415 protein-coding genes, 5 tRNA genes and 1 pseudogene (2 of these 421 cut by a window edge) are annotated in these 461373 nt (G+C 57.5%); 174 read left to right on the top strand and 247 right to left on the bottom strand.

Translation table 11 applies throughout. From position 1 onward, the window contains the following. Positions 1 to 1105: the 5' portion of an alpha/beta fold hydrolase gene (locus D4A39_RS04315; RefSeq protein WP_233552407.1), read on the bottom strand. The gene continues 20 nt to the left of window position 1, outside the view; 1105 of the gene's 1125 nt are visible here — the first part of the coding sequence; the start codon lies at positions 1103 to 1105; its stop codon lies off the left edge, out of view. 331 nt (positions 1106 to 1436) lie between these two features. On the opposite strand from D4A39_RS04315, the gene D4A39_RS04310 reads away from it, so the two are divergent. The 3 genes from D4A39_RS04310 (at position 1437) to D4A39_RS04300 (ending at position 3911) form a co-directional block, all read left to right on the top strand. Further along, entirely contained in the window at positions 1437 to 1907 is a 471-nt protein-coding gene (locus D4A39_RS04310; protein WP_233552406.1) for a PaaI family thioesterase, read from the top strand. Further along, positions 1904 to 2350, top strand: coding sequence for a PaaI family thioesterase (locus D4A39_RS04305; RefSeq protein ID WP_022986531.1), 447 nt, complete (start codon positions 1904 to 1906; stop codon positions 2348 to 2350). The genes D4A39_RS04310 and D4A39_RS04305 overlap by 4 nt, the downstream gene beginning before the upstream one ends. A gap of 448 nt (positions 2351 to 2798) precedes the next feature. Next, complete coding sequence (locus D4A39_RS04300; protein ID WP_119917552.1) at positions 2799 to 3911, top strand: ferritin-like domain-containing protein; 1113 nt, start codon at positions 2799 to 2801, stop codon at positions 3909 to 3911. Positions 3912 to 3928: 17 nt separating this feature from the next. Here D4A39_RS04300 and D4A39_RS04295 read toward each other — a convergent pair whose 3' ends face one another. Continuing rightward, a complete protein-coding gene (locus D4A39_RS04295; protein ID WP_233552405.1) occupies positions 3929 to 4696 on the bottom strand; it encodes a patatin-like phospholipase family protein in 768 nt (255 codons plus the stop codon). On the opposite strand from D4A39_RS04295, the gene D4A39_RS04290 reads away from it, so the two are divergent. Further along, entirely contained in the window at positions 4690 to 5937 is a 1248-nt protein-coding gene (locus D4A39_RS04290; protein WP_233552404.1) for an MFS transporter, read from the top strand. The genes D4A39_RS04295 and D4A39_RS04290 overlap by 7 nt on opposite strands. 4 nt (positions 5938 to 5941) lie before the next feature. On the opposite strand, the gene ada is transcribed toward D4A39_RS04290, so the two are convergent. Next, positions 5942 to 7033 carry a bifunctional DNA-binding transcriptional regulator/O6-methylguanine-DNA methyltransferase Ada gene (gene ada, locus D4A39_RS04285; protein ID WP_119917551.1) on the bottom strand — a complete coding sequence of 364 codons (1092 nt, stop codon included), beginning with the start codon at positions 7031 to 7033 and terminating at the stop codon, positions 5942 to 5944. Between the two features lie 177 nt (positions 7034 to 7210). Next, positions 7211 to 7876, bottom strand: coding sequence for a YiaD family glycine zipper/OmpA-like lipoprotein (locus D4A39_RS04280; RefSeq protein ID WP_022986387.1), 666 nt, complete (start codon positions 7874 to 7876; stop codon positions 7211 to 7213). 138 nt (positions 7877 to 8014) lie between these two features. On the opposite strand from D4A39_RS04280, the gene D4A39_RS04275 reads away from it, so the two are divergent. From D4A39_RS04275 to D4A39_RS04250, 6 genes are all read left to right on the top strand, one after another. Further along, positions 8015 to 8836, top strand: a complete 822-nt coding sequence (locus D4A39_RS04275) for a lysophospholipid acyltransferase family protein (protein ID WP_102792400.1) — start codon at positions 8015 to 8017, stop codon at positions 8834 to 8836. Positions 8837 to 8928: 92 nt separating this feature from the next. Next, the gene (locus D4A39_RS04270) at positions 8929 to 10545 is read left to right on the top strand and encodes an FAD-binding oxidoreductase (RefSeq protein WP_119917550.1); all 1617 of its coding nucleotides are present in this window, start codon (positions 8929 to 8931) and stop codon (positions 10543 to 10545) included. 5 nt (positions 10546 to 10550) lie between these two features. Then, positions 10551 to 12053: a glycerol-3-phosphate dehydrogenase/oxidase gene (locus D4A39_RS04265; protein ID WP_119917549.1), complete on the top strand. Its 1503-nt coding sequence runs from the start codon at positions 10551 to 10553 to the stop codon at positions 12051 to 12053. 2 nt (positions 12054 to 12055) lie between these two features. After that, positions 12056 to 13621, top strand: a complete 1566-nt coding sequence (locus D4A39_RS04260; RefSeq protein ID WP_119917548.1) for an FGGY-family carbohydrate kinase — start codon at positions 12056 to 12058, stop codon at positions 13619 to 13621. Between the two features lie 40 nt (positions 13622 to 13661). Continuing rightward, complete coding sequence (locus D4A39_RS04255) at positions 13662 to 14624, top strand: hypothetical protein (RefSeq protein ID WP_119917547.1); 963 nt, start codon at positions 13662 to 13664, stop codon at positions 14622 to 14624. A gap of 55 nt (positions 14625 to 14679) precedes the next feature. Beyond that, positions 14680 to 15117 (top strand): MerR family transcriptional regulator, encoded by a 438-nt coding sequence (locus D4A39_RS04250; RefSeq protein ID WP_102792395.1) that lies wholly within the window; start codon positions 14680 to 14682, stop codon positions 15115 to 15117. On the opposite strand, the gene D4A39_RS04245 is transcribed toward D4A39_RS04250, so the two are convergent. Continuing rightward, positions 15114 to 17021 carry a cation:proton antiporter gene (locus D4A39_RS04245; protein WP_119917546.1) on the bottom strand — a complete coding sequence of 636 codons (1908 nt, stop codon included), beginning with the start codon at positions 17019 to 17021 and terminating at the stop codon, positions 15114 to 15116. The genes D4A39_RS04250 and D4A39_RS04245 overlap by 4 nt on opposite strands. A gap of 230 nt (positions 17022 to 17251) precedes the next feature. Here D4A39_RS04245 and D4A39_RS17945 point away from each other — a divergent pair, with 230 nt between their 5' ends. Then, complete coding sequence (locus D4A39_RS17945) at positions 17252 to 18148, top strand: Bcr/CflA family efflux MFS transporter (protein WP_233552403.1); 897 nt, start codon at positions 17252 to 17254, stop codon at positions 18146 to 18148. Positions 18149 to 18185: 37 nt separating this feature from the next. Continuing rightward, positions 18186 to 18548, top strand: a complete 363-nt coding sequence (locus D4A39_RS17940; protein WP_233552402.1) for an MFS transporter — start codon at positions 18186 to 18188, stop codon at positions 18546 to 18548. A gap of 16 nt (positions 18549 to 18564) precedes the next feature. Here D4A39_RS17940 and D4A39_RS04235 read toward each other — a convergent pair whose 3' ends face one another. After that, complete coding sequence (locus tag D4A39_RS04235; RefSeq protein ID WP_158586918.1) at positions 18565 to 21003, bottom strand: ABC transporter permease; 2439 nt, start codon at positions 21001 to 21003, stop codon at positions 18565 to 18567. Beyond that, entirely contained in the window at positions 20993 to 21673 is a 681-nt protein-coding gene (locus D4A39_RS04230; RefSeq protein WP_102792391.1) for an ABC transporter ATP-binding protein, read from the bottom strand. Before D4A39_RS04230 ends, D4A39_RS04235 begins: the two co-directional genes overlap by 11 nt. A 31-nt stretch (positions 21674 to 21704) precedes the next feature. Here D4A39_RS04230 and D4A39_RS04225 point away from each other — a divergent pair, with 31 nt between their 5' ends. Together D4A39_RS04225 and D4A39_RS04220 are read left to right on the top strand one after the other, a co-directional pair. Further along, complete coding sequence (locus D4A39_RS04225) at positions 21705 to 22325, top strand: arylesterase (protein WP_233552401.1); 621 nt, start codon at positions 21705 to 21707, stop codon at positions 22323 to 22325. A 9-nt stretch (positions 22326 to 22334) separates the two neighbouring features. Further along, complete coding sequence (locus tag D4A39_RS04220) at positions 22335 to 22949, top strand: DUF924 family protein (protein ID WP_119917545.1); 615 nt, start codon at positions 22335 to 22337, stop codon at positions 22947 to 22949. A 35-nt stretch (positions 22950 to 22984) separates the two neighbouring features. Here D4A39_RS04220 and D4A39_RS04215 read toward each other — a convergent pair whose 3' ends face one another. Genes D4A39_RS04215 through yihG form a run of 3 tightly spaced genes read right to left on the bottom strand, consistent with a single transcriptional unit; the run spans position 22985 to position 26997 of the window. Beyond that, positions 22985 to 23470 (bottom strand): DUF4442 domain-containing protein, encoded by a 486-nt coding sequence (locus D4A39_RS04215; protein ID WP_022985094.1) that lies wholly within the window; start codon positions 23468 to 23470, stop codon positions 22985 to 22987. A gap of 6 nt (positions 23471 to 23476) precedes the next feature. Further along, positions 23477 to 26047: a DUF349 domain-containing protein gene (locus tag D4A39_RS04210; RefSeq protein WP_119917544.1), complete on the bottom strand. Its 2571-nt coding sequence runs from the start codon at positions 26045 to 26047 to the stop codon at positions 23477 to 23479. A 59-nt stretch (positions 26048 to 26106) separates the two neighbouring features. Then, complete coding sequence (yihG, locus tag D4A39_RS04205) at positions 26107 to 26997, bottom strand: 1-acylglycerol-3-phosphate O-acyltransferase, YihG family (RefSeq protein WP_119917543.1); 891 nt, start codon at positions 26995 to 26997, stop codon at positions 26107 to 26109. A 309-nt stretch (positions 26998 to 27306) separates the two neighbouring features. Here yihG and D4A39_RS17750 point away from each other — a divergent pair, with 309 nt between their 5' ends. Beyond that, positions 27307 to 28167: a hypothetical protein gene (locus D4A39_RS17750; RefSeq protein WP_158586917.1), complete on the top strand. Its 861-nt coding sequence runs from the start codon at positions 27307 to 27309 to the stop codon at positions 28165 to 28167. 20 nt (positions 28168 to 28187) lie between these two features. Here the strand turns inward: D4A39_RS17750 and D4A39_RS04195 are convergent, their stop codons facing one another. The 3 genes from D4A39_RS04195 to D4A39_RS04185 form a co-directional block, all read right to left on the bottom strand. Next, positions 28188 to 28850 (bottom strand): TIGR04211 family SH3 domain-containing protein, encoded by a 663-nt coding sequence (locus tag D4A39_RS04195; RefSeq protein WP_022985098.1) that lies wholly within the window; start codon positions 28848 to 28850, stop codon positions 28188 to 28190. Between the two features lie 122 nt (positions 28851 to 28972). Next, positions 28973 to 29272 carry a YciI family protein gene (locus D4A39_RS04190; protein WP_119917542.1) on the bottom strand — a complete coding sequence of 100 codons (300 nt, stop codon included), beginning with the start codon at positions 29270 to 29272 and terminating at the stop codon, positions 28973 to 28975. A gap of 16 nt (positions 29273 to 29288) precedes the next feature. Then, a complete protein-coding gene (locus D4A39_RS04185) occupies positions 29289 to 30020 on the bottom strand; it encodes a VC0807 family protein (RefSeq protein WP_119917541.1) in 732 nt (243 codons plus the stop codon). 150 nt (positions 30021 to 30170) lie between these two features. On the opposite strand from D4A39_RS04185, the gene D4A39_RS04180 reads away from it, so the two are divergent. The 6 genes from D4A39_RS04180 (at position 30171) to rluB (ending at position 35771) form a co-directional block, all read left to right on the top strand. Further along, positions 30171 to 31022 (top strand): PHP domain-containing protein, encoded by an 852-nt coding sequence (locus D4A39_RS04180; protein WP_233552400.1) that lies wholly within the window; start codon positions 30171 to 30173, stop codon positions 31020 to 31022. A gap of 92 nt (positions 31023 to 31114) precedes the next feature. Further along, the gene (locus tag D4A39_RS04175) at positions 31115 to 31738 is read left to right on the top strand and encodes an L-threonylcarbamoyladenylate synthase (RefSeq protein ID WP_119917539.1); all 624 of its coding nucleotides are present in this window, start codon (positions 31115 to 31117) and stop codon (positions 31736 to 31738) included. Between the two features lie 126 nt (positions 31739 to 31864). Then, positions 31865 to 33079: a tryptophan--tRNA ligase gene (locus tag D4A39_RS04170; RefSeq protein ID WP_119917538.1), complete on the top strand. Its 1215-nt coding sequence runs from the start codon at positions 31865 to 31867 to the stop codon at positions 33077 to 33079. Between the two features lie 13 nt (positions 33080 to 33092). Beyond that, entirely contained in the window at positions 33093 to 34025 is a 933-nt protein-coding gene (locus D4A39_RS04165; protein WP_022985104.1) for a segregation and condensation protein A, read from the top strand. A 2-nt stretch (positions 34026 to 34027) separates the two neighbouring features. Continuing rightward, positions 34028 to 34930 (top strand): SMC-Scp complex subunit ScpB, encoded by a 903-nt coding sequence (gene scpB / locus D4A39_RS04160; protein WP_119917537.1) that lies wholly within the window; start codon positions 34028 to 34030, stop codon positions 34928 to 34930. After that, entirely contained in the window at positions 34923 to 35771 is an 849-nt protein-coding gene (gene rluB / locus D4A39_RS04155; RefSeq protein ID WP_022985106.1) for a 23S rRNA pseudouridine(2605) synthase RluB, read from the top strand. The genes scpB and rluB overlap by 8 nt, the downstream gene beginning before the upstream one ends. Positions 35772 to 35842: 71 nt before the next feature. On the opposite strand, the gene D4A39_RS04150 is transcribed toward rluB, so the two are convergent. Then, on the bottom strand, positions 35843 to 36559 hold the full coding sequence (locus tag D4A39_RS04150; protein WP_022985107.1) for a 16S rRNA (uracil(1498)-N(3))-methyltransferase: 717 nt from the start codon (positions 36557 to 36559) through the stop codon (positions 35843 to 35845). 124 nt (positions 36560 to 36683) lie between these two features. Between D4A39_RS04150 and D4A39_RS04145 the strand changes: the two genes are divergently transcribed. Together D4A39_RS04145 and D4A39_RS04140 are read left to right on the top strand one after the other, a co-directional pair. Continuing rightward, positions 36684 to 37526: an AAA family ATPase gene (locus D4A39_RS04145; RefSeq protein ID WP_022985108.1), complete on the top strand. Its 843-nt coding sequence runs from the start codon at positions 36684 to 36686 to the stop codon at positions 37524 to 37526. 5 nt (positions 37527 to 37531) lie between these two features. Further along, positions 37532 to 38710: a vWA domain-containing protein gene (locus D4A39_RS04140; protein WP_022985109.1), complete on the top strand. Its 1179-nt coding sequence runs from the start codon at positions 37532 to 37534 to the stop codon at positions 38708 to 38710. A 271-nt stretch (positions 38711 to 38981) separates the two neighbouring features. On the opposite strand, the gene D4A39_RS04135 is transcribed toward D4A39_RS04140, so the two are convergent. Then, positions 38982 to 39695 (bottom strand): hypothetical protein, encoded by a 714-nt coding sequence (locus D4A39_RS04135; RefSeq protein WP_022986525.1) that lies wholly within the window; start codon positions 39693 to 39695, stop codon positions 38982 to 38984. Between the two features lie 437 nt (positions 39696 to 40132). Continuing rightward, entirely contained in the window at positions 40133 to 41053 is a 921-nt protein-coding gene (locus D4A39_RS04130; protein WP_119917536.1) for a DMT family transporter, read from the bottom strand. Between the two features lie 373 nt (positions 41054 to 41426). On the opposite strand from D4A39_RS04130, the gene D4A39_RS04125 reads away from it, so the two are divergent. Beyond that, entirely contained in the window at positions 41427 to 42623 is a 1197-nt protein-coding gene (locus D4A39_RS04125; RefSeq protein WP_119917535.1) for a hypothetical protein, read from the top strand. A 24-nt stretch (positions 42624 to 42647) separates the two neighbouring features. Here D4A39_RS04125 and D4A39_RS04120 read toward each other — a convergent pair whose 3' ends face one another. From D4A39_RS04120 to D4A39_RS18220, 4 genes are all read right to left on the bottom strand, one after another. Continuing rightward, on the bottom strand, positions 42648 to 44072 hold the full coding sequence (locus D4A39_RS04120) for an MATE family efflux transporter (RefSeq protein ID WP_119917534.1): 1425 nt from the start codon (positions 44070 to 44072) through the stop codon (positions 42648 to 42650). Between the two features lie 19 nt (positions 44073 to 44091). After that, positions 44092 to 44427 carry a YnfA family protein gene (locus D4A39_RS04115; RefSeq protein ID WP_022986521.1) on the bottom strand — a complete coding sequence of 112 codons (336 nt, stop codon included), beginning with the start codon at positions 44425 to 44427 and terminating at the stop codon, positions 44092 to 44094. 533 nt (positions 44428 to 44960) lie between these two features. Continuing rightward, positions 44961 to 45212 carry an AbrB/MazE/SpoVT family DNA-binding domain-containing protein gene (locus D4A39_RS04110; RefSeq protein ID WP_031226830.1) on the bottom strand — a complete coding sequence of 84 codons (252 nt, stop codon included), beginning with the start codon at positions 45210 to 45212 and terminating at the stop codon, positions 44961 to 44963. 74 nt (positions 45213 to 45286) lie between these two features. After that, the gene (locus D4A39_RS18220; RefSeq protein ID WP_011588652.1) at positions 45287 to 45649 is read right to left on the bottom strand and encodes an SEC-C metal-binding domain-containing protein; all 363 of its coding nucleotides are present in this window, start codon (positions 45647 to 45649) and stop codon (positions 45287 to 45289) included. An 87-nt stretch (positions 45650 to 45736) separates the two neighbouring features. Here D4A39_RS18220 and D4A39_RS04100 point away from each other — a divergent pair, with 87 nt between their 5' ends. Then, positions 45737 to 45952: a helix-turn-helix domain-containing protein gene (locus D4A39_RS04100; RefSeq protein WP_011588651.1), complete on the top strand. Its 216-nt coding sequence runs from the start codon at positions 45737 to 45739 to the stop codon at positions 45950 to 45952. 309 nt (positions 45953 to 46261) lie between these two features. Here the strand turns inward: D4A39_RS04100 and lspA are convergent, their stop codons facing one another. Next, positions 46262 to 46774 carry a signal peptidase II gene (gene lspA / locus D4A39_RS04095; RefSeq protein WP_022986212.1) on the bottom strand — a complete coding sequence of 171 codons (513 nt, stop codon included), beginning with the start codon at positions 46772 to 46774 and terminating at the stop codon, positions 46262 to 46264. Positions 46775 to 46778: 4 nt separating this feature from the next. After that, on the bottom strand, positions 46779 to 47675 hold the full coding sequence (locus tag D4A39_RS04090) for a cation efflux transmembrane domain-containing protein (RefSeq protein WP_119917533.1): 897 nt from the start codon (positions 47673 to 47675) through the stop codon (positions 46779 to 46781). 95 nt (positions 47676 to 47770) lie between these two features. Here D4A39_RS04090 and cadR point away from each other — a divergent pair, with 95 nt between their 5' ends. Next, a complete protein-coding gene (gene cadR / locus D4A39_RS04085; protein ID WP_004364961.1) occupies positions 47771 to 48178 on the top strand; it encodes a Cd(II)/Pb(II)-responsive transcriptional regulator in 408 nt (135 codons plus the stop codon). A gap of 463 nt (positions 48179 to 48641) precedes the next feature. Here the strand turns inward: cadR and D4A39_RS04080 are convergent, their stop codons facing one another. Together D4A39_RS04080 and D4A39_RS04075 are read right to left on the bottom strand one after the other, a co-directional pair. Beyond that, on the bottom strand, positions 48642 to 49976 hold the full coding sequence (locus tag D4A39_RS04080) for an ATP-binding protein (protein WP_011588647.1): 1335 nt from the start codon (positions 49974 to 49976) through the stop codon (positions 48642 to 48644). A 19-nt stretch (positions 49977 to 49995) separates the two neighbouring features. Beyond that, the gene (locus tag D4A39_RS04075; protein ID WP_022985570.1) at positions 49996 to 50664 is read right to left on the bottom strand and encodes a response regulator; all 669 of its coding nucleotides are present in this window, start codon (positions 50662 to 50664) and stop codon (positions 49996 to 49998) included. Between the two features lie 203 nt (positions 50665 to 50867). Here D4A39_RS04075 and D4A39_RS04070 point away from each other — a divergent pair, with 203 nt between their 5' ends. The 10 genes and pseudogenes from D4A39_RS04070 (at position 50868) to D4A39_RS04025 (ending at position 65256) form a co-directional block, all read left to right on the top strand. After that, positions 50868 to 51401, top strand: a complete 534-nt coding sequence (locus D4A39_RS04070; RefSeq protein ID WP_022985569.1) for a cupredoxin domain-containing protein — start codon at positions 50868 to 50870, stop codon at positions 51399 to 51401. An 88-nt stretch (positions 51402 to 51489) separates the two neighbouring features. Next, positions 51490 to 53289: a copper resistance system multicopper oxidase gene (locus D4A39_RS04065; protein ID WP_119917532.1), complete on the top strand. Its 1800-nt coding sequence runs from the start codon at positions 51490 to 51492 to the stop codon at positions 53287 to 53289. Next, positions 53286 to 54035 carry a copper resistance protein B gene (locus D4A39_RS04060; protein ID WP_011588644.1) on the top strand — a complete coding sequence of 250 codons (750 nt, stop codon included), beginning with the start codon at positions 53286 to 53288 and terminating at the stop codon, positions 54033 to 54035. Before D4A39_RS04065 ends, D4A39_RS04060 begins: the two co-directional genes overlap by 4 nt. Before the next feature lie 129 nt (positions 54036 to 54164). After that, a complete protein-coding gene (locus D4A39_RS04055; protein ID WP_119917531.1) occupies positions 54165 to 55517 on the top strand; it encodes an APC family permease in 1353 nt (450 codons plus the stop codon). A 30-nt stretch (positions 55518 to 55547) separates the two neighbouring features. Then, the gene (locus D4A39_RS04050) at positions 55548 to 57857 is read left to right on the top strand and encodes a heavy metal translocating P-type ATPase (protein WP_007151136.1); all 2310 of its coding nucleotides are present in this window, start codon (positions 55548 to 55550) and stop codon (positions 57855 to 57857) included. 9 nt (positions 57858 to 57866) lie between these two features. Next, complete coding sequence (locus D4A39_RS18845; protein ID WP_050731507.1) at positions 57867 to 58208, top strand: DUF302 domain-containing protein; 342 nt, start codon at positions 57867 to 57869, stop codon at positions 58206 to 58208. 39 nt (positions 58209 to 58247) lie between these two features. After that, a pseudogene (locus D4A39_RS04040) lies at positions 58248 to 58382 on the top strand (Cd(II)/Pb(II)-responsive transcriptional regulator); the annotation flags it as partial. Positions 58383 to 59106: 724 nt separating this feature from the next. After that, positions 59107 to 60402 carry a TolC family protein gene (locus D4A39_RS04035; protein WP_022985555.1) on the top strand — a complete coding sequence of 432 codons (1296 nt, stop codon included), beginning with the start codon at positions 59107 to 59109 and terminating at the stop codon, positions 60400 to 60402. After that, positions 60392 to 62131 (top strand): efflux RND transporter periplasmic adaptor subunit, encoded by a 1740-nt coding sequence (locus tag D4A39_RS04030; RefSeq protein ID WP_022985554.1) that lies wholly within the window; start codon positions 60392 to 60394, stop codon positions 62129 to 62131. The genes D4A39_RS04035 and D4A39_RS04030 overlap by 11 nt, the downstream gene beginning before the upstream one ends. Beyond that, positions 62128 to 65256 (top strand): efflux RND transporter permease subunit, encoded by a 3129-nt coding sequence (locus D4A39_RS04025; protein WP_119917530.1) that lies wholly within the window; start codon positions 62128 to 62130, stop codon positions 65254 to 65256. The genes D4A39_RS04030 and D4A39_RS04025 overlap by 4 nt, the downstream gene beginning before the upstream one ends. A 539-nt stretch (positions 65257 to 65795) precedes the next feature. Here D4A39_RS04025 and D4A39_RS04020 read toward each other — a convergent pair. Further along, positions 65796 to 66446: an AraC family transcriptional regulator gene (locus tag D4A39_RS04020; protein ID WP_081703581.1), complete on the bottom strand. Its 651-nt coding sequence runs from the start codon at positions 66444 to 66446 to the stop codon at positions 65796 to 65798. 472 nt (positions 66447 to 66918) lie between these two features. On the opposite strand from D4A39_RS04020, the gene D4A39_RS04015 reads away from it, so the two are divergent. The 14 genes from D4A39_RS04015 (at position 66919) to D4A39_RS03950 (ending at position 83136) form a co-directional block, all read left to right on the top strand. Next, on the top strand, positions 66919 to 67998 hold the full coding sequence (locus D4A39_RS04015; RefSeq protein WP_022984134.1) for an efflux RND transporter periplasmic adaptor subunit: 1080 nt from the start codon (positions 66919 to 66921) through the stop codon (positions 67996 to 67998). Then, on the top strand, positions 67998 to 71108 hold the full coding sequence (locus D4A39_RS04010; protein ID WP_022984133.1) for an efflux RND transporter permease subunit: 3111 nt from the start codon (positions 67998 to 68000) through the stop codon (positions 71106 to 71108). Before D4A39_RS04015 ends, D4A39_RS04010 begins: the two co-directional genes overlap by 1 nt. Positions 71109 to 71519: 411 nt before the next feature. Then, complete coding sequence (gene ccoN / locus D4A39_RS04005) at positions 71520 to 72950, top strand: cytochrome-c oxidase, cbb3-type subunit I (RefSeq protein ID WP_022984132.1); 1431 nt, start codon at positions 71520 to 71522, stop codon at positions 72948 to 72950. Between the two features lie 11 nt (positions 72951 to 72961). Next, complete coding sequence (gene ccoO / locus D4A39_RS04000) at positions 72962 to 73600, top strand: cytochrome-c oxidase, cbb3-type subunit II (protein ID WP_022984131.1); 639 nt, start codon at positions 72962 to 72964, stop codon at positions 73598 to 73600. Continuing rightward, a complete protein-coding gene (locus D4A39_RS03995; RefSeq protein ID WP_022984130.1) occupies positions 73597 to 73749 on the top strand; it encodes a cbb3-type cytochrome oxidase subunit 3 in 153 nt (50 codons plus the stop codon). Before ccoO ends, D4A39_RS03995 begins: the two co-directional genes overlap by 4 nt. Further along, the gene (gene ccoP, locus D4A39_RS03990; RefSeq protein WP_119917529.1) at positions 73746 to 74675 is read left to right on the top strand and encodes a cytochrome-c oxidase, cbb3-type subunit III; all 930 of its coding nucleotides are present in this window, start codon (positions 73746 to 73748) and stop codon (positions 74673 to 74675) included. Before D4A39_RS03995 ends, ccoP begins: the two co-directional genes overlap by 4 nt. 108 nt (positions 74676 to 74783) lie before the next feature. Continuing rightward, complete coding sequence (gene ccoG / locus D4A39_RS03985; RefSeq protein ID WP_119917528.1) at positions 74784 to 76193, top strand: cytochrome c oxidase accessory protein CcoG; 1410 nt, start codon at positions 74784 to 74786, stop codon at positions 76191 to 76193. Then, entirely contained in the window at positions 76162 to 76680 is a 519-nt protein-coding gene (locus tag D4A39_RS03980; RefSeq protein ID WP_022984127.1) for a FixH family protein, read from the top strand. Before ccoG ends, D4A39_RS03980 begins: the two co-directional genes overlap by 32 nt. Next, positions 76677 to 79034 carry a heavy metal translocating P-type ATPase gene (locus D4A39_RS03975; protein ID WP_119917527.1) on the top strand — a complete coding sequence of 786 codons (2358 nt, stop codon included), beginning with the start codon at positions 76677 to 76679 and terminating at the stop codon, positions 79032 to 79034. The genes D4A39_RS03980 and D4A39_RS03975 overlap by 4 nt, the downstream gene beginning before the upstream one ends. After that, complete coding sequence (ccoS, locus tag D4A39_RS03970) at positions 79022 to 79219, top strand: cbb3-type cytochrome oxidase assembly protein CcoS (protein WP_119917526.1); 198 nt, start codon at positions 79022 to 79024, stop codon at positions 79217 to 79219. The genes D4A39_RS03975 and ccoS overlap by 13 nt, the downstream gene beginning before the upstream one ends. Beyond that, the gene (locus D4A39_RS03965; protein ID WP_119917525.1) at positions 79209 to 79988 is read left to right on the top strand and encodes a sulfite exporter TauE/SafE family protein; all 780 of its coding nucleotides are present in this window, start codon (positions 79209 to 79211) and stop codon (positions 79986 to 79988) included. The genes ccoS and D4A39_RS03965 overlap by 11 nt, the downstream gene beginning before the upstream one ends. A gap of 66 nt (positions 79989 to 80054) precedes the next feature. After that, positions 80055 to 81428 carry an oxygen-independent coproporphyrinogen III oxidase gene (hemN, locus tag D4A39_RS03960; RefSeq protein WP_031225897.1) on the top strand — a complete coding sequence of 458 codons (1374 nt, stop codon included), beginning with the start codon at positions 80055 to 80057 and terminating at the stop codon, positions 81426 to 81428. A 71-nt stretch (positions 81429 to 81499) separates the two neighbouring features. Next, entirely contained in the window at positions 81500 to 82222 is a 723-nt protein-coding gene (fnr, locus tag D4A39_RS03955) for a fumarate/nitrate reduction transcriptional regulator Fnr (RefSeq protein ID WP_031225895.1), read from the top strand. Next, the gene (locus D4A39_RS03950) at positions 82219 to 83136 is read left to right on the top strand and encodes a universal stress protein (RefSeq protein WP_022984121.1); all 918 of its coding nucleotides are present in this window, start codon (positions 82219 to 82221) and stop codon (positions 83134 to 83136) included. Before fnr ends, D4A39_RS03950 begins: the two co-directional genes overlap by 4 nt. A 35-nt stretch (positions 83137 to 83171) precedes the next feature. Here the strand turns inward: D4A39_RS03950 and yaaA are convergent, their stop codons facing one another. Next, complete coding sequence (gene yaaA, locus D4A39_RS03945; RefSeq protein ID WP_022984120.1) at positions 83172 to 83945, bottom strand: peroxide stress protein YaaA; 774 nt, start codon at positions 83943 to 83945, stop codon at positions 83172 to 83174. 73 nt (positions 83946 to 84018) lie between these two features. On the opposite strand from yaaA, the gene D4A39_RS03940 reads away from it, so the two are divergent. Both D4A39_RS03940 and D4A39_RS03935 read left to right on the top strand, forming a co-directional pair. Beyond that, complete coding sequence (locus D4A39_RS03940) at positions 84019 to 84501, top strand: hypothetical protein (protein WP_022984119.1); 483 nt, start codon at positions 84019 to 84021, stop codon at positions 84499 to 84501. A 63-nt stretch (positions 84502 to 84564) separates the two neighbouring features. After that, positions 84565 to 85401 carry an MBL fold metallo-hydrolase gene (locus D4A39_RS03935; protein WP_102792081.1) on the top strand — a complete coding sequence of 279 codons (837 nt, stop codon included), beginning with the start codon at positions 84565 to 84567 and terminating at the stop codon, positions 85399 to 85401. A gap of 215 nt (positions 85402 to 85616) precedes the next feature. Here D4A39_RS03935 and corA read toward each other — a convergent pair whose 3' ends face one another. Beyond that, positions 85617 to 86567 (bottom strand): magnesium/cobalt transporter CorA, encoded by a 951-nt coding sequence (corA, locus tag D4A39_RS03930; RefSeq protein ID WP_022984117.1) that lies wholly within the window; start codon positions 86565 to 86567, stop codon positions 85617 to 85619. A gap of 56 nt (positions 86568 to 86623) precedes the next feature. Between corA and D4A39_RS03925 the strand changes: the two genes are divergently transcribed. Beyond that, complete coding sequence (locus tag D4A39_RS03925; RefSeq protein WP_119917524.1) at positions 86624 to 87253, top strand: alpha-ketoglutarate-dependent dioxygenase AlkB family protein; 630 nt, start codon at positions 86624 to 86626, stop codon at positions 87251 to 87253. Here D4A39_RS03925 and D4A39_RS03920 read toward each other — a convergent pair. After that, positions 87231 to 88454, bottom strand: a complete 1224-nt coding sequence (locus D4A39_RS03920) for a nucleoside recognition domain-containing protein (protein ID WP_031225890.1) — start codon at positions 88452 to 88454, stop codon at positions 87231 to 87233. The genes D4A39_RS03925 and D4A39_RS03920 overlap by 23 nt on opposite strands. Positions 88455 to 88606: 152 nt before the next feature. On the opposite strand from D4A39_RS03920, the gene D4A39_RS03915 reads away from it, so the two are divergent. Next, on the top strand, positions 88607 to 90727 hold the full coding sequence (locus tag D4A39_RS03915) for a carboxy terminal-processing peptidase (RefSeq protein ID WP_306461022.1): 2121 nt from the start codon (positions 88607 to 88609) through the stop codon (positions 90725 to 90727). 81 nt (positions 90728 to 90808) lie between these two features. On the opposite strand, the gene D4A39_RS03910 is transcribed toward D4A39_RS03915, so the two are convergent. Next, positions 90809 to 91951 carry an oxygenase MpaB family protein gene (locus D4A39_RS03910; protein ID WP_022984113.1) on the bottom strand — a complete coding sequence of 381 codons (1143 nt, stop codon included), beginning with the start codon at positions 91949 to 91951 and terminating at the stop codon, positions 90809 to 90811. Positions 91952 to 92032: 81 nt separating this feature from the next. After that, a complete protein-coding gene (locus D4A39_RS03905; RefSeq protein WP_119917522.1) occupies positions 92033 to 92803 on the bottom strand; it encodes an alpha/beta fold hydrolase in 771 nt (256 codons plus the stop codon). A gap of 183 nt (positions 92804 to 92986) precedes the next feature. Between D4A39_RS03905 and D4A39_RS03900 the strand changes: the two genes are divergently transcribed. The 4 genes from D4A39_RS03900 (at position 92987) to D4A39_RS03885 (ending at position 97554) form a co-directional block, all read left to right on the top strand. Then, positions 92987 to 94414 (top strand): ABC1 kinase family protein, encoded by a 1428-nt coding sequence (locus tag D4A39_RS03900; protein WP_199699417.1) that lies wholly within the window; start codon positions 92987 to 92989, stop codon positions 94412 to 94414. A 261-nt stretch (positions 94415 to 94675) separates the two neighbouring features. Beyond that, positions 94676 to 95893, top strand: coding sequence for a Re/Si-specific NAD(P)(+) transhydrogenase subunit alpha (locus D4A39_RS03895; RefSeq protein ID WP_022984110.1), 1218 nt, complete (start codon positions 94676 to 94678; stop codon positions 95891 to 95893). Then, positions 95893 to 96168, top strand: coding sequence for an NAD(P) transhydrogenase subunit alpha part 2 (locus tag D4A39_RS03890; RefSeq protein WP_022984109.1), 276 nt, complete (start codon positions 95893 to 95895; stop codon positions 96166 to 96168). Before D4A39_RS03895 ends, D4A39_RS03890 begins: the two co-directional genes overlap by 1 nt. Positions 96169 to 96171: 3 nt before the next feature. After that, positions 96172 to 97554: an NAD(P)(+) transhydrogenase (Re/Si-specific) subunit beta gene (locus tag D4A39_RS03885; protein ID WP_022984108.1), complete on the top strand. Its 1383-nt coding sequence runs from the start codon at positions 96172 to 96174 to the stop codon at positions 97552 to 97554. A 401-nt stretch (positions 97555 to 97955) separates the two neighbouring features. On the opposite strand, the gene D4A39_RS03880 is transcribed toward D4A39_RS03885, so the two are convergent. Both D4A39_RS03880 and D4A39_RS03875 read right to left on the bottom strand, forming a co-directional pair. Next, positions 97956 to 98732 (bottom strand): DUF481 domain-containing protein, encoded by a 777-nt coding sequence (locus tag D4A39_RS03880; protein ID WP_022984107.1) that lies wholly within the window; start codon positions 98730 to 98732, stop codon positions 97956 to 97958. A gap of 11 nt (positions 98733 to 98743) precedes the next feature. Then, complete coding sequence (locus tag D4A39_RS03875; RefSeq protein ID WP_022984106.1) at positions 98744 to 99562, bottom strand: mechanosensitive ion channel family protein; 819 nt, start codon at positions 99560 to 99562, stop codon at positions 98744 to 98746. 268 nt (positions 99563 to 99830) lie between these two features. On the opposite strand from D4A39_RS03875, the gene metH reads away from it, so the two are divergent. Further along, entirely contained in the window at positions 99831 to 103532 is a 3702-nt protein-coding gene (metH, locus tag D4A39_RS03870; protein ID WP_119917520.1) for a methionine synthase, read from the top strand. A gap of 137 nt (positions 103533 to 103669) precedes the next feature. On the opposite strand, the gene D4A39_RS03865 is transcribed toward metH, so the two are convergent. The 3 genes from D4A39_RS03865 to D4A39_RS03855 are packed head-to-tail and all read right to left on the bottom strand — an operon-like array spanning position 103670 to position 107260. Continuing rightward, positions 103670 to 104485, bottom strand: a complete 816-nt coding sequence (locus D4A39_RS03865) for a DUF2189 domain-containing protein (RefSeq protein WP_119917519.1) — start codon at positions 104483 to 104485, stop codon at positions 103670 to 103672. Positions 104486 to 104519: 34 nt separating this feature from the next. After that, the gene (locus D4A39_RS03860; RefSeq protein WP_119917518.1) at positions 104520 to 106499 is read right to left on the bottom strand and encodes a PEP-utilizing enzyme; all 1980 of its coding nucleotides are present in this window, start codon (positions 106497 to 106499) and stop codon (positions 104520 to 104522) included. Further along, positions 106496 to 107260: a lipoprotein intramolecular transacylase Lit gene (locus tag D4A39_RS03855; RefSeq protein ID WP_031225885.1), complete on the bottom strand. Its 765-nt coding sequence runs from the start codon at positions 107258 to 107260 to the stop codon at positions 106496 to 106498. The genes D4A39_RS03860 and D4A39_RS03855 overlap by 4 nt, the downstream gene beginning before the upstream one ends. Positions 107261 to 107308: 48 nt before the next feature. On the opposite strand from D4A39_RS03855, the gene D4A39_RS03850 reads away from it, so the two are divergent. Continuing rightward, positions 107309 to 108991: a CocE/NonD family hydrolase gene (locus tag D4A39_RS03850; protein ID WP_233552399.1), complete on the top strand. Its 1683-nt coding sequence runs from the start codon at positions 107309 to 107311 to the stop codon at positions 108989 to 108991. Between the two features lie 88 nt (positions 108992 to 109079). On the opposite strand, the gene D4A39_RS03845 is transcribed toward D4A39_RS03850, so the two are convergent. From D4A39_RS03845 to uvrY, 21 genes are all read right to left on the bottom strand, one after another. Continuing rightward, the gene (locus tag D4A39_RS03845; RefSeq protein WP_147393878.1) at positions 109080 to 110348 is read right to left on the bottom strand and encodes a hypothetical protein; all 1269 of its coding nucleotides are present in this window, start codon (positions 110346 to 110348) and stop codon (positions 109080 to 109082) included. Position 110349: 1 nt separating this feature from the next. Beyond that, positions 110350 to 110862 carry a type II secretion system protein M gene (locus tag D4A39_RS03840; protein ID WP_022984099.1) on the bottom strand — a complete coding sequence of 171 codons (513 nt, stop codon included), beginning with the start codon at positions 110860 to 110862 and terminating at the stop codon, positions 110350 to 110352. Beyond that, positions 110859 to 112001: a type II secretion system protein GspL gene (gene gspL / locus D4A39_RS03835; protein WP_119917517.1), complete on the bottom strand. Its 1143-nt coding sequence runs from the start codon at positions 111999 to 112001 to the stop codon at positions 110859 to 110861. Before gspL ends, D4A39_RS03840 begins: the two co-directional genes overlap by 4 nt. A 101-nt stretch (positions 112002 to 112102) precedes the next feature. Further along, entirely contained in the window at positions 112103 to 113140 is a 1038-nt protein-coding gene (gene gspK / locus D4A39_RS03830; RefSeq protein ID WP_022984097.1) for a type II secretion system minor pseudopilin GspK, read from the bottom strand. Continuing rightward, a complete protein-coding gene (gene gspJ / locus D4A39_RS03825) occupies positions 113131 to 113772 on the bottom strand; it encodes a type II secretion system minor pseudopilin GspJ (protein ID WP_022984096.1) in 642 nt (213 codons plus the stop codon). Before gspJ ends, gspK begins: the two co-directional genes overlap by 10 nt. Beyond that, positions 113769 to 114170: a type II secretion system minor pseudopilin GspI gene (gspI, locus tag D4A39_RS03820; protein ID WP_022984095.1), complete on the bottom strand. Its 402-nt coding sequence runs from the start codon at positions 114168 to 114170 to the stop codon at positions 113769 to 113771. The genes gspJ and gspI overlap by 4 nt, the downstream gene beginning before the upstream one ends. Further along, positions 114167 to 114886 carry a type II secretion system minor pseudopilin GspH gene (gspH, locus tag D4A39_RS03815; RefSeq protein ID WP_233552398.1) on the bottom strand — a complete coding sequence of 240 codons (720 nt, stop codon included), beginning with the start codon at positions 114884 to 114886 and terminating at the stop codon, positions 114167 to 114169. Before gspH ends, gspI begins: the two co-directional genes overlap by 4 nt. After that, positions 114855 to 115289, bottom strand: a complete 435-nt coding sequence (gspG, locus tag D4A39_RS03810) for a type II secretion system major pseudopilin GspG (RefSeq protein ID WP_022984093.1) — start codon at positions 115287 to 115289, stop codon at positions 114855 to 114857. The genes gspH and gspG overlap by 32 nt, the downstream gene beginning before the upstream one ends. Before the next feature lie 11 nt (positions 115290 to 115300). After that, entirely contained in the window at positions 115301 to 116521 is a 1221-nt protein-coding gene (gene gspF / locus D4A39_RS03805) for a type II secretion system inner membrane protein GspF (RefSeq protein ID WP_022984092.1), read from the bottom strand. A gap of 11 nt (positions 116522 to 116532) precedes the next feature. After that, the gene (gene gspE, locus D4A39_RS03800) at positions 116533 to 118050 is read right to left on the bottom strand and encodes a type II secretion system ATPase GspE (protein WP_119917515.1); all 1518 of its coding nucleotides are present in this window, start codon (positions 118048 to 118050) and stop codon (positions 116533 to 116535) included. After that, positions 118050 to 119186: a response regulator gene (locus tag D4A39_RS03795; RefSeq protein WP_022984090.1), complete on the bottom strand. Its 1137-nt coding sequence runs from the start codon at positions 119184 to 119186 to the stop codon at positions 118050 to 118052. The genes gspE and D4A39_RS03795 overlap by 1 nt, the downstream gene beginning before the upstream one ends. 7 nt (positions 119187 to 119193) lie before the next feature. Further along, the gene (locus D4A39_RS03790) at positions 119194 to 119775 is read right to left on the bottom strand and encodes a chemotaxis protein CheB (protein ID WP_233552397.1); all 582 of its coding nucleotides are present in this window, start codon (positions 119773 to 119775) and stop codon (positions 119194 to 119196) included. After that, positions 119772 to 120254, bottom strand: coding sequence for a response regulator (locus D4A39_RS03785; protein WP_022984088.1), 483 nt, complete (start codon positions 120252 to 120254; stop codon positions 119772 to 119774). The genes D4A39_RS03790 and D4A39_RS03785 overlap by 4 nt, the downstream gene beginning before the upstream one ends. A gap of 13 nt (positions 120255 to 120267) precedes the next feature. Further along, the gene (locus tag D4A39_RS03780; protein ID WP_022984087.1) at positions 120268 to 121131 is read right to left on the bottom strand and encodes a CheR family methyltransferase; all 864 of its coding nucleotides are present in this window, start codon (positions 121129 to 121131) and stop codon (positions 120268 to 120270) included. Positions 121132 to 121147: 16 nt separating this feature from the next. Next, the gene (locus tag D4A39_RS03775) at positions 121148 to 124813 is read right to left on the bottom strand and encodes a response regulator (protein ID WP_022984086.1); all 3666 of its coding nucleotides are present in this window, start codon (positions 124811 to 124813) and stop codon (positions 121148 to 121150) included. A 169-nt stretch (positions 124814 to 124982) separates the two neighbouring features. Beyond that, positions 124983 to 125068: transfer RNA gene (locus D4A39_RS03770), tRNA-Leu, on the bottom strand. 22 nt (positions 125069 to 125090) lie between these two features. Then, a tRNA-Cys gene (locus D4A39_RS03765) sits at positions 125091 to 125164 on the bottom strand. A 52-nt stretch (positions 125165 to 125216) separates the two neighbouring features. After that, positions 125217 to 125292: transfer RNA gene (locus D4A39_RS03760), tRNA-Gly, on the bottom strand. A gap of 103 nt (positions 125293 to 125395) precedes the next feature. Beyond that, positions 125396 to 126001: a CDP-diacylglycerol--glycerol-3-phosphate 3-phosphatidyltransferase gene (pgsA, locus tag D4A39_RS03755; RefSeq protein ID WP_022984085.1), complete on the bottom strand. Its 606-nt coding sequence runs from the start codon at positions 125999 to 126001 to the stop codon at positions 125396 to 125398. Between the two features lie 102 nt (positions 126002 to 126103). Then, on the bottom strand, positions 126104 to 127927 hold the full coding sequence (gene uvrC / locus D4A39_RS03750; protein ID WP_022984084.1) for an excinuclease ABC subunit UvrC: 1824 nt from the start codon (positions 127925 to 127927) through the stop codon (positions 126104 to 126106). A gap of 57 nt (positions 127928 to 127984) precedes the next feature. Beyond that, a complete protein-coding gene (uvrY, locus tag D4A39_RS03745; RefSeq protein WP_022984083.1) occupies positions 127985 to 128638 on the bottom strand; it encodes a UvrY/SirA/GacA family response regulator transcription factor in 654 nt (217 codons plus the stop codon). 229 nt (positions 128639 to 128867) lie between these two features. On the opposite strand from uvrY, the gene D4A39_RS03740 reads away from it, so the two are divergent. Genes D4A39_RS03740 through D4A39_RS03730 form a run of 3 tightly spaced genes read left to right on the top strand, consistent with a single transcriptional unit; the run spans position 128868 to position 131820 of the window. After that, positions 128868 to 130541: a carbon starvation CstA family protein gene (locus tag D4A39_RS03740; protein WP_022984082.1), complete on the top strand. Its 1674-nt coding sequence runs from the start codon at positions 128868 to 128870 to the stop codon at positions 130539 to 130541. After that, on the top strand, positions 130541 to 130810 hold the full coding sequence (locus D4A39_RS03735; RefSeq protein ID WP_022984081.1) for a cory-CC-star protein: 270 nt from the start codon (positions 130541 to 130543) through the stop codon (positions 130808 to 130810). The genes D4A39_RS03740 and D4A39_RS03735 overlap by 1 nt, the downstream gene beginning before the upstream one ends. Next, entirely contained in the window at positions 130810 to 131820 is a 1011-nt protein-coding gene (locus D4A39_RS03730; RefSeq protein WP_022984080.1) for an ArsA family ATPase, read from the top strand. Before D4A39_RS03735 ends, D4A39_RS03730 begins: the two co-directional genes overlap by 1 nt. 83 nt (positions 131821 to 131903) lie before the next feature. On the opposite strand, the gene D4A39_RS03725 is transcribed toward D4A39_RS03730, so the two are convergent. Together D4A39_RS03725 and D4A39_RS03720 are read right to left on the bottom strand one after the other, a co-directional pair. Continuing rightward, positions 131904 to 131991, bottom strand: a tRNA-Ser gene (locus D4A39_RS03725). Between the two features lie 106 nt (positions 131992 to 132097). Next, the gene (locus D4A39_RS03720; RefSeq protein WP_147393877.1) at positions 132098 to 132766 is read right to left on the bottom strand and encodes a hypothetical protein; all 669 of its coding nucleotides are present in this window, start codon (positions 132764 to 132766) and stop codon (positions 132098 to 132100) included. Between the two features lie 218 nt (positions 132767 to 132984). Between D4A39_RS03720 and D4A39_RS03715 the strand changes: the two genes are divergently transcribed. The 5 genes from D4A39_RS03715 to D4A39_RS03695 all read left to right on the top strand — a co-directional run bounded on the left by D4A39_RS03715 (position 132985) and on the right by D4A39_RS03695 (position 135658). Next, a complete protein-coding gene (locus D4A39_RS03715; protein ID WP_119917514.1) occupies positions 132985 to 133668 on the top strand; it encodes a Bax inhibitor-1/YccA family protein in 684 nt (227 codons plus the stop codon). Next, complete coding sequence (gene tusD, locus D4A39_RS03710; RefSeq protein WP_102792225.1) at positions 133668 to 134039, top strand: sulfurtransferase complex subunit TusD; 372 nt, start codon at positions 133668 to 133670, stop codon at positions 134037 to 134039. Before D4A39_RS03715 ends, tusD begins: the two co-directional genes overlap by 1 nt. Then, a complete protein-coding gene (locus D4A39_RS03705) occupies positions 134032 to 134334 on the top strand; it encodes a hypothetical protein (RefSeq protein ID WP_147393876.1) in 303 nt (100 codons plus the stop codon). Before tusD ends, D4A39_RS03705 begins: the two co-directional genes overlap by 8 nt. Before the next feature lies 1 nt (position 134335). After that, on the top strand, positions 134336 to 134590 hold the full coding sequence (locus tag D4A39_RS03700) for a hypothetical protein (RefSeq protein WP_119917512.1): 255 nt from the start codon (positions 134336 to 134338) through the stop codon (positions 134588 to 134590). A gap of 69 nt (positions 134591 to 134659) precedes the next feature. Continuing rightward, the gene (locus D4A39_RS03695) at positions 134660 to 135658 is read left to right on the top strand and encodes a glycosyl transferase family protein (protein WP_119917511.1); all 999 of its coding nucleotides are present in this window, start codon (positions 134660 to 134662) and stop codon (positions 135656 to 135658) included. Positions 135659 to 135781: 123 nt separating this feature from the next. Here the strand turns inward: D4A39_RS03695 and cysG are convergent, their stop codons facing one another. From cysG to D4A39_RS03665, 6 genes are all read right to left on the bottom strand, one after another. Further along, on the bottom strand, positions 135782 to 137176 hold the full coding sequence (gene cysG / locus D4A39_RS03690; RefSeq protein ID WP_119917510.1) for a siroheme synthase CysG: 1395 nt from the start codon (positions 137174 to 137176) through the stop codon (positions 135782 to 135784). Positions 137177 to 137212: 36 nt separating this feature from the next. Continuing rightward, positions 137213 to 138505, bottom strand: coding sequence for a serine--tRNA ligase (gene serS / locus D4A39_RS03685; protein WP_119917509.1), 1293 nt, complete (start codon positions 138503 to 138505; stop codon positions 137213 to 137215). Positions 138506 to 138581: 76 nt separating this feature from the next. Further along, a complete protein-coding gene (locus D4A39_RS03680; RefSeq protein WP_119917508.1) occupies positions 138582 to 138974 on the bottom strand; it encodes a fluoride efflux transporter FluC in 393 nt (130 codons plus the stop codon). Continuing rightward, positions 138967 to 140301, bottom strand: a complete 1335-nt coding sequence (locus tag D4A39_RS03675) for a replication-associated recombination protein A (protein ID WP_119917507.1) — start codon at positions 140299 to 140301, stop codon at positions 138967 to 138969. Before D4A39_RS03675 ends, D4A39_RS03680 begins: the two co-directional genes overlap by 8 nt. Next, positions 140298 to 140909 carry an outer membrane lipoprotein periplasmic chaperone LolA gene (lolA, locus tag D4A39_RS03670; RefSeq protein WP_022984069.1) on the bottom strand — a complete coding sequence of 204 codons (612 nt, stop codon included), beginning with the start codon at positions 140907 to 140909 and terminating at the stop codon, positions 140298 to 140300. Before lolA ends, D4A39_RS03675 begins: the two co-directional genes overlap by 4 nt. A gap of 29 nt (positions 140910 to 140938) precedes the next feature. Next, the gene (locus tag D4A39_RS03665; RefSeq protein ID WP_119917506.1) at positions 140939 to 143254 is read right to left on the bottom strand and encodes a DNA translocase FtsK; all 2316 of its coding nucleotides are present in this window, start codon (positions 143252 to 143254) and stop codon (positions 140939 to 140941) included. Between the two features lie 315 nt (positions 143255 to 143569). Between D4A39_RS03665 and trxB the strand changes: the two genes are divergently transcribed. The 4 genes from trxB to infA all read left to right on the top strand — a co-directional run bounded on the left by trxB (position 143570) and on the right by infA (position 146390). Then, on the top strand, positions 143570 to 144517 hold the full coding sequence (trxB, locus tag D4A39_RS03660) for a thioredoxin-disulfide reductase (RefSeq protein ID WP_022984066.1): 948 nt from the start codon (positions 143570 to 143572) through the stop codon (positions 144515 to 144517). A gap of 30 nt (positions 144518 to 144547) precedes the next feature. Further along, positions 144548 to 145261, top strand: a complete 714-nt coding sequence (gene aat, locus D4A39_RS03655) for a leucyl/phenylalanyl-tRNA--protein transferase (RefSeq protein WP_119917505.1) — start codon at positions 144548 to 144550, stop codon at positions 145259 to 145261. A gap of 82 nt (positions 145262 to 145343) precedes the next feature. Beyond that, positions 145344 to 146060 carry an arginyltransferase gene (locus D4A39_RS03650; protein WP_119917504.1) on the top strand — a complete coding sequence of 239 codons (717 nt, stop codon included), beginning with the start codon at positions 145344 to 145346 and terminating at the stop codon, positions 146058 to 146060. A gap of 111 nt (positions 146061 to 146171) precedes the next feature. Continuing rightward, positions 146172 to 146390, top strand: a complete 219-nt coding sequence (gene infA / locus D4A39_RS03645) for a translation initiation factor IF-1 (RefSeq protein WP_022984063.1) — start codon at positions 146172 to 146174, stop codon at positions 146388 to 146390. Positions 146391 to 146521: 131 nt separating this feature from the next. Here the strand turns inward: infA and clpA are convergent, their stop codons facing one another. Beyond that, positions 146522 to 148786 carry an ATP-dependent Clp protease ATP-binding subunit ClpA gene (gene clpA, locus D4A39_RS03640; protein ID WP_119917503.1) on the bottom strand — a complete coding sequence of 755 codons (2265 nt, stop codon included), beginning with the start codon at positions 148784 to 148786 and terminating at the stop codon, positions 146522 to 146524. 29 nt (positions 148787 to 148815) lie between these two features. Continuing rightward, positions 148816 to 149202, bottom strand: a complete 387-nt coding sequence (gene clpS / locus D4A39_RS03635) for an ATP-dependent Clp protease adapter ClpS (RefSeq protein ID WP_022984061.1) — start codon at positions 149200 to 149202, stop codon at positions 148816 to 148818. A gap of 316 nt (positions 149203 to 149518) precedes the next feature. Between clpS and D4A39_RS03630 the strand changes: the two genes are divergently transcribed. Continuing rightward, positions 149519 to 149767 carry a cold-shock protein gene (locus D4A39_RS03630; RefSeq protein ID WP_022984060.1) on the top strand — a complete coding sequence of 83 codons (249 nt, stop codon included), beginning with the start codon at positions 149519 to 149521 and terminating at the stop codon, positions 149765 to 149767. A gap of 90 nt (positions 149768 to 149857) precedes the next feature. Here D4A39_RS03630 and D4A39_RS03625 read toward each other — a convergent pair whose 3' ends face one another. Further along, positions 149858 to 152080 (bottom strand): NADP-dependent isocitrate dehydrogenase, encoded by a 2223-nt coding sequence (locus D4A39_RS03625; protein WP_119917502.1) that lies wholly within the window; start codon positions 152078 to 152080, stop codon positions 149858 to 149860. 219 nt (positions 152081 to 152299) lie between these two features. On the opposite strand from D4A39_RS03625, the gene D4A39_RS03620 reads away from it, so the two are divergent. Beyond that, a complete protein-coding gene (locus D4A39_RS03620; protein WP_081703580.1) occupies positions 152300 to 152923 on the top strand; it encodes a pseudouridine synthase in 624 nt (207 codons plus the stop codon). On the opposite strand, the gene D4A39_RS03615 is transcribed toward D4A39_RS03620, so the two are convergent. Genes D4A39_RS03615 through moaC form a run of 3 tightly spaced genes read right to left on the bottom strand, consistent with a single transcriptional unit; the run spans position 152826 to position 154047 of the window. Next, positions 152826 to 153299, bottom strand: a complete 474-nt coding sequence (locus D4A39_RS03615) for a molybdenum cofactor biosynthesis protein MoaE (protein ID WP_119917501.1) — start codon at positions 153297 to 153299, stop codon at positions 152826 to 152828. The genes D4A39_RS03620 and D4A39_RS03615 overlap by 98 nt on opposite strands. Beyond that, a complete protein-coding gene (gene moaD / locus D4A39_RS03610; protein WP_022984056.1) occupies positions 153296 to 153553 on the bottom strand; it encodes a molybdopterin converting factor subunit 1 in 258 nt (85 codons plus the stop codon). The genes D4A39_RS03615 and moaD overlap by 4 nt, the downstream gene beginning before the upstream one ends. Continuing rightward, positions 153550 to 154047 carry a cyclic pyranopterin monophosphate synthase MoaC gene (gene moaC, locus D4A39_RS03605; RefSeq protein WP_022984055.1) on the bottom strand — a complete coding sequence of 166 codons (498 nt, stop codon included), beginning with the start codon at positions 154045 to 154047 and terminating at the stop codon, positions 153550 to 153552. Before moaC ends, moaD begins: the two co-directional genes overlap by 4 nt. A 106-nt stretch (positions 154048 to 154153) precedes the next feature. Here moaC and D4A39_RS03600 point away from each other — a divergent pair, with 106 nt between their 5' ends. The 7 genes from D4A39_RS03600 to D4A39_RS03570 all read left to right on the top strand — a co-directional run bounded on the left by D4A39_RS03600 (position 154154) and on the right by D4A39_RS03570 (position 160142). After that, the gene (locus D4A39_RS03600) at positions 154154 to 154621 is read left to right on the top strand and encodes an NUDIX hydrolase (RefSeq protein ID WP_022984054.1); all 468 of its coding nucleotides are present in this window, start codon (positions 154154 to 154156) and stop codon (positions 154619 to 154621) included. Between the two features lie 16 nt (positions 154622 to 154637). Next, entirely contained in the window at positions 154638 to 155732 is a 1095-nt protein-coding gene (gene mnmA, locus D4A39_RS03595) for a tRNA 2-thiouridine(34) synthase MnmA (RefSeq protein WP_022984053.1), read from the top strand. Positions 155733 to 155759: 27 nt separating this feature from the next. Further along, a complete protein-coding gene (gene hflD / locus D4A39_RS03590) occupies positions 155760 to 156398 on the top strand; it encodes a high frequency lysogenization protein HflD (protein WP_022984052.1) in 639 nt (212 codons plus the stop codon). 259 nt (positions 156399 to 156657) lie between these two features. Continuing rightward, on the top strand, positions 156658 to 158028 hold the full coding sequence (gene purB / locus D4A39_RS03585) for an adenylosuccinate lyase (RefSeq protein WP_102792243.1): 1371 nt from the start codon (positions 156658 to 156660) through the stop codon (positions 158026 to 158028). A 53-nt stretch (positions 158029 to 158081) separates the two neighbouring features. Further along, positions 158082 to 159209 (top strand): JmjC domain-containing protein, encoded by a 1128-nt coding sequence (locus D4A39_RS03580; RefSeq protein ID WP_022984049.1) that lies wholly within the window; start codon positions 158082 to 158084, stop codon positions 159207 to 159209. Positions 159210 to 159219: 10 nt separating this feature from the next. After that, on the top strand, positions 159220 to 159645 hold the full coding sequence (locus D4A39_RS03575; RefSeq protein WP_022984048.1) for a GNAT family N-acetyltransferase: 426 nt from the start codon (positions 159220 to 159222) through the stop codon (positions 159643 to 159645). Continuing rightward, complete coding sequence (locus tag D4A39_RS03570) at positions 159645 to 160142, top strand: DUF7931 domain-containing protein (RefSeq protein ID WP_119917500.1); 498 nt, start codon at positions 159645 to 159647, stop codon at positions 160140 to 160142. The genes D4A39_RS03575 and D4A39_RS03570 overlap by 1 nt, the downstream gene beginning before the upstream one ends. Positions 160143 to 160438: 296 nt before the next feature. Here D4A39_RS03570 and trmB read toward each other — a convergent pair whose 3' ends face one another. Next, complete coding sequence (gene trmB, locus D4A39_RS03560; RefSeq protein WP_119917498.1) at positions 160439 to 161107, bottom strand: tRNA (guanine(46)-N(7))-methyltransferase TrmB; 669 nt, start codon at positions 161105 to 161107, stop codon at positions 160439 to 160441. 206 nt (positions 161108 to 161313) lie between these two features. On the opposite strand from trmB, the gene D4A39_RS03555 reads away from it, so the two are divergent. Both D4A39_RS03555 and lnt read left to right on the top strand, forming a co-directional pair. Then, complete coding sequence (locus D4A39_RS03555) at positions 161314 to 161871, top strand: hypothetical protein (RefSeq protein WP_119917497.1); 558 nt, start codon at positions 161314 to 161316, stop codon at positions 161869 to 161871. Further along, positions 161871 to 163448, top strand: coding sequence for an apolipoprotein N-acyltransferase (gene lnt, locus D4A39_RS03550; RefSeq protein WP_119917496.1), 1578 nt, complete (start codon positions 161871 to 161873; stop codon positions 163446 to 163448). Before D4A39_RS03555 ends, lnt begins: the two co-directional genes overlap by 1 nt. Here the strand turns inward: lnt and D4A39_RS03545 are convergent. The 3 genes from D4A39_RS03545 to D4A39_RS03535 all read right to left on the bottom strand — a co-directional run bounded on the left by D4A39_RS03545 (position 163411) and on the right by D4A39_RS03535 (position 166239). After that, entirely contained in the window at positions 163411 to 164148 is a 738-nt protein-coding gene (locus D4A39_RS03545) for a lipase secretion chaperone (protein ID WP_119917495.1), read from the bottom strand. The genes lnt and D4A39_RS03545 overlap by 38 nt on opposite strands. Then, positions 164145 to 165221, bottom strand: coding sequence for an AraC family transcriptional regulator (locus tag D4A39_RS03540; RefSeq protein WP_158586916.1), 1077 nt, complete (start codon positions 165219 to 165221; stop codon positions 164145 to 164147). The genes D4A39_RS03545 and D4A39_RS03540 overlap by 4 nt, the downstream gene beginning before the upstream one ends. 193 nt (positions 165222 to 165414) lie before the next feature. Continuing rightward, positions 165415 to 166239 carry a poly(ethylene terephthalate) hydrolase family protein gene (locus D4A39_RS03535; RefSeq protein ID WP_199699416.1) on the bottom strand — a complete coding sequence of 275 codons (825 nt, stop codon included), beginning with the start codon at positions 166237 to 166239 and terminating at the stop codon, positions 165415 to 165417. Between the two features lie 337 nt (positions 166240 to 166576). Between D4A39_RS03535 and D4A39_RS03530 the strand changes: the two genes are divergently transcribed. Next, complete coding sequence (locus D4A39_RS03530) at positions 166577 to 167338, top strand: hypothetical protein (RefSeq protein ID WP_119917646.1); 762 nt, start codon at positions 166577 to 166579, stop codon at positions 167336 to 167338. Between the two features lie 136 nt (positions 167339 to 167474). Here D4A39_RS03530 and D4A39_RS03525 read toward each other — a convergent pair whose 3' ends face one another. From D4A39_RS03525 to D4A39_RS03505, 5 genes are all read right to left on the bottom strand, one after another. Beyond that, positions 167475 to 169637, bottom strand: coding sequence for a malate synthase G (locus D4A39_RS03525; protein WP_119917493.1), 2163 nt, complete (start codon positions 169635 to 169637; stop codon positions 167475 to 167477). 242 nt (positions 169638 to 169879) lie between these two features. Next, entirely contained in the window at positions 169880 to 170734 is an 855-nt protein-coding gene (ttcA, locus tag D4A39_RS03520) for a tRNA 2-thiocytidine(32) synthetase TtcA (RefSeq protein WP_119917492.1), read from the bottom strand. Then, the gene (locus tag D4A39_RS03515) at positions 170734 to 171531 is read right to left on the bottom strand and encodes an SDR family oxidoreductase (RefSeq protein ID WP_119917491.1); all 798 of its coding nucleotides are present in this window, start codon (positions 171529 to 171531) and stop codon (positions 170734 to 170736) included. Before D4A39_RS03515 ends, ttcA begins: the two co-directional genes overlap by 1 nt. A 274-nt stretch (positions 171532 to 171805) precedes the next feature. Further along, positions 171806 to 173005, bottom strand: coding sequence for an acyl-CoA dehydrogenase family protein (locus tag D4A39_RS03510; RefSeq protein WP_022984356.1), 1200 nt, complete (start codon positions 173003 to 173005; stop codon positions 171806 to 171808). A gap of 10 nt (positions 173006 to 173015) precedes the next feature. Then, positions 173016 to 174110: an acyl-CoA dehydrogenase family protein gene (locus tag D4A39_RS03505; protein WP_119917490.1), complete on the bottom strand. Its 1095-nt coding sequence runs from the start codon at positions 174108 to 174110 to the stop codon at positions 173016 to 173018. A 168-nt stretch (positions 174111 to 174278) separates the two neighbouring features. Here D4A39_RS03505 and D4A39_RS03500 point away from each other — a divergent pair, with 168 nt between their 5' ends. The 3 genes from D4A39_RS03500 to D4A39_RS03490 all read left to right on the top strand — a co-directional run bounded on the left by D4A39_RS03500 (position 174279) and on the right by D4A39_RS03490 (position 176990). Beyond that, positions 174279 to 175370 (top strand): GGDEF domain-containing protein, encoded by a 1092-nt coding sequence (locus tag D4A39_RS03500; protein ID WP_233552396.1) that lies wholly within the window; start codon positions 174279 to 174281, stop codon positions 175368 to 175370. A gap of 63 nt (positions 175371 to 175433) precedes the next feature. Next, complete coding sequence (locus D4A39_RS03495) at positions 175434 to 175976, top strand: YecA/YgfB family protein (RefSeq protein ID WP_119917489.1); 543 nt, start codon at positions 175434 to 175436, stop codon at positions 175974 to 175976. A gap of 204 nt (positions 175977 to 176180) precedes the next feature. Next, positions 176181 to 176990 carry a DUF2914 domain-containing protein gene (locus tag D4A39_RS03490; protein ID WP_119917488.1) on the top strand — a complete coding sequence of 270 codons (810 nt, stop codon included), beginning with the start codon at positions 176181 to 176183 and terminating at the stop codon, positions 176988 to 176990. 45 nt (positions 176991 to 177035) lie between these two features. Here the strand turns inward: D4A39_RS03490 and D4A39_RS03485 are convergent, their stop codons facing one another. Both D4A39_RS03485 and D4A39_RS03480 read right to left on the bottom strand, forming a co-directional pair. Beyond that, positions 177036 to 177608 (bottom strand): hypothetical protein, encoded by a 573-nt coding sequence (locus D4A39_RS03485; RefSeq protein ID WP_119917487.1) that lies wholly within the window; start codon positions 177606 to 177608, stop codon positions 177036 to 177038. A 17-nt stretch (positions 177609 to 177625) separates the two neighbouring features. Then, a complete protein-coding gene (locus D4A39_RS03480; RefSeq protein ID WP_119917486.1) occupies positions 177626 to 179194 on the bottom strand; it encodes a GMC oxidoreductase in 1569 nt (522 codons plus the stop codon). 173 nt (positions 179195 to 179367) lie between these two features. Here D4A39_RS03480 and D4A39_RS03475 point away from each other — a divergent pair, with 173 nt between their 5' ends. Both D4A39_RS03475 and D4A39_RS03470 read left to right on the top strand, forming a co-directional pair. After that, positions 179368 to 179634 carry a hypothetical protein gene (locus D4A39_RS03475; RefSeq protein ID WP_022984349.1) on the top strand — a complete coding sequence of 89 codons (267 nt, stop codon included), beginning with the start codon at positions 179368 to 179370 and terminating at the stop codon, positions 179632 to 179634. 120 nt (positions 179635 to 179754) lie between these two features. After that, positions 179755 to 180849: a prolipoprotein diacylglyceryl transferase family protein gene (locus D4A39_RS03470; protein ID WP_022984348.1), complete on the top strand. Its 1095-nt coding sequence runs from the start codon at positions 179755 to 179757 to the stop codon at positions 180847 to 180849. Between the two features lie 17 nt (positions 180850 to 180866). Here D4A39_RS03470 and modC read toward each other — a convergent pair whose 3' ends face one another. The 6 genes from modC to D4A39_RS03440 form a co-directional block, all read right to left on the bottom strand. Beyond that, positions 180867 to 181916: a molybdenum ABC transporter ATP-binding protein gene (gene modC, locus D4A39_RS03465; RefSeq protein ID WP_119917485.1), complete on the bottom strand. Its 1050-nt coding sequence runs from the start codon at positions 181914 to 181916 to the stop codon at positions 180867 to 180869. Then, entirely contained in the window at positions 181913 to 182611 is a 699-nt protein-coding gene (gene modB / locus D4A39_RS03460) for a molybdate ABC transporter permease subunit (RefSeq protein WP_119917484.1), read from the bottom strand. Before modB ends, modC begins: the two co-directional genes overlap by 4 nt. After that, positions 182601 to 183326 carry a molybdate ABC transporter substrate-binding protein gene (modA, locus tag D4A39_RS03455; protein WP_119917644.1) on the bottom strand — a complete coding sequence of 242 codons (726 nt, stop codon included), beginning with the start codon at positions 183324 to 183326 and terminating at the stop codon, positions 182601 to 182603. Before modA ends, modB begins: the two co-directional genes overlap by 11 nt. Positions 183327 to 183402: 76 nt before the next feature. Beyond that, positions 183403 to 184392, bottom strand: a complete 990-nt coding sequence (trhO, locus tag D4A39_RS03450) for an oxygen-dependent tRNA uridine(34) hydroxylase TrhO (protein WP_119917483.1) — start codon at positions 184390 to 184392, stop codon at positions 183403 to 183405. Next, positions 184389 to 184721, bottom strand: a complete 333-nt coding sequence (locus D4A39_RS03445; RefSeq protein ID WP_022984343.1) for a BolA family protein — start codon at positions 184719 to 184721, stop codon at positions 184389 to 184391. Before D4A39_RS03445 ends, trhO begins: the two co-directional genes overlap by 4 nt. A gap of 111 nt (positions 184722 to 184832) precedes the next feature. Further along, positions 184833 to 186362: a carboxylesterase/lipase family protein gene (locus D4A39_RS03440; RefSeq protein ID WP_119917482.1), complete on the bottom strand. Its 1530-nt coding sequence runs from the start codon at positions 186360 to 186362 to the stop codon at positions 184833 to 184835. Positions 186363 to 186597: 235 nt separating this feature from the next. Here D4A39_RS03440 and D4A39_RS03435 point away from each other — a divergent pair, with 235 nt between their 5' ends. Then, positions 186598 to 186951 (top strand): poly(hydroxyalkanoate) granule-associated protein, encoded by a 354-nt coding sequence (locus D4A39_RS03435; RefSeq protein ID WP_119917481.1) that lies wholly within the window; start codon positions 186598 to 186600, stop codon positions 186949 to 186951. Positions 186952 to 187197: 246 nt separating this feature from the next. Beyond that, positions 187198 to 188229 (top strand): AraC family transcriptional regulator, encoded by a 1032-nt coding sequence (locus D4A39_RS03430; protein ID WP_022984340.1) that lies wholly within the window; start codon positions 187198 to 187200, stop codon positions 188227 to 188229. Positions 188230 to 188238: 9 nt separating this feature from the next. Here D4A39_RS03430 and D4A39_RS03425 read toward each other — a convergent pair whose 3' ends face one another. After that, the gene (locus D4A39_RS03425; protein ID WP_119917480.1) at positions 188239 to 189315 is read right to left on the bottom strand and encodes an NAD(P)/FAD-dependent oxidoreductase; all 1077 of its coding nucleotides are present in this window, start codon (positions 189313 to 189315) and stop codon (positions 188239 to 188241) included. Between the two features lie 153 nt (positions 189316 to 189468). On the opposite strand from D4A39_RS03425, the gene D4A39_RS03420 reads away from it, so the two are divergent. After that, positions 189469 to 190449 carry a malate dehydrogenase gene (locus D4A39_RS03420; RefSeq protein ID WP_119917479.1) on the top strand — a complete coding sequence of 327 codons (981 nt, stop codon included), beginning with the start codon at positions 189469 to 189471 and terminating at the stop codon, positions 190447 to 190449. A 91-nt stretch (positions 190450 to 190540) separates the two neighbouring features. Here the strand turns inward: D4A39_RS03420 and D4A39_RS03415 are convergent, their stop codons facing one another. After that, positions 190541 to 191179, bottom strand: coding sequence for a DUF805 domain-containing protein (locus tag D4A39_RS03415; protein WP_233552395.1), 639 nt, complete (start codon positions 191177 to 191179; stop codon positions 190541 to 190543). Further along, positions 191176 to 191583: a CBS domain-containing protein gene (locus tag D4A39_RS03410; RefSeq protein ID WP_022984336.1), complete on the bottom strand. Its 408-nt coding sequence runs from the start codon at positions 191581 to 191583 to the stop codon at positions 191176 to 191178. The genes D4A39_RS03415 and D4A39_RS03410 overlap by 4 nt, the downstream gene beginning before the upstream one ends. A 279-nt stretch (positions 191584 to 191862) precedes the next feature. On the opposite strand from D4A39_RS03410, the gene D4A39_RS03405 reads away from it, so the two are divergent. After that, positions 191863 to 192078: a DUF6316 family protein gene (locus D4A39_RS03405; protein WP_022984335.1), complete on the top strand. Its 216-nt coding sequence runs from the start codon at positions 191863 to 191865 to the stop codon at positions 192076 to 192078. A gap of 45 nt (positions 192079 to 192123) precedes the next feature. Here the strand turns inward: D4A39_RS03405 and rraA are convergent, their stop codons facing one another. The 4 genes from rraA to D4A39_RS03385 all read right to left on the bottom strand — a co-directional run bounded on the left by rraA (position 192124) and on the right by D4A39_RS03385 (position 197909). Next, positions 192124 to 192606 (bottom strand): ribonuclease E activity regulator RraA, encoded by a 483-nt coding sequence (gene rraA, locus D4A39_RS03400; RefSeq protein ID WP_022984334.1) that lies wholly within the window; start codon positions 192604 to 192606, stop codon positions 192124 to 192126. A gap of 35 nt (positions 192607 to 192641) precedes the next feature. After that, the gene (locus tag D4A39_RS03395; RefSeq protein ID WP_035481704.1) at positions 192642 to 193334 is read right to left on the bottom strand and encodes an NAD(P)H-binding protein; all 693 of its coding nucleotides are present in this window, start codon (positions 193332 to 193334) and stop codon (positions 192642 to 192644) included. Next, positions 193331 to 195547 carry a response regulator gene (locus tag D4A39_RS03390; RefSeq protein ID WP_022984332.1) on the bottom strand — a complete coding sequence of 739 codons (2217 nt, stop codon included), beginning with the start codon at positions 195545 to 195547 and terminating at the stop codon, positions 193331 to 193333. Before D4A39_RS03390 ends, D4A39_RS03395 begins: the two co-directional genes overlap by 4 nt. Positions 195548 to 195614: 67 nt before the next feature. Further along, positions 195615 to 197909, bottom strand: coding sequence for an efflux RND transporter permease subunit (locus tag D4A39_RS03385; RefSeq protein ID WP_022984331.1), 2295 nt, complete (start codon positions 197907 to 197909; stop codon positions 195615 to 195617). A gap of 113 nt (positions 197910 to 198022) precedes the next feature. On the opposite strand from D4A39_RS03385, the gene D4A39_RS03380 reads away from it, so the two are divergent. The 7 genes from D4A39_RS03380 to D4A39_RS03350 all read left to right on the top strand — a co-directional run bounded on the left by D4A39_RS03380 (position 198023) and on the right by D4A39_RS03350 (position 207469). Further along, positions 198023 to 198409 carry a MerR family transcriptional regulator gene (locus D4A39_RS03380; RefSeq protein WP_022984330.1) on the top strand — a complete coding sequence of 129 codons (387 nt, stop codon included), beginning with the start codon at positions 198023 to 198025 and terminating at the stop codon, positions 198407 to 198409. Positions 198410 to 198412: 3 nt separating this feature from the next. After that, positions 198413 to 199576, top strand: coding sequence for an isovaleryl-CoA dehydrogenase (locus tag D4A39_RS03375; protein WP_119917478.1), 1164 nt, complete (start codon positions 198413 to 198415; stop codon positions 199574 to 199576). A 96-nt stretch (positions 199577 to 199672) separates the two neighbouring features. Next, positions 199673 to 201280: a carboxyl transferase domain-containing protein gene (locus D4A39_RS03370; protein WP_119917477.1), complete on the top strand. Its 1608-nt coding sequence runs from the start codon at positions 199673 to 199675 to the stop codon at positions 201278 to 201280. A gap of 41 nt (positions 201281 to 201321) precedes the next feature. Then, a complete protein-coding gene (locus tag D4A39_RS03365; protein WP_119917476.1) occupies positions 201322 to 202095 on the top strand; it encodes an enoyl-CoA hydratase/isomerase family protein in 774 nt (257 codons plus the stop codon). 96 nt (positions 202096 to 202191) lie between these two features. After that, entirely contained in the window at positions 202192 to 204147 is a 1956-nt protein-coding gene (locus D4A39_RS03360) for an acetyl/propionyl/methylcrotonyl-CoA carboxylase subunit alpha (protein WP_119917475.1), read from the top strand. 20 nt (positions 204148 to 204167) lie between these two features. Then, entirely contained in the window at positions 204168 to 206105 is a 1938-nt protein-coding gene (locus tag D4A39_RS03355; protein ID WP_119917474.1) for an acetoacetate--CoA ligase, read from the top strand. 101 nt (positions 206106 to 206206) lie between these two features. Further along, complete coding sequence (locus tag D4A39_RS03350; protein WP_119917473.1) at positions 206207 to 207469, top strand: hypothetical protein; 1263 nt, start codon at positions 206207 to 206209, stop codon at positions 207467 to 207469. A 144-nt stretch (positions 207470 to 207613) separates the two neighbouring features. On the opposite strand, the gene D4A39_RS03345 is transcribed toward D4A39_RS03350, so the two are convergent. Further along, entirely contained in the window at positions 207614 to 207856 is a 243-nt protein-coding gene (locus tag D4A39_RS03345; protein ID WP_022984323.1) for an HP1242/YdcH family protein, read from the bottom strand. Positions 207857 to 208059: 203 nt separating this feature from the next. Between D4A39_RS03345 and D4A39_RS03340 the strand changes: the two genes are divergently transcribed. Then, positions 208060 to 209004 (top strand): oxygenase MpaB family protein, encoded by a 945-nt coding sequence (locus D4A39_RS03340; protein WP_022984322.1) that lies wholly within the window; start codon positions 208060 to 208062, stop codon positions 209002 to 209004. Positions 209005 to 209075: 71 nt separating this feature from the next. Here the strand turns inward: D4A39_RS03340 and djlA are convergent, their stop codons facing one another. The 5 genes from djlA to D4A39_RS03315 all read right to left on the bottom strand — a co-directional run bounded on the left by djlA (position 209076) and on the right by D4A39_RS03315 (position 214436). Then, positions 209076 to 209915: a co-chaperone DjlA gene (djlA, locus tag D4A39_RS03335; protein ID WP_022984321.1), complete on the bottom strand. Its 840-nt coding sequence runs from the start codon at positions 209913 to 209915 to the stop codon at positions 209076 to 209078. Positions 209916 to 209925: 10 nt separating this feature from the next. Then, positions 209926 to 210705 carry a hydroxypyruvate isomerase gene (gene hyi, locus D4A39_RS03330; protein WP_022984320.1) on the bottom strand — a complete coding sequence of 260 codons (780 nt, stop codon included), beginning with the start codon at positions 210703 to 210705 and terminating at the stop codon, positions 209926 to 209928. Then, a complete protein-coding gene (locus D4A39_RS03325; RefSeq protein ID WP_035481701.1) occupies positions 210705 to 211610 on the bottom strand; it encodes an NAD(P)-dependent oxidoreductase in 906 nt (301 codons plus the stop codon). The genes hyi and D4A39_RS03325 overlap by 1 nt, the downstream gene beginning before the upstream one ends. 167 nt (positions 211611 to 211777) lie before the next feature. Next, on the bottom strand, positions 211778 to 213688 hold the full coding sequence (locus tag D4A39_RS03320) for a cytochrome c/FTR1 family iron permease (RefSeq protein ID WP_022984318.1): 1911 nt from the start codon (positions 213686 to 213688) through the stop codon (positions 211778 to 211780). Positions 213689 to 213767: 79 nt separating this feature from the next. Then, on the bottom strand, positions 213768 to 214436 hold the full coding sequence (locus tag D4A39_RS03315; RefSeq protein ID WP_022984317.1) for a DNA-3-methyladenine glycosylase I: 669 nt from the start codon (positions 214434 to 214436) through the stop codon (positions 213768 to 213770). A 128-nt stretch (positions 214437 to 214564) separates the two neighbouring features. On the opposite strand from D4A39_RS03315, the gene D4A39_RS03310 reads away from it, so the two are divergent. Both D4A39_RS03310 and D4A39_RS03305 read left to right on the top strand, forming a co-directional pair. Then, the gene (locus D4A39_RS03310; RefSeq protein WP_022984316.1) at positions 214565 to 215794 is read left to right on the top strand and encodes a pyridoxal phosphate-dependent aminotransferase; all 1230 of its coding nucleotides are present in this window, start codon (positions 214565 to 214567) and stop codon (positions 215792 to 215794) included. A gap of 45 nt (positions 215795 to 215839) precedes the next feature. Beyond that, entirely contained in the window at positions 215840 to 216346 is a 507-nt protein-coding gene (locus D4A39_RS03305) for a hypothetical protein (protein ID WP_022984315.1), read from the top strand. Between the two features lie 79 nt (positions 216347 to 216425). Here the strand turns inward: D4A39_RS03305 and D4A39_RS03300 are convergent, their stop codons facing one another. Further along, entirely contained in the window at positions 216426 to 217358 is a 933-nt protein-coding gene (locus tag D4A39_RS03300; protein ID WP_119917472.1) for a class I SAM-dependent methyltransferase, read from the bottom strand. Between the two features lie 112 nt (positions 217359 to 217470). Here D4A39_RS03300 and htpX point away from each other — a divergent pair, with 112 nt between their 5' ends. Next, positions 217471 to 218361 (top strand): protease HtpX, encoded by an 891-nt coding sequence (gene htpX, locus D4A39_RS03295; RefSeq protein ID WP_022984313.1) that lies wholly within the window; start codon positions 217471 to 217473, stop codon positions 218359 to 218361. A gap of 127 nt (positions 218362 to 218488) precedes the next feature. Here the strand turns inward: htpX and D4A39_RS03290 are convergent, their stop codons facing one another. Further along, complete coding sequence (locus D4A39_RS03290) at positions 218489 to 219628, bottom strand: ATP-NAD kinase family protein (protein WP_031225992.1); 1140 nt, start codon at positions 219626 to 219628, stop codon at positions 218489 to 218491. Between D4A39_RS03290 and D4A39_RS18215 the strand changes: the two genes are divergently transcribed. Beyond that, positions 219614 to 219901, top strand: a complete 288-nt coding sequence (locus D4A39_RS18215) for a PA1571 family protein (RefSeq protein ID WP_368731512.1) — start codon at positions 219614 to 219616, stop codon at positions 219899 to 219901. The two genes, D4A39_RS03290 and D4A39_RS18215, sit on opposite strands and share 15 nt — an antisense overlap. On the opposite strand, the gene D4A39_RS03280 is transcribed toward D4A39_RS18215, so the two are convergent. After that, positions 219870 to 220976: a 4-phosphoerythronate dehydrogenase gene (locus D4A39_RS03280; RefSeq protein WP_022984310.1), complete on the bottom strand. Its 1107-nt coding sequence runs from the start codon at positions 220974 to 220976 to the stop codon at positions 219870 to 219872. The genes D4A39_RS18215 and D4A39_RS03280 overlap by 32 nt on opposite strands. A gap of 551 nt (positions 220977 to 221527) precedes the next feature. On the opposite strand from D4A39_RS03280, the gene D4A39_RS03275 reads away from it, so the two are divergent. The 9 genes from D4A39_RS03275 (at position 221528) to D4A39_RS17615 (ending at position 230870) form a co-directional block, all read left to right on the top strand. Beyond that, complete coding sequence (locus D4A39_RS03275) at positions 221528 to 222046, top strand: hypothetical protein (RefSeq protein ID WP_022984309.1); 519 nt, start codon at positions 221528 to 221530, stop codon at positions 222044 to 222046. Next, the gene (locus D4A39_RS03270) at positions 222043 to 223959 is read left to right on the top strand and encodes a tetratricopeptide repeat protein (RefSeq protein WP_022984308.1); all 1917 of its coding nucleotides are present in this window, start codon (positions 222043 to 222045) and stop codon (positions 223957 to 223959) included. The genes D4A39_RS03275 and D4A39_RS03270 overlap by 4 nt, the downstream gene beginning before the upstream one ends. Further along, positions 223956 to 226904, top strand: coding sequence for a tetratricopeptide repeat protein (locus tag D4A39_RS03265; RefSeq protein ID WP_022984307.1), 2949 nt, complete (start codon positions 223956 to 223958; stop codon positions 226902 to 226904). Before D4A39_RS03270 ends, D4A39_RS03265 begins: the two co-directional genes overlap by 4 nt. Next, complete coding sequence (locus D4A39_RS03260) at positions 226885 to 227643, top strand: tetratricopeptide repeat protein (RefSeq protein ID WP_022984306.1); 759 nt, start codon at positions 226885 to 226887, stop codon at positions 227641 to 227643. The genes D4A39_RS03265 and D4A39_RS03260 overlap by 20 nt, the downstream gene beginning before the upstream one ends. Then, positions 227643 to 227978 (top strand): hypothetical protein, encoded by a 336-nt coding sequence (locus tag D4A39_RS03255; RefSeq protein ID WP_022984305.1) that lies wholly within the window; start codon positions 227643 to 227645, stop codon positions 227976 to 227978. The genes D4A39_RS03260 and D4A39_RS03255 overlap by 1 nt, the downstream gene beginning before the upstream one ends. Positions 227979 to 228128: 150 nt before the next feature. Next, complete coding sequence (locus D4A39_RS03250) at positions 228129 to 228824, top strand: MotA/TolQ/ExbB proton channel family protein (protein WP_022984304.1); 696 nt, start codon at positions 228129 to 228131, stop codon at positions 228822 to 228824. Positions 228825 to 228865: 41 nt separating this feature from the next. After that, the gene (locus tag D4A39_RS03245) at positions 228866 to 229396 is read left to right on the top strand and encodes an ExbD/TolR family protein (protein ID WP_022984303.1); all 531 of its coding nucleotides are present in this window, start codon (positions 228866 to 228868) and stop codon (positions 229394 to 229396) included. Continuing rightward, entirely contained in the window at positions 229393 to 229893 is a 501-nt protein-coding gene (locus D4A39_RS03240) for an ExbD/TolR family protein (RefSeq protein WP_022984302.1), read from the top strand. Before D4A39_RS03245 ends, D4A39_RS03240 begins: the two co-directional genes overlap by 4 nt. Further along, complete coding sequence (locus D4A39_RS17615; RefSeq protein ID WP_147393875.1) at positions 229890 to 230870, top strand: AgmX/PglI C-terminal domain-containing protein; 981 nt, start codon at positions 229890 to 229892, stop codon at positions 230868 to 230870. Before D4A39_RS03240 ends, D4A39_RS17615 begins: the two co-directional genes overlap by 4 nt. 72 nt (positions 230871 to 230942) lie before the next feature. Here the strand turns inward: D4A39_RS17615 and D4A39_RS03225 are convergent, their stop codons facing one another. From D4A39_RS03225 to rpsB, 36 genes are all read right to left on the bottom strand, one after another. Further along, entirely contained in the window at positions 230943 to 231374 is a 432-nt protein-coding gene (locus D4A39_RS03225) for an acyl-CoA thioesterase (RefSeq protein WP_022984300.1), read from the bottom strand. Further along, on the bottom strand, positions 231374 to 232531 hold the full coding sequence (locus D4A39_RS03220; protein WP_022984299.1) for an iron-containing alcohol dehydrogenase: 1158 nt from the start codon (positions 232529 to 232531) through the stop codon (positions 231374 to 231376). Before D4A39_RS03220 ends, D4A39_RS03225 begins: the two co-directional genes overlap by 1 nt. 381 nt (positions 232532 to 232912) lie before the next feature. Beyond that, the gene (locus tag D4A39_RS03215; protein ID WP_031225986.1) at positions 232913 to 234511 is read right to left on the bottom strand and encodes an FAD-dependent oxidoreductase; all 1599 of its coding nucleotides are present in this window, start codon (positions 234509 to 234511) and stop codon (positions 232913 to 232915) included. Positions 234512 to 234522: 11 nt separating this feature from the next. After that, the gene (locus D4A39_RS03210) at positions 234523 to 235119 is read right to left on the bottom strand and encodes a gluconate 2-dehydrogenase subunit 3 family protein (protein WP_022984297.1); all 597 of its coding nucleotides are present in this window, start codon (positions 235117 to 235119) and stop codon (positions 234523 to 234525) included. 155 nt (positions 235120 to 235274) lie between these two features. Further along, the gene (locus tag D4A39_RS03205; protein WP_022984296.1) at positions 235275 to 236813 is read right to left on the bottom strand and encodes a GMC family oxidoreductase; all 1539 of its coding nucleotides are present in this window, start codon (positions 236811 to 236813) and stop codon (positions 235275 to 235277) included. Next, positions 236810 to 237454 (bottom strand): hypothetical protein, encoded by a 645-nt coding sequence (locus D4A39_RS03200; RefSeq protein WP_022984295.1) that lies wholly within the window; start codon positions 237452 to 237454, stop codon positions 236810 to 236812. Before D4A39_RS03200 ends, D4A39_RS03205 begins: the two co-directional genes overlap by 4 nt. 129 nt (positions 237455 to 237583) lie before the next feature. After that, the gene (locus D4A39_RS03195) at positions 237584 to 238489 is read right to left on the bottom strand and encodes a cation diffusion facilitator family transporter (protein ID WP_022984294.1); all 906 of its coding nucleotides are present in this window, start codon (positions 238487 to 238489) and stop codon (positions 237584 to 237586) included. Between the two features lie 20 nt (positions 238490 to 238509). After that, positions 238510 to 239295, bottom strand: a complete 786-nt coding sequence (locus D4A39_RS03190; RefSeq protein ID WP_022984293.1) for a peptidoglycan DD-metalloendopeptidase family protein — start codon at positions 239293 to 239295, stop codon at positions 238510 to 238512. Between the two features lie 19 nt (positions 239296 to 239314). Then, a complete protein-coding gene (locus D4A39_RS03185) occupies positions 239315 to 240226 on the bottom strand; it encodes a DUF368 domain-containing protein (protein ID WP_022984292.1) in 912 nt (303 codons plus the stop codon). 228 nt (positions 240227 to 240454) lie between these two features. Then, the gene (locus D4A39_RS03180; protein WP_022984291.1) at positions 240455 to 241117 is read right to left on the bottom strand and encodes a protein-L-isoaspartate(D-aspartate) O-methyltransferase; all 663 of its coding nucleotides are present in this window, start codon (positions 241115 to 241117) and stop codon (positions 240455 to 240457) included. Positions 241118 to 241131: 14 nt separating this feature from the next. Continuing rightward, on the bottom strand, positions 241132 to 242160 hold the full coding sequence (gene truD / locus D4A39_RS03175; protein WP_022984290.1) for a tRNA pseudouridine(13) synthase TruD: 1029 nt from the start codon (positions 242158 to 242160) through the stop codon (positions 241132 to 241134). Beyond that, positions 242157 to 242630 (bottom strand): 2-C-methyl-D-erythritol 2,4-cyclodiphosphate synthase, encoded by a 474-nt coding sequence (ispF, locus tag D4A39_RS03170; protein ID WP_031225982.1) that lies wholly within the window; start codon positions 242628 to 242630, stop codon positions 242157 to 242159. Before ispF ends, truD begins: the two co-directional genes overlap by 4 nt. A gap of 5 nt (positions 242631 to 242635) precedes the next feature. After that, complete coding sequence (gene ispD / locus D4A39_RS03165) at positions 242636 to 243343, bottom strand: 2-C-methyl-D-erythritol 4-phosphate cytidylyltransferase (RefSeq protein WP_031225980.1); 708 nt, start codon at positions 243341 to 243343, stop codon at positions 242636 to 242638. Beyond that, complete coding sequence (locus D4A39_RS03160) at positions 243340 to 243702, bottom strand: FtsB family cell division protein (RefSeq protein WP_022984287.1); 363 nt, start codon at positions 243700 to 243702, stop codon at positions 243340 to 243342. The genes ispD and D4A39_RS03160 overlap by 4 nt, the downstream gene beginning before the upstream one ends. A gap of 6 nt (positions 243703 to 243708) precedes the next feature. Further along, entirely contained in the window at positions 243709 to 245001 is a 1293-nt protein-coding gene (eno, locus tag D4A39_RS03155) for a phosphopyruvate hydratase (RefSeq protein ID WP_022984286.1), read from the bottom strand. Positions 245002 to 245021: 20 nt separating this feature from the next. Beyond that, the gene (kdsA, locus tag D4A39_RS03150; RefSeq protein WP_022984285.1) at positions 245022 to 245870 is read right to left on the bottom strand and encodes a 3-deoxy-8-phosphooctulonate synthase; all 849 of its coding nucleotides are present in this window, start codon (positions 245868 to 245870) and stop codon (positions 245022 to 245024) included. Positions 245871 to 245894: 24 nt separating this feature from the next. Next, on the bottom strand, positions 245895 to 247523 hold the full coding sequence (gene pyrG, locus D4A39_RS03145) for a CTP synthase (RefSeq protein ID WP_119917471.1): 1629 nt from the start codon (positions 247521 to 247523) through the stop codon (positions 245895 to 245897). Positions 247524 to 247808: 285 nt separating this feature from the next. Continuing rightward, entirely contained in the window at positions 247809 to 249716 is a 1908-nt protein-coding gene (locus D4A39_RS03140) for a RecQ family ATP-dependent DNA helicase (protein ID WP_119917470.1), read from the bottom strand. Positions 249717 to 249825: 109 nt separating this feature from the next. Next, positions 249826 to 251118, bottom strand: coding sequence for a tRNA lysidine(34) synthetase TilS (tilS, locus tag D4A39_RS03135; RefSeq protein ID WP_022984282.1), 1293 nt, complete (start codon positions 251116 to 251118; stop codon positions 249826 to 249828). Positions 251119 to 251120: 2 nt separating this feature from the next. Then, positions 251121 to 252092 (bottom strand): acetyl-CoA carboxylase carboxyltransferase subunit alpha, encoded by a 972-nt coding sequence (locus D4A39_RS03130; RefSeq protein ID WP_022984281.1) that lies wholly within the window; start codon positions 252090 to 252092, stop codon positions 251121 to 251123. 286 nt (positions 252093 to 252378) lie between these two features. Further along, entirely contained in the window at positions 252379 to 255897 is a 3519-nt protein-coding gene (gene dnaE / locus D4A39_RS03125) for a DNA polymerase III subunit alpha (RefSeq protein ID WP_022984280.1), read from the bottom strand. After that, positions 255894 to 256538 (bottom strand): ribonuclease HII, encoded by a 645-nt coding sequence (gene rnhB / locus D4A39_RS03120; protein WP_022984279.1) that lies wholly within the window; start codon positions 256536 to 256538, stop codon positions 255894 to 255896. Before rnhB ends, dnaE begins: the two co-directional genes overlap by 4 nt. Next, positions 256535 to 257692, bottom strand: a complete 1158-nt coding sequence (gene lpxB / locus D4A39_RS03115; protein WP_022984278.1) for a lipid-A-disaccharide synthase — start codon at positions 257690 to 257692, stop codon at positions 256535 to 256537. Before lpxB ends, rnhB begins: the two co-directional genes overlap by 4 nt. Position 257693: 1 nt before the next feature. After that, positions 257694 to 258461 (bottom strand): acyl-ACP--UDP-N-acetylglucosamine O-acyltransferase, encoded by a 768-nt coding sequence (lpxA, locus tag D4A39_RS03110; RefSeq protein WP_022984277.1) that lies wholly within the window; start codon positions 258459 to 258461, stop codon positions 257694 to 257696. 92 nt (positions 258462 to 258553) lie between these two features. Beyond that, on the bottom strand, positions 258554 to 258994 hold the full coding sequence (fabZ, locus tag D4A39_RS03105; RefSeq protein ID WP_022984276.1) for a 3-hydroxyacyl-ACP dehydratase FabZ: 441 nt from the start codon (positions 258992 to 258994) through the stop codon (positions 258554 to 258556). A gap of 36 nt (positions 258995 to 259030) precedes the next feature. Continuing rightward, entirely contained in the window at positions 259031 to 260044 is a 1014-nt protein-coding gene (gene lpxD, locus D4A39_RS03100; protein ID WP_022984275.1) for a UDP-3-O-(3-hydroxymyristoyl)glucosamine N-acyltransferase, read from the bottom strand. Continuing rightward, a complete protein-coding gene (locus D4A39_RS03095; RefSeq protein ID WP_022984274.1) occupies positions 260044 to 260544 on the bottom strand; it encodes an OmpH/Skp family outer membrane protein in 501 nt (166 codons plus the stop codon). Before D4A39_RS03095 ends, lpxD begins: the two co-directional genes overlap by 1 nt. 10 nt (positions 260545 to 260554) lie before the next feature. Beyond that, positions 260555 to 262918: an outer membrane protein assembly factor BamA gene (gene bamA / locus D4A39_RS03090; protein ID WP_052017466.1), complete on the bottom strand. Its 2364-nt coding sequence runs from the start codon at positions 262916 to 262918 to the stop codon at positions 260555 to 260557. Then, a complete protein-coding gene (gene rseP, locus D4A39_RS03085; RefSeq protein WP_022984272.1) occupies positions 262915 to 264222 on the bottom strand; it encodes an RIP metalloprotease RseP in 1308 nt (435 codons plus the stop codon). The genes bamA and rseP overlap by 4 nt, the downstream gene beginning before the upstream one ends. After that, complete coding sequence (gene ispC, locus D4A39_RS03080; protein WP_119917469.1) at positions 264216 to 265388, bottom strand: 1-deoxy-D-xylulose-5-phosphate reductoisomerase; 1173 nt, start codon at positions 265386 to 265388, stop codon at positions 264216 to 264218. Before ispC ends, rseP begins: the two co-directional genes overlap by 7 nt. Further along, the gene (locus D4A39_RS03075) at positions 265385 to 266209 is read right to left on the bottom strand and encodes a phosphatidate cytidylyltransferase (protein WP_022984270.1); all 825 of its coding nucleotides are present in this window, start codon (positions 266207 to 266209) and stop codon (positions 265385 to 265387) included. The genes ispC and D4A39_RS03075 overlap by 4 nt, the downstream gene beginning before the upstream one ends. Then, positions 266209 to 266991 carry a polyprenyl diphosphate synthase gene (gene uppS, locus D4A39_RS03070; protein ID WP_022984269.1) on the bottom strand — a complete coding sequence of 261 codons (783 nt, stop codon included), beginning with the start codon at positions 266989 to 266991 and terminating at the stop codon, positions 266209 to 266211. The genes D4A39_RS03075 and uppS overlap by 1 nt, the downstream gene beginning before the upstream one ends. A gap of 67 nt (positions 266992 to 267058) precedes the next feature. Continuing rightward, positions 267059 to 267616 (bottom strand): ribosome recycling factor, encoded by a 558-nt coding sequence (gene frr, locus D4A39_RS03065; protein ID WP_022984268.1) that lies wholly within the window; start codon positions 267614 to 267616, stop codon positions 267059 to 267061. Between the two features lie 31 nt (positions 267617 to 267647). Further along, positions 267648 to 268385 carry a UMP kinase gene (gene pyrH / locus D4A39_RS03060; RefSeq protein ID WP_022984267.1) on the bottom strand — a complete coding sequence of 246 codons (738 nt, stop codon included), beginning with the start codon at positions 268383 to 268385 and terminating at the stop codon, positions 267648 to 267650. Positions 268386 to 268595: 210 nt separating this feature from the next. Next, positions 268596 to 269474 (bottom strand): translation elongation factor Ts, encoded by an 879-nt coding sequence (tsf, locus tag D4A39_RS03055; protein WP_031225973.1) that lies wholly within the window; start codon positions 269472 to 269474, stop codon positions 268596 to 268598. A 62-nt stretch (positions 269475 to 269536) separates the two neighbouring features. Beyond that, positions 269537 to 270295 (bottom strand): 30S ribosomal protein S2, encoded by a 759-nt coding sequence (rpsB, locus tag D4A39_RS03050; RefSeq protein WP_022984265.1) that lies wholly within the window; start codon positions 270293 to 270295, stop codon positions 269537 to 269539. Positions 270296 to 270581: 286 nt separating this feature from the next. Here rpsB and map point away from each other — a divergent pair, with 286 nt between their 5' ends. The 10 genes from map (at position 270582) to D4A39_RS03000 (ending at position 283196) form a co-directional block, all read left to right on the top strand. Continuing rightward, the gene (gene map / locus D4A39_RS03045) at positions 270582 to 271358 is read left to right on the top strand and encodes a type I methionyl aminopeptidase (RefSeq protein ID WP_022984264.1); all 777 of its coding nucleotides are present in this window, start codon (positions 270582 to 270584) and stop codon (positions 271356 to 271358) included. A 78-nt stretch (positions 271359 to 271436) separates the two neighbouring features. Next, positions 271437 to 274109: a [protein-PII] uridylyltransferase gene (locus D4A39_RS03040; RefSeq protein ID WP_022984263.1), complete on the top strand. Its 2673-nt coding sequence runs from the start codon at positions 271437 to 271439 to the stop codon at positions 274107 to 274109. A gap of 3 nt (positions 274110 to 274112) precedes the next feature. Then, the gene (dapC, locus tag D4A39_RS03035; RefSeq protein ID WP_022984262.1) at positions 274113 to 275294 is read left to right on the top strand and encodes a succinyldiaminopimelate transaminase; all 1182 of its coding nucleotides are present in this window, start codon (positions 274113 to 274115) and stop codon (positions 275292 to 275294) included. Positions 275295 to 275497: 203 nt separating this feature from the next. Next, a complete protein-coding gene (locus tag D4A39_RS03030; RefSeq protein ID WP_022984261.1) occupies positions 275498 to 275845 on the top strand; it encodes an ArsC family reductase in 348 nt (115 codons plus the stop codon). A gap of 35 nt (positions 275846 to 275880) precedes the next feature. After that, a complete protein-coding gene (dapD, locus tag D4A39_RS03025; RefSeq protein WP_022984260.1) occupies positions 275881 to 276915 on the top strand; it encodes a 2,3,4,5-tetrahydropyridine-2,6-dicarboxylate N-succinyltransferase in 1035 nt (344 codons plus the stop codon). Positions 276916 to 277006: 91 nt separating this feature from the next. Beyond that, positions 277007 to 278140 (top strand): succinyl-diaminopimelate desuccinylase, encoded by a 1134-nt coding sequence (gene dapE, locus D4A39_RS03020; protein ID WP_022984259.1) that lies wholly within the window; start codon positions 277007 to 277009, stop codon positions 278138 to 278140. A 218-nt stretch (positions 278141 to 278358) separates the two neighbouring features. Then, entirely contained in the window at positions 278359 to 278559 is a 201-nt protein-coding gene (locus tag D4A39_RS03015; RefSeq protein WP_022984258.1) for a DUF1656 domain-containing protein, read from the top strand. A gap of 14 nt (positions 278560 to 278573) precedes the next feature. Then, entirely contained in the window at positions 278574 to 279410 is an 837-nt protein-coding gene (locus D4A39_RS03010; protein ID WP_119917643.1) for an efflux RND transporter periplasmic adaptor subunit, read from the top strand. Further along, complete coding sequence (locus tag D4A39_RS03005; protein ID WP_022984256.1) at positions 279400 to 281505, top strand: FUSC family protein; 2106 nt, start codon at positions 279400 to 279402, stop codon at positions 281503 to 281505. Before D4A39_RS03010 ends, D4A39_RS03005 begins: the two co-directional genes overlap by 11 nt. A gap of 92 nt (positions 281506 to 281597) precedes the next feature. After that, positions 281598 to 283196, top strand: coding sequence for an aldehyde dehydrogenase family protein (locus tag D4A39_RS03000; protein ID WP_119917468.1), 1599 nt, complete (start codon positions 281598 to 281600; stop codon positions 283194 to 283196). A gap of 109 nt (positions 283197 to 283305) precedes the next feature. Here D4A39_RS03000 and ccoM read toward each other — a convergent pair whose 3' ends face one another. Then, complete coding sequence (gene ccoM, locus D4A39_RS18155) at positions 283306 to 283434, bottom strand: cytochrome c oxidase subunit CcoM (protein WP_022984254.1); 129 nt, start codon at positions 283432 to 283434, stop codon at positions 283306 to 283308. A gap of 202 nt (positions 283435 to 283636) precedes the next feature. Continuing rightward, positions 283637 to 284509, bottom strand: coding sequence for a Dyp-type peroxidase (locus tag D4A39_RS02990; protein WP_233552394.1), 873 nt, complete (start codon positions 284507 to 284509; stop codon positions 283637 to 283639). Positions 284510 to 284686: 177 nt separating this feature from the next. On the opposite strand from D4A39_RS02990, the gene plsB reads away from it, so the two are divergent. After that, complete coding sequence (plsB, locus tag D4A39_RS02985) at positions 284687 to 287152, top strand: glycerol-3-phosphate 1-O-acyltransferase PlsB (RefSeq protein WP_022984252.1); 2466 nt, start codon at positions 284687 to 284689, stop codon at positions 287150 to 287152. Between the two features lie 45 nt (positions 287153 to 287197). Here the strand turns inward: plsB and D4A39_RS02980 are convergent, their stop codons facing one another. From D4A39_RS02980 to yoaA, 6 genes are all read right to left on the bottom strand, one after another. Beyond that, on the bottom strand, positions 287198 to 287893 hold the full coding sequence (locus D4A39_RS02980; protein WP_158586914.1) for an outer membrane protein: 696 nt from the start codon (positions 287891 to 287893) through the stop codon (positions 287198 to 287200). Positions 287894 to 288012: 119 nt separating this feature from the next. Further along, positions 288013 to 288741 (bottom strand): class I SAM-dependent methyltransferase, encoded by a 729-nt coding sequence (locus tag D4A39_RS02975; protein ID WP_233552393.1) that lies wholly within the window; start codon positions 288739 to 288741, stop codon positions 288013 to 288015. Between the two features lie 4 nt (positions 288742 to 288745). Further along, the gene (locus tag D4A39_RS02970; RefSeq protein ID WP_022984249.1) at positions 288746 to 289543 is read right to left on the bottom strand and encodes an undecaprenyl-diphosphate phosphatase; all 798 of its coding nucleotides are present in this window, start codon (positions 289541 to 289543) and stop codon (positions 288746 to 288748) included. Between the two features lie 62 nt (positions 289544 to 289605). Continuing rightward, positions 289606 to 290043: an acyl-CoA thioesterase gene (locus D4A39_RS02965; protein WP_022984248.1), complete on the bottom strand. Its 438-nt coding sequence runs from the start codon at positions 290041 to 290043 to the stop codon at positions 289606 to 289608. Next, positions 290040 to 290714 carry a tRNA (adenosine(37)-N6)-threonylcarbamoyltransferase complex dimerization subunit type 1 TsaB gene (gene tsaB, locus D4A39_RS02960; protein ID WP_022984247.1) on the bottom strand — a complete coding sequence of 225 codons (675 nt, stop codon included), beginning with the start codon at positions 290712 to 290714 and terminating at the stop codon, positions 290040 to 290042. The genes D4A39_RS02965 and tsaB overlap by 4 nt, the downstream gene beginning before the upstream one ends. Beyond that, complete coding sequence (yoaA, locus tag D4A39_RS02955; RefSeq protein ID WP_022984246.1) at positions 290711 to 292660, bottom strand: DNA repair helicase YoaA; 1950 nt, start codon at positions 292658 to 292660, stop codon at positions 290711 to 290713. The genes tsaB and yoaA overlap by 4 nt, the downstream gene beginning before the upstream one ends. A 90-nt stretch (positions 292661 to 292750) precedes the next feature. Between yoaA and D4A39_RS02950 the strand changes: the two genes are divergently transcribed. After that, positions 292751 to 293326: an NTP transferase domain-containing protein gene (locus D4A39_RS02950; protein WP_119917465.1), complete on the top strand. Its 576-nt coding sequence runs from the start codon at positions 292751 to 292753 to the stop codon at positions 293324 to 293326. 68 nt (positions 293327 to 293394) lie between these two features. Here the strand turns inward: D4A39_RS02950 and D4A39_RS02945 are convergent, their stop codons facing one another. From D4A39_RS02945 to D4A39_RS02930, 4 genes are all read right to left on the bottom strand, one after another. Next, positions 293395 to 293781, bottom strand: coding sequence for an SCP2 sterol-binding domain-containing protein (locus D4A39_RS02945; protein WP_022984244.1), 387 nt, complete (start codon positions 293779 to 293781; stop codon positions 293395 to 293397). A 203-nt stretch (positions 293782 to 293984) separates the two neighbouring features. Then, positions 293985 to 295271 (bottom strand): ammonium transporter, encoded by a 1287-nt coding sequence (locus tag D4A39_RS02940; protein WP_022984243.1) that lies wholly within the window; start codon positions 295269 to 295271, stop codon positions 293985 to 293987. A 13-nt stretch (positions 295272 to 295284) separates the two neighbouring features. Then, positions 295285 to 295623 carry a P-II family nitrogen regulator gene (locus tag D4A39_RS02935; protein ID WP_119917464.1) on the bottom strand — a complete coding sequence of 113 codons (339 nt, stop codon included), beginning with the start codon at positions 295621 to 295623 and terminating at the stop codon, positions 295285 to 295287. Positions 295624 to 295948: 325 nt separating this feature from the next. Next, positions 295949 to 296818 carry a tetratricopeptide repeat protein gene (locus D4A39_RS02930; protein WP_022984241.1) on the bottom strand — a complete coding sequence of 290 codons (870 nt, stop codon included), beginning with the start codon at positions 296816 to 296818 and terminating at the stop codon, positions 295949 to 295951. A 208-nt stretch (positions 296819 to 297026) separates the two neighbouring features. Here D4A39_RS02930 and D4A39_RS02925 point away from each other — a divergent pair, with 208 nt between their 5' ends. The 7 genes from D4A39_RS02925 (at position 297027) to D4A39_RS02895 (ending at position 308621) form a co-directional block, all read left to right on the top strand. Beyond that, entirely contained in the window at positions 297027 to 299483 is a 2457-nt protein-coding gene (locus tag D4A39_RS02925) for an acyl-CoA dehydrogenase (protein ID WP_022984240.1), read from the top strand. Between the two features lie 383 nt (positions 299484 to 299866). Further along, positions 299867 to 300592, top strand: coding sequence for a septum site-determining protein MinC (gene minC, locus D4A39_RS02920; RefSeq protein WP_119917463.1), 726 nt, complete (start codon positions 299867 to 299869; stop codon positions 300590 to 300592). 30 nt (positions 300593 to 300622) lie between these two features. Then, positions 300623 to 301438 (top strand): septum site-determining protein MinD, encoded by an 816-nt coding sequence (gene minD / locus D4A39_RS02915; protein WP_022984238.1) that lies wholly within the window; start codon positions 300623 to 300625, stop codon positions 301436 to 301438. A 2-nt stretch (positions 301439 to 301440) separates the two neighbouring features. Beyond that, positions 301441 to 301692 (top strand): cell division topological specificity factor MinE, encoded by a 252-nt coding sequence (gene minE / locus D4A39_RS02910; RefSeq protein WP_022984237.1) that lies wholly within the window; start codon positions 301441 to 301443, stop codon positions 301690 to 301692. A gap of 297 nt (positions 301693 to 301989) precedes the next feature. Beyond that, positions 301990 to 304365, top strand: a complete 2376-nt coding sequence (locus D4A39_RS02905) for a hybrid sensor histidine kinase/response regulator (protein ID WP_158586913.1) — start codon at positions 301990 to 301992, stop codon at positions 304363 to 304365. A gap of 360 nt (positions 304366 to 304725) precedes the next feature. Further along, complete coding sequence (locus D4A39_RS02900; RefSeq protein ID WP_052017468.1) at positions 304726 to 305796, top strand: OmpA family protein; 1071 nt, start codon at positions 304726 to 304728, stop codon at positions 305794 to 305796. Positions 305797 to 305798: 2 nt separating this feature from the next. Continuing rightward, a complete protein-coding gene (locus D4A39_RS02895) occupies positions 305799 to 308621 on the top strand; it encodes a thrombospondin type 3 repeat-containing protein (protein ID WP_119917461.1) in 2823 nt (940 codons plus the stop codon). 65 nt (positions 308622 to 308686) lie between these two features. Here the strand turns inward: D4A39_RS02895 and D4A39_RS02890 are convergent, their stop codons facing one another. Together D4A39_RS02890 and D4A39_RS02885 are read right to left on the bottom strand one after the other, a co-directional pair. Then, a complete protein-coding gene (locus D4A39_RS02890; RefSeq protein WP_022984232.1) occupies positions 308687 to 308995 on the bottom strand; it encodes an antibiotic biosynthesis monooxygenase family protein in 309 nt (102 codons plus the stop codon). Continuing rightward, positions 308992 to 309750: a M90 family metallopeptidase gene (locus D4A39_RS02885; RefSeq protein ID WP_119917460.1), complete on the bottom strand. Its 759-nt coding sequence runs from the start codon at positions 309748 to 309750 to the stop codon at positions 308992 to 308994. Before D4A39_RS02885 ends, D4A39_RS02890 begins: the two co-directional genes overlap by 4 nt. 128 nt (positions 309751 to 309878) lie before the next feature. On the opposite strand from D4A39_RS02885, the gene D4A39_RS02880 reads away from it, so the two are divergent. Both D4A39_RS02880 and D4A39_RS02875 read left to right on the top strand, forming a co-directional pair. Further along, positions 309879 to 310829, top strand: a complete 951-nt coding sequence (locus D4A39_RS02880; RefSeq protein WP_022984230.1) for a DMT family transporter — start codon at positions 309879 to 309881, stop codon at positions 310827 to 310829. A gap of 304 nt (positions 310830 to 311133) precedes the next feature. Continuing rightward, complete coding sequence (locus tag D4A39_RS02875; RefSeq protein WP_233552392.1) at positions 311134 to 312294, top strand: tetratricopeptide repeat protein; 1161 nt, start codon at positions 311134 to 311136, stop codon at positions 312292 to 312294. Here D4A39_RS02875 and D4A39_RS02870 read toward each other — a convergent pair. Next, on the bottom strand, positions 312271 to 312537 hold the full coding sequence (locus D4A39_RS02870) for an acyl-CoA-binding protein (protein ID WP_022984228.1): 267 nt from the start codon (positions 312535 to 312537) through the stop codon (positions 312271 to 312273). The genes D4A39_RS02875 and D4A39_RS02870 overlap by 24 nt on opposite strands. A gap of 134 nt (positions 312538 to 312671) precedes the next feature. On the opposite strand from D4A39_RS02870, the gene D4A39_RS02865 reads away from it, so the two are divergent. After that, positions 312672 to 313895 (top strand): GAF domain-containing protein, encoded by a 1224-nt coding sequence (locus D4A39_RS02865; protein WP_022984227.1) that lies wholly within the window; start codon positions 312672 to 312674, stop codon positions 313893 to 313895. Here D4A39_RS02865 and D4A39_RS02860 read toward each other — a convergent pair. Together D4A39_RS02860 and D4A39_RS02855 are read right to left on the bottom strand one after the other, a co-directional pair. Beyond that, entirely contained in the window at positions 313887 to 314522 is a 636-nt protein-coding gene (locus D4A39_RS02860) for a 1-acyl-sn-glycerol-3-phosphate acyltransferase (protein WP_035481688.1), read from the bottom strand. The two genes, D4A39_RS02865 and D4A39_RS02860, sit on opposite strands and share 9 nt — an antisense overlap. Further along, positions 314519 to 315307: an acyl-CoA thioesterase gene (locus D4A39_RS02855; RefSeq protein ID WP_233552391.1), complete on the bottom strand. Its 789-nt coding sequence runs from the start codon at positions 315305 to 315307 to the stop codon at positions 314519 to 314521. The genes D4A39_RS02860 and D4A39_RS02855 overlap by 4 nt, the downstream gene beginning before the upstream one ends. A gap of 246 nt (positions 315308 to 315553) precedes the next feature. Here D4A39_RS02855 and D4A39_RS02845 point away from each other — a divergent pair, with 246 nt between their 5' ends. Continuing rightward, positions 315554 to 317593: an LTA synthase family protein gene (locus tag D4A39_RS02845; RefSeq protein ID WP_119917458.1), complete on the top strand. Its 2040-nt coding sequence runs from the start codon at positions 315554 to 315556 to the stop codon at positions 317591 to 317593. A gap of 55 nt (positions 317594 to 317648) precedes the next feature. Here D4A39_RS02845 and D4A39_RS02840 read toward each other — a convergent pair whose 3' ends face one another. The 7 genes from D4A39_RS02840 to D4A39_RS02810 form a co-directional block, all read right to left on the bottom strand. Beyond that, on the bottom strand, positions 317649 to 318368 hold the full coding sequence (locus tag D4A39_RS02840) for a proteasome-type protease (protein ID WP_022984222.1): 720 nt from the start codon (positions 318366 to 318368) through the stop codon (positions 317649 to 317651). Positions 318369 to 318389: 21 nt separating this feature from the next. Next, the gene (locus D4A39_RS02835) at positions 318390 to 319187 is read right to left on the bottom strand and encodes a transglutaminase family protein (RefSeq protein ID WP_022984221.1); all 798 of its coding nucleotides are present in this window, start codon (positions 319185 to 319187) and stop codon (positions 318390 to 318392) included. Beyond that, positions 319184 to 320113: an alpha-E domain-containing protein gene (locus D4A39_RS02830; RefSeq protein ID WP_102792045.1), complete on the bottom strand. Its 930-nt coding sequence runs from the start codon at positions 320111 to 320113 to the stop codon at positions 319184 to 319186. The genes D4A39_RS02835 and D4A39_RS02830 overlap by 4 nt, the downstream gene beginning before the upstream one ends. Beyond that, positions 320107 to 321552, bottom strand: coding sequence for a circularly permuted type 2 ATP-grasp protein (locus D4A39_RS02825; protein WP_022984219.1), 1446 nt, complete (start codon positions 321550 to 321552; stop codon positions 320107 to 320109). The genes D4A39_RS02830 and D4A39_RS02825 overlap by 7 nt, the downstream gene beginning before the upstream one ends. Before the next feature lie 231 nt (positions 321553 to 321783). Next, a complete protein-coding gene (locus D4A39_RS02820) occupies positions 321784 to 322560 on the bottom strand; it encodes an SDR family NAD(P)-dependent oxidoreductase (RefSeq protein WP_022984218.1) in 777 nt (258 codons plus the stop codon). A gap of 233 nt (positions 322561 to 322793) precedes the next feature. Next, positions 322794 to 323723, bottom strand: coding sequence for an electron transfer flavoprotein subunit alpha/FixB family protein (locus D4A39_RS02815; protein ID WP_022984217.1), 930 nt, complete (start codon positions 323721 to 323723; stop codon positions 322794 to 322796). Continuing rightward, complete coding sequence (locus tag D4A39_RS02810) at positions 323723 to 324472, bottom strand: electron transfer flavoprotein subunit beta/FixA family protein (RefSeq protein WP_022984216.1); 750 nt, start codon at positions 324470 to 324472, stop codon at positions 323723 to 323725. The genes D4A39_RS02815 and D4A39_RS02810 overlap by 1 nt, the downstream gene beginning before the upstream one ends. Before the next feature lie 499 nt (positions 324473 to 324971). Here D4A39_RS02810 and D4A39_RS02805 point away from each other — a divergent pair, with 499 nt between their 5' ends. Beyond that, a complete protein-coding gene (locus D4A39_RS02805) occupies positions 324972 to 326627 on the top strand; it encodes an electron transfer flavoprotein-ubiquinone oxidoreductase (protein ID WP_022984215.1) in 1656 nt (551 codons plus the stop codon). A gap of 573 nt (positions 326628 to 327200) precedes the next feature. Further along, the gene (locus D4A39_RS02800) at positions 327201 to 328085 is read left to right on the top strand and encodes an oxygenase MpaB family protein (RefSeq protein ID WP_022984214.1); all 885 of its coding nucleotides are present in this window, start codon (positions 327201 to 327203) and stop codon (positions 328083 to 328085) included. Here D4A39_RS02800 and D4A39_RS02795 read toward each other — a convergent pair. After that, entirely contained in the window at positions 328082 to 328792 is a 711-nt protein-coding gene (locus D4A39_RS02795; RefSeq protein ID WP_031225945.1) for a pseudouridine synthase, read from the bottom strand. The two genes, D4A39_RS02800 and D4A39_RS02795, sit on opposite strands and share 4 nt — an antisense overlap. 157 nt (positions 328793 to 328949) lie before the next feature. Between D4A39_RS02795 and D4A39_RS02790 the strand changes: the two genes are divergently transcribed. The 3 genes from D4A39_RS02790 to D4A39_RS17880 are packed head-to-tail and all read left to right on the top strand — an operon-like array spanning position 328950 to position 332408. After that, positions 328950 to 331097: a TonB-dependent receptor gene (locus tag D4A39_RS02790; RefSeq protein WP_119917457.1), complete on the top strand. Its 2148-nt coding sequence runs from the start codon at positions 328950 to 328952 to the stop codon at positions 331095 to 331097. A gap of 43 nt (positions 331098 to 331140) precedes the next feature. Beyond that, positions 331141 to 332250 carry a PepSY-associated TM helix domain-containing protein gene (locus D4A39_RS02785; protein ID WP_119917456.1) on the top strand — a complete coding sequence of 370 codons (1110 nt, stop codon included), beginning with the start codon at positions 331141 to 331143 and terminating at the stop codon, positions 332248 to 332250. Then, positions 332247 to 332408 (top strand): hypothetical protein, encoded by a 162-nt coding sequence (locus tag D4A39_RS17880; protein WP_199699415.1) that lies wholly within the window; start codon positions 332247 to 332249, stop codon positions 332406 to 332408. Before D4A39_RS02785 ends, D4A39_RS17880 begins: the two co-directional genes overlap by 4 nt. An 84-nt stretch (positions 332409 to 332492) precedes the next feature. Here the strand turns inward: D4A39_RS17880 and D4A39_RS02780 are convergent, their stop codons facing one another. From D4A39_RS02780 to D4A39_RS02755, 6 genes are all read right to left on the bottom strand, one after another. Then, positions 332493 to 333836: a hydroxysqualene dehydroxylase gene (locus D4A39_RS02780; protein ID WP_022984209.1), complete on the bottom strand. Its 1344-nt coding sequence runs from the start codon at positions 333834 to 333836 to the stop codon at positions 332493 to 332495. A gap of 109 nt (positions 333837 to 333945) precedes the next feature. Next, the gene (locus D4A39_RS02775; RefSeq protein ID WP_119917455.1) at positions 333946 to 334725 is read right to left on the bottom strand and encodes an SDR family NAD(P)-dependent oxidoreductase; all 780 of its coding nucleotides are present in this window, start codon (positions 334723 to 334725) and stop codon (positions 333946 to 333948) included. Positions 334726 to 335091: 366 nt separating this feature from the next. Further along, the gene (locus D4A39_RS02770) at positions 335092 to 335553 is read right to left on the bottom strand and encodes an SPFH domain-containing protein (protein ID WP_022984207.1); all 462 of its coding nucleotides are present in this window, start codon (positions 335551 to 335553) and stop codon (positions 335092 to 335094) included. 20 nt (positions 335554 to 335573) lie between these two features. Beyond that, positions 335574 to 335963, bottom strand: coding sequence for a DUF4345 family protein (locus D4A39_RS02765; protein WP_022984206.1), 390 nt, complete (start codon positions 335961 to 335963; stop codon positions 335574 to 335576). 38 nt (positions 335964 to 336001) lie between these two features. Beyond that, positions 336002 to 336427, bottom strand: a complete 426-nt coding sequence (locus tag D4A39_RS02760) for a GFA family protein (protein ID WP_267899597.1) — start codon at positions 336425 to 336427, stop codon at positions 336002 to 336004. A gap of 130 nt (positions 336428 to 336557) precedes the next feature. After that, positions 336558 to 336863: a winged helix-turn-helix transcriptional regulator gene (locus tag D4A39_RS02755; RefSeq protein ID WP_022984204.1), complete on the bottom strand. Its 306-nt coding sequence runs from the start codon at positions 336861 to 336863 to the stop codon at positions 336558 to 336560. Positions 336864 to 337011: 148 nt separating this feature from the next. On the opposite strand from D4A39_RS02755, the gene D4A39_RS02750 reads away from it, so the two are divergent. Further along, positions 337012 to 337830 carry an amidohydrolase family protein gene (locus D4A39_RS02750; RefSeq protein WP_119917454.1) on the top strand — a complete coding sequence of 273 codons (819 nt, stop codon included), beginning with the start codon at positions 337012 to 337014 and terminating at the stop codon, positions 337828 to 337830. Here the strand turns inward: D4A39_RS02750 and D4A39_RS02745 are convergent. From D4A39_RS02745 to D4A39_RS02725, 5 genes are all read right to left on the bottom strand, one after another. Beyond that, a complete protein-coding gene (locus D4A39_RS02745) occupies positions 337814 to 338449 on the bottom strand; it encodes a DUF1287 domain-containing protein (RefSeq protein ID WP_119917453.1) in 636 nt (211 codons plus the stop codon). The genes D4A39_RS02750 and D4A39_RS02745 overlap by 17 nt on opposite strands. 74 nt (positions 338450 to 338523) lie before the next feature. Further along, positions 338524 to 338922 (bottom strand): hypothetical protein, encoded by a 399-nt coding sequence (locus tag D4A39_RS02740; protein ID WP_022984201.1) that lies wholly within the window; start codon positions 338920 to 338922, stop codon positions 338524 to 338526. A 127-nt stretch (positions 338923 to 339049) separates the two neighbouring features. Then, positions 339050 to 339532, bottom strand: a complete 483-nt coding sequence (locus tag D4A39_RS02735) for a DUF695 domain-containing protein (protein ID WP_158586912.1) — start codon at positions 339530 to 339532, stop codon at positions 339050 to 339052. Between the two features lie 70 nt (positions 339533 to 339602). Then, positions 339603 to 341135: a bifunctional GNAT family N-acetyltransferase/carbon-nitrogen hydrolase family protein gene (locus tag D4A39_RS02730; protein WP_022984199.1), complete on the bottom strand. Its 1533-nt coding sequence runs from the start codon at positions 341133 to 341135 to the stop codon at positions 339603 to 339605. A 91-nt stretch (positions 341136 to 341226) separates the two neighbouring features. Next, positions 341227 to 341601 (bottom strand): hypothetical protein, encoded by a 375-nt coding sequence (locus D4A39_RS02725; protein WP_102792064.1) that lies wholly within the window; start codon positions 341599 to 341601, stop codon positions 341227 to 341229. Positions 341602 to 341629: 28 nt separating this feature from the next. Between D4A39_RS02725 and cobB the strand changes: the two genes are divergently transcribed. Beyond that, positions 341630 to 342334 (top strand): Sir2 family NAD+-dependent deacetylase, encoded by a 705-nt coding sequence (cobB, locus tag D4A39_RS02720; RefSeq protein ID WP_119917452.1) that lies wholly within the window; start codon positions 341630 to 341632, stop codon positions 342332 to 342334. A 221-nt stretch (positions 342335 to 342555) separates the two neighbouring features. Further along, positions 342556 to 343629 (top strand): 3-deoxy-7-phosphoheptulonate synthase, encoded by a 1074-nt coding sequence (locus tag D4A39_RS02715; RefSeq protein WP_119917451.1) that lies wholly within the window; start codon positions 342556 to 342558, stop codon positions 343627 to 343629. A 421-nt stretch (positions 343630 to 344050) separates the two neighbouring features. Here the strand turns inward: D4A39_RS02715 and D4A39_RS02710 are convergent, their stop codons facing one another. Continuing rightward, positions 344051 to 347317: a hypothetical protein gene (locus tag D4A39_RS02710; protein WP_199699414.1), complete on the bottom strand. Its 3267-nt coding sequence runs from the start codon at positions 347315 to 347317 to the stop codon at positions 344051 to 344053. A gap of 185 nt (positions 347318 to 347502) precedes the next feature. Next, positions 347503 to 348510: an alpha/beta hydrolase gene (locus D4A39_RS02705; protein ID WP_119917450.1), complete on the bottom strand. Its 1008-nt coding sequence runs from the start codon at positions 348508 to 348510 to the stop codon at positions 347503 to 347505. A 112-nt stretch (positions 348511 to 348622) separates the two neighbouring features. On the opposite strand from D4A39_RS02705, the gene D4A39_RS02700 reads away from it, so the two are divergent. After that, entirely contained in the window at positions 348623 to 349453 is an 831-nt protein-coding gene (locus D4A39_RS02700; RefSeq protein WP_022984193.1) for an ion transporter, read from the top strand. A gap of 129 nt (positions 349454 to 349582) precedes the next feature. Here the strand turns inward: D4A39_RS02700 and D4A39_RS02695 are convergent, their stop codons facing one another. The 5 genes from D4A39_RS02695 to nirB all read right to left on the bottom strand — a co-directional run bounded on the left by D4A39_RS02695 (position 349583) and on the right by nirB (position 357265). Further along, the gene (locus D4A39_RS02695) at positions 349583 to 350428 is read right to left on the bottom strand and encodes a peroxiredoxin family protein (RefSeq protein WP_119917642.1); all 846 of its coding nucleotides are present in this window, start codon (positions 350426 to 350428) and stop codon (positions 349583 to 349585) included. A gap of 61 nt (positions 350429 to 350489) precedes the next feature. After that, on the bottom strand, positions 350490 to 353105 hold the full coding sequence (locus D4A39_RS02690; protein ID WP_119917449.1) for a nitrate reductase: 2616 nt from the start codon (positions 353103 to 353105) through the stop codon (positions 350490 to 350492). Beyond that, positions 353102 to 354364, bottom strand: coding sequence for an NAD(P)/FAD-dependent oxidoreductase (locus D4A39_RS02685; protein ID WP_119917448.1), 1263 nt, complete (start codon positions 354362 to 354364; stop codon positions 353102 to 353104). The genes D4A39_RS02690 and D4A39_RS02685 overlap by 4 nt, the downstream gene beginning before the upstream one ends. A 19-nt stretch (positions 354365 to 354383) precedes the next feature. Next, positions 354384 to 354734: a nitrite reductase small subunit NirD gene (gene nirD, locus D4A39_RS02680; RefSeq protein WP_022984189.1), complete on the bottom strand. Its 351-nt coding sequence runs from the start codon at positions 354732 to 354734 to the stop codon at positions 354384 to 354386. 2 nt (positions 354735 to 354736) lie between these two features. Then, positions 354737 to 357265: a nitrite reductase large subunit NirB gene (gene nirB / locus D4A39_RS02675; protein ID WP_022984188.1), complete on the bottom strand. Its 2529-nt coding sequence runs from the start codon at positions 357263 to 357265 to the stop codon at positions 354737 to 354739. An 803-nt stretch (positions 357266 to 358068) separates the two neighbouring features. Here nirB and D4A39_RS02670 point away from each other — a divergent pair. Beyond that, entirely contained in the window at positions 358069 to 359538 is a 1470-nt protein-coding gene (locus D4A39_RS02670; RefSeq protein ID WP_022984187.1) for a NarK family nitrate/nitrite MFS transporter, read from the top strand. 83 nt (positions 359539 to 359621) lie between these two features. Continuing rightward, positions 359622 to 361346 carry a bifunctional protein-serine/threonine kinase/phosphatase gene (locus D4A39_RS02665; protein WP_119917447.1) on the top strand — a complete coding sequence of 575 codons (1725 nt, stop codon included), beginning with the start codon at positions 359622 to 359624 and terminating at the stop codon, positions 361344 to 361346. 152 nt (positions 361347 to 361498) lie between these two features. Here the strand turns inward: D4A39_RS02665 and D4A39_RS02660 are convergent, their stop codons facing one another. Both D4A39_RS02660 and D4A39_RS02655 read right to left on the bottom strand, forming a co-directional pair. Further along, positions 361499 to 362038: a DUF1285 domain-containing protein gene (locus D4A39_RS02660; protein WP_022984185.1), complete on the bottom strand. Its 540-nt coding sequence runs from the start codon at positions 362036 to 362038 to the stop codon at positions 361499 to 361501. Then, a complete protein-coding gene (locus D4A39_RS02655; protein ID WP_022984184.1) occupies positions 362035 to 362670 on the bottom strand; it encodes a TetR/AcrR family transcriptional regulator in 636 nt (211 codons plus the stop codon). The genes D4A39_RS02660 and D4A39_RS02655 overlap by 4 nt, the downstream gene beginning before the upstream one ends. A gap of 169 nt (positions 362671 to 362839) precedes the next feature. Here D4A39_RS02655 and D4A39_RS02650 point away from each other — a divergent pair, with 169 nt between their 5' ends. Both D4A39_RS02650 and D4A39_RS02645 read left to right on the top strand, forming a co-directional pair. Beyond that, positions 362840 to 363961: an aminotransferase class V-fold PLP-dependent enzyme gene (locus D4A39_RS02650; RefSeq protein WP_119917446.1), complete on the top strand. Its 1122-nt coding sequence runs from the start codon at positions 362840 to 362842 to the stop codon at positions 363959 to 363961. Positions 363962 to 363996: 35 nt separating this feature from the next. Then, positions 363997 to 364836, top strand: a complete 840-nt coding sequence (locus tag D4A39_RS02645; protein ID WP_022984182.1) for a hypothetical protein — start codon at positions 363997 to 363999, stop codon at positions 364834 to 364836. On the opposite strand, the gene D4A39_RS02640 is transcribed toward D4A39_RS02645, so the two are convergent. The 15 genes from D4A39_RS02640 to D4A39_RS02570 form a co-directional block, all read right to left on the bottom strand. Further along, the gene (locus D4A39_RS02640; RefSeq protein WP_022984181.1) at positions 364801 to 366444 is read right to left on the bottom strand and encodes a S1 family peptidase; all 1644 of its coding nucleotides are present in this window, start codon (positions 366442 to 366444) and stop codon (positions 364801 to 364803) included. The two genes, D4A39_RS02645 and D4A39_RS02640, sit on opposite strands and share 36 nt — an antisense overlap. Positions 366445 to 366726: 282 nt before the next feature. Further along, a complete protein-coding gene (locus D4A39_RS02635; RefSeq protein ID WP_022984180.1) occupies positions 366727 to 368040 on the bottom strand; it encodes a DNA recombination protein RmuC in 1314 nt (437 codons plus the stop codon). Next, complete coding sequence (locus D4A39_RS02630) at positions 368037 to 368828, bottom strand: TatD family hydrolase (protein ID WP_119917445.1); 792 nt, start codon at positions 368826 to 368828, stop codon at positions 368037 to 368039. Before D4A39_RS02630 ends, D4A39_RS02635 begins: the two co-directional genes overlap by 4 nt. Positions 368829 to 368978: 150 nt before the next feature. Further along, on the bottom strand, positions 368979 to 369326 hold the full coding sequence (locus tag D4A39_RS02625) for a PilZ domain-containing protein (RefSeq protein WP_022984178.1): 348 nt from the start codon (positions 369324 to 369326) through the stop codon (positions 368979 to 368981). Positions 369327 to 369427: 101 nt separating this feature from the next. Further along, the gene (locus D4A39_RS02620) at positions 369428 to 370426 is read right to left on the bottom strand and encodes a DNA polymerase III subunit delta' (protein WP_022984177.1); all 999 of its coding nucleotides are present in this window, start codon (positions 370424 to 370426) and stop codon (positions 369428 to 369430) included. Then, positions 370417 to 371043 (bottom strand): dTMP kinase, encoded by a 627-nt coding sequence (gene tmk / locus D4A39_RS02615; protein ID WP_119917444.1) that lies wholly within the window; start codon positions 371041 to 371043, stop codon positions 370417 to 370419. The genes D4A39_RS02620 and tmk overlap by 10 nt, the downstream gene beginning before the upstream one ends. Next, positions 371040 to 372098, bottom strand: coding sequence for an endolytic transglycosylase MltG (gene mltG / locus D4A39_RS02610; protein ID WP_119917443.1), 1059 nt, complete (start codon positions 372096 to 372098; stop codon positions 371040 to 371042). The genes tmk and mltG overlap by 4 nt, the downstream gene beginning before the upstream one ends. A gap of 74 nt (positions 372099 to 372172) precedes the next feature. Further along, the gene (gene pabC / locus D4A39_RS02605; protein ID WP_119917442.1) at positions 372173 to 372973 is read right to left on the bottom strand and encodes an aminodeoxychorismate lyase; all 801 of its coding nucleotides are present in this window, start codon (positions 372971 to 372973) and stop codon (positions 372173 to 372175) included. Then, positions 372973 to 374211 carry a beta-ketoacyl-ACP synthase II gene (gene fabF, locus D4A39_RS02600; protein WP_031225924.1) on the bottom strand — a complete coding sequence of 413 codons (1239 nt, stop codon included), beginning with the start codon at positions 374209 to 374211 and terminating at the stop codon, positions 372973 to 372975. Before fabF ends, pabC begins: the two co-directional genes overlap by 1 nt. 204 nt (positions 374212 to 374415) lie before the next feature. After that, entirely contained in the window at positions 374416 to 374649 is a 234-nt protein-coding gene (gene acpP / locus D4A39_RS02595) for an acyl carrier protein (protein ID WP_022984172.1), read from the bottom strand. A 195-nt stretch (positions 374650 to 374844) separates the two neighbouring features. Further along, positions 374845 to 375576, bottom strand: coding sequence for a 3-oxoacyl-ACP reductase FabG (gene fabG / locus D4A39_RS02590; RefSeq protein WP_102791692.1), 732 nt, complete (start codon positions 375574 to 375576; stop codon positions 374845 to 374847). 87 nt (positions 375577 to 375663) lie between these two features. Further along, positions 375664 to 376593, bottom strand: a complete 930-nt coding sequence (gene fabD, locus D4A39_RS02585) for an ACP S-malonyltransferase (RefSeq protein ID WP_119917441.1) — start codon at positions 376591 to 376593, stop codon at positions 375664 to 375666. Between the two features lie 83 nt (positions 376594 to 376676). Further along, complete coding sequence (plsX, locus tag D4A39_RS02580; RefSeq protein ID WP_022984169.1) at positions 376677 to 377705, bottom strand: phosphate acyltransferase PlsX; 1029 nt, start codon at positions 377703 to 377705, stop codon at positions 376677 to 376679. A 211-nt stretch (positions 377706 to 377916) separates the two neighbouring features. After that, a complete protein-coding gene (rpmF, locus tag D4A39_RS02575; RefSeq protein WP_022984168.1) occupies positions 377917 to 378108 on the bottom strand; it encodes a 50S ribosomal protein L32 in 192 nt (63 codons plus the stop codon). Positions 378109 to 378141: 33 nt separating this feature from the next. Continuing rightward, a complete protein-coding gene (locus D4A39_RS02570) occupies positions 378142 to 378657 on the bottom strand; it encodes a YceD family protein (protein ID WP_022984167.1) in 516 nt (171 codons plus the stop codon). Positions 378658 to 378877: 220 nt separating this feature from the next. Between D4A39_RS02570 and D4A39_RS02565 the strand changes: the two genes are divergently transcribed. Then, entirely contained in the window at positions 378878 to 379474 is a 597-nt protein-coding gene (locus tag D4A39_RS02565) for a Maf family protein (protein WP_306461021.1), read from the top strand. Positions 379475 to 379635: 161 nt separating this feature from the next. Here the strand turns inward: D4A39_RS02565 and sppA are convergent, their stop codons facing one another. From sppA to D4A39_RS02550, 3 genes are read right to left on the bottom strand one after another with little or no spacing between them, the layout of a single operon-like run. Further along, the gene (gene sppA, locus D4A39_RS02560) at positions 379636 to 380613 is read right to left on the bottom strand and encodes a signal peptide peptidase SppA (RefSeq protein WP_119917440.1); all 978 of its coding nucleotides are present in this window, start codon (positions 380611 to 380613) and stop codon (positions 379636 to 379638) included. Beyond that, entirely contained in the window at positions 380614 to 381291 is a 678-nt protein-coding gene (locus D4A39_RS02555; protein WP_119917439.1) for an HAD-IA family hydrolase, read from the bottom strand. Then, complete coding sequence (locus D4A39_RS02550; protein WP_119917438.1) at positions 381288 to 382241, bottom strand: RluA family pseudouridine synthase; 954 nt, start codon at positions 382239 to 382241, stop codon at positions 381288 to 381290. The genes D4A39_RS02555 and D4A39_RS02550 overlap by 4 nt, the downstream gene beginning before the upstream one ends. 757 nt (positions 382242 to 382998) lie before the next feature. On the opposite strand from D4A39_RS02550, the gene rne reads away from it, so the two are divergent. After that, the gene (gene rne / locus D4A39_RS02545) at positions 382999 to 386130 is read left to right on the top strand and encodes a ribonuclease E (protein WP_199699413.1); all 3132 of its coding nucleotides are present in this window, start codon (positions 382999 to 383001) and stop codon (positions 386128 to 386130) included. A gap of 89 nt (positions 386131 to 386219) precedes the next feature. Here the strand turns inward: rne and murB are convergent, their stop codons facing one another. The 8 genes from murB to D4A39_RS02505 all read right to left on the bottom strand — a co-directional run bounded on the left by murB (position 386220) and on the right by D4A39_RS02505 (position 394726). After that, entirely contained in the window at positions 386220 to 387254 is a 1035-nt protein-coding gene (murB, locus tag D4A39_RS02540; protein ID WP_022985592.1) for a UDP-N-acetylmuramate dehydrogenase, read from the bottom strand. Continuing rightward, positions 387251 to 387724 carry a low molecular weight protein-tyrosine-phosphatase gene (locus D4A39_RS02535; protein WP_031226549.1) on the bottom strand — a complete coding sequence of 158 codons (474 nt, stop codon included), beginning with the start codon at positions 387722 to 387724 and terminating at the stop codon, positions 387251 to 387253. The genes murB and D4A39_RS02535 overlap by 4 nt, the downstream gene beginning before the upstream one ends. Further along, the gene (gene kdsB, locus D4A39_RS02530; protein ID WP_119917436.1) at positions 387724 to 388479 is read right to left on the bottom strand and encodes a 3-deoxy-manno-octulosonate cytidylyltransferase; all 756 of its coding nucleotides are present in this window, start codon (positions 388477 to 388479) and stop codon (positions 387724 to 387726) included. The genes D4A39_RS02535 and kdsB overlap by 1 nt, the downstream gene beginning before the upstream one ends. Positions 388480 to 388637: 158 nt before the next feature. After that, a complete protein-coding gene (gene lpxK / locus D4A39_RS02525) occupies positions 388638 to 389618 on the bottom strand; it encodes a tetraacyldisaccharide 4'-kinase (protein WP_119917435.1) in 981 nt (326 codons plus the stop codon). Positions 389619 to 389650: 32 nt separating this feature from the next. Continuing rightward, positions 389651 to 391393 carry a lipid A export permease/ATP-binding protein MsbA gene (gene msbA, locus D4A39_RS02520; RefSeq protein ID WP_119917434.1) on the bottom strand — a complete coding sequence of 581 codons (1743 nt, stop codon included), beginning with the start codon at positions 391391 to 391393 and terminating at the stop codon, positions 389651 to 389653. Continuing rightward, entirely contained in the window at positions 391390 to 391815 is a 426-nt protein-coding gene (locus tag D4A39_RS02515) for an ExbD/TolR family protein (protein WP_119917433.1), read from the bottom strand. The genes msbA and D4A39_RS02515 overlap by 4 nt, the downstream gene beginning before the upstream one ends. Continuing rightward, positions 391812 to 392441: a MotA/TolQ/ExbB proton channel family protein gene (locus D4A39_RS02510; protein WP_022985586.1), complete on the bottom strand. Its 630-nt coding sequence runs from the start codon at positions 392439 to 392441 to the stop codon at positions 391812 to 391814. Before D4A39_RS02510 ends, D4A39_RS02515 begins: the two co-directional genes overlap by 4 nt. 47 nt (positions 392442 to 392488) lie before the next feature. Continuing rightward, the gene (locus D4A39_RS02505) at positions 392489 to 394726 is read right to left on the bottom strand and encodes a DNA internalization-related competence protein ComEC/Rec2 (protein WP_233552390.1); all 2238 of its coding nucleotides are present in this window, start codon (positions 394724 to 394726) and stop codon (positions 392489 to 392491) included. A 166-nt stretch (positions 394727 to 394892) separates the two neighbouring features. Here D4A39_RS02505 and D4A39_RS02500 point away from each other — a divergent pair, with 166 nt between their 5' ends. Continuing rightward, the gene (locus tag D4A39_RS02500) at positions 394893 to 395600 is read left to right on the top strand and encodes a DUF2062 domain-containing protein (protein ID WP_233552389.1); all 708 of its coding nucleotides are present in this window, start codon (positions 394893 to 394895) and stop codon (positions 395598 to 395600) included. Here the strand turns inward: D4A39_RS02500 and lolD are convergent. Next, the gene (gene lolD / locus D4A39_RS02495) at positions 395591 to 396289 is read right to left on the bottom strand and encodes a lipoprotein-releasing ABC transporter ATP-binding protein LolD (protein WP_022985583.1); all 699 of its coding nucleotides are present in this window, start codon (positions 396287 to 396289) and stop codon (positions 395591 to 395593) included. The genes D4A39_RS02500 and lolD overlap by 10 nt on opposite strands. Further along, a complete protein-coding gene (locus D4A39_RS02490) occupies positions 396282 to 397517 on the bottom strand; it encodes a lipoprotein-releasing ABC transporter permease subunit (RefSeq protein WP_031226545.1) in 1236 nt (411 codons plus the stop codon). Before D4A39_RS02490 ends, lolD begins: the two co-directional genes overlap by 8 nt. A gap of 168 nt (positions 397518 to 397685) precedes the next feature. Here D4A39_RS02490 and D4A39_RS02485 point away from each other — a divergent pair, with 168 nt between their 5' ends. Genes D4A39_RS02485 through D4A39_RS02475 form a run of 3 tightly spaced genes read left to right on the top strand, consistent with a single transcriptional unit; the run spans position 397686 to position 400612 of the window. Then, a complete protein-coding gene (locus D4A39_RS02485; RefSeq protein ID WP_119917431.1) occupies positions 397686 to 398630 on the top strand; it encodes a hypothetical protein in 945 nt (314 codons plus the stop codon). Positions 398631 to 398673: 43 nt separating this feature from the next. Then, the gene (locus tag D4A39_RS02480) at positions 398674 to 399681 is read left to right on the top strand and encodes an agmatine deiminase family protein (protein WP_022985580.1); all 1008 of its coding nucleotides are present in this window, start codon (positions 398674 to 398676) and stop codon (positions 399679 to 399681) included. A 37-nt stretch (positions 399682 to 399718) separates the two neighbouring features. Further along, positions 399719 to 400612: a carbon-nitrogen hydrolase gene (locus tag D4A39_RS02475; RefSeq protein ID WP_022985579.1), complete on the top strand. Its 894-nt coding sequence runs from the start codon at positions 399719 to 399721 to the stop codon at positions 400610 to 400612. Between the two features lie 182 nt (positions 400613 to 400794). Here D4A39_RS02475 and D4A39_RS02470 read toward each other — a convergent pair whose 3' ends face one another. From D4A39_RS02470 to D4A39_RS02455, 4 genes are all read right to left on the bottom strand, one after another. Continuing rightward, a complete protein-coding gene (locus D4A39_RS02470; RefSeq protein WP_022985578.1) occupies positions 400795 to 402057 on the bottom strand; it encodes a hypothetical protein in 1263 nt (420 codons plus the stop codon). A 176-nt stretch (positions 402058 to 402233) separates the two neighbouring features. Then, positions 402234 to 402977 carry a polysaccharide deacetylase family protein gene (locus D4A39_RS02465; RefSeq protein WP_233552388.1) on the bottom strand — a complete coding sequence of 248 codons (744 nt, stop codon included), beginning with the start codon at positions 402975 to 402977 and terminating at the stop codon, positions 402234 to 402236. Continuing rightward, entirely contained in the window at positions 402970 to 404133 is a 1164-nt protein-coding gene (locus tag D4A39_RS02460; RefSeq protein ID WP_119917430.1) for a glycosyltransferase, read from the bottom strand. The genes D4A39_RS02465 and D4A39_RS02460 overlap by 8 nt, the downstream gene beginning before the upstream one ends. A 115-nt stretch (positions 404134 to 404248) precedes the next feature. Then, positions 404249 to 405412: a sulfotransferase gene (locus tag D4A39_RS02455; protein WP_022985575.1), complete on the bottom strand. Its 1164-nt coding sequence runs from the start codon at positions 405410 to 405412 to the stop codon at positions 404249 to 404251. A gap of 133 nt (positions 405413 to 405545) precedes the next feature. On the opposite strand from D4A39_RS02455, the gene D4A39_RS02450 reads away from it, so the two are divergent. Next, on the top strand, positions 405546 to 406331 hold the full coding sequence (locus D4A39_RS02450; RefSeq protein WP_119917638.1) for a glycerophosphodiester phosphodiesterase: 786 nt from the start codon (positions 405546 to 405548) through the stop codon (positions 406329 to 406331). On the opposite strand, the gene D4A39_RS02445 is transcribed toward D4A39_RS02450, so the two are convergent. Further along, positions 406304 to 407488 carry a patatin-like phospholipase family protein gene (locus D4A39_RS02445; protein WP_119917637.1) on the bottom strand — a complete coding sequence of 395 codons (1185 nt, stop codon included), beginning with the start codon at positions 407486 to 407488 and terminating at the stop codon, positions 406304 to 406306. The genes D4A39_RS02450 and D4A39_RS02445 overlap by 28 nt on opposite strands. 399 nt (positions 407489 to 407887) lie before the next feature. Between D4A39_RS02445 and D4A39_RS02440 the strand changes: the two genes are divergently transcribed. Then, positions 407888 to 408982 carry a GNAT family N-acetyltransferase/peptidase C39 family protein gene (locus tag D4A39_RS02440; RefSeq protein WP_022986368.1) on the top strand — a complete coding sequence of 365 codons (1095 nt, stop codon included), beginning with the start codon at positions 407888 to 407890 and terminating at the stop codon, positions 408980 to 408982. Between the two features lie 244 nt (positions 408983 to 409226). Here the strand turns inward: D4A39_RS02440 and nqrM are convergent, their stop codons facing one another. The 11 genes from nqrM to D4A39_RS02380 all read right to left on the bottom strand — a co-directional run bounded on the left by nqrM (position 409227) and on the right by D4A39_RS02380 (position 420074). Then, positions 409227 to 409463 carry a (Na+)-NQR maturation NqrM gene (gene nqrM / locus D4A39_RS02435; protein ID WP_022986367.1) on the bottom strand — a complete coding sequence of 79 codons (237 nt, stop codon included), beginning with the start codon at positions 409461 to 409463 and terminating at the stop codon, positions 409227 to 409229. 1 nt (position 409464) lies between these two features. Continuing rightward, a complete protein-coding gene (locus tag D4A39_RS02430; protein WP_022986366.1) occupies positions 409465 to 410475 on the bottom strand; it encodes an FAD:protein FMN transferase in 1011 nt (336 codons plus the stop codon). A gap of 213 nt (positions 410476 to 410688) precedes the next feature. Continuing rightward, positions 410689 to 411918: an NADH:ubiquinone reductase (Na(+)-transporting) subunit F gene (gene nqrF, locus D4A39_RS02425; RefSeq protein ID WP_022986365.1), complete on the bottom strand. Its 1230-nt coding sequence runs from the start codon at positions 411916 to 411918 to the stop codon at positions 410689 to 410691. Positions 411919 to 411933: 15 nt separating this feature from the next. Further along, entirely contained in the window at positions 411934 to 412554 is a 621-nt protein-coding gene (gene nqrE / locus D4A39_RS02420) for an NADH:ubiquinone reductase (Na(+)-transporting) subunit E (RefSeq protein WP_022986364.1), read from the bottom strand. Positions 412555 to 412566: 12 nt separating this feature from the next. Continuing rightward, on the bottom strand, positions 412567 to 413232 hold the full coding sequence (locus tag D4A39_RS02415; RefSeq protein ID WP_022986363.1) for an NADH:ubiquinone reductase (Na(+)-transporting) subunit D: 666 nt from the start codon (positions 413230 to 413232) through the stop codon (positions 412567 to 412569). After that, positions 413232 to 414062, bottom strand: coding sequence for a Na(+)-translocating NADH-quinone reductase subunit C (locus D4A39_RS02410; RefSeq protein WP_022986362.1), 831 nt, complete (start codon positions 414060 to 414062; stop codon positions 413232 to 413234). Before D4A39_RS02410 ends, D4A39_RS02415 begins: the two co-directional genes overlap by 1 nt. After that, positions 414062 to 415321, bottom strand: coding sequence for an NADH:ubiquinone reductase (Na(+)-transporting) subunit B (locus tag D4A39_RS02405; RefSeq protein WP_022986361.1), 1260 nt, complete (start codon positions 415319 to 415321; stop codon positions 414062 to 414064). The genes D4A39_RS02410 and D4A39_RS02405 overlap by 1 nt, the downstream gene beginning before the upstream one ends. 2 nt (positions 415322 to 415323) lie before the next feature. Then, positions 415324 to 416670 carry a Na(+)-translocating NADH-quinone reductase subunit A gene (locus tag D4A39_RS02400; protein ID WP_022986360.1) on the bottom strand — a complete coding sequence of 449 codons (1347 nt, stop codon included), beginning with the start codon at positions 416668 to 416670 and terminating at the stop codon, positions 415324 to 415326. 288 nt (positions 416671 to 416958) lie between these two features. Then, the gene (locus tag D4A39_RS02395) at positions 416959 to 418398 is read right to left on the bottom strand and encodes a glyceraldehyde-3-phosphate dehydrogenase (RefSeq protein ID WP_119917429.1); all 1440 of its coding nucleotides are present in this window, start codon (positions 418396 to 418398) and stop codon (positions 416959 to 416961) included. A 219-nt stretch (positions 418399 to 418617) separates the two neighbouring features. After that, a complete protein-coding gene (locus tag D4A39_RS02385) occupies positions 418618 to 419199 on the bottom strand; it encodes a uracil-DNA glycosylase family protein (RefSeq protein WP_022986357.1) in 582 nt (193 codons plus the stop codon). Beyond that, positions 419196 to 420074 carry an acyl-CoA thioesterase gene (locus D4A39_RS02380; RefSeq protein ID WP_022986356.1) on the bottom strand — a complete coding sequence of 293 codons (879 nt, stop codon included), beginning with the start codon at positions 420072 to 420074 and terminating at the stop codon, positions 419196 to 419198. Before D4A39_RS02380 ends, D4A39_RS02385 begins: the two co-directional genes overlap by 4 nt. A gap of 250 nt (positions 420075 to 420324) precedes the next feature. Here D4A39_RS02380 and D4A39_RS02375 point away from each other — a divergent pair, with 250 nt between their 5' ends. Genes D4A39_RS02375 through D4A39_RS02350 form a run of 6 tightly spaced genes read left to right on the top strand, consistent with a single transcriptional unit; the run spans position 420325 to position 423972 of the window. Next, positions 420325 to 421467, top strand: coding sequence for a DUF8740 domain-containing protein (locus D4A39_RS02375; protein WP_022986355.1), 1143 nt, complete (start codon positions 420325 to 420327; stop codon positions 421465 to 421467). Next, positions 421467 to 422243: a hypothetical protein gene (locus D4A39_RS17740; RefSeq protein ID WP_158586911.1), complete on the top strand. Its 777-nt coding sequence runs from the start codon at positions 421467 to 421469 to the stop codon at positions 422241 to 422243. Before D4A39_RS02375 ends, D4A39_RS17740 begins: the two co-directional genes overlap by 1 nt. A gap of 7 nt (positions 422244 to 422250) precedes the next feature. After that, positions 422251 to 422658: a phage tail protein gene (locus D4A39_RS02365; protein ID WP_022986353.1), complete on the top strand. Its 408-nt coding sequence runs from the start codon at positions 422251 to 422253 to the stop codon at positions 422656 to 422658. 11 nt (positions 422659 to 422669) lie between these two features. Beyond that, complete coding sequence (locus tag D4A39_RS02360) at positions 422670 to 423074, top strand: phage tail protein (RefSeq protein WP_022986352.1); 405 nt, start codon at positions 422670 to 422672, stop codon at positions 423072 to 423074. Between the two features lie 8 nt (positions 423075 to 423082). Continuing rightward, on the top strand, positions 423083 to 423499 hold the full coding sequence (locus D4A39_RS02355) for a phage tail protein (protein ID WP_119917428.1): 417 nt from the start codon (positions 423083 to 423085) through the stop codon (positions 423497 to 423499). Beyond that, complete coding sequence (locus D4A39_RS02350; RefSeq protein WP_022986350.1) at positions 423499 to 423972, top strand: GNAT family N-acetyltransferase; 474 nt, start codon at positions 423499 to 423501, stop codon at positions 423970 to 423972. Before D4A39_RS02355 ends, D4A39_RS02350 begins: the two co-directional genes overlap by 1 nt. Here the strand turns inward: D4A39_RS02350 and D4A39_RS02345 are convergent. Beyond that, entirely contained in the window at positions 423947 to 424237 is a 291-nt protein-coding gene (locus D4A39_RS02345; RefSeq protein WP_119917427.1) for a DUF6916 family protein, read from the bottom strand. The genes D4A39_RS02350 and D4A39_RS02345 overlap by 26 nt on opposite strands. 98 nt (positions 424238 to 424335) lie before the next feature. Between D4A39_RS02345 and mfd the strand changes: the two genes are divergently transcribed. Together mfd and D4A39_RS02335 are read left to right on the top strand one after the other, a co-directional pair. Then, entirely contained in the window at positions 424336 to 427806 is a 3471-nt protein-coding gene (mfd, locus tag D4A39_RS02340) for a transcription-repair coupling factor (RefSeq protein WP_119917426.1), read from the top strand. A gap of 133 nt (positions 427807 to 427939) precedes the next feature. Beyond that, positions 427940 to 428533 (top strand): CsiV family protein, encoded by a 594-nt coding sequence (locus D4A39_RS02335; RefSeq protein ID WP_022986347.1) that lies wholly within the window; start codon positions 427940 to 427942, stop codon positions 428531 to 428533. Here the strand turns inward: D4A39_RS02335 and D4A39_RS02330 are convergent. Beyond that, positions 428523 to 429431, bottom strand: a complete 909-nt coding sequence (locus D4A39_RS02330; protein WP_119917425.1) for a LysR family transcriptional regulator — start codon at positions 429429 to 429431, stop codon at positions 428523 to 428525. The two genes, D4A39_RS02335 and D4A39_RS02330, sit on opposite strands and share 11 nt — an antisense overlap. Positions 429432 to 429524: 93 nt before the next feature. Here D4A39_RS02330 and D4A39_RS02325 point away from each other — a divergent pair, with 93 nt between their 5' ends. Further along, complete coding sequence (locus D4A39_RS02325; RefSeq protein WP_119917424.1) at positions 429525 to 430733, top strand: MFS transporter; 1209 nt, start codon at positions 429525 to 429527, stop codon at positions 430731 to 430733. Between the two features lie 71 nt (positions 430734 to 430804). Next, a complete protein-coding gene (gene dkgB, locus D4A39_RS02320; protein WP_119917423.1) occupies positions 430805 to 431608 on the top strand; it encodes a 2,5-didehydrogluconate reductase DkgB in 804 nt (267 codons plus the stop codon). A 67-nt stretch (positions 431609 to 431675) separates the two neighbouring features. On the opposite strand, the gene D4A39_RS02315 is transcribed toward dkgB, so the two are convergent. The 4 genes from D4A39_RS02315 to D4A39_RS02300 all read right to left on the bottom strand — a co-directional run bounded on the left by D4A39_RS02315 (position 431676) and on the right by D4A39_RS02300 (position 435669). Continuing rightward, positions 431676 to 433391, bottom strand: a complete 1716-nt coding sequence (locus D4A39_RS02315) for a bifunctional helix-turn-helix transcriptional regulator/alpha/beta hydrolase (protein WP_119917422.1) — start codon at positions 433389 to 433391, stop codon at positions 431676 to 431678. Between the two features lie 109 nt (positions 433392 to 433500). Continuing rightward, positions 433501 to 433797 (bottom strand): hypothetical protein, encoded by a 297-nt coding sequence (locus D4A39_RS02310; RefSeq protein ID WP_119917421.1) that lies wholly within the window; start codon positions 433795 to 433797, stop codon positions 433501 to 433503. Between the two features lie 171 nt (positions 433798 to 433968). Then, positions 433969 to 434685: a YebC/PmpR family DNA-binding transcriptional regulator gene (locus D4A39_RS02305; protein WP_031226900.1), complete on the bottom strand. Its 717-nt coding sequence runs from the start codon at positions 434683 to 434685 to the stop codon at positions 433969 to 433971. Positions 434686 to 434742: 57 nt separating this feature from the next. Continuing rightward, positions 434743 to 435669 (bottom strand): LysR family transcriptional regulator, encoded by a 927-nt coding sequence (locus D4A39_RS02300; RefSeq protein WP_119917420.1) that lies wholly within the window; start codon positions 435667 to 435669, stop codon positions 434743 to 434745. Between the two features lie 97 nt (positions 435670 to 435766). On the opposite strand from D4A39_RS02300, the gene D4A39_RS02295 reads away from it, so the two are divergent. Beyond that, the gene (locus D4A39_RS02295) at positions 435767 to 436282 is read left to right on the top strand and encodes a lactoylglutathione lyase family protein (RefSeq protein ID WP_022986340.1); all 516 of its coding nucleotides are present in this window, start codon (positions 435767 to 435769) and stop codon (positions 436280 to 436282) included. A 113-nt stretch (positions 436283 to 436395) separates the two neighbouring features. Here the strand turns inward: D4A39_RS02295 and D4A39_RS02290 are convergent. Then, positions 436396 to 436469, bottom strand: a tRNA-Gly gene (locus D4A39_RS02290). A gap of 142 nt (positions 436470 to 436611) precedes the next feature. Between D4A39_RS02290 and D4A39_RS02285 the strand changes: the two genes are divergently transcribed. After that, positions 436612 to 437592 carry an NAD-dependent epimerase/dehydratase family protein gene (locus D4A39_RS02285; protein ID WP_022986339.1) on the top strand — a complete coding sequence of 327 codons (981 nt, stop codon included), beginning with the start codon at positions 436612 to 436614 and terminating at the stop codon, positions 437590 to 437592. A gap of 22 nt (positions 437593 to 437614) precedes the next feature. Here the strand turns inward: D4A39_RS02285 and D4A39_RS02280 are convergent, their stop codons facing one another. Next, a complete protein-coding gene (locus D4A39_RS02280; protein ID WP_233552387.1) occupies positions 437615 to 438589 on the bottom strand; it encodes a methyltransferase in 975 nt (324 codons plus the stop codon). Between the two features lie 155 nt (positions 438590 to 438744). On the opposite strand from D4A39_RS02280, the gene D4A39_RS02275 reads away from it, so the two are divergent. Further along, positions 438745 to 440682: a transglycosylase SLT domain-containing protein gene (locus D4A39_RS02275; protein ID WP_022986337.1), complete on the top strand. Its 1938-nt coding sequence runs from the start codon at positions 438745 to 438747 to the stop codon at positions 440680 to 440682. A gap of 60 nt (positions 440683 to 440742) precedes the next feature. On the opposite strand, the gene D4A39_RS02270 is transcribed toward D4A39_RS02275, so the two are convergent. After that, on the bottom strand, positions 440743 to 441495 hold the full coding sequence (locus tag D4A39_RS02270; protein WP_022986336.1) for a hypothetical protein: 753 nt from the start codon (positions 441493 to 441495) through the stop codon (positions 440743 to 440745). Between the two features lie 3 nt (positions 441496 to 441498). Next, positions 441499 to 444426 (bottom strand): DUF748 domain-containing protein, encoded by a 2928-nt coding sequence (locus D4A39_RS02265; RefSeq protein WP_119917419.1) that lies wholly within the window; start codon positions 444424 to 444426, stop codon positions 441499 to 441501. A 130-nt stretch (positions 444427 to 444556) separates the two neighbouring features. Here D4A39_RS02265 and D4A39_RS02260 point away from each other — a divergent pair, with 130 nt between their 5' ends. After that, positions 444557 to 445024, top strand: coding sequence for a hotdog fold domain-containing protein (locus D4A39_RS02260; protein ID WP_119917418.1), 468 nt, complete (start codon positions 444557 to 444559; stop codon positions 445022 to 445024). A 205-nt stretch (positions 445025 to 445229) separates the two neighbouring features. Beyond that, positions 445230 to 446558, top strand: a complete 1329-nt coding sequence (locus D4A39_RS02255; protein WP_158586910.1) for a rhomboid family intramembrane serine protease — start codon at positions 445230 to 445232, stop codon at positions 446556 to 446558. Here D4A39_RS02255 and D4A39_RS02250 read toward each other — a convergent pair. From D4A39_RS02250 to D4A39_RS02215, 8 genes are all read right to left on the bottom strand, one after another. Then, entirely contained in the window at positions 446533 to 447939 is a 1407-nt protein-coding gene (locus D4A39_RS02250; RefSeq protein WP_119917416.1) for an ABC transporter permease, read from the bottom strand. The genes D4A39_RS02255 and D4A39_RS02250 overlap by 26 nt on opposite strands. Positions 447940 to 447959: 20 nt before the next feature. Further along, a complete protein-coding gene (locus D4A39_RS02245; protein ID WP_119917415.1) occupies positions 447960 to 448577 on the bottom strand; it encodes an alpha/beta fold hydrolase in 618 nt (205 codons plus the stop codon). Then, entirely contained in the window at positions 448574 to 449197 is a 624-nt protein-coding gene (locus D4A39_RS02240) for a TetR/AcrR family transcriptional regulator (protein WP_022986235.1), read from the bottom strand. Before D4A39_RS02240 ends, D4A39_RS02245 begins: the two co-directional genes overlap by 4 nt. Beyond that, entirely contained in the window at positions 449194 to 449955 is a 762-nt protein-coding gene (locus D4A39_RS02235) for an SDR family NAD(P)-dependent oxidoreductase (RefSeq protein ID WP_119917414.1), read from the bottom strand. Before D4A39_RS02235 ends, D4A39_RS02240 begins: the two co-directional genes overlap by 4 nt. Before the next feature lie 106 nt (positions 449956 to 450061). After that, entirely contained in the window at positions 450062 to 451126 is a 1065-nt protein-coding gene (locus tag D4A39_RS02230; RefSeq protein WP_119917413.1) for a PA0069 family radical SAM protein, read from the bottom strand. A gap of 110 nt (positions 451127 to 451236) precedes the next feature. Beyond that, on the bottom strand, positions 451237 to 456036 hold the full coding sequence (locus D4A39_RS02225) for an NAD-glutamate dehydrogenase (RefSeq protein WP_022986238.1): 4800 nt from the start codon (positions 456034 to 456036) through the stop codon (positions 451237 to 451239). Between the two features lie 116 nt (positions 456037 to 456152). After that, entirely contained in the window at positions 456153 to 456467 is a 315-nt protein-coding gene (locus D4A39_RS02220; protein ID WP_022986239.1) for a DUF2288 domain-containing protein, read from the bottom strand. A gap of 246 nt (positions 456468 to 456713) precedes the next feature. Beyond that, complete coding sequence (locus tag D4A39_RS02215; RefSeq protein ID WP_022986240.1) at positions 456714 to 458126, bottom strand: alkaline phosphatase D family protein; 1413 nt, start codon at positions 458124 to 458126, stop codon at positions 456714 to 456716. 82 nt (positions 458127 to 458208) lie between these two features. On the opposite strand from D4A39_RS02215, the gene D4A39_RS02210 reads away from it, so the two are divergent. Next, the gene (locus D4A39_RS02210) at positions 458209 to 461007 is read left to right on the top strand and encodes a hybrid sensor histidine kinase/response regulator (protein ID WP_233552386.1); all 2799 of its coding nucleotides are present in this window, start codon (positions 458209 to 458211) and stop codon (positions 461005 to 461007) included. A gap of 112 nt (positions 461008 to 461119) precedes the next feature. Here the strand turns inward: D4A39_RS02210 and D4A39_RS02205 are convergent, their stop codons facing one another. After that, positions 461120 to 461373: the 3' end of an ATP-binding protein gene (locus tag D4A39_RS02205; protein WP_022986242.1), read on the bottom strand. It continues 1822 nt past the right edge of the window; the window shows 254 of its 2076 coding nt (coding positions 1823–2076); the start codon falls outside the window, past its right edge — the gene reads right to left on this strand; its stop codon occupies positions 461120 to 461122.

The following is a 461373-nucleotide window of genomic DNA, read 5'->3' as shown; positions in this document are numbered from 1 at the left end:
GCCAGTCCGCACTGATTCTCCAGGCATGATCCGGCGCTTTCGAGCCAGAAAACACGCCTGCGTGACCGCCAGGCACTTCCTCGAAACGTTTATCCCGGCTTCCTACCAGATTCATGACTTCCCGTGCTGCCCGCAGACTGACGATGTTGTCGGTGGTGCCGGCGAAAGCCAATAAATCCTGCTTGATGGTTGTGAAATCCACGTTGCGCCCTCCGATGCGTATACGGCCACGCGCCAGACTGTTGGCGAGGATCATTTTTTCAATCACTTCGCGAACTACCGCACCGGGGTAGTCAACCATGTCATTGAACCATTGGCCCATGGTCATATATTCAGTCACGTATTCGCGATCACCGAGGTTCCGAATCAAATCCATGTAGGCTTGCACCACCCCTGGAGGATTGGTCATCTTGAAACCGAAGGCCAACAGTCCGGCAGGAATATGAAACAGTTTGTCATCCAGTGGCTTCAGCCGCAGCTTGAACCAGTCGTGGGCTTTCATGGACGGGATAGCGGCTAACGAGATGGCTTTGCCGAAAGGGCCACTTTTATGGAAGTTGACCGGGCTGGCAATGGTGATCAGGTTCTTGACCGGGGAGGTGTCATGGGCACCCAGGTACATAAGGCACAGGAGCCCCCCCATGCAATACCCCATGAGATTGACCGAATCGGCCTCTGCATGCTCACACACCGCGCGGATAGCGGCGGGGAGCCAACGATTGACGTAGGTATCCAGATCGAGACCGTGCTCCGCTTGGGAAGGCTTGCCCCAATCGACCAGGTAAACGTCATATCCCCGCGCCATCAGATACTTCACCATCGAGCGGTTGGGCATCAAATCATAGGTCCAGCAGTGAATGCCCAGGGCAGGGACCAACACCAGAGGCACCCGGTGGCGTTTGGGTTGTATCGCTAGTGTCTGATCATTGAGCTCGATGGATTTGCCGGGTGGAAGGCTGTAATGCCGCACAGCCATGATGCCGTCCCGGTAGATTTCATCCCAGGGGGTTTTATCCACGTGAATGAAGCGGTCCGGGTGACGGCGGCGTTCGACAATATGCCCAACGGCTCGCATGCTGGTTCTGAATCGGGAAGAGGTTGCCAAGAATCAATCTCCGCGCTGATACAGGGTGAGGCTCTTAAAGGGGTTTAGTGACAATGTCACCGGTGCAGTCGCTCTCCAGTGAGCAGCCATGCGAAATCCGGGGCGACTGTCATGCCCGAGTACCCGGATATTCTGGGGCGTGTGTTGCGACCAAACAACTTTCTGATTGAGCTATCCAGGAAAGGCGTGGCTGTGCATTCTGGAGCCGCGTGACAGATGCGAGACTAATGTTGACCGCCAGAGACTGCTATAATCGCCTCCGAAAAGCCCGCCAGCGCCTTTCAAGCTGACGCCATCATCTGCTCTTTGCCAACAGGAGGCATTGGCCGCCGTGACAGACTCGTCTCCCCCGTTTACCCGTCTGGATGTATGCAATCGATTTCTCGAATCCGTTCGGCACTCTGTAGTGCTTGGTATGGAAGTGATCAGCGCAGAGGAAACCGCGGTTCGTGCCCGGCTTCCCTGGCGTGATGATCTGGTTGGAAATCCGGAAACCGGTGTTATGCATGGCGGGGCGATCTTCGCCATGATGGATCACGCAGGCGGCATGTCAGTCACCTGTAGAACCTTTCCTGTCTTTGAGATCACGCCGACGATTGATTTTCGTGTCGACCACCTGCGCGGCCCGGCGAAGGGAGCGGCAGTGGTTTGTGAAGCGTCCTGCTACCGTTTGACCCCTCACGTTGCCTTTGTTCGCATTACCAGCTGGGAGGAGGGCAACGAGGACGCGCCGATCGCTACCGGGCTGGCCACCTACACACGTTTAAAAATTGACAAAGCCGGGCAGGTGGTAGGCCAATGAAAGCGCTCAAGACTCTGATTGATGAATGCCGTAGCGGTGCCACCGATTACCAGGAGCTGGTTGACCGGGTTCCTTACGCCCGTTTTCTGGGGATCCAGGTGGTCGCGCAGGGCGATGAACTGACCTTTGTGCTGCCCAAGAATGACAACGTGATTGGCAACCCGACACTGCCAGCCTTGCATGGCGGTGCGGTGGCCGGCTTTATGGAGCAGGCAGCGATCATCTTCATTCTGCTGCAAATGGGGGAGCCACGGGTCCCCAAAACTATCGATTTCACCATCGATTACCTGCGCGCCGGGCATTTTCGTGATACTTACGCGGAGTGCCGCATCACCCGGCAGGGGCGTCGTATCGCCAATGTCCATATCAGTGCCTGGCAAAAGAACCGCCAGGAGCCGATTACCATTGCCCGCGCCCATTTCCTGTTGTCCGAAGACGCCTGAACCGCGTCTCCCGAGCCGCTGCGGCGGCTCGGGGGTTAAGGAGCCTCTGAATAACTCCTTGCATGCTCAGTCTTTCAGGCTGATTCACCCCCTCGGCCAAGGTAAATAGGGGCGCACTTTTGAAGGCATGCTGGTTGCCTGTCGAGACTCATACCTTCAAATACAGGCAACAACGAGCGTGGATCAGCCTGGAAGACCCGGAGGGCGCGGCCTGAAGCGCCCATCAGCTGTGCCTTGCCTCTTGAAAAGGGAACCACCCTTCCCGTCGAGACAAGGCACAACTGCTGCACGCTTCAGGCCACGCTGAGTACGCAAGGAGTTATTCAGAGGCTCCTTGATTGTGATTTCCCGCCAGCGGCGCCTGTAATTGTCATCCCGCGACATTGTCCACCTTTCAGGATCGGCCTAGCGTTGAAGAACGCTACGCAACCACGGAAGAAGGTGCCCAATGAAAATAACCAGAGTCTCCGCTCCTCCGACACAGGTCAGCATTTACCAGAACTGGGATGGCCCCGGGGCTGACGACATCGAAGACAAACTGTCCGCTGAGCACGTGGATGACATTGTCGAAATCTTCCAGACCCCACTGACGGGTCACTACAACTGGGACTATTCCTCTGCGGATGGCCGGATCCGCAAGCTCTACCGGCTCGGCAAGGAACTGAACTGGAATGCGGATATGGACCTGGACTGGAGCCAGGATTTCCCCCGTTCTGAAATCCCCATGGACCAGTCTTTCAATCCGTTCAACGGCTGGCCGGTGTTTGAAGCACTAAGCGACGAGGAAAAACTGCGTTTTGGCTGGCACAACCTTGCCTGGATGCTCGCCCAGTTCATGCATGGTGAGCAGGGCGCCTTGCTGGTCGCCTCGCAGTTGGCAAGCTGCGCACCCACCTATGATGCCAAGCTCTATGCTGCGAGCCAGACTTTTGATGAGGCACGGCATGTGGAGGCCTTTACCCGTTACCTTCAGGAAAAGATCGGCATCCTCTACCCGGTGAACCCAAACCTGAAGGCGTTACTGGACAAAATTTTGTCCGACCCCCGCTGGGACCTGAAATTCATCGGTATGCAAATCATCATCGAAGGGCTGGCACTGGCCGCGTTTAACACCCTGAAAATGACGGCGAAGGACCCATTGCTCAAGCAGCTTGTGCACTTGGTGATCCGTGATGAAGCGCGCCATGTTACCTTTGGAGTCAACTACTTGGAGGATTTTGTTAAGACACTTTCTCATGAAGAAAAAGAAGAGCGGGCACACTTCGCTTTTGAAGCTTGCGTCGTCATGCGAGAGCGCCTCATCAGCACCGAAGTGTTCGAGCACTTCGGCTGGGATGTGGAGGCGGCCAGAGAGCAGGTGCTGTCATCGACCATCATGGCCCAGTTCCGCAATCTGCTGTTTACCCGCATCATGCCTAACCTGAAACGCATCGGGTTACTCACCGAGTCTGTTCGGCCACGGTTCGAGGAGCTGGGTATCCTTCAGTACGAAAACCTGGTGGATGATGGTGAAGTTGACTGGGCAGAGCTGTCCAAACCCCTGTACGACGAGGCCGGCTAGGGCCTGTTCCCGGTGTCTTATGCCTGTATGGTGACCTGCCGCCCCGACAGCGGGGCGGACAGGGCCTGCTGTGTTGCCGAATAGGCTTGCTCCAGGGCAACACGCCCGTTCTTGAGTCGATTCGGGCCTGCCCGCAACAGTCCGTCAATGGCCAGCGTCATCAGATTGGGTCTGATCGGTGGCAATAACGCTGCACTGTTGGCCCGACGCCAGGGCGAACGGGATTGCAGATGGTGGTAGAGTACCCGCTCTCCGGGCCAGGTCGCGGCTAATCCGTGGCGGTCAGCAATGCCGCCATCCCAGTAGCGTTCACCGTTAATACTGGCAGGCTGAAACAGCAGCGGCACGGCACAGGAGGCGTATACGGCCTCAACGGCATCGCCATCACGCAGCACCCGGGTTCGCTGGCTGCGGCCATGCCAGACAGACAGGGCAACGGGCCGTGGGCTTTCGTCAAGAAGACGAATGGGCAGGATATCGGCCAGCAGTGAACGGAAAGCCTGCCCCCGGAGCAATCCGAGGCCTGGCGAAGGATCCCAGAAATCCCCTTTGTCCAGATGGAGCAGACGCTGCTCCAGCGTTGTCATGCCGCTGCCACTGGCAACACTACATGCGACCAGGGCACCTGCACTGGAGCCACACAATCGTGCCGGCGTTAGCCCATGCTCTTGCAGGGCCTTTACCACCCCGAAATGGGCGAAGAAACCAAAAAAACCTGACGACATGGCCAGCGTGAACGGTTTGGCTGCCAGCCAGTCAGCCAATGTTTGAGAAGGGTATGTCACAGGATTCCGATTCTCCGGCAGTTCCGGTAGAGCAACAGGGCAGAGCGCTGCAGCATAGCATGCTGCTGGCCGCAGTGGCGGTCACGGCGCTGGGGCAGACGCTGGTGTTTACGCTTCTGCCGTCGTTGGGGCGTGCGACTGGGCTGGCCGAAATGCAGGTCGGCCTGATTATCAGCTGTTCTTCACTGGTGTTTGCCCTTGCCAGCCCGGTATGGGGGACGCTGAGTGAATCGCTGGGGCGCAAACGTGTGCTGGTGATCGGGTTGTCCGGGTATTCCCTTGGCACGTTGATGTTTTCGCTTGTCTTCGACGCCGGTCTGCATGGCTGGGTCAGTGGTACTGCTCTGGTTGCCGGGTTGGTGATCAGCAGAATGTTGCAGGCGGCCATCATGGCAGCGACACCCGCCGCGGCGGCGGCCTATACCGCCGATATTACCACTCCGGAACAACGTACCCGGGGCATGGGCAGGATCGGTGCGGCCAACAACCTGGGCACTGTCGTCGGTCCGGTTTCCGGAGGCATTCTGGCGGCAGTGGCGCTGGTCTTCCCCTTGTATGGCGTCGCGATCATCACCGGGCTAATGGCTGTCCTGATGGCGCTGTTCTTGCCGCCATCCCCGCATGTGCCCACTGAACGTGCGCTTTCGTTAGGACAAACCCTTCGTAAAGGTCTGAGTGCCTACGCGGATCCGCGACTCCGGGATTTGTTACTTACCGGGGTGATGCTGTTCATGAGTTTCGCCCTGATCCAGCAGACTCTAGGCTTTTTGTTTCAGGATCATTTCGCCATGTCACCTGAGGGGGCGGCCAGGGCACTCGGGCTGACCATGATGGCGGCTGCCATCACCTCATTGCTTGGGCAGCTGATTGTGGTGCAGTGGCTAAAAGCCGCTCCCACGGTACTGATCATTATGGCTATTCCCGCCATTGGCGCAGGGGCAGTGATTCTCTGGTTGGCAGATGCCCAAACCATCATGAGTCTTGCAGTGCTGTTGATCGGTCTTGGGCTTGGCTTTGGCATGCCGGCGATCATGGCGCTGGCCAGTTTGCGGGTCAGTGCAGAAGAGCAGGGTCGGGTAGCGGGCCTGGCCAGTGCGTGCCCGGCGTTAGGATTCATTCTTGGCCCGCTGGTCGGCACCGGGCTGTATACGCTGGATCATCGCTGGCCGTATCTGCTGGTGATGGGGCTCACTGTGCCGCTGGCGTACCTGGCCTGGCGATTGGTGAAAAACTCCGGTTAGCGCTTCAGTTTCCCTCTGGCGCCGCTTTCTCCCGGGCGAGTAACCAGGCTTTGCGCTCCACGCCCCACCGATACCCCGACAGCCCGCCATCTCGCCGGATGATCCGGTGACAGGGGACCGCCACGGCCAGCACATTGCTCGCACAGGCTCGGGCAACCGCGCGCGCGGCGGTGGGCCTGCCAATCCGCTCTGCCAGTTGTTGATAGTCCAGGGTCATGCCAACAGGAATGGCCTGCAGGGCTTGCCATACCTGACGTTGAAATACGGTGCCCCGGATATCCAGAGGCAGTGTCACAGGTTGTTCCGGATGCTGAACCAGCTGGCAGACCGCCGCAATCTGTTGGTTGAACGCGTCATTCGGTGGCAATAGGGTGGCGTGGCGAAAATGGTCCTGAAACTCATCGAGCAATACCCCGGGATCCTCTCCCAGCGCAATCCAGCACACGCCCTGTGAAGACGCGGCCACCGCCAGCTCGCCGAGCTCGGTGCTGGCAAGTGCGAAGGTCAGCTGTTCCCCCTTGCCGCCCTTGCGGTGTTTGGCGGGAGGCATGCCTGTCAGGCGTGGGGCGTCCTGATAAAAATGGCTGGCAGAACCGTATCCGGCTTCAGTTGCTGCCTGCAGTACGGAGCCTTGCTTCGCCAGCGCCGGGTAAAGCCGGCATTGTCGAATCGCGGCCAGGTACTCTGTCGGAGTCAGTCCTGTCACGCTACGAAAGTGGCGTAACAAGGTGGCTTCCGCCATGCCGGCATCACTTGCCACGTCAGCAATCGCGGCGTCCGCACCACTCACCACATATCCCTCAAGATTGCGGCAGACGCGTGCCAACAGCGCACCCAGATCCCTCCCCACCTTGTCCAGGGGGCGGCAGCGCTTGCACGGGCGAAATCCCGCTTGAAGGGCTCCGCGGATGTCTTCATAGAATCTCACGTTCTCACGGCGCGGGAGGCGGGAAGGGCAGCCAGGGCTGCACACCACCCCAGTAGTTGTCACGCCGTAAACGAAACTTGTACCAGGCAAGCGACTTTCCAGCTGCTGCCAGCGCAGGTTGTCCAGCTCGCTCACGGGAGCGTCAACGCTGGCAGGGTTGGGGGACATCTGAGGCTCTCCGCGGTAACCGCATTGCATTGATAGGGTATCAATATTGCCGCCGGTCACCTCGAAAAACATCCGCAAAGGTACGTCAAAGTCGAATAAGTGGAGGGCGTGCTGAGGAAGGGGGGGATGATGCAAGAGAGAAGCGGGCAAGCCTGGGCCTGCCCGCGAATCGTTAGTTTAGTCGGTGTAGGGCAGCAGGGTCAGCTCTACGCGGCGGTTCTGTTCACGGCCGCTGGCGGTGCTGTTGCTGGCGATCGGCTGGGTTTCGCCAAAGCCGACAATATCCATGCGCACCTGCTCGACACCAAAGCCCGCCAGAGAATTGGCCACGGCCTGGGCTCGCTGCTGGGAGAGCAGCAGGTTGTAGCGGTCGCCACCCGTGCTATCGGTGTGACCCGCGACCTGGATCATGGTGGACTTGTACTCCTTGAGTACCTCGGCCACGGCATCCAGAACAGGGCTGAAGGAGGATTTCACATTGGTGCTGTCGGTGGCGAAGGTCAAGTTGCCCGGCATGTTGAGAATGATGTTCTCGCCGTCTCGAGTCACAGATACCCCAGCCCCTTCGAGTTTCTGGCGAAGCTTGGCTTCTTGCACGTCCATGTAATAACCGACGCCGCCGCCAGTGATGGCGCCAATGCCGGCACCGGCCAGTGCGCGTTCCTTGCGCTCCTTGGCGCTGTCAGAGGTAGCAATCCCGATCAAGGCACCGGCCACTGCACCGATTGCGGCCCCGGACGTGGCCTTGGAGGTCTGCTTCTCTCCGGTGTAGGGGTTAATGGTGCTACAGCCCGTGACAGCAACGGTGCCGGCAAGAATCAGCGAACCCGCAAAACGTTTCATGAAAACTCCCTTGGAATACATAACTTATTGGTTTTTTTTAACGCTTTAGTCCTCAATGAACCATAGCGACCGTGTAAAAGCTGGTAAAGTGCCGCGTCTCAAGTTTGCCAATCGGTACTGACAAAGACAGGACCCTGGATGAAAAGTTCGTCATTTTCCCCGCCACCCGTTGCCTTGATGGAACGCATTCTGCGCATTCAGAAGTGGTACTTTTCCCCGGTCTTGCATGGGGCAGAAAATGTTGATGCCCAGCGACCGGCGCTGTTTGTGGGTAACCACGGGCTGTATGGCCTGATCGATTCCCCTCTTTTTGTGCTCGAGCTCTATCGCCAGACGGGTGTTTTCCCTCGCGCACTGGGTGACCGGCTGCATTTTGATGTGCCGGGTTGGGGCAAGCTGCTGACCCGTTGGGGCGCGGTGGAAGGCACACCGGCAAATTGCACCCAATTGATGGAATCGGGTCAGCATGTGCTGGTGTTCCCCGGTGGTGCTCGTGAGGTGGCCATGCGCAAGGACGAGATCCACAAGTTGGTGTGGAAGCAACGGACCGGATTTGCCCGGATGGCCATCCAGCATGGTTATGACATCATCCCGTTTGCCTCTGCGGGCTGCGACATGACGTACAAGATTCTCTATGACAGCCAGGATTTCAAACGCTCACGGCTGGGCAAATGGCTGCTCAAGCGCAAGCCCGTGGACAATCTTTTGCGTGATGGCGACACCTTCATGCCATTGAGCCGGGGGCTGGGCCCCACCTTGCTGCCCAAGCCTGAACCCCTCTGGTTTCAGATTGGCAAACCGATCCCCACCACTGACTATGCAGGTAGGGAAGGGGACAAGAACGCGTGCTGGGACTTGCGCGACAAAGTGTCTGCGTCTATCGAGTCCATGCTGGCCGATCTTGAGGAGCAAAGGGCCGGAGCCCGCCGTCGGGGTGTACGCAAATGGCTGCTCAAATAAGTGTGTCCGAAATAGTCCATGCCCCTGTCCCGCAGCGCCAGTGAAAGGGGAGCCGAACAGCGATAACATGCGAAAAACCTTGGAGAATTTGCATGCGACGCTGGAATGGCTGGGGCGACAGCGCCAATAATTATCCACTGAAGCCCTCTGGGCTGCGCTTTGTGCAGGCGCGCCTTGGCAGGGCCGAGCCGCTGCCTGACGCAGAACTGCAGTCCGTGCTGGATCAGGTTCCGGCTAGCCGTCTTGCCGCTCACCCCCTTGTCAGCACCGACCCGGAAATTCGCGTCCGCCATGCCCGCGGTCAAAGCCTCCCCGATTGGCTTGCCATGCGTTCGGGCGAGTTTGGGCATTTTCCCGACGGGGTAGCAGAACCCGAAACCAGTGGGGAAGTCCGCAAGCTACTCAGCTGGGCCGAGCAGCACGATGTCGTGGTGATCCCCTACGGTGGCGGGACCTCCGTGGCAGGACATATCAATCCCCAGCCTTCCAGCAAACCGGTGCTGACCCTGTCACTGGCGCGCATGAACCGGCTTGTTGAGCTGGACCGTGAGAGCCAGATTGCCACCTTTGGGGCTGGCACCCCGGGTCCGCAGGTAGAACAGCAACTGCGAGAGCAGGGCTATGTATTGGGGCATTTCCCGCAGTCTTGGGAGCTGTCGACCATTGGCGGCTGGGTCGCCAGTCGTTCCAGTGGCCAGCAATCCATGCGCTATGGCCGTATTGAGCAAATGTTCGCAGGGGGCAAGGTGGAGACACCCCGTGGCACCCTGGAGATTCCTGCCATCCCGGCCTCGTCAGCCGGTCCCGATATCCGCGAGATCATCCTCGGTTCTGAAGGGCGTATGGGGATCATCACCGAGGTCAAGGTCAGGGTTACCCCACTGCCGGAAACCGAATCCTTTCACGTTGCCTTTGCCCCGAATTGGGACACTGCGGTGGAACTTGTCAGGGGGATGACCCAGGCCAGGCTTCCCCTGTCGATGCTGCGTGTGTCCAACCCGGAAGAGACCCGAAGCCACCTGATGCTTGCCGGTCATGAAAAACTGGTATCTGTATTGCATCGCTATCTGGGCCTGCGCGGTTGTGGCGATGAAAAGTGCATGATCACCTTTGGGGTCACTGGCGAGCGGCGCCAGAGTCGCCAGACCCTGGCTGCAGCCAGGCAACGCATCCGAGGCGCAGGGGGGGTAGTGATCGGAACGCTGCTCGGCAAAAAATGGGAAGAATCACGGTTCCGTTCGCCGTATCTGAGACACGGCCTCTGGGAGCATGGCTACGTGGTCGACACCTTTGAGACAGCGGTAAACTGGAAGCAGGTGACCCCGGCCATGAAGGCCATGGAGCAAGCGGTTCGCGAGCAGGCCGGTGACGGTGAGCAGGTGCACGTCTTCACCCATTTGTCGCATCTCTACCCGCAGGGTTCGAGTATCTATACCACGTATGTCTTCCGCTGTTCCGCCAGCTACCCGGAAACACTGGCTCGCTGGCAAGCCATGAAACAGGCTGCCAGCGAGGCCATCGTTGCCAATGGCGGCACCATCAGCCATCAGCATGGCGTCGGCCGGGATCATGCGCCCTGGCTGATCCATGAAAAAGGGCAGGAAGGCATGGCCGCAATACGCAGCCTTATCGGCCATTTTGATCCGCAGCAGAGACTGAATCCGGGCTGCCTGATTCAGGATTCAGACGTCACAGACAAACAGGGATGATGACAATGTTGGGCAAGCGGCAACCGTTGGAACAACTGGCACAACAGCAATGGGATTTGCTGGTCATCGGTGGCGGAATTACCGGGGCGGGTATTTTGCTGGAGGCTGCCCGGCGTGGCCTCAAGGTCCTGCTACTGGAGCAGACCGATTATGCCTGGGGAACGTCCAGCCGTTCGTCCAAAATGGTTCATGGCGGGCTCCGTTATATCGCCCAGGGTGATGTCCGGCTTACCCGGCATTCGTTGCTCGAGCGCGAGCGTCTGCTCAAGGAACTGCCCGGTCTGGTGGAACGTGCCACCTATCTTTTTCCGCTCAGGAAAGGGGTATTCCCCGGCCGTTGGCCCATGAAAGCGATTCTCTGGTTGTACGATTTCCTCGCCGGTATTCGGGATCACCGCTATCTCAACCGGGCCGAAGTGGAAAAGCGCGCTCCGGGCCTGAACACAGATGGCCTCACCGGGGCCATGAGTTACACCGATGCCCTCACTGATGACTGCCGTCTGGTGATGCGGACCTTGCTGGAAGCGGCACGGCATGGTGGGCTGGCCCAGAACTATACCCGGGTGACAGGCACGCAGCGCGTGGCCGAGAGATTTGAGGTTTCCGTGACGGATCGGGTCAATGGTGGCACTACTACCTTGCAGGCACGCCATGTGATCAATGCGACGGGAGCCTGGGCAGATCGACTGTCTGGTAGTGAGTCCCGTGTGCGACCTCTACGCGGCAGTCATTTGTTTATTGATCCCGCCCGGCTTCCCGTGAGCGATTGCCTGACGGTCATGCACCCCGACGACGGTCGCCCAGTGTTTGTTTTCCCCTGGGAAGGGGTCACCTGCGTGGGCACCACCGATCTGGACCACCCGGAAGACATGGACATCGAAGCCAGTGCCAGCGAGCGGGAACTCCAGTATCTGCTCAAACTCATCAACACCCAGTTCCCGGACGTGACAGTGAGCCGTGATGATGTCTACGCCACCATTGCCGGCGTACGGCCGGTCATTGCCTCGGGCAAAGGGGTCGATCCGTCCAAGGAACGTCGTGATCATGCTGTTTGGGAGTCCGATGGCATTGTCACCGTCAGTGGTGGCAAATTGACCACATTCCGGCTGATCGCCCTGGATGCCTTGCTGGCAACCGGGCTGATCGACGCCCGCGCGCATCGATCGGGCCAGAAAACCCGCGAGCCCATGTATCAACCATTGGACAATGCCCCGCAAGCGGTACAGCATTTCCTGCATGCCAGTCAGGATGATCAGGGTTTCATCGAGTGGCTGCTCGACAATGAGTCTGTCGTGCATCTTGACGATCTGATGCTGAGACGAACGCGCTTGGGGCTCATCAAGCCGAATGCGGGCTTGGTGGTTCTTGATCGCTATCGTGCATTGATCCAGCAAGGCCTCGGCTGGGACGACGACCGCTGGGAGCAGGAAGTTCAGCGTTATCTGGGCCTGCACGAACGCTTTTATGGGGTTCCCGGGCTCCCGGACATGGAACGGATGGCAGGCTGAGCATGACCGAGACCCCCTTGCTGCTGGCGCTGGATCAGGGCACGCAAAGTGCCAGGGCGATGTTATTTGATGCGCAAGGGGAGCTGGTCGCCAAATCCCAGCGTCATATTGAGCCCTACGTATCGGCTCAACCCGGTTGGGCTGAGCAGGATGCCAATTATTTCTGGGAAGAACTTGGCCAGGCCTGCCAAGCATTGTGGAGCGCGCATCCGGACCTCAAGTCGCGGGTTGTTGCGGTCTCTTTGACCACCCAGCGCGCGTCGGTGGTTTGCCTGGATCGGACACGGCGTCCGCTACGCCCCGCGGTGATCTGGCTGGACCAGCGGCGCACGGCCGATTACCCGGATCTTCCCTGGTGGATGGCGGCCCCGGTGAACCTGCTGGGGCAGAAGGAGACGCTCAGGCAATTCCGTTCCAAGGCCGAATGCAACTGGCTGGCGGTGGATGAGCCCGAGATGTGGGCCAAAACCCGGCATTTCCTGTTGTTATCCGGATACCTCAATTACCGCCTTACCGGTGAAGTGAAGGACTGTACCGCCTCGCAGGTGGGCTACCTTCCCTATGATTACAAACGCCACCAGTGGGCAGCCGCCCATGATTTCAAATGGAAGGCCCTGCGGGTAACACGTGAGCAGCTACCCGAGCTGGTCTCACCGGGTGAGATTCTGGGTGAGGTAACCGCTGCAGCCAGTCGCCATACCGGCATACCGAAAGGACTGCCGGTGGTTGCCAGTGGCGCCGACAAGGCCTGTGAAGTCCTGGGGGCCGGCGCGTTCAGCCCCGAGGTGGGCAACCTGAGTTATGGCACCACGGCCACGTTTAACACCTGTAATGCACGCTTTGTCGAGCCGATTCCTTTCGTGCCGGCTTACGGCGCCGCCGTGCCCGGGCGTTACAACTCCGAGATCATTGTTCAGCGGGGCTACTGGATGGTGAACTGGTTCAAGCGCGAATTTGCCCAACCCGAGGTGGCACAGGCCGATGCCCTCGGTGTTGCCCCGGAGACGCTGTTTGACGCTTTTCTTGACGAGTCACCCCCTGGCGCCATGGGGCTCATGCTCCAACCTTTCTGGAACCCCGGAGTGCGTATTCCTGGCCCGGAAGCGAAAGGGGCGATCATCGGATTCGGTGATGTGCATACCCGGGCGCATTTGTATCGAGCCATCATTGAGGGCATCGCTTACGCCCTGCGCGAAGGCAAGGAACGCCTGGAAAAACGCAACAAGGTCCCCGTTACCACCCTCAAGGTGTCCGGAGGGGGCTCCCAGAGTGATGCCATCATGCAGATCACCGCAGACATCTTCGGGTTACCGGCGGAGCGTCCCCATACCACCGAAACATCGGGCCTTGGGGCGGCGATCAACGCCGCCGTGGCGATGAAATTACACCCGGACTACGCCACGGCGGTGGCTGCCATGACCCGTACCGGTGACCGCTTTGAGCCCCGGGCGGAGTATGCGGGTACCTACGATGCGCTCTATGGACAGGTCTACCGGCGTCTCTACGACCGGTTGTCACCGTTGTACCGCTCGATTCGGCAGATAACCGGGTACCCGCGGCGCTTCTGAGTCGGTAGTCTGTGCCAGACCGGTTGTGGGATGGGCTTCGATGATGTTCCTTGGCGTAAAACGTGGGTGCCTGCTATTGCTGGCGGTGTTGCTGGCAAGCTCGACTCAGGCGTCAGGCGCTGGCGATATCACCCTGAAGGCGTTGCGGGCGGAGCTTGCCAACGGTGGGCTGGCTCCCGTGATTGCCCATCATCCCCTGACAACGCTGCCCGGCGTGGACCTCGAACGGTTGTTTGCCGATAGCCATTTTCAACGTTTTGCCATCACCGGTTACAACAGTAACGGGCAACGTTTTGCCGCCCGGGTGCGGCTGCATTTTGCCGACGGCCGGGTAGGCTTCATTCGTATTACCGGTGTTCCCGGCAGAGAGTATCGGCTGGAAGATCTGCACGATTACACGACCGGGTTGTCACTGGCGGGTCTGGTCGCCGAGCGGCGCTGGCTGGGTAGTCATGACGGGAAAGCGTTTCTGGAGACGCTCGGCAAGACACCGGAGTCTGACACCCTCGCTCAATTAGCGGGCGGCAGGGCAGCACCACTGGCACTGTGGCTGGCGCAATGCAGTGGTCAGCCCTGTGAGCAGACCGCCCTGGAATATCAGATTGAGCCGACGCCACCTGCACTGTGGCAGCTGATGGTGGTGCCTGCTTCCTCTCTGCCACAAACCGTTGCCGGGCTTCAGAAGGTGCTGGGCGATGATCCCTGGCTGGCATGGCTGGTTGGCGATGCGGCGCTGGCCCGGCAGATGTGTCCACAGGTCGATACGATGCTGATGACGACCTGGCTACACCATCAGGACAACATGTCGTTAGCCGATGTGGCACTACAGTGTTTTCTGGCGACCGCATCCCGGGACTCGGTCTCCAACGGGCCAGGAAACAAATTTCTCGATTCCCTGTCAGACTCATTGGGTGCAGCCACCTTGTCCGCTGCAATCCATCAGTACTTCCTGCGGCGTGATGAAGCAGTCCCCGAGGCATTGGGTGACTGGAGCGAGGAATAGCCGGGAAGCATGTCGGTCAGGTATGTGGCCGGTGATCACAGAAGGAGTCAGCGATATGCGGGTGTCCGACCTGGCAAGACAGGCCAATACCACCACCGAAACCGTTCGCCACTACACGGATATCGGGCTGTTGCAGCCGCAGCGAGACCCCGGTAATGGCTACCGGCAGTACGACCGTGAAGATCTGCGCTTACTCAGTTTTGCCATCAAGGCCCGCTCTCTGGGTTTTACCTTGACCGATATCCAGTCGCTGGCGCAGGCGTCGCGACAGGGTGAGACACCTTGCGGGAATGTCCGTAGCTTGATCGAAACCCGGTTACAGGAAGTCGAAGAGCGTATTCAGGAGCTGCAAGCGCTGAGCGGGAGGATGCGTGCAGCCATGGCCCAGTGGCAGGGCGCGCCGGATTGTCACCTGGATGATGGCCGGGTCTGCGGACTCATCGATGCTTTTAGCGACGACGAAGCCACACGACCCGAGGGCTCACCGGCTTAGCCAGGTAAACCCTTTTCCTTGCTGTCTCCAGCGTCCTTCGGTTTGTCCTTGTCTGAAGAGGTGCGTTCTGCGGCCGCTTCCGCACGTGCTTCAGCCTTGGCTTCTTCTTTGGCGACGTCTTCTTTCACCAGGCCCAGGATGTGCCAGCCTGCTCGGGGCTCGGGTTTGCCTTCTGCGGTGAAGATGTGGATACGGTCACGGGAATCAATGGCAAACAACGGCCAGACCTGACGGCCACTGGTGCTCAAATACGCGTCGAAGTCGAACTCTTCAGTAATTCGGGTTTTGCGAATTTCGGCCCCCTGACTCAACAGGCTGGCCAGCCGCGCATAGCTCATCTCGGGGCCAAACAGGGTGGCACCACGATGTTCCGGCGCCACTTCGTGTTTCACCTCTTTCTCGGACTTTGGCGTGGGCAAGCTGAAGATGTTCTGCTCGCCGAATTCCAGCCGATAACGCATGGTCGACATGGTGTTCAGCTCACGGCGCGGGCTCAGGCCAAGCAGCTTGCCGCAGCCCACCAGATCCAGGTATTGGTCTGCGTGCTGGGACACCGGGTTACCATAGAACGTACCCAGGCCTTCCATGCGCGCGGCCCGGATCGATTCCCAGCTGGAATCAGTCACCGTTACCGGGAAGTTGTTCTTTTGCAGGGCAGCACCCACCGCACGGGCGACCGGGTTCGCACCGACAATGAGGAAGCCGCGCGGGGCCGGCTCGGCGACTTTCAGCAGCCGTGCCAGCGGTCGGGCGGTGAGGCTTTGCAGGGCAACGGTGCCGATAATGACCATAAAGGTCAGAGGCACCAGCATTTCCGCACCGGCAACCCCGTTTTGCTGCAGTCGCTCTGCGAACAGGGCCGAAATGGCCGCTGCTACAATGCCGCGTGGCGCAATCCATGCCAGTAGCGATTTTTCACGCCAGTTCAGCGATGAGCCCACGGTGGAGATCAATACAGACAGCGGGCGAGCGACCAACTGGATGATGACCAGCACGGCGAGTGCAGTGAGGCCGAGTCTGCTCAGCTCTTCCATCTGCAGTCGGGCAGCCAGCACGATAAACAGCCCGGATATCAACATCACCGACAGGTTCTCCTTGAAGTGGAGAATGTCGTCGGTGCGTACCCCTTTGCGGTTAGCGAGGACGATACCGGTGGCGGTCACGGCAACCAGCCCGGATTCTTCACTCAAGCCGTTGGCCAGTACGAATTCGCCAACCACGAAGGACAGCACCAGAAAACTGCGCAGGTATTCAGGGATCAGATGTCGACGCAGCAGTTCGGCCAGAGCCAGTGCCACGGCGCCACCAATGGCCGCCCCGACAGCGATGGTCTGGAAGAACAGCCACAGGGTATGTAGCAAGGCACCGTCCTGCCCGGTGGCGACCACCAGCTCGTAGGCCAGTACGGCCAGAATCGCACCGATCGGATCGATCACGATGCCTTCCCAGCGCAGCAGTCGTGAGACACTGCTGACCGGGCGCACACTACGCAGTAGCGGCACAATTACGGTAGGGCCGGTAACGACCACCAGCGCGCCAAACAGCAAGGCAAGCCCAAGCGGCAACTTCAACAGCCACCATGCCGATACGGTCACCACAGACCAGGTGACCAGAGCACCCCAGGTAACCAGTCGCCGAACCGTCTTTTCCAGCCCCCGGATCTCGTCAAACCGGAGGGTCATGGCGCCTTCAAACAGAATAATGGAAACCGCCAACGACACACCAGGCAGCAGCAGGTCACCAAACAGGGTTTGAGGGCTGAGGACACCGGTAGCGGGGCCCAGGGCCAGACCGGTCAACAGCAGGGGCAAAATGGCAGGCAATTTGATCCGCCAGGCGAGCCACTGGCAGGCGAAGGCGACCACCGTGATGATGGCCAACTGGAAAGAAACGCTAAGATCCATGCAAGTCCTGTCTCAGGAAGGGGGTAGGGAGATCAGTGGCCGATAACGACCGTCACGATGGGCGGTGTTATGACGATGGCTTGCCAAAGACAAGGGGCGCATCAATGCGTCCAACATAGAGTGATCTCCCTCTAGACGCGCTAATACTCACAGTACCGGGACGTGCTGGCAACCCGTTTTTGAGTCGCTAAAGGTATGAGCCTGTTGACAATCGTCGCCTGAAAATAAATATGAACATGGTTCAATGTTTGCGTGATCCTCTGCCTGACATGCGCTACCATCCTGTTTCCCTGACCCTGTCTCCGAATTCCGGAATCTTCATGTCCGCCATTAGCCCCGGCCGCCTGGCCATCATGTTGGGTACCCTCGTTGCACTGGGTCCGCTTGCCATCGATACGTATTTGCCCGCGCTGTTGACCATGGCGGGCCACTTTGATGTCCCGATTCATGATGTGGAGATCTCCGTCAGTGTCTATGTGCTTGGCGTCGCTCTGGGGCAGTGGCTTGGTGGCCCCTTTTCTGACCAGTATGGCCGTAAGCCTGTTGCCTGTACGGGGCTGGTACTGTTTATCGCCGCCAGCCTGATGATTCCGTGGTCTGTTACGGTGGAACAGTTGTATTTGCTGCGATTTGTGGAAGCTCTGGGCGGTGGCGCCACAGTGGTAATCGCCGCCGCTTCGGTGCGTGACTATTTTACCGGGCGACAGGCCGCGCAGGTTCTGACCACCATCGGCCTGGTGATGTTGCTGGCACCGTTGCTGGCGCCCGCCATCGGCTCCCTGCTGCTCAACACCCTGGGTTGGAAAAGCATCTTCATCATGTTGGCGGGGTATGGCGTTCTGGTATTCATGATGGTGGTCTTTCTGTTGCCCACAGTCCGTCGTCAGGATGCTTCCGCAGACAGTGAAAGTCTGCTTCGTCGCCTGTTTTTTGCCTACGGTCGTGTGATGCGTAACGGCCCTGCCATGGGGTTTATCCTGGCCAATGCCTTGTCGTTTACCGCCATGTTCACCTTCATCACCGATGCCGCTTTTCTTTATATGGAACATTTCGGGCTGAGCTCCAAACAGTTCCCACTGGCGTTTGGCGCCAATGTGGTCGCCATGCTGTCGCTCAATCCGGCTTAATGTGTTGTTGCTGCGGCGGTATGAGACAGCGGCGATCATGAAAACCGGGCTGTTGATTCAGGCCGTTGCGGCCTTGAGCCTGTTACTGCTCACTCTTGGCGGCCTCTTGACCCTGTGGCTGGCGATTCCACTGATCATGATAGTGTGCGGCATGATGGCGCTGGTGATGCCCAATGGCATTGCCAGCTTCCTGTCGCTCTTTGAACGTGACAGCGGGGCGGCGACCGGCCTCAACGGGGCGCTGCAATTCCTGATGGCGGGCCTTGTTGGGGCATTACTGGGCACGCTGCATGACGGTACTCCGATCCCCATGACCGCACTGATGGCAGGCAGCAGCCTTCTGGCAATGGCCCTGTTTCTGCTTCTTGCCAGGCAAGGTGGGGCCAGCGCGGAGGGCTGACCCCGCTGGTTCGGGGCTATTGCCGGGTTACCTGATGGCCTGCGGGTTTCAGTGGCGGTAACCGCCAGGCCAGAGTGGCCAGGATTGCTGGCGCGAGCCAGGGAATCAGCATCCAGGGGGAAAGCGGAAGCGCACCATCGAACAGCCGCTGCCCCAGAGGCCAAAGTGCCGCAAGGTGGATCAGGTTCGCCAGCAGCGCCGCACCGCCACCCAGATAGAGTGCCTGCAGGGCGGTGGTACGGCGCAGCAGGTTGTGACCGGCGCCGAGAATGATCAACAGCTGATTGTCTTTGCCAATTTGTGCGGCACTGGATAACAAGGCAGCCAGCAGCACCAACAGGGCAGCAATCATCAACAGCACCCCCACCAGGAAGGCCGCGGTGCTGGCCTGACGTATGATTTCCTGCAGGGTTGTCAGGATCGCATTCACATCCAGCAGACTGATCTGGGGGTAGCGGCTAACCAGCTCTGCCAGCGCACCGGCTTCCGATTCCGGCAGATAGAAACTGGTAATCCAGGTCCGGCTCTGGGCTTCCAGCGTGCCGGGAGCAAAAATGAAGTAGAAATTCGGTGCAAAGCTTTCCCAGTCCACCTCCCTGAAACCCGTGATGGTGGCGTCGAAAGGCGCAGCCGCGCCGGTAAAGGTCAGGGCGTCGCCCACTTTTAGCCCCAGCGACTCCGCCAGTTTGCTTTCCACGGTGACTTCCCCTGCATGCCGGGCGAAACGCCCTTCGAGCAGGGTGTTGCTGTCGGGCAAGCTATCAGACTCGGTCAGTGACAGGTCCCGGTTGAGTGCCCGGGTGCCACGGTCTTGCTCTTTGGTGACGGCTTCACGCACCGGTTCACCGTTCAAGCCGGTCAATCGTGCCCGCACCACAGGGTAAAGCGGTTGTTCGGCGCTTTCGTGCTGTGCAAGCCAGCCTTTGAAACCATCAATGTCGTTATCAAACAGGTTGATCACGAAATAATTCGGCGCCTGCTCCGGCAAGGTGGCTCGCCACTGGCCCAGCAGCTGGTTACCGGTCTGTAGTGACATGGACAGTACCGACAGCGAAATAATCAGTGCCGCCAGTAATGGCAAGGTGGTGGTCTTGCGTCGGCTGAGACGGCGGAAGGCGAGACGAGCTGCTAACGGCGCTTTGCTGATCACTCGATCCAGACCACTAATCAAGGGCCACAACAGCAGGGGCAAGCCGATGGCCGCAACCAGGGTCACTAACAACAAGGGCCACAGACTTGCCAGCGAGCCGGTGAGCAGAGCGGCGAGGGGCAGCGGGGCGAGCACGGCGATGATCAGGGGCAGGGCCTGGCCGGTACTCCCGGCTTCATCGCGCAGCAGAGACAGCGGTGAGCGCTGCAGTTGTTGCCATAAGGTGGGCGCAGCAAACCCCAGCCACAGAACGGCAGGACCGATCAGGCCCTGTACCAGGGCACCGGCGGGCAGGTGTGAGCCTGCTTCCAGTGTCTGACTGATCCAGAGGCCGATACCCGTGGCAAGCAACGCCCCCGCCAGTGCAGGCAGGCACAGCGCCAATGCATCCGCGCCGAGTAATCGGCTGGCGATTTGACGCTGTGTTGCCCCGGCCGTCTTCATTACCGCACAGAGTGTCTGCTGCTGACGGGCACGATGACTGGCAGTGAGGTAAATGGCGGCCGCGCACAGCAGGATAACCAGCATGACGGCCAGCTGTGACCAGAGAAACATTTGTCGAATAGGGCCGCGCTGGCGAAGCTCGGTATTCCTGGCGGTTTCGATTTCCTGGTCGACCCGAAGAGTCGGCTCAAGACGCTCGGTAAGGCTTTCGTGCTCTGCTGCCGGCGCGGCGATAAGCACATGATGTTTATAGCGGCTGCCCGGGCCGAGTACGCCGCTGGCCTCCAGATCGTCGATAGCAATCAGCGCACGCGGATTCATGCTATAGAAACCCGATTGCTGATCCGGTTCCTGAACAATCACCCGTTCGATATTGAGCGACAGATTGCCCAGCGTCACGCTGTCGCCGACAGACAGGCCAAGCCGGTCAAGGGCCTGGCCCGCCAGCCAGATATGGCCGGTGGCTGGAGCGTGTTGCGCAGCGTAAGGCGAAGAAAAACGGTCATCGCTGATCAGCAACTCCCCATAGAGAGGATAGTTGTGAGTTACCGCCCGGACGCTCGCCAGCAGGAACTGATCGTCCTGAATCAATACGCTGGCGAAATTCACGGTTTCGGCATGGCGCACGGTGTCGAGCAATTCACGCTGGGCAGGTTCCGGGAAGCGGGTGCCTTCCAGTACCAGGTCGCCGCCCAGGGCAACAGCGGTACGCTGACTGAAACGATCGTTTACGGTGTCCCGTAATGACAGCATAGTGGTCATTGCCAGTGCCGCTACCAGCATGGCCAGGGCCTGAATACGAAAGGCGGGCGAGCGCCAGGGTTTGAGGAAGGCGCCGGACGTGCGTTGCTTACTCGCCACTGAGCTGACCCTCCTGAAGCGTGCAGGTGCGCTGACAACGGCTGGCCAGTTCCGGGTCGTGAGTCACCAGTACCAGAGCGGTCTGTTGTTCCTGATTCAACCGGAAGAGCAGGTCTGCAACATGGTCACCGTTGGCAAAATCCAGGCTGCCAGTGGGTTCATCGGCAAACAGGATGGCGGGGGAGACCGCAAAGGCGCGGGCCAGAGCGACCCGCTGTTGTTCACCGCCCGACAGTTGCGCCGGGAAATGGTGGTGACGCTGGCCAAGCCCTACCTGCTCGAGCCAGTGACTGGCGATGTCCCGGGCGTTGTCTCGCCCCAGGATTTCCAGAGGCAGCATGACGTTTTCCATGGCATTCAGGTCAGCCACCAGCTGAAACTGCTGAAACACAAAACCGCAATGCTTGCCGCGCAGGCGGGCTCTGGGGTCTTCGCTAAGGCTGCTGAAGGCTTGGCCCTGTAGCAGGACTTCTCCGGATGTGGGCACATCCAGACCGGCCAACAAGGACAACAGTGTCGACTTGCCGGAGCCGGAAGGGCCCGTAATGGCCAGGCTGTCGCCAGCATTTACCTGTAACGTGATATTCTGCAACAGTGTCAGGTCGCCGTCCGGCCCGGAGACCTGTTTTCCTACATTTTTGGCATTCAGAACCGGAGTTGTATTGCTCATGTTGTCTCTCATGGTCAGGCCACTGTTGCTGATGGCACTTGTTGGATTCGCAACGCTAGCGCGTGCGAACGGGATTCTGATACTGGGCGATAGTATCAGTGCAGCCTATGGCATTGAAAAGTCACAAGGCTGGGTTCACCTGTTTGAACAGTCACTGGATGCGTCCTGCAGCAATCTGCAAGTGATCAATGCGTCAGTCAGTGGCGAAACCACTGCCGGTGGCAAAAGCCGGCTTCCCGGGCTGCTTGAGCAGCATCAACCGCAGATCGTGGTTATCGAACTGGGTGGCAATGATGGATTGCGTGGACTGTCCCCCATTATCATGAGACAGAATATCGCCCAGATGGTTTCCGTTAGCCGTGAAAGTGGCGCAACCCCGGTGATTCTTGGCATGCGAATCCCCCCGAACTATGGCAAACAGTATTCCCGTTTGTTTGAACAACAATTCACGCAAGTGGCAGTTGAACTGGATGTCCCTCTGTTTCCGTTTTTTCTGGAGGGCGTTATTGAGCAAAACGGAATACAGCAAGACGGCATTCATCCTACTGCAGAAGTACAGCCATTATTACTGGAGAATGCGCTGACCGTTCTTGCGCCGTTGTTGCCCGGGCAATGTCTGTCTGCGCGACAGAACAGTCATAACGCAGGATAGGGCAACCCTATGTTTGATTTGGTATCACCTTGGCAGGAAGTACTCGACTACTGGTTTGAGGACGGCATTGAGCGTGGGTGGCCCAGCCAGCCGGCAATGCGTAAGTGGTTCCGTGCCGGTGCGGGCGATGATGCCGAAATTGAGCATCGCTTTGGCTCAATTGTTGAAGCCGCACTACAGCAAGAACTGGTAGATTGGGAGCGCCAGCCATTGTCGCGTCTTGCCCTGATTCTGGTGCTGGACCAGTTCCCACGCCATATCTTCCGACGAACTCCTCGCGCGTTTTCCGGTGACCACCGGGCCGCTACGTTGGCGGTGGAAGGATTGTCGCGGAGGATGACAGCAAACTTGCCACCCTGTGGACAGGTTTTTTTTGTCATGCCGCTGATGCATGCAGAGGATGAGGATCTGCACGATCTGTGTGTGACATCACTCGAAGCGATCCAGCAATCCGCCCCGGCGGCGGTCAAGGGCTCCATCGAGGGCCACCTGGTAGCGGCAAGGGAGCACCGGGATATCATTCGCCGCTTTGGCCGGTTCCCGCATCGTAACAAGGTGCTTGGCCGTGACAGCAGTGATGACGAGCGGCTTTTTCTGGAAACGCACTCAGGATATGGTCAGTGAAGAGCGTAGGAGTGCCGGTTGATCAGGCTTAGACATCACGTCCCGGATGCGCTGATTTTGCGGCGAATATAGAGCGTCTTGTTTACCCGTGCCACGCATTCACCATCGTTATCGACGATCTCAACCTGCCATCTGGGCAGGTATTTATCACCGCCTTTGGTTGCCTCACGTATTTCCCTCAGGTCGTCGTCGGTCAACCTGAAATGGGCATGTACCCGGCCCTTGCCGGGCCGGATAAAGTCAATGTCCGCGTGTTTGTCCCATACCACATAATCCCGTCCGAGCACGTTCATAACCATGAGCATGTAAAAGGGATCGACCATTGAGTACAGGCTGCCACCAAAGTGAGTGCCGACATAATTGCGGTTGTACCAATGAAGGCCCATGGAGACTTTCAGTTCCCGGAAGTCTTCGGCGAGATAATCCACGCGAACGCCGGCTCCTAGATAGGGGCCGTAGATGTTCAAAAACCATCTCAGGCCTTTGGGGCTTCGTGCAAAGCGGGTAAGAATATTGCTCACCCTCGGTTACCCGTTACCAGGCTCAAGGACGGCCAGGGCGGCATGCATGCGGCTTTTGGCATTGGTGCAGACTCCACCTTGATGCTGCTCCAGCAGCTTGGTCATTTCGTCCAGCACCGCGAAGCCCTGACGCTTCATGGCGGCAGGCAATGCCTCCAGTTGCCAGGCGAGGCGGCGCTGACGTTCGGGCTCGGGAGAGGGCACACCGGCCAGCGCTTCAAAGGCAACCGCCAGTACCAGATCCTGTTCCTCACATTGCTCCCCGGTAGGCAGCGCCTGCAAGGTCTCTTGCATGGCTTGCCACTGTTCCCATTCGCTCATGCGGTCAAGACGCTCTCTGGCCCGTCGACGTAACTGCTGCAGCTGACGATTCATGTCCCTGGGCAGGCGCAGATCACTGAAGGTATCGATTTCGCTGAGACTGGCAGATAGCTGCTTCGCGTTGTCACGGGAAAAGGGAGCAGCCAGTGTGGATTCCAGTTGGGATAGCGCTTTTTGGGCCTCATCCAGCCGTGCACTTTGCTGGGCTTTTTGGGCGTCGTGCAGGCGATTGCGCTCGTTAAAGACCCGGTCCATGGCGCGCTTGAAGGACTTCTGCATGCCACGATGCACGGAAGGCGGTACCCAGCCGGTATTACGCCACTGTTTTTGTAGCTGCTGGGCCTGTCTGACGGATTCCTGAATCTGTCCATCTTCGATGGGCAGTGATTGCGCCTGTTGAATAAGACCGTCACGTTGGCTACGGGCCTGTTCGATCCAGTGATTCAGCTTGTCATCCAGATCAGACAGCAGGGCGGAAAAACGTTTCTGCACTTCCCGGTTGTCGGTGAACCGTACTGGTTGAAGCTGCTTCCAATCCCTGGGGGCCTGCTGGCGAATCTGCCAGATGGCTTCCCAGTCCACGTTTTCCCAGCTCTGATTAGCCATGAAGCTTTCGAGTTGCTGGCAAAGCTCCTGTCGCTTTATGAGATTCTGCTGACGCAATGCGTCTTGCTCAGCAAAGTGTGCCTGGCAGGGCAAGTAAGCCTGATCAGTCGCCTGTTTGAATCGGTCCCAAAGTGCCTGGTCTTCGTCCTGATCCGAGCTCATCAGGGCTCGCCATTCGTCATGGAGAGCCTGTATGGCGGTTGCGAGCTCAGGTGGATCCATGCGGGTATCGGCTGTGGCCAGCGTTTCCATTTTCTCGCAAAGCGTCTCTTTCTTTGGCTGGGCTGCAAAACGATGCCAATCCTGTAGTTCTGCTCGGCGTTCGGCCAGCTTGGCCAGCTCTTTGGCAAGAACGCTATCGCTCTCTTCCTCAACGATCGACTCGGCCTTGTGCCAAAGACGGTTGCCATGACGTAGATTGCCTTTGCTGAGCTCGCGTTTGAGTGCCACTAACAACCCCCGGTGAGGCGTCGTGCGGGGTTTGCGGGAATCCGGCCTGGGGGAAGAGGGTGTCGCGGGTTCAGCAATATCCATCAGTGCACTGGGACGAGGGTATTCCGAGGGCCATTGCTGCGACAATTGCTCCAGGGCCTCGGCAGACTCTGTTTCCAGAGCTGCTGTCGCCAGGGAGATCATTTTCTCGAACGCTGCGACCAAATCATTGAAGCTGCGGGTTTCATTTTCATCCGCAGGGCTCTGCTCATGGGCGCTTTGCCATCGACGTTGCTGTGTCGCGAGAGCAGAGCGAAGCTCGCCCAATTGTTGCTCCCAGGTTTGGGAATGGCTCTGGCTGAGCAACTGGTAAAGTGCATGGGCAGAAGCATCTCGCTCTGTCCGGGCAGTATCTCGAAGGGCTTCAAGACGATGCGCTTCCTGTAACGAATTCAGTTGTTCCCGGCATTGCTGGAGGGCCTGGCTGACGCGGGCAGAAAGGTCCGGAGTGGCATTGTCACTGTGTTGTTGCCATTGTTGCTCGAGTTGTTCGAGACGAGGTCCGTACAGGGCATCGGCACGCCGTCGCGCATGTTGCTCAAGGCGGTCAGCGAGGTGCACCACTTTTGCATGCCGCGCTTCCTCTTGCTGTTCTTTTTCCTGAAGGACCCTGGATTGATCCCGGGCCAAACGAACGACACGCTTGTCGCGTCCTTCCCGTGTCAGCCGTTTTAGCGTGGGTAGATGGGAAATCTGCTGGGCCGCAGTTACTCGCAAGGCTTCGCTACGAGCATTGATGGCTAGCTGAAACAGAACGGAAGGGTCGTGTAGACGTTCGATAGCAGCGTGCTGACAGTGTTCGTCAGGACTGTTTTCAGCGATGAACCGTAGTGCGTCATCGTTAGTCGTCAAGCGGATCAGCCGTAGCCGGGTATCCTGATTTGGAGAATCGTCGGTGGTGCCCGCCAATAAGGCCATGATGCGCATCGACGCGGCTTCACGTACTGAGGGGGCTTCATCGCGCTGGTGAATTTCATCAAGAAGTGACAGTTCAATCAGTCTGCCGGCTGCAGCTGCCCGGACCAGGGCGCTGGCGTCTCCTCGTGACAGCTGGGCCAGTATTTGGGCATCGCCACGGGGGCTAAGAAGTTCGATTGCTTTGAGTCGAATGTCAGGGTTGGCGTGTTGCCAGCGGGCTTTACGAAATCGGCCAAACATAGTGTCGCACCCGGTATCCCGGGTTCCTTATTGTGTGAAGCAGTTTCCTTCTCCCGGGGTCACTGCTTCATTCGTGAGGCTATCAGTGCGTCCTTCTCGTCCCAGAGATCTCCAATCCATTGCTGGAAACGGGCGCGGAATTCCGGATCCGATTCGTAGTCACCCTCTGAGGCCCAGGCGGGGATCACCCGCTGTTGCACGATGACGTCCACGACGGGCATAGCGCCACCCAAATAGGCCAGCAAGGAGCGCGGTGCACCCGGAGGGTAGATAATGGTCACATCAAGCAGATTTCGCAAATGTCCTGACATGGCATTGAGCGTAAAAGCGGCGCCGCCGGCCTTGGGCTTGAGCAGGTACTGGTAAGGCGAAGCCTGAGAGGCGTGCTTTTTCGCATCAAAACGGGTGCCTTCGAAGAAATTCATCACCGAGGTAGGGAAGTAGGCGAACTTCTCACATGCCTTTCGAGTGGTTTCCAGGTCCTTACCTTTCAATGAGGGATCACGGGCGATTTCATCCTTGGAATAGCGCTTCATGAACGGAAAATCCAGCGCCCACCAGGCAAGCCCCAGAATCGGGACCTTGATCAGTTCCTGCTTGAGAAAAAACTTGAGAAAGGGGATGCGTCGATTCGAAACTTTCTGAAGGACAAGAATGTCGGCCCAGGTCTGATGGTTACAGGTGACCAGATACCATTGGTTACGGTCCAGGGATTCCATGCCGCTAATGTGCCAACGCGCCTGGCTGGTGAATGCAGCGATCCCGTTATTGATACCAATCCAGGTTTCGGCGATAAACACCAGCACCCGAGACAGGCCCACTTGGGCAGTATTAAAGGGTAGCACCAGCTTGAGCAGCGCAAAGAAGAATAAAACAGGGCAGAGGATCAGAGTATTGATAACGATCCCCAAAAGAGCCAGTGAACCGCGAATCTTGTGCCAGACAGTCATAGTCCCGCCATCATCAGTGTGCCAGTGGCGGATGCTAACCAATGGTGTTGGTCTTGTCCCGTGCCGTTTCGGTCATTCTTTTCTCATGAAGATGTTCCGGAGACTGGCAATCCCGGCTATTCTCGCTTCATGAGCGCCAATCTTTGCCGCCAAATATGCGTGCTTTGCTTGCTTTATGGTTCAAGCTTAAACGCAATAGCAGCCGAAGAGCTGAAAGGCGATAGTTTTTCCGTTGACGATGATCCGGGCTACAACCCTTGCCAACATGAGTTGGCATCTCAGGGCTGGGTTGATCGTACCCATGGCTGGATGTCACGCACGGTGTGCGGCCCGAGCCGATGGGTTGACGGCTTTTTCGCTCGCCCTGATGCGGTCTACGGGGATTCTGCCGGCACTCAGGTACGTATCGTCGGTGCCAACCGATGGCAGGACAATGACAATGACAGTACCGAACTGAATGTGCGGGGAAGGGTGGAACTTCCCAACCTGAAGCACCGACTGAGTCTGGTTTTCGATAATGAAAACGATCGTAATGATGAATTGCGAGATGGCCTCGATACCCGTCCTGAAGAAGTCGGCGAGGAGGATGGCGGCTTTCGTAGTGCGTTGCGCTGGGCAGCCAACATGCCCGACCGGATGAATGTCGACATTGATGTCGGCTTGCGCTCTGAAATAAAGACGTTTGTCAGGGCGCGTTATCGCTGGTTCAGCCCCATCGCATCCAGTCCCTGGGCATTTCGTTTCACGCAGAAAGGTTACTGGGAAGATCCGGACGGCTTTGGTACCAGCACCCTGTTCGAGTTCGACCGGCCACTAACGCTGAACACCAGTGTCCGGCTCAGCAGTGAATATGAGCTGACGGAAGAAAATAACGAGCTCAACCGGGATTGGTATTTCAACCAGAACGCCCGCTTTTACTGGCAGCTGGGCCCGAGAACAGGGGTGAGTTACAGCGTTGGCCTGGATGGCTTTACCGATCCGGTCGCGGCGGTTGAAAACTGGCGAACCAGTGTGCGCTTCCGGCAAAGCATCTGGCGTCCGTGGTTCTTCTGGGAGCTTGAACCCTATGTCTACTGGCCCCGTGGGCAGGGCTACAAGGGCATTAGTGGGGTTGTGTTGCGACTGGAAGTACAGGCAGGCCTGCCTCAATGGGAACCCGATGAGTCATGACCTGCCGTGAAGAGTCGCGGTTAGTTGGCCCAACCGCTTTTCGGGCGTCGACCGCCACGTGACCGCAGCAAAAACCCGAAGATCATGCTGATAACAGCAATACCAAAACCAGTCATCCACATCTGTGAGGTGTTGTTGTTACGCAACATCACGTTTTCCGCCTTCAGCTGATCCAGTTCGGAGCGGTACAGGCTAAGCTCCTCATTCAATTGGCGATTGGCTTGATCCAGCCGGATGGGGTCAGAGGCGACTTCCTGTAGTTGTTCCAGTTCGTCACTACGAGAATTCAGCGACTGCTTGAGCTCGCCAGCTTGTTCAGACAGCGCATCGCGCTCTCCCTTGATCTCCGCCAGCTGGGTGCGCAATTTTGCCGCCTCGGCTTTGGCTTGCTCGCTCTCGTTGCGAGCCCGCTCCAACTGAATCGCTGCTGTCGGCGACTGACTGAGGTACTGCTTGCCGATATAACCATCGATATCGCCATAGCGGATTTTCGCCCAGTCACCTTCGAAGCCCATGAACTCAATCCGGGTGCCGCTTTTGATACCCCGGTGCAGAATGCGTCCGCTGGGGTTGGCAGCTGCGCGAATCGGCACATAAATACTGTCATCGACCCAGGCTGCCGAGGCGTGAGCACCTCCCCAGACCATAACCAGTGCCAATACGGCAATCACTCGTGCGAGCATGAATCACTCCTCAATATACAAGTCGCGCAGTCTAGAACACTGCATCAGCGTGCGGCGCTACCATAATCACAAATCGCGCCGCAGGCCGTGGCATCTTTGTAAAAAATCGATAATTCCGGGGGCTAGGGCAGTACTTTCTTAAAGGGCTTGACCGTCACCCCAGCGTAAACCCCGGCGTCGATGTAGGGATCGGCATCGGCCCATTGCTGCGCCGCTTCAAGGGATTCGAACTCCGCAACGACCAGTGAGCCGGTAAAACCGGAATCGCCTGGCTCTTCGCTGTCGATAGCCGGGTGGGGGCCGGCGAGAAGCAGCCGGCCCTGTTCTTTCAGGGTCTGCAGGCGAGCGAGATGGGCCTCTCTGGCCTGCTTGCGAAGCGGCAGGGAATTGGCGACATCTTCGCTGATAATGGCGTAAAACATGGTGTTTCCTTTGCGGTTAACCGTTCTTCTGGCCCATCATTTCTTCAAATGACAGCCCGGTGAGTTTGCTGAGACGTCTGAGCAGATAAAAGAGCGCCAGGGCAAAGATGATCATCGACGGAATCACGATGACCGGATAGCTCATCGCGGTCATCTTGCCCAGCTCCTCGTTAAACGCTGCCGTGCCGGGCGGGCTTTTCAGAAGCTTAATGGCCAGCACGTAATTGAGAACCGAGGAGACAAAGAAGGAGCCCGCAATCATCCATGAGGCGACCACCAGGGTGCGCTCGAACGCTTGCTCTGTATTTTTGAAGGCCAGACCCGCCGAGATCTTCTCCAGATCGAAAAGGGTGTCGTTGTATACCAGTGTGCGCACCAACGGGTAACGGGTGTACAGCGAGCCTACGGTGGCCAGCCCGAGCAGACCGGGAATGGCGGCTTCCTTGATCGCCATGTACTTGGCATCCAGCTCAAGCAGGCCAATGCCCCCGGTGAGCATGATGCTGACAATGCCCAACCCCGAGTAGAAGTTGATCTTGCGGCTGGTGAGCAGGTCGCGAAGCCCGTATCCAAGTGGGAAGGCCAGGGCGACCACAATGGCCCACTTGGTGCCAAGATAGTCGTCAGTGGACAACTTGCTGAGAATCAGAGTGGGAATAATGATGTTGACCAGCAGGTTGGCCAGCATGCTTTCCTTGCGGGGGCTGGCCGCAGAAGCCTGTTTTTCCTGGGGCGTATTGTCTGTCATCGGGATCCGGGTGTGTATGGCATGTCACGCCGTGCTGCGTATGACGCATTGCAGGCGGTGATCGGTAGCGCCTGATGGTAGCGGCATCAGCGCAGTAATTCACCCTGCAATATGGTAACTTACCGACCTGTTTTTGACCCTGAGGTTCCCGTGGATCCATCCGCCCGTTGTTATGATCTTCACAGTCACAGTCTGGCATCAGACGGTGCGCTGGCACCGGCTGCCCTGGTAGACCGTGCGGCGGACTATGGCGTGACGCATCTGGCGCTGACGGATCACGATACCCTGGCAGGGCTTGAGGAGGCACACGACGCGGCGGTTCGTCGCGGGATCACCCTGATTAACGGTATCGAGCTCTCGGTACGTCACGACGGCCGGGAATTTCATGTGCTTGGGCTTTGGCTGGATACGGACAATGCCCGGCTCAACGACCGGGTGGCAAGCCAGCAGGCAGCGCGGGTGAACCGTGCCCGCGAGATTGGTCGCCGCCTTGACCGGGCCGCCGGGCTGGCGAATAGCTATGAGCGGACCTGTGAGCTGGCGGGGACGGATGCTCCGGGACGCCCCTTGTTTGCCCGTTATCTGGAGCAGGCAGGCCGTGTACGCAACAGTCGCCACGCCTTCAATCGTTTTCTCAAACAGGGGCAATCCGCCTTTGTGGCGACCCCCTGGTGTACCATGGAGGAGGCGATTGCAGACATCCATGCGGCCGGAGGGCTGGCCGTGCTGGCGCATCCCCAGGCTTATGGCTTTACCCGTAAACGGTTGCGTCAGTTCCTGACGGCATTCAAGTCTGCGGGTGGCGATGGGCTGGAAGTGGCCATGCCCGGGTTGACCCGACAACAGACAGAACTGCTCAACGAGTGTTGGCAATACTTCGATTTGCAGGTGTCTGCCGGCTCAGATTTCCATTCGCCAGAGCAGAAATGGCTGGCGTTGGGGCGTTTGCCCGAGGTGCCTGCAGGTGCGGTGCCGGTGTGGGAAGGGCGCCTGAGCAGTTGATATATGGCACAGCAAAGCCAAATATTTTCAATGTGTTACCGATAACACCTAAAGCTGAATATTAATCCTTAACCGCAAGCGCGCCCGACATTATGACTGACGTACTTTACATTCACCCTGAAACTCCCCAGCCACGTCTTATTCGACAGGCCGTAGAGGTGATCCGCGACGGCGGCTTGATCGCTTACCCGACGGATACGATCTACGCGTTAGGCTGCTGCATCGGTGAAAAGGCCGCGCTGGACCGCTTGATCCGGCTTCGTCAGCTGGACAAAAAGCACCAGTTTTCCCTGTTGTGTCAGGATCTTTCAGTGCTGGCTATCTATGCCAAGGTTGAAAACCCGGATTATCGCCTGCTCAAGGCGCATACTCCCGGCCCCTACACCTTCATCCTCAACGGCACCACAGAGGTGCCTCGTCGTTTGATGGATGCCAAGAAACGGACCATCGGTATTCGTGTGCCGGACCATGCCATCTGCCAGGCCCTGTTGGCAGAACATGGCCAGCCGATCATGACCTCTACCTGCCATTTGCCCAACGACGAGTTCCCGTTAACTGACCCTCAGGATGTGCGTGATTTCCTGCAGGGCAAAGTGGATTTGGTCATCGACGGGGGCTTCTGTGGGGTACAGGAAACCACCGTTATTTCGCTGGTGGACGGTGATGGGCCCAAAGTCATCCGCGAGGGCGCAGGCCCGGTGGACAGCATCTACTGATTCCTGCCTGTATTTTGCACAGTGAGGCGTGTTCAGGGCGCTTTTCCCTGTCCCTGAAGACTCGCTTCACCGTATAATCGCGGGCTTTCCCCTTTGACACCCAAGAACGGGCATAAGGAGTCGATTTTGAGTTCCGTGGTTCCCTCCCAGCGAGTTGTTTCCGGCATGCGCGCCACTGGCCGTCTGCATCTGGGGCATTACCATGGCGTGCTGAAAAACTGGGCGCGCCTTCAGCATGAGTTTGAATGTTTTTTCTTCGTTGCTGACTGGCACGGCCTGACCACAGAGTACGAGAACCCTCAAAAAATCGAGCAACACGTCTGGGATCTGGTTATCGACTGGCTTGCGTCGGGCGTCAACCCGGGTTCTGCCACCCTTTTTATCCAGAGCCAGGTGCCGGAACACGCCGAGCTACACCTTCTTCTGTCGATGATGACCCCGTTATCCTGGTTGGAAAGGGTGCCGACCTATAAAGACCAGCAGGAAAAACTGCGTGAAAAAGACCTGAGCACCTATGGGTTCCTCGGCTACCCGCTGCTGCAGTCTGCCGATATTCTGGCTTACCGTGCCGGCCAGGTACCGGTGGGTGCAGATCAGGTCGCCCACGTTGAGCTGACGCGTGAAGTCGCCCGTCGTTTTAACCACCTTTATGGCCGCGAACCAGGCTTCGAAGAGGCGGTTGAGGCTGCCATCAAGAAGATGGGCAAGAAACAATCCAAGATTTACCTGAATCACCGTCGCCAGTACCAGGAAAAAGGCGACGAAGCGGCACTGGAAACCGCCCGTGCTCTGGTCGACAACCAGCAGAACATTACCCTGGGCGACAAAGAACGTCTGATGGGCGACCTGGAAGGGGGGGGCAAGGTTATCCTGCCGGAACCTCAGGCCCTGCTGACGCCCGCCTCGAAGATGCCGGGGCTGGATGGTCAAAAAATGTCCAAGTCCTACGGCAACTTCATCAGCATGCGTGAAGAGCCTGCGGACGTAGAAAACAAGATTCGCCGGATGCCCACCGACCCCGCCCGTGTGCGACGTACCGACGCGGGTGATCCGGACAACTGTCCGGTATGGCAATTCCATATGGTGTACTCTGACGACACCACCCGTCAGTGGGTACGTGAAGGCTGCACCAGTGCAGGCATCGGCTGTCTGGACTGCAAAAAGCCCATTATCGAAGCCGTTCAGGAAGAGTTGGAGCCGATTCGCAAGCGTGCCGAGGAGCACCTTCGAAACCCTGACCTGGTACGCACCATCGTCGCCGAAGGCTGTGAAGAGGCCCGCGAGGCGGCCCGTGCGACACTGGAAGAAGTGCGCGCCGCGATGGGCCTCAACTACCGTTAAGGCAGACAGGGACATGTCAGAAACCGTAGAGCCAACCGTCACCGACCAGGCACCACCTGCAGGGCAGCACGCCCAGCAGGCGGAAATGCCCTTCGGGCTGGTGTACGGCAAGGCCATCACCAAGCTACCGGACGATCTTTACATCCCGCCGGATGCGCTGGAGGTGTTCCTGGAGGCCTTCGAAGGTCCCCTGGATCTGCTGTTGTATCTGATCAAGCGCCAGAACCTGGATATTCTCGATATCCCGGTGGCCACCATCACCGCCCAGTACATGGAGTACGTGGAGTTGATGAAGGCCATGAATTTCGAATTGGCCGCGGAATATCTGGTCATGGCCGCCATGCTGGGCGAGATCAAATCCCGCATGCTGCTGCCACGCTACAAGGACGACGAAGAGGAAGAGGGCGAGGACCCTCGTGCAGAGCTGATTCGCCGTCTGCAGGAATACGAACGTTTCAAGAAAGCCGCAGAAGATATCGACGAGCTGCCCCGCCTGGAGCGTGACGTGTTCCCGGCCCAGGCCAAACGGCCGGAATACTCCCGGGAAAAGGCCCAGCCCGATGTGGATATGCGTGAGCTCCTGCTGGCGTTAAAAGAAGTGATGCACCGGGCAGACATGTTCGAGAGCCACCAGGTGTCCCGGGAGAAACTGTCTACCCGTGAACGCATGGCCAATGTTCTCGACAAGCTCAAGGGGCGCGAATTTGTTCCCTTTATCGAGTTGTTCAACCCCGAAGAGGGGCGCCTTGGGGTGGTGGTGAGCTTTCTTGCCATCCTGGAATTGGTCAAAGGCTCGCTGATCGAGCTGGTGCAAACAGAATCGTTTGCCCCGATTCATGTCAAGGCCAAAACTCTGGTAATGGAAGAATCGGAAGTGCTGGCTCAACTGGAAATCGATGATGAGCCCGGTTTTGATGACGACGCCCATGATGGAACCGAGGGGTAAGCGTGGACGCTGAACAGATAAAAAGAATACTGGAAGCGGCGATACTGGTCGCCGAAGGGCCGCTGGACCGTGATGGCATGCTGAGCCTTTTCGATGAAGAAGACCGGCCCAGCAAGCAAGAGCTGGCCAAGCTTATCGAGTCCATCAGTGAGGATTACGAAGCGCGCGGCATTTACCTGCGCGAAGTGGCGTCCGGGTTTCGTTTTCAGGCGCGTCCGGAGCTGGGCCCCTGGGTCAGTCGTCTGTGGCAGGAAAAACCCCCTCGTTATAGCCGGGCCATTCTTGAGACACTGGCCCTGATTGCCTATCGGCAACCGATTACACGTGGTGAAATCGAGGAAATTCGTGGTGTTTCGGTAAGCTCCCATATCGTCAAGAGCCTGCTGGAGCGAAACTGGGTCAGGGTAGTGGGCCACCGGGATGTGCCGGGACGTCCGGCCATGTTCGCCACCACACGGCAGTTTCTGGATTATTTTGACCTGAAAAGCCTCGAAGACTTGCCGCCGTTGTCCGAGATTCGTGACCTGGACAAGGTCAACGAAGAACTGGAACTCACCGATGTTCCGCCGGTCAATGCATCGCCTGGTGATGACGATGAAGCGCCAGCCGGCGAAGATGGCCGCGGTTTGCTGGATGAAGAACGTGAACACCGCCTGCCCAGTGACCAGGAAAGCTTCCCGGGTCTGGAGCAGGAACCGGATATTGATGAAGAGTCGCTGATGAGCATGGACAATGTCGATGCCGTGCTCAGCAGCTTTGAGCAGGAATTCCGTCGCAAGCCGGCCAACGAGCAAGCTGACGACGATGACGAGCAGGCTGAAAGCCGCGCGGTACTTGCCGAGAGCGAGGCTGACAAAGCAAGTACTGAAGACCGTATAGAGGACAGCCAGAACCGTCATGACTGAAACGGAAAAGCTACAGAAAGTCCTGGCCCGTGCAGGGCTGGGCTCCCGCCGTGAACTGGAAACCTGGATCGAAGCTGGTCGGGTGTCCGTGAACGGCAATGTCGCCACCCTGGGAGACCGGGTGGGACCCGAAGACACCTTACGTGTGGATGGCAGGATTATTAAAGTGAAGGCCGAGGAAGACATCGTTCAACGTGTGATCATGTATCACAAGCCCGCGGGAGAGGTCTGTTCACGCAACGACCCGGAAGGTCGTGCCACGGTGTTTGACAACCTGCCGCGCCTTAATGGCTTGCGCTGGGTGCAAGTTGGGCGTCTGGATCTCAACACCACCGGCTTGCTGCTGTTCACCACCGACGGCGAGCTGGCCCACCGTCTGATGCACCCCTCCAATGGTTTCGTGCGCGAATATGCCGTGCGGGTTCGAGGTGATCTCACCGCGGAAAAACGCCAGGCGATGCTGGATGGTGTGCTGCTGGAAGATGGCGTATCCAAGTTCGAAAGCATTGACGATGCCGGTGGGGCAGAAGAAGGCGCCAACCATTGGTATAAAGTCACTCTGGTCGGCGGTAAATATCGCGAAGTACGCCGCCTGTTCCAGTCACAGGATCTCGAAGTGGCCCGTCTGATGCGGGTACGTTTTGGTGATCTGCGCTTGCCACCCCAACTGCGACAAGGCCGATGGATGGATCTGGACGAGGCCCAGATCAAGAGTCTGATCGACAAGGTCGAACTTAAGGGCAAGAAGTATACGGGTCTGTATGGTCGTGCTCGCCTGCGCCATCAGCGCAATGGCAACCAGCCTCCAAGAAAGGGCCGTCGAGGCCCCTATCGCCGTTAATCGTCAGGGATGTTGCTCTGTTCTGGCAGAGCGCAGCGGGGGCTGATCGTCAGCCCCTTTGTTTTGAAAGGCTACGGAAGTCGTATTACTCGGCCGACCAGGGCTGGCAGGGCGGTTTCCACTCTCAAAATACGTTCACCAAAACTGTGGCAGGCAAACCCCTTGTCGCGCAGCATTTCGACTTCATAGTCTGTCCAGCCGCCTTCGGGTCCAATCGCCAGCGTCACAGCGTCTGTCAGATCGGACGGCATGGCCGGAAAGTCACCCGGGTGGGCGATAAGCCGACGACTGTCACCCGCCCAACCATCCAGCGCGTCTTCAACAAAGGGCTTGAAGCGGGGGGCCAGGGTCAACTCCGGCATGTGCGTATCCCGGGCCTGCTCCAGTCCCAGCAGCATTTTTTCCTGTAACACTTCGGCTTTCAGATTCGGGGTCTGCCAATAGCTCTTGTCCACCTTCCAGCTGTTGATCAACACAATGCGTTTAATGCCGAGGCTGGTGGCATCAATCAGGATGCGTTTGAGCATCTTGGGGCGGGGGAGTGCCAGAAGAAGGTTGAGGGGGAGGGGATCTGCAGCTTCAGAGTCAGGGTTAAAAAAGACCTCTACACCATTGTTTTTAATGGATTCTATTTTTGCCTTCCCGGTGCCTCCATTGAGGATCCCGGTACGCAAGGTGTCGCCCACTGACAACTTCAATACCCCACAGACGTGGCGGGCCTGACGATCGCTCAAGCGCCACAGCCCTTCGGACAGGGCCTGCTCGGGGTGTAATAGCAGCAAATTCATGCCGCGATTATCGCACAGCGTTGACGCAAATCACTGTTTTATTGGCTTTTGCGGCACTATGACGCGGGAAGCCGGGTTGGTAGAGTGTGCGCCTGTCAGAACAACCGTATTTGTGGAGAAAAGCATGCAGTTTCAGGGTACTGATCAATATGTCGCGACAGATGACCTGAAAATGGCGGTAAATGCTGCCATCGCGCTGAAGCGCCCCCTGCTGATCAAGGGCGAGCCCGGCACCGGTAAAACCCTGCTGGCCGAGCAGGTTGCGGCGTCACTGGGGCTGCCGCTGCTGTCCTGGAATGTGAAGTCCACCACCAAGGCTCAGCAAGGGCTCTACGAATACGACGCGGTCTCCCGTCTGCGGGACTCTCAGTTGGGTGCTGAAGGCGTAGAGGACGTTTCCAACTACCTCAAGAAAGGCAAGCTGTGGGAAGCCTTTACCCATGAGGGTCAGGTGGTACTGCTGATTGATGAAATCGACAAGGCCGACATCGAGTTCCCCAACGATCTGTTGCAAGAACTGGATCGCATGGAGTTCTTCGTTTACGAAACCGGCGAGACTATCAGTGCCAAACAGCGCCCGATCGTGATCATCACCTCCAACAATGAGAAAGAGCTGCCCGACGCCTTCCTGCGCCGCTGCTTCTTCCACTACATCAACTTCCCCGATGCCCAAACCATGCAGGCCATCGTGGATGTGCATTTCCCGGAAATCAAAAAGACCCTGGTCAGCGAGGCACTGGAGATCTTCTTCGATCTGCGCAAGGTGCCGGGCCTGAAGAAGAAGCCTTCAACCAGTGAGCTGATCGACTGGCTCAAACTGTTGATGGCCGACGATATCCCGGAAGACATCCTGCGTAACCGCGACACCAAGAGTGCCATTCCGCCGCTGTACGGTGCCTTGCTGAAGAACGAGTCTGATGTGCAGCTGCTGGAACGCCTGGCCTTCATGAACCGCCGCGAAAGCTAAGCCCCATGCTGATCGGATTTTTCGAAAACCTGCGCCGCTACCGGGTACCCGTTACCCTTCGCGAGCTGCTGGATCTGTTTGATGCCCTGCAGGCTCATGTGGCCTTCGGCTCGGTGGATGATTTTTACCTGCTGAGCCGGGCCGTCATGGTCAAGGACGAGAAGTACTACGACCGCTTTGACCAGGCCTTTGCCAATTACTTCGAGGGGCTCGAAACCCTTGAGCCAGACTGGCTCAGCAAGGTGATCCCTGACGAGTGGCTGCGCAAGGAGCTGGAGAAGAACCTGTCCCCTGAAGAGTTTGAAAAGCTCAAGGGACTGGGCAGTCTCGAAAAGATCATGGAAGAGCTGCGCAAGCGGCTGGAAGAGCAACAGAAACGCCACCAGGGCGGCAACAAATGGGTCGGCACTGGCGGCACCAGCCCCTTTGGTGGACACGGTGCCAACCCTGAAGGGGTGCGCATGACAGGCCCGTCGCGCAACAAGCGGGCCGTGAAAGTCTGGGAAAAGCGCGAATTTCGCAATCTGGATGACTCGGTCGAGCTGGGTATCCGTAACATCAAGCTCGCCCTGCGCCGGCTACGCAAGTTTGCCCGCACCGGTCGTGACGAAGAGCTGGATATCGACGACACCATCTCGTCCACGGCCCGCAATGCCGGGCTGCTCGATATCAAGATGCGGCCCGAGCGGGAAAACCGCGTCAAAGTCCTGCTGTTCTTTGATGTGGGTGGCTCCATGGACCCGTACATCAAGACCTGTGAAGAGCTGTTCTCTGCCGCCCGGCTGGAGTTCAAGCACATGGAGTATTTCTACTTCCATAACTTCATCTACGAATACGTCTGGAAGGACAACCGCCGTCGTTGGGACGAAAAGGTGTCCACCTGGGATGTGCTGCACAAGTACGGTAACGACTACAAAATCATCTTTGTCGGTGATGCCGCCATGAGCCCCTACGAGGTCAATTCTGTGGGGGGCAGTGTGGAGCACTGGAACGAAGAGGCCGGTGCCGTTTGGTTCCAGCGGATCAAGGAAACCTACGAGAAGGTGGTGTGGCTCAACCCCGAGCCCGAGCGCGCCTGGCAGATGACCACCTCGACCCAGTGGATCAAGCAATTGTCGGAAGACAAGATGTTCCCGCTGACCATCGAAGGCCTGGAAAAGGCCATGCGGTATTTGAGCAAGTGAGGACGTCTGATACCTGACGAAAAAGGCCGAACAAATGTCCGGCCTTTTTTGTGGGGCTATTGAGCCTTCCCGTAGGAGCGTCGCTCGCGGCGCGATAGCTACCACCTTTAAACGGTATGTTTACCACAGAGATCACTGAGGAAAAGACAGTTTCTTTCTCTGTGTGTTCTGTAAACTCTGTGGTGAAGCTGCTTTTGACCCTGGGCGTTTATCGCGCCGCGAGCGACGCTCCTACGGCGTGATCCTCTTTATCACACAGCATCCAGCGTAATCACGCGCTCTCTTTAAACTCCACCGCCGCACCGTCAGTCACATGCAGGGTATTGATGTAGTCGCCCAGCGCCTTGAGCTGGGTTTCATCCAGGTCCGGCAGGGTCTTCTTCAGCATCAGGCGCATGGCGCCTTTCACTGCGGAAATCGCTGCGCTGGCCATCTTGCGCAGCACAATACCCACCTGCAGCAGGCGCACAGACTCACTGATATACACTTCCGCAGCCTGGGCAGTGAGTTTATCCAGGGTATCCATGGCCATGGAGACGAATTCCTTGGGGGTGTCGGCGCACAGGCCTGCTGCCACATCGTGCAACTCCTTTGAGAGTTCGGCAGATACCGGCACCCCCATCCAAGGCTGCACTTCGCCGTTCACTTCCACATCCAGCATCAGCGAGGCCACGTGATCCGCCATGGGGCGCATCTGGTCGTTGTCCATTTTCTTTAGCGAGGCGTTGGCAATGGAAGAGCCCGCCTTGTTGATGGTGCCGGCGGTGCTACGCACCAGCTTGGCCATGAAATTCTGCATTTCAAGCACATCAATCAGCTTGAGCAGGAAGCCATCGAGCAGGTCTTCAATCAGCAGGTCAATGGTGGCCATGGCGGCCTTGTTCTGCGGCTCGGAAACGCCGGCGCGCAGGTTGATGATCAGCTTCTCGGTTTCGCTGCGCAGCTCGGCAGAGCAGGGGAAGGCCACAAAGGGGGTGACGGCCATAGGGGACTCCAGGGTCGGTTTGATGTGTTCGGCGCGAGGTGTTGCACCGAGTGACGAGGGAGCCTCTGAATAACTCCTTGCATGCTCAGCGTGTCCTGAAGCGTGCAACTGTTGTGTCTTGTCTCGAAGGTAAGGGTGGTTCCCTTTCCTAGAGGCAAGGCGCAGCAGATGTGCGCTTCAGGACGCGCCCTTCGGGTCTTCCAGGCTGGCCCGCACTCGTTGTTGCGCTTCCTTCGAAGGTGAAGAGCCGATGGATGGACATACACCTTCAAAATCGCGCTCCTCTTTATCTTTTGGCACATAGAGGGGGCGAACCAGCCTGAAAGACTGAGCACGCAAGGAGTTATTCAGAGGCGCCCTAGTGAGTCACATCATAAAAACCCTGGGCTGAAAGCAGCAATGACGTCGCCTGCCGGGAAGGGTCACATCCGGGCAGGTCAGGCGTCCTTGGCCGGGGAGGCGGGTCCCACTTTCTTCAATGTCAGTGCCCCGATGCTCAATAACACCAGAACCACGCCGCACCATTGCAGTAACCCGAGCTGCTCATCCGGAAACACCATAATCGCCACGCTGACGGTGACCACCGGCCCGAACATGGAAACCACGCCCGCTTCGGCAGCATTTGAACGGCTCAACCCTTCAAACAAGACAAAAAAGGGCAACACGGTGGAGAACAGGACCAGCAACACGATCCAGCCAAAGGCTGGCAGGCTGACAACAAGGTCATCCGCAGACACGGTGGGAAGCAGCAGTGCCATCATGAGTAACAGCGTGAAGGTATTGGAAAGCTGGTTGAAGCGCACTGAACCCAGCGGTTTCATCAACGACTGGCTGGTACGCCAGAACGCGGCATAGCACAGTGCTGCGCCAAAGCCGTACAACAGGCCAAGGGCACTGATATCTCCACCATGCCAACCGGGTAACAACAGCATGCCGATACCCATCCAGGCCACCAGAAAAATGGCCAACTGCTGTGGGCCAGGCAGGCGTCGTTGTTCCACGGACTGGGCCAGCATCAGCAGAGCAGGAAAGAGGTAGAGCACCATGCGCGATATGCTGGCGCCCAGCGCGTCAATTGCATGGAAATCACACCAGGCGCTGACAAAGAACAGGGCCCCGGTGAACGCACACACCGCCCATTGCCGAACGGACAACCGGACGGGTGGCTGGTGCCGATTGATCCACCTCGCAATCAGCCAGAATAGGGGAACGGCCAGACAGAATCGCCAGATCAGCAGCGCATTCACTGGCACCTGATACTGATAAATAATGCGGGCGAAGATGCCCTTGAAGGCCATGGCAAAGGTTGCCACCGCAACCCAAACCAGTCCGGAGTGCCACCATTGCCTGGTCGTCATCCCAACATTCCTGATGTGTAGATGCGCTCAGCATGATCCTGATAAGACGGTGACGCCAATGAACACTGGCAATGTGAATGCCTGCTGCCGGTTATAGGTGCGTCTGAGTTCCTGGACTCATGCCCGTCATTGCCCGGCCAATAACCCCGCTTTGCATACCACTGATCGGGAGAACGCAAAACCGTTGCCGCCGATACAGGCTGTTTAGTAGTCAGGGGGGAACCGAATCCGTATCCTGCGCGGCTTTTAATTGCTTCGTGTAAACGGTTACTCCTCGCACGCCGACCATACCGATAACGCTCAAAAGGCCTCAGGGGGAAAGCGGGGAACCGAATGACCACTGCCGTGATCCGGCAGTCCTCGGGAGAACAGTATGTCCACAGTGAAACCCACTGTCTGGATGGCGGCACTGGCAGGTATCAGCCTGGCCAGCGATGCCTGGGCGGATAACACCCAGGCAGAGATTCGTCGTCTTCAGCAACAGCTCGATGCCCTCAAGGCGCAGATCGATTCACCTGCTTCAACGTCGGGCTTCCCTTCCATGCCGCTTGCCTTCTTTGGCAAGGTTAGTGTCGACGCCATCTACGACGACAAAGACGCCGGCTTTGATGAGTTACTGATACCCAGCACCATACCGGGCGGTGACACCCATCAACAGCAATTCAACCTGAATGCCAAGAACAGCCAGCTGGGCTTCCGTGTGGGCGAGAGCGAAGGGCCGCATATGGTCTTCGCCGCCGATCTGTTTGGCAGCCTGGATAGCTACGAGCTGCGCATTCGTGATTTCTACTTTCAACACGGGGCTCTGCGGGCCGGCTATGGGTTTACCGCCTTGCTGGACGGCAAAGCCTGGCCTTTGACGCTTGATGCACAGGGGCCTAACAGTGCCATCTTCGCGCGGCAAACCGGCGTTCGTTGGCAAACCGATCACTGGACCTTGGCCCTGGAAGATCCGAACAGCGAAATCCAGGACCCGGCCAACCAGAGCAGTGCCGTAGGCCGCCGGCCGGATATCATCGCTACCTGGACCCAGGACTTCACTCTCGGGCATGTCAAAGCCGGTATCGTAAACCGTGAAATCGGGGTGGAGTTTGCCAACGGCAACCAGCAGTTCACCACCGCCACAGGGGGCGTACTCAGTGGCGCGCTGTCGCTGACCGATACCCTGCGTTTGCTGGCCAGCGGCAGCTATGGCGAAGGCATGGCCCACTACTACAACGACCTGTCGGGCTTCGGTGACAGCAGCATGGATGGCTATGTTTTCGCTGATGGCCTGCAACCCCTGGTAAGCCAGGGCGGGTATCTGGCAGGGGAATGGCAAGCGCTGGAAGACTGGACCCTGGCCATGGTCGCCGGGCAGGTGGTGGTGGAATCCGATGCGGCATTACCTGCCGCGGCCATGCGACGCAGCCGTTACGGCACACTCACGGCGGTCTATCAGCACACCCCACGCCTGAGTTATGGCGCTGAAGTGTCCTACGGTCTGCGTGACCGGCAGGACGGCGATCGCAGCGAAGCCCCGCGGGTACAGCTGAATCTCACCTACCGCTTTCATCACGAAAGCCACTGACGCGGATGTCAGATCCCTCTGGAATCAGCGGCCGGTGCTGGCCACTGATTCCGTGGGGTACTGGAAAACCCGAATCTCTGCCGGTGGCACGCCGACAAACTGGCGGTGCTTCCAGCCTCCGCGCACAAACCAGATCCAGGCGATCAGCGCCGTCAGCACGCTCTGTACTGGATAGGAAATCCACACCCCGGTGACCCCAAGGCTGGTGCGTTCCGTCAGCAGCCAGGCGATAGGGAACTGCAACATCCAGAGCGACACCAGTGCAATCGCCATCGCCGCCAGCGTATTGCCCGAGCCACGAAACGCCCCGGTGACCACAATCTGCGCCCCCAGCACGCCGTAGGCGAGGGCGGTGATACGGACAAACTGGCTGCCTTCCTGAATCACCGCCTCCGCATCCGGAATAAATACGCGCACCAGCGGTTCGGCGAAGACAAAAGCCAGTATTCCGACCAGGCTCAACCCAACAAAGGCAATCGCGCCACTCAGCCAGGTGGTGTGTTCCGCGCGTTTCAGTTCCCCCGCGCCCATGTTCTGACCGACAACCGTGGACGTGGCCTGCGAAAGCCCCAAGGCCGGAATGATCACGAAACTGAGCATGCGTGTTCCAATGCCGTAGGCCGCCAGTGCCACGGTGCCAAAGCCCGCCACCAGGGTGGTCATCACCATCAACCCGAGTGCCCGCGTCGCTTGTTCCACTGCTGCAGGCAGGCCCAGCTTCAGCAATTGCCAAAGCAGCGGAAAATCCGGTTTCAGCTGTACCAAACGAAGATGGATGCCGTAACGACCTGAAAACAACATGATCAGCCCGATCAGCGCCGCCAGCCCCTGCGTCGCCACCGTTGCCGCTGCTGCGCCGCTGACACCCAGCGCCGGCACCGGGCCGTAGCCCATGATCAGCAGCGGGTCGAGTACGAAATTGAGCAACACCGTGCCGGCCACAATCCATAGCGGCGTGCGTGCATCCCCCACACCGCGCATCAGCGACTGGAAAATCACATAGGCAAACAGAAAGGGCAGGCCAATAAAGGAATATTCCAGATACTCCGTCGCCTGGGGGTGTACTGTCTCCGACGCCCCGAGAAAATCCACCAGAAACGCCGCCACATAGAAGCCGATGCCGGCCAGCAACACCGACATCACCAGCACGCCCAGCAACGCCTGGGCAGACACATGATTCACCGCATCCAGATCACCACGGCCCTTGTTCTGCGCCACCATGATGGTGCCGGCAATAGCGAGACCCACGCCTAGCGAGATCAGAAAAAACAACACCGGAAAACTCAAGGACACCGCGGCAACCGCATCCGCCCCCAAGCGGCCAACCCAGAACGTATCGGTCAGCTGATAGGCTGTCTGCAGCAGGTTGGCGAAGACAATGGGCAATGCCAGGATAAGCAGGGCGCGTGAAATGGAACCCCGGGTCAGATCGGGCGGGTGACTGGCCAACGCTGCACTCCTGTTTTCATCACAATGAACGGCCAAAGGCCGGCGAAAAATACAGGACTGTCGCCCCGGCAAGACACAGTACCACACCGGCCATGTCCGCCCAGCTGGGGGGCTGCTTTTCCACCAGCATCCCCCAGAGCAGCGAGGCCACAATATAGACCCCGCCATACGCTGCATAAGCGCGCCCGGCAAAGTCGCTTTCTACCTGCGTTAACACCCAGGCAAAACCGGCAAGAGCCACCAGCCCCGGCAGCACCCACCACAGGCTCTGGCCTTGGCGTAGCCACATCCAGAAAGTGAAACAGCCAGCGATTTCGAGGACGGCGGCAATCGGGAACCAGAAAGCGGAAGGCATAGAAGACTCTCACAGGACATTGTGGTCATCTTAAGGAGTCTTCTGATTCTCTGCTAACGCTGGACCGCATTTGATTTAGACGTGACAGTCCTGCGGCTCAGGTAAGGCGCTCGCTCATTCGAGCACCGTTATGTGTTGCGTGGACGTATGGGTCAGCAAATCTCTACTGAGAAGGTACTGGAAAACTATGATGCTATTCAGTCAGAGACGGAGACTAATCCGCTGAACTGAATCTCGGAGCGTTGCAGGAACAGCGTTGCTGCGTGAAGACGTTAGGGCCTTGGTTGGTAGTTACCACGAGTCAGCCGCTGAGAGGCAAGATTATCCAGTGGCATGGAAGAGGTCAGATCTTTAGTTGGTCGGCCAAGAGTCTTGAGGCGTTGATGTAGCGACAAATATCTAATTTTACATGTATGCACACCAAGTGGTGTATTTTATTATGATAATCAATCGGGTAGCACGAATGCCGTGTCAACTGTGCGCGACGCAACCGCTGCATCCCTGTTACATTATTGGTGGCGCCGGGCAGGGGATCACAAAATCTCTTTACCGACCGGACCATCGCTAAGCCACTCGCGGTCTTCCTCGCTCAGTGCGGTATTCTCTGGTGTACAAGCTGCCAACATCTCTTCCAAGGTCGGCATGGGCTTTGGGCGAATGATCAACTGCTCATCAGTCAGTTCCATATCAACGATACTTCCCACATCAAGACCAAGATGCTGCAAGACAGTTTTAGGGACTCGAAGTCCTGCGCCATTACTAATTTTCTGCACTTTCAATTTCATAAGCACCTCACACATTGGGTGTAACCTCAATTTAAATAGATAAATCACCCGTAACAACCATGTGGTAGTGATGGTCAAGAATTTAGCCATGCAATATATAGAGGTTCGGCCACGGACAAATAACTATGGATCTTCTGTTGTTTGGCGATTGCAATGATTTCACTGTGTGTGCACAAATGATCGGACAGAGGCTCAAATAGAGGGTGCCGGCGATCAATCCCTGATAAATAGCGATTAGCCCACTCCTCAAGTCGCTGGAACTCCTTGCTGTTTTCGTCGGGCGAGCCAATTGTGTCTGGAATAATCTGGTTCAATAACGCATATACCTGCCCTTGGTTCGTGGCGTGCAGCTCTGCTTCCTGCCTTGGCAAGCAGCACTTCTTGTATTTAACCCCGCTACCACATGGGCATGGCGCATTTCTTTGCAGGTGAGACATTCTCCACCCAAACGGAAAATGGGTATTATAGTCCGTGGATGCTCAGGCATCAAAAAATGATAGTTCTCACTTTTAGGTGAGACTTCCATGAGCAATGCTCGTCTTCAGGCATTTGGCGCAAAGGTTAGAGCAATGCGAAAGCAGAAAGGCCTATCCCAAGAGGAGCTTGCAAGTTTAGCAGGCTTGGACCGCAGCTATATGGGTCACATTGAGCGTGGCGAAAAGAACATTACTCTGCTCAAAATCTACCAGATTAGCGACGCTCTCTCGCTTCCTGCTGCTATTTTTCTAACCGATGAATGATATTCCTATCATGTAGAACCGGTATCAGGCTTTAATTCACTATTTTCGTTCAAGCGGTTTTGTGTCGTCAGGAAGTTGTAGGGGGGAGGGGAGGTTGAATTCATTCTCCAAGAACTCATCTAGCCGCTGCGCGATACGGAAGGCCTCCGCATTCTCCGATCGCTTGCCTTCAAGGTTTTAGACCTGGCAAATGAACTTGCGATGGACTATCTACAGGATGACCCGCTTGCCGGGTCTGAGCAAAACACGATAAGAAGCCCACGCTTAGCGAACCGCACATTCTTCCCAATGGCGTTCATAGCTGTAACGTCAGCCTTGCCTATCTGGGTTTGTATTGGTGTTTGTTTTTTCGCCCAACAAACTGCCGGAAACGAAAAGCAAGGCACCGGTGACAATAGCAATATCAGCCAGATTAAAGGCCGGCCAGTGCCAGTCCCGCCAATAGAAATCAAAGGAATCCACAACGTAGCCGCGAAATATTCGGTCAATCAGGTTGCCCATGGCGCCACCGAGGATAAGACTGTAAGCGAAGGCTTCTCCTTTATGACGATTTTCAAGAATCAGCTTGATCAGGAAAATCGAGACCACCACCGCGATTCCGATTAAAAAATAGCGCTGCCAGCCTCCGCCATTCGCAAAAAGACTGAATGCGGCACCGGTGTTCCATACGTGCACCCAGTTAAAGAACGGGGTCACTGAAATAGACTCGCCATAGGCCATTGATTGCTGCACCAGCCACTTTGCAGCCTGATCTGACGCTGCCAGCAGGCTCGATATGGAAAACAGGGCATACGACGAGTGCTTGTTGCCAATAATGAGCAATTATTTAACCCTTCAACGCCAGAATACGCCTGGCCCCGTTAAGTACAATGACTCCCGATATGGTGCCGATAATCAGATCCGGATAATTGGACCCGGTCCACGCGACCAGGGCGCCGGCGGTGATGACCCCCAGGTTGATCACCACGTCGTTGGCCGAGAATATCCAGCTTGCCTTCATGTGCGCCCCGCCTTCCCGATGTTTGGATATGAGCAGCAGACAACTGGTATTGGCAATCAATGCGACGAATGCGATAGCCATCATCACCAGCGATTCAGGCTCACTACCGAATACAAAGCGTCTCACCACCTCTACGAGCACGCCCACAGCCAAGATCAGTTGCAGTACACCAGCAAGATGCGCGGCACGTACCTGCATTTTCACGCTATGTCCAACCGCATAAAGGGCAAGCCCGTACACCGCCGCATCGGCAAAATTGTCCAGGGATTCTCCAATCAGGCCGGTGGACTGGGCGATCAGACCGGCAGTCATTTCCACCACGAACAGAAGTGCATTGATGCCGAGCAACCAGCGCAGGATCCCGGATTCTTGCTTAGCAGAAGCTGCCGAAAACTCGGCGGCCTTGATGGTCTCCGGATTTGCAGCGACGGTTTCCTGAAGCGAGGCGCCTAGCCCCAAGGTCTTCAGTTTCGAGGTGACGGGCTCGACCTCGCCGTCATGCACGACCTTCAGCCGGCGGTTCGACAAGTCGAAGGACAGCGCCCGAATCTCCTCAAAGCCGTTCAGGGCTAGGCGAATCATTCGTTCTTCTGATGGACAGTCCATCTTCGGCACGGCATAAACACTGACCCATCTCCCTGGCGCCTCGGAGGAGGCCTGTATATCGGTATCCGCTGCGGACGTTGCATCACCGCCACAGGCGCCACCACAGGATTTGCTCATGATACGACTCCACTTGAACAATGTTGTGGTACCATTTAAAACTATAAAGCTACTATAAGGTCAATAGAGTAAAGAATCCGTTGGGGAGGAGGCTGATGCGCATTGGTCAGTTGGCGCAGTTGGTAGGGGTCGAAACACAGACGATCCGCTTCTATGAACAGCAGGGCTTGTTGCCGCCGCCTGATCGGCAGGACAACGGTTACCGTGTCTATACCGAGAAGCATGGTGAGGGGCTGGCCTTCATCCGTCGCTGCAGAATCCTGGGCCTGTCACTGGCTGAGATTCACGAACTACAGAGCTATCAGGACGACCCTCATCAGCCTTGTACCGCCGTCAACGCCTTGCTCGATGATCACATCTCTCATGTGCGGTCGCAGATAACCGCTCTGCAAGCGCTTGAGAAACAACTCGTTTCACTGAGAGCGAGTTGCAACGATGACCGGGAAGTTGAGGCGTGTGGGGTTCTTGCTGGAATTAGCGAAGGAAACATGCACCAGCAGTAGGTGAAGCATCAACCAGATAATCCGATGAGATGCCGGTCTGTCTCACTCTCATGCAAAGGTAAGATCAACTGAATCGCCACCGGTTTGCTAGACACCTTTCAGCCATACAAAATGGTGGCCGCCGTACTGATAATCTCCTCAGGATTAACGTAGCCCTGTACGTGGTACAGGCCCAGCTCGCTCGAATATCCATAGAAACTCCAAAACGGCATGAAAAAGCCCGCACAAGGCGGGCTCTGGCATGCAGTGAAAGGGGGGGGTATAAAATTCATGATCAAAAGCATCGGTTTGCTGTTTTGGGTTGCAAGTAGAGCAAGTAGTGTTAGTGGGTGTAGATTCAGTATCCTTCAGGGAAAGCTCATTATAGAGCGGTCGAGATTGAACAGGCTGGACGAGACTCCAAATCATCATCCCAACTATTGATGAATTTGACTTGAAGCATAGAGAATGGAGGGTGAAGGTGTCAGTTGTCTGACCGGTCGCCGAATCGATCAGAACCAGGGATTACAACAACTGCAGTAAGGCCTCCTACCTTACTGGACGTGTAATGAACCTGTCCCTGATAACGCTCAACTATTGCGTGGACAATAGCCAGCCCCAATCCATGACCGGGTGTTTGCTCGTCCAGCCTCAATCCTCGCTTGCCCAATTGTGAGTGGGCTGTTTCTGATACGCCCGCTCCGTCGTCGCTGATGATAATTTTTAACTGCTCTTGATCTTCACTCAGCGTGAGCTCCACCCAGCGGGATGACCATTTGCCTGCGTTATCCAGCAAGTTGCCAAGGATTTCGTTCAGATCATGCTCCTCGACAGGCCAGCGATGGTTTTCAGGCAGATCCGTTGACAATTCAAAAGATTTATCGGGGTAGAGGCGGCCAAGCATCCACAGCAGATCCCGGGCCTGTTTGATCGGACATACACTTTGGCCGACCTGTGGACCCGCAAACCGGCTTCGCCGCATTTCGGCCTCAAGCTGAGCATCTATGTCGTCGAGGCGCGCCGCCATTTCCCATCTCAGCTTCTCATCGAGCGGGCGACTGGTGTCTTCCAGGATCTGTCTGACAGCCGCTATGGGGGTTTTCACGCTGTGGGAAAGGTTGGCAAGTGCGTCACGGGAGCGTTCCAGCCGGTCATCCAGTGAATCCAGCAGTCGATTGAGTTGCCGGACGAGGGGCTGGAACTCCTCCGGGCCGTCTGCGTTAATACGGGAGAGCTCGCCTGACTGAAGTTTTTTCAGGTTCATCTGAAGGCCCGCTATTGACCGCAGGGCCAGAGTGATTCCCAGCCATATGCTCCCGATCATCAGAATGACCAGTAAAACCGAGACGACGGCAGTCCAGATATGGAGTTTGGCCTGGCTCCGATGAAGCGCCTCCATATCCTCGGCAACAATGATCACGAAGGGGTTTCCGTCGACCGTGAAGGCACGGCGATACCCAAGCATTTGGGAAGGCGCAGCTGGTACCTCAGCATCCCTGGCTCTCACGGCTCCCTCCTGCCCGGAGGTGAGCAACGGCCTCAGAATCGGAGTCCAGGTCTCCGGTGAGATGGACTGCCCAGACGGAGAAGCGATGGCGATGGCGAAGGCGTGGAGGAGCACTTCCTGAAAATAGTCGCCGGTCTGGAGTGTATCAATCTGGCCACCGGATTGGCGGATCTGGTGTTCCAGAAAAGCTACCTCATCTTTCAAGCGGCGTTCTACTAAGTCCATGGTCATCCTCTCCAGCAAGGCCCCATGGATGATCCAAGCCAGTGCCATCAGACCAATGCCGGCCGGAAGCAGCAGAATCAGGAGCATCCCCCTGACTGAGCGAGGTCTAGCGGCTATCGGCATCGAACAGGTACCCCTGACCACGTCGGGTCTTGATGGTGTCCGGTCCCACCAGCTTCCTGAGCCGCCGCACATACGCTTCGATCACGTTCTCGCTGGGTATGTCGTCGATGCTGTATAGCTGGTCGAAAAGCTGTTCTTTCGAGAAAACCTGCCCGGGACGACTCATCAGACATCGGAGCAAACGGAACTCCGTACCGGTCAGGCTATGTTCGGTCTCGTCACCGGCCCTTAACGTCTGGCGATTTTCGTCCAGCTCGAACCGGCCCGCTGTCAGGGTATCCATTATTCTGCCTTCGCTTCGCCGGACGATGGCGTGAAGTCGGGCAATCAGCTCTTCGGTCTGGAAAGGCTTCGCGAGGTAATCATCGGCGCCGGCCTTCAAGCCATTGACCTTGTCCTGCCAGTCTCCCCTGGCGGTCAGGATCAACACCGGGAAACTGACCTTATGCGTCCGCCACTGTTTCAGTACGTCCAGGCCGTTGCCGTCGGGCAGGCCCAGGTCAAGAATACCGGCGCGGTAACTTTCCTGCTGCCCGAGGTGCCGGGCTTCCCGCGCTGTACGGGCGGTATCCACGCTGAAACCGGCCTTTTCCAGTTGGGCGCTTAGCCCATTTGTCAGCAGGTAGTCATCTTCCACCAGAAGTAATCTCATTCCTGAACTGCCTTTCTAAATTGAGCATCAGAGTCCGTCAGTGTCGCTGCCCAAGCTGAATTGTGCCAGAACAAAAAATAATTCCGATTTTCAGCCTGGATTCAGGTTGCTGAGCGATGGTAGCAACCGCTTCTGGATATTGCTCAAGTTTTGAGTGAGACAACCCGGCCCTCAGGGCCAAAGCTGTTCAAAGGAGAAGATATATGACCGTATCAAAATTCCTCGTTGCTGCCGCAACTATCTTATTGTCGGCGACCACCTTTGCCGCTGGAACCCATGGTGGAGGACATGATCACGGCGCTGCGAGTGGTGAGCCCGGCAAAGCCTCAGAGGCCAGCCGAACCATAACAGTCGAAATGTACGACAATTACTATGAACCGGAATCAATCATCGTAAGCCCCGGGGAAACGGTGCGGTTCGTGGTGGAGAACAAGGGGAACCTCGTTCACGAGTTCAACATCGGCACACCTGAGATGCATGAGGGGCATCAGGAGGAAATGATGATGATGGTAGAGCACGGCGTGATTCAGGGCGGGAAGCTGAATCACGACATGATGAGCATGGACATGGGCAACGGAAAAACCATGAAGCATGACGATCCAAACAGCGTGTTGCTTGAGCCCGGACAGAGCAAGGAAGTTGTCTGGAAGTTTACGGAAAAAGGCGACATTGAGTTCGCATGCAACGTGCCAGGCCACTACCAGGCCGGCATGTACGGTGACGTTAACTTTGAGTAAACCGGCGTACTGACAACCCCGCGAATGCACGGGTTGGGACTGTTTTCCAGCCCTGCTTCAACGAAGTGCAGTTTGGAGTAAGAAAAAGATGAAAACACGCCTACTGACAGGACTTTTAAGCCTGCTGATGCCAGCCATGGTTATGGCTGGTGAGTACGACCTGACGGTCGACCGGGTAAAAATTGATACTGGCGATTTCGTGAAAGAAGGCATTGGATACAATGGCGTATCTCCGGGGCCGGTGATGCGCTTCAAAGAAGGCGAAAACGTCAGGATCAACGTGACCAACAATCTGGATGAGATGACGTCCATTCACTGGCACGGTCTGATCCTTCCTTTCGATCAGGATGGAGTACCAGGTATCAGTTTCCCGGGCATCAAGCCGGGTGAAACCTTTACCTACGAATTTCCCATCCAGCAAGCGGGCACCTACTGGTTCCACAGCCACTCTGGTTTTCAGGAGCCGGATGGCGCCTACGGTTCCATCGTTATCGAACCCGAGGGGCGTGAACCGTTCCGTTACGACCGCGAATACGTCGTCCAATTGACCGACAAACACCCGCATTCCGGTGATCGCATCATGCGCAACTTGAAAATGATGACTGATTATTACAACCGCGATCAGCAGACCGTGGGCGAGTTTTTCTCGGATGTGTCCGAGAACGGTTTTATGAACACAGTTCGGGATCGCATGGCCTGGGGTGGCATGCGCATGATGAAAGCAGACGTCGAAGACGTGCATGGCTTTACGGGCCTGATCAATGGTAAAGGGCCGGACCAGAACTGGACCGGACTCTTTGAGCCGGGCGAGCGCATCCGGCTGCGTTTTATCAACTCTTCGGCGATGACCTACTTCGACATCCGGATTCCCGGTCTGGATATGACGGTTGTCCAGGCTGATGGCAACAACGTTCAGCCGGTCAGTGTGGACGAGTTCCGGATCGGTGTAGCGGAAACCTACGATGTGATCGTGCGCCCGAAAGATGAGCAGGCTTATACCATTTTTGCCGAATCCATGGGACGTTCAGGCTATGCAAGAGCGACGCTGGCCCCCGAAAAGGGTATGGAAGGGTCTGTGCCACCAATGCGTGAACCAGCGCGTCTGACCATGGCTGATATGAGCGGTATGCCCGGTATGGACCATGGCAGCATGTCTGGCATGGATCATGGGAACATGGATATGAGCAGCTCGGGAGATATGTCCGGGATGGACCACTCCAACATGGGCAGCATGGATCATTCCAATATGGAAGGTATGGATCATTCCAACATGAAAGATATGGATCATTCGGGCATGTCCGGCATGTCCGGCATGTCCGGCATGGACCATGGTTCCATGGCGATGGGGACAGAAGAAAAAAGCGATCCTTTTTACGCCAAGGGCAGTGGCCTCATGCCCAAAGCTGCCAATGGCGGAAAGTTCCTCTCTTACGCTGACCTGAAGGCTCAGGATCCGTTGTATGAAGTTCGCGAGCCGACCCGGGAAATTGAGCTTCGTTTGACCGGCAATATGGAGCGGTATACCTGGAGCATTAATGGCGTCAAGTATGAAGACGCCGATCCGATTCGTCTCAAATACGGTGAGCGGGTCCGTTTCAAGTTTGTCAACGAAACCATGATGACTCACCCCATGCACCTGCACGGTATGTGGTCCATCGTTGATGTTGGCGCAGGCCAGTGGAACCCGATCAAACACACGGTCAGTGTGCAGCCCGGCACCACCGTTTACATGGAAACCGAGGTCGACGCGCCCGGTCAGTGGGCGTTCCACTGTCACCTGTCCTATCACGCGGCCGCTGGTATGTTCCGCAAGGTCATTGTTGAAGGTGGGCCAGAGTCGACGCAGGCCAAAACAGACGTGATTGCCAAAGATGGAGGTGAGGTATGAGCTGTATTCGATCAATTGTCGCAGTCAGCTTCCTTGCCTCTATTGGTGTCTCAACGGCGGTGACAGCTCAGGAAATGATCTCCGACACCACCGCTCGTAAACAGCCGCTCACAACCTGGGGTGTTCAATTCGAGGAGTTTGAATACCGCTACAGCGACGATGACGAGGAACTGGGCGTCTGGAATGCGGATGCTTTCTATGGCACCGACGAGTTCAAAGTCCGGTTGCTCACAACCGGGGAGTACGAGATAGAGGAGCAGGCCTACGAAACACTGGAAAACCAGCTGGTCGGCCAGATCCCCATCTCCAAGTTCTTCGACGCCAAAGCGGGCGTACGTTTCGATACGCCCGAGGGGCCGGACCGTACATATGCCGTTCTCGGTGTAGCCGGGCTGGCTCCCCAATGGTTTGAGATCGATGCAAACCTGTATGTCAGTAAGGATGGCGATACGTCAGCCGAACTGGATGCAGAGTACGAGCTGCTTCTCACCAACTACTGGATTCTGGCGGCAACGCTGGATGCCACGGTTGCGTTTAGCGAGGACCGGGAAATTGGCGTTGGTAAAGGACTGGTTTCTACCGAAACCGGACTCAGGTTGAGCTATGATCTGATCGACCGTGCGTTCTCGCCTTATGTGGGCGTGGTGCATGAGCGCAAATACGGCGATAGTGCCGACTTTGCCGAAGCGGACGGCGGCAGTACAGCAGATTGGTTTGCTGTGATTGGAGCGCGCATCGCACTCTGATCAGGTACTTAGGGGCTAAAGATATTTCTTTGGCCCGTTTTTCTCGACATTGATGCAAGTGAGATCTACCCAAGCCAGCATTGGCTATTTATTGAGTATCAAACGCCGTTCAAAACAACAGGAGGTTGTATGAGCAGCACGCACGACAGAACCACGCGCTATCAGAAAGGCAGTCTTACACTTCCGGGAACTGTTATGCTGGGCACCGGTGTCATGATTGGCGCCGGTATCTTCGCCCTTACCGGGCAGATGGCGCAGATGACTGGCGTTCTTTTCCCGTTGGCGTTTCTGGCCGCGGCGGTAATCGTAAGCTTCAGTGCCTATTCCTACATCAAAATTTCCAATGCCTACCCGTCAGCCGGGGGCATAGGCATGTACCTGCACAAAGCCTATGGCAATCGGTTACCGACGGCTTTCAATGCTTTGCTGATGTATTTCTCGATGGTGATTGCCCAGAGCTTTCTTGCGCGAACCTTCGGTTCTTACACCATGCAACTGTTCGATGGCGATGAAAGTGGCCGCATGGTGCCCATTCTTGGCGTCTCACTAATTCTGGCCGCGTTTATGATCAATCTGTTGGGCAACCGAATGATTCAGGGCGTGGCTTCCTTTATAGGTATCCTGAAGATCGGAGGCATTCTGGTTTTCGGGCTGGTGGGTATCTGGATTGCCGACAGTGTTTCTGTTGATTTCTCTAGCCCCGGTGAGGCTGGAACCTTTGGCAATTTCCTGGGGGCAACGGCCCTTGGCATTCTGGCCTTCAAAGGTTTTACCACCATCACCAACAGCGGCTCGGAAGTCATAGACCCCAAGAGAAACGTGGGGCGAGCGATTATTATTTCCATCGCAGCCTGCGTGGTGATCTACACCCTGGTCGGTTTCGCCGTTGCCAGTAACCTGTCCCTGGCGGAAATCATCAAAACGCAGGACTACTCTCTGGCGGCCGCTGCGCGTCCCGCATTGGGCGACTACGGCGTCTGGTTTACCGTCGCCATTGCGATGATGGCCACCGCCGGTGGCATTCTGGCCAGTATTTTCGCCGTCTCACGCATGTTGGCCATGCTGACTGAAATGAAGCTGGTCCCCCACAGTCATTTCGGCATGCCCGGTAGCATCCAGAAGCACACGCTGGTTTATACCGTGGTGCTTGGGCTTATCCTCACGGCCTTCTTCGACCTGTCCCGAATTGCAGCGCTGGGCATCATTTTTTACCTGATCATGGACATTGCTATCCATTGGGGCGTTCTGCGCTATTTACGGGAGGATGTGAAGGCCAATGTGTGGGTGCCCACGGTGGCAATTGTTCTGGATTTGCTCGCTCTTGGTGGCTTCGTTTGGGTCAAACTGAATACTGACCTGTTTGTTATTGGCGTGGCGGTTGTCACCATGATTGTTATCGCAGTGGCCGAGCAACTGTTCCTGAAAAAGGCCACAGAAGCCGAAGAAGCGGGACACAAAGAATCTCATGCTCATCATCACTAATCACCAGAACTCGATAGGGAGGGATCGGCCATGACGGCTGAGCACACGGTCAAAGATCCTGTTTGCGGCATGTCGGTGAATCCACACTCGGCGGAACATCGCAGCGAGCATGGCGGGAAAACCTGGTATTTCTGTTCTTCGGGGTGCAAATCGAAGTTTGACGGCGACCCGGGACACTACCTCAGTGGAGAACAGAAACAGGACGAACCCGTGGCTCCGGGCACCATGTACACCTGCCCGATGCATCCGGAAATTCGCCAGCAGGGCCCCGGAGATTGCCCTATCTGTGGTATGGCCCTGGAGCCCGAGCAGGTAAGTCTGGATGACGGGCCCTCGGCAGAGCTCAAAGACATGACCCGTCGATTTTGGATTGGCCTGGTGCTGGCCCTGCCGGTATTGGTGCTGGAAATGGGCGGACATCTCACCGGCCTTGACCAGATCGTTGCCCCACAAATGTCCAACTGGATTCAACTGGTGTTGGCGACGCCAGTAGTGGCCTGGTGTGGCTGGCCTTTCTTTGTCAGAGGCTGGAAGTCCGTCGTCAGCCGCAATCTGAACATGTTCACGCTCATTGCCATTGGTACTGGCGTGGCGCTGATCTACAGCCTGGTGGCGACACTGGCGCCCCAGATTTTCCCCGACGCCTTTCGGCAGGAAGACGGTTCTGTCGCCGTCTACTTCGAGGCGGCTGCGGTCATCGTGGTGCTGGTTCTGTTAGGCCAGGTGCTTGAACTGCGGGCCCGGGAGAAAACCTCGGGCGCGATCAAGGCGCTGCTGGATCTGGCACCGGCGACGGCCCGAAAGCTGGATGACCAGGGCGACGAGTCCGATGTGTCGCTGGATCAGGTCAAGGTGGGTGATCGCCTGCGAGTGCGCCCGGGGGACAAGGTGCCGCTGGACGGTGAGTTACTTGAAGGCAGCTCCAACGTGGATGAGTCCATGGTGACCGGTGAGCCTCTTGCAGTCAGCAAAAAGTCTGGCGACCAAGTGATTGGCGGCAGTATTAACCAACAGGGCAGCTTTATCATGCGGGCCGACAAGGTTGGCCGGGACACCATGCTTTCCCAAATCGTGCAGATGGTGGCCAGCGCCCAACGCAGCCGCGCACCGATCCAGGGGCTTGCCGATAAGGTGGCGAGCTGGTTTGTGCCCACCGTGATCCTAATTGCCATTGTTGCCTTTATAGCCTGGTCATTCCTTGGGCCGACACCGCCCATGGCGTTCGGGCTGATTGCGGCGGTCAGTGTTCTGATCATTGCCTGCCCTTGCGCACTGGGTCTGGCAACGCCCATGTCGATCATGGTAGGTGTTGGCCGCGGCGCCCAAAGTGGTGTGCTGATCCGCGATGCGGAAGCCCTTGAACGCATGGAAAAGGTAGATACGGTGGTAGTGGATAAGACCGGCACGTTGACAGAGGGGCAGCCACAAATCACCCGAATTGTTACAGCGAATGGGTACGATGACGATGCTTTGATGCGTTTTGCGGGCGGACTCGAGAAAGGCAGTGAGCATCCACTGGCCCACGCCATTCTGGACAAAGCCAAGGGCATGGAGCTGAAGCTGCCGGATGCGGAAGACTTCGATTCTCCCAACGGTAAAGGGGTAACAGGAAAAATCGACGGCAAGCGGGTGCTGCTTGGTAATCGTCTTCTCATGGAGTCGGAGAATGTCGACACCACTAGATTTGACAGCGATGCCGACGAGCATCGCAAAGATGGTGCTACCGTGATTTTTGCCGCCGTTGATGGAAAAATCGCTGGGCTGTTGGCCATCTCCGATCCCATCAAGAGAACGACCCACGCTGCTATTGTCGCGCTGCAAAAAGACGGCATTCGAGTGGTCATGCTGACTGGCGATAACTACACCTCGGCCGAGGCGGTTGCTCGCAAATTGCATATCGATGAAGTGGAAGCGGAGGTGCTGCCGGAAGATAAGGGCAAGATCGTCCAGCGTCTGAAAGATGAAGGGGGTGTTGTCGTGATGGCGGGTGATGGCGTTAACGACGCGCCTGCATTGGCAACGGCGGACGTGGGGGTGGCCATGGGCACCGGCACAGATGTGGCCATCGAAAGCGCGGGCATTACGCTGCTGCGCGGCGACTTGATGGGTATTGTAGAAGCGCGTCGTCTGTCGCTGGCGACCATGCGCAATATCCGACAGAACCTGTTCTTTGCTTTTGTGTACAACTCCGCGGGCGTTCCGATTGCGGCGGGGGTTTTGTACCCGTTCTTCGGGATACTGCTTTCACCGATCTTCGCGGCTGCTGCAATGTCGCTGTCGTCTTTCAGCGTGATTGTGAATGCATTGCGCCTGCGAGTTATCAAGCTTGGCCCCAAGTAATAATCGCTGGTGCCGTACACTATTGATCGAACCATAGAAGATGCTGATTTTGAGGCGGTTGACAAACGAGCGCGTCAGTCTCTCACGGATAACTGCTTCGGGGTGCTGATCGAAATCGACGTCAAAACCACGATGAAGGAGAAGCTGGGCACGGAAATACCTGCCTACCGGATCTTTGGGCATGCAATCCTAGGCCATCGGCGTGGAGCCTCGAGTAGGGGCTATTTTGCCATAGCTGGCGCCTTAAGCGACTTCATCCGTGATCTGTTGACCGTGATCAAGTTCCACGGGGTTTGCTCAGCCCGTTCAACTTTAATCCAACTCATTGTGATTAACTCTCTAGGTGTGTAAAGCCAACAGGTTGCTTATAACAGGAAGTCTGCTGATGCGCGGTCGCAGATAACGGCTTTGCAATCGCTTGAGAAGCAACTCGTTTCCCTGAGAGCGAGGTGCAACGATGGCCGTGAAGTTGATGCTTGCGGGGTTCTTGCTGGCATCAGCGAGGGCATCTTACAACCGCAATAGATCAAAGTGTCGATTTTATAGTTCTTAACCACGCCGCCACCTGTCGACATAAGCCTCGGTACCCAGCATGCCAACAGGCGCCTGGAATGGCATCGAGAGACACTTTCACGCTTCATCAAGTAATGCTATTGAAGGCTGTGGCGTAGAGAAGAGCATGCCAGAGGGAGCAGAGCTGGCGATCAATAGTTACATAGCTCAATATTAAACGTTGACATGGGGGCTACCCCAAGGTTTATGTTGTTAATAGCACATTGCTTCGGACTATGCTGACACCATATGTTTATTGCTCGGTTTTTCATTAGTTGCCTATTTCTGCTTAGCATCTCCTTGCAGGGGATGGCAGCGGTGCAATTGGCGCAGCCTTGCCCCATGGAACAAACCATGATGCAGGCAGACATGGATGACCGTTGCAGCATGATGTCCGCCATGCCACAAAACGATTGTTGTCTGGATGGTCAATCCAACACGCACAGCGGCCCGGTTTGCAAGCCTGGCCAGGAGTGCCATGCTGGGCAGCTCTCGATCATGAATACGGCTCCGGCGGTTTCTTTTCAGGCAGCAAATCCGGCTACCCCTCATTTTTCTAACCCTCTCTATCTCCCCCTTGCCTTATCTACCATCTGGCGACCGCCTCTAGCACTTTCTCACTGATCTTTTCGGGGTCCGGCCTGGTCTGGGCCCACTGAGGGCGCGTTGCGCGCCATGATCCGTGTTGGAGTGACACATGTATTGGATATTTCTGAGCGCCGGCCGGTATCGGCGCGCACTCGGCTGGCTAGCGCCCTCCCTGCTGCTAGCTAGTGTCCAGGCGTTTGGGGCAGAAGGCCTGACTTTTAATCAGGCGCTACAGCTCGCCTTACGTCAATCACCGGAATTGCGGGCGGAATCGGCCCGCGTCGAGGCCGCTCAGCAGGCAGAAGGGCCTGCCGATGCTTTGCCCGATCCCACCCTGATTCTTGGCCTCGACAATGTACCTGTGGATGGCGCCGATCGTTACAGCCTGTCGAGTGATTTCATGACCATGCAGCGTATTGGTGTAACCCAGCGTTTCCCCAATCGCAGCAAACGCACAGCAAGGGCAGAAGGTGCCAGACAGCAAATCGGCTTAACGGAGGCCACGAAAGAGGCCACTCGTCTGGCCGTGCTGCGTCAGACCGCTCAAGCCTGGATTGAGCTCCACACTCTGGATCGTCAACTAGTCCTGCTGGAAGAACTCATTGCTGAAAATCGTTTGTTCGACAAGGCAGTGCGTGCCCGGCTTTCATCGGGTCAAGGAAAGGCTATTGATAGCGTGGCACCCAGGCAGGAAGCCGTGACATTACTGGATCGGCGAGATGCTCTTCTGGCCAGGCAACGCCAGGCTAAGGCTCGTTTAATACGCTGGCTGGGGGAAGCCGGCCGGCAATCACCGGCTGGCCAAGCACCTGATTTCGCCATCAATGCTGAACAGTTACTGAATAGCCTGCATAAGCACCCTGAACTTGAGATAGCGTCGCGTCAGGCTTCTGTCGCCCAGGCTAACGCGGACGAGGCTCGTGCCGCCAAGAAGCCGGACTGGGCTTTAACTCTGGCTTATATGAATCGTGAAGAATTCAGTGACATGGCGATGCTACAGGTCAATGTGGACCTGCCATTGTTCAGCCGGTCGCGCCAGGGGCCTCGCATTGCCTCGGCGGAAGCTGAGTGGCAAGCACTGGAATCTCGTGCAGAGGCGGTACGTCGCGAACATGAAGCGATGCTGCAGAGCGATCTGGCCGAATATGAACGCCTGGAACGCACGCTTGCCCGGCAACGGGAGCGACTGGTGCCTCTGGCAAAAGAGAAAGTGGGATTGGCTAGGGCCGCTTGGCGCGGCGGTGATGGCAGTTTGGCCGATCTTGTACGGGCACGTAGCGAATGGCTGGACGCCAAACTGAAGGAGATTGATCTCAGCGGGCAGTATGACCAGCAGGCAGCCGCCCTCCATTTTACCTACGACCACCACGGCATGGTGGGCGAGGAGCAAGATAATGAACATTAAACGCAATGCCTTGATCGGTTTGGCTGCCTCGCTGTTGTTGCTAGCCGGAATATATTTGGGCCGTTACGTCACCCCTTCGCAGAGCAGTATATCGATGGCGATGGACAGCGGTGAAACCAACAGCAAAGCGGATGAAAAGGAAGTGCTGTACTGGTATGACCCTATGTATCCCCAGCAGCACTTTGACGAGCCCGGGCCCTCACCTTTCATGGATATGGAGTTGGTGCCCCGTTATGCCAATGGTGGTGATGATAGCGATCAGCCAACGGTCCGTATTGATGCAGCCATGGTACAAAATCTGGGAATTCGCAGTGCCTCGGTGGTCGTGGCTCAGTCACAATCTCAGCTTGATGTCACGGGGTTGATTGCTTACAACGACCGCGCCCTGACACGCCTGCAAAGCCCCGCGCCTTCCTTCGTAGACAAGGTCTGGCCTCTGGCTGAGGGCGACACTATCTCCAGTGGTCAGCCGCTGATGCAATTGAGAGTTCCGGCCTGGACTGGAGCTCAGCATGAATGGCTGGCCGTGCTCGGCAGCGGCAACAACGAACTGATCGTCGCCGGGCGGGAGCGCCTGTTGTCATTGGGCATGCCTGCATCCCTGATCCGAAGTATTGAACGCCAACGTAAACCGCTGGAAACCTGGACGGTGACAGCTCCGCATGATGGCGTGATACGCAGTCTCAATGCTCGTGCTGGCATGACGCTGTCGGCCGGTGCTCCCGTGGCGGAGATTCAGTCACTCAACCCCGTGTGGGTGGAGATAGCAGTCCCGGAACGCCAATTGGGGCAAGTCAGTAGTGGTAACGCTGTTGACGTGACCGTTCAAGGAGTGAAGCCAGCACTGCGTGAGGGGCAAGTTGCCGACATTCTGCCTCTGGTGGATCAGTCCAGCCGAACTGTGCCGGTGCGAGTGACCTTGTCCAATGACGAGGGTGATCTGCGTCCGGGCATGAGCGCTCAGGTACGCATTCATGGCGAAGCCACACAGAAAGCATTGGCCGTACCAACCGCAGCCTTATTGCATACAGGAAAGCGCAGCCTGGTGATGCTTGATGAGGGGGAGGGTCGATATCGTCCGCAGGCAGTGTTGCCGGGGGGCGAGCTGGGAGACCAAACGCTGATCCTGGCAGGGCTGAAGGAAGACCAGAAGGTGGTTGTCAGTGGTCAGTTCCTGCTCGATTCCGAAGCCAGCCTGCAAGGCATTGCCGTTCAGGAGCTGGCTATGTCAGATGAGACGGAAATGATGAACGCACTGCACTATGCCGAAGGTGTTGTCGAGCAACTGAATGGCAGCAAAATAATGCTGGACCATGGCCCTTTCAAGAGCTTGTCCATGCCTGCCATGACCATGCGTTTTAACCTGGCGAATGAACAAGTAGGCAAAGGGATATCGGTAGGTGATCGCGTGCGCATTGGCATTCGTGATACAGACAAAGGGTTGATTGTGGAGCGCCTAGAAAAGCAGGTGGCGGAACAAAAAGACACCCAAGTGAATTCGTTGCATTACGCCGAGGGGGTTATCGAGGGGCTATCCGACGGCAAGGTCAAGCTTAAACACGGTCCTTTTAAGACGCTCGGTATGCCTCGCATGACCATGCGCTTTCGTCTTGCCAGCGAACAGGTGGCCAGCGATATAGCAGTGGGCGATCGTGTGCGCGTCGGCGTCAAAGATACCGATAATGGCTTGACTGTGGTGTCTCTCGACAAACAGGAGGTTGCACCATGATCGCTACCCTGATTCGCTGGTCGTTGGCTAACCGATTTTTGGTGCTGCTGGCGACGCTGTTCATGAGTGCGTGGGGGATCTGGTCTATCAACAATACCCCCGTAGATGCTTTACCGGATCTGTCCGATGTACAGGTGATTATCCGCACCAGTTACCCAGGTCAGGCACCGCAGCTGGTGGAAAAACAGGTTACCTATCCACTTGCCACCACCATGCTGGCCGTGCCAGGTGCGCGCACAGTACGTGGTTACTCGTTCTTCGGTGATAGTTATGTTTACGTGTTGTTTGAAGATGGTACCGACTTGTATTGGGCACGCTCACGGGTGTTGGAATACCTTAGTCAGGTCCAGTCTGAATTGCCGCGTACAGCACGACCATCACTTGGGCCAGACGCTACCGGTGTCGGCTGGATTTATCAGTACGCATTGATCGATCGCACCGGCCAGCATGATCTATCGCAACTAACCTCGATACAGGACTGGTTTCTAAAATACGAGCTGCAGACTCTGCCTGACGTTGCAGAAGTGGCAACCATAGGCGGCATGGTACGTGAATATCAGGTAGTCCCTGACCCGGTCAAACTCGCCAGCCATGGGATCAGTCATCAACAAGTACGCAAGGCGATAGAACAAGCTAACCAGGAAACCGGGGGAGCAGTGCTGACGCTGGGCGAAGCGGAGTTCATGGTGCGCTCCAGTGGCTACCTTCAGTCACTCGAGGATTTCCGAAAAATCCCACTAAAACTGGTTGATGGAGTGCCAGTACAGCTTGGAGATGTGGCGCAGATTCGCCTTGGTCCGGAGATGCGGCGTGGTATTGCCGAGCTGGACGGTGAAGGGGAAGTCGTCGGCGGGGTCGTCATTCTGCGTTCAGGCAAGAACGCCCGCGCCGTGCTATCTGCCGTGCATGAGCGACTTGAGACACTGCGGGAAAGCTTGCCGGAAGGGGTTGAGATCGTCACCACCTATGATCGAAGTGAGCTGATTGATCGAGCGGTAACAAACCTCAGTTACAAATTGATTGAAGAGTTCATTGTAGTTGCACTGGTGTGCGTATTGTTTCTTGGCCATTTGCGTTCGTCACTGGTGGCCATCATTTCCCTACCGCTGGGAATCCTTGCTGCCTTTATTGTGATGCGTTACCAGGGTATCAATGCCAATATCATGTCGCTTGGCGGCATTGCTATCGCTATCGGCGCTATGGTGGATGCAGCAGTGGTGTTAATCGAAAACGCTCACAAGAAAATTGAGATTTGGCATCGGGATAACCCAGGGCAATCTCTGACTGGTAATGCGCATTGGCGAGTCATAGAGCAAGCAGCTGTCGAAGTGGGGCCAGCGCTGTTCTTCTCGTTGCTAATTATTACCTTGTCGTTTATTCCTGTCTTTACCTTGGAAGCACAGGAAGGGCGGCTATTTGGCCCACTGGCATTTACCAAAACCTGGGCTATGGCGGCGGCAGCCGGCCTATCGGTGACATTGGTTCCACTGTTAATGGGGTACTGGATTCGGGGAAAGATACCTTCCGAGGAAAGTAATCCAATCAGTCGCTTTTTGATTAGTTGTTATCAACCCGTACTAGAGCGAGTCTTGGCGTGGCCGAAAACCACCTTGCTGGTTGCCGGTTTAGTTTTTGTTACCGCCTTTTGGCCGCTAAGTCAGCTTGGTGGTGAATTTTTGCCACCGCTGGATGAGGGCGATTTGCTGTATATGCCAAGTGCCTTACCAGGCTTGTCAGCACAAAAAGCTACCGAGCTTCTACAGCAGACCGATCGGTTGATCAAAACGGTGCCTGAGGTGGAGCAGGTATTCGGCAAGGCGGGGCGTGCGCGGACAGCGACTGACCCTGCACCATTGACGATGTTTGAAACCACCATCCGTTTCAAACCCAAGGACCAATGGCGTGAAGGCATGACAACGGAGAAGCTTGTCGAAGAGCTGGACCGTATTGTACGCGTGCCTGGACTGGCAAATATCTGGATTCCTCCGATACGCAATCGTATCGACATGCTTGCCACTGGCATCAAGAGCCCAATTGGCATCAAAGTAGCGGGTAATGACCTAGAGATCATTGACCAGGTGAGCCGTCAAATCGAACAGGTAGCCAAACAAGTACCCGGTGTCTCCTCAGCATTGGCTGAACGGTTGACTGGTGGTCGTTATGTGGATATCGATATTCGGCGTGGCATTGCGGCTCAGTATGGCCTCAACATCGCGGATATTCAGTCGGTGGTCAGTGGTTTGATTGGTGGTGAAAACATCGGTGAGACAGTGGAAGGGCTGGAGCGTTACCCGATCAGCCTTCGATATCCTCGCGAGTGGCGCGACACGGTGCATCGCTTACGCGATTTGCCCATAGTCACTCCCGAAGGAAAACAAATTACCCTCGGAACCGTGGCGGATATCAAGATTACCGATGGGCCGCCGATGTTAAAAAGTGAGAATGGCCGACTGTCTGGGTGGGTGTATATCGATGTTCGGGGGCGTGACCTGGCCTCGGTAGTGGATGATCTACGTGCCTCAGTGAATGATGGAGTCAGGTTGCCAGAGGGGGTCAGCTTGTCCTTTGCCGGTCAGTTCGAGTTCCTGGAGCGGGCCAATGCGAGGCTAAAAGTGGTGGTACCGGCGACCTTACTGATTATTTTCGTACTGTTATTCCTGACCTTTCGCCGTGTCGGTGAAGCCTTGCTGATTATGGCGACGCTACCGTTCGCGGTGACCGGTGGTATCTGGTTCTTGTATCTGCTGGACTACAACCTGTCAGTGGCTACTGGTGTCGGCTTCATCGCCCTGGCGGGTGTCGCTGCGGAGTTTGGCGTGATCATGTTGCTGTACCTAAAGCAGGCGTGGCAGGAGAGACAGGAGCAGGGTCAAAAGGGTGAAGCTGCCTTGATGGGTGCTATCCGTGATGGCGCGGTATTACGTGTTCGACCTAAGGCGATGACTGTAGCTGTTATTATTGCCGGCCTTCTTCCGATTTTCTGGGGGGGAGGCACAGGTAGCGAGATCATGAGCCGCATTGCTGCACCCATGGTAGGAGGGATGGTAACAGCACCTTTGTTATCACTTTTCGTGCTGCCCGCAGCCTATCTGCTGATGCAACGACGTGATAGGAATCCGGATTGACCAAGCGTAAAGCTTGGGTGGTAATCTCCTAGTCTTGGCGCTGGATCAGCTGCTGATCCGGCACTGATAATTGGGGGGGGGGGCTGCGATACCCCCCCGAAACGAATAGTCATGTCCAGATGCCCTATGGATGGCTGGTTGTGGTAGAGAGTCACAGGGGCAATAACTTATTTCTCTATAGAACAATAGGTTACGATGTTTTTGGGGGATTTTGCACGTTTGTCTGCCAACCCTCAAGATGGCACCATTTACCTCCGGGCTGAACGGCGGACCAAAACTAAACAGGTATGTCGTAGTATTTGCAGCTAAAAAAACACTGCATGCTTAGCCCTCAAGAACTGTGCTGCATCATGGCTGATTTTACACATCACAAACGGTGAGGATCCATTTAAGATATAAAGATACGCCTTGGTGCACTAAGCCAAGCGGCGGCCTGATTCTTATCGCCATCAAATCCTCTAAAGCCGAAATAAGGGCGAGTAATCGCGGCCGCCAAACTCCAACTCGGCCGGGCTAAATCCATTAACGTGCACCAGACATTATTTACTTGCCCGTATTTGAGCGGGTGAAGCTGAGAACCAACGATTACAGGCCCGAGTAAGTGAAGAGTGCTCTGAAAATCCTAGCAAACTAGCTATTTGCTTCAGTGGGAGATCGGAATCACGCAAAAAACGCAAAGCAGCAGCTTTGTAAACATCCTCTCGAATAATCTCGAAATTTTCACCTTCACCGTGGAGGTGGCGCTGGAGTGTCCGAGGATGCATTTTTAGAATGCTTGCAATCTCTGCTTTAGTGCCTTTGCCTGTTCCCATTGTCAGTAGCAGTGTCTGGCGAACACGTTCACTCAGCCCCGATGCGACTGGTGCGATATTTTTATCGATGTAATCGAGGGCTAGACGGTGAATGACTGAGTTACTGGATTTGAGTTCAGCTTGAAGTTCGCTGTGTTCGGCATGAATGCCAGCAAACGCTTGAGAAAAATAGACAGGGACACCGAAATACCGACGGTAGACTCTTTTCTCGGAAATGGGAGCATGCGGAAAAGAAACTCCGCGAATTCGTATATTTCGGTTGGCAAAAGCCTGAGCCATCCGAAATATACGCCCGATACTTTGTTCTAATCCCTGCGCTTGGGGGATATTCAATGGTAGATGCATGTCAAAGCGAAGCGATGAACTGCCCGGCAGCAATCACATCCTGCCTTACCAGTGGTAGGACCCGACCGATTCACTCTTTGGGTTTTCAGCCAGACTTGAGCTGCCATGCATTAGAACAGAGGGCAGGAGAAGAAGCCCCAGAGCAGTGTGACGACTTTAGGGCTTTACGTGGATGTTACGACGACTTTAGGCCTTCAGTTGTAAGTTTAGCCCTTGTCTTGAAATAGTTTAGATCTTTAGTTGGTCGGCCAAGAGTCTTGAGACGCTGATGTAGCGACAAAGATTTAATTTAACATAATATACATTATGCGCAGTCATTGGGATTCCACCACAAGACAAGGTACACACCTGCATATTCATATTGCACATTCCCTCCGCTTCAACCGACTTACCGGCAAAGCCTGTAAACATTAACGATTCGGGTTTGCATCTATTGCCCATGACCCGTTTAATCGCTGCTACTACGGGGTTTTTACTTTCTGCATGAATTGCTGACGGAGTTCTGATGTTGCTGCGTGCCTTGCGCTCGACCTGGCTGGTGACAGGCTTGTTGCCTTGTTTTGTTTTGGCGGCTGATCCTGTGCCGGTATCCGTGGCTCCAGTCGAAATGCAGCAGCCGGTGCGCGAATTGCTCATCAACGGTACGCTGGCTGCTGATCAGGCGTCTCGACTTTCTCCCTCTGTATCCGGCCTCGTGAGTCGTCTTCATGTGGATATTGGCTCCCGTGTGGAATCCGGCGACGTGCTACTGGAGCTGGATCCGGAACTGAATCGTCTGGCGCTGCAACAGGCACGAGCGACCTTCAAACAGCAGCAGACAACGCTGGCAGATCTGGAACGTCAGCTTGCTGAGGCCAGCAGCCTGATTGCCAAGCGCAGTATTGCTGCCAGTGAGGTGCGTAGTCTGGAAGCCCAGGTTGAGGCCGGCAAGGCGGCTCTGGCGGCCAGCCAGGCGGACGTGGGCCGGCAACAGGCATTATTGGCACGCCACACGCTGAAAGCGCCTTTTTCCGGGGTGATCAGCGGAAAACTCACTGAAGTTGGCGAATGGGTCACCCCCGGCACTCCGGTACTCGATCTGGTCGGCACCGGCCAGTTACACGCGGATTTTGCGGTTCCACAGCGCTATTACAGCCAGATTTCTTCTAAAACCGCCCTCACCGTTCGCCAGGAAAACGCCCTCTCCGGCCTCTCGGATGACGCGGATGGGATTGTGGCCAGCATTGCAGCCATTGTGCCGGTAAGTGACCCGTCTGCGCGTACCTTTACCTTGCGCGCCAGTGTAGACGCCGAGGGGCTGACGCCAGGGATGGCGGTGTTCGGCACTCTGGCGATTCAATCGCAACAGGCAGAACCTGTGGTACCGCGTGATGCCCTGCTTCGTGATGTACAGGGCAATGTGTCCGTATGGTTGGCGGTTGAGGATGAGGAGCACGGTTTGGTCGCGCAGCGCCGGGCCATCAAGGTGAGGCCGGGCCAATCCGATCCGGTGATCGTGACCGACGGCTTGCGCCAGGGGGATCAGGTGGTGATACGCGGCAATGAAAGCTTGCGCGAAGGCGATGCCGTGCTGGTGGCCCAATAATGTTCGAGAAAATTGTACGCAATGGCACCCTGATGACGGTGATTGTATTGATCATCACCCTGCTCGGCGTGCTTGCCGCCCTGCGCATTCCCGTGCAGATGATTCCTGATCTTGAGGTGCGAACGATTTCGGTGCTGACGCGCTGGTCTGGCGCGACACCCCAAGACGTGGAAAAGGAAATTCTGATTGAGCAGGAAGAATACCTTCGCAACCTGCCCAACCTGCGCCGTCTCACCGCTACGGCCTACAGCGGCGAAGCCGAGATCGAGCTGGAATTCCCTTTCGGTGTGGATATTACTGATGCACTGATCCGCGTAAATAATGCGTTAAGTCAGGTGCCGGCCTACCCGGATACCGTCGATCAGCCCCGCATTCTGTCGTCATCATTCTCCAGCAATTCGTTCATGTATTTCAGCGTCTATCCCCGGCCCGGCAATCCCCGTGGTCTGGATATGGATATGATGCGTGACTTTATTGATGACGAAGTGCGCGCTCGCATGGAAAGCGTTCAGGGTGTGTCCATGGTGGAAATGCGTGGTGGCGCGGAGCGGCAGATTCAGGTGCTGCTTGATGCCCAGGCGCTGGCCCAGTTTGGCCTCACGGTGGTCAACGTGCGTGACGCCCTGCGCACCCGCAACCGGGATGTGTCCGGTGGCGAAGTGGACAGTGGCAAGCGCCGCTATCTGCTGCGCACCGTGGGCCGCTTTGATTCACTGGAAGATCTGAACAATCTGATCCTGCAGCGCCAGGGCGATTCCGTGGTTCGACTGGACGATGTGGCGACCGTGGTGATGGACCACTACCCGGTGCGCCAGATATCCCGTTTCAACGGTAACGCCGTGATCATGTTGGCGGTGCGACGGGAAACCGGCTCCAACGTGATTGATATCAAGCAGGACATGCTTGAGGAAGTCGCACTGATTCGCCAGGAAGTGCTGGAGCCCGCAGGCATGGACATGACGCTGATGTCCGATGACGTGCGCTACGTGGAAGCCTCGGTGGCCAATGTGTGGACCAATCTGGGCATCGGCGCGGTCTTTGCGACCCTGGTGATGTTCCTGTTCCTGCGCTCGGTACGCATCACCGCGGTGGGCGTGATCGGTATTCCCATCTGTACTATTGCGGCTTTTCTTGGCCTGCTGTTGGCTGGCCGCACCATTAATGTGATTTCCATGGCGGGTATTGCCTTTGCCATTGGGATGACACTGGACAATTCCATTGTGGTGCTGGAGAGCATCGAGATGGAACGACGCCGGGGGCTGGACCGGTTCAAGGCAGCCGTAAGCGGCATCCAGAAAGTCTGGCCAGCGGTGTTCGCGTCGACCATGACCACGGTGTTGGTGTTCCTGCCGGTGGTCTTTATTCAGGAAGAAGCCGGCCAGCTGTACTCGGATATCGCCATTGCCGTCTCTGCCTCGATTCTGGTCTCGATGCTGGTGGCGATGACCGTCATCCCCACCCTCTCTGCCCGGCTAGATTTTTCTGCCGTGATGAACCATGACGGCCAGCACAGCCGCTGGATGCGAACCATCCAGGGCTGGGCAGCAGCGCTGTCTGCCACCCGCCCGCGGCAACTGGCCACGGTGGGCGTGACGATTCTGGCGGCAACGGCCATCGTGGTGTTGCTGACACCGCCGGCGGAGTATCTGCCGGAGGGGGAAGAGCCCAAGACCTTCGCGGCCATGAGCGCCCCACCCGGCTATAACCTGGACACCATGATTGCCATCGCCGATGAAGTGGAGGCACAAATTCTGCCCATGGTAGGGGCAGATCCGGCGGATTTTGATAACGGTACCCTGCCCATGCCGCCGCTGAAGTACATGAATATGGGGGTCGCCGCCGACGGCCTGCGTATCATCGCCGAGCCCATGGATCCCGCCCACATGGAGCCCATGATGGATGCGATTACCCGGGTGTATCGTCAATACCCGGGTATGCGTGCCTTTGCCGCACGCGGGTCGATCATCTCCAGTAATGATGGCGGTACCCGCAGCGTGACGCTGGATGTGGCCGGTGCGGATCTGGCGGAAATCTATGAGGTGGCACGCACCCTTTATCGCGAGGCGGAAACCGTTTTCGAGAACCCGCGCATCCAGTCACAACCCGCCAGCCTGTCACTGGCCCAGCCGCTTATCGAGGTGCGTCCCAACTGGTCGCGGGCAGCCGAAGTCCGGTTTACCACCCAGGATCTGGGCTATACCGTGGCGGCGCTCACCGATGGGGCCTTTTTGGACGAGTTCTTCCTCGGCGATGACAAGATTGATATTTATGCCTACAGCCAGCGCACCGGTACCACTCCCTCGCTGACCACCCTGCCCGGCCTGCCGGTGCATACCCCGATTGGCGCCACCGTGCCCCTGTCGTCGCTAGCCGACCTGCAGGAAACCGTGGACACCAGCGTGGTGCGGCGTGTGAATGGCCGCCGGACGGTGACACTCAACATCATTCCGCCACGCAGTGTGCCGCTGGAAACCGGCGTGGACGAAGTCCGCGCCATGGTGCAGCGCCTGCGAGACGACGGCATCATTCCGGATACGATCAGCATCAGCCTGTCAGGGGCAAGCGATCAACTGCAGGCCACCCAGGAGTCACTCAGCGGTAACTATGTGGTCGCTCTGCTGCTGGTGTATTTGTTGTTGGTGGCAATCTTCAAGCACTGGGGTTACCCGCTGCTGATCATGACGACCATTCCCCTGGGGATCGCCAGCGGGTTGCTGGGGCTGGCATTGATGAATGCAGCGGGGATCAGCCAGCCCTTCGACATGATCACCATGCTGGGTTTCCTGATTCTCATGGGGACGGTAGTGAACAACCCGATCCTGATCGTCCATGAAGCCACGGTCAATTTGCGCAATGGGCTGTCTGCCGCCCAGTCCGTGAGTGATGCCGTGGCCACCCGACTGCGGCCGATCGCCATGACCACGATCACCACTGTCTGCGGTCTGGCACCGCTGGTACTGATACCGGGAGAAGGCACGGAATTGTACCGGGGGGTCGGGGCCATCGTGCTGTTCGGGCTGTTAGGTAGTGCGATAGTTACCGTCTCTTTCCTGGCAGCGCTGACAGCGCTGATACTGGCCATCAGATCCCCAAAAAAACCACCCGGTTAACTCCCTGGCCACTTCTCTGCCCCTGCCATGCGGGGGCGTCTTCTCGTCCAGCCATCCGCTTTAAGGCTGCGTGCCTGTTGTTCCGTCACAACTTTGCGACTGGGTCGCATTGCCGGGTTGACCTTTGTTTATAAATTGACCACAAAGAGTGTGCGGCCAAGTTCCGTGACGGGCAAAGATCAATGGGTGGCATGGACAATTTGTCCACACGGATGCCGCCGAGTGGGCCTCGCCTTAACGCTTAGAACCAAATAGTATAGTTATATGCCCGGATGACTTGTAAGGGTACTGCTCTGCCCGGATCAAATAGTTCAAAGCCTGAGCAGTCGTCACCGCGGCTTGATCTACATCAAAAAGGGACGCGTTCACGCCTGCTAGATTTGCCAGCGCACAAACCGGAAGGAAACGCACATGGAAAACGCCGTTGCTTCGCCGCCCTACAACTATAAAGTTGTACAGCAATTCACCATCATGTCAGTCGTTTGGGGCATTGTGGGCATGCTGGTGGGGGTCATCATCGCCGCGCAGCTTGCCTGGCCGGCACTCAACTTCAACATCCCCTGGCTGAGTTTTGGCCGTCTTCGCCCATTGCACACCAACGCCGTGATTTTTGCCTTTGGGGGCTCAGCCCTGATTGGCACCTCATACTATGTGGTACAGCGGACCTGTAACGCTGTGTTGGCCTTCCCCAAACTTGCCGCCTTTACCTTCTGGGGCTGGCAGGTAGTGATTGTCGCCGCCGCAATCACCCTGCCGCTGGGTTACACCAGTGCGAAGGAGTATGCCGAACTGGAATGGCCTATCGATATCCTGATTACGCTGGTCTGGGTGTCCTATGCCATTGTCTTCTTCGGCACTATTGCGAAACGCAAGCAGGCTCATATCTACGTAGCCAACTGGTTCTATGGCGCCTTTATCATTGCGATCGCCCTGTTACACGTGGTCAACAACCTTGAGATCCCGGTCTCCGCCTGGAAATCCTATTCGGTCTACGCGGGCACCATCGATGCCATGGTGCAGTGGTGGTATGGCCACAATGCGGTGGGCTTTTTCCTGACTGCAGGCTTCCTGGGCATGATGTACTACTACATTCCAGTGCAGGCACAGCGTCCCGTTTATTCCTATCGCCTCTCCATCGTCCACTTTTGGGCCCTGATTGCGGTGTACATGTGGGCAGGGCCTCATCATCTGCACTACTCTTCACTACCCGATTGGGCGCAGTCTGTGGGCATGGTGTTTTCCATCGTGCTGCTGGCGCCCAGCTGGGGGGGCATGATCAACGGCATGATGACCCTCTCTGGTGCCTGGCACAAACTGCGTACCGACCCGATCATCCGCTTCATGATTGTCGCGCTGTCGTTCTACGGCATGAGCACTTTTGAAGGGCCAATGATGTCCATCAAAACGGTCAATGCACTCAGCCACAACACCGACTGGACCATTGGTCACGTGCATTCCGGCGCACTGGGATGGGTTGCCATGATCACCATTGGAGCAACCTACGTGATGGTGCCCCGGCTCTTTGGTCGTAAGCAGATGTATTCGATTGCCTGGATTAATGCCCATTTCTGGTTAAGCACCATTGGTACTGTGCTTTACATCGCGTCGATGTGGGTCTCCGGGATTATGCAGGGACTGATGTGGCGAGCGGTGAACACCGACGGCACCCTGACGTTCAACTTTGTTCAAGAGCTGGTAGAGCGTCAGCCTTTCTACGTGATTCGCCTTCTTGGCGGTGTCATCTTCCTGGCGGGCATGATCCTGATGGCCGTCAACGTCTACAAAACCCTGCGCGGCGAACGTGACACCCACGGCGCCGACAATGTCTTGCAGACCGCCTGAGGAGAGCCGTCATGTCCAATGCACATGAAGTAGTAGAAAAGAATGTTGGCCTGATGATCGTGCTCACCCTGATTGCCGTGAGTTTCGGTGGGCTGGCAGAAATTGTTCCTCTGTTTTGGCAGAAAGCAACGACTGAGCCGTTGGAAACGCTGGAGCCCTACACCGCACTGGAAATGGAAGGTCGTGATATTTATATCCGTGAAGGTTGCCACGTATGCCATACCCAGATGGTACGGCCGTTGCGGGCTGAAACTGAGCGATTTGGACCCTACTCCGTGGCCGGGGAAGACGTTTGGGAGCACCCCTTCCTGTGGGGTTCCAAGCGCACCGGGCCCGATCTTGCCCGGGTCGGCATCCGGCCGATTACAGAGCAGTGGCATCGTGAGCATTTGCGCGATCCTCGGCAGGTCGTCCCGGAATCCAATATGCCGGCCTACCCCTGGCTGGAAACCACTCCCGTGGACTGGCGCCATACTGAGCGCAAGTTGCGGCTGTTCAAAGATACCTTTGGGGTTCCCTATACCGATGAAGGTATTGCAGAGCAGGTAGAAAAGTTCCAGAACGGCGAATGGTCCGAGGCAAGTGAGGAAGATGCGCTTGTGGCCTATTTGCTCTCCCTTGGTCGCGAGCGCAAGGAGATCAATCCATGAGCTATCACGCCTTGTTTACGCTGGTCTTCTTTGTGGCCTTCATGGCAATGACCTTCTGGGTCTATCGCCCCAGCCGCAAACAGGATTACGAAAAGCTCGCTCATATTGCGCTCGATGCAGAGCGTCAACGGAAGGGGGATGACCAATGAGCAATTTTTGGAGCTGGTTCATTATTGTCATTGTTGCCATCAACCTGCTGGGGTGTGCGGGGTTGTTGCTCTGGAACAACTCGATTTCTGCAGAAGAAGCGGCAAAGGAAACCACCGGGCATTCTTTTGATGGCATTGTAGAGCGGAACTCCCCCCTGCCACGCTGGTGGCTGGGACTGTTCATCGGCACGCTGATCTTTGCGTGTGTGTACCTTGCCCTGTACCCGGGGCTGGGTAAGTTTGAAGGGATGCTGGGTTGGACCAGTGCCAGCCAGTACGATAGCGAAGTGGCATTGGTTGAACGCCAGACTGGCCCCTTGTTCGAACAGTACGCGCAGGTTCCGATTGAAGAACTGATCAACTACCCCGAGGCACTTGCTGTGGGGGGGCGTCTGTTTGCCAACAATTGTGCCATCTGTCATGGGTCGGATGCTCGGGGCGCCAAAGGTTACCCGAACCTGGCAGACGATGTGTGGCTTTATGGTGGCTCAGCAGAGCAGATTGTTACCACAATTACGGCTGGACGTCAGGGCATGATGCCACCGATGGCCGCCGCCATCGGCAATACCGATGACGCAGTTCGAGACATGGCAATCTATGTTCAGAGCCTTAGTCGACCCGATGTCGCAAACAAGGGTAGCAACGCTGCCGCTATTGAACGGGCAAAGCCGAAGTTCGTGATGTGTGCAGCCTGCCACGGCCCGGATGGCTCCGGCAACCAGATGCTGGGTGCGCCCAACCTGACCGATGCCAGCTGGCTTTATGGGCCTCGCCTCGAAGATATTGAGTACACAATCAGGAATGGCCGTAGCGGGCATATGCCAGCTCATGAAAACCTGCTGACCAAAGAGCGCATTCATGTGATCAGTGCCTACGTTTATAGCCTTTCTCATAAGCCGGACACGAAAGGCCTCCCCTCGCCGTGATGTAAGGCCCTTGGGTCTCTACTTGGACAATCTGTCGCAGTGCCAGCGTCGCTGGGCTGCGTCAGAATGGAATTCACACAGCCACATCTCCATGGGTGGAGGTCAGCCATGTCCGATCCGCAACGTATTCCGATTCACGACGCCAATAGTGACGGGGCTGTGAGCCTGTACAGCAAACGCGAGCGTATTCAGGTAAAAGCCACCAAGGGACGTTTCCAGGCTATTCGCAATGCCACTATTCTTGGCACCATGGGCCTGTATCTGTTCCTGCCCTGGGTGCGCTGGGATGGCCAGCAAGCAGTGTTGTTTGATCTGCCGGGGCGCCAGTTCAGGATTTTTGGCTGGACGTTCTGGCCACAGGATTTTCTGTTCCTTTCGTGGACGTTGATTATTGCCGCATTTGCCCTGTTCTTTTTTACCGTCCTGGCGGGCCGGGTGTATTGCGGTTACGTGTGTCCACAAACGACCTGGACCCGGTTTTTCCAATGGATCGAACACTGGTGTGAAGGCGATCGGCATAGCCGGATAAAAATGGACCATGCCCCGTGGACGATCAGCAAGATCGTCCGTCGAACAAGCAAGCATATTCTTTGGCTGATTCTGGCATTCCTGACCGGCTTGACGTTTGTAGGGTACTTTTCGCCGATCACAGACCTTTCCCTGCGCATTCTTTCTCTGGGATGGGGGGGCTGGGAGCTGTTCTGGGTGGCGTTCTTCACGGTAGCGACCTATGGCAATGCTGGCTTCATGCGTGAGCAGGTGTGTCTCTACATGTGTCCCTATGCGCGCTTCCAGAGTGTGATGTTCGACGACGACACATTGATCGTTTCTTACGATGAGGGGAGAGGCGAGCCTCGAGGACGCGGGGCCAAAAAGAAGCAATCGGAGAATCCCGATGCTCCCGGTGATTGCATTGATTGCGGAATGTGTGTGCAGGTCTGCCCCACTGGAATCGACATTCGTGACGGTCTGCAATATGAGTGCATTACATGTGCGGCCTGCATTGATGCCTGCGACGATGTGATGGACCACATTCGCAAGCCTCGTGGTCTCATCCGGTACACCACAGATAATGCCCTTAATGGCAAGCCCTCTCATATTCTGCGCCCTCGCCTGCTGGCATACGGGGCTGCCCTGCTGGTGATGTCGACGTTGTTTATGGTCAGTCTTTACAACCGGGTCCCCTTGCAAGTCGATGTGTTACGCGACCGTAATCAACTTTATCGAACCACCAGCTCAGGGATGATCGAGAATATTTACCGCATGGAAATTCTCAACAAGAGCCAGACCCCCCAGCGTTATGAACTGGAGCTTGAAGGTCCAGCGGGTTTAAGCATGGAGAATCGTACTGAATTTACCCTGCAGGGCGGCCAGACTCTGACCCTCCCGGTGACCGTCAGCTATGATCCCTATGAAGTTGAAATGACCTCTTCCACGATCTGGTTCACCGTCAGATCGCTGGATGACCCGAACGTGGAGAACCGTCATGAGTCACGATTCATTGCCCCACGGCGATGAGAAACCCTGGTACCGCCATCCCTATCTTTGGCTTGCCATGTTGTTGCCGGCCTCTGCGGTGGTGGCGGGTCTGGTAACTCTTTATATCGCCATTGTGAATGCCGACTCCCCGGTAGTGGACGAATGGTACAAGGAAGGTAGAGGTATCAATCGCTCGATGGAGCAGGAACAACTTGCTGCCCGCCTTGGTATTGGCCTGGAGCTATCCCAGGTGGGAGCAGGCATTCAGGCGCGCCTTCTCAGCCGCACCGCGATCCCCTTGCCCGAAACCATTACCGTAACCCTGCGCCATCCGACTCTTGCAGAAAGGGACGTGACCATAGAGCTGTTCCAGCTTGACAGTCACCATTACCGTGCGGATGGAACCTTGCCGGTGGATGGCCGACGCAAAGTGACTGTCACCGCAGCGGGAGGTCACTGGCGGCTTTACCAAACCGTGATGACTGGTGATGGGGATCTACAGCTGGGGCACGTGCCCGCTACATGAGCAACACGACTTGTTGGCACTGCAGCAACCCTGCAGTCGGTACCGTGACGGCGCGAACGCCGGAGGGCCCCCGACCGGTTTGCTGCCCTGGCTGCGCCGCTGCCGTTGAAACCATTTACGGCCTGGGGCTAGAGGATTACTACAACGTCCGGGAAAGTGCTGCTCCGATTCCTGATGACAGTCGTATGGCACTTAACCTCGCGCTGTTTTCTGTCCCCGAGCTGGTGGCCCCCCATCTCAGAAGTACCCCGACTGGACAGCAAATACGGTTGCAATTGTCGGGCCTGACTTGTGCGGCCTGTAGCTGGTTGATTGAAAAAACACTGGGTGATCAAACGGGGGTTCACAATGCCAGCGTTAATCTGGCAGGTATGACCCTGAGTGTGGACTATGAGGGAGAAGCCCGGGTTGAGGACACAGCCAGACGAATAATGAGGTTGGGCTATGGGGTGTCGTTGTTGAACGCCCCCCATGAAAAAGCCGCGCAGCAGCAGGAGCAACGAAAACTTGTCGGACGACTGGCTCTGGCGGGACTGGGAGCCATGCAAGCCATGATGTATTCGACTGCACTTTATATTGGTGTATTCGATGGCAGTGATGCGATCTACGAAATCCTTTTTCGTATCGCCAGCCTGATCGTGGCCACACCCGTGGTTTTTTATGCCGGATGGCCATTCTTCCAAGGGGCGATTTCCGGGCTGCGTGGCGGACGTCTGACAATGGATGTTCCCATTGCCCTCGCCCTTCTGCTTGCGTGGGCAGGCAGTCTTGTCGTCATGGCCATGGGGGGAAGCCATGTCTATTTCGACTCAGCGGCCATGTTTGTTTTCTTCCTGCTTGCCAGTCGCTGGTTGGAGCTGCGACAACGACAGGCTGTTCACCGTGCATGGCACACATTGGAGGAAACCCTGCCCCTTGCTGTCAGGCAATACGATGTGGGGAACGATAACCCCTGGATCAGTACTCGACAGATTGTCGCCGGGATGTCGTTGGTGCTTTATCAGGGCGAGACCGTTCCCTGCGATGGAGTGATAAAACAGGGCCATGGTGCTTTTGATGAAGCCGCCATTACTGGTGAGTCTCTGCCCCGAGACGGAGTTGCAGGTGATACCGTCCGAGCCGCCAGCAGGCTGGTAGAAGGAAATGTGGTTCTGGAAGCGCTCGGGCCTCCCGCTTCCAGCCTGGTAGCCAAAATCGGTGATCAGGTAGAACGGGCACAACTGGAACGTCTCAGTGTGGTCCGGGACTGGCAACGAGTCGCACCGCTTTTCACCTTGTCTGTGCTCTGTCTGTCGCTCTTTACGTTTATCTGGCACTGGTCCTCCGGACCAGCACAGGCATTCGAATATACACTGGCAGTGCTTGTGGTAACTTGCCCATGTGCCCTTGCTCTGGCGGTTCCGTTGACCGTAACGGCCACTTTGGGCAGTGCCTTGCAGCAAGGTGTCCTGATCGCATCGCCACGTCAGTTTCTCTCTCTGCCGGAGATTGGCGGGGTTATTTTCGACAAAACCGGCACCTTAACCGCCGGGCAATTCCAGCTCATTTCCAGCAAATGTGTTACGGATGACTTCAGCGAGCCGCAACTCATGGCGATTGCTTCTGCCCTGGAGTGGCAAAACCCTCACCCCCTGGCTGCGCCGTTTCAACAACGCTATCGAGACCCTGAGGTTATCGAGATTGAGGCGGATCAATGCGGTGTCACTGGCTTCCGGGGAGAGAGTCGGTGGCGAATCACCGGCTTGCCTGAACAGGCAAGGGATGGCGCCACTTGTCTCGGACTTTACCAGGACGATGAGCTGCGCATGGTGCTATCTCTGGCTGATAACCTGCGCAGCGAGGCCGAAGGCGTCCTTCAGGATCTTGTAGCGCAAGGTATGGTGGTGCGAATGGCGACCGGCGATAACGCCGTTGCCGCAGGAAAGGTTGCCGCCCACCTTCCGTTACAGGAATGGCGTGCAGATCAAACCCCGCAGAGCAAACAGGAATGGATAGCCTTGTTGGAGCAAAACCAGCGCCAATTAATGGTGGGTGATGGTATCAATGATGCCGGAGCCATGTTGGCTGCGAGCGTGTCTGTGGCAACCGGAAATGCCACCAGCCTGGCTCAGCGGGCTGCCGGTATTTTTCTGCTGAACGATTCATTGCGAGCACTTCCCCGCCTTGCACCACTTGCATCGGCCTGCCGGCATCGGATTTGGCAAAACCTGGGCTGGGCTTTTCTTTATAACTTGCTTGCGGTTCCCTTTGCTGTAGCAGGCTGGATTCCACCGTGGGCGGCAGCGATTGGTATGTCTGCCAGCTCGCTGCTGGTGACGTTGAATGCAACAAGGATGGCACGATGGAAATTGTGATTTTGCTGATTCCCCTCGCCCTGCTTTTCCTGGCGGGCGCTATTGCGGCCTTGTTCTGGGCGCTTCGCAAGGATCAATTTGAGGATCTGGATAACGCTTCCTGGCGCGTGGTGTTCGACGATCGTGCCCAGCGTAAAACTTCCCGCCACGATCGCGGAAAGGAACCGAACGCCAATGATCAATGAAACCTTACCCGGACTCATCCTCGCGTCAATATTGATTGGTGCAGGAGGTGCTGGCCACTGTGTGGGCATGTGCGGGGGAATCAGTGGCGCGCTGACCTTTGCGGTGCCAGAACAACGCCGTACCGGGCTAAGGCTTTGGGGTTGGCAGTTGCTGTTCGGCCTTGGGCGACTCGCGACCTATGTTTTATTAGGCGTGACCGCAGGAGCACTGGGTGGCGAATTGCTGGACGCGTTACCGGCTCCGGCCATGACGGTGGGATTGGCGCTGGCCGGTGTATTGATGCTGTTTCTTGCCTTGCATCTTGCGGGCAAGGGAGGGTTGCTGATGGGGCTGGAGCAAGCGGGGAAGTCTCTTTGGCGCCGCATTCAGCCTTTGACAAGGATCTTTATGCCCATCGACCGGATTCACAAGGCCTGGCTGTTGGGGATGGTGTGGGGTTTGTTACCTTGCGGGCTTGTTTACGCCGCATTGGCACTGGCCGCCACCTCTGGAACCGCCACCAGCGGGGGGCTGGTGATGGCGGCATTTGGCTCTGTCACTGTTGTTCCCGTGGCGGCAACTGGCATTGTGGCATCCCGGTTGACCCTGTTGAGAGGGCCCCGTGCGCGGAAAGTGTCGATAGCAATGGCGCTATTGCTCTCTGGCTCCTTCTTCCTGATGGCATGGTGGATGAGTTCCAGCGGGCATGATCATGCACATCACCACTTGGATTCTCCCCATCACGGGCATGTCGCCCCCTCCTCGTTACCAGACACTCATCGACATTGACCCAGATCAAGATTGGCTGGCCCCTGTCCCGGGATAATAGGGACAGATTTCAGGGAGTCAGCCGATATGCAAGATTGGAACGAAGCGTTAATAGGTCGCTACGGAGGGCCCGGGCCGCGCTATACGTCGTACCCTACGGCTCCCCTGTTTCATGAGGATCTTCCTGTTGATGCCTTTGTTGAGGCCATGGAGGAAGGCAACAAGGCACGCCGCCCTCTATCGCTCTATGCCCATGTCCCGTTTTGCCACCACGTATGCTACTACTGTGCCTGCAACCGCATAATTACTGCGGATCGCAGCCTCGCCGAGCGTTACCTGCAACACCTCAAGAAGGAAATTGTCAGGGTCGCGCAGCATGTAGATTCCCGCCGTCAGGTAACACAGCTGCATTGGGGCGGAGGCACCCCTACCTATCTGACAGATGCACAGATCACTGAGCTGGTGTATCACCTGGCCCGGCATTTCAACCTGCGTGAAGATGACCGTGGTGACTATGCGATCGAAATCGACCCTCGTACTGTGAATAGAGCCCGTCTGGGGCTGTTGAGAGGTCTTGGATTCAATCGCCTTAGCATTGGGGTCCAAGACCTGAATCCTTTGGTGCAACAGGCGGTCAACCGCATACAGTCCTATGAAATGATTAGCGATACCTTGGGCTGGGCGCGGGACTTTGGTTTCAAATCGATTAACGTTGACCTGATTTCCGGCCTTCCGTGGCAAACCGAAATGACTATGGCCCGTACCCTTGAGCAATTGATCAATCTCAAGCCGGAGCGTATCTCGTTATATGGTTATGCGCATTTGCCCGATCGATTCAAGATTCAGCGTCAGATAGACGACGCGGCTCTCCCCTCTCCTACCGAAAAGATACGCATGAACGTACGCGCAGGTCGAATGCTGCAGCAATCCGGATATCGCTTCATCGGGATGGATCACTTTGCACTGGAATCCGACGAAATGGCAGTGGCTCAGCGCAATGGGCTGCTACACCGCAATTTCCAGGGTTACACCCTGCATGGCGACGCAGACTTGCTCGGAATGGGGGTCAGTGCTATCAGCCAGGTGGGCAATTTGTACGTTCAGAATCACAAAGTGTTGAGTGACTGGCAGGCAGCGATTGGCCAGGATCAGTTGCCTCACCATAAGGGCTACCTGCTGGACAAGGCTGATCTCATCCGGCGGGACATCATTATGAAGCTACTGTGTGATTTGCGCCTTGATATCCCGGCGTTTGAGCAGCAATGGGAGATTTGTTTCCGGACGCACTTTGCTGATGCCATGGTCCAGTGGCGGGATTTTGCCGAGCAGGGGCTGGTGGTATTCAATGACGATACACTGATCATAACCGAGCAGGGCCGTTTGGTTAGCCGGGCCCTGGTGCAGCCGTTCGATGCGTACCTGGGAAACAGGCAAACCAAAGGGTTTAGTCGTATAATCTGAACCAGAGTCAGCCATGTATTGCGCGCTGAAACGCGCATGAATTCGTCTGTCGCAAAACCAAGGATGTGACCGTGTCCCAACACGTTTCCTGTAATGATTGTAGCTTGAGCCCTGTTTGCCTGCCGCTGGCTGTCGCGCCCGCGCAAATGGACCAACTCGACAATATTATTCGCCGTGGCCGTCCGCTCAAACGTGGGGAGCACCTGTACCGTGCATCCGATAATTTCGAATCGGTATTTGCTGTTCGATCCGGGGCGATCAAGACCTACGTGGTTAGCCCGGACGGCGAAGAACAGGTGACCGGTTTCTATATGCCCGGCGAGGTATTGGGAATGGATGGAATCAGTACCGCTCACCATGTTTCCAATGCCAAGGCACTGGAAACTGCAACCGTGTGCGAGATTCCTTTCAGCCAACTTGAGAACCTGTCACAGCAGATCCCCACCCTTCAGCACCATTTTTTCAGCCTGATGAGTGATGAAATACGCGCGGATCGTGAGCTGCATATGCTTCTCAGCAAGAAGAGCGCGGATGACCGGGTCGCCTCACTGCTGCTTTCCATGTCGGCAAGACACCAGCGCCGAGGCCTGAGCAGCCACAGTTTCCGCCTGCCCATGTCTCGTTATGACATCGCCAACTACCTGGGGCTGGCAGTAGAAACTGTGAGCCGCATTTTTACCCGTTTCCAGCAAAAGGGGTGGCTGGAGGTGTCCGGTCGTGACATTGAGATTCTTGATCGCGCCAGTTTGTGCGGCAATGCACCGGATACCGGCACCGTGGAGATACAGCTGTGAGCCAAAACCTACTGATTGTTCTGGACCCTGATCTTAAAGCGCCGCAGCCCGCGCTTTCCAAGGCTCTGTTGCTGGCCAGAGAAGAAGACCTGGAGATTACCGTTTTTGTTAACGCCTATTCCGGCCCCATGGTGCGTGCGGTAGGACTGGATGAAGAGCGTTTCAATGCAGCAAAAAAACAGATAACCCATGCCTGGGAGCAGAGAATTTACTCCCTGGCGGGCGCGCACCCTGTTTCGCTGGCCCTCGTATGGGCGAGGCGCGAAATGGATGCGCTTCGCACCGAGATTCTGCGCCTATTGCCTGATCTGCTGGTAGTACATACCAGCCGGGAACAAGGGCTAAGGCGACATCTTTTCACCCCACGTGACTGGCAATTAATTCGTAAAGCCCCTTGCCCTGTGCTGTGTGTACACAGCGAATCATGGGAGCAACCTCCTCGATGGCTGGTAGCACTGGATCCTGGTGAACAGGATGATGATGCTGCGCCTCTGGCGAACACATTGCTCAGTCATGCCCGCACCCTCACCCAATCATTGAATGGCAAACTGCAAGCGTGCCATGTGATGGATGGTGTGGATGACAGCCTGGTGATGTTAGTAGCTGAGGGGGTGCCTGACTACGCAGCAACCCTTGAGTCCCTTAAGGCACACCATAAGCAACAATTTCTGGAATATGCCCGTTCTCAGGGGCTCGACAGCGAGTCTGTTGATCTGTTGGAGGGCCCTGTGGCCGATGCCCTTGCCCGACACTGTGAAGAGAATCAGATCGATGTATTGGTGGTGGGGACGGTGCGCCGCAATCTGGCCGAGCGAATGCTACTGGGGTCAACGGCAGAAACCGTGATCACCCGAGCCAGAAGCGATGTGCTGGTCATCAAACCTGACCGGTTCGAATCCCCCTGGGTGGAATAACCGGTGCCATGCAGGCATGCCACCGGGGACAGGGACTACTGTTCTGCCCTGCGGAATACCGGTTTGTCTGCGGTTGAGTCTGCCTCGCTGTAGCGATAGCCTGCCACATCGAAATTGACCAGCTTGCCCGGGTCCTTGATGCCCTTCTTGAGGATCCAGGCGGCCATCATGCCGCGCGCTTTTTTCGCGTAAAAGCTGATGACCTTGTATTTTCCGTTCTTCTCATCCTGAAAGACCGGCTCCACGATTCGCCCGTTCAACGCTTTCTTGTTGACCGATTTGAAGTACTCGTTGGATGCAAGGTTGACCAGCACATCAGTTTTCTGGGCTTTCATGTCCCGGTTCAGCTGATCGGTAATAATATCGCCCCAGAATGCGTAGAGATCTTTGCCGCGGGCGTTGTCCAGACGTGTTCCCATCTCCAGACGATAGGGCTGCATCAGATCCAGGGGGCGAAGCACGCCGTAGAGACCAGACAGCATCCGAAACGAATCCTGGGCGCGTTCCAGCTGCTTGTCGGTAAAGGTTTCAATCTCAAGCCCCGTGTAGACATCGCCCTTGAAGGCAAATGCCGCCGGACGGGCATTCTTCTTGTTGAACGGACGTTGCCATTGGGCAAAGCGCTCCACATTGAGATGAGCGATTTTGTCACTGACCTTCATCAGGCTTCCCACATCCGCCGGAGAAAGCGCTCTGGCGCGTTCAATCAGCACTTCACTGTCGTCCAGCAAGCGCGGCTGGGTCGTCTTGAGTGCCGGCAACGGACTTTCGTAATCCAGGGTTTTTGCCGGGGAAACCACAATCAGCATGACCTTCTCCTTTACATGTCGCTGTGGGAATTATATGAATCACAGGAACTCAGGTCTGCATTCTGGAGGATAAATGCGCCTATTACTGCTATTTGCCGTGGTTATCGCTGTGATTGTACTGCTTTGGGGCAGCTGGCAATGGGGCCGGCGAGCCTTCTTGATCACTGTGGTAGCAGTGGTTACCGGTTTGAGTGCCCTGCTTTACGGCATGTTCCAGGAAAGCGCCAACGACCAGGTGCTGCTGGCCCCGGAGGGGCTTGAGTTGGCAGTCAGTGATATTCGTGAGTCCGAATCTGGCGTACGACTGAGTGGTAGCTTGACCAACGCCGGTGAACTGGACCTCGCGGCCGTGGATGTGCAGATACAGGCCCTGGCTTGCCCGACCGCGGGTGAGTGCCGGGTGGTGTATCAGGAACAGCAACGTTTGCAGATGTACGTTCCTGCAGGCCGGCAGTACCCGTTTGCGGTGGTCAGCCGGCATCCACCTGACCAGGAAACCGTTGATCGCTGGCAGTTACGGCCAGTTGCACGGCTGGTTTATCCGTCTTCGCGCTGAGCAATACTGGCAAGATGGTGTGAGAATCGTCACAATTCGCGTTCCTGACACCCTGGAGTCTGTATGGCCTCTCTGATCCCGGGCAATCCCACCCCTATCGGTGAACATACCTGGCGCGTATTGGGCCGTAACCCCGGCATGATGACCGGGCCCGGCACCAACAGCTACCTGTATGGGCGTGATGCGCTCACGGTGATTGATCCCGGCCCCGTGGATCAGGAACACCTGAAGGCCTTGCTGGCAGCGGCCCGTGAATTGGGCAAACCCATCAACCAGGTCATCGTGACCCATACCCACCGGGATCATTCCCCCGGTGCCCTCGCCATCGTCGCCGCCACCGGGGCGCGTTGCCTTGGCCCCTTTGTCCCCGATGACGGGTTGCAAGACGAGACCTGGCAAGCGGATCAGGTTTTACGCGAAGGGGATGTGGTCGATTGCGGCGGTGTGGGTTTATCGGTGATTGAGACCCCGGGACACGTGAACAACCATCTGTGCTATCTCACCGATGAAGGGCTATTGTTCACCGGTGATCACCTGATTCAGGGGTCCACCGTGGTCATCGCCCCGCCCTCCGGCTCCATGCAGGCGTATTTTGCGTCTTTGAAAAAACTCATGGGCCGGGGCATCACCCTGATGGCTCCGGGGCACGGCGATGTTATCGCCAACCCCGACGAGTCTTTGGCGCAGACCCTGGCCCATCGCCAGAAGCGCGAAGACAAAGTGTACGACAAGCTTCCCCCCTCCCCGTCTCCACTGGCAGAACTTGTCAAAGCCGTCTACGACGACGTACCGGTCTTTCTCCACGGCGTCGCCCAATTCTCCCTCCACGCCCACCTGATCAAACTGGCCGAAGACGGCAAGGCTCGTGAAACCGAATCCGGGTGGCAAAGAAGCGAGTAACAAGGAAAGAGTGCCTAAGCCCCCAAAGACACGGGGAGTTCTCGCATTGAGTCATAGTCAGTAACGATTCAATCAGCCAGCAGGTGCCGGCCCATGCTCCACAAGGGAGCCCCCTACCATAAAACACCCCCCTGCCGCAGCTGAAACCTTCCATCCCGACCCGCGACGCAATGTTTCCCGCTATTCACTATTCACTGTTAACTATTCACTGCTCTTCACAGCCACCCCTTCCGCTTGAAATACCAATAAGGCGCCATCCCCGAGAGAATCATCAGCCCGATCGCCATGGGATAACCGAAATCGAGCGCGAGCTCGGGCATCACCTGGAAATTCATGCCGTAGATGCTGGCAATCATCGTCGGCGGCAGAAACACCACTGCGGCAATGGAAAAGATCTTGATGATCTGGTTCTGCTGAATGTTGATAAAGCCCTGGGCGGCATCCATCAGGAAGTTGATCTTGTCGAACAGGAAGGTGGTGTGCGACATCAGGGTATCGAGATCATGCTGGATCTCGGCGCAGGTGCGTCGACTCTGCTTGTCGGCACGGACATAACGTTGGATGAATGAAATCGAACGTTGGGTATCCATCAGGCACAAACGGATTTTCCCGTTGGTATCCTCCAGCCGTGCCAGTCGCTCGATGTCCTGATCCAGCTCGCCGTTTTCTTCCTCCAGCACACTGTAGCCAACCTGTTCCAGATCCCGGTGCACGTCTTCAATGGCATCGGCAAGGTTCTCCACCTTTTGGTCGAGGATGCTCAGCAGGATATCCATCGGCTGTTTGACCTTGACCCAGCCCCGGCGAATGCGCAGCCGCAGCAGCCGAAAATCTGCCAGCTTGGTATCCCGAAACGAAAGCAGACGTTCAGCCTGAACGACGAAGGCGACGGTGGAAGTGCGCACCCTCCCCTCGGACTGGAAAAGAAACAGCGAGTGGACATGCAGACCCTGCTCGTCACTGAAATAGCGTGCCGATGACTCGATTTCTTCCATGTCGTCAGAGTCTGGCATTTCATCCTTGAAGAACTGCTGAACCTGGTCCCGCTCGGCCTCATCAGGCTCTTCAAGGTCAATCCAGCTGGCTTCTTCGGCCAGCACGGGCAGCATGTCGTCGGTGGCTTTCTCGCGCAGCACACCGTTCTCAATGCGATAAATTTGCAGCATGATGTCTCCCTGATCATCATCACTGGCAAGACGCCAGCAGCGATATCTAAGATACCATGCGCACCCCTGTCAACGATGCCGATATCAACGTCGAGCCCTATCATCTGGACGAACACGCCCCCTTGTGGCTGTGGCGTGATGCCCTTCAACCCGGGCTCCTCGACGGATTGCTCGAACGGCTGTGTGAACAACTGCCCTGGCGACAACCCACGGTGACGGTTTACGGCAAACGTCACCTGACGCCCAGACTGACAAGCTGGCAGGGCGCTGCCGGAATCCGGTATCGGTATTCGGGGGTTGAAGAAGAAGCCCGGGGCTGGCCGGATTGCCTGGAACCCGTCCTGCGGCAGGTGGAACACCTGACCCGGCATGACTACAACAGTGTGTTATGTAACTGGTACCGTGACGGACAAGACACCATGGGCTATCACAGTGATGACGAACCCGAGCTGGGGCCTGAGCCCTGGATTGCGTCACTGAGTCTCGGCGAGCCCCGAGACTTTGTGTTTCGGCCAAAACCCGCCGGCCGCCAGTGCCTGTCGCTGACTCTGCCCCACAATTCCCTATTGCTGATGAGCCCGGCGGTGCAACACCGTTATCACCACGCCCTGCCTCGCCGCGCACACGCCAACGGCTCGCGGATTAACCTGACATTCAGGTGGATTACCCCCAGAACGCATAGCTGATAAGGATAGCGGCCAGCAGGCCTGCTGCATCGGCAAACAACCCACACCAGAGTGCGTAACGGAAATCCCGGATTCCCACGCTGCCGAAATACACGGCAAGGACATAAAACGTGGTTTCGGTGGAGCCCTGCATCACCGCCGCCATTCTGCCCGCCAGAGAATCAACGCCGTGGGTTTGCATGACATCAATCATGGCCGCTCTGGCACCGGAGCCACTCAACGGCTTCAACAAGGCCACGGGCAAGGCATCCACAAAGCGGGTATCCAGTCCGAGTGCGCCCACCCCGAAACGGATGCCATTGAACAGCAGTTCAAGCACACCACCGGCACGCAGCATGGCAATAGCGGCCAACATGGCCACCAGGTAGGGAATCAGTCGGACCGCCGTGGTGAAGCCATCTTTCGCCCCTTCCACAAACACATCGTAGCTATCCACACGGGTACGCCAGGCGGCGACAAAAAAGCCCAGCAGCACCAACAGTAATATGCCGTTACCCAGCAGGCTTGATAATGTATTGGCCAGTTCCGGCGGAGACTGCCAGACCACCAGCCCAAGCAAGGCCAACAGGCCGATCCAGACGCCTGCAACCCCGAGTAATACCGGATCTCTCAGCGGAATGCGCTGAAGTCTTGCAGTCAGCCAGACACCGGCAAAGGTGGAAATGGTGGTCGCCATTAGCAAGGGAAGGTACACCGCAGCAGGGTCCGCTGCCCCTTGCTGCGCCCTGAACAGCAGCACCGTCACCGGTACCAGCGTGACCGAAGAGGTGTTCAGTACCAGGAACATGATCATGCTGTCACTGGCCACCGCAGGTTGCAGATTGGTCTTTTGGAGTTGCTCCATGGCCTTCAGGCCAAGAGGTGTCGCGGCGTTATCCAGGCCCAGCATGTTAGCGGCGAGATTCATGGAGACCGGTGCGGACGCGGCAGGGTTATGCTCAATCTCTGGCATGAGACGGCGAAATACCGGACTGATTCGGCTGGAAATGTGATCAGCCATTCGGCTCGCCTCCGCCAGACGAAACAAGCCACTCCACAGGGCCAGCACCCCGATCAAACCGAGTGACACATCCACGGCCAGATCTGCCGCCTGCCACAGGGCATTGACAAGGCGCCCCGGCGCCTCCATATCTCCTGAAATGAGCTGAATCACCGCCCCGGCGATACCCGTTAGGAAAAACAGGCTAAAGAGTCTGTGCAAACCTTCCCCCGTGCGCTAGGGTCTGTGTATAAATGTATGAAAATTAGTGTGTTGGCGACTTTTTATACATCGAAGTCTGGTATCGTCAAGGTCCGGCTCCGCAGTACAGCAACGGTCTGTTGCGGAAAAGTCATCAAACCACGGATTCACCGTTGAGAAAACGCATGGTTCAATTCCGCAAGCTGTTCCCCCTCGCACTGGCCGTTTTGTTACTGGGTGGTGCGCTTCAATCGGTAGGCGCTCTACGCAACGACCCCGCACCGGTCGAGGGTAAGTTGAAGCCCACCGATGAGCAGATTGATGCTGCCGAAGAAATCGCCGACAAACTCAAATACCATTACCGGCGTCTCGACTTCAATGATGCCCTGTCGAGCAAGGTATTTGATCAATATCTAAAGGATCTCGACCCGAATCGGCTGTACTTGATTCAATCGGATATCGACGAATTCGAGAAATACCGAAGTGACCTCGACGATCAGCTTCGTAAAGGCGAACTGGAAGCCGGGTATACCATTTTCAACCGCTTTCAGAGTCGCCTCGAATCCCGCCTTGAAGGGATGTTGGCGATGGTCGACAACGACCTTGATGGTCTGGATTTTGATGGCAAGGACGAAGTGCGGGTAAGCCGTGAAGATGCACCTTGGGCCAAAGATATGGCAGCCCTGGATGATATCTGGCTGCGACAGTTCAAGAATGCCGTGCTTTCCATGCGCCTTAACGAAGCAGAAGACGAGGACATCAAGACTCGCCTGACCCGTCGCTATGAAAGCCAGCTCAAGCGTATTCGTCAGAACACGCCGGAAGATGTCTTCCAGGTCTACATGAATGCACTGACCCAGACCTTTGATCCCCATACTACGTATTTCACCCCGCATAACTCAGAGAACTTCGATATCAGCATGAGCCGCTCCCTCGAGGGCATTGGTGCCGTGCTGCAATACGAAGATGGCTATACCAAGGTGGTCCGTCTGGTGCCGGCCGGCCCTGCCGCCAAGAGTGGCCAGCTCAAGCCTGCCGACCGCATTGTGGGTGTGGGCCAGGAAGACGAAGAGCCCACCCCCGTGATTGGCCTGCGCCTGGATGAAGTGGTCGATCAGATTCGTGGTCCCAAGGGCACCAAGGTCAATCTGGAAATTATCCCGGCGGGCAGTGCCAGCGAGCACGATACCCGCGTCATCAGCATTGTCCGCAACAAGGTGGTGCTGGAAGAGCAAGCAGCCAAGAAGGACATCATCACCATCGAGCGTGATGGCGAAACGCACAAACTCGGTGTGATCGAAATTCCCGCGTTCTACCTGGATTTTGCGGCCTTCCACCGTGGCGACCCGGATTACACCAGTACCACCAGCGACGTCGCCAAACTGCTGGTCGAGCTACGCAAGGAAAACATCGATGGCTTGGTGATCGACCTGCGCAACAACGGTGGTGGCTCGCTGCTGGAAGTCAACAAGCTGGTGAGCCTGTTCATCAACCGCGGACCGACCGTACAGGTGCGTGAATCCAGTGGTCGCGTCAGCGTCGAAGCCGACAAATTCCCGGGGGTATTGTACGCCGGCCCCATGGCGGTCATGGTCAATCGCTACAGTGCCTCAGCCTCGGAAATTTTCGCTGGTGCCATGCAGGATTACGGTCGTGCCCTGATTGTCGGTGATCAGACCTATGGCAAGGGCACGGTACAAACGCTGCTGGACCTGAATCACGGCAAGCTGAAGATGACCAATGCCAAGTTCTACCGGGTGTCCGGTTCCAGCAACCAGAACCTGGGCATCGTGCCGGATGTGGATATGCCGTCGCTGGTCGACAAGAAAGAGGTCGGCGAGAGCTCCCTGCCAAATGCCCTGCCCTGGGATGAAATCAGCTCTGCCAAATACCAGCGTGTCAGTGACATGGTGCCCTACCTGCCGATGTTGCGTGAGCGTCATGTCGAGCGTACCGAACAGGATCCCGAGTTCGTTTATGTGTTGTCCCTGCGGGCATTGCTGGACAAGAACCGCAACCGCGAGACCCTGTCACTGAACATGGAACAGCGGACCAGCCAGCAACACGCCTTTGACGCTGAGCGACTGGCCATCGAAAACCGTCGCAGGGATTCCCGTGGCGAAGATCCGCTGGATAGCATCAAGGCCCTGCGTGACCTCGAAGAACAGCGAGCACTGGACCCGGAGAGCCACGATGAAGCCATCGATGATGACCCCTACGTCCGTGAAACCGGTGAAATTCTTGTCGACTTGATGGACTTGATTCGTGACAAACAGGTCGCTCGCAAGGGGTGACTCAGGCGCTTGCCGACCACCTGTAGCAATAAAAAAAGCGGCTTATAGCCGCTTTTTTTATTGCTGTTTCAACCCATCAACTCAAGCAAGCGCCTTAAAGCCCCAACGAGCGGGATTGCCACCCAGTCCTGCCTGCAGGGTACGACGGCCCAGGGTGTGATTAAAGCCTTCCACTGCCCGTTTTGCCGGGTCTGGCAGCATGCGCATACCAAAACTGGCTGCCCGAATCGCCGTTTTCACCACACGTACCGCTGTGCCTGCGGAAACCGAGCTGTAAATGTTCAGGTCATCGGCGACCTTGTCTCCAATCAGGTAACGACTGAATGCCAGCAACACATCATAGGACAGATTGAACGGTGCCTTGTTGGACATGTCTTTCAGCAAGGCCTTGGCCAGTGATTCACTATCCGGTGTCGGATCGTAAAGGTGAGAGGTCAGCTGCAGCGCCATGATCTCTTGCTCCTCCAGCGTAGTAGTGAGCAAGGACTCATCGACACCAAGCAAATAACCGGCGTAGCGCCAGAAGTAATGCATGGATTCATGCTCGCGACGGCTGATATTGACACCCAGTCGCTTCAGGCCCCGAACCACCATGAAATCGAACTCAAGGATGGTGCCCGCCATGTCTTCCTGGTTGATGGGCATGTCGTACTTTTCCACATCCCAACGGGGGTTATTGCGGAGAAACTGCCGAACCGCCGCGTGCAGAAGACGCACTTCCATCAGGGTCCGGTGCCCCAGTCCACCGGGGCGCAGCCCGTCATCCCCGACAATATTGTGCAGCATCTGGCCCGTCTCATAGATGCGACGCGATACGTCTTTCTGCAGTCGTCCGGTTGCAACCAGGACTTGAGAGGGTTTGTTATGCGCATAGCCTTCTACCAGGCTTGAACACATCAGTACCAGTCCCTGGAGCGCGCCGTTGCGGCGGTACATGCGCCGACCGAGCTCCATCTCCTCGAAATCTACCCAGTGGGGCACCGCATGGCAGTGGTCCAGAAACGCCTGAAAATCGCCGCCTTCGCTGGCAGCACGCCGCTCCACTTCCTCCAGAAGCCCGGAGGGCCGGGTAAACTTGATCTGGGCGGCACAACGATCCGCTAAAGGATCCTGTATCTGACGCCAGCGATCCAGATTCTTGTGGGAATACCGGTCCCACCACACACGTTCCTGGGGATTCTGCGGGCCGCGCTGGAAGCGGGCCAATTCCTGAGGCGTAGCCATGGATACCTCTCGTCTTTATTGTTTTGAGAACTCATGAGTTCTGACTCTACGGTAAAATGGCTAGCCCAGACGGTCAATACACTAATTGCGCGTTTCTGTTACCCCACCCAGAAGCGTATTGATCAACCATTGTGGCGCATCAAGAGGCAAATCGTGACCGGCTTGAGGGTGAGCACGCAGGGGTAACTGCCAGGCCTCCGCCATCCGCCGAGAACAGCTCGGGTGCACCAGCCTGTCACCTTCCCCGCTTATCAGGATGACTGGGACAGTGTCTGGCAAGGCAGCGGGTGCCTGAAAACGCATAGCGGCCAGTAACTGGCGTAAGCTGTTACGCAATGAGACAGGCTGCAGCCTCGCATACTCCGCCCAGCGCTCCGCCAGCTGGTGTAACCATGCCGTGTCTCTAAGGTTTGAGGTGATTTCCAAAATAGCCTTTTCTTTTCGCACCCGGTTTCGGCTGATGATGCCTTCACGGATCAGTCGGGCGTAATTTCCCGGACGCAGACGTCGCCAAAAGGGACTGAAACGGCTGGAAGAGGTATTAATCAAGGCCGCAAAAGCCACTTCGTGGGGTGCCTGACTTAGCCATTGGACGGCGGTCATCGCCCCCAGCGACAGTGCGACCAGGTAGAAAGGGCCGCTTTCACCCTGGTTCGCCAGCTGCTCTCGTGCATGGGCAACCATGGCAGCAATTCTTGTCGGGCTATCTTCACGATAGAACACGCCGTTACCGGGCAAATCCACACAAATCACCCGGTCACTCGGCACTGCTGCCTGAAATTGGGCCGGAAAATCCTCCCAATGCCTTTGCTCCCTGACTAATCCCCTCAGCAAAACCCAGGTTCTCGCCATAATGCTGCTTTCCTTACGCTCAATGTTTTGCACCGGTATCCGCTGTCATGTGCCCTACCCGCGCGGAGGTTACTCAATGGAACCATTTCCTTTTCCGGATCAACGGTTTGGACAATGACCCGTGTCAGATTACCCGCTAGAATGCCACCGGCAAGCAGGATGGCAAATGGAGTTTCCCAGTCGATGACACGTAAAACAGTAAAACGGGTAAAAACAGGCTCTGTAGAGCGGCGCTTTTCCATGGCAAAGGCCGGCTTCATGGCGGGTGCCAAATATGCAACGGCCAGTGCCGGCACCTTTTTTACCAGCAAGGACAAGCGTGAAGAACGTCGCAAGGAGATTCTGTCTGCCCGTGCCCAGGAACTGGTAGAGGAATTGGGCAAGCTCAAGGGGTCAGTGGTCAAGATTGGGCAAATGATGGCCCTGTTCGGCGAGCACTTTCTCCCTGAAGAAGTCACCACCGCCCTGCACACGCTTGAAAACCAGACCACGGCGCTGGAATGGTCGGCCATTGAAAAGCACCTCCAGCGACAGCTCGGGGAGGTCAAGCTGGCAGAACTGGAGGTCGAAACCACCCCGCTTGGTGCCGCCTCCCTAGCCCAGGTACACAAGGCTATCCGAAAGTCTGACGGCAAGGAGCTGGTCCTCAAGATCCAGTATCCCGGTGTTGCCGATGCCATTGATTCCGACATGCGTGCGTTGGTCCGTCTGCTGAAAATGAGCCGACTTGTTCCTATCACGGAACAGTTCAACATGTGGCTCAATGAGGTAAAGGAAATGCTGCGCCGTGAGGTCGACTACGATCTTGAGGCCCACACCACCCGCCATTTCCGCCAGGCCCTTGCCGATGATGCCCGTTTTGTGGTTCCGGAAATTGTCCCGGAATATTCCAGCCACAACATCATGTGCATGACCTTCGAGCACGGTATCGGCGTGAATGATCCTGCAGTACTGGAGTTATCCCAGACACGGCGAAACTTTATCGGCCGGGCCATCATGGAGCTGTGCTGCCGGGAGGTGTTCGAATGGAACAAAATGCAAACGGACCCGAATTTCGGCAACTATTTACTACGGATCGGTGAGGCCCCGGAAAAAGACCAGATTGTACTTCTGGATTTCGGTGCCATCCGGGATTTCGATAATGACGTCCTTGGTCCAGGTCGTGAGATGATCCGTGCCTCCTACTACCACGATACCGAAAGGCTTATCCGTGCGCTGAGTGCGCTGGATTTTCTTGCCAGAGGTACGCCACGCCGCATTCTCGACGATTTCGCGGCCATGTGTTTCGAGGCCATTGAAGTACTTCAGGACCCGGAAAAATTCCCTCCGCCTGCGGATCTACTCAACGAGAATCTCGAGTACCGCTGGGGGGAAAGCAACTTGCCCGGGCGCATCATGAACAAGGCCGGACGTAACGCCCTATCCGTCCATTTTGATGTTCCACCCAAAGAATTCATCTTTCTTTTCAGAAAGTTACTAGGTGCCTACACCTTTTTGCATGTCATCAATGCTGAAGTCCGCGGCAACACCATCCTTGAGCCTTTCATTCATATGCAGGAAGACAGCGACCTGCTCCTGGTTGATCAAAAAACCATCACTCCAGGAGATTGAGAAGCGAATGTTGTTGCCCCGGGGGATGGCCCGCGGTAACTAACCCTTTCAATCACTTATTGGTGCGATAACCATTTGTCATTTGCCAAGCTGGTAGACGCACAATAAGGTTAGCACCCTGCTGAGGGCCTGTGTCCGGCGCGAGCACCCTGTGCTCGAACCCGCCAGCCCTCATTTTACGCGGCTTTCAGGGGATTGGGTTGCCACCTTCTCTATCCTGATTTGCCGATTATTTGCGAACCACAGACGGGGGTAACGCAGGTGATTATCGGTGTTCCCAAAGAAATCTGCCCTGGCGAGCAGCGCGTAGCCATTACGCCTGCCAATGTCAGCGCTTTGCTGAAGAAACAAGGTGTCGAGATCATCATTGAGCGCGGCGCCGGCGAACTCGCCGGCTATCCGGATAGTGCTTTTGAAACTGCCGGAGCCAAACTGGTTGATCGCGACGAGGTATTCAGTGCTTCCCAGGTTGTTCTGCAAGTGCAGACCCCTGGTAGCAACACTCAGAACGGTGCAGAAGACCTCAATAAGTTGAAGGAAGGCCAGACCCTGATCGGGATGACTGATCCGCTGGCTAACCCGCAATTCGCGCAGTCTCTGGCCGAGAAAAAAATCTCAGGCCTGGCGCTGGAGCTGGTACCGCGGATTACCCGCGCCCAGGCCATGGACGTACTCTCCTCCATGGCCATGGTTGCCGGCTACAAGTGTGTACTGCTGGCTGCCACCGAATCCCAGCGTATGTTCCCCATGAACATGACCGCGGCAGGCACGCTTAACGCCTCGCGCGTGTTTGTGATGGGTGCCGGGGTTGCGGGCCTGCAAGCCTGTGCGACGGCAAAGCGTCTTGGCGCCATTGTGGAAGCCTACGACGTTCGCCCCGCTGCCCGTGAGCAGATTCTCTCCGTTGGCGCCAAGCCGGTGGAGCTGGATCTCGATACCGGCGAAGCAGAAGGGACCGGCGGCTACGCCAAAGCCCAGGGTGAAGACTTCCTCAAGCGTCAGCGTGAGCTGATGACTGAAGTCATCAAGGAAATGGACGTGGTGATCACCACTGCCGCGGTACCTGGCGCCAAAAGCCCGATCCTGGTGACCGAGGACATGGTGAAGGCCATGAAGCCGGGCGCGATCATCGTCGATCTGGCTGCCGAGCGTGGTGGTAACTGTGAAGTGACCGAGTCTGGCAAGACCGTGGTTAAACACGGTGTGACCATTGTCGGCCCTGAAAATGTGCCCTCCTCTGTGGCTTTCCATGCCAGCCAGATGTTTGGCAAGAACATGGAAAACCTCCTCAACCTGCTGCTCGACGACAATGGCGACCTGCAGCTGGACTTCGAAGACGAGATCGTTGTCGAAACCGTGATCAGTCACGATGGCGACGTGCCCCAGGCCCGTCTGCGTGACCTGCTCGGCCTGCCTTCGCTGGCCAAGCCGGAAGCCCCGGCTGAAGAAGCCGCCGCAGACAGCAAGGAGGAAAAATAATGGATTTCGTAGCTCAACTGACTCTGTTCGTGCTGGCGATCTTCCTCGGTGTGGAGCTGATCACCAAGGTTCCGCCTACCCTGCACACTCCGCTGATGTCTGGCTCCAACGCCATTTCCGGCATCACTGTGGTGGGTGCATTGATCGCTGCTGGTTCTGATGCCGGCATGCTCATCAATGTACTGGGGTTTGCTGCGGTGGTACTGGCTACCATCAACGTGATTGGCGGCTTTATGGTCACCAATCGAATGCTGGCGATGTTCAAGAGGAAGTAATTCATGCACGTTTCCCAGAACTGGATTGATATCGCCTACTTGATCGCCGCCTGCCTGTTTGTGGTGGGTATCAAGGGGCTGACCAAGCCGAAAACTGCCGTGCGTGGCAACCTGCTGGCTGCAGCCGGCATGGGTGTTGCTGCCGTGGTTACCCTGCTCAATGAGCACATTGTTACTTACGAAATCATCATTGCCGGTGTCGTTGTTGGTGGCCTGATTGGTGCCGTTATGGCCAAGAAGGTACAGATGACGTCCATGCCGCAGATGATCGCCCTGCTTAACGGCTTTGGTGGCGGCGCGTCTTTCGCGGTGGCGTCTGCGGAGTTCTTCCGTGGCTCTGCGGATAGCACGGTCTCTATCATCGCCACGGGTGCCGCTGTACTGATCGGTGCCGTGACACTGACCGGTTCTCTGGTGGCATTTGCCAAGCTTCAGGAACTGATCGATGGCAAGCCCATGGGCTTCCCGGGCATGAAACTGGTCAATGGCCTGCTGTTTATCGGCTCTGTTGTGGCCGTAGGCTACCTGGTCGTCAACCCGGGCAACGAGGCTGTTTTCTGGGGTCTTGTGGCTGCCGCTGCGGTGCTTGGTCTGTTCCTGGTGCTGCCGATCGGTGGTGCTGACATGCCCGTGGTTATCGCGCTGCTGAACTCCTACTCCGGTGTTGCTGCCTCTGCGGCCGGTTTCGTAATGGGCAACAGCGCCCTGATCATTACCGGTTCCCTGGTTGGCGCCTCCGGCCTGATTCTGACCAGCATCATGTGTAAAGCCATGAACCGCTCCCTCACCAACGTTCTGTTCGGTGTGATGGCGGAAGCTGGCGAAGCCATGGATGAAGACGAAGTCTATGCTGGCAAGGTGAAGTCCACCTCTTCTGAAGAAGTTGCCATGCTGCTCGAGACAGCCCAGCGCGTCGTTATCGTACCGGGCTTCGGTCTGGCTATGGCTCAGGCGCAGCACGCCGTGCGTGATATGGCCGACACCCTGGAAGCCATGGGTTGCGAAGTGGAATACGCAATCCACCCGGTAGCGGGTCGTATGCCGGGTCACATGAACGTACTGCTGGCCGAAGCGGAAGTGTCCTATGACAAGCTCAAGGACATGGATGCCATTAACCCGACCTTCGAACAGACCGATGTCGCCATCGTGCTGGGTGCCAACGACGTAACCAACCCGCTGGCCCGTGAAGACAAGGGTAGCCCGATCTACGGTATGCCTATCCTGAACGTGGACAAGGCCAAGACCGTGGTTGTGGTGAAACGCTCCCTGAGCGCCGGTTTTGCCGGCCTGCCCAACCCGCTGTTTGCCAAGGACAACACGCTGATGTTGTTCGGCGACGGCAAGGGTGCGGTGCTGGATATCACCACCGCCCTGAAAGAAGGCTGATTGTCAGTCTCACGAAAAAGGGAGCCTGTGGGCTCCCTTTTTTGTGCCTGCCTTAAATGTCCAGGTCGCAGGTCCTGACTCAAGCCCCCTGCTCTTCCACAAATATAACGTCAGATTCTCACCCTCTTTGCCATCTACCGTGCCTGAACACTCCCGGTCACTGCTGCCGTGTAAAGCTGATTGTGGGCTGTCACGGACACTCCAACGCGAGTCCACGCCATGGGCAGATGATCTTTACCCACTAGGCACCGGAAATGGCGATTGCCATCTCTTCTCCAGCGCTTACACATTCAAATGGTATTTTAACGGCGGGTCCGCCGGCGAAATGGGAATCGTGATGACGTGCCATAAAAAAGCCCTGACTCACTGCCGCGAGTCAGGGCTTTTTCACGCCTGAAGGATCACTTCAGGGTGTAAACCACACCAACAGAGAAGGTGTGGTCGGTTTCCTTGGTGCCATCAGGCGCATCGGAATCGTGCTCGAGCAAGTGGCGTAACCGCAGAGAAAACTTGGAGTTAATCGCGGTGGTCAGCGAGGTTTCCGCACGGGTGTCCGCACCATCCTCACCCACTTCGGTGGAGAAATCTTCACGGAAAACGGTATTGTCGCTTACCTTCAGATCATACTTGATACCAATACGGGCAATAGCATCCTCTTCCGAGTCCGCACAGCTGAAATAGGTGTCCTGAGGGTCCAGGCACTTGACCCGGTAACCCGGACCGAATTCAGCATCCAGCGTCTGGCGGTCGCTATCGATCCAGCGGCGACCAAGACCAATCGCGTAGCTTGCTTCGTAGTGGTAGCCCGAAAAATTGTCTTTCTTGTACGTGAGGACGTTGAACAGGTAGTTCCTGGATTCTTCACCCAACTTGCGGTCAAGCTTGTAGGATGCAAAGTAGTTTTCATCCGTGCGGGTGTATTCTTCCGTATCAGGATCTTCTTCCTGTTCGTTGTTGGCGTCGGCCTTGAACGTATGACGCCACTTGGCGCTGTCGCGGGACATATTGGCATTCGCGTTCGTCGAGTCGGAGTTGGTATTCCCCCGCTTGAACAACAAACCAATACCAATATCACCGCTCCACTTGGTTGCACCGTCTTCTGCTGCCTCTTCAGCAGCAAGGCTTGCCACCGGAAGCCCGGTGGCAATCAGCATGGCAGCCAAATACTTACTGCGCATTGAAATCTCCTTTACTCACTCTTGTCCAGGTGGACATCCATTTGCGGGAACGGGATGCCAATACCTGCCTCGTCAAAGCGACGCTTGACGGTTTCTGTCGTATCCCACTTCACACCCCAGAAATCCGCGCTTTTAACCCACGGACGGCAGAGGAAATTCACTGAGCTGTCTGCCAGTTCACCAACGGCAATCACCGGTGCCGGGTCTTTCAGAACCCGATCGTCGGCAGCCAGAATCTCTTCGAGAGTCTTCTTGACCAGTGAAAGGTCTGCATCGTAGGCCACTCCGAACACCATATCCACTCGACGGGTAGGCATTTCTGAGTAATTGGTGATGTTGCCGGACATGATCGAACCATTGGGTACAGTGATAACCTTGTTATCCGGAGACATCATGATGGTGGCAAAGATCTTGATTTCCTTGACGGTACCGGCAGTGCCGCCAGCCTCTACGTAATGGCCAACGCGGAACGGCTTGAACAAAATCAGCATGACGCCGGCAGCAAAATTCCCCAGAGAATCTTTCAACGCCAGGCCTACAGCCAGACCGGCGGCACCAACGATAGCCACCAACGAGGTGGTTTCGACACCCAGCTGATCCAGGGAGGCGATGACCACGAAGACAAACAAGATGATGTGGACGATGTTGCCAATGAACTTGGCGACAGTGGCGTCGACCCGCTTGTCCATCATCCGGTTTACCCAGCCGGCCAAACGGCCAACAATCCACTTACCGACAATGAAAATGACCAGCGCAGCGACGATATTCCACGCATACGGCATCAGGTTTTCATTGGCAAAGGTTTGCAGTTGCGAAAGATATTGCTCCATTGATCATTCTCCTCATCCAGTGAGCGCGGATTATGCCTTATAACCTTGACGAGCAAGCCTCAGGTTCCGCAACACAGCGGCGATTTTACAAAGTTTCACCCGCTCACCATGGCGCGGGTACGTAATTTCACCGGCCTATGATGAAAGGCTGAACCAGATTTCGCCACCCCTCACGGCCTATTCCATCTGTACGGCTAACATAATTGGGTCGAATGCCCTCAATCCGCTATAATAACGGCCCTTTTTTCCCGGTCTCACGGAGCCTTTCATGACCTCAAACCTGCGCGCCCAGCTCACTGCCCAGCTGCAACAACGCATCCTGATCCTGGATGGCGGCATGGGCACCATGATCCAGCGCTGCAAGTTTTCCGAGGAGGATTACCGGGGCACTCAGTACGCTGATTGGCCCAGCGACCTGAAAGGCAACAATGACCTGCTGTGCATCACCCAGCGGGATCGCATCAAGGCGCTGCATAAAGGCTATCTGGACGCTGGCGCCGACATCATCGAGACCAACTCCTTCAACGCCACCTCCATCGCCATGGCCGACTACGACATGCAGGATCTGGCCCGGCAGATCAATGTGGCCGCAGCCAGCGTGGCCCGGGAAGCTGCTGACGAGGCCTCCACGCCCGACAAACCCCGCTACGTGGCCGGTGTTCTTGGCCCAACCAACCGCACAGCCAGCATTAGCCCGGATGTGAACGACCCGGGTTTCCGTAACGTGACCTTCGACGCGCTGGTAGACGCCTATCTGGAAGCCCTGGATGGGCTCGTGGAAGGCGGTATTGATCTGGTGCTGATCGAAACCATCTTTGACACCCTGAACGCCAAGGCGGCGGTTTTTGCGGTGGACCAGTACTGCTACGAGAACAAACTGTCCCTGCCGGTGATGATCTCCGGCACCATCACTGATGCCTCCGGTCGTACTCTCACCGGGCAGACCACCGAAGCCTTCTATAACTCCCTGCGCCATGCCCAGCCGATCAGCTTCGGCCTGAACTGTGCCCTTGGCCCCATGGAACTGCGCCCCTACATCGAAGAATTATCGCGGATTTCCGAAACCTTCGTCTCCGCCCACCCCAATGCAGGGCTGCCCAACGAAATGGGCGAGTACGACCTGGATCCGCCCACCATGGCCCGCGAGATCAAGGGGTGGGCCGAGAAAGGCTTCCTGAACATTATTGGTGGCTGCTGTGGCACCACGCCTGAGCATATCGCCGCCATGGCGGGTGCGGTCGAGGGACTGGCTCCCCGTCCCCTGCCCGACATCGAAGTGGCCTGCCGCCTGTCTGGCCTGGAACCCTGCACCATCACCAAGGATTCACTGTTTGTGAATGTGGGTGAACGCACCAACGTGACGGGTTCCAAGCGTTTCCTGCGACTGATCAAGGAAGGCGACTACGATGCTGCCCTGGATGTGGCGCGGGACCAGGTAGAAAACGGTGCCCAGATCATCGATATCAACATGGATGAGGGCATGCTGGAATCCACCGACTGCATGGTGCGATTCCTCAACCTGGTCGCCTCCGAGCCGGAAATCGCCAAAGTCCCGATCATGATCGATTCGTCGAAGTGGGAAGTGATCGAGGCCGGGCTCAAGTGCATTCAGGGCAAGGGGGTGGTGAACTCCATCTCCATGAAGGAAGGGGAAGAAAGCTTCCTCCATCAGGCTCGCCTGCTGCGCCGCTACGGTGCTGCTGTGATCGTGATGGCCTTCGATGAAGTGGGCCAGGCGGAAACCCGTGAACGCAAGCTGGAAATCTGCACCCGTGCCTACAAGCTGCTGACAGAAGAAGTAGGCTTCCCGCCGGAAGACATCATTTTTGACCCGAATATCTTCGCCATTGCGACGGGTATTGAGGAACATAACAACTACGCCGTGGATTTCATCGAGGCGGTGGGCGACATCAAACGCACCCTGCCCCACGCCATGATCTCCGGTGGTGTCTCCAATGTGAGCTTCTCATTCCGCGGTAATGACACCGTCCGTGAAGCCATTCATGCCGTGTTCCTCTACTACGCCATCAAGAACGGTATGGATATGGGTATCGTCAACCCCACCATGCTGGCGGTGTACTCCGACATTCCCGAAGAGCTGCGCAACGCTGTAGAAGACGTGGTGCTCAACCGGCATGAAGACAGCACCGAGGTGCTGCTGGACCTGGCCGAGAAGTACCGGGGATCCGGCGCTGAAAAGACCAAGAAGGAAGATCTTGCCTGGCGCGAATGGACCGTCGAAAAGCGCCTCGAGCATGCCCTGGTCAAGGGTATTGCCGATTACGTGGAAGAAGACACCGAGCTTGCCCGCCAGAACGCTGCGCGCCCCCTGCACGTGATCGAAGGCCCGCTCATGGACGGCATGAACGTGGTGGGCGACCTGTTCGGCGAGGGCAAGATGTTCCTGCCTCAGGTGGTGAAATCGGCCCGTGTAATGAAGAAAGCCGTGGCCTACCTGATGCCCTTCATGGAAAAAGAAAAAGAAGAGCTCGGTACCCAGGATGAATCCAACGGCAAGATCCTCATGGCCACGGTAAAAGGCGACGTCCACGACATCGGCAAGAACATCGTCGGCGTGGTCCTGCAGTGTAATGGCTACGAGGTCATCGATCTGGGCGTCATGGTGCCCTGTGAACAGATTCTCGACACCGCGAAGAAAGAAAAGGTGGACATCATTGGCCTGTCCGGCCTGATCACCCCGTCTCTGGATGAAATGGTCCATGTGGCCAGCGAAATGCAGCGTCTGGACATGGACCTGCCGCTGATGATCGGTGGCGCCACCACCAGTCGCATCCATACCGCCGTAAAGATTGACCCGGCCTACCAGCATGCGGTGGTGCATGTGGCCGACGCCTCCCGTGCCGTGGGCGTGGCCTCCAAGCTGCTCTCCAAGGAAACCAAGCCAGAGTATGTCAGTGAGCTCAAGGACACCTATGAAGGGCTGCGTGAAAGACGCAAACAGCAACAGGTCGACCGCTCGCTGATTTCCATCGAGCAAGCCCGCGAGCACCGCTTCCAGCCGGACTGGAGCGGCTATACGCCACCCGAGCCTGCCGTCAAAGGTCTCAAGGTCTTCGAGGATTACCCGCTGGAAGACCTGGTGCAACGTATCGACTGGACCCCTTTCTTCCGTTCCTGGGAGCTGGCCGGTAAGTTCCCCAACATTCTGGAAGACGAGGTAGTGGGCAAGGAAGCCACCCGCCTGTACCGAGATGCCCAGGCAATGCTTGAGAAAATCGTTAAAGAAAAGTGGCTAAGTGCCCGTGCTGTAATCGGTTTTTGGCCAGCCAATTCCGACATGGATGACATTGAGCTGTACCACAAGCCCGGTGACAAGGAGGCCTTCATGACCCTCCATCACCTGCGCCAACAGCTGGACAGAAGCAAGAATGACAAGCCGGATTACTGCCTCAGCGACTTTATTGCCCCCAAGGAAACCGGCCTGACCGACTGGCTGGGCGGCTTTGCCGTCACTGCCGGCATCGGTATCGATGAGCACGTGGCCCGTTTTGAAGCCGACCACGACGACTACTCTGCCATCATGCTCAAGGCCCTGGCGGACCGGCTGGCCGAAGCCTTCGCCGAGCGTATGCACGAGAAGGTGCGTAAGGAATACTGGGGCTACGCCAACGATGAAGCACTGAGCAATCAGGACATGATCAGTGAAAAGTACCGCGGCATTCGCCCTGCCCCGGGCTACCCCGCCTGCCCTGACCACACGGAAAAGGCCCTGCTGTGGGAATTGTTGGACCCGGAAAGCAATGCGGGCATGACCCTGACCGAGAGCTACGCCATGTTGCCCGCCGCTGCCGTTTCCGGCTGGTACTTCTCTCACCCTGATGCCAAGTACTTCGGCACCGGCAAGCTGGCTAAAGATCAGATGGACGATTATGCCGCCCGCAAAGGCATGTCCCGCAAGGAGATCGAGCGGATGGTGCCGCATCTGTTGGGCTACATTGAAGAGCAGTGAACAGTTAACAGTGAACAGCGCGCGGGAGCGCACTGTGTTACGCCAACGAAAGAGGCCGCGTCCAGACGATGGGCGCGGCCTCCTTGCTTTCAAATTCCCCATGCGCTGAACGCGCGCTGTTCACTGTAAACCATTCACTATTCACTGCTCTCCGGTGGTAGCTCGAATCGCGCATCCCACTCCGTCGCATCAATCGACTCCCGATACCCGTGCCAGGTGGCGTAGCCCAGCACCGGCAGCAATACCGCCAGCCCGAGATAGGCGGTTAGCAGGCCGACCAGCAGGCACAGCCCGATTAGGCAGGCCCAGATGAATAGCGGGAGTTTGTTACGCAGAACCGCATTGGCACTGGTAATGACACCGGTCACCATGTCCGTTTTGCGATCCATGATCATGGGGAGCGAGAAGGCACTGGCGGTAAAAACGATGGCGCAGAACATGGCGCCGACGCTGGAGCCGACACCAAAGAACAACAGCACGTTTTCCAGGTGCCATTCGTTCACCGGGTAAAAGATATAGATCAGGTTGGCCGCACGGGCCCAAACAAGAAAGACGACGATCATGATCACCGTAAAGGTCAGCATATCGCCTATGCAGGAACGCACCTGCCGAAAGCTTTTACCCAGCGTGGGCGTTTGATTCTGTTGTCGCTGGATACTGATGCCGTACAGATTCAGCGCCAGGATCGGCCCGAGGAACACGAAACCCGAGATCAGCGCCAGGTACAACCCCATATTGCCGAACCACCAGGTCGCGGCAGTAATGGCATAACTCATTGCAACCATCACCAGCCCATACACCAGGCTCGGCACCGGAGCAGCGCGAAAATCCTGCCACCCTTTTTTCAGCCAGCGAAGCGGCGCCAGTGGCTCGATGTGTCGGCACGGCGCCACGAAAGGACGGGTATCCTCCGGCAGGCCATTTGGCCGAATCCTGGGTTCCTGCTCATCCATATTCGCTTCTCCCCAATAACGGGATTACACAGGCCTAGTCGCTCTCGCTCAGCACCTCAGCCACGTCCAGCTGGCCGTCATCCGCATCAAGCATACCTGCCATTTCGTCGCGCACACTATGCATTACATCACTGGCCGCCCAAATGGCAGGAATACCAAAGTGACGAGCAAGGCTTGCAGCGGCATTGCCGGGATCTTTTCCCGCCAGAACAATCCCTCCTGCCTGCAGGAGCCAGGGGGTCCAGGATGGATCCACCTGATCCATGACGAGAATATCGCCGGGCTGAATCCGGTTAAGGCTCCAGGCACTGCACAGCCGCCGAATTGGTCCCTGTACCTGACCCGGCACTAATGGCAACCCCTTGAGTAGCGGGCTGGTCTGAAAGCCACCACCGAAACCATAGCCAATCTGGTCCATTTTCCAGTCAGGCGCCCCCTGGAGGCCGTCATCCAGGTACCGTAACTTTCGCTGAGCGAGGGTCTGATGGCTTGCACTGGCAGGAAGCCCTTCCCCCATCCATAGCTGCCATAACTCGTCAAAGTACAGAAAATGGATGTCGTCAGGGTGCTGTAACAGCTGTTGATTGACTACCAGCGCCCCCATGGCGCTGAGCACTTCCCTAAAGCGATTACCCAACATGAACTTTAACACCCTGACCTGGCTGGATAACTCGAACAGGACAGCCTCACGTGCGGACGGCATCGGCACGGCAGCAGCAGTGCGTGGCACAGCCCTGACACTTTTGGACTGGGCAGGCCCTTCATTCAAGGCCGCATGGACAGGATCAGCCCCCGGTCGCAATGCAGACTCCTCGACGCCTTCTACATCACCTTCAGCCAGCGCTTGAATCAACGCCAATTCCTGACTACTGAGGAGCAGCGATAACGGTAATGGGGTATCGACCTCGGCCAATCTGTCTGGAACATGCAGATAGGCAAGTGCGCCTTCAAGGCCACTGAGTCGCTCACCGTAGGTGTCCAATTGCATGAAAGCCCGCCACAGCGTATCCCGAGTGATCTCGGGCATTCGCCACTGACTAATGCTGCGGTGAAGATTGAAAGCCGCAATTCGCTTTAATAAGAGCGACGGAGATGCTGGTGCTGCAGGGGGCTGCAGAGCCTTCCATGCCGGGGGCACCCTATCACAGGCTCCCGGGTGATCATTCTGAAGAGAACGGAAATAGGCACAATTGGTGTAAATGTGGCTATGCTGGCGGCGATAGGGTTCAACCTTCTTCAGGTGATCCCAGCCCTTTTTCTCCACGAGAGGCTCCCAGAAGCCTGTTTTCAGCCAGCGCCCTGCCAAGGTGTACCATAACGGTGTTTCGGCCTGGTGGAACAGTGCGTGACCAGCGCGTCGGGTCCACGCTTCCCGCGGTTCGGGCAATGAGCCAACCGGCAGCGTTTGCAGCAGCCAGATTTTCTCACCATCAAAGACCCACTCTGCTGCTTGCGGGCGATCGAAGCTGCCCTTCAATGCAATATACAGGGAGTGAAAGTTAGCTTCTCCGACGACCTTGTGAAGTGCAGCATCGTCGTGACTGGCATGGACCAGCCGCCCCTGCTCATCAAAAATTGCTCGCTGTCTGTCCACGTTTCCGTTCGACACTCCCTCCACCACTACGTGATGCAAGTCTTGTCGCAGAGGGTGACGCGTGAAAAGTACTCCCGCAGCTTGCTGTCTGGGTAATGCCTGAATGACCACCTGTTCCGGGGACTGTTCCCGGGCAAAGATGGACACCAGGGCCGCCGCAAGCGCTTCATCCGAGTCGAGATTCAGCAGGCTTTCACGGCGTGAGTCGGGATTCATCGGCCCCTGTTGAAGTACCCAGTAACGCTCTGCACCAAACATGCGGGGCAACGCTTTCAGCGTGTTTACCAGCGTCTCGGAAGCAATACCTGTTATGGCAGCGCGAGGTACCCGCCAGCTAGGCGGTACAGGCAATCCCCGAGAGGCCCATTGTTGAAGGTTTTCCTCACCCTCCGGGTCTGCTGTCAGTACTTCAATGCTCATGACAGGTGTGGTTTCCTGTTTCTTGTGGGCGTCAAACGGCTCGCAAGCCCCCAGCCGGCAAAATAAAAAGCCGGTAACAGCAGCAGAGCCCCTAAAGCAATGGCCAAGGCAATCCCGCCAAACAGTGCCGGGGCCTTCATCAGTGTGCTCATCAGGGAATCCTGCCAGTAAAAAAACCATTGGTGGTCAGCCGGAAACAACCAGACATGAAACTGATAAAAGACCTCGGTTGGGCCTGCGACAGCCAGCCAAGCTAGCACACCAACTACACCGATGACAGTAATCAGCAAGCGCTCACGCCAGCCGGGCAATCCCAGCGACAGACAACACCAGGCTAACGGCAACCAGAGAAGCACCAGTACGACAAATAGCAGCCGACCTGCATCGATCAAATTCGCCACATCTTCAAGGTGAACCACTTCGGCACGGTGCAACAGCAGCACTTTTTGGCCAGAGGGCAGAGAGTACTGAAGGTTCGAAAGCCCCTCCCCATGCTCGTGCACCGCGTTCCTGATTTGCTCAAACGCCTCAATGTGTTGTTCGGGCGGCAATTGCTCGAAACCTTGCTTGAAGCGATTCTGTGGGCCGTAATGGTCAATATGCTGCTGGATATCCAGTTGCTTGTACCAGAAGGCATAGCCATAGTTAACTTGGCTGTACAAGGCCCAGCTGGTCAGAATCGCGAGCAATACGGTCGTGACAGCATAGAAGAACCACACTAAAGTGGCTGCCTTAAGGCTATAGCCTGCCGTATTTCCCATTGGCACCCCCGCAATAAAAACAGAATAATAAACAGAGGATGTAGCAGCATGCGACCGCTATTCCCGTCTTTCGCCTTGCTTCTCGCCATGCTGGCCATGGCTGGCTGCAGCACGACACAGCTCCCCAAAACCCATGCCCAACTGACACAATCCGCCCTCGAAGCGGATTACTTTCAGGTCCGCATCCCAACGCGCGATGGAAAGAAACTGGCTGCCACAGTGTACCAGCCAGAGTTACAGGCGGGTCAGAGCGCACCATTGATTATCGCCACCCACGGTTTTGGTGGCTTCCGGGCCAAACGCCCCCTGTCCATTTACGGCAAGGCTGTCTTGACCGGGGAGGCAGCGATCGCCGCCTGGAAAGCAGGATATTGGGTTGTCTTCTACGATCAACGTGGATGGGGACAATCCGGCGGCCGGGTACACATGATGGATCCAGAATTTGAGGTTGCTGATCTGAGCCAGGTGATCGACTGGTCTTTGGATCACCTCCCGGGAGTAAGCCGCCTTCCCGATAATAGCCCCGCTATTGGTATGATTGGGGAATCCTACGGCGCGGGCTTACAGACACTTGCGACCTTTACCGAACCCCGCTTGAAGGCCCTGGTACCATTAACCGGCTGGCATGACATGAACAGCCTGGCACCTAACGGGGAATTTCGGACTGGTTGGGGGGCCATTTTATTGAGCGCCGGCGCCATTAACAGTGGTTTCGATGTCGGCGAGATGTTTGCCAAACCGTGGAATAGTGCCTTTGACGGTACCGTAAGCCAGGACATGCAAACGCTTCTGTACGAACGGAGCCCGGCGAGTTTTTGTGACAAAGGCATGGCCCCTCATGCAGACGCCCTCTTTATCCAGGGTTTCCATGACACCATTTTCGCTTTCCAGGAAGCGGTAAAAAATGCTGATTGCTGGAAGGATCAGGGAAAGGATGCTCGAGTAATCGGCCTGCAAGGCGGGCATGTGATGCCCTGGCCAATACAGCAATGGCGTGGGTGGCTGCCGATCTATCAAACTGAGGATACTGTCTATTGTGGTGACTACGAAGCGTCGACCACAGACGTGATCCTCAGCTGGTGGGATGAAAAACTCAAGGGACAAGAAAGCGTCGTTCCACAGTATTGTGTCAATGTGACCGAAGAACGAGGACTGGCAATAGAGGAAGACCTGCCGCCAGCGAATCGTTTTAACCTGCCAAAATCCAAGGTCACTATACCTCTGGCTGGCGCCTTCGAGTGGCTGATGATTCCTTTCGATACGGGCTCTGATCTGTTCCGCGCCATGTGGCCAGGTGCCGACCTCCGTGATCTCAAGCCAAATGGAGGCTTCGGCCGACCGAAGTTTATTCCTCTTTATGTCGTAAGAGGCGATGACGAAGTCATGCTCGGAACGCCAAAGATTGACCTTAGAATTGCCGGCACTTCGAGCTCCAACAGCATGCCAATGTTCGTCGGAGTGGGTGTTCAGCATGCCAATCGCCGCCGGGTTCGTGTAGCCAGTGAACAGTTAACCCCCCTGCCCGAGAAAGGCATCTACGAAATGGAATTACCTGCTGTCAGCCAACCTCTGAAAGCAGGTGATCGCGTGGGATTGGTTGTCTACGGTTTCACCACCCAGTTCCCGATTAATTCCGCTTTTCTGGCACGATCAGCGACTATCAAGGGAGACGTTTGGTTGCCAATCACACGTGAAGAAGCGATCTCTCTCGCTCCGGAACGTCCTTTTTAGGTTGTGATCCGGCGATGTCCCGGGTTAACGAGCTCGGGACATCATAGTGGATGACTTTGTCAGGGGGGGAACAACCAGGCATTCCCGATTAAGGGACAGAGACCTTGACGTCTTCGGTGGCTGAGCGTTGCCGGGCATAGTCGGCAGCCTCAAAACCGTGCATACCACTGTCAAAATAAAGGCTGACAGTGAAGCGCAATTCTTCTGGCTCTGGCCAGCCCTTCAGCAGATAGCCAAGGTTGGGTAACTGGCCCGTAAACTGCTCCGGCTCAACCCGCAGGTTCGCATCATCCTGATAAATAAGTGCAAGAGGGGTCTGCATCAATTCTGCAGGCACGGTAAGTTCAGTCAGCAGCGCGAACTGCTTGCCGCTGTCAAAGAGTATCCAGTTTTCTTCCATGGTCAGAGGCTGATTCACGAATTCCGGTTCATTTACCTGGCCGTCGACCACGATCGGTTTATCATGAAAGGCTGCGGTGTATACGTGTGCACCCAGCTGGTTGTTACCGTCAACCGTGACAGAAACCTCTGGATCCTTGAGCGTTGCGCGATAGAGATCGGGTATCTTCGCATAGGTATGAGCTTCGTAATGCGCTGCGTAACGCATAGCCTGTACCTGCAGTGTCATGACAGGGATGCCCGCAAGCACCACCTTTGTCCTTAGATGCATGACAGAGCGAATCGGGCCGGTTGTGCTCCCCACAAGACGTGGACGAAGATTGTAATTATCCAGTGTCATACGGGTAAATCGCGACAGCACTCCCGCACTCATTCGCATCTTCAGGGTATCGATAATCGATCCATCCCCCTGATAACCCTGATAACTCAGGTAGCGCCAATTCAGCTCGTTGTCAGGTTCCGCATCAAGGCGATACAACGCGGTTCGGGTGCGGCCGGCTTCGATGTCATGGGAGACATAAAAGTTTTCACTGCGCTCTGGATTATTCCTGATCAGGTAAAAATGGCAGTCCTGGGCTACCTGCAAGTCTGCCAGAAGCTCGCCCTCAGGCAGGGAAACAGATGGCACAGAAGCAGGCCCGGCATCTGTCAGCATCATCATTAATTCGTCGCTGGCATCAAACAGTCCCGCCTGACCCTGAAGGTCGAAACCCGACTGTTCGAACCAGACCATGCCCTTGGCAGCCATTTCATCAATCTGAAAAGCAACAGGGACAAATCCACCCTGTTCGACCCGCATTACAGAGAGTTCTTCCAGTGGGATACCTGATGCAGCGGGAAGTTGAGAGGCAGAGAGTTTCACCACCCGACCTTGGTCCAGTGGATCAAACAAACATTCACCCTGAACAGGGACGGCACTTGCCATTAGCAAGACCGCAGCGAGAGAGCGCAGCTTCATGTTATTGCTGCAACGTCGCCCTGACCGTGGCGGTACCGGAAGAATTTCCCGGGGTCATTTCAAGATTGCTCAATTGAACACCCTTTTCTTGTAGTGATTGCAGCCAGAGAATGGTCTGGCCAGCGGGTTGTTCTTCAAGCTGAATCCTTACAGCACGGGTTCCATCCGGGGAAAAGCCTTTCAAAGTAAGACCATAATCATTGGCGCTGCGGCTCACTTCGCTCACCCAGTTTGCCGGAAGACGCTGACGACTGCCTCCCGTTGCAGCGGCCCGCACAGCGGAAGCATTTGCGGTAATCCAGTTATGGGTTTGCATGTTAGTGACGTATTGGCTTCGAGCAGCATTACGACCATTCACAGCCGGTGCCCAGACGAGCCAATACAACATCACCAGCACCCATACTACCCCAAGGACCTGCAACACCTTTTGTTCTCTGGGCTCACGACTCTGGTACCAATGGACAATCGGTTTCCAGCGCTGGCGAAGCTGATCCTTCCAATCTGCGCTGCTCATCCCGGTTGCTCCACCATAATTCGTGCATTCACACCTTTAGCACCATTGCGGTAATTGGCGATGGACGCTTTTGCGCCCTGCTCATTGATCGCATTCTGAAGACTTTCCAGTTGGCTGTAGTCCTTGGCACCCACATCCAGTAGCAAGGTGTTCTGACGCTGGTCATACTGAAGACGCTTGGGTTCGACCTTGATCTGTTTGAGCACCCGGGCTACCGGCACCAGCAATGGGAAAAAGTCCTGGCCCCCTTCGGCAGAGCCACCGGCTGCGAGCCGGTTCAGACGACCCTGAAACTGCCGATTGAGAGCCGATGACGCCTTGTCGCCGGGAAACAGTTGCTCATAGCGCTGCTTGGCCTGCACCAACGCCGCATCCGCTGCGCTCTGATAACGCCATTGTTGAACCCGAAGCCCCGCCACCGTCAGGATAAAGATCGCTGCCGCCAGGTAAGCCAAGGGTTTCCAAGGCGTCAGGAACCCCGGTGCCCTAGATGCCTTACGGGGAGCCAGCGCTCCGGTGAGCAATTCCTGTCCACGATGGTCACGTAACTGGTCGAATAACGCCGCATTGCCTGCCAGCACGGTGGCATCCTGTAATTGCTCCCCGAACAGCGATTGCATGGCTTCACGCTGATCGTCAGCTACCTGCAAGGCATTTTCACGGTTCGCGGCCAGCAAGGCTTGGCCATCATCAAACTCAAAAACAGCAGGCAGCAATGCCCCAAGCCGTTCCACATCCACCTGCAGGGATACCAGATCCGCCCCAGCGTCCCGGGCGAGAGATACCAGCTCTTCGACCAGCAACCGATCGGTTACCGTAACAAGGTACTCATCCTGATCACCCTTGCGAGAGGCGAACCACAAGTTGTCCGGGGCATCGAGCAGCTGCTCTTCCAACAGGAATGGCAGCACACGCTGCAAATGGCGTGCCTGCTTACGGCTAATGGAAACGTGAGTGAGGTTGGCAAAAGCGGCACCCAACACCAGATGCAGCACCGCACCATCCGTGCGGGCAAAGGCTTGCTCAAGCCCCAGCCCCTCGACTGGCTCCCCGGGCGCAGACTGGAACAGCACGGTGCGCTCTGGTAGCGGCTCGCTACCGGGAACTCCGTGGAGATAAATCAATGCTGTCTGGCTCACGCAGTCAATCCTTGTCGTTATTGTGCTGTCTGGTACTTGTGTAACGGCGACTCATGCCGCAAAGCCCCACTCATAGGTATTGATCAATCGGGTCTTTGTCATCAATCCGCATTGTAAAAGGGATTGCAGGCCGGTTCGAGTGCTGTGAGCAATGGACTGACCTGCCGACTGAACACATCCGTAGTCTCCCCTTGGCCACTGCGACGTCGCAGACGGGTGACCAGGCGACTTAACTGATCATCAATTTCCACATCCACCATCACCTGAAAATACTCACTGCTGACCCCCAGACGACTACTGATATGCTGCTTCACGTCAGCAGCAATGTCATTAAAGGCGGGCAGCGCCATCAATGTGCCTATGTCACTAACAGGTTCATCCTTACGGGCTTCCAGCACGGCCTCGACTGCCGCTTGTCCCGCCAGGTCACCCAGCACGGCATCCAGCACCTGTGGCGACGCGGTGTTCACGTTAAGGGTGGTCCCCACAGGCAAGGCGGTCAACAGCCCCCAGACCATGGCATCCCTTGGCTGATGGATTACCTCGAAACCCAGCAAGGCGCGCAGTTCTGACTCATGGGCAGCTGGCATGTTCGGGGTGCGACTGAGCCGGTATTCTGCATCTTCGGCCCCTTCGGGATCATCAACAATATTGTTACTGTCAAGCCAATCCGCCATCTCCGAGGCCAGGCGAGAACCATTGGCTTCCTGAGGAAAACTCTGGTTAATCAAGCGGGCAAGCTGTCGAATCCCCTCGGGATTACGCTCAAACCCCTGATTCTGAGCGGTAACCAGCCAGTTAAGATTAAAACGCCCCTGGAGATCCTGGACACTGGCACTGAGCATGGCATCGTCATACGGCGTGGGGGGCAGCTGCACCGCCCATTGCTCTTCTACGCAGTCGTCTACCAGTGCGTTGTTGTTCTGGTCATCCTGAAGATCATCAATCAGCCCTTGTTGGGCCACGACTTCCGCTGCCATGGCGTACTGATAGCGTTTATCCCATTGCATCAGGTTATCGGCACGGGTCAGAAACCGGTCCTGGCGAAACAGCACCTCAAGCATCAGGGTCGAGATAATGGCGAACAGCATCAGCACGATAATGAGTGCCATGCCCCGCTGCCCCCGCTTCAAATCCATGGATTCACCACTGTGCGGTAAAAGCGGTGAATGATGTCACCGTCTTCCAGTTCGATTTCGACTTCAATGCTCTTGGGCAACCGCTGTTGCCAGACAGGCTGACTGAGCATGGCCACATCGGGCCACAGTTCAAGCCACTGCCATTCTCCCTGTGGGGTCAGATCCAGGTAGCGTACGGTAAAAGTTTCCACATTTTCGAGCAGCACATCTTCCTGCAGCTCGGTGGCAACATTGGCGTCGAGTACCGGCCAGTAACGGCGATACAACGTGCCCTCCTCCAATGAATACATTACCCGCTGCATCTCACTGCGCTTACGCAAACCAAAGGGGTTCGACCACCCAAGGCGGGTAAATTCCACGTAATTGTCTCGCCCCATAATGGCCGGTTGCGGATCGCCATAGGGATCGCGTACCGGACGGCTGACCAGCTGTTCAAAATCCAGGGTCAGGAAGGTCATGGCCCGCTGGTTGCGTTCCATGATGTCGGCACTTGCGGTGAGTTGATCACGCCCCTGCAGGGCACTGCCAAGGAACGACGCCGCCCACACATAGATAAAGGCAAAAATGGCGATGGTGATCACCATTTCCAGCAGCGTGAACCCTCGTGCTATACGTGCCTGCAACGGCTTCATGAGGCAGGCTTACCGATCAGACTGGCCAGATGGTAGGCCATACCGGCCTTGTCGCCGCCTTCCATCGGCCCCACCTCGATGTCCACCCGTCGGGTATCGGGGTACGGCCCTTCTGACACCTTGGTCAGAATCCACCAATCTTTACCATTACGGGTGACTTCGCTGTCAGATTCGCCGGTAGACGGCCACTGCTGGTAAACCTGCATTTCCACCAACTTGTCGGAGGCAACCAGATACCCCAGGTGGGTTTCGTTGATGTTGGTATAGGCCCGGGCAGACGCCCCAAGGGTTTGCCCCAGCGTGACCATGACCAGGGCCAATATCGAAACGGCAATCAGCACTTCAATCAGGGTAAAGCCCTGCTGGCGGTGCCCGGACAAGGCGTTGAGGTGAATCATTCTTCGTCCTCCTCCCTGTCACGATAGCGAGGACGGTCTTCTTCATCCCTCGGGGGCGCATCCGGATCCAGCAGTCGACCCAGTGCCGTGACCTGCAGCCGCTGCTCCTGATCAAGGTCCTCAATCACCCGTACTGACAGGGTTACAGGGGTTACCTCGCCACTGGGAAAGAAAAAGACCTGAGGAAAATCGTCTTCGTCGTCACCCTGTTCTACGCTTTGCTCCGCTCCGCGATCCTCTTCCCTCTCTTCATCTTCGTCGGCAAGTGTGGAGGTATCCATCATGCGCTCTTCTTCCACCAGAGAGCGGGCCACCTGTTTCAGGGAAACCTGATCGTCTTCAAGGGTATCGAGCTGCCATTCCATCTCCAGCGACGGCGGCAAACTGCGAGGCGCAAGCGAGGTATCGTCCACAGGCAGGAATCTCGCTTCGAGCCGGTCGTAGACCAGCGGCTCCCACCCTGTTCCTTTGAGTCGTAACGCCATCAGCTGCCCGGAGAACAGGCTGCGTTCATTCAGCAGCGCAATGGTGTCCTGTAGCCGGGCACTTTCCTGGTCGAGATAGCTGTCGTTACTGGTCCAATTGCCCTGCGTCGCAATCACGGCAGTCAACAGGCCAACAAGCATCACCACCACCAGAATCTCCAGCAGGGTAAAACCGGCCTGTCTCACTGCCAAAGGCATCTTACTGAACGTCGCGCCAGTTGATGTCGGCATCCGAGCCTTCACCGCCCTCTGCACCATCCGCACCCAGCGACAACAGATCAAACGGACCTTCTACCCCGGGGCTGATGTACTCATAGGGGTTGTTCCAGGCATCTTCGGGGACCTTGGGCAGGTAACCGCCATCAGGCCATTTCCGGGCTGAGGCCGGGCGTTCCACCAGCGCATTGAGACCCTCTTCGCTGGTCGGGTAGCTGCCATTGTTGAACTTGTAAAGATCGAGCTGCTGGACGATCTTGCCCATATTGGCTTTTGTCAGATCCACTTTGGCAGCCTCACCCTGACCGATCACATTCGGCACAATCACCGCTGCCAGCAAACCGATAATGGCAACGACTACCATGATCTCCAGCAGGGTAAAACCCGCCTGGGGTGCCTTGAATCCACGTAATTTCATTCCTTGTCACCTTATCCGGCTATGAGATTGTTCATTTGCATGATCGGTAGCATCACCGACAGCACGATGAGGACCACGACGGAAGCCATCACCAGCAGCATGATCGGACCGAGCAAGCCCACCATCGTGTTCACCGTACTGGTAAGCTCACGTTCCTGGTAATCCGCGGCACGGGTCAGCATGTGATCCAGCTCACCACTGGCCTCGCCACTGGCAATCATCTGCACCAGCATGGGCGGGAAATAGCCACTGGCATCCAGTGCCCGGCTCAGGTTCCCCCCCTCGCGAACCTTGACCGCTGCATGTTTCACCGCATCCCGAATGGCGAGATTGCCTACCACCTGGGCCGCAATAAACAAGGCGTCAACCAGAGGGACGCCTGAGCGCCCGAGGATGCCGAGGGTGCTGGCCAATCTGGCACTGTCTGCCGCTCGCAGCATGGTGCCAACCATGGGCATACTGGCGAGCTTGCGGTGCACACGCAACCGGAAACCCGGCTCTCGCATGGCTCGGCTAAAGACGAACACACCCACAACGATCAACAACACCAGCATCCAGCCCCAGCTGCGAGCGAAATCACTAAGCGTCATGACAATGATCGTCAGCATGGGGAGCGCTTGATCACGGCCTTCAAAGACCGCGACCAGCTTGGGCACAACGAAGGTCATCATCAGCATGATCACGATGCTGGCAAACACCATGATGAAGGCCGGGTAAATCATCGCCTGGGCTACCGACCGTCCCGTGTCGTGGCGGGTTTCCAGGTAGTCGGCAAGTTGCTCCAGCACTTGCTCCAGGTGCCCGCTCTGCTCCCCCGCGGCCACTGTCGCCCGGTACATTTCGGGGAAAGCACGGGGAAAGGATTCGAAACTGCGGGCCAGACTAAAGCCTTCGCGAACCTTGGCCCGCACAGCCAACATGATGCGTTCGATGCGATCGTTGGCGGCCTGTTTGGCCACCGCAGACAGGGCCTGCTCCACCGGCAGACCGGATTTCAGCAGGGTTGCCAACTGGCGAGTCACCAGCGCCTGCTCTGCGCCACTGAGTTTGCCAGAGGAAGAAAAACGGCCAAGCCCGGCTTTGGGAGCCGAGTCCTGGGCTTCGTCGACTTCAATAGGAACCCAACCCTTGTCACGCAGCTGCTGACGCACCTGGCGGGCACTGTCGGCCTCAAGGGTTCCTTTTCTGATTTTGCCCCTGTGATCCAGGGATCGAAATTCAAATGCAGGCATCTGCCGCCCCGTTAGTCTTCCCGGGTGACCCGGAGTACCTCTTCAACGCTGGTCTGCCCGGCCAGTACTTTCCGCCAGCCATCCTCGCGGATACTGGGGGTGAGACTGCGGGCATGGCGTGTGAGTTCCAGTTCGCCTGCCTGGTCATGGATAAGCTGGCGCATGTTCTCGTCAATCAGCACCAGCTCATAAATACCGGTTCGGCCGCGGTAACCGAGGTGATTACAGTGCTCACAACTGCCGGGATGATACAGGGTAACCGTGTCATTCTCTGGCAGCCCCATCATGGCAAGCTCACTGGCAGAGGCTTCGTAGGGCTGTTTGCACTCATCACAGAGCACCCTTACCAAGCGTTGTGCCAGAGCCCCAAGCAAGGAGCTCGAGAGCAGGAAGGGTTCGATGCCCATATCCTGCAACCGTGTCACGGCACCCACCGCCGTATTGGTATGCAGTGTCGACAATACCAGGTGGCCTGTCAGAGAGGCCTGAACCGCAATCTCGGCCGTTTCCAGATCACGGATCTCCCCTACCATGACCACATCAGGATCTTGACGCAGAATTGCCCGCAACCCTCGGGCAAAGGTCATATCGACCTTGGTGTTGACCTGGGTCTGGCCAATCCCTTCCAGCTGGTATTCGATCGGATCTTCCACCGTGAGGATATTGCGTGAGCTGTCGTTGAGTTCGGTAAGCGAGGCATACAGTGTAGTGGTTTTACCGCTACCAGTAGGGCCGGTGACCAAGATAATCCCGTGAGGCTTGTGGATCAGCTCCCGCATCAGACTATCACAGGCTTCGCCCATCCCCAGATGGGAGACCTGCAGACGTCCGGCCTGCTTGTCCAGCAAGCGCAAAACAACCCGTTCACCGTTACTGGAGGGCATGGTAGAAACCCGCACATCCACGTCACGACCACCGATTCTCAATGAAATTCGGCCATCCTGTGGAATCCGTTTTTCAGCGATATCCAGACGGGCCATAACCTTGATGCGCGATACCAACAAGGGCGCCAGCTCACGTTTGGGCGTCAGGACTTCCCGGAGTACACCGTCAACCCGCAGCCGCACCACCAGACGTCGCTCAAACGTCTCAATATGAATATCAGAAGCATCTTCCCGGATTGCCTCTTGCAGCAAGGCATTGATCAGCCGGATGATCGGGGCATCATCCTCCTGTTCAAGCAAGTCGGAGGTTTCGGGTAGTGCATCAGCAAGGCTGGCCAGGTCCAGCCCCTCAAGATCATCCGCAGCCTCTGCCGCAGCACCTCGCTGCTGTTCGTAGGTCAGCGCCATGGCAGCGTTGAAGTCAGCCTCAGTGAGGCGAACCAAGGTCGGCAAGCTGCCAATCTTACGTTGGATTTCGGACAGCGCAGTCACCGGCATGTCGTCACGGCAACACAGCTCTCTCTTGCCGTCCCGCTCACGCAACAGCACCCCGAACCGTTTGGCATATCCATAGGGCAGCAAGTACGGTGCCTGTGGCTCGCTCACCGCGGGTTCATTCTGCAGGGATTCTGCTGCGTCCGACATCAGTATTTGTCCATTAGATTCACGATGACTTCCCGTGTCTGGGGGCTCAGATCAACGAACTGGAAGCCTACCTGATATTCCCCCGGGGCATCCAGATTCTCTGCCCAGACGGGCCGGGCGTCAAAACTCACCGTATTGACGCCCGCAATCTGATCCGGCAATACCATACCCAGCTGAAGGTTCTCACCGGCAGGCAAGTCCCGGCGGGTAAACAGCTTGAAACCGTCCACGCTCAGGTTCATCAGACGGCCCACATTGCCCCCGGTGCTCCGATCAAAGACCACCATCTCGCGGAACAATTTCTTGCGCGGATTACGGCGGTGGTCTTTTCGGGTATCACGCACTTCGTTCTCATCATCCGATTTGCGGATAACCAGAACCAGTCCGGTAAAATTGCCATAATCATCGTTGATAGCATTGCCTCGCAGAGTAAGCGCTACCAGGCCATCACGGTCATGGGCATAGAGGCTGTGCTCATTTTTCCAGCTTTCGCCCTTTTCGCAGGCAAGCCTTACAGGGGAATCCTTCCATTCCCAACGGGGCTTGCCGGTATCGTCATTGAACAGGGTCGCCGCGAGATCTTCACCCACAAGGTCATCCCTCTGACGACTCAACAGCGCACACGCGGCTTCATTGCAGAAGGTAATGCGCCCACGGGCATCCGCACCGACCAACGCCTCACCGAGGGCATGTAACAAACGCTCGTTTTCGTCCTTGAGGCGTTTCATCTGAACCACAGCCTGCTGCAGCTTCTTGCGCTGCCGATCCAGTTCAAGAAATACATTTACCTTGGCTTCCAGGATTTTCTGATCAATAGGCTTGAACAGGTAATCCACAGCACCGCATTCATATCCTTTAAATACGTACTTCTGTTCTTTGGAAATCGCCGTAACAAAGATGATCGGCAGATTGCGCGTTTTCTTGTTCTTGCGCATTAATTCCGCCACTTCGAAGCCGTCCATTTCCGGCATCTGTACATCAAGCAGCACCAGAGCAAAATCATGCTTAAGGGCTAGCGAAAGCGCCTCATTACCTGACTGCGCCATTATGAGATTTCTGCCATCCCCATCCAGAATGGCCTCCAGGGCAATCAGGTTTTCCCTGTGATCATCCACAACCAAAATGTTCTGTTTCATTGGTTTACTACCCTGCAACCTTTTCAGCCAAAAATGGGCCAATTGCTTCGAGATCAAGCACCCTTGAAACCGCACCTGTTTTTACTGCCGATTCGGGCATTGTCGGTGCTTCAGCACTTACTGACGACTGGGCTATGGTATAGCCACCGCGCCGATGTATATATTCAATCCCGGCAGCGCCATCTTCATTAGCCCCGGTCAGGATGACTGCTGCAAGATGCCGACCGTATACCGCCCCCGCGGAAAAAAACAGTTCATCAACAGCAGGCCGTGAAAAGTGTACGGGCCGACCAACAGAAAAGGCCAGCGTTTCGTCCTCATTCACGAGCATATGATACCCCGGGGGAGCGACATAAACGTGGCCCGGGAGAATAACCTCCTTGTCTTCAGGCGCAATTACCGGCAGCGCACAATAGCGGGCCAACAACCAGGGCAGACGGTTCTCCGCACTCGCATGCTGGTGCTGTACCAGTAAAATGGCAGCGGGAAACCGGGACGGCAAGGCGGACAGAATCTGGGTATAGGCATTCAATCCTCCCCATGAAGCGCCCATCACGATTGCCTTTACTGGCCCCATCTGCTCTATCACGATGTGGTGTCATCGCCTCCACTGCGCGGAGTCTTGCCAGCCTCATAGGCTGCCCGGTGTGCCTGCGCCTGCTTCAATTTTTCCTGCAGCTCCTTACGTTGACGGTCCAGACCAAGAAAAAAATCAACCTTGCTCTTGAGGATAAGGGGGTCAAGTGGCTTAAACAGATAGTCCACAGCACCGGCCTGATAGCCCTTGAAAACATATTTCTTTTCCTTGCTGATGGCAGTCACAAAGATAATCGGTATCGTCTGGGTGTCTTTTCGCTGACGCATAAGCTCCGCCACCTCAAATCCATCCATACCCGGCATCTGTACATCCAGCAAAACAAGTGAAATATCTTCCTTGAGCAGAATCTTGAGTGCTTCCTGGCCTGAGTGGGCCTTTATCAGCGTACGGCCTTCCCCTTCCAGAATCGCTTCCAGCGATACCAGATTGGCAGGTTGGTCATCCACTAATAGCAGTTTCTGCTCGATCATTACCTTTCTCTAATCATTGCAAATGTTGGAGTTGACGCTTGCGGAAAATCCGCAAGGATGTGTTTATCACATCGAATGCCTCTTCTTCCCCGGTAAACCGCAAGCTTTCCTTGGTGCCGAGACACAGGTAGCCGCCCAGATCGAGGCTTTCGCTGAACAATCGTATTACCCGGCCCTGCAAGGCACGGTCAAAATAGATCAAGACATTGCGACACAGAATGACGTGCATTTCGCCAAACACTTGGTCCGTAGCGAGATCATGGTCCGCGAAGACGATGTTGCGTTTCAGGCGCTGGTCCATAATCACGCTGTCATAGCGAGCGGTGAAGTAGTCCGATAATGAATGCCGGCCACCAGCGCGCCGGTAATTATCACCGTACTGTTTTACTGCTTCGATTGAATAAATTCCCTTCTTGGCAGCGGCCAGTACATTCTTGTCAATGTCCGTCGCGTATATCATGGCCCTGTCATACAGCCCTTCTTCTTCAAGAAGGATAGCCATGGAATAGATTTCTTCGCCTGTCGAGCAGCCCGCATGCCAGATTTTGATGAACGGAAACGTTTTCAGCACCGGCACAACGTCTTCCCGAAAGGCACGGTAAAACTCCGGATCACGGTACATTTCCGTGACATTAACAGTCAGGTCGTTGAGGAGCGTCACAAAGAATGGCCGGTCCCTTAATACCTTGTCGGTCATTTCCATGATCGATGAGAGTCCGGACATGGTAAGCCGGTGCAGGACGCGTCGACGCAGAGACGCTTTGCTGTATGAGCGGAAGTCATAGCCGTACATCTGGAAGATCGCTTCCAGCAGCAGGCGGATTTCGATGTCTTCAACATCGATATCCTCGTCCGTAATGGGCAGATGCTCCGCCATTGTCTACTCCCGCAAGCTACTTATGCAGCCAGACACGCAGCAAAGAAGTCAATTTCGTCATATCAATGGGTTTGGAGCAGTAATCATTCGCTCCCGCATCAATACATTTAGCACGATCGTCCTTCATTGCCTTGGCCGTAAGGGCCAGAATTGGCAATTTCTTGAATCTCGCCTGATCACGAATATGACCCATGGCCTCATAGCCGTCCATCTCGGGCATCATGATATCCATCAGCACGATATCGATATCAGGATTGGCATCCAGCGCCTCCAGGGATTCTCGCCCATTATTGGCGATGGTGATGTCAAAGCCCAGTTCCTCTAGCTGAGCGGAAAGCGCATAAATATTGCGCATGTCATCATCCACCAGCAGCAGTTGCTTACCTTCGAAAATATCATCCCGGTGATCGATACTCTCAGCGGCCGGTCGCCTGGCAGACGGTAGGGTCGACTCCAGCCAGTGCAAGAATAGAGATGCTTCATTAAGCAGGCGCTCATGGGAGCGCTCCGTCTTAAGAATGATGCGATCAGCATGCTTGCGCAGCCGTGCTTCTTCCTCACGTGTAAGGTCCTTGCCTGTATAGATAACCACAGGGACGCTATCGTATTCGTCGCTGCCATTCACGGTTTCAAGCAGTTCAAAACCACTCATGTCAGGCAAGGTAAGATCGAGGATCATGCAGTCAAAAACTGTCTCGCGCAGCGCTTCCAGCGCCTCCTGACCACTGGTGGCGGCAGTAATTTCCACCCCTTTCTGATCAAACAGTTCGCGGATGCTCTCATGCTGGATTTCACTGTCTTCAACCACCAGTAAACGACGCACATTTTTTTCAATCGCGCCTTCAATTTTGGCGAACGCGGCGAGAATATCATTCTGGTTAACTGGCTTGGTCAGCAAATCGAGCGCACCAAGATCAAGCGCTTTTTTGCGCTCGTCACGACCGGACAGGAAGTGCACCGGAATATCCTGAGTGCGGGGATCCGCCTTCAATGCCTCCATGACCTCCCAGCCATCAATGCCAGGCAGGCCAATATCGAGGATAATGGCACTGGGGCGGTAATGGCTGGCGTAATCCAGACCGGCCTCTCCGTCATGGCACACATGAGCCTCCAACCCGTAGTCAGCAGCAAGGTCCACCAGAACACTGGAGAATTCGATATCGTCTTCGACAATCAGGACCGTTTTCTCACGCACTACGAAGTCATCATCTGCCTCACCCATCGGCACCATAGACGCGGTGTGGGCCTCGGCATTGTCGCCGATGTCCGCGTCATCGCCATTCTCGGTAGTGACCAAGGACTCCGCCGAGCCTTCAGGGATGAAAAGCATGAAGGTTGAACCGGTACCCTCTCCTTCACTGTACAAGCTGATTTCTCCCCCCAGCAGGCGCGCAAGCTCACGGGATATAGTCAGGCCAAGGCCTGTGCCACCGTACTTACGGCTGGTGGTACCATCTGCTTGCTGGAATGCTTCGAAGATAAGCTTCTGCTTGTCCTCAGGGATACCCGCCCCCGTATCTGTTACCGCAAACCTGAGAGTTTCGGCCGGATTCAGGCTTCTTGAAGGCAGGGTGTCGCCCTCAACGGGACGGGTAATACTGAAGGTTACCGAACCATGCTCAGTGAACTTGAGGGCGTTGGAGAGCAGATTCTTGATGATCTGTTCCAACCGTTGTCGGTCAGTATAAAAATGGCTGGGGAGATTTTCCCCAAGTTCCACATGGAAATCCAACCCGCGACTTTCAGCCACGTGGGCGAAATGGCGGCGGAAATGTTCGCCGATTTCGGTGGGTGACAAGTCATCAATCACCACGTCCATCTTGCCTTCTTCGATCTTTGAAATATCGAGGATGTCGTTGATCAGGCTGAGCAGGTCGGCGCCCGCAGAGTGAATTACCTGAGCGTGCTCAATTTGCTTCTCTTCCAGATTCCCTTTCTTGTTCTGGCTCAGTGCATTGGAAAGAATCAGGATCGAGTTGAGCGGCGTACGCAGCTCATGGCTCATGGTAGAAAGGAATTCAGATTTGTACTTGGAGGACAGCTCCAGCTCTCTGATCTTGTCTTCCAGTTCATGGCGCAGCAGCTCCAGCTCATCATTTTTCTGCGCCATTTCTGTCTTTTGCTCTGTCAACAATCTCGCCTGGGCTTCCAGTTCTTCATTGGTGACACGAAGTTCTTCCTGTTGGGCTTGCAAGCTCTCTTCAGAGGCACGAAGTGCCTGGGTTTGGGACTCGAGCTCTTCGTTTATCGCCTTCAGCTCCTCCTGTTGTTGCTGCAAGCGCGATTCTGATGCGGCCAGTTCCATGGCCTGCTCTTCCAGATCGGTATTGACCTGCGCCATTTCCTCTTTCTGTTTCTCGAGGGCCTCAGCTTGTTCACGTGTCTGCTCGAGCATTTCACCGAGTTTCACTCGGCTCAACACGCTGCTTACAGAAATTGCGATCACCTCGGAGCACTGTTCAAGAAAGGCAAGATCATCATTGCTGAAGGTGCGGAAAGCACCGATCTCGAGCACACCTTTCAATTCTTCTTCGTGCACGACAGGCATGACAATCACATTGCTGGCCTGCCCTTTGCCGGTTCCAGAAGCGATACTGATATAATCATCAGGAACGGATTCCAGCAGAATTGTCTTACGCTCTAGCCCCGCCTGGCCAACCAGAGATTCGCCAAGCCGAAACTGGTTAGCCAGATGTTTACGGCGTTGCATTGCATAGGAGCTACTCAGGCTTAACTGCTGAGCATCGGGATCGAAACTGTAAAAGGCGCCGACTTGAGCCTCCAGTACAGGCACTAAAAAGCTGAGCATGTTGTTGCCCAGCTGCTGGTAACTCATCTCACCGCGCATACGGTTGTTGAGCTCCGCCAGATGGTTCTTGATGGTTTCCTGGCGTCGGTCTTCCTGGTTGCGTATAACCAGTGCATCGCGCATTTTTCGGATGGCGTTGAGTAGCAAACCGGTCTCATCACGGCCACCCTCTCTGATCTCGGTATCCCATTTGCCATCGGCAATGTGGTCTGCGGCAATCACAGCCCCCTCTAGCGGGCGGGTAATGGATCGGGTAACGCGCAAGGCAATCAACGCAAGCATGACAAAAGAAATTGCACCGAGAAGAAGACCAATTTTCTGGGTGCCAAGATTGTCCGCCCGACTGGTATTCAGGGTCTCACGAAAAGCGGAATAGCGTTGCCCCTCAAAAGCTTTTTGTTCCGCCTCGTAATCATCCTGTAATTGCCGAACCTGAGTAATGCGCTGGTAGAGATCATCACCGGCGCCATCCCCTTCAATGAGGGCTTTTGCCAATTCCCCTGCCTCATCAATGTATGACTTGAAGCTACGCTGAAGGCGGTCAACGCTACCGGCAAGTTCGGAATCAGTCGCCCGGATGGCATCAAGCCGGCGCAGGAATTCGCTGGCCCGACTCCGTGCTTCCTGTAATAAATCCGGGTCTGCCTGGCTGATGGCAGCGATAAAGGACTCACTGATGGCAATGAAGTCCACGTTATTGGCATTCACCAGCTCGAGGACAGGGAAATCCTGTTTTTCTATGCGTTTGAGGTTATTGATATTCGTTTCAGCGATATAAAAGCTGTAAACGGCATAGACCAGAAATAACGCAATACCCAGTCCGGCTACAGACAAAATCTTCAGCCGCACGGACAGGTTCTGGAACCAGTTCATCAGAGAGCCCTCTTGCCTTTCCGGCTTTTTGTTTTCAGTGCCCTGCAAAAGGGCTAAGACAAAAGAATGAGGCTAACAGAAACCGGACCAATGCGGCAATAAAGCCCATTAACAAGAAGGCCCATCTGCTTGATTTCACAGGATTAACGGTTGGGAGGATAACGGGAGTTGGTGCCCGGGGCGGGACTTGAACCCGCACGACCAAAGGTCAACGGATTTTAAGTCCGTTGCGTCTACCAATTTCGCCACCCGGGCGGTGACCGTGCAGGTCGATGATTGGAGGCGCGGGTCGGAATCGAACCGGCGTACACGGAGTTGCAGTCCGCTGCATAACCACTCTGCCACCGCGCCTTAAACTGTCTACCAAGAAAAAACCTCGGCAACGCCGAGGTTCTCTGGAATCTGGAGCGGGAAACGAGATTCGAACTCGCGACCCCGACCTTGGCAAGGTCGTGCTCTACCAACTGAGCTATTCCCGCATTGTGCGACAAGACTGACGTAACACTGTGCCTCGTTGCGGTGAAGAATTCTACCCATCCGCCTTATAGTGTCAACCCGCGAAATGGCATTTTTTCTGGTTTTTCAGGACTTTGACTGACTTTTGAGCAATTCTGGTGCTGCAGCACGCAGATACGCAAGCATGGACCACAGGGTCAATGCCGTAGCAAGATAAAGCAGGCCGTAGCTCAACCACAACCAGGGGGTCATCACAATATCTCCCGCCAGATCGAAACCCGGTTTCTGTGCCAGCAGCAAGGTAATGGCTGTCATTTGTGTCACCGTCTTGATCTTTCCAAGCTGGCTGACCGCAACCCGGGAACGCTTCCCAAGCTCTGCCATCCACTCACGCAGCGCAGAGACAGTAATTTCGCGTGACACAATCACCATCGCCGGCACGGCCAGCCATGCAGTGGCATGCACCTGTACCAGCATGACCAGCGCAACTGCAACGATGAGCTTGTCAGCTACAGGATCCAGGAAGGCGCCAAACGGGCTGGTCTGGTTCAGTTTGCGCGCGAGATAGCCATCCAGCCAGTCGGTGATGCCCGCGGCCAGAAACAGTAACGCCGCACAAAGGTCACTCCACTTGAACGGAAGGTAGAACACCAGCACCAGGACGGGAATTGCCACCACACGAATCAGGGTAAGGATATTGGGCAAATTCAGGACCGGGTTCTTCTGCTGCATGTGACCTACCGCTTGTGGACTAAGCGAACAGTATAACGAAAAGCAGCACGTCCCTCATGGGAGATTTTTTGTTGCCAAAGATATCCGGGCTCAAACAAGGCGCTATTCATGTAACCAGTCATAAATCTGTTGCGCCAGCTGGGTATTCACCCCCGGCACCCTGGCAAGCTCCGTCGCCGAGGCGTTCCTTAGCTGCTTTAGTCCGCCAAAGTGGGTTAGCAAGGCCTTGCGTCGCTTCGGTCCGATACCAGGAATTTCATCAAGAGAGGATTGCTTGCGGGCCTTGCCGCGGCGGGCCCGGTGCCCGGTGAGTGCGAAGCGGTGAGCCTCATCCCTTACCTGCTGGAGCAAATGCAGCGCAGAATGCGAAGGCCCCGGGGTGAACTCGCGACCATCAGGTAGGTACAAGACCTCAAACCCCGGCCGGCGGCTGGGACCTTTGCCAATTCCCATCACCCGGATTCTCCCTTGCAGACCCAGCTCTCCCATCACGTCCCATGCTCGCTGCATCTGTCCTTTGCCACCATCAATGAGCAGCAGGTCAGGTAGCCTGCCCTCCTCTTTCAGCCTACGTTGGTAGCGCCGGCGCACCGCTTCCTCGATGGCAGCATAATCGTCCCCGGCCTGATCCGGGCTGACATTGAAGTGGCGATAATCCGTTTTCCTGGCCCCTTGCTGATCAAACACGACACAGGAGGCCACCGCTTTTTCACCCTGGGTATGGCTGATGTCAAAACACTCAATACGGCGCACAGGCTCTTGCGCCTCCAGAAGGCTTTCCAGCGCCAGAAAGCGAGACTCCATATGCTCCCGGGCAGCCAGCTCTGTAGCGAGCGACTGCTGGGCGTTGGTGGTAGCCATCTGCAACCATGCCGCCCGCTCACCGCGCACCTTCCAGGCCAGCCGCACCTTGCGCCCCCACTGTTCGGTCAGCGCCTCCTGCAGCACTGGCGCCCCCTCAACAGGCAGCGTCAACAGGATTTCCTGGGGTTTGACCGGGTCTTCGCGATCCCCCAGATAGTACTGGGACAGAAAGGCTTCGAGGATTTCAGGCAGCGCTTCCTCTCCGCGGGTATCTGGCCGGAAATTACGGTGCCCCAGTATCCGCCCGCCCCGAATCATCAACACATCCAGCACCGCCAGTCCGTGCCGACCCTCGATGGCTACCACATCCAGATCACCCTGCCCGGTCTCCGCCACCTGCTTTTGCTGTACCGCCTGAATGGCCGCCAGTTTGTCTCGCAACAGCGCGGCTTTCTCAAAGGCCAGCCCGGCGGCGGCGGCTTCCATTTGCGCACTGAGCGTGTCAACGACTTCGCGACTCCGGCCATCCAGAAAATCCCGCGCCATACGCACCTGTCCGGCATAGTCCTCTGGCGAGACCAGCCCCACACAGGGAGCAGTGCAACGGTTGATCTGGTGCTGAAGGCACGGGCGGGTACGATTGCGGAAATAACTGTCAGAGCAATTGCGGACCTGGAAGACCTTTTCTACCAGTGAAAGTGCCTCGCGCACCGCTCCGCCACTGGGGTAAGGGCCAAAGTAATCGCTTCCCTTGCGGCGCGTTCCTCGATGGAAGGTAATGCGCGGGTACGTATCCGCACTGGTAATGCGGATGTACGGGTAGCTCTTATCGTCCCGTAGCAGAATGTTATAGGGGGGGCGGATCGACTTGATCAGAGACTGTTCCAGCAACAGGGCTTCTGCCTCGCTACGGGTAACTGTGGTCTGCACATCAGCGATACGGGCGACCATGGCGCGTGTTTTGACGCTGCTGACGTTCTTCTGGAAATAACTGCTCAGGCGAGCCTGCAGGTTTCTCGCCTTTCCCACATAGAGCACCTGCTCCTCAGCGTCCAGCATGCGATACACACCCGGCTTGCGGGCGCAATGCTGAAGAAAGTGTTTGGAATCAAAGTCTGGCAATGGAGCTGTCCCTGTGATCAAGACGAGCAATTGTAACAGTGACAGCCCCGAGTCGCTTTAGCTCGCTTGCGTTTCTACCGCATCAAGCATTCCATGGCGGACAGCAAGAAGGGCCATTTCCACATCACTGGAGACACCCAGTTTGTCGAAAATGCGATAACGGTAGGTGTTTACGGTCTTGGGCGAGAGGCATAGCTTGTCTGCCACATCCTGCACCTTATGGCAGTTCACGATCATCATCATGATCTGCAATTCTCTCTCGGACAGCATGTCGAGCAGCGTGGCCTCCTCTCCCACATAGGGTTTGAGTGCCATCGCCTGGGCAATTTCCGGGCTGATATAGCGCTGCCCGCTAATTACGACCTTGATTGCCCTGACCATTTCCTCAAGATCAGCCCCCTTTGTCATGTAGCCAGCAGCGCCCGCTTTCATGAGCCGCGAAGGGAATGGCTCCTCTTCACACATGGTGACAGCAATAACACGAACCCCATCATCAATACGCAATAACTTGCGCGTGGCTTCCAGGCCACCGATCCCCGGCATCTTGATGTCCATCAGTACAACATCCGGACAGGCATCCCGGGTTAACTGTAGGGCTTCTTCACCGGAGCACGCTTCACCCACAACTTTGATACCCTCTACTTCGTCCAGCATTCTTGCGATGCCGGTACGAACGAGATCATGGTCATCCACTACCAATACTTTGATCATTCTATCTTCCCCAGGGCAATTCCTTTGCCCACTCAATCTCGTGACAGGTAACGCCCGAGCATAGCGATGATTGCCAGCAGAGAACAGGAAACCGTTAACACTGCATTATCCGTGTCAATTGCCCATGCTGCTGTATATTAGCCTTTGGTCGCGTTGACCGAAGAGATCAAAAACACAACCATGGATAGGCTGCGACAACCGCCACACCGCTAACAAGGAAAAGGCACTCATGAGCGCTATCGTTCTTCTCCTGCTGGGGCTGGGAGGTATGGCCGCCGGCTACCTATTCTACTCCCGCTTTATTGCCGACCGCATCTACCGGCTAGACCCCAATTACCGCACTCCAGCCCATGAATACGAAGATGGCGTGGATTTTGTGCCGACCAATCGCTATGTCCTTTGGGGCCACCACTTCACCTCGGTTGCCGGTGCTGCCCCCATCGTCGGCCCAGCCATTGCCGTTATATGGGGCTGGCTCCCTGCGTTCATCTGGGTCGTCTTTGGTACCATTTTCTTTGCAGGCGTCCATGACAGTGGCGCCTTGTGGGCCAGTGTCCGAAACCGGGCCAAATCCGTTGGTGCTCTCACTGGCGAAGTGGTCGGTCGCCGGGCCCGTACCGTGTTCATGATCGTGATCTTCCTGGTACTGCTGATGGTCAATGCCGTGTTCGGCGTGGTCATCGCCAAACTGTTGATCAACAACCCCGGAGCGGTCGTTCCCGTCTGGGGAGCCATCGCGGTGGCATTGGTCATTGGTCAGCTCATCTATCGGCGGATCATCGGTCTTGGGGTCGTATCGGTAGTCGGGGTCATCGCCCTTTACAGCCTGATTTATGTGGGCCCGAAAGTCCCCATCGCCCTGCCAGAACAGGTCATGGGGCTGTCTGCCAGCGCCAGCTGGATCCTGCTGCTGTTTGCGTATGCAGCCATTGCTTCGCTGCTGCCTGTGTGGATGCTGCTGCAGCCCCGTGACTACATCAATGGGCTGCAACTGTTTGTCGGCCTGATCCTGCTGTATGGCGCGGTACTGATCGGTAACCCCACTGTTGTCGCCCCCATGATCAATGACAATGTGCCCGCCGGCACGCCGTCACTACTGCCATTACTCTTCGTCACTATTGCCTGCGGCGCGATTTCCGGCTTCCACGGGCTGGTTGCCTCCGGAACCAGCTCCAAGCAGCTGAACAAGGAAACCGATGCCCGTTTCGTGGGGTATTTTGGCGCCGTGGGGGAAGGCTCTCTTGCTCTCGCCGCCATCATTGCTGCCACGGCCGGTTTTGCCACCCTGGCGGACTGGGAAGCCGTTTACACGGCGTTCGGGAAAGGCAGCCTGACCGCCTTTGTTGATGGTGGTGCCACGATCCTTGCGGGTGGCACCGGCATGGATGTGGGCGTTGCTGCCACCTTGCTTACCGTGATGGCGGCCCTGTTTGCTGGCACCACCATGGATACCGGCTTGCGTCTGCAACGCTATATTTTCCAGGAATGGGGTGAAATCTATCACCAGAAATGGCTGACACGCCCGTTACCCGCCACCCTGCTGGCCGTGGCGAGCTGCCTGCTGCTGGCCTTTGGTGCGGGCGGTGCCGACGGTAGTGGCGGCCTGCTCATCTGGCCCCTGTTTGGCACCACCAACCAGTTACTCGCCGGCCTGACGCTGTTGGTGATTACCATCATGCTGGTCCGCCGGGGGCGACCTGCCATTTATACCCTCGCCCCGCTGGTGTTCCTGCTGGTGATGACCCTGTTCGCCCTGCTTATTCAGCTCAAAAGCTTCTACGATAAACAGGATTGGTTCCTGCTGGGGTTGGACGTGGTGGTACTGGTTGCGGCACTGCTGGTTACACTGGAGTGCGCTGCCGCACTTAAAAAAGCCTTTCGTGAACCGGTGGAACAAGCCTGATGGGTAACCGCATTCTGGGCGCACTACGCCGACTCAGTGAGCTCGGCACCCTGTATTACAATGCGCCCTATCGCGCCGCCATTGCCCGCGCCAAACGGGATGAGGAAGACCTGTTCATGCTGCTGGTCTTTTCCGAAATGATGGGTATTCCCAATCCCGCAGCGTGGAGCACCCTTGAGCTGCAGCCACTGCTGATGGACCGCTTTCATCAGTGGCACACCCGCATGGGTATGGAGCGTTCCCCGCTTGACCACTTTCGATGTTGTTGATGCCTGACATGCTGGACATTGATGCCCTGCTCAACCACAAGCGCCTGTTGATGGTTGGTGGCAAAGGCGGGGTCGGCAAAACCACCACGGCTGCGGCACTGGCCTGTCGGGCGGCCAGTGCCGGGCGCAAGGTGCTGTTGGTTTCCACCGATCCGGCCCACAGCCTCGGCGATGCTTTCGATCGGGAGATCGGCAATCAGACCCGTTGTCTTGCCGCCAATCTGTATGCCCTTGAGCTTGACCCCGACGAAGAGGTCGACCGTTACCTGGAGAAGGTCAGCGCCCAAATGCGACGGTTTGCTGGTCCGGACCAGTTCAGGGAACTGGAGCGTCAGCTGCGCTTGAGTCGACAGTCGCCGGGAGCCCAGGAAGCGGCCCTGCTTGAGCGGCTGTCACAAATCATTGATGACGCCCCCAACGAATATGATCTAGTCATCTTTGATACTGCGCCCACAGGCCATACCCTGCGTCTGTTGAGCCTGCCAGAAGTCATGGCTGCCTGGACCAGCGGCCTGCTCAAGCACAATCACAAGGCGCGAGAGTTGGGCAAGGTGCTGGATCATCTCGGCCCCGGCAAAGATCTGGATAGCCCCATGCAGGAACCACTGGAACATGGCCGGCAGGATCTGGATCCGCGCAGCCAGGAAGTCGCCGACACACTGATGGTGCGCCAGCGCCTGTTTCACCGCGCCCGCCGTCGCCTGTCCGATGCACAAACCACAGCCTTCCTGTTCGTACTGACGCCGGAAAAATTACCGATTCTTGAGACCTGCCGGGCAGTCAGAAGCCTGACGGATGCGGGTATCCCGGTTGCCGGGGCGGTGATCAACCGGGTGCTGCCAGAACAGGCAGAGGGCAGTTTCTTTGCTGCGCGACTGACCCGGCAACGCCGTCACCTTGACGACATCGCCCGGCAGCTTGCCACGTTACCCACTATGTCAGTCCCTCTGCAGGAAGACGACGTTCAAGGGGTTGAAGCGCTCACCGCGTTCGCATCACTGATCCGCTGACAACGGACGCAGCAAACTCAAGAAAAACACAGACAAACAAAAAGGGCTCGCAATCAATGCGAGCCCTTTTTGTTATAGCGATATGGCGGAGGGGGTGGGATTTGAACCCACGGACGGTCTCCCGTCGCCGGTTTTCAAGACCGGTGCATTCGGCCACTCTGCCACCCCTCCGAACTGGCCAGCAATAATACATGAGCGCGTTAGCCAGTCAACGACCACGGGCTGCCGCGCAAGGCGTTTGCTGGAATGTTGATCAATTCCCGAGCCTGATACCCGATCAGTACTGTCTGAAGATGCGTTGCTTGGCAGACCGGTACTGGCTCTCATCGATAGCACCAGCCATGTGCAACCGGCGATGCTCCGCCATTTCTGCAGCCAATCGCACCTTACCCTGGGGCAATTGCTGCCAGGCGTGCTCACAACGACGGCTCAGGGCTTTGACCATTTTCAGCAAGGCTTCACGCTCACGGCGATATACGGTGACACGAAACACCGGTACCTCGCCATGGCGGGTTTCGAACTGCCATTCGTCACGCCATTTCTTCACCACAGCCGCAAACAGTCCAGCCGTGACACCGGCTGTTACCAATGCGACCAGCCCCCAGCCGGCCATCGTGGCAACTGCAGTGATGGCCGCGCCCATAACAGCACCCAGCAACCAACCCACCGGACGATGACGGCACTGACGCGGCACGGGGTTGATAAATGCCAGATTAAAGTCATGGCAGGTCTCATGGCGCCCTCTTAGCTGCCGCGCTTCGAGAAAACGCTCATTGAAGAGAGAAAGGCTGTGCCCGCCCCCGGCAACCCCTTTGCGGCTGAAAAGCGGGCGGTACTGGCGCTCGCGAGGCCCGGGCACCGCAATGAGTACGCCATGCTCATCGCTGCGACGCACATCCTTTAGCGCTATTTCCTGTTCTGTGGGCTCAAGGCTGAGTGATTGCACGATAATCCCCCTATGTCACTACCCTTAACGCCCCAGATGGTAGTCAAAACCCGCACCGCTCCTTGCGATGGGAGTCACAAAGCCGTCATGGCCCATTGATTACGCACCAAAAGGGTGAACTACGCATAAAAACAATGAGTTACCGTTCACGGAAACCCTTGATTTTGGCCCCCGTGGCCTTATCATCACAGGGACAATTACCAAGGATGAGATCCCTTATGAACAATCAGCCCAATCCCTATTCCGCTCCCCACCAGCAGGGCATGGCCGTCACCGGCGAGCGTGCGGCCCAGGTTCTGAAAAACACCTACATGCTGCTGGGTTTGTCCCTGGTTGTCGCTACTGGCGCGTCCTGGTTTGCCATGGCCAGCAACATCGGTTTTGTGAATGTGTGGCTTACCATCGGTGTGTATTTCGCACTGCTGTTTGCCACCAACATGTTGCGTAACAGCGCCTGGGGCATCCTGGCCGTATTCGGCCTGACCGGCTGGCTCGGTTTCACCACCGGCCCGATCATCAACATGTACGCCCAGGTTCCCGGCGGCATGGAGATCGTGACCATGGCACTGGGCGGTACCGCCTTTATTTTTGTCGCCATGTCCGCGATTGCGCTGTTCACCCGCAAGGACTTCAGCTTCCTGACCAACTTCATCATGATTGGTATTCTGGTGGCCTTCGCAGCGAGCATTGCCAATATCTTCTTTGCCATTCCGGCCCTGAGCCTGGCGGTGTCAGCCGCGTTCGTGCTGCTATCTTCCCTGCTGATCATGTGGCAGACCAGCGCCATCATTCACGGTGGTGAAACCAACTACATCCTCGCTACCGTGACCCTGTTCGTGTCCATCTACAACCTGTTCATGTCCTTGCTGCAGATCCTCACGGCCCTTAGCGGCGACGATTGATGCAGTTTGCCATCCTGGTCAATGCGGCGGCGGATTCCCCCGCCGCCTTGACCGCCCTGCTCTCCTGCAAAGCGCTTCACGCCCACCCGGATCACCAGCTTTACCGTCTGTTTTTCTATTCCGATGGCATTCATCTTTGCCACCGCCATGCCTGGCGGGGTGATGGCGACAATGCCAATGCGGCACAGCAATGGCAGCAATGGGTCCAGGAAAGCGGTATCCATGCCGAAGTTTGCGTCGGCGCAGCCCAGCGCCGCGGCATTGTGGCCGGTGACACAGGACACACTTTGGCCGACGGCTTCAGTCTGGTCGGGTTGGGGCAATGGGCCGATGCGATGATCAATGCACAGCGGGTACTTCAGTTTGGCTAGCCACCTCTACATTGCCACGGCAAATGCGCCGCTCAGTGACCGCTTTCAGGAAATGCTGGACATGCTGATGACCGGCGCCGCCTTTGGCTTGCCCACAGCGCTGTGGCTCACCAATGACTGCGTGAGCGTGCTTAACGCCCTGCCAGCCAACGACAGTCTGCTCCAGCTGGCCGATTTTGGGGTCCGCTGTGTGGTGTCAGACAGCGCTAGCACCGGGGCACTCCAGGCAGAGGCGCTCAATGGCGATGAACTGCGGGAGCTGCGCACCGGCTGCCAGCAGGTTCTGGTGTTCTGACATGTTGCATCTGATCGGACTCAAACCCGGCGATCGGGCCGGTATTGATAGCTTCCTTGCGCTATATCAGCCTGATGATATTTGCGTCTTCACCGACGCGGGACTACTGCTTGCCTCTGCCCTGCCGCTGGAAGGCCTGGCTTACCTGCTCGCGCACCCGCAGATGAGCGCCCCAGGAAGCCATCTCGAGCACATTGACCACACCACACTGCTGGATCTGGTGGCGACACACGGCCCCTGTACCAGCTGGTACTGATTTGTAGATATCACGCCCCTGGCAAGCCCGCGTACCACCGTGCTGCGAGCGGCGTGTTGCGAGGTTTGAATGACAGAACATGCCTTCGCGGAATATGTCCGCACTCTGGGGCGCGGAAAGCGTGCCCGCCGAAGCCTGACCCGGGAAGAAGCCCGCAATGCCATGCAGATGATTCTGGATGGCGAGGTCGAAGACGTGCAGCTTGGCGCCTTTCTGATGCTGTTACGGGTCAAGGAAGAAACCCCGGATGAACTGGCGGGATTTCTGGATGCCTGCCGGGGCCTGTGTGATGAGACACTGCAGGACTTTCCTGCCGTTCAGCTGGACTGGCCCAGTTACGCGGGCAAGAAGAAGCACCATCCGTGGTATTTGCTCGCCACCGTATTGTTGGCAGATCAGGGTATTCGCACGCTGCTGCACGGTGGCCCGGCGCACACCCCCAATCGAGTCTATACCGACGAGTTGCTGCCGGCCCTGGGGCTTAAGGTGGCGACCACCGTGGGCGAGGCCAGTGATCATCTGGCCCGGCAGGGCCTGGCGTATCTGCCCATCGAACAGTTCTGCGCCCCACTCTCTTATCTGCTTACCCTGCGTTTCTATCTTGGCCTGCGTTCGCCCATCAACACCCTGGCACGCAGTCTCAACCCGGCACGGGCCCCGCTATCCATGCAGAGCGTCTTCCATCCCGCCTACATCGCGCTGCATCAGGGCGCGGCAGAGCTCTGTGGCGATCGTGATCTGCTGCTCTTCAAGGGCGAAGGCGGTGAACTGGAGATCCGCCCGGATGCCCGCACCGCCATCACCGGCATCCGCCACGGCAAGCCGCTGGACGACGCCATACTGGACAATGTCCTCCCCCGCACCACTCCGCCCGGCACCCCCGATGCAGACATGCTCAAGAAAGTCTGGCGTGGCGAAGCACAGGATGAATACGGCGAAAATGCAGTCATCCAAACGGTCGCCGTGGCCCTCTGGGGCCTGGATAAAGCCGAAAACCTGGAAGAAGCACAGCAGCAAGCCCGGGCGTTATGGCAAAACCGGGACACCCGGAGAGCAATGAAGAGTTAATAACTCGCGGTTAGATTTTTCTGTTCTTCAACGCAAGAGGCCGCGCACAAGTCACGGGCGCGGCCTCTTGCGTTTACAGCAATAACGTCGTTGCTCGCGCAACTATTCATTATTGACTGTTAACTATTCACTGCTCTTTTTGAACCACCCAAACTTCGGATGCAAACTCACCACACTGCCAACAATGATTAACGTGGGCGCATGAATCTCCCGGCCCTCGATATCATCAGGCAGGGTCTCCAGGGTACCGGTGATCACTTCCTGCAGATTGGTGGTGCCCCGGGAGACAAGCGCAATCGGGGTGTCGCCTTTGCGGCCATGGGCCATCAATTGATCACAGATCTGCCGTAACCCGACCAGCCCCATATAGAACACCACGGTTTCCGTTTCACTGACCAGGTGCTCCCAATCCAGGGTGACGGTACCGTCTTTGCGGTGGCCGGTAACAAACCTGACAGACTGGGCATGATCACGATGGGTCAGTGGAATACCGCCGTAGGCGGCACAGCCGCTGGCGGCGGTGATACCCGGCACCACTTGAAACTCGATGCCCTCCTGGACAATCAGATCAATTTCTTCCCCGCCACGGCCAAAGATAAATGGGTCACCGCCCTTGAGGCGGCAGACCTTCTTGCCCTGTTTGGCGTAGTGCACCAACAACTCGTTGATGTTGTCCTGCGGCAAGGCGTGTTTGTCGCGGGCCTTACCCACATAGACCATTTCCGCATCCCGGCGGGCAAGGTCCACAATACCCTTGCCTACCAAGCGGTCGTATAGGACCACATCCGCTTTCTGTAGCAAACGTAGCGCCCGGAAGGTCAGCAGGTCCGGATCTCCCGGCCCCGCGCCCACCAGATAGACTTCACCCCGGCTCAGCCTTTCAGGATCGGCCTCGGCAATCGCCTCACTGAGCATGGCCTCCGCTTCGGAGTCTTTGCCGGCCAGGACCTTTTCCACAATCGGGCTGTCCAGTGCCTGCTCCCAGAACAGACGGCGGGCGCCCACGTTATTGAGTTTGTCCTTCAAGGGCTGCCGGAACCGTGCCATCAGGTCGGCCAGTCGGCCCCAGCGGGCCGGCAGACTGGATTCAATCTGGCTGCGCAGCTTGCGCGCCAGTACCGGGGACGCACCGGAAGAGCTGATACTGATCAGCACCGGTGAACGGTCGACAATAGCCGGGAAGATAAAATCGCCCAGGGAGGGATCGTCCACCACGTTAACAGGCAGCCCCTTGTCCCCCGCCAGCCGAGCCACCTCGGCATTGATGGCCTTGTTGTCGGTGGCGCAGATCACCAACGACACAGACTGAAGATCGCTTTCCTCGAAGGCTCGCTCACGCAGCGAGCCCTGGCTTTCTGCCACAATCTGGCGCAGCTCGGCGCACACATCAGGAGCAACGACATCAACAAGAGCACCAGAACGGTGCAAAAGGCGGCCTTTACGCAAGGCCACTTCACCGCCACCGACCAACAGGGCACGCTTGCCCTGCAGTCGCCAGCTAATGGGTAGGAATTCCATGATTGCTCCCTGGGGGTTCAAACAGGCGGGAGCGTATTACTGCAGCCGCTCCAACCCTCTCATATAGGGGCGCAATGCCTCCGGCACCGTGACCGATCCATCCGCATTCTGGTAGTTCTCAAGAATGGCTACCAGTGTACGCCCTACTGCCAGACCCGACCCATTCAAAGTATGTACCAGTTCTGGCTTGCCGGTTTCCGGATTCCGCCAGCGGGCCTGCATGCGACGCGCCTGGTAGTCGCGGAAGTTGGAGCAGGAAGAGATCTCGCGGTATTTCTGCTGGCTGGGCAGCCACACTTCCAGGTCATAGGTTTTGGTGGAGGAAAAGCCCAGATCCCCGCCACACAAGATCACCACGCGGTAAGGCAGCCCCAGTTTCTGGAGAATCGCTTCTGCGTGGCCGGTCAACTGCTCCAGCGCCGCATCGGACTCGTCTGGCCGAACCATTTGTACCAGCTCCACTTTTTCGAACTGGTGCTGGCGAATCAGGCCACGCGTATCCTTGCCGTGACTGCCTGCCTCGGAACGAAAACAGGGGGTATGGCAGGTATACCGGCGCGGCAGGCTGTCGGCTTCAAGAATCTCGTCTGCCACCAGATTGGTGACAGGCACCTCGGCGGTGGGTATCAGATACAACTCTCGCTCGCCTTCCATCTTGAACAGGTCTTCGGCAAATTTCGGTAATTGGCCCGTTCCCCGCAGGGCTTCAGGGCCCACCAGATAAGGTACATAGACCTCTTCATAGCCGTGTTCGCTGCTATGAATGTCCAGCATGAAATCCACCAGCGCACGATGCAGGCGGGCCACCGCACCGCTCATCACCGCAAAACGGGCGCCAGAGAGTTTACTGGCACTATCGAAATCCAGCGCTCCGCTGGTCAGACCCTCACCAATATCCACGTGGTCACGGGCTTCAAAGTCCAGCACTCTGGGTTCGCCCCAGGTGCGCACTTCCACGTTGTCTTCTTCGTCGTTACCTTCCGGCACCGCTTCCTGGGGCACATTGGGTACCCCCATCAGGAATTCACTGATCTCGTCGTGAATCGCCTTGGCATTGGCCACTTCCTGGTCCAGTTCTGCATCCAGGGTCTTGAGGGTTTCTGCCACCTTGGCCTTGGCTTCATCCACATTCATGCCGGACTGGATCAGCTGCCCGATTTGCTTGGAGGCTTTCTTGCGTTCGGCCTGCAGATCCTGGGAACGTACGTCTGCCTGTTTACGGCGCGCATCCAGTTCGGCAAACGCTGCCAGGTCCAGGCTGTAGCCTCGCTTGGCCAGTGCAGCCTTGATCGCTTCACCGTCCTGCCGCAGGGCACGAATATCCAGCATGTGTTTCTACTCCAGTTTCAAATCATTCAAATAGACAACAGTGTGTCGCACAGAGACGACGCGTCTCGGTAAACCGTTATTCCCAGATCATGCGACCAAGCATCAAGCCGGTCACACCCAGCGCCAGGCAAATGCTTACGGAGGCAAACGCATAGCCCGCCGCCAGCCCCCAGGCTTTGATTTCGAGCATTCGCACCAACTCGAAAGAAAAGGTCGAAAAGGTAGTCAGCGCGCCCAGCATGCCGGTCATGATCGCCAAACGCAGCGCTTCACTGGTGGTCAGGCTGGCCAAGGCTACGGTCAGCAGCCCGAACAGGAAACTGCCAACCAGGTTCACACTGAATGTGGCCCATGGCCACGCGGGCATGGCGGGGACACCCATCCACAGGGTTGTCGCAAACCGCAGACACGCACCCGTTGCACCCCCTGCTGCCACGGCCAACCATGGTACTGCGCCCACATCAGTCATCCAGCTCTCCGTAGCGTTGCCAGTCGCTGTCAGCATTGCGCTGGCGCAGTCGCTGCAGCTTGTCTGCCACCTTGATCTCCAGTCCGCGATTGACCGGCTGGTAGAGCCGGGTATGACGCAAGCTGGAGGGGAAATAGTTTTCGCCGTCCACGAACGCATCGGGGAAATCGTGGGCGTAATGATACTCTGCCCCGAAGCCTTCGTCCTTCATCAACTGGGTCGGTGCGTTGCGCAAATGCAGCGGTACCTCATCTGTGGGCTTTTCCCGTACCAGTGCGCGAGCCTGATTGTAGGCGTTATAGACTGCGTTGCTTTTCGGGGCCACGGCCAGATAGGCCACAGCCTGGGCAATCGCCAACTCCCCTTCCGGGCTGCCCAGCCGCTCCTGCACATCCCAGGCTTGCAGGCACAGGGTCAGTGCTCGCGGGTCAGCATTGCCAATGTCTTCACTGGCCATACGCACCACCCGGCGGGCAATGTACAAGGGGTCACAACCGGCGTCCAGCATACGGGCGAACCAGTAAAGTGCTGCGTCGGGATCAGAGCCTCGCACAGATTTATGCAAGGCACTGATCTGATCGTAGAAAAGGTCTCCACCCTTGTCGAAGCGGCGCACGGCATCGCGCAGCACTTCGCTCATCAGGTCAGCATCGATACGCGGGGCGTCACCATCCGCCAGATCCGCCGCCACTTCCAGCATGTTCAACAAGCGTCGGGCATCACCATCGGCGTAATTGAGCAGCAGCTCGGCGGCGTCCGCGTCGACGGTCATGCCATTGAGACGCGGTTCATCAAGCGCGCGTTGCAACAGGCCTCGCAGATCCTCCGCCGCAAGTGACCGCAACCGGTATACCCGTGCCCGGGACAGCAAGGCATTGTTCAGCTCAAACGACGGGTTCTCGGTGGTCGCACCAATAAAGGTAATCGTGCCCTCCTCCACATGGGGAAGGAACGCATCCTGCTGCGCCTTGTTAAACCGGTGCACCTCGTCTACAAACAGGACGGTACGTCGCCCCTGGGCCAGTCGTATCTGGGCTTGCTCGACGGCGGCCCGGATATCTTTGACGCCAGAGAGTACGGCAGAGAGCGTGATAAACGCCGCGTCCACGGCCTGGGAAAGAATCAGCGCCAGAGTGGTTTTGCCCGTGCCAGGCGGGCCCCACAGGATCATGGAGTGAAGCTGGCCGCGCTCCAGTGCCTGGCGCAGGGGTTTGCCGGGGCCGACAAGGTGCTGCTGCCCTACATAGTCATCCAGACTGTTGGGGCGCAAGCGAGCCGCCAAAGGCTGCGCCTGCTGGGCATTGTCGGCGGCAAACAGATCGTTCATTGCTGCTGGATGACGTCAGTACCTTCCGGTGGCGTGAAGTGGAACAGTGAAGCATCAATGCCACTGTTTACCTTCAGATCACGGAAGTCGATGACGGTTTGCTGGCCAAGCGCATCCTGAAGCCGCATGGACATGGGCTGTTCGCCACGGAAGGTCACGTCAAGCTGGTCGAAAAGCGGGTCATCCCCTTTGGGAGTCAGGCGGTATGTCACTTGCGCGCCATTTCGGTCACGCTCGCTGATGCTGAACGCCTCGGCCACCTGGCTTGGCTGTCCGCCAAACAGCAGGGCCGGGGTCTGCCCGAGATCCTGGCTCAGGGGGCGCACCACGACCTGTTCCAGGTCTTCATCGTAGACCCACACGGTCTTGCCATCCGATACCGCCAGCTGGGAAAACGGGCTCGTGGTGGACCAGTAAAACTGATTGCCCCGCGCCACCTGGAAACGCCCTTCTGCCTGCTGCATGTGGGTGCCGCCCTTGTCGAGCACGGTTTGCTCAAAATCGCCCTTTAACGACTGCAGTTTCTGCAAGCGGGACAGTAATTCGTCGGTGGCGCCAGCCCAGGCCAAAGCCGGAAACAGCAGTGCGACCATCAGTAGTGTACGCATCAAGACTCCTTAGTCGGGACAGATCACGGTTAAACCGGCGGCGGCGCGATTACCTCACGCTGGCCGTTATGCCCCGCTTCGCTGACTACCCCGGCCATCTCCATGGCTTCCACCAAACGGGCGGCACGGTTGTAGCCAATTTTCAGTTTTCGCTGCACAGAGGAAATGGATGCCCGGCGTGACTGCGTCACGTAGGCAACCGCTTCGTCGTACAACGGATCATTTTCATCATCACCGTCACCGCCGGCGCCTTCCATGCCGGGCATCGGTGCATTGAGATCCGAGCCACCATCGAGAATTTCTTCCAGGTAGTTAGGCTCGCCGCGCTTGCGCCAATCGTCACAAACCCGGTGGACCTCTTCATCTGAGACAAAGGCACCGTGAACACGTTCCGGAACACTCTTGCCCCCCGGCAAATAAAGCATGTCACCATGACCCAGCAGCTGTTCTGCCCCGCCCTGATCCAGCACGGTTCGGGAATCAATCTTGGACGACACCTGGAAGCCGATACGTGAGGGCACGTTTGCCTTGATCAAACCGGTGATCACATCCACCGAGGGACGCTGGGTTGCGAGAATCAGATGAATACCGGCGGCCCGCGCTTTCTGGGCAATCCGCGCGATCAGCTCTTCCACCTTTTTGCCCACAATCATCATCATGTCGGCAAATTCATCGATGACGATGACGATATAGGGCAGGTGCTCGGCAAGGGGCGCTTCTTCCTCAAGATTCATCGGGTCTTCAGGCTTCCACAGCGGGTCCTTGATCGGTTCACCCTTCTTCTTCGCCTCATCGACCTTGCGGTTATAGCCGGAGATGTTACGCACCCCCATGGCGGCCATCAGCCGGTAGCGACGCTCCATTTCACCGACACCCCAGCGCAAGGCGCCGGCGGCTTCTTTCATATCGGTTACAACCGGGGTCAACAAATGGGGGATGCCGTCATAGACCGCCAGTTCCAGCATCTTGGGGTCGATGAGAATCATGCGAACATCGTCTGGGCCGGATTTGAACAGCATGGACAGCAGCATGGCGTTCACACCCACGGATTTACCGGAACCGGTGGTCCCCGCCACCAGAAGGTGTGGCATCTTGGCCAGATCCCCCATGACCGGGTTGCCCGCAATATCCTTGCCGAGCGCCATGGTCAGCGGCGATGAGGACTGGTCGAACATCTGGGTGCCCACCACTTCGGTGAAACGGATCATTTCCCGTTGTTCGTTGGGAATCTCGATCCCCACCGTGGTCTTGCCCGGGATGACTTCCACGACCCGAACACTGATCACCGCCAATGAGCGCGCCAGATCCTTGGCCAGATTGGTAATTTTGGAAACCTTGATTCCTGCTGCTGGCTGAATTTCAAAACGGGTGATCACAGGGCCCGGCTGAACCGCCACCACCTCGGCCTCAATGTTGAAATCCTTGAGCTTGATCTCCAGCAGGCGGGACATGCCTTCGAGGGCTTCCTCAGAATACCCGCCCTTGGACTCTTCCACCGGATCCAGCAGTTCCAGCGGCGGAATTTCGCCACTGACCTCAGTGGTGAACAGTTTCTGCTGTTTTTCCTTCTGTACCCGCTCACTCTTTTGCACCGGAGCCGCGGGCTTGGCAATTTTGGGGGGCGTACGGGTTTCGGCTTTTTTCTTGGCCTCGCTGATCACTTTAGCCCGTTTTTCATGGGCCACTTTCTTCTGCCGCTGCTCCTCCTGTTTGCGCTTGCGCGCCTGCCACCAGGCAGGGACTTTCTCAACCGCTCCCAGCACCAGCGCTCCCAGCCCTTCTGCCAGGGCGATCCAGGACAGATCGGTAAAGATGGTCACCCCGATCAGGAACAATGCGACCATGATCAGCGTACCGCCAAGGGGATTGAAGCCATCCAGGGCGGCCGCACCCACTTCATGGCCAAGGATGCCGCCAGCACCTTCCGGCAAGCTGTCGCCCATGCTGAAGTGCATGTAAGACAGAGCGGTACCGGCCAGCATGGTCAAAATAAAGCCCACCAGACGGAGGCTGAACAGCGGCCAGCTACCGGGCAGCCCGGCATGACGTTCACGCAGCACCTTGGCAGCCCAGAATCCCACCAATACCGGGAACAGGTAGGCCATGTAGCCAAACAAGCCAAGCAGCAGGTCGGCACTGAACGCACCAGCACGGCCCGCCGCATTACGCACGGCATCCACATGCCCCACATACGACCAGCCCGGATCGCGGCTGTCGAAGCTGATCAACGCCAGCAGCAGGTACATGGACAGAGCGATCAATGCGATCACCATGCCCTCGACCAGCCCGCGCTTGAGATGACGGGAAAACCCGGACTCTCCTTGCCCGGCAGCGGTTTTGCTCACGCCTTACCCCTTTAACAAAATCCATGACATTGAACAGATAAAAATCCGTATTAAAAAATGCCGATAACAAATTGAAATTATTGCGATTGTAGTCAATCCACCGTGGGGCGGCCAGCATTGCTGTGTGCCTGCCGGGCCAGCCTGCGGGATTATTGCACAAAACCGCACCCTAACCCGGTTCATTGATCCTTTCTATCACAGCGACAGGCTTCACGCGTGCCCTGTTTTACGGTAGTTTTCACGCCTTGATTATGCAGGCTGAAGGCCCCATGAAAGGTCTCTCGTCCTGCTTACCCCCTATTACTGGAGTTTTCCATGAGCGACGTGCAGCACCATCGCCTGATTATCCTTGGTTCCGGCCCTGCGGGTTACACCGCCGCCGTTTACGCCGCCCGAGCCAATCTCAAGCCGGTGGTGATTACCGGGATTCAGCCTGGCGGCCAGCTCACTACCACCACCGAAGTGGACAACTGGCCTGGTGACGTTGAAGGTCTTCAGGGGCCTGACCTGATGGTGCGCATGCAGCAGCATGCTGAGCGCTTTGACACCGAGATGGTGTACGACCACATCAACGAAGTGGAGTTGCAGAGCCGTCCCTTCACGCTCAAGGGCGACAGCGGCACCTACACCTGTGATGCCCTGATTATCGCCACCGGTGCCTCCGCCATGTATCTGGGTCTGGCGTCAGAGGAAGCGTTCATGGGCAAGGGCGTCTCCGCCTGCGCCACCTGTGACGGTTTCTTCTACAAGGGCCAGCGTGTCGCCGTTATCGGTGGCGGCAATACCGCTGTGGAAGAAGCACTGTATCTCTCGCATATCGCAGAGCATGTCACCCTGGTCCACCGTCGTGACAGCCTGCGCGCCGAGAAGATCCTGCAAGACAAGCTGCTGGCAAAAGACAATATCTCTGTAGAGTGGGATCACACACTCGAAGAGGTGCTGGGCGATGACAGCGGTGTCACCGGCATGCGCATCAAGTCCACCAAAGGTGAAGGCAGCAAGGACATCGAACTGCAGGGTGTCTTCATTGCCATTGGTCACAAGCCGAACACTGATATCTTCGAAGGCCAGCTGAACATGAAAGACGGCTACCTGAAGATTCAGAGCGGCACCGAAGGCAATGCCACCCAGACCAGCATTGAAGGCGTGTTTGCCGCTGGCGATGTGGCCGACCACATCTACCGTCAGGCCGTCACCTCTGCCGGCTCTGGCTGTATGGCCGCGCTGGATGCGGAACGCTATCTGGACAACCTGAAGGGCTGAAACGCCCTTCAGGTGATCGGTTAGCCTGTCATGGTGCCATGGCTGGAACCGGGAAGTCCTTTCCCGGATACCCGTGACGCCCTCACCGACCCCGACGGCCTGCTGGCCGCCGGGGCGGATCTGAGCTCCTCCACACTTATTCGTGCCTACTCCCGGGGTATCTTCCCCTGGTACGATGCCGATCATCAGCCCATTCTTTGGTGGTCCCCTGCCCCGCGCTGCATTTTCTTTCCTGACGACATCCACATCAGTCGCAGCCTGCAACGTCATCTGCGCAACAGCGAGTTTTCGGTGACTCTCGATCGCGCCTTTGAACGCGTCATGCGGCTGTGTGCCCAACCCAGATCAGATGGTCATGGCACCTGGATCAGTGATGACATGATCGAGGCGTATGTGGGGCTGCACCGTCAGGGCTATGCCCACAGCCTGGAGATCTGGCAGGACGGCGACATTGCCGGCGCCATCTACGGCATCAAGCTGGGACAGGTGTTTTTTGGCGAATCCATGGTCTCTCCTCGCCGTAACGGCTCCAAGATGGCCTTGGCCGCCCTCAAAAAGCTCGCTCCAGCGCTGGATATCACCCTGATCGACGCCCAAGTGGAGAATCCCCACTTGCTGAGCATGGGGGCAAGGCTGCTGGAAAGACCGCAATTTGAAGCCCTCTTGTCAGAGCGAATCACAGCCACACCGGGCCCGGAACAGTGGCCAGCAACAGAATGGGCAGGCTTACCCGCACAGCCTTAAGCCCGACCAGTGGCACTCTGTGGACCCCCAGCTCAGCGACGCTATCTAGCCTGGCCCCCTCGTTTCTCGCTACACTGACCCCATGACAGACCTTTCCACCCTGCGCTTCTTCCGGACGCCGGCACATTCATGCAGCTACCTGGAAGATCGACAGGCCTCGACCCTGTTTGTGGACCCCCAGGCCACTCTGTCACCGGAACTCTACAGCGAACTGAGCCTTCTGGGGTTCCGCCGTAGCGGGGATTACCTGTACCGTCCCCATTGCGATCAGTGCAGTGCCTGCATTCCGGCTCGGGTGCGGGTATCGGATTTTCAGCCCAAACGCCGCCATCGTCGGATTCGCAAGGTCAATGATGACCTGGTCGTCAACCGTGAGCCTGCCCGGTTTACCCGTGAGCTCTATTCTCTCTACGCGGACTACATCAACCAGCGTCATGGCGATGGCGACATGTACCCCCCGTCCGAGGAACAGTTCACCAACTTTCTGACCTGCGACTGGGCCGATACCCAGTTCCACTGTTTCCGCCAGGCCGGCAAACTCCGGGCCGTTGCGGTAACCGACCAGCTGGAAGACGGTCTCTCTGCCGTCTATACCTTCTTCGACCCCCATCTGCCTGAACGTAGCCTTGGCGTCATGGCTCTGCTGTGGCAAATCGAACAATGCCGCCGGCTACAACTCCCATACCTGTATCTCGGTTACTGGATTCACCAGTGCCAGAAGATGAGTTACAAGAGCCAGTACCAGCCGCTGGAGATACTGCGTAGCGGCGCCTGGAAGGACCTTCCGGACAAAGATTGATCAGCTTTCCCGTCCATTCGCCCTTGCCGTTAATCCGGTTTTGCAGCCGGCCCGCTTTTGCGGCACAATTGCGCCCTCGCTCAATAGCCGGTAACCCAAGGTATTCGTTGGATGGCGAAAGAAGAACAGATTGAACTCGAAGGTGTAATCGTTGAAACCCTGCCCAACACGATGTTTCGTGTGAAGCTGGACAACGGTCATGTGATCACTGCCCATATCTCCGGGAAGATGCGCAAATTCTATATCCGCATCCTCACCGGCGACCGCGTCAAGGTGGAAATGTCCCCCTACGACCTGACCAAGGGTCGTATCACCTTCCGCATGAAATAAAACGGGCAGCTGCACGCAACAAGCCTCACGCTGCACGCAGAAACCCAAAAAATACCCCCGCCTCCTACGAGCCGGGGGTATTTTTGTTTCTGCCTTAGCTGTCAACTATCAACCGTTAACTGTCAACTGAGCTACGCGGGCTCCGCCTCCGCCGCTTTCACCGTGAGAGCAAGCTTGCCGTCCTGTTCAGTGACGTCCACCTGCCCGCCCTGCTCGGCCAGCTCGCCAAACAGCAGTTTCTCGGCCAATGGTTTCTTGAGCTGCTCCTGGATCAGGCGAGCCATGGGGCGAGCCCCCATATCCTTGTCGTAGCCCTTGTCGGCCAGCCAGCTGCGGGCGGCGGCATCCACATTGAGCACCACGCCTTTTTCATCCAGCTGAGCCTGGAGTTCGACCAGGAACTTGTCGACCACCCCCAGAATGACCTCCGTCGTCAGCGACGCAAACTGCACGATGCCATCCAGACGGTTACGGAATTCCGGGGTGAACGCCTTCTTCAGCACCTCCATGCCATCGGTGCTCTGATCCTGCTCGGTGAACCCGATGGAGCGCTTGTTCAACACCTCGGCACCCGCATTGGTGGTCATGATCAGAATCACGTTACGGAAATCCGCCTTGCGGCCGTTGTTATCCGTCAGGGTGGCGTTATCCATCACCTGCAGCAGAATGTTGAAAACCTCGGGGTGCGCCTTTTCGATTTCATCGAGCAACAGCACGCAATGGGGAGTCTTGGTGATCGCCTCGGTGAGCAAACCACCCTGGTCGTAGCCTACATAGCCCGGGGGCGCCCCGATCAAACGGCTGACCGTGTGACGCTCCATGTACTCGGACATATCAAAGCGTACCAGCTCAACCCCCAGGGCCCGTGCCAGCTGACGGCTGACTTCGGTTTTGCCCACCCCGGTGGGCCCGGCAAACATGAAGCTGCCGATGGGTTTATTCTCGCCTTTAAGCCCCGCCCGGGACAGTTTGATGGCCGCAGAAATAGTATTGATGGCTTCATCCTGCCCGAACACCGTCATCTTAAGGTCGCGCTCGAGATTGCGGAGCAACTCCTTGTCTGAAGACGATACCTGTTTGGGCGGAATGCGGGCGATCTTGGCAACCATGTCTTCCACATCGATTTCATCGATGGTGCTCTTGCGCTGATCCTCAGGGCGAAGACGCTGCCAGGCACCGACCTCATCAATCACGTCAATAGCCTTGTCAGGCAGGTAGCGGTCATTGATATAGCGGGCGCTCAGCTCCGCTGCGGCTTTGAGTGAGGCATCGCTGTAGGTCACATCATGGTGCTTCTCAAACCGTGACTTCAGTCCCTTGAGAATACCGATAGTGTCTTCCACCGACGGCTCAACCACATCAATTTTCTGGAAACGGCGAGACAAGGCCCGGTCCTTCTCGAACACACCACGGTATTCCTGGAATGTGGTAGAGCCCATGCACTTCAGCTCACCATTGGCCAGCAATGGCTTGAGCAGGTTCGAGGCGTCCATCACTCCGCCGGACGCCGCACCGGCGCCAATAATCGTGTGAATTTCGTCAATAAAGAGAATGGAATTGGGCTCTTTTTTCAGCTCGGCCAACAGGGATTTCAGGCGCTTCTCGAAATCACCGCGGTACTTGGTTCCCGCCAGCAGAGCACCAAGATCCAGAGAATAGACAGTGGCATCGAGCAACGGCTCCGGTACCTGCTCCTCCACGATCATCCGCGCCAAGCCTTCAGCGATCGCGGTCTTGCCGACCCCGGGCTCACCCACCAGCAGCGGGTTGTTCTTGCGGCGACGGCAGAGAATCTGCGCTGCACGCTCAATCTCGAATGCACGGCCCACCAGCGGGTCAATACGGTCCTCACGAGCCAGTACATTCAGGTTGGTCGCATAGTTCTCCAGCGCGCTGGCCTGTGACGGCTCTTCCGCCGTGTCGTTTTCCTGGGCCGCTTCGATAGAGGGATCAGCGTCCTCGACCTGGGAAATGCCGTGGGCAATGAAGTTAACTACGTCCAGACGGTGAATATCCTGACAGTTGAGGAAGTAAACGGCCTGGCTTTCCTGCTCGTTGAAAATGGCGACCAGTACATTGGCGCCAGTGACTTCCTTCTTGCCGGAAGACTGGACACTGAACACCGCCCGCTGCAGTACACGCTGAAAGCCCAGCGTCGGCTGGGTATCACGATCCGGATCACCTTCCGGCAACAAGGGGGTGGAATCTTCAATAAACTGGCTTAACGCATCACGCAATTCATCCAGGTCCGCGCCACAGGCGCGCAGCACCTCAACGGCGGCCTCGTTATCCAGCAGTGCCAGCAGCAGGTGTTCTACCGTCATGAACTCATGACGATGACTGCGCGCATGGCGAAACGCCTCGTTTAGCGTCATTTCCAGTTCTTTGCTGAGCATAAGGCTACCTCACTACCGGGCTCGCGTTGTCAGGCCTTTTCCACCTGGCACATCAGCGGATGCTGATTTTCGCGGGCGTATTCAACCACCTGGGTGGCTTTGGTTTCGGCGATATCCTGCGGGTACAACCCGCACACCGCCTTCCCTTCCGTATGCACCGTTAACATGACCCGGGTGGCCTGTTCACGGTTCATACTGAAGAAGTCCTCAAGTACTTCGACCACAAAATCCATGGGGGTGTAGTCATCATTAAGCATCAACACCTTGTACATGGACGGCGGCTTGAGTTTCGGTCTGGCCTCTTCAACGGCCAGATCCCCATGGCGATCAGGATCTGCCGGATTGTCTGCGGGGCCTGCGGAGATCCCCACCTGACCCTCTGGATTCTCCCTCTGCCACCACTGCTGCAAAATCATAAGCCTCTTAACCGTTGTAACCCTGCTGGCACCAACAGGCAATATTGAAATGATGGGCGGTCATGCTTTTTTCAATCCCCAGAGCCATCACATGACCACAAAAGTTCATGGGGTTGACACCCTGCGACACATGTTTAAAAGTTGCACAATGCTGCAGCCCTGATGTAACGGGGATCAGCGCCGCCAAGATAGCGACGTGCTAAAGAACGCCGGGGCACCGCACAACATGCAGTGTACCGTGCTGTCAGCGGCTAATAAAAAGAAACGTTAGAGCATACAAAAGCTCTTGGCCATTGGAGAGGTAGAGGGAAGGACCATGGCAACGGGAAGGGTTAAGTGGTTTAACAATGCAAAAGGGTACGGCTTCGTTCGTCCGGATGAAGGCGGAGAAGATCTGTTTGTTCACTATTCCTATATCCAGATGGAGGGCTACAAGAGCCTGAAGGCTGGCCAACCAGTTGAATACGAAGTACAACCCGCAAACAAGGGCTTTCATGCTGTCAATCTTCGCGCCAGTGGTGATGCGATTAATGACGCCTCAAATGAGGGGGAAGACACAGAGTAAGCCAGGGTGCAGCATCCTCATCGGCTACAGCCAGACAATGACAAACAAAAATGCCGGCTTTCGCCGGCATTTTAGTTCCTCGCCAAGCTCTTACAGCTTGTCCAGAATGTCATTGAACGTGGCACTTGGACGCATGGCAGCTGACGCCTTGCCGAAATCAGGGTTGTAGTAACCCCCGATATCCGTCGGGGACCCCTGCACCGCCACCATTTCCTTGACGATAATTTCCTCGTTCTCGGTAAGCAGCGCCGCGATGGTGCTGAACTTGTCTTTCAGCTCAGCATCGTCGTCCTGGGCCGCCAGGGCCTGGGCCCAGTACATGGCGACATAGAAGTGGCTCACCCGATTATCCGGTTCACCAACCTTGCGGGACGGCGCCTTGTTCTGCTCCAGGTACTGCTCGTTGGCCTTGTCGAGGGCTTGGGCAATCACCTTCGCCTTCTTGTTGCCATACTTCTCGCCCAGCTCCTCGATGGAAACGGCCAGCGCCAGAAACTCGCCCAGCGAATCCCACCGCAAGTGGTTCTCTTCAAGGAACTGCTGTACATGCTTGGGTGCAGAGCCACCGGCACCCGTTTCGTAGAGTCCGCCACCGGCCATCAGCGGCACAATGGACAGCATCTTGGCGCTGGTGCCCAGCTCCAGGATCGGGAACAGGTCGGTCAGATAGTCACGCAGCACGTTACCGGTAACTGAGATGGTGTCCTTGCCACGGATCATGCGCTCCATGGTGTAACGGATCGCCTGAACCGGGGACATGATGCGGATATCGAGCCCGTCGGTGTCGTGATCCTTCAGGTATTCAGTGACTTTCAGAATCAGCTGGGCGTCATGGGCGCGCTCTTTGTCCAGCCAGAAGATAGCCGGGGTATTGCTCTGGCGGGCTCGGGTCACCGCCAGCTTGACCCAGTCACGGATGGGCAGATCCTTGGCCTGACACATGCGCCAGATATCGCCCTCTTCCACGTCGTGGGTGAGCAACACCTCACCGTCTTCACGGACAACACGCATGGTGCCGCCTTCTTTCATTTCGAAGGTCTTGTCGTGAGAACCATATTCCTCTGCCTTCTGGGCCATCAAACCCACATTCGGCACAGAACCACAGGTCACCGGATCAAAGGCGCCGTGGGTCTTGCAGAAGTTCACCACTTCCTGGTAGATGGTCGCGTAGGTGCTTTCCGGAATCACCGCCTTGGTGTCCTTGAGCTTGCCATCGGCGCCGTACATCTTGCCGCCCTGGCGAATCATGGCCGGCATGGAGGCATCGACGATGACGTCGGACGGCACATGGAGGTTGGAGATGCCGCGGTCAGAGTCCACCATCGCCAGCTCCGGACGATGAAGGTAACAGGCACGAATAGTGGATTCGATCTCCAGACGCTGGGAAATCGGCAGCTCTTCGATCTTCTGGTAGATATTGCTCAAGCCGTTGTTGGGGTTGGCACCAATTTGTTCCAGTACCTCACCGTGCTTTTCAAACAGCTCTTTGTAGAAGCGACGCACCGCATGACCGAATACAATCGGGTGCGACACCTTCATCATGGTGGCCTTCACATGCAGCGAGAACAGAATGCCAGTGTTCTTGGCATCGTCGATCTGCTCATCGAAGAAGTCGCAGAGCGCCTTCTTGCTCATGAACATGGCATCAATGACTTCCCCGTCCAGCAAGCCAAATTCCGGCTTCATCACAGAGATGTTGCCCTGAGAGTCCACAAACTCGATGCGGACCTTGCAGGCCTTATCAATGGTGGTAGAGGTCTCGTGGGAATAGAAATCTCCCCCCCGCATATGGGCCACGTGGGTACGGGAAGCAGGGCTCCAGTAACCCATGCTGTGCGGGTTCTTGCGGGCATAGTTCTTGACAGCAAGCGGAGCACGACGATCTGAATTTCCTTCACGAAGCACCGGGTTCACCGCAGACCCGAGCACCTTGGCATAACGGGACAGAATTTCTTTTTCATCATCATTACGCGGCTCGTCTGGGTACTCAGGCACGTTATAGCCATGTTCCCGGAGCTCTGCGATTGCTTCACGAAGCTGCGGGATGGACGCGCTGATGTTGGGAAGCTTGATGATGTTGGCTTCCGGATCCTGGGTCAGATCGCCCAGGGCGGTGAGGGTATCGGTGACTTTTTGGTCGTCTGACAGATGTTCGGGGAAGTTGGCGAGGATCCGTGCGGCAAGCGAAATATCGCTACTTTCAACTTCAATCCCGGCGATGGAGGTAAATTTCTCAATAATGGGCAAAAACGAGTAGGTCGCCAGCGCGGGCGCCTCATCTGTCATGGTGTAAATAATTTTTGGGGTGGTCATAGAATTATAAGTCCCAATTGTATTGGCAGTGTTTCCCACCTGATGTGAGTCGGCTTTTGACCGTCAGATCAGCGGGTCTTAACAGGACTACTCTGTCTTTATCAAACCGTAACCGGCGTGTGCTGGCGAGTATAGCACTGACCGTTTAGCCTTGTTAGCGTAGCCGGCCGGTAATACGACGCATTATATCAATCAAACCTATCAGGATTGTCAGGCCCCATGGCGCAATTGATCTTGCTCAACAAACCCTTTCAGGTGTTGTCCCAGTTTCGCGACGATCAGGGTCGCCGAACGTTGAGCGAATTCATCCCCCAACCGGACGTGTATCCGGCAGGACGACTGGACTGGGATTCTGAAGGCCTGCTGTTGCTGACTGATGACGGCAGCCTGCAGGCGCGCATCAGCAGTCCGCGGTTCCACCTTCCCAAAACCTATCTGGTTCTGGTGGAGGGTGAGCCCGGGGGCTCTGATCTGCAAAAATTGCGCCAGGGCATCACTCTGAAAGACGGCCCTACCCGGCCCGCCCAGGTCGAGCGCATTGATGCCCCGCCACTGTGGGATCGGCATCCTCCAGTTCGGTCACGCAAAACGGTAACCGACAGCTGGTTGAAACTCACCATAGACGAAGGTCGAAACCGTCAGGTACGACGCATGACCGCCGCCATCGGATTCCCCACCCTGAGGCTGGTTCGCTGGCAGATTGGGGACTGGTCAGTGGAAGGCCTGGCGCCGGGGGAATGGCGCGCTAGCGAGGTGCACGCCCCGTCGCGTCCTGTAGCCAGGACGCGGCGGCCTGGTCATCGCTCTCGCGGGCCTCGACCCAAATCCAGCACCCGTCGATAAGCTCTTTCTTCCAGAACGGCGCCCGGGTCTTCAGCAGATCCATGATAAAGGCGCAGGCCTCGAAAGCAGCCTGACGGTGGGCCGAGCTGACCGCCACCTGGACAATGTCCTCACCCGCCTGAATGGTGCCAACCCTGTGCGCGACCCAGGCACCATTGAGGTGCCAGCGACTGCAGGCCTGCTCAACAATGGTGCCCAGCACTGATTCCGTCATGCCCGGGTAATGTTCCAGATGCAGGGCCTCTACCTTGCCTTGCTCATCGCGGACCTGGCCACTGAACATCACCACCGCACCACTGCGCCCCTGATCCCGCAGCCACAAATCCGGCTCGCTGGCGCTCAAACCACCCTCACGAACCTCGATATGGGTCTTCATCCGCCGGTCACCGGTGGAAACAGGGCCACCACGTCTCCCGCTTCCACAACACTATCTTCATTGCCCAGCACTTCATTGATGGCCACCATCCGTCGCGGTGTCGCCTCCAAAGCCTGGGCCAGAGCCACATCGGTTTCCGCCAGCCAGTCAACCAGCTGCGCAACTGTGCTCACCCCTTCCGGTAAGTCGATCTGGATAGCATCACGGCCTGCCCGTTCCCGCAGAGCAGCAAAAAAGCGTACCTGGACCATCATTTTTCTTCCTGTTCGTTAACGCGTTGGTAATGGCCGCTACGCCCACCCTGTTTTTCCAGCAGGCAGACGCTTTCAATCACCATGCCACGATCGACCGCCTTGCACATGTCATACAGGGTCAGCGCCGCCACCGAAGCCGCGGTCAGGGCCTCCATCTCGACCCCGGTTGTGCCGCTGAGCTTGCACAGGGTCTCGATCCGCAGGGCGTCATCCCCTTCTGGCTCGATATTCACGGTCACCTTGGTCAGCATCAGGGGGTGGCACAGCGGGATCAGGTCCCAGGTCTTTTTGGCCGCCTGAATGCCTGCAATACGGGCGGTTGCCAACACGTCGCCTTTGGGATGGCGCTGATCCTGAATCATGGCCAGCGTGGCAGGCTGCATGCGTACCCGGGCCTGGGCCACAGCGACCCGTTGAGTCACTGCCTTGTCAGTGACATCAACCATCTGTGCCTGTCCACTGCTGTCCAGATGGGTAAACTGATCGTCTGACATCCTCACTCCTGGCCTGTTGTCTCGGCGGCGGCTGCGCTACCATTCCCGCCTTTCATCGTATCGTATTGTGTCCGGCTCCGCCGGGCGCCCTGTTGGCAGATCTGCTATGAACAGCTTCGAGCCGCACATTACTGTGGCCTGCGTGGTGGAACAAGACGGCAAGTTCCTGTTTGTCCGCGAATTGAGCAAGGGCCGTGAGGTCCTCAACCAGCCAGCCGGCCACGTGGAGTTCGGCGAAACCCTGGAACAAGCGGCCTGGCGTGAAACACTGGAAGAAACGGCTTGGCAGGTGGAAATCACCGACCTGTTGGGCTGGTACATCTTTCAGCCGCAGAAAGGCGGCGGGGTGTACTATCGGACCTGCTTTGTGGCCCGACCGGTGAGCCACGACCCACGTCAGAAACTGGATACCGGCATCCTTGACGCCGAGTGGCTGACACCAGAGGCCTTCCGCGCCCGTCGTGACCAGCACCGCAGCCCCCTTGTGGAACGCTGCCTGGATGACTATCTCTCTGGTAGACGATTGCCCCTGGACACCATTTACCAGCACCCTTGGCCTCTCCAGCGGGGCTGACAGGAATACTGTGACCATGCACAAAGCGCCTCAAGATACCCGCGTTATCGTTGGCATGTCCGGCGGTGTGGATTCCTCCGTCGCGGCCGCCCGACTGATCGACGCTGGCTACCAGGTCGAAGGCCTGTTCATGAAGAACTGGAACGAGGACGACGGCACCGAGTATTGCACCGCCCGCGAAGACCTGCTGGACGCCATGCAGGTGGCCGGTGTTCTTGGCATCGAATTGCACACCGCCAACTTTGCCTCGGAATACTGGGACCGGGTATTTGAACATTTCCTTGCCGAATACCGGGCAGGCCGGACCCCCAACCCGGATATCCTCTGCAACAAGGAAATCAAGTTCCAGGCCTTCCTTGACCATGCACTGACCCTGGGCGCGGACTACATTGCCACCGGCCACTACGCGCAGGTCGATCACACCGGAGCCGCGAAGCTGGTTCGCGCTGTCGATACCAACAAGGACCAGACCTACTTCCTGCACGCGGTAGATCACCACAAGTTCGATCGTACCCTGTTCCCGCTGGGGGATCTGGAAAAGCCCGAAGTGCGCCGGATCGCCGAAGACAAGGGCTTCGCCAACCACAAGAAAAAGGACTCCACCGGCATCTGCTTTATTGGTGAGCGCCGCTTCAAGGATTTTCTCGAGCAGTATCTGCCTGCCCAACCCGGCAAGATTGAAGACGACCACGGCAACGTGATTGGCGACCATGATGGCCTGATGTACTACACCCTCGGCCAGCGTCAGGGGCTGGGTATTGGCGGCCGCGCCGATAGTAACGATGCCCCCTGGTATGTGGCGGGCAAGGATCTGGACCGCAATGTCCTGATTGCCGTGCAAGGCACCGAACATCCACTGCTGTATAGCCGCGAACTGACCAGCGCTCCGGTCATGTGGGTGGCCCTGCAGCCTCCGGCCCTGCCAGCCAGACTCACGGCAAAGACCCGCTATCGCCAACCCGATCAGGCCTGTACGGTTTCCGATGCCGGTGAAGGGCGCGTTCATGTGGTCTTTGATGAGCCACAACGCGCAGTGACCCCCGGTCAGTCCGTGGTCTTCTACGATGGCCCGGTCTGCCTCGGTGGCGCGCCCATTGAAGCAACCCGGTAACGACCCAACGCCAAGGACAGACACCCCATGAGCGAACGTTTCTCTCGCGAACAGCAGCGAACACTGGCGCTGGCTGCTGTGTTCCAGGCGGCCCAGCTGGCAGACGACATTGCCCTGCGTGGTGATTGCGACCCACGGGCCTTTGAAGCGCTCATCGAGGGCGTAATGGCACTGGATGCGGAGACGTTTGATGCCATCTATCCCAGGCCCGGCCTGCTACGCGATGGCATGAGCTTGCTCAACCGCAGTCTCAACAAGGATTCCGCCGGAGGCTCCCTGCGCCCGCTCAACTACGGCCTGGCCCTTCTCCATCTGGCAGGCAAACTCCGCAAGAACGACGACACCACCAGCATTCTGCGCCATCGGCTCATGGCCCTGAGTGGCCAGCAAGCCCATTTCAGCAGCCTCACCGATGATGCGTTCTGTCACCGGCTGGCCGGGATCTACGTGGACACCCTGGGGACCTTCCGCTTTCGCATACAGGTGAAGGGCGAGCCCTCTCATCTTCAGGACGAAAACAAGGCCGCCAGGATTCGCGCTCTGTTCCTTGCCGGCGTCCGCGCCGCCTTCCTGTGGCACCAGTTCGGCGGGCGCCGCTGGCATCTTCTGTTCCAGAGAAAACCTATCCTTTCGCAAATAGAGTCGATAGATATCAATAATTTATAGGTATTTCTTAATCTTTTTTCTCAGCATAGGTCACGGGCTGTGACAGCGGAATCTGAGCCACCAGAACCGCCCATATATGACAGCCCTCTCCCGCCAGTCCCTCTGTAATCCCTGCGCTCTCAATGGGGCAACCCCTTTTCCCGTACGCCACCAGCCACGCTCCAGACACCAGCGCAACAGAAGCACGCAGCCCCGTCTTTTTTGCTGTATCATTGCGCCGCTTTGGAACCTTACTTGGACGACTTCGGGAGCCTGACACATGTCCAGCCTGAATACCCTCACCGCCATTTCACCGGTCGATGGCCGCTATGCCGGCAAAGTCGATGCCCTGCGTAACACTACCAGTGAATACGGTCTGATCCGCTTCCGCGTCCACGTGGAAGTGAGCTGGCTGGAACAGCTCGCCCACGACAAGAATATCCCCGAAGTCCCGCTGATGAGCGGTCAGGCGGCCTGGCACCTGCGCGGCATTACCCGCGACTTCGAAGCCAAACATGCCGAGCGCATCAAGGAAATCGAAGCCACCACCAACCACGACGTGAAAGCGGTGGAATACTTCATCAAGGAACAGATGGCCGAGCACAGCGAACTGGCTGGCATGAGTGAATTTGTCCACTTCGCCTGCACCAGTGAGGACATCAACAACCTCTCCTACTCCCTGATGCTCAAGGAAGCCCGCGAGATCCTGCTGCCCAAGATGGACCAGGTGATCAACGCCATCCGCCGTCAGGCCCATAGCCTGGCCGACCAGCCGATGCTGTCACGGACCCACGGCCAGTCGGCCTCCCCCACCACTGTTGGCAAAGAAATGGCCAATGTGGTGGCCCGCCTGCAGCGCCAGCGCGATCAGTTCGCCGCTGTGGAACTGCTCGGCAAGATCAATGGCGCGGTGGGCAACTACAACGCTCACCTGTCGGCCTACCCGGAAGTGGACTGGGAAACCTTTGCCCGCCGTTTCGTTGAAAGCCTGGGACTGACCTTCAACCCCTTCACCACCCAGATCGAACCCCACGATTGCGTGGCGGAGTACTTCCACGCACTGATGCGTTTCAACACCATCCTGCTGGATTTCGACCGTGACGTGTGGGGCTACATCTCGCTGGGTTATTTCAAGCAGAAAACCGTGGAAGGCGAAGTGGGTTCCTCCACCATGCCCCACAAGGTCAATCCCATCGACTTCGAAAACTCCGAAGGTAACCTGGGTCTGGCCAATGCGATCATGGATCATCTGGCTGCCAAGCTGCCCATTTCCCGCTGGCAGCGTGATCTGACCGATTCCACCGTACTGCGTAATGTCGGTGTCGGTCTGGCCCACAGCCTGATCGCTTTCGAGGCTAGCCTGAAAGGTATCGGCAAGCTGGAAGTGAATGCCGCCCGTCTCAATGCAGACCTGGATGCCGCCTGGGAAGTCCTGGCCGAGCCGATCCAGACAGTCATGCGTCGCTACGGGATCGAAAAACCCTACGAGAAGCTCAAGGCTCTGACCCGCGGCAAGGACGGCATTAATCAGGAGACCCTCACCGCCTTCATCAATGATCTGGCGATCCCGGATGAAGCCAAGGAAATCCTGCTTGCCATGACCCCGGCCAGCTACATCGGCAACGCCCCGCAACAGGCACGTAACCTCTGAAGCGTGAGGCTGTGCCAGCTATCGCTGGCACAGCCTTGCTGCCGGACTTGCCCATGAGCGCCACACTCCCACACTTCACCTTGCCGCTGGCTCCTGAAGCCTTTCTGCGTGATTACTGGCAGAAAAAGCCGCTGTTCATGCCCGCAGCCGCCACGGGTCTTGACAGTCCGGACGCTGACACCCTGGCCGGGCTGGCTCTGGAAGACGGCGTAGAAGCCCGAATTATTCAGGGAGCGGGCAAGGGCCCGTGGCAGCTGCAACAGGGCCCGCTGGACGAGGAGATCTTTTCCACTCTCGGGGAACGGGACTGGACCCTGCTGGTGCAGTCAGTTGATCATTTCCTCACCGAAACCTCTCTGCTGCTGGACGGTTTTGCGTTCCTGCCGGGCTGGCGCGTGGAAGACATCATGATGAGTTACGCGGTGACGGGCGGCAGTGTCGGCCCGCACTTTGACCGTTATGACGTCTTCCTGATTCAGGCGCACGGTTCCCGTCGCTGGCAAATTGGAGAGGTCTGTGACGAACACAGCCCACGCCTGCCCCACCCGGACCTGAAATTGCTCGATGGCATGGCAGTCCGGGAAGAATATATCGCCATGCCCGGCGACGTACTCTACCTGCCGCCCGGGGTCGCACACCACGGTGTGGCCGAGGATGATGACTGCCTGACCTGGTCCGTCGGCTTCCGTGCACCGGATTACCAGATGCTGATGGCCGAAATCGCCGGTGAGTGCCTGGCAGATGCTGACAGCCACCTGTTCACGGACCCCCAGCGTACCGTCCCCGACAACCCAGCCATCCTGACCGATCAGGATCGCCAGGCCCTGGTGCGTGGGGCGCTCGATCTGCTTAAGCCAGAAGGCATTGAACGGGCAGTTTATCGCTGGCTATCGACCCCCCGACAGGATGGCCTTGAATTTGCCATCGACGACCACCATATTCGCGAGCGCGATCCGCACACCGCCCTGGTTCGCCATGGCAGCGTGCGCCTGCTGATGCAGGGCAACCGGGTATGGCTCAACGGTGAGCCGCACACCCTTACAGAACAACAACGCCCGCTGGTTCAGCTATTGGCCAGCAAGCGACGCTACACGGAAAGCGAGCTGGAAGCCGTAATGACTTCCACCGCCAGGGAATTGCTCCATGAATGGATTGAACAGGGCTTCTTCGCCCCACTGTAACGAGACCCCTATGGCTATCAGCATTATCGAAACCCGTTGGGATGAAAGCGAAACCGCCCTGCGCAACCTCCGCCAGCAGGTGTTCATTGATGAACAGCACGTGCCGGAGGAGCTGGAATGGGATGGGGAAGATGACCAGGCCGTCCATTTTATGGCCCTGGACGCAAACCAACAGCCGGTCGGCTGTATCCGCTTGTTGCCCACCGGGCAGATCAGCCGCCTGTGCGTATTGTCAGAGCAACGTAACAACGGCGTAGGGAGCTCCCTGCTGGTGGCAGCCGAAGATGCCGCCCGTGGCCTGGGAATGGAAGAAATCTTCCTGCATGCCCAGACCCACGCCACCAGTTTCTATGAGGCTGCAGGGTTTTCTGTGTCCGGCGGGATCTTCATGGACGCCAACATCCCACACCGACAGATGTTCAAACCGCTGGTCTGATGTCATTTGTCATCGGCGACGACGACACCCTGATCACCCTCACCCGAAGCCAGGCCAGCGAAGGGCTGGCTCGCCTGGCCCACGCCTGCAAGCGCCGCCTGTGGCTTCGCGTGCCCACCCTCGATGCACTTACCGCTGACGATCAGGTGGTCGATGCCATCAAGGCTCTGGCCATCGCCAGTGAACGCTCCGACGTGCGAGTGCTGTTTGATGATCAGCAAGAGGCGGTGCGCAATGGCCATCGGCTGATTCACCTCGCGCGCAGACTGCCCTCACGCATTCAACTTCGCCAGACCCAGCAGGATGACTGCGACCCGCAGGCCTGCCACGCGCTTGGGGATAATACCGGCCTTTTCGAAGCCATCGGCTGGCCACGGCCCAGCCGCATTCACCTGTGCGCACACCGCCTGCCGCGAGCGCCACGCCTTGCCAGGGATTTTCAAACGCTTTGGGAACGGGCCGGCACCAGCCCGGAACTCCGGGAGCTGCGACTGTAACGCTAAGGAACCTCTGAATAACTCCTTGCATGCTCAGTCTTTCAGGCTGGTTCGCCCCCTCTATGGGTCAAAAGGTAAAGAGGGGCGCGGTTTTGAAGGTGTATGTCCATCCATCGAAAAAGCGCAACAACGAGTGCGGGCCAGCCTGGAAGACCCGAAGGGCGCGGCCTGGAGCGCACATCTGCTGCGCCTTGCCTCTAGGAAAGGGAACCACCCTTACCGTCGAGACAAGACACAACAGCTGCACGCTCCAGGTCACGCTGAGCATGCAAGGAGTTATTCAGAGGTTCCCTAACTTAAAGTGTTGCCGTGAGACGCCACAAGGGCTGCCCACTGGCCTGGTACTTTTCCTCAAAATCCGTCAGCGGGGATGTCTGCTCAGGCAGCGCCTGCAGTTCGCTGCTGACGCCGGTCATTGCCAGCGCACTACCGACTTCTTCCAGATACACCCGCCAGTTGCTGCGGTATTCGAGCACTCCTCCCATGGCCAGCAGACAGGGCCACACCGGGTGGCCATGCCAACGGCGTTTGAGATGGGCGCTCTTCGGCCAGGGATTGGGGTAGAGAATTTGATGACGCGCCACCGCGATGCCCTGCTCCGCCAGCAACCGCCACAGTCCGGCACAGTCCGCCCGCAATAACAGCAGATTGGCAGGCAGCGGAGAAAACCGCGTCAGCGCCCGGCCAAGCCGTGCCTCCGATTGATCCACACCGACAACCAATGCTTGCGGCTGAGAAAGCGCCAACGCCACAGAGGAACGCCCCGTCCCGCAGCCGGAGTCCAGCATCAGAGGGTGACCAGGCCCATTCTCATCGCGCCAGGTCTGTAGCTGATGGAAGGCCTGCCGGTCATGAGAGCTCACCGGTGCCTGCCACGGGTGATCAAGATGCTTCCTGACCGTGAGGGCGAGATCCTGGTGCTGCCCGGTTTGATTGCTGGTCACGGTACGGCTGTTGGCGAACATGGCGCTCCTGCGGCTGAGATCGCGATAACGGGCAGTGCATTATGCCTGCCACCAAGCCCGCCGATAACCCGAGCGGCCGCAATCGACGTAATCAGGCAGGCCATGTGACAGCCATTTGCCCGACGGGGGCCTAGTCTTTCCCTTTTTCGGCATCTTTCGCCGGCTTCTTCGAGCCCGCTTTTGCCATCAGACGACACGGAATGCGAATGGAATCCCGCCGCCAGTCAAGCCGACACGCTGTCCACAACCGGGGGCTGCGCCTGCTGATCTGTGTGCTCATCTGCACGCTTCTGGCAAGCTGCCTGCTGTCGGTGGTGTTGCTGAGTCAGTGGAGCAGTCAGGCCAAAGCAGAACAAACCCACACCTTGCCGCGATGGCCCAACGCTGACAATTCCGCTTACTGGCCTGCCCTGCAGAAGATGATCCAGTACCTGCCAGTAGGAAAACAGGGGGCGCTGCTCTATGACACCCGCACCCTGGTCGCACTGGAACATGCGACCCAGGCCATGCACCGGCCGCTCACCCCGGACGAACAGGCCCGCACCTACGCTATCCTGGTGCGCACTTTCTCCGCTGAGACAGCGACGGCCATCGAGCGCCTGTGGCAGCAGTATCAAAACTATCAGGTTGCCATTGCCCAACAACCCGGAATCGCCCTGCCAGCCCTGCAACAACTGCAAACGGACCATTTCGGGGAACACGCATCCTCCCTGTTCAGACAACACAACCTGATGCAGGCAGCCCTGCAGCAGGATATGCCCTGATGGCATTGCGACAAGTCAAACCCACCCCCTTTGGCCTGTCACTGCTGGCCGGGGCACTACTGGGCCTCGGTTTCACCTTTGGTTCCCTGTATTTACTGGTCTGGGTGGCTTTTGTACCACTGCTGATGGCACTGCATTCCCCTTCCCCCAGGCCTGTCAGGCAAGCGTGGCGGTGCGGTCTGGTGGCAGGGATCGTCTTTCAGGTGATTGCCGCAAACTGGGTACTGCATTTTATTGAGGCGCTGTGGGATGCCGGGACTGTCATCACCGCTCTAATCGCTGCGCTGTTCTGGGGTTATGGCGCATTGCAGCTGGCGCTGCTGTCTGTGGTGTACCTCGGGTTGCAACAACGCACTGGCTGGCCTTGCCTGCTGATCTTCCCGGTGATCGTTACACTGGCCTTTGCCGGTTTTCCCACCCTCTTCAATGCCCAGTTAGGAGAAACCCAGAGCCGTTTCATCGTCGCCATTCAAGGCGTCAGTCTTACCGGGGTGCATGGCCTGGATGCGATCATCGCACTGGCTAACGCCCTGCTCTATCAGTACCTGCGTCCCCGCTCGGCGACACCACGGCGCGACAGGATCCACCAGGTGGTGAGCGGCCTGTTGATCGTCCTCTGGCTGGGCTATGGCGCAGTGGTGTTGCTGAGTGCCAGCCCGCCGGGCACCCGCCTCAGGGTCGGGTGGGTGCAAGAAAATGGGCCGGCAGGCGAGACCCGCGCATCGACACCGGGATACACCGATAGCGACCCGCGATCACTGGCCCTGTCCCGGCAACTGGCCGTGGAGGGCGCCGAGGTGATCATCTGGCCGGAGACCGGTTTCAGTGCCTATTTTCAGCAGCCCCGGGTTCGACAGGCCATCCACCGCGCCGCAAAAGCGATGCGCACCCCGCTCTTACTGCAAGGCATTGAGGTAGCGGATGGCAAGCAGTTCAACACCGTGGCCTGGGTGTCGGCCAGTGGCCTCGAGGCCGGCCGATACCGGAAACAGAAACGGGTTGCCTTTGGTGAATACCTGCCCCTTCTGGAGTACCTGCCTGACAGCTCCCGCTGGGCCAGACAATGGTTAAGCGGATTTTTCAGTGATATTGCCGCTGGCCACCAGCCTGCCGGGTTCCCGATCGCCGGTACCGACACTCAACTCATACCGCTGATCTGCTACGAGGTCATGTTCCCCTCACTGGTCGCCGATACCAGCCGGGTGGGAGCCGACCGGCAACTCCTGGTCATCGTGTCGAACAACGCCTGGTTCGGTAGCACGGCTCAACCCTGGCAACACTGGCGTGCCACAGCCCTGCGTGCCGTGGAGACCGGTCGCCCCGCTCTGCATGTGATCAACAACGGGCCTTCCGGTGTCTTTCTCGCTGATGGTCGCCCCTGGGTTCATAGCCCCTACGGCACAGAAGCGGCCTACCTCGCCGAGGTCCCCATCCCTTCCCATGGCCCGACCCTGCACAGTCGCTACCCCAACGTCTTTTTAGCGCTCTGTCTCGCGCTTGCGGGTCTGATACTGGTGGTGGCCTTGAGGGGCGAAATAGTTACTCATCGCCCTCGCGGTCGGCCGGCTCCCCGGTGAGCCATTGCCACTGCTCTGCTTTTTCGGTGTCGTCCAACCGGGTATTCATCTGGGTCCGCATGTTGTGCAAGGTGACGCGAGCCATGCGCTCCTCGTCCGCGAACAAGGCATTGGCCAACGCCTCCCCCAGATAATCGCGCCGCAGACGTGCCAGCTGCTGCTGCCCGCTGGCCAGGGCTTCTACCCCACTGCGTTGCTGGAAACTGCCGGACAGATCCCGGTACATATTGCTGTAGTGAAAGTAACGCTCCATCACGTCAGCAGCCTGACGACCGGCGGTGTCAGGCATGACCGCGATGACCTGCTGTTGCAGCCAGGCAAGCTCAGCCAAGGTGAGTGACGCATCGCCACCAAGGAAAACGGTATCCAGTACAGCACGTAACTCGCGCCCTGGCTGAAGGTTGCCCTGCTCATCCACCGGCAACCCCGCCAGGGTCGCTTCCACCTGTTGCTCGCTCCAACGCCGCTGCGATGGGCTATCCAGTCGCCCGGATGGCTGCTGTGGATGCAAGGCGACGGTCGAACCCGCACGGCGACTGTCGGCAAGTTCAGCGCGGGTTTGTACGACCGGAGCGCCAGGGTCATGAGTCGCCAGCCTGCGGCCATCCCCCTTCCCTTCACTCACCGCGAAGAACAACAACACTGATACCGCTGCCGACAGCGTCACCAGCAGCAGCGCCTGAATAACCCGCCAGGTCATGTCAGGTTGCCCCGACTACCTATCCCCTCTTGATTACGCATCTCACTGACGGTCATTCCCGCCCAGCCTTTCACGGCCCGACGCAGGCTGGAGCCACAGGAAAACCCGGCCAGTGCCGCCACCTCATCCACGTCGAGACTCGAATGACGCAGCTGATGGCTGGCAATTTCCATCCGCACTTCATAGAGGATCTTGCGGAAGGAAGCGGACTCGCAGGCTAGCCGGCGGGTGAGGCTACGGGGCGTCAGCCGCATCTGGCGTGCCACCGCATTCAAATCCAGATCCGGGCGAAAATAGGCCCGCACGTGCCAGAACACCCGCTCGGTAAACGTCACCGCCTCCACCCTGTGGGTCAGCTCCCGTTCGCATTCCCGGATCAGTTTTTCAAAAGCCCGTTTGCGAAACGGACGAAAGCGCTGAAACACATAGTCCATATGCGCAGAAATAGCGTATTCCTGACACCCAAAGGTAAGGCTGTCACAGGGGAGAATTTCATAAGGGCGGCGATCCGCGGGTTCAGGGAAACCAAGACGGACATGCAGAGAAGGATCTGCCACCGACTTGTTGCCACACTGATCCCAGATTCGCAACGTGATGGCGAGGCGCCATTCACGGATAAAGTCACGCATCAACGGGTCATCATCACTGCCCGTCATGTAATCAATGGGTTCGACAATGCGCCCATCCGCGTCCAGATAGGCATTCGGTTGTGCCGCATGTTCGGCGAATAACGGCTGGGCCGTAACCAGATAACGGCGAAACGCCTCGCCGGCGTGTTTCAAACTGGGGCTGCAGTGGACGACATACCCCACCGGCCCCCAGTAACTCCAGTCAAAGTGCATGCCCACCGCGAGTCCAAGACCCGGCCTCTGGCACAGATGAATGCCGTTATACAGAAGTCGCTGGAACTGCCGGTAGCTGATCATCACCTCCTGCATCTCAAACATGGGGGCGGATAAACCGGTCCCTCCCAGGAGACGCTCCAGCGGTGCTCCCAGATGACAGAATGCCTCGATAAAACCCAGAGGATGACGATGAAGGGGAACCAGCCCGCTGTTGGGGTCCAGATCCATCGGAGACTCCCGGAGATTGTTCTTGTTGTGATGCTCATGACTGCCCGGCAGCACACCACAACACGGCGGCCGAGGCCTCCACGAGGCGGCTACGGGATCAAGGCTAGCACCACAATGCGAACAAATCAGCATGGCAATTCCGGGGGCAGTGTCGTCACAGGCAACCACCAAGATTGCCTGTGACCGTTGGGCTTTACAGCCCCTTGCGTTCTACGTCCCAATCAGAGAGCCCACAGGCAGAGCAAGCGCCAGTGAAAAGGCTGGCCGCGTCACTGTCGCCGCTGAGCTGATACAGCCACCAGGCAGTGGTCATGGCTTTGTAGTCCCCGAAGTCTCCCACCGGCTCAAAGTGACTGGCGCCGTTGAGCGTCGCCCAGAACACGGGCACGTCTACACGGCTGAATACCGGCGCCTGATTCAACGTCGGTCCTGCCAGCGTGTCCAGTGAGCCGGACAACAGCAACATAGGCGCATGTTGCTGATACTGGGATGAAGTCTGGTGGCCAAGACCGAGGATGTACGGTTGCACCGGGGCGGTTGCTGTAATACGCGCATCGCGACCTGCCATGATCGTGCCGCCGCCGCCCTGGGAATGCCCGGACGCACCGATCTTGCTGAAATCAATGTTTCCTGCGTAACTGCTGCTCTGCAGGTAATCAATACAATCGAGCATTTCATCGCCGGAGCCGGCATTGCTGGTGTTGGCCGCCGCCACCACAAAGCCCCATGACGCCCAATGCTCAAGACCAGAACCGTAGGTCGTGGGGGTACCACCGGTGCCGTTGCCCCAGACAATCAATGGGTGGTTGCTACCCAGGTTGCGAGGGCGATAAATGGTACAGCCAAGGCCGCCTGAATGACGGGTCGTGGTATAGGGCCCGTCTTCCTCATACGGGGCCAGGGGGTCACTGCCATTGCCGGCCAACACGGCAGCGCTGAGCAACAGCCCCGCCAGGGCTGCACCCGCGCGAAGCAGAGTGGAGATATTCCTCGTTGTAACGCGATCATGGATTTTCATTATTGGTCCCTTTCGATCGATTAATGTGCGGGGCAGCCCTGCCCGATCGCTCTCCCAAGCCATCAGCCGTTATCTTTACACTGCCAATGCGGGCTCAGGCTGCCCCGACCCGCCCCGGAAAACACACAAGGTTCCCGACAGGCAGCACCGATTCTGTCGCGGCAGCAGATAGGCCGATATAACGGCACCGACGCCATTTGCCGTTCAACAGTGGCTCAGGTTCACCCCACAGAGGCAGTCCTCATCCCGGCCGTGAATGGCGTCACAGATGGATTTTCACTTTCACAATGCGTTGGCGTCCTGCACCCTGATATCAGGCCCCCTTTGGAGCAACGCCATGCCCAATCTGCTGACTATTGCGATCCTGATCATGACGCTAAGCCTGACCGCCACACTGCGGGCCGAGCCCATGGAGATGCATGTCATTTCTCGTCCTGATGCTGCCGCCCTGCTGCCTGTCATTGAGCCGTTACTGCCTGCTGGCGGTTCAGTTCAGGCCTATCGCGGCAAGCTGATCATCCGCACCACAGCGGAAAACCTGCGCAGCCTGCAAGGCGTGTTGGGTAATCTGGACGCCGAACCGGCGACCGTTGTTGTCCATCTGCGGCGCAGCGGTTCTTCCACTGGCAATGAGCAGCCCCTTGAGGGCACGGTGAGCCGCAATCGTGAGGGAGATCTCGACGCACAGGTACAGATTGGAGCACAGCAGTCCCGACAGCAGCAGCACGATCACTACCAGATACGCACCCTGTCCGGTTATCCCGCACGCATCAGTCGAGGCACATTACTGGCACTGTCGAACGGCGCCTACGGAACCCAGCTGGCCGCTCTTGATCAGGGCATACAAGTCACCCCGCAAAGCCTCCCGGACGGCCAGGTGGTACTCAGTATTCAGCAGCAACACGACACTGTTTCCGGCAACATCACAGCCAATACCCAGCACAGCGCTACCACCCTGCAGGTCACACCAGGCCAATGGCACCCCATGGGGAGCATCCAGATTGATCAATCCCGGCAGCAGCGAGGCATAGGCGGTAGCAGCCACCAGCGGAGTACATTGGTGCTGCCCATTGAGGTGATGGTTCAGATCAGTGAATAGTTAACAGTGAACAGTGAATAGCTGCGCGAGCAGCGCTGGTCAGGCTCTACAACGCAAGAGGCCGCGCCCAATGTCTGGGCGCGGCCTCTTTGCTTTCAGGCAACCAACAACGCGCGAGCGCGCCGCTGTTAACTGCTTACTTGCCTGCTTTCAGCTCTCTACGACGACGGTGCAGAACCGGCTCGGTGTAACCGCTCGGCTGGGAGCAGCCTTCAAATACCAGTTCTACTGCTGCCTGGAAGGCAACGGAGCCGTCGAAGTCCTTGGCCATGGGGGTGTAGAGCGGATCGTTGGCGTTCTGACGATCAACCACTTCAGCCATGCGCTTCAGGGTTTCCATCACCTGGTCTTTGTTGGTGATGCCGTGGTGCAGCCAGTTGGTCACGTGCTGGCTGGAGATACGCAGGGTAGCGCGGTCTTCCATCAGACCCACATCATTGATGTCCGGCACCTTGGAACAACCGACACCCTGGTCAATCCAGCGTACCATGTAACCGAGGATGCCCTGGGCGTTGTTGTCCAGCTCCTGCTGGATTTCCTCAGCAGACAATTCACGGTCCAGCAGCGGCAGCGTGAGGATGTCGTCCAGGGAGGCACGCTCACGGCTGGCCAGCTTGGCCTGAACCTCGGCCACATTCACTTCATGATAGTGAGTCACGTGCAGGGTGGCCGCCGTCGGGGACGGTACCCAGGCACAGTTTGCGCCCGCGTTGGGGTGACCGGCCTTGTTGGCCATCATCTGTGCCATTTCGTCCGGCATGGCCCACATCCCTTTACCAATCTGGGCGTGACCCGGCAGGCCGCATTCCAGACCGATATCCACGTTCCACGCCTCGTAGGCATTGATCCACGGCATGCCTTTCATGTCGCCCTTGCGAGCAAACGGACCGGCTTCCATGGAGGTGTGCATTTCATCGCCGGTACGGTCGAGGAAACCGGTATTGATGAAGATCACCCGGTCGCTGGCCTGACGGATACACTCTTTCAGGTTCACGGTGGTGCGGCGCTCTTCATCCATGATGCCGATTTTCAGGGTCTTGTCGGCCAGGCCCAGCGCCTTCTCAACACGACCAAACAGCTCAACGGCAAACGCCACTTCTTCCGGGCCGTGCATCTTCGGCTTCACGATGTACACGGAACCGGTACGGCTGTTGCTCAGCTTGTTGATCTTTTTCAGGTCGTGCATGGCAGCCAGAACGGTCACCATACCGTCCATGATACCTTCCGGGGTTTCCTCACCGTTCATGAGGATGGCCGGGTTGGTCATCAGGTGGCCCACGTTACGCACCAGCAGCAGAGAGCGGCCATGCAGGGTCAGGGTGGAGCCGTCCAGCGCGGTGTACTCACGGTCGCCGTTCATGGAACGGGTCAGGGTTTTGCCGCCTTTTTCGAAGCTTTCCTGAAGGTCGCCTTTCATCAGGCCGGCCCAGTTACGGTACACCTCGACCTTGTCTTCGGCGTCAACCGCCGCAACCGAGTCTTCGCAGTCCTGAATAGTGGTGATGGCCGATTCCAGCAGCACGTCTTTCATGTTGGCAGCATCATCTGCGCCAATCGGGTGGCTGGCGTCAAATTGCAGCTCAGCATGCAGGTTGTTGTGCTTGACCAGTACGCCGGTGGGCGCCGCGGCGTCGCCCAGGAAGCCCTTCAGCTGGGATTCGTCTTTCAGGCCGGTCTTTTCGCCGCCAAGGGACACAACCAGCTTGCCATCGACGATCGCGTAGCCAGTGCTGTCCTTGTGGGAACCGTTGGCCAGCGGGAAGTAGTTATCCAGGAAGTCGCGCGCCCAGGCGATCACCTTGGCACCACGCTTCGGGTTGTAGGCACCGCCTTTCTCGGCGCCGCCTTCATCGGAAATCACGTCGGTGCCGTACAGGGCATCGTACAGGCTGCCCCAGCGAGCGTTAGCCGCATTCAGGGCAAAACGGGCGTTCTTCACCGGTACTACCAGCTGCGGGCCGGCAATAGTGGCGATTTCCTCGTCCACGTTCTCGGTGGTCACCTTGAACGCATCGCCTTCCGGCAGCAGGTAGCCGATCTCGGACAGGAACTGCTTGTATTCAGCCATGTCGATGGCCTGGCCCTTGCGCGCCTTGTACCACTCATCCATCTGTGCCTGGATCGCTTCACGCTTTTCCAACAGCGCCTTGTTCTTCGGCGCCAGGTCTTTGAGGATGGCTTCCAGCTCGCCCCAGAAGTGATCCGGGTCGACGCCGGTACCCGGCGCGATCTCGTTGACTACCAGATCATGGAGTTCAGCAGCGATTTCAAGGCTACCCTTCTGAATACGATCGGTCATGGTGCTCCTACCCTTCTGGTCCAGAGAATCTTCAATAAAACGGCGCTTTCATGGTGCTGACTCAATGTATTGTCAGGCCTGTCCAGTGAGCGGATCAGGCAACCATATCAAGCCCGGGGGGTGCTATTGCGAGAATACAGCCAGACACGGCTGCTCGCGAAAAAATCGGTGGGCATTCTAGCCGAAACGCGGCCACGAATCATGTTTAGTGACATAATTTAGCGTGACTGGCGAGTCTGCGATCAACCGAAAAGGTTGACCACGTCAAGGCGATGTGCCTGCTCGCCACCCCGCTGCTGGCCCTGCTCAAGATGTTCAAAATCAAACAGGCGAGTATCAGCCAGCTGGGACGGGGCAATGTTCTGTACCGCAGCAAAGATATTCTCGATCCGCCCCGGCTGTTCCCGATCCCATTTTTGCAGCATCTCCTTGATCACCTGACGCTGCAGGTTTTCCTGGGAACCACACAGGTTGCAGGGAATGATCGGGAAATCCTTCAGGCCGGAGAATTCCACAATGTCCTTCTCGCGACAGTATGCCAGCGGACGGATAACAATATTGCGGTTGTCATCACTGCGCAGCTTCGGTGGCATGGCCTTCATCTTGCCGCCGTAGAACATATTCAGGAACAGGGTTTCGACGATATCGTCACGGTGATGACCCAGGGCAATCTTGTTGGCGCCAATCTCTTCGGCAAAGCCATACAAGCTGCCGCGACGCAGGCGCGAGCACAGACTGCAGGTGGTCTTGCCCTCCGGCACCTTCTCCTTGACGATGGAATAGGTGTCCTTTTCCAGGATGTGGTACGCCACCCCCTCTTTCTCCAGATACTCTGGCAGGATGTGCTCGGGGAAACCCGGTTGTTTCTGATCCAGGTTCACCGCCACCAGCTCGAAGTTTACCGGCGCGGAATGCTGCAGATTGCGGAGGATTTCCAGCATGGTGTAGGAATCCTTGCCGCCAGACAGGCACACCATCACCTTGTCGCCTTCACTGATCATGTTGAAGTCGGCAATGGCACGGCCCACTTCCCGCCGCAGCTTTTTCTGCAGCTTGTTGAAGCGCGTCTTTTTCTTGGCGTCGAGGCTATCTGACATCAGGTGACCTTCATCTTCCGGATCAGTCGTCGATACAGGGGCGGAGACCAGCGTTTCAGGTACACACCGGCCTTTTCGCGGCCGGCGATGATAACCTGATCACGGCCTTGCTGCACGGCCTTGAGCAACCGTTCAGCGCATTCTTCGGCCGGCATGGCACTCAACTGGGCATCATCCATGCTGCCCTGGGCTGAGCCATCCGCAGTGAGCGCATTGACAGAGACCTGGGTTCGCACGAAACCGGGCATCACCAGGGTGACCCGCAAGCCATTGTCGTATTCTTCTGCTCCCAGGGATTCAAAGAAACCGTGCAGGGCATGTTTACTGGCGCTGTAAGCACTGCGCAGCGGTGTGGGTAACTCGCCGACCAGGGAGGTGATGACCACAAAGCGCCCTTCCCCCTGCTCACGGAACCAGGGCAATACCTCCTTGGTCAGCGCAACCGTGCCAAAGAAGTTCACTTCCATGATGCGACGGTCTACCGCCAGATCGGTGTCTGCCACGCGTGAACGCTGGGAAATGCCGCCATTGTGCACCAGGATATCCAGCCCACCGAAGCGCTCGCGCACGGCCTGCACCGCGGCTGGCATGGCGCCGCTGTCTGCCAGATCCAATGGCAATATCAGATGTTGCTGCGCATTGACCAGGGTTTCACGAACCCGCTCAAGCTCCGCCTCACGACGGGCTGACAACACCAGCCGCGCCCCGCGACGGGCAAAGGACTTGGCCACTGCTTCACCAATGCCCGAAGAGGCACCGGTAATCCAGACAATCTTGCCTGCCAGGCTGTTGGACATACTGCCGTCTCCCAGAATATGAGTACCGCAGAGGGTAATGGGATCGGAGGGAAAACCAAAGGTTCTTCGCGGATTTCAGGGACGCTTATGTGGTTTGCTCTGGTCGGGCGTCAGACGTCGGCAATCTGACGCGCCAACCCGACTCGCAAGGGTACAGCTTCAGGGCCTGCTTGCTCGGGACGACGGGTTTTCTGTCTTTCGCGTCAGACGTCCGACTTCAGACGTCTGACGAACCGGTTTTCTCACCCGGCAAGCGGAGCCCGTTCGAAGCCAGCTATTTCAGCTCCTTGGACGACAACCCCAGAAGATGCCGCGCCACGATAAGTTGCTGGATTTGCTGGGTGCCTTCGAAGATGTCGATGATCTTGGAGTCACGGGCCAGCTTTTCCAGCAGGGTGCGCTCGGAATACCCAAGCTCACCACACAGCGCAACGCATTTGAGGGTCACCTCATTGCCCATGCGCCCCGCCTTGGCCTTGCACATGGAGGCTTCCTTCGAATTGGGCTGACCGTTGTCGGCCATCCAGGCCGCTTTCAGCGTCATCAGTCGTGCCGCCTCAAGATCCGCCTCCAGCCGATACAGTTCCAGTTCACGGGCCGTGGAGTTATAAGGCAGTTTCGAGAAATCAGCGCTAACCTGCTCTTTTTCATAGATTTCACGAGTTATTTCCAATGCGGCACGGGCAACCCCCAATGCCATGGCGGCCACCTGGGGACGGGTGTTATCGAAGGTCTGCATGACCCCACCAAAGGCTTTTTTGCGCGCCTCTTCCGTGTCGGCGATCTCCGCTGAGCCCAGCACATGGTCTACCGGGATCCGGCAATCGTTGAGCGACAATGCCGCCGTATCCGAGACCCGCAGGCCCATCTTGTCTTCCACCCGCACCAAACTCATGCCCGGGTTATCACGGGGCACAATGAATGACTTGATCGCCGCCTTGCCCAACGCTTTGTCCAGGGTTGCCCATACCACCACGGCATCGCAACGCTGCCCGCCCGTGCAATAGATCTTTTCGCCATTCAGGATCCACTCATCGCCGTCACGCACCGCCGTGGTGCTGATGGCCGCGGAATCGGACCCGGCCCCCGGCTCGGTGATCGCCATGGCACAGTAGAGTTTGCCGTACTGCTGCTTCTGTTCCGGAGTGCCTACCGCCGAGATCGCCGCGTTACCCAGACCACTCCCGGGGATAGACAGCATCAAGCCCACGTCGCCCCAGCACATGGCCTCAACGCCCATGATCCCCATCATGTTGGCCCCGTTTTTAATGCCATCGGAGCCTTTGCCACTGCCTTTTTTGCCGCCGCCACTCATGGCGGCCATCATCTGCGCCACCGGCTTGAGCTCTTCCGGGGTATCGCAATGCTCAATGGCGTCGTACTTGCGGGAGATCGGTCGGAAGACACCACTGGCCAGCTGCTGGGCCATTTGCTGCACCTGGGTCAATTTTTGCGGAAGTTCGAGATTGATCATGTCGGTCTCCTTATACGACGAGGCTGCCGTGCAGCACGGCAATGCTGCGCAGGTTGCGGTACCACATTTCCAGCGGGTAATCGCGGACGAAGCCGGCTCCGCCGAACAGCTGAATACCGTTGGTGCCGATCTGCATGGCTTTCTCCATGCATTGCAGATGGGCCAGGTAGGCCTCGCGATAGAACGACAACCCCTGCTCCGCCCGGCTGGCCGCCCGCAACATCAACAAGCGCATGCCTTCCAGTTCGATACCGATGTCCGCCACCATGAACGCCACTGACTGACGCCAGGCGATGGGCTCGCCAAATGCCTTGCGTTCTTTCACATAGGGGATGCTGTAATCCAGCACCGCCTGGCAGCACCCCACCGCCAAGGCACACTGCCCGATCCATGACAACGCCTGCAGGCGCGGCAAATCAAAGCCCGAGAGCCTGTCTGCCTCGCTGACCGCCACATCCTGTAGCTCCAGAGTGGCCAGTGCGGCACTGCGAAGCCCCATGGCCGGCTCGGCCTTGACGCTGACCCCGGGAAGATCGCTGGACACCAGAAAACCGGCCGGGCCCGACTCTGTGGCAGCCACTACCACAAACAATCCGCACGCCTCCCCCATGGGGATCAGGCTCTTGGTGCCATTTAGACGATACTCACTACCTTCGCTCACAGCCTGGGTGGCCAACTCCGTAGGCTCGAAGGTTGCCCGGGGCTCGGTCAGTGCAACGGCGGCCTGGCCCGCTTCACCGCTGGCCAGCCCGGGCAACAGGCGCTCCTGCTGTTCCTCGCTACCCCCTTCGACCAGCACATTCACCACCCCCATGGTCTGCAGGGCAGCAAGGGTATGGGACATGTCGCCCTGCCCAAGGTCCTCACACGCCAACGCATTGGAAAGCGGGGAACGCGGCATACCGACCCCGCCCAGCGCTTCGGGAATGGGCATCAACGCCAGACCGAATTCCTGAATGCCTGCCACCAGGGCAGCGTCAGGACTGGCGGCATCATCGGCAGCCCTGGCCGCGGGTGACAGCGTGTCACGCGCAAAGCGGAGCATGTTCTCGCGGGTAATACGTTGCTCTTCAGTGAGTGTTAGATCGAACGGAGCTGAATCCATACCGAACCTCATAGTGATTATCGTCAGCAATCAAACGTTTGTTTGATATCCACAGTCTGCCAGCGATTGTCTACAGTGAACAATGACAAGGACTGTGACCTCGGACGATAAAAACGGTAAAGTTGTCGAAAAATAAAACAACACTCTTCACAAGGATTTTGTGGCTTCGTGTTTATCCTGATCCCCAGCAATCCGCCGGAGCGGGCCATCCGGCTACGCCGCCAGTTTATGGCGCTCTACTCCTACCTGTTACTTTGGATGGGCACTTTTCTTGGTGTTCAGCTGAGTGCTTTTGAGCCAGGCACCCCGCATGCGTTGATCTTTGGCTGGCTCTACGGGATCAACGCTCTTTTCTACCTCATGATCCGCAGCGGCTGCAGTGAACGGCTGAAGGACCCCAGCCTGACCTTTCTGCAGATGGCCACCGGCATCCTGGCCACCACCGCCATCCTGTATTTCTCGCGTGAACTGCGTGGCGCCATGCTCAGTATCTATTTCATGGTCATGACCTTCGGCGTCTTCGCGCTGGATCGCCGCGGCCTGATGCTGATGGCCCTTTTCACCCTCACCTGCTTCACCGGGCTCCAGGTCTTCGAATTATCCACTTCTCCGCATTCTGTGGTGTTTTCCTACCTGATCGGTCACTGGATAATTCTGGCACTGGGCTTGTGCTGGTTTATCTATGTTGGAGGTTATATTCATAACCTCCAGACCCGGGTTCGGGACCAACGAGAAAGCCTTCGAGAAGCCCACGAGCGGCTTTCGGCAATCGCCATACGTGACGAACTCACCGGTCTGTACAACCGACGACATTTCCTTGAAAGGCTAGACGAAGAGATGTCCCTTGCCGAACGCAATGGCAGCGCCTTGCACCTTGCCATTATCGACCTGGATCACTTCAAGCAGGTTAACGATCAATACGGCCATGCAGCCGGGGACGAAGTGCTGTGCCGCTTCAGCAATTTGGCCAGCCAGGGGCTGCGACGCTCGGACTTGTTGGCCCGCTACGGGGGAGAGGAATTTGTTGTGCTGTTCCCTCATGCGTCCAAGCAAGCCTGCATGGCTGCCATGGAGCGCCTTCGTGACGCCTTTGCCTCCCAGGATTTCGGTTTTTCTGGTGCCATGCAAACCTCCTTTTCTGCAGGACTTGCGGCCTACCAAAAAGGGGAATCCGCCGAGTCATTCACCCATCGTGCCGATACCGCGCTTTATGAAGCCAAAGCCGCTGGTCGTAACCGAATTCATCTGACCGGGGAATAAGCTGCCGATTTGCGGTTTCCTGCTCGCGCCAGTACCGCTATCCTTGCTGACCTTGGAGGGCCCATGTCAGACATAACCAATCCCAGCCTCAAAAACACCGTTCGCAAACATTTCCAGAGTCTTGGCGAAGACGCCCCTACCTGGACAGAACTGCATGGCCTGCTGTGCGCTCTTGCCGTTGGGCCTGCCTTTGACGACATCAATTACAGTGAGCTGCTGGAATTGGACGTCCCAGAGAATGTCAAAGCCGCGCTTAACGATTTGTGCCAGCGACTCGAATCACAGCTTACCAGTGGCGAACCAATCAACCTTCCATGCCTGCTCGATCCTTACCAGGAAGAAGATGGTCAGGACCTGGCTAGCTGGTGCGCTGGCTTCATGACAGGCGTTTTCGCCGACGAAGACACCTGGTATCAGGACGACGAATCCACCATGGCTGAAATGCTGCTGCCCTTTGTGTTGATTTCTGGTCTGGATGAAGATGAAGCGCTCGATGACATCTGGAATAACACACAATTGGTCCGGCAAATGGCTCTGAGCATCCCTGACCTGCTGGAAGAATTGTTCCTGGTCTTCCATGGCCCCGATAGTGACGATTCCGATTAACGGCGCCTTTTTCCTCTCCAAAGCCTTACCTGCGTGACCTGGTTCCACGCCCTGTTATCACCAAGCCTCTACCCTTACACAAACATGAACTGATATGCACTGGTGCCCCCAAGGGCGCCAGTGTCAACCAGGGGAAATGCGGTGGGTTATCTGAGGGCACCTTATCTGACAGCACTGGCCATAGGCCTGTTACCAACACCCGGGATGGCCGAAGCACCAGCCGAGAGCGATATCCTCTGCCCAACCCTGACCGTGGCAGTTTTCACGTCAGCAGTCCAAAACCGCGTGCCCCTCAGCGAACTCACTGAGGCTCCTGTTAACCTCAGCGAACTGTTTTTTTATACCGCTGTAACCAACGGGGAGGGAACTGAGTTGCATCATCGCTGGAGCTATAACAACACGAGGGTGGCTGATGTAAGTCTGGAGGTAGGTTCTGATTTCTGGCGCACCTGGTCTTCCAAAAGTTTTGCCAACCTTGCTCTGGAACCCGGGGGACAATGGCAAGTTGATGTCTCCACGGCATCAGGCTGTACGCTTGGTCAATGGACTCTGACATTGGTTGAGGCAGACATCTCCTCTGGCTTCATCGAAGCCCAGCCGGCAATGCAGCCGGAAGAAACCAATACCCCGGTCCCCTCCACACCAGCCCCCCCGCACAACTCACCGGTAGACCTTCAGGAAAACTATGCCGCCATCAAGGAGTTACTGGAGCTGGGAGATAGCAGTGGCGCCCGTCGAGCGATCAAACTGGCACGCGAGCGCACCCTGAATCCGGACCAGCTAGAGGAACTGGACGCACTGGAAACCGATAGTAATGCCTTTGCCCGGCTGAGCCAGTTGATCCGGCAGCGAGATATCGCTGGCGCCCGACAACTCCTCGCGCAGTTGATGATCAGTGTGCCGCAAAGCAGCCCGGTCTATTCCGCACTACAAAGTCGCCGCGAGTTGCTGGAACAGCTCGGAGCCACATCCGATAGCCACGAAGGGTTTCAATCAGTCGCAAACAATCCTTGAACGAGGGCCATGCGGCATACCCACTCAGCGACAGGGGCTCGCGGACTAGTCGTCTTTCAGGGAAAGATGGCTGATATCCGGATTAACTTCTGTTTTCTGCTCTTTTTTCTGGCCAAGGTCTTCACCAGCAGCCGCCATACTCAAGTGACTCACATCCGGTGCATCCGGAGGCGGCTGATGCTCACTGTTATCCATGTCAGCTCCCACATCTGCCACCGTAAAAGATCCAGAGAACCCTGTCCCGCCAGTGCGGATTGTGCCTACGGTTTCCAGGTCGCCACTCTCTTGGTCGGCATCAGAGGCGGTACCACCGGATACCTTTGCCTCCGCCGGGCCGGTCCCTGCCTGCTTGACCGGTGTCGGTGATGTCGGCGCCGCCGCAGGGGCTGAAGGCTTAAGTTCGCACTCCGCCCCCGCCTGCTTCAACACCGCCCGAAATTTCATGGCGGTGGCCTGATCCGCCTCTTTCTTCAGCACCACGGGCTGGCCAGAAAACAGCTTTTCAACCCGGGCGGCATCCATCTTGAACACCCGGCCAAGATTGGCTTTCACTGTGGCCGGGTCCGCACCACGAACCAGTTGGCCGGAAAACACCACGTTGAAACGGGCATCGCTCATAACCAAATCCTTCTTAATTAGTGCATCTCACTGGCAGCGTATTCCGCCAGTGCCGCAATGGTTCGAGACGGGTTCAACCCCAGGGCCCGCGGTACCATTGCGCCGTCGATCACAAACAGATTGGGATAATTGAACACCTCCCCGCGATGATTCACCACCCCGGTATCAACACTATCGGCCATATTGCAGCCGCCCAGCGGGTGCGGAGTGATCAGATCCTTGAACAGGGTCCAGTTGGGAGGTGTTGACGGATCCCCACCTGTGGCAGCAGTCAGCGCGAGATGACGCTCGGACAAACCATTGACGGCCTTTTCTGCCTTGCGGTAATCCCAGTTGAGTTTCAAATGGTTTCGTTTCCAGGGCCAGTACCAGCGACGGCCAAGATAAAAGCGGCCGCCCGGATCATCCATGGCTTGCCCGAACCAGGGCATCATTTCCGAAAACGGGTCACTGCTTTGCCCGTATTTCAGCATGGCCTTACCAAGCCGGGTTCCACGGAAACGCGGGTCCTTGCCCAGTCGGTCCAGCATGCTGCCCATCACATCAGGGATGCCGCCGTCTTCGACAAAATACCGGGCCCCACCGTCACTGCCATCGAGATAATCAATGGCTGAAGAGATTGTCGGTCCCCGGGTCGGAGAAATCGACCGGCCCTTGTAGGTTGCTGCGGTGGCGAAGTCACCATTGCAAGACCATTGATGCCCCAATGCCCGGCTGAGTTTTGGCAGGGTCTTGTACTGATCCCGGTTGCGCAACAGCAATTCCGTCGATCCCACAGACCCGGCTGCCACGATGACTTTTTCTGCCCGGAACACACGCCAGCACTGCCCATCCAGATCTCGCGCGCGGACTTCATAACCGCCGCCAGTCAACGGGCGAATCGTCCGCACATGATGAAGCGGGCGAATCTCGGCTCCGGCACTCTCAGCCGCTGCCAAATAATTCAGATCCAGGGTGTTCTTGGCCTGCACCGGGCAGCCCAGATCGCAGTTACCGCAATGGGTGCAGGTCCCCTGCTGTTTGCCCTGATCATTGGTCCACTGCTTGCTGTGCCGCGCATCATAGGCATCATCAAGATCACTGGACCAGTCTGGATTAAAGGTGATCGCCTGGGGCACAACCATAAACCGTTCACCGGCCCCGGTTGCCTCAGCGGCCTCTTTCATCAAATGCGTGCGCGGCGTCCACTGGTTTTCAGGCAGGGTCTGTACGTTGAGCATCACCCCGGTAGTGTCGTAGTGCGGCTTCAGGGTCGCGTAGTCAATGGCTTCCGGCCAGCCGTGATCGAATGCTTGCGGCTTTGCCTCGATACTGACGTTGGCATAGATCAGTGAGCCACCTCCCACACCGGCGCCCATGGCTACACTCATGTCACCAAAATAACGGAAGTCGATCCAGCCATTCTGTTTTTCCGGTTCGTCTTCGTCCCAGAACCAATCGCGCTGAGTAACCGACGGATATTCCGACGCCAGCCAGCGACGGCCTCTTTCCAGTACCAGAACCTTGCTTCCCTTCTCTGCCATACGGCAAGCCATTACTGCGCCACCGAAACCACTGCCGATGACCAGCACGTCAACTTTTTCCATGTTCTCCCCAACCCAAATGGTGAAATTGGCGCCGTCCCTGCTTATTCAGTCGCTGAGTGCCAACTCCGTTTTTTTAATCATGATTTTGCACTATAAAATCTGCTGTCAATCCTGTCTATTTCAGGGGCTTTCCAGTACCCTTCGCGCTGTTTTTACCGGTGCCGGCACAGCCCATGGAACAGATTGATTTCGTCAGTATTGAAGAACAGCAACGCCCGCGTAAACGCCGTGCTGCCACTCCCTCTAGCGCTTCCGCCCAAAACCGTAAGCCCTCAGCCCGTTCCCGACAGGGTGCAGTACGCGAAGGTTACCGTCGCCTTACTGCTGATATCCCTGCCGACTTGCACAAGCGCCTCAAGATGCAGGCCCTGATGGAAGATCGCTCAGTGACCGAACTGATCGTGCAGGCTGCAGAAAGCTTTCTTCGCAACCGCGACTAAGGCGTCCCTCGATAGCCCCTTGTCCCTTGTGTCTGGGGTTTCATGCAAACGTCACCTCATTGTCACGGCCCTGCACCGCCAGGCCCTCACGCTGTGCAGAAATCGTGATGGAGACTGACGATGACAGCTGCAGACGGATTCCTGCTCGGTGTTGCCCTGTTTCTTGCCCTGGCTTTTCGTTTCCTGTTTCGGCACTTGCCGGAGGAGCGCTGGCAATTTGTGGCCTCTCTTCCCCTCAAGAAACGCCATGACGGTGCCTGGCAGGGGTTAAACCTGACCTTCTATGGACTCTTCACCGGACTGGCGGGAGGGTGTGGCGTCGCCTGTTTTATCCTGCTCACCTCCGCCGCTGGGGTGTCGCTACTGACCGCGCTGGCCCTGACTGCCGGGGTATTGGTGATCTGTCTGCCCGCGGCCAAGATCATTGCCACCATCGTTGAAAAGAACCGCCACGGCTTCACCGTGGGCGGAGCCAGCTTTGTAGGTATATTGATTGCTCCGTTGTTCCTGTGGCTGGCTGACACCCTTAGCCAACGCTGGTGGGAAACCCCATTACCTGCCCTGCCCATGCTGGCAGCCATGTCCATTGCCTATGTGGTCGGGGAAGGTATCGGCCGTCTTGCCTGTATCAGCTTTGGCTGCTGCTATGGTCAGGCACTCGGCAAAGCTCCCCGTTGGGCACAACGGATGTTTGCCACCCTCAACCATGTGTTTATCGGCAAGACCAAGAAAATTGCCTTCGCAGGTGAGATGGAAGCGGTGCCCGTTATCCCGATTCAGGCGGTCACCTGCGTGGTCTACACCAGCCTCGCCCTGATTTGCATGTCACTGTTCTTCCATGGGCTGTTTGCACTGGCGTTTGCCCTGTCGCTGGTCGGCAGCCAATTGTGGCGGGTGTACTCCGAGACCTTGCGGGCCGATTATCGCGGTGGCAGCAAACTGTTTTCGGCCTACCAATGTATGGCCATGCTGGCCGCACTCTATGGCGTGATCATCAGCATAGTGCTGCCAGCCCATGCGGATCTTGCCCCCAGTCTGGCAGCCGGGTTTGCCGGGCTGTGGACGCCGGGAGTCATACTGAGCCTGCAACTGATCACGGTGATCATGTTCTTCTTTTCCGGCACCAGCACCATTACCACTGGCGAGTTGCGCTTTGGGCTGGCCGAGGACTGGCGGCATCAGGCGGGGTGCCAGCACCCTCATGCTGCTGAGTGATCCACTAGCGTCACCGCTTACGCCAGTGCCACTGCCTTGATTTGGGCATACAGGCGCTGGCCGGGCTGGATCGCCAGCTCCCGTAATGAACGCGATGAAATTCTCGCCAGTACAATGTGTTCATCCAGTTGCAAACGCACCACATGCTGACCCGGCCCGCAGGGGGTCACCGCGACAACGGTGACCGGCAAGATATTCAGAATACTGGAACCCTCCGGCACAGAGCGGGTCAGGCTCACGTCCCGTGCTGCGATGCGCAGGCGAACCGGTTCTCCCGTTTCACGAGACTGGGCGGCAGGCAACCAGAACACATGCTGGCCGGTTTTCACCGCCTGCAAATGATCCTCCTCATCAAATCCACCCATCACCCCATTGAGCAGTGCACAGGCGTCACTGCGTGTGGCCAGAGGGCCATCCAGGCTCGCCAGTGCCTGGTGCACGGGCCCCTGATCTTGCAGCAGACCGTTGTCCATCAGCCAGACCTGGTCCGCCAGATATAACAGCTCATCGAGGCTGTGGGTGACATAGAGAACGGGGATGCGGCGGGCAATCGTCGCGATTCGTTGCAGCAGGGACTCCCGATGGGGCAAATCCACCGCTGACAGGGGTTCGTCCAGCAACAGCAAGGCGGGATCCCCAACCAGCGCACGGGCCAGTGCAACCCGCTGGGCCTCACCGCCAGAAAGCCCCTGAACGCGGCGATGGAGCAAACCCTCAATGCGCACTTCCCGGACAATCGCCGGTACATCGACCCTGCCGCCACGCCGCTTGCGCACATACTCCAGATTGCCTGCCACGGTCAGATGCGAAAACAGCGCGGGCTGCTGTTGCAGCATCCCCAGCGGTCGCTGCCAGACTGGCAAGGCGGCATGACGGCTCTGCCAGGAATGGCCATCAAAACGTACATGCCCCTCGCAGGGCAGCAGTCCAGCCAACATCTGCAACAACGAACTTTTACCCGTACCAGAAGGACCAAACAGGACGGTGACCCCCCTGCCGGGCAACACGCCGCTGGCACGTAACCGAAAGTCGCCAACCCGGCCGTGAATGTCGAATTCCAGTGTCACAGCCAGTCCCCTCTGCCTCGGGCCTGGGCGCCGGCCCGGCGTTGCCAGCGAAACAACGCCCACAGCAACACCACCGAGATCACCATCAATACCGCCGCCAACCGATGGGCGCTGGCATAATCCCCCGCCTCAACGTGCTCATAAAGCGCGACGGACGCCACCCGGGTTTGCCCCGCGAGACTGCCACCAATCATCAGCACCACCCCGAATTCCCCCAGGGTATGCGCAAAGCCCAGCATGGCAGCACTGGCATAACCGGGTCTGGCTTGAGGCAATACCAGACTGACGAAACGATCCAGTGGCCGCGCCCCGGCGACCGCCGCCATGTCCAGCTGCCGCTGATCCAGTGCCACAAAGGCGTTCTTCAGGGGTTGCAACACAAAGGGAAGCGAATACACCACAGAACCGATCACCAGACCGGGGAAACTGAACGCAAGCGAGCGCATGCCGGCCAGCTGTGCCAGCCATCCCCCTGGCCCTTGCGGCCCAAGCGCAATCAGCAAGTAAAAGCCTAATACCGACGGCGGCAACACCAGAGGCAAGGCAAAAATGGCCTCCAGTAATGCCGCACCGGGCACACGCCGGCGAGCCAGCCACCAGGCCAGCGGCGTACACAGCAACAACAGGATCGCGGTGGTTACCAGGGCCAGCTTGATACCGACCCAGAGCGCCAACCAGTCACCATTATTGAGCATGGATCACCCGGTAGCCAGAGGCCTCAATCTGCTGCTGCGCAGCCGCAGAAAACAGAAAGTCATAGAACTGCGACGCGTCAGGCGTATCGTTCAGCAGCCCGCCCTGTTGCAGAATCGGGGGATACAGTGACGTCGGAACCCGCCATTGGCTGCCGCCCTGCCCCAGAACCTGACTGAGTGCCACAAATGCCGCAGCGGCCGCTCCGCTATGGGCGAAGTGATAGCTCTGTCCGACATTCTCAGCGCGTACCAACGTCACCGATTTCGGCACCTGCAAGGCTGACAACACCGCTTGCGCAGCCTGACCGTAGGGCGCCGTTCTGGCATTGGCCAGTGCAACCGGGTGCAGGCTTACCTGACGCAGGGATTGCGGTGTAATCGGTACGCCAGGGCGCGGTGTCCACACTACCAGCACACCCTGGGCATAGGTGCGTACCGTTTCAGGCTTCAACCAGCCTTCGCGGGCAAGCTCCAGGGGGCGACGATTGTCGGCGGAAAGAAAGATATCGTAGGGCGCCCCCTGACGAATCTGGGCAGCAAGTTTACCGGTGGACGCCACCGTCAACTGGATATCTGCCTGGGGATAGCTGCGCTGGTACAGCGCGACCAATGTGCGCAGGGGAGACGCGAAATTGGCCGCGACCGCCACGCGAACGCTATCCGCGTTCGCCATCAGCGGGAGTAAAAACAGGGAGAGCAGCAAAAGGTAACGCATAAAACGGAACCGAAAGTTCACAACGGAAACAGTCTAGCCTGAATATTTCCCCCAGTACCATGTCGCTGACGGGCGATCAGTCGTGTCCCTCGCTGCGGTTCCCGGAGCCACCGGGAGTGTCCGCGTCTCGCGGGTTCATGCCCCGGTGCTGTTGGCCGCGACGGTGGGCAAGTTCGATCTGTTTCTGGCGTTCAGCAAAGCGGCGCTTTTGCTCCGCGGTGGATTCGTCAAAACACTTCGGGCATGACACACCCAACTGAAACTGATCGGACAGCTTGTCCGCATCACTGATGGGCCGGCGGCAGGCGTGACACTGGTCGAAATCTCCCGGGTTCAGATCATGGTCCACCGTTACCCGCTCATCAAACACGAAACAGTCACCCTCCCAGAGAGAGTCTTCCCGGGGCATCTCCTCCAAATACTTCAGGATGCCGCCCTTCAGATGATAGACCTCTTCAAAGCCCTGCTCTTTCAGGTAAGCAGTGGATTTTTCACAGCGAATCCCCCCGGTGCAGAACATGGCCACTTTCTTGTGCTTTTGCGGGTCCAGGGTGTTTTTCACGTAATCCGGAAATTCCCGGAACGTTTTGGTTTCCGGGTTGATTGCCCCTTTGAAGGTGCCGACCTCAACCTCGTAATCATTGCGCGTGTCGATCAGGAGGGTGTCCGGATCGCTGATGACCTCATTCCACTCTTCAGGGCTCAGGTAGGTCCCGACCTCCCGGTTAGGGTCAATCCCTTCCACGCCCATGGTGACAATTTCTTTCTTGAGTTTCACCTTGGTGCGCAGGAAAGGATGCTCGTCATGAAACGATTCCTTATGCTCCAGATCCTCCAGGCGGGGATCCTTGCGCAGCCAGTCCAGCACCGTATTGATTCCGGTACGCGGACCGGCAATGGTGCCGTTGATACCTTCATGGGCCAGCAACAGCGTGCCACGCACATCTTGCTCCAGCATCAATGCCAGCAGTGGCTCACGCAGCTGCGGGTGATCGTCCAGACGAACAAACTTGTAGAGCGCCGCCACGACAATGCTGTCTGCTCTTTCTTCTTTATGCTGACTCACGCCTTGAACTCCGGATCATGCTTGCTGCCACCCAGGCAATCAGGGGACTGGGTCACCTCTCCCCCCCTTGCCGTCCATTCCTCAACCGTGAAGGTGTGCAGGGCCAGAGCGTGGACCGGCCCAGCCAGCTCGTCTGCAAGCACCTTGTACAGCAACTGGTGACGACGCACCGGCATCATGCCGGTAAAAGACTCGCTGACCAGAACCAGTTTGAAGTGGGTTTCCGAGTTAGGCGGCACGCTGTGTTTGTGGCTTTCATTCTCGAGCTCGAAATGTGCCACAGGCACGGCATCGAAGACCTTGCGCTCGATCAATGTTGCTACACTCATGGACATCTCCCGCTCTCAGACCAGTACTCAACGTCGCAAAATAACAGCGCCCCGCCCGGATCACCGGCGCGGGGCGCGTATTCTACGCCTTTTCCTGGAAGCGGAAAAACGTCAGTGGTCAGCCGGTGACGGAATAATATCCGCCCACAAAGCCTCTGCCTCTGCATCCAAGAGACGGGCTCGCGACTCACCGGGGCCAAACTGGATAGCAGTGCGCTCCCCCTGCCAGGCCGACCAACCCGGTGCATCGCCACGAGCAAACCGGCCCCAGGCCGCCTGGACCTGGTCCGACAGGGCGCGGGCTTCGTCACCACCGCCGGTAAAATAAAGACCCGCCGGGGTATCCGTGACCCCGAAGACAAACGGGATATCCATGACATGGCAGGCCCCCATCGGCATGCCAAAGGGCTCGCTGGGCCAGGTGAACTGGAACGCCCAGCATTGGGCATTATGGCTGGACTGGGCGTCCAGAAGCCGAACCGTGGGTACACGGAACAAGCGATCGGACTCCATGGCTGCCAGCCAGTCGAGATTGCTGCGGCGCGGGTCGGGAGTCACCGCATTCTGGTAATACTCGAAGGCTCGCTGCCCATTACCGGGCAAGCCACGCTCGAAACGCCGCAGGATTTCACTGTTATCGATCTCGCGCAGGGCATCCAGGGTGGTTGTCCCCGCTAACAGGCCCGCGTACTGGAAGAACAAATACTCCTCAAGGCACACTCCTGCCATCAGCCGCTTGTCTCGGGCCGCTCCCGCCGCGATAGCGTCGATGGGCAGGCTTGGCAGCAGGTCATCGTCCAGCACCGGCAGAAAATTCATGGCGAACTGCGGGGTTGTCGTGCGTAAGCCCCGATCCACCAGAATCTTGATGGAGGCCTTCTGGGCTTTCAGCCACTGCTCCGGCTGCGCTGCGCTGAGTTTGTCTGCGGCAGAACCGCCCCCGGGCAAGGCAGCCAGAAACGCATCCGTGACCTTGCGGGCTTCGTCGCGAGACAACACGAAATCCGCAGCACCCGACTGAACGATAGCCCCGTGAAACAAGGAAGCCGCTGCTGGGCACGCCAGTAGCGTACAAACACTGAAGCCCCCGGCAGATTCGCCGAACACCGTGACCTGTTCCGGGTCTCCGCCAAAGGCCGCAATATTTTCCTGCACCCATTCCAGTGCAGCGACCTGATCACGCAACCCCAGATTGGAATCGGCCCCCAGCTCCGGCGCTACCGCCGCAAAATCGCCAAAGCCCATGGCGCCGAGCCGGTAGGCCGCATTCACCACCACCACGCCCTGACTTTTGGCCAGCGCCGCACCGTTGTAGAGCGGCTGGGAAATGGAGCCTGACAGATAGCCCCCACCATGGAACCACACCATGACCGGGAACGGCCCCTCGCCGTCAGGCTGCCAGATGTTTACGTACAAGCAATCCTCGCCGGATCCCTTGACACCCATCATGGGATTATCGACTTGCAGGGACGCAGTGGGATAACGGTTGGCCACCACCGTGTTGTCACCTGCGGGTAGCGGCTGAGGAGCCTTGAAACGGCGCTCCCCGACGGGCGCCTGGGCAAAGGGAATCCCACGGTATTCAATCACCCCGGATGAAGCGAGGCCTTCATAGCGGCCCTGTCGGGTAATAGCTGGCATCTCATGGCTCCTTCTCACAGCACGGTTGGGCCGTGGCTCGGCCCAGTTGATCAGGCAAGGGAGCAGACTAGCAAAAAACCTACTCCTGAGTAGGTCATTTCTGCCTGATATCCGATGTTTTATTGTTAGACAACATTAATCCGGCAGACATAAACCTGTCTTACACTTCGCTCGCCCTTGAACAGGGGGCACCTAATCTGGAGTCAAGTACCTTTATCTAAGGAGAGATCCCCCCATGAGCAATACCGTTATTAACCAGATCAACGAGCGTTATGCACAAGTTAGTGCCGAGGCCAAAGATGCCTTCGAGAAAATCAATGTTGCCATGCGCGGTGCCATCAGCCGTGCCGAAGCCAGCAGCTCCGAGCTGTTCGAGTCCCTGGTGAAAACCGGTGAAAAACGTCAGAAAGCCCAGGCTAAAACCGGCACCAAGAAAAGCGCCAAAGCGGAACCGACCCAGCTGGATCAGGTACGTACCCGTGTCGCCCAGGCACTCGGCCTGCCTACCCGTGACGAAGTGGAAGCCCTGAACAAGAAGATGGCGACCCTCACCCGCAAGGTGAACAAGCTGGCAAAGGAAGCGAAGTAAGACGCCAGCACCGTCATCAGGCAGTACGGGAGCGGCTTGCCGCTCCCGCCCTCCATGCTCGCCGACTTGCCCTAAGCGTTCTACTGGCCCACCGGTTGATGCCCTTTCCATAACAAAGTTTTCCCGCGCCACTGCGCCAATATCACCGATTCTGCACAATATCCCGCCGTTTAACCGGCTCTGCAGTTGACTTGCACGGCAACCTCTCGTTATCTACAGGGCTCGAAAACAACCATTCGCGAGCCTATGTCGTCCGCCAGCGCTGCTTCCCTGCTTCAACATCGCACCGTCGCCCCTTTCTGGCTGGAATTTCTGCTGGACGCCGCCCTGCGTGCCGGCACCGACCTCAGTGGCGCGCTGGTTGATCTGGGTATCAGTAACGACGACCTGGAAAATCCCCATTCACGCATCAGCATGACAGTGGAAGATCAGCTGTTGCGGCTGGCCCTTGCAGGCAGCGAAGATCCGCTTTTCGGGCTTCACATGGGGGAAGGCATTCGCCCCCGGTTCATGGGTGAGCTGGGCTATGCCAGTATGTCCAGTGCCACCCTGGGCGACGCCATCGAGCTGATGATTCCCTTCATGCAGGTCACCACGGAATATGCCCAATTGCGTTTTGAATGGCGCGGCAAGGACCTCTGGCTGATTTGGGACAGTGACATGGCCACACTCCCGACTTTTCCCGCCCGTATTGATGCCAACTTCGCAGCAGCCATCACTTTTGGTCGCTGGATCCTCGGGCAGAGCTACAATCCCGAGCAGGTCCATTTTCACCACGCCGCGCAAGGACCAGAAAAAGAGTACGAGCGCATTTTCCAGTGTGAGGTAGCATTTGAGCAGCCGGAAAATGCCATCGTGTTAAGCCCCGAACTGCTCGACCTGCCACTTCGGGACGCCGACCCGGATGTCCACAAGGTCGCGCGCTCACGCATGCAGCGGGCCGTCACCCAATACCACGCCAGGGAAAATCTGCTCGATCAGGTCCGACTGGAAATCCAGAACCGGTTGCAACAAGGGGTACCCCAGCTGGAACCCATCGCGGACCAGTTGGGCGTCAAGCCCTGGACACTGCGTCGCCAGCTTCGGGCAGAGAACACCGACTTTTCCTCCCTGTTGGAAGACGAGCGTCGGCGTCTCGCTTGTGACTGGCTGCTACACAGCGAACGCTCCGTCAACCAGATCGCTCTGGACCTTGGTTACTCGGAGCAGAGTGCTTTCAATCGTGCCTTCAAGCGCTGGTTTGGGGTAACGCCTGTCCATTATCGGGACCAGGGTTAGGAAGGCTCCTTACAGGTCGGCTCCACGCCACCGGCGTTTGCATTGGCCCAGGGTGAGCCCCTTCGAAAAGCCCTCCACCAGAGTCTCACCAATCCAGTGCTGCAAAAGCGGTATGGAGACCGGTGAGAGCCGGTAAAACAACCGTGACAGGCTTTCCACCTTCTTCAACTCATCACGCCAGTCCTCCATCAATTGCGGATACCGGCCCGGCTGCTCTGACAACAGCGCCTCTGCAGCCATTTGACCGCTGAACACAGCCCCGTAGATGCCCTCTCCCATCAGCGGCTCGGTACAGCCCGCCGCATCGCCAGCAAACAATACCCGTCCCTGCATCAGGCGCACCCTGGGTAACCAGGTCCCTAGCGGGTAACCGGAGACCTTGTAAGGCGCGGTTCCCAGCCGTTGCAGGCAATAGTTATCCAGCGCCGCACGATCCGGTGCGGCGATCCCGTGCTGCCAGACATACAGCCCCACATTGACGTGATCACCTTTCGGGAACAGCCAGCCGTATCCCCCACGAATCGCATCGAAATCCAGAGTCATACCCGGGTATTCATCCAGATCGTCACGGCGGACATGCCCTTCAATGGCCATGGCACCGAGAAAGTGTCGCTCACCCAACAGCCGACGCACCACACTGTTGGCACCATCCGCGGCCACCAGCCAGCGGGCCTGATAGCAGTCTCCCTCACGGGTGGACACCGTCAGACCGTCGTGATCCTGCCTGATTGAGGCCAGCCCGCGGGTCTCGATGAAGTTGGCGCCCTGCGCTTTCGCCTGATCCAGACAATAGCGGTCCAACTCTGCACGCTCCGTCATCACGCAAAACCGGCCCGGGGCCTGCAAGGGCTTGTCGGCCGCCGGATAGCGGCTCACGTATAGTGTATCGATGGTTTCACGCACCACCGGGGTAATGGAAAAGCGCAACCGCCGCAGTGTCTTTTCTGTCAGCCCCCCGGCACAGGGCTTTCCGGCGCCAACCTCACGGGACAGCACCAGCACCCGCCAGCCCGCAGCGGCCAGATCCCAGGCTGCGGCACAGCCCGCCTGACCGGCCCCGACCACAATCACATCCCAGTTCGTCATATTCCTCCCGGTGAGGTCGTGCGATTAGTCGCCGCCTCCTTTATAATGCGCGCCGTCCGGGACCCCTGACCCATGTCATGCACACGACATAGCTCAGAGGTTCCTACGGTTTCAGCCACTAAGTTCTCCCGAATTAAAGCTAGGAGATTGTTCATGAAAGCACCTGTTCGCGTAGCCGTCACCGGCGCCGCTGGCCAAATCAGCTACTCTCTGCTGTTCCGCATCGCCTCTGGCGACATGCTCGGCAAAGATCAGCCAGTCATTCTGCAACTGCTCGAAATCACCCCTGCTCTGGAAGCCCTGAAGGGCGTCATCATGGAGCTGGAAGACTGCGCCTTCCCGCTGGTTGCCGGTATCGAAGGCACCGACGACGCCAACGTGGCGTTCAAGGACGCTGACTACGCGCTGCTGGTTGGTGCTCGTCCGCGCGGTCCGGGCATGGAGCGTAAAGACCTGCTGGAAGCTAACGCAGCAATCTTCTCTGCTCAAGGTAAAGCCATCAACGATAACGCCAGCAAGGACATCAAGGTCCTGGTTGTCGGCAACCCGGCTAACACCAACGCCCTGATCGCCCAGCGCAACGCGCCGGACATCAACCCGCGTCAGTTTACTGCCATGACCCGTCTGGACCACAACCGTGGCATGGCGCAACTGGCCACCAAACTGGGCAAAACCGTCAACGACATCAAGAAGATGACCATCTGGGGCAACCACTCCTCTACCCAGTACCCCGACCTGCACCACTGCGAAGTGGACGGCAAGGTAGCGGTAGACCAGGTAGAACAGGACTGGTACGAAGGCACCTACATTCCGGAAGTACAGCAGCGTGGCGCCGCCATCATCAAGGCGCGTGGCGCCTCCTCTGCCGCTTCCGCCGCCAACGCCGCTGTGGACCACATGCGTTCCTGGGCGCTGGGCACCGAAGAAGGTGACTGGGTTTCCATGGGTATCTACAGCGATGGTTCCTACGGTATCCAGGAAGGCCTGATCTACTCTTACCCCTGCACCTGCAAGGACGGCGACTGGACTATCGTTCAGGGCCTGGAAGTCAACGACTTCTCCCGCAGCCGCATGCAGGCGACCGAGCAGGAACTGGCTGAAGAACGCGACGCCGTTTCTCACCTGCTGCCGTAAGGCACAGGCGCTCAACAAAAAAGGGGCTCTTCGGAGCCCCTTTTTTGTTACTGATTACTTATACCTGGCCAGCCAGCGGCTTTTCAGAAGCCTAGTAATCCGGATACTCAAACTGCGCTGACTGGGCTTGCTGCAAGTAGTCATTGTAAGCGGCAAAAGACATTGGCATGACCACCGCAAAATAGCCAATCAACAGTACCAGCAGCACGGCAAACAAGGCCTTCACTGCACCACTGTTATCCACTGGCGCAGCACCATAGTTATTGCCACCATCGCTGCCTTTTTTGAAAAGCAGAATCAACGCCAGCACAAAATTCACCAGCGGAAGCAACATCAGCAGGCTCAACCATCCGGAGGCGTTGATGTCGTTCAGGCGACGCACCATAAAGCCCCAGGCAAATACCATGACCGCGATCATGCCCACAAAGGCAACCAGACCAAGAATCATCGCCCCCGCGCCTGCCGCAGCCTCACCGCCTGACGCAAATCCAGGAATCATGATGGCTGCGGCAATCCCGAGCACACCATAAAACAAAAACGTCAAACCCGTTCCGTAAACAAAATATCGCATCCGGCCAATACGTCCGGACAAAGACAAAAATTTGGGCTGGTACGTCTCGTTACCAGTAACGGCAACATCAGCGCCAGGCGCCGCATAAGGTTGGTTCATCGTGCTCCCCCTTGGGTCAATAAAAAGATCTTCATCACGAAGATCCATGGTCAAAATCAATGTGCGTTGCGGGCAAAATCATCCATGGCGCGCAACAGGTCATGCCGGCTGATCTGGCCAACCAGCTTGCCATCTTCTACCACCGGCAAACGACGACGATGGTCTGCCAGAAAAATTTCAGCGGCATCAAGAATAGAGGTCTTTCCGGTCACGGTTTGCAGGTCGACGGTCATGTAGTCACTGACCAGGCCAATCTCCGTGCCGTGATAGGTCGCCTCCAAGGCCCCCTTAAGGCAATCGGATTCCGAAAACATGCCCACCAGGGCACCTTTGTCGTCAACGACCGGAGCGCCCGAAATACGGTTTTCGAGCAGAATGGCGATGGCTTCGTGAACGGTTTGTTTCGGAGAAACCGTGATCACTCGACGGCTCATGTAATCCGCCACTTGAATCGACTTCAGCATAGGCATTCCTTGTCAATGTCGGGCCGTGACCGACTTTTTCCCTCAGGCTTTTATAGCAGATTGAGGACATAAAAACAGGACACAAATACCTGATCGTGATCCGGGACAGGCCGAAACCCTCACGGCCAGCTCAGTCGGTGACAGCAGAGCGCCTCCCATCCTTTAATCTTAGAGAAATACGAGAGCGAGTAGCCTTTGGGATAGTTTGGATAGGCGGCGTAGAGACGCATTTTGGTCTGGTGCTAATTTGGATGAAAACCCAAGAATAAGGAGAACGTCATGGACTGTCGAAAAGACGATGCGACCAGTAAAACCTGGTTTCGCAGCGACCGCTTCTTCAATCAGGGACCAAACTGGTACTTCACAACTCGCGAAAACACGGTGGAAGGTCCATTTGACACCCGGGATCACGCCGAGGCAGGCCTAATGCTGTACCTGCGTGACATGCAATCACTGGAGAACTTTGGGCTTCGCCCTGCCAGGATACCGGGGTGAAAACACCGCCGGACGAAGCACACATCTCCCCCCGGCGGGGGCGGATTACAATAGCGCTTTTGGTGCCGTGATAATCCCGTTATTGTCAGCGTAAACGTATTCTCCGGGGCGGAAGGTGACACCGCCAAAGTGGATGTCGATATTCAGCTGACCTTCATCACGGCGAACCGATTTGATTGGCACACAACCGAGGGTTACCACCCCGAGATCCAGCGTTCCCAGCGCATCCACATCACGGCAGGCGCCATAGATAATCACACCTTCCCAGCCATTCTTGACCGCGTTCTCGGCAATCATGTCGCCAATCAGCGCATTGCGAAGGCTGCCACCGCCATCGACGACCAGCACTTTACCTTTGCCATCCGTACCAAGATGCGCTTTGACCTGACTGTTATCCTCAAAACATTTCACGGTGACAATCTCACCGCCAAATGCACTACGCCCGCCAAAACTGAACCAGTTAAAACCGGTTACCACTGACACGATGTCGGCGTTGTCATCACACAGATCACAGGTCACAAAACTCATGCTGACTCCTTAAAACAGATTTGATCGCGCGCCAATTACTGGCTCGCCTCCCGTTGCTGGCGGAACTTTCCGGCATAGACCAGAAAATCCCGATAGCGCAATGTGTAGAGCCCCGTGTCGGGCCCGTCGATAGCCATGCCGACCATCGCGTCGGCGACCTTGCTGCCATCCACCGGCAGCCAGTGGGCATCGGTCCAGCGGGTCAGGGGCTCAACAACCCGGTTTAGCAGGTTACCCCAGTCTTCTGCCGGGCGTTTATCCTTCCGCTCGCCACGCAGCAGCGAGGGCTGGAAGATCGCCAGCAAGGGCAGTCCCAGCTCTTTCAGGCCACGCTCCACCTGCCCTTTTACCCGTGAGTAGAAAAACGGGGACCGCGCATTGGCGTTAATCGCCGACACCACCAGAAAACGCTGTACCCCTGCCCGTAAGGCCAGCTTGCCGGCAAGCAGTACCAAGTCATGGTCCACATGGCGGAAAGCTTGCCGGGAGCCGGCCTTCTTCATGGTTGTGCCCAGACAGCAGAAAACGTCGTCGACCTGGAACTGCTCGGCGCAGGCTTCCATGTCATCGAGATCGACAACGCGGCAGTCAAGCTTGGGATGTTCAAGATCGAGCTCGCGCCGTGATAACACTCTCACCAGATCATATTCATTACTGGCCAACAGGCTTTCCAGGCAGGCATTGCCCACCAGTCCTGTTGCTCCCAGTAGAAGGGCCTTTCTTGTCATTCTTCGTCCCCATCCCGCAGTGGCTCTTCAGGGAGCCAGCGTCGCAATACCGTTTCCAGCGCATCCAGGTGCACGGGTTTGGCCAAAAAGTCATCCATGCCTGCCGCAAGGCAGCGGGCCTGTACCCCTTCTGCCGTGTTGGCAGTGATCGCCACTACCGGCGTGCGATCACGGGCTTCGCGCTCTTCAAGCTCGCGCAACAGCCGCGTCACTTCAAAACCATCCATCTCCGGCATCATGCAATCCATGAGCACCAGATCAAAAGGTTCCTGTTCCATTAACGCCAGTCCGGTTTCCCCGTTGCTGACGGTTTTCACCTGGTAACCGAGTTTGCTCAGCATGCCCCGGGTCACCAACTGATTCACTTCGTTATCTTCTACCAGCAGCAAACGGAAACGCTTGCGACGCTGACGCTCTTCCGGTGTTTCGGTTCGGGCATCCTGCACGGGCTGATGACGCTGCAGCCCCACCAGCCGGGACAGAGCCAGGCGCAGGCTGCTGCGATGCAACGGACGCACCAGCACGACCAGATCATGCTTGTCGACAAGCTTCTGTATGGCCGGCAACCCACGCTCTTCGATGGTGGCAAGCAACACCAGTTTTACCGGCCGCAGGCTGGGGTCTTCCAGCACGTTGCGACACAGATTCAAGGCTAATTCCGGCCGTGAGCAGGTGTCGACAAACAACAAGTCAAAATCACTCTGCTCCCGGTGGCCTGCTCGCAACGCCTGCAGCGCATGATCGTACCCCATGGCAGAAGAGCACTGACAATCCAGGGCCTCAAGCTCTTCCTGCATACACGCAACCGTGCCCGTGGCGGCACCCACAATCACGCCCTGGGCGCCATTGAGCGCCCGAATCAGGCTTTGCGACTCACGCATATCCGGCTGTACCTGCACGGGAACGGTAAACCAGAAGGTGGAGCCTTCCTCAAGCACACTTTCGGCACCAATAGCGCCCCCCATGGCATCAATCAGCCCCTTGCAGACCAGCAGGCCGAATCCGGTATGGCTTGAGCTATACAGGTCCTGACCATCTTCGATGAAGTGGTCCTGAAAAAGGTGGCGAAGCGTGTCCTGGCTCATGCCGGTGCCCTGATCGCTCACTCGCACCCGCAACACACCGGCACTTTCCCCTTCCACAGTGAAATCCACATCCAGGCGAATCTCACCCTTGTCACTGAATTTGATGGCATTACTGAAGAGGTTGTTAAGCACCTGCATCAATCGCTCGCGATCACCACGGATGCGTTTGGGCAACATACGATCAATCACACAGGTCAGCTCCAGTCCGGTGGACTGTGCCATGGGGCCAAACGCTTCGAGGGCCTGCTCGATAGCCGCGCGGAAATCGAAGAATTCCGGGTTGAGGGTGACCCTGCGGGTCAGGATTCGCGAGTAATCCAGGACGTCATCAATCAGCGAAAGCAGCAGCTTGCCACTGCGCCCTGCCACTTGAAGATAGTCTTTTTGTTCATCGTTAAGGCGGGTATCTTCCAGCAACGACATCATCCCCATCAGGGAATTCATCGGCGTGCGCAGCTCGTGGGCAAGTCGATAGACGAGACTGAGCTGAATGTCGGTGTTCGAGCGCTGTGGTAACTGCCCCTCCGCTGAGGGGCGCCCCCCGCGACGCTCACGGGTCATGGCATGCCAGAAGGTCTCATACTGGCCACGGTACAAACGGAAGAGATAGAACGCATAGCTGCCGATCAGCACCGCCAGCACCCAGTCGTGCAGGCTACCCGAGACGAACAGGGTGAGCAGCGTCGGCACGAACATGAGCACGATATAGGCTTGCCGGACACGCAGGCCCGCCATCCACGAGCTGCCCAGTGCCGTGGTTACCCCTACGTTGTACAACAGCACCGCAAAGAAATTGAAGCCGGTACCAATCCGCCACGCCAACCAGGCAGGAATGATCCCCCATAGCAGCGCGTGCAACGCCAGGCCAATGCCAAACAGCTTGCGCCAGCGGGCAGGACCTGCCCCGTAGAGGGCATCAAACCGGGCCAGCAGCCAGAGTCGATAGGCCGTGACCACCAGTACCGCACCGCCCGCGATCAGCGCTTCCAGCTCAAAACTCTGGTATACCTGCCCCCAGGCAAAGACCAGGGCAAAAACCAGAAGGGCCGCCAGCACTCCCATCAGGGAATTTCTGGCGGCCCCGTAATCGACCCGTTTGAGTACTTTTCTGTCTTTCTTGTACGTCACCGTGAGTGTTCCGTAGACGCCGTCATAAGCCGTGTGGCGCTACGTTAGCACTGCTGCTGCGGGCTGGCTAGCCCGCAGCCTTGCGGCGCTTGTCGAAAGCGACCAGCAAAGGTACAAAAAAGAAAAAGTCCACAATCAATGCCATGGCGATCGTGATCGCTGACAGCAGCCCCATGCTGGCATTGGGATAGAAGTGGCTGGTACCGATCACTGCAAAGTTCGCCACCAGCACCACGGAGGTCGCGACCAGTGCCACCCCGACCGTGCGGAAGGCATATTCCACTGCCTTGCCAGTGTCGAGACCCAGTTCGCGCTTGGCTCTGACGTACTTGCTGAGGAAATGGACCGTATCGTCCACCACGATCCCCAGCGTCATGCAGGCCACCACAGACACCGCCAGACCAATCTCACCATTGATCAGGCCCCACAAACCAAACGCCATCCCCGCTGGCAACAGATTGGGAATCAACGACAGAAGACCATAGCGGAATGAACGCAAGGCGATGATCAGCAACACCGAGACACTGATCAGCGCGATAAGGGCACCGGACAACATGCTCTGAATATTCCGCATGGTGACATGCCCGAACAGCACATCCATGCCCGTCCCCTTGGTCTGCATGTAATCCGGCCAGTTCGCCGCCATCCAGTCTTCCACTTTCTGGTTGAATTCCAGTACCGGATGGGAGCCGATGTTTTCCAGCATGACCACAAGGCGGGCCTGGGATTTGCCGATATCCAGCTGATCTTCGAGGCCCAGCCCCTGCGGTAACGACAGCTCGTACAGCAGAGTGTACTGCGAGATCAGCTCACGGGAGTCCGGAATCCGGTAATAGGCGGGGTCTCCTCCGTGCATATCCCGGTTAAGGCGTTTGATCACATTGGTATAGGACGTGGCATAGACCACATGCTCCTGCTCTTCCAGCCAGTTGACCAGCGCGTCCAGCTGCTGAAGAAATTCAGGCTCCATGGCCCCACCGGCGTCGGCCGCCGGAATCGCGTAGTCGATACGGTGCATGCCGGTCAGTTCACGCATGGCAAAGTCGTTGACCCGCCTTACCTCGAACGTTTCATCGAAGTATTCATTGAAGACGTCATTGATCCGGTTCAGACCGATACAGCCCATCAGCACAACCACCACCACAGACATCCCCAATAGCCAGGGCCGGTAGCGACGGCTCAAATGCTGCGCCAGGCTCCCCATCAGCGGCGCAAAATCCCGTTGCTTGCCCGGCTCGATTTTGTGGGGAAGCAACATCACCAGCGCAGGCAGCAAGACCACCGAGAACAGGAAGGCCAGCAACACCCCGATCAGGACCACATTGCCCAGCGCACGGAATGGCTGTGACTCGGAAAAGTTCAGAATGGCAAAGCCGATGGCCGTGGTCAGGCTGGTCAGCCAGACCGGCTGCATATTGATGCGCAGGCTCTCGACAATACTGGGGGCCTTGGCTTTGCCCTCCAGTCGTTCATGACGGTAACTCGCCAGAATGTGCACGGAATCCGCCACCGCCAACGTCAGAATCATGGCCGGTGCCATGCCCACAATGGGGGAAAATTCGATACCCAACCACATGGCCACACCCATGGCCGACAGGATCGAAAAGCTGATGACGAACACCGTCACCACCACAAACATGACACTGCGAAGAATCAACCACAGGCACACCAGCATGATCACAAACGCCAGCGGCAAGGTGGATCCCATGGACTGCTCGGTGGCCTCGGCAGACGCCTGATTGAAAATCACCGTGCCGGTGACCATGAACTCGATATCCGGATACCGCTGGCTGTATTCCTGGGCCATCTCACGAGCGGCCTGGGTAATTTCCGGCGCTTCGGTCTTGCCCTCACCCATGGTCACCGTGGCAGCAATCCCGGCGACATGGCCTTTATCAGAGACCAACCGACCTAGTAAGGACGGTTCATTGAGAGCGATATCACGAATGCGTTCCAGCTCCTCGGCGGAAAGCGTATCGGCATACTCCACCAACGGGGCCACGAAAAGATCATCGCCCTCCACTTCCGTATGCTGAAAGTTGGCCAGGGAATCGACACGGGTGGCATGGGGAAGCAGCCAGGCGTCCTCGGTCAACGCCTCAACGGCTGACAGCGCCTCCGGGGTGAACAGGTTGTCGTCTTTGGGGTGGACCACAAACAGCACCACCTCATTGGCGGTGAAGCTGTCTTCCAGTGACACAAACCGTTTGAAATCCGGGTTGTCTTCGGTGAAGAAGATCCGCGGATCATTATTGTTGGTGAATTCCTTGAGCCCGGTAGCCATCCCCATGGTCAACACCAGACATCCCAGCAACACCCACACCGGGTGTGCAACCACCCAGCGACTCCAAGCGTCTTTCATTACCTTCCCCTTTTTCTGACGGGTGAAGTCTATTCGGCGGTATACACGCTGTCACGGTCAAAGAGGCCAAAAACCAGCTTTACGTTAACGTAAACTTCCCCTACTCTCGCCCCATGGACAAAAAGAAGACCTACAGCATTGGTGAGTTGGCGCGGGAGTTCGACGTCACCACCCGCACCATCCGCTTTTACGAGGACCAGGGGCTGGTCAGCCCGTCTCGTCGGGGACAGACACGAATCTACTCCCCCGCCGACCGGGTCACCCTGAAACTGATCCTGCGGGGCAAGCGACTGGGGTTCTCCCTGGCGGAATCGAAGGAGCTGATCGGCATGTACCAGCCCCAGGGCGACAACCGCCACCAGCTGCTTGCCCTGCAGGAAAAGATTCACCAGCGCCGGGCACAACTGGAACAACAATTACACGATATCCAGGCCATGCAGCAGGAGCTCGACGACGTGGAGCAACGCTGCATTGACGCCATGAATGATTTGGAGAGTTAGGCCATGTTCAACAGCAGCTTCAATTTTGATCTGGACGAAACCCTGGTGGCCCTGCGCGACAGCGTTCGCCAGTTCGCCCAGAAGGAAATCGCGCCCATTGCAGCCGAGGTGGATCAGAGCAACCAGTTCCCGCTGGCCATGTGGAAGAAGCTGGGTGACCTGGGTGTGCTCGGGGTTACCGTCAGCGAGGAATACGGCGGCGCCAACATGGGGTATCTGGCCCACACCCTGGTGATGGAGGAAATCTCCCGGGCATCGGCCTCCATTGGCCTGTCCTACGGCGCGCATTCCAACCTGTGCGTTAACCAGATCTACCTGAACGGCACCGACGCCCAGAAAGCCAGGTACCTCCCCGGCCTGGTCAGTGGCGATCAGATCGGCGCCCTGGCCATGAGCGAGCCCGGTGCGGGCTCTGACGTGGTGAGCATGGGCCTGCGTGCGGACAAGAAAGGCGACCATTACCTCCTCAACGGCAACAAGATGTGGATCACCAATGGCCCCGATGCCCACACCTATGTGATCTACGCCAAGACCGACACCAGCGCAGGCCCCAAAGGCATCACTGCATTCATCGTCGAGCGGGATTACCCCGGATTCTCCCGTGCCCAGAAACTCGACAAGCTGGGCATGCGCGGCTCCAACACCTGCGAACTGGTCTTCGAAGATTGTCAGGTACCCGCCGAAAACATCCTCGGCAAGGAAAATGAAGGCGTGAAAGTGCTGATGAGCGGCCTGGATTACGAGCGCACCGTACTGTCCGGTGGCTGTACCGGCATCATGCAAGCGTGCATGGATGTGGTAGTGCCCTACGTACACGAACGCAAACAGTTCGGTCAGGCCATCGGTGAATTCCAGCTGATGCAAGGCAAGCTTGCCGACATGTACGTGACGCTCAACGCCAGCCGCAGCTACCTCTATAACGTGGCCAAGGCCTGCGACCGGGGCGAAACCAACCGCAAGGATGCCGCCGGCGTCATCCTTTACTGCGCCGAGAACGCCACCCAGATGGCCCTGGAAGCCATCCAGACCCTGGGCGGCAACGGCTACATCAATGAGTACCCCACCGGCCGCCTGCTGCGTGACGCCAAGCTCTACGAGATCGGCGCCGGCACCAGCGAAATCCGCCGCATGCTCATTGGCCGCGAGCTATTTAACGAAACCGCGTAAGGGGTCAGACGTCTGAAGTCCAACGTCTGACGACAAAACACGACCAGCTGGAGGGGACGTCCGACGTCAGACACCGGACGTCCGACCGCAATTGCCATGCCCAAGATTAACAGTCAGATCAACCCGGCCAGTCCGGAATTCCAGGCGAACCGGGAGCACAACCTGGGCTTGCGTCAGCAGCTTCAGGACAAGCTGGCCCACATTGCCCACGGGGGCGGTGAAGCGGCGGAGCAACGCTTGCGTGAACGGGGCAAGTTACCGGTGCGCGAGCGCATCGACCGCTTGCTGGACCCGGGCTCCCCGTTTCTGGAAATTGGCGCTCTGGCCGCCGATGGCGTCTATGGCGAAGACGTCCCTGCGGCGGGCTGTGTGGGCGGCATTGGCCGGATCCAGGGCGTGGAATGCATGATCGTGGCCAACGACCCCACGGTAAAAGGCGGCAGCTACTACCCGCTCACGGTGAAGAAACATCTGCGTGCCCAGAGCATCGCAGCGGAAAACCGTCTGCCCTGTGTCTATCTGGTGGATTCCGGTGGCGCCAACCTGCCCCGCCAGGATGAAGTGTTCCCGGACCGGGAGCACTTTGGCCGCATCTTCTTCAATATGGCCAACATGTCGGCCCGTGGCATTCCGCAAATCAGTGTTGTGCTCGGCTCCTGTACGGCTGGCGGCGCCTACGTACCCGCCATGGCCGACGAAGTGATCATGGTGAAAGAGCAAGCCACGATCTTCCTGGCCGGCCCCCCCTTGGTGAAGGCCGCTACCGGCGAAGTGGTCAGTGCAGAAGCCCTGGGTGGCGCCAACCTGCACTGTGAGCAATCCGGGGTGGCAGACCATCTGGCCGAAGACGAGCCCCATGCCTTGGCGCTGGCGCGTAATTGCATCGCCCACCTCAACTGGCACAAGCCGGACCAGGTCAAGCGTCGCGCCGTATTACCCCCCGCTTATGCCAGCGAAGAGCTGTATGGCGTCATCCCCACCACCACCCGTCAGCCCATGCCGGCACGGGAACTGATCGCCCGCATCGTCGATGGCTCTGAGCTGGATGAATTCAAGGCCCGCTATGGCACCACGCTGGTGTGCGGCTTCGCCCATATCCATGGTTATCCGGTGGGCATTCTCGCCAATGACGGGGTGCTCTATTCCGAATCGGCCCAGAAAGGCGCGCACTTTATTGAACTGTGCAACCAGCGAAAGATTCCCCTGCTGTTCCTGCAGAACATCACCGGTTTCATGGTCGGCAAGAAATACGAGTCGGAAGGGATCGCCAAACACGGGGCCAAAATGGTCAATGCCGTGGCCTGTGCCACCGTGCCCAAATTCACCGTGATCACCGGTGGCAGTTTTGGGGCCGGCAACTACGGCATGTGCGGGCGCGCCTATGACCCTCGCTTTATGTTCATGTGGCCCAACGCCCGTATCTCCGTCATGGGTGGCGAACAGGCCGCCAGCGTGCTCACCCAGGTGAAGCAGGCTTCCATGAAAAAGAAAGGCCAGCAATGGAGCGAGGACGAAGCCCGTCAGTTCCAGTCCGACATGACCGAGCAGTACGAACAGATGGCCCAGCCCTGGTATGCCAGTGCCCGGCTCTGGGATGACGGCGTCATCGACCCGGCAGATACCCGCGACGTCCTGGGCATGGCCATCTCTGCCAGCCTCAATGCCCCCATCGAGGACACGCGTTACGGCGTGTTCAGGATGTGATTTTGCGTCGGACGTCAGACGCTTAACCCCTGGAGCAAAACATGAGCGTTAGCACACAAATCGAAGGCAGGGTTGCTCGCATTACGCTGGACAATCCTGACAAAAGAAACGCGTTCGATGACACCATCATTGCGTCACTGACCCAGGCGTTTGAGAACGTTGGCGGTGACACCGGGATTCGGGTGGTGGTATTGCAGGCAGCGGGCAAGCATTTTTCCGCCGGGGCCGATCTCAACTGGATGCGGGCCATGGGGCAGCTCGATGAGCAGCAGAACCGTGACGATGCCCTGAAACTTGCCAGGCTGATGCAGGCGATAGATCAGTGCCCGAAACCGGTGATCGCCCGGGTTCAGGGCGCCGCCTTTGGCGGTGCCCTGGGATTGATCTGTGCCGCCGACATGGCCGTGGCGGCAGACAACGCCCGTTTCTGCCTGAGCGAAGTCAAACTCGGCATTATCCCTGCGGTGATCAGCCCCTATGTGGTGCGTGCCATCGGTGCGCGTCAGGCCAATCGTTATTTCATGACCGCCGAAGTCATCCCGGCGGACCGGGCACAGGCACTGGGCATTGCCCATGAGGTGGTTGCGGAAGCCGAACTCGACAGCGCCGTTGCGCGCCTGGTCGAAGCGCTGCTCAGCGGCGGTCCGGCGGCCCAGATCGCCTGCCGGGATCTGATCGCGCGGGTCAGTGACGGCGCCATCGATGAAGCCATGCTGGAAGACACCGCCGCCCGTATCGCCCGCCTGCGTACCAGCGCTGAAGGGCAGGAAGGTCTGAGCGCTTTTCTGGAAAAACGCTCACCAAACTGGATGTAACCCACTTTTCCGCAGAAGCGCCGCTGGCGGCGCGATCAACCCACGCCGGGAATCACGCCGCCAGCAACGCGCCTGCAACCGCAAATAGGCATAACCATGGCAACGATAAAAAAACTGCTGATCGCCAACCGCGGGGAAATTGCCCGTCGCATCATCCGCACCTGCCGCCAACAAGGCATTGCCACCGTGGCAGTGTACTCCGATGTGGATGCCACCCTGCCCCATGTCCGTGAGGCGGATCAGGCCGTGTGCCTGGGCCCGGCAGCGGCGCGAGAAAGCTATCTGGTGATCCACAAGATTATCACCGCAGCGAAGGAGACTGGCGCGGACGCCATTCATCCCGGCTACGGCTTTCTGTCTGAGAATACCGAGCTGGCGGCCGCCTGTGAGCAGGCGGGCATCATTTTTGTCGGCCCTAACGCCCGCGCCATTGAAGTAATGGGTGACAAGGCTGCTGCACGTCAGCTCATGGCCGACAGCGGTGTCCCGGTACTGCCCGGTTTCGATGAAGACGGCGCCAGTGACGAGACGCTACTGGCCGCCAGTGACAGTGTCGGCTTTCCGCTGCTGATCAAGGCCGTGGCCGGCGGCGGCGGCAAGGGCATGCGGGTGGTGAACAGCGCCAACGCGTTTGCCGAATCCCTGGCCGCGGCTCGCCGTGAAGCCCGCAGTGCTTTCGGCGATGATCGCGTGCTGCTGGAGCGTTACCTGCCCACCGCCCGCCATGTGGAAGTGCAGGTTTTCGCAGACAATTACGGCAATGCGGTACACCTGTTCGAGCGCGATTGCTCGGTGCAGCGTCGCCACCAGAAGGTCATTGAGGAAGCCCCGGCACCGGGTCTGGATGAACAGACCCGCCAGGCGTTCGGCAACGCTGCCGTTCAGGCCGCCCTGGCCATTGATTACCGTGGCGCCGGCACGGTGGAGTTTTTATACGCTCCTGATGGCCAGTTCTATTTCATGGAAATGAACACCCGCCTGCAGGTGGAACACCCTGTCACTGAAATGATCACCGGAGAAGACCTGGTGGCCTGGCAACTGGCGGTCGCCGCCGGGGAGCCGCTGCCCAAGGCACAACAGCAGATTCAGCGTCATGGCCATGCCATGGAAGTTCGCCTGTACGCAGAAAACCCGGAACAGGGTTTTCTGCCCTCTTCCGGCCTGCTCAGTCACCTGCGTTGGCCCCACGAACTGGCCCGCGTCGATGCCGGGTACGAACAGGGAGACAGGGTCGAAGAATTCTACGACCCGATGATCGCCAAGCTGATCTGCTATGGAGAGGATCGCCAGGCCGCCCGGCAAAAACTGATCAACGCCCTGAATCGGCTCGAACTGCAAGGGATTCATCACAACGCGCCCTTCCTGCGACGGGTGCTGGCGGATGAGGCCTTTGCCCTTGCCGAGCTGGACACCCGCCTGCTGGAGCATCGCCCGCACTTACTTGAAACTGATGCCTGCGAGCCTGCATTGCTGGCCGTGGCCGCCAGCCGACTGGCGGCACTGCCAGCCACTGCCAGTGATCACCCCTGGGAATCACTGCAGGGCTGGCGCCCGCAGGGGCAGCGCGTGCGCGTCACCGCCTGCCAGGTGGACCAGCATCCGGTGATGGTGCGTGAAAATAACGGTGACGCCAGTGCCGAGGTACACACCGGCCAGGTGCAGCTCACCGTGAACGACAGCGCCTTTCGCCTGCGCTGGGGCCAGCAATCGCTGTGCGGCTATTTCCATTTACAGACCTCAACGCGCACCGTACGACTGTTTGTGGGGGGACAGGCTTACACGGTTACCCTCAACCCGTCCCTCGACAACGCCGCACAGGATGCCGCCGGCGGCTTTGTCGCCCCCATGAGCGGTACCATCGTGGCCCTGCATGTTGAGGCTGGCGCTACGGTGGCACCCGGCGATGCCGTGATTACGCTGGAAGCCATGAAAATGGAACACACACTACGAGCCACCGAAGCCGGCACCGTGCAGCATTTCCCGGTGAGCGCAGGCGACAGCGTCAGCGAAGGCACCCTACTGGTCGAATTCGAGGCGGATTCCGCCCGCTGAAACCCAACGGAGACACCCCCATGTCCGCACCGCTCTGGCAACCAGGACGCGCCGAACAACACAGCCAGCTGAGCCATTTCTGGCAGCAGGCCAGAGAGATCAGTGGCGAGCCCCTCCCCGATTACCGGGCCTTGCATGGCTGGTCGGTGCAACACCCGGAAACCTTCTGGCGACAGGTCTGGGATCACTGCGGCATCATCGGCGAACCGGGCAGCACCGTGCTCGAACCCGCAGCGCGTTTTCAGGACTGTCGCTGGTTCCCGCAAGCCACCCTGAACTACGCCGAAAACCTGCTACAGCGTAACGACGCTCACCCGGCCCTGGTCAGCGAGCTCGAAGACGGTACCCGTCAGGTGATCAGTTATGCCCAGCTACGGGTTGCCGCAGGCCAGGTGGCCGCGCAACTGCAGGCGGCGGGCATTCAGCCCGGTGACCGGGTGGCGGGCTTCATGCCAAACCGTATCGAAACCGTGGTGGCAGCCCTCGGTGCCGCCTGGATCGGCGCGGTCTGGTCATCGTGCTCCCCGGATTTCGGCGTATCCGGGGTGCTGGACCGGTTTGGCCAGATCGAACCCCGGGTTCTGATTGCCTGTGACGGTTACCACTACAATGGTAAATGGATTGATCTGGAGCCCCGCATCCACGAACTGCATAGCGCACTCAGCCCGGAACTGCTGGTGGTGGTGCCCGGCAAAGGCAGCAGCAGCCGGGTGCAGAAGGCGCTGATCTGGCAAGCGTGGCTCGACGCGGCGGCACCCGCCCCGGAATTTCAGCGCTTACCGTTCAACCACCCCCTGTTCATTCTCTACTCGTCCGGCACCACCGGACAGCCCAAGTGCATCGTTCACGGTGCCGGCGGCACCTTGCTGCAGCAAACCAAGGAACTGCAACTGCACGGCGATGTGAGCCGTGATGACACCCTGTTCTATTTCACCACCTGTGGCTGGATGATGTGGAACTGGCTGATCTGCGGCCTGCACACCGGCGCAACGCTGGTGCTGTACGATGGCAACCCCGCCTACCCCTCCACCGCACGCCTGTTTGACCTGATCGACAGCGAGCGCATTACCCATTTCGGCACCAGCGCAAAATTCATTCAGGCGGTGGAAAAATCCGGGCTGGTCCCCAAAGAATCCCATCAGCTCAATGAGCTGCGCACCCTGTTCTCCACCGGCTCGCCGCTGCTGCACGAGAGTTATGATTTCCTCTATCAGCAGGTCAAACCGGATCTGTTGGTCAGTTCGATCTCCGGAGGTACTGACATCATTTCCTGCTTCGCGCTCGGCAACCCGTTAGTGCCCGTCTATCGCGGTGAACTGCAATGCCTGGGGCTGGGGATGGACGTGTGCGTGCTTGATGACAGCGGGCAAGCCCTGAGCGACCGCAAAGGTGAACTGGTGTGCCGCCAGCCCTTCCCTTCCTGCCCGGTGCAGTTCTGGAATGACCCGGATGGAACTCGCTTCCACAACGCCTACTTTGCCCGCTTCGACAATCTCTGGGCCCACGGAGACTATGCCCAACGGGTGCCGCACGATGGCAACGACGGTCTGATTATCCATGGCCGTTCAGATGCGGTGCTTAACCCCGGCGGAGTGCGTATCGGCACCGCAGAAATTTACCGGCAGGTGGAAACCCTCGGTGCCATTCGCGAAGCCATCGTAGTGGGCCAGGAATGGCAAGGCGATGTGCGCGTGGTGTTGTTTGTGGTCCTGGCAGAGGGAGAATCGCTTACCGACGCCCTTAAGCAACAGATTCGTCAAGCTATTCGTGAAGGCGCCAGCCCGCGTCATGTCCCTGCGGTGATCCTCACGGTGCCGGAAATTCCGCGCACCGTCAGCGGCAAGATCGTGGAGCTGGCCGTGCGGGAGGTCATCCACGGCCGCCCTGTCACCAACCGCAATGCGCTAGCCAACCCACAGGCACTGGAACACTTCTCCGGCAGGCCAGAGTTGGCCTGACCGCATACACCCCACCGACGCACCGTTCGTTGCCAGGGTCATTGACGGCCATCACGAAACGCGCATGATGGGAGGCATTGTGGTTTTACTGTGACACGGCAATGAATAACAACAATAGATTGTTCACACTTTTCTTGCTGCTTCTGGCCTTTCCCCTTGCCCTGCAGGCTCAGGTGGTGACCCTCACCGGCAAGGACTTTCCCCAGCTGCTTGGCAAGCAGAACGGCCTGTACTCGTTCTTTGCCATGAAAGAAGGACGCCTCGCCCCCGTTCCTCACCAGTGGGTGGAATGGTCAGAACAGGGGTATCCGTTCTTTGAGGAAGACGGCAGCACTGACCGAATTGGTGACCCCAGGCGCATCGACGCCGAAGACCGTCTACTGCTGCGATTTGAAGATGGTGGCCCCTCCCTGTCTGGGCAGACCACCGAAAGCGTCGTCGCCCAACTTGCCGTCACCCATGGCGTGCAGACCCGTCTTTTCTATCTGGTCAAAAATGCCTATCTGCAGAACACCGATCGATACATCCAGTTTGATCCGTCCACCATGACGATCAAGAGCACGGATTTCGCTCTGACCATGGCAGACAACAACCTGTTCAAATGGAACAACTTCTATTTTCGCGGCTTCGAGGGGGAAAACGGCCAGCGGCAAAGTATTCTCGACACGCTGAAACTGCGTTTAAGTGCCGGCGTCTTTGGCGAGAACAACCGCGTCACCCTGAACAACAATAACCTGGACCCCAAGGTCAAACAGATCATCAATGGCCCACTGGCGGCAATGGTGTATGCGTCCACCTCGGTGAAGGTCGCACGGGTACCCGTGCTGAAGATACACAACTATTTTTTGATCATGCCACAGCAAGTGGAAATCCATAGCCGCTTTACTCTGCCCGGCATTGCTGACACGGTACTGGAGCGCCCTGCCCTGGATATTTCCCTGGATGGCAACGGGCTCTACGACAGCAAGCTGGTCACCAGTTGGACCGGTAACCACGTGGGGATCACCGATGGGACACTGTCGGAATCCGAAAAAACCATGCTGACCATGCCACTGGCCGGCGACAACTGGATCTGGTTTGGTACCGGTCGTGGCTTCGATCTGCTGGCACAGCTGGCGTTTGTGAAAGGCTTCAACACTCCTGTCAGGCTGCTTTATCAGGACGACGCAAATCTTGTCAACGAGCCCGAGCGCTTCCCCGGGCAGCTTCCCAACGTAGGCTTTTCACTGACCGATATTCCCTTCGGGCAAGAATTCTATTTCGTCACCCGCTTGTTCTACAGCAAGGACAGCAACGGCCTTCCACCCGGTAAATACGCCCAACAGACCATCACGGCTACCAGCGCCTCCCTGCAAATGCAGTAGAGCCTTCCTTCTCTGCCCTACCAGGCACTGAGTGCCTGGCTGGGCTGAACGTCTGATGACCATTTCGGACAACAGAATTCATGAGGTAACACCAACAGCTGTTCTTCACAGGCCGCAGTGGAAATACCCAGTTTAGAGTTGCGGTTAACTTCCCTGAGTAAGGCGCTGATAGATCAGGTCTTTAAGATGCAGACGATTCTGTTTGAGGCGCTCCATTTCCTGATCGGAAAGCGGGCTTTCACGCATTTCCAGGCCCCGGATCTGCTTGTCGAGTTTGTCATGCTCATGTACCCGCGAAAGAAAGTCCGGGTCGGTTTTCGATAGGGCATCAATACGGTCGTGAAAGTCGGGAAATTCGTGGTGGATGCTATGATTTTCGCCCAACATGAACCTTTCTCCTTTGTGACATTCCGTCATTGCGAATACCGACACTACGCCACTATCCGCATACTTTTCAGGCAGCCCTGCCAAATCACCACAATGACTGATTAGATTCAATCCTGCCTGCCCTTACCATCAAATGTTCGAGGGTACTACGTTGTCACCTAAGGTGGGTGGTAGTCCAGTGACCGCAGAGGGAGGCGTGCATCATGGCTTTACCGTATCTGTTGACTCGTGAACATCTTCAGACCGGCCTTGAGCAGGCGGCAGATACTTGCTCACAACCTGATGCCGGGTTATTCGGTCCAGGCTCAGTTATCTGGCAACTACTGCGCGAGAACCTCACGACCCTGGCACAAGGGCGGACCTTGATACTGGCCCTGGCCCACAGCAGGCTCTCGCAACTCCTGCCCACCCACCATGATGTCATTCAACGTATTCAACACACTCAGGTGTTTTTGCTGAAGGTGGTTTTCGGCAATCTGGATCAGGCGCTGGTGACATTGAACAGCCAGCGGGCTCGAAACAAGACACTGTTTCAAGTGGATGACAGCGATACTCTGGTTTATATGCTGAGCGCCTGGATTGACTCCTGTATGACGGTTCACCAGAGCGTCATTGAACCGATCAACAGTGCCCTGCAGGAGCGACTCTTTGAAGAAGCAATGCTGCTTGCCCAGGTCATGGGGGTACCCGAGCAGGCCCTTCCCGCAGACTGGCATCGCTGGCGCCGCTGGTGGCAGCACAGACTGGCCAGGCCCGTCTCTCTCTCGCCTCGGCGACAACAGGTTATGGATGCACTACTACGGGAGCAGGGCTATCCGGGCAGAACCCCCTATGGCGCGTATTACCCCCACGCGGCGTATCAATTGCCCGGGCACTGGCAGCAGGCCTGCCAACTGCCACAACGCAATCTGGACCGACACCGGCAGCACCAACGCCAGCTTCAGCGGCTGATGGACATTACCCGCAATCTGCCGGAACGGTTGCGCTACCAGCCCGCTTTCCAGGAAGCACAACAACGGCTGCGTGGCCGGGCCCGGGCGGATCTGGCAACGCGTTTGCTGAATCGGTGGTGGACCGGCGAAAGTGAGCTGGTCAGCAGTGGCTGGTCCATCCCGAAAGTGGACCGACTCACCAGCGCCAGCTATTGAGGCTCAAGGGAAAGCATCAGGGGTGAAGATCAATGGGCAGAGCCCTCACGGGCACTCCCGGCGGGATCGCGTTATTTGAAACCCCGGTTTTCCTTGATCATCTCGTAGGCCTTACTGATCTCGGCGGTTTTTTCCGTGGCCATGCGGATCATTTCTTCCGGTACACCTCGGGCGGCCATCTTGTCCGGATGGTGCTGGCTCATCAATTTACGGTAGGCCTTTTTGATCTCGGGATTAGACGCCGATTCATCGACCCCCAGCACCTGATAGGCCTGAGCGAGCGATGGCCGCGACGGCCCCTGGCCATATTGTTGCCCGCCTTGAGCACCCGGCCGGGCACCGGAGAATTGTGCCTGTGCCAACAGCATGTTCAGGATCTGACGGAACTGCTGAGGCGGCACGCCCAACCCCTCTGCCACCCGTAGCAAGACCGCCTCCTCTTCCTCGTGCAAGGTGCCGTCAGCAAGGGCAATTTGCAGCAGCACTTCCAGCAAGACCAAAATCAGTTGCTTGCGAAACCGGACCGCATGGGCAAATTGTGCAACCGTGTCCTGCAAGGGGAAATCGGCTTCCTTGCCACGGTTAAACAACGCAATGGCTTGCTTGCGCTGTTCCTCGTCAAGCTGCATGCGGTCCATCACGGCACGAGCCTGGGTAATTTCATCCTCGCTCACTCTGCCGTCGGCCTTGGCAAGATGCCCCATGATCGAAAACACGGTATCGAACAGGGCTTTTTGCACCGCTTGCTGCTCACCCGGTCCATACGGGCGGAAAGGGTTAAAGGTCCGGACCTGTTCGGCCCCCTTATCGAGCATATGCCCAATCAGCAGACCAATCCCCAGACCGATGGGGCCACCCACCAGCATGCCCAGCAGACCGAGAATAATCTTGCCGCCCCAATTGAATTGCATGGTTAATCCGTTACTTCAGTGAATGAAACCAGCCAAGACTGCTGCTGGTATCCGTTTGTGGCCGGTATTCGGCACTGACCCACCCCTGGTAATCCAGGCTGTCGATATGCGCAAACACCTGTTCGAAATGGATTTCTCCCGTACCGGGTTCATGACGCCCCGGATTATCCGCAAACTGGATATGTCCTATATGGGGACAAAGTCGGGAAAGGGAACGGCAAAGATCACCTTCCATGATCTGCATATGATAGATGTCATACTGCAAACGAATGTTGTCTCGCCCGGCCGCTTCGATCGCCGCCACCGCGGTGGCAGACCGGTCCAGCAAAAATCCGGGCATGTCCACCCGACTATTGATGGCTTCGACCATCAGGGTTCGCCCGTCTGCGGCCAGCAGGTCCGCCGCAAAACGCAGATTATCAACCAGGGTATCGAAGGCGATCTCCAGCGCAAGCGAGTCCGGACGCAGCCCCGCCAGACAATTGATCTGTTGGCAGTCTAATCCGCGGGCATACTCCAGCGCCTGAAAAACCCCTTCACGAAACTCCTCCACCCGATCGGGCAGGCAGGCGATGCCTCGCTCACCTTGCTCCCAGTCCCCCGGTGGCAGGTTAAACAACACCTGGCTCAGACCATGATCGGCCAACCTTGCCTGCAGTTCAGCAATGTCCCAAGGGTACGGAAACAGGTATTCCACACCGCCGAAACCCGCCTCGGCCGCAGCCTGAAAGCGATCCAGAAACGGCAGCTCGGTATACAGCATGCTCAGGTTGGCAGCGAAACGGGGCATCAGGAATCCTTGTCGGCGGCGGGTTCAACCAGTCGGACGCCATTGAGACGCTCCAGTTCCAGCAACAGGCCACTGTGGTCCACTTCACCGTGCCCACTGGCCAACAGCGCGCGGTATTCCTCGAATACACGCTGACTCAGAGGCAAGCTCAATCCTTCGGCACGGGCTTCATCCAGGATCATGCGAAGATCCTTGAGCTGGATACGGGCGGGAGCCCCAGGCTCAAAGTTACGCTGCAGCATCCGCTCGCCGTGTTGCTCGAGAATCTTGCTGCCCGCAAATCCGCCCATCAATGCCTCTCGCACCTTGTCGGGTCTGGCACCGCCTTTTGCAGCCAACAGCAGGGCTTCGGACACCGCCCCAATGGTAATCCCGACAATGGCCTGATTGGCCAGTTTGGCGAGCTGGCCACTGCCCACCGGACCAATGTGGGTCACCTTTCCCATGGGGTGAAAGATGTCAGCGGCCTGTACGAACGCCTCATCCGCGCCCCCCACCATGATGGAAAGGGTACCCGCTTCTGCACCGCGGGTGCCCCCGGACACCGGTGCATCCAGATACTGGCCACCCTGCTCTTCCACCCGTGCCGCATGCCGTCGAGCCGTACCCGGCTCCACCGAACTCATATCGACCACCAGCGCTCCCTGACGCAGGCCGGCAATGGCGCCACTGTGATACAGCACCTGATCGACTACTGAACCATTCTCCAGCATGGTGATAATCACATCAGCGTCAGCCACGGCGTCGGCGGGGCTGTCTGCCACCCGCGCGCGTTCCTGAAACGGTTGCGCTTTATCACGGCTGCGGTTCCAGATCGTCATGGGGAAACCGGCAGCCAGAAGCCGGGAGACCATGGGCGTCCCCATCAGGCCGATTCCGAGAAAACTGATATGCGGTAGTGTCATAGGGTAAAGGCGTCTGAATGTCGCACACGACGTTGTAAGACAGGGTGGGACTCACCCGCAAGAGACAGGATTATTGCTGATCAAGGCCACGGTGAAAACTCGGACATCTGTGCGCACCTCTGTGCGACAGCCATAAAAAGGGCTCCTTATGGAGCCCTTATACGCCGTCAGCCTGTCGCGCGGCTTCTCCACCACAGCACAAGCGCCAGCAGGATGGCGACGGCCTGGGCCGCCACCCCTTGCACCGTCGGATAAATGCCCAACCATTCTATGGTGGGCACACCCAGATAGAAGGCGCTGATCAAGCCCGCTTCCTGAAGGGCTGCAATCCCGTTGCCCAGCAGAATCACCGACAGCACCAGCAGCACAATACTGGTCACCCGGAAGAACAGGCTCAGCGGCAACTTCATGCCGATGCGGAAGAACAGCAGGCAGACCACGGCCAACGCCACGACGGCAGCCGCAATACCGTAGAAAAGGTAGGGCTGCGTGACAGACGTCACCTGGCTCCAAAGCGCCTGGTAAAACAGGATCGTCTCGAAAATTTCCCGGTACACAGAAATAAACGAGACAAACGCCAGTACCCAGACCGTGCCGCTACCCAGCGCCGAGTCCACCTTGTTGCGGATATAGCCCAGCCATTTCTGGCTATGACTGTTGCTGTGCATCCAGAAACCGACATAGAACAGGATAAAGGCGGCCACGACACCCGCCAGCCCTTCCGTCAGTTCACGCGAGGCACCGCTGAAAGTAATCAACGTATTGGCCACGTACCAGGTCACACCCCCGGCCACCAGGGCCAGTATCCAACCCAGATGAATATAACGGGTCGCCCGTACGGCATTGGCCTTACGGGTAAAGGTGAGCAGGGCTGCCACCACCAGCAAGGCTTCCAGCCCTTCCCGGAACAGGATAAAGAAACTGGCCGACAGGGTCGCCGCCGGACTCAACCCATCGCCGGACAAGGCCTCAGCCGCTTGCGCCAGTCCTTGCTGGGCAGCGGACACTTTTTCACTAACCTCACTGGCATCACGCTCGCGGTCAATGGCTTCACGTACGGCCATAAACTGGCCTTCTGCACGTCGCATCAGAGCAGCATCGACCGCCGCCAGCTGCTGCTCAATCATTTCAAAGCCATCCAGATAAGCGGACAGGGCTGCGGCTTTGGCAGCAGCCTGGTCCCCCGCCGTATAAGCCTTGTCTGCCGCGGCAAGCTTGTCATGGCTCAGGGCGATAAAGCGGTTCTTGTTGAACAACGCAGACGGCTCGCTGCGCAAATAACCCAGCGCGGCATAGGCTTTCTCGCCCTGCGCCTTGAGCACATCCTCCGGCGCCTGCGCCACCAGGGTGTCCAGATTCAGCGACGCCTTCATCCCCGGAACGTTGTTGAAGGCCGCACGCCCCTCAGAAGCCACCGACTCAGTCACCGCCTTGCTGCCCACGTAAAACGCCAGCGCCCAACGATCGTCGTCGCCAAGCGCGTCGCCATAGGCCGCCATACCGGTCCCTTCCACCCCCTGGGTGATGGTGGTGTGCAGACCCAGCAACGAGCGCCCGTTATAGCGGGCGACCTCGGTGAAGTCCGTGGGGGCAGGCTCAAGAGCGGCACCCGCAGGGCCATCGCCCTTGCCCTGCGCCCCATGACAGGCCGCGCAGTGCGTCTGGTACAGGGTTGCTGCGCGGGCGAGGTCCGGCGCGGCTTTCGGGGATACGGGGATACCGTAGACCGACACCAGGGTGCCACGGATAGATTGCGCCAGCGCCTTAATCTGCGGCTCAGCAGCCTTGTCCGTCACCGCCTGCTGCAGAGCATCCGCCTGCTGCTGAAGCGCGGCTTTGCCATCAGCCTCCGCAAGCGTCGCCACCCCCTCTGCCAGCAGCTCGGTGAACTCCGCCATTTCGGCATATTCTTCTTCGCTGACCACCTGGCCATCGACAACGGCATTGATGTAATCGGCCCCAACGTACTCGACCAGCTGGACAAGCGCGGTCTGGTTTGAGGCAAAGGCAGGGAGTGACAGTGACACTAAAGCGGCCAGGACGAGGAAAAGGCGCCCCGGGGAGTGTGTATGGGTCATATTGAACCTGATTCACAGTTAGAAAGGCGAGTCATTATCATTAAAGCTCCCGCCCGCATCAAGACGCGCCTGCGGGGCATCAACCCACCGTAAACGCCAGCACCTTGCTGATGTGAGCCTGGGGCCAGCCACTTTCTGCCTGCCAGGTATTGAAGGCCGCCTGAGCCGCCCGCTGATCTCGCTGACTGGCCGGCGCCTTATCGAGAATGTTATGGGCTTTCAGCACCGCCACCACATCGTCGGTGGGGTACCAGGTATCCCGCCCGACCATGCGCAGAAAGGCCGCTCCGGAATTGCCGCCCAGTTGCTTGCCGCGCTTTTTGAGCAACTGCCACATACCAACCGTGTCATCCGTGGGCCAGACCGCCAACCACTCCCCTACGCTGCCGTATTCCTGGGCCAGATCGATGACGAACTGGGCATTGTGGCGGATCGCTTTCATCTTGCCCCAGTGCCGGATCAACCGCGTATCCTGCATGCGCTCGTCCAGCATGGGGTCGGGCATAAGCACCAGTTTTTCGGGGTCAAACCCAAAAAAGGCCTCTTCAAATGCGGGCCATTTATTATCGACCAGAGAATGTTTGAGCCCGGCGCGGAACACCCGTCGGGTCATGGCAGACAAATACCAGGCGTCATCACGGCTACGCAGAGTGGCCTGATCAGCTACCTCAGGGAGCTGGCTTTGCACCGCCTTCAGGCTGCCTTTACGGTTAACGGCCAGGGCCAGCAAATCCTTGAATGGGGTCACGCTCTTCTCCGTATTTCGTTTTGGTGCTTGGCGAAGCGACATTGTAGAATTGATCCCTTGCGCAACAGAACCCTGGGCGCTTCTTATTTCACGGCCGACCAACGCCGACACAGACAAACAGGACCGGCATGACCATCGACAGTTATCACGTCAACAAATCCGACAAGCTCAAAGGCGTATGTTATGACATCCGCGGCCCGGTGCTGCGTGAAGCGCATCGACTTGAAGACGAAGGGCACCGTGTGATCAAACTGAACATCGGCAACCCTGCCCCGTTCGGTTTCGAAGCCCCCGAAGAGCTGCTTCAGGACGTGATCAGCAACCTGCCCGAGTCCACTGGCTACTGCCATTCCAAAGGCCTGTTCCCGGCGCGCAAAGCCGTCATGCAATACACCCAGACCAAGGGCATCGAAGGGGTTACCGTTGATGATGTGATCATCGGCAATGGGGTCTCCGAACTGATCGTCATGGCCATGCAGGCACTCCTGAACAGCGGTGACGAGGTTCTGCTGCCCGCCCCTGACTACCCACTGTGGACGGCCTCTGTCCGCCTGTCCGGTGGCACCCCGGTGCACTACCTGTGCGACGAGCAACAGGACTGGCAACCGTCTCTGGAAGATATTCGTGCCAAGGTAAACAAGAACACCAAGGCTCTGGTCATCATCAACCCCAACAACCCGACCGGGGCCAACTACGAGCCGGCCATGCTGCAGGAACTGCTGCAGATTGCCCGCGAAAACAACCTGATCGTGTTCGCCGACGAGATCTACGACAAGATCCTTTACGACGGTGAAGAACACACCTCCATTGCTTCCATGGCCGATGACCTGCTGTTCATCACCTTCAATGGGTTGTCCAAGAATTACCGTGCTGCGGGCTTTCGTGCCGGCTGGATGGTCATTTCCGGCGCCAAACACCGCGCCGAAAGCTATATCGAAGGCCTGGATATGCTGGCCAGCATGCGGCTGTGTGCCAACGTCCCCAGCCAGCACGCCATCCAGACGGCCCTCGGGGGTTACCAGAGCATCAATGATTTGGTGCTGCCCACCGGCAGACTCGGTCGCCAACGGGATCTGGCCTGGGACATGCTGGAATCTATCCCCGGGGTCAGCTGCGTGAAACCCAAATCCGCCCTGTACCTGTTCCCGAAACTGGACCCGAAAGTCTTCCCGTTCCAGGACGATGAAGCCTTCGCACTGGATCTGCTTCGCGAAGAGAAAGTGCTGATCGTGCAAGGCACCGCCTTCAACTGGCCGGATCCCGATCACTTCCGCGTGGTATTCCTGCCGCGAGTGGATGATCTCGAAGATTCCATCGGGCGCATTGCCCGGTATCTGGATCGGGTACGAAAAAAATAGCGTTTATCGCTGTTAACTATTCACTGTTAACTGTTAGCTGCCTTTATGTCTCATCTGCACATCGACGACTTCAGCCATGATGTGGCCCGCATACTGATGCAGGCCTACATGACCTTCCCTCGCCCCGGCGCGCTGTATGTGGAAGATGTCATCGGCCCGACGGAAGTCGATGATGTGGGCCTGCACAGCGCCCGGCATATGGCCTGCCTTGGGGCGATGCTGTGGCTGGCGGAGGAAGGTTACCTGCGCTATCAAGCCACCATCTTTGAAGAGGGGCTTGAGCAGGCGGTGTTGACCAACAAGGCTTTTGTGCTGCTCACCGCGCTGAGTGAGCTGCGTTTTGACTCTACCGACCCGCAACTGCCTGCCACCGTGCAGCATGAGCGCGCCACCCTGGCCGAACAATTCCTGCGGGCAATACGCAGCCAGGATTCAGTGCGCACCACTGCGGTCGTTCGTTACCTGCTGTCAAGACAACCAAGCCCGGTACAGGCAGAAGAATTCAGTGATCTGATACCCAACTTACCGGCCGACGCACCCTCCCTGCTTTAGCACGAATCGCGAAGATTGCTATAGCCAGCTTGCTTCGAAACTGGGTATTTTACCGTGCTTGACCTTCGCCCAACGCAGATCAGGCTTGATCCAGCTCCACCGGCCGACGATAGCGATAATGCAAGGTTTTCAGTGCCGGCTCTTCGGCTTCGTCGAATCCTGCCGTGCCGGGTAGCCGTGCAATGCGCTCAGCGCCAGGCAGATTCTCTGCAACGCAGTTCTCCAACCAGGCATAATCGAGCCAGGGCGCATTCACACACGCCAGAATCTCGGCATCCCGGGCCAGCAATTTGTGCAGCTTACGAAGGACTTTCGGATAGTCCTTCTCCACCATGAAGCTACCCTTCTGGGCGCTGGGCGGGTCGATCACGATAATGTCGTAGCGGCCCAGGCTGTGAAGCTTTTTCCAGCTACGGAAGATGTTGTGTGGCAGGTAATGCACTTTGGCATCCTGAAACCCATTGAGCGCGTGGTTCTGCTTGCCCAGCGTCAGGGCCGCATCTGAGAGGTCGATATTGACCACCGACTCGGCCCCACCCGCCAAGGCCGCCACAGAGAAGCTGCAGGTAAAGCTAAACAGGTTCAGTACTTTCTTGCCTTCTGCCCGCCCCCGAATCCAGCGACGCCCTTCGGCCATGTCGGCAAAAAAACCCAGATTCTGTCCACGCTGAAAATCCAGCTTGTAGCGCAGGCCATCTTCTTCTGCCACTGGCAGCTCGGGCAATTCACCACAGACGAGCTCGTTGTCGGCCTTGCCATCGTAGCGGTGCTGTATCACAACGGATGTGCACGCCAGAGAGACCATCACCGTTCGCAGCATATCTCGCAGTTCGCCAAGAACCGTCTCGTCCTGCTCCCGAAACACGGTAGCCACCAGCACCGGGGCAAAGCAATCCACCGTCAGCCATTCCAGTTCTGGTACGGTTTTCCCACGGCCATGGAAATAACGGATTTTCGGCTGGGACGATGGAACCAGATATGAAACAAGCAGGTCAGAGAGAGAGACAGGCATTGGGGGTCATTTCAGTCACATAAACAGGGGGTGCGAAGTATCGCATACCTTGTATCAGGACGCCCCGCCCCCATTGAGAGTTTTACCCCTACATTGACGGAGAACCACGACGATGATGCGCATTGCGCTTTATCTGCTGACCAACCTGGCGGTGATCGTAGTCGCCAGCATTACCCTGAGCCTGCTCGGGGTGAACACGTATTTCGCGCAGAGCGGCGGTGGGCTGGACCTGGGCAGTTTGCTGATTTTCAGTGCCGTGTTCGGTTTCGCCGGCTCCCTGATTTCGCTGTTTATCTCCAAGCCCATGGCCAAATGGTCTGCACGGGTCAAGATCATCGAGCAGCCCGACAACCAGGCAGAGCGCTGGTTACTGGATACCGTGAAGGAGCTGTCTGACAAGGCCGGAATCAAAATGCCGGAGGTTGGCATCTTCCCTGCCCAGCAATCCAATGCCTTTGCCACCGGCTGGAACCGCAATGACGCCCTGGTGGCGGTATCCCAGGGGCTGATGCACCGTTTCCGCCCCGAAGAAGTCCGTGCCGTACTGGCGCACGAGATTGGGCACGTGGCCAACGGCGACATGGTTACCCTGAGTCTGATCCAGGGGGTGGTCAACACCTTCGTGATCTTTGCCGCCCGTGTGGTCGGGTCGGTCGTGGACAGCTTCCTTCGCCGCGATGATGGCTCCGGCGGGCTGGGCTTCGGTTACTACATCGTAGTGTTCATCGCGGAAATTATCTTTGGTATTGCTGCCAGCGCCATTGTCATGTGGTTCTCCCGTTTCCGAGAGTACCGCGCCGATGAGGCGGGTGCTGAACTGGCGGACCGAAACAGCATGATCGCTGCGCTTCAGCGACTGAAAGCCGAATCCGAGGTGCCAAACCAGATGCCCGACACCCTGGTGGCCTTCGGCATCAATTCCGGATTCAAGCAGGGCCTGAAGGCCATGTTTTCGTCCCACCCACCGCTGGACGACCGGATTCGCGCGCTGCAGAAGCTGTGAACAATGAATAGTTAACAGCGACGCAACCCAGGCGTGCTGTTCACTCAAACAATGAGGCCGCGCCCATAGTCTGGATGCGGCCTCTTTCGTTTAAACACAGTCCAATTCAAGACCGTGCCACTGTTCACTATTCACTGCCCCCATCCGCCGCTACCCGATACAAGATCTGATCTTCATAACCCGTGGTAACAGGCCACAACCCGCACAATGCCCGATCCAGTAACGGATCGCCGGTATCCACCACAAGCGGGCGCCCTTCCAGGGTTTGTAATTTTGTACGTGTGGCCAGAATCTGGATATTGTCCTTGCCAAGACGGCGAATCAGCGCCGGGCTGAACTGCTGGTTTCCTCGCCCAAACAAGTGCCCCTGCCCCCCAATGACGGTAATGACCGCTTTGGCTGGCTGATCACCAATGAGTGCGAGCAACTCACTGGCACTTGCATCCGACCTGACGACTTCATGATTGTAAACGACATCCACACCCAGCAGCGTGTTCTCCAGCCCCAACTGCTCCATAACGACCGCCACTGTGGACCCGGACCCCATCAGATACCAGGTATCAGCCTCGAGTGAATCAGCCACCCACGCGGCAGCCTCAGTGACCACCAGGTCCTCGACCTCACGCCCTCCACATTTGACCTGCTGCAGATAACGCGCTTCCGCCGGCACCTGTAATTCCCCATAGTGACGGGCACGTACGACCCCGTCCCGGAAAGCGACTTCATCAATATCCCGCACTTCTGCGGGCTGCAACGCCACCAGCTCCCCGGCAGCCAGTTTCGCCAACAGCGCGCCGGCGGCTTCAGGATTGATAGCGTAGACCGCCGAATGCATCTTGCACCCTGCTGGCACACCCAGCACCGGTAGTCGCGTACCCAGGGCATCCACAAGATCCCTTGCTGTGCCGTCACCGCCTGCGAACAGGATCAGTTCTGCGCCTGCCTTCTCAAGGGCCGTTGCCGCATGACAGGTATCCTCGGGGGAACTGGGCATGATCGATTGGCCCACCACCTCACAGGCAACACCCGCTATCTGACAACTGCTTTCCCCCATATCCCCGGCCCAGGTCAGGACGCGAAGTTCGCCTACCTCTTTCAAGGCGCTCAACGCCCGCGCCATGCGCGCTGGCGCCTGGGCAATGGCACCGCGACGCAGCGCTTCCTCTCTGGTCGCTATGCCATCACTCCCTTTCAGCGCCACACTGCCACCCAGTCCGGCATAAGGGTTCACCAGTACTCCCAGACAAAGACCATGCTCAGCTTTCATAAAAGGATCATATCCCGATACAAAAATGACGTTGCCGGCAGCAGGCTGCCACGTATACATTTTAAGAGATTACGCACCAGGGGATTCGCCATGAACTTGCAACAGCCACACCCTGAAAGCACCTTTAATGGCGCCGCAATCATTGATGATAACGACTGTGAAGTGCCCATCACCGAGGCCATGATCCAGCAGGCTTGCAAACGCCTGGAGCACCTCGGCCATTACCCTGCCGATGATAACCTCAAGCGGTTACAAACAAGCGGGACAAGATAGGCTGCCATTGCGGATCTACCGCGCCGCGAGGCTGCCAGTGATGCAATTCGTGCCGCAACGGATAGTCTTTGCGTAAACGATCGAAGGCTGCCGCGGGATCCGCCTGTTCAAGGCTATCCCCCAGGCGCCGGTGATCTTCGCGCAGGTCGTAGGCAGCCTGAAGCAGAGATAGTAAGTCGTCCTCGCTGCTCACTGGCAGGTCCATAAAAGGCTTTGACAGCACGTTGGCTCGCGCCGCAGGTGCTACTTGCAACCAGTCACAAAGGGCCCCATGAAGCATCTCAGTGCCCTTGAGCTTACCTTCCACGCTGTAACCCGCGATATGCGGTGATCCGTACTGCACTTGTCGATACAGTGCCTCGGGCACAACAGGCTCACTTTCCCAGACATCCAGAATCGTCATGGGACCTTTGCCCTGCTCAAGCAAAGCAAGCAATGCCTGATTATCAACAACGGCACCACGACATGTGTTGATCAACATCTGGTTGTTGCGCATGGCCCTCAGCCGTTTGCTGTCCAGCAAATGTACCGTCGCGTCTTCACCCGCTTCTGTAAGGGGGACATGCAACGTGACGACATCACACTCCAGCACCTCGTCGATCGTACCAAGCCCAGCCACACCTTTTCTTGCCAACAGAGGGTCGCAAACCCGTATCGTCATACCCAGTGCGCGAAGCCAGTCGACCACTCGCCCGCCAACATTGCCCATTCCCACAATCCCGGCACTCAGACCCACAGGGCTGCACTGGCGTTTCTTGCACAGTAATAGCACCGATTGGAGCACATACTCTGCTACCGCCCTGGCGTTACAGCCCGGAGCATGGGCAAACATAATGCCTTGAGATGCCAGCCACGCCTGATCAATATGGTCTGTGCCTATCGTGGCTGACCCCACAAAACGCACCCGGGTATCAGATAACAGGGCCTGATCAACACGAGTAACAGATCGAACCAGCAAGACATCCGCATCCACCAGTTGCTCTCGCCGCAGCCGCCTCCCCTCGTGTTGTTCGACACGCCCAAGCGCCTCAAAGGGCTCAAGCCCGGGCATATTGGCATCTGCAATGATCTTCATTGTTTCCCCAAAGCGTCCGTCCCTCTCAAAAGTGCATTGGCATGACGGTCGCGAAACAGTTTGAACTTGGCAAGGACACCTGGACAGGCCTTTGCCCCTCTCGCAGTGAACGACGAAACTCACGAAGAGATAATGGCAACCAGGTAACATCGTAGCGCCGCTGCGCCGCAGCATGATAACAGTCCGTGGCAAACAGCGCCGGCTGCGCACTTTTCGCAACCCGGCTCCTGTGATGCCGAGAACCCCTGTTTCAGTGCCAGCTCCAGCCTGATTAACCATTCTCGGCGCAGCCAGAGGCACCAGGACGATACCCAGCAATTCACCCTGGATATCGAATTTTAAGCTCATTTAGAACCAATATCGCCACATTTAGTCAGGTTTTCGCATCCCCGAGCCCCTCCAGCTTGACAATAGAAGCCAGCAAATATTGCTTGAAGGCCAATAATGACCGACGTTCGTCCTTGATTTAAGCCATTCTTCTGATTACAACTATCGGTATAGCTGCCGAAGAAATCCCGGCTAATAACAACAAATGAAGCGATAGCTATCCCATGAAAGCATTCCTGCCTTTTTGCGGCGCCCTGGTTCTGGGTCTGTCTTCCTTTGCCGTGGCCAATAATGACGAGGGTCTTTCCGAGCAAATCCGCCAGCTCAAAAATGAAGCGCTGGACCTCAATCGGGACCTGACACTACTGGAAAGGGAGCTGGTTTACGCGTCTCCGCAAACCAATATTTTTGTTTCGGTGGATGTGGGCACCCCTATCCGACTGGTCGATATCAATCTCACCATTGATGGTGACCATGTGGGTTACCACTTTTACACGGATCAGGAATTTGAGGCCCTGACTAAAGGCGGCATCCAGCGCCTCTACACCGGCAATCTGGCCAGTGGTCGTCATGTACTGGAAGCCACCATCACCGGCTACGACCCACTCGGCAAGGACTACCAGAAAACCACCAGCTATACCTTCACCAAGGGCGCCGGTCGCAAGATGGTCGAAATGCAGGTGGTGGACGACCTCAACAAGCAGCAACACAAATTTGAATTCCGTGAGTGGAATCAGCAATGATCCCTCGATTTTTGCGTCCCTGCTTGCTGGCTGTTTGCGTTGCTGCCGGCGCCTCGTCTTCCCACGCTGCCAAGGTCGAATTCTTTGACGACATCGACATGGGTCCCATTCCGCTTGGCGTAGAAGAGCATCGCTACCTGGCTTTCGGTGAAGTCATGTTTGATTTCTATCGGCATGCCAACTTTGACGCCATCAACAAGTTGTTGGTCAATCAGCACCAGGAACTGTTCAACGAAGACACCGATTACGCAGAATTGCTACTGGGCGATCTGTACGTGACGTACGGCCTGCCGGGCAACGCCGAAATCATTTTCAACCGTTTGCTCAAGAAAGACATTCTCAGCCGGACCCGCGCTCAGACCTGGCTTCACAAGGCGGCACTCCACTACCGCGAAGGCAATCTTGATGAAGCTGCCATGATCCTTGATGGGGACAACATCAAGGGACTGGAAGCTGCTGACGAAGCCCGCCGCCGACTCATGCTCGCCAACATCCTGATGGCTGAACAGGATTTCATTGGCGCCATGGACTACCTGAACACCGTCCCCGTCGATACGGATGAGGGCCGCTACGCCACTTATAACATGGGCGTCGCGATGATTCGTGCCGGTCATGGTGACGACGGATTGAAGCTACTCAAATCACTCCTCAATGCTGGCGGTAATTCGGATCAGGCGCTGGCCTTGCGTGATCGGGCAGCACTGGCAGCGGGATTGACAGAGATCCGCAACGGCAATCTGGAGAGTGCCCGCAGCGATCTGCGCAAGGTTCGCAGTGATGGCCCCTTCTCTGAAGATGCCTTGCTTGCGCTGGGATTGGCGAATTACCGAGCTGGTGACATAAAAAAGGCGCTCCCGCTGTGGCTAGAGGCGGTGCGAAGAAACAGCAACCACCCCTCCGTGCAAGAGGCCCTGATGCTTGCCCCAAGAGCGTATGAAGAACTTGGCGGCATGCCTCAGGCGCTGGCGGGCTATCAGTACGCGGCCAGCCAGTATCGTGAATCCATGAAAGACATCCAGCGAGCCATCAATCGCATTCAGGAAAGTGGCTGGGCCGAAAATTTGTTGCCTGAAGATGTCAACGAAATGGGCTTTCTGCCGGCCAATAGCGACGACATGGCTGCTGGTGGAGAGTTGTCGTATCTATACAAACTGTTCTCCAGCAACGCGTTCTCTCAACGCTTTGAACATTATCGGCAAATCCACCAGATCAAGAACATGGTCGAGCACTGGCAACGGTCGCTTCCCGCCATGCAGGAAAGCTACGCGATTCAGCAGAGCAGCCTCAACAAATACCTGCCTCACGTCCGCCAGTCTGTTTCTGAACAGATTCGCCGGCAGGAACGACTTTCCGTAGCGACAGACCAACTGGCCAGCGACATTCCCAACTATGTCGACATGAGTGAGCCACAGCATGTTGCCACCCCTGAACAGGCGATCATGTGGAGCAAAGTTGATGGGCTGGCCCGTCAATTCGGGACCATTTCCGGCTCCAGCCACCAAAATGCCCTGCGTCTGCGCCGGGTACGAGGCCTTTTATTGTGGGATATTGCCCACCAGTCGGTAGAACAAAGGGAAAAACAGATTCAAGATGCTGCCACACTCCAAGACCAGAATCAGGTACTTGCAGAGCGCGTCGCTGCCGTCAAACAGCAAATACGGGATGCCACCCTGCGTACCCGTGACGATCTGGGCGCACGCCTGGCGTCACAAAACCAACGGATCGAACGGATCCGTGTAGAAACGATAAAAACGCTCGAGGCACTGGAAAAAAGCATGCAGAACGATGCCCTGAAGTTACTGCAATCCAACCAGAAAAAGCTGGCTGACCAATTAGCCGAAGCGCATCTGTCCATTGCTCGCATCCAGGATACATCTGTCTCTGGCGACAAGAATCAGAGGACTTCATCGTGAACCGTTTTCGTCTGCACGGTCTCGCAGCTGCCATCATCACCCTATCCGGCTGTGCCAGCGCGCCTACAAGCGGCACTCTTGAACAGCAGGCACAGTTCGGCGGAACCACTCTGGGTGATTTGGAAAGCACAGATATCATTATCGAAGAGCAGCAACTCGATAATGCTACCACGCAGGATGCGCTGGACAGCTATCGGCAGGCAGCTGAACTTTTTGACGACCCTGAGCGCCGCGCCAAAACCCTGAGGCGAATGGCTGACCTGGCTCTTTCATCAGCCACGGAGCAGGATCTCCATGCTGCAGAAGAAGAAAATGCTCGCCTAGAACAACAGATAGACCAGATGGTGTATGACAACACCATGGCACAGGTAAACACAACCCAGGACACCGAACGAAAACTGGCCTTGCTTGACGTTGCCGGCAGCATGGCCCCATCGGTTCCTGACGAAAATGTCGATTACAGCACAGCCATCTCCCTGTACCAGGAACTCTTGAGCAACACCAATGATCCAGAGCAACGGGCCGAAGCTTACTACCTTCTCTCCAAAGCCTATGCAATGGACGGAGATCTGGACCGGGCACGGGAAAGTCTTGATTCTCTGGTAAGCCAATACCCGAACAGCGAGTGGGCACTGGAATCCCAGTTCCGTCGTGGTGAATTACTCTTCTCTGAAGGTGATTTCGAATACGCTGAGAAGGCGTATGCCGATGTTATCCGTCGCGGCAAGAACAACGAATTCTACAACCAGGCTCTCTATAAAAACGGCTGGAGCCACTACAAACTTGGCGACTACAAAGACGCACAAAACAGCTTTTTCACCCTGCTGGATAACCTGAATGGTCATGTCGCACTGGACGATGACACCAGTATGGAAGGCAAGCTGTTCAAGGACACCCAGCGAGTCGTCAGCCTGGCCTTCAGCAACCAGGACGGAGCCGAATCGGTACGCAAATGGTTTGCTCGCAACGGCAGCCGGGACTACGAGCCTGAAATCTATCGCACACTGGGTCAGGTATACCTGAATCAGGAGCGTTTCCGCGATGCCGCGGAAACCTTCGATATGTACGTGAATGTCTATCCCGATTCTGAGCTGGCCCCTGAATTTTCCAGCTTGCAGATCGATTCGTACCAAAAGGGGGGGTTCCCCACTCTGGTCCTCCCAGCCAAAGAAAAATACGTTCAGCACTATGGCATCACCAGCGACTACTGGAACCGCCATCCGGACATTCGCGAACAGTATGTTGACTTGCTGAAAGGCCACATTCTCGATCTGGCGCAATACCACCATGTACTGGCACAAAAGGCCGGCAAACCTGATGCCTACCTGGAACCGGCGCAGTGGTACAAACAGTACCTGGAGACTCCGCCCGTCAGCACCAACCAGGGTGACGTGAATCACCGCTATGCCGATGTGCTTTATGCAGCCAACCAGTACCCAGCAGCCATCACCGAGTTTGAACGCACGGCGTACAGCTATCCTGACTATGCCGAATCTGGCAACGCTGCGTTCTCCGCCCTGATCGCCTATCAGCAGATACTGTCCAGTGAGCAGCTTCAGGAAGAAGAAAAAGCGCCATGGCGCCAGCAGAAGATCGCCAGTTCTCAAAAGTTTGGCCAAACCTTCCCTCAGCACCCGGAAGTCCCCAACGTCCTGCAGAACATCGCCGAGGACCAGCTGGCTCTGGGCGATGTTGAAGGCGCCGTCAAAACCGCAGGCATTCTGGTTAGCCGCCAGCCGCCACCTTCCAGTGCTCACCTGATGTATGGCTGGGCCACTATAGCCAACGGCGAGTTTGATCTGGCCAACTACAAGGTATCAGAGCTTGCCTATGGCAAGCTGCTGGCACTGGAACTGACTCCGGAAGACCGAGCCCAATATCGAGAAAAACTGGCGATCAGCATTTATCGTCAGGCGGAACAGGCGCAGCAGGCTGGCAACATGGATCTTGCCGCCGCCACTTTCCTTCGTGTCGGTCAGACTGTCCCTGAAGCCGCAGTGCGAAAGAACGCCGATTTCGATGCTGCCACCGTGTTCATCGCCCAAGGCAAAAGTGCAGATGCGATCCCGGTACTGGAATCGTTCCGTCAACGCTACCCTGGTGACGCGCTGACCGACACCATTCCCGACAAGCTGGCAGTCGCTTATGAGCAGCAGGGTAATTACACCGCCGCCGCAGGTGAGCTGGCACTGATTGCATCGAACTACAAAGCAGAGAATGCTGAACTATCACGCCAGGCACTGTGGAAGGCTGCAGAGATGCAAGACCGCGCCAACCAGCCGGACGCATCCATTGCCCTCTATAAACAGTACCTTCAGGAATGGCCGGAACCCTACGACTTCCGCTCAGAAGCCCAGTTCCGACTGGTTGAGCTGAACCGCAAAACCGGCAACAGCGAGCGGGAAAATTACTGGCTGAGACAACTGATCGCGAGCTATCGCGAGGCCGGCAGCAATGCTTCAGATCGGGTCGCATGGCTCGCCGCTTATGCCAGCTTTACGCTTGCGGAACCAAACTTCCAGAAGTTCAACAACATTAAACTTGAGCAGCCGTTGAAAGCATCGCTTGCTGCCAAGACTGGTGTCATGAAAACCGCCCTGGCAGATTATCAGGCTGTAGCGGACATTGGCGTGGCGGAGTATGCCACTGCCGCCAACTACAAGATCGGTGAAATGTATCGGGTACTGGCCAAGGATCTGATCGAATCTGAACGCCCCAACGGCCTGGATGAACTTGAGCTTGAAGAGTACACCATGCTGTTGGAAGACAAGGCACTACCCTACGAGGATCAGGCCATCGATATTTTGATTGCCAATGCGGATCTGGTCACCGACAAGATCTACGACCAATGGGTGAAGAAAAGTTTTGGCGCCCTCGCCGAACTGATCCCTGGCCGTTATGCGAAGTTTGAACAGGTTGAGGACCATGTGGACATTATTTACTGATCACGGCAAATCACTGCTGACAGCATCAGGGCTGACTGCTGCGCTGTTGCTTTCTGGCTGTGCAACTACCGGCGGTGGTCTGGACGGTGAAACTGCCCAGGGAAATACCAGCAGATATGAAGGCCAAAAAGCCGGTGGTGCCGCTTCGGATAGTGATGCAGTGCATATTCCTCCGGTGCCTCACGATCCTGCCGTGGAAAAAGTCGCTCAGCAAGCCATGGGCGAATATGCACGGGCCCTTCAGACTCGAATGGCGGGTAATGACCAACAGGCGCTGGTGATGTTCCAGTCCCTCGCAGAACGCTACCCACAACTTTCGGGTCCCAGACTGAATGTCGCGCTGATTTACATGCAGAAGGAAGATTGGGAAAAAGCTGACCAGGCCTTCCGTGATTGCCTGACGGTGAATGATGCGAACCCCTACTGCCATAACGGCCTGGGGCTTGCCTTGCGTGAACAGGGAAAGTTTGACGACTCACGAATGCATTATCAGCGAGCGCTGTCCCTGGACCCCAAATACGCCAGGGCACACTTCAATCTCGCCGTACTCGGAGAGCTCTACCTTCAGGATCTGAATCTTGCCCTCACACACTTCCAGGCCTATCAGAATCTGCAAAAGCAACCCGACACCAATGTTGCCAACTGGATTGCGGACCTGAAAAATCGGGCTCCGGACGCCCCTTCCGCTCAACCTGTCGCCGGTAATGGTGCAGGTCAGCACAATGGAGACGTGAACTGATGAAATCAATCATTACAGCTTCTGGTATCCCCAAAGTAGCGGGTTTGGCAGCGCTGTTTGCCGTTGCCAGTTTCAGCACTCTGCCCTCCTATGCTGCCGATGCAAGTGAAAACCAGGGAGCCTCTACCAATGTTATCGGCACCCAGGAAGCACCCACAGTGCTGAACGTCGTGCCGTGGAAAGACCGTGAAGTGAAACTGGAAAAGAAAGATCCCACCTCCAGTTTGCTTAATCGTGTACTGGAACCCCTCGACCAGGAAGTACTGATGCGCGAAATCGAATACCACCAACTCCTGACGCAGGAGCCGGATAATGATGGTCTGTTCCTCGACTAGTCGACACTTCAGCCAAAGTTACCAGATGCAGACAAGCATTTTTTCTGATAAATATTAGCCCTTTGGGGAAGGCGTCAGCACCAACTCTCTGGATACACTGCTGTTCGCCATTTACAACAACACATCCAAGGAACACCGCAGGAGAAGTCCATGCCCACCACTGCCACTGCTGCCGCACAGAATTCTGGCATTATCGAAACCTCCATCCAGTTTATTCAGGATGGTGGCTTTTTCATGTATCCCATCCTGATCGTGCTGGCACTGGGTGTTGCCCTGTCTCTGGAGCGTATCATTTACCTTCAGGCCACCAAGGCCAAGAACCAGAAAACCTGGAAAGACGTTTATCCATTGATTGCCAAAGGTCAGTTCCGTCAGGCGCTGGACGTGGTCAGCAGCAGCAATACCGGTATGGCCAAGGTCATCGGCTATGGCCTGGAGCGCGCCAAAACCGCACGCCGTCATGATGATATCGAGCTGGCCATGGAAGAAGGGCTAATGGAGATCATTCCACGCCTGGAGACCCGCACCCCATATATCGCCACTTTCGCCAACATCGCTACTCTTCTTGGCCTGCTGGGTACCATCCTTGGTCTGATCAGCGCCTTTACCGCCGTCGCCAGTGCCGACCCGGCGCAAAAGGCAGACCTGCTCTCCGCGTCCATTTCCGTTGCCATGAACACCACCGCCTTCGGTCTGATCGCTGCGATCCCGATGCTGCTGGCGTTCGCCTTCATTAACTCCATGACCGGCAAGCTGGTCGACAGCATGGAAATGGCCTCGGTGAAATTCGTTAACGTCTTCCGCCAGGTATCTGCCCAGCAAGAGCGCAAGAACGACGGCCAATAAGCCGAGTTCCTGTATTCGCCAACCTGGTGTAAGGATCTGGTATGCGATTTCGCAGACGACGTTCGCACGACACCGAGGTGGAACTGAACATCACTGCCTTTTTGAACCTGATGGTAGTGCTGATTCCTTTTCTGCTGATCAACGCGGTCTTCGCGCAGGTTTCCATCCTGCAGCTCGACCTGCCCGCGGTGAACGAAAGCAGTACCCCCTCGGAAGACGACGACAAAGACAAGCTGGTACTGGAAGTACTGATTTACGGTGACCGCTATGAAGTGGTAGACCGCAAGAGCAGTGCGGTACTGAAAATCGTGCAAAACAAGGGCGAAGAACATGATGCGTCCGGCCTGCATGACTATCTGGTTCAGCTGAAGAAAAAATTCCCGTCCGAGACGGCCATTACCCTGCTCTGTGAGGATGACACGCCCTACGAGGTGATGATTCACACCATGGATGCAGTGCGGCTATACAACGAAAAAATGAACGGGCAAACCATCAAGAAGGAACTGTTCCCTAGCATCAGCATTGGTTCAGCTCCCGCCGACAAGGCTGGCCAGAAAGGAGGTGACGCGTGAAGAAGTCTGCCCGCGCCCGCCGTATGGCTCGCCATCATGGCAAGCACAAGACGGTCGCAACACTGAACCTGACCTCGTTGATGGATATTTTCACCATCCTGTTGATCTTTTTGCTGGTGAACAATAACAACGCGGCCAAGCTTCCGGACAATCAGGACATCCAGCTCCCGGAGTCCATTGCCCAGGAACTGCCTAGTGAGGTATTGACGATTCAGGTAAGTCCCAACGATGTCATCGTAGAGGGGCAGCGAATCGCTGACACCGAAGCAGTAAAAGCTCAGCAAGAACGCACCGTCAAAACACTGGTTGATGAGCTGAACTTTCGCGCCTCTCAGAGCTTGGGAGCTGGCGCCGACGAAGAACGGGAAGTCATGATTCTGGCTGACCGTGAAGTCCCCTACGCCGTCATCAAGAAGTTGATGCGTAGCTGTATGGAAACCCCCTATACCAAGGTGGCCTTCGCTGTCCTCAAAGTGGCAGAGGAGGAAGATGAATGACGCAGAATAACAAGAACATGCTGCGCATCCTCATTGATGGCACCCTGCCTTGGGACAAACAAGAGGGGGAAAACCGGCGGCTGTACGGCATCGTACTGGTCCTGTTGATTCTGGCCCTGTTCCTGATGATTCTGGTGGAATCTGTCACTATCGAGAAGCCGGATCGTCGCGAGCAGCAGAAGATTCCAGAGCGGCTCGCCCAGTTGGTGATGGAGAAGAAAAAAGAACCACCACCTCCTGAACCTGAGCCCGAACCCGAGCCAGAGGAAAAACCGGAAGAACCCGAGCCGGAAGAACCCAAGCCTGAGCCTAAGCCAGAGCCGAAGCCGGAACCCAAACCTGATACCACACCCAAGGAGCGTGATCAGGCCAGGGAAACCGCCCGCGCCAAGCTCGAAGAGGACCTCGGTGACTCCCTCGCCGGCCTGGATGATATTGGCCCTCTGGTTACCACGGGTTCCGACCTCAGAACCGGGGGCGACAGCGAAGCCAAGGCTGAACGCGACTTGATCGGCAAACGTGCCGGCAGTGGCTCTGGGGGCGTTGCCGTGGCCAAAGCCTCGAGCGGTGGTGGCGGTGGCGGCACCTTGTCCTCAGGTACGGTCGGCAGCGGCGCCAAGGTTGACAGCAAGATCGCGCAATCCGGCCAGGTGGCCAGCACTACCCGCAAGGGAAGCGATGGCAAGAGCCGACGTACCCAGGAACAACTGCGCCGGGTATTTGACCGTTATGCGGGCAAATTCAACAGCCAGTACCAGCGCGCCCTACGCAGCAACCCTGCCCTGCAAGGCACCGTGGTACTGCACCTCGTGATTGCGCCGAGTGGTGAAGTTACCGATGTGAAAATAAAATCCAGTCAGCTTAATGACGCGAAATTAGAACGTCGTATTCTGCTGGTCGCCAAAGGCATGGACTTCGGCGCCATGAATGTGGAGGTCTGGAAGGGAGACTACAAGCTCAACTTCTTCCCCAACTGATCCTGCTTTCATGAAAACCAAAACGCCCTGCAATGCAGGGCGTTTTGGTTTGGGTTCAACAACCCGACTGATTCAGCTCAAGGCCGTCAGCGCATCGCGTAACGGTCCAGGAATTGGCACCGGCCTGCCGCTCTCACGGTTTACAAACACGTGAACAACAAAACCGGTGGCCTTTGCCACGCCTTCGTTGCCAAACAGAGCCAATCCATAGCGCACAGAACTGTTGCCCAGTTTGTCCACTTTCAGCCCCACCACCAACGGTTCCGGGTAGGCGGCCGCCTCCAGGTAATCACACCCGGAGCTCACCACGTAAGCGATATGCTCGCCTTGGTGAATATCCAGCCCGCCTTCATCGATCAGATAGCGGTTGATGGTGGAGTCAAAATAGCTGTAATACACCACATTGTTGATGTGTCCATAAATATCGTTATCGCTCCAGCGGGAATCCACCGGACACAGATAGCCATATTCCTCTCGGGCCGGACGTGACTGCTTGTCTGTCATTAATAGACTGCCTTGTAGATAGCGAGGGCATCTGCCTCGGTGACTTCGCGAGGATTATTGACCAGCAAACGTTGCTGCAGCATGGCGTCGGAGGCCAAGGTTTCCAGACTCTCTTCGGTGACCCCGGCATCACGTAGCCGAACCGGCAGCCCGACCGCTGCAATCAACGATTCCAGCGCAGCAATCAGCACCCCTGCCCCGTCTTCATGATCGGCAAATGGCCGATCACTGAGAATTGGCGCCAGCTCTGCATACAGCGGCGCCGCAGTCATGGCGTTGAATTTGAGCACCTCTGGCAACACCAGGGAATTGCTCAAGCCATGGGGAATATGGAAATGCCCACCCAGCGGATAGGCCAGTGCATGCACTGCCGCCACCGGCGCATTGGCAAAGGCCTGCCCGGCCATCATGGCACCCAAAAGGCATGCTTCACGAGCAGGGAGATTGCTGCCATCTTTCACCGCGGTAACCAGATTGGCTCCGAGCAAGCGCAGGGCTTCCCGTGCCAGCATATCGGAATAGGGATTCTTTTTGTGGGCGCTGGTGTAGGCCTCAATGGCATGCACCATGGCATCCACACCGGTGGCAGCGGTCACATGCGGCGGCAGGCCGAGCGTCAGCTCCGCATCCAGTACTGCCAGATCCGGAAGCAGCGAGGGAGCAACCACCCCGGCCTTGGTGGTTTCTCCAGTGGTAACGATGGCCACCGGCGTAACCTCTGAGCCCGTGCCAGCAGTGGTTGGCACCTGAAACAAGGGAAGCCGTGGGCCTGTCGCCAGTCCCACGCCGTAGATGTCTGCCAGCGACTGAGTAGCATCCGGGTGAGCTAACAGGGCCACAAGCTTGGCCACGTCCATGGACGAACCACCGCCAAAGCCGATCACCAGATCGGCGCCATTATCCCGCGCGCAGTCTGTAGCATCCCGCACGATACTATCAGCCGGGTCAGCACTCACCTCATCGTAGATGAACAGCGGCATCCCCGCCCTGGCAAAACTCTCTTCTACCGGGTCTAGCAATGGCGTGCTGCGGATACCGGGATCGGTCACCAGCAGCACGCGGGACGCGCCTTTCTCAGCACACAGTTGTGGCAAACGGCCTGCCGCACCAGCCTCGACAAGAACCCGGTGTGTTGTGGCGAATTCGAAGCCCATCATGACGCATAACTCCCTGAAAGATGGATGCCATATGCTAGCACAGCCCTACGGGGCAAATGTCGCCACCATGGCGGCGGATCACGTCATTTGAGGGAATGGTGACGCTGGTGTCACAGGCATCGCCACCCCCCGTTCGGTTTTGGACATCCGCAAAGAGAATCATCACTGAGATCGCAGAACACACAGCGGTTAAACCGTCTTTTCCTCAATACCCAATGGGGTACGCGCCGCCAGCGACGCTCCTACGGGTTGGTGGAGGGAGAGAAGAGGATCGCGGGTTAGGGGTAGGACGCCGGACAGCCAGCTGCCCCCTAACCCGTGATGAAGCAAAAAAAAGCGAACCCCACGGTTCGCCTTTTCCAGACAAAACACCAAGACCTGTCAGCCAATAAAATAATTGGCGGCGTTGTCGTTGATCTGGTCACTCACGTATTTCGCCAGAGCCTGAACCGTCCACTGGATTGGTGCACTGATTGACTCCGGAATCAGACTGGAATCGGCCACAAATAGCCCCGGGGTATCATGCAGTTCGCCGGTAGGGGACACCACTGACTGATAGGGGTCTGCCCCCATACGGCAAGTGCCATGGGGGCTAAAGCTATTACTGCGGAAGGTATATAACCCCTTGATCCCGTAATCCACCTCATCCATCTTGGCATCCAGCTCAAACACCGAATTCGCCTCCAGGCTTTGAAAGGTCGGTAAGAAAACTTTTTCCGCCCCCCCGGAAAAGAAAATCCGGGCCGCCAATGCGGCTGAAGCCTTCATGTTTTCGAACTCTTCGCGGCTGGGGTTCCAGTGAATGGTTTTGTCCCCGGTGTAAGGGTCACCGTCCCATTGCACGTACCCCTGCCCCAAATCCCGGCTAAAGGCATTCACGCCAGCGTAGTACTTGTAGTCTTTCATGAACTCCATGTGCGCTTTACCCGCCTTCATATCTCCCTGTGCCAACAGGGATTCAGGCTCGGCAAGACCGGAAAAAATGGTATAGCCATCAGTGTGGGTAAATTCATCGACCTGCACCCCTACCAGAGCACCACGGAAACCATAAAGGGGTTCCTTGAACTTGCCCAGCACCTGGGTAAAGGGTTGAATCGCCAGGTTACGGCCCAGCTGGCCACTACGGTCCTTGACCTGACTACGCTGCAAAATCAAAGGGGTATGAATAGCACCGGCTGCGAGCACGACCATGTCGGCATCGACATTCATGGTCGCCACTTCCGCACCACTATCAGGATCCGTAATGCGAGCCTCCACGCCACGGGCGCGACCATCCAGCATCCGTACCCGCACCACTTCGGTATCCGAGAAAATTCTGGCGCCGTAGGCTGCCGCCCAGGGCAGATGAGTCACCAGGGAGCTCATCTTCCGGTCCGAAGGACAGCCAGCGAGGCAATGTCCTGTCAGCGCACATTGTTTGACATTGCGCTGGGCAGGCTTCCAGGAAAACTGCATTTTCTCGCAGCCCTGAATCACCTTGTGGGCGCAGGCATTGATTTCATGAGCTTCGTTGGTATGAATCTGTAACTGATCCGCTACGGTATCAAGATAGGGTCGAAAATTTTTGGCAGACAGGTTTTCAAGCCCGTATTTCTCCGCCCAACCATCCAGAACCTTATCACCCGGTTCTTCCATCACGCAGGCGCCAATCACGGTGGAACCACCGACACAGGCACCCTGTACAAAAATGATATCTGCAGTGGTGTTTACCTGACCGACCTGATCCTGGTAGATCTTGGTCATGGTGTCGCCAAGGTGCTCGGTAAACTGGGAGCTGGGATAGTAACGGCCTGACTCCAGCACCAACACATCCCGACCGGCCTTGGCCATTTCATAAGCCACTGTCGCCCCAGCCGCGCCGGACCCCACAACCACCACATCGGTTTTCAGGGTGAACTGTTTACCAAGGCTGGCATCCAGTGCCACATCTTTTGCCTGGGTAACCGGCACACCATCCCTAGGAACGCGTACAAAAGCCATAAATCCCCCTCTCAGGCTCGCGGCAAGGGCGCATTGCCCAATCGACGAACACCCCACATCTCGGTTACCGGGCCGTGATACTCCAGGCCAGGCCAAGTGCGCTCATCACGCCAGTAGTTCAACGCCACCAGCGCCTTGAGGGTGGTCATCAAGCCACGCTCAAAGAAGGTGCCTTCCTGCATTGCATCGACGTATGCCAGGGCTTTTTCGTCCGACAGAGAAGTGAATTTGCTGAACTTGAAGCTGACCATGGGCCGATTGTTGAACACCCAGATGCCAAGCCCCATCAGGTCCCGGGTCTGCTTGGGTAGACGTTGGGCCATCATGTCGATGTTTTCGACCGTGGGAACCACCGTCGTGCTGGAAGGCAGCCCATAGCTTTCCGCGGGAAGCATGACTTCCGTGAGGCGGGTAATTACCTCGACTTCATCCGGAGTCAGGCTATGGTACTGGAGGGTCTCAGGCGCCTCTCGGCGACCGAACAGGCTGGAACAGCCGCTGGACAAGGCCGCACCGGCAAGCACCGAAGTGCGCAGAAAACCACGACGGCTTAGTGGCTCGAGACCGGCCAGGTAGCCGGGCATACGCGCACGGTTATTGTTCTTCATCAACACCCTCTCCTGGGCAGGCCATCATCCGGGCCCTTGTTGTTATTGGTGGAGCGGTAACAGATTCAGAGTCTATAACAAACCGTAACAAACGCCAAAGCCCGCAATGACGCTACCGCCAACGCGGCAGGTCATTTGGGTCCGGCCTTGAGGAATCAGGCCATATGGCGGGCAATCCGGGTAGCCAGGGCGTATACCGTTATCTGGGGATTGACGATGATCGAGGTCGGCAGCAGGCTGGCATCGGCCACATAGAGCCCTCTCACGTCATGGGTCTCACCGTTGGCCTTGACCACGCTCTGCTCAGGGTCTGCCCCCATCCGACAGGTCCCCTGCGGGTGGTAACTCACCATTCTCAGGTGCTGTGGCAGGTTTTCGAGCCCGCCCACTTCCCTGTCGATATCGCCCTCATTACGAATCACACGTTTGTCGCTGGCCGGCACATAGACTTCCGTGGCGCCGGATGCCAGATGCAGGCGCGCCGCGGCCTTGATAGCACGCTGCATGGACGGAAAGTCCATGTCACTGAGCTGGTAATCAATTTTCTTTTTCTCGCCATCCCATTCGATACGGCCAACATTGTGATCATGAATCAGGGTAACCAAGCCGGCCAGATATTTGGCATTGGCCATGTAATCCATGAATGGCGCCCCACTGCCCGGCTCGGCCAGCATCGACATTTCCACCAGCCCGAAACCACCATCCTCCAGGACAAAGCCCCCCTTGTCAGGGTGCTCAAACTCATCCACATAGACCCCGAGCAAGGCCCCACGCCAGGGGTGGACAGGTTCTGGATAACGGGCAGCGACCAGCAAGGACGGGTGGCAGGCAAAATTTCGTCCCACCATGTCTGAACGGTTGGCCAGCCCGCTCTTGAGCAGCAGGATCGGTGACTGCACAGCCCCCGCCGCCAGTACCACGCGAGGTGCCGTCACCCGCAGGGTGGCAGCCTGACTGCCATCATGACGGGTAATGACCGCCTCCACTCCCGTCGCCTCGCCGCCTTCCGCCAGAATGCGTTCGACCCGGGTATCGGCATAGATCTTCGCACCATGGGCAACCGCCCACGGGAGATAGGTGACCAGCATCGATTGCTTGCGCTCTGTCTTGCAGCCAGACAGGCAATGCCCCGTCAGGCCACACTCGCGAATATTGCGTTTCAACGGTTTGACCGACCAGCCAAGCTTGTTCGCGCCGGCACGGATCAACCAGCCATGGCGGGCTATCTCGTGGGGGCCGTTGTCGTGCACCGACAGATTCTTCTCGACCTCATCGAAATAAGGCGCCAGTTCGTCCCGCGTCAGCTCATCGAGCCCGAAGTCCCGCTGCCAGTCCTCCAGGATGAAATCCGGGGTGCGAAAGCATACGCAACCATTCACCACCGTAGAGCCGCCCACACAGGCACCCTGCAGCACCAACAGGTCACCGCTGCTGTTGGTCTGACCACCATGGTCTTGATAAAGGGTTTCCAGGCTGTTGGTGAATTTTTCAGTAAAGTCCTGTGAGGGCACGTAGGGGCCTGCTTCCAGCACGATGACCTTCTTGCCTTTACGTGCCAGCTCATAGGCGGCCACCGCCCCTCCGGCGCCCGAGCCCACCACCACCACATCGGCCTGTAACTCAAGATGCGATTCCGTCACGTCGCTGGCTTCGTGGACCTTCAGGCCCGAGGCCTGCCACTTCACTTCACTCATGCGTTATCCCCCTCAGACAGCGTTGAGGCCATGTTGGGTGACTCAGGCATAGGCGCATTGCCCAGATAAGGCAGCCCCCAGCGGTCACTGACCGGACCATCGAACTCAACCGGCGCCCAAGTGGCCTCCTCCTGCCAGTAGGCGCTGTAGACCAGCTGTTTGATGACCGTCGCCAGAGTTCGCTGAATGACACTGCCCTCCCCCCAACGGTCGAAAAATTCACAGGCCTGAGCGTCGTCAAGATCCACAAAACGACAGCCATGACTGAACACTGCCGCGTTATCGAAAAGTCCCAGGCCGGTGCCCAGTTCCTTGCGGGTTACAGGATCAAGATAGCTGAGGGTCTGTTGAACGTTCTGCACTACCGGTACCTTGTCGCTGTGAACAAGGGCGGTGCCAGTCACCGGCAGCAAGGCCTGGCGAGCACGTTCGAACAGATGAAATTCGGCAGCAGACAAGCCGGTGGCCCACGGGGGGACTGGCTGGTCGTCCAGGGGAGAACGGCGCAGTAGCGCAAAGCCACCCGCCGCCACAGCAGCCACACCTGCAACCCCGAAAAGACCGAGTTTCAGAAAACGGCGGCGGGCCATTCCCTGCTGCCAGACGGCAGAAATTCGGCGTGACTGAAGGTGACTGTTCATGGCATTTCCCGAGCTGACAGCATTCCGGCCAAGCTAAAGAAAAGCCCACTTGAATACAATATGTTTACCTGACACTGCGAGTTGACCGCACAGCACAACATTCGCACAGAGCGTGTCTACTGCTGTGGATCAGTCCCCTTCCACAGGGACCCGATCCCCTACGGCGACAGGGTCCTGGTGGATAATCACATCAGCATTCGGAAACGCACTGACGATATCGTCCTGTATCTGGCAAACCAGCGTATGGGCCTGCCTCAGGGTCAGGGTTTCATCCAGGTCAACGTGCAGCTGAATAAAACTGGTTCGACCGGACTGCCGGGTACGCAAGTCGTGAAATCCCAATGCCTGCGGATGAGAGGACACAATGGCAGCAATCCGGGTACGGACATCATCGGGCATTTCCCGATCCAGCAATAACTGGCACGCATCCCAGGCGATACGCCATGCGCTGAACAGGATAAAAATCGCGATTACAAGCCCAACCGATCCGTCCAGCCACAACCAGCCAAGCTGGCTCAGGGCCAGCACCGCAATGATCCCCACATTGACCGCCAGGTCTGACAGATAGTGCAGCGAATCTGCCTCAATCGCCGTAGAGCCCGTCTCGCGGACCACATATTTCTGGATCAGCAGAAGCCCGAATGTCAGCACGATGGAGAACACCATCACCGCAATGCCAACGCCGCTCTGTTCTATCGGAGAGGGTTCGAGGAGCTTCAGTACTGATTGATGGATCAGAAACAGCGACGATGCCGCAATAAACAGCGCTTGCCCCAGCCCGGCAAGCGCTTCCGCCTTACCATGACCGAAACGGTGTTCGTTATCCGCAGGCACCAGGGAATAGCGGATCGCAAAGAAATTGATCAAGGACGCCAGCGAGTCCATGACAGAGTCCACCAGTGAGGCCAGCAGACTTACCGAACCTGTCAACAACCAGGCCACCGTTTTCGCAGCAATCAACATCAGTGCGGTCAGCACCGAGGCAGCCGCGGCCATATGCAACAAGCGGTGCTCGCGGGGAGTATCCTTGGCCATTTCCTTGGACTCGGGTCGGGTTATTGTTTTGGAAGATACTGCATGGGATCCACCGGCTTGCCGTCCTTGCGGATTTCGAAATGCAGCTGGGTACGGAAAGTCCCACTGGAGCCCATGGTCGCCACCTGCTGTCCCGCTTTTACCGTATCGCCTTCCTTCACCAGCATCTTGTCGTTGTGTGCATAGGCACTCAACCAGCGCTCACTGTGTTTGATAATCAGCAGATTGCCATAACCGGTCAGGCCACTGCCCCGGTAAACAACACGCCCATCGGCGGCGGCAACCACCGGACTGTTATGGCGTCCTGAAATGGCAATGCCCTTTCGACCGGAGCTGGCATTGGAAAACCGCTCAACGACACTGCCGCTGGCAGGCCAGCGCCAGGTAACCGGGCCAGCCACTGGTGTACCTGAAGATGGCGCCGGGGAAGCCGTCGATGACGGTTTCGGGGCGGGTTTGACCGCCGGAGAAGGCTTGGCAGCCGGTGCGGGCTTGCTGGCTGATGACGGTTTGCTCGACGTCACCGGGGCCGTGGCTGACGATGACGCCAGCGCCAATGAAATACGCTGCCCCGGATAAATGGTATAGGGCGCCGGGATGCGGTTGGCCTTGGCCAGCTCCCGATAATCCCAACCATAGCGCCAGGCAATGGAATACAGGGTCTCACCTTCACGCACATGGTGAGTCCCGGAAGTGACCTTGCGCTGCCTGGCATCCTGCCCATAGATATCGACCACAGGCGCAAAATTCTTCGCGCTGCAGCCGCTCATCAGGACCAGAAACAGGATTGCCGCAATACCACGCATCAGTTCGGGAAGATGTCCTCTATTGCCGACGGGAATCCGCATTGTGCAGCGGTGCCAGCCGGTGCAGTAATGCAACCAGAATGATCGCGATCACTGCGGTACACAACGATAACAGCAGCCGGGCGTCTTCACCGGTCGCTGCCGCATAACCCGCCGGGCTGAACCACTGGTCGTTCAATCCGCTGGCATCCGCGACCCGCCACGGCCACAGCTTTACCAGGGAGCCAGCCATAAAACCCGCCAATAACGCCATCACGGTGTCATGGAAGCGCTGCAGAGTCCATTTGAGCACATGGACAAAACTCAACAAGCCCAGACCACACCCGACAAGGAACGCAGCCAGCAACGCCCACTGCCCATTCTTTACAGCTTCAAGGACCGGCTGGTACATGCCCAGTAAAAGAAGGATAAAACTGCCCGAAATGCCGGGCAGAATCATGGCGCAGATCGCTAACATACCGCTCAAGAAGAACACGGTAGCGCCAGCACCATCGGCCGATACCCCCGGTGCAAGCGCAATCAGCACCGCAATGGCCGTGCCGGCACAAAAGGCCGCAATCTGCACAGGGCCACGTTGCGTTAGCGGGTACAGCACCAGGAAGATACTGGCAACGATCAACCCGCTGAAAAACGCCCATACAGGAACAGGGTGTGCTTCAAGCAACCAGGTAATGACCCGTGCCAACAAGGCAATGCTGGTAAAAATGCCGGCCAGCAGCGTCAGCAAAAACGTGAAATTACCCTGCTGCCAGGCTGCCACGAAGCCTTCCCGTCGCCACACACCCAACAGACGTGGGGTGATTCCCCCCAGGGTATTGATCAGCTCTTCGTAGATGCCAGTGATCAGCGCCAGCGTGCCACCGGATACGCCGGGCACCACATCCGCGGCCCCCATGGCCATGCCACGAAAGAAAATACCGGGTCGAATCATCACTGTCCTCTTACATAACGCGGCATGCTGCAGCGGCTTAACACTGCTTTTTATTGTCAAACGGCTTTGACCTCAACGAGGCGATTTGGTTGAAAGTTCAAAGTTGAAATGCGCATAACACCAATCGTGTTCTGGAACGTCTTATCCGCGCTTCACGGATTCGGACGTTGAGTTAACCTGGCAGGTCACGACAAGCAAACTCGCGCTTTTCAATTTTTAACTTTCAACTCATCTCATCACACCACGCTGGAAGGGGACAAAGCGCACCGCATCCAGTGACTGGCGATGAAACTCGTCGCCGTCACGATCCACGACCGTCAGAATCTGCTTGCGATCGTCCCCGACCGGCATGACCAAACGACCGCCGTCGGCCAGTTGATCGAGTAACTCCCGGGGGATATCGGCCCGTGCACAGGCCGCCAGAATGCCATCAAACGGGGCCTCGCTTTTCCAGCCGAAGCCCCCATCGGCGTGCTTAAGCTGTACCTTGGCAAGCCCCAGTCGCAACAAGCGCTTGCGTGCCTGATCCTGTAAGGGTCGGATACGCTCAACGGAATAAAGTTCATCACAATACGGTGCCAGAACCGCAGTTTGATAACCGCAACCGGTACCGATTTCGAGAATTTTGCGACGTCGATCACCGGCCATCAACAACTCGGTCATCCGTGCGACGACCCAGGGCTGGGAAATGGTTTGCCCGTGGCCAATGGGCAGGGCGGTATCGTCATAAGCCTGATGTGCCAGGGCTTCTTCGATAAAAAGATGGCGGGGTGTATTGCGAATGGTATCCAGAATTCGCTCATCCTGAATACCGGCATCCCGAAGCCGCTGCACCAGACGATCCCGGGTCCGTGCAGAGGTCATACCGATGCCGCTAAGTTGGATATCCATGCTGTACTTCGTTTCTATGCAGTCGGATCCTGTGAGCGGATCAACTCTGCCATGACTGTCGTAGCAAAAGCGCCTGTGGGTAGCACAAAGGCCAACTCCAGGCAGTCTTCCCCTTCCCTTTCCTGCCGCCAGGACCATTGCAAATCCCGTACCGGCAACCGTGTCGCCCGGCGTGCTTCCTCCACGCCTTCGCGACACAACCCCTCAATCACCGACTCGAAGGGCGCTAACACCTGCTGTTCAAGATCGCGACAAGGGCCAGATGATGCCATGCCCGGCACGCCCGGCAAAGGGGCGGTGGGATGCACCTCTGCCTCGGCAACACGGCGCCCCGCATCACTGTCCTCGTCGGCACGGAACAGTCCCCGGCTACCTTCCGGTTGCAACAGATCCCCTTCTAGCACCTGATTCCACACGCCACGTGTCACCCGCTCAGCGAGCACCCGGTTAAACAGGTCACTGCGAACCGCAGACAGCCAAAGGCCGCGCAAGGACTTCTTGCGTGGCGCTTCTCCGCCACTCAGCCATTCACTGCCACGTACCAGATTGCCCGCCCCACGGCCGAAGCGCTGCTCGCCAAAGTAATTAGGGACCCCTGCCGCCATGATGGCCTGCAGCCGCTGCTCAACGGCCGCCCGTTCCCCCGAGAATCTCGTGGCCCTGATCACGAAAGCGTTGGCCCGATGGGTGCCCCGGTTGAGCTTGCGGCGATGCCGGGCGGAATCACACAAACGCAGCCCCTCTGGCCAGCTGAAGGCCGGGTCTGCCTTGCCAGGAAGATGCAGGCTGAACCACTGGCGGGTAATCGCATGCTTGTCCTTCAAGCCACTGTAGCCCACCGACAGGCGATGGACGCCTGCGGATTTCGCCAACCACATGGCCACATCTTCCGTATTCCAGCCGGTTTTCTCGATATGCAGCCACAGGTGCTCGCCGTCACCCTCCGGCTGGACATGCATGACCTCAAAGACCTGAAAATCTGCCGGGATTGCCTTCAGCGTAGCCTCGGCAACAGGGCCGCCATGGGCACAGGGGAGGCTCACCGGGACTCGATCAGCACCGCCGCCTGTACGGCGATGCCTTCCTTGCGACCGGTGAAGCCCAGCTTTTCGGTGGTGGTTGCCTTTACGGAAACCTGATCGATAGTGCAGTCGAGAATGTCAGCAATGCGCTGGCGCATGGGGGTAATGTGCGGCGCCAGCTTCGGGGCCTGGCAGATGATGGTCAGGTCGGCATTACCGAGCTGCCAGCCTGCCTTGAGGAGGTCCGCATAGATCGCCTTTAGCAGCGTGGCCGAATCGGCACCTTTCCATTGCGGGTCCGTATCGGGGAAGTAGTGACCAATATCCCCCAGGGCCAATGCCCCCAACAAGGCATCAGCAAGGGCGTGGAGAGCCACATCCCCATCCGAATGGGCTTTCAGCCCCTGATTATGAGGGATGGCAAGCCCGCACAGCATGACATGGTCACCCGGCTCAAAGGCATGAACATCAAAACCCTGACCTATTCGCAATGCCACTACTGTTCTCCGGTTTCAAACTGACGGGCAAGATAGAACCGGGCAAGCGGCAAATCTTCGGGCACGGTGATCTTGATATTGTCACTCTGCCCCGCCACCAGTCGCGGCCGGCCGCCCTGTCGCTCGATGGCTGAGGCCTCATCCGTGACCCCGTCCAGGTCAGCGCTCAAGGCCTCATAAAGCCGGGCAGCAGGAAACAGCTGTGGAGTCAGCGCTCGCCAGATCCGCTCGCGATCCACGGTAGAATCAATGTGCAGGTCCTCTCCAGACTGCTTGATGGTATCCACCACCGGCAAGGCCAGAATCGCCCCCTGTTCGTCACATTGCTCCATCAGCGCCTGAATATCGGAAAGGCGCACCAGGGGACGGGCCATGTCATGCACCAGTACCCAAGCCTCTTCGCCCCCATCCATTAGCGCCTGAGCCACCCCGTTCCGCACCGACTCGGCACGGGTCTTACCCCCTGCAACGGTTGAAACCCGACGGTGAGAGGCGACCGGCAAGGTCGGCCACCAGGGGTCCTGGGAGGACACCGAGACGATGACGCTGTCGATGGGAGAAAACGACAACAAACGCCCCAGGGTATGCTCGGCAAGTGTCTTGCCGGCCAACGTAAGGTACTGCTTGGGAATGCCCGCCTTCATGCGCTCGCCCACGCCTGCAGCGGGCACGACGGCATAGACAGGGCCACGGATAACAGGATTCACTCGCTGCCCCGAGGTTGTTCAAGAATCAGGAAAAAGGTTTCACCGTCGCGGATCATACCCAGATCCTTGCGGGCGATTTCTTCCACCGCTTCCGTGCCTTGCTTGAGATCGTTGACGTCGGCGGCCATCAGGCGGTTTCGTTCTACCAACTTGGCATTGGCCCGTTTCAGGGTGGCGACATCCTTCTCCAGCATGGCCACATGGCGGAGACTGCCCTCACCAAACCACAGCCGCGCCTGCAACCCCAAAAACACCAGGGCCAGCAACGCCAGAGCCACCTGCCGCGCGGGAGACAGTTTGAATGCCTCCCGCTTGCTGGTGCCGCTGGTCTGTGCGTTGCTGGCCCGGGTGCCTGGCATGGTCAGTTAACCGAGGAACTTGAACTCTTTACGGCCATGATAGGCAACACGGCCCAGTTCCTGCTCGATGCGGATCAGGCGGTTGTACTTGGCCACACGATCGGAACGGCACAGGGAACCGGTCTTGATCTGACCAGCGGCAGTCGCCACCGCCAGGTCGGCAATAGTGCTGTCTGCGGTTTCACCACTACGGTGGGAAATCACGGCGGTATAACCCGCATCCTTGGCCATCTTGATGGCTTCCAGAGTCTCGGTCAGAGAGCCGATCTGGTTGAACTTGATCAGGATGGAGTTGGCCACCCCTTCATCGATGCCCTTCTTAAGGATCTTGGTGTTGGTCACGAACAGATCATCACCAACCAGCTGCACCTTGTTGCCCAGCTTCTCGGTCAGGATCTTCCAACCTTCCCAGTCCGACTCGTCCATACCGTCTTCGATAGAGATGATCGGGTAACGGTCACACAGTTCGGCCAGGTAATCCGCAAACTCCGCAGAGGTCATGCTGCGGCCTTCGCCGGCCAGCACGTATTTGCCGTCCTTGTAGAATTCGCTGGAGGCGCAGTCCAGAGCCAGGGTAACGTCTTCACCCGCCTTGTAGCCCGCGATCTCGATGGCTTCCATGATGGCTTCCAGCGCCGCTTCGTTGCTGGGCAGGTCGGGGGCAAAGCCGCCTTCATCGCCAACGGCGGTGTTCAGACCACGCTTCTTCAGTACCCCTTTCAGGGCATGGAAGATTTCTGCGCCGTAACGGATCGCTTCTGCCACCGTGGAGGCACCTACCGGCTGCACCATGAATTCCTGGATATCCACGTTGTTGTCGGCGTGCTCACCACCGTTGATGATGTTCATCATCGGTACCGGCAAGGAATATTCGTTGTCATCATCCTGCAGGTCGGAAATGTACTCGTACAACGGCTTGCCCTGATCCGCTGCCGCGGCCTTGGCCACTGCCAGAGAAACGGCCAGAATAGCGTTGGCGCCCAGCTTGCCTTTGTTCTCGGTGCCATCGGCATCGATCATGGCCTGGTCAATACCTTTCTGGTCAGACGCTTCCTTGCCGATCAGCAGCTCGCGAATGTCGGAATTCACATTGCCAACTGCCTTGGTAACCCCCTTGCCCAGATAACGACTCTTGTCGCCATCACGCAGCTCCAGCGCTTCTCGGGAGCCGGTAGAGGCACCGCTGGGAGCACAGGCACTGCCGCTGGCACCAGACTCAAGGATTACATCGGCTTCAATGGTCGGGTTGCCGCGGGAATCGAGGATTTCGCGGGCTTTGATGTCAACGATCTTGGACATGACAGACAGTCTCTCTTAACTCAGTTGTTTTCAAAGGCAGGCAGTGCCTTGACGGTATTATCCAGGGTTTGCATCTGTGCCAGGAATGGCTCCAGGCGGTCCAGTCTCAGGGCGCAAGGGCCATCGCATTTAGCGTTATCCGGGTCAGGGTGCGCTTCGAGGAACAAGCCTGCAATGCCCTGGCTGATCCCGGCACGACCCAGCTCGGCTACCTGGGCACGCCGACCATCCGCACTGTCAGCACGACCACCCGGTTTTTGCAACGCGTGAGTCACATCGAAAAAGACCGGGTAATTGAACTGCTTCATGATGCCGAAGCCCAGCATGTCAACCACAAGGTTGTTATATCCAAAGCTGGAACCGCGCTCACACAAGATCAGCTGGTCGTTCCCGGCATCTTCACACTTGTGGAGGATATGCCCCATCTCGTGGGGGGCCAGAAATTGCGGTTTCTTGATATTGATGATGGCATTGGTTTTCGCCATGGCCACTACCAGATCTGTTTGCCGTGCCAGAAAAGCTGGCAGCTGGATAATGTCAGCTACTTCCGCCACCGGTGCGGCCTGATAGGGCTCATGCACGTCGGTGATGACCGGGCAGTTGAAGGTCTTTTTCACTTCCTCAAAGATCTTCAACCCTTCTTCCATACCGGGGCCACGGTAGGAACTCAGCGAAGAGCGGTTAGCCTTGTCAAAACTGGCCTTGAATACCCACGCAATCCCCAGCTTGCTGGTGACTTCGGCGTAAGCTTCTGCCACCTGCATAGCCAGATCACGGGATTCCAGCACATTCATGCCACCAAACAGTGCCATGGGTTTATGGTTGGCAAATTCCAGTCCGCCGAGGCGAATAGTTTTCTGATCCGTCACAGGACACGACTCCTTGTGCGCGACTTAATTAGCGGCCTTTTGCGACAAAGCCGCCGCCACATACCCCTTGAACAAACCATGGCCATCACGCGGGGTGGAAGTGAATTCAGGGTGGAACTGACACGCCACAAACCACGGGTGATCCGCCACTTCGATAACTTCTACCAACTCACCGTCGTGAGAACGGCCTACGATCTGCAGTCCTGCCGCCTCCAGCTGCGGCAGATAGTTGTTATTCACCTCATAACGGTGGCGATGGCGCTCGACGATTTCTGTCGTGCCATAACAATTTGCTGCCCGGCTTCCTGCTTCAAGAATACATTCCTGCCCACCCAGACGCATGGTGCCGCCCAGATCAGAGTCGGCAGAGCGCTGTACCTTGTGACCATCTTCTGTGGTCCACTCGGTGATCAGGCCAACCACCGGGTCCGGTGTAGCCGGGTTCAGCTCGGAAGAATGCGCCTTTTCAATACCCGCCACATGACGAGCGTATTCGATGACAGCCAATTGCATCCCAAGACAGATTCCCAGATACGGCACCTTGTTCTCGCGAGCATACCGAATCGCGGCAATCTTGCCCTCCGTACCCCGGTCACCGAAACCGCCGGGCACCAGGATCGCATCCAGGCTATCCAGAACACCGGTGCCGTCACGTTCAATATCCTCTGCATCCAGATACAGGATATTGACCTTGGCACGGTTGCTGATGCCGGCATGGGTCAGAGCCTCGTTGAGAGACTTGTAGGCATCCACCAGCTCGATGTACTTGCCCACCATGCCGATGGTGACTTCCTGTTCGGGATTGAGCTGGGCTTCAACCACACGGTCCCACTCGCCCAGATCCGGCTCAGGCAGATCCAGACCAAACTTGTCCACCACAATCGCATCCAGGCCTTGCTCGTGCATGCCACGGGGGACCTGATAGATGGTCTTGCAGTCTGGAGAGGAGATCACCGCCCGCGCTTCCACATTGGTGAACAGGGCGATCTTCTCACGGGCGCTCTGCGGGATCGGGTCGTCGGCACGACACACCAGAATGTCTGGCTGCAGGCCAATGGAGCGCAGTTCTTTCACTGAGTGCTGGGTGGGTTTGGTCTTGATCTCCCCGGCAGTGGCGATGTACGGCACCAGGGTAAGATGCACCAGCAAGGAATGGCTCGAACCCAGCTCGACACGCATCTGACGTGCCGCCTCCAGGAAAGGCAGGGATTCAATATCCCCGGCGGTGCCACCGATTTCCACGATGGCCACATCGGCATCCCCTGCCCCTTCACGAATCTTGAGCTTGATCTCGTCTGTGATGTGGGGGATCACCTGCACGGTGGCCCCCAGGTATTCGCCGCGGCGTTCCTTGTCCAGAACATCCTGATAGACACGCCCCGTGGTGAAACTGTTACGACGGTTCAGGCGAGTTCGGATAAAGCGCTCGTAGTGCCCCAGATCCAGGTCGGTTTCAGCACCGTCCTCGGTCACGAACACCTCACCATGCTGATAGGGGCTCATCGTGCCCGGATCTACATTGATGTAGGGATCCATTTTGATCAGGGTGACGTTAAGACCGCGAGCTTCCAGGAGGGTGGCCAGGGACGCAGAGGTGATCCCCTTGCCCAGAGATGACACCACGCCGCCTGTGACAAAGATGAAACGAGACATGCACTCACCAGTGAATAGTGGGTTGGTAACGCCTTCAGCAAGTGTGTACTGGCCCAATAAAAAAAACACCCTGCACGTTCAGCAACGGGCAAGGGCTTTTCTTGGTACGGATTGGCCAGCGACGCAAATGGTGAATGAACACCTGAAAATTCAGGGGCTTGCGCTACATCAGGACGGGAGAAAATATTAACAGAACCGCCCTGCCGCCTCAATCAGGAATCTGCATTACAGAACAATAAATCCTCCCGCCGAGAGTGCCAGCCCGAAACACTGGCCACAGCGAGGTCAGCCACAACACCGCAGCACCTCGACAAACGGCGTATCCACCAAGGCCCCAAAGGCAGGATGCCGCGCCAGCCGGGCACGGCTCGAGCGAGGACTGCTAATACCACACAGGAAACGGGCCAGCTGGCGAGCAGAGAGCAGCGCCTCATGCCCTTCGGCCTGCAGCGTCCTTACCAGGCTGGCATCTGGCTGTCCGACAAGCCGCTTGGGGAGCATCACTGCCTGCCCCTGACACCCGCTACATTGTCCACAGGGCGCCGCCAAGGCCTCACCAAAGTAACGAACCAGGGATTGCTGGTAACACCCGGAACCGCAGACCCACTGACAAACCCGGTGTAGCCGTTGAATATCCCGCTCTTCCCGCGATACAAATTGACTATTCATGCGGGCAATCAGTGAATCCGGTGAGGCGGGTTTGTCCACTATGCGATAACCCTGGCGCACACCGGCAACACGCAGTTCAACCATTCCCTGCTGCTCCAGATACCCCAGCGCGTTGAGAATCCGTGTGCGATCTGCCGCCAGACGGCGGGATGCATCTGCGGGCGTCAGCGTTAACCAGGTTCGCCCCTGTTTTCCAGTGGCAAACAGCTGCTCAAGAAAGGCCGCCCGCTCTTCATTGAAACTCGCCAGAATCTGATCCCGGGGCACCTGAAAGCCCACCTTGTATTCCGTGTAAAACGGCGCCGTTGCCCGAATCACACCCTCAAGCTCCAGATAGGTCAGCAAGGTATTGATCACCAGCGGGCGCACATCGAATTGCCAGGAAAGCTCATGCACAGACAAATCAAAACGGTCGGGTTGTTGCAGCAGCCAACGAATCAGCCCATCCAGAGCCTGCGGGTCAGGGGTATCGCCATAACTGAAATTTTCCAGCACCGTCAGGTCATCGGAGCTGGCCAGCAGCAGGCATCGCGAAGACTTGCCGTCACGCCCGGCTCGTCCAATTTCCTGCATATAGTTTTCCAGGGATTTGGGTAGGTTATAGTGATAGATACCCCGGATATCGGCCTTGTCGATCCCCATCCCGAACGCAATCGTTGCCACAACGACCTTGACGGCCCCCGCCATGAAAGCTTCCTGCACCCCATGGCGGTCCTCATCTTTTAGCCCGGCATGATACGCCTTAGCCACCAGCCCCTGACTCTCCAGAAACGCCGCCACCTTCTCGGCGGTTTTCTGCAAGGTCACATAAACAATGGCAGACTCCTCCCCCCGTGCCCTTAGTGCGTCGAGTAGAGCCTTGTCTCGATCAGCAGCAGGCGTCGGCCTCAACTCGAGTGAGAGATTGGGGCGAAAGAACCCGGTCTGGACATGATCTTCTGGCGCGATGGCAAAGCTGTCTCGAATCTGCTCTGCCACCTGAGGGGTCGCAGTGGCAGTCAGGGCCAGCACCCTCCCCACCTGAAGCGTCGTCGCCAGCTGCGCCAGTTTCAGGTAGTCCGGCCGAAAGTTATGCCCCCATTCCGACACGCAATGGGCTTCATCCACCGCCATCATGCTGATATTCATGCTGCGCAGCCGGGCCAGAAAACGCTCGTTGGCGAGTCGCTCTGGTGCCACATATAAAAGCTTGATATCGCCGCTCTCCAACCCCTGATAAATCGCCTGTAACTGTTCCGCATCGACACTGGAATCCAGCCGCGCCGCAGCAATACCCAGAGCATTGAGTTGATCCACCTGATCTTTCATCAGCGCGATCAGCGGCGACACCACCAGAGTCACACCCTCCAGCATCAGGGCGGGTAACTGGTAACAGAGACTCTTGCCGCCGCCGGTGGGAAATACTGCCAGCGCCGATCGGCCCGCGAGCAATGCCTGAATTACCTCCTGCTGTCCGGGGCGAAAGCCCTGAAGACCAAAGGGGCGCTGCAACAGCGACTGGGGGTCATGCATCGTTATATCCATGGAAGGCGCCAGAATTGAGCAACAGAGTGTGGCAGGACACTTCATCGGATGCGATACGCACAGCGCTCGAGAGGGTGTCAGCCAAAGCAGATCGGCGTTGTAGGCGAACTCAGGGGGACGCCGGAGTCAGAAACCACGGCTGCGCCTGCTCAACAGGCAGGCCATCTGCCAGACCGCAGCCAGGAACGCTCAAGACCGCCCCGTCACGGCACAGCAAAGGCCATTGGCGCCGCTGCCATGGCGGTACGCCAGCCGCCCGCCACAGCTCCTTGATCTGTTGGTGCATGCCGTTGCGGCGCAATGTCATTGCCCCCATGAGCGGCTGCACCGTCAGGTCACCAGGCGGGCGCAGTACGGCAATGGCATGATGGCTCTGCTCTTTCGACCACTGCCAGTTGGGGATATCCGGCGGCACCGCCCCCTCATGCCAGACCGCCTCACCCTGCCAGGGCGCAAAGTGAGAGCGGCGCCCGAAATACAAGGCACCACGATATAGCCGCAAGGCGTTGTCACCCCATTCTACCTTGCCCTGACTATCCTCCAGCGCGGCCTGCAATAGCCGTATTTGTTCCAGCACCGCTGCACTGGGAGCGCCAGCGCCCAAGCCGACTAACCACCAGCGCAACAGGTTACGCTGTCGCGCTGTCGTCAGCGCCGCCAGACCTCTCAGGGGCAACACCACGCCCTGTACGCCCGCCTCCACAGCATCCGCTTTTGCCACTTCTTCCAGGAGTTCTGCCGCTTCAGCCATGTGTTCAGCCGTCCGTGACAGGGTGGCATCCGCCCCGGGCCAGCGTTCGCGTAACGCGGGCACGATACGGTGTCGCAGGTAATTGCGTCGATGGTGTTGATCACCATTACTGGGATCCTCCTGCCACTGAATGCCACTCTCTTCAGCCCAGCTCTCCAGTGTCGCCCGACCGATGGCCAGCAAGGGGCGCCACAGGGGCACGCCCTCTCGCCCGCTTCGCTCCCGCATGGCAGAGAGGCCCTGCACCCCAGCTCCTCGCAGCAATCGGAACAGCAGGGTCTCCGCCTGATCATCACGATGATGGGCAGTGACCAGCGTCGCCTGCCGCGCAGAGGCCATCGGCAACAGCGCTCCGTAACGGGCATCTCGCGCCCCGGCCTCCAGTCCTTCAGCGGGGTCTACACAAACCTGGGCGAGCGCAAAGGGAACGCCGTATTCCTCGACCTGCCGTTGGCAGAATCGGGCCCAATCGCCACTTTGCTCCTGTAACTGGTGGTCGACATGCACTACCGCCAGGCGCGGGGCAAGCCCGGCCTGGACCAGAAGATGAAGAAGAAGGGAGGAATCGAGCCCGCCGCTGAGAGCCAGCAGCAAAGGCCCGGGAGGTGCCTGCTCTGCCAAATGACGGCAGAACGCGGCCTGGTCATTCATGGTTACTCGTCAGCGGACTCACTGGTGAAATTACCGTAGCTCATCAGGCGATCATAGCGGCGCTCGACCAGCGCATCCGTGTCCATGCTGCCCAGGGTTTCCAGCTGGCGCACCAGTGACTTGCGAATGCTTTCGGCAGCCATGTCGTGATCGCGGTGGGCGCCTCCCAGAGGCTCCTTGATCACTTCATCCACAATGCCCAGTTCGTGCAGTCGCCCAGCAGTCAGGCCCATGGCTTCCGCCGCTTCCGGAGCCTTGTCGGCGCTGCGCCACAGGATAGAGGCACAACCTTCCGGCGAAATCACCGAATAGGTAGAGAATTCCAGCATCTGCAGGTGGTCGCAAACGCCAATGGCCAGCGCACCACCGGAGCCCCCCTCACCAATCACCGTGGCAATAATCGGGGTTTTCAGCTGCGACATGACTCGCAGGTTACGGGCAATGGCTTCGGACTGGCCGCGCTCTTCGGCATCAATCCCCGGGAACGCACCCGGGGTATCAATGAACGTCAGGATCGGCATGTGGAAACGCTCGGCCATTTCCATCAGCCGCAGGGCCTTGCGGTAACCCTCCGGCTTGGGCATGCCAAAGTTACGGCGGACCTTTTCCTTTACCTCGCGCCCTTTCTGGTGACCGATCACCATGACGGGCTGATCATTCAGACGCGTGATGCCGCCCACGATCGCCGGATCGTCGGCGAAGGCCCGGTCGCCATGCAGCTCATCAAATTCGCCAAACACCCGCTTGACGTAATCGAGCATGTAGGGACGGCGGGGATGACGGGAGATCTGTGAAATCTGCCAGGACGACAAGTTGCGGAAAATGGATTCCGTCAGCGTGATGCTCTTTTCCTGGAGTTTGGCAACCTCTTCAGAGATGTTGACCTCACTGCCGCTGCCCACCAGCCGCAATTCCTCGATTTTCGCTTCCAGGTCTGCGATAGGTTGTTCAAATTCGAGGAAATTCGGGTTCATAGTCGAGCCTGTATCATAAATGGGTACTGCCGCAGCCTGTTTCCCTGGCTCCGACACCTTTCAGCCTGCACAAGTGTAGCGGCAACCGGCCGAAAAGGTCGAGACGTGGTCGCGGGACGAAGGTTGCAAACTGTTTCAACAGGAGAAGCAGCATGCAGCACGTTATGCAACACGGACAATATCCGCTTTCTTCGCCCTCAGTGCCCCCCTGGAGACATGAGGTCACCATGCCCTCCAGGCATTCGGTGATTCGTCCTTCGTTGTCGCGTGAAGTGGGGCGTGCCCCTCAATACTCCACCCGAACCGCCTGATCCCCGAATTGCAGCCGCAGCTCTTCTACCAGGGAATCATGGGGGCTGATTTTCCACTCATCCCCCAGCCAGAAACTGGCCGCCGCCACCGGATGGTCCAGATCCAGCAGGACCGGGGTACTGCCCCCCTGATACGGAGACAGGGTCTGCTGCAGCCGGTTGGGGGTTTCCTCTGTTACCGGTACCGCCACGCGCAGGCGACGGGCAAACGCTTCCCGGGCCTGACGCATATCCATGACTTCGTCAGCAACCAGATTGAAGCCGCCGGTGTATTCATCGCTGCGTACCCCGCCCTTGAAAATCAGCAGGGCATCTTTCTGGACCAGATCGCCAAATTGAGCAAAGGTCTTGCCAAAGACAGAGACCTCTACCCGCCCGGTTTTATCATCCAGCGTGACAAAAGCCATCCGCTCGCCGCTGCGCTTGCTGCGGGTAATCCTTAATGCGACCACCAGGCCGGCAACCATGGCCGCCTCGCCTTTGGCCGTAGGCTGCAACGAATTCAGACGCGCAGAGACAAACTGCCGTACTTCCGTTTCGTACTGATCGATGGGGTGACCTGTCAGGAACAATCCCAGGGTATCCCGCTCGCCGTTGAGCCGGGTGTCATCGTTCCAGTTGCGGGCCAGCTTCCACTCGACTGCGGTAGCCGGGCTTTCGTCCACCGCCCCAAACATGTCGATCATGCCGGCCGCTTCATTGCGCGCGTCCTGATCGGCCGCCGCAATGGCATCTGGCAGCGTGGCAAGGATGGACGCACGATCATGGAAGCTGTCGCCGTCTTCCGCTGACGAAGGCCCGAGTTTGTCCAGCACACCGGCACGCACCATGGCCTCCAGCGAGCGGCGATTGATTTTCTTCAGGTCGATACGACGGCAGAAATCGAACAGGTCCCTGAATTCCCCCTTGCCGTCATCCCGTGCGGCAACGATGGCATCAATAGGGCCTTCACCCAGGCCCTTGATGGCACCAAGGCCATACACGATGTCGCCCTCCGGGTTCACCGTGAAGCGGTAACCACAGGAGTTCACATCCGGCGGCAACACCTTGAGCCCCATGGTCTTGCACTCATCGATGAAGGTCACCACCTTGTCGGTGTTCTGCATATCCGCAGAGATGGTGGCGGCCATGAATTCCGCAGGATAGTGCACCTTCAGCCAGGCCGTCTGGTAGGCCACCAACGCATAGGCCGCCGAGTGGGATTTGTTAAAACCGTAGCCGGCGAATTTTTCCACCAGATCGAAGATCTTCATCGCCAGGGTCGGGTCCACACCCTGCCCTTTGGCCCCTTCCTCGAAAATGGCCCGCTGTTTGGCCATCTCCTCCGGTTTCTTCTTGCCCATGGCGCGGCGCAGCATGTCGGCGCCCCCGAGGGTATAGCCGGCCAGCACCTGGGCAATCTGCATCACCTGCTCCTGATACAGGATCACCCCGTAGGAGGGTTTCAGGATCGGCTCAAGCCACTCGTGTTGGTATTGAGGGTCAGGGTAAGCCAACGGCTCACGGCCGTGCTTACGGTTAACAAAGTTGTCCACCATTCCTGATTCCAGTGGGCCCGGTCGATACAGGGCCACCAGAGCGATAATGTCTTCAAATACGTCAGGCTTGAGCTTCTTGATCAGCTCTTTCATGCCCTGACTTTCAAGCTGGAAGACCGCCGTGGTATCACCACGCTTGAGCAGGTCAAAGCTGCCACTATCGTCCAGCGGGATATGATCGATGACCAGATCGTCCTGCCCTTCCCGCTGACGCTTCACATTGGCGGCCTTCACGGCCCAGTCGATGATCGTCAGGGTCTTCAGACCCAGGAAGTCGAACTTCACCAGCCCGGCCGCTTCCACATCATCCTTGTCGTACTGGGTCACCAGATTGGTGCCATCTTCTTCACAGTATAACGGTGCGAAATCTGTGAGCTTGCCAGGGGCAATCACCACGCCCCCCGCATGCTTGCCCACGTTACGGGTCAGCCCTTCCAGCTTGCGGGCCATCTCCCAGATTTCGTTGGCAGAGTCCTTATCGGAATTCTCATCGCTTTCGAGAAACTCCCGCAGGGTTTCTTCCTGTTCCAGCGCCTTGGCCAGGGTCATGCCCGGAATGCCGGGGATCATCTTGGAGAGCCGATCCGCGAGGCCGTAGGGCTTGCCTTGTACCCGTGCCACATCGCGCACCACCGCCTTGGCCGCCATGGTGCCGAAGGTAATGATCTGGCTCACCGCATCACGGCCGTATTTGTCGGCCACGTAATTGATGACCCGGTCCCGCTTCTCCATGCAGAAATCCACATCGAAGTCAGGCATCGAGACCCGTTCCGGGTTCAGGAATCGTTCGAAAAGCAGGTCGTAACCAATGGGATCGAGATCGGTAATATTCAGGGCATAGGCCACCAGCGAGCCCGCACCGGAGCCCCGCCCAGGCCCGACCGGGACTTCATTGTCCTTACCCCACTGGATAAAGTCGGCAACGATGAGGAAGTAACCCGGAAACCCCATCTGATTGATGATATCCAGCTCGAACTTGAGGCGGTCATCGTATTCCTTGCGCTTGCTGGCATATTCCGGATCAGTTTCATCCAGCAGCACCTTCAAGCGCGCTTCGAGCCCTTCCCGGGACACCTGCTCGAAGTACTGCTCGATGGTCATGCCATCAGGAATCGGAAAGTCCGGCAGAAAGTTCTCGCCCAGGCGGATATCGAGGGTACAACGCCGGGCAATCTCTACGGAGTTTTCCAGTGCCTCGGGCAAGTCCGAGAACAACGCCAGCATTTCCTCTTCGGATTTCAGGTACTGCTCTTCCGAATACTTCTTCGGTCTGCGTGGGTCATCAAGAGTATTGCCATCGTGGATACAGACCCGGGCTTCATGAGCCTCGAAATCCTCACGGCGGATAAACCGCACATCGTTGGTGGCCACCACGGGAATCCCCAGCTGGCCGGCCAGCGCTACCGTGGCATGGAGACAGTCTTCATCACCGGGCCGAGAGGTTCGCTGAACCTCCAGATAAAAACGGTCACCAAACAGGGACGCCAGCCAGCTGGCCTGCTGGGCAGCAAGATCATTTTTCTCTGCCAGCAGCAACTGGCCGATTTCGCCCTGACTGGCAGCAGAAAGAACAATCAGGCCTTCGCTCAGCTCGGCCAGCCACTCCGCCTTGACCAGGGCCCGTCCCCGATCCTGGTTGGTCTGCCAGGCGCGGCTGATCAGCAAGGTCAGGTTCTGGTATCCCGCTTCGTTCAGGGCAAGAAAAGACAGATAGGCGGGCTCTTCCAGATGGGTGCTCTCAACCCACAGATCCGCCCCCATGATCGGTTTAACACCGGCTCCCATGGCCGCCTTGTAGAATTTGATCAACGCAAACAGGTTGGAATCATCCGTCACTGCCACAGCCGGCATGGACTGGCTACCACAGGCCTTGATCAACTCCTTGACGCGCACCACCCCATCCAGCAGGGAATAATCGGTGTGCAGGCGCAAATGGACAAAACGCGGTTCGCTCAAAACAACTTCCCTTGTGCAATAGCGGCAGACACCGGGCCAAAGGAGCGTCGATGCTCGGCCAGGGCGCCATGTTCGTTCAGGGCGGCAAGGTGCACCTTGGTGGGGTAACCCTTGTGGCGATCGAATCCGTACTGGGGATACTGTTCGTGGAGTTGCTGCATCTCCCGGTCCCGGGCCACCTTGGCCAGAATGGATGCGGCTGAAATCGCAGGGACACGCCCGTCCCCTTTTACCACGGCCTCCGCCGGGCAGCCGAAAACCGGAACCCGGTTACCGTCCACCAGCACTGCGCCGACGTCAAGGGGGAGCGCCGCCACAGCCCGTTGCATGGCCAGCATGGTGGCATGCAGGATATTGATCTGATCAATTTCTGCCGGTTCAGCTCGCCCCAACGCCCAACACAGCGCCTTCGATTTGATCTCATATTCCAGCTGCAAGCGCTTCTTTTCAGTCAGTTTTTTGGAATCCGCCAGACCCTCAATGGGCTGGGCGGGATCCAGAATGACCGCCGCGGTCACCACCGCACCAACCAGTGGCCCCCTGCCGACTTCATCGACACCCGCGACCCGCATTCCCGGCTGCCACTGGAAACGCGATGGGATAAAAGGGTCATCCTGTGCGTATTCAGCAAAGGGGTTCACGGCGTACGCTCCAGCAAGGCGCTGACGGCCTCGGCCGCCTTTTCACTGGCCCCACCACGTAATTGCTGATGAACCGCCTGGAAGCGCGATATCAGCGCCCTCGCCTTGTCAGGATTATCCAGCCAGTGTCCAACCGACGCCACGATGGCATCCGTGGTCAACCCGTCCTGTATCAGTTCCGGGACCATCTCTTCACGGCACAGCAGGTTTGGCAGTGAGACAAATTCGCTTTTCACCAGCCGGCTGGCAATGGCAAAAGTTACCGCGCCAACCCGATACCCCACGACCATGGGTTTGCCGACAAGTAAGCCTTCCAGGGTTGCCGTTCCGGATGCCATCAGGATCACATCCGCTGCGGCCATCACCGTTCGGCTCTCGCCATCAATCACTGTGACCGGTAACCCGGGGTGGCCAGCAAGCAACGCTTCGATCTGCTCCCTGCGCGCCGCATTGGCTGCGGGCACGACAAATTGCAGCGCCGGTCTCTGACGATTCAGCACCACCATGGCGTCGAGGAATGCAGGCATCAGCTGACCGACTTCTCCGCCCCGGCTGCCGGGCAGCACAGCCACCGTGGTCGCATCCGCCTCCAGGCAGAGTTGACGACGAGCCGCCGCAGAGTCGGTTTCCAGTGGTACTCGATCCGCCAGGGGGTGCCCTACAAATGCCACAGGCACCTGGTGTTCTTCGTAGAAACGCGCTTCAAATGGCAGCAGACAGAGCATCAGGTCGATACTCTTTTTAATGCCCTTGATGCGGCCTTGCCGCCAGGCCCAAACCGAAGGGCTCACATAGTGAACCGTCTTGAGCCCCCGGTCATGCAGGCGCCGGGCAATGGGTAAGGTAAAGTCAGGGGAATCAATCCCAATGACCACATCAGGCTTTTCGCGCAGCAGAAATCTGACCAGTTGCTTGCGCAGACGGAGCAGCTCGGGAAGGTGGGAGAGCACCTCGGTGATACCCATCACCGAGAGCTTTTCCATGGGGAACAGGCTTTCGAGACCTGCCGCCGCCATCTCCTGGCCACCCACACCGATAAAGCGGGCACCAGGATAACGAGCCTGCAGGGACTGCATCAGGCCAGCGCCCAGAATATCGCCGGAGGCCTCTCCGGCGATCAGGGCAATCAACGGAGCATCCATGCGCTGGCCCATATCAGCGAGTGATGCCGCGTTCCGAAGCCTTGAGGGAATCGATCAGGATTTGCAGCTCACTGGAAGATGGCAGCGCTTCCAGCTCGGTCAGGGCCTGCTCCAGAGTCAGCCCCTGACGGTACAGCAACTTGTATGCCTGTCGCAGGCTGGCGATCACCTCTTTGGACCAGCCACGGCGCTTCATGCCTTCAAAATTCATGCTACGGGCGGAAGCAGGGTTACCTGACACCATGATGTACGCAGGAATATCCTTGAGCACCAGCGAACAGCCAGAAGTCATGGCGTAAGAGCCGATCTTGCAGAACTGGTGCACCCCCGTCATGCCGCCGAGGATAACGCCATTGCCTACCTGGGCGTGACCCGCGATGGAAGCATTGTTGGCAAAAATACAATCGTCGCCCACGATGCAGTCATGGGCCACGTGCACATACGCCATCAACAGGTTGCGGCTGCCGATTTTGGTCAGGGAATTATCCTGAATGGTGCCACGGTGGATCGTCACCGATTCCCGGATGATGTTGTCATCGCCGATTTCCAGGCGGGTAGGCTCACCCTTGTATTTCTTGTCCTGGCAATCTTCCCCGACAGAGGCAAACTGAAAGATGTGGTTGTTCTTGCCAATGGTGGTCGGTCCCTTGATCACCACATGGGAGGCAATAACGGTACCGGCCCCGATGGTGACATCAGGGCCGATAATGGAATACGGGCCGACCTGCACATCCTCTGCAAGCTCCGCGGCCGGATCAATAATCGCGGTCGGATGAATCATTATGGTTTCACTTGTTCTTGAGGGTTAGTCAGCCAAGTATACGTTACTGGGCCGCTCGAACCGACCGTTAGTTTAACGGCAGGAACCGGCGATCAGGTACGGTGTTCAGCAACCAGCATTTCGGTGCTGGCTACCGTCTTGCCATTCACCTGGGCTTCGCAGACAAACTTCAGAATGTTGCGTTTTGTCGTAACGTGCTCGGCAAACAGATGCAGGGTGTCGCCAGGCAGAACCTGGCGTTTGAAACGCGTCTTGTCGGTGCCTACCAGCAGATAATTGAATCCATCCGCCGGTTTCTTGTTCTCCGTGACAAAGCCGAGGATACCTGCGGCCTGAGCCATGGACTCGATGATCAGTACACCCGGCATGATCGGCTCATGAGGGAAGTGCCCGTTAAAGAACGGCTCGTTGATCGTCACATTCTTGATCGCTTCCACGCGCTTGCCAGGCTCGAGATTCAGCACCCGGTCAACCAGCAAAAAAGGGTAACGGTGGGGCAGGTATTCCCTGACCTCAAGGATATCCATCATCATGATGTGTTCCACACAGAGAGGCTGCCTGGGCAGCCGTTAATCGTCGCTAAAGCGTTCCAGTTTGCGTACGCGGCGGGCGAGTTCATCCAGCTTTCGGAAACGGGCCACATTCTTGCGATAACGGGTCTGTTCATCTGCCGGCAAGGCAGAGCCATAGGTGCCTGGGCGGGTGATCGAACTGGACACCAGTGTCATGCCCAACACCTGCACCTTGTCGCAAATCTCAATATGGCCAGAAACGCCAACAGCTCCACCGAGCATGCAGTAGGAGCCAATCTTCGATGAGCCGGCAATCCCTACCTTGCCGGCGAGGGCGGTATGCTCACCAATCACCACATTATGGGCGACCTGAATCTGATTATCGAGAATAGCGCCATTACCGATCACAGTATCCTCGATGGCACCACGATCGACCGTGGTGCCACTGCCGATTTCCACATCGGCACCAATGCGCACGCCGCCAACCTGATGAATTTTGGTCCAGCCAGCGCCATTGAACGCAAAGCCGAAACCGTCGCCACCAAGTACACAATTAGCGTGTATGATAGTGCGCGGACCCAAGGTCACACCATGGTAAATTGTAACATTTGGCCAGATCCGGCACTGGTCGCCAATCACGGAACCGGCGCCCACAACGCTATTAGCCATGATGATAGCGCCCTTCCCCACCTGGACCTCAGCATCGATCACCACATTGGGTCCAATACTGGCCGATTCATCCACCCGGGCAGAGGGGTCAATCACGGCAGAAGCATGGATTCCTGAAGCAGGACTGGGGGCTTTGTCAAAAAAGGCACTGGCCTGAGCAAAACACAGGTAGGGATCCTTGACGATTAACGCCGCCACCGGACAGAAGGCTTTCTGCTCCTCGGTGATTAATACCGCCGCAGCCCCGGTTTTCTCCATGAAACTACGGTAGCGAGGGTTCGCAAGAAACGTCAGCTGTGAGGCTGTGGCGGACTGGATTGTGCCCAGCCCATCCACTGGCTGATCAGGATCCCCTACCAGCTCGGCACCAAGTTTTTCAGCCAGCTTGCCAAGGGTCAGCATTATTTCATCTTGTTCAGTTGATCACGAACAGCATCGGTTACATCAATAGCATCATCACCGACAAATACCGCAGCTTGAGCATTCAGCACCAGGTCCAGTTTCTGCTTCTTGGCCACTTGTTCAATGGCTTCCTGAAACTTGGGCCCCATCTCTTCCATCACTTCACGCTCAGTCGCTTGGGCGCGGCTCTGCAGTTTACGCTGCAAGGACTGGATCTCGATCATTTTCTGCTGACCTTTGGTACGCAACTCTTCCTGCTGATCGGCAGACATGGTCATACCTTCCTTTTCCAGCTTGCTGCGCAAATCCTGAACTTCCTTGCCCAGCTTTTGGAGTTTGGCTTCATCAGCACCCAACTCATTCTCAAGCGCGGACATGCGCTGCTTGACCAAAGCCGTTTCCTGCAGGGCTTTGAGCGGGTAAACGATACCGATACTGGTTTCGGCGATAGCCAGGGTTGGCAGCAGCATGGCAAAAGCAATCAGGCTTTTTTTCATCATTATTAAACTCCTAGAAAGTCTGTCCCAAAGAAAACTGGAATACTTCTGTGTCATCGCCAGGCTGATCATTCAGCGCCTTCGCCAGGTTGAAGCTCAATGGGCCAATGGCCGTCAACCAGCTCAAGCCGATGCCGGCAGAAGTACGAATGTTTTGCGGCTCGAAGTCCGCGAAAATGTCATCACGTTCGGTTTCAAACACGTTACCCGCGTCAACGAACAGAAAGGTTCTCACACTACGGGATTCGGGGGCAAAAGGCGTTGGGAAAATCAACTCGAGGCTAGCCTCGGTCAACAGGTTACCGCCAATGGGATCCGGATCCGGGTCCTTGGTGCCATTCAGGAAATAGCTAAGCCCTTCCGAGCGGGGACCGAGAGAGCGTGATTCATAGCCGCGCACCGACCCAATACCCCCCGAGTAATAGTTCTCGAAGAAAGGCAACACTTCATCGTCACCGTAGCCATCACCATAGGCAATGTCAGATCGAGCCCGCAGGGTCCAGTTCTGGCTGATCGGGAAGTATTTCTGACCGGTCCAGTTAAGCCGATAGAAACCGTAATCCGAACCCGGAACCGCCACTTCCAGCCCAAGCGTACTTGACCAACCACGGTCCGGCAGGATGCCACGGTTTAGCGTACTGGTTGAAAGAGAGGCATTGAACTTGTATTCATCAAACTGGGTGCCCTCCTTCACAAGGAAATTGTAGATATCCACCGCCACGAAATCTCCAGTGGTGATGTCAGTACGCTCGTAGGTTCCGCCAAAACTCAACCGGGAATACTCGGAGATCGGGTAGCCGAAGGTGACAGAACCGCCCAGCCGATCTGCAGCATAAGACGCGACAGTGGTTTCATCAAAGTCGATTTCCGAATAGAACAGGCTGAAACCTCGACTTACCCCATCAAGCGTGTAGTACGGGTTGTAATGGGAAAAACTATAGGAATCACGGATGTCTGAACGACTAAGGGCGAAAGACACCCGGTTACCGCTACCGCGCCAGTTGTTCTGGGTAACGTTCGCACCAAAAATAAATCCGGATGCATCGGAATAGCCTACATTGGCGCCGATCGACCCTGAAGGTTGCTCTTCAACCTGGTAGTCCACATCAATCAGATCATCAGAATTCGGCACCCGTGGTGTGTCCGCTTGCACAACACTGAAATACCCCAGCCGCTGCAGCCGCTGCCGCGAGAGGTCCACCAGTGATGTATTCGCCGGGGCTTTTTCGAACTGACGCAACTCACGACGCAAGACTTCGTCTTCAGTCTTGGCGTTGCCAGAGAAGTTGATACGACGGACATACACCTTGCGGCCCGGATCGACATAGAAGGTCACATCTACAGTGCGCTTTTCATCATCCGGATTGTGCTCCCTGCCCTTCACCTCAGCGAAGGTGTAGCCCTCGTTACCCAACCGACGCTTGATCAAATCATTGGTATAGGTCAGTAGTTGCTGACTGAAGACCTGACCTTTTTTAACAATAACCAGCGGTTTCAGCTGGTCTTCATCAACGACGAGATCACCAGCAAGATTCACTTCGTTTACTGTGTACTGCTCACCTTCTGCCACATTAACGGTAATAAACACGCTGCGGCGGTCAGGGGTTACCGAAACCTGGGTGGATTCAATCGAGAAGTTGATATAACCACGATCAAGGTAATAGGAAGACAAGCGCTCCAGATCGCCGCTCAGCTTTTCTCTGGAATATTTGTCATCGCCCTTGATGAATGACCAGAAACCCGTGGAATTCAGCTCAAAATCATTGAGTAGCTCTTCATCATCAAATAGCTGATTCCCAACAATGTTGATGTCTCGGATCCGTGCCGCCTTGCCTTCATAGATCTCGATCTTCAGGGCAACCCGATTACGTGGCAGTGCAACGGATTCTGTTTTGATGTCTGCGCCATAGCGCCCTTGGCTGACGTACTGACGCTCAAGCTCCCCGGCGATCGCCTGCAAGGTCGACCGCTGGAAAACTTCGCCTTCAGCAAGTCCAGCCTCTGTAAGACCTTTGCGCAGGTTCTCTTCATCAATGGACTTGTTGCCGGAGAGTTCGATGCGGGCAATACTCGGCCGTTCAGCGACCACCACCACCAAGTCGTCACCATCCCGACCCAGCTGCACATCTTCAAAGTTTCCTGAGGCAAACAGGGCCTGCACTGCATTGACTACGTCATCGCGACCGATTGTGTCACCTGCCTGAATCGGCAGTTCCGAATAGACACGCTCCACCGGTAGACGCTGAAGCCCTTCTATCCGGATATCGTGTACGCGAAACGGCAACTGATCTTGCGCATTCACCCAAGGCGCCATCACCAGGCAGGCCATTACTACCGTCCCTTTAAAGAGACGAATCAGGAGGTCCCCAAATATCATGAAAACTGCTTCACCAAGTCGTTGTAGATCGCCAAAACCATGAAGCTGATCACCAGCGTCAGCCCAACACCCTGTGCGGCCAATAAAAAGCGCTCAGGTAAACTGCGACCGCGAATCATTTCAATGATTCCAAAGAAAATCCAGCCACCATCCAACATTGGCACCGGCAGCAGGTTGATAACACCGAGTGTAATGCTCAGATAAGCCAGTAATGCCAGAAAACTGGCCATGCCGTAAGCCGCACTCTCACCAGCCACTTCCGCAATGGTGATCGGCCCGCCAATATTGTCCAGAGACAGTTTGCCGGTCACCAATTTCACCAGGCTTGCCCAGACCACATCTACCTGCTCCCCAAAACGGGCCAGGGAACCGGGAATCGCCGTTAACAGGCTGAACTCTTCCTGGTAAATGCCGCCAGGACCCACACCAATACGGCCAAAGGTCCGCCCCTGCTCGGTCACAGCCTGAGGCACCACCGTCAACGCGACGACCCGGCCCTCACGCAGCACTTGCAGGGTCAGAGCCTCACCAGGCGCAGACATGATGGTTTCCTGCCAGGGCTTCCAGCCCGTGACAGGCTCACCTTGCAGTGCAAGGACAAGATCGTCGCTGCGCAAGCCTGCCTGATCCGCCGCACCGTCTTCAAGGATCTCCCCTATCAAGACAGCCTGGCGGATACCCAGCGCTTCCAGCGGCGGCGTTTCCAGATCCGCTGTCCAGGGTGAGATATCCAGTTCACGCACCTGTTGCTGCCCTTTCGCCGTCGTCACCGTCACGGCCAGCGGCTCAGGTTCGCCCAGATGCTGAATCATTTCGTAGTAGAACGGCTGCCAGCCGCGCAGAGACACCTCACCCACAGACTCAATGGTGTCCCCCGGCTGGAAACCGGCCTGCTCAGCGACAGAGCCGGGCTCAATAGGGCCGACTACCGCGCGCATGCCACTCTGGCCGTAACTGGCCAACAGTACCCAATAGATCAGAACCGCGAGAATAAAGTTGAAGACCGGCCCGGCCGCATAGGTAATCACGCGTTGCCAGGCAGGCTTGGAAGAAAACTCACCCGCATCCCCCTCGGCGGTTTCATCTTCCCGGGCATCCAGCGGTTTGACGTAACCCCCAAGCGGGATGGCACTAATCACCCACTCGGTGCCCTTCTTGTCGGTAAAACGCAAGATTTTGGGGCCAAAACCCACAGAAAAGGTCAGCACGCGCACACCAAAGGCGCGCATGGCAAGAAAGTGGCCCCACTCATGGAAGGCCACAATAATGACGATGGTGACGACAAAAGCCAGAACCGTCAGCATCCACGCTCCTCAATCAATCGCCCCGCCAACCCACGGGCCTGACGATCAATCTCCATCACCGCATCCACATCCCCGCAAACGGGTGCTGCCTGGCGCTCCAGCGCCTGCTCCACCACCGCGGGAATACCCATAAAATCCAGTTTGCCGGCCAGGAAGGCCGCCACCGCTTCTTCGTTGGCCGCATTCAACACGGCAGTTGCCGTGCCACCGCTCTCCATGGCCGCCCGGGCCAGTGAAAGGCAAGGGAAACGCGCTGTATCTGGCGCTTCAAAATCCAGCCCGGCGAGCCGGGTAAAGTCCAGTCGTTGTGCCCCGGATTCCACCCGCTCAGGCCAGGACAACCCACAGGCAATGGGAGTACGCATATCGGGTGTCCCCATCTGCGCCAGCACGGACCCATCCCGGTAAGCGACCATGGAATGCACCACACTTTGCGGGTGCACTACCACCTCAATCTGTTCAGGCGTGACATCAAACAGCCAGCAAGCCTCGATAAACTCCAGCCCCTTGTTCATCAGGGTAGCGGAATCCACCGAAATCTTCGGCCCCATATCCCAGTTAGGATGCTTGACCGCCATCGCCGGGGTGACTTGCGCCAGCTGCTGCGACGTAAAGGTACGAAAGGGCCCGCCAGAGGCGGTCAGCAACAACCGCTCCACCCCGCCATCCACGCCGCCCTCCGGCAAGCACTGAAAAATGGCGTTGTGCTCGGAGTCCAGCGGTAACAGGGTCGCGCCGTGGCGCTTTACCGCATCCATGAAGAGAGAGCCGGTAACCACCAGGGCTTCCTTGTTGGCCAGCAATACCCGCTTGCCCTTCTCTACCGCCGCAAGAGTGGGCCTGACCCCTGCTGCACCAACAATGGCAGCAACAACAGTATCCGCCTGCTCATGGGCGGCAAGCGCCATCAGGGCTTCTTCGCCGGCCAGCACCTCTGTATCCGACCCGGCTGCCTGTAGATGGTTCCGCAGCAACTCTGCCGCTGCAGGGTCTGTCATGGCCGCATAGCGGGCGCCACTGGCCAGACATTGTTCTGCCAAACGCTGCCAGCGGGTGGCCGCAGTCAAGGCAAAAATACGATAGCGGTCAGGGTGCCGGGCCACTACGTCCAGCGTCTGCTGGCCAATACTGCCCGTGGCACCCAGCACCGTAATCTGCTGTGTCACAAACTGCCTCCCGGCAGCCCGAACCAGTTAAACCCGGCAAGCGCGATCGGCATGGCCGCCGTCACACTGTCGATCCGGTCGAGCATGCCTCCGTGGCCAGGCAGGATGGTGCCACTATCCTTGAAGCCACGCTGACGCTTGACCATGCTTTCAAACAAGTCACCCAGAGCGGACGCCAGCACCGTCATCAGCGCCACCGCCATCAAGGGAACCAGATTGGCCTCCAGCAACCCTGCCGCAAACACCCCTGCAACAACCAGCAACGCCAGAACCACACCACCGATCAAGCCTTCAATGGTCTTGCCCGGGCTCACCAGTGGCGCCAGCTTGTGCTTGCCCATGGCCCGGCCAGCAAAGTAGGCACCGGTATCCGCAGCCCACACCCATAGCAGAATAAACAGTAAGGCATATGGCCCTGCCAACCCTAGTGCGCCGGCGGCCTGTAATTGCACAACTGCGCCCCATGAGGGCACCAGCAGCAGCAAGCCAACAGGTGCCATCAGCCAGGGGCGGTACCAGAACCCTGCGTTGCCCGGGTACCCCACCACCAACACCAGCGCCAATAGCCACCACACCGGCATCGCATTCAGCAACCAGGCCGGCTGCCAAAACTCAGCGGCCGCCATGGCAAGGACCAGAACAACTGTCCACAGTAAACGAAACGCCAGTCCAACCTTGCCCATCAGGGCAGACCATTCCCAGCCCGCGACCGCAAAGAAAAGCCCGGCGACAATAGCAAAGGGGAGCCGGTCGAGACCGAAGACAGCGCCCAGCACGATGGGCAGCAACACCAGCGCGGTGATCACCCGCTGTTTGAGCATTATTGTTCTCCTTTCAGGCTGGCCACTTCCTCACCGGAGCGGCCAAAACGGCGCTGACGGCCGGCATAATCCTGCAGTGCGGCGTCAAAGGCTTGCGCATCAAAATCAGGCCACAACAGCGGTGAAAAACACAGTTCACTATAGGCCAGTTGCCAAAGCAGAAAGTTACTGATGCGCTGGTCACCACCCGTCCGGATCAGCAAATCAGGAAGCGGCAGGTCCGCCATGGAAATATGGGCACCAAGAAGCTCATCTGTGATCGCCTCTGGCTGCAGCTCACCAGCTGCAACCTGTGAGGCCAGCTGTCGAGCCGCGTGGGCAATATCCCACTGCCCGCCATAATTAACCGCGATACACACAGTCATGCGCTGATTGGCTGCGGTTTTCTCTTCAGCTTCAGACATCCCTTCCTGAAGGTCCCCGGAAAAAGCCCTGCGATCACCAATAAAACGAATCCGCACGTCATTGCCGTGCAGCTCGTCCACCCGCCCCCCGAGCGCCTTCAGGAACAGGGCCATCAGATGACTCACCTCGGCCTCGGGTCGACGCCAGTTTTCCGAGCTGAATGCAAACAGTGTCAGGACCTCAACACCCCGGGTTGCCGCCTGGCGGATAATGGTTTGCACCGCCTGCTCGCCAGCCCGATGCCCTTCTTCCCCCGGCAGGCCGCGTTTACGGGCCCAGCGGTTATTGCCGTCCATGATGATCGCCACATGACGGGGAATCACACCCTGATGCGAATCGATATCTGGCGCGCTGGATTGGGGCTGGTCACTGGCCATACTGCATCCAAAATAAAAGCGGGCTGACGCGCAGCCCGCAGGTACAACGGTTATCTGAACCCATGACTCAAACGGTCATCAATTCTTCTTCTTTCTCTTTCAGGACTTTCTCGACTTCCGCCACCATCTTGTCGGTGAGCTGCTGAATTTGCTCTTCGCCACGGCGCTGCTCATCTTCGGAGATCTCCTTCTCTTTGAGCAGTTCTTTCAGGTCGCTGTTGGCGTCACGGCGGATGTTACGAATGGAGACTCTCGCCTGCTCCGCTTCTGCGCGAACCACTTTCACGAGATCCCGGCGGGTTTCCTCGGTCAACGGCGGTAACGGCAGCCGGATCAGATCACCGGAGGTGGACGGGTTAAGCCCCAGATCCGACACCATGATGGCTTTCTCGATCTGTGGAATCAGGGTCTTGTCGAACGGCGACACGGTCAAGGTACGCCCTTCTTCCACAGAAATGTTGCCCAGCTGCTTCAACGGGGTTTCGGCACCATAGTAATCCACCGTAATGTTATCCAGCAGACTGGGGTGCGCACGGCCGGTACGGATACGTTTCATGGCCGTATCCAGGGCGTCCAGGCTCTTCTTCATGCGGGATTCCGCATCTTTGCGAATATCGTCAATCACCGTAGTTCCTCACCTTCTGTACAGGTGCTGCTTATTGTGCAGCTTCTACCAGGGTGCCTTCGTTCTCGCCCAGCATCAGATTGAGCAAGGCACCCTTCTTGTTCATGTCAAACACACGCAGCGGCATGGAGTGGTCACGACACAGGCAAATGGCCGTGAGATCCATGACGCCCAGTTTTTTATCCAGCACTTCGTCGTAGGTCAATACGTCATATTTGACCGCATCCGGGTTCTTGGCCGGATCATCATTATAGACGCCATCTACCTTGGTCGCCTTAAGCACTACATCGGCATTGATTTCGATGCCGCGCAGGCAAGCCGCTGAGTCAGTAGTGAAAAACGGATTGCCCGTACCCGCACAGAAAATCACCACTTCACCATTTTTGAGGTGGCGGTTTGCGTTGCGGTGATCGTAGTGCTCCACCACCCCGCTCATGGGAATCGCGGACATCAGGCGGGTGCGGATGTTCGAGCGCTCAAGCGCATCACGCAGAGCCAGACCGTTCATCACGGTGGCCAGCATCCCCATATGATCACCGGCGACCCGGTCCAGGCCCGCACTCTGCAAGGCCGCGCCGCGGAACAGATTGCCACCTCCGACCACCAGGCCAACCTGCACACCAATGCCAACCAGCTGACCGATTTCCAGCGAAATCGCGTCCAGCACCTTCGGGTCAATCCCGAAACCTTCTTCTCCCGCCAGCGCTTCACCGCTCAGCTTCAGCAAAATACGGTTGTAGCGCGGCGAGCGCTCCTTGTTTGTCGGCATTTCTAACTCTCCGCCACTCATGAAAACCCGCCATCATCCAAATGTGACTGCCGTTACCGGCCTCGTTTTCCACCCTGCTAGCAGGCTACCGCCAAGCACGCTGGTTGCAAGCACTTTCCTCATTTCCCCTGCCCGCACCCGGCCGACAGGCGAAAAAAACGCCCTGCTGGTAATCCAGCAAGGCGTTTTCAGCATCGAATGACGCCAACCTCAGCCTTTGGCCGCAGCCTGAACCTCAGCAGCGAAATCGACTTCTTCTTTCTCGATACCTTCACCCACCACCAGACGCTCAAACGCGGCGATTTCGGCACCAGCACCCTTCACCAGGGCACCAACAGAGGTATTCGGATCCTTAACGAAGGGCTGATCCAGCAGGCTCACTTCCTTCAGGAACTTGTTGATACGACCGCCCAGCATTTTCTCGACGATCTCAGCCGGCTTGCCTTCCATGTCGGGCTGGGCACGGATGATTTCTTTCTCTTTCTCGAGAACCTCAGCCGGTACCTGATCGCCGCTAACCACCATCGGGTTAACCGCAGCCACATGCATGGCGACATCTTTACCCAGCTCGGCGTCACCACCGTTCAGGGAAACCAGAACGCCGATTTTGCCACCGTGAACATAGGCACCAATAGCGCCTTCGGCCTGCAGCTTGGCAGCACGACGCACCTGGATGTTTTCACCGATTTTCTGAACCAGCGCCTGACGAGTCTCTTCGACAGTCGCGCCATCTTCCAGCTTCAGCTCAGCGATCTTGGCCGCATCGGTTTCACCGGCAGCCAGGGCAGCCGCAGCCACTTTGTTGGCAAAGCCAAGAAAGTTGTCGTCACGGGCAACGAAATCGGTTTCGGAGTTGATCTCTACCATTACGGCAGTCTTGTTGTCATCGCTGGTAGCAACAACAACCGCGCCCTCGGCAGCAGTACGACCGGCTTTCTTGGCCGCTTTGGCCTGGCCGGATTTGCGCATCTCTTCGATGGCCAGCTCGATATCACCATCGGCTTCTACCAGCGCCTTCTTGCACTCCATCATGCCAAGACCGGTACGCTCACGAAGCTCTTTAACCATTGCAGCAGTTACAGCAGCCATGATTATCCTCTCAAACCTGTTAGTTTCGGTAAGACGGGCAGGCTCGCGCCTGCCCGGACAGATCAGCCTTCGGCTTTTTCGCCTTCAGCTTCGTCTTCTACCTCGACGAATTCGCTTTCACCGCCACCCTGGGTCTGGGCGTACTGCTTGCCTTCCAGAATGGTGTCAGCTGCCGCTTTCACGTACAGCTGGATGGCGCGGATGGCGTCATCGTTACCCGGGATCACGTAATCAACGCCATCCGGGTTGGAGTTGGTATCAACAACGGCAACAACCGGAATACCCAGTTTGCGGGCTTCCTGCAGCGCGATGTCTTCGTGATCAACGTCGATCACGAACAGGGCATCGGGCAGACCGCCCATGTCCTTGATACCGCCGATGGAACGCTCGAGCTTGTCCATCTCACGCTTGCGCATCAGCGCTTCTTTTTTGGTCAGCTTGTCAAAGGTACCGTCCTGGGATTGTGCTTCCAGGTCACGATAACGCTTGATGGACTGACGAATGGTTTTCCAGTTGGTGAGCATGCCGCCCAACCAACGATGATCGACGTAGGGCATACCGGCACGAAGGGCTTCTTCACGAACCGCCTTCTGCGCGGCACGCTTGGTACCTACGAACAGAATCTTGTTGTTGCTGGCAGCCAGCTTGTTCAGGAACGACATGGCGTCGTTGAACAGAGGCAGGGTCTTTTCCAGGTTGATGATGTGAATCTTGTTACGGGCGCCAAAGATGTAGGTGTTCATCTTCGGGTTCCAGTAACGGGTCTGGTGGCCGAAGTGCACACCGGCCTTCAGCATATCGCGCATAGTTACGCTGGACATTGTTAATACTCCACTTTGGGTTAGGCCTCCACGCCCCCGCATAAACCCAACCTGTTGCTTCCATAGGGAAATTTCAGGCACCCAGGGCTATGTGTCGGGGCATGTGTGATTTCCTTCCCTGATTCCGGCGGTTACAATGCGTGACCGTTACCGCTGGTGCAGGAAAGCGCGCGCTTTATACCACAGCCGCCCCGGTCAGGCAACGCCAAAGGCGCCATTGGGGCCTGAAGGCGCCCCACCGCAAACTGCCCAACACACTGAAAACGCAGGAGTTTCTCCAAGTCTCATGAATGTCGTCATCAAAACCCCCGAACAGATCGCCAAAATGCGCGAAGCGGGCAAGCTGGCCGCTGAAGTCCTTGAAATGATCGGCGAGCACGTCAAACCGGGGGTCACCACCGAGGAACTGGACCGCATCTGCCATGACCATATCGTCAACAAGCAGCATGCCATCCCTGCCTGCCTGGGTTACCGGGGTTTTCCCAAGTCCATTTGTACTTCGGTCAACCACGTGGTCTGCCACGGCATCCCCAACGACCGCAAGGCCCTGAAAAGCGGCGATATCATCAATATTGATGTCACCGTCATCAAGGATGGCTGGCATGGCGACACGTCCAAGATGTTCTTTGTCGGCGAGCCCTCCGTGCTGGCGCGCCGACTGGTCGACACTACCCGTGAATGCATGATGGCGGGCATTCGCATGGTCAAGCCGGGCGTGCGGCTGGGCGATATCGGGCACCGAATCCAGAAGATGGCTGAAGGCGAGCGTTTCTCGGTGGTTCGCGAGTACTGTGGCCACGGCATTGGCGAAGGCTTCCATGAGGAACCCCAGGTATTGCATTACGGCAAGCCCGATACCGGGCTGGAACTGCAAGAAGGCATGGTCTTTACCATTGAACCCATGATCAACGCCGGCAAGGCCGCCAACAAACTGTTGCCCGATGGCTGGACGGTGGTCACCAAGGACCGCAAGCTCTCCGCCCAGTGGGAACACACCATCGCCGTCACTGCCGACGGTTACCAGGTGCTGACCGCCCGCAACGAAGAAAACGACCTTTACTGACGCCTGCAGCTGGCGAGCGGCACGGTACCTGCATTTACACAGTACCGCTGCCCGCCAGCCCAACCACACAGGATCTCCATGCAGCTTTCACCGGCACTGACCCAGCAACAACTACTGGACGCCCTGCAGGAAAGCGCCCAGCCCGGCCAATATGCCCGCCAGTACCTGGAACAAGGTCAGGAGCGACTCAATCAGGCCTTTGAGATCGCCGACATTACCGATCTGGTACATGCCCGCTCCCAACTGGTGGATCAGGTCATGGTGGGCGCCTGGGCCCTGTTCGGGCTGGCGCAGCGCGACGATGTGGCCCTCGTTGCCGTTGGCGGCTACGGCCGTGGAGAGTTACACCCCTGCTCCGATGTAGACCTGCTGGTGTTACTCGCAGACACCCCTGAACAATCTGTGTGTGACTGCCTGGAACGTTTTGTCGCTTTCCTCTGGGATATCGGCCTTGAAATTGGCCATGCGGTGCGCACCCTGGACGAATGCGTGGATCTGGCCCGTGACGACATCACCGTAGCCACCAATATCATGGAAGCCCGCACCCTCGCCGGGGAAGACCGTCTGCGCGAGCAACTGGAAGTGCGAACCGGCCCGGAGCACATGTGGGATTCTGCCGCCTTCTTTGCCGCCAAGTGGGAGGAGCAGGTTACCCGCCACAAGCGCTTCAACGACACCGAATACAATCTGGAGCCGGATCTCAAGAATGCCCCGGGAGGCCTGCGCGACATACAGATGATTGCCTGGGTCGCCAAGCGTCATTTCAATGCAGACAGCCTTGAGGCCCTGGTGGGTGCCGGGTTCCTGACCAAGGAAGAATACGCCGTACTGCGCAAGTGCCTGGACTACCTCTGGGAAGTTCGCTGGCAGCTACACGTCCTGACCGGGCGAAGTGAAAACCGCCTGCTGTTCGATCACCAACGCCAGCTCGCCGACCGCCTGGGTCATGAAGATTCCAGCGCCAATCTGGCCGTCGAACATTTCATGAAAGGCTTTTATCGCGTGGCGCTGGCCATGTCGGTGCTCAACGAAATGCTGCTGCAGCTTTTCGATGAGGTGATCCTGCGCTGCGACGACCCCGAAAAGGTCCGCCCCCTGAACCGTCGTTTTCAGGTCCGTAACGATTACCTGGAAATCACCAGTGACGACGTCTTCGAAAAGAGCCCCTCGGCCCTGCTCGAAACCTTTGTCCTGATGGCTCAAAACCCGGACCTGAAAGGTATCCGGGCGTCCACCGTTCGAGCCCTGATCTACAACCGGCGACAGATTGACGAGGCGTTCCGCAACAATCCGGTCAATACCGGTTTGTTCATGCAGCTTCTGCGAAGCCCTCATGCCCTGTTTTCACAACTTCGGCGCATGAAACGCTACGGCATTCTCGGCAAGTACCTCCCGGAATTCGGCGGCATCATCGGCATGATGCAATACGACCTGTTCCATATTTATACGGTCGATGCGCACACCCTGCTGGTGATCAAAAATATGCGCCGGTTGCGCTATGAGGACCTGCGCGACGAATTTCCGCTGGCCAGCGAAGTGTTCTACCGACTGCCCAAGCCGGAGCTGCTTTACGCAGCAGGCCTGTATCATGACATTGCCAAGGGCCGCGGTGGTGACCACTCTGAACTTGGTGCAGTGGATGCAATCGACTTTTGCCAGCGCCATGGCCTGAGTGCCTGGGACGGCAAGCTGGTGGCCTGGCTGGTCAAAAGCCACCTGATGATGAGTGTGACGGCTCAACGCAAGGACATTTCCGACCCGGACGTGGTCTACGAATTCGCCCGCAAGGTGGGCGATCTGGTGCATCTGGATTATCTCTACGTGCTTACCGTGGCAGATATCAACGCCACCAATCCGACGCTCTGGAATTCCTGGCGCGCCTCGCTGCTCCGCCAGCTGTACACCGAAACCAAGCGCGCACTGCGGCGGGGCCTGAATAACCCGGTAGAGAAGCAGGACTGGATTGACGAAACCCGCGATGTGGCCATGAGGCTACTGACCGGTCAGGATCATGATGCAGCGGAAATCGAAACCCTGTGGGCTAACATCGGTGACGAATATTTCCTGCGTGAAACGCCACGGGATATCGCCTGGCACACCGAAGCACTGCTGGACCGGGATGACCCCAACGACCCGCTGGTGTTGATCCGCGAATCCAGCCAGAGCGTGTTGGCAGGTGGCTCACAGATCTTTATTTACACCCCGGACACCCGCAACCTGTTTAGTGCCACGGTGAATGCACTCGATTCCCTTGGGCTGACCATCATGGATGCCCGCATTATCACCAGTGCCGACGGTTTCAGTCTGGATACCTATATCGTTCTGGATGAGCACGGCACGCCCATCGGCGAAGACTGGGCCCGTATCGAACAGATTCGCAAAACACTGACGGAAACCCTGAAATACCCGGAGCGCTTCGCCAGCACCGTCAGCCGGCGGATGCCTCGCCGTAACAAGCATTTTGATGTCCCCACCCAGGTACTCATCAGCAACGACATCGTCAACGACCGCACCGCCGTGGACATTCATACCCTGGACCGCCCGGGGCTGCTCGCCCACATCGGCCGCATTTTCATGCGTTTCGAACTGTTGGTGCAAAATGCCCGCATTGCCACCCTCGGCGAACGGGCGGAAGACGTCTTCTTTATTACCGATCTCGACGGTGAACCGGTATCTGACCCGGCGCTTTGCCTGGAACTTCAGGAAGCCCTGACCCGCGAGCTCGACGACAAGAACAACGGAAAACAGTAAACCATGAATCCAGATCTTGAACGGTTGCACCCCTACCCGTTTGAAAAACTGAAAACGCTGTTCAGCGGCCTGCCTGCCTCTGACAAGAGCCCGATTGCACTTTCCATTGGAGAGCCGAAACACCCTTCGCCGGATTTTGTGCAGCAAGTCCTCAAGGACAACACACACAGGCTCTCGAACTACCCCACTACCGCTGGCATTGCCGAGCTGAGTGAAGCCATTGGCCAATGGCTGACCCGTCGCTTTCATCTGAAGCAAGTGGATGCCGCCAGCCAGGTGCTACCGGTGAACGGCACCCGGGAAGCGCTGTTTGCCTTCACTCAGGCAGTGATCGACCGCCAGCGGCATCCGCTGGTGCTGATGCCCAATCCGTTCTATCAGATTTACGAAGGTGCCACCCTGCTGGCTGGCGGCGAGCCCATGTACCTGCCGTGCACCGACAGCACGGGTTTGCAGCCTGACTTTGATGCCGTCAGCGAAGACACCTGGACCCGGACCCAGCTGCTGTTTATCTGCACGCCGGGTAACCCAACCGGGGCGACCCTCAGCAAGGCACAACTGAAAGCACTGATACAGCTGGCGGACAAATACGATTTTGTGATCGCCTCCGATGAGTGTTACTCGGAAATCTACCGTGACAAGCCGCCCACCGGGCTGCTGGAAGCCTGTGCAGAAATGGGCCGTCACGACTACCGCCGCTGCGTGGTCTTTCATTCCCTGTCCAAACGCTCCAACCTCCCGGGGCTGCGCTCGGGCTTTGCGGCCGGCGACAGCGAAGTGCTCAAGCGCTTTCTCCGCTATCGGACCTACCACGGCTGCGCCATGCCGATTCATCACCAGCTGGCCAGTATTGCCGCCTGGAATGACGAAGCCCATGTTGAGCAAAACCGCGCCCTCTACCGGGAAAAATTCGATGCCGTGCTGGACATTCTCGGTGGCCCCCTTAAGGTTAGCGCCCCGGCGGCCGGCTTTTATCTGTGGCCCAAAACGCCTATCAGCGATGAGGATTTCGCCAAACGGCTACAGGCAGAACAAAACGTCACCGTGCTTCCCGGCCGCTACCTGTCCCGCACCGTCAATGGCAAGAACCCGGGGGAAAAGCGGATAAGAATGGCACTTGTGGCACCGCTGGAAGAATGCATCGAGGGAGCTCAACGCATCAAGGCTTTGCTGGATACCCTCTGACATAGCTGTAGGAGCGTCGCTCGCGGCGCGTTCACAACCGTCATTTAAAGTCGGTTTTACCACAGAGCTCACCGAGTTCACTGGGATAAAACAATGGGTTTTCCCTGTGCCTCTGTGTTTCCTGTGCTGAGGTTGCTTTTGATCCTGGTGAGAAATCGCGCCGCCAGCGGCGCGCCTTCGGAAAGGTTTGGAAAGGAAGAATCATGGAACTGACCATCTTCGGCATCAAGAACTGCGATACCATGAAGAAAGCCATGAAATGGCTGGATGACAACGGGGTTGCCTACCATTTTCACGACTACAAGAAAGAAGGCGTTCCTGAGCAGCGCCTGCGTGAATGGCTGGAAGCGCTGGGCTGGGAAACCGTGATCAACAAGCGCGGCACCACCTGGCGCAAACTCGATGATGGCATCAAGGCCACCATGAACACGGAAAAAGCGGTGACCGTGGCCTTGGAGAATCCGTCCGTCATCAAACGCCCGCTTCTGCAAAACGACAGTTTCATCACCGCCGGCTTCAATGCCGACGAGTGGCAACAGACTTTGAAATAAACGTCGGACGTCCGACGTAGAAATGAGAGGACATCATGAGCAACTATTTCGCTATCGCCCTGGGCTGCGGCACCAAGAACCGTAACGACAACTGGCTGGAAGTCTACTATCCAGACCCGGCGCTGCACCCGGACGCCAAGCTGGTAGAGGTGATTCGTGAAGAGCTGGACTACCAGGGTGGCAACGCCGCCATTGAACTGACCCACCGTCAGGTCCAGCACATTGCCCGCGAGTGGCGTGAGGCGGGCTTCGAGCACGAAGCCAGCTATGCCGTAGCGTTCCAGGAAAGCGATCGCCCCGTGGTGCTGACCGTGCTGGAAACAGATGCCGAGCCGGCCACCACCCCGGAAGCCTATCTCAAGCTGCATTTGATCTCTCACCGTCTGGTGAAACCCCACGGCGTCAACCTGGCCGGCATGTTCCCACTGCTGCCTAACGTGGCCTGGACCAACGAAGGTGCGGTAGACCTGGAAGAGCTGCAGGAGCGCCAGCTGATGGCCCGCCTCAATGGCAAGGTGCTGGAAGTGAACAGCGTGGACAAATTCCCGAAAATGACGGACTACGTGGTCCCTGCCGGCGTGCGTATTGCCGACACCTCCCGGGTTCGCCTGGGCGCCTACGTTGGCGAAGGCACCACCATCATGCACGAAGGTTTCATCAACTTTAACGCGGGCACCGAAGGCCCCGGCATGATCGAAGGTCGAATCTCTGCCGGTGTATTTGTAGGCAAGGGCTCCGACATCGGTGGCGGCGCCTCCACCATGGGCACCCTGTCCGGTGGCGGCAATATCATTATCTCCCTGGGCGAAGGCTGTCTGCTCGGTGCCAATGCGGGCACCGGCATCCCCCTCGGCGACCGCTGCACTGTCGAGGCAGGCCTGTACATCACTGCCGGTTCCAAGGTCCAACTGATGGATGACAAAGGCGAGCTGGTCGACACCGTCAAGGCCCGTGATCTGGCCGGGAAGTCCGACCTGCTGTTCCGCCGCGACACCATCAGCGGTGCCGTTCAGTGCCTCACCAACAAAAGCGCCATCGCACTGAACGACGAACTGCACAAGCACAACTAAAACAGCGACAAGCGACGAGTCACAAGCCACGAGCAGACCTTCCGGGTTTGCCGGCTTGTAACTTGTGGCTTGAGGCCTGGAGCTGAATTTAATGTCCCGCACCCTCGACTACACCAAGGAACTCATCCGTCGCGCCTCCGTCACCCCGGAAGATGAAGGCTGTCAGGACTGGATGATTGAAAAACTCGAAGAACTGGGCTTCGAATGCGAAACCCTGTGGTTTGAGGAGGTCCGCAACTTGTGGGCTCGCCGGGGCACGCAAGGGCCAGTTTTCGCCTTTGCCGGGCATACCGACGTGGTTCCGACCGGAGATGTCTCCGCCTGGAAATACGATCCATTCACCCCGACCGAGGAAGGCGACTTGCTCTACGGGCGCGGTACAGCGGACATGAAGGGCTCCATTGCCGCCATGATGGTGGCCATTGAAGACTTCGTGGCGGCCAACCCCAATCACGCAGGCAGCCTGGCCCTGCTGATCACCGCTGACGAAGAAGGCCCTTCCGTCAACGGTACGGTCAAGGTGGTGGAAACCCTGCAGGCACGTAACGAACATATCGACTACTGCCTGGTGGGCGAACCTTCCTCAACGAATACCGTGGGGGATGTCATCAAGAACGGCCGCCGGGGTTCACTGGGCGCCCGGCTGATCGTCAAAGGAATCCAGGGGCATGTGGCCTACCCGCATCTGGCACGCAACCCGGTCCACGATGCGGCGCCGGCACTCGCGGAGCTGGCCGCCGCGGAATGGGACAAGGGTAATGACTTTTTCCCTGCCACCAGTTTCCAGATCTCCAACATCAACGCCGGAACCGGGGCCACCAATGTGATTCCCGGTACCTGCGAAGTGATCTTCAACTTCCGCTTTTCCACCGAACTGACTGACGCCATCCTTCGTGAGCGCACCGAGGCCATCCTGGACAAGCATGGTCTGGACTACGATCTGACCTGGACGCTTTCAGGCCAACCGTTCCTTACCGATCGGGGCGCACTGGTGGATGCCACTGTCACGGCCATTCGCGACGTCACCGGCAAAGAAACCGAACTGTCTACCGCTGGCGGCACCAGCGACGGACGCTTTATCGCACCCACAGGTAGCCAAGTCGTAGAGCTCGGCCCCATCAATGCCACCATCCACAAGGTCGATGAGCACACCAGCATCAGCGAACTGGATACCCTCACGGCAATCTATACCCGGTTGCTGGGGAATTTGATGGGCGGCGCCTGACGCAACACCGCCCGCTCGAAGCCCATCAGCCCATCACCCGCAGGCTGGCTCCGACAGTTTGAGGTGATCGGCAGTGGAAACCTGGCCTCTGAGAGAACTTGCCTGCAAGCGAGCCCGATAGCGAGCTACCCGCACACATCCGCATACCGGCGGGGGCGCCTACAGCGGCTCCACTTTATCCGCTACCATGGGTGAAACATCGATCACCGGGGACAACAATGTGGCTGCATGAAATACCCGTGGGAGGCCTGCTGGTCAGCCCCATGGTGTTATTCGTACTGCTTGGCTTATTGCTGACGGCCCTGACCTGGTGGGTACTGCGCTTGCTCGGCTGGCACCAACAAATCTGGAAAGCCGCCTGGCTGTATTTGTCACTGTTTGTCTGTTACCTGGCGCTGTCAGTGCGCCTGCTGAGTTAAGGACACAGATGCTGATGTCTCAACGTCTACGCATACTCATCACTGTCATCGCCGTGATCATCGCCCTGCTTGCTGGCAACTGGGTGTGGAATTACTACCTGTATGCTCCCTGGACCCGCGACGGTAAAGTCCGGGCAGAAATCATTACGCTGTCTCCCGACGTTTCCGGCTGGGTAGCAGAGTTATCCGTGGGCGACAACCAGCAAGTACGCAAGGGCGACCCGCTATTTCGCATCGACGACCGACGTTACCTGGCTGCCCTCTCCCAGGCCGAGGCCCGCCTTGCCTACCAGCAAGCCAGTTACCAGCTCGCGCAGAAGCGACATGAACAAGCCGCACAAAACGACCAGGAACAAACGCAACTGGCCCTGCAGCAAGCGGCGGCCAACATGGCCATGGCCGAAGCCGAACTGGAGAGTGCAAAACTCAATCTGGAGCGCACCCGTATCAGCGCTCCTGCCGACGGTACGGTGGCCAATCTGGCGCTTCAGGAAGGCAACTTTGTGAAACAGGGCGAGCCCGTGCTGTCCATGGTCCGCGAGAACAGCTTCTACGTGACCGGCTATTTCGAAGAAACCAAGCTGCCGCTGGTGCATGTAGGTCAATCTGCCACCGTGGTGCTCATGAATGGTGCCCACGCCCTCAGCGGCAAGGTCACCAGCGTCGGGCAGGCTATCGCCAATGCCAACACCCGTACCGATCAGCAACTGCTGCCACAGGTACAACAAACCTTTAACTGGGTACGACTGGCACAGCGAATTCCCGTCCATATCGAGCTTGAATCGGTCCCCGATGACCTGCTGATCGCTGCAGGTATGACGGCCACCGTGCGGCTACACGATGACCCTTGATTCCCGACTGGCGACAATCCTGACGCCAGACAGGCAATCGCTGCTGTTTGCCCTCAAGGGCATTCTCGCCATGGCACTGGCCCTGTGGCTGGCCATGCTGATGCAACTGGAACGCCCCTACTGGGCTCTGATTTCTGCGGTCTTTCTGCAAATTCGGCCGGAAACCGGACTGGTGATTGAAAAAGGCCTGTGCCAGATCGGCGGCACACTGGTCGGCGGGGCCGTCGGGCTGATGATCCTGGCCTGGTTACTGCCCTACCCTCTGCTGGCCATTGTCTGTCTGATGCTGTGGATCGGTCTCAACGCCGGCGCATCCGCCTGGCTACGTCAGGCCAATTTCATCTACGGCTTCGCCATGGCCGGCATCACCGCCACACTGATTGTGGTGATCTCCATAGCCAATCCCCACGCCACCAGCAGTATTGGTATCTTTCATGTGGCCACCGCCCGTGTCAGCGAGATCATCCTCGGCGCCACCTGCGCCACCCTGGTCAGTAATCTGTTCTGGCCAGCCCATGTGGCGGGCCTGCTACGCAATCATGCCCGCAATGCCCTCAACCAGACGCTGGCCTATCTGGAGCTGGAGCTTAATCCTGCCGGCACCCACGCCACCCGCCACCAGCAAGTGGACAGCTTGCTGCAGGACATCTTTGCCCTGAGTGATGACAGCTCCGCCGTTTTCTATGAAGGCAGCCAGGGCCCGGGGCGAGCAAGGGCGGCAACCATGGTGTGTCACAAGACCCTGTCCCTGATTGCCCGCATTCGCGTGATCGGCCGCCTGATGCGCAATCATGACGACCTGCTCACCGATGAGATCCGTGATGTCCTGACACAACTGCGGCAGTCGTTCCTGCGCATGCGAGAAACCCACTCCGCCGAGCAAGCCATGGAAGAAGCCCAGCAGCTTCGCCATACCCTGCGCACAGCCCGTAAAGCGCAACGCAGCACGGTCCCCGCTCTGCAACGGCGTTTCTATCTGGTCGCCCTGAACCTGACCAGCGACCTGATCCTGGCACTGGAAGCCAACCGTGCCCTGTACCACAGCCGCGAGATGCAGCTGCGCCCGCCGTCATTGAAACCCTATCGCGACTGGCAAGTGGCCGCCGCCGTTGGCCTGCGCAGCGCGCTGGTGTTCTTGATTGCTGCCGGGCTCTGGGTGGGCACCGCCAGTCCCATGGCGATCATGCTGATGGTCATGCCGGTGATGTTCACCATTCTGTTTGCCCGGTTACCCGAGCCGGACCTGGTACTCAAGCGGGCGACCTTCACCTCGGTACTGGCCACCCCTGTCAGCCTGTTTTTCGCCCTGCCGCTGCTGGCCATGGCCAATGGCAGCTTCCCCCTGCTACTGGTGGTGCTGACAGCCCCCCTGTTTGTCGCACTGCTGGCGATCAGCAAGAAAGAAACGCTCGCCTACGGTCTGGGCTTTTGTACTCCCTACATCATTCTGGTCCAGCCGGGTAATGACATGGATTTTGATGTGGCCAGGGTCGCCAGCAACGGGCTGGCCATCACCGCTGGTATTTTTATCGCTTTTCTCATGTTCCGTCTGATCACGCCCCCCAACGGCGCCGGGCTGCGCAGGCGCTTGATTCGTCATACGGCCAATGATCTCAGACGAGTGACCGAAGGCCCCCGTGCGCAACAGGAGGACTGGTTCAACGCCCGCATGGCCGACCGCCTGCGCTGGCTGACCGTGTGCGACAAGGCTCTGCCAGAAACCCGGCGACACTTCACTGACCTTGGGCTCACCGGCCTGAACCTGGGCCAGGTATCACTCTGGATCCACAGTCACCTGCATGAAGACAGCTCACCCAGGGTGCGTGAGTGCGCCAGGCAATGGCAGGATGCGCTGGCCCATGGTTATCAGCTTTGCGCCCAAGGCAAAACTGACAGCCAGTTTTTGAATCGCTCTGCTGAACTGTTGCGAGCCCTGCAAGGGGCCGGAGTGAATCACACCCAGAAACTGCAGATCACCGGCGCTCTCGAGCGCATTGATCTTACCTTCCAGCGCATGGCCACACGCCTGAAAGAAGGCGTCACCGACCCGGACATTGTCCCCGGAGACCTGACAGAACGGCCCATACAGCCCTAGCCACAGTGTCTACTCTGTGTTTCCCTAAAGGTACTTGGATTCCGTTTTCAGCCCGGCGAAGTCCGCACTTCGCATGATAGAGAGCCCACCCCATGACTATTCAGGAAACCCTGCAACCCGGTGTTGTGGTTGATACCAATCCCGCCACCGGCAAAGCCGTGGCCGAGCTTAACGAAACCGACCTGACACGCCTGCCAGCCATCATTGCCGGCGCTCGTGAAGCCCAGGCAATCTGGGCCGCCAAGTCGTTCAAGGAACGAGCCCGGCATATCCAGATGATGCGCAGCTACATTGTCGATCGGGCCGATGATCTGGCTCGTATTGTCAGTGAAAGCAACGGCAAGACCCTGACCGACGCTCTGGCCACCGAAGTCCTGCCCTGCGCTCTCGCCTGTAACTGGTATGCACGCAATGCAGAAAAGCACCTGAAAGCCTCCCGCCGAGCTCCTGGAAGCCTGCTGTTCTTCAACAAGCGCACGGAAATGTTGCGCCTGCCACTGGGTGTGGTTGGCATTATCAGTCCCTGGAACTATCCGCTGTCCATTCCCTTTGGCGAAATCGTCATGGGGCTGATGGCAGGTAACGCCATTATCCTCAAAGTGGCAGCCGCCACGCCGGCGGTTGGCCGGGCTATCGAACAGATCGTCACTGCCGGTGAACTACCTGAAGGCCTGTTCACCCACGTGGTGGGGTCCGGTTCAAAAGTCGCCACCGGATTTTTCGAGAACGGGATCAACAAACTGTTCTTTACCGGCAGTGTCCCGGCCGGCAAGACCCTGATGGCGCAGGCTGCGCAAACCCTGACCCCGGTGTCACTGGAGCTGGGCGGTAACGATCCCATGATCGTGCTGGAAGATGCCGATCTAGAGCGCGCTACCAACGGCGCCGCCTGGGGCGGGTATCAGAATGCCGGGCAGAGCTGTGGCGGTGTTGAGCGTATCTATGTGGTGGACGCGGTCTACGACGCCTTCGTGGAGCTGATGGCCCGCAAGACCCGACAGCTGCGTCACGGCGTTGGCTGCAAGGGCTTTGACGTGGATATCGGTAGTCTGACCACCGCAGGTCAACTGCGTACCGTGCAACAGCACGTGGAGGATGCTCTCGCCAAGGGGGCCCGAATCGAAGCCCAGTCTCGCCCCGTCGGTGATGTGGATAACGGCTACTTCTTCCCGGCCACCCTGCTGACCCAGGTCACTGATGACATGCTGGCCGTCTGCGATGAAACCTTTGGCCCGGTCATTGCAGTTCAGCGCGTGGCCAATGAAGAGGAAGCCATTCGCAAGGCCAATGATTCCCACCTTGCACTGACCTCCTCCGTCTGGACCCGGGACAACAAGCGCGGCCGCGCCATTGCCGCCCGCCTGGAATCCGGGGTCACCACCGTCAACGATCATCTCTATACCCATGGCCTGTCCGAAACCCCCTGGGGCGGCGGCAAACAGTCCGGCATCGGCCGCACCCACGGCCCCGAAGGGCTGGAAGAGATGACCCAGGCCAAAGTGGTCAACTGGGACATCCTTCCCTCCAAACGGAATATCTTCTGGTATCCCTTCGATCAAGCCACCTATAACGGCCTCAAGAACGCCATGCAGTTTGTCTTCCCCAGCGGCATTGCCCAGTGGCTCAGCGCCTCACTGAAACTCACCCCCTTCCTGGTGAAGAAGATGTTTACGCGCTGGAAAACGGATTAAGGCAGTTAATAGTTAACAGTGAATAGTGCGCGGGTTCAGGCCCGTGCCGCACACAGATCAGAGGCCGCGCCCATGCTTGGGCGCGGCCTTCTTGTTTCTGGATAGAGAATTAATGTTTTTCGCTGGAGTCTTCATCGTTGGCGGCATCCAGCCAGATGAACAAGGCGAAACAACCAGCAAACAGGAAGATGCCACCAATAACGGCAATGCTGGCGATGACCATTGTGTCTGTGTACATGGGTTTCCCTCCCTGAACTCTTGCTTTCAGCATAGACCTGGAATCCCAAACTACCATGATCCACGTCAGATCCTGAGCGATTCTCTCGATGCGATTGCGAATTCTCACAAACGAAAGAGGCCGCGTCCAAGGTATGGGCGCGGCCTCTGATCTGTGTGCGGCACGGGCCTGAACCCGCGCACTATTCACTGTTAACTGTTAACTATTCACTAACCCCATCAATCCAGGCCTGCGTCGGCACATACCACCACGAACTCATTACCGGCCGACTGAAGTCCAGCAGGCGATCACGCACGGTATCATCCGCAATGCCATACATACGCCGTAACAGGTAGTCGTGACGGTCAAGCTCACAGGCAAAAGCCACAAAGTAGAGACCATGCTCAGTCGTGTCTCCGTATGGCACCGAGCGACGCCACATTTTTTGAGGGACACCATCGCGGTCCACATCAGTACGCCCCACATGGGAATCCTCCGGCATATCCTCCGGAGAAAACTCCACGGCATCCACCTTTGTTCGGCCAAACACTTTTTCCTGATCAGGGACGCCCAGTTCGTTAAAGGCCTTAAGGTTATGAACCCACTTCTGTGTCAGCAACCAGCTCCCTCCGGCACCAGGATGAGGTTCGGCAATAAAGGTCGCCTTTTCCGCTTTTTCGCCAGAGGGGTTACCGATACCATCCACGAAACCGGTCAGATCACGCATATCGTGATAAACGAAACCATTCAGTTCCAGCTGGGCACTAAAGACCTCATCGACAAGGTCTCGCACCTTGAGTCCGGTATCGAACACATCGCTGCGGCTCTTGCCCTGTACCCAGACCCACAGATCACCCTGGGTTGCCGGCACATGGCCCTCAAGAGAAAATGGCGGAAAGCTGAAGCGAGTATCAAGTCGGCTCCACAATTCCGGCCCCAGCGCCAGAATTACCGGCGTCTGCTCGCTTTTCAGGGCATTCAGTGCCGCCAACGCCCTGCGGATGGCCTGTTCATCCCGGCCACTGCCAAGGCTCAGCTCGAAAAAAAGGTGGTACTGATAACTGCGATCGAAGATCCCCGCTTGCGGTGTAGACACCTGCGACTCCTTGGATACCCGGTTAAGGTCGACAGGCATTTTAGCAGGCAACCGCGCTAACCCGTAGCCATAGTGTGGGAAAAGAGCGCCAATTTGAAACAAATTGAAATATCCATTGGTGTTCGCGCCAGCCCCCTTTCGCTAAACTTGGCACACATTAGTCACCTGATAGCCACTATGAATCCTTGGTTTGGCCTGGACCGACTGGCCTTTTTCCTGATCCGCATTTTCTTGCGCTTGTGTACACGTGCTAACGCCCTGCCCGGCAATGTGGATGACCTGCAACTGGCCCCCAATACACCGGTGGTCTATGTGCTGCGCGAACGCTCGGCATCAGACGCTGCCGCGGCTGACCAGTCTGCGCGACGCCTGGGGCTTTCTTCCGCACTGGGCGGCTTGACGCTGGGGCAGACGCGCCTTCGCCACAGCTATTTCCAGCTCTACCGTCGTCAATTCGGTAATCGCCGCCAGCGCAGTCCGATCTCCCCTCCCCGGTTGGAAAAACTGGTGGCAGCGCTCCGCGAAACGCCTGGCGCGGATGTGCAACTGGTGCCGGTCTCAGTGTTCTGGGGGCGACGCCCCGAGAAGGAAAGTTCATTCTGGCGCCTGTTGTTTTCAGATAACTGGTCCCCTGCCGGCTTTATCAAGAAATTCTTCATCATCGTCACCCAGGGGCGCCAGTTGTATGTGCAGTTCAGTCGCCCCATGTCACTTCGCAAGCTGGTGGATGAATGCGAGACTGACGAACAGGCCGTACGCAAGGCATCAAGAATTCTGCGGGTCCATTTCCGTCGCCAGAAAGAGGCCGCCATTGGCCCGGATCTCTCCCACCGTCGCACCCTGGTCAACACTGTAGTTGACGACCCTTCCGTTCAGGCCGTCATTGAAGAAGAGTCCCGAAATCAGGGCGTCAGCAAGGACAAACTGGAGGCGAAAGCCCGCAGTTACGCGATGGAAATCGCCGCTGACTATTCCCACACGGTGATCCGTTCCCTGGAATTGTTTCTGAACTGGGTCTGGAACCGGCTGTACGGCGGTATCCGGTTGTACAACATGGACAACCTGACCAAGGTCGCCGGTGATCACGAGGTGATCTATGTGCCCTGTCACCGCAGCCACATCGATTACCTGCTGCTGTCTTTTGTGGTCTTCCGTAACGGGCTGGTGCCCCCGCACATTGCCGCGGGCATCAACCTTAACCTGCCGGTGGTGGGCACCATCCTTCGCCGTGGTGGCGCCTTCTTCATGCGTCGAAGCTTCCGCGATAATCCGCTCTATGCCAGTGTGTTCAGCGAATACCTGCACACGATCACTGCCCGTGGTTTCTCTATTGAATACTTTGTCGAAGGGGGGCGTAGCCGCAGTGGCCGGATGCTGAAGCCTCGCACCGGCATGCTCGCCATGACCCTGCGCAGTTTCCTGCGTGACTCGCGTAAACCCATCGCCTTCGTACCAGTCTATATTGGTTACGAGAAAGTCATCGAATCCGGTTCCTATATCGGAGAGTTGCACGGCGAAAAGAAACAGAAAGAATCCATTTTCGGGCTGATGAAATCCCTGTCTGTCCTGCGCAGCTACTTTGGCCAGGTCCACGTTAACTTTGGCGAGCCCATTAAACTGGTGGACTATCTGGACCAGCATCACCATAACTGGCGCAACGAATCGCTTGGCTCGACAGAGAATCCACCCTGGTTCAAGCACGTGGTGAATGAACTCGGTCAGGATGTGGTGGAGTCCATCAATGCCGCAGCGGTAGCCAATCCCATCAATCTGCTGAGCCTTGCCCTGCTGGCCTCGCCCAAACACACCATGGACATCGGCCAGCTGCACCAGCAACTGAGCCTGTATATTGATCTGCTGAAACTGGCGCCGTACAGCGATACGGCGGCGCTAGGCTGCACTGATGCCCAGGAAATTATCGATTACGGGCTGGATAACGACTTCCTGATTCGTATCAAGCACCAGCTCGGAGATGTGGTTACGACCGACCAGAAAAGCGCCCTGCAGATGGCCTACGTGCGAAACAACAGCCTGCATCTGTTTGTACTCCCTGGCCTGGTCTGCTCTCTGGTGATGAACGCCCGCGAGATCCGCATGGACGTGTTGCAGAATATGGTCCGCCTGCTCTACCCCTTCCTGCGTAATGAGTACTTCCTGCATTGGGACGAAGGTGATGAACTGTCACAGGCAGTAGAAGAAGTCGCGTCAGTGTTGGAACGCTGTAAACTTGTCCGTCGCCAAGGCGACAGCCTGATGGGAGCTGCCTTGCACACCCACGAGGCAGACATGCTCAATCACTTGGGCAAAACCGTCCTGCCCTCCCTGGAGCGTTACTACCTGACTATTCGCCTGCTGGTTCAGCGAGGCTCAGGTATTCTGACTGCGGATCAACTGGGTGAACTGGCGCACCAGACCGCGCAGCGATTGTCATTACTTTACGAGTTCAACTCACCAGAGTTTTTTGACAAGGTCGTTATCAAACACTTTATCAGTCAGCTATACAGCACTGGACTGGTGACTCCTGATGACAACGGGCAACTCAACTTCGATAGCAAGCTTGAAGCACTGGATGATGAAGCACGGCGGATCCTTAGCGCCGACATCAGCGATGCTATTCAGCGTGTCACCCGCCTCCAGGGGTAAGCAGAGCCAACGCAGCCCTTAGGGCTGCGTTGGCTCACATCCCATTTAGAATCGATAAAGTAATGCCAGAGAGTAATTAAAACTCTCGAGATCCAGTTCCATCCCTTCGGCAAAGGGCACACTCACCCCTTCCTTAAAGGCGCGATCCTCAGTGGTTACCGATCCAGCATCAAGATAATAAATCGATAAATCCGTGCTGATATGATCCGTGAACCAATACATCAAGCCACCGCCCAGACGAATTGCCCAGTCCGTGTCGTCGCTGTCGTTTATCGTCGCACTGGTAGTAGGAATACGGGTACTGACAGCCTCAAAGCGATTCACCGCCAGTCCGAGGCCACCGCCAATGTAAGGATCAAAAAAACCTCCAGCCTGGGCGTCTCTGAAGTGAAAATACCCGTTCACCATAAATACGCGACTATAAACCTCCGCGGTAACCGTACCGGTCACTGAATCATTACGGGTATAGGTAACCTGATCGGTATCCGCATCACCGAGCCCCAGATCAAGCGCCAGCTCCGCGCGAAAATGTGGCGTAACAAAGTAACCCGCACTCAAAACGATGAGCTCATCCCCCCCCGGGTCATAATTTTCCATCGTGATCTGATCATAACCATCATGTTTGATAGCCATATCCTGACTTCTAAAATCAGAATAGGCATAACCGAGTCTGACGTAGGCATCCCCCAATGCGTGCGATGACACTGCCAGCACGAGCAGCCCCACATAAATCCCCTTCATGGCCTTCTCCCAAAAGAGTGAACCAGTTATCAATACAACGATTGCTGGCACACTGACCATCAGGAAATGGGGAGTAGAACAAATAATGGAGAGAAGGAGAAAAGGTGCCGGAGAAATCCCTAGCCCATGAGATAAACATCAAAACGCACAGCCTTACCCTTCTGGCTAAATCCTGGTGTTTTACCGGCCAGATCAGGCGCCTTGCCAGGTCGTTTCACAACGACCCTGTGCGGCTGCAATGACATCGCCCAGGCAAGCAGCGCCTCTTCTTCTGCAGGTTGAGGATACGCACACAACACCTGCAGCCAGCGCAAATCTTTCTTTACGGCGGCGCTTTTCTCGCGGGCAGGAAACATGGGATCGAGATACACGGCATGCCAGACATCCGCTGGCACCTGAACACTGTCCTGACACGGCAGTAGCGTCATCTTTGCCGACAGGGCCGGAGGCGCTCGGCGCAGGCCATCTTCCAGCATGGCATGGATATAGGGGGAGCGTTCAACAAGAGTGACATCAAACCCCGCCTGCGCCATGAGGGCGGCGTCCCGGCCAAGACCGGCAGTCGCATCAAGGATCTGGTGGCGGTCATCACGGGGCTTGCCCAGCGCCTTGATCAGGCGCTCGTGGCGCACCCGTTCCGGGCTCAGGCGGTAGCCTTGCTTGCCATCGGTAAAATTTACGCTGAGCGGCGTTTCCTTGCCCCCGGGGACCCACAGTGCCAGGGCATCCTGATACCAGCCCATGACCAGTGAATGGCCCTGCGCTTGCGCCGACAGCTCGTCGGCAACGGCCTCACCGGGTAGCCCCTCCGGGCAACCCGGTAATAGTCCCAGTGCCGCTTTACTCACCAAGTCAGGCCAGCCATACCAGCAGCGCCACACCCAGGATCAAGCGGTAAATCACAAATGGCAGCATGCCGATACGCTCAAGCAAACGGATGAAGAACACAATGGTCAGGTAGGCGGTTACTGCACTGACACCCGCTCCCAGGGCCATCATTCCCCAATCCACGGGCAGTTGTTGTTCCAGCAGATCCTTGCTCTTGAGCAGCGCGGCACCAAGAATGACCGGAATGGACAGCAGGAAGGAAAACCGGGCCGCCTCTTCGCGGCGATATCCCAGCGCCAGCGCAGCCGTAATCGTGATACCACTGCGCGACGTGCCGGGAATCAGCGCCAGAGCCTGGGCGAAACCGATCAACAATGCCCCCGCCACACCCAGGGTTGTGAGCGCCCGGGAGCGCTTGCCATAGGCATCGGCCAGCCACAGCAACGCGCCGAACAGCAAGGTGGTAATCGCGATCACCAGCGCCGAGCGCAGTTCCCGTTCAATCCAGTCATCGCCCAGAAAGCCGAACACCACCGCAGGAACCGTGGCAAGCCCCACCAGCAATGCCAGTCTCAGATCCTGGTTCATGCGTCGTTGACTGACTGCCTGCCCCGCACCACCCAACATGGCGAGCAGGTCACGCCGGTAATAGGCCATCACCGCCACCAGGGTGCCAACGTGCACCGCCACATCAAAGGCCAGGCCCTGATCCGGCCAGCCGAGGACTTCGGAAGGCAGAATCAGGTGCGCCGAACTGGAGATGGGAAGAAACTCGGTCAGCCCCTGAATAAGGGCCAGCACCAGTGCCTGAAACCAATCCATGGAAAATCCTTTCTACTACAATCAAGAAAGATCAGCAGGCATGCCAGAGACATACCCTGCATTCATTTTTCGCTGGCGGTTACCTTGTAGCCCTGTAAAAACTCAGGGGGCATGCGCCTCGGTTTGCCAGAATCCAGAGCGACACAGACCCAGCGGGTTTTGCCTCGCAACAGGGTCACGCCATCGGATTCGCGAATGATCTGGTAGCGACGGGTAATGCTGATTCGCTGATCATTCTCGATAATCCAGGTTCCCACCTGTAGCTTTTCCCCTTCGAAGGCTGGCGCCAGGTATTCCACTTCGGTGTGGCGAGCCACCATGCCACGATTGAGCTTTTGGTAGAGATCCCAACCGAGCCCCAGCACGGTGGTATGGTGCCAGGCGATCTGCTCCATGAAGCGCAGGTATTCGGTATTGTTTACATGCCCCATGACATCAATGGCTTCAGCAGGCACCGTCACATCCAGCACATGGACGTTGGGCAGATCCCAGTTACTCATCGAACAGCTCCCTGTATCACCTGGTCGCGAAGGTAAACCGGCTGTGCCAGATCAGCACGGACGCCTTCGCCACGCTCAAAGCTAGATAATGCCAGCACCGCCACCGCTTGCGCATGGGGGTGGGCGTCAGGAATGCAGCGGCTTGCGCCATAGCACGCCAGCAATGCTTCCTCGTGTACCAGTCCAGAGCCCGCGATAAGCCAGTCGTCGCCGTCCAGTTCGGGTAACGCATCGGGGCGAAACAGGCCATCCTCAAGCACGACCGCCTGCTTGCCGTTGTCAACCCGATAGGCACCGAGATAGAGCTCTCCCATGCGCGCGTCAAAAACCGCAATTACCTTCGGGCTGGGCGCCTGGGTCTGCACGCTCAGGGCACAGGCAGCCAACGTCGATACTCCAACCACCGGCAGGTCCGCTGAAAAGGCCAACCCCTGCGTCACCGCCGCCGCCACTCGCACACCCGTAAACGCGCCGGGTCCGTGGCCAAAGGCAATGCCGTCCAGCTGCGCCAGCGACACACTGGCTTCCGCCAGCAACGACTCGACCATGGGCAGCACCAGCTCGGTTTGCTTGCGTGGTGCCATTTCAAATTTTTCCAGCACCTCACTGCCATCCAGCAGTGCCACGGAGCAGGTTTCACCCGCTGTTTCCAGGGCAAGAATTCGCGTCATGATTGTGCCTGTTCTGTCTCCTGCCCCTGCCGGGCCAGGTAATCGAAAAATCGCTTCACCACATCCAGCTTACGGGTGCGGGTCATGTTCGGGAGGCTGTTGACGAACAACTTGCCGTAGCTTTTGGTCAGCAACCTAGGGTCAGCCACCACCAACAACCCGGTGTCCTTCGGATCCCGAATCAGACGCCCCGCGCCCTGGCGCAGAGCCAGCACCGCCTGAGGCAACTGGTAATCGCGAAACGCATTGCCGCCATTACGGTTGATGTGCTCAATTCGCGCAGCGGCTACCGGATCGCCGGGCGAGCCAAAGGGCAACTTGTCGATAATAACGCAACTTAGCGCTTCACCGCGGACATCAATGCCTTCCCAAAAGCTGCTGGTGCCCAGCAGCACCGCATTGCCTTTCTCGCGAAAGGTTTCCAGCAACTCCCGCCGCCCGGACTCACCTTGCACCAGCAACGGATATTCCAAACGGGTGCGCAGGATAGCAGCCGCCTCACGCAATGCTCTGTGACTGGTAAAAAGGAAAAAGGTGCGACCGCCGGCCGCCTCGATTACCGGAATCATCTGCTCGGTGAGCTGACGGGTATAATCCGGGTCCTGGGGAGGCGGCAGCCCTTCTGGCGCATAAAAGACCGCCTGCTTCTTGAAATCGAACGGGCTTTCCAACCGCAGGGTATCGGCGCTATCCAGCCCCAACCGTTTCTGGATATGTTCAAACCGTCCTCCCACCGACAAGGTGGCCGACGTGAGAATCCAGCTGCAAGGATGACGCTCGCGTTGGGCCCGCAACTGGGCGGCCACCGATAAAGGTGTGCTGTGCAGCACCGCCGTTCGCTTGAAGGTTTCAAACCAGTAGACCCGGTTAGGCTGGTCTCCCTTCAGATAAGCCGCCAGACAATCCACTTGCTCACTGGCCCGGCGGGCGCAGGCCTCCATGCCACGGCTGGCCTTGGCCAGGGGCCCCAAAAAGACTTCCAGCTCACGCAGCGCAGTCAGCAGGGCATCGCCCGCTTCAATCACCGCATCGGACTCGCACACTTCCGACCAGGGTGCTCGCCGCTCCATCTCGCCCAGACTCAGGCGCAGGTCCATACAGCCCTTGTCCACTGCCGCAACCAGCTGGTTCAAGCGAGCAAGATCCGCGGCCGTATGCCCCGCTTCAGACAGACTGTCACGGCCAAGCTCCTGCACCTGTCGGGTACTCAGGGTATCGCCGAAAAATGCCGCCGCAATTTCAGGAAGCTGATGGGCTTCGTCAAAGATCACCGTATTGGCGCTGGGCAACAATTCCGAGGCAGCACCACTCCCCCGCAAGGCTGCGTCAGCAAAGAAAAGGTGATGATTGACCACCACCAGATCGGCTTCCTGGGCTTCCTTGCGGGCTTTCATCAAGGGGCAATCCTGATAACTGGGACATTCCGTGCCCAGGCAGTTATCAGCGGTGCTGGTGACCCACGGCCAGATCGGCGCATCTTCTGGCAGTTGCTGCAATTCAGCGATATCACCAGTACGGGTCCGCTTGGCCCAGTGTGCGACCACCTGCATTTGCTCAGCAGTTTCACGGGTAAGAAAACGGGCTTCCTGCTGATGAAGCTCCATACGGTAAGGGCACAGATAGTTGGCGCGCCCTTTCAGCAAGGCCACCTTGCGGGGCAATCCCAATGCCTTGCGCACCAATGGCAGGTCTTTGAAAAACAACTGGTCCTGAAGGCTTTTGGTCCCCGTTGACACCAACGTAGGGCCTTCAGAAAGCAATGCGGGTACCAGATAAGCCAGGGTTTTGCCGGTGCCGGTCTCCGCCTCTACCATCAAGGTGGAGCCCCCACCAATGGTGTTTTCCACCGCGTCGGCCATTTGCAGCTGGGGCTCACGGGGCTGATAGCCCGGTAGCAGCGGCGCAAAACGGCTCAAGTCGGTAAGATGGGAACGGGCACTCTTCACGTATTATCCTGGATTCGGCGCGTGCCAACAGGCCATGGCACGGCCGCAGAGCATAGCCGATTCACGGGCGGAACCCAACGGACACGGACCATGCATGACTACACACTCATTATTCTCGCAGGGGGTAAAGGCTCTCGGGTCGGGGGGGCCGACAAGGGATTGCTTGAGGTGGATGGCAAGCCGTTGATTGCCCATCTACTGGAGCATCTTGCGCCTCGCCCGCAGCGGGTCGTGATCAGCGCCAATCGTAATCAGGCGCTCTACCGGCAGTGGGCAGATCAGGTGGTGGAAGACTTGCGGCCGGATTTCCCCGGGCCCATGGCCGGGCTGGAAGCAGCATTCCAGGCCTGCGAGGGGCTATGTCTGTGCCTGCCTTGCGACCTGCTTCAGCCTCCCGCCTCCATGGCCGCTGATCTGCTGGCCAAGGCGGCCATTGGACATGTCTGCGTGGCCCAGGACCCGATACGGCGCCAGCCCCTGTGCCTGTCTCTGCACGCGCAGCAGTGGCGCACCTCTCTGACGGACTATCTCGACAACGGTGGACGCAGCGCCTATGGCTGGCTGGAGACTCTGGCAGTACAGCCCGTGGCGGTCGGCACCCCGCTGCAAAACCTGAATCATGCGCAGCGACTGACAGACAGCCCTGCCCCCCTAGCAGGCTGTTGATAGCCCATGACCCAAAACAACAATGCCCGCACGAGGCGGGCATTGTCAGGTGTTAACTACCGAAAGAATCAGGCAGTCACGTCCTGGATCTGCTTCATCAGGGCAACCTGATCCGCAGACGGCTGAGCAGTCTGCAGCGCCATCAGCTTGCTCATGTCGCCTTCGATGCGAATCTGGCCGCTCATGAAGCCCTGCATGCCAGCAGACTGGTCACCTTCGATGAAGATGCGCTTGGCCAGATCGGCCGGCAGAATCATGGTGGTCGGCGCATCAGCGTGATGGCCTTCCTCGATCATGCCACCCACCAGGGCCAGCTCCTTGTCACCGCCGTCAGCAGACACGGTGATGTTGATCACCAGGTCCGCCAGGGCAGCCGGGGCCTCAACGTTGCCAGCACCGTCACGCAGTTCCTTAACTTTTGCAAACCACTCGTCAGACAGAAATTCCAGGCTCATTCTTATCTCTCCTTAACTATCGTTATGGCTTCGACGCCATCTCGTTACAGGGCAGGTTATACGCAGCCAATTCAAACGAGCGTTCGAAACTTACCCGTACCTTATACAAAGCCCCGGGGGGTGGCAATAGCCCTTCTGTGCTCTGATAGGGACAAAAAAACCCGGCGCAGGGCCGGGTCTTTTCTGTCTGCCACGGGGCAGAATCAGAGGTCGTAACCCCGTTCCTCGTGCAGGGCAATATCCAGCCCCTGGGTTTCCTCATCCGCGTCAACACGAAGCGTCGAGAACAGCCCAACCAGCTTGAGCAACACCCAGGTCACGATCGCGGTGTAAACGAAGGTTGCCACCACGCCCAGTGCCTGGACACCAAGCTGGTCCAGCATGGTGTACTCGGGCTTGGCAAAACCGTACCCGGAGAACAGTCCCAGTTCAGTGGACGCAAACACGCCGGCAAACAAGGTACCGAGAATCCCACCGACCCCGTGCACCGGGAAGACGTCCAGAGAATCGTCGATCTTGAGTTTGTGTTTGATGAAAATCACCGCATAGAAGCAGATCACACCAGCAGAAAGACCAATCACCAGTGCCGCGGCCGGACCTACAAAACCCGAGGCCGGGGTAATCGTACCCAGCCCGGCAACCATACCGGTGGCGATGCCGAGCGCGGAGGGTTTGCCGAATTTCTTCCATTCCATGGTGATCCAGGCCAGCGAGCCTGCAGCAGCGGAAATGTGTGTTACCAGCATGGCCATGGCGGCATCACCATTGGCCGCAACCGCAGAGCCCCCATTGAAGCCGAACCAGCCGACCCACAGCATCCCTGCGCCCGTCACCGTCATGGTCATGTTATGCGGCATCATGCCCTGGGTCGGGAAGCCCTTGCGGTTACCCAGCACCTTGGCCGCCACCAGTGCGGCCACACCGGCGGTAATGTGGACAACGATACCGCCCGCAAAGTCATACACCCCCAGCTGAGCCAGCCAGCCGCCGCCCCACACCCAGTGACAAACCGGAATGTAGACACCCAGCAACCACAGCACCGAAAACGCCAACATGGGACCAAAGCGCATGCGCTCGGCAAAGGCACCGATGATCAAGGCGGGCGTGATAATCGCAAAGGTCATCTGAAACAGACCATGCAGGCTTTTTGGCAGAGTCCCTTCCAGACTGTCGCGGGTAATGCCGTCGAAGAACACATGCTGCAGCCCGCCAATCCAGGCATTCATGCTGCCGCCATCGGAAAAGGCCAGAGAGTAACCGGCAATCAGCCACACCAATGACACGGCACAGGTAATCGCAAAACACTGCATCAGCACCGACAGCACATTCTTGCTGCGCACCAAACCACCATAGAACAGGCTCAGACCTGGCAACGTCATGAACAACACCAGCGCGGTAGCAGTGAGGATCCAGGCGGTATCGCCGGTATCCAGGCCTTCCGCCATCGCCAGGGAAGGCAGCATTAACAGTACAGCAAACAGTTTTTTCATCAGTCCTTCCCCTTTAAATGGCTTCCTGACCGGTTTCCCCGGTACGAATACGAATAACCTGCTCAAGATCGCTCACGAAGATCTTGCCGTCCCCAATCTTGCCGGTCCCGGCGGACTTCATGATGGCCTCAATAGCCTGATCGAGCTGGTCTTCACGTACCGCCAGCTCCAGCTTTACCTTTGGCACGAAATCCACCACATACTCGGCGCCTCGATACAGCTCGGTATGCCCCTTCTGACGACCGAAGCCCTTCACCTCGGTAATCGTCAGCCCCTGAACACCCACCTGCGCCAGCGCATCGCGCACTTCCTCAGCCTTGAACGGCTTGATTACCGCAGTCAGCATTTTCATGGTTGTCTCCTGATCCTCATCCATCCTCAACGTGAATGCACCAACACAAACCCGTGCCGGAAATATGCACCGCATAAGGGCATACAAGAATCAGGCCACTTAACAGATAACAGAAAAACAATAACTTAGAGGGAAACAGGATTCATTCTGCACACTATCGGAGCAATAAATCATATTTCGCACCACATGGATGCACAAAAAGAGAGAAGAGGGAGAAGCCGAGGGGGCATTTTGGTGCCACTGGACAGACAGTACAGTCGGCGAGGATCGGCAAAGCACCAATATCAGGCGCAGCCGGAGACAGCTGCGCCTGAGAGAAACACGACTAGTACAGGTAATTGAACATCTTGCGACGGTATTCGCTGGCCAGCGGGTCACCCTTGGGCAAACACTCGAAGACTTCCAGCAAGGCGGGACGGGCCACACCATCCTTGTAGTCACGATGGTCACGCAGCAACACCAGCAGTGACTCCAGTCCCGGCCTGAATTGACCTGCGGCAGCGGCTTGCAAACCGTGGGCGTAGAGATCCTCCGGAGTCGGGGCATCCACAATCCGTGCCTCCAGATCCTTCAGGCTCTGCCCTGCCCCTTCCAGCTTTTCAAGCAAGGCAAAACGGGCACGGAACGGACGTAGCGGCTCCGCATCCTCGGTCACTTCCGCTAACACTGACTGAGCGTCATCCAGTTGTCCTTGACCCAGCAAGTATTCCACCAATAGCGCGCGAATGGCGTGCTTGTCCGGCGTCTGTTGCAAGGTCTGCCGCAAAGCGGCTTCCGCCTGCTCGCCATGGCCAGCCTCAATAGCCATCCGCACCTGTTCGATAAAGCCCTCTTCCTGCTGCGCTTCGGCGGCCTCGGGATCAACGATGGGAGCCAGCCACTCTCGCAACCCGGCTTCGGTTTGTGGGCCATCCAGTTCATTGACCAACTGCCCCTGGAACACCAGTTTCAGGCTGGGCAGGGATTGCACGCCAAACTGGCTGGTGAGCATGGGCTGCTCATCCACATTAATGCGCGCCAACAGGACCTTGCCTTGATATTCATTAACCAGGCGATCCAGAACCGGTGCCATTTGCTGGCTGGGCTGACTGCGAGCAGACCAGAAATCGACAATCACCGGTATCTGCCGCGACTGCTCCAGGATTTGCTGAATGTTCTGTTCGGTGGCTTCAAAGATGTAGCTGTTCTGCTGCACGCAAAGACTCCCAGATTCCGTAAATTGCGCGCAATTGTAAGGTAATCAACCAATAAAATCCGGTTAAATGCTGTGCACCTTGCCGCCCCGACGGGTTAGACTGATTGTTCGCCATTGGAGCTGCTTCGGTCGCCCGCTGGGGGCTTCACGTTGTCTGCATGGCGAATGAGTACGCTGGATAGTATTCACTCAGGCAAAGGAGACCACCATGCTTAGCCTTCTGGCTATTGTTGTGTTGATTGCCACCCTCATGACCCTGTTCTACCAACAGGTGAGCCGAGGTGTTGGCAGCGGAATTTTTGTTGTCGTCTGGTTATTAAGCGCTTTTCTCGCCCCCTGGCTTGTCCACCCCCTTTCTCTGATCCTGCTTGCCGCTGGCGTGGCCGTGATCAACCACGTGGACCTGCGTCAGAAATTTATCTCCAAACCGGTTTATAACGCACTGGGCAAAGTCATGCCCGCCATCGGTGACACCGAACGCGAGGCGATTGAAGCCGGGACCACCTGGTTTGAAGCGGATCTTTTTTCCGGCCGTCCGGACTGGGAGAAGTTTTCCCACATCAACTTCACCCCCCTCACAGATGAAGAACAATCCTTCATCGATAACGAGGTCCAGCAACTGTGTGACATGCTGGACGAATGGCAGATATTCCATGAACTGAAAGATCTGCCTGAAGAGGTCTGGGACTTCCTCAAACACAAGGGTTTCTTCAGCCTGATTATTCCGAAAGAGTACGGCGGCAAGGCATTTAGCCCCTATGCCCAGAGCCGTATCATGAGCAAGATCGCCACCCGCTCCCTGACCGCCGCCGTCACGGCCATGGTGCCCAACTCCCTGGGTCCCGGCGAGCTACTGGCTGAGTACGGAACAGATGAACAGAAAGACCGTTGGTTACCGGGCCTGGCCAAGGGTGACGAAATCCCCTGCTTTGGCCTCACCGGCCCGGAGGCCGGTTCCGATGCTGGTGCGATCCCCGATACCGGGGTGATCTGCAAGGGCAAGATCGACGGCAAGGAAGTACTGGGCATGCGCCTGAACTTCGCCAAACGCTGGATTACCCTGGCCCCGGTCGCCACGGTGGTCGGGCTCGCTTTCAAACTCTACGACCCGGAACACTTGCTGGGAGAGGAAGAAGAACTCGGTATTACTTGTGCGCTGATCCCAGCCAACACCAAAGGTGTGGAAATCGGCCGCCGTCACTACCCCGGCTCCCCGTTCATGAACGGGCCGATCAATGGCAAGGATGTCTTCGTGCCACTCGACGCCATCATCGGCGGTCCGGAAATGGCCGGCAAAGGCTGGCGTATGCTGATTGAGTGTCTTGGCGCCGGGCGCGGTGTTTCCCTGCCAGCGCTGGCCACGGCCAGTGGTGAAATGGGTTACCGCATGACAGGGGCATTTGGCCGTATTCGTCGCCAGTTCAACACCGCTGTTGGCGAATTCGAAGGGGTACAGGAAGCTTCTGCAGAGGTGGCCGCCATTGCCTATACCCTTGAGGCTTACCGTCACCTCGTGACCCGCTCACTGGAAGATGGAGCACCGTCGGTGGTCACCGCCATGGCAAAATATCACTCCACCGAGATGATGCGGGAGCTGATCAACCATGGCATGGACATCGCAGGTGGCCGTGGCATCCAGTTAGGGCCGCGTAATTTTCTGGCGCTGCCCTACCAATCGACTCCCATTGCGATCACTGTAGAAGGTGCCAACATCCTGACCCGCTCCCTGATGATCTTTGGCCAGGGTGCGATGCGGTGCCATCCCTACCTGTACGAGGAGCTGCAGGCCATCCAGGCGGAAGACAAGGAACAAGGCCTGCAGGAATTTGATGCGTTGTTCTTCGCTCACGCCGGCCATACCCTGGGCAACATGAGCAGTGCCGTAATCCAGGCGCTGCTGGGGGGTTACCTCTCTGAGGCTCCTGCCAACGCCGATGCATTCAGTGCCCCATGGTACCGACTGATCAACCGTTACAGCGCCGTACTGGCCAGCACCTCGGACGTCGCACTGGCCCTGCTGGGCGGGGACCTAAAGCGCCGCGAGCTGCTGTCCGCCCGCCTTGGTGATGTGCACAGCCAGCTGCTGATCGCCTGTGCCATCCTCAAATACCACGCTACCCTGCCCCGTGACGAGGCCAATGATGCCCACGCGCAATACGCCTTGCGTCGTGCGTTCAGTCTCGCCCACAACTCACTGGAAGCGTTCTACCGAAACTTCGGGTTCTATGGGGTTGGCCATGTACTCAAACGCCTGTTCTTCCCGTTTGGCCGGCCCTGCATGGCCCAGGCCCCGGGTGACGAGCAGATCCGCGCCCTTGGCGAGATGATCATGTCTCCGAGCTCGGTACGTGATGCGTTGGCACAACCGGCTTACATCCCCAGTGACCCGGACGATGCCATTGGTCGTGTGGAAGCCACCTATAACAAGCTGCTGGAAGTGGAACCGGCCTGGCTGGCTTTCCTCAAGGCGGACGGTAAGGGCCAACTGGACGGTAATAGCGTCCTCGAGAAACTCAACGATGCCGCCGGCAAAGGCATTATCAGTGAGGACCAGGTTGAGGCGGTCAATGAGTACGACGCCATGCGCTATGACTGCCTGCTCACCGATGCCTTCGACAAAAATCTGAAGAAGGTGAAAGTACATGCAGAGCGGCCAATAATGTAGAGCCCATGATGGCGGAGCACTGTGCTGCTCCGCCTTTTTTTTCCGCTATGAGCGTCTAATCTCGAGAAGCGGGTTTTAAGCCGGGGCCCAGCCCCCGCTCAGCAAGGCCTTCGCAACACCAAGCTCGCCCTTGCCACCCGAATTGCTCAAATTCCAACCAGCTCACACTTTCACAAAAAGCCAACAGCACCTGCAATGTGCCAAGTTGCTGGTTTTTCCAGCAATTCATTCCATGTCAGTCCCGTGACGGAAAGATTTAACATTCATATCACCCATTTGGCGCTTTTACGGATCGCAGCTTTGGTCTAGGCTTTGCCCAATTCTGCCCCACCGGGCCTCGCCCGCGCACAACGCGCCTCGCCCCCAGGATCTACAGGTCAGGAATGACAGCAGTCGTCGAAGAAAAATCGGTAATTGAATTCAAGGGCCGCATGCTGATGATGACGGTCCTTCAGCTCCGCACACTGGATGCCAACCAGTTACACCAGGAAATCAGCCAACGCCTTGAGGACGCTGCCCAGTGGCTTCAGGAAGCGCCGGTGGTGATCGACATTCACAGCGATCTCGAGATCGACCATGTGAATCTGATGCCCGCCGTGGACACCCTGCGTAACCTGGGGGTGAACCTTGTTGCACTGGCGCGCACAGACCGTATCGACATCGACACCGCCAGCACGCTCGGTCTGGGCACCCTCAGTCTGGCCGGCGGGCGGGATGTCCCCCGCCGCTCCGAGCCCGCCGCTGACGCCAGCACAGCGGATACCAGCCAACACTCCGAGCGAGTGGAAACCCTGGTGGTCGAGCAACCGGTGCGTTCCGGTCAACAAGTCTACAGCCGTGGCGACATGATTGTTCTCGCTCCGGTGAGTACCGGCGCGGAACTCATGGCCGAAGGCAATATCCACGTATACAGCAACTTGCGCGGCCGCGCCCTTGCCGGGGTACGTGGCGACAGCAGCGCACGGATTTTCTGCCAGCAACTGAATGCCGAACTGGTTTCCATTGCTGGCCACTATCGGGTAGCCGAAGACCTGCCCGATGCACACCGAAACCAGCCTGTGCACCTGTCCCTGCAGGGCGAGGCAATGCATTTTACCGCGCTGAAATAGCGCTCAGGGAAGACAGCGAAGGAGAAGAGCGTGACAAAGATCGTGGTCGTGACATCCGGCAAGGGTGGCGTCGGCAAAACCACCACCAGCGCCGCACTGGCAACCGGGCTAGCCCTGCGTGGTTTCAAGACAACCGTGATTGATTTTGATGTGGGCCTGCGTAACCTGGACCTGATCATGGGCTGCGAACGCCGGGTGGTTTACGACCTGGTCAACGTCATCAATGGCGATGCCAATATCAAGCAAGCACTGATCAAGGACAAGAAGGTTGACAACCTGTTCATCCTTCCTGCTTCCCAGACCCGTGACAAGGATGCGCTGACCCAGGAAGGTGTTGAAGGGGTCTTCCGTGCCCTGCGCGAAGATATGCAGATGGACTACATTATCTGCGACAGCCCTGCTGGTATCGAAAAGGGTGCACTGATGGCAGCCTACTTTGCCGACGAAGCGGTGGTAGTGACCAATCCCGAAGTCTCCAGCGTGCGCGACTCTGACCGCATGATCGGTATTCTGGCCAGCAAGACCCGCCATGCCGAGGAAGGCAAAGGGGACATCCCTGCCCGGCTGCTGCTAACCCGCTATTCACCCGAACGGGTCGAAAAAGGGGAGATGCTGTCAGTAGAAGATGTGCAGGAAATTCTGGCCATTGAACTTCTCGGCGTGGTGCCTGAATCCCAGGCCGTTCTCAATGCCAGCAATGCCGGCAGCCCGGTGATTCTGGACACTGACTCCGATGCAGGCCAGGCCTACAGTGACGCCGTCGCCCGATTCCTTGGCGACCAGCTGCCGCACCGTTTCACTACCGTTAACAAGAAAGGTCTGTTCGGCCGTCTGTTTGGGGGCTGATCATGAGTATTTTCAGTTATCTGTTGCCGAAGAAGCAGACCTCGGCCTCAGTGGCCAAGGAACGCCTGCAGATCATCGTTGCCCGCGAGCGCTCTACCCGCGGTGGCCCCGACTACCTGCCTCAGTTACAGGAAGAGTTGCTGCAAGTGGTGCGCAAATATGTCCCCGTAGACCAGGACGCGGTGAATATCCAGCTGGATCGTGAATCCGGTTGCGAGATTCTCGAGCTCAACATCACGCTCCCCGAAGGCTGATTGTCGCCATAGAAGAAACACCCGGGCGGATCCTGCCCCGTTCCGTCCGGGTTCTTTTCCGAGTCCATGCAGCGACAGACTCCCCCTTTGCTTTGATTACCCGACTAACACCCTCCCCATTGCCCGGCCCTCTGTTTCTCTGCCTCTCCCTGAGTTCTGCCTCAGCGGCCACTCCCGTCGTACCACTGGTGGTTTCTGTACTGGCCACAATCGACCAGTTGCGCGAATATGGAGAACATAAGAAAAAGCAGGGATGCGCCGTCAGCCGCCACACTGACAGGCCACAGGGAGAGACCGATGCCAGTCAGAGCACTGCTGCTGTTGCTGCTGCCGATAGGCCTGCTACTTACGGTGGCCATGCCTGCTTCCGCTGCGGGCATCACCATCCTTAACCTGCAGGATCCTGTCTCAACACGTCAACTTGGTCCGTCAATGCAAAGCTGGTGCGACGGAAACGCTACTGCCAGCCTCGCCGAGGCCCGTCAGGCCCCTTATCAACCCGTGAATCGCCAGCAGATCAATTTTGGTTACCGCAGGGATGCCTGCTGGTTTCGGGTTCGCTTTGTGAATACCGGGCACGATGAGCTGGCCCTCTGGCTACAGGTGGATTACGCCGTCCTCGATCAGGTGGATTTCTATCTCGTGGACGAAAACGGGGTGTCATTTTCACGAATGGGGGACACGCTGCCGTTCAACATGCGTCCGGTAAAAATTCGCAGCTTCACCTTGCCTTTTACCTTGCAACCTGCGGTTCCCCGAACGCTTTACCTGCGAATCCACACCCTTACCAGTGCCATGACCGTGCCCGTCAGCCTGATTGGCAGGGAACCCTTCATCGAACAGCAAAGCACCAATGAGTGGCTGATGGGAGGCTTTTATGGCATCGCCCTGGGACTATTGTTCTATCACCTCGTGCTGTGGCTCGGAGGCAAAGAAAAGAGCAGTCGTTTCTATGTCTTGCATGTTGCTTCCGCCACCCTGTATGTAGCCACCCTGCAAGGAATTCTTCATCGCCTTTGGATGGATGACTGGGTGGTACCTCAGTCTGCCAATCACATGTTCGGTTATCTGACCCTGCTTTCCGGGCTATTGTTTGCCCGAGATTATCTGCACACTCGCCAATGGCAGTGGCTCGACCGTCTATTACTGGCCACCTCCTGCATTCATGTGGGCATCATCATCGCCCTGCTATCGACCCCCCCTGGCACCGTCGCCGCCATGCAGGGCGGGGTCGCCTTGATAACACTCGCCTTATTACTGCTGTCCGGACTCTTCAGTCTGTTCCAGGGTCGCCCGGAAGCACGTATTTTTGTGCTTGCTTGGAGCATGTTCCTTGTCACGGTGATGTTACTGGCGCTGGGCGCCTATGGAGCCATCAGCTTGCCGGGGCTGCTCAATGTCACCGGGGTACAAATCGGCCTGGTCATGCAACAGGTATTGTTATCCTTCGGATTGGCCGGCCGGCTGCGAACGTTGAAGAACGAAAGCCTGCAACGCCAACAGGAAATCGTTCGCGCCCAGGCCGAAAACGATGCCAAGAGCGACTTTCTGGCAAAAATGAGCCATGAAATTCGCACCCCGATGAATGCGGTATTGGGCTTGGCAGATCTTCTGCGTGGCACACGTATGGATGCTACCCAGCGCAACTATGTGGAAACCATCTACAGCGCCGGTGGAAGTCTGCTTAACGTGATCAACGACATCCTCGATTTCTCCAAAATCAGTTCAGGAAAACTGCAGCTGGAAGTCAGCAGCTTCAACCTCCACCGACTGTTGGAAGACTGCCTGATGATCTTCCATGCCAATGCCGAAAATAAAGACCTTCGGCTGATCAGTGACTGGGATGATCAGGTGCCGGAATGGGTTGAGGGCGACCCTACCCGGCTGCGTCAAATCCTTCTCAATTTGCTCTCTAATGCGGTCAAATTCACGGAGGCCGGCACCATAACACTGCGCGCCCGTGCCGCAGATGGCCTGGAGCGAGACACATTACTGCTCAGTTGCCAGGTTATCGATGAAGGTATCGGCATGAACAGGCAGGAACTGGGCAGTCTTTTTCAATCCTTCCAGCAGGCTGACAGTTCAACCTCACGGAAATACGGAGGCACAGGGCTCGGGCTGGCGATCTCTAGGCAACTGGCTGAACTTATGAAAGGTAACCTTGAAGCCAACAGCAAGAAAGACAAAGGCTCCACATTCACCCTGACCGTTCCCCTGCGACGTAGCAACAAGAATGATTCGCCGCAAGAGCGCTCCGGTCAGTACGGTACTGAGGGCATGAACGTCCTGGTGGTTGAGGACAATGCCGTGAATCAGATGGTCATCGGCGCATTACTAAAGAAACTCTCCGTCTCCGTCACCCTTGCAAGTTGCGGAGAGGAAGCACTGGAGCTGCTGCAAAACGCCGATGCCCTACCCGATCTGGTCCTGATGGACTGTGAAATGCCGGGGTTAGATGGATACGAGACCACACGTCTTCTTCGCCGTCTGGAACAGCAACGCTCTCGGCCCCCACTTCCTGTCGTGGCTCTGACGGCTCATGCCACCACTGAGCATCGCGAGCGGTGCTTTGCCTGCGGCATGAACGACCATGTTGCCAAACCCGTTACCCTGGAGCAGCTCAAAGAGAAGTTACTTGAATGGTCAGCGTCCCTGGAAACGTCAGCCCACTAGAAGTTCCTGCACTCGCACTCACCTTAGGCTGTCTCTATCAAATTAATCCCTTTAGCTAACCAGCCACTAAACCAATAGTACTGGCCGCAAAAACATTCATTAGAACATCCCATTACCCTACTCACCGAAGTGCCCAAATTAACAAAAAAATTGCCCATTATGACAATGTACGCAACGTGAACTAATTCACATAATCCTCGCCGCAAAATAACTAGGGAAGGTTATATGACGGCACCACGCTCCTCTCTTCAAAACGGCTTTGCTTTCTGCTTTACAGGCTCCAAACCTCTCTTTACCGCATCAGCACTTTGGGGGGCGCTTGTCTTTCCAGCCATGCTGCATGCTGATGAAACGCAAACGATGCTGGCTGAAGACAGCCGGGGTCAGGAAGGGACTACGGACATCATCGAGGAGGCACAGCCACGTCAATATCTGAGCACACAGCTGCATTACCTTGTACCGGACCGCGAGAGGGAGATCGCCAGAAACGGGATTGGCATGGGGTTGCAGTATGGCCGACAGTGGAAACCTCGGGTGTGGTGGGAAACGGAACTGGCCGGCTACAATCTGGAATCAGGCGTTAGCGGCAGCACCGATTTTTACCAGGCCGGTCTGACCACCGGGTTGCTCTATGCTTTCAGTGATCGCAAGGGTTTTACCCCATTCGCTGTCGGTGCCATTGGCGTCATGTACAGCGACGTTATCCCTGATGACGATGATGGTGCGCATTTCCATGCCAATGCCGGGCTCGGTGTCGTCAGCGGTCCGCTGTTCCAAAATGGGCTCAAACTGCGAGCCGAAGCACGCTATCTCTATAACGACAATAGCCAATCAGACTCTTCGCCAAGCGCATCTGTGGGTAATTATGGCGATTGGCGCTTTTCTGTTGGCGTTGAAGTCCCGCTGGGTTACACCCGTGTGCGCGTCATCGAGCGCGTAGTTTACCAAACCCGTGAAGTGGAACGTATTGTCGAGAAACCGTTTCTCGATAGCGATCACGATGGCATAAGTGATGAGCGCGACCAATGCCCCAACACTCTTGCTGGCGCACGTGTTGACGCCAATGGCTGCATGATCGTCAACCAGACCATCACTTTCAACAACATCAATTTTGAACTTAACGCAGCCCGTATCAGCCCAGGTTCTCGCCAGCCGCTGGACACACTGGTGCAAGCCTTGCGATCCCAAACCGACATCCATATAGAAATTGCCGGGCATTCTGACAACACCGGTTCTGCGGCCTACAACCAGACCTTGTCCGATCAGCGTGCCCGCGCCGTCCGGCAATACCTGATCCAGCAAGGCATTGACGGTGCCCGTTTGAGCGCCAAAGGGTACGGGGAATCAGAGCCTGTGGCCGACAACCGCACCGCCTCAGGCCGTGCCATGAATCGCCGCGTTGAATTTCGCGTTATGGAACAGGGGGAATAACCATGGCCACGACACTACGCTTCTTGCTACTGCCCTTGCTGGTAGTCACCGTGTTCGGCCTGAGTGGCTGTAATGCTGATGAGGGCGATAATCGCAACAGCAACGGCTTGCAGACAGCCAACAGCAATGATCAGGACAACGACGGCATCCAGGATCCCGTCGATAACTGCCCTCTTGCCAGCAACCCCACCCAGCAGGACACCGATAACGATGGCATCGGCAACGCCTGTGATAATGATATCGATGGCGATGGTCACGATAACGACACCGATAATTGCCCCGGCATCGCCAATCCTGTCCAACAAGATATTGACGGAGATGGGCTGGGTGATATCTGTGATACCGATGTGGATGGAGATGGCATTCCCGACCTGACAGACAACTGCCCGGCTATTGCCAACCCTGACCAGATTGATAGCGATCTGGACGGCACCGGTGATGCCTGCGACGCCAACACCGATAGCGACGGTGATGGCATCGACGACGGCACCGACAACTGCCCTGCTGTCGCCAATGCCAGCCAACTGGACACCGACAATGACGGTAACGGCAACGCCTGCGACAACGACAGCGACGGTGATGGCGTCGATAACAGCAGTGACAATTGCCCACTGACAGGTAACCCTGACCAGCAGGACCTGGACAACGACGGGCTGGGCGATGTGTGTGACAGCGACACCGATGACGATGGCGTCAGTGATGATCAGGATAACTGCCCGCTAGTGGCGAATGCCGATCAGACCGACACCGATCTGGATAGTCAGGGCAATGTATGTGATGCCGACGACGACCAGGACGGTGTCCCGGATCTGGGCGATAACTGCCCTCTCATTGCCAATCCTTCCCAGCTGGACACTGACAGCGATGGCCTCGGCGACGCCTGTGACGCCAACACTGACAGTGACGGCGATGGCATAGATGATGACGCCGACAACTGCCCGATGGTCAGCAATGTCAACCAGGCAGACCTGGATGGCGACGGGATAGGCAACCAATGTGATACCGACGCTGATGGCGATGGTATCCCCGACAACACAGACAATTGTCCGTTGCTGGCCAATGCTGACCAGGCCGATATCGATAGCGATGGTCAAGGCGATAGCTGTGATACCGACAGTGATGGCGACGGCACCGATAACACCCTGGACAATTGTCCACTTGTCGCCAACGCTGATCAGACTGACACCGATCACGACGGCAACGGTGACGCCTGTGACGACGACCGCGACGGCGATGGCTTCAACAACGACACCGACAATTGTCCGGCCATCGCCAATGCGAGCCAGGCCGATGCTGACAGCGACGGCCTCGGCGATACCTGCGATGACGATAGTGATGGCGATGGCGTCGATAATGGCGCGGACAACTGTCCGGCCCTGCCCAATGCCTCACAGACCGATACCGACAGTGATGGTCTCGGTGATGCCTGTGACGATGACAGCGACGATGACGGCATTGCCGACGGCGACGACAACTGCCCCGCCATCAGCAATCCAACCCAGCTGGATACTGATGGTGATGGCAGCGGCGATGCCTGCGACACCCTGACCGACAGCGATAATGATGGCCTGGGTGACGACTCCGATAACTGCCCTCAGGTGTCCAATGCGGATCAGGCGGACAACGACAACGATGGCAGCGGTGACGTTTGCGACACTGACAACGACAACGACGGTATCGACAACGATACGGATAACTGCCCGCTAACCAGTAACGCGGATCAGCTGGATACCGACAGTGACGGTTTGGGGAATGCCTGTGACGACGACAGTGACGCGGATGGCACCCCTGACGAAAGCGACAACTGCCCCCTGATTGCCAACGCAGACCAGCACGACACGGACAGCGACGGACTGGGCGACCTCTGTGACAACGATCAGGACGACGACGGCGTGGAAAACAGCGCCGACAACTGCCCGTGGATCGCCAACGCCAACCAGTCGGATGTGGACAGCGACGGTACCGGTGACAGCTGCGACACAGACAACGACAACGATGGCGTCGATGACGACAGCGACAATTGCCCGTTACAGGCCAATCCAGGTCAGGAAGATGGCGACACCGATGGCATCGGCGATGCCTGCGACAGCAGCACCGACAGTGATGGTGACGGCCACGATGATGGAGCCGACAACTGCCCACTGGTGCACAATCCGGATCAGGCCGATGCCGACAATGATGGTGCAGGCGACAGTTGCGATAGCGACAGCGATGGCGACGGCGTCGATAACGGCAATGACAACTGCCCCGCTACGCCCAACGCCAGCCAGACAGATACCGACGACGATGGCAACGGTGACGCCTGCGACACCCAGTTCACCTGCAGCGGCAGCTTCGGGAGCGGGTTGTCACCGCTAATGGCCCCTGCTGCCTCGGCGCAGGGCGGAGACTTCGGTCTGATCTGTATCGGCTGCGGCGTTTTCAACACTGGCAAAGCCATTGACGGCAATGAAGCCACTGCCGCCCAGATGCATGTGACACTGGGCCTGCTCGGCGGCGCCCGACTGAATGTGGACAGCGGCCAGACCTTCCATGGCCAGAACCGTGCCGGCTTTGTTCTCAACCCCAGCGCAGGCGCCCTGCTCAGTGCCGGGCTGTTGAACCAGTTTACCGTCGCCCTGCTGAATGACGGCAAGCTGGTCGCCTCCAACAAGGCCAGCAGCCTGATCAGCCTGCACCTGATCGGTTGGCCGGGCAGCCCACAACAGTTCCTGTATGTGGACAGCGACCAAAGCTTCGATACGGTTCGTCTGGACATGGCTTCGGCGGTGGGGCTGTTCACCGACATGAACGTCTATCAGGCCTGCGCCGGGCCCTCACCCTGACCCGCCCACCGCGGCAATACCTGAGACTGGTCAGCTACCTTAGCGGTGGCTGACCAGGTCGCGGCTCAGTCTGGCAACACCTGCCACTCCGGGTCTTCGTATTCTCCGATCACCTTCACCTCAACGACCTCGGCATGCCTGGCGAGAATCGCTTTGACCTTGTCACTGCGGCTGTCATCCTTGGCATCGCGATAAGCCTTGCTCTGCCAGTGCGCCACCGCCAACACGGTATCCTCACAACCTATCTTGCGATGCAGAAAAGTGCCTTTCGCCCCGGCAGACTGTTGAATGATTTCACTGGCTTCCACCCAGCCACGAGCGTATTCCTCAACGCTGAACCCCGGCTTCATGGTGACTTCAAAGATGTACTTCATGGGCGCTCTCCCTGTCGGTAGAACTGTGCCAACAAACGGTACAAGGCTGGCCAGTCCCGGTACAGGCTGTCCGGTGACTCAAAGAAGGCCTCGCTGCACACGGCGAAGAACTCACCAGGCCCGGTAAGCGCATAGGCATCGACAGGCATGTGGCGCTGTGTCACATAGTCCCGGTGAAGAGCCTCATAACAGCGTGTGAAGGTGTCATGCCATTGACGTTGGTCCATCCCCGGGTGCAGGGGCGGGGAGCCATTGGCGCCGTTGCGGCGCATGTCCAGCTTGTGGGACATTTCATGAATTACCACGTTACTTGCACCCCCCGCCTCGCAAACGGCTTCCCACGACAGGATGACCGGCCCCTGATGCCAGGCCTCGCCGGACAACACCGGCCCACGGCCATGCACCACGCCATCGTCAGTGCGATGCGGACGATTGGGAATAAAAGCCCCTTCGTAAAGAATCACCGTATACCAACCGTCATACCACTCAAGGCCCAGCTTGAGAATGGGCACACAGGCCATGGTAGCCACCTTCAGACACATGGCATCGGTCACAGCGAACCCACCACCACTGGCTACGCTCTTGCGCGCCAGGAACCGCAGGGAAAGGGTCATCAGGGCCTGTCGCTCAGCCCCCTGATAACGGGCCTGCAGCGGCCAGTCGGCAATCGCCGCTTCCCAATCCTCGGCCGTGAATCCCATGCGGCGCACCCTGCGGGCATCCCGCCGCTCACGCCAGCCACGTAACCAGCTCATCCAGCAACTCCCCTCGATGCTCTCGATGATGACCCATTCGACCATAACCATGGCGTAGATTACGGCGTGGGAAAAGTTCGCCTATGCTAACATCGCCTCCCCTCTTGTCTCGTCGTGGAATCACATCGGTGCCCCTGCAAAACGCACACAAAGCCGACCTGCTGTTGTTGATTGTGACCCTGCTCGCGGCCATCAGCTGGATGTTCTCCAAGGAAGCAGTGCTCAGCATGCCGCCGCTCTTGTTCATGGCTGTCCGATTCCTGCTTGCCTCCGCAATTCTCAGCCTGGTGGCCTGGCCACAACTAAGGCTTTTGAGCAAGGCTCAACTGCTCCGCTGCATCCGTGTGGGGCTGGTTTTTGGGATCGCCATGAGCTGCTGGGTAATGGGGTTGGCGGTGGGAAGCCATGTAGGTGAAGGTGCTTTTCTGACCAGCCTGGGCGTCGTGCTGGTGCCTATTATCGGTCGCCTGCTCTTTGCCGAACCTGTCCCCACCAGTACCTGGCTTGCATTGCCTGTGGCGGTGGCCGGGCTTGCCATGCTGTCACTGCAACATGGGCTCAATCCGCAACCTGGGCAGCTGTTCTTTGTGGCCGCGGCCACCATCTTCGCTCTGTACTTCAATCTCAATACCCGGGCAGCCAATACCATTGCCGTCACCGGGCGCAATGGCCAGACCCACGAACAGGCAAGAATACCCGCATTGGTATTAACCTCTGTGGTTTTGGCTGTGGTAGGAGGGGTAACCGGCGCGCTTTCAGCGGTGTTCGAACCCTGGCGGACGACCTGGCAACAAGTGACCCCCATGCTACTGGTCTGGGTGATCCTGAGCGCTACCGTCGGGACAGCAGTACGCTTTCTGGTACAAACATATGCACAAAGTCTCTCTCTGCAAAGTCACGCGGTCGTGATTATGGTACTGGAGCCGGTGTGGACAGCCCTGATTGCCGCTGCCTGGTTTGACGAAACCATGAACCCGACACAACTTGCAGGCTGTGTACTGATTTTCATTTCTCTATTGGTCAACCGCCATCGTTTCGTACGAGACCTGCTGAAGTCACTCATCAAGCCAATTTCCTAGTACGGCTTGCCCTGCACAGTCCCGCTTCATGGAATTACCCAAGACCGGACAATGCCGGCGCTCGCCTGGTTCAGCGCAGGGATAACCGGGAGGATGAAATCGACAGGATGCCCAAAATTGTGCAGTGTCCTGTGATGCAGTTCCTGCCCTGCGACGGCTGATAGCGCACCATAATGGACAAACTCAGAGACAGGCTTTCTCTGCCCGCAACGATTGCGAGCCGATGAGCGCAGGATCAAATAACGCTAATAATGTAGATCTGCTGATGATGATTTATATGGACAAATCCGCCCCCAGGCTCGTAATGGCAGTCCTTTTGGCCCTGTCCACCCAGGTTCAGGCCGCTACTTGCGTGTCGGAACACCCGCAGACTGGTGTGGCATTGGCGCAGTCTGACCGTTCAGTGATCGCCCTCCTCGACAGCCGTGCCGATGCCTCACAAGTTTCACCACTGATTCACTACAACCAGCAAAGCAACAGCATCAATAAACCGATTCTTGGCAACTATGCCCGCCTGCGGTTAGCGGCCATGGCGCTGCGTGATGGCGATACCGCTTTTGCTCGCACCCAACTCAGTCAGATCGAGCAAAACAGCCCCGCTGCCGTGGACGCAGCACTTCTTCTCGCAGAGAGTTATCGCCGGGACGGTAATGAAGAACAGGCCCGCGCCTGGTTACTGCGCACCGCAGCGCGCTTTCCAGGGAATCCCAGAGCAGTATCCGGACTGGTTTTGGCTGGTGATGACTGGCGCAACCAGGGTGCCTACGCCCAGGCTCTACCCCTCTATAACCTGGCACTGAACAAAGCTGCAGAAAACCTGAAGGCCCTCAACGAGCTGGAGGCCAACCCCGACCGGCTATACCGGACAATGACCAATACGGTCGCGGGCAACAGCACAACCGTTATGGACCAGTTGGTATTGGCTATGGTCCGGGATGAACAAAGCCAGGTGCTTCCCGCGACCCGCAAACTGATGGCAGCCAATGAGCGGATACGCTGCCTGAGAGAAGAAGAAACATCGCTGAACAATGCCATTCAGCATGCCACCGCCCGGGACTTGTCCAACGGCGCCTTTCGAACTGCGGCCAACATGGAAAAAACGGCAACAGAACAAGAAATAGAAGATCTGAAACGCATTATTGCCAATGCGCCCAATGCCATCGAGCTCCAGCAACAACTGGCAGAAGCCCAAGACCGGCTGAACCGCCTCAATAACCGGCTCGACCAACTGGGAGGCACCGCCCTGCCTGCACAACTTGAGGCACGAAAAGCGGCCATGGAATCCCGTAAAGCCAAACTCAACCAGGATCTTAAAACAGCGCGCCATCAAGTGCGCATTGCGCTCACTGAAGAACTCCCCGCAATGAAGCGCTATTACCGGAATCTTGCGGGAGAGGCACAGCTGGGCAAAGCCCAGCTGTTACAGAGCAAGAAAACCGCCTCAACCCTTGTGGGATTCAAGTAGGCTTTCAACCTTGGTTATGTACTTCTGCCGGGCATCATCAGAAGACATACCCTTCAGTTTAGCCCAGGCGTCATACTTTGCTCGGCCAACCATGTCGAGCATCCCCGGGCGTTTACCAGAAACGTCCCCGGCGCTTCCCTGCTTGTAATGAGAGTAAAGAAACAGCAAGTCATCATTGGAAGGCTTACGCTCCAGCGTTTTTACATCTTTCTGGGCTTGTTCAAAACGGGCAGTATCGGTCATGTTTGTTCCTGTTCATTCGTTGACGATAGGTACCATCGGTAGACAATAACCGCTTATCCTGTCACAGGAAATACTACCGGGAATCATTGCTACACTCTCTGGCACAGACAGCACATAACAACAACAGGATCCCCATGGCTACAGACATGTCCGATGCGCTGACCGAGCAACAGGTAAACACTCTACGCCAGTCGCTTAACACCACCATGGTGAACTTCGATCCAGCGCGGGAAAAACACTACCTGGCGTATGCCTATCGTCGTGCGCGCGTGCTGATCCACCAGTCCGTTTACTTGCTTACGGGCATCTACCTGTTAGTCGTGTTGCCAGTGATGGTCCTGATCCGCTCTGAAGAAATGACGCTATGGCGAAATTTTGGGGTTTATCCCATCGCCCTGGCGCTCATGGGTTTGTGGGCATCGACTCGACTTTCCTGGCTCAAGCCACTGGCTGTCGCCATCATGTATCTGTCACTGGGGCTGTCGATCAGTGGGGCACTGTTGGGCGCGATTTATCTAAATGGATCTTTCGCAGGACAAATCGCCGCTTTTGAAACCATCTATCTTCTCATTATCGGTTTTTCGATTCTGCGGCTGCCACCCCGGCAAACCCTGATTACCTGTCTGGTTGCGCTTGCCATAGCCTTGTTGGGCAGCCTGGCACTTCACGTTTCCCTGCCGCTGTTACCAATGATGCTGTTCTTCGCAATCCCGTTGATTATCTGTACCGTCAACGGCTACATCCTTGATGTCGGTGCGCGCCGAAACTTTGCGAATCACCTGCTGTTGGACAATGAATCACGCCAACTGCGCCTGTGGCGTGAACAAGTGGAAAGAGACACCTATCGGCAGCAGCAACTGAATCACTTTATGGAAAAGATTGCAGGGAATCTAACATCTGCAGAACTGCTTCAAAAAGTGCTCGGGTACCTGGTAGACCAGATCAACGCAAAGGCAGGAGCGGCCTATATTCTGGAAGAGGAGCGGCTGATCAGGCACGCCAGCTGGGGGCTTAGTGCCCAAGCGGAAGAGCGCAAAAACCTGCAAAGAGACGAATCCCTGCTTGGCGCCGCATTACAGCAAAAAATCCCCCTCCAGCAACACAGTGTTCCTGAGGGGTACCTGGATCTAGAGGTTGGAGAAGGAAAACGCGTGCCAGGCGCAGTATTACTATGGCCACTGCATCAGGGGGAGCAACCATTGGGGATCATCGAAGTGGCGAGTAGCCACAGCTTTGAGGAAAGCGACATGGCATTGCTGAACGAACTCCACCGCCCACTGGCTTTTGCCCTTCAATCCGCGCAGCGGCGTGAAGAGTTCCTGCAGCGCATGCAGGAGAAACAAAGCCGCTCAGGGTAATGGCGTTTTGTCATTGAATGGCCGGGATATTCGCTCAGGATGCCGGGGCACGACATCCACCAGCATCTCCACCATGCTCGCCAGATCACGCTCCATATCGCCGCTCGGTTGTACCGTACCGACAATGCGGACTTGTTTGCGGCGGTAGCAGAAGCCTAGCACTACGATCGGCGCATCCAGTGCTTCAGCAATGCGATAAAACCCGGTTTTCCACCGCTCCGCCCCTTTGCGGGTGCCTTCCGGAGCAATCCCCAACCAGCATGGTGCTTGTTGTATGACCGCTACGGTCTGCTCTACCAGATCAGTGGCACTCTCCCGATTGACAGGGATACCACCCAGCCAATACATCAGCTTGCCAAGTCGGCCTTCAAACAGGGTGTGCTTGCCCATAAAGCGCACATGCACACGCAAAGACTGGATCGCACTCAGCCCAATGAGGCCATCGATATTAGAGGTATGAGGCGCCACAGCCAGGACCGCTGTGTCCACATTGGGCAGAATTCCCACAATTCGCCAGCCCATTAACCGCAGGATCAACTGCCCCAGCCTCGCCAACAACCAGTGGCCTCGTCTGGGCACTTGTGGCCCGAGTCTCTTCTGCGTGACTGCTGGCAATTCCTGTTTCATGCAAATACCGTAAAGGTCTGACGGCTCAGCGCCACCGGATTTCCATCACCATCCCAGATGGTCGCGCGGCTTTGTCCGTAACCATCGCTACACTGGTCCGTATGCACCTGATATTGCCACAGGGTATCGGCGGAACGAGTTGCCGGATCGTCAAGCAGCTCCATCGTCCAAGTCAATGAACTCGCGGGTGCAGGCCCCTTGAGCATGGGTAATACCGAGGGGGGCCAGGTATCCACCAGCGCGATCAGTGCTGCCGTGGTCATTACAGATGGCGCCGTTTTGAAGCCCATATAGCCGGCAAAGTCCGGGGCCTGACTGCCGCTGAATGGCGGCATACCCTTCGCATAGCGGATATCAAAGTGGTCCAGAAAGTCCGGCGTGAGTCCCTTGATGAACGGCAATCTCATGCTCTTCTCCGGTCCAGGCATAGAGGGTGCCGCAGGACCGGCAACGGCCACAGCCGAGTCCCGGGCAGCCCCCAGGCTCACCAGCATGGTCGAAACCACCTGATCATCCTGGCTCGCGGATACCAATGCCTGCATCACAGACTTGCCCTCTCTGAGGACCTCGCTACGCAGTGACACCGGCCCTGGCGCCGCCGGCGCAACAAATGACAGAGAGAAACTGCGCAAGGGGCGCCCCCCGGCAACGCTCTTGACCAGATGTTCGAAAAGCACCGCGCCGACCAGGCCACCAAACAAAGCCCGGCCCTGTCCCCAGCCTTCAGGCAGGATGCCATTGCCGTTGCCGTCCACCGTGGCCAGAATCTCATCAAAGGTCATCATGCTTCTCCTGCAGCTATGGCGATCGCCAAAGTTATTAAGGCGCTCTTTGATAGCATCGGTCCAACGGCAGGAAAAGGCGAAATCGGGACAAACCACCGGTGATACACGACATTCCGAGCAATGTTGATCAAATTAACACCGCACCTGACCAATAATCCATGCGCGAGGTCCCTCATCCCGGTAGCATAGTCGCCTGTTTTGCGTTCATCGTTGGCCTCACTTTCGGCCTGCAACCTGGAGTTACCCATGAGCTGGATGAAGTCCCGCCGTCTTCACTATCTGTTGGCGATTACCGCCCTGTTTTTCGGGCTGATGGTCACATTGCGTGCCATTTTTCATTTCGGTTTTTCTGAGGTTTCAGGCAATCCGGACTACACCAGCTCCACGGTGTGGAATGCCTGGGGCATTGGCTTGCGCTTCGATTTACGGTTGGCACTGCTGATGATGCTGCCTCTTGCAGCTCTGGCCTGGTTCCCTCGTTTTAATCTACTAACCAGTGCAGCCATGCGTTTCGTGGCACACACCTACCTCTTGCTTGCCCTGCTGCTGCTAGTGCTCACCCATTTTCTGGATATGGGTCACTACGCCTATCTAGGGGTCAGGTTGAATGTCACCGCTCTACGCTTTCTGCAAGACACTGCCATCTCTACCCAAATGGTCTGGGAAAGCTACCCCGTTGTCTGGATCACGCTGGCCTGGTTTGCCCTTACCGGGCTAACCTTTTGGGTGGCATTGATACTGGAACGCAAGCTACTGCAGCGCCCCGCCACCCGCATCGGCAAAGGACAGATCGCTATCGGTTTTGTGATCTGCTTTATACTGTTTTTCTTCGCCATCCTTGGGCGAGTCAGCAACATTAACTTTGCCAATCCGATACCGCTTCGCTGGAGCGAAGCCTTCCTGAGCGGCGATAAAGCACTCGGCGCCCTTGGCCTGAATCCCGTACTGTATTTCTACGATACTACCCTGATCCCGGCGTCTCCCTATGACAAGGAAACGGTAACACGCTACTACCCTCTGATCGCGGAATACCTGGGGATTGATCCGGCTCAACGTAAGGACCTCAACTTTGACCGGCGAGTAGAGATCCAGCCTCACAAGCTGGATACCTCACAGCCTCCCAATGTGGTTTTTGTCATGCTCGAATCACTTGGCGCCAGTCGGGTGGGAGCTTACGGTACTCCTTTTGACCCAACCCCCAATCTGGACAGCATTGCCGAACAAGGCTGGTTCTTCCCCAACTTCTATGTTCCCGTCACCGGCACGGCCAAGACAATCTGGGCAACCTTTACCGGTATCCCCGATGTGGCGCCGACTGAAAGCGCCAGCCGTAACCCGCTTATCAGTCATCAGCGCATGGTTCTCAATGGCTTCAAGGGCTACCGGAAATTCTATTTTGTGGGCGGGAATGCCAGCTGGGCCAATATCAATGGGCTGGTTCAACAGAGCATCGATGGGCTCGAACTGTACGAGGAAGGCGACTGGAAAGCACCCAATGTGGATGTCTGGGGAATCTCCGATCTGGAACTGTTCCGCGAGTCGCATGAAATTCTTGATGCAGTCCCTTCAGATCAGCCGTTTTTTGCATTTATCCAAACCGCCGGCAACCATCGCCCGTTTACGATTCCCGCCAACAATGGGGATTTTGAGCGCCGTGATGTCGCCGAAGACAAGCTGGCCGCCAATGGTTTCCGCAGCAATGCCCAATACAACGCCGTTCGCCTGCTGGATTACAACATTGGCGAATATATGAAAATGGCACGTACCAGCGACTATTTTGACAACACACTTTTCGTATTTTTTGGTGACCATAACAATCGCATTACGACACTACCTCACATGGTGCCAGCCATGGAAAAGCTGGGGCTGGAAAGTAACCATGTCCCGCACATGATCTATGCTCCCAAGCTCCTTGAACCACGAGTCATCGATGACGTTGTCGGTCTGGTGGATGTAATGCCCACGGTGGCCGGCCTCGCCGGGCTGGAATACCACAACACCACCCTGGGCCGTGATTTCCAGATCCCGGCAGCTGAGGGTGAGCGCGCCAGCTTCCTGGTACTCCAGGAAGGCCCGCAACCGGTGTACGGTGCCATTACCAAAGACTGGTTTGTGCGCATGAATCACGACGGCAGCAATGCCACCCTGCACAAGCTGGATGAGGAAGATCCCTTCAAGGATTACGCCGAACAGCAGCCGGAAATCTTCCAGCAATTGTTTGAGCTGGCACGGGGCCAGTATGAAACCGCACGCTATATGTTCTACGACAATGTAGACGACAAGTAGCGCCATGATGCCAGAACGAGCCCTGTTTATATTCAGGGCTCGCGTTGCCTCGCCGCTACCACTCCATGTCCGGCAGCTTGGCAAAAGCCTCTCTCAGGCCCTGAGACCAGGCGTCGCCCAGACTGCGGAAACTGTCATTGTCACTGGTCACATCATGGTGGCGACCACCGCCAAAACTGTCGCGCTCGTAGATCAATACATCCAGCGGCAGGCCTACTGACAGGTTGGAACGGATGGTGGAATCCAGACTGATCAGGGCGCATTTGGCTCCCTGTTTCAGTGGCAGGTCGTACTGCACTACCCGATCAAGAATCGGCTTGCCGTATTTGTTTTCGCCAATCTGAAAATACGGGGTGTCGGGAGTGCACTCGATAAAGTTTCCTTCCGGGTACACAAGAAACAGACGCGGTTGCTCCCCGCGAATCTGGCCACCAACAATGAAGCTGCTGCCAAAATCCACCGTGCCCTGATTCAGTCCGGCATCACGTTTGAGAACCTCACGACTGGTGCTACCCACAAGGGTGGCGACATCGTACATTGAGGACACTCCAAACAGGTGCTTCCTGTCACTGTTCAAACGCATCTGTAACAAGCTGACGACACTTTGCGTCGTGGCCAGATTTCCCGCTGACAGAATCACGATCAGTCGCTCATCATCGACTCGGAATTTATGCAACTTGCGGTAAGTGGCAATCTGGTCCACCCCCGCATTGGTGCGCGAGTCCGCTGCGAAAACCAGCCCGTCCTGCAACGCCATCGCCACACAATAGGTCATCTCTGTTTTCCCTGAAGTGCCTTACTGATTGTCCCCGGGCCCAAGTTCGCTCACTTGCGCCACTGCCTGCAAGGACTCGGCCCCGCCGCCAAAGCGTACGCCACGGACAGGACAAGCGTCCATATAATCCATGCCCACCGCCAGCTTGAGATGATGACGCGGGCGGCGAGTCTGGTTGGTCACATCAAAGGTGTGCCAGCTATCGTCCTGCCAGACCTCTGCCCAGGCATGGCTGGCCACATGGGACGAGTCCTGGCTATACAGGTAGCCACTGACATAACGGGCGGGCATCCCCAGCGCCCGGCAACACGCCAGAAACACATGAGTGTGATCCTGACAGACACCCTTGCCGACCCGGTACGCCGCACTGGCACTGCTAGCGACATCGGTTGCCCCCGGGGTAAAGGGCATGGCCGTCAGGATCGTCTCACTCAGGTTCTCCAGCTTGCGTCCCATGTTGTCTCCCGGCAAATCAGAGGCCAGTGCCCGCAGCGCCTCATCCGGCTCCGTCAGCGTGGTGTAACGGGTGAATACCAGGGGAGAGAGTCGGTGATCGGCGTCTTCGCCGTCTTCATCGGTGATCTCCACTTCGCCTTTCACCGTCAAGGCGATTTCCTGATGGGGGCGATCCAGCGTCAGCACATGGAGAATGTTGTTGTACCCGTCCGACGCTCGCTCGGCAGATTCCGGCAAGGCCATCTGCCAATTCAGAATGCGCTGACGCGACGAGGGCCTGGGAGTCAGCCGCAAATACTGGGTGCTATGCTGCACCAGCTCAGAATAACGGTATTCGGTACGGTGATTGATAGACAGTTTCATACCAGCTCCAGATATTCGCTCTGAATGGTGTCCGCCAGTTCATTGATGCGGCGCAGAAAGTCAGTCAGGTAATCGTGCAAACCAATATCGACAATATGATCCAGATCGCCATATTGCAGGCGGGCAAGCTGTACCGCGGCCAACCGCTTGGACTGCAATCCGGCGTCCCCTTCAATCCCGGGCAACAGGTCACACAGCTCCTGCAAGCAGGACAGCAAGGATCTCGGCACCTCCGGGCTCAGGATCAACAGCTCGGCAACCCGTTCGGCATTGATGGTTTCGCTGTACATTTCACGAAAGGCCTCATAGGCCCCCACGGAACGCAGTAGCGCATGCCAGCGGTAATAATCCACTGTGGCATTGGAATCCTCCTGCCCTTCACGATGCTTCACATCGAGAATCCTTGCGGTGTTATCCGCCCGCTCGATGAAGGTCCCCAAACGCAAGAATCGAAAGGTATCGCTTCGCATCAGAGTGCCGTAGGTGGCACCCCGAAACAGATGCGAACGGTTTTTGACCCACTCGAAAAACGCGGTTTCACCGTAGGCCTGCAACCCCATGTGGCGTATCTCTTGCAGCTCCAGCCAGGTGCTGTTGACGCTTTCCCACATCTCGGCAGTAATCTTGCCGCGTACCGCATGGGCGCCTGCACGGGCCAGCCGGAAACACGAGTAGATACTGGCCGGGCTATCCGCATCCAGCGTAAAGAAGTGCAGTATGTTGCCGATGCTCACCCTGCCGTAACGGGCACCGTAGTGATCCAGGGTCCCGGTGATTGCCAACGGCGCGGCGATCTCCTTCTGGGTATCGACGGCATAACGAATCAGCGACAGGTTCCAGACCACATCCAGCATCCGGGCAGTGTTCTCCGCCCGTTCAAAATAACGTGACAGCCAGTACAGGTCCGATGCGGTACGGCTCAGCATGATGACGCCTCCCCGTCTTCCAGCACCCAGGTATCCTTGGTGCCGCCCCCCTGGGACGAGTTCACCACCAGCGACCCTTCTCTCATGGCCACCCTTGTTAGCCCACCGGGAACCACCCGGGTGTCATGGCCGCTGAGCACAAAAGGACGCAAGTCGATATGTCGGGGGGCAATGCCCTGCTCGACAAAAATCGGACAGGTCGACAACGACAGCGTTGGTTGGGCGATGTAATTATCCGGGTCGGCTAACAGCCGCTGTCGGAACTGTTCGATTTCTGCCTGGCTCGCCGCCGGGCCCACCAGCATGCCGTAGCCCCCGGCACCATGGACTTCCTTGACCACCAGTTCCGGCAAACGCGCAAGGACCTCCTTGAGCTCCGCTTCGCGGCGGCATTGCCAGGTCGGCACATTGGCAAGAATGGGCTCCTCATCCAGATAGAAACGCACCATGTCCGGCACATAGGGGTAAATGGATTTGTCGTCCCCCACGCCGGTGCCCACGGCATTGGCCAACACCACATTCCCTTCACGATAGACCGACAATAGCCCGGGCACCCCGAGCATGGAGTCCGCACGAAAAGCCAGTGGATCCAGAAACGCATCATCAATACGCCGGTAAATCACATCTACCCGCTGTGGCCCGGCGGTGGTGCGCATATACACATAACCGTCCTTCACAAACAGGTCGGCCCCTTCCACCAACTCGATCCCCATTTGCTGGGCCAGAAAGGCATGCTCGAAATAGGCACTGTTAAAGCGGCCGGGAGTGAGTAGCACTACCGTGGGATGGCTGTGGACAGCGCTCTGCTGCAGGGTCTCCAGCAACAAGGTCGGATAGTGCTCTACCGGCGCCACGGTCTGCTGCGCAAACAGCTCAGGGAACAGGCGCATCATCATGCGCCGGTTTTCAATCATGTAGCTCACCCCGGACGGGGTGCGCAGATTATCCTCAAGCACATACCAGGTACCCGCATCATCACGAATCAGGTCTACCCCGCTGATCTGGGAGTACACTTGATTGGGTAGATCCACATCCTGCATGCATGGCTGGTACTGGGCATTGCCAAAGATCTGTTCGGCAGGAATCCGCCCGGCCTTGATAATGTTCTGGTCGTGATAGATATCGTGCAGAAACAGGTTAAGCGCCTGCACGCGCTGAATAACGCCCTTTTCCAGCTGCAGCCACTCCGCGCCTGGAATAATGCGTGGCAAGGTATCGAAGGGAATCAGGCGTTCGGTGCCACTGTCTTCACCGTAGACATTGAAGGTAATCCCCACCCGGTGAAACTGCAGTTCTGCCTCTTTGCGCTTTCGCTGTAGTACCTGTCGGTCCTGTTGCAACAGCCAGTCGTGGTAGCCGGTATAGTGTGGACGCACCTCACTGCCCGAGCCGATCATCTCATCAAAGCCGGTCACCGCCGGCAAACCTAATGACTGCATGGCGCTTTCCTTGTCCCGAGGCTCGCATTACGCATCCTCTAAGCCAGAATAGAGCAAGTCCCATGCCAAATTGATTGCACTCATGGCCCCTTTCAGGCTGCGGTTATCGGCTGCTCGCCCCATTTCGGCGCAAACCCGAACGACCCACCCGAATCTCTCGCCCTGCAAAGGCGCACGACGCCAAGCCACCAGCGACCATAGGCCAACCGCTGAGAGAAAAGTGTCTCCGGGTCAGCGATGCCTCCCCATCACTCGCCCGGCCAGCTTCACCACCCAGCTGTCCGGGAGCATGCGCGTGAGCCAGGTCATCATGCGATACGCGGTGCCGGGCACCACAACCGAGCGGCCCCGTGCCAAGGCTTGCAAACCGGCGCGGGCCACCGGCTCGACCGGCATCATGGCCTTTTCCAGTGACGGGTCCAGGTGTTCACGTGCCTTGGAGGAAAACTCGGTGCGCGTCCCCCCTGGACATAATGTGGTGACGACCACACCGGACGGTTTGAGCTCTTCGTGCAGCGCACGCCCCAGGCTCAACACAAATGCCTTGCTGGCCGCATACGTGGCCATCCCCGGGATGGGAAACCAGGCCGATACCGAGCTGACATTGAGAATCCAGCCCTCCCCTCGTTCCGCCATGGGCTCGGCAAACAGGCGTGTCAGTGCCAGCAAGGCGCGGTCGTTCACATCCACCATCCCCAGCTGCTGATCCAGCGGCATTCCCAACAAGGGTTTCTGAAAACCCAACCCGGCATTATTGACCAGCACATCGACTTGCAGGCCAAGGGCAATCACCTGATCAAATAGCTGTTGCCCGCTATCCGGTTCGTTGAGGTCCATCACCAGCACCGCTACCTGCACACCCGACAGGGCTTGTGCCAGCTCGCGCAAGCGCGCTTCCCGGCGGGCCACCAGAACCAGGTTACAGCCGACGGCCGCCAGCTGGCGTGCGATTTCTTCACCAATGCCACTGGAAGCGCCAGTGATCAGCGCGGTTTTTCCTGAAAACATCCTTCCTCCGTTTCGACAACGCCGCCATTGGAACGTAGCGTAGCGGAGTTACGCACGCAGTGGCCGGGTTATTGATTGGCGCCGAACCCAACAATCCTGACCCTTTTCCGTTCTACCAGAATAAAGGGAACGGGTTAGGGTTTTCCTTTCCATTCGAACGTAGCTGCCAGCTCTTGGCTGAAAACAAAAAACCCGGCACAAGGCCGGGTTTTTGTTGGTGCGGAGAGCGAGCGTTACAGCTTGCCGTCCAGCTCCGGTACTGCTTCGAACAGGTCTGCCACCAGGCCGTAATCCGCCACCTGGAAAATCGGGGCTTCTTCGTCCTTGTTGATGGCAACGATGACCTTGGAGTCTTTCATACCGGCCAGATGCTGAATGGCACCGGAGATGCCCACAGCAACATACAGGTTCGGGGCAACGATCTTACCGGTCTGACCCACCTGCATGTCGTTCGGTACGAAGCCTGCATCAACTGCAGCACGGGATGCACCCACGCCAGCGCCCAGCTTGTCAGCCAGCTTGTACAGGATTTCGAAGTTCTCGCCGTTACCCATGCCACGACCACCAGAGATCACGATCTCGGCAGAAGTCAGCTCAGGACGGTCAGACTTGGCCAGCTCTTCGCCTACGAAGGAAGAGGTGCCAGCGTTCTTGGCAACGTCCAGGGCTTCAACAGCAGCAGAGCCACCTTCAGCCGCAACGGCGTCGAAAGAGGTACCACGCACGGTGATCACTTTCTTGGCATCAGAGCTCTTCACGGTCGCAATAGCGTTACCCGCGTAGATCGGACGCTTGAAAGTATCCGCGTCGATGACGTCAGAGATCTCGGACACCTGAGCCACGTCCAGCAGAGCAGCAGTGCGCGGAGCAAAGTTCTTGCCGGTGGTGGTGGCAGCAGCCAGTACGTGGGTGTAATCCGCAGCGACTTCAGCTACCAGATCACCAACGTTTTCGGCCAGCTGGTGCTCGTAAGCGTCGTTGTCAGCGCACAGGACCTTGGAAACGCCCTCAATCTTGGCAGCTTCTTCAGCAACAGCGCCACAGCCTTTACCGGCAACCAGTACGGTGATGTCGCCACCGATAGCCTTGGCAGCAGCAACGACGCTCAGGGTGACCTTGTTGAGCGCGGCGTTATCGTGTTCGGCGTAAACTAGTACACTCATCAGATCACCTTCGCTTCGTTCTTCAGTTTCTCGACCAGCTCGTCTACGGAGCCAACGATGATGCCAGCCTGACGCTCAGCCGGTGCTTCAACGCTAACGGTGGTAACACGCGGAGTCAGGTCAACGCCCAGATCAGCAGCGGTCTTGGTGTCCAGCGGCTTCTTCTTGGCTTTCATGATGTTCGGCAGAGACGCGTAACGCGGCTCGTTCAGACGCAGGTCAGTGGTGACCACGGCCGGCAGGCTCAGCTCTACAGTCTGCAAACCGCCGTCGATTTCACGGGTCACTTTCACTTTGCCATCAGCAACATTCACTTCAGAAGCGAAGGTACCCTGCGGCATGCCAGTCAGAGCAGCCAGCATCTGGCCGGTCTGGTTGTTGTCGCCGTCGATGGCCTGCTTGCCCAGAATCACCAGCTCAGGCTTTTCTTCATCAACGATAGCTTTCAGCGCCTTGGCAATGCCCAGCGGCTGAACGTCTTCGTCAGTTTCTACCAGGATGGAGCGATCAGCGCCCAGTGCCATGGCAGTACGCAGCTGTTCCTGAGCGGTCTTGGGACCGATGGAAACGGCAACGATTTCAGAAACCACACCCTTCTCTTTCAGACGCACCGCTTCTTCTACAGCGATTTCACAGAAGGGGTTCATGGCCATTTTGACGTTTGCGAGATCAACACCAGAGTTGTCCGCCTTCACGCGAACCTTGACGTTGTAGTCAATGACTCGCTTGATGGGTACAAGAACCTTCATAGGATCCTCGGAATGTTCCATTGGGTGACTTGTAGAAGGAGGCGACATGACGCCGTTGCCGGGTCCACCCCCGCGAAAGAGCCGCTATCTTGAACGCTCGGCCACAGCAGGTCAATAGGCCGAAAATCTGTAAGCAGATGATTTTGCTGCAAATAGACCACACAAAGTGTCCACTTTTTGTGACTTTGCAGTCGCTCATCTTGTTGAAAATCAAGCATCTAGCAAGAGATAATCCAAACACCTGTTTGAAACTGACTCCGCCGGCAGGCAAAGCGCCTGCCTTTATATACAAGCCCTGACACACTTCGAAGGCGGCAGAGTCAACCCAGGCAGTGGTGCGGATTCCCCTATCTCTATATACTCCGCGCCACCCCAAGGCTGGCCGCAGGCAGCTACTGAGAAAGATTTTCTGTGACAAAGGTTTTCGATAACCGTTCCCAGAAAGCCTTTCTCAGTGGCTTCCGGGCCGAAACGCAATCCGATAGCGAGGAGACAGGCTGTGGAACGCGAATCTATGGAAGTCGACGTAGTCATCGTCGGCGCCGGTCCTTCCGGTCTGGCAACTGCCTGCCGTCTGGGCCAGATCGCCCAGGAAACCGGTCAGGAAATCAGTGTAGTCGTGGTAGAGAAAGGTTCCGAAGTCGGCGCCCATATTCTCTCCGGTGCGGTACTCGAGCCGCGCGCCCTGAATGAACTGTTCCCCAACTGGGAAGAGATGGGCGCCCCGGTCAACACCAAGGTTACCGGTGACGAGATCTACTACCTGACTGGCGCCGAAAAGGCCCAGAAAGTCCCGAACCTGTTCGTTCCCAAAACCATGCACAACGAAGGGAACTACATTATTTCCCTGGGTAACCTGTGCCGCTGGCTGGGTGAGCAAGCCGAAGGTCTTGGCATCGAGATCTTCCCGGGCTTTGCTGCCAACGAAATCCTCTACAACGAAGACGGTTCCGTTAAAGGCATCGCCACTGGCGATTTCGGTATCGGCCACGACGGCGAAAAGAAAGACAGCTACATGCCCGGTATGGAGCTGCACGCCAAATACACCATCTTCTCTGAAGGCTGCCGTGGCCAGCTGGGCAAGGAGCTGCAGGAAAAATACAACCTGCGTGAAGGCGCCGACCCGCAGCACTACGGTATCGGCATCAAGGAACTGTGGGACATCGACCCGGCCAAACACCAGGAAGGTCTGGTAGTGCACACCGCAGGCTGGCCGCTCAGCGAGTCCGGCTCTCCGGGTGGTGCATTCCTGTACCACATCGAAAACAACCAGGTGGCCCTGGGTCTGATCACCGATCTGGCCTACTCCAACCCGCACGTCTCTCCGTTTGACGAGATGCAGCGCTGGAAGACCAACCCGGAAATCAAAAAGCACCTGGAAGGCGGCAAGCGCGTCTCCTACGGTGCCCGCGCCATTGCCAAAGGTGGCCTGCAGTCTCTGCCGAAGATGACCTTCCCTGGTGGTCTGCTGGTGGGCTGTAACGCCGGCACCCTGAACTTCGCCAAGATCAAGGGCACCCATACGGCCATGAAATCCGGCATGATTGCCGCCGAGATCCTGGCAGAAGCCCTGAAAGGTGGCCGTGGCAGCGACGAGCTGACCGAGTACAAGGCAGCCTTCGAAGGCAGCTGGGTGTACGAAGAGCTGCACGCGCAGCGTAACTTCGGCCCGGCACAGCACAAGTTCGGCAACTTCATCGGCTCCGCTTTTGCGTTCGTGGACATCAACTTGTTCAACGGCAAGCTGCCGATCACCATGCATGACACCACCCCGGATCATGCCACCCTGAAGCCAGCCGATCAGAGCAAGAAGATCGACTATCCGAAGCCGGACGGCAAGATCACCTTCGCCAAGCTGGACAGTGTTTTCCTGTCCAACACCAACCACGAAGAAGATCAGCCGTGCCACCTGACGCTGAAAGACCCGAGCGTTCCCCTGCAGGTCAACCTGCCCAAGTGGGACGAGCCGGCGCAGCGTTACTGCCCGGCAGGCGTGTACGAAGTGGTCGAGGACGAGAACACTGGCGACAAGCGTTTCCAGATCAACGCCCAGAACTGCGTACACTGCAAGACCTGTGACATCAAGGATCCGACCCAGAACATCAACTGGGTTGCTCCGGAAGGTACCGGCGGCCCGAATTACCCGAACATGTAATTCAGCCAACGGTTACCGTGTCACGGAAAAGGCGCTCTTCGGAGCGCCTTTTTTGTAGTTCATCGCGGATTGGAGGGAAAAGCCTGTTAGCTGCTCTCGCCTGTCCGTAGGAGCGTCGCTCGCGGCGCGGTCACTAAGTCACGAGTCACAACGCAACCGAAGCCACTCTCAGAAGGCGGAACCAGCAAACCTCATAGTGAAACGATTTCACACCGCCAAACGCGTGACTCTTTTCTGATCAGGGTTATCGCGCCACCACCGAGCGCAGCGGAGCAACACACGGATCGAATAACCGCCGCCTCAGCCTCCCGCCCTGCCCCGGAAAACCGTGCTTCCCAGGACACAGGAAAACAAATATCTGCTGACTGTCTAGTCTTGGTAGAACCGGCAAGTTCACAGCATCTTGACCGCCAGTTACGCAATTTTTGTGACATTTGATCAGCTTTTAATGGCAAAAACGCCAGGTGGATACATATGATTTCTTTTGTCTCATTGTGCAGTGGCGCCGTGCTCGCTAGCATAAATAAAACGAGCGTATGACTGGCCCTTTGCCAGCCTTCGAGGAACCTGACTATGAACGCACAAGCCACCGCTATCGACAAAAAAACCCGGCTTGAACATCACTGGCCGGAACCCCTGACCGCCAAACAGCTGGATGCCAAGTATCCGGGCATCCTGGACAGCACCGTTTTCCTGTCTGCGGGTGCCAATATCATTATGCAGTTGTCCCTGCCTGCGGTGGGCCATGGCGTAGCCGAGAGCCGCGTGACCAGTGGTTCCGTTCTGCACAACCCCTTGAAGCGCACTCGCACAACCTTCACCTACCTGGCCGTGGCCATGATGGGCACGAGTGAAGAGAAACTGGCCTACCGCAAGGCGGTGAACGGCGCGCATAAATATGTGCATTCCACCGACGAGTCTCCGGTGAAATACAACGCCTTCGATCCCGAGCTTCAGCTGTGGGTCGCTGCGTGCCTGTATTGGGGCTTTGTGGACACCTATCAGAAGGTTCACCGCCCGCTGACCCGCGCCGAACAGGAAGAGTTTTATCAACTTGCGCACCCGCTGGGTACTACCCTGCAGGTGCGCCAGGAAATGTGGCCGAAAGACCTGGATGCGTTTGAAGAGTATTGGCAAAACGGCCTGGACAACCTGCACATCGATGAGCGGGTTCACGAATTCCTGATGATTATCGTGGACCTCAAGTTCCTGAGCCCAATCACTCAGAAACTGTTCGGGAAATTCAACCGTTTCGTCACCAGCGGTTTCCTGCCGCCGGAAATCCGCGAAGCGATGAACCTGGAATGGAATGCCGACAAACAACGCAAGTTCGACAAGACCGTGCGTTTCTTCGGCAAGACCATGAAGTTCCTGCCGCGCCCGGTTCGCCAGGCTGCTTACCTGCTGCCACTGCGTGATTTCCGCAAGCGTATGGCCAGCGGCAAGCCAATGATCTAAGCGTCAATCTGTTCGACTTCGTTTGACGTTAGCGCCCGGCATTCGCCGGGCGCTAGCGTTTCATCCAGCACCACCGATCCCACCGCCTCGCGGTGAAGTGTCATCACCCGATTGCCCGTTTGAGCAAACATGCGACGTATCTGGTGATAGCGCCCCTCTTGCAAAAAGACCCGTGCCTCCTGTTCCGCCAAGATCTCCAGTCGCGCAGGCCGTGTAACCAGCCCTTCAAATTCAAAATGCATACCGGCCGAAAACGCGGCCACATCCTCAGGCCGCAATGGACGCTCTACTGTCACCCGGTAGCGCTTCCAGACCCCGGAGTCAGGCAAGCTCAAACGCCGTGACCATTCGCCGTCATTGGTGAGCAGTACCAGGCCTGTGCTGTTAAAGTCCAACCGTCCTGCCAGATGCAAGCCCTCTCTCGCCGCTTCCGGCAACAGATCCAGCACCGTAGGATGTGTCGCATCGGTTGTCGCACTGACCACCCCTGCAGGTTTGTTCAGCATCAGATAGCGACGGGTTCCGTCGCCGAGAAGCTGGTCGTCACATTCCACCCGGTCGAAGGGACCAATACGACGCTGACGGTCCCGCGCCACAGCCCCGTTCACGCGCACACGCCCCGCCGCCAACAACGGACGCAAGGCACTGCGACTCACCTGTAGCTGTTGACTGAGAAATCGATCGAGTCGGAAGTATCGGGTTGGCATGGCTCTAGTGTAATTCAAGTTCCGCAACGGCCGATAATCGGCATAGCCAAGGGCTATGAAGCCGGTTCAAAATGCCTATTGTTAAAAAGGAACCATAACCGTTCTCATTGCGCTCACAATTCTTACAACTTTTGCTGTCACCCTCAGGAATCTGTCCATGTCCCATGCCCCGTTCCGACTGACCGCCCTCGCTGTTGCCTGCATGGCCAGCGCGGCGGCTCTTGCCGACACAGATAATGCCCATGTCCTCGAAACCGTTGAGGTACAAAGCAGCGCGGATGCGTCGAAGGAAGGGCTCAGCGAAGCCTTCGCAGGCGGCCAGGTGGCCGAGGGAGGCTCCCTAGGCATTCTGGGGAAACAGGACAGCATGGCAACCCCCTACAGTTTCACCAACTACACCGAACTGTTGATTGAAGACCAGCAAGCCGAAAGCGTGGCGGACATTCTCATGAATGATCCGGCCGTCAGGGTCGCCCGCGGTTTCGGTAACTTTCAGCAGCTCTATCTGGTACGTGGCCTGCCGGTCTACTCCGATGACATGAGTTACAACGGCCTGTATGGCCTGCTGCCTCGTCAGTACCTCGCGTCCGAGTTTATCCAGCGCGTTCAGGTGTTCCGTGGCGCCAATGCCTTTCTCAACGGCGCCGCCCCTGGCGGCAGTGGTCTGGGTGGCGCCGTCAACGTATTGCCCAAGCGTGCTCCGAACTATGACGTCAATCAGTTTACGCTGGGGGTACAGTCCGGCGGGCAAGCCTATGGCGCCGTTGACCTGGCCCGCCGCAGTGAAGATGGTCGTGCCGGCATCCGGTTGAACGCCGCCCGTCGTGATGGCGACACCGCGGTAGATGGCGAGAACCAGAAGATCTCCATGTCCCACATTGGCGTGGACTTCCGTGAAGAAAACCTGCGTATTTCCGCTGACCTGGGCTTCCAGAAATTCAGCATGGATGCCTCCATGCCCAGCATCACTTTCGCGTCCGGCGTTCCCATCCAGAAAACACCGGATTCCGATAAAACCGTCGCACAACCCTGGACCTACTCCAATTCGGAAGACCTCTTCGGGACGGTCCGGGCTGAGTATGACTTTGCTGAAAACGTCACGTCCTGGGTTGCACTGGGTGGCCGCGAAGGCAAGGAAGACGCCATCTTTGCCAACCCCACAGTGATCAACACCGCAGGAGACTACACCGCCAACCGCTTTGACAACGTCCGCGAAGACACCGTCATCACCGGCGAAGCCGGGGTTCGCTGGAGCCAGCTCACCACAGGCCCAGTGACCCACACTCTGAGTCTGTCCACCGCGAGCTATGAGCTGGAATCCAAGAACGCCTATCTCTTCGGCTCAGGTGTCACTGGTAACATTTATGGCCCCACTGAAATGGCCATTCCACCTGCACCCTTCGCTGGGGGCAACATGGATGATCCCGGCACCACCATTCGTACCGAATTACGCAGTGTCGCCTTTGCCGATCAGCTGAGCATGCTCAACGACAGCCTGCTGGTAACGCTTGGTGGCCGCTATCAGGAAATCGAAGACACCAGCTACGATTACAACACCGGCAATCGCAGCAACAAGTACGAAGATAATGCGGTCACCCCATCCGTTGGCCTGCTCTACCGATTGTCCGAGTCCGTGTCCCTGTACAGCAATTACATTGAGGGTCTTGTGGCTGGAGGCAATGCCCCCGCGGACAACAATGGGCCCGTGGCCAATGCGGGTGAAACCATTGCCCCCTTTAAAACCGAGCAAGCCGAGATCGGCATGAAGTTTGACGCTGGTAACCTCGGCGGCAGTGTCTCTTTGTTCCAGAGCGAGAAGCCCATCACCGGTTTCGACAGCAACAACAAGTTTGAAATCGTCGACGACCAGACCAACAGAGGCCTTGAACTGATGGCATACGGCAAGCCACTTGACAGCCTGACGGTGCTGGGCGGTGTCAGCCTGCTCGATACCGATGTCGACGGTGAAAAAGCCATTGGCTCCCCGGACACCCAGGCCAACCTGAACGTGGACTGGGCCGTACCTGGCACAGAGGGGCTATCACTGGATGGACGCATCATCTATACCAGCTCCCAGTACGTGGATGCCGCCAACACCGCCAAGATTCCCGACTGGACCCGCCTTGATCTGGGTGCCCGCTATCTGGTTCCCATCGGTGAAACGAAAATGCTCACCCTGCGCGCCCGGGTCGAGAACGTGGCGGATACCGATTACTGGGCCTCTGCGGGTGGCTACCCGGGTTCCAGTTATCTGACCGTCGGCGCACCTCGTACTGTTATGCTCTCCGGCACCTACGAATTCTGAAACAACGGATACGTCCCGGCAACGCCGGGACCAGCCAGCCTATATGAAAGCCAGCACACTCCGTCGCTGGTCCTGGTGGCACACCTGGACCAGTCTGATCAGTACCCTGTTCCTGTTGATGCTGTGCATTACCGGGTTACCACTGATCTTTCATGATGAACTGGACAGCGTTCTGCACAGCGACACCTGGCAACCGGCCAATCCCGGTGGTGAGTGGTTGAGTCTGGACCAGATCCTCGATCACGCTGCGGCCAACCGGCCCGGCGAAGTCCCGCTTTACATGAGCTTTGATGTGGACCGCCCGGTGATCAATGTGACCACCGGACCGGCACCGGACTCTCCCGGTAGCGACATGCTGATGAGCTCCTTCGATCGCACCAGCGGCGAGCTGGTGCCCTACCACGAGGGGTTCGACATCATGCACTTCCTGCTGCAGCTGCATACGGACATGTTCCTCGGCTTGCCCGGCATGCTGTTCCTTGGCGCCATGGGCGTGCTGATGATCATCGCCATTGTTTCCGGTGTGGTGCTCTATGCGCCATTCATGCGCAAGCTGGATTTCGGCACCCTGCGAACGCAGCGGTCCCGCCGCATCAAGTGGCTGGATTACCACAACCTGCTGGGTATCGTCAGCGTGGCCTGGCTTACCGTGGTCGGACTGACCGGAGTGATCAACACCCTGGCCGATCCCATCACCGCCACCTGGCGCAGCCAGGCACTGGCCGATCTCACCGCCGGTTATCAGGATACGAGCGTTCCCACACCCGCGCAGATGGCCTCCCTGGACGCCGCCGTTGAGCAGGCCGTTGCCGCCGCCCCGGACATGACCCTGCAGTTCGTGGCGTTCCCCGGGGGCTCCTGGTCCACCGACTTTCACTATGCCATCTTCCTGCATGGCAACACGCCGCTGACCTCACACATCATCACTCCGGTGCTGGTGGACGCCCGCACCGGTGAGTTTGCCGACATGCGGGAAATGCCCTGGTACAACAAGGCACTGTCCTTGTCCGGCCCGCTACATTTTGGGGATTACGGCGGGCTGCCGCTGAAAATCATCTGGCTTCTACTGGACCTGTTCACCATTGTGGTACTGGTAAGCGGCCTGTATCTCTGGTGGGTGCGCCGCGGCAATGCTGCACCGGGAGGCGCATGATGAAGCGTATCTTTGCCCTGCCATTACTGATCGCCATCACCAGCACGGTGGGACTGCTGTCCGCCTTGCTGGGTGACGGGGTGTATGACTGGGTATCCTGGTTAGGGCTTGGGGTACCGGTTATCGCCACCGGCTACGCCTACAGCAAACGTCGCTGAAACGCGTCACGGCCATTGCCATACCAGTGTGGCAGTGGCCGATGGCCTCTGAACGGGACAACGCACGCGGTTAAACTTCGGATGTCATCCCTCGCTCTCCAAAAGGGCTTCCACAGCGCGGGCCGCACTTTGACATGCCCCTTCCATAGTGGTGGTCCATTCCGTGTTGGTCCAGTCACCGGCAAGCGCTAAACCTGTCACCGACGTTTTCTGCTCAGGACGAACCCCTGACGTTCCCGGGCGCTGGGCAAAGGTGGAATGCGGCATGCGCACAATGTGGCTGTGAATCACCTGGGCATCTCTGGCCTTTGGATAATAACGACGCAACATCTCCATCTGGATAGCGATAATCTCGTCGTTGGACTTCTTGATCAGCTCGTAGGAGGCCGACACCGTGGTCGAGAAGAACCAGTGACCTGCAGGCTCCCGCCCATGCATCCGTTGACGATCCCAAACCTGTTCGAGGACCCCCTCTCCGTCGTAAAGAATTTCGCCCCAGTCTTCCATGCCGATATCGCGATCCAGGTACAAATTAACGCTGACAATGGGTACCGGGGTCAGCGCCTTCACTGCCCGCTCAATTTTTTCGTGCTCTGGCATTTGTTCCAACAAATCCTTCACCTGCCACACCGGCACCGCACAGATCACCGCATCCGCCTCCAGCTCCTCTCCATCACGCAGCGTGACGCCTTTCACCACACCCTCAACGATATCAATACTCTTCACCGGAGAGCGGGTACGCACCGACACATTATTCAGGCGGAAGAAGGCTTCGGCGCTGCGCACGAACAGGGTATCCAGATCCACCGTCGGGTAACCGATAGACACCGGGGTACGCATCTTCACGCCCTTGCGCATCCCTGTCACCAACAAGTCCGCAGGCACCTTGGCCGATGAGATGTCCGGCTTGTCGCCAGTCAAACCGATCACGATACCGTCCCACATGGCGCGGCGGGCAGACAAAGGCAGTCCCACGCGGTCGAACCATTGCGCAGCGGTAATCTGATCAAGATCGGCGGGTTGCTTTAGTGCTTCTCCAAAAATTCGTGCCTGGGCACGGGCCGTGCGCAGTTTGTCGAGCCCCTTGACGCCAGGCAAGTCGCCAACCATGGCCCGCAGCCCATCCAGGCCCCAAAATGCAGTTCGGCGGGTTTTCCCCCCTGGCATACGAGCCGTCATGTGACCGGGAAATTCAACGTGGTGGCGGGTCCCGACGCTGTCCAGATAGCGGAACAGATTCTCGTAACCACTGGCAAACACATGCTGCCCATTGTCAGGGACGTCGTTCACCTCTTTCTGTGGAATCGCGATCGTTCGCCCACCCAGGGCCCCGCGCCGCTCCAGTAGCGTCACCTCATATCCGGCTTCCGCCATCCACACTGCCGATGCCAACCCAGACAGGCCACCGCCTACCACAATGCATCTCATTCTCGTTTCTCCTATCCCTGAGTAACTCGCGAGATTAGCAAGGGAAAGGCCCGCCGGGGACACACAAAATCGAGGAAGATGAACACCCTTAACCGCGGAGCGGAAGGCATCAGAAGATGATCTCCATGATACGGCGCATCAGGGTATAGGGCAGCAGGCGGGCCGAGAGCGTCGCGAGCCAGTTGATCAGCCCGGGGACAACTTCACGCCGCCCGCGGTGCAACCCCTTTAGCGCTGACCAGGCCACCGCTTCACTCTTGCCGGTGAGCAGCTTCGCGAGCAGGTTCCGCTGGTGACCTGCCACGTCAAAAAACTCGGTTTCGGTGGCGCCGGGTGACACAACCGTGACCCGTACCCCTGCCGGCCGCAGCTCTCCGTTCAGGGCATAACCCAACGCCCGCACATAGTGTTTGCAGGCGCTGTAACCGGCATAGCCCGGAATCGCCATGTGTCCGGCCACTGACGCCACCAGCAGCACATAGCCTTCGCCCCGGGCCTGCATTCGGGTGGCAAAATGGTGAGTGAGGTGCGTCAGGGCGGTCATGTCTACGTCCATCATGCCCTGCAAATGGCCCCACGGCATCGCCACAAACGGCTCCTGCAGCCCAAGCCCGGCATTGTTGATGAGGATGTCCACTTTCACCCCGCGCCCATCCAGCGCATCCAGCATGGCCTGCCGTGACACCGGGTCCATCAGGTCACAGGGCAACACCAGCACATCCACCGAAAATTCCGCCAATAGCGTATCCCGCAGGGATACAAGACGGTCCTCCCGGCGGGCAGTGAGCACCAGGTGCGCTCCTGCAGCGGCCAGCAACCGGGCGTAATCCTTCCCCATGCCGGAAGAGGCCCCGGTAATCAACGCAGTCTTGCCAGAAAAACGCTTCATCTCCAACTTCCCTTGTCACGCCAACCGTCAATGTCGCTGCAGGTATCACTGCAAGCATCGGCAAATTGCCAACAAGGAGGTGATGATTCAACCAAACCGGGAAACACCGGGTGACCAAAAATCGATGGAAGCGACCAAAGTGATCCCGGTCAGAAACGATCACCCAGGGGAACACTGTCTTCGCTGGAGAAAAAACCGCAAAAAAAGCTGACTTCGCACGGACAAAAACGATCAAGCCCGGTAAATACCGGCTTCAGCGCCCCTCAGGAGAGACAAGACAGGAAAGATCAGAAAGTGGCCAAAAACACATACCCTGCGAACAGCGTGGATCACACCATCGATATGATCTGCCGCCGTTCGCACAATTCACTTACCTGCTTCCAGAATAGGGAGCCCGGCTTCGGTCGGAATGTAGATCCTTTCTCCCTTGCCATCCTGAAGCCCCTTGATCCAGATATAGCGAAGGTACTCTTCGTTGTTTTTAAGTGACGCGCCTATAATTCGGTTCGCCTCGGCAGCGGCCTTCGCGCGTTCGATGTCCGCAGCCCCCTCCGCCTTTGCACGAGCGATTTGAGCTTTCCCCTCAGCCTCCGCTAACGTAATGCGTGCCTTGGCCTGCATCAGGGCGGCCTGCTCACGGGCCTTCGCCTCCTCTATGAGGATTTGCTTGGACCATTGCGCTTCCTTTAATGCCGCACGCCCATTCAGCTCCTGGCGATAAACGTTATATTTCGGCCAAATCCAGAACGCGAGAACCAACAACAAGACAACCGCCAACACCAACGTTATCAGGCTCCCCAGGGCCAGAGCCTGTCGATTCTGATACATATCCACCCCAATCGTTTATTTTATTCCTGATGAAATGAAGGCCGTAAGGCCAGCACCACAAAGCTGACGGCCACGGCGAGGATTTCCAGGGCCAGATACAGATACATAAAGCCATTGGCAGATCCATCCACGATGAGGCCATAGCAGCGTCCCACCGCCATGCCGCCAAGCACCAGTATCACAGCCCAGACGCCGGCGCGTTGCGTTGCCGGCTCGCCAGCGAGTTTGAATAACACAACGGCAAGCCCCAAAGACAACCCACCGTAAGTGGCTCTAACATCGATCAGGGTGGATGGCATCACTGGCACCTCACCCAATTGCCGCAGCAGAAATATTTGCGGCCAGAACAAGAAAGCCGTTCCGTAAAACAGGAACACAGTTGCGACTATCCGTACCAGTAAAGCTTGCATGTGTAGCCTCCTCGGCCCGCAATCGTACAATCTGGTTTTCAGGTTGAATCAGAGCCAGAATGATTCGCCAGAAACTCGGCAAACAGCTCTTCGCCGGTAACATGTCGGGTCTTTTCTGCAAAGGAATAGAAGGATGGTTTACGTTCAATAAAAAGCTGTTGCGTCAGCTGCCAGTTTTCGTACTCCTGAAAAAGCCCAACGGGTATAGCGGTGTGCCCCCCCTGACGAAGCCGGTAAAAAAGGTGCGTGCCACACTCACGGCAGAACCCGCGCTCCGCCCAGTCTGATGAAGCAAAAACCACAACGTGGTCCTCACCATTCACCACTACATCGTCATCACACTCAACGGCAAGCAAGGGACCTCCGCCCCATCGTCGACAAATATCACAGTGGCATACAGCAACATGCGGTGAATTTGGAGTAGCACCAAGGGAAACAGCGCCGCATAAACAGCGGCCCGTCATGGGAGCCGGGAAATGCATGTCGAAATCCGTCCGTGGTAACTTGCACTGCTCTACTGTACCCCGACTCTGCACACTTGGCAGCCCCATTCACCGGTCACGCAGAATCAGGCCAAAACAGAGCCATAACGAATCAAGAACGCCCATAACACGCGAGATCCGCGCGCCCCGTCTGCCTTGCCCACTCATCTGCCCACTCAGCCAGGGGACCCATTGCCTTCATCAACTTAAGGCCAAGGTCTGTGAGGGCATACCCCTTGCCATCTTCGAGTATCACCACCCCGGCCTCCCGAAGCTCCTTGAGACGAGACATGAGAACATTTGGAGAACTGATTCCACACTCTTGCTGCAACGCTCGACTGCTCTTGTGTTGATGCTCCCTCAGGCACCACAGAATCCGCAACGACCAACGGCGGCCCAGTAAATCCAGTGCCACCATAATTGGCTGTCCCGATTGGGAATTACGTACCGGCTGTCCCGGCTTGACTGAACGGGTTCTCGCCACACTTGATCTCCCGGCTTTACGCTACTAAATTGATAGCGCTATTTATCTGATAGCAAATTTTAACAGAAAATGAGGACAAACCATGATCATTGATGCTTGGGCTCAACACCCTACCCTGCGCCACCTTCAGGATCCTATTTTCGACTCCCTGAGGCGCTGGACTAAAACACCTGCCCCCTCCTCGGAACTCCCTGTGTCTGCCACCGTAGCGATGATGGATGCCGCCCAGGTCGACCTGAGTCTGATTTCAGCCTGGGAAGCACCGGGGAAAACCATGATCTCCAATGATGAAGTAGCGCAGTTTGTCCACCAGGCACCTAACCGGTTACTCGGGATTGGTTCCGTGGATATTTCCCGTCCAATGGCTGCAGTTCGGGAAATTCGTCGCTGTGTTAACGAGCTGGGGTTCAAGGGAGTCCGAGTACTTCCCTGGCTGTGGGGAGTGCCACCCACCGACCGCCGTTTTTATCCTGTTTATACGGCCTGCGCTGAAATGGGCGTTCCATTCTGTACGCAAATTGGCCACACCGGACCGTTAATGCCGAGTGAAGTCGGTCGTCCCATTTATCTGGACCAGGTTGCGCTGGATTTTCCTGAACTAAAAATTGTGGGTGGTCATATCGGCTACCCCTGGACTGAAGAAGCGATTGCCATCGCCACCAAGCATGAGAACGTCTTCATCGACACATCTGCGTACACAGCAAACCGTTATCCGTCAGCGCTGGTGGAGTTCATGCGCGGACACGGCCGCAGCAAGGTCCTTTTTGGTACCAATTATCCTATGATCCCGGCCGAGAAAGCCCTTGAGGATCTGGACCAGTTGGCTCTCGATGACGAAAGCCTCGCCCTGTTCCTTGCTGGTAATGCTCAGAGGGTGTTTGAGCTTACCTGGAACGGGTAATGTCCTGGCGGGTACTTCCGGTAGCCGCCGAAGGCGGGTAGCGATAATGCCCGGTGATCTCGTAGTCGAACAGCATATCCTCCAGTTCAGGGCCGGCACCAATGTTATGCACTATCAGTGGAGTGTCGCTGCCCTCAACCTTGCGGTCAGTCACAATACCGATATGCGGCAAGTTACCGGGTAACACCCATGTAACCATGTCACCGGGGGCATAGTCGGCGGGCCGATGGCTGACGGGAAAAGATTCACCATGTCGGCGGAAGAAAGTTTGCAAGTTGGGGACGCGGCGGTGGTCGATATTCCGATCGGTGAAATTCAACCCCCAGATCCGTTTCGACGGATAAGCGGCGAAATTGCTGACCATATCCTCATGGACCAATACCTGCAGATCAACGCCCAGTGCGCGGTAAGCCCGGATCACCACATCCGTACAGACACCGATATTGGAAGGGACATCACCATTTGGGTAAACCAACGCATAGTAGGCGCCGTTGTAACTAACCTGATGGCGTGTACGCTCCAGAGCTGCCAACACCAGCATCTGCTGAAACGTGGTTGCTTGCACCGTTCCTGGCACCAGCAAGCAAAGTAGCGTTACCGCTGCTACCAGACGTTTCATCTTTTTTCCGTCTCTTTCCCACCTCGATTCAGCAGACGGCCTCACATGGACCAACGGAGCGCCGGCGGGAATGATCAGTCATGGGAGCGTTGAGTCAGCGCCACCCAGCCGAAGAACACCATAAAGGCCAGATCGTTGAGCCCATAGATGCTGTAAAACACCCCGGCAAACAAATCCTGCTCATACACCGCACCAAGGCTATGGCTCGACATCCATACAGACCAGGCCACCACATACACCAGCTTCTCTACGGCAAACGCTGCCGCCAACCAACGAAGATCTCCCCGGACAAAAGCTGCCCCCAGATAAGCCAGCCCCCATACTACAATCATCATGAGCCCAAAGTTGGACATGACCACCGGGTCCGCCTGATTAATGGCATCATTGGTAAAGGCACGGGAGAAAAGCATCACCCCACCGATATTCATCAATGCCGCCGCAATAAAACCGTTACGAGTCAGGTTGCTATTCATTCTTTCTCCAAGGCAACACATTATTGTTTGATAAAGGCCAATCAGCACATCAGACATTCATGACTGCAGGATCGGTTTAGCAAGCTACGCCCGGAAAGCACTTGTAGGCATAACAGGTCAAAGGCGCTCAGCGATAAAGCGACCAACCCGGATCATGAGCGACCTCATAACCCCATTGTAGTGTTGATTCCTGTTGTTTCATGCTTTCAAGCACACCCTCAACCGTATCAGGCTGTGCAGTGTAAAAAACCAGTTGGCGCATTCTCGGGAGAGTCAGCACAACAGCAATGACAGTATCACTGTTTTTCAGAGCCGCCCCGACCTTATCTTCAAATTGATACAGTTCATGAGAGGCTTCGGCTACAGGAAACCCGTTCTCATCCACGCGGTTAATCCCGATCGCAATCATCACCCGGTAGGGGTAAGCCTTTCGACTCTTTGCCACCGCCAACGCGCCGCGGTTTTGTCTGACTATCAAGGGCGCGCCATCAACAGACCCACGGCTAATTTCCCAGGATTCCTCTTGCTCATCGATTGCTATCACGCTACTCGCGCAAGCCAGCAATGCCAAACTCACAGAGCCCACCACAAGCATTTTAATAATTTTCACGACTATCCATGTCCCTATTTTCTTCAACAACTCGGCATTACAGGATAATGATATCCAGTAGAAGTCGGGGTTAGCCTTTATTCTTCCAATCCAGACTATAAAGGTCATCCCTGCGATCGCGCAGATTGGTGACCGACCCCTCCCGGTGCAGCAGTTTCAGTTTTTCCAGATCCACATCCGCAAACATCAGCATTTCGGTGTTGGGTACCGACTCACTGATGATGGCATCGTGGGGGAAATAGAAATCGCTGGGGGAAAATACCGACGACTGGGCGTACTGGATATCGACCGCATCCACCCTGGGCAGGTTGCCCACGGAACCGGCGATGGCCACGTAGCATTCGTTTTCGATGGCGCGAGCCTGGGCACAATGACGCACCCGCAGATAACCATTCTTGGTGTCAGTCCAGAACGGGACGAACAGGATATCCATCTTTTCTTCGGCCAGCAGACGGCCCAGCTCCGGAAACTCCACGTCGTAGCAGATCAGAATACCGACCCGACCGGCATCGGTATCGAATACCTGTACCTTGTTGCCGCCCTGGATCACCCAGTCCCGACGCTCATGGGGCGTGATGTGGATCTTGTACTGGGACTCCACCGACCCGTCACGGCGCATCAGATAAGCGACGTTATAGACCTTTTCATCTTCAATCACCGGCATGGAACCACCGACAATATTGATATTGTAACTCACGGCCATATCCGCCAGCGCATCACGCACTTCATCGGTAAAACTGGCCAGGAAACGCACCGCTTCCACTGAGTTCAGTTCCGGACGCAGGCCCATGAGTGGCGCACTGAAAAATTCCGGCAACACGGCAAAGTCCGCGCGATAATCCGATAACGCGTCGATAAAGAATTCCACCTGGTTAAGCAGGTCCTGCACATCCCGTGCCGCCCGCATCCGCCGCTGGACAACGCCCACTCGAACCACGGTACGACGGGGCCACTCAGTATCTTCATCTTCCGGTTCATAAAGAATGTTGTCCCATTCGAGCAGCGTCGCGTACCCGCGAGAGTCTTCATCCTCCGGCAGGTATTGCTTCATGAGACGTTTCACATCGAAGCCATTGGACAGCTGAAACGACAGAATAGGGTCGTAGATTGCGCGGGCTTCTACCTGCTCAATGTATTCGGTGACCTTCATCTGATCTGCGTATTTGGAAAAGCCTGGCAAACGACCACCGGCCAGAATGGCACGCAGATTCTCTTCCCGACACAGCTCCTTGCGCGCCTCATAAAGCCGACGCCCCAGACGGTAACCGCGGTATTCCTTGTCCACAAACACATCCAGACCATAGAGCGCATCCCCCTTGCGGTTATGGGAACGCACCTTGTCGTCGGTGATCAGGTCTTCATAGCGGTGCGGGTTGGAGAAGCGGTCGTATTTCACCTTGATGGTTAGCGCGGTTGCCACCAGTTCCCCGTTATCCTCTATCACCAACTGCCCTTCCGGAAAAATACGGATCAGGGTGCGAATAGTGTCTTCCGGCCAGGCCCCGCCAATGTCGTGATAGACCTGGTCCATCAGTCGTGCCAGCGCCGGGTAGTCTTCTTCGGTCAGGGTGCGCAGGCGCAGGCGGGTCGTTTCTTCAGCCATAACAACTCCTTGTGGATGCACTGCACGCTCTATGCCGAGCGCTGCAGCACATTAAACATCAACAACATTACCGCTTTGAGGCCGGGCTCTATCAGGCATTCAGCGGCGGGAACGGGATCAGCCAACTCATGGCACGATTGTGCAGCGCATCGGGGCCTGTGGGATAGAGGCCAACGCCATCGGGACGAATAAAAATCACCCCTCCATCATTCAGTGCGACGTAGCCGGAAGCATGCTCACGCACAAACCCGCAGGCTTGCCCCCAGGACGGTTGCAGCGAGGGTGGAATGCTTTCGTAGCCAATGACACCATTGGCGAGGGGGTCATCGATGGCGACCCGGTCACGATAGAGGCCAATAGCATCTTCCCCCACCAGCAGCACCATGCCCTGATGGAAGTGCAGCAGGGTCACATTGCCACGGCCGTTGAGAGTCAGATTTTCCTGGCGATCGATAATGGTATCCATAAGCAACCTTGGCAGATTGGGCAGATAAATGGCTGAAAACATTGTAATACTTACCGGCGCGGGAATCTCGGCGGAATCCGGCATCAAGACGTTCCGGGCGTCAGACGGCCTGTGGGAAAACCACCGGGTCGAAGATGTGGCCACACCCGAAGCCTTCTTTCGCAACCCGCTGATGGTGCAACAGTTCTATAACACCCGCCGCGAGCAATTGCTCAGCGCTGCCATCAAGCCCAATGCCGCGCATCAGGCCCTGGCACGGCTCGAAACGGCCTGGCCGGGACAGGTTCTGCTGATCACCCAGAACATCGACAACCTGCATGAACGGGCAGGCAGTCGCAACCTGATCCACATGCATGGGGAACTGCTCAAAGGGCGCTGTCAGACCAGCGGTGGATTGCTGGAGATTGATCACGATCTGACACCGGCGCTCCCCTGCCCGCTCTGTGGGAAACCCGGCTGTCTGCGCCCCCATGTGGTGTGGTTCGGGGAAATGCCCCTGCAAATGGAGACGATCTACCAGGCGCTGGCCCGGTGTGACCTGTTCATCAGTATCGGGACTAGCGGCAACGTCTACCCGGCGGCAGGTTTTGTGGAAGAGGCCAATCGTCACGGCGCGCACACCATTGAGCTCAACCTGGAGCCCTCACAGCGACTGACCGCCTTTGCCGAGCACCGTCACGGACTGGCCACAGATCTCGTGCCCCACTACGTGGATGAGCTGCTCGCCACCTGAACCTGCACCGTGGCCCACGTGCTCGCCAGACAAAGCAGGATCAGGTACAGAACCTGCGGATGGCAGGCCTGCAACAGACACCAATATTGAGGGTTTCTATCACCGGCAGAGGCGGCCTCATATTTCTATAAGCCGCTGTTTCCGCTAGACTGCTGGACCTCTAAGAAGGGAGAGTCAGCCAGGGGCGCGGCCTCCAGCAACGACAGGTAGCAAAGACCATCATGACCGATAAACAGGTAGACGATCTCAATATCGCCTCACAGGAACTCCTGATCACCCCGAATGCGCTGAAAGAAGAGCTGCCGCTCTCGGACAACGCGCGCAAGACGGTGATTGAAGGGCGCGAGACCATTCGCAACATCCTCGACCGCAAGGACCACCGTCTGTTCGTGGTCATCGGCCCCTGCTCTATCCATGACACCAAGGCGGCCATGGACTACGCGCAAAAGCTGAAAGCACTTGCCGAGGAAGTGAAAGACACCATCTACCTGGTACTGCGGGTCTATTTCGAGAAGCCACGTACTACAACTGGCTGGAAGGGGCTGATCAACGACCCCTACATGAATGATTCCTTCAAGGTGCAGGATGGTTTGCATATCGCCCGCAAACTGCTGCTGGACGTGGCCGAGCTGGGCCTGCCGGCCGCCACCGAAGCACTGGACCCAACCACCCCCCAGTACATTCAGGATCTGATCGCCTGGAACGCGATTGGCGCCCGTACCACCGAAAGCCAGACCCACCGGGAAATGTCGTCCGGTCTGTCCAGCCCGGTGGGCTTCAAGAATGGCACCGATGGCAGCCTGGATGTGGCCGTCAACGCCATGCTGAGTGTGCAGTCCCCACACCGCTTCCTGGGTATTGATCCGGAAGGCCGTGTGGCACTGACCACCACCAAGGGCAACCAGTACGGACATGTGGTACTGCGCGGTGGCGGCGGCAAGCCGAACTATGATTCCGTATCCGTGGCCCTGGCCGAAAAAGCACTGGAAAAGGCCGGCGTCTCCACCAACATCATGGTGGACTGCTCCCACGCCAACTCCAACAAGGATCCCGGCCTGCAGCCTCTGGTGATGGAAAACATCGCCAATCAGATTCTCGAAGGCAACCAGTCCATTGTTGGCCTGATGGTGGAATCCCACCTGAAATTCGGCAACCAGAAGATCCCGGCCAATCTGGATGACCTAGCATACGGTGTGTCCATTACCGATGGCTGTATTAGCTGGGAAACCACGGAAGAGTCCATCCGTGACATGGCCAGCAAGCTGCGCGAGGCGCTACCCAAACGTTTGGGCTGAGCCACTGCCCAGTACTGAAAAGCCGCCTTCCTGGCGGCTTTTTTTATGGTTCATCGCGGATTAACGGGAATCGTCCACAGCCCTCGCTTACGCAGGAGCGTCACTGGCGGCGCGATAACCCAGGTCGTTAAAGACGGATTTACCACAGAGGGCACAGGCTCCACAGAGCAAAACCGTCTTCCTGCGCGAACCGTGCCCTCTATGATAAAAATGCTTTTGATCCTGGTCTGGGATCGCGCCGCCACCGAGCGTAGCGAAGGAACACCGGCAGGGCCGCCCGGAGGCTGAACGAAGCGAATAACCGACGCTCCTACGGCAAGTAAGGGGATTAAACCGGGCCTTTCCCGCTACCCGCGATAAACCCAAAAAAAACCCGGCGCTAAACGCCGGGCTTTTTCAGGCTGTTTCCTGACAGGCAGATTTACATGAAACCGCCAAACAAGGTATCAAACAGCTCAGTCAGGGCACCGGTATCAAGAGACGGTTGTTCCGGCGCTTCCTGATTGATCAGACAACCCAGACCCAGTGTCAGGGACAGATTACCTTCTTCGTTGAAGGCGCTCAGCAACGGACAGCCTGGCAGCAGGCCAATGCTTTCCGTATTGAGCAGTTCAACGTTGTCCAGTGACTCCACAAAGCAGGCACGCGGATCGACACTGCCAGTAGCAGACGTCTGCGGGCATACCTGTTCGGTCAGCGGATTCGGCTCACTCAACGGGCCCAGCAGTTCTTCCAGAGCGGCAAGACCTGCTCCCGCTTCTGCCAGACAATCCGCCGGGGTGGTCGGTCCCAAATCACCCGCTGCCGTTTCCGGGCAGAATTGCTCCAGCGCAGGGGCCAGCGGGTTGTCACCACCGCCCGGCATACCACCAGTCACCGCTTCTTCGAAACAGGCTGCCGGATCCACGGAACCGTCTGCAGATTCCATGGGGCACAGGGCTTCGGTAAGTGGGTTGGCGCCACCGATGATGTCCTCAATGTTGCCAAAGCTGCTCCCCGCTTCGGTCAGACAGTCCACCGGTGTGGTTGGACCAACCTCGGCTTCAGCGGTATTGGGGCAGAACTGCTCCAGCACCGGTGCCAATGGATTTTCACCACCACCCGGAGTACCTCCAGACAAGGCCTCCTCAAAGCAGGCTGCCGGATCTACCTGCCCATCAGCGGACTCTGCCGGGCAGAACTGCTCGGTGAGCGGATTGGACCCAGAGATCAGGTCCTGCACATCGCCAAAAGCGGAACCGGCTTCCGTCAGGCAGTCGATCGGCGTCGTCGGACCGACTTCACCGGTGGCGGTTTCCGGACAGAACTGTTCCAGAACAGGGCCAAACGGATTCTCACCACCACCCGGCAGTTCCCCGCCCATTGCCAGGGCTTCCTGGAAACAGGCCGCCGGATCTACCGTGCCATCGGCGGATTCTTCAGGACACAGCTGTTCGGTCAGGGGATTGGAGCCTGAAATCAGATCCTGGACATCACCAAACGCAGCACCGGCTTCAGTCAAACAATCGATGGGAGTGGTCGGGCCGACATCGGCGTCTGCCGTTTCAGGGCAGAACTGCTCAAGCACAGGGGCCAACGGATTGCCCCCGCCACCACCGGGGAGGCCTCCCGCTGCGGCTTCTTCAAAACAGGCCGCAGGGTCAATCGGTGTTGACGCTGCCGCTTGCGGGCACAGGTTCTCGGTCAGGGGATTAGGCCCTAACAGCAGATCCTGAACATCCTGGAAGTTACCGCCGGCTTCCGTCAGACAGTCAATCGGCGTAGTCGGCCCCAAATCTCCTTCGGCCGTTTCCGGGCAGAACTGCTCCAGCACTGGCGCGAGAGGGTTATCTCCGCCACCACCTGGCAGCTCGCCCCCCATAGCCAAGGCCTCCTGGAAGCAAGCCGCAGGGTCTACCATGCCATCAGCCGATTCTTCCGGACACAGCTGTTCGGTCAGGGGATTGGAGCCTGAAATCAGGTCCTGGACATCACCAAACGCAGCACCCGCTTCGGTTAGGCAATCAATCGGCGTGGTGGGGCCGACGTCACCCGCGGCAGTCTCAGGGCAGAATTGCTCCAGTACCGGTGCCAGTGGGTTATCGCTGCCACCATTCCCGCCATCGCCACCGTCACCACCATCTCCGCCACCTGCGGCTTCCTCGAAGCATGCGGCTGGATCAATGGGGGTTGTCTGGGCCGCTTCCGGGCACAGATTTTCGGTCAGTGGGTTCGGGCCCAGTAGCAAGTCTTGTACATCCTGGAAGTTACTACCCGCTTCCGCGAGGCAGTCGACTGGCGTGGTTGGGCTTACATCACCGGCTGCCGTTTCCGGACAGAATTGTTCCAGCACCGGGGCCAACGGATTGTCACCACCACCAGGCAAACCACCACCAGCGGCTTCCTGGAAACAGGCGGCCGGATCGACCTGACCATCAGCGGACTCTTCCGGGCAGAACTGGTCGGTAAGCGGGTTAGAACCAGAAATCAGGTCCTGCACGTCGCCAAAGGCGGAACCGGCTTCCGTCAGACAGTCCACTGGGGTGGTCGGGCCGACCTCACCCGCTGCCGTTTCCGGACAGAATTGTTCCAGCACCGGGGCCAGCGGATTGTCTCCACCACCGCCACCGGGCAGACCACCGCCGGCCACTTCCATGAAACAGGCTGCCGGATCAATGGGGGTAGTCTGTGCAGCTTCAGGACACAGGTTTTCGGTCAGCGGGTTGGGCCCAAGCAGCAGATCCTGCACGTCCTCAAAGTTACCGCCAGCTTCGGCCAGGCAGTCTACCGGGGTGGTTGGGCCAACAGGCGCCAGCGCCGCTTCCGGGCAGAACTGTTCCAGCAGAGGTTTGAACGGATTGCTGTCGCCGCCCCCATCACCGGGGAAACCACCGGCACCCATGGTCGCTTCGGCAAAACAATCCGGGGGATTGACTCGCCCATCGGCCGCGTCCATGGGACAGATTTGCTCTGTCAGCGGGTTAGGCGCAGTGATCATGTCAATGACGGTAATGTAGACGCGGCTGGCTTCATCCAGACAAGCTGTTGGCGCTTCAGGAGACGGCGCAACGCTGCCGGTTTCCGGACATAGCTGGCCGGCAATCGGATCTGCCTCTGCATCACCGCCGTCGCCGCCACCCGGTAAACTACCGCCCGCGACCGCCTCAGCGAAACAATTCGCAGGATCGACCTCACCATTGGCAGACTCCACCGGACAGATAGCCTCAGTGATCGGGTTGCTTGCGCCAAGAAGATCACCAGCATTCTGCAGGCTGCCTGCGGCTTCCTGCAGACAGGCTGCAGCAAAAGTACCAGACTGCTCAACGAAGCCGGTCAAGGCCGCCTGAGGGTCTTCCTGCAACAGTGACGGGTCAAACAGGCCCTCAGGGTCGAATGCAGTGACCGCCTCCGGACAAAATTGCTGGACGATCATATCCTGCGAAAGTTCTGAGTCCTCTTCCCCTTCCTGGAAACACTGAAGAGGATCCAGAGACCCGCCCTCGGCAACCTCTCCGGATGCTTCCGGACAGAGAACATTCGTCAGTTCATTCTGCTGATCGATGATTGATGCGATTTCTGGTGGCAGAGTGCGAGCTACCGCATCCGCTGCGTCGGAGGAAGGCGATGAACTACCCCCTCCACCGCCACAGGCTGCCAGCATGGCTGCCAGAGCGCTGCTGCCTACCAGAAGTTTGAGTTGATTGGCCAAGATGAACCCCTCCATCGTGCTTTGTCGTTATTGCCCCCCCTCGGGGAGATTGCATTAGCGACTATGGAAGGGATGTGCAATCTGCTGTAGAGCAACGCCGTTGACAGAATGTAAGCTAGCGTAGCCAGCGTTACCCAATGGTGTCTGAAGTCGGGTCAGTGCAACTTATTGATAACAGATTACACTCATGGGCTGGATGACCCCATTACCAGGGACGCATGAGCTCGCACATGATGATCGTTATCCGTCTTGCTCAGATGAGGATGAACAAAAGCACCAATTTCCCGAAACGCCTGCCCTGCTTCCGGTAACCAACCAGACAACGCCTGAAACACATGAGGCATCTTTTCCCATACCTGTAGCAGACAAGTTACCCCCGCGGCCCGGGCACGTTCCGCAATCCGCTGGGCATCACTGAGCAACACTTCCGTGCTGCCAACCTGAATAATCAGGGGGGGCAACCCAGTAAAATCGGCGAACACCGGCGAGAGGGTCGGAGCTGCCGGATCCTCGCCCCGACTGTACGAGCCAGACACGAAGCGCAGAGCCTGCAGAGGGATCAGCGGGTCCTTATCCTCATTGTCCCGGATAGAATCGCCGGAACAGGTCAAATCCCCCCACGGACTAATCAAAACCGCGCAGGAAGGCAGCGGCAATCCCATCTCACGCAGTCGTATCATCGTGACCAATGACAAATTGCCGCCGGCAGAGTCGCCAGCAAAGACAATCTGCTGCGGATCATAGCCCTGAGTTAGCAAGGCACGATAGGCGCTCACAGCATCTTCAAGGGGCGCTGGATAGGACCAATCGGGGGGTTGCCGGTAATCCACTGCCAGCACCTTTGCCCGGCAATAGTGACTCATTCGCCAGGTCACCGCACGGTGTGAGCGCGGCGAACCAAAAAAATAGGCGCCACCGTGAAAATACATCACCACCCGACTGGCACGCACCTGTCGCCCGGTGATCAACCATTCACCGGGCACGCCTCCTACATGGGCGCGCGCTATGTGCACATCAGAAGGCACCGGCAAAGCCAGTGTAACGGCATCAAAGCCAAGCTGGGAAAACTTCATGAAGCGGGGGGTAAATCTCACCCGATTCACCACCGGTTTCACCACTCCTCGCAGAGCGGCACCAATGGCTTTGCCCTGCCAGCTGACGGCACGAAAATACTGGTTGTTATTGTCGTTCATTGCATCGTTATTCCACTGGCCCAAAACCAGAGTAAGTGGTCATTCTTTGGGGAACAAGCCACAATAGCCTCAGCTTTGTTGCTCAATGAACCACAGGAAGACGAGACCCGGTATGGAATCACTGCGCCAACGCTGGCGGCATATCATTTTTGGTACCGATACACCGGCCGGGCAGCTGTTTGATGTGCTCCTGATTGTGGCGATTCTGGGCAGTGTGGTCGCAGTAATGCTGGATAGCGTTTCCGGACTCCATGAGAATTACGGCACCTGGCTGTACGCCGCCGAGTGGTTTTTTACCATACTCTTCACCTTTGAATACGGAGTACGGCTCTGGGTCAGTGACCGCCCATTGCGCTATGCACGAAGCTTTTTTGGCATCGTGGATCTGCTTTCGATTATTCCGACGTATTTGAGCCTGTTTGTACCCGGCTCCAACTATCTGCTGACCATCCGTGCCCTGCGTGTCCTGCGGGTATTTCGGGTGATGAAGCTGGCCAAATTCATGGGCGAAGCCAATCAACTGGGGCTGGCACTGGTACGAACCCGGCGCAAGATTGCCGTGTTCATGTTTTCGGTTTTTGTGGTGATCATCATTTTCGGCAGCCTGATGTATGTCGTCGAAGGCCCCAGGAACGGCTTCACCAGCATCCCGCGCAGTATCTACTGGGCCATCGTCACGATCACCACGGTCGGTTACGGCGATATTTCTCCGCAGACGCCACTGGGGCAACTGATTGCATCACTGGCCATGATCACCGGCTACGCCATCATTGCGGTGCCTACTGGCATCGTCACAGCCGAAATCTCTGCCGCTCGCACCAGCATGCAGTACGAGCGCGAGTGCACCCACTGCCACCGCCACGCGCACGACCCGGATGCCCGGTTCTGCAAGCAGTGTGGCAATGAGCTGCCAAAGTTGTCACTGAAAGGGCCGGATGGCTAAGTCTGCTAGGCTATGCTTGCGCGGCTTGACGCAACGGTGAAGCAGGGTTTGCGGTCTGCCTTCAAGGCCAGACGTCCGGGACTGTGAACGTCTGGTCTGTCTCGCTCTTCCGCTAGTCCCTGATACACCTTAAATAAGGCCCTCGCGCTCCAGCACTTCAATAAACAGGGAAGGCTCCGGGCGAATCCGGTAGTTGTCGGTCAGATGCTGGAACACCAATCGCCCTTGAGCGTCCAGGATCAACACCGTGGGCATAACCGTATCACTGTCATAACCCAGCACTTCGAGTCCCGCCGGCGTGCCCCCCGCGTCAAGAATCCCCAGCGCACGGGCGGCAGCATTGTCATCATCTCGCAGATAGTCAAAATTCACTGAAAACTGTTTCGCCAGTTCCGCCGACTGGGCATGGGATTGCGGACTGATCAGCGCCACACGTACCCCCTTCTCTTGCAGGGACTGATAGGCCGCTGCCACTTCGCGTATCTGGGCAAGACATAACGGACACCAGTTACCCCGAAAGAACAACATCACCACCGGGCTCCCCGCAAAGTCCGCCACCGTCACCGGGCGATTCTCAAGATTGGTAAACTGTACTGTCGGCAGCATTTCACCGACTTTCGCCACCACCGGGCGCTGTTGATAACGGCTGTACCAACGAATATAAAGATGCACCCCGGCCAGATTCAGCACCGCAAGCGTGGTCATCAACCAACAGGCATGCCCGGCCAGAAACAGACTGATCACGGCAAGGGTGCCCAGCATTGAGGGCCAGAAGACCCAGGGCAATGAGGCACTGGTTCGTGCCGGTTTCCCGAGAAACAGCCACCCCAGAAACGCCAGCATGGGAACAGCGGCAAGCAGCAGCGCCAACGACGCCAGATTCCCGGACGACACCAGCAACCACAGAGCGAAAACGACCGTGGCTACCGCGAGGGAAATCAGACCGGAAATAAACAAGGATTTGAGACTTTTCATGGACAACCCCATTGTGCATTCGCCATTGGATGCACAATGGGGACAGGCGTTACAAAAGAAATCAGGCGCTGCAGGTTTCCAGAAGACCGCGCAGCTCCGGAATACACGACCCACAGTTGGTGCCGGCCTTGCAGCACTTGCCAATGGCTTCCACGGAATCTGCGCCCTCTTCCACAGCTGCCTCGATGGTCTTCTGTCGAACCTGATGACAGCTGCAAATGACCGGCCCCAGATCGGGACCGGCATCTGCGGGTTGCCCGGCCAGAATCGATAGCGCCTGCACTTCACTGCCTTCAGTGAAGCACGTCGCCAGCCACTCCACGTCACACAGCGGCAGGGTTTCGCCAATGGCCAGCCAGGCAATCAGCTTGCCATCGCTGTCCAGAGCCGCACGGCGGAAATGCCCGGTAGAGGGATCATTCAGCGCCAGCCACTGGGCGGCCTCAGGCATCCATTCGTGAAGTTGTTGTTCGGTTAGGTCCGCATCGCCGGCCAGCCGATAGCGTTGTACCTGGCCCGCCTGCAAAAATGCATCGACGGGAACTCGGGCCCAGTACTCCACGGCGGGCGGGGTTGCCGCCGTGAACAACCAGCCATGCCAGCGGGGTTGCCAGTCGCTGACATTAACCGGCGTATGTTTGAACGCTGGCTGGCCGGAATGCGGATCCAGACGTGCCGGTACCAGGGCATCAACCCGGGCCCGACGAGAAAACTGATCAGTCCAGTGCATGGGCATAAACGCGGTACCGGGTCGCTGCCCGCCATCGCTTTTAACCCGCACCAACGCATCACCCACCCGGCTGGTCAGGCGGACAAAACCGCCATCTGCGAGTCGGTAACGCTCGATGTCTTTGGGATGCAAAGCCGCAAACGGCTCGCTGAGGTGGGCAAACAAGCGACCTGCGCGCCCGGTGCGCGTCATGGTGTGCCACTGGTCGCGAATACGGCCACTGTTGAGAATGATCGGGAAGCTGTCGCCAATCTCGCGCACCACCGGATTCTCGCAGGCCACAAAACGGGCACGACCATCCGGGGTGGAGAACGTGCCGTCCGCAAAGCAACGGTCACCGCCCTGCAGTGGCCATTGCTGGGGCTGCCACTGCTCGTATTGGTCGGCACTCAGTTCCGCCGCAGCAGTCAGGTCAAGCCGCTTGCCAAACCGGCCTGCCAAGGCGGTGAGCGCCGAGTACTCGGCAAAAATTTCGTGTTCGTGCTGATAACCGAATCCCTGGGTGTACCCCATACGGCGCGCCACTTCGGTGATAATCCACCAATCCGCCCGGGCTTCTCCCGGGGCGGGCTGAAACGGCCGCTGACGGGAAATACAGCGCTCGGAGTTGGTGACCATGCCGGACTTCTCACTCCAGCCCAACGCGGGCAGACGGATGTCCGCACACGCGAGGGTATCGCCGCTGGCCACACAGTCGGAGACCACCACCGTGTCGCATCCCATCAAGGCGTGACGAACCCGGTCGGCCTCTGGCAGGGAATCCACCGGGTTAGTGGCCATGATCCAGACCGCTTTTACCTCGCCACTTTCCACCGCATTGAACAGGTCCACCGCGGTGAGACCGTTGTGTTTTGCCAACTGTTCGGTCTGCCAGAAATCCGCCACCGCGGCGTGATGTTCGGGGTTATCGATATCCAGGTGCACGGCCAGCTGGTTGGCCAGACCGCCCACTTCGCGCCCGCCCATGGCATTAGGCTGCCCGGTAATAGAAAACGGGCTGGCGCCCGGTTTGCCGACGCGGCCGGTAGCCAGGTGGGCATTGATAATCGCGTTACCCTGGTCTGAGCCGTTTCGGGCCTGATTCACCCCCTGTGAAAACACTGTCACAGTGCGTTCGCAGGCCGCAAACCAGTGATAAAAGGTGGTCAGATCGACTTTCGACACACCCAGCTGTCGGGATAGTGCGTCCCAGTCGTTACCCTGGGCGCGGGCTGTGGCCAGTGCCTGATCAAAGCCGTTGGTATGATGGGCGATGTAATCCTGGTCCAGCGCGTTGTGATCATCCAGCCAGGTCAGCAGACCGTTGAACAACGGCACATCCTGACCGGGACGCACCGGTATATGCAGGTCGGCAAGATCGCAGGTGGCAGTACGGCGAGGATCAATCACCACCACTTTCATTTCCGGCCGTGCCTGCTTTGCCGCAGCAATGCGCTGGTACACGATCGGATGTGCCCAGGCGGTGTTGGAGCCAGTAAGAATCACCAGATCTGCGATTTCCAGATCTTCATAACAGCCCGGCACAACATCTTCACCAAAGGCACGCTTATGGGCGACCACCGCACTGCTCATGCACAGGCGAGAATTGGTATCAATGTTGGCACTGCCGATGTAGCCCTTCATCAATTTGTTGGCCACATAGTAATCTTCGGTGAGCAGCTGGCCGGAGACATAAAAGGCCACGGCATCGGGGCCATGTTCATCCACGATACGGCGAAAACGCTCGGCCACTTCGTCCAGTGCCCGGTCCCAGCTCACCCTTTCCCCATCGATATCGGGATACAGCAAGCGGTCCTGGTCGCCCAGGGTTTCCAGTACAGACGAGCCCTTCACACACAGTCGGCCCGCGTTGGCCGGGTGAGCCGAATCGCCTTGCAGCTCCTTGCCATCGGTGCGAATTCCGCAACCTACGCCACAATACGGGCAAGTGGTACAGATACTACTCATGCGGCAATTTCCTCCTCGCCGTCGCCGCCCCTGTCCGCTGCCTTGCAGAACGCTTCGCCCAGCAGCAACACCTGGCGACGGGCGCCGATATCAGCATGCTCGCGCCACAAGGTTTCGTAAAAGGCAGCGTCAGACACATCGCCATACAGCACCATGCCAATGATCCGGTTATCACGAACCTGAAGACGACGGTAACCACCCGGCAGAGACAGCTGCAGGTTTTCCCCTTCACCGCCTGTGCCTGCGCCTTCAAAATCGCCAAACGAGACCAGATCAATACCGGAAATTTTCAGGCGGGTAGCACTATCGGCATAGAGATATCGCCGGTGGCCCAGTTCCGCCAGATGGCTGGCACACACCGCTGCCTGTTCATACAGCGGTGCGACCAGACCGAAGGTCCGGTTACGGTGCTCCACGCATTCGCCAATGGCATAAATAGCAGGGTCAAACGTTTGCAAGGTGTCATCGACACGAACACCTTGGTTAACGCTTAAGCCTGCGTAATCGGCCAGTTCCGTCCGCGGAACAATACCCACGGCCTGAACCACATAATCTGCGGGCAGACGCTGACCATCGGCCAGCCTGACAGCCGCCACGCGGCCCTGCCCTTGCGTTTCCGTATCAGCGCTCTCGATGGCAGCCGTGCGGGCCTGCATGACAAATTTCACGCCCCGTTTTTCCAGGTCGTGTTGCAGGCGATGACCGGCTGCCTCATCGAGTTGCTGATTGAGCAAGTGGCCGCGACTGTGAACCAGGGTGACATCATGCCCCTGCTTCACCAGTGCATCGGCGGCCTCAAGCCCTAAAAAGCCGCCGCCCACGACCACCACACGGGCGGCCGAGAGCGACAACAACTTGCGCACGTCATAGAGATCGCGAAAGCTCATGACGCCGTCTAGATTCACTCCCTCAACGGGAAGCTGGCGGGGTGCAGCCCCGGTAGCCAGCACCAGGCGGTCGTAGTCCAGCTTGTGGCCGGCGGCAGTGACCACCTGACGACGGTGACGGCGGATAGCCACCACCGGTGAACCGGTTATGAGTCGAATTCCCCGGTCCCGGTACCACTGGTGCGGGTGGGTGGTGATCGTGACTTCGTCAGTCCCACCACCCAACAGGGGCGACAGCATGACCCGGTTGTAACCAGCAAAAGGTTCTTCGCCGACCACCGTGATCTGATACAGATCCGGCGCCAGGCGAGTCACCTCTTCCAGCAGGCGGATCGCCGCCATGCCGTTACCAATTACTACCAGTTTTTTCATTACTGCCTTGCCCTTGCGGTCAGTGCGCGGCCGACATGGCCACTTCGATCACATCACCCTCCACCCGAACCGGGTAGACATTCAGGCTGACGGTTTCGTCTTCGATACACTGACCGGTTTCCAGATCGAAGTGCTGTTTGTAGATCGGCGAGGCCACGACCTTGCGGTCCCCGATCGATCCGAGGATCCCTCGACTCAGCACATTGGCATGGCTGAAAGGATCCATGTTGTCGAGCGCATAAAACTGGCCATTACGGGTGCAGAACAAAGCGGCCTGGCCCGCCGGCAGACGAACGCCTACCCCGGTGCCTGGCAACACATCGCTGACCTTGCATACGGCTTTCCACTCCACGGCAACAGAACTGTTCATGATCAGGCCTCCTGAACCGTTTCAATGCGTTCGTGCTCGTAGGCGGGGCGACGTTGGCCTCGCTCACGAACGTACTGCAGGTTGTCATCATTGGCGTCATCGTTGACGAAGTGCTTGAAGCGCTTGACCGCTTCCTTGTCCTCGATGGCAGTCTTCCACTCACACTGGTAAGTGCCGATGATATGCTTCATCTGCGCTTCCAACTCTTCACCGATCCCGAGGGAATCATTGATGATCACGTCCTTGAGGTAATCGAGGCCGCCCTCCAGGTTTTCCATCCAGACACTGGTGCGCTGCAAACGATCAGCTGTCTTGATGTAGAACATCAGGAAGCGGTCGGTGTACTTGATCAGTTCCTCATCGCTAAGATCCGAGGCAAACAGATCGGCATGACGAGGACGCATGCCGCCATTACCACAGACATACAGATTCCAGCCTTTCTCGGTAGCAATGACACCCACATCCTTGCTCTGCGCCTCGGCACATTCACGGGTACAACCACTGACCGCAAATTTGAGTTTGTGCGGGCTGCGCAGCCCTTTGTAGCGTTCTTCGATCTGGATGGCGGTGCCCACCGAGTCCTTCACACCGTAACGGCACCAGGTCGAACCCACGCAGGACTTCACGGTCCGCACCGACTTGCCATAGGCATGACCGGTTTCAAAACCGGCCTCGACCAGAATTTTCCATATTTCGGGAAGCTGATCGACGCGGGCACCGAACAGATCGACCCGCTGACCACCGGTAATCTTGGTGTAGAGGTCGTATTTCTTGGCCACTTCACCGAGCACAATCAACTTGTCCGGAGTGATTTCACCACCGGCAACGCGGGGCACGATGGAATAGGTACCATCGCGCTGCATATTGCCCATGAAGTAATCGTTGGTGTCCTGAAGGCCCGCATGGGGTTTGTTCAAGACCCAATCGTTCCAGCAGGAAGCCAGCACATTGGCCACGGTCGGTTTACAGATATCACAACCATCACCGCTGCCATGTTTTTCCAACAGCTGATCAAACGTGGTGATCTGCCCAACACGTACCAGGTGATAGATTTCCTCGCGGGAATACGGGAAGTGCTCGCAAACGTGGTTGTTGACCTCCACACCCCGTTTTTCCAACTCGCTGTCGAGCACCTGTTTCACCAGTGCGGCACAGCCGCCACAAGTACCCGCGGCATTGGTGCAGGCCTTCAGGTCACCCACGGTCATGCAGCCACCATCGATAGCCGCACACAGATCGCCTTTGGAAACATTGTTGCAAGAACAGATTTGGGCGGTGTCTGGCAGGGCATCGGCACCCAGCAAGGGGGCGCCATCAGAGACCGGCGCCACCAGGGCTGCCGGATCGCCAGGCAAATCCATTTCGTTAAGGCACAGCTGCAGCAGGTTGCCATAATCGGCGGCGTCGCCGACCAGCACCGCGCCAAGCAGTTTCTTGCCGCACTCGCTCACCACCGCCTTCTTGTAAATGCCAGCGGTCTGATCCATGAACACGGTGCTGCGGCAGCCCGGGGTGTTGCCGTGCGCATCACCGATGGACGCGACATCCACGCCCATCAGTTTGAGCTTGGTGCTCATATCGGCACCCTGGAACGCTTTTTCGGCCTTGCCCATCAAGTGCTCGGCAGCAATTTCCGCCATCTGGTAACCCGGCGCCACCAGACCAAAGATACGGCCATTCCACAACGCCACTTCACCGATGGCGTAAACATCTTCATCTGAAGTCACACAGTGATCGTTGACGACGATACCGCCGCGCTCGCCCAGCTCCAGTTCGCAGGCACGACCCAGGGCATCCTGCGGACGGATACCAGCGGAAAAGACAATCAGGTCCGTTTCAAGATGCTTGTCTTCACCAAACACCATACGGTGTTTGCAGCTTTCGCCATCAATAATCTCCTGAGTGCCAGTGCTGGTATGCACAGTCACACCCAGTTCCTGAATTTTGTCTTTCAGCAGACCACCACCGAAATCATCCACCTGAACGGCCATCAAGCGCGGGGCAAATTCCACCACATGGGTTTCCAGACCCAGATCGTGTAATGCCTTGGCGGCTTCCAGGCCGAGTAGCCCCCCGCCGACCACAGCGCCGACTTTGCCGCCTTTACTGGCGGCAATCATGGCATCCAGATCATCGATGGTGCGGTACACAAAGCAATTATCGCGATCGTTGCCCGGGATCGGCGGCACAAACGGGTAGGACCCCGTGGCCAGCACCAGCTTGTCGTAAGCCAGGGTCTCACCGGTATTGGTGGTCACAGTTTTGGCAGCTCGATCAATGCTGTCGGCTCGGGTCTTGAGCTTCAGGGTAATACCGTGCTCTTCAAAAAAGCCCTGCGGCACCAGTGAAAGGTCATCGGCAGTCTTGCCGGAAAAGTAGCTGGTAAGCCCAACCCGGTCGTAGGCCGGCAGCGGCTCTTCACACAGCACGGTAACGTCGAATTGGTCACGGCCACCCTGGGCTACCAGCGATTCCAGATAACGCTGACCCACCATGCCGTGACCGATCAAAAGAAGTTGTTGCTTTGCCATAAGGCTCACCCTCGCGGTGCGTAACTGACACCCTCCCCAAAGCAACCCTTGTGCCAACTTTTTATATCATTGTTTTTACTGGTTTTTTTCAAATATAACCGAATACCCTACAGAAAATGTGCGTTCTTTTAATGCGCCAATGCACGACAAGGATGCACTTTTTAGTGCACCGAAATGTTCCATTTTCGCGCTCCGCATTTGCGCACCAGCACTAAGCACACTTTCCTGCCCCCTTCATCATCACACACGCTTCATCCCGGCCCTTTCATGCAGATATCCCTGATCACAACAGCATCTCACTCCCATGCACTAACGCCGGAAGTCCCACTCAGACACTCAATCTGTTCAACGATATTCGCGCCACATTGATTGTTGTCGCCCCAGCTACCAACTGTGCCGAGCAGCCTTCCCAAAGCACAGCCATAGCCCGACGACTGCGGGTATCGCATCCGGGGCAGCAAACAGGCAAACGCCCGCACAGGCTTCATTCTCATTACTGCGCCCCCAATGAACCGGAAAGCACACCTCAGGACAAATAAGAACGAGCGTCGACACCAATAGCCCTGCATAAGCAAGCCTTCTGCGCATGAGGGTTTTGAGGTAATCATCCACGGCGGCCCCTGCCCCAAACGCGCCCACCTTTTTTGCACCAGCGAATAGCGCTTCGCGCCCCAGCTGCACCCCTCGAAACCTCGCATAATCACCAAAAATAATAAAAAACCTTAAATTTCAGCATGTTAAAAAGTGGCACAACCTTTGCTTGGCATGCCACTGTCATCAACGCTGCCGTCTATGGAGTTACCATGAGCGCCGACAAGCTGAACCTGCTGAATTTCTCTGCGCCGCGCATCAGGTTGTTGCACCTGAGCTGGGTCGCCTTTTTTATTACCTTCGTGGTGTGGTTTTCCCATGCCCCGCTGATGGGTCACCTACGTGAGGTATTTGACCTGACCACCGAGCAGGTCAAGGCCCTGCTCATTCTCAACGTCGCCCTCACCATTCCTGCACGGGTGGTCATCGGCTCCCTGGTCGACCGCTTCGGCCCCCGTATCGTGTTTGGCACCTTGCTGATGCTTGGCGCTCTGCCCTGCTGGGCCTTTGCCATGGCCAATACCTTCGAGCAGTTAGCCGTCACCCGTTTGCTGCTGGGTTTCGTGGGCGCCGGGTTCGTGGTGGGTATCCGTCTGATTGGTGAATGGTTCCCGGCTCGTGAAGTGGGCCTGGCAGAAGGTGTCTACGGCGGCTGGGGCAACTTCGGTTCTGCCGCGGCAGCCATCACCCTGCCCACCGTTGCACTGATGTTTGGCGGTGAAAACGGCTGGCGCTGGGCGATTGCCAGCACCGGTGTTCTGGCCTTCCTGTACGGTATGTTCTTCCTGTGGCGGGCCCGCAACACCCCGGTTGGCGCCTCTTACTTCAAACCCAAGAAAAGCTCTGCACTGGAAGTCAGCACCAAACGTGATCTGTATTTCTATTTGGCCATGAGTATCCCGCTGTACGCCGCCCTGCTGGTCATCGTATGGCGCCTTGGCCCGAGCAACCTGTCCCTGTTTGGTAGCACCGCCCAGTACGTCCTTATTGGCCTGATCCTGTCGCTGGCGTTTCTGCAGATGGGCCAGGCCTGGCGTGTAAACCGCGAACACCTGAAAGAAGGTGTGGAAGAACACGATCGCTATAACTTCAAACAAGTCGCCATTCTCGATCTGTCATACCTGGTGACCTTTGGTTCCGAACTGGCGGTGGTGTCGATGCTGCCTCTGTTCTTCGCCGACACCTTTGGCCTTGAGCCCGTGACCGCCGGCCTGCTGGCGTCCGGTTATGCCTTTATGAATCTGGCGGCACGCCCGGGTGGCGGATGGTTGTCTGATAAATTTGGACGCAAGAAATCCCTGATCATCCTGCTTGCCGGCCTGATGGTGGGATACGGCCTGATGAGCCAGATCAGCGGAACCTGGCCGCTGCTGCTGGCCGTGGTTGCCACCATGTGTTGTTCCTTCTTTGTACAGGCGGGTGAAGGTGCCGTGTTTGCCACCGTACCGCTGATCAAGCGTCGTCTTACCGGGCAAATCGCCGGTATGGTAGGCGCTTACGGGAATACCGGTGCGGTCATTTTCCTGACCGTCCTGACCTTTGTGGACGCCAGCACCTTCTTCCTGGTGATTGCCGCCAGTGCAGCCGTAGCCCTGGCCGCCGTCCAGTTCCTGGACGAGCCTAAAGGTCACATTGCCGAAGTGGATGAAAAAGGCGAAGTCCAGCTTATTGAAGTTGGCTGATCGCCACCCCTGCTCACCAGCCGCAGGCCGCCACAAGGCCCCTGCGGCTGATGCAGTTAACCGTTAGCCCCTGGAGCCCGGATATGGAAACGTCCACCGCTGAGCTGCCTGCACCGAGTGTATTTTCTGCTAGCGCGGAGCATGAGCCAGACCTGCACCCGAAGGTTCGTATTGGTCAATACAGCGATGCTGGCCCCAAGCTGCAGAATCAGGATGCCCTGGCCATGCAGATTCCCGAGGGCCCCCTGCTTCGCACCAAAGGTATCGTGGCGGCCTTGGCCGATGGCCTGTCTACCGCCGGCGCCGCCCGCGAAGCCGCTGAATCCTGTGTCCTTGGTTTTATCAGTGATTACTATGCTACTCCCACCTTGTGGAGCGTCCCCCGTTCGGCCCAGCGTGTTCTCGAAGCCTTAAACCGCTGGCTTTGCCGGCAGACCCTGGCCGGCGAGAGTCACCTGTGCACCCTGTCGCTGCTGATTCTGCGTTCGCGCACCGCCCATCTTTTCCAGGTCGGTGATTCACGAATCTGGCGACTGCGCAACGACAAACTGGAATGCCTGACCCGTGACCACAGTCGCATGATCGGTGAAAACCGGCAGGTGCTGACACGAGTCATGGGGGGCGATACCCGACTGGACGTAGACTACAGCAGCAGTGATCTGCAAGTGGGTGATATCTTTCTCCTGACCACCGATGGCATTCACGGGTTTCTCAGCCGTTCGCGCATGCAGGGCATCATTCGAGGATGCGAATCCCCCGATATGATTGCCCAAACACTGGTGGAAGCCGCTCTGGCTAACGGCAGTGATGACAACCTCAGCTGTCAGGTACTACGCGTAGATGGCCTGCCGGACGCCAGCGCCGATGAAACCCTCAAGCAGCGCGGGAACTTGCCACTCCCCCCCCCGCTTAGCCCGGGCATGAAAGTCGACGGGTTCACCGTCAAACGAGAACTTTATGCCAGTGTAAGAAGCCACCTTTATCTGGTGGAAAATGAGGAAGGCAAGCGTTCCGTATTGAAAACCCCGTCAGTGAATCTGGAAGACGACCGAGATGCTCTGGAGCGGTTCGTGATGGAGGGCTGGGTCGGAAGCCGCCTGCGTAACCCACACTTGCTTCACGCCCTGCCCATGCCGGAGATGCCAAGTTGCCTTTATCAGCATTTGGAGTTTATTGATGGCGTGACTCTCAAGCAGTGGCTCAGGGAGCACCCGGATGCAGCAGTAGAGGAAAAACTGTATCTGGCTGATCAGCTGCTCAACGGTATTCGCGCACTGCACCGTGCGGATGTTATACACAGTGACTTGAAGCCCGACAACATCATGGTCGATACCTCAGGGCTGGTTCGTATCGTGGATTTCGGCAGCTGCCATTGCCGCGGCATGGAGCAGAGGGCTTCGGACATTCCACTGGGCACCCGGGACTATACAGCACCTGAACTGATCGACGGGGAGGCTCCCAGCGAGCAGAGCGACCTGTTTTCAGTGGCGGCAATCATCCATGAAATGTTGACGGGAGCCCTGCCCTGGCAAGGGCGCTATGAGAAGAGCAACCACCGTCCACTCCCAGCGCTGCAGTCCCTGAACGCCTTTGTACCGTTATGGATCAACAATGTTCTGCAAATTGGTCTGCAACGGCACCGTAACCAGCGTTTCGCCGACGCCGCAGAATTCCGTGACGCCCTGCGTCGACCCGTCCGTGCCACCAAACCCGGCAAGGATAACAGCATCAACGAGCTGCGATTATGGAAAGGGGCTTGCCTGGTGTTGGTGATGTTGTTGCTGATTAGTGTGAGCCTTAATCAGTGAACAGTTAACAGTGAATAGTGAACAGTTGCGCGAGCAACGACATTCTTTCTAAAACGCATGAGGCCGCGCCCAAGCCCTGGACGCGGCCTCATGCGTTTTAGGCCCAATTCCGGTTATTCCGCGGGTCTTCGCTGTTAACTATTCACTGTTAACTATTCCAGAGCACCCAACACAAACCCCTCCCCACCACTCTCAACCACCAACCTGCCATCCACCTCCTCTGCCCAATCCACCAACTGGTAGAATGCGCTTCGGCCGATCAGGGCGTGCAGGTTCTTGCGTACGGTAATGTAGGGTGAGGGTTCACCGGTTGCCGGGTCGGTGTCCACCCGGATCGGGTGCCCAGCACCCGCAATGACATGGCTACCCACATTAGTGGTGAACACCAGCTTGTTGTCGACCTGCTGGACTTCACCCGCCACAAAAGGCGCATCATCTACCTGGATACGGAGTTTCTCCACCGGCGTAATCAGGAAGTAATCCTCCCCTTCACGCAACAGGATGGTGGAAAACAGGGCGACCATGCGCTCACGCTCAATGGGCGATCCCTCATAATACCAGGTGCCGTCTCGGGCAATGCGCATATCAATATCGGCATGCCGTTCCGGCTTCCACGCATGTACCGGTGGCAAGCCGCTCTCGTCTTTCTCTGCCTTTTCCAACAAGGTCAGCAGGTCGTCGGGCTGGCTCATTTGGCCCCCCGTTGCCCCTTGTTCCCCATACGGATACCGATTTCGATAAGGAAATCCACGAAATCATCCTTGTCATCAATAAGACGCTGGTAAAACGGGGATTCCATCAGTGCCACCGCACCATGGGCCAGCGCCCAGGCGGAACAGATGTGGTAGATCGGGGGCACATCTTCCAGCGAACCTTCCGCCATCCGCGCTTCGACGATCTCCGTCAAGCGGGCAAAATTCGCTTCACGAATACTGTGCAGCTTTTCTACCAGCTCGGGCAGCGCGTGATCCTTGATCACCTTGTTTTCCAGGCGATCAAACAGTTGGTAACGCTTGGGATCACTGATCCGGAAACGGAAATACTCCCGGGCCAGCTTTTCCTTGTCGTCCGCACCGGAGATCTGCTTGAACACCTCTGCCAGATCCTCCTCGTAACGGAGCATCAACAGCAGATAGATCTCGTTCTTGGTTTCAAAGTGCTTGTAGATGGTGCCTTTACCGATGCCCACCCGGTCCGCAATCATTTCCACCGTGACACGGTCTTCGCCTTCCTCCAGAAACAACGCCAGAGCAGCATCAAGAATTTGCCGTTCACGCTGGCGAAACTCTTGCGCCTTGCGCGTGGCTTTTTCCAGGTCACCCATCCATTTCTCCTTGAGCACAACAGAACTTGTCACTCCTGCCGGCAATTCTAACGTATTCCTTTTTTATAAGCATACGAACGAATACCCTGCGCTGTTTACCTGCATAAGACAATCTGTCGCGTTAGCATGGTGTCAACGCCAGAACCGCTGCGCAAGCAAGGGAGCCAGGATGCCTTCATCAGTGCCAGATCACATGGAATTTCCCCAGCAGGATGACCTGCTCTATCTCAATCATGCGGCCGTTGCCCCCTGGCCGCAGCGCACCCGCGATGCGGTGTGCGCCTTTGCCGAGGCCAACTGCAGTCTGGGCGCCCGGGATTACCCGAAGTGGCTGGGAGTGGAACAACGGTTACGGCAGCGGCTTGCCTGGCTGATCGGCGAGGTCGATACCGATGAGATCGCCCTGCTGAAAAATACCTCCGAGGGCTTGTCGGTGATTGCCCAAGGGCTGGACTGGCAGGCCGGGGACCAGATTGTGATCAGTGATCAGGAGTTCCCGTCGAACCGCATTCCCTGGCAAGCCCTGGCCAATCAGGGGGTCCAGGTCGTTGAGGTCAATCTGGACGTCGACGACCCAGAGCAGGCCATTATTGAAGCGCTAACCCCCTCCACCCGGCTGGTGTCCCTGTCGGCGGTGCAATACGGCAGCGGTCTGTTGATGGACATGGCCCCCATTGGCAAGGCCTGCCGTGAGCGGGGCATTCTGTTCTGTGTGGATGCCATCCAGATCCTGGGCGCCCTGCCCTTTGACGCCCGCGCCTGCATGACCGATTTTGTGGTCGCCGATGGCCATAAATGGATGCTGGGCCCGGAAGGGCTGGCACTGTTCTACTGCCGCCGGGAAGTACAGCCGAAGTTGACCCTGCGTCAGCATGGCTGGCATATGATTGCCAACCCGGGAGACTACACCCGCAAGGACTGGAAAGTCGCCGACAACGCCAAACGCTTCGAATGCGGCAGCCCCAACATGCTGGGTGTTCATGCGCTGGAAGCCTCACTCTCGTTGCTGCAGGAAACAACCATGGACACCGTGGCAGACAGGCTGGCGGAACGTGTCCAGTACCTGATTGACGGTCTGTTGCAGCGCGGCGCCTCGCTCTTGAGCCCAGCTGCCCCCGAACGCTGCGCAGGTATCGTTACGTTCACCCTGCCCGGAGAAGATCCTGCTGCGACCTTTCAACGCCTCAAACAAGGTGGGGTGGTCTGTGCTGAACGAGGCGGCGGCGTGCGATTTTCACCACATTTCTATACGTCATATTCGGTCATCGACCGCGCTTTGGCCCTGTTGTAAGCTCCAGTGACTTTGATTGTTGGGTGGGATAGAGAATGAGTCGACAGCGCGCGGTCTACGAATGGATTTGCCGCCGTCTGCAACGGGACGAGTCCTTGGGCCACCCCAGTGCAGATCTGGAAAGCCTGCGCTCGGTAATTCGCCCCTGCGATGTGCTGCTGGTCTCTGGCCACAGCACGGTAGACCGCACCCTCAAGGTGATCGGCGATAGCCGTTACGCCCGTGCCGTACTTTACGTGGGCCGACTTCATGATGTGGCCGACCCGGCCCTTCGCGCCCTGCTCGCCGACTACACCCCCTGCGAACCGGACACCCAACTGGTAATCGATGCCCGCCTGGAACGGGGCCTGATCGTGGAACCCCTGTCAGCCCTCGAAGGGCGACAAATGCGTGTTTGTCGGGCCCAGGGGCTTAGCGACAGCGAAGCCCAAGACGTCATGCGGTATGCGATCAGCCGTATCGGGGCTGGTGGCGGGCAGTCCTGGGGCGCCCTGGGCCTGCTCGGCATGATGCCGTGGCGTTGGCTACCGCTGTTGTGGCGTACCCGCATCTACAGGCGCTGGGCCGGGGAACTGATCAAGGCACTAAGCGGCACCGTGGTCGCCGATGCCTTCAGCTTCGTCCAGTTTCCGGTCATGCCACTGGTCAAGGAAGATGGCAGCGGCGCTCGCCTGCTTCGGCTACAGCCCAGAGCCGTCACCGCGGCCGACTTCGATCACTCGCCCTACTTCGAAATCATTAAGGCTCCCTTCCAGCTGACGGAAATTCCAAAAGGGGTAGATGCGGTACCCTGGAAGGGCAATCAGGGAGCACTGGCGCCGGAACGCCAGCGTCACCTGTCACTGGTGGAACCGGCGAACGGCAACCAAAAGTAACGTGGTCAGCCATAACCAGGACACACTGCCACCACCGCCACTATCACCGCCCCCATTAGAAGCGCCTGCAGCCTGCTCACTGTCCGCCGCACGAGCCTGTGCAGGACGCGTGGAGGCAACAGTATCGCCGCCGGGATAATCACCGTTATCCGTCCAGACTTGCACTTTCATCGCGGTGTCACCCTGACCGTCCAGCAGAATTTGCCGGGACGCCAGTGATCCGGGAGCCACATCCCCAAGGCCGCATTGCACCGAAACACTGCCATAACAGCCCTCTGGTAACAGTGCGCTCCAGCCGGACGGAATGCTGAAACCGACGCGAACCCGGGAGGCCGCTACATGACTTGCCTGGTTTTTCACTTGGGCATTTACCCTCACCAGACCATCTTCTCCACGGTGCGTGGAGAGAGACAGAACAATATCCGGCTCGTCACTGAACACCACCTGAAAGGTTTCGCTGCCAAGGTTAAAATAATCGTGCGAATCACTGATCGGCCGCACCGTTACTTCTCCAGCCCAGCGCTGGTTGGAATTAAGGCTGACGCTATACTGACCGCCCTGTGCACCTGCGCTAAGAGAACTGGCACTGCGGCATTCTGTGTATTCATCACGCGAGGTACAATTAAGACCGGCAACTGACACCTGCAAACCATCGCCATGCTCAATCCGCAAGCCGACATTGCTGGCTCTGGTCTGCTGACTCACGTTATGCAATGAAGGAAACAGCGACAGACTCTGGCCAACAGGCTGGTAGGCCTCATCGGCAAGCCCCCGTGCCTCCAGATCTACCAATGCACCACTGGTCGTGCCTTCCAGCCATTCAAGATAGCTGTCTACACGAGTGTAAACAGCCGGCACGCCATTCGTCGCACAGGTTTCGTGACCATAACTGGTAATTCCCACTAGCCACATTTTGTCCCCATTGTCATAGATCAGTGGCCCGCCACTATCCCCGCGGCAACTATCCTGAACCTCCCCCCTGGGATTCATTTCCCCCGCGCAGATCTGGCGATTGCTGAGGTTACTCCACTGGCTCGCACAGTAATTGCTGCTGACATAGTCCAGCGTAACGCTCTGCAGCGTTTCTGACATGCCGTAACCACTCTGCAATGTGGAACCCCATCCCAACGCTTCCAGCGCCTCATCCGACGTGCCCTGACTCAGCGCGGACACCACAGACGGCTTGGCCAGGTCCAGAGGGGTGTACTGGCTCGCCGAAGCCAGCTTGAGCAAGGCGATATCGTTATGGAAATTGCCGGGATTGTAGTGAGGATGCACCTTCACTGCCGCAATGGCATGCACTTCCGGCGCCCGCACCGAACGATTGATTGCACCCAAGGAGACAAACAGAATGGGGGCCGCCAGGATACCGTTGTCGTTACTGACACAATGCGCCGCAGTGACAACCCATTGGGGAGCAATCAAGGTACCCCCGCATAGCGTGGCCCCCCGGGAAGAATCTCCGGAACGACTGATTTCCACTTCGGCCATCCACGGCCTGATTGTGTTTACATCCTGTCCCCCGACCACCCGGGGTTGAGCTTCCAACGCCGTAACCGTCTGACTCAGACCCATTGCCAGCAACAGAATCAACATCAAACGATACATTTCATTACCCTCAGAAAAAATTCGTAACGCGACGAATCTTAACCAAGGTTTTTAAGAAAATCGTGTGACCCAGTTCTGATATTATAATGGTGGCACAAAGGTACCAGATAGACTTGCGGCGCGACCATCATTAATGGTCACTTTATATGGTTTTTCGACGCTATTTAGCGCAAATAGCGTCATCTGGAAGTGTTTTTTACTGAAAAAAGTTAATCTAAAATCAACTGCATATTGCTGTGATTTTTACATTGTATCGCTTACTTTGTCAGACAGACCCGTCAGTCATTCTGAATCATCGTCAGTTACACGCGGTAACGCACGGCGCGCCTTGGCCCCCAGATCCATCAATTGGTTGGCCTGACGTAACAGGTTCCCCCTTCCTTGAGTGAGACGATTATGGGTGGTCTCCCAGGCAGAATGCGCCTTGTTGAGCTTGTCGCCCAGGTCGCCCAGGGACTCATCCAGCAACGAGACCTGGTCACAGATCTTGCCGGCCCGGTCGGCAATATCCAGTGCATTACGGTTCTGGTATTCATACCGCCAGATATTCTGAATCGTGCGCAGGGTAACCAGCAGTGTGGTCGGGCTCACCAACACGATATTGCGTGCGAAGGCATCGGTGTACAGGCTGGCATCCTGCTCCATGGCCACCATGAAGGCTCCCTCAATGGGGATGAACAGCAGTACGAAGTCCAGGCTGCGGATACCTTCCAGACCACTGTAGTCCTTGGCATCAAGCCCCTTGATATGGCTGCGCAGGGACGCCAGATGCTCACGCAACGCCTGCTCCCGCTCCTCGGCATCCGCGGCTGACGCCAACCGTTCGTAGGCCACCAGAGATACCTTCGCATCAATCACCACATCCTTGTCTTCCGGCAAGTGTACGATGGCATCCGGCAAGCGACGTTGACCGCTCTCATCCTTGAGGCTCACCTGGGTTTCATATTCCCGGCCCCGCGTCAGGCCTGACGACTCCAGCACCCGTTCGAGAATCATCTCGCCCCAGTTGCCCTGGGTCTTCACCTGCCCTTTCAGGGCATCGGTCAGGTTGCGGGCATCCTCGTGCATCTGTTGGTTCAGCCCCTTGAGCTGATTGAGCTGTTCCAGCAAGGTCGCCTGGGTGCGCGTCTCATCACTGTGAATCTGGTCGACCCGACGGCGAAAGTCCGTGAGTTGCTCACGAAAGGGCTTGAGCAGACCGTCCAGGCCCTGTTGTTGCTGTTCGTGAAGCTGCTTGCTGCGTTGTTCAAAAATCCGCGCGGACAGGTTTTCAAATTCCTGCTTGAGCAGCTCTCTGCTTTTCTCCGCGAACACAAGTTTTTCTTCCTGCCCGGCCAGCCGCTCTTCCAGACGGGCTTTCTCTGCAGCCAGCTGCTGAGCCCGGCTTTCACTGTCCTGCAGCCGCTTGTTGGTGATCTCTATCTGCTCTCGCAACAGGGGCACCTGAGCCAACGGCTCACGCAGCTGCTCCTTTTCCTGCTGGAATTGCAGGCTCAACTGTGACTGCCGCCGGCGCTCCAGCAACCAGACCAACAAAGCCGCTATCAGGGCTGCGACCAATGCCGATGCCAGAGCAATCATTACCGTGGTATTCATCGTTGCGCCTTGCTGAAAAGAGTAAAGAAGTTATCTGCCGTCACCCGAGCCAACTCATCCACCGGGACCCCTTTAAGCTCCGCCACACACTCCGCCACCTGAGCAACAAAACGGGGTTCGTTGGGCTTGCCACGAAACGGTACCGGCGCCAGCCACGGCGAATCGGTTTCGATCAACAGGCGCTCGATCGGTAGCGCTTTCACTGTATCCCTCAAGGACTCGGCATTACGGAAGGTGACAATGCCTGAAATAGAGACGTAGAACCCCATCTCGATGGCCTGCAGGGCCATGTCCAGGTCTTCGGTGAAACAGTGCAAGACCCCTTTCACTTCACCTTGCCCGTGCTCGCGGAGCAACGCCAGCGTGTCGTCCTTGGCCCCCCGGGTATGGATGACCAGAGGCAAGCCGGTTTCGCGTGCCGCCTCGATATGGGCAATGAAGTAGCGGCGCTGCCAGTCACGCTCTTCCTTGGCGTAAAAGTAATCGAGCCCCGTTTCCCCAATGGCCACCACTTTCGGGTGTGACGCCCGCTCGACCAGCTCTTCAGCAGAAGGCTCACGGGACTCCTTGTACAAAGGGTGCACGCCGACACTGGCAAACACATGGGGATAGCGGTCCGCCAATGCCTGCACATCAGGAAAACTTTCCAGGTCTACCCCGATGCAGAGCATATGGCTGACCCCGGCCTCTTCCGTCGCGGTCATCATGGCGGAAAAGTCACCGCCGTGGGCATCCAGATTCAGTCGATCAAGGTGACAATGGGAATCCACAAAAGTGGCAGCAGGCATGAACAGCTCCGGCACGATTAAGGCCCGGAATTGTAGCGTAGATCACCGCCATGCTTCACGCTCCAGGCCTGGATTGATCCCCCGGAAACAACAAGGCCGCGTTCCAACCCTGGACGCGGCCTGCCGTGGTTTTTCGTATTGCGTGTTGCGTTACATGGTATGGGTGGGCCGGTCGGATTCCAGCGAGCCGGCCAAATGGTTCTCAATAGTGACCCGGGCAGTGTCATCCTGATCCGAGAACTGCACCCCAATCCCGGCACTACGGTTGCCCTGAGCCCCCTTGGGAGTAATCCAGACGACCTTACCGGCCACCGGGATCTTGTCCGGCTCATCCATGATATTCAGCAACAGGAAAATCTCTTCGCCCAGCTTGTATTGCTTGTCGGTGGGAATAAACAAGCCACCATGGGTAATGAACGGCATATAGGCCGAATACAGCACCGCCTTGTCCTTGATGGAAAGCGACACAATGCCGCTGCGCCCGCCAGGCATTTTCATGGGAACCGCCTCTTTGCTCTGGTCATCCGTCTAACGCCACTCTTGCCACTCTGGGGTAAAGGGCCCGTCCGTACGACTTTATTATTAATTTTCAATCAAGATTAGTGGCCAGCCGGGGCAGCGTCAACGCCCACCAGTACCAGCAGCCATTGCTCGTAGAGCAAATCCTTGTTGGGGTTGGCCCCGGCCAGCAAGGCACGGCGACCTTCCAGCACCCGCTGGGCGGCGCGCATCAGGCGTGCCGCAGGCACCGCCGTCGCCAGGCGCTTCAGCAACGGTGCCAGCTCCGCATCCGCACTGTTATCGTCAGCCACGACGGATTTCAGGCCTCGGGCCAGCCAACCGTAAATCACCCCTGCCAATTCTACCGGGTCATGCTTTGCCAGCACTGGCGAAGCCTGCGCGGGCGACTGCCGCCCCTCTGCCACCATGACCAGCGCTTCCAACAACTTGCGGCGATCGGCAAACCAGTCAGCTTGCTCCAGCGCCAGCGCCTGCAGGGGGGCCCCTTGCGCAGCATCCAGCAACGATTCCGGCTCACTGACCTGCCCCTGCAACCACTCCAGTGCCTGGCCAGTGGCTGGCACCGCCAGCGGCCGCTGTTGGCAACGGCTGCGGATGGTAGGCAACAACAAGCTGGGTTGGTGGCTGACCAGCAGCAGCAAGGTCTGGTTACCGGGCTCTTCCAGGGTCTTCAGCAAGGCATTCTGCGCATTGCGATTAAGCGCTTCCGCTGGCTGGATGATGGCCACCCGGTAACCGCCGTATTGCGCCGTTCGGGTCGCAAAACTCACCAGCTGGCGTACCTGATCAATCTTGATGGCCTTGCTGCCGTCTTCCGGGCTGAGACGGTGGTAATCGGGGTGCGTCCCGGCGGTACTGAGTTGACAGCCCTGGCAACGCCCACAGGGCAACCCGGCAGGGTTGTCGCACAGCAGCGTCTGGGCCAGTGATTCCGCCAACCGCACCTTGCCTATGCCACGAGGGCCGCTCAATAACAGGGCATGGGGCAAGCGTCCTTGCTGATGCTGATCGAGCAGCCGCTCCATCTCTCCCTGGTGCCAGGGGCAGGGAACCTGAATCGGAGCGGTTACGGCCATGCCAGCATCTCCTCAAGCAGAGGATTGAGTTGTTCGCGCACCTGTTCCAGCGGCTGAGCCGCATCCAGCACCCGAAAGCGCCCCGGCTCGTGGCTGGCCCGTTGCAGGTAATGCATGCGAATTCGTTCGAAAAAGGCCACATCCTCCTGCTCGATACGGTCCAGGGCAGCGCGTTTGCCTGCCCGGCTCATACCCACCTCCACTGGCACATCGAACAGGATCGTCATGTCCGGACGGCTTTCGCCAATCACCAGCGTTTCCAGCTGGGCAATGGCCTCAGCATCCAGACCGCGACCTGCGCCCTGATAAGCCCAGGTAGCATCCACAAACCGGTCGCACAATACCCAGTCGCCACGCTCAAGAGCCGGGCGAATCTTTTCCGCCAGGTGTTGGGCCCTGGCAGCAAAGACCAATAGCAGCTCGGTATGTGCTGCCATGGGCTCATCCGAGGGGTTCAGCAAGACATGGCGAATGGATTCCGCCAGCGGTGTCCCACCGGGTTCGCGGGTCAACATCACCGTTTTGCCCGACGCACGCAATTGCTCGGCCAACCATTCAAGGTTGCTGCTCTTGCCGGCTCCCTCACCGCCTTCCAGGGTGATAAAGCGTCCACTCATTGTGACGCTCCCGGGGACGAGCGATAGCCTTCACGACGACGCAGCTGGTAATCACGCACCGCTTTCTGGTGCTGAGCCAGGGTTTTGGAAAAGTAGTGACTGCCATCGCCACGGGCAACAAAGTAGAGAGATTCGGTTTTCGCCGGGTGCAAGGCAGCCACAATCGCGTCCTTGCCTGGCATGGCAATGGGCGTGGGCGGCATACCCTTGATCACATAGGTGTTGTAGGGCGTCGGTCGACGAAGGTCACTGCGACGGATATTGCCCTGATAGGACTCACCCATGCCGTAGATCACCGTGGGATCCGTTTGCAGTCGCATGCCCTTGCGCAGACGGTTCACAAATACCCCAGCAATTTCGGCCCGCTCGCTGGGCACGCCGGTTTCCTTTTCCACGATGGAGGCCATCACCAGAGCGTCATAGGCCGTCTCGTAAGGCAGCCCTTCCTCTCGCTCCAGCCAGGCTTGTTCAAGTACAGCTTCCTGACGCTCCAGAGCCCGCTTGAGCACGGTCAGGTCTGAGGTACCACGGGTATAGAAATAGGTTTCCGGCGCAAACCAGCCTTCCGGATGGCGATCCGGATAACCCAACCGCGCCATCACCTCCTGATCCGATAATCCCTCAAGGGTTTGTGTCAGGGTATCTTCCGTCTCAAGACGGGCACGCAGCTCACGAAAATTCCAGCCCTCAACCAACGTCAGGCTTCGCTGCATGACTTCACCACGATCCATTTTTTCGAGCAGGGCCAGCAACGAATCGCCAGGATTCAACTGGTACTCCCCCACGTGCAAACGCGAGTCCATGCCGGTAAAGCTGCTATACAGACGGGCGCCAAGACGACGAAACTCAGCCTCCTGAGCAGCACCAAGAATCCCCTCGCCTTTCAGCTTCCAGAGCACACTGCTGAGCCCCTCACCGGGCTCAACGCCTACCACACGGGGCTCGTCAACAGGCAGAGGGCGATGGAGATAACTGCTGACCCAGGCCCCGGCCAGAGGAACAGCGACTACCAGCAGGACTACCAGTAGTCCGAAAATTCGAATTTTTTTACGCATAGCGAAATTGTAGGGCCTGTGAGAAGGAAAGCCAGCAAGATTGTATTGGCTGACTGAAAGGCGCACCACGGGAGTTATTGATGGAAAAGTTGTTCCGCCTGCGCCTGTAATGCGGCCAGCTCGGCCGTCACCGGCCAGTGCCACTGCGCCAGTTTACGCACCGGCAGCACGCCGACAACACTGTTGCACAAAAACAACGCTTCAGCGTGACGGAGCTGTGACAGCGGCCGCAGATCAGAGCAGACTTGCATGCCCTGGGCGACCAGTTTTTCCTGGAGCACATCCCGCATGACCCCGGCGACCCCCGCACCGGCCCTCGCCAGATCCGGTGTCCACCAGTGATCCTCAAAACGGACAAACAGATTCATGCTGGTGGCTTCCAGCGGTTGCTGACGCGGGGATAACAACAAGCCTTCATCCCACCCGTACCGGGCGACCTCCCGGCGCGCCTGCACCTGGGGCAGGCGGTTAAGGTGCTTGTAGCCTGCCAGCAGATCAGGATGAAGAACCGTCTGGCACACGCCAAGCTCAATGCCCTGCTCTCGCTGGACCCGGGACCACTGCGGAAGGTCACCGTGTTGCACAAAGAGGGTCGGGGTAACGCGCGATGGCGGCAGGTAACCCCGCCCACCCACACCGCGAGTGACCGTCATCTTGACCACCCCCTGGCGCCCTGCCAGCGCTCCGATCGCGGACGCCAGGGCGCCCTGTAGACAGCTCGGGGCCGGGGCCGGAATGCCCAGGGCCTGCAAACCCGCCTGCAGGCGGGCCAGATGGCGAGGCCATAACGGGGCCTCACCGGCCGCCGTTATGCGCAGGGTTTCGAAAACCCCATCGCCATAGGCAAGGCCACGATCACGCGGGTCCAGGCGCATTACACCTTCTTGAACAGCAGGGTGCCGTTGGTGCCACCAAAACCGAAGGAATTGGACATGGCATAGTCGATGTTGCGCTGCTGCGCTTCATTGGCGACCAGGTTGAGATCGCAGCCTTCGTCCGGATTCTGCAGGTTGATGGTAGGCGGTGCCACAGAGTCGCGCATCGCCAAAATGGAGAAGATCGCCTCAATGGCACCAGCGGCGCCCAGCAGGTGGCCGACCATGGATTTGGTAGAACTTACCGCCAGCTTATAGGCATGATCTCCGAACAGGGTCTTGATGGCCGCCACTTCAGCCAGATCGCCCATCTGCGTGGAAGTGCCGTGGGCATTGATATAATCCACCTGATCAGGGCTGATACCGGCATTGCGAAGCGCATTACGCATGGCCTGCATGGCACCCGCGCCCCCTTCAGCTGGCGCGGTGATGTGGTAGGCATCATCGCTCATGCCATACCCCACCAGCTCAGCATAAATGGTCGCTCCACGGGCCTTGGCGTGCTCATATTCCTCCAGCACAACAGCACCCGCGCCATCCGCGAGCACAAAGCCATCACGGTCCTTGTCCCAGGGACGGCTAGCGGCTTGTGGATCATCGTTACGGGTAGACAGCGCCCGAGCCGCTGCAAAACCTCCAAGCCCCAAAGGAGTTGAGCCTTTCTCCGCCCCACCGGCCACCATCACGTCGGCCTGGTTCAGCTGAATTTGCTGGGCAGCAAATCCGATATTGTGGGTACCAGTCGTACAGGCTGTCACGGTGGCAAAGTTCGGACCTTTCATGCCGTACATGATGGCCAGATTACCCGCAATCATGTTGATGATGGTTCCTGGCACGAAGAACGGTGTCAGCTTGCGAGGGCCACTATTGAGCATTTTGATATGGTTTTCTTCGATGTTGGTCAGGCCGCCAATGCCTGAGCCGAAGGCCGCACCTACCCGTTCAGCATCTTCCTTTTCCATATCCAGCCCGGCATCACGTACCGCCTGAATCGCCGCGACCAACCCATACTGGATAAAAACATCCATCTTGCGGGCATCTTTTGCCGGGAGGTAATCAGTAATATCAAATTCCGGCACCAGCCCAGCGAAACGGGTAGAAAACGGCTCCGTATCAAAATGCTCAATGGGTCGGATCCCGCTTTTTCCTGCCTTGATACCATCCCAGGTAGAAGCCACATCCGTGCCCAGTGGGGTCAGCATGCCAAGCCCAGTGATTACAACTCGCCGTGTTGTCACCCGAATTCCTCCAGTTCTTCAAATTTGGAGCATTAAACGCTGCCATTGCGACAAGATTACTACAATCGTCGCTTTGGCAGGCCGCCATTATGTAAGCGGTTATCTCCTTAATGCGCCGGCAGCTTTGGCTACCGAAAGACGCGCACAAAAAAACCGCAAGCTCACTGAACCTGCGGTTTTTTTGTCGTGCTCAGCAACTGAATATCAGCTGTGGGCTTTGATGTAGTCGACTGCGGACTGAACGGTGCTGATTTTCTCAGCTTCTTCATCCGGAATCTCGGTCTCGAATTCTTCTTCGAGAGCCATAACCAGCTCAACGGTGTCCAGGGAGTCGGCACCCAGATCTTCAACGAAGGACGCTTCTGGCTTTACGTCTTCCGGCTTAACACCCAGTTGTTCTACGATGATTTTGTTTACGCGTTCTTCGATGCTGCTCATGATCCTTTAACTCTCCTGATTGATGGTGTGCTAGCACCTGTCAGCGGCTATTCTAGGTGAACGCAGTTTGCGCTTGCAAGCGAACAGGCCCGGTGCATTTCCTTCAAGTTTTTCCAAATATTTTTTTCTGTAAAAACAGTCAATTAGACCGCTTACACAGAAACACTTGCGTGCCCCACTTCGGGGCCCAGAGTCTTAACCGGTAAACATGCCGCCATTGACATGCACGGTAGTACCGGTCACATACCCACCGCCATCGCTGGCCAACCAGGCTACAGCGCTGGCAATTTCTTCCGGCTGTCCAAGGCGTCCCAGCGGGATGCCGGACAGCAGGGATTCTTTCTGCGCGTCTGCCAGGCCATCGGTCATATCCGTCTGGATAAAGCCTGGCGCCACGGAATTTACCGTGATGTTACGGGAACCCAGCTCACGGGCCAATGCACGGGTAAACCCTTCTACCCCGCCCTTGGCAGCCGCATAGTTTGCCTGACCGGCATTCCCCATGGTGCCAACCACGGAACTGATATTGATGATCCGCCCCCAGCGCGCCTTGGTCATGCCTTTCAGGCATGCCTTGCTGACACGGTAGAGGGAATTCAGGTTGGTATTGATCACATCTTCCCACTCATCATCCTTCATGCGAAGCATGATGTTGTCACGTGTGATGCCAGCATTGTTCACCAGTACCAGCGGCGCGCCGAATTCCTCGGTGATGGCTTTCAGCGTGCTCTCAACGGACGCTTTATCGGCCACGTTCAACACCTTGCCAGCACCGTTTGCACCCAGCGCCTCACCGATTGCCGTGGCGCCACCTTCAGAGGTCGCCGTGCCTACCACAAAGAAACCATCGGCAATCAGCTGGTTGGCAATAGCACGGCCAATGCCACGGCTGGCACCGGTGACCAGGGCCACTTTCTTGTCTGTCATCCTTTATCCCCTTGTTCTGAATTGGTCTGAGGTCCGTGCCATCCGCAGGCTGCCGGGCAATCCTGCCCGGCACACATGACAGCCGGGTTACTGTCCGGTCAACGCCGCCTCGAAGGCATCCGCGGTTTCCAGCGCGCAGGAAGCCACATCACGATCAATACGCTTGATCAGGCCGCCAAGCACCTTGCCCGGACCACATTCATACACCCGGATCACACCCTGTTCCTTGAGCGCCTGTACGGTTTCCACCCAGCGCACCGGCGAATAGAGTTGGCGAATCAAGGCATCGCGAATCTGTGCAGGATCGGTTTCCACCGCCACATCCACGTTATTGATCACCGGCATTTCCGCCGCATGGAAGTTGGTGTTATTCAGGGTCTCGGCAAGCTTCTCGGCGGCAGGCTTCATCAGCGCACAGTGCGACGGCACACTAACCGGCAGCGGCATGGCACGCTTGGCACCCGCTTCCTTACAGACAGCAATGGCACGCTCGACCGCCTCGGCGGACCCGGCAATCACCACCTGACCGGGGGCGTTAAAGTTCACCGCCTCGACCACATCGCCGTTAGCCGCTTGCTCACAGGCAGCACGTACCTGGTCATCATCCAGACCCAGCACCGCAGCCATCTTGCCCTGGCCTTCCGCCACCGCTTCCTGCATCAGCTGACCCCGGGTGCGGACCAGACGCACCGCATCGCCCAGATTGATCACCCCGGCACAGCTCAAAGCGGTGTATTCGCCCAAACTGTGGCCAGCCAGAAACTGCGGGCGCGGCCCACCGCTCTGCTCCCACAGCCGCCACAGGGCAACACCTGCCGTGAGCAACAGTGGCTGGGTATTTTCGGTCTGATTCAGCGCTTCTTTCGGGCCATCCTGACACAAGGCCCAGAGGTCCAGATCCAGCGCACCGGACGCTTCCGCAAACGTCTGCTTTACCGCGGGTCGATCCGCGAAATCGGACAGCATACCCAGTGCCTGGGAGCCCTGACCGGGAAAGATGAAAGCCGTCTTGGACATTGGTTATCCCCTTGAATTCGGCGGCAGTATGCCCGGTTTCGTCGGTGCTGTCCGGGCCACGCTGCAACAAAGTATGAATGAAATCAGTGGTCTTGCCCGGCCGTAGCGGCGGGCGCAAGGGCATCGCTGATCAGCGCCGGCACATTGCGGCGTGCTTCCACTTCAGCCACCTCCAGCGCACTGAGAAACCCCTGCTCGGAGGTACCACCGTGGCTTTTCACGACGATACCGCGCAGCCCTACCAGGCTGGCCCCGTTATAGCGATCCGGGTCCATGCGTTTTTTGAGGCCGCTGAGTACCGGCAAGGCGAGCAATCCACTCAGCTTGCGCAACCAGGAATGGCCAATTTCCTCGCGGATCATGTTGCCAATCATCTTGGCCACGCCTTCCATGGTCTTGAGGGACACATTACCCACGAAACCATCGCAGACCACCACATCGGCCTCACCGGCGAAGATGCCGTTCCCTTCGACAAACCCCACGTAGTTCATGTCCGGGGCAGCTTTCAACAGGGCGGCGGCTTCCTTGATCTGCTCGTTGCCCTTGATGTCTTCCTCGCCAATGTTCAGCAATGCGACGCTGGGCTGGCTGACGCCATCCACCGCCCGCACCAGCGCCTGCCCCATCAAGGCAAACTGCATCAGATGCTCCGGCTCGGAATCCACATTGGCGCCCAGATCCAGCATATGGCAATGGCCTGTGGCGGTAGGAATGGCAGTACAGATCGCCGGGCGGTCCACGCCGGGCAAGGTCTTTAGAACAAAACGACTGACCGCCATCAGAGCGCCGGTGTTGCCAGCACTGACCGCCGCCTGGGCTCGTCCTTCCTTGACCATATTGATGGCGACCCGCATGGAGGAATCTTTCTTCTGGCGCAAGGCCACCGCCACGGGATCATCCATGGCCACCACTTCCGTAGCAGGCTGGATCTCCAGGCGGACATGGCCAGACAATCCCGCCTTTTGCACCGCTTCAGCCAGCGGCTCAGCCTGCCCCACCAGGATGATATTGAGATGAGCATGGCGGGAAAGCATTTTCGCCACGGCGGGAACAGTCACGGACAAACCATGATCGCCCCCCATGGCATCCACCGCCAACGTCACAACCGACATGGGCTGCTTCCTTTATAAGATATTCGTTCAAATAGCCCGGCCTTGCGGCCAGTTATCAAGGCCGCCATTCTGACAAAAAAGCGGCCGGGAAACAGGCTTGCTTGTATCCGCTTACAAAAAATCCTCCCGAAGGAGGATTTTGTGGGCACCGTGACAGGCACCTGCGGCCAATAACAAAACGGGAGCCTTAGCCCCCGTTCTGTACTACCACTTATTCTTCGTCGTCGGTCTCAACCTGACGAATCACCTGACGGCCACGGTACATGCCATCCGGAGAGATGTGGTGACGACGATGCACTTCACCAGTGTTGGTGTCTTCAGTCAGCGCAGAAGAGGTCAGCGCATCGTGAGAGCGGCGCATGCCGCGCTTGGAACGGGTTTTACGGTTCTGTTGAACAGCCATTTCGAGCTCCTCGGGCGTTGAATCAGCCTGAATTTACTTGCCTTGACCTTTAAGCTTGGCCAGCACGGCAAAAGGATTATCCGCGTTTTCCTGTTTCTCAGGTTTGCCGCTGTCTTGCGGCAAAGCTGTCGGGCAAGGGTCATGCAGTGCCACCAACGGCATGGCCAGCAACAGTTCTTCCTCGAGCAGGTCGGTGAGAACCATGGGTTCTTCGCCAACCAGCCAGGGATCAAGTCGCTCCGGCAGTGCCTTGGCCTGATCCTCGCTCCACACCAGTGCCACATTGATATTGGCCTTGATGTCGCAAGTCACCGGCTCCAGGCAGCGCTGACATGGCAGCACCAGTATCGTGCTGACCTCGCCCTCAATACGCCGATGCCCCTCTTCATCACGGCCGAATGCCAGCGAAAGATTCACCGGCTGGTCAAGACTGTCGTGGTAATCCTGCAGGCGAGGCAGGTCCGCAACGGTGAGTTGACCTTCAACAATGCGACCCTGGTCCGCGTATTTGCGGGGATCGAGGAACTGTGGCAGTTGCCCTGAAAACATAAGCGCGCAATTCTAGGGCCGAGAGGCCCGCCTGTCAAAGTTAATCTCGGAAGCTAACCAATTGAACTAAAAAGACTTTTTCCAAAACGGGAAAAAGTCAGCGAGCAAAAAGCACATTTTTTGCCCGTCAGCGGGGATTTTACCCCAAATCCCCTGCCGCAAACCTTCTTCCCGCAGCAGAAAATCACTACACTCGTGCCCGCCAGAAGTGGAGATCCCCATGACAGACATCCCTACCCTGCTACTCGCCTCCTCCTCGCCATTCCGCCGTGAGCTACTGGGCAAGCTGCAGCTGGATTTTATTCACCAAAGTCCAGACATCGACGAAAGTCGTCTACCGGGCGAAAGCCCCACCGAGCTGGTGATGCGGCTGGCGAAAGAAAAAGCCGGCGCTTTGGCCGCGCAACACCCGGACACCCTGATTATCGGTTCGGATCAGGTGGCGGTCCTGGGCGAGCAGGTGCTGGGCAAACCTGGCACCGAAGAAAAAGCTGTTGAGCAACTGACAGCCGCCAGCGGGAAGCGGGTAACCTTTCTAACCGGGTTATGCCTGCTCAATACCGCCACCGGGCGCACCCAGGTCGCCTGTGAGCCCTTCAATGTGCAATTTCGTACCCTGAAACCCGAGCAGATCACCCGTTATGTGGCGCTGGAACAACCGCTCAACTGCGCCGGCAGCTTCAAGTCAGAAGGGCTGGGGATTGTGCTGTTCAAGGCACTGGAGGGGCGAGACCCCAACAGCCTGATCGGGTTGCCTTTGATTACCTTGACGGAATTTCTGGCGGCGGAAGGAATTCAGCTGCCGCCTGAGCTGTGAGCTGTGAGCTGTGAGCTGTGAGCTGTGAGCTGTGAGCTGTGAGCTGTGAGCTTGCAGAATGGTGACCTGACCAGACTAAAGCGCACCCCTTAAAAGCAAAAATCCGACACCCCGGATTTTTGCTTTTCCTCGTAGCTGAAAGCTCCCGGCTCGCAGCTGCCTCACCGAATGCTCGGCACCACAGCATCCAGGCCCAGCTGACTGCCCAGCCCCTCACCGATGGACACACCGAACTTGCGCATGAATTCCTCAAAGGGAGAGCGGCTGGCGCTGTAATTCACGGCTTCATCCAGACCCACAACATCCCGCGCCACATCTCCAGGGCTCTTGAGCCCATCCACCAGCCCCATTTTCTGCGCCCGCTCACCGGTCCAGAACAATCCGGAGAACATGTCCGGATACTCATCCACCTTCAGACGATCGCCACGCCCATTCTTGACGGCAGTAATAAACTGCTGGTGGATCTCGCCAAGCATGGTTTGCATGTGCTGACGGTCACGGGGTTTGACCGGCGAGAAGGGATCCATGATCGCCTTGTTGTCTCCGGCGGTCAGCACCCGGCGCTCCACCCCCAGCTTCTCTGCCGCTTCCTGTAGACCAAAACCGGCCATGATCACACCAATGGAGCCAACAATACTGGCTGGGTCGGCATAAATCTCGTCCGCCGCAGACGCAATGTAGTAGGCGCCGGACGCCCCCACATCCGTGATAGCCGCATACAACTTCTTGTCAGGGTACTCACCGCGCAAACGCTTGATGGCGTTATAGACCTGATTGGACTGTACGGGGGAGCCGCCCGGGCTATTGATCTTGAGCACCACCGCCTTGCTGTTGTCTGCCTCAAAGGCCCGGGTCAGGCCACTGACAATCAGATCAGCACTGGCATCCTGATCCGGGGCAATCACTCCGGACACCTCAACAATGGCAACATGCTCCTCGGCCACCACCATGGTGTTGCCGGTCTTGCCCGGCAGCACCATCACCAGCACCGCAAACAGATACACAAAGGTCAGTGCCTTGAAGAAGATGCCCCAGCGTCGGGATTTCCGGTGCTCGTCCTGCGCCTGGCCGAGCAGCTTTTCGATCAGTTTCCACTCACGCTCATTGGCAGGACGCTGCGGGGCGTTATCGTTTTCCATTTATACCGTCTCCGTGACCAGTTCATTCGCCGCCAAACCCACCAGCGGCAACAAGTCGTTCAATCTATCAATCACCGCCAGCGGCTCACAAGGCAACAGCCTGTCCAGCGGATGAGCGCCATAACTGACCGCTATTCGGTCAACGCCGGCATTGCGGGCCATGTCGAGATCAAAAGAGGTATCCCCGACAACCACCGCCCGTTCAGGCGCAACTGCCAGCTCGTCCAGCAGCTCCAGCACCATATGGGGCTGCGGTTTCGAGCCGCTTTCATCGGCACAGCGTGAGGCATGAAAGTAGCGGTCCAAGCCGGTATTGCCCCACACCCGCTGCAAGCCTTTACGACTCTTGCCAGTGGCGACGGCCAGTTTCAGCCCCTGGCCGCGTAGCTGGGTCAACACCTCTTCCGCGCCGGGATACAGAGCGCTGGGCGTCGACTCGGCCTCAATAAAGTGAAAGGCATAACGGTCTCGCATCTGCTCTACGCCGGCCGTATCCAGCACCGGATACAAGCTGGAGATCGCCTCTGGCAAACCCAACCCGATAATGCCGCACACCTGATCGTCAGCCAGCGCCGGCAGCGCCAGGTCCCGGGCCGCCGCATGCATGCAACTGACAATCCGGCCGGTAGAGTCCATTACTGTCCCATCCCAGTCGAAAATCACCAGATCGTATTTCATTGATTCCCCCGCAATGCAGCCAGGATAGCCTCAAAGTCCTCATCCAGCGGCGCCGTGATACTCAGGGTCTTTCCGGTGTCCGGGTGCGGAAACACCAGCGTTCGGGCATGCAGACACAAACGCTTGTGCCCCAGGGCATCCAGCAGCTGGGCGCCCTTGTCGATACCGTATTTGTCGTCCCCCAGCAGCGGGAAGCCGCCGAACTGGCTATGCACCCGAATCTGGTGGGTACGACCCGTCTCCAGAGTCGCCTCGACCAACTGGGCGTCTTTGAGCCGCTCAATCATGCGAAAATGCGTCACCGACGGTTTTCCCTCACGAGACACCCGCACGATACGTTCATTGCCATTCTGCATCTTCAGCAGGGGCGCCTCGATCGTTCGTTCCCTGCCCTTGTAACCCTGACAGATCAGCCAGTAGCGCTTTTCCGCCTTCCCGGCCTGCATCAGCCGTTGCAGTTTACGCAAGAAAGAACGGCGTCTGGCCACCATTATCAGGCCGCTGGTATCGCGGTCCAGCCGGTGGACCAGCTCAAGCTCCTTCTCTTCGGGGTAGATCACCCGTAGCGCCTCAATCAAGCCCAGGCTGACCCCGCTCCCCCCATGCACGGCCAAACCTGCCGGCTTATTGAAGATAAACAAATGAGGATCTTCATGGACACAGGCCCGTGACAAGCGCTCGGTCAGGCCGTCACTAACCTTGGGCGGAGCATCGGATTCACTGGTACGAATCGGCGGAATGCGCACTACATCCCCAGTGGCCAACCGGGTCGTCTGCTTGGCACGCCCCTTGTTCACCCTCACCTCACCGGAGCGAATAATCCGGTAGATACGGGATTTGGGCACCCCTTTCAGGTGGGTGAACAAGAAATTATCAAGGCGCTGTCCGTGCCGGCCATCGTCGATGGTCACAAAGCTGACACGGTTCGCTGCGGGGGTATCGTCTGACATGGCGGCGATTCTATAGAAAGCCGCATATAGTGAATAGTTAACAGTGAGCAGTTAATAGCTAAAACAAATAAAGACAAAGCCAAGCATAACCCAACAACCCTCTGACGCGGGCACAGCCAGCCAGAACCTGCTCCGCCACCCGAGACTGCTCACTATTCACTGTTCACTGCCTCAACCGATTGATCCCCCTAGCCTTTTGTTGCTATAGTCAAGCGTCGACCTGAATAGAAGGCAACGGCGACGCGCAGCGAACATTCGCCGTGTGGCCCGCTCCGGCACAGCCGCGAACGACATGGGCCCCGCCCGATCAGGTCTGGCAAAGCGTTACCACCCGCCACTGTCCCCACAAGGTAAACAGTGCCGGGCACAACGCTGCAGAGTAACCCATTTAAAACAGCGTCCAAGTTATGGACCCTGAACATTAACAATGGTGGCCTGCAGCGCCGGTCAAATGACCTGGAAAACAGACAGACAAGAGTTTACATATTGTTGTGCTGCCCGGGAGTGAGATACCACCTCGAGGCCACGGCAATCGCGTATAAGTAAAACCGCCTGGCCACACTGCCAGTGACCGTTACGCACTAAACATTGCCAATAACTCGGAGAGACGCTGACTCAGGCACACTGATCACCCAGGAAAGCGAAGATCCACGCCCTGCGTGCGCCCTGCCCGTGACTTGCCTGCAGCCCTCCCCCTGGTCTGCTACCGGTTTGCCCCCGGCCCTGCCCAGTGCCACCACTAACGTGTGGTAGCACCATGAAACGTATGCTAATCAACGCCACTCACCCTGAAGAGGTACGGGTGGCACTGGTCGATGGCCAACGGCTGTATGACCTGGATATCGAACACCGGACTCGGGTTCAGAAAAAAGCCAACATCTACAAAGGCAAAATCACCCGGGTAGAACCCTCTCTCGAAGCGGCCTTTGTGGACTTCGGCGCCGAGCGACACGGTTTTCTGCCTCTCAAGGAAATCTCCCGCCAGTACTTCCAGAAAGACCCCAAAGACATTCAGGGTCGCATCAACATCAAGGAAGTCATCAAGGAAGGCCAGGAAGTCATTGTCCAGGTCTCCAAGGAAGAGCGCGGCAACAAGGGCGCAGCCCTCACCACCTTTATCAGCCTGGCCGGCCGCTATCTGGTGCTGATGCCCAACAACCCCCGTGCTGGCGGCATTTCCCGCCGTATTGAGGGCGAAGAGCGGGCTCAACTCAAGGAGGCCCTGGGCGCCCTGACCATCCCCGATGAAATGGGTGTCATCGTGCGCACTGCTGGCCTGGGCCGCAGCGCCGAGGAACTCCAGTGGGATCTTAACTACCTGCTCAAGCTGTGGGGCTCCATTGATTCCGCGGCAGAAGAACGCAAGGCGCCCTTCCTGATCTATCAGGAATCCAATGTCATCATCCGCGCCATTCGCGATTACCTGCGCAAGGACATCGGCGAAGTGCTGATTGACTCCGAGAAGGTATTCGCCGAGGCCCAGGGCTTCGTGCAACAGGTGATGCAGGACTTCCAGCACAAGATCAAGCTGTACAACGAAGAAACCCCGTTGTTTTCCCGCTTCCAGATCGAATCCCAGATCGAGACCGCCTTTGAGCGGGAAGTGAAGCTGCCCTCCGGTGGCTCCATCGTCATCGATCCCACCGAGGCACTGGTATCCATCGACATCAACTCCTCCCGCGCCACCAAAGGGGCGGATATCGAGGAAACCGCCCTGCAGACCAACCTGGAAGCCGCGGAAGAAATCGCCCGCCAGCTGCGTCTGCGCGATATCGGTGGCCTGATCGTGGTGGACTTCATCGACATGGGGCCGTCGCGCAACCAGCGCGACGTGGAAAACCGCATGCGCGATGCACTGGAAGCCGACCGCGCCCGCATCCAGCTTGGCCGCATCTCCCGCTTTGGCCTGCTCGAGTTGTCACGCCAGCGTCTGCGTCCGAGTCTGGGGGAGACCTCCAGCATCGTGTGCCCCCGTTGTGATGGACAGGGCCACATCCGTGATGTGAAATCCCTTGCCCTGAGCATCCTGCGCCTCATCGAAGAAGAAGTGATGAAAGAGCGCACCGGTGAAATCCAGGCCCAAGTACCTGTCGCCGTGGCTACTTACCTGCTCAACGAGAAGCGCGAACCGCTCCGCGCCATCGAGCAGGCCCACAAGGTACGGGTGGTGATTATCCCCAACCCGAACCTGGAAACCCCGCATTTCGAGGTAGAACGCATCCGTGACGATCAGGTCGTCACCCAGCTGAGCCATGAAATGGACCTGCTGGAAAACAACAACGACGGTGAAGTGCCCAATGCCCAGGACGCCACCGCCAAGCCGCCGCAGGAGCCTGCGGTCAAATTGATGGCACCGGATACTGCCCCGCCGCCACCGAAGCCCGCGGCCCCGGCCCCGGCCCCCTCTGCCAATGTGCAGAACCTTGGGCTGCTGGCACGTTTCTTCACCTGGCTGGCGCAGGTCTTCACTGCCGAGCCCAAGCCGGAGAAAAAGCCCAAGAGCAGCAAGCCCCAGCAAAAGGGCAACAAGGGCCAGCAAAACAACCGTAACCGGGGTGGCAACACCCGTAACCGCAACGACAACCGCGGCGGCCGCAATGACAACCGCAATCGCCAGGATGATGGCGGCAAGGGCGGCAACCGTGGCAACAAAAGCGGTGACGACAGCGGTAACCGCAACAACCGTGGCCGCAACAACAAGCAGCAGGACAAGGACGACAACCGAAAGGACAATCGTCAGTCCGACAACAAACGCAACGCCGCGGACAACCGTAACAACGAGAACGGTAACGACAACAACGGTGGCAACAACGAGCGCCGTGGCCGCAATCGCAGCAGTAACCGCAATAACGACAACCGCGGCGACAAGGGCGGCAACAACAAAGCCGAAGGCAATAAGCCACGTAACCGCAACAAGCAGCAGGACAGCGGCAAATCCGAAGGCAATAACGACAAGGGCCCCAAGGCACCGCGTCGCAACGAAGCCAAGGATGACCGCCCCCTGCGCGAACGTCAGCGTCCGGCCAAAAAAGGCGCGGCCCCCGCGAGTGATGCCGCGGCCGCCGAGCAGGCAAACGACAGCGCCGTAGCCAGCAAAGCGGCGCCGCGCCCGGAGCAAAAGCAGGCCCCCCGTGCGCAGGCCGAGGACACGGCTGCACCGGCTGAAGGGCACCCGCCTGCCAAGCTGGTTCCCGAGCAGGAACCCGCCAGTAACCCGCAACAGACGCCTGCTGCCGCCAAGGAGGCTACTGAGACTGCACAGAAACCCGCCCCGGCCAAACCGGAGCAGGCTGCTGTCGCCAAATCCCAGGCACCGGCGGCTGACGCCAAGGCAGAGCAGGCTCCGAAGGCTGCCCCCGCGCAACAGCAACAGCCCGAGACAACGGCAGAACCCGCCAAACCTGCCGCGCCCAAGGCTGACGCTACCGCCACCAAGCCGCCCTCTGAAGCGGCACCGTCTGACGCACCGAAGCCTGCCGATGCGCCAGCGCCTCAAGCACCACAAAGCGAGAACCGTGAAACCCCGGCGGCTTCCCCGAAAGCCGAGGAATCTACGCCAGCAAATGAGGCAAGCGGTGTAAAGGCTGAGAAGACGGAAAAGGTGCGTGCCAGCAACGATCCACGCTCGCCGCACTACAAGCCCAGCCAGCACACTCCCCGTCCACGGGCGGAGAAGCCCAAGCCGGCTCCTACCGGCAATGAGCTTCCCAGCCGTGCAGTGGAAGTGAAGCCGGTGGCCGCAGAAACCAAACCGGCTGCCGCCGAGCAAGGCATGGCTTCCAACGACCCGCGCGCGCGCCGTCGTCAGCAACAGGCCGAAGCCGCCGCCAAGGCCGAAGCCGATGCGAATAACAGCGGCAACAAGGAGAGCACCCCATCAGATTCCTGAGGGTGGTCTCCTGAAACAACAACGCCCCGCATTGCGGGGCGTTGTTGTTTCAGGCGGGTGGCTTTTGCGGCCCGCGGCGTGATGGCATATCAGCGGTTAGGGGTCGGCCCCGGCATCCTCACGGGCTCCTGCTCCAGCTCAACCCCAAACCGGGCTTTCACATCCCGGCAAACGGCCTCAGCCAGCGCCGTCACATCGTCACAGGTGGCACCGCCATGATTAACCAACACCAACGCCTGCTCGCTGTGCATACCCACCGGGCCCAGACGCCGTCCTTTCCAACCTGCTTGCTCAATCAACCAGCCTGCCGCCAGTTTCACGCCTTCCGGTTGAGGATAGCTCACCAGCTTTTCATGACGCTGCTGCAGTGACGCGGCCAGCGACGCCGGCACCACCGGGTTCTTGAAAAAACTCCCGGCATTGGCCAGCACCGTCGGGTCCGGAAGTTTGCTACTACGGATAGCAATAACCTGCTCTCGTACCGCAGCAGGTGTCACCGCCTCCCCGGGCCGCTGCGCGAAAAACGCCTGCAACGGGGCATAGTCGATATTGCAGCGAGGCTGCCGGTTCAAACGCAACTCGATACCAGTGATGATATAGCGGCCACGATCACGGCTTTTGAAACGGCTATCGCGGTAAGCAAACTCACACTCAGCGGCAGAAAAATGCAGCACCTTCCCAGAGGCGATTTCCATCACCGTGACCTGCTCCAGCACCTGCGACAGCTCAACACCATAGGCGCCAATATTCTGGAACGGGGCGGCCCCTGTGGTACCAGGAATCAAAGACAGGTTTTCCAGCCCCTGCCAACCCTGCGCTACGGTCCAGGCCACCAGATCATCCCAGTGGACCCCGGCACCCGCTGCTACCCAGACATGGGAGTCGTCTTCTTTGACCTTGACCATGCCATCAATCGCAAGCGACAGGGTCAGCCCCGGCAAATCCCCATCGATCACCAGATTGCTGCCCTCACCAATCACGAAAACCGGCTGGGACAAATCTCGCTCGGCAAGCAATTGCCTGAGCGCATCCAGAGTGGCGGGACGCGCCAGATGGTGGGCTTTGGCCGGTAGCCCAAGGGTATTGAGTGCGCGCAGGTCAGCGTTGCGTTCGAGCCCGCTCACAAGCGCTCCTGTAGCGATGCCAACAGGCCCCGGGCTCCATCCTCAACCAGGTCCAATACCTGATCGAAACCATCGTTACCGCCATAATAAGGATCCGGCACTTCTCGCTCTGCACTGTCGGTGGCGTAATCCAGGAAACGGGCCAAAGTACCGTTGGCATCGGAAGGGCGCATGGCTTCCAGGTCCGCCAAATTGGCATTATCCATCGCCAACACCACATCAAACGCGTAAAAATCGGCAGGCGTGACCTGCCGGGCCCGCAGGCTGCTCATGTCATAACCGCGACGAGCCGCAGCCTCCTGGGTACGCGGATCCGGTGCGCGACCAATATGCCAATCGCCGGTGCCTGCGCTATCAATACGGATTTTCTCTTCCAGCCCCGCCTCACGAACATACTGACGGAACACCACGTCCGCCGTAGGTGAGCGGCAAATATTGCCAAGGCATACAAATAACACTGAAACAGACATTAGCCCTTCTCCAACAAGGCCTGAACCCGTTGCAAGTCTTCCGGTGTGTCAATGCCCCCGGGAACCGCTTCACAGGAGGGGGCCACATGAATGGCCACACCGTTGGCCATTGCGCGTAGTTGCTCCAGGGATTCCAGCTTTTCCAGGGTGGCAGGCTCCCAGGACACATATTGATGCAGGAATTTCACTCTATAGGCATAGATACCAATGTGCCGCCACCATTGCCCACCACGAATATCCCGATTGTTCTCGGCAAACGCATCCCGATGCCATGGGATCGGAGCACGAGAGAAATACAACGCGCGCCCATTGGTGTCGAAGACTACCTTGACCACATTCGGGTTAAATACATCCTCGGCCCGCTCGATAGGCTCGCAGAGGGTTGCCATCTGACAATCCGGATGGCTATTCAGATTGTCTGCCACCTGGTCAATCACAGCCGCTGGAATCAGGGGCTCATCCCCCTGCACATTCACAATGATATCCTCGTCAGCCAATGCCAGTTGCTGAGCGACTTCCTGCAAGCGGTCTGTCCCGGACGGGTGATCAGTGCGGGTCATCACAACCGGCACCTGTCCTTCAAGCGCATCCGCAATCCGTTGGTCGTCAGTAGCCACATAGACCTTGGCAGCCTGACTGGTCAGGCAACGCTCTGCTACCCTGGCCACCATCGGCTTGCCAGCCAGATCCGCCAGTGGCTTTCCCGGCAAGCGCATGGAGGCATACCGGGCCGGCACTACCACATAAAAATTCATGAAAACCTCGTGACTAAAAACAGCAAGAACAAGCCTGCAACTCCAGGAGAAACAACGGCGAACCTCGGTCTGAAATACCAAACCGATACCCCGTTTAACATGCCCTGTGGCTTGTCATGACCACAACACTCCACTTGCATGACAACCAATGCGGGTAGCTAGTCTTTTCCCAGCGCTCGATCCAGCATCTGATCGAGCAGCCCATCAGGCAAGTCTGCTTCCACCGGCAAGAACCACCAATGCGGTTCGGCAAACGCCCGACATTTGACCGCATCCTTCTCCGTCATCAGCACGGGCAGGCCGTCGGAAAAGGCCAGATCAGCCGGTTGGTAAGCATGATGATCCGCAAATACATGGGGGGTGATATTCAGACCCAGAATGTTCAGCAGATTGAAGAAGCGTTTTGGGTTGCCAATACCGGCAACCGCATGTACCTGAGGGTGACTCCGCAAAAAGTCCTGGGGGGAAAGACGGTGCCCGCCCTGCAAGCTCTCCACACTATCCGGGCGCATGATCATGGGGTGTGCACCACTCCAGCCTCCACCGGTGCTGATCACGAAGTCCACTTCCTTAAGCCGCGAAGCCGGTTCGCGCAGCGGGCCTTCCGGCAAGCAACGGCCATTACCCAGGCCTCGTTGACCGTCCACCACCACCACCTCTGCAGTGCGAGGCAAAGCGTAATGCTGCAGGCCATCATCGCTGATAACCAGATCAGGTTGATAATCCCGTATGGCCACCTGCAGGGCGTTATACCGATCAGGATCCAGAATAACCGGGGCACCGGTACGGCGGGCAATCAGTACCGGCTCGTCACCAACCTCTAACGCGGCACTTTGCTCGCAAACCGTGACCGGATACTGGTTTGTCTTGCCACCGTAACCACGGGATACGACAACCACTGACAGCCCCCTGGCTTGGGCCGCCTTAACCAGCGCAATGACCAGAGGGGTCTTGCCTGTCCCGCCTACGGTGATATTGCCAACGACCAGCACAGGAACAGGTGCATCAGAACGTACCTTTCGAAAGCGGCGCAACCGGCGAGAGGCTTCCATGGATACCAGCAAGGATAAAGGCCTTAACGGCACCAGCCATGGGCTGCCCTTGTACCACCCTTTCTGAATCCACTCACCTAACGACATGTGTGCCTGCTCCCAAAACCGCAACCGAGGGTTTACCCTTCGGCAAAATCCATTCTGTATAGCTGGGTATAAAGGCCATTTTTCGCTAACAGTTCTTCATGGGTTCCCTGTTCCATCAGCTGCCCCTGGTCCAACACCACGATGCGATCTGCTTTTTCGATGGTAGACAGACGATGCGCAATCACGAGGGTTGTCCGACCGGACATCACTCTTTCAAGCGCCTGTTGGATATGGTGTTCAGATTCAGTATCCAAAGCGCTGGTAGCTTCATCCAGAATCAATACCGGAGCATCTTTCAGCAAAGCTCTCGCAATCGCTATCCTCTGACGTTGCCCTCCAGACAGCTGAACGCCATCTTGGCCAAGAGCCGTGTCCAGCCCATGCTCCAGTTGTTCGATGAATCGCCATGCCTGAGCATCCCGAGCAGCAGCTTCGATCGCATCATCACTGGCACCCCTGAGCTCGCCGTAGGCAATGTTGTTGCGAACCGTATCGTTAAACAGGACGACCCGCTGGCTCACCATGGCAATCTGATTGCGCAATTCGCTCAGGGCATAGTCCCCAAGCGCAACGCCATCCAGCAGAATTCGCCCTTGGTCAGGATCAAAAAAACGCGGAAGCATAGCGCTAATGGTGCTTTTCCCAGCCCCGGAACGACCGACCAACGCGACAGTTTCTCCCGCCCGAATCGTGAGGTTCAGGTTACGTACCACTGGCGTTTGTGGGTCGTAGCCGAAGGTAACACCATCAAAGACGATGTCGCCCTTCGCTTTGCCTGCCAGGGTGTAGCCCCCCTGGTCCACTTCTTCTGGAGTATCCAGCAAATCGAAAAGGCTTGCCGCGCCCGTGACCCCCCGCTGAACCTTTACATTGACATCGGTCAGCTGCTTGAGTGGTTTCTGGATCATGCCTGCAGCAGCGATATAGGACAGGAACCCGCCAACGGTCAGCTCTTCTCCCATTAGGTGGATGTAAAGGTAGGTAATAGCGCCAATACCCACTGCAACAAAGAGCTGAACGATAACGGTACTGGCGATTTTACTGGCGTTGAGTTTCACATTCTGTTTTGCGAACGTTCGACTCACCGAATGAAAGCGACTCGCTTCCTGTTCTTGGCCACCAAAGATCTTGACCTCACCGCTGCCTTCTATCGCCTCACCCAAAAAATGCGTGATATTGGACATGGAGGCCTGGATGCGCCGGCTGATCTTTCGGAAACGCTTGCTGGTTACATTGACAACGAGAGCGATCAATGGCGCCACTGCAATCAGAATCAGGGTAAGTTTCCAGTTCTGCCAGACCAGAAAAGCAAACAACCCGATGACGGTGAGTCCCTCGCGAACAATCACAATGATGGCATCCGTCCCGGCACTGGTTACCTGCTGCGCATCAAATATGATTTTCGACATGATGCGGCCGGAAGCATTCTTGTGATACTCCGACTGCGGCAATTTAAGCACATGCCCGAAGACATCATTGCGCAGTACATACACAAGCTGCTGGGCTACCCAATTCATGCTGTAACTGCCCATGAACTGTCCCACCCCCTGAAAGAGCACTAACACCAACGGGGCAATGGAAACCACCATGACACGGAAGTCGGTAGGATTGACAATGGTGTCACCCAGATAGCCTGCCAGCTGCGCCGCGCCGGCTTGCGTTGCCGCATAAATGGCATAACCAAGGACACTCAGAACGAGCATGAACCAGTAAGGACGAACGTAGGAAAGCAGCCGCTTGTATGTCGGCCACACCTCCTCGGAGGATTGACTCATTGTGCCTCGTCAGCAGATTGGCGGGTGGTGAGTGACAGCTTAACAAAACCCAGCTGCCCAGCCACGTCATAGACACGCACCACGGACTGATAGGCTACATTGGCATCCGCATAGATTTGCAAAGGGAGATCTGTTTTTTCCTGCCCAAGTCCAAGCAGTGCGACTCTCAGACTCTTGCTGTCGTTCGCCGCGAGCTTTTCCCCATTGACCAGATAATCTCCAGTTGAGGTGATTGTCACTTCCACTTGATCCGGTGATGGGGCAAGCGCCGTTCCATCGGCCTGTGGCAAGGTGATCGCCAGCTGCGTTTTGTCATCAAACGTGGTGGAAACCATGAAGAAAATCAGCAGCAGAAACACCACATCAATCAGTGGTGTCAGATTGACGCTGATTTCCTCCTGGCTTGGACGGGGGAATTTCACGCCTTCTCTCCCGGCTCGGCTTCGCGTTCACCGTGTACCAGATCCACAACATGTACCGCGCTTTGTTCAAGTTCCACGGTAATTTCTTCCACCCGACGGACAAAAAAACGGTGAAAGAAAATGGCCGGAATGGCTACAACCAGGCCCGCAGCTGTCGTGAGCAACGCCTGAGAGATGCCTCCAGCCAGCTGGGCAGCATCGCCGGTGCCGTGAATCATGATCGCAGCGAAAACATCGATCATGCCAATAACCGTTCCCAGCAAACCCAAAAGGGGGGTAATGGCGGCAATGGAGCCCAACGTGCTGAGGAATTTTTCCAGCTCATGAATCACGCCGGTCGCACTTTCCTGGATACTTTCCTTCATGATGTCACGGCCATGCTTGGCGTTGGCCAGGCCCGTCGCCAGAATACGCCCCAGCGGTGAACTGTCGCGCAACTTGATCAGATTACCCTCATTGAGCAAGCCCCGCTTCAACAGGGTCTGCACCTGCGGAACGGTATCCGCCGGCGCCAGTTTGCTCGGCCGCAACGTCCAGAAACGCTCAACGACAATGGCCAGCGCCACCACGGAACAAATCAGGATCGGGAGCATCATCCAGCCCCCGGACTGCACAAGGTCCTGCACCTTTCTCTCCCCTCACTCACTACGTCGCCCACCAGGGCGCAGTCGGGTTACCAGAAACGCCAGCCGGCCGGTTGGTGCCAGGGCCGGGCATAATTTTGGCGCCATTTTGTTATAAGCGGAACATTATCGGCATCACCCCGACGAAACACAATCATACCGGACTCGTCAGTGCGTAGAACTGTGACTCCCGACGCCCGCAGACGTTCCAGCACCTGTGCATGGGGGTGGCCGAAATGATGGCGATAACCGGCACTGGCTATCGCCCATTCTGGTGAAGTTTCACGCAGAAAAGCCGCCGACGTACTGGAGCGGCTCCCATGATGGGCCAGCACCACCAGATCGCTCTGTGGCCAATGCCCCAGCAATGGATACTCGCTCTCACGGGTGATATCACCAGGCAACAGCAAGGACAAGCTGCCTCCTTCGACATGGAGCACACAGCTGGCATCATTACCGTGCGCATTGCCGTCTCCCCGCCGTGGCCACAACACCCGAAAACGCACCCCGTCCCACCGCCAGTTCTGCCCGGCGTGGCAGGGCACACTATTGGCCACCCGCTCGGGTTCACCACTAATAACCACCGGGGAATCCCCCATAACGGGTAAGATAGCCTCCAAACCACCCGCATGATCATTATCCCCGTGGCTGACCACAATCCGGTCTGGCACCTGCCCCCAACGATTGAGCCACGGCACCACGATACTGGCCGCCATACTCCCGCCCGGCCAGGATGAGCCGGTGTCATACAACAGCAGGTGCTCGCGAGTGCGAACCGCAAGGGCCAGCCCTTGCCCCACATCAAAGACAGTCAATTCCCATTCACCGTGGGGCAACGGCGCCGGACGCTGCGCCAGCCAGGGAACCAGGAACAACGGCAACAAACGCCGAGGAAACGGCACCGCGGGCACCATCAACACCGCCAGCGCGACTATCACGCACGCCCCTGCCAATGCACCGGGCAGGGGCACTCCGGGCACAATCACCGCCCCAGCCAGACCTTCCATCAACCAGGAAGACAGTTCGATACCCGTAGCAGCGCCCTGCAACAGCACACTGGAGCCTGTCAGGGCGCCGCACAAGGCCAATGGAATCACCAAAAAAGAATACAACGGAATCAACAGGATATTGGCAAGGGGGGCGCTCAATGACCATTGCTCGAACAAGACTGCGCCCAACACGCTCATCATCACAGGCAACAAGACAATCAGCCGGCGACTCCCCTGCCCCATGGCCAACCAGCCAATGGCGGCAACGGCACCGAAAGACAGCCACAAGCTTTCCGACAAGGCAGACAGGGGAAACACCAACAGCACGACACCAAGGGCGACCGCCAGGCTGCGCCACAACGATAAAGGCTGCCTCAAGCACGATGATATTGCGACCACGGCCAGCATGGTCACCGCCCTCAGGGTCGGCAAACTGAAACCCGCCATGGCGGAATAGCCGACCGCCGCCAGCAGGGCCGGGCACCACGCCAGCTGTTGCAAGGTATAGCGCCTTAGCGCAGGGGCTATGTACTGACAAAACGGCATGAGGCACCAGCGACCGAGCCAGCCCGCCAACCCGGCCACCAGCGCAATATGTAACCCGGAGATCGCCAGCAGATGGGCCGCCCCGGTGCTTTGGAAAACCTGCCATTGCTGCGTAGTCAGCCTTGAGCGGTCGCCGACAATGAGCGCAGGCACAACCGATGCTCCCACCGGGGAGCCTTGCAGACTCGCGGCAAGCGTATTGGCTAACTGCTCACGCCAACGCAAGAAACCGTCCCCCTGTGACACCCCCCGCCACTGCTGCACAGATCCTCGCGCATGGATGCCTTGTGCCAGATCCCGTCGGGCCAGATCCGGGCCGGCCAGGTTATACTGACCACGCCCCGATCTGAGCTTGAGTGCTATCTGCCCACGCTCGCCCGCATGCAGGGGTGCAGGTGGCGCATAATAGTTCACCCGTAGACGATGACGCCCCGGCCAGAGATTATTCCCCCACACCTCCAACAACAACGTCTGCCGCCAACGCCAGCGACCGAAGCGATATTCATGCACTGTCTGGGGCAGGGCTACGACCTGAGCCTCGAAACGCAGAGTTTGCCCCTCCAGATTAGAGGGCAATTGCTGACTAATCGCCCATTGCAGCTGCCATACCCCTGCCGTATAGGCAACGGCCGCAAGCAGCAGCGCCTTTTTCCGGGGTCGCCACAACAGTGCCATGAGCAACATCATACAAAGCGGCCACAGCACGCCAATCCTGACACCCGCTACCATGGCCAGCCCCGCTATCCACCACACCTTATCTGCTCCCTGGTTGGGGCCACCTGGCAATCTCTTCACCTTCTGCCACGTTTTGCCGTGGTAATTACCTGTGGCAGGTGTATGCCTTTGTGGTCGTAGCGGGCATAATAGCCAGCCGCAGGGGCAAGTGGACGTAAGCTTTTACCCCCGGTTTCTGCCAGAGATGCGCTACGCAAATCACCTAAAAGGTCTGATAGCCTGCCGTCTACAGCAGGGCAAGCAGACCGGAAACTCCGGGCACACTACGCCCGATCAGGCCAGCAGATACGAGTTCATGCCTAAACGGATATTTCGTAAATACCTGCCCAAGCCCGAACGGCTTCGTGAACAGAAATCCTTGCGATTTCTGGGCGAACTGCTGTCAGACCCAAATCTCTGGCATATCAACCGACGCTCTCTTGCAGGCGCAGCGTTTATCGGAATTTTTGCCGGATTGTTGCCCATTCCCCTGCAAATGGGCCTGGCGGCATTTCTCGCAGTGCGCTTCCACTGCAACCTGCCGCTCTCAGTGATGCTGGTCTGGATCTCCAATCCAGTCACCTATGTCCCCATCTTCTACTTCACTTACCGCATCGGGGCCTGGATCCTTGGCATGCCCCCCCACAGCGGAGAAGACATCACCGTCGCCTGGTTTGTTGAGCAGTTGATCCCACTATGGGTCGGCTCCGTCCTTTGCGCCATGCTGTTTGGCGGGGCAGCTTATTTGACAGTAAAAGTTGCCTGGCGGCTTGCAGTGATCCGCAGCTGGAATCTGCGGGCAAGGGCGAGGGCTCGGGCGCAGCGTCGGGCCGCCCGCCTGGAACAGACGGCACAACGCGACGAGCATAAGGGCGAGAAAGAAGAAGAAACTGAGGGGCCACGTCAGAGCTGACGCAACACTCCATCGTGCAGCTCATACTGCTTCGGACAGCGGCTGGCGAAGTCCCGGTCATGTGTCACGATCATGAAAGCGGTACCCAACGAGCGGTTCAGCTCCAGCATCAACGCCTGCACTTGTTCCGCCGTACGCTCATCCAGATTACCCGTAGGCTCATCTGCCATGACCAGAGCAGGCTCAGTGACCAGCGCCCGGGCAATGGCCACCCGCTGACGTTCACCGCCACTCAATGCAGACGGTTTGTGGCGAAGGCGGTGCCCCAGCCCCACCTTCTCCAGCATGGCAGCCGCCCGCTCCTGACATGCGACAGGTTTGTCACCACGAATCAATAACGGCATGGCCACGTTTTCCAGCGCGGTAAACTCCGGCAAAAGATGATGGAACTGATAGACGAAGCCCAGGTAGCGGTTACGCAACTTGCCGGTGGCACGATCGTTAAGCTGGCTCAGGTCATTACCGGCGATGGACACTGATCCGCGAGTGGCATCGTCCAGGCCGCCCAGCAAATTCAGGAGCGTGGATTTTCCGGAACCGGACGCGCCGATAATCGCAAGGATATCGCCCTGCTCAACAACCAGCTCCACCCCGCGCAGGACCTCAAGCTCGTTATTGCCTTCCTGGTAGCATTTCACCAGAGACTGGGCATGCAGCACCGCGCTGCCTTCGCTGCGGAACTCATTCATAGCGCAGGGCCTCCGCTGGTTGTACCCGGCTGGCGCGCCAGGAGGGGTACAGGGTTGCCGCAAAGCTGATGAACAACGCGATAGAAACAATCGTGATGACATCGCTCCACTGCAGCTCTGACGGCAGATAATTCACAAAATAGGCGTCAAACAGCCGCGTATTGAAGGTTGTCTCGATCCATTCGGCCAGATTACTGATATTGGTGGCCAGCAACACACCCAACAGGGTCCCCAGTAGCGTTCCGGCGACCCCGATCAAGGTGCCCTGCACCATGAAAATACGCATGATGGTGCCAGGCGACGCCCCCAGGGTGCGTAATACCGCAATGTTGCCTCGCTTCTCGGTGACCAGCATCACCTGACTGGAAATGATATTGAATGCAGCCACCGCCACGATGAAGCTGAGCAGTAATGTCATCATGGTCTTTTCCATCTTGATGGCCTGGAACAGGTTGCCGTGAGTGCGGGTCCAGTCGCTGGTGTAATAGCCTGGCCCCAACTCCCGCTGCAGCTTCCAACCCACCGAGGGCGCACTGAACAGGTCATCCAGCCGCAGACGCAGCCCCTGCACTGTACCCGCCTGGCGCGCCAGCTTGGCGGCATCATCAACATTCACGTAGGCGTAGAGCGAATCCACCTCCGCTCGCACCCGAAAGATACCGGTCACGGTAAATCGCTTGAAACGCGGCATGACACCGGCCGGGGAAATGGTGGCTTCCGGCAGCACCAGGGTCACCTTGTCGCCCATGCTGAGCCCCAGTCGCCGCGCCAGACCGTAGCCAACCACCATGCCGAACTCACCTGGCGCCAGGGACTCCAGTTCGCCCTGCTCCATGTAGTCCCCCACGATGGAGACCTTGCGCTCCGATTCCGGCTCAATACCGTTAATCAGGGCACCCGCGACCTCGCCACGATGGGTCAACATCCCTTCCAACTGTACAAAGGGGGAGATCGCCTTGATTTCATTGTGGTGATCCAGCCGTTGCGCCAATTGATGCCAGTCGTCCACGGGCTCACGACCATGCACCGACAAGTGCGTCACCATGCCGAGAATGCGGGTCTGTAGCTCACGGTCAAAACCGTTCATGACGGAAAGCACGGTAATCAGGACCGCCACACCCAGCATTAAACCCAACGCCGAGATCAGTGTGATCACCGAAATAAAACTGTTGCGGGCACGAGCACCGGTATAGCGCAGCCCCACATAAAATGAGAGAGGTCTAAACATGGAGCGCATTTAACCCGAATCCGGTGGCAAATACTACGATCACATCAGCCACCTCCCCGGCGACTCGCTTTGTGAACAGGGTCTGCGTCCGTTAGATGGCAAAATGGTTGAATAAGCGTGCCTAACTTTCTAATATCGAAAGAAAATACCTATCGCCGGGGGAAAATAATGAAAACGAAAATAATGCCGCTGCTGGCTAGTGCAGCGCTGGTGCTACCCGCTGCCTCCTTGGCCGCAGACGCTCCCCAACGTGGCACCCCCCAATCCCAGGTTCGCGCCCAGCATGGCGCACCGCTATCCAGTAAGGGTCCGGTGGGCACACCAGCCATTACCCGCTGGAACTACGATGGCTTCACCGTCTACTTTGAAAACGGGGTTACCCTGCACACCGTTCAGGACCGCCCTGCCAGCCAGGCACCTGCGGTCGTCTCCGGTCCGCAAACCGTCGACAGTCTGCCCCCTATTGAAGAAACACAGACCGCCCCCGCCGCTGCAGACCAACAACCGGCTACCCAACAGGTTCCTGCGTCCGACAGCGGCGAGCTGACCTTCGACCCGGTATCCGGGCGCTTTGTACCTGCGGGTGCCGCCGGGCAAACCGACGCTGCTGAGCCCAAGCCCGAGGAAACCCCGGCACCAGCCAAGTCCGAACCAGAGGCAGCCCCGGCCGCCCCTGAAGCCAAGGCCGCAACCCCCTCGGCACCGGTCGCCGAATCCACGCCGCCCCCTGCCCAGACGCCCAAAGCCGAGCCCAAACCCGAGCCCGCGGCGACATCAGCACCCAGCGAGCCCGCCACCGCCTCACCCAACGAAGGCGAATTCCGTTTTGATCCTGTGACAGGCCGAATCATTATTGCGGGCGAACAAACACCCGAACAGGCGGCAGCAAAGGTAAAGGTGGGTCAGGAGGAAACCCTCCAGGCAGTTGAATCAACCGCCGAGACCACATCAGAATCTGTACGGGAAGCCTCAGAAAGCTCCCAAGCTGCCGCTGAACGGGCAACAGAGGAAATGGCCACCGATGCCGAAGCCGCAAAAGAGAGCGTAGAAAAAGCCGCTGAAGATAGCGCTGCCGATGGCGGTTTCTATATTGACTGGGGTGCCCGCCAGTAGCACACTCGCGCGCATGTAGCTTCCCTGACGGACTCACCCTGACATGCGCCGATTTCTTCCTGAATGGCACCCCCAATGGGGGGTGCTCCTCGCCTGGCCCGATCAAGATACTGACTGGGCAGATCACCTGGCTGACGCCGAACAGTGTTATCTGGATATCCTTGCCGCCCTGCTGGATCATCAGCATGTCTTGCTGGTGTGCCGAAACGAAGCCATGCAAAGCCGTATCACCCGTCTCGTCGACCAGCGTGGCATTGCCCGTGAACGGCTGACCCTCATCGTCACCGACTACAACGACACCTGGGCAAGGGATTTCGGCCCGCTTGCAGTGGAGCAGGATGGCCAGGTGGAATTACTTGATTACACCTTCACCGGCTGGGGCGGAAAATTTGATGCCGAACAGGATAATGCCCTGAATGCATCACTGCCCTGGCTGTTGCCATTGCATACCCAGGCACTGGTTCTGGAAGGCGGAGCGGTAGATACCGATGGCAAGGGTAATTTGTTGACCACCCGCCACTGTTTGCGTAACCCCAACCGGAACCCGGATCTGTCTGAAGCAGAACTGTGCGAGCGCCTCAAGGCGGAATTGGGGGTGAGGGACATCTGGTGGCTTGATCACGGTGAACTGGAAGGCGACGACACCGACGCCCATGTGGATACACTGGCCAGATTCGTGGATGCCCGCACCCTTGCCTATGTGCAATGCCGTGACAGCAGTGACAGCCATTACCCATCGCTGCATGCCATGGAACAGGAACTCCAGACCCTGGCCCGGCAGCACAACCTGACACTGGTTGCGCTTCCGCTCCCTACCCCGCAGTACAGTCGGGAAGGAGAACGGCTGCCCGCCACCTATGCCAATTTCCTGATCACTAACGACAAGGTCTTGTTGCCGGTGTACGGCTGCGATACCGATCAGGAAGCGATCACAGCATTACAGGCGGTCGCAGGCGACCGGGTCGTCACCCCCGTGAACTGTCGGGTATTGATTGAGCAGCATGGCAGCCTGCACTGTGTCACCATGCAGTTGCCCCGTGGCGCCCTGTGAGTCCTCTTATCAGCAAGAAAGACAGCGAGAAACAAGCATGCGTGTAGCCGTCATTCAACAGAAGAACTGCGCCGACCTGAACGCCAACCTGGCGCATTCTCTGGCCCTGGTCCGTGACGCGGCCAACGCTGGCGCCGAGCTGGTGTTGCTGCAGGAGCTGCATCGCAGCCTGTATTTCTGCCAGACCGAAGACACCAGTGTGTTTGACCTGGCCGAGACGATCCCCGGCCCGAGTACCGAAACCCTCGGCGCACTGGCGAAAGAGTTGGGTATCGTCATCGTGGGCAGTCTGTTCGAAAAACGTGCCGCCGGCCTCTACCACAACACCGCGGTGGTACTGGAGAAGGACGGCACTCTGGCAGGCATCTATCGCAAGATGCACATCCCGGATGACCCCGGCTTCTATGAGAAATTCTATTTCACCCCGGGGGATGCGGACTTCAACGACGGCCGCAGTGGCTTCACTCCCATCGAGACCAGTGTCGGCAAACTGGGCCTGTTGGTGTGCTGGGATCAGTGGTATCCAGAAGCCGCACGGCTGATGGCACTGGCGGGGGCGGACCTGCTGTTGTATCCCACCGCCATCGGTTGGGATCCCGCAGATGAACCAGCAGAGCAACAACGCCAACTGGACGCATGGATCACTATCCAGCGAGCCCACGGTGTTGCCAACGGGCTACCGGTATTGGTGGCCAACCGCACAGGCTTTGAACAGAGTCCGGCCGACGACAGCGGTATTCAGTTCTGGGGCAACAGCTTTGTGTGTGGTCCTCAGGGTGAGTATCTGGCCCAGGCAGACAGTGACAGCGAGCAAATCCTGATCGCCGAAGTGAATCTGCAACGCAGCGAATCCGTACGTCGTATCTGGCCTTACCTGCGTGATCGCCGCGTGGATGCCTATGGCGACCTGACCAAGCGTTTCAGGGACTGATTAACGACCGCATTCCCGGGTTAGCCCGGGAATGCCTCAATCGTGCCCAATTCCAGGCTCTACTATCTCTTCAAATACTATCCCCGGGCAACTGAGTAGAGCCATACAGTGACGCAGGGCAATGCCAATGCGCCAACACCGCCGCAACCGAAATAGCGGCCCCTTACCGGGCGATTTTAAACTTAATGCACCTGGGATAGCTCGGTGCCCGCGTCCTTGCGTTTAAGATACTCACTCACCAGAAACGGGGGCTTGAGTACGCTATAAAGGTTTTCATCCGTGGTCAGCATGTACTCGCGGCGCTCACGCTCGAACGAACGATAACTCTTGCGGAAGTTCAGGTAGTAATCCTTGATCTCACGCAGGCGTTTGGATGCGTACATGGAATCCAGCGCCTCCATGGCGCTTTTGGGGTGGATCCCGATCGCCACATTGAACTCTTCCATGGCCCGGTAGATATCCCGATTACGGTTGATATAAATCAGCGAGTTGGCGTATTCGTAATGGACAATGGCCAGATCATCAGCCTGCTCGAACGCTTGCTCAAAGTAATCCTCTACGCGGCTCAGGCGTGCACCGAAGGTCAGGCGACCAAACAGCTTGCCCACGTAACGGATGATGTTGGCGTCCTTGGCCGCATTCATGGCCAGCGCTACCGGATGATTCGGTTCAATTTCCAGCGTGTCATCAATGGCCCGGGATACCTTGAACAAGTAATTGTTCATCAGCGATTCCACCGGTGATGCCTCTTCTGCAATCCGGGCAATGGAAAACGCGTAACCCAACCGCAAGGTCATGTAGTCAGCCTGAAATTCTTCCTCATCTTTCAGGCTTTTGATCAGGTCCAGGTAATCGGTGATCTGGTTCGCCACATCCTGAAGCAGCTGCAGTTTCTCTTCCCGCGTGTCGGTCAGGTACACCGCATAGACGCTCTGGGCCAGGTACGCAGGGATCTTGCCGTAAGCGCCCAGGCGGGAGCCATGCTCCTTGGCTGCACGGAAATCCCCACGGAAAAAGAAGCGCCAGGCTTCCAGGATTTCGTCAGACAAGTGCTGGTAATTACCATCGAATTCCGGACCGAGCTCGGCCTTCAATTGTGGAAAGTGCTCAATACGTCGCTCAAGGTATTCGGCAGACGGATAAGGGATACGCAGGGCACGCATCAACACCGGCCAGGCCTCCTTGAGCTTTTCTGGCGGATAATCGAAGAATCGTGTCTGAAACGGCACGCTGTTCCACTGCCCGGAAATCACCTTGTCATCGACGGCGACTTTCTCGCTTTGCCAACCATCCGCATCCTCAGCTTCACTGCCTTTCTGAGCCTTGTCGGCTATCGCCTTCATCTCTTCGCGGCTGAGATCGTCGTAATCTTTTTCAGCATGACTCACTGGCGAGCACAGCAGGCCTGCCAGTACAAAAATAAACATCGAGCAATTGCGCTTCATAGCCCCGGCCCCATTGTTGTTCTTGCTATTATTCCTGTGTTTCAGAATTCGTGACTTTGCGGTCACAAAATAGCCTGAATCCGGAATAGCAGAAACCATCAATCCGCCATCACTTTGACATCTTCGATCAGGGGTTGACCTCAATGGTCACAAGGTAAACAAGAAGGGAAAAAGTGTTATCCGGCAGCGATATCTGAGGACTCCAGTACCGCATCACTCTGCATCAAAACCCCGTAATCCAGAAATTCTGTTACTTGTTCCAACAGGGGCAATATGGAGCTCGCAAGTGACAATTCCAGATCATAGGGATGCAGTCCTACACGCAGGGCCCGCGACAGGCTTTTCGCACGACCGATACTGTATCGGTTGAAGCAGGATAAAAACCAGGCCCGCAACGGGTAGTCCGCCTCAAACCCTACCAAAGGTAATGACAGCGTGTGGCCGCTGCGGGTATCCAGTATCCCGGCAAGAGTCTCTACATATCGGAAAGGTAAATCGGCATAACGTTCTTTCGTAAGCGCCCCCAGAGCCCAGGCCGGTGGAACATAAAGCGATGAAGCCGGGAGCTGGTGTTCTGCGAACCAGTCATGGCAATCCTGAACCAAGCGAACGATGCCCTCTGCACTGAAAGAGAGGTGTTCAGCGACGGTTCGGGACAGCACCAGACTGTGTAATCGATGATAGAGAGAAACAGGAGGTTGGCAACGATGAAGCCAACCATGCCCCGCCAGTGGATGACCTTTTTGCTGCAAATCACGCAACCAGGCGATGTCGTCCGCGGACCAGTCTCGCCCGGGCACTACCAACAAAGTGACGTGTTCCGGCGCCAGCTGCAGTCGTGAGAGCATGGTCGTGACCTGCTCTCGAGTTTCCGGCATCACGTCATGGATGCTCACCAATGCAGACAGAGCATCAGGCATGGTGGCTACTCAAACGGCGTAACAATGCCAGTGTCGGCGACGGCAGGCTGGCGGCGCGGGGCTTCAGCGTCGCACAGTGGGCAAGCACGCTACCCCAGTGTTCGATAGCATGGTTATTCATGGCCAGTGCGGCCTCACGCGCGCTCGCCGCCTTGGCCTGGCGCTCATCGCTTGTCAGTCTTGCCAGACGATCAAGGGTGTCGCTCAACGTTTCGTCCGGCTGCATAACCCAAAGCCCACGCGCCAGCGCCGGCCATTCATTGATCCCGCAAGCGGGCGTGGTAATCACCAGTCGCTGGCGGGCCATGGCTTCAAGTGCTACGGTGCCAAATGCCTCCACCGAGGACGGCAACACCAGCACCTCACACTGGTCCACCAGCGCTACCACTTGCTCACGAGTGCACCAGCCATGGCAGTGAAGATTGCTCAGACGGTCACAGGCCTGATCCACTTTGGCACGCAAGGGACCATCCCCTGCCACATGAAATTCCAGATCCGGACGCGCCGCAGCCAGCTCCAGGAAGGATTCGATATTTTTTTCTGCCGCAAGGCGCCCGACGTAGCACACTTTGTTTACGTCATCAGCCAGAGACTGCAGCGGTGTCTGCACAAACTCTCTGGCCAGCGGCGTACCAACAAGCTGCGGGTTGCGCGCCCCGGCTTCTCTGGCCTGGGTAATCATGGATTCGCAGATCGTCGCCGCCGTTTCACTTCCCTGAAACAGCGTTCGGTTGATCCAGTTCAGAAAGCCCCCGGCCAGCTTGGCCAGTCGCTTGCCCCAATAGAGTTCTACCAGTCGGTTGTAATCCGTCTGGAAGGTAACGCAAACAGGGATTCCCCATTTTCGGGCAATCCAGTAGCCGATCATGGAGAAAATTCCGGGGCCGGGAATAACGATGACGTGGGGCTTCATCTCCCACACCAGAGCACTGAGCTCACGTATCCGGGGAAAGAAAAGACGCTGGGTCGGGTCACCGGGAATCGGCATGGATGCGCCTTGACAGGGGTGGGGATCCTGCAAACAGGGTTGCACCAGTTCCACCCGCTCTACACGGTCTTCAAGATGCGATACCAGATCCTGGAAATAGGCACCAACGCCATTCCGGCCTTTGATCGCATCCACCACAAACAGTACACGAAGCGTTTTGGTATCCATGGCCGCGAGTATTACCAGTGGCCATTTCCGAATTGTGACAAGCAACAAAAAGCCAACGGGAATTTGCGACAAGATGTGACAGCCAATGAGTCAACGGCAGATCACGCAAAGACATTCAGGCCTCGGGCCGTGAATAACCGAAGCGGTCGTAGACCCAACCAAATACCGCGTTCAGCTCCTCTGGGCTGACACCCAGCGATTGCGGATCGTAATGGTGGCCGCTGCGATAGCCTTTTGCCTTGCGGTCTTGTTCCGCAAGACGTTCGCGGAACGCCAGATCGAGGGTCCAACCGAAACGAACATACAGTTGTGCAACAACCTCTGCAGGACGATCTGCCAACACTTCCATGACCGACAAGCCCTGTCGCGATTCAGGAAGGGTGTCGAGCACCTCCAGCAGATGCCGATAGTAATAATCCAGCATCGCCATGAACCCGTCTCGCCAGTAAGTGGTGGTGTCACGCCCCTCGAAAAGCCGTGCTCCAATCAGAATCGAGTTGATCTGTGAGGGCACGGAGGCATCCGGATTTCGCAGGCAGCCAATGAAGCGCGCATCAGGAAAGGCGTCCGCCAGGGTCTGCATCCACGGAGTAAACGAAGGATTTTTCGACAGCAACTGCTTGTCCTGGCCATGGAAATACAAATGCCGCTGCACAAAACGGCGATAGGCCGCCATTAGCCGGCGTTTTTCTGCGGGAGAGCCATCGCGGTCCAGAAACGTCAGGCGCCACAAGGAAGGAGATGGCACCACCAGCACCATCAGAAAACAGCCCCACACCGGAATCAGTCCAAGGTAGTCTTCTTCAGGGTCCCGCAGACCGGTCTTGTGCACACCATCCAGGCCACCCAACAAACGTCGCTCCAGCCACAGCAGCAGGCGCCCGGCCGGTTTGCCGATTCTCGCATCCAGTGAGGCTATGGCAGTCCAGAAATAACGTTGCGTAATGGATGGAGCAAACAGCAATTCCCATAATGCCGTCGTCGTAAAACGCTGATCCAGCGCCAACAACCGGTGCAGAAAGGTCGTGCCACTGCGTGGCACTCCCACGACAAACAAAGGCTCGCGCACCGTAACGCGGCGAAAGTCCGGAAACAGTACATAGTCGAGCAGCAGTCCCGCCCCATTGATCAACTGCACCAGCAGAAATACCGGCCAGAACAACACGATCACCAACAGCCGTTGCAACGATGCTCCTCGCCGGCCAATCCCGTAATCAGGAAAGGCACTGGCCGGAATACCTCGCAGGTATTGTTTGATGACGGACAGGGCGTTATTCAATCGACTCGCTCCTCAGTAACCTACTGCGCAAGGCTAGCCTTGCGATAAGTCATAAAAATGACACCTTACCCTCTTGTGTCCAGGTCACAGCGCTGTCATCTTTCTCGCAAACAATGCCCGTATGAATATTGCCATGACTCCTCCAGCAACCCCTGTCCACCTGCACCCCGCCCTCGTCGGGCATCGTGGCGCCCGTGGCGAAGCCCCGGAAAACACCCTGGCCAGCTTTCAGGTGGCCGTCGAGGCCGGTGTCACGGAGATGGAGCTGGACGTACGGCTGTCCTCTGACGGTCAACTGATTGTGCTACATGACAGCGATGTCACACGAACCACAGGCGTTCGCGGCAACGTGCGGCAATATACGCGAGCGCAGCTGGGCGTTATGGATGCCCGACGTAACACTCCCGGCTGGCATAGCCCCACCGGCATTCCCTCATTGCAGGAAGTGGTCGACCTGTGCGGGCCGCAGATGCGGTTTCAGTTTGAAGTGAAAGGGGCCGACCGCCACGTGCTGCATCAACTGGCCCACCACCTCAGCCACATGATTCATGACCAGCAACTGCAATCACGGGTGGTGATCACCTCCAGTCATACCGGCTTTCTGCGCATGATCGGCACCATGGCACCGGATATCGAGCGTGGCTACGTCTGCCAGTACCGCTATCTGCAACCGACCCGCCGTGCCCAGGGCCTGGGCTGTAGCTGGGTGATTCCGCACTTTTCCCTGGTCACCCCGGCGTTGATGCGCCGGGCACGCCGGCGAGGTTTGAAAGTGTCGGTGTGGACCGTCAATGATCTGACTGAAGCCGAGCGGTTGGCCAAACTCAAGGTAGACAGCATCATCACCGACTACCCCACCAGTTTCGTCAGCCACTTCCGCAGTCGGCAGCGTTACGCCTCGTCTTCCTTTTCCGACTGAGGCTCCGGTCGGTAAAGCGGTTCGTCACTGAAGAACGACAGGATTTCCTCTTTGCGGGCCAAGGCATCCTTGCGGCCCATTTCAATCAAGGCATTGGTGAAACCGGGCTCGAACAGCAGGTAGCTCATAGCGCTGGCCCCCGGCGAACGGGTCGCCCCCGACCCACGCAAGAAGAAACGCAGGCCCTTGGGCAGCTCCCCGATATGCTCCGCAGCGATTTCATCGATCGGCCGCGAGGGGTAGATCTTCAGTACATCCACTTCCTTGAGGGCAATACCGTGCTTGCGGCGCGCTCTTTCTCCCAACGCCCTGACCGTATTGTTGATGCGCTCCAGCCGCTCCACATCCCCTTCCAGGGTATCGACAAACACGCTGTTAAGAACGTGTCCCAGCACCTGGGCCATGGACGGATAGCCACTCAGGACGCGCTGATGCCCTGCACTGACATTGCCAGAGACACCAATCACCAGTAGCCGGGAAGCGCCCAGATGCAAGGCAGGGCTTAGCGGTGCCAACTGGCGCAAGGCTCCATCACCGTAATAACCGCCATCAACCTTGCCAGCAGGAAACAGAATCGGGATCGCCGCCGATGCCAACAGATGCTCGACACCAATGGTGGAACGCTTGCCCTTGCGACGCGCACGCACCCATTCAGCCAGATCATCTTTGCCCTGAAAAAAACTGACGGACTCTCCTGTGGCATAACTGGAGGCGGTAATCGCCAGTGCACGCAGATGCCCCTGATCCAGGTTGCCCTGAATGCGTTGAAAATTGACCACCAGGCTTAGCAACCGTTGCAACGGCAGGTTGTCCAGCAAGGCACTGCGCTCGGGAGTCCGCCCGGTGGTAAACCCGGAAAAAAACCAGCGCAAAATCCCCCGCAGACAGGCATACAAATCGGTGCGGTAAACCTGCTCGGCAGTAATGTTGGACCAAACGCGCTCCAGTCCCCGCACGGCAGAACGGTAGTTGCCCGCATTGGCAGCCAGTGCAGACGCATTGATCGCGCCCGCAGAGGTACCACAGATGATCGGAAAAGGGTTGGGAGCGCCGCGATCCAGCATGTCGGCCATGGCCGACAATACGCCTACCTGGTACGCCCCTCGGGCTCCCCCACCGGATAACACCAGTCCACGGACCGGATCCTTCTGCTGCATCAACGCCTCCTTGGTTGCCTCCAGTATGCCCACAGCCATCGCCACCCGCCAGACTCTACAAACGCCGGATGACAGGCTTTCACATGACGTTGCAACCGCTGTGCCGATTACCCTTTTCGCGCATCAAGAATCCGCTGGTTGCGGGTGCCACAGGTGCCTTATGCTAGGGAACCTCTGAATAACTCCTTGCGTGGTCAGTCTTTCAGGCTGGTTCGCCCCCTCTATGGGTGAAAAGGTAAAGAGGGGCGCATCTGCTGCGCTTTGCCGCCAGGAAAGGGAACCACCCTGCCCGTTGCGACAAAACACAACAGCTGCACCCTTCAGGCCACGCTGAGCACGCAAGGAGTTATTCAGAGGTTCCCCAAGCCCCAGGCGAATACAACCGTTCTTCCGAGGACCATGAACTCCTTCTCTCTACGCCCTGCCCTACCCAGCGATCTGGACGCCCTTACCCGTCTGGAGCAACGCTGTTTTTCCTCCGATCGGCTCTCCCGCCGCAGTTTCCGAAAATGGTTAAAGCGCCAGCATGCCGGACTGATGGTAGTAGAGCGCGAAGGGGAATTGGGAGGCTATGCCCTGGTTCTGCTCCAGCCCGGCACCCGGTTGGCGCGTCTGTATTCCATTGCCGTGGATCCCGGCTTTCGTGGCCAACGCCTTGGGGAACAGCTTATGGATGCTGCGGAAGAATATGCCCATCAGGAACGTCGACTCTACCTTCGACTGGAAGTGCGCAAGGACAACCCTGCAGCCATCGCCTTGTATGAAAAACGTGGCTACCGGCTGTTTGGCCTGGCACCGGATTATTACGAGGACCATCAAGACGCCCTCCGATACCAGAAGCGATTGCATTACCAGCCAGCCAACGCAGAGCAGATTCATTTGCCCTGGGTGCAGCAAAGCACCCCGTTCACCTGCGGCCCGGCTTGTCTTTTGATGGCGCTTGCAGCCCTGCGCAACCAGCCTGCAGACACCACCGAGGAACTGTTGTTATGGCGTGAAGCCACCACCATTTACATGACCGCGGGCCACGGTGGCTGCCACCCCATGGGGCTGGCAATCGCCGCCCACAAGCGTGGCCTCAACGCCAGTGTCTGGTGCAATCAGCAGGGTCCCTTATTTGTGGATTCGGTACGTGATACGGACAAAAAGCGGGTGATCACCACCCTGCACGAGCATTTTGCCCGTAGCTGCAAGGCGCAGCAGATTCCGGTCCATTATCAGGATTTCACTGCCTATGATCTGGACAGTGCCATCGCCCAGGGCAAGGTTGTTCTGGTGCTGATCAGCACCTGGCGCCTGGATGGCCGCAAGGCCCCCCACTGGGTGGCGATCAGTGGCAGCGACGAGGAATGTTTCTACATTCACGACCCGGATCCGGGCGAAGACCAGGTGCCTCTGGACTGCCAGCATGTCCCCATCGCCCGGGAGAAATTCGAACAAATGCGAAAATACGGTCAGGCCAAACTGCGCACTGCGGTGGTGCTGGGAGGCTAAGAAGAGTAGCTTTTCTTAACAGGCTGCTGAGCAACTGGACGTTCAATAAGGCGGCAATAACCGCTCGATCGCGCCACTTTCCGTAGGAACGTCGCTGGCGGCGCGATCAAAACCGTTTCAACAATGACGGGATAGAGGGGGCACTAAAAGGAAGAAAGAACGTAATCGCTGTGTGCGCTGTGGCCGATCTCACTCTTGCCGGTTTGTTATCGCGCCGCCAGCGGCGCGCCAACAAAAAACCAACCTACATTTTCATGACATCCTTGCCCAGCGCAGCGGCTTTTTCGCTGTTCACTTTCTGGGTGTTCTCTTCGCACTTGCCGCGATCGCCGCCACAAATTTCACAGCCTTCTTTCAGGCCAAGATTGGCCAGCCCGCCACAGGAGCCTTGCAAAGGCTTGTTGGACATGATCACGCCAATAGCCATACCCGCAAACAGCAGGCCAAGGAAAACAACAGCCGCCAGAATGGTCATCAACATGTTATCGCTCCTCTTGAATCGCTTTGAAAGCGGGGGTCATCACTTCTTCGACACCCTTATCTGTTCTGACAATAAAGAACACCGCCAGTTCATGTGCCTTGGCAAAGGCCAGACCCTCTTTTGGGCCCAGCACGGTCATGGCAGTAGCCAGACCATCCGCCATCATGGCGCTGGGATGCAGAACGGACACTGACGCCAGAGCATGCTCAACCGGGTAACCGGTGCGCGGATCAATGGTGTGTGAGTACAGTTTACCATCAGACTCGAAAAAATTCCGGTAATCACCGCTGGTGGCTACGGCCAGGTCTTTCAGCGCCACCACGGTCTCCACTTCGCGGACACCGGGAATTGGCCGCTCCACCGCCACGCGCCAGGGTTGGTTATACGGCTTGTGCCCCTGAGCCCGCAGCTCGCCCCCAACCTCCACCAGATAGTTGTTTACCCCGTGGGTTGAGAGCAGGCCCGCAATCTTGTCCACTGCAAACCCTTTGGCAATGGAAGACAAATCCACGTAGACGTTGCCTGGCTGTAGCAGTTGATTGCCGCTAAGCAGCAGGGCCTGCCACCCTACCCTGGCTCTCGCCGCATCGATTTCAAGCGCATCCGGAGGGGAAAAGCGATCCGGATCAGGGCCAAAGCCCCACACATTCACCAACGGGCCCACCGTTACGTCATACGCTCCACCGGTCATCTCGGACAACGAAAACGCCGCCGTGATCACCTTTACCGTATCGTCAGGCAAGTCCATGAGGGTGCCCGGTTCAGCCTGGTTAAAACGGCTCAACACCGAATCCTGCCGGTAGGTGCTCATCTCGGCATTGACCTGCTCCAGCGCGGCCTCGATATCTTCTTTCAGCGCTTCTACGCTTTCATCGGGACTCCCGGTGTATTTCACACTCCAGGTCGTGCCCATGGTGGGACCACTGAGTGCAGATACACGATTCTTGCTGTCATCACAGGCAGCCAGCAGCAGGGTCAGGGAAAGCACCAGCAGGGGAAAGATGCGGGTCATGGTTTGGTACCGGTGTCAGGTCTTGGGGAGCCGTTGAAAGTTCAAAGGCGCGGTGACGGTCTGGCAGCAATCCCAGACTCGAGTCCGCACTTGAGGCATGGGTGCGGCGACAGCGGTTCAGAATAAAGCTGAGCCCGGACGCGCTTTTTAACTTTCAACTTTGAACTTTCAACTCAAAAATAAAAACGCCGGCCCGAAGGCCGGCGTTCCTGATCAGCCGCCGAAATCATCCAGCAGGATGTTTTCCGGCTCAACGCCCAGGTCTTCAAGCATCTTGATGACCGACGCGTTCATCATCGGCGGACCGCACATGTAGAACTCGCAGTCTTCCGGTGCCGGGTGATCCTTCAGGTACTGCTCGTACAGTACGTTGTGGATGAACCCGGTCAGGCCTTCCCAGTTGTCTTCCGGTTGCGGGTCAGACAATGCCAGGTGCCAGTCGAAGTTGTCGTTCTCTTCTGCCAGCTGGTCATATTCTTCGTTGTAGAAGCACTCGCGAACACTACGGGCACCGTACCAGAAACTCATCTTGCGCTTGGAGTTCAGACGCTTGAGCTGGTCGAAGATATGGCTGCGCATGGGCGCCATGCCCGCACCACCACCGATAAAGACCATCTCGGCGTCGGTGTCCTTGGCGAAGAATTCACCGAAGGGCCCGAACACAGTGATCTTGTCACCCGGCTTCAGGTTGAACACGAAGGAGCTCATGATACCCGGCGAAATATCCTTGGACCCCGGAGGCGGGGTGGCAATCCGGATGTTGAACTTGAGAATGCCCTTCTCTTCCGGGTAGTTCGCCATGGAGTAAGCACGGATCACTTCTTCGTTGTTCTTGCAGTTCAGATCGAAGAAGTTGAAACGCTCCCAATCACCCCGGTATTCCTCTGCGATATCAAAATCAGAGAAATTGATATCGAACGGCGGCGCTTCCAGCTGTACATAACCACCAGCCCGGAAATCCACGTTCTCGCCTTCCGGCAGCTTCAGGGTCAGCTCCTTGATGAAAGTGGCCACGTTGTTATTGGAGATAACTTCGCATTCCCACTTTTTCACACCGAAGAATTCTTCCGGCACCTGAATCTTCATGTCTTGCTTCACGTTGACCTGGCAGCTCAGACGCCAGCCATCGCGAATTTCACCCTTGGTGAAGTGGCCTTCTTCGGTGGGCAAAATGTCACCCCCGCCGTCGATCACCTGACACTTGCACTGCGCACAGGTACCGCCGCCGCCACAGGCAGAAGACAGGAAGATTCCCTGGTTTGCCAGGGTGCCCAGCAGCTTGCCGCCAGCCGGAGCATCGATGCCTTTTTCTGCATCGCCATTGATATCGATATGTACATCACCGGTAGCCACCAAACGCGAGCGGGCAGCAAGAATCACCGCCACCAGCGCCAGCACGATGGCGGTGAACATGACGACACCGAGAATAATCTCAACACTCATGATTCAACCCCTCCCTTACAGCTGCACGCCGGAAAATGACATGAAGCCCAGTGACATCAGACCCACGGTAATAAAGGTAATACCCAGACCTTTCAGACCATCAGGCACATCACTGTACTTGAGCTTTTCACGGATCCCGGCCAGCAAGGTGATCGCCAGTGCCCACCCCGTACCGGCACCCAGACCGTAGACGACGGATTCACCGAAGTTGTAGTCACGCTCAACCATGAACAGGGACGCACCCATGATGGCGCAGTTCACAGTGATCAGCGGCAGGAAGATACCCAGCGCGTTGTAGAGACTGGGTACGTACTTGTCCAGCGCCATTTCCAGGATCTGTACCAGAGCAGCGATCACGCCGATGTAGCTCAACAGGCCGAGGAAACGCAGATCCAGGCTTGCCAGCTCAGGAATACCAGTCCAGGACAACGCACCTTCATTCAGCAGGTACGTCAGCAGCAGATTGTTAACCGGCACAGTAATGGTCAGTACCACCACTACCGCCACACCCAGACCAATTGCGGTCGAAATTTTCTTGGATACGGCGATAAACGTACACATACCCAGGAAGAAGGCCAGCGCCATGTTTTCAACAAAGACGGCGCGGACGAACAGGCTCAGATAATGTTCAAACATTCCTCGTCTCCGTTAAAACGCGTCGCTGACACGGGTGTTGGGCTTCATCTTGAAGTCGTCCTGCTCAACCTGGGCCGGCTTCCACGCGCGGATCGCCCAGATAAACAGACCGATCAGGAAGAAGGCACTCGGTGGCAACAGCATCATGCCATTGGTCAGGTACCAGCCACCCTCGGAAACCTTGGGCAGAATCTGGTGACCGAACAGGCTGCCGGCGCCCAGCAGTTCCCGGGTGAAACCCAGGCCCAGCAGGATCACGGAATAGCCAAGACCGTTGCCCACACCATCCAGGAAGGACGGAATCGGCGGGTTCTTCATGGCGAACGCTTCTGCACGCCCCATCACGATACAGTTGGTGATGATCAGCCCCACGAATACCGACAGCTGCTTGGAAATACTGTAGGCGTAGGCTTTCAGGAACTGGTCCACCACGATTACCAGCGAGGCAATAATGGTCATCTGCACGATGATCCGGATGCTGGAAGGAATCGAGTTACGGATCGAGCTCACAAAGAAGTTCGAAAATGCCGTTACCGCGGTCAGCGCAATACACATGGTGACCGTGGTGCTCAGGTTGCTGGTAACCGCCAGCGCGGAACAGATACCCAGGATCTGCAGCGCGATGGGGTTGTTGTCGAAAATCGGACCTAACAGGATGTCCTTGGTTTTCTCCGCCATTACGCGTCTCCTTCCGGCTGCTCGCTGGATTCAACGGCATCAGTGGACTCAGCCACATCACCGCCACCTTGCTGCATGCGCTTCAGGTATGGGCCAAAACCGTTTTGTCCGACCCAGAATTGAAGCAGGTTGCTCACACCCTTGCTGGTCAGGGTTGCGCCGGCCAGGCCGTCTACCTTGTACTCAGCATCCGGGGTGTTTGCTTCCACGGTACCCTTGATGACCTGGATTTCCACATCACCCTGGCCGTCATAGAGTTTCTTGCCTTCCCAGAGGGCTTTCCACTTGGGGTTGTCGACTTCACCACCCAGCCCCGGGGTCTCACCGTGCTCGTAGAACCCAAGCCCGGCAACCGTGTTGGCGTCCGGCTCCAGCGCCAGGAAACCATACAGGGTCGACCACAGACCGTAACCGTGAACCGGCAGGATGATACGGCTCAGTTCACCGTTATCGCCCCGGGCCAGATATACCTCAGCCACTTTGGCCTGACTCTTGATACCCGCGATATCTTCGTCACCGCTCAAGCGTACAGACTGCTTCGGATCCTTGGCCGCTTTACGCTGGTCATAGGATTCCGGCATGTCGACATAGTCACCGCTGTCGATATCAACAAACTTGCGCTCAATGGTGGCGAACTGCTCGTTCACATCCTGAGACGGGTCATACATGCCTGCGGCCTGCAGGATGTTCATCCGCTTGTCGATCAGTTTGTTTTCGTTCTGCACCGGGCGCAGGCTTACCGCAGCAGTGGCAACCACCACACCGCAAACCACACACACCAGGAAGGCAACCAGCAGAGTTTTGCTGACGCTTTCGTTTTTTCCAGCCATTACGCTTCTCCCCCGGTACGACGCAGACGACGGCGAATGTTTGCCTGAGTGACAAAGTAGTCAATCAGCGGCGCACACAGGTTACCGAACAGAATTGCCAGCATGATGCCTTCCGGGAAGGCCGGGTTGATTACCCGGATCAGGACGGTCATCACACCAATCAGGGCACCGAAGATGTATTTGCCCGTGTTGGTCATGGACGCAGACACCGGATCAGTGGCCATGAAGATCATGCCGAAGGCGAAACCACCCACGCTCAGATGCCAGTACCACGGCATGGAGAACATGGCGTTGGAGTCAGAACCGATGACATTGAACAGGGCAGACATACCCACCATGCCCAGGAACACACCCAACACAATGCGCCAGGAGGCAATCTTGGTCATCAGCAGGGCTGCACCACCAATCAGGATGGCCAGGGTAGACGTTTCACCGATACTGCCCTGGATGTTACCCAGGAAGGTGTTCATCCAGCTCAGGCTGGCGGTCGCCGCAGCGGCGCCTTCCGTGAGGGCGTTGCCCGTCAGGGAAGCCGCGTAGTCCAGGTGGCCAGAGGCAGCCAGGGACAAGGAGGTGGCACCAGAGAAGTTGTCCACCGCGGTCCAGACCGTATCCCCGGACATCTGCGCCGGGTAAGCGAAGTACAGGAAGGCACGGCCAACCAGCGCCGGGTTGAGGAAGTTTTTGCCGGTCCCACCGAACACTTCCTTACCAATCACGACACCGAAGGAAATCCCCAGGAATACCTGCCACAACGGAATGGACGGCGGCAGAATCAGGGTGAACAGGATACCGGTAACGAAGAAGCCTTCGTTAACCTCATGGCCGCGCTTCCACGCGAACAGGCCTTCCCAGATAAATCCGCCCAGGTACACGGTAATCAGGATAGGCACATAGTAAACCGCACCATGCAGCACATTGGCCCAGATGCTGGCAGGGTCAAAACCCGTCAGGGCAGCCACCAGGTCACTGCGCCAGCCCCCCAGCGGATCGGCACCGAATTCGGCAATCTGCAGGTTGGCTTGATAGCCGGTATTCCACAGCCCGAACAGAATCGCCGGGAAGGTGCAGAACCACACCGTCATCATGATGCGTTTGAGGTCGAGACCATCACGCACGTGAGCTGCAGTCCGGGTTACGGAATCCGGGCTGTACAGCATGGTGTCGAACATTTCGTAGAAGGTGTAAAACTTCTCGTACTTGCCGCCCTCATGGAAATGCGGAGCGACTTTCTTGTCCAGATAGTTTCTCAGGCCCATGCTCAGCCCTCCGCTTCAATAGTGGTGAGGTTGTCGCGCAGGATCGGACCGTACTCGTATTTACCCGGGCACACGAAGGTGCACAGGGCCAGGTCTTCTTCCAGCAGCTCCAGAGCACCCAGTGCGACCGCGCTGTCGGCATCACCGACAATCAGGGCACGCAACAACTGGGTCGGCAGAACATCCAGCGGCATCACTTCTTCATACGCTCCCACTGGCACCATGGCACGCTCGGAACCGTTGGTGGTGGTGGTAAAGTTGAAGCGCTTGCCCGGCATCAGCTTGGACAGGTAGATATTCATCACCGAGAAACGGTTGGTGCCGGGGGAGATATAACCCAGCAGCTCACGTTCGTGGCCTTCTTTCAGCGCCGTCAGCTGATTGGTGGAGCGACTCAGCCAGGCCAGCGGGCCACGAGCGTTGTGTCCACTGAACACAGAGCCGGAAATCAGGCGATTATCACCGTCTTTCAGTTCACCCTGGGTGAAATCTTCCACATTGGCACCCACTCGGGTACGCAGCAGACGCGGCGTCTTGGCCTGCGGGCCGGCCAGAGCAACCACGCGATCGCTATAGATCTTGCCTTCGGTGAACAGCTTGCCGATGGCGATCACGTCCTGGTAGGCGAGAGACCAGACGGTCTTGTTCATGCCGACCGGATCCAGGAAATGGATCTGGGTACCCACATTGCCAGCCGGGTGCTTACCGGCGAAGGTCTCTTCGCGCACCTGGCCGCCAGCGAAACTGGGCAGATCAGTTTTGGGACCGCGGCAAACCCACACCGGGCCATCGGTGAGACGGCTCAGTACAGACAGGCCATCACGGAACGCCTGTTCGTTTTCCTTGATGACCACCGCCGGCTCTTGCGCCAGAGGATTGGTATCGAGAACGGAAACGAAAATGGAGTTGGGGGTAGAATCCAGCGCTGGCACCTTGCCAAAGGGGCGAGTACGCAGCAAAGTCCATTCACCGGAGTCCACCAGCTGCTGCTGAACCGCGGCACGATCCAGACTGGAAAGCTGGTCGGCACTGTAGGCGGTAAAGGAAACGTCCTCTTCCTGTTCAGCCACTTCAATCACGACGGATTGCAGAATGCGTTTGTGACCGCGATTGATGGCGATCACCTTGCCAGCGGCAGGAGCGGTGTACTTCACACCGTCGGTCTTCTTGTCCGTGAAGAGGATCTGGCCTTTTTTGACCATATCGCCTTCGCGCACTTCCATGGTGGGTTTCATGCCCACGTAGTCACCGCCGAGCACGGCAACAGAACGAACCTGATGACCTTCCTCAATCGACTGGCGCGGTGCACCAGTGATGGGCAGATCCAGGCCCTTCCTGATTTTAATCATAGTTACTCGCCCACGTTGCGTGTTGCTGAAGTCGAGGCAAACCCTCCGAAAATGCCCTGAACTCAGGGAATTACCGGGGATTCACGCAAAATCCGGAATTTGCACTTGGGAGCCGGCCGGAGCCGGCGGCGCATATTATAAAGAGGCGCCACTCCATTCGCCAGAGGCTTGAAGGCCGACTTTTGTCGCATCGCACCAATCCAGTGCAGTGCTGACGCACCACTTCAGCCAGCGCCTCCACTCGAAAAAAAGCCCGCACTGAGCGGGCCCTCTTTCAAACCGACATGCTCAGTCTTTCGGATACGCCGGGAATTCCACCCCGGAGATTTGCTGCAGGATGCGCAGCACCTGACAGCTGTAACCGAATTCATTGTCGTACCATACGTACAGCACGCAATGACGCCCGTTGACAATAGTAGCCTCTGCATCGATGACGGAAGCGTGACGAGAACCAACGAAATCGGTAGAGACCGCATCCGGGCTGCTCACAAAGTCCACCTGACGCTGCAGCGGAGAATGCAGGCTGACCCAGCGCAGGTATTCGTTCAGCTCTTCCAGGCTGGTTTCCTTCTCCAGGGTCAGATTCAGGATTGCCATGGAGACATTCGGAGTAGGAACACGAATGGAATTACCGGTCAGCTTGCCCTTCAAGGAAGGCAGCGCCTTGGCAGCAGCGGTCGCCGCACCGGTCTCGGTGAGCACCATGTTCAACGGCGCCGCGCGGCCACGACGGGGGCCCTTATGGAAGTTATCGAGCAGATTCTGGTCGTTGGTGTAGGAATGCACCGTCTCAACGTGGCCAAACTCGATACCGAACTTGTCTTCGATTGCCTTGAGCGGCGGCACGATGGCGTTGGTGGTACAGCTGGCCGCAGAGATGATCTTGTCGCTGTCTTCGATGATGTTGTTGTTCACGCCGTGAACAATGTTTTTCATATCACCTTTACCTGGCGCCGTCAGCATCACACGGGACACGCCCGGACGGTTCAGGTGCTGGGACAGACCTTCCACATCACGCCACTTACCCGTGTTGTCGATCACCACAGCATTGTTGATGCCGTACTGGGTGTAATCGATGGTGTTGGGATCGTTGGAGTAGATCACCTTGATGAAGTTGCCGTTGGCGATGATGGCATTTTCTTCTTCATCGACGGCGATGGTACCGGCGAAGGGGCCATGCACGGAATCACGACGCAGCAGGCTGGCACGCTTTTGCAAGTCACCCTTGCCAGATTCACGCACCACAATGGCTTTCAGGCGCAGACCGTTACCGGAGCCCACCTTTTCGATCAGCAGACGGGCCAGAATACGGCCGATACGGCCAAAACCGTAGAGCACCACATCGGTGGGCTCAGGCATGCCGCCCTTGTTGCTGGTCGCATCGGCCAGCTCTGCGCGCACATACTCTTCAATAGACAGGCCGCGATTATCTTTTTTGTACTCTACCGCCAACTTGCCGATATCAATGCGGCAGGGGCCCAGATCGAGCTTGGCAACTTCCTGAAGCACCGGAAAAGTGTCGACAACAGACAGCTCGGAATCTTCAATCTGCTTGACGAAACGGTGTGCCTTCAGGATCTGGATAACAGACTTGTTGACCAGGGAACGGCTGTAAACGGTGGTGGTGACGTTCTTTTCGCGCTGCAGGCGGCCAATCATGGGAATCATGGCTTCTGCGATTTCCTCGCGATTCTTCCAGCGTCCGAAGTGGTCTTCCAGTTTGCTCACGGAGATGCCCCTCTCAGTTTGGGTTCAGGTGACGGAAACCGTGGAATGGCTCTAGATGCCCGGTTTCAGCGGTCAGCCAGCGGTGGAGTTTGGGGCGCGAATGATACTGCCAAATGCGGGGTTTATCCACCCGGGTACAGCAAAGCGGCTGACTGTATAAGCGCGGCCGCTGTGACGGCATGGCAAACCCGGGCTCAAAGGCCGGGGACAGCATGAACATTACATCAGAGCCTGGGCCACTTTGGCCTGCAATGCGGGCACCACTTCGTCTTCGAACCAGGGGCGCTGGCGCAACCACAGACGATTACGGGGGCTGGGGTGTGGTAGTGGGAAGTAACCCTGCGCTAGCGCCCGGCGGTATTCCCGTACGTTATCCGTCAGCGACTTGCCGCGCTCCGGCAGGTAATAACGCTGGGCGTACTGCCCCACCAACAGGGTGAGCCTGATCTCGGGTAATTCCGCCACCAAAAGTTCGTGCCACTGCGGCGCACATTCTGGACGCGGCGGCAGATCGCCCCCCTTTCCCCGACCGGGATAACAAAACCCCATAGGGATGATCGCGATGCGACGCTCGTCATAAAAGGCGGCTTTATCCAGTTGCAACCAATCCCGCAACCGGTCCCCGGAGGGATCATTCCAGGGAATCCCGCTCTCGTGTACCCGGGTACCGGGCGCCTGGCCAACAATCAATAACCGGGCGCTCTCTCCTGCCTGCACCACCGGCCGCGGGCCCAGCGGCAAGTGCGGCTCGCACAGGCGGCAAGCGCGCACCTCTTCCAGTAATGGCAGCAGCCGGTTCATTCCGCCGGACTGTCAGACCGGTGCAATCGAATCAACCCTTCCTGAGCCACCGACGCCACCAGGGTGCCATCCTGACGGTAGATGGAACCAAAGTTCATCCCGCGGGAACCACCGGCGAAGGGGCTGTCACTGCGATACAGCAGCCACTCATCGATTTTGAAGTCATTGTGGAACCACATGGCGTGGTCAATGCTTGCGCACTGCACATTGGGCTGCCAGAAATTCATGCCATGGGGCAGCATCGCTGTGCCCATCAGACCAAAATCCGAGCAATAGGCCAACAACGCCCGGTGCGTCATGGGATTGGCGTCCACCTTGTCCACGACACGGAACCAGACCTCCCTGATCGGCGCTTTGGGGTCGGGGGAAATGGGGTCTGTCGGCGTGACCGGGCGAAATTCTACTGGTCGCTCGGTAAGAAAGTCCTTTCGATACTGCTCCGGGAGGCGCTCCACCAACTTGATCCGAATCGCCTCGTCACTCTCCAGCCCGTCCGGGCCTGGCACCTCAGGCATCTCAGCCTGATGGGATGCCCCCTCCTCCACTACTTGATACGAGGACGCCAGCGAAAAGATCGGTCGGCCATGCTGGATGGCATTCACCCGCCGGGTGGTGAAACTCTTGCCATCACGAATCCGGTCCACGTCGTAGACGATGGGCGCATTAAAATCCCCCGGCCGCAGGAAATAGGCATGCAGGGAATGCACCGGGCGGTCTTCCTGCACGGTTCGTGACGCCGCCAACAGAGCCTGCCCGGCCACCAGCCCGCCAAACACACTACGTTGGCCATTGGCCTGGCTCTGGCCACGAAAGAGGTTGTTCTCGAGTTGCTCCAGATCAAACAGATCCATCAGCTCCCGGACAGCATTGTTCATACCCAATCCTCAGCAAAATCACGTTGGCCGCATAGTACCCTACTATTCAAGAAAATGGGGTTCATCAGCGCGCCCGGACACTTAACCTGGCGACAGGCCAATCTGCCAGGGGGGGAGAGTCAGAATCTGCGCTGTACCAGCAGAGCCGTAAAGCAAGATCAATCAAGGACGCACTTGTCCATATGTGAACCAGCGCATAGTATCGGGGCAATTAAATACAAAAGGTCGCGTTGTCGACTTGGGGGAATACATGGTTTCACGACTACGCCAGGGGACGGCGGCCTTACTGCTGTCCATTCTTTTCGTTTACTCCACCGCTTATGCAGAAACACCCTCCAGTCTGATTATCCAGGGATATCTGATCGACCAGAATACCCAACGTCCGCTGCATGCCACCGTGGACGTGGTTGCCACCCTCTATGATCTTTCCGGGCGGACAACGGACTACCAGGACGCAGGCGGGACAGCAACCGACCCCCAAGGTCTCGGCGCCGTTCTCTGGACAGAAACTTTTACCGTTGCCATTGATCAGGGACGCTACAGCGTGACACTGGGCAGCGACAGCAACCCGCTCCCCGCTGATCTCCTTGACAGCAATGAGGTTGAACTGGGGCTTGCCATCGACGGTGATAACGAAATGACCCCACGGATGGCGGTTGCCGCCGCCAGCGTTCCGTTTGCCCTGCAAGCCCGCGAAGCTGAACAGGTCAACGGCGACATCACTCCACGCTCGGTTAGCATCGATGGCAGTCTGGTCATCAATGAATTTGGTGAATGGGTCGGCTCAGACAGTGGCCTGATCGGCCCTGAAGGCCCGGCCGGTGAAGCGGGCCCGGCCGGCGAGAAAGGCGACCCTGGCGCCGATGGTCCCCAGGGGCCAGTTGGTCCTCAAGGCCTGGCCGGTGCTGATGGTGCCACAGGCCCACGCGGCGAGGCAGGGCCACAAGGTCCTGCTGGACCTCAGGGGCCAGCTGGACCGGCAGGCCCCGCCGGCATGATGGGACCACCCGGCCCCCAAGGGCCGCAGGGACCTCAAGGTACGCAGGGTATTGCCGGCGCGGACGGCCCTGCTGGTGCCGCTGGCCCTCAAGGTCCTCAAGGGCCCGCTGGCCCAGCAGGAGCAACCGGGGCACAAGGCCCCACCGGCATGACCGGCCCTGCGGGCACCTTTAGCACCAGCAATGTGTCACAAACGACCTGTAGTGCTGCCACCAGCTGCCAGTGCCCCTCTGGTGTGGTACTTGCTGGCGGCGTCCAATGCAGCGCCAACAGTTATGTGATCAGCAGTTACCCAAGCGCTGCCAACACCTGGTCGGGGAGTTGCGAAGTCTGGCAGACCGGAGCGGCCAGCACCCCCGCAACGCTGACCGTGACCTGCGCGGTGACCAACTGATGGCGATGACCCGACGGCAATTCATCGCGGCGGGAAGCGCAGCAGGCATGCTGCTTAGTACCCCACTGGTCGCGGGCACCACTGCCACCCGGGTTGAATTGGTGGCAGGTGAGCGCGCCATTGCCCTGGAAGGCCAGCAGCAACTGCGTATCAGCCAGTACGGGCGCCAGGCATACTGGCACCAAGGTCAGGGTGATGCTGTTTCGATCACAGCCGGATCACCACCGCAAACACGCATCGTCGCCGCTGCCAAAGACGGCACCCAGCTTGTTGTGCTCGACCGAGGACATCGCCAACTCCGCTGGTTTCAGGCCAACGGGGTACTCGCGCGCGAGCTCAATCTGCCCGATTTGCTGGAACCTGCCGACTTCATCCTCTATGCGGGACAGGCAGTCATTGCAGATGTGCACGGCCACCGGTTACTCGCCCTGGATACCCATAGCGAGCGCAGGGCATGGCTGGAAAGTGACCGGCCATTGAATGGCCCGGCATCACTGGCCCGCACACAGGATCGACTGTCCCTGCTGACACTAGGCGATCAACGACTCCACCACTTTACTCTCGCCGGGGAGTCTCTCGGCAGTGAAGGCTCCATGCTTGCCATGCCGGGCAGCCTGACAGCCATCAACAATCACTTGCTGGTAATGGACCGCAGCCAGAACCAACTGTGCTGGGCGGACCATACCCAACCCATTCTGGCGCTACCGCAAACCGGCCCCCAACAGCTGGCGTATATGAGCTGGCAACCGGGCAGTAACCTGCTGATCAGCGTATGAGGCAACCATGAGCGAACCCTTTCTCGCCGAAATCCGGATTTTCGCCGGAAATTTTGCCCCCCGGGGCTGGGCATTCTGCAATGGGCAACTGCTGCCGATCAGTCAGAACACCGCACTTTTCTCTCTTATCAGCACCAATTACGGAGGCGATGGCAGAAGCACCACCGCTCTGCCAGACATGCGTGATCACGTCCCAGCTCACCCAGGCAGGGGCCCTGGACTCCCCCCCGCCAGACTCGGCGACACAGACGGCGACACAACCATTGATGTGGTCTCTGCCGTTACCCCGGCCCGCAATCTTGGACACACCGAGACCTCCCGCACCGTCAGCGGCAAAGTCGGAGAAACACGCCAACCGTTTCTTGGCCTGAATTTCATTATTGCCCTGGCCGGGCTATACCCCTCCAGGTCATAGGAGCCGATATCATGAGCGAACCTTTCCTTGCCGAAATCCGCATTGTGGGCTTCACATTTGCCCCGCGGGGCTGGGCCTTGTGCGACGGTCAGATACTTCCGATCAACCAGAATCAGTCACTTTATTCCCTGCTTGGCACGACCTATGGCGGCGATGGCCAAACCTCCTTTGCGCTTCCGGACCTGCGTGGCCGGATGCCCATGCACCCCGGAACCGAGGTGCAGCTCGGCCAGAAAGGCGGCGTACAGGATGCCCAAACCACCAGCACCGACAACACCCTGGACACCCTGTCGCTGGACCGCAATCTTGGCAGCACGCTGCAGCAGGAAAATGTTGCCACCCAAACGCCGGTCACCCCAAAAATCGGATTGAACTTTGCCATTGCATTACAGGGGCTGTTCCCCAGCCGTAACTAGGAGCGATTATGTCAGAACCATTTATTGGAGAAATCCGCATGTTCGCCGGCAACTTTGCTCCCCGGGGCTGGGCGTTCTGCGATGGCCAACTGCTGGCGGTGTCCCAGAATGATGCCTTGTTCTCACTGTTTGGTACCCTATACGGCGGTGACGGCCGAACCACCTTTGGGCTTCCTGATTGTCGCGGGAGAAGCCCGGCGCATGCCGGCACCGGACCCGGGCTTGCGCAGTTACGACTCGGCGCCAAAGTGGGTCAGTCCAGCAGTGGACAGGAAGCTGTCACCGCCGGGGTGAGCCTTGACCGGAACCTGGACCCCGGCACCAATAGTTGGAGCGCCCTTCCCGCCAATACTCACAATGCAACGCCGAGATTGTTTGTGAATTTCATCGTCGCCATGTTTGGCATCTACCCCAGCCGCTCCTGATGCCGGAATATCTGCTGCGCCCCGTCACCGACACAGACACCCCCGTGCTGCTGGAGATCTACACCAGCACACGCCAGGAAGAAGTCGCGCAGACCGGCTGGCCACAGGCGCAGCAGAAGGCCTTTCTGACAATGCAGGCCCAGGCACAACATGAGCACTACCTGCGACATTACCCCGAGGCAGAGCGACATCTGATCGAGGTCAATGGGCACACCGCCGGGCGATTGTATGTATCGGATTGGGAGCGGGAAATTCGTATCGTGGATATCGCCTTGCTACCGGTCTTTAGGGGAACAGGCCTGGGCTCAGGGATTCTGGCAAGCCTGCAGGGACGGGCCAGACAAGCCGGCAAACCGCTTTCTATTCATGTCGAGAAAAACAATCCGGCACGACGCCTGTATCAACGGCTGGGATTCACAGAACAGTCTGACAACGGCGTCTATCTGCTCATGAATTGGCAACCTGACGGTTAAACACCGCCTCAAAATAGCAGGTGCCATCATTGCTTCCTAAGGGCCCGAGCGGCACCAGAAAGACTGTCAGCTCCCCGGCAGCGTCATGACGCATGGCAACGGTGCCCTGCTCCCGCTGTTGATTTCCTGCAAACAACAGCGAAAAGCACTCCCATCCCTCAGCCATTGAGGGCACCGACACCTCCGCCAGCGTCAGAGTGCTGCCATCTTCAAGCGTAAAAACCTGCCCTTCACAGTTTTTCCATTGTTCCAATGTCACCATCATGTGTCCCCCAAACAATGCCAGCAGTGTAGACGGCGCTGACGTCACCGTCACCCTTGGCTACAATACGCGGCCACCGATTGTGCAGGAACCGGGTCTGAATGAAGCTACTCCCCGACAGCAACCTCTTTCCCAGCGGGCGAGAGCACTATAAAGACTGGGCCGGACTCACTGCCGGCAGCATGGCCGCGGTGCTGGCCGAACTGGCGCGCAGCCAGGATCACCTGTTTGTGGTGCTGGCCCCCAACAGTAGTCGCGCCCAGCAGCTGACGGACTCCCTCAGCTTTTACCTGACCGGCAGCAACACGCCGGTGATGCTGTTCCCGGACTGGGAAACCCTGCCCTACGACCACTTCAGCCCCCACCAGGACATCGTCAGCGACCGGATCCGGGTGTTGCACCAGCTGCCTACCACCCACAAGGGCATCCTGGTGGTCCCGGTCAATACCCTGATGCAGCGTCTGGCGCCGCCGCTTCACATCACTGGCAACAGTTTCCTGCTCAAGGTCGGCGACGTATTTGATATGGAGGCCACCCGCGAACGGCTGGTGGCGTGTGGCTACCGTCAGCGCGACAACGTCTACGAGCACGGCGAATTTGCCGTGCGCGGAGCCATCATGGATATCTACCCCATGGGCGCCGAGCAGCCATTTCGCATCGAGCTGTTTGATGACGAAATTGAATCGCTGCGCCTGTTCGATGCCGAAAGCCAGCGCTCCACCGGCAAGGTCGAGGACATCACCCTGTTACCCGCAGCGGAATTCCCGCTCAGCGCCGAAGGCATTGCCCGTTTCCGCAGCAATTTCCGTGACACCTTCGATGTGGACACCCGCCACGTGCCCCTTTACCAGGATGTCACCGACGGGTTGGCCGCCCCGGGGCTGGAGTATTACTTGCCCTTGTTCTTCGAACACATGGCCACGCTGTTCGATTACCTGCCCGATGACGTAAAGCTGGTCGAAATGGCCGATTGCCAACCGGCCATTGAACATTTCTGGGACGACGTAGAACAACGCTATGAATCGCGCCGCCATGACATTCACCGCCCGATCATGGCCCCCTGGCAGCTGTATCTTCGCCAGGAAGAGCTGGGCGCAGCCCTCAAGCGTCACCCACGGGCCCGCCAGGCCAGTAGCGCAGCGCCTGCCGACAGCAATGCCATCGCCTTTGATGTGGCACCCATGCCGGCACTGACCGCCGACGTGCGCGCCAGCAACCCCCTGGCCCTGCTGCACACCTTCTCTGACGCCCATCCAGACACCCATATCCTGATCTGTGCGGAAACCGCCGGCCGCCGCGAAGCCCTGCTGGAGCTGATGCAGAAAATCCGCATCCAGCCAGTGATGAAAGATAACTGGCCAGACTTCATTGCCGAGCCCGCCCGCTGGAGCCTGACCCGCGGTGAGCTGGATGCCGGCTTTTATGCACCGGACCACCAGCTGCTGGTGGTCACCGAGAACGACCTCTACGGCGAGCGGGTACTGCAACGCCGACGCCGTAAATCCAGCAGCGATGACGGCGCCGCCGAGCAAGCCTTCCGCTCTCTGGGTGAACTCACAGTGGGCTCCCCGGTGGTACACCTTGAGCACGGGGTCGGTCGCTACCTGGGCCTGACCCACATGGAAGTGGACCGCCAGCAACACGAGTTCCTGTTGCTGGAATACCAGGGCGGCGACAAGCTGTATGTGCCGGTGTCATCCCTGCACCTGATCAGCCGGTACGGCGGTGGCGACACAGCACCGCTGAATAGACTCGGTACCGAACAGTGGAGCAAGGCGCGCCAGAAAGCCGCCGAGAAGATCCACGACGTGGCCGCCGAACTGCTCAACACCTACGCCCGCCGTGAAGCGCGCGAAGGCAAGCAGTTCGATGTGGACATGAACGACTACGATCGCTTCAGCGCCGGCTTCCCGTTCGAGGAAACGCCGGATCAGCAAGCCGCGATCGCCTCGGTGATCGCCGACATGCAGTCCAGCAACCCCATGGACAGGCTGGTGTGTGGCGACGTGGGCTTCGGCAAGACCGAAGTGGCCATGCGCGCCGCCTTTGTCGCGGTGGAAAACCAGACTCAGGTGGCGGTGCTGGTGCCCACCACCCTGCTCGCCCAGCAACACTACGAATCCTTTACTGACCGCTTTGCCGACTGGCCGGTGAATATCGAGGTGCTGTCCCGTTTCCGCAGTGCCAAGGAAAAAACCCAGGTACTGCAACGGCTGAAGGAAGGCAAAGTCGATATTCTGGTGGGCACCCACCAGTTGCTACAGGAAACCGTAGCGTTCGACAATCTCGGGCTGATCATTGTGGATGAAGAGCACCGCTTTGGGGTGCGCCACAAAGAGCGCCTCAAGCAGATGCGCGCCGAATGCGACATCCTCACCCTCACCGCCACCCCCATTCCGCGCACCCTGAACATGGCCATGAGCGGCATGCGGGATATTTCCATCATTGCCACGCCGCCACAAAAACGCCTGTCGGTGAAAACCTTTGTGCAACAGCACAATGACACCGCCATCAAGGAAGCCCTGCTCCGGGAGCTGTTACGCGGTGGGCAGGTGTACTACCTGCACAACGACATCGACACCATGGAGAAGACGGCGGAAGACATCCGCAAGCTGGTGCCGGATGCCCGCGTTGGCATTGCCCATGGGCAAATGCGCGAGCGCGAACTGGAAGCGGTGATGAGCGACTTCTACCACCGTCGCTTCAATGTGCTGGTGTGTACCACCATTGTGGAAACCGGCATCGACGTGCCCAGTGCCAACACCATCATTATCGACCGGGCCGACAAGCTGGGCCTGGCCCAGCTGCATCAGCTGCGTGGCCGGGTCGGCCGCAGCCACCACCAGGCCTATGCCTACCTGATCACCCCCAGCCCCAAGGTGATGACCAAGGACGCCCTCAAGCGTCTGGAGGCCATCGAACAGGCCACCGATCTGGGTGCCGGTTTCATGCTCGCCAGCCAGGATCTGGAGATCCGTGGCGCTGGTGAACTGCTCGGCGAAGAACAGCACGGCAATATCGAAACCATTGGCTTTAGCCTCTACATGGAAATGCTGGAGCAAGCAGTGGAAGCGCTCAAGCGCGGCGAGCAACCGGATGTGGAAAAACCGCTCAGCGGTGGACCGGAACTCAATCTGCGCATCCCGGCTCTGATTCCCGAAGATTACCTGCCCGATGTATTCAGTCGACTCACGCTCTACAAACGCATCGCCGGCTGCAAGACCCGCGACGGGCTGAAAGAACTTCAGGTGGAAATGATCGACCGTTTCGGCCTGTTGCCCGAGCCAGTGAAAAACCTGTTTGCGGTCACCGAACTGCGCCAGCAGGCTGACCGTCTTGGCATCATTCGCCTGGATGCTCACGCCGGCGGCGGCAAGGTGGAGTTTGGCGAGCGGACCCCGGTGGACCCGCTGACCATCGTTAAACTGGTGCAGTCCGGCCCGAACCGTTTCAAGCTGGAAGGGGCCAATATCCTCAGATTTGTTGAGGACAGCGACGATGCCCAGCAGCGTATCGAGGTGGTCCACGGATTGCTGCAGCGGCTGTCGGCTCAAAGTATCAAGAAGAGCTGAGCCGGCTGCTACAAGCCCCACCGCGGTCACAAATTTGCCACCACCCGGCCAGTGCATCGTGAATTGAAATGCCTGAGCCGTTATAGTCGGCACCGGAATCAATGCCTGTCTTCAGGCAAACAAGGAGTATTGGATGCGTCGCGCATTACTGTGGGTTGTGTTGTCCCTGTTCACTAGTCCGGCATTCGCCAAAGGCTGGTACACCATCGAAGTACTGGTGTTTGCCCAGAATCACCCGGTCAGCAGCGAGATATTCCCCTCCAAAAAGCAACCCGCCTACGCACCTCAACCGGTCACCCTGGGATCGCCAGAGTTGAATGAGCAGGCCGACAGCGATGCCGTCGGCCGCGGTGCGTGGCAATTCCTGGGTGAAGACAGCGCCGTGTTGCAGTTCATGATGGAACGCATGGAACAAAGCGGAAATTACCGTGAGCTCTACCATGCCACCTGGCGGCAGCCAGTCGGGAGCAAGCAGGAAACCCAACCCGTCTACCTGCGCGGCGGTAACACACTGTCCACAGAAGAGGGGGATATCCCCGAGCTGGAAGGCACCCTGCATTTCAGTGAGAGCCGCTATGTCCACGTGGACCCGCGCTTGTGGTTCAACACCGAAGTAGAAGGCGAACGAATCTATGTGGACATCAGTGAAAGTCGTCGGCTGAGCGGCTTTCAGGCGTATTACTTTGATCACCCCATGTTCGGGATGATAGTTCGGGTTACCCGTTAACGACACCGTCGTTCAGGCGTAATCTCGGAGCGATAAAATCCAGAAAAACCTGAATGCGGCTAGCGAGTGCCGTATTGCGGTAGTACACCGCATTCACCAGTTCCCTATCATTGGGGCCTTCTACCGACCCCGGCAATAGCGCAATCAACCTGCCCGTCGCCAGGTCACGCTCAATCATGAACGAGGACAACAGGGCAATGCCCTGACCTGCCAGGCACAATTGCCGCAAAATGGTACCACTCGTGCAGGACAGAGACGGCCGAATCGTGACCGGTTCAGTCAGTGGCCAGCGATTCAGATGAGGGGCACCCGCAAAACCAATCAAGCTATGCTGCTGCAACGCCTCGATACTCCCGGGGCATCCCTCCCGCTGCAGGTAGTCCGGTGATGCCACCAAATGCAGAGGACTGCGCCCCAGAAATCGCGCATGAAGGTTGGAATCCTGCAGCGCACCAATGCGAATCGCCACATCGGTGCGATGCTCCAGCAGATCGATAATGGTCTCATGGCTGGTCAGCTCCATCTCGATCCCGGGGTAGGCCAGCCTAAACTCGCTTACAAGGGGAACCAGCTGGTGTTCAATAAACGGGGTCACTGCATCCACTCGCAAACGACCGCGAGGCTCTCCCTGCATATTCGATAAGGCCTGCTCCGCTTCTTCGATGACAGCCAACCCCTGACGTGCCTTGTCGACGAAGCGCCTACCCTCTTCGGTCAACTCCAGTTTCCGGGTAGTGCGATTTAGCAAGGTACATTGCAGCTCCTGTTCAAGTCGGGAGACCGCACGAGAAACCCTGGCTACCTGCACGTCCAGCTGCCTGGAGGCCGCCGAGAAACCACCGCAATCCACCACAGCAAGGAACAACACCAGATCTTCAGTACGAGATTTTATTGTCATATTTGCAAAAATCATTTGAGACAATGGCTATTTATACCAAAAATAACAATCTCCATACTTCGCCGCAATTCACCCCTGCGCGGAGTTCCTGCCATGCCTGTCGCCCTGTTAGCGCTTACCCTCAGTGCCTTTGCCATCGGCACCACCGAATTCGTTATTGTTGGGCTGGTGCCCACTATTGCCCAGGACCTGGGGGTTAATCTCCCCTCGGCTGGCCTGCTCGTCAGCCTCTATGCACTGGGGGTCGCCACCGGCGCCCCCGTGTTGACCGCCCTGACTGGCCGCTGGAAACGCAAGACCGTACTGCTCACGATTATGGGATTGTTTGTTATCGGCAATCTGCTGGCATGGATGGCACCGGGCTATGAAGCCCTGGTGGCTGCACGTATTCTCACCGGTCTGGCCCATGGCGTGTTCTTTTCTATCGGCGCCACGATTGCCACCAGCCTGGTACCCAAAGACCGTGAGGCCAGCGCCATCGCCATCATGTTTACCGGGCTTACCGTCGCGTTGGTCACGGGTGTGCCACTGGGTACCTGGATAGGCCAGCATTTAGGCTGGCGTGCGACGTTTATGGTCGTGGCTGTGCTAGGCCTGCTTGCTCTGATTGGCAGCGCCTTGCTGGTTCCCAGGGAACTACGTGAAACGGCACCAGTAAGCCCGCGCCAACAGCTCCAGGTACTCACCCATCCCCGCTTGCTACTGGTCTATGCCATGACGGCTGTGGGCTATGGCGGCACATTTGTGGCTTTTACCTACCTGGCCCCGATTCTCGAGAACGTGACCGGCTTTGCTCCCGGCTCCGTGGCATTGATTCTGCTGGTCTATGGAGCCTCTGTGGCCGTGGGAAATCTCTGGGGCGGCAAAATGGCTGACCGGATGGGCCCGGTCCCTGCACTGTCATGGATCTTCACCGCCTTGGCCATGGTACTGCTTGTTCTTACCTTCACCATGTCCAGCCCAATTCAGTCAGTACTCACCATACTGCTGTGGGGAGCCTTTGCGTTTGGCAACGTACCCGGTCTACAGGTGTATGTGGTGCAACTGGCAGAGCGATTCACCCCGCACTCGGTGGATGTGGCCTCCGGCCTGAACATTGCTGCCTTCAATGTAGGGATTGCTTTTGGCTCAGTACTTGGAGGGGCCATTATTGAGCGACACTCCTTGCAAGACCTGCCGTGGATAGGTGCATTGATCGTGCTGCTTGCATTGCTACTGACGCGCTTCTCCGGCTACCTGGACCGGCGGCAACACAACACCCTGCCGAACGAGTCTGCAGCCAACCCTGACCCTAACTTGTGAAAACCCGCCCCACCATATTTTGAAAACAAGCAGTGGCCCCTACGCTGCAGCACAACCCCCAGGAGAAAAGTGTGCAACAAATTCCCCCTCTCGGTTTCGGAACTTTCCGTCTCGAACACAACGTCGCCTATCGGTCGGTAAAAATGGCGCTTGAAGCCGGATATCGGCATATCGACACCGCACAAATTTACGGCAATGAAAGAGAGGTAGGCCAGGCTATCAAGGATAGCGAACGTCCTCGCGACGAGATCTTCGTAACCACCAAGGTGTGGACCGACAATCTCACTCAGGAGCGTTTTATTCTCAGCGTGGAAGACAGTCTTGAGAAGCTGCAAATGGCGCAGGTGGACCTGCTGCTGATTCACTGGCCTACCGCCAACAACGCTAGCCTCCGCATCGCACTGGAGCAATTGATCAGGGCAAAAGAGAAAGGGTATTCCCGGCACATTGGGGTCTCCAATTTCACCATTGCCAACATGGAAACCGCTCTTCAGGTAATGCCGGCCAGCGAAATTTTCACCAATCAGGTGGAAGTACACCCCTACCTCACAAATCAGCGATTGCTTCACTGGTGCAAACGCAACGGAATACATGTCACCGGTTACATGCCTTTTGCGGTGGGCAAAGTGCTAAATGACGCCACCATTGGGGGTATTGCCCAAAAGCACGGGGTTAGCCCCGCCACCGTGGTCCTGGGTTGGGAGCTGCAACAGGGACTGGCTACCATCCCCTCATCCACCAGGCGTGAAAACATGGCGTCGAATCTGGATGCATCAAGATTGGTTCTGTCACAGGACGAAATGGCGGCTATCACTCATCTCAACAACAATGACAGACAGGCCGACCCTGACTTCGCTCCAGACTGGGACGCTTAGGAACCCTTTTACGGCAGGCGGCCAACCGTCTGCCGTGGCGATAACGCTGCAAACCGGAAACGGACGCTCAGTCGCTAGCGGGCTCCCACGGATTTCCAGGGGTTAACGACAAAAGCTCAGTCAGAAAATCTTTCCACAGGTCATAGACCATGAAATGGCCATGCTCCGGAAAGCTGCGAAAGCGAACATTGGGCAAATCGTCCGCCAGCCTGCGGGCCCCATCAATGTGGATAATACCGTCGGTTTCACCATGCCATTGCAATACCGGCAGGGTGACCTGCTGCAAATCGACGCCCAATGGCCGCAGATGATTGAGATACTCCTCCATCATGATCCGCGCGCCCTGAAAGTGCCCCCGTCGGGTACGCTTGATGGTCCGGGCCAGCAGATCCGGATTATCAAAGACCCGCTGATCGGCCTTCGACATGCCCCGCGCCAGCATTTTGTAGAACTTCTCCGGCGCCTTCTGTACACCGCGTACGCCAAGCCGTCCGACCAACATGAACAGGCGGGGGTCCCTGCGTGAAATCTGCAGACTCATGCGGTGAATCGGTTCAAGCTTGTCCAGGTCGAGGTACTCACCCGCGAGGGTCGTTCCCAGCAGCCCCAGACGGTCAAACAGGTCCGGGTAGTTTGCCGCCGCACACAGCGCATAGGGTCCGCCACCACAGTAGGCCGCCATGGGAGGACGCTGGATCTTCAGGTGCTCACAGAGGTAACGGATATCCGCCCCCAGATCAGTAAACTGGTACTGGGGTTGATAGGTTGAGATCCCATAGCCCGGCCTGACGATCAGAATCATGCGCAGCCCTTTTTCACGGTACCAGTCTTCAAACACCGTGTGATCGGGCATCGAGGCGCCCTGGTTTTCCAGGGTCAGGACGGGCCGCCCGTTGCGATCACCATATTCATACCAGCTCAGCACCCGGCCATCAGGCAAGGTGAGCGTATATTCCTCATCGTCATCATCGTGACGCGGCATGCGCGCCGCCTGCACCAGGGCATGGCCCATGGCATGGCTGACCAGCTGCACCTGACTGCTGGCATTGAGCTTGCCCATGATGGATTTCAACTGGGAGCGTGCCGTGCTGATCTTGATGTTCAGCAACTGGGCGCTTTGCTGCAGGTTGCCGATCTTGCACAGCAGGTGCAGCAGGCGGGATTCCGCCTCGGTAATATTGAAGACCGAGCGCAGCATCTCCGGCGATGGCGTCACCACACTATGTCCCGCCAGCACCCAGACGATGGTTCGCACCCGGGAGATACTGCCGGGGGCATCGGATTTCTGTACCGGCAGGCACAGCAGCGAAACGCCCTCTTCCGGGGACGTCAGTAACTGGGTCCCTCGCCCTTCTGCCAACCGGTTAACTCGCTCCAGAGCCTGCTTCAATTCCCGGTCAGAAAAATGTAACCGATGACCCACCAGCCGGGCCGGCCCTGCCGCCAGCACCTGTAGGGCTACCGGGTTGTACTCAAGTACCTCAAGGCCTTCGCCCAGCATCAGCATCGGCCAGGGCATCTGGTTGTACATGGCATTGAGCACGTTGCTGCGATCTTCCAGCGCGTGCATGTAGGAACTGGAACGCACCGCTCGCTCCAGATGGGCGACCAGAGACTCCACCTGACCACATTCGGACGCTGGCGCCATACCACCGGCAGGTAACGCGTCACCCAGCTGTGCGTCGGTCCAACCTGCAATGGTGTCCAGCAATTCCACCCAGTCACCCGGAGACAGGGCGGTCTCGTAGATCTTGCCAATCAAGGCATCGTTATCATTGTTCACGCAGGGCACCCCATACAATCATCGGGGAAACAGGATAAGGGAAGGCTATGCAATAACAATCACCAAGGCGTGGCAAGAACATGCCGTGCGAAGCACCGTCAGCACTACGTCATTGAACCCACTCAGTCGGTTTGAGGACAAACCGGCCACGGGAGTCATACAGGGCCAAGGGGTGAACCCGTTGTGCAGTAGCCAACTGCCGGATTTCGTCCTGCGTTGCGAAACGATGCGCCCAGGCAGGATGATCCGTACGGTATTCCACTACTTCCGGATGATTTACCCCACCAAAAGCCAGTAACTCGTCGGAGGAATCAAACAATGCCACATAGCCAAGGAAGCGGGGTTCGGTGGTATTTCCCTGACCGCGGGGGGTAACCGGATCAAGCCGTGAGGGTGATTTAGCCATATCGCCAGTTTCCGTGACAAAGAATGAATCGGATCAACAAAATTTGAATCTGAGTCAGACCACTGTAACAGGCTTTATGTCACGTCATATTACCGCGGCGTGAAATCCGCAACCCCTCGGCGACGCGGATCAGGCCCAGTCGGAACTAACGCCCCCACCAGGCCAACCGCATTACAACTCGACGTTGTGATAGACGTTCTGCACGTCATCCAGGTCATTGAGCATGGCCAGAAACTTGTCGAACAGCTCACGCTCCTCGCCATCCACGGTGGTGTAAGCGTGGGGGATGAACTGAATCTCTTCAACATCGAAATCGATGCCTTCAAACGCCTCAGTCAGCGCCTGACGGGCCTTGGCGAATTCCGTGTTGGGCGTGAAAACCGTCAGCACACCGTTCTCATTTTCGATGTCAGTAACGTCGACATCGGCTTCCATCAGCGCTTCCAGTACGGTGTCTTCGTCATCGTGAACGAAGCTGAAAATTGCCGCGTGGTCGAACATGTGAGCCACGGTACCCTGAGTACCGATCTTGCACTTGGTCTTGGTGAAGGCGACCCGCACATCACCGAAGGTGCGGTTAGGATTATCGGTCAGGCACTCGATGATGGCCATGGAGCCCCCCGGCCCATATCCCTCGTAGCGGGCCGGAGCAAAGTCCTCTCCGCCCCCGCCCTTGGCCTTGTCCAGGGCCTTGTCAATGACATGCCCGGGGACCTGATCTTTTTTGGCACGGTCAATAAGGCTACGCAATGCCAGATTAGAGTCCGGTTCCACCCCGCCATTCTTGGCACAGACATAAATCTCGCGGCCATAACGGCTATAGACTTTTGCTTTCATGTCCGAGGTCTTTGCCATGGACTCTTTTCGGTTCTGGTAGGCACGCCCCATAGAATGCTTGCTCCGATAGTGATAATTGGTGAGGGATTTTAGGGGAAAACCGGTCATTTACCTACCGGTGGCAGGCACGGCTGACTCGGTTCGATCCCAACGACCTGCGAGGACACTCAACAGGTCATCGCAGGCGTTCATGACCGAACGCACACGATTAGGCAAGACTCGCCCCTCACGCCAGACCAGATAAAGGGGTTCCGTCACCGGCTCGGGCAAGGAATGAATACCCAGCGTCGACTTTCCAGAAAACGCTGCTACCGCATGGGCAGGCAATACAGTGAAGCCCAAACCACGACTTACGGGTTCCAGAATCATCCCGATCTGATTACAAAATCCTCGCTGTGGAAACTGGTGAATATGACGAAACGCAGGAAAATTTGCTGATAACAACAGCCTGGCGTGGTGCTCACCATCCGGATGCCCAATAAACCCCAATGCCTGGAGTTGATCCCAATCCGGTGAGCCAGTATTACCAGGTGTCACCAGTAACAAAGGTTCCGAAGCGACAGCACGGGCCGCTATTCCAGACAAGCTCGGCTGCCGCGACAGGTACCCCAAATCGACCCGACTCTCTGCAATGGCACTCTCAACATCGCCATTGGGGGCAAACCGGTAATCAATGGCCAATCGGGGATGTTGTTGCTGAAGGTCGAGGAGCCGGGGGTAGAGAGCCAGCCCGATGCTGCCCGGCGACATCACCCTTACCAATCCTTGCCAGGGCGGATCCGCCGTCACCGTATCGTTGAGGGCCGTTAAGGAAGCCAAAACTGCCCGCCCTTCATGATAAAGCCGTTCACCAGCCTCAGTGGGAATGAACCCGCGCCCTTGCCGTGATAGCAGAGTCACCGATAACTGCTCTTCCAGTTTTTGGACATGCTGACTGACCCCTGACTGGGTCATGTGAAGCTGCTCTGCTGTACGGGTGAAGTGTCCTACTTCAATCAGGGTGCAATAAGTCCTCAGCCAGAGGGGATTAACCATCACTCACCATTATCGAAATAATAATAATCAATAATTATACGTGATCATAAGGGCAACGTAACCTTATTCGCACTTATAACAGATTCTGGAGACCCCCATGGAAAACGCCACTGCCACACCGCCTTACCCCCGAAATTTTTCCCACCTTGGTCTCTCCGTCCCCGACCTGGATAAAGCTGTTGCCTTTTACACCGAGGTGATGGGCTGGTATCTGATCATGGCGCCAACCGACATAGAGGAAGATGACAGTGCCATTGGTGAGATGTGTACCGATGTATTTGGAGCAGGCTGGGGCAGCTTCCGCATTGCGCACCTTTCCACTGGAGACCGCATCGGCGTGGAGCTGTTCCAGTTTCCCAACCAGCAAGCCCCGGATAACAACTTCGAATACTGGAAAACAGGCGTATTTCACTTCTGCGTGCAAGATCCAAACGTGGAACAACTCGCGGAAAGAATCGTTGCCGCTGGTGGAAAGAAACGGATGGCAGAGCCCCGTTACTACTATCCCGGAGAGAAGCCCTACCGAATGATTTATATGGAAGACCCGTTCGGTAATATCCTCGAGATCTACAGCCACAGCTATGAATTGATCTACAGCGCTGGAGCCTACTAATCGCGGCGGATGCCGGCGCGACATACAGGGGCGGGATCCCGGCAGACAATCCTGAACATTGAAAACGGGGTCCCGAGAACGAAAAAAGCCGCCATCAGGCGGCTTTTCGGATTTGGAGCGGGTGAAGAGAATCGAACTCTCGTATGCAGCTTGGGAAGCTGCCGTTCTACCATTGAACTACACCCGCCGAGAGAAACGGGAATATAGTCAAAAGGCCGCCAGTTGGCCAGTCCCTCTCGTAGTTTTCGTCACACTTGGGCGCAAAGGCGGTACACTTTTCGTCAACGGCGTTTAGCCATCTCAACGATGGCCACTATAAGGAGAAACACATGCCAGTCGCGTTTGTCAGCGGAGCCAGGGGATTTCTGGGTGGGCATATCGTAGAACAGCTACTCGACAACGGCTGGGACGTCACGGCCGTTGTCCGGCCTCGCAGCGATGCCTCCGCGCTTCAGGCCAAGGGCGTATCGGTCGTCCAGGCGCCACTGGATAATGCCACCGAACTGGCGCTGGTCATGCCTGCAGCCCCGGATGCGGTGTTCCATGTGGCGGGCAACACCAGCCTGTGGCGTCGCGGCAATGCACAGCAGTACCGTGACAATGTGATGGGCACCCGAGCCATGGTGAGCGCCGCGCTAAAAAATGTGGCGGGGCGTTTTCTCCACACCTCGTCCATTTCTGCCTGGGGTATCCAGGACAGTCCCATCAACGAGGAAACACCGTCCAACGCGGCCAGCGACTGGATCAGCTACAACCGCACCAAGTTTCTCGCCGAGCAGGAAGTGGAAAACGGTATCAAGCAGGGATTGGATGCCGTGATCCTGAACCCCTGCGGAATCATCGGCGCCGGCGACACCCACAACTGGTCGCAGATGATCAAACTGATCAACGATGGCAAGCTGCCAGGCGTGCCGCCGGGGGGCGGCAACTTCTGTGCCGTTGAGGAAGTCGCCCGCGCACACCTTGCGGCCTTGGACAAGGGTGTCTGCGGCGAGCGCTATATCCTTGCCGGAGTAGAGGCGAGTTTTCTGGAGCTGGTACAAACCATCGCCGGCCGGCTTGGCCGCAAGGCGCCATCCAGAACAGTGCCGCCTGCCGTCCTGCGACTGGCCGGGCAGCTTTACCCGATTGCCAGCCTGTTTACCGGCAACGAGCCACGACTGACACCCGAGAAGGTCGCGCTGGTGACCAGCCGTGTACATGCCGACGGCAGCAAGGCAGTGCGGGAGCTGGGCTTCAATGATCAGGTCCCACTGGCCACCATGGTCGAGAATTGCATCACCTGGATGGCCACAGAGAAAATGCTTTAATGCTGTGACGGGATGACGCTGATCAGACCGCCCGATACACCCGGAAACGGTTGGTTTCCGCTGCCACCTGAACATGCCCGAAGGCATCATCGAGCCATTGGGCATAGGGCAACTCACGATTGGCCACCAACCAGATCTCACCGCCCTCTCGCAGGTGTCTGGGGGCGTCGGCAATCAATCGGCGGGTAATGTCCGTGGTTCGCTGACGTCGGTCGTGAAACGGCGGGTTGGTGACAATCATGTCCACACGACCGGATACCGGTGAAAACAGGTCTCCCCCCATGACCCGACCCTGAAGGTCATTTTTCTCAAGGCTCGCCTGGCATGCCGCTACCGCAGAGGCACTCACATCCACGGCCTGAACCTGCCAGCCTTGCCGCGCCAGGGAAATCGACAGCACACCGGCGCCACAGCCCATATCAATGACTTTGCCGGGGGACGGCAAACGATGACCCGCCATGGCATCCAACAAGAGCTGAGACCCTTCATCCAAACGGCCATGGCTGAAGACCCCGGGGTAACTCACCGCCGTCAACTCCCCCACGGGAATACTCTGCCCCCAGGCCGCCAGAGTTTGGCTGGCACCGGGTTGTAGCATGCCACGGTACAATTTGCAGTGCCGCGCACTATCCACCAGCTCGACCTCATCCACATGGGCTTCAAGGTGCTTGAGCGCCCCGCGAATGCCGCCTTTGGCAGGTCCAATCAGCCACAACTCCACCGGTTTATCCAACGCACCGGCTAACCCATTGAGCAAGAAACGCAGTCGGTCGATGGATTTGGGCAATGGCAACACCAGCAAATCCACTTCATTAGCCACCGAAGGCAGTGGCGACCACTGATGCGCGCCGATGGTAAAGTCATCCGCATGCACGTGAATTTGCGCATCGATATTCAACCCGGTCAACGCAGGATCATTGGCCTCCACAACAAGCACCTGACGGCCTGCCAGAGCCTCATCCTGCCGAACTAACAACTGGGTAGTGTTTTCCATCATTCGTGCGCCAACATTGCCAATAAAAACGGGCTGCAGTATAGCGCATACTCCCTGTGAGACCGCAGCCACTGGCCGCGAAAGTTTTACACAATCTCTCCCCTCTGGCCCCCCGGTTTGCGTAGAATCAGAATCATTCTGACGATGTGGAGACACTCATGGTTGGCACTGCGCCCTTCACCCGCGCTGTAGTACTGCTGGCCTGCAACCTGATTTCTTCGTTGGTTTTTGCCGCCACGGACAGCGGCAACTTCCGCCAGGCACTGGATGCAGCGCGACATGACGACTGGGAGACCCTCTCCCGAATGGAAAAGCAGCTGGGGGACGAACACCCACTGCAGGCCTATCTGGATTTTCATCGCCTGCGCGCTGCGCTGCCAAACCTGAATCCCCAGCGGATCAATGACTACGTCCGGGATTACCCCGACTCACCGCTCCCTACGGATATTCGACAGCTGGCTCTGGTGGCCTACGGCAAGGCCGAGCGCTGGGACGATGTGCTCGCCATCTGGCAACAGCCGCCGTCTGCCACCAGCCTGAAATGCTATTACTATCGCGCCAAAGTGGCTCAGGGTGATACCCAGGCCTTGCAGAGTGCCCGGGACATCTGGGCCCATGGCCGCTCGCTGCCCGATGCCTGCGACCCGCTGTTCGAGGCCGCCCAGAAGCAAGACATCATTGATGACACCGCGATCTGGGAACGCCAGCAGCTGGCATTTGAAGCGGGCCAGTACAGCCTGATGCGTTACCTGGACCGCAAGCTGGATGGCAGTGCCTATGCGGATGCCAGCCGTCGGCTGAAAACACTGTACCGCTCACCGGAGCAGCTGCAGTCACTACCGCACTCACTGCCCCCCACCCAGCGTCAGGCACTATTGCAGGCAGGTGTTTATCGCTGGATTCAGACGGATACGGTCGCCGCCCGCCAGTGGTACGAAAAGCACGCACAGAAAGACATTCCCGATGTGGACGCGCGAGAAACACTGGCCCGGCGCCTTGCCTGGTACTCCACTATTCGCGGCATTGAAGAAAACCGGCCATGGCTGGACCAATGGCTGGATCAGCATGCCGACGCGGAACTGCTGATCCAGCGGACCCGCCGCGCCATCATCGAGCAAGACTGGCCCGGCGTTGAGCATTGGGTGACACGGATGCCTGAGACAGAACGGCAGGAATCTCGCTGGCAATACTGGCTGGCCAAGGCCCAGGAACAAAACGGAGAGCCTGACGCCGCCCGCACCCTGCTACAGCAAGCCGCCAAAGGCCGGAATTTTTATGCCTTTCTGGCAGCAGACCAATTGGGCGAGCCCTATCAGTTTTCCACTGCCGCCTTTGTCCAGGGGGAGGATTTCTCTCCCCCTCCCGCGGCAGCGCGTATTGGCATGCTGCTCGACATGGGGGAAGACCGTGCAGCCCACGAAGAGTGGATGTGGCTGATGTGGCACAGCAATGAGCAGCAGCAACGACAGCTTGCCCAGTATGCCCTTGAACAGCAGTGGTACAGCATGGCCGTGGCCGCGTCTATTCAGGCCAAGGCCTGGGATACTCTCGCCTGGCGTTTCCCGCCGGCCTATCGACAGACATTCGAAAAAGCCGGCCGCGAGAATGATCTGGATCCGTGGCTCGCCATGGCAGTTTCGCGCCGGGAAAGCGCCTTTAATCCACGTGCCCGTTCACCGGTGGGTGCCAGCGGACTGATGCAACTGATGCCTGCCACTGCGCGCAATGTGGCACGGGACAGCGGCCATGCGCGGCCGGATCAGGAAAAGCTGTACGACAAGGACCTCAACATCGCCCTCGGCAGCCATTACCTGGCTGGCCTGCTGGAACAGTTCAATGGCAATCGACTGTTGGCGCTGGCCGCCTACAATGCTGGCCCGCACCGATTGAACAGCTGGCTGGAAGAGGACGACAAGGCAGTGGCCGCCGATGTCTGGATAGAATCCATTCCGTTCCGGGAAACCCGGGACTACGTTAAAGCGGTGCTTACCTACCGGGCGATCCTGATCGGCTTGCACGATGACAAGCCGCGCAGCGCCCTGCTGTTAACCGAAGCAGAGAGCCAGAGCCTGTATTCCTTGTCACTGCTTGAGTAGCCCGCTCACGCAGTGACAGAGAAGAAACGCGAAAGCAGAACAGAAGAAAGCGGCGAGAGATTAGTCCAGTTGCCGGATGTGGTAATCCAGCCGCCTTTTCGCCAGAAAACCGTTCAATTCAGGCGTGTTGGCAATACGTCGACGCAGGTGAATGCTGCGCGCGGGCTCACGGGTAAACGCCATCACGGCATTGTGACAATCACTGCAAGACAATCGGAAACGGCTGGCAAAACCATGCTCGGCCAATGGCCAGTCAGCCGCCACAGGGCTATCTCGGTATTCCTGCCAGTCGCCGAAGTTCATCACCAGTGTTCCCGTCGGGGTCAGGTTATCCGCCAGACAGGCAAACCACTCAGGGTCCGCCGCTACGGCACGGGTCACCTGATCATTGCTGGGCGCAAACAGGTCTTCAATGATCAAGTCAAAGGGAGGACCATCGTAGGCCTGCAGCCATAACCTGGCATCGGCCAGCCAGGTGTCGACCCCAAACGACTCAATGGCAAATACCTCGCGGGCGACCTCCAGATGCGGCGCATCCAGCTCCACCGCCATCAGAATCTCCGGGTCAAGCAAGCGGCGCAACGGGGGAATCAGGGACCCCCCACCCAGTCCCAGTACCAGAACCCGTCGACACTGGCTGGGCTCATGCAACAGGGCCGGCAACCAGAGCAAATCCCAGACGCTTCCTGTCAGCAAGCGTCCGGGATGAAACTCGGAATGCTGAATGCCGTTGGCATACAGGCGTAGCGTTTTCCCTGCCTGGCGAACTTCGTAGTGCACACCATCGCGATCCGCACTCCATACCACTGCCATTGGTTATTTTTCCAGGGTCAGGGTCAGGCCAGACACTTCACCGTCCAATGTGGATTCATTGAGATAGACACGGGCCTGGGCAACCTCGAATTCCTGTACCAGCGCGGCTTTGGCATTCTCTGAACGCAACCGGGCCAACTCCACCAGTTGCTCACGGGTCACCGCCTGCGCTTCCTGGGTCACCATGGCATCCCAGGCCGCACGGGCCAGAATCGCATCGGCGGCCTCTTCCTCTTCTGGCAACGACGCACTGACCAGCGTCTCAACCTCCTTGTCCGTCTCCGATTCATAGCGGCGAATCAGCTTGCGGCGCAAACGTTTGTCCTGAACCGCAACATCAATACTGGTCCAGTCACGGCCATCAATATCATCACCAACACGTTGCGCCGCCAATGCTGTCCGGTCATCCGCGTTGGTAGTACCGACCAATCCGATATTCAGGTGCGGTTTTTCCGCCAGCACCTTGGACAACGCATCCAGAGACGAAAGCGTCTGGGGGCCCACCTCGGCACTGCCCGGTGTGAAGGTGATCTGCTCCAGGTTCTCCCCTCCGGCCAGCCCGGCCAGCACAGAGAACGGGGCCGTGGCAGCCTTGACGATGATATTGGTGAGCACTTTCAGAATCATGCCACTGACACTGAAGCTCGGATCATCAAGATCACCGGACATTTTCACCGGCAGGGTGATTTCACCAGAACGACTCCGCAACACGGACAGGCCCAGCTTGACGGGCGCCTTGACGGCCTCGTCGCTCGGAACTTTCTCGCCCAGATAAAACTGGTCTGCCTGAATATCTGTGACGCTGTCCAGGTGGCGATTCTCAATGGACACTTCCGTCTCCACGCCCAACTGACCTTTTTCTACCTTGTAGCCCAGATAATGGCCCGTAAAGGGGGTCAAGCCCGTCATTTCATAGTTCTTGAGAGACACATTCATGTCAGTAAACAAAGGCTCCGGTGACAGGCTGCCCTTGATACTGAACGGCGCATAACGATCGACCTGGGCATTCAGGTCCAGACTCGCCCGGCTGCCTGGACGCGTGCTCAAATTACTGACCACCCCGGAAAGCTGATACAAGCCGATCTTGAAGTTCGGACTCACCGACAGGTCTTCATGGCGTACCTGGCTGCCCACCAGGCGAACGCGCTTGATGCCCACTTGCCAGGGCGCCGACGATTCGCTGCCCTGTGCCGCGGGGGCCGGGCGGGTACCTGCCTCAATGCGCGCAGAAGCATCTCGCCCCTGATTATCAATGCGGTGGAGCATATCCATACCCGTCAGCGCAATCTCGTTGATGCCGACTTGCTGGTTGGCAGTGGACAACGAGAGCCCCTTGATTCGGGTCTGGTTCAGTTTGAGCAGCGGGCTACCGTTCTCCAGCAGGTTCAGCCCATCCACCGCCACATCCCCTGTTACCGTGAAATCCGGTGATTCCCCTTCCACTGCGGTGTTCAATTCAAGACCCAGTGAGCCCGCCGCCAGGCGCAGCGGCATCTCCCGCTCCAGCCACGGCGACAAAGGCGCCAGCGGAAGCGCCGTCAGGGAAGCCGACGTATTGATGGACAATGGGGCGAGCTGGCCTTTCCCGGTGTGACTCAACTTGCCTTCACCCAGTACAGTGGCCGCGCCTTCCCAACTGAACGGCGATTCTTCTCCGACCACCAGATCCTTGAGCGTAAACACGCCCTCTTCCAGCATCACGGTTTGCGCCGGATTCAGGGTGCGATCCACAAACTCGAACCGGTTACCATCCACTTTCAAGGCATCCAGGTGAAGCACCCACAGGGTTTCTGCTTCAGCAATTCTCTCTGCCGCCTGCTGGGCTTTTTCCTTGACGACCTGTTTACGCTCTTCAGCTTCATCGGGATCCGGAGGCAGAAACAGCGTCGCCAGATCAAGGCCCGCACTCCCCAGGATGGCCCGAATATGCGGTTGATTGATCAGCACCTCGGGAATATTCACCGTCTGTGAAAGGGTATCTACCGCAACACCGGACACCTTTACCTGAGGCAGCAACAGGCTTGGGGTCTCCTCGGCAGGGTTCTGAATCGCCAGATCGCGCAGCACCACCTGGCCCTTGCTGACCATCAATTGAGCATCAGGCTCGGCATTAAAGGCATATTCGGCTTCCACATCGAGCTCGCCCGAAGGCACAGTGAAGCGCACCTGTTCTGCCCCGAGCCTGGCCAGTGAAACCAGGTCTACCCCTTGCACCTGCAACCGGCCATTGGCAACAAAGGGGCTGAATTCGAAATGGCCATTCCAGTCGAACACCCCGCCATCCGGGCCTTCCAGGCGAATGGCATAATCATTCTGACCCTCGCCCTTCGATACCGTCGAGAAATTGCTGACGGTAAATGCCACGGGCAAAGTCAGTTGATGCGGCTCCTTGCCGGTGGCCTCGGTATAGCGCAGGTCACCATTGGTGAGCGTCATGGTGGCAATAGCCAGGCTCGGCAACCCGCCCTCATCCTCATCGCTCCCCACTGGCTTAGGCTCTGCCGGGCCCTCGGCAAACTGCGCCTGGGCGTGGGCGATCACATCATCGAAATTGAAAACGGATTCAGGATTCCGCTGGGCCCGTAATGTCAGGCCCTCTACGCTGATCTCGTCGAAGTACCAGGTCCAGCGGAACAGGGAAGAGAGCTGAAAATTCACATACAGACGATCAAAACCGGCCAGCACCTCAGTCTGCTCATCCGCAATGGCAAAGCCATCGACCTCTGCACTGAGTACCAGAGGGTTAAAACGCACTTCGGAAATGGTGACGTCGCGGCCCGTCAGATCAGCCAGCGCCTGTCGGGCGTTATCCTTGACCAGCCCCGGCACCACAAAGAAACCCACCAGGGTATACAGCACGAACAACAACGCCAGAACCACCAGTGTTTTGCCCTTCCAGCTGGCGCTTTTCCAAGATTGCGTGACCTTCACTACCCCACCTCTTGTACTGATTCTGATCCTGACGCCATGGTAGCAGTTGAGCGTGACAATGGCGCGCTAAACCCATTGCAGCCCTCCCCTTGGCGTGGACAATGGCGGCAATATCTACGGGAGAACCGTCATGAGTGACAACTACCTGCTCAACCTTTATGAAAAAACACTGAAACTGCCTGCCGGTCGCAAGCTGTTTTCCATGGTGTTCAGCCGCAAGGCCCCCTATTTTGCCACCATCACGCCGGTCATCACGGAATTGCGCCCCAACTTCTGCGAAGTGAAATTCAAAAAACGCAAAGGGGTGGAGAATCACATCCAGACAGTCCATGTGATCGCCATTTGTAATGCCCTGGAATGCGCCATGGGGGCCATGGCGGAATCGTCGATTCCCAAGCACCTGCGTTGGATCCCCAAAGGCATGAACGTGAATTACACCGCCAAGGCCAGCAGCAACATCACCGCCACTGCCGAGGTAAAACCGGAAGACTGGAAGCCCGGTGACCTGCCTGTCACTGTCAAGGCCATGCGTGACGACGGCACGGTGGTCGTAGAAGGCACCATTAACCTGTGGGTCAGCGAAAAGCCCAAGAAATAACCTGACTCGGGCCACCCCTCAGGTGGCCCGCCTTTCCCTCCGGTTACAGACTCAAGACCTCCACCCCAAGCCAACATAACGGTACACTGCATCGCACAAGCCTTTTAGGCACACAATAAAACTAACGTGCCAACGCCCCACAGAAAGGCATCACCAGGGTTGAACGCAGGATGCGTTGGCTCGAGACATGAGGGGAAGGATAACCATGCTGATTTTGCCCGTTGGCGAAAAAGAAGGGCATCGCGCGCCGCCGTGGGTATGCATTTTTCTGATCATACTTAACACGCTGGTTTACGCGATCTGCACCCATCAGGACCATCAGCTGGACGACCCCTTCAGCGAAGAGCAAGCCAACATACTAGCCGAGTATGAATCCGGCCTCTTGCTCGAGTGGCTTGCCCAGGGCGATGCCCGTACCTACTCCGATGCTTTAGCCATGGGCGACCGAGGCCCCGACTTCATGTGGCAATACGGTTGGTTTGATCAGGCCTTTGCCCAAGTGATCCACGCACACTGGCAGCAACAGCCGCCCACTCATCAGTGGCAGGAACTACGCTCTCAGCTGGAGGAGTGGACAGCCACCCTGTCCACTTTCCGGTGGGGACTCACGCCCAACTCGACCACACCGACGACCCTGCTCTCATCAATGTTCATGCACGGCGACTGGTTCCACCTGCTTGGCAACATGGTATGGCTGATCATTTTTGGTATTGCCATGGAACGCTACTGGGGCTCCAGGCGCTTCCTTGGCGCCTACCTGTTATCCGGGATCGGTGCCGGTGTGTTTTACGTGTTGTTGAATCAGGAAAGCGGTATCCCACTGGTGGGAGCGTCCGGGGCTATTTCCGGCCTGATGGGACTCTATGCCGGCACCTACCGCCTTAAGAAGCTGGAATTTTTCTACACACTGGGGTTTCTGTTCGGCAGCTTTAAAGCGCCAGCGCTGGTACTGTTTCCTGTCTGGCTGGGTTGGGAGCTGGTGCAATCGGCCACAGTACAAAGCAATGTAGCCTACCTGGCCCATGCCGGCGGCTTGATCAGCGGCGTCCTTATTGCCGCGGCACTTCCCTGGACCGGTCAATCTCGCCATCAGCGGGCAGGAAGCAACACTGACAGTAATGAGCGGGAAGTCCCTGAAAGCTGCCTCCAGCTTGCCGAGCAACTGCGCTTTGATGAAGCGGGTCAGCGCTGCAGGCAACTGCTGGAGCAGCACCCTCAAAGCCGGCCCTTGTTGGGCTTCTTCCTCTTGATGGGGCTGCGCCAACAGCAGCTTGATAGCAACATGAAAGATGCCATGAAGAAGCTTAACACTCTACCCGCCAGTGCCGGCACGCTTTGGTGGTTATGGGAAGAATTTGAAAGACTGGGTGGCGATGTCGCAACGCTCCCCCCCCCTTTTCGGCTCTTGCTGGCAGAACTGGCCTGGAAACAAAAACAGGTCGCCAAAGCCAAAGCGCTGGTAGCGAGCCTCCAGCAGCAGCAATGGCAGCACCCCCGACTGGATAAACTCAGTGCACAGATTGCGGGCTGCTGAGACGATGGAATAGCGACAGGACCTGCGTCCCCTCGTCACTTTCCAGCGTGCCAGGAGACTGACGTTTCACAAAGCCCAGCAGTTTCCCGGCGGTGCCTGCATCTCCCTCTTCCAGATACAAGTGAGCGAGCAACAAATACGCCTCCGCAAGCCCGCTGAACCCGGGAGACCATTTGTGCATGTTCACCAGTAATCGTCTCGCTTCGGGCACCCGCCCACGCTCATGCAGAGAACGGGCAAGCGACACACTCAATGCCGGATCATCCTCCAGGCGCATCCCGGACTCCTGCTGTAGCGCTTCCAGCCATATCTGCACCGCAGTCCCTTGATTACCCATGCTGTGCTGGGCACGAATGAAACGCATGAGATGCTCTTTCCAGGGTTTTTCCTTCCCTAGCAGTCTTAACAACCGCAGGCGACGCCAGTTAAGTTCCTGGTGCATGGGTGCGGTGCCAAGGCCGCGGTTAATCAGTCTCAACGCATCTTCAAGACGACCTTCCTGAGCATAGATATGAGCAATTCCGAGCGACTCGGCAACCTCATAATCATCTGCGGACAGTGAGCGCCCTCGATCTTCATCAGCCGCCAGACCGAGTTCTCTTGCCTTCTCATTCAACAGCGCGCCCATCATCGCCGCAGCGACTAACGTGGTATAGGCAGAAAAGACACCGCCCACGAAAACAAGCGGGGCGGTGGCATCCCCGGACTCCAGCATGGCCGGCGCCGCGGAAACTGCCATGACCGCGAGCCACAGCAAAAGATATGACCCACCAACGGTCACGATGAGTTGCAGCCAGCGCAGTGGGTTTAGAGCGCTTCGCAACGACCGGCTAACCGCAAGAATCATCAGAACAGCAGGCAGAATCAGTGCAGCCAGGGCCAGCAAACCCAGCGTCAGAACCATCGACACCCCCGCCAACAAAGCCGGTCCAACAAATAAAACCAGCATCACACCAATCTGGCGTACCAGTAGCCCGCCCTCACTAATGGCATCCATGGGAGACGGCGGCGTCCACTTATCACCGGCAACGTCTGCAATCACCAGCAACGAGTACACCGACAACAGCATGGCAACAAACAGGAACAGAAGCAGGGTGGGTAGCCCTCCGATGGCCGCATTCGCGCCGCCAAAGAGTAATACCAGCCACAGCGCTGGCAGCTGAACAGGGTAACGAAGAATATCTTTTGAACGCTTCCAGAATGGCAAGCCGGGCTGACCGTCACCGCGCCACTCCAGGCGCTGGCTACATAAAGGGCAACGGGGCTGGCCGGCCGCAAAATTGGCCTCTCCACCGGGTACGCACTGGGTACAGTAGGGTTTGTTACAGCCCTCACAGACCCAACTTGCCGGTTTACGCGAATGGTATCCACATGCTTCCATGCATGCCCCCTCAGACTTGTTTAGCGTTTGATAAAAGCGGCCGTTCTGTCTGCCGCCATGTTGATAAGATCCTGTTGATCCAAACCGCTGCGTTTGAGTGGCTTGAAATCATGATCCCCCGAAGGCAGCCAGTGTACCTCAATCCCGCCCCCCAACGGATACTCGCCAACTTCATCCGGTTTCCCAAACGGATCACGCTCACCCTGACAAATCAGCATCGGCACCGCGAGTGAGGCCAGGTGTTCCGTTCGGGTGTTTTCGGGTTTGCCGGGAGGATGAAACGGGTAGCCAAACGCGACGACACCATCGATCTCGCTCGCGCCCTCCGCTGCCAGCATTGATGCCATCCGACCGCCCATGGATTTCCCGCCGACCCACAAGGGCAGGCCTGACCGCTCAACGCTGGCCACTTGCCTGGCAAAGGCCTCCAGCAGTTGGGGGGCGCGATTCGGGGGAAACTTGCGCTGTTCCTCGCGTCTGCGCTGCATATAGGGGAATTCAAAGCGCACCACCTGAATTCCCCGGTCAGCCAACGCCTCTGCCAGCAATTCCATAAACGGGCTGTCCATGGGAGCCCCTGCGCCGTGAGCCAACAACAGGGTAGCCACGGGGTTTTTGGCCGAACTGATTAGTGTCATAACGCGTCTTCGAGTGCTTTCAGATGGGCTTGCAAGGCCAGCCTGAAATCCACCTGGAACAGATCAAGGGGAGGTTGTTTGATAACGTCCGCCACCACGGGCGCAGGGTGACTCAGGGCCCAGCAACCGATAAGCGCCTGCTGGACCTGCAGCAGATAAGTGCCGGCCTTGTCGACAGGTAACCCGAAGTGATCCGACAACCGCTGGGCTAAAATCGTGAAATGTTGCAGTAACGACGCTTTAAAGCGGCGCGCCTGATCCGCATCCAGGTTTTGCTCCAGCACACTGTGAAGAATTGCCGTCAGCCGACAGAACAGGGGTCTGCTCAGCAATAGCTCGCTGAGGCGTTCCCACATGGGGCCCGCCTGCCCCTCCGGCAATGGCACTGCCACCATGTCTTCCAGTTCACCGAGGTACAGCGCCAGAAACAGGGCTTCCTTGGAGGGGTAATACCGATAGAGCGCAGCCTTGGTGACACCGGCCTGACGTGCGATATCGACCAGACTGATGGTCTCGAATCGTTGTCGTGAAAAATATCCCGCCGCAGCATCAAGTATCTGCGCACGCCGCAGGGCCTTCTGCTCTGGCGAGCGGGCTCGCTGGAAGCGGCACTGATTCATCGCTGCAACAGACCAGCCAGCTTGCGCGTCACTGCCCGTGGCGACACCTTGCCCAGCCAAACGGTGATCAGGTTTTTCCAACCGGGGATAACAATGGCTTTGCGTCTTCCGGCTAACGCCTTGCTGACCACTGCTTGCGGGGTCATGGTTCCTGCCTTGAATAGCAGGGTATTGGTCATATTCGCTTCGCTGGCGAATTCAGAATCCGTGGCGCCCGGACACAAGGCACTGACCGCAACGCCCTCTCCCTTGAGCTCTTCATGCAGGGCTTCACTGAAGGAAAGCACAAACGCCTTGCTGGCATAGTAGACCGCCATATTGGGCCCGGCCTGAAAGGCCGCAGTAGACGCCACATTGATGACAAAGCTGTTAGGCCGGGACTTGAGCCCCGGCAGCAGCCGCCAGGTCAGATCCACCAAGGCCGTGACGTTCACCTGAATCATATCCAGCTGTCGCTGAAGTGATAACGCCTGAAAACCCCCGCGGTCGCCAAAACCGGCATTATTGATCAACCCGCCAAGGGTAATACCCCGCGTGTCCAGCTCACTCACCAGTGCCTGCGCCGCGCCGGCCACTGCCAGATCTGAAGCAATACAGGCAACCTCGATGTTATGACGCGCCTTCAGCTCACTGGCCAGGGCCTCCAATCGATCCAGACGCCGTGCCACCAGGACAAGGTGCTGTCCTTCTGCTGCCAACTGACGGGCAAATTCTTCTCCGATCCCGGCGCTGGCACCGGTAACCAAAACAGCATGCATGCGACTCTCCCGAATAGACTGTCGTGGGGCAGCATGTCGACGAGTCCACCACCCCAATAAGTAACCTTGGGTAACTAATTTACCACGACAGCCCATTCACCCCCTGTCACCGTGGGCCAATCACCGCGCTTTGCGCGTCCCAGAGTGCCAATTGACCGTGGGGGCCCGGCGCTACGAAACCGCTAGTGTCCAGCGCCAGTGTCTCTCGCCCCTGTAGTCCAGCCGCACGACAGGCGGTGTCAAAGCGCTGGCGCAGCAGGTGTGACCAGGCACCCTGCCCCGACTGCCGCTGATGCCAGCGGCTGTTGTAGATGGCCCCCCCATGCAAATCACGCATCACAGACATGACCTTCTCTGCCCGGTCAGGGTAGTGCTCCGCCAGCCACTCTTCCCACAAGGGGCCCACCTCATGAGGCAACCGCAACACCACATAGCCGGCATGCTCTGCCCCGGCCATGGCCACCTGCCCGACAATATCTTCCAGTTCGTGATCGTTGATAAAAGGAATCACCGGCGCCACCAACACACTCACAGGCACACCCGCACGGCTTAACTCGCGAATGACCCGCAGTCGGTCCTTGCCGCCACTGGCACGCGGCTCCAGTTGCGCCTTGAGACGATTATCCAGGGTCGTGACCGACACCGTCACCGAGGCACGTCCAGCCCGTGCCATCGGTGCAATCAAATCCAGATCCCGCAGCACCAGGGTACTCTTGGTAATCAGACTGAAAGGATGCTGGCTATCCGCCAGTACCTGAAGCATCTCCCGTGTCAGTCGTCTCTCACGTTCGGCGGGTTGGTAAGGATCGGTGGCAGTACCCAGAACGACGGGCTGGCATTGATAGCCCGGCTTGCGAAGGCTTTCACGCAACACCTCGGCGGCATTTTCCTTGCAGAAAATTTCGCTTTCGAAATCCTGCCCGGGAGAGAGATCCACATAGGCATGGTTCGGGCGCGCGTAACAATAAATGCAGCCATGTTCACAGCCGCGATAGGGATTGATGCTCTGGGAAAAAGGCAAATCCGGACTGCGGTTGGTCACAATAATACTTTTGGCAATTTCCCGGTGGTAGCGGGTGGGCCGATTCTGGGGCGCCTCGTCCAAATCACTGTGACGGCTGGCGAAGCGCCCGGGAATCCGGCTAAGAGTGCCACGGTTGACAGCTGGCATAATCGCCCCCTCAATATACTGACCATATGAACAGTATATTAGCGAGGGTCCGGGCTCAAGTCTGTTGCACCATTACGGCCATCAACACAGTCACCTCAGAGCGTTTTCACCTACAGGCTGCGTAACTTGCGCAATTCACGCACCCCTACCGCCAGTGTCATGAAATCATGGGGACTGTCCGCCTGCAGACTCTGCAGCCGGTGCATGCCGAACTGTACCTTGTTGCGGGATTTCTCCTGCCAGGCCGTGAACCGGGCATCGGCACTATCGCCTTCCTGCTCCAGTACCTTGGCCGCCACCTGCCGATGCAGGCGGTAGGTATCCTCGCGCAGATTGGCCCGGGCCAGCGCCTGCCATTTCCCTTGCACATTCAGATCAATGATCGCCGACAGCAGCCAGAGAATATTGAGCCGGTCGCCTACCGCGAAGTACACCTGAGCCGCCATGGCGAGGGGCACCTGTGCCTGCGAGGCGAGCTCGACAATATCCGGCGCGCTACCCAGCACCATGGTGTTGGCCAACAATCGGGCTTCTTTGGCAGGAACCCCATCGTCCCCCATGCCCTCTACCGCCTGCTGCCATTCTTCCCGGTAACTGCCCGGCAGGACCTCTGGCAGCATGGCTTCCAGCTCGGCGATGGGCTTTCGGTATCGATTCACCGCCTCCGCCACCGGGCGACGCCCCCACTTGTAGAACAGCAACCAGGTGGTCATGTGCTTCATGAGCCCAATCACCCGGCCGTACAAGCGCAACTGCACCTGACTGTCCACCTGCCCATCCAGACCATCCACCGGTGCCCAGTAGAGGTCGCCATCAAAAACGGCATGGGCCATGGCGTACGCTTTCACCATACGATGCCGGGACAAGCCATGCTCATCGGCGAAACGATGCACAAAGGCAAATCCCATGCGGTTAACCACAGCATTGGCCAGCACCGTGGCAATCAACTCCCGGCGCAGGCCATGTTGCAGCAAGTCGTCGCGATAGTGCTGAACCATTTCGTCCGGGAAATAGTGAAGCACATCCTGATCGAAGAACGGGTCGTCTGGCACGTCCGACGCCAACACCGCATCAAACAGCGCATTCTTGGTGTACGACAGCAGCACGGACAGTTCGGGGCGGGTCAGCCCCATGCCTCGGGTACGACGCTCACCAAGACTTTCATCATCCGGCAGGTATTCCACAGCCCGGTTGAGGATACCCTGTCGCTCCAGCGTCCGGAGGTGGTTGGCGTGCTCGTCGAGACGACTTTCGGCGTCGTATTCCAGCAGGCTTAACGCCAGGCTTTGTACATAATTATCCCGCAGCACCGAGCTCGCCACGTCGTCGGTCATGCGCTCCAGCATGGGATCACGGGTGTCCCGATCAAGGCGGCCATCGCGCATGCGCTGGTTGAGCGGAATCTTGATGTTCACTTCCCGGTCGGAACTATGCACACCACCGGAATTATCAATGGCATCGGTATTGATTCGCCCACCGTTCAAGGCATATTCAATGCGCCCGAGCTGAGTCAGCCCCAGGTTACCGCCCTCACCCACGACTTCGCAGCGCAGTTCACGGCCATTGATGCGAATCGCCTCATTGGCCCGGTCACCCACCTGGGCATGGCTTTCATTGCTGCCTTTGACATAGGTGCCGATCCCGCCATTCCAGAGCAGTTCCACTGGTGCCTTGAGAATCGCCGTGATCAATTCAGCCGGGGTCAGGGTCCGCTGCGCGATCCCAAGGGCTTCGCAGGCTTGCTCACTGAGCGTCAGGCTCTTGGCACTGCGAGAATAGACTTCTGCACCCTCAGACAGGCAAGTACGATCGAAATCATCCCAGCTGGTACCACGGGTGTTGAACAGCCGCTGGCGCTCCACGAATGTGGCCGCCGGATCAGGATCAGGGTCGATAAAAATGTGCAGGTGGTTAAACGCTGCCACCAGCCGAATCTGTTCCGACAACAACATGCCATTGCCGAAGACATCGCCTCCCATGTCGCCAATACCGGCCACTGTAAAGGGCTGCCTCTGGATGTCCTTGCCCTTTTCACGGAAGTGCCGCTTCACACTTTCCCAGGCGCCGCGGGCGGTGATGCCCATCTTCTTGTGGTCGTAGCCTGCCGAGCCGCCAGAGGCAAAGGCATCACCCAACCAAAAACCGTATTCGTCCGCCAGACCGTTAGCGATATCCGAGAAAGTCGCGGTCCCCTTGTCGGCAGCCACGACCAGATAGGGGTCGTCCTTGTCGTGGCGCACCACCCCAGGGGGCGGCACGACCGTCTCCCCTTCCCGGTTATCGGTGATATCCAGCAGGCCACGGATGAACTGCTTGTAGCAGGCGATCCCTTGTTTCTGCCAGGCATCACGGTCCGCCGGGTTCCCCTGCTTGACCACGAAACCGCCCTTGGCACCCACCGGCACAATGATGGCATTCTTGACCATCTGGGCTTTGACCAGGCCCAGCACTTCAGTGCGAAAATCCTCGCGACGATCTGACCAACGCAACCCGCCACGGGCCACCGGTCCGCCACGCAGATGGATACCCTCCATTTGCGGGGAATACACAAAGGTTTCAAACATGGGCAGCGGTTTGGGTAATTCGGATACCACCGTCGGGTCCAGCTTCAGGCTGACCCAGGACTTGTTATCCCCGTGCTCATCCGGTTGATAGAAATTGGTCCGCAAGCCTGCCCGCACAACGCTCAGGAACGCCCGCAATACCCGGTCCGCATCCAGAGAGGCCACCTGATCGAGGTGATGGTCCAGCGCCTGGGCCAGTTTCACGCCGTCATCCCTGCGCTGGCTGTCGCTACAGGAAGGATCAAAACGGTTCTCGAACAATTGCACCAACAACCGCGCAATCACGGCATGGTCCGCCAGCAACTGCTCCATATAGCTTTGCGAATACGGCAGCCCGGTTTGCACCAGATACTTTGTCAGGGTGCGCAGGCAAACCACCTGCCGGGCATCCAGCCCCGCCAGCAACACCAGTCGGTTGAGCCCATCGTTTTCGATGCGTCCCTGCCAACAGGCAAGAAAGGCTTCCTCGAAATAGCGCTTCTGCTGGACCGGACCCAGCGCGCAATCGCCGGCGACGCGGACATCAAACACCTGGATCCACTGATCGGCTTCTTCACGCACGCTCACCCGGGTCGGATCCTGACTGACCACTCGCAAGCCAAAGTGCTCCAGCATGGGCAGCACATCCGACAGACCAATCGGTTTTTCCCGGGAATAGAGTCGCAAGCAGGTGGGACAGGCAGGCCCTTCCTCACTGGACACCGCCAAAGACGGCAACACCGGCTGGTCAGCAGACAACTGCGACAGGTAGTGAATGTCAGCGGCAGCCTCCATGGCACGGGTGGTTTCCTGATACCCCACCGGAAAGGCGCTGGCATAACGTCGCGCCAGGCTCACTCCCTCATCGCCATCTTCGTGCAGCACCTCCCGTAATTGATCCGACCAGGACCGCGTCACGGATACCAGTCGCTCCTCCACCTGGCTTTCGCTCATGGCCAGATGCGTTCCCTGGGGAATACGAATAATGCAATGGATGCGCGCCAGCCCTTCACGGAGGAAGTCCACCGTGCGCTCCACCGACAAGCCATTACACAAGCTCTTCAGCTCATTGGTAACGTGGTCACGTAATTCACGGGAGTAGCGCTCACGACTGAGGTAGACCATGCAGGAGTAAAAGCGACCGTAACGATCACGGCGCATGAACAGGCGCAAATGATGACGGTCACGCAGGGCCCGGATGCCCATGCAAATGTGATAGAGCTCTTCTTCACTGCACTGAAACAATTCATCACGGGGCAACTGGTAAATGATGTCTCGCAAGTGCTTGCCGGAATGGGAGCGCTCGGGCAACCGTGACCGCTCCAGCACGTAGTTCACCTTGCGGCGAATCAGCGGAATATCCCGGGGACGATTGATATAGGCATCCAGGGAAAACAGGCCGATATAGCGGTCCGTGCCCTCTACACTTCCGTCCTGCGCCAACCGCTTGATGGAAATCACATCCATATAATGGGGATGATGGATCGAAGAACGGGCGTTGGCCTTGGTTACGACCACCAGCCGGCCATGGCTGATGTACTTGGCCATTTCATCATGGGGGGCGATAAACTCATCCGCATCGGCATAACGGCTGCCATGCCTGGCAATGCCCAGCCCGGCCTCATTTTCCAGATGCAGTCGCATGCCATCATCCACGACCTCTGCATGGGAGCGGGCATAGCCGAGAAAGGTAAAGTGGTCCAGGCTTAACCACTCGATAAACGCCCCCGCTTCTTCCAGTTCTTGCTGGTCCCGTTGTGGAAAATGACCAGAAAGATTCTCACGGGTTGCCTGCAGGTTGGCGAGCATTGCCGGATAATCCGCGACGACCACCCGCAACTCCCCCAGCACCAGCTCCAACTGCTCCTGCAAGCGTGCATAGGCCTCAAGGCTGCCCAGCGGCTCGAATTCGACATGGATCAGCGATTCCGCCGGGTGTTCACCGTCGCTCACCCCTTGCACCTGGATGATCTGGCCTTTGTCATCGCGCCGTAGCTGCAATACTGGATGAATGGTCCAGTCGATGGCGGTACCCGCATCCCTCACCGCCATCGCCACCGAGTCCACCAGAAATGGCATGTCGTCAGCCACGGTCCGCAGGCAAGCCATGGCCCCGGAACGGGACGGGGGTTCAATCTGAATCAGTAATTCGCGGTCCCGGTGTCGGGCCAGCAGCCAATGCTGCCAGGCCATCTGGAAAAGCTGTTCGGGGGGCCGTGCAGTCAGCGCGGCAAGACTGGCCATTTCGAAATAGGCGGCGAGAAAGCGGCGGAACAGGCTTTGTTCCTCGGGGTTGACCTGGGCAGCAACGAGGCTTTCCAGCTGCGCCTGCAACAGGGCCTGACGCTGGGCGATGTCATCCTGCATCGAGTCCTCCGGCATCCGTCAGAGTGAGGGCATCACAGCCCTTTTGTTCACTCTATACCGGGGTTGATGACGATTGCCACCCTTGCGAAAGCGACGGGGAAGACCGTGCTTGCGGACTACTGTAGCTGTTCTGGCTGTACCAGCACCCAGGGCATGACCACCACACTCCAGAGAGTCTGGTCGGCGCCATACCACTGTGTCGCCTGCGTGTCCGACACCTTGTCGACCAGACCCTTTTCACGCCACAGACTGATCTCGGCGGCGTTATCTTCCGAAAACGCCACGGCCACATCGACCAGATCCAGCCCAGGCGCCACATAGATGGTTTGACCACGGGCGAAAAAAGGCTGCAATTCGGCCCAGCTGGCCTTGGCGGTTTCCTGGTTGAGTTTGGCTTTCAGGATATCGCGGTCTTCACCGTTAGCAGACATGGTCGCCTCCGTATTCTGGGGCGGGCATTATCCTTGATGGAATGTGAAGTGGCAAAACGGGGGGGTAAAAAGAAACGCCCGCCATCTTTGGGGGTATGGCGGGCGGGCTGTACCGGGCCGAAATTGAACATCCGTGTTCTATCGCGTCCTTGCGAGATCCACTGTAGCGTTGTCGCCACGACGCCTTAAGTCGCAAATCGCCCGACTTCCTGTAAGCCTTTTGCCATAAGCGCCACAGACATAAGCTTACGACCAACGAATCTCCTGGCTCGCCTCCGCCACATGCCGGCGTCTGCGGTCATAAAGATCAAAGCGGGCTCCTTCTTCAGTGAAGGCCACCATGGAAAACGCATTGTCACTGAACACCTGTCCTGGCACATTCACTTGCCCCAGTGGACGCCCCCAGCCGCCATAGAGCAGGCCAGGCACACGGATCATCGGACGATACCAACGGAAAGCCATCAGTGCGGTGGGCCAGAACAGGCCGGAACAGGTCCAACTGTGCACCTGCTTGCCCCCATTGAGGGTGAGATTTGCATAGAGTGACGCATGGACATCACCACTGAGGACGACCAGTTTGCGACTGCGACTTTGCGCCATGGCCGTCAGCAAACGCTGCCGCTGATAACGGAAGCCTTCCCAGGCATCTTTGCCACGGAACGGGCGGCGCTGCTCCGGAAACAGCACCACAGAGGTCACCAGCACCTTGATCCTGTCGGGATCCGTGTCCAGCCAGCGCACAAAGGCCTGCTCCTGCTCTTCGCTGATCATGCGCCGCTGCCAGGACCAGCGGCTCAATACCCGCTCAGTACGAACATCCATCACAAAGAAATCAGCAGGCCCACGGGAAAAGGTGTACCAGAAGCGATCCGGATCACGATCCAGGTAGGTGCCAGCCTCATTGAGCGGGGCCGCCGGGGAATGGGAGGCCTGATAAATCTGGTACGCCTTGATGGCCGCCGGGTACTTGCTGGTCCAGCGGTCGGCATTGGCTCGTTCCGGCCAGTTATTCTCGATCTCATGATCATCCAGGATCATGTAGCTGTTGGTTTCCCGTAACAGCCTGGCCAGCTTGGGCTGGGCAAAACTTTCCCGGTACAGGGAAGAAAACTCTCCGCGATTATCCGCCGCACCAATGTTGTAAAGGGAGTCGGCGTAAACCTGATCGCCCCCAAACAACACAAAATCGGGCTTTTCGCGGGTGGACAGGTCAGACATTTCGGCAAAGATCTTGTCGGCTCTGTCGTCCTGGATCTTGCCGTCAAAACCCACAAACCGGTAGCAACAGGAGCCAAACAGAAAGCGGGTCTGATCTGCATCCGGCTGGTTGGTCACAAAACTGCCCTCACTGGCAGCAGACCAATCCAGTTCTGCGGGCTCCTCATCCGACACCCAACCCGCCTGATATTCATACCGGCCACCAGGCCGGAGGCCGTTGAGAATGACCACGCCCGACCCATCAAAATTACCGTTCAAGCGAAAGCGTCGAACATCAGACCATTGCGACTGACCTTCCTCACGCCAACGAATCCGGCCCCAGAGGAATTTTTGTCCCGCCGTCAGCCTTCCCTGGGGCAATGCCCCAAACACACGTACATGGGTATCACCAGACTCCCCGACAATGGGCCCTACCGCAAAGCGCTCAACTATCCTTGTCATTCTTTTCCTCTCGATTGAGCCCCCCGGCCCACACTGCTAGCATTCCAGTAGTTTACCCACCTTTTGCCAGGATCAATTCATAGTGTGCAAGGACGCTGGATACGCCCTCTACTTCGTTGTTGGCATCATGCTGATGTGCCTGACCTCTGGCAGCTTGGCCAGCAGCACAGGTACGCAGATTATTGCTGAACAGCAACAGAATCTACAGCCCTACCCTGGGGTGCAATATTTTTGTGCTTCAGAAGAGGATGTGCCCGACATCACCGGCATCAGGATGCGTAGTGATCTTCACTGGCTTTCGACAGGCGCTGCCGCTCCCAACCTGGGCTTTACTTCTCAACATTGTTGGTTCCATTTTTCGGTTCGTAACCTGAATCATCTCCATACCCAATGGCAGCTTCGTGTTGACTACGCCATGCTGGGGGAGATTGATGTTTATCAGCTTGATGCCGGAGGAAACCTGGTTTCCCATTATCAAGCCGGAATGGACCGTGAATTTTCCCTGCGTCCGAATCTGCAACCCTCACCCGTATTTCCTCTGACTCTACCCACAGGTCAGAACAGCGACATCTATCTGCTTGTCGCCTCCGCCCACAGCATTCAATTACCCCTGACCTTGCAATCCGAGGAGCAATTCGCCAAGTACTCGCAGAATATGACCATGGTCCAGGGCATCTTCTTCGGTGGAATGCTGGTGATGATTCTGTATAACCTGACCCTGTTCTTCTCGGTACGGGAAAAAGTGTATTTACTGTATGTGTTCTGGTCAGCCGCCATAACGCTTTTTCTTGCCATCCTGCATGGTTACGCACAGCGATATCTGTGGCCAGACTCACCGCTGGTAAGCAGTTATATCATTCATTTTCTGTTGCCCCTGCTTGTCATTCTCCCGTCGCTTTTCACACTCCATTTTCTGTCACTGAAGGACAAGGCTCCCAGAATGGCAGTATGGCTACGTGGACTTGTCCTGGTTGGCACCCTTCTCTTTCTCGCGGCTCCCTTCAGTAGTCGCGAGGCACTGATCCCGGTCTCTGTTTTCGCCATCCTGGCCATGGATTTCAGCATCCTCACCATCGGCTTGATTCGCTTGCGGGCAGGGGATCCTGACGCCCGCATTTTCACCGTTGCCTGGGGCTGTTTCATGGTCGGTGCAGCAACCATGGTGCTCAACAAGTATGGGATCATCTCTCGCAACAGCGTTACAGAAAACCTGGTACAGATCGGCGTCTTCCTGGAGGTCGTATTACTCTCTCTGGCTCTAGCACGACGAATTAACCGGTTAAAAGAAGCTCACTCAGATTCTATTCGTGAAAGAGCCATTGCCGAGATGGAAGCATTCAAGGCAGGAGCTCGTAACCATGCGAAAAGCGAGTTCCTGGCTACCATGAGCCATGAAATACGAACACCGATGAACGGAATCATGGGAATGACGGACTTGCTTCGTCGAACTCCATTAAGCCAACAGCAGGCTCAATACGTCAGCACGATCTATCAGTCGACCCAATCACTGCTCACCGTCATCAACGACATCCTGGACTACTCGCGGATTGAATCGGGCAAACTGGAACTGGATTATCAGACTGTTGCCGTGGAAAGCGTGGTCGATGATTGTGTCAGGCTTTTTGCGCTGCGTTCCAGCGAAAAAAGAATCCCGCTGTATATGCACATAGACAGCCGGGTTCCCGAGCAAATCCGCACTGACCCCATCCGCCTCAAGCAAATCATTACCAACCTGCTCAGTAATGCTTTCAAATTCACCGAGCGCGGCAATATCGCTTTACACCTGACGCTGAAACAACCTGTAAATAGCCAGAACCAATGCGTGTTGATGATCGAAGTTGTCGATACAGGTATTGGCCTGGATGAGGGCCAGCAAAGCACGCTGTTCCAAACTATCAACGAGCGCCCCAATCGTAGCAAGCATGGCGGCGCAGGCCTCGGACTGGTCATCTGTAAACGACTGACCGACCTGCTAGGTGGCGATATAGGCGTGTCCAGCTCGTTAGGACGCGGTGCAACGTTCTGGTTATCCCTCCCTGTGGAGGCGATCAAGTCACGGCAACAACCCGCACTGCGAAACCGCTCTGCGGTGGTTATTTCCAGCATCCCCGCCCAGCTTCTCAGTCTCTCGCAAATTCTCAGCCGCTGGGGCGCCTCTACCCATGAGTTTCGGGATGTGGAAACGGCACTGGATCCAATCAATCCCTCCCGCTCGGTGGATTTCGTAATCGCTGATCTGGCGGTGATGGAAAATCCGCATTATGTGGAACGTTTAAGGACTCATTACCAGTCTCCCACGCTGCTGTTGTTACACCCTACCGGAGAACCTCTCAGCGAAACGCTGCCAGAAGACCTTTTGATGATCGAAACACCGTTTTCCTGTCAGGCTCTCAAGCGCAGTTTGCTAACAGGGAAAGACGAGACAGGAAGCGACTCTTCGCCATACGAAGCCAGGGCGATAATCCTCGATAAAGCGAATCACCTGAATGTAATCGTTGCAGAAGATAATCCTGTGAATCAGCTTGTGATTGACAGTATTCTCAAATCCCTCGGGATTCAGGCTACGTTAGCAAGCGATGGAGGGCAGGCACTGTCATTGCTTCGCGAGCAACCGGATTACTGGGATATCATCTTTATGGACTGTGAAATGCCGGTGCTGGACGGCTATCAGGCGACTGGCGAAATCCGGGAAATGGAAGCGCAACTAGGCAGCCACCCTCATTGCTGGATCATCGGACTGTCCGCCCACGCCACCAATGAGTATGTTCAGAAAGCCCGAGATGCCGGGATGGATGATTACCTGAGCAAGCCGGTGTCCCAGCAACAGGTCAGCGAAGCCCTGAAACGAGCGCAGCTATCCATGTCTAAAGGTAGCGACTAGTCTCGCCACACAATGGCATAACGTAACTGACGCACGCAGAGCCGTTTTATTCGGATCACCAGAGCAAGGCGACTGCCAGTCCGTGATGTCCCTGACGGCCCAACCTCAGGGACTATGACTCGATCAGCGACGGCTCAAGCAAATCAGCACAGGCCACCAGCAAGTCGCGGCTACGAACCGGCTTACCCATAAACGCGTCGCAGCCGGCATCAAGACAGCGCTGGCGGTCCACAGCCAGCACGTTTGCAGTTAATGCCAGTACCGGGCCCTCAAATCCTTTATCACGCAATGCCCTGGCTGTCTCATAGCCATCCATCACCGGCATCTGCATATCCAGTACCACCAGAGAATAATGGCTGTCATTCT

It is taken from the genome of Alcanivorax profundi (genome assembly GCF_003597125.1).
Lineage (GTDB): Bacteria > Pseudomonadota > Gammaproteobacteria > Pseudomonadales > Alcanivoracaceae > Alcanivorax > Alcanivorax profundi.
The sequence above is the reverse complement of the archived record's forward strand: the minus strand, read 5'-3'. Positions and strand labels throughout refer to the sequence as shown.

Coding starts and splice junctions, on each gene's coding strand:
- D4A39_RS04305 (WP_022986531.1), top strand. CDS start 1,904: ATGAAAGCGCTCAAGACTCTGATTGATGAATGCCGTAGCGGTGCCACC.
- D4A39_RS04300 (WP_119917552.1), top strand. CDS start 2,799: ATGAAAATAACCAGAGTCTCCGCTCCTCCGACACAGGTCAGCATTTAC.
- D4A39_RS04290 (WP_233552404.1), top strand. CDS start 4,690: ATGTCACAGGATTCCGATTCTCCGGCAGTTCCGGTAGAGCAACAGGGC.
- ada (WP_119917551.1), bottom strand. CDS start 7,033: ATGTCCCCCAACCCTGCCAGCGTTGACGCTCCCGTGAGCGAGCTGGAC.
- D4A39_RS04280 (WP_022986387.1), bottom strand. CDS start 7,876: ATGAAACGTTTTGCGGGTTCGCTGATTCTTGCCGGCACCGTTGCTGTC.
- D4A39_RS04275 (WP_102792400.1), top strand. CDS start 8,015: ATGAAAAGTTCGTCATTTTCCCCGCCACCCGTTGCCTTGATGGAACGC.
- D4A39_RS04270 (WP_119917550.1), top strand. CDS start 8,929: ATGCGACGCTGGAATGGCTGGGGCGACAGCGCCAATAATTATCCACTG.
- D4A39_RS04265 (WP_119917549.1), top strand. CDS start 10,551: ATGTTGGGCAAGCGGCAACCGTTGGAACAACTGGCACAACAGCAATGG.
- D4A39_RS04260 (WP_119917548.1), top strand. CDS start 12,056: ATGACCGAGACCCCCTTGCTGCTGGCGCTGGATCAGGGCACGCAAAGT.
- D4A39_RS04255 (WP_119917547.1), top strand. CDS start 13,662: ATGATGTTCCTTGGCGTAAAACGTGGGTGCCTGCTATTGCTGGCGGTG.
- D4A39_RS04250 (WP_102792395.1), top strand. CDS start 14,680: ATGCGGGTGTCCGACCTGGCAAGACAGGCCAATACCACCACCGAAACC.
- D4A39_RS04245 (WP_119917546.1), bottom strand. CDS start 17,021: ATGGATCTTAGCGTTTCTTTCCAGTTGGCCATCATCACGGTGGTCGCC.
- D4A39_RS17945 (WP_233552403.1), top strand. CDS start 17,252: ATGAACATGGTTCAATGTTTGCGTGATCCTCTGCCTGACATGCGCTAC.
- D4A39_RS17940 (WP_233552402.1), top strand. CDS start 18,186: ATGAAAACCGGGCTGTTGATTCAGGCCGTTGCGGCCTTGAGCCTGTTA.
- D4A39_RS04230 (WP_102792391.1), bottom strand. CDS start 21,673: ATGAGCAATACAACTCCGGTTCTGAATGCCAAAAATGTAGGAAAACAG.
- D4A39_RS04225 (WP_233552401.1), top strand. CDS start 21,705: ATGGCACTTGTTGGATTCGCAACGCTAGCGCGTGCGAACGGGATTCTG.
- D4A39_RS04220 (WP_119917545.1), top strand. CDS start 22,335: ATGTTTGATTTGGTATCACCTTGGCAGGAAGTACTCGACTACTGGTTT.
- D4A39_RS04210 (WP_119917544.1), bottom strand. CDS start 26,047: ATGTTTGGCCGATTTCGTAAAGCCCGCTGGCAACACGCCAACCCTGAC.
- yihG (WP_119917543.1), bottom strand. CDS start 26,997: ATGACTGTCTGGCACAAGATTCGCGGTTCACTGGCTCTTTTGGGGATC.
- D4A39_RS17750 (WP_158586917.1), top strand. CDS start 27,307: ATGTCACGCACGGTGTGCGGCCCGAGCCGATGGGTTGACGGCTTTTTC.
- D4A39_RS04195 (WP_022985098.1), bottom strand. CDS start 28,850: ATGCTCGCACGAGTGATTGCCGTATTGGCACTGGTTATGGTCTGGGGA.
- D4A39_RS04190 (WP_119917542.1), bottom strand. CDS start 29,272: ATGTTTTACGCCATTATCAGCGAAGATGTCGCCAATTCCCTGCCGCTT.
- D4A39_RS04185 (WP_119917541.1), bottom strand. CDS start 30,020: ATGACAGACAATACGCCCCAGGAAAAACAGGCTTCTGCGGCCAGCCCC.
- D4A39_RS04175 (WP_119917539.1), top strand. CDS start 31,115: ATGACTGACGTACTTTACATTCACCCTGAAACTCCCCAGCCACGTCTT.
- D4A39_RS04165 (WP_022985104.1), top strand. CDS start 33,093: ATGTCAGAAACCGTAGAGCCAACCGTCACCGACCAGGCACCACCTGCA.
- rluB (WP_022985106.1), top strand. CDS start 34,923: ATGACTGAAACGGAAAAGCTACAGAAAGTCCTGGCCCGTGCAGGGCTG.
- D4A39_RS04150 (WP_022985107.1), bottom strand. CDS start 36,559: ATGAATTTGCTGCTATTACACCCCGAGCAGGCCCTGTCCGAAGGGCTG.
- D4A39_RS04145 (WP_022985108.1), top strand. CDS start 36,684: ATGCAGTTTCAGGGTACTGATCAATATGTCGCGACAGATGACCTGAAA.
- D4A39_RS04140 (WP_022985109.1), top strand. CDS start 37,532: ATGCTGATCGGATTTTTCGAAAACCTGCGCCGCTACCGGGTACCCGTT.
- D4A39_RS04135 (WP_022986525.1), bottom strand. CDS start 39,695: ATGGCCGTCACCCCCTTTGTGGCCTTCCCCTGCTCTGCCGAGCTGCGC.
- D4A39_RS04130 (WP_119917536.1), bottom strand. CDS start 41,053: ATGACGACCAGGCAATGGTGGCACTCCGGACTGGTTTGGGTTGCGGTG.
- D4A39_RS04125 (WP_119917535.1), top strand. CDS start 41,427: ATGTCCACAGTGAAACCCACTGTCTGGATGGCGGCACTGGCAGGTATC.
- D4A39_RS04115 (WP_022986521.1), bottom strand. CDS start 44,427: ATGCCTTCCGCTTTCTGGTTCCCGATTGCCGCCGTCCTCGAAATCGCT.
- D4A39_RS04110 (WP_031226830.1), bottom strand. CDS start 45,212: ATGAAATTGAAAGTGCAGAAAATTAGTAATGGCGCAGGACTTCGAGTC.
- D4A39_RS18220 (WP_011588652.1), bottom strand. CDS start 45,649: ATGTCTCACCTGCAAAGAAATGCGCCATGCCCATGTGGTAGCGGGGTT.
- D4A39_RS04100 (WP_011588651.1), top strand. CDS start 45,737: ATGAGCAATGCTCGTCTTCAGGCATTTGGCGCAAAGGTTAGAGCAATG.
- D4A39_RS04090 (WP_119917533.1), bottom strand. CDS start 47,675: ATGAGCAAATCCTGTGGTGGCGCCTGTGGCGGTGATGCAACGTCCGCA.
- cadR (WP_004364961.1), top strand. CDS start 47,771: ATGCGCATTGGTCAGTTGGCGCAGTTGGTAGGGGTCGAAACACAGACG.
- D4A39_RS04080 (WP_011588647.1), bottom strand. CDS start 49,976: ATGCTCCTGATTCTGCTGCTTCCGGCCGGCATTGGTCTGATGGCACTG.
- D4A39_RS04075 (WP_022985570.1), bottom strand. CDS start 50,664: ATGAGATTACTTCTGGTGGAAGATGACTACCTGCTGACAAATGGGCTA.
- D4A39_RS04070 (WP_022985569.1), top strand. CDS start 50,868: ATGACCGTATCAAAATTCCTCGTTGCTGCCGCAACTATCTTATTGTCG.
- D4A39_RS04065 (WP_119917532.1), top strand. CDS start 51,490: ATGAAAACACGCCTACTGACAGGACTTTTAAGCCTGCTGATGCCAGCC.
- D4A39_RS04060 (WP_011588644.1), top strand. CDS start 53,286: ATGAGCTGTATTCGATCAATTGTCGCAGTCAGCTTCCTTGCCTCTATT.
- D4A39_RS04055 (WP_119917531.1), top strand. CDS start 54,165: ATGAGCAGCACGCACGACAGAACCACGCGCTATCAGAAAGGCAGTCTT.
- D4A39_RS04050 (WP_007151136.1), top strand. CDS start 55,548: ATGACGGCTGAGCACACGGTCAAAGATCCTGTTTGCGGCATGTCGGTG.
- D4A39_RS04035 (WP_022985555.1), top strand. CDS start 59,107: ATGTATTGGATATTTCTGAGCGCCGGCCGGTATCGGCGCGCACTCGGC.
- D4A39_RS04030 (WP_022985554.1), top strand. CDS start 60,392: ATGAACATTAAACGCAATGCCTTGATCGGTTTGGCTGCCTCGCTGTTG.
- D4A39_RS04025 (WP_119917530.1), top strand. CDS start 62,128: ATGATCGCTACCCTGATTCGCTGGTCGTTGGCTAACCGATTTTTGGTG.
- D4A39_RS04015 (WP_022984134.1), top strand. CDS start 66,919: ATGTTGCTGCGTGCCTTGCGCTCGACCTGGCTGGTGACAGGCTTGTTG.
- D4A39_RS04010 (WP_022984133.1), top strand. CDS start 67,998: ATGTTCGAGAAAATTGTACGCAATGGCACCCTGATGACGGTGATTGTA.
- ccoN (WP_022984132.1), top strand. CDS start 71,520: ATGGAAAACGCCGTTGCTTCGCCGCCCTACAACTATAAAGTTGTACAG.
- ccoO (WP_022984131.1), top strand. CDS start 72,962: ATGTCCAATGCACATGAAGTAGTAGAAAAGAATGTTGGCCTGATGATC.
- D4A39_RS03995 (WP_022984130.1), top strand. CDS start 73,597: ATGAGCTATCACGCCTTGTTTACGCTGGTCTTCTTTGTGGCCTTCATG.
- ccoP (WP_119917529.1), top strand. CDS start 73,746: ATGAGCAATTTTTGGAGCTGGTTCATTATTGTCATTGTTGCCATCAAC.
- ccoG (WP_119917528.1), top strand. CDS start 74,784: ATGTCCGATCCGCAACGTATTCCGATTCACGACGCCAATAGTGACGGG.
- D4A39_RS03980 (WP_022984127.1), top strand. CDS start 76,162: ATGAGTCACGATTCATTGCCCCACGGCGATGAGAAACCCTGGTACCGC.
- D4A39_RS03975 (WP_119917527.1), top strand. CDS start 76,677: ATGAGCAACACGACTTGTTGGCACTGCAGCAACCCTGCAGTCGGTACC.
- ccoS (WP_119917526.1), top strand. CDS start 79,022: ATGGAAATTGTGATTTTGCTGATTCCCCTCGCCCTGCTTTTCCTGGCG.
- D4A39_RS03965 (WP_119917525.1), top strand. CDS start 79,209: ATGATCAATGAAACCTTACCCGGACTCATCCTCGCGTCAATATTGATT.
- hemN (WP_031225897.1), top strand. CDS start 80,055: ATGCAAGATTGGAACGAAGCGTTAATAGGTCGCTACGGAGGGCCCGGG.
- yaaA (WP_022984120.1), bottom strand. CDS start 83,945: ATGCTGATTGTGGTTTCCCCGGCAAAAACCCTGGATTACGAAAGTCCG.
- D4A39_RS03940 (WP_022984119.1), top strand. CDS start 84,019: ATGCGCCTATTACTGCTATTTGCCGTGGTTATCGCTGTGATTGTACTG.
- D4A39_RS03935 (WP_102792081.1), top strand. CDS start 84,565: ATGGCCTCTCTGATCCCGGGCAATCCCACCCCTATCGGTGAACATACC.
- corA (WP_022984117.1), bottom strand. CDS start 86,567: ATGCTGCAAATTTATCGCATTGAGAACGGTGTGCTGCGCGAGAAAGCC.
- D4A39_RS03925 (WP_119917524.1), top strand. CDS start 86,624: ATGCGCACCCCTGTCAACGATGCCGATATCAACGTCGAGCCCTATCAT.
- D4A39_RS03910 (WP_022984113.1), bottom strand. CDS start 91,951: ATGGCTACGCCTCAGGAATTGGCCCGCTTCCAGCGCGGCCCGCAGAAT.
- D4A39_RS03905 (WP_119917522.1), bottom strand. CDS start 92,803: ATGGCGAGAACCTGGGTTTTGCTGAGGGGATTAGTCAGGGAGCAAAGG.
- D4A39_RS03900 (WP_199699417.1), top strand. CDS start 92,987: ATGACACGTAAAACAGTAAAACGGGTAAAAACAGGCTCTGTAGAGCGG.
- D4A39_RS03890 (WP_022984109.1), top strand. CDS start 95,893: ATGGATTTCGTAGCTCAACTGACTCTGTTCGTGCTGGCGATCTTCCTC.
- D4A39_RS03885 (WP_022984108.1), top strand. CDS start 96,172: ATGCACGTTTCCCAGAACTGGATTGATATCGCCTACTTGATCGCCGCC.
- D4A39_RS03880 (WP_022984107.1), bottom strand. CDS start 98,732: ATGCGCAGTAAGTATTTGGCTGCCATGCTGATTGCCACCGGGCTTCCG.
- D4A39_RS03875 (WP_022984106.1), bottom strand. CDS start 99,562: ATGGAGCAATATCTTTCGCAACTGCAAACCTTTGCCAATGAAAACCTG.
- metH (WP_119917520.1), top strand. CDS start 99,831: ATGACCTCAAACCTGCGCGCCCAGCTCACTGCCCAGCTGCAACAACGC.
- D4A39_RS03865 (WP_119917519.1), bottom strand. CDS start 104,485: ATGGATGAGCAGGAACCCAGGATTCGGCCAAATGGCCTGCCGGAGGAT.
- D4A39_RS03860 (WP_119917518.1), bottom strand. CDS start 106,499: ATGAGCATTGAAGTACTGACAGCAGACCCGGAGGGTGAGGAAAACCTT.
- D4A39_RS03855 (WP_031225885.1), bottom strand. CDS start 107,260: ATGGGAAATACGGCAGGCTATAGCCTTAAGGCAGCCACTTTAGTGTGG.
- D4A39_RS03850 (WP_233552399.1), top strand. CDS start 107,309: ATGCGACCGCTATTCCCGTCTTTCGCCTTGCTTCTCGCCATGCTGGCC.
- D4A39_RS03845 (WP_147393878.1), bottom strand. CDS start 110,348: ATGAAGCTGCGCTCTCTCGCTGCGGTCTTGCTAATGGCAAGTGCCGTC.
- D4A39_RS03840 (WP_022984099.1), bottom strand. CDS start 110,862: ATGAGCAGCGCAGATTGGAAGGATCAGCTTCGCCAGCGCTGGAAACCG.
- gspK (WP_022984097.1), bottom strand. CDS start 113,140: ATGGATTTGAAGCGGGGGCAGCGGGGCATGGCACTCATTATCGTGCTG.
- gspJ (WP_022984096.1), bottom strand. CDS start 113,772: ATGAAGCCGTTGCAGGCACGTATAGCACGAGGGTTCACGCTGCTGGAA.
- gspI (WP_022984095.1), bottom strand. CDS start 114,170: ATGATTCACCTCAACGCCTTGTCCGGGCACCGCCAGCAGGGCTTTACC.
- gspH (WP_233552398.1), bottom strand. CDS start 114,886: ATGCCGACATCAACTGGCGCGACGTTCAGTAAGATGCCTTTGGCAGTG.
- gspG (WP_022984093.1), bottom strand. CDS start 115,289: ATGAAATTACGTGGATTCAAGGCACCCCAGGCGGGTTTTACCCTGCTG.
- gspF (WP_022984092.1), bottom strand. CDS start 116,521: ATGCCTGCATTTGAATTTCGATCCCTGGATCACAGGGGCAAAATCAGA.
- gspE (WP_119917515.1), bottom strand. CDS start 118,050: ATGTCGGACGCAGCAGAATCCCTGCAGAATGAACCCGCGGTGAGCGAG.
- D4A39_RS03795 (WP_022984090.1), bottom strand. CDS start 119,186: ATGAAACAGAACATTTTGGTTGTGGATGATCACAGGGAAAACCTGATT.
- D4A39_RS03785 (WP_022984088.1), bottom strand. CDS start 120,254: ATGATCGAGCAGAAACTGCTATTAGTGGATGACCAACCTGCCAATCTG.
- D4A39_RS03780 (WP_022984087.1), bottom strand. CDS start 121,131: ATGGCGGAGCATCTGCCCATTACGGACGAGGATATCGATGTTGAAGAC.
- D4A39_RS03775 (WP_022984086.1), bottom strand. CDS start 124,813: ATGAACTGGTTCCAGAACCTGTCCGTGCGGCTGAAGATTTTGTCTGTA.
- pgsA (WP_022984085.1), bottom strand. CDS start 126,001: ATGCAGCAGAAGAACCCGGTCCTGAATTTGCCCAATATCCTTACCCTG.
- uvrY (WP_022984083.1), bottom strand. CDS start 128,638: ATGATCAAAGTATTGGTAGTGGATGACCATGATCTCGTTCGTACCGGC.
- D4A39_RS03740 (WP_022984082.1), top strand. CDS start 128,868: ATGAGCGCTATCGTTCTTCTCCTGCTGGGGCTGGGAGGTATGGCCGCC.
- D4A39_RS03735 (WP_022984081.1), top strand. CDS start 130,541: ATGGGTAACCGCATTCTGGGCGCACTACGCCGACTCAGTGAGCTCGGC.
- D4A39_RS03730 (WP_022984080.1), top strand. CDS start 130,810: ATGCCTGACATGCTGGACATTGATGCCCTGCTCAACCACAAGCGCCTG.
- D4A39_RS03715 (WP_119917514.1), top strand. CDS start 132,985: ATGAACAATCAGCCCAATCCCTATTCCGCTCCCCACCAGCAGGGCATG.
- tusD (WP_102792225.1), top strand. CDS start 133,668: ATGCAGTTTGCCATCCTGGTCAATGCGGCGGCGGATTCCCCCGCCGCC.
- D4A39_RS03700 (WP_119917512.1), top strand. CDS start 134,336: ATGTTGCATCTGATCGGACTCAAACCCGGCGATCGGGCCGGTATTGAT.
- D4A39_RS03695 (WP_119917511.1), top strand. CDS start 134,660: ATGACAGAACATGCCTTCGCGGAATATGTCCGCACTCTGGGGCGCGGA.
- cysG (WP_119917510.1), bottom strand. CDS start 137,176: ATGGAATTCCTACCCATTAGCTGGCGACTGCAGGGCAAGCGTGCCCTG.
- serS (WP_119917509.1), bottom strand. CDS start 138,505: ATGCTGGATATTCGTGCCCTGCGGCAGGACGGTGAAGCGATCAAGGCT.
- D4A39_RS03680 (WP_119917508.1), bottom strand. CDS start 138,974: ATGACTGATGTGGGCGCAGTACCATGGTTGGCCGTGGCAGCAGGGGGT.
- D4A39_RS03675 (WP_119917507.1), bottom strand. CDS start 140,301: ATGAACGATCTGTTTGCCGCCGACAATGCCCAGCAGGCGCAGCCTTTG.
- lolA (WP_022984069.1), bottom strand. CDS start 140,909: ATGCGTACACTACTGATGGTCGCACTGCTGTTTCCGGCTTTGGCCTGG.
- trxB (WP_022984066.1), top strand. CDS start 143,570: ATGAGCGACGTGCAGCACCATCGCCTGATTATCCTTGGTTCCGGCCCT.
- aat (WP_119917505.1), top strand. CDS start 144,548: ATGGTGCCATGGCTGGAACCGGGAAGTCCTTTCCCGGATACCCGTGAC.
- D4A39_RS03650 (WP_119917504.1), top strand. CDS start 145,344: ATGACAGACCTTTCCACCCTGCGCTTCTTCCGGACGCCGGCACATTCA.
- infA (WP_022984063.1), top strand. CDS start 146,172: ATGGCGAAAGAAGAACAGATTGAACTCGAAGGTGTAATCGTTGAAACC.
- clpA (WP_119917503.1), bottom strand. CDS start 148,786: ATGCTCAGCAAAGAACTGGAAATGACGCTAAACGAGGCGTTTCGCCAT.
- clpS (WP_022984061.1), bottom strand. CDS start 149,202: ATGATTTTGCAGCAGTGGTGGCAGAGGGAGAATCCAGAGGGTCAGGTG.
- D4A39_RS03630 (WP_022984060.1), top strand. CDS start 149,519: ATGGCAACGGGAAGGGTTAAGTGGTTTAACAATGCAAAAGGGTACGGC.
- D4A39_RS03625 (WP_119917502.1), bottom strand. CDS start 152,080: ATGACCACCCCAAAAATTATTTACACCATGACAGATGAGGCGCCCGCG.
- D4A39_RS03620 (WP_081703580.1), top strand. CDS start 152,300: ATGGCGCAATTGATCTTGCTCAACAAACCCTTTCAGGTGTTGTCCCAG.
- D4A39_RS03615 (WP_119917501.1), bottom strand. CDS start 153,299: ATGAAGACCCATATCGAGGTTCGTGAGGGTGGTTTGAGCGCCAGCGAG.
- moaD (WP_022984056.1), bottom strand. CDS start 153,553: ATGATGGTCCAGGTACGCTTTTTTGCTGCTCTGCGGGAACGGGCAGGC.
- moaC (WP_022984055.1), bottom strand. CDS start 154,047: ATGTCAGACGATCAGTTTACCCATCTGGACAGCAGTGGACAGGCACAG.
- D4A39_RS03600 (WP_022984054.1), top strand. CDS start 154,154: ATGAACAGCTTCGAGCCGCACATTACTGTGGCCTGCGTGGTGGAACAA.
- mnmA (WP_022984053.1), top strand. CDS start 154,638: ATGCACAAAGCGCCTCAAGATACCCGCGTTATCGTTGGCATGTCCGGC.
- hflD (WP_022984052.1), top strand. CDS start 155,760: ATGAGCGAACGTTTCTCTCGCGAACAGCAGCGAACACTGGCGCTGGCT.
- purB (WP_102792243.1), top strand. CDS start 156,658: ATGTCCAGCCTGAATACCCTCACCGCCATTTCACCGGTCGATGGCCGC.
- D4A39_RS03580 (WP_022984049.1), top strand. CDS start 158,082: ATGAGCGCCACACTCCCACACTTCACCTTGCCGCTGGCTCCTGAAGCC.
- D4A39_RS03575 (WP_022984048.1), top strand. CDS start 159,220: ATGGCTATCAGCATTATCGAAACCCGTTGGGATGAAAGCGAAACCGCC.
- D4A39_RS03570 (WP_119917500.1), top strand. CDS start 159,645: ATGTCATTTGTCATCGGCGACGACGACACCCTGATCACCCTCACCCGA.
- trmB (WP_119917498.1), bottom strand. CDS start 161,107: ATGTTCGCCAACAGCCGTACCGTGACCAGCAATCAAACCGGGCAGCAC.
- D4A39_RS03555 (WP_119917497.1), top strand. CDS start 161,314: ATGGAATCCCGCCGCCAGTCAAGCCGACACGCTGTCCACAACCGGGGG.
- lnt (WP_119917496.1), top strand. CDS start 161,871: ATGGCATTGCGACAAGTCAAACCCACCCCCTTTGGCCTGTCACTGCTG.
- D4A39_RS03545 (WP_119917495.1), bottom strand. CDS start 164,148: ATGACCTGGCGGGTTATTCAGGCGCTGCTGCTGGTGACGCTGTCGGCA.
- D4A39_RS03540 (WP_158586916.1), bottom strand. CDS start 165,221: ATGGATCTGGACCCCAACAGCGGGCTGGTTCCCCTTCATCGTCATCCT.
- D4A39_RS03535 (WP_199699416.1), bottom strand. CDS start 166,239: ATGAAAATCCATGATCGCGTTACAACGAGGAATATCTCCACTCTGCTT.
- D4A39_RS03530 (WP_119917646.1), top strand. CDS start 166,577: ATGCCCAATCTGCTGACTATTGCGATCCTGATCATGACGCTAAGCCTG.
- D4A39_RS03525 (WP_119917493.1), bottom strand. CDS start 169,637: ATGACCGATCGTATTCAGAAGGGTAGCCTTGAAATCGCTGCTGAACTC.
- ttcA (WP_119917492.1), bottom strand. CDS start 170,734: ATGTCAGATAGCCTCGACGCCAAGAAAAAGACGCGCTTCAACAAGCTG.
- D4A39_RS03515 (WP_119917491.1), bottom strand. CDS start 171,531: ATGTCCAACAGCCTGGCAGGCAAGATTGTCTGGATTACCGGTGCCTCT.
- D4A39_RS03510 (WP_022984356.1), bottom strand. CDS start 173,005: ATGATCAATCTCGAACTTCCGCAAAAATTGACCCAGGTGCAGCAAATG.
- D4A39_RS03505 (WP_119917490.1), bottom strand. CDS start 174,110: ATGGATTCAGCTCCGTTCGATCTAACACTCACTGAAGAGCAACGTATT.
- D4A39_RS03495 (WP_119917489.1), top strand. CDS start 175,434: ATGTCAGACATAACCAATCCCAGCCTCAAAAACACCGTTCGCAAACAT.
- D4A39_RS03490 (WP_119917488.1), top strand. CDS start 176,181: ATGGCCGAAGCACCAGCCGAGAGCGATATCCTCTGCCCAACCCTGACC.
- D4A39_RS03485 (WP_119917487.1), bottom strand. CDS start 177,608: ATGAGCGATGCCCGTTTCAACGTGGTGTTTTCCGGCCAACTGGTTCGT.
- D4A39_RS03480 (WP_119917486.1), bottom strand. CDS start 179,194: ATGGAAAAAGTTGACGTGCTGGTCATCGGCAGTGGTTTCGGTGGCGCA.
- D4A39_RS03475 (WP_022984349.1), top strand. CDS start 179,368: ATGGAACAGATTGATTTCGTCAGTATTGAAGAACAGCAACGCCCGCGT.
- D4A39_RS03470 (WP_022984348.1), top strand. CDS start 179,755: ATGACAGCTGCAGACGGATTCCTGCTCGGTGTTGCCCTGTTTCTTGCC.
- modB (WP_119917484.1), bottom strand. CDS start 182,611: ATGCTCAATAATGGTGACTGGTTGGCGCTCTGGGTCGGTATCAAGCTG.
- modA (WP_119917644.1), bottom strand. CDS start 183,326: ATGCGTTACCTTTTGCTGCTCTCCCTGTTTTTACTCCCGCTGATGGCG.
- D4A39_RS03445 (WP_022984343.1), bottom strand. CDS start 184,721: ATGAGTGTAGCAACATTGATCGAGCGCAAGGTCTTCGATGCCGTGCCT.
- D4A39_RS03440 (WP_119917482.1), bottom strand. CDS start 186,362: ATGCCAGCTATTACCCGACAGGGCCGCTATGAAGGCCTCGCTTCATCC.
- D4A39_RS03435 (WP_119917481.1), top strand. CDS start 186,598: ATGAGCAATACCGTTATTAACCAGATCAACGAGCGTTATGCACAAGTT.
- D4A39_RS03430 (WP_022984340.1), top strand. CDS start 187,198: ATGTCGTCCGCCAGCGCTGCTTCCCTGCTTCAACATCGCACCGTCGCC.
- D4A39_RS03425 (WP_119917480.1), bottom strand. CDS start 189,315: ATGACGAACTGGGATGTGATTGTGGTCGGGGCCGGTCAGGCGGGCTGT.
- D4A39_RS03420 (WP_119917479.1), top strand. CDS start 189,469: ATGAAAGCACCTGTTCGCGTAGCCGTCACCGGCGCCGCTGGCCAAATC.
- D4A39_RS03410 (WP_022984336.1), bottom strand. CDS start 191,583: ATGCTGAAGTCGATTCAAGTGGCGGATTACATGAGCCGTCGAGTGATC.
- D4A39_RS03405 (WP_022984335.1), top strand. CDS start 191,863: ATGGACTGTCGAAAAGACGATGCGACCAGTAAAACCTGGTTTCGCAGC.
- rraA (WP_022984334.1), bottom strand. CDS start 192,606: ATGAGTTTTGTGACCTGTGATCTGTGTGATGACAACGCCGACATCGTG.
- D4A39_RS03395 (WP_035481704.1), bottom strand. CDS start 193,334: ATGACAAGAAAGGCCCTTCTACTGGGAGCAACAGGACTGGTGGGCAAT.
- D4A39_RS03385 (WP_022984331.1), bottom strand. CDS start 197,909: ATGAAAGACGCTTGGAGTCGCTGGGTGGTTGCACACCCGGTGTGGGTG.
- D4A39_RS03380 (WP_022984330.1), top strand. CDS start 198,023: ATGGACAAAAAGAAGACCTACAGCATTGGTGAGTTGGCGCGGGAGTTC.
- D4A39_RS03375 (WP_119917478.1), top strand. CDS start 198,413: ATGTTCAACAGCAGCTTCAATTTTGATCTGGACGAAACCCTGGTGGCC.
- D4A39_RS03370 (WP_119917477.1), top strand. CDS start 199,673: ATGCCCAAGATTAACAGTCAGATCAACCCGGCCAGTCCGGAATTCCAG.
- D4A39_RS03365 (WP_119917476.1), top strand. CDS start 201,322: ATGAGCGTTAGCACACAAATCGAAGGCAGGGTTGCTCGCATTACGCTG.
- D4A39_RS03360 (WP_119917475.1), top strand. CDS start 202,192: ATGGCAACGATAAAAAAACTGCTGATCGCCAACCGCGGGGAAATTGCC.
- D4A39_RS03355 (WP_119917474.1), top strand. CDS start 204,168: ATGTCCGCACCGCTCTGGCAACCAGGACGCGCCGAACAACACAGCCAG.
- D4A39_RS03350 (WP_119917473.1), top strand. CDS start 206,207: ATGAATAACAACAATAGATTGTTCACACTTTTCTTGCTGCTTCTGGCC.
- D4A39_RS03345 (WP_022984323.1), bottom strand. CDS start 207,856: ATGTTGGGCGAAAATCATAGCATCCACCACGAATTTCCCGACTTTCAC.
- D4A39_RS03340 (WP_022984322.1), top strand. CDS start 208,060: ATGGCTTTACCGTATCTGTTGACTCGTGAACATCTTCAGACCGGCCTT.
- djlA (WP_022984321.1), bottom strand. CDS start 209,915: ATGCAATTCAATTGGGGCGGCAAGATTATTCTCGGTCTGCTGGGCATG.
- hyi (WP_022984320.1), bottom strand. CDS start 210,705: ATGCCCCGTTTCGCTGCCAACCTGAGCATGCTGTATACCGAGCTGCCG.
- D4A39_RS03325 (WP_035481701.1), bottom strand. CDS start 211,610: ATGACACTACCGCATATCAGTTTTCTCGGAATCGGCCTGATGGGGACG.
- D4A39_RS03320 (WP_022984318.1), bottom strand. CDS start 213,688: ATGACCCATACACACTCCCCGGGGCGCCTTTTCCTCGTCCTGGCCGCT.
- D4A39_RS03310 (WP_022984316.1), top strand. CDS start 214,565: ATGACCATCGACAGTTATCACGTCAACAAATCCGACAAGCTCAAAGGC.
- D4A39_RS03305 (WP_022984315.1), top strand. CDS start 215,840: ATGTCTCATCTGCACATCGACGACTTCAGCCATGATGTGGCCCGCATA.
- D4A39_RS03300 (WP_119917472.1), bottom strand. CDS start 217,358: ATGCCTGTCTCTCTCTCTGACCTGCTTGTTTCATATCTGGTTCCATCG.
- htpX (WP_022984313.1), top strand. CDS start 217,471: ATGATGCGCATTGCGCTTTATCTGCTGACCAACCTGGCGGTGATCGTA.
- D4A39_RS18215 (WP_368731512.1), top strand. CDS start 219,614: ATGCTCAGCTTTCATAAAAGGATCATATCCCGATACAAAAATGACGTT.
- D4A39_RS03290 (WP_031225992.1), bottom strand. CDS start 219,628: ATGAAAGCTGAGCATGGTCTTTGTCTGGGAGTACTGGTGAACCCTTAT.
- D4A39_RS03280 (WP_022984310.1), bottom strand. CDS start 220,976: ATGAAGATCATTGCAGATGCCAATATGCCCGGGCTTGAGCCCTTTGAG.
- D4A39_RS03275 (WP_022984309.1), top strand. CDS start 221,528: ATGAAAGCATTCCTGCCTTTTTGCGGCGCCCTGGTTCTGGGTCTGTCT.
- D4A39_RS03270 (WP_022984308.1), top strand. CDS start 222,043: ATGATCCCTCGATTTTTGCGTCCCTGCTTGCTGGCTGTTTGCGTTGCT.
- D4A39_RS03260 (WP_022984306.1), top strand. CDS start 226,885: ATGTGGACATTATTTACTGATCACGGCAAATCACTGCTGACAGCATCA.
- D4A39_RS03255 (WP_022984305.1), top strand. CDS start 227,643: ATGAAATCAATCATTACAGCTTCTGGTATCCCCAAAGTAGCGGGTTTG.
- D4A39_RS03250 (WP_022984304.1), top strand. CDS start 228,129: ATGCCCACCACTGCCACTGCTGCCGCACAGAATTCTGGCATTATCGAA.
- D4A39_RS03245 (WP_022984303.1), top strand. CDS start 228,866: ATGCGATTTCGCAGACGACGTTCGCACGACACCGAGGTGGAACTGAAC.
- D4A39_RS17615 (WP_147393875.1), top strand. CDS start 229,890: ATGACGCAGAATAACAAGAACATGCTGCGCATCCTCATTGATGGCACC.
- D4A39_RS03225 (WP_022984300.1), bottom strand. CDS start 231,374: ATGACAGACAAGCAGTCACGTCCGGCCCGAGAGGAATATGGCTATCTG.
- D4A39_RS03220 (WP_022984299.1), bottom strand. CDS start 232,531: ATGATGGGCTTCGAATTCGCCACAACACACCGGGTTCTTGTCGAGGCT.
- D4A39_RS03215 (WP_031225986.1), bottom strand. CDS start 234,511: ATGGCTTTTGTACGCGTTCCTAGGGATGGTGTGCCGGTTACCCAGGCA.
- D4A39_RS03210 (WP_022984297.1), bottom strand. CDS start 235,119: ATGAAGAACAATAACCGTGCGCGTATGCCCGGCTACCTGGCCGGTCTC.
- D4A39_RS03205 (WP_022984296.1), bottom strand. CDS start 236,813: ATGAGTGAAGTGAAGTGGCAGGCCTCGGGCCTGAAGGTCCACGAAGCC.
- D4A39_RS03200 (WP_022984295.1), bottom strand. CDS start 237,454: ATGAACAGTCACCTTCAGTCACGCCGAATTTCTGCCGTCTGGCAGCAG.
- D4A39_RS03195 (WP_022984294.1), bottom strand. CDS start 238,489: ATGGCCAAGGATACTCCCCGCGAGCACCGCTTGTTGCATATGGCCGCG.
- D4A39_RS03190 (WP_022984293.1), bottom strand. CDS start 239,295: ATGCGTGGTATTGCGGCAATCCTGTTTCTGGTCCTGATGAGCGGCTGC.
- D4A39_RS03185 (WP_022984292.1), bottom strand. CDS start 240,226: ATGATTCGACCCGGTATTTTCTTTCGTGGCATGGCCATGGGGGCCGCG.
- D4A39_RS03180 (WP_022984291.1), bottom strand. CDS start 241,117: ATGGATATCCAACTTAGCGGCATCGGTATGACCTCTGCACGGACCCGG.
- D4A39_RS03160 (WP_022984287.1), bottom strand. CDS start 243,702: ATGCCAGGCACCCGGGCCAGCAACGCACAGACCAGCGGCACCAGCAAG.
- eno (WP_022984286.1), bottom strand. CDS start 245,001: ATGTCCAAGATCGTTGACATCAAAGCCCGCGAAATCCTCGATTCCCGC.
- pyrG (WP_119917471.1), bottom strand. CDS start 247,523: ATGTCTCGTTTCATCTTTGTCACAGGCGGCGTGGTGTCATCTCTGGGC.
- D4A39_RS03140 (WP_119917470.1), bottom strand. CDS start 249,716: ATGGATATAACGATGCATGACCCCCAGTCGCTGTTGCAGCGCCCCTTT.
- tilS (WP_022984282.1), bottom strand. CDS start 251,118: ATGAATGACCAGGCCGCGTTCTGCCGTCATTTGGCAGAGCAGGCACCT.
- D4A39_RS03130 (WP_022984281.1), bottom strand. CDS start 252,092: ATGAACCCGAATTTCCTCGAATTTGAACAACCTATCGCAGACCTGGAA.
- lpxB (WP_022984278.1), bottom strand. CDS start 257,692: ATGGGCCAGCGCATGGATGCTCCGTTGATTGCCCTGATCGCCGGAGAG.
- lpxA (WP_022984277.1), bottom strand. CDS start 258,461: ATGATTCATCCGACCGCGATTATTGATCCGGCCGCGGAGCTTGCAGAG.
- fabZ (WP_022984276.1), bottom strand. CDS start 258,994: ATGATGATGGATATCCTTGAGGTCAGGGAATACCTGCCCCACCGTTAC.
- lpxD (WP_022984275.1), bottom strand. CDS start 260,044: ATGCTGACCCTTGGCAAGCTGGCTGAAAAACTTGGTGCCGAGCTGGTA.
- D4A39_RS03095 (WP_022984274.1), bottom strand. CDS start 260,544: ATGATGAAAAAAAGCCTGATTGCTTTTGCCATGCTGCTGCCAACCCTG.
- bamA (WP_052017466.1), bottom strand. CDS start 262,918: ATGATATTTGGGGACCTCCTGATTCGTCTCTTTAAAGGGACGGTAGTA.
- rseP (WP_022984272.1), bottom strand. CDS start 264,222: ATGCTGACGGTTCTGGCTTTTGTCGTCACCATCGTCATTATTGTGGCC.
- D4A39_RS03075 (WP_022984270.1), bottom strand. CDS start 266,209: ATGCTCAAACAGCGGGTGATCACCGCGCTGGTGTTGCTGCCCATCGTG.
- uppS (WP_022984269.1), bottom strand. CDS start 266,991: ATGGCCAGTGACCAGCCCCAATCCAGCGCGCCAGATATCGATTCGCAT.
- pyrH (WP_022984267.1), bottom strand. CDS start 268,385: ATGCCGACAAACAAGGAGCGCTCGCCGCGCTACAACCGTATTTTGCTG.
- tsf (WP_031225973.1), bottom strand. CDS start 269,474: ATGGCTGCTGTAACTGCTGCAATGGTTAAAGAGCTTCGTGAGCGTACC.
- rpsB (WP_022984265.1), bottom strand. CDS start 270,295: ATGTCCAGCGTAACTATGCGCGATATGCTGAAGGCCGGTGTGCACTTC.
- map (WP_022984264.1), top strand. CDS start 270,582: ATGAATGTCGTCATCAAAACCCCCGAACAGATCGCCAAAATGCGCGAA.
- D4A39_RS03040 (WP_022984263.1), top strand. CDS start 271,437: ATGCAGCTTTCACCGGCACTGACCCAGCAACAACTACTGGACGCCCTG.
- dapC (WP_022984262.1), top strand. CDS start 274,113: ATGAATCCAGATCTTGAACGGTTGCACCCCTACCCGTTTGAAAAACTG.
- D4A39_RS03030 (WP_022984261.1), top strand. CDS start 275,498: ATGGAACTGACCATCTTCGGCATCAAGAACTGCGATACCATGAAGAAA.
- dapD (WP_022984260.1), top strand. CDS start 275,881: ATGAGCAACTATTTCGCTATCGCCCTGGGCTGCGGCACCAAGAACCGT.
- dapE (WP_022984259.1), top strand. CDS start 277,007: ATGTCCCGCACCCTCGACTACACCAAGGAACTCATCCGTCGCGCCTCC.
- D4A39_RS03015 (WP_022984258.1), top strand. CDS start 278,359: ATGTGGCTGCATGAAATACCCGTGGGAGGCCTGCTGGTCAGCCCCATG.
- D4A39_RS03010 (WP_119917643.1), top strand. CDS start 278,574: ATGTCTCAACGTCTACGCATACTCATCACTGTCATCGCCGTGATCATC.
- D4A39_RS03005 (WP_022984256.1), top strand. CDS start 279,400: ATGACCCTTGATTCCCGACTGGCGACAATCCTGACGCCAGACAGGCAA.
- D4A39_RS03000 (WP_119917468.1), top strand. CDS start 281,598: ATGACTATTCAGGAAACCCTGCAACCCGGTGTTGTGGTTGATACCAAT.
- ccoM (WP_022984254.1), bottom strand. CDS start 283,434: ATGTACACAGACACAATGGTCATCGCCAGCATTGCCGTTATTGGTGGC.
- plsB (WP_022984252.1), top strand. CDS start 284,687: ATGAATCCTTGGTTTGGCCTGGACCGACTGGCCTTTTTCCTGATCCGC.
- D4A39_RS02980 (WP_158586914.1), bottom strand. CDS start 287,893: ATGAAGGGGATTTATGTGGGGCTGCTCGTGCTGGCAGTGTCATCGCAC.
- D4A39_RS02970 (WP_022984249.1), bottom strand. CDS start 289,543: ATGGATTGGTTTCAGGCACTGGTGCTGGCCCTTATTCAGGGGCTGACC.
- D4A39_RS02965 (WP_022984248.1), bottom strand. CDS start 290,043: ATGAGTAACTGGGATCTGCCCAACGTCCATGTGCTGGATGTGACGGTG.
- tsaB (WP_022984247.1), bottom strand. CDS start 290,714: ATGACGCGAATTCTTGCCCTGGAAACAGCGGGTGAAACCTGCTCCGTG.
- D4A39_RS02950 (WP_119917465.1), top strand. CDS start 292,751: ATGCATGACTACACACTCATTATTCTCGCAGGGGGTAAAGGCTCTCGG.
- D4A39_RS02945 (WP_022984244.1), bottom strand. CDS start 293,781: ATGAGCCTGGAATTTCTGTCTGACGAGTGGTTTGCAAAAGTTAAGGAA.
- D4A39_RS02940 (WP_022984243.1), bottom strand. CDS start 295,271: ATGAAAAAACTGTTTGCTGTACTGTTAATGCTGCCTTCCCTGGCGATG.
- D4A39_RS02935 (WP_119917464.1), bottom strand. CDS start 295,623: ATGAAAATGCTGACTGCGGTAATCAAGCCGTTCAAGGCTGAGGAAGTG.
- D4A39_RS02925 (WP_022984240.1), top strand. CDS start 297,027: ATGCTTAGCCTTCTGGCTATTGTTGTGTTGATTGCCACCCTCATGACC.
- minC (WP_119917463.1), top strand. CDS start 299,867: ATGACAGCAGTCGTCGAAGAAAAATCGGTAATTGAATTCAAGGGCCGC.
- minE (WP_022984237.1), top strand. CDS start 301,441: ATGAGTATTTTCAGTTATCTGTTGCCGAAGAAGCAGACCTCGGCCTCA.
- D4A39_RS02905 (WP_158586913.1), top strand. CDS start 301,990: ATGCCAGTCAGAGCACTGCTGCTGTTGCTGCTGCCGATAGGCCTGCTA.
- D4A39_RS02900 (WP_052017468.1), top strand. CDS start 304,726: ATGCTGGCTGAAGACAGCCGGGGTCAGGAAGGGACTACGGACATCATC.
- D4A39_RS02895 (WP_119917461.1), top strand. CDS start 305,799: ATGGCCACGACACTACGCTTCTTGCTACTGCCCTTGCTGGTAGTCACC.
- D4A39_RS02890 (WP_022984232.1), bottom strand. CDS start 308,995: ATGAAGTACATCTTTGAAGTCACCATGAAGCCGGGGTTCAGCGTTGAG.
- D4A39_RS02885 (WP_119917460.1), bottom strand. CDS start 309,750: ATGAGCTGGTTACGTGGCTGGCGTGAGCGGCGGGATGCCCGCAGGGTG.
- D4A39_RS02875 (WP_233552392.1), top strand. CDS start 311,134: ATGGCAGTCCTTTTGGCCCTGTCCACCCAGGTTCAGGCCGCTACTTGC.
- D4A39_RS02870 (WP_022984228.1), bottom strand. CDS start 312,537: ATGACCGATACTGCCCGTTTTGAACAAGCCCAGAAAGATGTAAAAACG.
- D4A39_RS02865 (WP_022984227.1), top strand. CDS start 312,672: ATGGCTACAGACATGTCCGATGCGCTGACCGAGCAACAGGTAAACACT.
- D4A39_RS02860 (WP_035481688.1), bottom strand. CDS start 314,522: ATGAAACAGGAATTGCCAGCAGTCACGCAGAAGAGACTCGGGCCACAA.
- D4A39_RS02855 (WP_233552391.1), bottom strand. CDS start 315,307: ATGATGACCTTTGATGAGATTCTGGCCACGGTGGACGGCAACGGCAAT.
- D4A39_RS02845 (WP_119917458.1), top strand. CDS start 315,554: ATGAGCTGGATGAAGTCCCGCCGTCTTCACTATCTGTTGGCGATTACC.
- D4A39_RS02840 (WP_022984222.1), bottom strand. CDS start 318,368: ATGACCTATTGTGTGGCGATGGCGTTGCAGGACGGGCTGGTTTTCGCA.
- D4A39_RS02835 (WP_022984221.1), bottom strand. CDS start 319,187: ATGAAACTGTCTATCAATCACCGTACCGAATACCGTTATTCTGAGCTG.
- D4A39_RS02830 (WP_102792045.1), bottom strand. CDS start 320,113: ATGCTGAGCCGTACCGCATCGGACCTGTACTGGCTGTCACGTTATTTT.
- D4A39_RS02825 (WP_022984219.1), bottom strand. CDS start 321,552: ATGCAGTCATTAGGTTTGCCGGCGGTGACCGGCTTTGATGAGATGATC.
- D4A39_RS02820 (WP_022984218.1), bottom strand. CDS start 322,560: ATGTTTTCAGGAAAAACCGCGCTGATCACTGGCGCTTCCAGTGGCATT.
- D4A39_RS02815 (WP_022984217.1), bottom strand. CDS start 323,723: ATGAGTGTACTAGTTTACGCCGAACACGATAACGCCGCGCTCAACAAG.
- D4A39_RS02810 (WP_022984216.1), bottom strand. CDS start 324,472: ATGAAGGTTCTTGTACCCATCAAGCGAGTCATTGACTACAACGTCAAG.
- D4A39_RS02800 (WP_022984214.1), top strand. CDS start 327,201: ATGAACGCACAAGCCACCGCTATCGACAAAAAAACCCGGCTTGAACAT.
- D4A39_RS02795 (WP_031225945.1), bottom strand. CDS start 328,792: ATGCCAACCCGATACTTCCGACTCGATCGATTTCTCAGTCAACAGCTA.
- D4A39_RS02790 (WP_119917457.1), top strand. CDS start 328,950: ATGTCCCATGCCCCGTTCCGACTGACCGCCCTCGCTGTTGCCTGCATG.
- D4A39_RS02785 (WP_119917456.1), top strand. CDS start 331,141: ATGAAAGCCAGCACACTCCGTCGCTGGTCCTGGTGGCACACCTGGACC.
- D4A39_RS17880 (WP_199699415.1), top strand. CDS start 332,247: ATGATGAAGCGTATCTTTGCCCTGCCATTACTGATCGCCATCACCAGC.
- D4A39_RS02780 (WP_022984209.1), bottom strand. CDS start 333,836: ATGAGATGCATTGTGGTAGGCGGTGGCCTGTCTGGGTTGGCATCGGCA.
- D4A39_RS02775 (WP_119917455.1), bottom strand. CDS start 334,725: ATGAAGCGTTTTTCTGGCAAGACTGCGTTGATTACCGGGGCCTCTTCC.
- D4A39_RS02770 (WP_022984207.1), bottom strand. CDS start 335,553: ATGTATCAGAATCGACAGGCTCTGGCCCTGGGGAGCCTGATAACGTTG.
- D4A39_RS02765 (WP_022984206.1), bottom strand. CDS start 335,963: ATGCAAGCTTTACTGGTACGGATAGTCGCAACTGTGTTCCTGTTTTAC.
- D4A39_RS02760 (WP_267899597.1), bottom strand. CDS start 336,427: ATGACGGGCCGCTGTTTATGCGGCGCTGTTTCCCTTGGTGCTACTCCA.
- D4A39_RS02755 (WP_022984204.1), bottom strand. CDS start 336,863: ATGGTGGCACTGGATTTACTGGGCCGCCGTTGGTCGTTGCGGATTCTG.
- D4A39_RS02750 (WP_119917454.1), top strand. CDS start 337,012: ATGATCATTGATGCTTGGGCTCAACACCCTACCCTGCGCCACCTTCAG.
- D4A39_RS02745 (WP_119917453.1), bottom strand. CDS start 338,449: ATGAAACGTCTGGTAGCAGCGGTAACGCTACTTTGCTTGCTGGTGCCA.
- D4A39_RS02740 (WP_022984201.1), bottom strand. CDS start 338,922: ATGAATAGCAACCTGACTCGTAACGGTTTTATTGCGGCGGCATTGATG.
- D4A39_RS02730 (WP_022984199.1), bottom strand. CDS start 341,135: ATGGCTGAAGAAACGACCCGCCTGCGCCTGCGCACCCTGACCGAAGAA.
- D4A39_RS02725 (WP_102792064.1), bottom strand. CDS start 341,601: ATGGATACCATTATCGATCGCCAGGAAAATCTGACTCTCAACGGCCGT.
- cobB (WP_119917452.1), top strand. CDS start 341,630: ATGGCTGAAAACATTGTAATACTTACCGGCGCGGGAATCTCGGCGGAA.
- D4A39_RS02715 (WP_119917451.1), top strand. CDS start 342,556: ATGACCGATAAACAGGTAGACGATCTCAATATCGCCTCACAGGAACTC.
- D4A39_RS02705 (WP_119917450.1), bottom strand. CDS start 348,510: ATGAACGACAATAACAACCAGTATTTTCGTGCCGTCAGCTGGCAGGGC.
- D4A39_RS02700 (WP_022984193.1), top strand. CDS start 348,623: ATGGAATCACTGCGCCAACGCTGGCGGCATATCATTTTTGGTACCGAT.
- D4A39_RS02695 (WP_119917642.1), bottom strand. CDS start 350,428: ATGAAAAGTCTCAAATCCTTGTTTATTTCCGGTCTGATTTCCCTCGCG.
- D4A39_RS02690 (WP_119917449.1), bottom strand. CDS start 353,105: ATGAGTAGTATCTGTACCACTTGCCCGTATTGTGGCGTAGGTTGCGGA.
- D4A39_RS02685 (WP_119917448.1), bottom strand. CDS start 354,364: ATGAAAAAACTGGTAGTAATTGGTAACGGCATGGCGGCGATCCGCCTG.
- nirD (WP_022984189.1), bottom strand. CDS start 354,734: ATGAACAGTTCTGTTGCCGTGGAGTGGAAAGCCGTATGCAAGGTCAGC.
- nirB (WP_022984188.1), bottom strand. CDS start 357,265: ATGGCAAAGCAACAACTTCTTTTGATCGGTCACGGCATGGTGGGTCAG.
- D4A39_RS02670 (WP_022984187.1), top strand. CDS start 358,069: ATGAGCGCCGACAAGCTGAACCTGCTGAATTTCTCTGCGCCGCGCATC.
- D4A39_RS02665 (WP_119917447.1), top strand. CDS start 359,622: ATGGAAACGTCCACCGCTGAGCTGCCTGCACCGAGTGTATTTTCTGCT.
- D4A39_RS02660 (WP_022984185.1), bottom strand. CDS start 362,038: ATGAGCCAGCCCGACGACCTGCTGACCTTGTTGGAAAAGGCAGAGAAA.
- D4A39_RS02655 (WP_022984184.1), bottom strand. CDS start 362,670: ATGGGTGACCTGGAAAAAGCCACGCGCAAGGCGCAAGAGTTTCGCCAG.
- D4A39_RS02650 (WP_119917446.1), top strand. CDS start 362,840: ATGCCTTCATCAGTGCCAGATCACATGGAATTTCCCCAGCAGGATGAC.
- D4A39_RS02645 (WP_022984182.1), top strand. CDS start 363,997: ATGAGTCGACAGCGCGCGGTCTACGAATGGATTTGCCGCCGTCTGCAA.
- D4A39_RS02640 (WP_022984181.1), bottom strand. CDS start 366,444: ATGTATCGTTTGATGTTGATTCTGTTGCTGGCAATGGGTCTGAGTCAG.
- D4A39_RS02635 (WP_022984180.1), bottom strand. CDS start 368,040: ATGAATACCACGGTAATGATTGCTCTGGCATCGGCATTGGTCGCAGCC.
- D4A39_RS02630 (WP_119917445.1), bottom strand. CDS start 368,828: ATGCCTGCTGCCACTTTTGTGGATTCCCATTGTCACCTTGATCGACTG.
- D4A39_RS02625 (WP_022984178.1), bottom strand. CDS start 369,326: ATGAAAATGCCTGGCGGGCGCAGCGGCATTGTGTCGCTTTCCATCAAG.
- D4A39_RS02620 (WP_022984177.1), bottom strand. CDS start 370,426: ATGGCCGTAACCGCTCCGATTCAGGTTCCCTGCCCCTGGCACCAGGGA.
- tmk (WP_119917444.1), bottom strand. CDS start 371,043: ATGAGTGGACGCTTTATCACCCTGGAAGGCGGTGAGGGAGCCGGCAAG.
- mltG (WP_119917443.1), bottom strand. CDS start 372,098: ATGCGTAAAAAAATTCGAATTTTCGGACTACTGGTAGTCCTGCTGGTA.
- pabC (WP_119917442.1), bottom strand. CDS start 372,973: ATGCGCCTGGACCCGCGTGATCGTGGCCTTGCCTATGGCGATGGGGTT.
- acpP (WP_022984172.1), bottom strand. CDS start 374,649: ATGAGCAGCATCGAAGAACGCGTAAACAAAATCATCGTAGAACAACTG.
- fabG (WP_102791692.1), bottom strand. CDS start 375,576: ATGACAGACAAGAAAGTGGCCCTGGTCACCGGTGCCAGCCGTGGCATT.
- fabD (WP_119917441.1), bottom strand. CDS start 376,593: ATGTCCAAGACGGCTTTCATCTTTCCCGGTCAGGGCTCCCAGGCACTG.
- plsX (WP_022984169.1), bottom strand. CDS start 377,705: ATGTCGGTTGTGACGTTGGCGGTGGATGCCATGGGGGGCGATCATGGT.
- rpmF (WP_022984168.1), bottom strand. CDS start 378,108: ATGGCTGTTCAACAGAACCGTAAAACCCGTTCCAAGCGCGGCATGCGC.
- D4A39_RS02570 (WP_022984167.1), bottom strand. CDS start 378,657: ATGTTTTCAGGGCAACTGCCACAGTTCCTCGATCCCCGCAAATACGCG.
- D4A39_RS02565 (WP_306461021.1), top strand. CDS start 378,878: ATGACAGACATCCCTACCCTGCTACTCGCCTCCTCCTCGCCATTCCGC.
- sppA (WP_119917440.1), bottom strand. CDS start 380,613: ATGGAAAACGATAACGCCCCGCAGCGTCCTGCCAATGAGCGTGAGTGG.
- D4A39_RS02555 (WP_119917439.1), bottom strand. CDS start 381,291: ATGAAATACGATCTGGTGATTTTCGACTGGGATGGGACAGTAATGGAC.
- D4A39_RS02550 (WP_119917438.1), bottom strand. CDS start 382,241: ATGTCAGACGATACCCCCGCAGCGAACCGTGTCAGCTTTGTGACCATC.
- rne (WP_199699413.1), top strand. CDS start 382,999: ATGAAACGTATGCTAATCAACGCCACTCACCCTGAAGAGGTACGGGTG.
- D4A39_RS02535 (WP_031226549.1), bottom strand. CDS start 387,724: ATGTCTGTTTCAGTGTTATTTGTATGCCTTGGCAATATTTGCCGCTCA.
- kdsB (WP_119917436.1), bottom strand. CDS start 388,479: ATGAATTTTTATGTGGTAGTGCCGGCCCGGTATGCCTCCATGCGCTTG.
- lpxK (WP_119917435.1), bottom strand. CDS start 389,618: ATGTCGTTAGGTGAGTGGATTCAGAAAGGGTGGTACAAGGGCAGCCCA.
- msbA (WP_119917434.1), bottom strand. CDS start 391,393: ATGAGTCAATCCTCCGAGGAGGTGTGGCCGACATACAAGCGGCTGCTT.
- D4A39_RS02500 (WP_233552389.1), top strand. CDS start 394,893: ATGCGCTACGCAAATCACCTAAAAGGTCTGATAGCCTGCCGTCTACAG.
- lolD (WP_022985583.1), bottom strand. CDS start 396,289: ATGAATGAGTTCCGCAGCGAAGGCAGCGCGGTGCTGCATGCCCAGTCT.
- D4A39_RS02490 (WP_031226545.1), bottom strand. CDS start 397,517: ATGTTTAGACCTCTCTCATTTTATGTGGGGCTGCGCTATACCGGTGCT.
- D4A39_RS02485 (WP_119917431.1), top strand. CDS start 397,686: ATGAAAACGAAAATAATGCCGCTGCTGGCTAGTGCAGCGCTGGTGCTA.
- D4A39_RS02480 (WP_022985580.1), top strand. CDS start 398,674: ATGCGCCGATTTCTTCCTGAATGGCACCCCCAATGGGGGGTGCTCCTC.
- D4A39_RS02475 (WP_022985579.1), top strand. CDS start 399,719: ATGCGTGTAGCCGTCATTCAACAGAAGAACTGCGCCGACCTGAACGCC.
- D4A39_RS02470 (WP_022985578.1), bottom strand. CDS start 402,057: ATGAAGCGCAATTGCTCGATGTTTATTTTTGTACTGGCAGGCCTGCTG.
- D4A39_RS02465 (WP_233552388.1), bottom strand. CDS start 402,977: ATGCCTGATGCTCTGTCTGCATTGGTGAGCATCCATGACGTGATGCCG.
- D4A39_RS02460 (WP_119917430.1), bottom strand. CDS start 404,133: ATGGATACCAAAACGCTTCGTGTACTGTTTGTGGTGGATGCGATCAAA.
- D4A39_RS02450 (WP_119917638.1), top strand. CDS start 405,546: ATGACTCCTCCAGCAACCCCTGTCCACCTGCACCCCGCCCTCGTCGGG.
- D4A39_RS02445 (WP_119917637.1), bottom strand. CDS start 407,488: ATGCAGCAGAAGGATCCGGTCCGTGGACTGGTGTTATCCGGTGGGGGA.
- D4A39_RS02440 (WP_022986368.1), top strand. CDS start 407,888: ATGAACTCCTTCTCTCTACGCCCTGCCCTACCCAGCGATCTGGACGCC.
- nqrM (WP_022986367.1), bottom strand. CDS start 409,463: ATGTTGATGACCATTCTGGCGGCTGTTGTTTTCCTTGGCCTGCTGTTT.
- D4A39_RS02430 (WP_022986366.1), bottom strand. CDS start 410,475: ATGACCCGCATCTTTCCCCTGCTGGTGCTTTCCCTGACCCTGCTGCTG.
- nqrF (WP_022986365.1), bottom strand. CDS start 411,918: ATGAGTGTTGAGATTATTCTCGGTGTCGTCATGTTCACCGCCATCGTG.
- nqrE (WP_022986364.1), bottom strand. CDS start 412,554: ATGTTTGAACATTATCTGAGCCTGTTCGTCCGCGCCGTCTTTGTTGAA.
- D4A39_RS02415 (WP_022986363.1), bottom strand. CDS start 413,232: ATGGCGGAGAAAACCAAGGACATCCTGTTAGGTCCGATTTTCGACAAC.
- D4A39_RS02410 (WP_022986362.1), bottom strand. CDS start 414,062: ATGGCTGGAAAAAACGAAAGCGTCAGCAAAACTCTGCTGGTTGCCTTC.
- D4A39_RS02405 (WP_022986361.1), bottom strand. CDS start 415,321: ATGGGCCTGAGAAACTATCTGGACAAGAAAGTCGCTCCGCATTTCCAT.
- D4A39_RS02400 (WP_022986360.1), bottom strand. CDS start 416,670: ATGATTAAAATCAGGAAGGGCCTGGATCTGCCCATCACTGGTGCACCG.
- D4A39_RS02385 (WP_022986357.1), bottom strand. CDS start 419,199: ATGAACCGGCTGCTGCCATTACTGGAAGAGGTGCGCGCTTGCCGCCTG.
- D4A39_RS02380 (WP_022986356.1), bottom strand. CDS start 420,074: ATGAACAATGCTGTCCGGGAGCTGATGGATCTGTTTGATCTGGAGCAA.
- D4A39_RS02375 (WP_022986355.1), top strand. CDS start 420,325: ATGGTTTCACGACTACGCCAGGGGACGGCGGCCTTACTGCTGTCCATT.
- D4A39_RS17740 (WP_158586911.1), top strand. CDS start 421,467: ATGGCGATGACCCGACGGCAATTCATCGCGGCGGGAAGCGCAGCAGGC.
- D4A39_RS02365 (WP_022986353.1), top strand. CDS start 422,251: ATGAGCGAACCCTTTCTCGCCGAAATCCGGATTTTCGCCGGAAATTTT.
- D4A39_RS02360 (WP_022986352.1), top strand. CDS start 422,670: ATGAGCGAACCTTTCCTTGCCGAAATCCGCATTGTGGGCTTCACATTT.
- D4A39_RS02355 (WP_119917428.1), top strand. CDS start 423,083: ATGTCAGAACCATTTATTGGAGAAATCCGCATGTTCGCCGGCAACTTT.
- D4A39_RS02350 (WP_022986350.1), top strand. CDS start 423,499: ATGCCGGAATATCTGCTGCGCCCCGTCACCGACACAGACACCCCCGTG.
- D4A39_RS02345 (WP_119917427.1), bottom strand. CDS start 424,237: ATGATGGTGACATTGGAACAATGGAAAAACTGTGAAGGGCAGGTTTTT.
- mfd (WP_119917426.1), top strand. CDS start 424,336: ATGAAGCTACTCCCCGACAGCAACCTCTTTCCCAGCGGGCGAGAGCAC.
- D4A39_RS02335 (WP_022986347.1), top strand. CDS start 427,940: ATGCGTCGCGCATTACTGTGGGTTGTGTTGTCCCTGTTCACTAGTCCG.
- D4A39_RS02330 (WP_119917425.1), bottom strand. CDS start 429,431: ATGACAATAAAATCTCGTACTGAAGATCTGGTGTTGTTCCTTGCTGTG.
- D4A39_RS02325 (WP_119917424.1), top strand. CDS start 429,525: ATGCCTGTCGCCCTGTTAGCGCTTACCCTCAGTGCCTTTGCCATCGGC.
- D4A39_RS02310 (WP_119917421.1), bottom strand. CDS start 433,797: ATGGCTAAATCACCCTCACGGCTTGATCCGGTTACCCCCCGCGGTCAG.
- D4A39_RS02305 (WP_031226900.1), bottom strand. CDS start 434,685: ATGGGGCGTGCCTACCAGAACCGAAAAGAGTCCATGGCAAAGACCTCG.
- D4A39_RS02300 (WP_119917420.1), bottom strand. CDS start 435,669: ATGGTTAATCCCCTCTGGCTGAGGACTTATTGCACCCTGATTGAAGTA.
- D4A39_RS02295 (WP_022986340.1), top strand. CDS start 435,767: ATGGAAAACGCCACTGCCACACCGCCTTACCCCCGAAATTTTTCCCAC.
- D4A39_RS02285 (WP_022986339.1), top strand. CDS start 436,612: ATGCCAGTCGCGTTTGTCAGCGGAGCCAGGGGATTTCTGGGTGGGCAT.
- D4A39_RS02280 (WP_233552387.1), bottom strand. CDS start 438,589: ATGATGGAAAACACTACCCAGTTGTTAGTTCGGCAGGATGAGGCTCTG.
- D4A39_RS02275 (WP_022986337.1), top strand. CDS start 438,745: ATGGTTGGCACTGCGCCCTTCACCCGCGCTGTAGTACTGCTGGCCTGC.
- D4A39_RS02270 (WP_022986336.1), bottom strand. CDS start 441,495: ATGGCAGTGGTATGGAGTGCGGATCGCGATGGTGTGCACTACGAAGTT.
- D4A39_RS02260 (WP_119917418.1), top strand. CDS start 444,557: ATGAGTGACAACTACCTGCTCAACCTTTATGAAAAAACACTGAAACTG.
- D4A39_RS02255 (WP_158586910.1), top strand. CDS start 445,230: ATGCTGATTTTGCCCGTTGGCGAAAAAGAAGGGCATCGCGCGCCGCCG.
- D4A39_RS02250 (WP_119917416.1), bottom strand. CDS start 447,939: ATGGAAGCATGTGGATACCATTCGCGTAAACCGGCAAGTTGGGTCTGT.
- D4A39_RS02245 (WP_119917415.1), bottom strand. CDS start 448,577: ATGACACTAATCAGTTCGGCCAAAAACCCCGTGGCTACCCTGTTGTTG.
- D4A39_RS02240 (WP_022986235.1), bottom strand. CDS start 449,197: ATGAATCAGTGCCGCTTCCAGCGAGCCCGCTCGCCAGAGCAGAAGGCC.
- D4A39_RS02235 (WP_119917414.1), bottom strand. CDS start 449,955: ATGCATGCTGTTTTGGTTACCGGTGCCAGCGCCGGGATCGGAGAAGAA.
- D4A39_RS02230 (WP_119917413.1), bottom strand. CDS start 451,126: ATGCCAGCTGTCAACCGTGGCACTCTTAGCCGGATTCCCGGGCGCTTC.
- D4A39_RS02225 (WP_022986238.1), bottom strand. CDS start 456,036: ATGCAGGATGACATCGCCCAGCGTCAGGCCCTGTTGCAGGCGCAGCTG.
- D4A39_RS02220 (WP_022986239.1), bottom strand. CDS start 456,467: ATGTCTGCTAACGGTGAAGACCGCGATATCCTGAAAGCCAAACTCAAC.
- D4A39_RS02215 (WP_022986240.1), bottom strand. CDS start 458,126: ATGACAAGGATAGTTGAGCGCTTTGCGGTAGGGCCCATTGTCGGGGAG.